This window comes from Streptomyces nogalater (assembly GCF_039532885.1).
Classification (GTDB): domain Bacteria; phylum Actinomycetota; class Actinomycetes; order Streptomycetales; family Streptomycetaceae; genus Streptomyces; species Streptomyces nogalater.
Genome location: NZ_BAAASM010000006.1, coordinates 1 through 461373, shown reverse-complemented (window position 1 = coordinate 461373; position 461373 = coordinate 1). Strand labels below are relative to the sequence as shown.

At 72.1% G+C, this 461373-nt stretch carries 394 protein-coding genes, 5 tRNA genes, 7 pseudogenes and 1 riboswitch (1 of these 407 only partly in view); of the genes and pseudogenes, 234 read left to right on the top strand and 172 right to left on the bottom strand.

The window, feature by feature from the left end:
- Window positions 1-314, bottom strand: partial view of a S1C family serine protease gene (locus ABD350_RS07795; protein WP_344347033.1) — the 5' portion only. Its footprint begins 1255 nt before the window's first position; only the first 314 of its 1569 coding nucleotides appear in the window; the start codon lies at window positions 312-314; its stop codon lies beyond the left edge, outside the window.
- 239 nt (window positions 315-553) lie between these two features.
- On the opposite strand from ABD350_RS07795, the gene ABD350_RS07790 reads away from it, so the two are divergent.
- From ABD350_RS07790 to ABD350_RS07780, 3 genes and pseudogenes are all read left to right on the top strand, one after another.
- Window positions 554-1381 (top strand): glycerophosphodiester phosphodiesterase, encoded by an 828-nt coding sequence (locus tag ABD350_RS07790; RefSeq protein WP_344347032.1) that lies wholly within the window; start codon window positions 554-556, stop codon window positions 1379-1381.
- 110 nt (window positions 1382-1491) lie between these two features.
- A pseudogene (locus ABD350_RS07785) lies at window positions 1492-2106 on the top strand (ATP-binding protein); the annotation flags it as partial.
- 768 nt (window positions 2107-2874) lie between these two features.
- Window positions 2875-3837, top strand: a complete 963-nt coding sequence (locus ABD350_RS07780) for a DUF5926 family protein (protein WP_344347031.1) — start codon at window positions 2875-2877, stop codon at window positions 3835-3837.
- Between the two features lie 285 nt (window positions 3838-4122).
- Here the strand turns inward: ABD350_RS07780 and ABD350_RS07775 are convergent, their stop codons facing one another.
- Window positions 4123-4704: a hypothetical protein gene (locus ABD350_RS07775; protein ID WP_344347030.1), complete on the bottom strand. Its 582-nt coding sequence runs from the start codon at window positions 4702-4704 to the stop codon at window positions 4123-4125.
- Window positions 4705-4759: 55 nt separating this feature from the next.
- Complete coding sequence (locus ABD350_RS07770) at window positions 4760-5425, bottom strand: bifunctional DNA primase/polymerase (protein ID WP_344347029.1); 666 nt, start codon at window positions 5423-5425, stop codon at window positions 4760-4762.
- 493 nt (window positions 5426-5918) lie between these two features.
- Here ABD350_RS07770 and ABD350_RS07765 point away from each other — a divergent pair, with 493 nt between their 5' ends.
- A complete protein-coding gene (locus ABD350_RS07765; protein WP_344347028.1) occupies window positions 5919-7436 on the top strand; it encodes a PP2C family protein-serine/threonine phosphatase in 1518 nt (505 codons plus the stop codon).
- Window positions 7437-7610: 174 nt separating this feature from the next.
- Complete coding sequence (locus ABD350_RS07760; protein WP_344347027.1) at window positions 7611-9095, top strand: aminopeptidase P family protein; 1485 nt, start codon at window positions 7611-7613, stop codon at window positions 9093-9095.
- 25 nt (window positions 9096-9120) lie between these two features.
- Here the strand turns inward: ABD350_RS07760 and ABD350_RS07755 are convergent, their stop codons facing one another.
- Window positions 9121-9564, bottom strand: a complete 444-nt coding sequence (locus tag ABD350_RS07755) for an ATP-binding protein (RefSeq protein WP_344347026.1) — start codon at window positions 9562-9564, stop codon at window positions 9121-9123.
- Window positions 9565-9770: 206 nt separating this feature from the next.
- Between ABD350_RS07755 and ABD350_RS07750 the strand changes: the two genes are divergently transcribed.
- From ABD350_RS07750 to ABD350_RS07710, 9 genes are all read left to right on the top strand, one after another.
- A complete protein-coding gene (locus ABD350_RS07750) occupies window positions 9771-10622 on the top strand; it encodes a hypothetical protein (protein WP_344347025.1) in 852 nt (283 codons plus the stop codon).
- A 174-nt stretch (window positions 10623-10796) separates the two neighbouring features.
- Entirely contained in the window at window positions 10797-11525 is a 729-nt protein-coding gene (locus ABD350_RS07745) for a YcnI family copper-binding membrane protein (protein ID WP_344347024.1), read from the top strand.
- 102 nt (window positions 11526-11627) lie between these two features.
- Window positions 11628-12281 (top strand): SCO family protein, encoded by a 654-nt coding sequence (locus ABD350_RS07740; RefSeq protein WP_344347023.1) that lies wholly within the window; start codon window positions 11628-11630, stop codon window positions 12279-12281.
- Window positions 12278-12745: a copper chaperone PCu(A)C gene (locus ABD350_RS07735; RefSeq protein ID WP_344347022.1), complete on the top strand. Its 468-nt coding sequence runs from the start codon at window positions 12278-12280 to the stop codon at window positions 12743-12745. The genes ABD350_RS07740 and ABD350_RS07735 overlap by 4 nt, the downstream gene beginning before the upstream one ends.
- A gap of 13 nt (window positions 12746-12758) precedes the next feature.
- A complete protein-coding gene (locus ABD350_RS07730) occupies window positions 12759-14786 on the top strand; it encodes a copper resistance CopC/CopD family protein (protein ID WP_344347021.1) in 2028 nt (675 codons plus the stop codon).
- Window positions 14787-14794: 8 nt separating this feature from the next.
- Entirely contained in the window at window positions 14795-16075 is a 1281-nt protein-coding gene (gene efeB, locus ABD350_RS07725) for an iron uptake transporter deferrochelatase/peroxidase subunit (RefSeq protein WP_344347020.1), read from the top strand.
- 100 nt (window positions 16076-16175) lie between these two features.
- A complete protein-coding gene (pheA, locus tag ABD350_RS07720; protein ID WP_344347019.1) occupies window positions 16176-17108 on the top strand; it encodes a prephenate dehydratase in 933 nt (310 codons plus the stop codon).
- Window positions 17109-17682: 574 nt separating this feature from the next.
- A complete protein-coding gene (gene serS / locus ABD350_RS07715; protein WP_344347018.1) occupies window positions 17683-18960 on the top strand; it encodes a serine--tRNA ligase in 1278 nt (425 codons plus the stop codon).
- Complete coding sequence (locus tag ABD350_RS07710) at window positions 18957-19754, top strand: HAD family hydrolase (protein WP_344347016.1); 798 nt, start codon at window positions 18957-18959, stop codon at window positions 19752-19754. Before serS ends, ABD350_RS07710 begins: the two co-directional genes overlap by 4 nt.
- 138 nt (window positions 19755-19892) lie before the next feature.
- On the opposite strand, the gene ABD350_RS07705 is transcribed toward ABD350_RS07710, so the two are convergent.
- The 5 genes from ABD350_RS07705 to ABD350_RS07685 all read right to left on the bottom strand — a co-directional run bounded on the left by ABD350_RS07705 (window position 19893) and on the right by ABD350_RS07685 (window position 23839).
- A tRNA-Ser gene (locus tag ABD350_RS07705) sits at window positions 19893-19979 on the bottom strand.
- 347 nt (window positions 19980-20326) lie between these two features.
- Window positions 20327-21046, bottom strand: a complete 720-nt coding sequence (locus ABD350_RS07700; RefSeq protein ID WP_344347014.1) for an ABC transporter permease subunit — start codon at window positions 21044-21046, stop codon at window positions 20327-20329.
- 9 nt (window positions 21047-21055) lie between these two features.
- Window positions 21056-21967 (bottom strand): ABC transporter ATP-binding protein, encoded by a 912-nt coding sequence (locus ABD350_RS07695; RefSeq protein ID WP_344347013.1) that lies wholly within the window; start codon window positions 21965-21967, stop codon window positions 21056-21058.
- Window positions 21964-22872: an ABC transporter permease subunit gene (locus ABD350_RS07690; protein ID WP_344347012.1), complete on the bottom strand. Its 909-nt coding sequence runs from the start codon at window positions 22870-22872 to the stop codon at window positions 21964-21966. The genes ABD350_RS07695 and ABD350_RS07690 overlap by 4 nt, the downstream gene beginning before the upstream one ends.
- Window positions 22862-23839, bottom strand: coding sequence for an ABC transporter ATP-binding protein (locus ABD350_RS07685; RefSeq protein ID WP_344347060.1), 978 nt, complete (start codon window positions 23837-23839; stop codon window positions 22862-22864). Before ABD350_RS07685 ends, ABD350_RS07690 begins: the two co-directional genes overlap by 11 nt.
- Before the next feature lie 240 nt (window positions 23840-24079).
- On the opposite strand from ABD350_RS07685, the gene ABD350_RS07680 reads away from it, so the two are divergent.
- From ABD350_RS07680 to ABD350_RS07665, 4 genes are all read left to right on the top strand, one after another.
- On the top strand, window positions 24080-24922 hold the full coding sequence (locus tag ABD350_RS07680) for a M24 family metallopeptidase (protein ID WP_344347011.1): 843 nt from the start codon (window positions 24080-24082) through the stop codon (window positions 24920-24922).
- The gene (locus ABD350_RS07675; protein ID WP_344347009.1) at window positions 24919-26673 is read left to right on the top strand and encodes an SDR family oxidoreductase; all 1755 of its coding nucleotides are present in this window, start codon (window positions 24919-24921) and stop codon (window positions 26671-26673) included. Before ABD350_RS07680 ends, ABD350_RS07675 begins: the two co-directional genes overlap by 4 nt.
- Window positions 26674-26882: 209 nt before the next feature.
- On the top strand, window positions 26883-27785 hold the full coding sequence (locus ABD350_RS07670; RefSeq protein ID WP_344347008.1) for an LLM class flavin-dependent oxidoreductase: 903 nt from the start codon (window positions 26883-26885) through the stop codon (window positions 27783-27785).
- A gap of 117 nt (window positions 27786-27902) precedes the next feature.
- On the top strand, window positions 27903-28772 hold the full coding sequence (locus ABD350_RS07665; protein ID WP_344347007.1) for an HAD-IIB family hydrolase: 870 nt from the start codon (window positions 27903-27905) through the stop codon (window positions 28770-28772).
- A gap of 77 nt (window positions 28773-28849) precedes the next feature.
- Here ABD350_RS07665 and cydD read toward each other — a convergent pair whose 3' ends face one another.
- Genes cydD through ABD350_RS07650 form a run of 3 tightly spaced genes read right to left on the bottom strand, consistent with a single transcriptional unit; the run spans window position 28850 to window position 34965 of the window.
- Complete coding sequence (gene cydD / locus ABD350_RS07660) at window positions 28850-32374, bottom strand: thiol reductant ABC exporter subunit CydD (protein ID WP_344347006.1); 3525 nt, start codon at window positions 32372-32374, stop codon at window positions 28850-28852.
- 59 nt (window positions 32375-32433) lie between these two features.
- Window positions 32434-33441, bottom strand: a complete 1008-nt coding sequence (gene cydB / locus ABD350_RS07655) for a cytochrome d ubiquinol oxidase subunit II (protein ID WP_344347005.1) — start codon at window positions 33439-33441, stop codon at window positions 32434-32436.
- Window positions 33442-33456: 15 nt separating this feature from the next.
- Window positions 33457-34965, bottom strand: coding sequence for a cytochrome ubiquinol oxidase subunit I (locus ABD350_RS07650; protein WP_344347004.1), 1509 nt, complete (start codon window positions 34963-34965; stop codon window positions 33457-33459).
- Window positions 34966-35175: 210 nt separating this feature from the next.
- Between ABD350_RS07650 and ABD350_RS07645 the strand changes: the two genes are divergently transcribed.
- Window positions 35176-35553 (top strand): cyclophilin-like fold protein, encoded by a 378-nt coding sequence (locus tag ABD350_RS07645; RefSeq protein WP_344347003.1) that lies wholly within the window; start codon window positions 35176-35178, stop codon window positions 35551-35553.
- Window positions 35554-35638: 85 nt separating this feature from the next.
- Here ABD350_RS07645 and hisC read toward each other — a convergent pair whose 3' ends face one another.
- Entirely contained in the window at window positions 35639-36718 is a 1080-nt protein-coding gene (hisC, locus tag ABD350_RS07640; RefSeq protein ID WP_344347002.1) for a histidinol-phosphate transaminase, read from the bottom strand.
- A 454-nt stretch (window positions 36719-37172) separates the two neighbouring features.
- Here hisC and ABD350_RS07635 point away from each other — a divergent pair, with 454 nt between their 5' ends.
- Both ABD350_RS07635 and ABD350_RS07630 read left to right on the top strand, forming a co-directional pair.
- The gene (locus ABD350_RS07635) at window positions 37173-38285 is read left to right on the top strand and encodes a LacI family DNA-binding transcriptional regulator (protein WP_344347001.1); all 1113 of its coding nucleotides are present in this window, start codon (window positions 37173-37175) and stop codon (window positions 38283-38285) included.
- A gap of 302 nt (window positions 38286-38587) precedes the next feature.
- Window positions 38588-39667, top strand: coding sequence for a metallophosphoesterase (locus ABD350_RS07630; RefSeq protein WP_344347000.1), 1080 nt, complete (start codon window positions 38588-38590; stop codon window positions 39665-39667).
- Window positions 39668-39849: 182 nt separating this feature from the next.
- Here the strand turns inward: ABD350_RS07630 and thiC are convergent, their stop codons facing one another.
- Entirely contained in the window at window positions 39850-41634 is a 1785-nt protein-coding gene (thiC, locus tag ABD350_RS07625; protein WP_344346999.1) for a phosphomethylpyrimidine synthase ThiC, read from the bottom strand.
- Window positions 41635-41885: 251 nt separating this feature from the next.
- Here thiC and ABD350_RS07620 point away from each other — a divergent pair, with 251 nt between their 5' ends.
- Complete coding sequence (locus ABD350_RS07620) at window positions 41886-43331, top strand: YibE/F family protein (protein WP_344347059.1); 1446 nt, start codon at window positions 41886-41888, stop codon at window positions 43329-43331.
- Window positions 43332-43471: 140 nt separating this feature from the next.
- On the opposite strand, the gene ABD350_RS07615 is transcribed toward ABD350_RS07620, so the two are convergent.
- The 4 genes from ABD350_RS07615 to ABD350_RS07600 form a co-directional block, all read right to left on the bottom strand.
- Window positions 43472-43909: an SsgA family sporulation/cell division regulator gene (locus tag ABD350_RS07615; protein ID WP_030615049.1), complete on the bottom strand. Its 438-nt coding sequence runs from the start codon at window positions 43907-43909 to the stop codon at window positions 43472-43474.
- Window positions 43910-44008: 99 nt separating this feature from the next.
- Complete coding sequence (locus ABD350_RS07610) at window positions 44009-44977, bottom strand: IclR family transcriptional regulator (protein WP_382466754.1); 969 nt, start codon at window positions 44975-44977, stop codon at window positions 44009-44011.
- Window positions 44978-45171: 194 nt separating this feature from the next.
- Window positions 45172-45384: a DUF5326 family protein gene (locus tag ABD350_RS07605; protein ID WP_344346998.1), complete on the bottom strand. Its 213-nt coding sequence runs from the start codon at window positions 45382-45384 to the stop codon at window positions 45172-45174.
- A gap of 132 nt (window positions 45385-45516) precedes the next feature.
- Entirely contained in the window at window positions 45517-45834 is a 318-nt protein-coding gene (locus ABD350_RS07600; RefSeq protein WP_030615054.1) for a cupin domain-containing protein, read from the bottom strand.
- A gap of 102 nt (window positions 45835-45936) precedes the next feature.
- Between ABD350_RS07600 and ABD350_RS07595 the strand changes: the two genes are divergently transcribed.
- The 5 genes from ABD350_RS07595 (at window position 45937) to ABD350_RS07575 (ending at window position 49661) form a co-directional block, all read left to right on the top strand.
- Window positions 45937-46314 carry a phage holin family protein gene (locus tag ABD350_RS07595; protein WP_344346997.1) on the top strand — a complete coding sequence of 126 codons (378 nt, stop codon included), beginning with the start codon at window positions 45937-45939 and terminating at the stop codon, window positions 46312-46314.
- Window positions 46315-46321: 7 nt separating this feature from the next.
- Window positions 46322-46813 (top strand): low molecular weight protein-tyrosine-phosphatase, encoded by a 492-nt coding sequence (locus ABD350_RS07590; protein ID WP_344346996.1) that lies wholly within the window; start codon window positions 46322-46324, stop codon window positions 46811-46813.
- Window positions 46810-47958: a cystathionine gamma-lyase gene (locus ABD350_RS07585; RefSeq protein WP_344346995.1), complete on the top strand. Its 1149-nt coding sequence runs from the start codon at window positions 46810-46812 to the stop codon at window positions 47956-47958. Before ABD350_RS07590 ends, ABD350_RS07585 begins: the two co-directional genes overlap by 4 nt.
- 227 nt (window positions 47959-48185) lie before the next feature.
- On the top strand, window positions 48186-49091 hold the full coding sequence (locus ABD350_RS07580; protein WP_344346994.1) for a LysR family transcriptional regulator: 906 nt from the start codon (window positions 48186-48188) through the stop codon (window positions 49089-49091).
- A gap of 87 nt (window positions 49092-49178) precedes the next feature.
- On the top strand, window positions 49179-49661 hold the full coding sequence (locus tag ABD350_RS07575) for an NUDIX domain-containing protein (RefSeq protein WP_030640089.1): 483 nt from the start codon (window positions 49179-49181) through the stop codon (window positions 49659-49661).
- Window positions 49662-49689: 28 nt separating this feature from the next.
- On the opposite strand, the gene ABD350_RS07570 is transcribed toward ABD350_RS07575, so the two are convergent.
- The gene (locus ABD350_RS07570) at window positions 49690-50322 is read right to left on the bottom strand and encodes an HAD family hydrolase (protein WP_344346993.1); all 633 of its coding nucleotides are present in this window, start codon (window positions 50320-50322) and stop codon (window positions 49690-49692) included.
- A gap of 152 nt (window positions 50323-50474) precedes the next feature.
- Here ABD350_RS07570 and ABD350_RS07565 point away from each other — a divergent pair, with 152 nt between their 5' ends.
- Window positions 50475-51341, top strand: a complete 867-nt coding sequence (locus ABD350_RS07565) for a GNAT family N-acetyltransferase (RefSeq protein WP_344346992.1) — start codon at window positions 50475-50477, stop codon at window positions 51339-51341.
- A gap of 72 nt (window positions 51342-51413) precedes the next feature.
- Here ABD350_RS07565 and ABD350_RS07560 read toward each other — a convergent pair whose 3' ends face one another.
- On the bottom strand, window positions 51414-51833 hold the full coding sequence (locus tag ABD350_RS07560) for a GlcG/HbpS family heme-binding protein (protein ID WP_344346991.1): 420 nt from the start codon (window positions 51831-51833) through the stop codon (window positions 51414-51416).
- Between the two features lie 109 nt (window positions 51834-51942).
- Window positions 51943-53151, bottom strand: a complete 1209-nt coding sequence (locus tag ABD350_RS07555) for an MFS transporter (protein WP_344346990.1) — start codon at window positions 53149-53151, stop codon at window positions 51943-51945.
- A gap of 142 nt (window positions 53152-53293) precedes the next feature.
- On the opposite strand from ABD350_RS07555, the gene ABD350_RS07550 reads away from it, so the two are divergent.
- Window positions 53294-53752: a MarR family winged helix-turn-helix transcriptional regulator gene (locus tag ABD350_RS07550; RefSeq protein ID WP_344346989.1), complete on the top strand. Its 459-nt coding sequence runs from the start codon at window positions 53294-53296 to the stop codon at window positions 53750-53752.
- A 9-nt stretch (window positions 53753-53761) separates the two neighbouring features.
- Window positions 53762-54214: a GNAT family N-acetyltransferase gene (locus ABD350_RS07545; protein WP_344346988.1), complete on the top strand. Its 453-nt coding sequence runs from the start codon at window positions 53762-53764 to the stop codon at window positions 54212-54214.
- A 69-nt stretch (window positions 54215-54283) separates the two neighbouring features.
- Here the strand turns inward: ABD350_RS07545 and ABD350_RS07540 are convergent, their stop codons facing one another.
- From ABD350_RS07540 to dnaB, 3 genes are all read right to left on the bottom strand, one after another.
- Window positions 54284-55669, bottom strand: coding sequence for a serine hydrolase domain-containing protein (locus ABD350_RS07540; protein WP_344346987.1), 1386 nt, complete (start codon window positions 55667-55669; stop codon window positions 54284-54286).
- A 104-nt stretch (window positions 55670-55773) separates the two neighbouring features.
- Window positions 55774-56202, bottom strand: coding sequence for a VOC family protein (locus ABD350_RS07535; RefSeq protein WP_344346986.1), 429 nt, complete (start codon window positions 56200-56202; stop codon window positions 55774-55776).
- A gap of 83 nt (window positions 56203-56285) precedes the next feature.
- Window positions 56286-57764, bottom strand: a complete 1479-nt coding sequence (dnaB, locus tag ABD350_RS07530) for a replicative DNA helicase (RefSeq protein ID WP_344346984.1) — start codon at window positions 57762-57764, stop codon at window positions 56286-56288.
- 492 nt (window positions 57765-58256) lie between these two features.
- On the opposite strand from dnaB, the gene ABD350_RS07525 reads away from it, so the two are divergent.
- Window positions 58257-59594 carry an MATE family efflux transporter gene (locus ABD350_RS07525; protein WP_344346983.1) on the top strand — a complete coding sequence of 446 codons (1338 nt, stop codon included), beginning with the start codon at window positions 58257-58259 and terminating at the stop codon, window positions 59592-59594.
- A gap of 155 nt (window positions 59595-59749) precedes the next feature.
- On the opposite strand, the gene rplI is transcribed toward ABD350_RS07525, so the two are convergent.
- The 4 genes from rplI to rpsF all read right to left on the bottom strand — a co-directional run bounded on the left by rplI (window position 59750) and on the right by rpsF (window position 61469).
- The gene (gene rplI, locus ABD350_RS07520; RefSeq protein ID WP_030938854.1) at window positions 59750-60196 is read right to left on the bottom strand and encodes a 50S ribosomal protein L9; all 447 of its coding nucleotides are present in this window, start codon (window positions 60194-60196) and stop codon (window positions 59750-59752) included.
- A gap of 18 nt (window positions 60197-60214) precedes the next feature.
- Complete coding sequence (gene rpsR, locus ABD350_RS07515) at window positions 60215-60451, bottom strand: 30S ribosomal protein S18 (protein ID WP_003949403.1); 237 nt, start codon at window positions 60449-60451, stop codon at window positions 60215-60217.
- 71 nt (window positions 60452-60522) lie between these two features.
- Window positions 60523-61098 carry a single-stranded DNA-binding protein gene (locus ABD350_RS07510; protein WP_289965989.1) on the bottom strand — a complete coding sequence of 192 codons (576 nt, stop codon included), beginning with the start codon at window positions 61096-61098 and terminating at the stop codon, window positions 60523-60525.
- Window positions 61099-61178: 80 nt separating this feature from the next.
- The gene (gene rpsF / locus ABD350_RS07505; RefSeq protein ID WP_014673750.1) at window positions 61179-61469 is read right to left on the bottom strand and encodes a 30S ribosomal protein S6; all 291 of its coding nucleotides are present in this window, start codon (window positions 61467-61469) and stop codon (window positions 61179-61181) included.
- A gap of 274 nt (window positions 61470-61743) precedes the next feature.
- Between rpsF and ABD350_RS07500 the strand changes: the two genes are divergently transcribed.
- The 3 genes from ABD350_RS07500 to ABD350_RS07490 all read left to right on the top strand — a co-directional run bounded on the left by ABD350_RS07500 (window position 61744) and on the right by ABD350_RS07490 (window position 64411).
- Entirely contained in the window at window positions 61744-62058 is a 315-nt protein-coding gene (locus ABD350_RS07500; protein ID WP_344346982.1) for a hypothetical protein, read from the top strand.
- A 117-nt stretch (window positions 62059-62175) separates the two neighbouring features.
- Complete coding sequence (locus ABD350_RS07495) at window positions 62176-63294, top strand: lipid II:glycine glycyltransferase FemX (RefSeq protein ID WP_181796709.1); 1119 nt, start codon at window positions 62176-62178, stop codon at window positions 63292-63294.
- Window positions 63295-63379: 85 nt separating this feature from the next.
- Window positions 63380-64411 (top strand): alanine racemase, encoded by a 1032-nt coding sequence (locus tag ABD350_RS07490; protein WP_344346981.1) that lies wholly within the window; start codon window positions 63380-63382, stop codon window positions 64409-64411.
- 90 nt (window positions 64412-64501) lie between these two features.
- On the opposite strand, the gene ABD350_RS07485 is transcribed toward ABD350_RS07490, so the two are convergent.
- A complete protein-coding gene (locus ABD350_RS07485; RefSeq protein WP_344346980.1) occupies window positions 64502-66058 on the bottom strand; it encodes a glycosyltransferase family 87 protein in 1557 nt (518 codons plus the stop codon).
- Between the two features lie 144 nt (window positions 66059-66202).
- The gene (locus ABD350_RS07480; RefSeq protein ID WP_344346979.1) at window positions 66203-68920 is read right to left on the bottom strand and encodes a transglycosylase domain-containing protein; all 2718 of its coding nucleotides are present in this window, start codon (window positions 68918-68920) and stop codon (window positions 66203-66205) included.
- A gap of 394 nt (window positions 68921-69314) precedes the next feature.
- On the opposite strand from ABD350_RS07480, the gene ABD350_RS07475 reads away from it, so the two are divergent.
- The 3 genes from ABD350_RS07475 to ABD350_RS07465 all read left to right on the top strand — a co-directional run bounded on the left by ABD350_RS07475 (window position 69315) and on the right by ABD350_RS07465 (window position 72486).
- Window positions 69315-69998, top strand: a complete 684-nt coding sequence (locus tag ABD350_RS07475) for a PadR family transcriptional regulator (protein ID WP_344346978.1) — start codon at window positions 69315-69317, stop codon at window positions 69996-69998.
- A gap of 43 nt (window positions 69999-70041) precedes the next feature.
- Window positions 70042-71124, top strand: coding sequence for an inositol-3-phosphate synthase (locus ABD350_RS07470; RefSeq protein WP_181792762.1), 1083 nt, complete (start codon window positions 70042-70044; stop codon window positions 71122-71124).
- Window positions 71125-71223: 99 nt separating this feature from the next.
- Window positions 71224-72486: an MFS transporter gene (locus ABD350_RS07465; RefSeq protein ID WP_344346977.1), complete on the top strand. Its 1263-nt coding sequence runs from the start codon at window positions 71224-71226 to the stop codon at window positions 72484-72486.
- A gap of 120 nt (window positions 72487-72606) precedes the next feature.
- Here ABD350_RS07465 and ABD350_RS07460 read toward each other — a convergent pair whose 3' ends face one another.
- The gene (locus ABD350_RS07460; protein ID WP_344346976.1) at window positions 72607-74049 is read right to left on the bottom strand and encodes a CCA tRNA nucleotidyltransferase; all 1443 of its coding nucleotides are present in this window, start codon (window positions 74047-74049) and stop codon (window positions 72607-72609) included.
- Window positions 74050-74348: 299 nt separating this feature from the next.
- On the opposite strand from ABD350_RS07460, the gene ABD350_RS07455 reads away from it, so the two are divergent.
- From ABD350_RS07455 to trxA, 7 genes are all read left to right on the top strand, one after another.
- Window positions 74349-76721 (top strand): DUF6049 family protein, encoded by a 2373-nt coding sequence (locus ABD350_RS07455; RefSeq protein ID WP_344346975.1) that lies wholly within the window; start codon window positions 74349-74351, stop codon window positions 76719-76721.
- Between the two features lie 45 nt (window positions 76722-76766).
- Window positions 76767-79121 (top strand): murein biosynthesis integral membrane protein MurJ, encoded by a 2355-nt coding sequence (gene murJ, locus ABD350_RS07450; protein WP_344346974.1) that lies wholly within the window; start codon window positions 76767-76769, stop codon window positions 79119-79121.
- Between the two features lie 118 nt (window positions 79122-79239).
- Entirely contained in the window at window positions 79240-80961 is a 1722-nt protein-coding gene (locus ABD350_RS07445; RefSeq protein ID WP_344346973.1) for a protein kinase family protein, read from the top strand.
- 26 nt (window positions 80962-80987) lie between these two features.
- A complete protein-coding gene (gene sigM, locus ABD350_RS07440; protein ID WP_344346971.1) occupies window positions 80988-81737 on the top strand; it encodes an RNA polymerase sigma factor SigM in 750 nt (249 codons plus the stop codon).
- Window positions 81734-82675 carry an anti-sigma factor family protein gene (locus ABD350_RS07435; RefSeq protein ID WP_344346970.1) on the top strand — a complete coding sequence of 314 codons (942 nt, stop codon included), beginning with the start codon at window positions 81734-81736 and terminating at the stop codon, window positions 82673-82675. The genes sigM and ABD350_RS07435 overlap by 4 nt, the downstream gene beginning before the upstream one ends.
- A gap of 152 nt (window positions 82676-82827) precedes the next feature.
- Window positions 82828-83796, top strand: coding sequence for a thioredoxin-disulfide reductase (trxB, locus tag ABD350_RS07430; RefSeq protein WP_344346969.1), 969 nt, complete (start codon window positions 82828-82830; stop codon window positions 83794-83796).
- 48 nt (window positions 83797-83844) lie between these two features.
- A complete protein-coding gene (gene trxA / locus ABD350_RS07425) occupies window positions 83845-84177 on the top strand; it encodes a thioredoxin (RefSeq protein WP_344346968.1) in 333 nt (110 codons plus the stop codon).
- An 82-nt stretch (window positions 84178-84259) separates the two neighbouring features.
- Here the strand turns inward: trxA and ABD350_RS07420 are convergent, their stop codons facing one another.
- The 9 genes from ABD350_RS07420 to rpmH all read right to left on the bottom strand — a co-directional run bounded on the left by ABD350_RS07420 (window position 84260) and on the right by rpmH (window position 91153).
- On the bottom strand, window positions 84260-84877 hold the full coding sequence (locus ABD350_RS07420; protein WP_344346967.1) for a GNAT family N-acetyltransferase: 618 nt from the start codon (window positions 84875-84877) through the stop codon (window positions 84260-84262).
- A gap of 198 nt (window positions 84878-85075) precedes the next feature.
- Window positions 85076-86176 carry a ParB/RepB/Spo0J family partition protein gene (locus ABD350_RS07415; RefSeq protein ID WP_344346966.1) on the bottom strand — a complete coding sequence of 367 codons (1101 nt, stop codon included), beginning with the start codon at window positions 86174-86176 and terminating at the stop codon, window positions 85076-85078.
- Window positions 86173-87246: a ParA family protein gene (locus ABD350_RS07410; RefSeq protein WP_344347057.1), complete on the bottom strand. Its 1074-nt coding sequence runs from the start codon at window positions 87244-87246 to the stop codon at window positions 86173-86175. The genes ABD350_RS07415 and ABD350_RS07410 overlap by 4 nt, the downstream gene beginning before the upstream one ends.
- A gap of 373 nt (window positions 87247-87619) precedes the next feature.
- Window positions 87620-88336: a 16S rRNA (guanine(527)-N(7))-methyltransferase RsmG gene (rsmG, locus tag ABD350_RS07405; RefSeq protein ID WP_344346965.1), complete on the bottom strand. Its 717-nt coding sequence runs from the start codon at window positions 88334-88336 to the stop codon at window positions 87620-87622.
- Window positions 88337-88451: 115 nt separating this feature from the next.
- The gene (locus ABD350_RS07400) at window positions 88452-88964 is read right to left on the bottom strand and encodes a Jag family protein (protein ID WP_344346964.1); all 513 of its coding nucleotides are present in this window, start codon (window positions 88962-88964) and stop codon (window positions 88452-88454) included.
- A gap of 15 nt (window positions 88965-88979) precedes the next feature.
- Entirely contained in the window at window positions 88980-90257 is a 1278-nt protein-coding gene (gene yidC / locus ABD350_RS07395; protein WP_344346963.1) for a membrane protein insertase YidC, read from the bottom strand.
- A gap of 3 nt (window positions 90258-90260) precedes the next feature.
- Entirely contained in the window at window positions 90261-90626 is a 366-nt protein-coding gene (yidD, locus tag ABD350_RS07390) for a membrane protein insertion efficiency factor YidD (RefSeq protein WP_078637607.1), read from the bottom strand.
- The gene (gene rnpA, locus ABD350_RS07385) at window positions 90623-90994 is read right to left on the bottom strand and encodes a ribonuclease P protein component (RefSeq protein ID WP_078637608.1); all 372 of its coding nucleotides are present in this window, start codon (window positions 90992-90994) and stop codon (window positions 90623-90625) included. The genes yidD and rnpA overlap by 4 nt, the downstream gene beginning before the upstream one ends.
- Before the next feature lie 21 nt (window positions 90995-91015).
- Window positions 91016-91153, bottom strand: coding sequence for a 50S ribosomal protein L34 (rpmH, locus tag ABD350_RS07380; RefSeq protein WP_003956500.1), 138 nt, complete (start codon window positions 91151-91153; stop codon window positions 91016-91018).
- A 371-nt stretch (window positions 91154-91524) separates the two neighbouring features.
- On the opposite strand from rpmH, the gene dnaA reads away from it, so the two are divergent.
- From dnaA to ABD350_RS07335, 9 genes are all read left to right on the top strand, one after another.
- Window positions 91525-93426 (top strand): chromosomal replication initiator protein DnaA, encoded by a 1902-nt coding sequence (gene dnaA, locus ABD350_RS07375; protein WP_344346962.1) that lies wholly within the window; start codon window positions 91525-91527, stop codon window positions 93424-93426.
- A gap of 1215 nt (window positions 93427-94641) precedes the next feature.
- On the top strand, window positions 94642-95772 hold the full coding sequence (gene dnaN / locus ABD350_RS07370; protein ID WP_344346961.1) for a DNA polymerase III subunit beta: 1131 nt from the start codon (window positions 94642-94644) through the stop codon (window positions 95770-95772).
- Window positions 95773-96013: 241 nt separating this feature from the next.
- Window positions 96014-96889: a phosphogluconate dehydrogenase (NAD(+)-dependent, decarboxylating) gene (gnd, locus tag ABD350_RS07365; RefSeq protein WP_181792778.1), complete on the top strand. Its 876-nt coding sequence runs from the start codon at window positions 96014-96016 to the stop codon at window positions 96887-96889.
- 35 nt (window positions 96890-96924) lie between these two features.
- A complete protein-coding gene (gene recF / locus ABD350_RS07360) occupies window positions 96925-98046 on the top strand; it encodes a DNA replication/repair protein RecF (protein ID WP_344346960.1) in 1122 nt (373 codons plus the stop codon).
- Window positions 98043-98603: a DciA family protein gene (locus ABD350_RS07355; RefSeq protein WP_344346958.1), complete on the top strand. Its 561-nt coding sequence runs from the start codon at window positions 98043-98045 to the stop codon at window positions 98601-98603. Before recF ends, ABD350_RS07355 begins: the two co-directional genes overlap by 4 nt.
- 374 nt (window positions 98604-98977) lie before the next feature.
- Window positions 98978-101059 carry a DNA topoisomerase (ATP-hydrolyzing) subunit B gene (gene gyrB / locus ABD350_RS07350; RefSeq protein ID WP_344346957.1) on the top strand — a complete coding sequence of 694 codons (2082 nt, stop codon included), beginning with the start codon at window positions 98978-98980 and terminating at the stop codon, window positions 101057-101059.
- A gap of 42 nt (window positions 101060-101101) precedes the next feature.
- Window positions 101102-103696: a DNA gyrase subunit A gene (gene gyrA / locus ABD350_RS07345; RefSeq protein ID WP_344346956.1), complete on the top strand. Its 2595-nt coding sequence runs from the start codon at window positions 101102-101104 to the stop codon at window positions 103694-103696.
- 18 nt (window positions 103697-103714) lie between these two features.
- Entirely contained in the window at window positions 103715-104425 is a 711-nt protein-coding gene (locus tag ABD350_RS07340) for a DUF3566 domain-containing protein (protein ID WP_344346955.1), read from the top strand.
- Between the two features lie 111 nt (window positions 104426-104536).
- Window positions 104537-104613, top strand: a tRNA-Ile gene (locus tag ABD350_RS07335).
- A 184-nt stretch (window positions 104614-104797) separates the two neighbouring features.
- Here ABD350_RS07335 and ABD350_RS07330 read toward each other — a convergent pair.
- Entirely contained in the window at window positions 104798-108979 is a 4182-nt protein-coding gene (locus ABD350_RS07330) for an nSTAND1 domain-containing NTPase (protein ID WP_344346954.1), read from the bottom strand.
- Window positions 108980-109434: 455 nt separating this feature from the next.
- On the opposite strand from ABD350_RS07330, the gene ABD350_RS07325 reads away from it, so the two are divergent.
- Complete coding sequence (locus ABD350_RS07325; protein WP_344346953.1) at window positions 109435-109677, top strand: ferredoxin; 243 nt, start codon at window positions 109435-109437, stop codon at window positions 109675-109677.
- A 10-nt stretch (window positions 109678-109687) separates the two neighbouring features.
- Here the strand turns inward: ABD350_RS07325 and ABD350_RS07320 are convergent, their stop codons facing one another.
- Together ABD350_RS07320 and ABD350_RS07315 are read right to left on the bottom strand one after the other, a co-directional pair.
- Window positions 109688-110494 carry a glycosyltransferase family 2 protein gene (locus tag ABD350_RS07320; RefSeq protein WP_382466753.1) on the bottom strand — a complete coding sequence of 269 codons (807 nt, stop codon included), beginning with the start codon at window positions 110492-110494 and terminating at the stop codon, window positions 109688-109690.
- A gap of 210 nt (window positions 110495-110704) precedes the next feature.
- A complete protein-coding gene (locus ABD350_RS07315; RefSeq protein WP_344346951.1) occupies window positions 110705-111103 on the bottom strand; it encodes a DUF6344 domain-containing protein in 399 nt (132 codons plus the stop codon).
- Window positions 111104-111454: 351 nt separating this feature from the next.
- On the opposite strand from ABD350_RS07315, the gene ABD350_RS07310 reads away from it, so the two are divergent.
- Window positions 111455-111583, top strand: a complete 129-nt coding sequence (locus ABD350_RS07310; RefSeq protein WP_003999697.1) for a DLW-39 family protein — start codon at window positions 111455-111457, stop codon at window positions 111581-111583.
- A 294-nt stretch (window positions 111584-111877) separates the two neighbouring features.
- Window positions 111878-113167 carry a hypothetical protein gene (locus ABD350_RS07305; protein ID WP_344346950.1) on the top strand — a complete coding sequence of 430 codons (1290 nt, stop codon included), beginning with the start codon at window positions 111878-111880 and terminating at the stop codon, window positions 113165-113167.
- A gap of 60 nt (window positions 113168-113227) precedes the next feature.
- Here ABD350_RS07305 and ABD350_RS07300 read toward each other — a convergent pair whose 3' ends face one another.
- Together ABD350_RS07300 and ABD350_RS07295 are read right to left on the bottom strand one after the other, a co-directional pair.
- Window positions 113228-114631 carry a serine/threonine-protein kinase gene (locus ABD350_RS07300; protein ID WP_344346949.1) on the bottom strand — a complete coding sequence of 468 codons (1404 nt, stop codon included), beginning with the start codon at window positions 114629-114631 and terminating at the stop codon, window positions 113228-113230.
- Between the two features lie 97 nt (window positions 114632-114728).
- A complete protein-coding gene (locus ABD350_RS07295) occupies window positions 114729-115277 on the bottom strand; it encodes a helix-turn-helix domain-containing protein (RefSeq protein ID WP_344346948.1) in 549 nt (182 codons plus the stop codon).
- Window positions 115278-115460: 183 nt separating this feature from the next.
- Between ABD350_RS07295 and ABD350_RS07290 the strand changes: the two genes are divergently transcribed.
- Window positions 115461-115533: transfer RNA gene (locus ABD350_RS07290), tRNA-Ala, on the top strand.
- A gap of 48 nt (window positions 115534-115581) precedes the next feature.
- Here ABD350_RS07290 and ABD350_RS07285 read toward each other — a convergent pair.
- The 3 genes from ABD350_RS07285 to ABD350_RS07275 form a co-directional block, all read right to left on the bottom strand.
- Window positions 115582-117042: a glycosyltransferase family 39 protein gene (locus ABD350_RS07285; RefSeq protein WP_344346947.1), complete on the bottom strand. Its 1461-nt coding sequence runs from the start codon at window positions 117040-117042 to the stop codon at window positions 115582-115584.
- A gap of 112 nt (window positions 117043-117154) precedes the next feature.
- The gene (locus ABD350_RS07280) at window positions 117155-117976 is read right to left on the bottom strand and encodes a MerR family transcriptional regulator (protein WP_344346946.1); all 822 of its coding nucleotides are present in this window, start codon (window positions 117974-117976) and stop codon (window positions 117155-117157) included.
- A gap of 203 nt (window positions 117977-118179) precedes the next feature.
- On the bottom strand, window positions 118180-121491 hold the full coding sequence (locus tag ABD350_RS07275) for an AfsR/SARP family transcriptional regulator (RefSeq protein WP_344346945.1): 3312 nt from the start codon (window positions 121489-121491) through the stop codon (window positions 118180-118182).
- A 387-nt stretch (window positions 121492-121878) separates the two neighbouring features.
- On the opposite strand from ABD350_RS07275, the gene ABD350_RS07270 reads away from it, so the two are divergent.
- Complete coding sequence (locus ABD350_RS07270) at window positions 121879-122421, top strand: SDR family NAD(P)-dependent oxidoreductase (RefSeq protein ID WP_344346944.1); 543 nt, start codon at window positions 121879-121881, stop codon at window positions 122419-122421.
- 225 nt (window positions 122422-122646) lie between these two features.
- The gene (locus tag ABD350_RS07265; RefSeq protein WP_344346943.1) at window positions 122647-123891 is read left to right on the top strand and encodes an MFS transporter; all 1245 of its coding nucleotides are present in this window, start codon (window positions 122647-122649) and stop codon (window positions 123889-123891) included.
- A gap of 81 nt (window positions 123892-123972) precedes the next feature.
- Here the strand turns inward: ABD350_RS07265 and ABD350_RS07260 are convergent, their stop codons facing one another.
- Window positions 123973-124674: a DUF5324 family protein gene (locus tag ABD350_RS07260; RefSeq protein ID WP_344346941.1), complete on the bottom strand. Its 702-nt coding sequence runs from the start codon at window positions 124672-124674 to the stop codon at window positions 123973-123975.
- 210 nt (window positions 124675-124884) lie between these two features.
- Here ABD350_RS07260 and ABD350_RS07255 point away from each other — a divergent pair, with 210 nt between their 5' ends.
- On the top strand, window positions 124885-125415 hold the full coding sequence (locus ABD350_RS07255) for a peptidylprolyl isomerase (RefSeq protein ID WP_344346940.1): 531 nt from the start codon (window positions 124885-124887) through the stop codon (window positions 125413-125415).
- A gap of 116 nt (window positions 125416-125531) precedes the next feature.
- Window positions 125532-126419: a rhomboid family intramembrane serine protease gene (locus ABD350_RS07250; RefSeq protein ID WP_344346939.1), complete on the top strand. Its 888-nt coding sequence runs from the start codon at window positions 125532-125534 to the stop codon at window positions 126417-126419.
- Between the two features lie 269 nt (window positions 126420-126688).
- Here ABD350_RS07250 and crgA read toward each other — a convergent pair whose 3' ends face one another.
- Window positions 126689-126943, bottom strand: coding sequence for a cell division protein CrgA (crgA, locus tag ABD350_RS07245; RefSeq protein ID WP_344346938.1), 255 nt, complete (start codon window positions 126941-126943; stop codon window positions 126689-126691).
- Window positions 126944-127095: 152 nt separating this feature from the next.
- Between crgA and ABD350_RS07240 the strand changes: the two genes are divergently transcribed.
- The 5 genes from ABD350_RS07240 to ABD350_RS07220 all read left to right on the top strand — a co-directional run bounded on the left by ABD350_RS07240 (window position 127096) and on the right by ABD350_RS07220 (window position 130998).
- Window positions 127096-127884 (top strand): DUF881 domain-containing protein, encoded by a 789-nt coding sequence (locus ABD350_RS07240; protein ID WP_344346937.1) that lies wholly within the window; start codon window positions 127096-127098, stop codon window positions 127882-127884.
- Between the two features lie 115 nt (window positions 127885-127999).
- Entirely contained in the window at window positions 128000-128161 is a 162-nt protein-coding gene (locus tag ABD350_RS07235) for a hypothetical protein (RefSeq protein WP_030609287.1), read from the top strand.
- Window positions 128158-128796 (top strand): aminodeoxychorismate/anthranilate synthase component II, encoded by a 639-nt coding sequence (locus ABD350_RS07230; RefSeq protein ID WP_344346936.1) that lies wholly within the window; start codon window positions 128158-128160, stop codon window positions 128794-128796. Before ABD350_RS07235 ends, ABD350_RS07230 begins: the two co-directional genes overlap by 4 nt.
- Before the next feature lie 407 nt (window positions 128797-129203).
- Window positions 129204-130217, top strand: a complete 1014-nt coding sequence (locus tag ABD350_RS07225; protein WP_382466730.1) for a class E sortase — start codon at window positions 129204-129206, stop codon at window positions 130215-130217.
- A gap of 28 nt (window positions 130218-130245) precedes the next feature.
- A complete protein-coding gene (locus tag ABD350_RS07220; RefSeq protein WP_344346935.1) occupies window positions 130246-130998 on the top strand; it encodes a class E sortase in 753 nt (250 codons plus the stop codon).
- Window positions 130999-131065: 67 nt separating this feature from the next.
- Here ABD350_RS07220 and pknB read toward each other — a convergent pair whose 3' ends face one another.
- The 6 genes from pknB to ABD350_RS07190 all read right to left on the bottom strand — a co-directional run bounded on the left by pknB (window position 131066) and on the right by ABD350_RS07190 (window position 139529).
- Window positions 131066-133093, bottom strand: coding sequence for a Stk1 family PASTA domain-containing Ser/Thr kinase (gene pknB, locus ABD350_RS07215; protein WP_344346934.1), 2028 nt, complete (start codon window positions 133091-133093; stop codon window positions 131066-131068).
- Between the two features lie 206 nt (window positions 133094-133299).
- Window positions 133300-134784, bottom strand: coding sequence for a peptidoglycan D,D-transpeptidase FtsI family protein (locus tag ABD350_RS07210; protein ID WP_344346933.1), 1485 nt, complete (start codon window positions 134782-134784; stop codon window positions 133300-133302).
- Window positions 134781-136232 (bottom strand): FtsW/RodA/SpoVE family cell cycle protein, encoded by a 1452-nt coding sequence (locus ABD350_RS07205; RefSeq protein WP_344346932.1) that lies wholly within the window; start codon window positions 136230-136232, stop codon window positions 134781-134783. The genes ABD350_RS07210 and ABD350_RS07205 overlap by 4 nt, the downstream gene beginning before the upstream one ends.
- Window positions 136233-136259: 27 nt before the next feature.
- Window positions 136260-137960 carry a Stp1/IreP family PP2C-type Ser/Thr phosphatase gene (locus tag ABD350_RS07200; protein WP_344346931.1) on the bottom strand — a complete coding sequence of 567 codons (1701 nt, stop codon included), beginning with the start codon at window positions 137958-137960 and terminating at the stop codon, window positions 136260-136262.
- Between the two features lie 140 nt (window positions 137961-138100).
- Complete coding sequence (locus ABD350_RS07195; RefSeq protein ID WP_344346930.1) at window positions 138101-138640, bottom strand: FHA domain-containing protein FhaB/FipA; 540 nt, start codon at window positions 138638-138640, stop codon at window positions 138101-138103.
- Window positions 138641-138650: 10 nt separating this feature from the next.
- Window positions 138651-139529 carry an FHA domain-containing protein gene (locus ABD350_RS07190; protein ID WP_344346929.1) on the bottom strand — a complete coding sequence of 293 codons (879 nt, stop codon included), beginning with the start codon at window positions 139527-139529 and terminating at the stop codon, window positions 138651-138653.
- Between the two features lie 457 nt (window positions 139530-139986).
- Between ABD350_RS07190 and ABD350_RS07185 the strand changes: the two genes are divergently transcribed.
- Window positions 139987-140070, top strand: a tRNA-Leu gene (locus tag ABD350_RS07185).
- Window positions 140071-140318: 248 nt separating this feature from the next.
- On the opposite strand, the gene ABD350_RS07180 is transcribed toward ABD350_RS07185, so the two are convergent.
- Window positions 140319-140909, bottom strand: coding sequence for a TetR family transcriptional regulator (locus ABD350_RS07180; protein WP_344346928.1), 591 nt, complete (start codon window positions 140907-140909; stop codon window positions 140319-140321).
- A gap of 150 nt (window positions 140910-141059) precedes the next feature.
- Between ABD350_RS07180 and ABD350_RS07175 the strand changes: the two genes are divergently transcribed.
- The 3 genes from ABD350_RS07175 to ABD350_RS07165 all read left to right on the top strand — a co-directional run bounded on the left by ABD350_RS07175 (window position 141060) and on the right by ABD350_RS07165 (window position 143922).
- The gene (locus ABD350_RS07175; protein WP_344346927.1) at window positions 141060-142529 is read left to right on the top strand and encodes a DUF2252 domain-containing protein; all 1470 of its coding nucleotides are present in this window, start codon (window positions 141060-141062) and stop codon (window positions 142527-142529) included.
- A gap of 206 nt (window positions 142530-142735) precedes the next feature.
- On the top strand, window positions 142736-143548 hold the full coding sequence (locus ABD350_RS07170) for a hypothetical protein (RefSeq protein WP_344346926.1): 813 nt from the start codon (window positions 142736-142738) through the stop codon (window positions 143546-143548).
- 44 nt (window positions 143549-143592) lie between these two features.
- Window positions 143593-143922: a rhodanese-like domain-containing protein gene (locus ABD350_RS07165; protein WP_344347055.1), complete on the top strand. Its 330-nt coding sequence runs from the start codon at window positions 143593-143595 to the stop codon at window positions 143920-143922.
- Between the two features lie 100 nt (window positions 143923-144022).
- On the opposite strand, the gene ABD350_RS07160 is transcribed toward ABD350_RS07165, so the two are convergent.
- From ABD350_RS07160 to paaA, 5 genes are read right to left on the bottom strand one after another with little or no spacing between them, the layout of a single operon-like run.
- On the bottom strand, window positions 144023-145087 hold the full coding sequence (locus ABD350_RS07160; protein WP_344346925.1) for a 2Fe-2S iron-sulfur cluster-binding protein: 1065 nt from the start codon (window positions 145085-145087) through the stop codon (window positions 144023-144025).
- The gene (gene paaD, locus ABD350_RS07155; protein WP_344346923.1) at window positions 145087-145656 is read right to left on the bottom strand and encodes a 1,2-phenylacetyl-CoA epoxidase subunit PaaD; all 570 of its coding nucleotides are present in this window, start codon (window positions 145654-145656) and stop codon (window positions 145087-145089) included. Before paaD ends, ABD350_RS07160 begins: the two co-directional genes overlap by 1 nt.
- Window positions 145650-146381, bottom strand: coding sequence for a 1,2-phenylacetyl-CoA epoxidase subunit PaaC (paaC, locus tag ABD350_RS07150; RefSeq protein ID WP_344346922.1), 732 nt, complete (start codon window positions 146379-146381; stop codon window positions 145650-145652). The genes paaD and paaC overlap by 7 nt, the downstream gene beginning before the upstream one ends.
- Window positions 146378-146665: a 1,2-phenylacetyl-CoA epoxidase subunit PaaB gene (gene paaB, locus ABD350_RS07145; RefSeq protein WP_344346921.1), complete on the bottom strand. Its 288-nt coding sequence runs from the start codon at window positions 146663-146665 to the stop codon at window positions 146378-146380. Before paaB ends, paaC begins: the two co-directional genes overlap by 4 nt.
- Window positions 146662-147678: a 1,2-phenylacetyl-CoA epoxidase subunit PaaA gene (gene paaA, locus ABD350_RS07140; RefSeq protein ID WP_344346920.1), complete on the bottom strand. Its 1017-nt coding sequence runs from the start codon at window positions 147676-147678 to the stop codon at window positions 146662-146664. The genes paaB and paaA overlap by 4 nt, the downstream gene beginning before the upstream one ends.
- A gap of 926 nt (window positions 147679-148604) precedes the next feature.
- Here paaA and ABD350_RS07135 point away from each other — a divergent pair.
- From ABD350_RS07135 to ABD350_RS07125, 3 genes are read left to right on the top strand one after another with little or no spacing between them, the layout of a single operon-like run.
- The gene (locus ABD350_RS07135; protein WP_382466728.1) at window positions 148605-149264 is read left to right on the top strand and encodes a DUF5819 family protein; all 660 of its coding nucleotides are present in this window, start codon (window positions 148605-148607) and stop codon (window positions 149262-149264) included.
- Complete coding sequence (locus ABD350_RS07130; protein ID WP_344346918.1) at window positions 149261-150472, top strand: HTTM domain-containing protein; 1212 nt, start codon at window positions 149261-149263, stop codon at window positions 150470-150472. Before ABD350_RS07135 ends, ABD350_RS07130 begins: the two co-directional genes overlap by 4 nt.
- Window positions 150469-151221 carry a TrmH family RNA methyltransferase gene (locus tag ABD350_RS07125; RefSeq protein WP_344346917.1) on the top strand — a complete coding sequence of 251 codons (753 nt, stop codon included), beginning with the start codon at window positions 150469-150471 and terminating at the stop codon, window positions 151219-151221. Before ABD350_RS07130 ends, ABD350_RS07125 begins: the two co-directional genes overlap by 4 nt.
- Here the strand turns inward: ABD350_RS07125 and paaN are convergent.
- Window positions 151218-152912, bottom strand: coding sequence for a phenylacetic acid degradation protein PaaN (gene paaN, locus ABD350_RS07120; protein WP_344346916.1), 1695 nt, complete (start codon window positions 152910-152912; stop codon window positions 151218-151220). The genes ABD350_RS07125 and paaN overlap by 4 nt on opposite strands.
- Window positions 152913-153061: 149 nt before the next feature.
- On the opposite strand from paaN, the gene ABD350_RS07115 reads away from it, so the two are divergent.
- The gene (locus ABD350_RS07115) at window positions 153062-154576 is read left to right on the top strand and encodes a 3-hydroxyacyl-CoA dehydrogenase (protein ID WP_344346914.1); all 1515 of its coding nucleotides are present in this window, start codon (window positions 153062-153064) and stop codon (window positions 154574-154576) included.
- Window positions 154573-155160, top strand: a complete 588-nt coding sequence (locus ABD350_RS07110; RefSeq protein WP_344346913.1) for a TetR/AcrR family transcriptional regulator — start codon at window positions 154573-154575, stop codon at window positions 155158-155160. The genes ABD350_RS07115 and ABD350_RS07110 overlap by 4 nt, the downstream gene beginning before the upstream one ends.
- Window positions 155161-155162: 2 nt before the next feature.
- On the opposite strand, the gene ABD350_RS07105 is transcribed toward ABD350_RS07110, so the two are convergent.
- Entirely contained in the window at window positions 155163-155648 is a 486-nt protein-coding gene (locus tag ABD350_RS07105) for an Lrp/AsnC family transcriptional regulator (protein WP_344346912.1), read from the bottom strand.
- A gap of 190 nt (window positions 155649-155838) precedes the next feature.
- Between ABD350_RS07105 and pdhA (ABD350_RS07100) the strand changes: the two genes are divergently transcribed.
- From pdhA (ABD350_RS07100) to ABD350_RS07070, 7 genes are all read left to right on the top strand, one after another.
- Entirely contained in the window at window positions 155839-157014 is a 1176-nt protein-coding gene (gene pdhA, locus ABD350_RS07100; protein WP_344346911.1) for a pyruvate dehydrogenase (acetyl-transferring) E1 component subunit alpha, read from the top strand.
- On the top strand, window positions 157011-158015 hold the full coding sequence (locus tag ABD350_RS07095) for an alpha-ketoacid dehydrogenase subunit beta (protein ID WP_344346909.1): 1005 nt from the start codon (window positions 157011-157013) through the stop codon (window positions 158013-158015). The genes pdhA (ABD350_RS07100) and ABD350_RS07095 overlap by 4 nt, the downstream gene beginning before the upstream one ends.
- The gene (locus ABD350_RS07090) at window positions 158015-159388 is read left to right on the top strand and encodes a dihydrolipoamide acetyltransferase family protein (protein ID WP_344346908.1); all 1374 of its coding nucleotides are present in this window, start codon (window positions 158015-158017) and stop codon (window positions 159386-159388) included. Before ABD350_RS07095 ends, ABD350_RS07090 begins: the two co-directional genes overlap by 1 nt.
- 94 nt (window positions 159389-159482) lie before the next feature.
- Window positions 159483-160397: an NTP transferase domain-containing protein gene (locus ABD350_RS07085; RefSeq protein WP_344346907.1), complete on the top strand. Its 915-nt coding sequence runs from the start codon at window positions 159483-159485 to the stop codon at window positions 160395-160397.
- Entirely contained in the window at window positions 160394-161812 is a 1419-nt protein-coding gene (locus ABD350_RS07080; protein WP_344346906.1) for a molybdopterin molybdotransferase MoeA, read from the top strand. The genes ABD350_RS07085 and ABD350_RS07080 overlap by 4 nt, the downstream gene beginning before the upstream one ends.
- Window positions 161809-162906 (top strand): potassium channel family protein, encoded by a 1098-nt coding sequence (locus ABD350_RS07075; protein WP_344346905.1) that lies wholly within the window; start codon window positions 161809-161811, stop codon window positions 162904-162906. Before ABD350_RS07080 ends, ABD350_RS07075 begins: the two co-directional genes overlap by 4 nt.
- A 29-nt stretch (window positions 162907-162935) precedes the next feature.
- A complete protein-coding gene (locus tag ABD350_RS07070; RefSeq protein WP_344346904.1) occupies window positions 162936-163916 on the top strand; it encodes an NAD(P)H-quinone oxidoreductase in 981 nt (326 codons plus the stop codon).
- 46 nt (window positions 163917-163962) lie between these two features.
- Here the strand turns inward: ABD350_RS07070 and ABD350_RS07065 are convergent, their stop codons facing one another.
- Entirely contained in the window at window positions 163963-164880 is a 918-nt protein-coding gene (locus tag ABD350_RS07065) for a hypothetical protein (RefSeq protein WP_344346902.1), read from the bottom strand.
- A 173-nt stretch (window positions 164881-165053) separates the two neighbouring features.
- On the opposite strand from ABD350_RS07065, the gene ABD350_RS07060 reads away from it, so the two are divergent.
- Complete coding sequence (locus tag ABD350_RS07060) at window positions 165054-165593, top strand: bacterial proteasome activator family protein (RefSeq protein ID WP_344346901.1); 540 nt, start codon at window positions 165054-165056, stop codon at window positions 165591-165593.
- Window positions 165594-165759: 166 nt separating this feature from the next.
- Here the strand turns inward: ABD350_RS07060 and ABD350_RS07055 are convergent, their stop codons facing one another.
- A complete protein-coding gene (locus tag ABD350_RS07055) occupies window positions 165760-167403 on the bottom strand; it encodes a protein kinase domain-containing protein (RefSeq protein WP_344346900.1) in 1644 nt (547 codons plus the stop codon).
- Between the two features lie 343 nt (window positions 167404-167746).
- Between ABD350_RS07055 and ABD350_RS07050 the strand changes: the two genes are divergently transcribed.
- Window positions 167747-169387 (top strand): protein kinase domain-containing protein, encoded by a 1641-nt coding sequence (locus tag ABD350_RS07050; protein WP_344346899.1) that lies wholly within the window; start codon window positions 167747-167749, stop codon window positions 169385-169387.
- 51 nt (window positions 169388-169438) lie between these two features.
- On the opposite strand, the gene ABD350_RS07045 is transcribed toward ABD350_RS07050, so the two are convergent.
- On the bottom strand, window positions 169439-170455 hold the full coding sequence (locus ABD350_RS07045; RefSeq protein ID WP_344346898.1) for a phosphotransferase: 1017 nt from the start codon (window positions 170453-170455) through the stop codon (window positions 169439-169441).
- A 544-nt stretch (window positions 170456-170999) separates the two neighbouring features.
- On the opposite strand from ABD350_RS07045, the gene pdhA (ABD350_RS07040) reads away from it, so the two are divergent.
- The 3 genes from pdhA (ABD350_RS07040) to ABD350_RS07030 are packed head-to-tail and all read left to right on the top strand — an operon-like array spanning window position 171000 to window position 174646.
- Entirely contained in the window at window positions 171000-172217 is a 1218-nt protein-coding gene (gene pdhA / locus ABD350_RS07040; protein ID WP_344346897.1) for a pyruvate dehydrogenase (acetyl-transferring) E1 component subunit alpha, read from the top strand.
- Between the two features lies 1 nt (window position 172218).
- On the top strand, window positions 172219-173196 hold the full coding sequence (locus tag ABD350_RS07035) for an alpha-ketoacid dehydrogenase subunit beta (protein ID WP_344346896.1): 978 nt from the start codon (window positions 172219-172221) through the stop codon (window positions 173194-173196).
- 10 nt (window positions 173197-173206) lie between these two features.
- Entirely contained in the window at window positions 173207-174646 is a 1440-nt protein-coding gene (locus tag ABD350_RS07030; protein WP_344346895.1) for a dihydrolipoamide acetyltransferase family protein, read from the top strand.
- A gap of 76 nt (window positions 174647-174722) precedes the next feature.
- Here the strand turns inward: ABD350_RS07030 and ABD350_RS07025 are convergent, their stop codons facing one another.
- From ABD350_RS07025 to ABD350_RS07010, 4 genes are all read right to left on the bottom strand, one after another.
- A complete protein-coding gene (locus ABD350_RS07025; protein WP_344346894.1) occupies window positions 174723-175094 on the bottom strand; it encodes a hypothetical protein in 372 nt (123 codons plus the stop codon).
- Window positions 175095-175195: 101 nt separating this feature from the next.
- The gene (locus ABD350_RS07020; protein WP_344346893.1) at window positions 175196-176182 is read right to left on the bottom strand and encodes an SdpI family protein; all 987 of its coding nucleotides are present in this window, start codon (window positions 176180-176182) and stop codon (window positions 175196-175198) included.
- The gene (locus ABD350_RS07015) at window positions 176179-176526 is read right to left on the bottom strand and encodes a GntR family transcriptional regulator (RefSeq protein ID WP_030609456.1); all 348 of its coding nucleotides are present in this window, start codon (window positions 176524-176526) and stop codon (window positions 176179-176181) included. The genes ABD350_RS07020 and ABD350_RS07015 overlap by 4 nt, the downstream gene beginning before the upstream one ends.
- Before the next feature lie 106 nt (window positions 176527-176632).
- Entirely contained in the window at window positions 176633-177535 is a 903-nt protein-coding gene (locus ABD350_RS07010; RefSeq protein WP_344346892.1) for a D-alanyl-D-alanine carboxypeptidase family protein, read from the bottom strand.
- A gap of 196 nt (window positions 177536-177731) precedes the next feature.
- On the opposite strand from ABD350_RS07010, the gene ABD350_RS07005 reads away from it, so the two are divergent.
- Together ABD350_RS07005 and ABD350_RS07000 are read left to right on the top strand one after the other, a co-directional pair.
- Window positions 177732-178406, top strand: coding sequence for a GntR family transcriptional regulator (locus ABD350_RS07005; protein WP_344346891.1), 675 nt, complete (start codon window positions 177732-177734; stop codon window positions 178404-178406).
- Window positions 178403-179710, top strand: a complete 1308-nt coding sequence (locus ABD350_RS07000; protein ID WP_344346890.1) for an MFS transporter — start codon at window positions 178403-178405, stop codon at window positions 179708-179710. The genes ABD350_RS07005 and ABD350_RS07000 overlap by 4 nt, the downstream gene beginning before the upstream one ends.
- A gap of 84 nt (window positions 179711-179794) precedes the next feature.
- On the opposite strand, the gene ABD350_RS06995 is transcribed toward ABD350_RS07000, so the two are convergent.
- The gene (locus tag ABD350_RS06995) at window positions 179795-180619 is read right to left on the bottom strand and encodes a maleylpyruvate isomerase family mycothiol-dependent enzyme (protein ID WP_344346888.1); all 825 of its coding nucleotides are present in this window, start codon (window positions 180617-180619) and stop codon (window positions 179795-179797) included.
- A gap of 184 nt (window positions 180620-180803) precedes the next feature.
- On the opposite strand from ABD350_RS06995, the gene ABD350_RS06990 reads away from it, so the two are divergent.
- Entirely contained in the window at window positions 180804-181604 is an 801-nt protein-coding gene (locus ABD350_RS06990) for a carbon-nitrogen family hydrolase (protein WP_344346886.1), read from the top strand.
- Between the two features lie 27 nt (window positions 181605-181631).
- Here ABD350_RS06990 and ABD350_RS06985 read toward each other — a convergent pair whose 3' ends face one another.
- Both ABD350_RS06985 and ABD350_RS06980 read right to left on the bottom strand, forming a co-directional pair.
- Window positions 181632-182126: an LURP-one-related/scramblase family protein gene (locus ABD350_RS06985; RefSeq protein WP_344346885.1), complete on the bottom strand. Its 495-nt coding sequence runs from the start codon at window positions 182124-182126 to the stop codon at window positions 181632-181634.
- Window positions 182127-182169: 43 nt separating this feature from the next.
- A complete protein-coding gene (locus ABD350_RS06980) occupies window positions 182170-183171 on the bottom strand; it encodes a helix-turn-helix domain-containing protein (RefSeq protein WP_344346884.1) in 1002 nt (333 codons plus the stop codon).
- Between the two features lie 51 nt (window positions 183172-183222).
- Here ABD350_RS06980 and ABD350_RS06975 point away from each other — a divergent pair, with 51 nt between their 5' ends.
- The 3 genes from ABD350_RS06975 (at window position 183223) to ABD350_RS06965 (ending at window position 186570) form a co-directional block, all read left to right on the top strand.
- Entirely contained in the window at window positions 183223-183627 is a 405-nt protein-coding gene (locus tag ABD350_RS06975) for a cupin domain-containing protein (protein WP_344346883.1), read from the top strand.
- Window positions 183628-183772: 145 nt separating this feature from the next.
- The gene (locus ABD350_RS06970) at window positions 183773-184633 is read left to right on the top strand and encodes a calcium-binding protein (protein ID WP_344346882.1); all 861 of its coding nucleotides are present in this window, start codon (window positions 183773-183775) and stop codon (window positions 184631-184633) included.
- Window positions 184634-184749: 116 nt separating this feature from the next.
- Entirely contained in the window at window positions 184750-186570 is a 1821-nt protein-coding gene (locus ABD350_RS06965) for a thioredoxin-like domain-containing protein (RefSeq protein ID WP_344346881.1), read from the top strand.
- A gap of 13 nt (window positions 186571-186583) precedes the next feature.
- Here the strand turns inward: ABD350_RS06965 and ABD350_RS06960 are convergent, their stop codons facing one another.
- The 3 genes from ABD350_RS06960 to ABD350_RS06950 all read right to left on the bottom strand — a co-directional run bounded on the left by ABD350_RS06960 (window position 186584) and on the right by ABD350_RS06950 (window position 190120).
- Entirely contained in the window at window positions 186584-186838 is a 255-nt protein-coding gene (locus ABD350_RS06960; RefSeq protein ID WP_030609484.1) for a hypothetical protein, read from the bottom strand.
- Window positions 186839-186904: 66 nt separating this feature from the next.
- Window positions 186905-188200: a M18 family aminopeptidase gene (locus tag ABD350_RS06955; RefSeq protein ID WP_344346879.1), complete on the bottom strand. Its 1296-nt coding sequence runs from the start codon at window positions 188198-188200 to the stop codon at window positions 186905-186907.
- Between the two features lie 93 nt (window positions 188201-188293).
- A complete protein-coding gene (locus ABD350_RS06950; protein WP_344347054.1) occupies window positions 188294-190120 on the bottom strand; it encodes an acyl-CoA dehydrogenase in 1827 nt (608 codons plus the stop codon).
- A gap of 303 nt (window positions 190121-190423) precedes the next feature.
- On the opposite strand from ABD350_RS06950, the gene ABD350_RS06945 reads away from it, so the two are divergent.
- From ABD350_RS06945 to ABD350_RS06925, 5 genes are all read left to right on the top strand, one after another.
- On the top strand, window positions 190424-190852 hold the full coding sequence (locus ABD350_RS06945) for a BP74-related protein (protein WP_344346878.1): 429 nt from the start codon (window positions 190424-190426) through the stop codon (window positions 190850-190852).
- 39 nt (window positions 190853-190891) lie between these two features.
- Window positions 190892-191371, top strand: a complete 480-nt coding sequence (locus ABD350_RS06940) for an SseB family protein (RefSeq protein WP_030609496.1) — start codon at window positions 190892-190894, stop codon at window positions 191369-191371.
- A 112-nt stretch (window positions 191372-191483) separates the two neighbouring features.
- Window positions 191484-192455: a pirin family protein gene (locus ABD350_RS06935; protein ID WP_344346877.1), complete on the top strand. Its 972-nt coding sequence runs from the start codon at window positions 191484-191486 to the stop codon at window positions 192453-192455.
- Window positions 192456-192727: 272 nt separating this feature from the next.
- On the top strand, window positions 192728-193282 hold the full coding sequence (locus ABD350_RS06930; protein ID WP_344346876.1) for a DUF5994 family protein: 555 nt from the start codon (window positions 192728-192730) through the stop codon (window positions 193280-193282).
- 368 nt (window positions 193283-193650) lie between these two features.
- Window positions 193651-194148: a DUF5994 family protein gene (locus ABD350_RS06925; RefSeq protein ID WP_344347053.1), complete on the top strand. Its 498-nt coding sequence runs from the start codon at window positions 193651-193653 to the stop codon at window positions 194146-194148.
- On the opposite strand, the gene ABD350_RS06920 is transcribed toward ABD350_RS06925, so the two are convergent.
- From ABD350_RS06920 to ABD350_RS06900, 5 genes are read right to left on the bottom strand one after another with little or no spacing between them, the layout of a single operon-like run.
- Entirely contained in the window at window positions 194117-194725 is a 609-nt protein-coding gene (locus ABD350_RS06920) for an alkaline shock response membrane anchor protein AmaP (protein ID WP_344346875.1), read from the bottom strand. The genes ABD350_RS06925 and ABD350_RS06920 overlap by 32 nt on opposite strands.
- 28 nt (window positions 194726-194753) lie before the next feature.
- The gene (locus tag ABD350_RS06915) at window positions 194754-195416 is read right to left on the bottom strand and encodes a DUF6286 domain-containing protein (RefSeq protein ID WP_344346874.1); all 663 of its coding nucleotides are present in this window, start codon (window positions 195414-195416) and stop codon (window positions 194754-194756) included.
- A 55-nt stretch (window positions 195417-195471) separates the two neighbouring features.
- Window positions 195472-195879 (bottom strand): Asp23/Gls24 family envelope stress response protein, encoded by a 408-nt coding sequence (locus ABD350_RS06910; protein WP_344346873.1) that lies wholly within the window; start codon window positions 195877-195879, stop codon window positions 195472-195474.
- Window positions 195876-196043 carry a hypothetical protein gene (locus tag ABD350_RS06905; RefSeq protein ID WP_344346872.1) on the bottom strand — a complete coding sequence of 56 codons (168 nt, stop codon included), beginning with the start codon at window positions 196041-196043 and terminating at the stop codon, window positions 195876-195878. Before ABD350_RS06905 ends, ABD350_RS06910 begins: the two co-directional genes overlap by 4 nt.
- Window positions 196044-196050: 7 nt before the next feature.
- Window positions 196051-196536, bottom strand: coding sequence for an Asp23/Gls24 family envelope stress response protein (locus ABD350_RS06900; protein WP_344346871.1), 486 nt, complete (start codon window positions 196534-196536; stop codon window positions 196051-196053).
- Window positions 196537-196694: 158 nt separating this feature from the next.
- Between ABD350_RS06900 and ABD350_RS06895 the strand changes: the two genes are divergently transcribed.
- Both ABD350_RS06895 and ABD350_RS06890 read left to right on the top strand, forming a co-directional pair.
- Entirely contained in the window at window positions 196695-197285 is a 591-nt protein-coding gene (locus tag ABD350_RS06895) for an RNA polymerase sigma factor (RefSeq protein WP_344346870.1), read from the top strand.
- Entirely contained in the window at window positions 197276-197923 is a 648-nt protein-coding gene (locus tag ABD350_RS06890; protein ID WP_344346869.1) for a hypothetical protein, read from the top strand. Before ABD350_RS06895 ends, ABD350_RS06890 begins: the two co-directional genes overlap by 10 nt.
- Before the next feature lie 5 nt (window positions 197924-197928).
- On the opposite strand, the gene ABD350_RS06885 is transcribed toward ABD350_RS06890, so the two are convergent.
- Window positions 197929-200103, bottom strand: coding sequence for a SpoIIE family protein phosphatase (locus ABD350_RS06885; RefSeq protein WP_344346867.1), 2175 nt, complete (start codon window positions 200101-200103; stop codon window positions 197929-197931).
- A 152-nt stretch (window positions 200104-200255) separates the two neighbouring features.
- Here ABD350_RS06885 and aspS point away from each other — a divergent pair, with 152 nt between their 5' ends.
- Complete coding sequence (gene aspS, locus ABD350_RS06880; protein WP_344346866.1) at window positions 200256-202019, top strand: aspartate--tRNA ligase; 1764 nt, start codon at window positions 200256-200258, stop codon at window positions 202017-202019.
- Window positions 202020-202036: 17 nt separating this feature from the next.
- Here aspS and ABD350_RS06875 read toward each other — a convergent pair whose 3' ends face one another.
- Window positions 202037-202729: a nucleotidyl transferase AbiEii/AbiGii toxin family protein gene (locus ABD350_RS06875; RefSeq protein ID WP_344346865.1), complete on the bottom strand. Its 693-nt coding sequence runs from the start codon at window positions 202727-202729 to the stop codon at window positions 202037-202039.
- Window positions 202730-202874: 145 nt separating this feature from the next.
- Between ABD350_RS06875 and ABD350_RS06870 the strand changes: the two genes are divergently transcribed.
- Window positions 202875-204218 carry a pectate lyase family protein gene (locus ABD350_RS06870; protein WP_344346864.1) on the top strand — a complete coding sequence of 448 codons (1344 nt, stop codon included), beginning with the start codon at window positions 202875-202877 and terminating at the stop codon, window positions 204216-204218.
- 72 nt (window positions 204219-204290) lie between these two features.
- On the opposite strand, the gene metG is transcribed toward ABD350_RS06870, so the two are convergent.
- From metG to ABD350_RS06850, 4 genes are all read right to left on the bottom strand, one after another.
- Window positions 204291-206006, bottom strand: coding sequence for a methionine--tRNA ligase (gene metG, locus ABD350_RS06865; protein WP_344346863.1), 1716 nt, complete (start codon window positions 206004-206006; stop codon window positions 204291-204293).
- Window positions 206007-206129: 123 nt separating this feature from the next.
- Window positions 206130-207455 carry a VWA domain-containing protein gene (locus ABD350_RS06860; protein ID WP_344346861.1) on the bottom strand — a complete coding sequence of 442 codons (1326 nt, stop codon included), beginning with the start codon at window positions 207453-207455 and terminating at the stop codon, window positions 206130-206132.
- Window positions 207456-207542: 87 nt separating this feature from the next.
- Window positions 207543-209486: an FUSC family protein gene (locus ABD350_RS06855; protein ID WP_344346860.1), complete on the bottom strand. Its 1944-nt coding sequence runs from the start codon at window positions 209484-209486 to the stop codon at window positions 207543-207545.
- An 83-nt stretch (window positions 209487-209569) separates the two neighbouring features.
- Window positions 209570-210358 carry an alpha/beta fold hydrolase gene (locus tag ABD350_RS06850; protein ID WP_344346859.1) on the bottom strand — a complete coding sequence of 263 codons (789 nt, stop codon included), beginning with the start codon at window positions 210356-210358 and terminating at the stop codon, window positions 209570-209572.
- A gap of 88 nt (window positions 210359-210446) precedes the next feature.
- On the opposite strand from ABD350_RS06850, the gene ABD350_RS06845 reads away from it, so the two are divergent.
- Window positions 210447-211793, top strand: a complete 1347-nt coding sequence (locus ABD350_RS06845) for an aminotransferase-like domain-containing protein (protein ID WP_344346858.1) — start codon at window positions 210447-210449, stop codon at window positions 211791-211793.
- A 251-nt stretch (window positions 211794-212044) separates the two neighbouring features.
- On the opposite strand, the gene ABD350_RS06840 is transcribed toward ABD350_RS06845, so the two are convergent.
- Both ABD350_RS06840 and ABD350_RS06835 read right to left on the bottom strand, forming a co-directional pair.
- Window positions 212045-212971, bottom strand: a complete 927-nt coding sequence (locus ABD350_RS06840; RefSeq protein WP_344346857.1) for a hypothetical protein — start codon at window positions 212969-212971, stop codon at window positions 212045-212047.
- A gap of 287 nt (window positions 212972-213258) precedes the next feature.
- Window positions 213259-213741: a hypothetical protein gene (locus ABD350_RS06835; protein ID WP_344346856.1), complete on the bottom strand. Its 483-nt coding sequence runs from the start codon at window positions 213739-213741 to the stop codon at window positions 213259-213261.
- A gap of 181 nt (window positions 213742-213922) precedes the next feature.
- Here ABD350_RS06835 and ABD350_RS06830 point away from each other — a divergent pair, with 181 nt between their 5' ends.
- The 3 genes from ABD350_RS06830 (at window position 213923) to ABD350_RS06820 (ending at window position 217411) form a co-directional block, all read left to right on the top strand.
- Entirely contained in the window at window positions 213923-215083 is a 1161-nt protein-coding gene (locus ABD350_RS06830) for a PP2C family protein-serine/threonine phosphatase (protein ID WP_344347052.1), read from the top strand.
- 110 nt (window positions 215084-215193) lie between these two features.
- Window positions 215194-216447: a hypothetical protein gene (locus ABD350_RS06825; protein ID WP_344346855.1), complete on the top strand. Its 1254-nt coding sequence runs from the start codon at window positions 215194-215196 to the stop codon at window positions 216445-216447.
- 232 nt (window positions 216448-216679) lie between these two features.
- On the top strand, window positions 216680-217411 hold the full coding sequence (locus tag ABD350_RS06820; RefSeq protein WP_382466731.1) for a DUF4142 domain-containing protein: 732 nt from the start codon (window positions 216680-216682) through the stop codon (window positions 217409-217411).
- Between the two features lie 16 nt (window positions 217412-217427).
- On the opposite strand, the gene ABD350_RS06815 is transcribed toward ABD350_RS06820, so the two are convergent.
- Together ABD350_RS06815 and ABD350_RS06810 are read right to left on the bottom strand one after the other, a co-directional pair.
- The gene (locus ABD350_RS06815) at window positions 217428-219086 is read right to left on the bottom strand and encodes a glycoside hydrolase family 13 protein (RefSeq protein ID WP_344346854.1); all 1659 of its coding nucleotides are present in this window, start codon (window positions 219084-219086) and stop codon (window positions 217428-217430) included.
- Window positions 219087-219165: 79 nt separating this feature from the next.
- Entirely contained in the window at window positions 219166-219516 is a 351-nt protein-coding gene (locus ABD350_RS06810; RefSeq protein ID WP_344346853.1) for an ArsR/SmtB family transcription factor, read from the bottom strand.
- A gap of 78 nt (window positions 219517-219594) precedes the next feature.
- Window positions 219595-219778: riboswitch (cobalamin riboswitch) on the top strand.
- A 29-nt stretch (window positions 219779-219807) separates the two neighbouring features.
- Between ABD350_RS06810 and nicT the strand changes: the two genes are divergently transcribed.
- Window positions 219808-220890, top strand: coding sequence for a Nickel transporter NicT (nicT, locus tag ABD350_RS06805; protein ID WP_344346852.1), 1083 nt, complete (start codon window positions 219808-219810; stop codon window positions 220888-220890).
- Here the strand turns inward: nicT and ABD350_RS06800 are convergent.
- The 4 genes from ABD350_RS06800 to thrS all read right to left on the bottom strand — a co-directional run bounded on the left by ABD350_RS06800 (window position 220787) and on the right by thrS (window position 225566).
- Window positions 220787-221866 (bottom strand): bile acid:sodium symporter family protein, encoded by a 1080-nt coding sequence (locus tag ABD350_RS06800; RefSeq protein WP_344346851.1) that lies wholly within the window; start codon window positions 221864-221866, stop codon window positions 220787-220789. The genes nicT and ABD350_RS06800 overlap by 104 nt on opposite strands.
- Window positions 221867-222075: 209 nt before the next feature.
- Window positions 222076-222927 (bottom strand): isocitrate lyase/PEP mutase family protein, encoded by an 852-nt coding sequence (locus ABD350_RS06795; protein WP_344346850.1) that lies wholly within the window; start codon window positions 222925-222927, stop codon window positions 222076-222078.
- A 378-nt stretch (window positions 222928-223305) separates the two neighbouring features.
- On the bottom strand, window positions 223306-224271 hold the full coding sequence (locus tag ABD350_RS06790; protein ID WP_344346849.1) for a nucleoside hydrolase: 966 nt from the start codon (window positions 224269-224271) through the stop codon (window positions 223306-223308).
- A gap of 26 nt (window positions 224272-224297) precedes the next feature.
- Complete coding sequence (gene thrS / locus ABD350_RS06785) at window positions 224298-225566, bottom strand: threonine--tRNA ligase (protein WP_344346848.1); 1269 nt, start codon at window positions 225564-225566, stop codon at window positions 224298-224300.
- 345 nt (window positions 225567-225911) lie between these two features.
- On the opposite strand from thrS, the gene ABD350_RS06780 reads away from it, so the two are divergent.
- The 6 genes from ABD350_RS06780 (at window position 225912) to ABD350_RS06755 (ending at window position 234577) form a co-directional block, all read left to right on the top strand.
- Window positions 225912-226712 (top strand): hypothetical protein, encoded by an 801-nt coding sequence (locus ABD350_RS06780; RefSeq protein WP_344346846.1) that lies wholly within the window; start codon window positions 225912-225914, stop codon window positions 226710-226712.
- Between the two features lie 188 nt (window positions 226713-226900).
- A complete protein-coding gene (locus tag ABD350_RS06775; RefSeq protein WP_344346845.1) occupies window positions 226901-227101 on the top strand; it encodes a hypothetical protein in 201 nt (66 codons plus the stop codon).
- A 183-nt stretch (window positions 227102-227284) separates the two neighbouring features.
- Window positions 227285-228232 (top strand): MIP/aquaporin family protein, encoded by a 948-nt coding sequence (locus tag ABD350_RS06770; RefSeq protein WP_344346844.1) that lies wholly within the window; start codon window positions 227285-227287, stop codon window positions 228230-228232.
- A gap of 180 nt (window positions 228233-228412) precedes the next feature.
- Window positions 228413-233581, top strand: a complete 5169-nt coding sequence (locus tag ABD350_RS06765; RefSeq protein WP_344346843.1) for an HD domain-containing protein — start codon at window positions 228413-228415, stop codon at window positions 233579-233581.
- 4 nt (window positions 233582-233585) lie between these two features.
- Window positions 233586-233909 carry a hypothetical protein gene (locus tag ABD350_RS06760; RefSeq protein WP_344346841.1) on the top strand — a complete coding sequence of 108 codons (324 nt, stop codon included), beginning with the start codon at window positions 233586-233588 and terminating at the stop codon, window positions 233907-233909.
- Complete coding sequence (locus ABD350_RS06755; RefSeq protein WP_344346840.1) at window positions 233906-234577, top strand: hypothetical protein; 672 nt, start codon at window positions 233906-233908, stop codon at window positions 234575-234577. Before ABD350_RS06760 ends, ABD350_RS06755 begins: the two co-directional genes overlap by 4 nt.
- 12 nt (window positions 234578-234589) lie before the next feature.
- Here the strand turns inward: ABD350_RS06755 and ABD350_RS06750 are convergent, their stop codons facing one another.
- The 8 genes from ABD350_RS06750 to ABD350_RS06715 form a co-directional block, all read right to left on the bottom strand.
- The gene (locus tag ABD350_RS06750) at window positions 234590-234940 is read right to left on the bottom strand and encodes a cytochrome C oxidase subunit I (RefSeq protein ID WP_344346839.1); all 351 of its coding nucleotides are present in this window, start codon (window positions 234938-234940) and stop codon (window positions 234590-234592) included.
- A complete protein-coding gene (gene ctaD / locus ABD350_RS06745; RefSeq protein WP_344346838.1) occupies window positions 234937-236658 on the bottom strand; it encodes an aa3-type cytochrome oxidase subunit I in 1722 nt (573 codons plus the stop codon). The genes ABD350_RS06750 and ctaD overlap by 4 nt, the downstream gene beginning before the upstream one ends.
- Before the next feature lie 292 nt (window positions 236659-236950).
- Window positions 236951-237964 carry a sigma-70 family RNA polymerase sigma factor gene (locus ABD350_RS06740; protein WP_344346837.1) on the bottom strand — a complete coding sequence of 338 codons (1014 nt, stop codon included), beginning with the start codon at window positions 237962-237964 and terminating at the stop codon, window positions 236951-236953.
- 124 nt (window positions 237965-238088) lie between these two features.
- Window positions 238089-238562, bottom strand: a complete 474-nt coding sequence (locus tag ABD350_RS06735) for a DUF5994 family protein (RefSeq protein ID WP_344346836.1) — start codon at window positions 238560-238562, stop codon at window positions 238089-238091.
- 61 nt (window positions 238563-238623) lie between these two features.
- Window positions 238624-238923, bottom strand: a complete 300-nt coding sequence (locus ABD350_RS06730; RefSeq protein WP_344346835.1) for an SCO5918 family protein — start codon at window positions 238921-238923, stop codon at window positions 238624-238626.
- A gap of 82 nt (window positions 238924-239005) precedes the next feature.
- Complete coding sequence (locus ABD350_RS06725) at window positions 239006-240517, bottom strand: DEAD/DEAH box helicase (protein WP_344346834.1); 1512 nt, start codon at window positions 240515-240517, stop codon at window positions 239006-239008.
- A 214-nt stretch (window positions 240518-240731) separates the two neighbouring features.
- Window positions 240732-240935, bottom strand: a complete 204-nt coding sequence (locus ABD350_RS06720; protein ID WP_007383480.1) for a cold-shock protein — start codon at window positions 240933-240935, stop codon at window positions 240732-240734.
- A gap of 550 nt (window positions 240936-241485) precedes the next feature.
- On the bottom strand, window positions 241486-242847 hold the full coding sequence (locus tag ABD350_RS06715) for a COG1470 family protein (RefSeq protein WP_344346833.1): 1362 nt from the start codon (window positions 242845-242847) through the stop codon (window positions 241486-241488).
- A 206-nt stretch (window positions 242848-243053) separates the two neighbouring features.
- Here ABD350_RS06715 and ABD350_RS06710 point away from each other — a divergent pair, with 206 nt between their 5' ends.
- The 18 genes from ABD350_RS06710 to ABD350_RS06625 all read left to right on the top strand — a co-directional run bounded on the left by ABD350_RS06710 (window position 243054) and on the right by ABD350_RS06625 (window position 265740).
- Window positions 243054-243776: a helix-turn-helix transcriptional regulator gene (locus ABD350_RS06710; RefSeq protein ID WP_344346831.1), complete on the top strand. Its 723-nt coding sequence runs from the start codon at window positions 243054-243056 to the stop codon at window positions 243774-243776.
- A gap of 163 nt (window positions 243777-243939) precedes the next feature.
- Entirely contained in the window at window positions 243940-247140 is a 3201-nt protein-coding gene (locus ABD350_RS06705; RefSeq protein WP_344346830.1) for a hypothetical protein, read from the top strand.
- Window positions 247137-247844, top strand: coding sequence for a Pvc16 family protein (locus ABD350_RS06700; RefSeq protein WP_344346828.1), 708 nt, complete (start codon window positions 247137-247139; stop codon window positions 247842-247844). Before ABD350_RS06705 ends, ABD350_RS06700 begins: the two co-directional genes overlap by 4 nt.
- A 200-nt stretch (window positions 247845-248044) precedes the next feature.
- Window positions 248045-250084, top strand: a complete 2040-nt coding sequence (locus ABD350_RS06695) for an AAA family ATPase (RefSeq protein WP_344347050.1) — start codon at window positions 248045-248047, stop codon at window positions 250082-250084.
- A gap of 352 nt (window positions 250085-250436) precedes the next feature.
- The gene (locus ABD350_RS06690) at window positions 250437-251996 is read left to right on the top strand and encodes a phage tail sheath family protein (protein WP_344346827.1); all 1560 of its coding nucleotides are present in this window, start codon (window positions 250437-250439) and stop codon (window positions 251994-251996) included.
- A 53-nt stretch (window positions 251997-252049) separates the two neighbouring features.
- Window positions 252050-252490, top strand: a complete 441-nt coding sequence (locus ABD350_RS06685; RefSeq protein ID WP_030609652.1) for a phage tail protein — start codon at window positions 252050-252052, stop codon at window positions 252488-252490.
- The gene (locus ABD350_RS06680; RefSeq protein ID WP_344346826.1) at window positions 252487-252996 is read left to right on the top strand and encodes a hypothetical protein; all 510 of its coding nucleotides are present in this window, start codon (window positions 252487-252489) and stop codon (window positions 252994-252996) included. The genes ABD350_RS06685 and ABD350_RS06680 overlap by 4 nt, the downstream gene beginning before the upstream one ends.
- Window positions 252993-253151, top strand: a complete 159-nt coding sequence (locus tag ABD350_RS06675; protein ID WP_344346825.1) for a DUF6760 family protein — start codon at window positions 252993-252995, stop codon at window positions 253149-253151. The genes ABD350_RS06680 and ABD350_RS06675 overlap by 4 nt, the downstream gene beginning before the upstream one ends.
- A 4-nt stretch (window positions 253152-253155) precedes the next feature.
- Window positions 253156-256413, top strand: coding sequence for a hypothetical protein (locus ABD350_RS06670; protein ID WP_344346824.1), 3258 nt, complete (start codon window positions 253156-253158; stop codon window positions 256411-256413).
- A gap of 87 nt (window positions 256414-256500) precedes the next feature.
- A complete protein-coding gene (locus ABD350_RS06665) occupies window positions 256501-256926 on the top strand; it encodes a phage tail protein (RefSeq protein WP_344346822.1) in 426 nt (141 codons plus the stop codon).
- A 67-nt stretch (window positions 256927-256993) separates the two neighbouring features.
- Window positions 256994-257716, top strand: a complete 723-nt coding sequence (locus ABD350_RS06660) for a CIS tube protein (protein ID WP_344346821.1) — start codon at window positions 256994-256996, stop codon at window positions 257714-257716.
- Window positions 257713-259536: a VgrG-related protein gene (locus ABD350_RS06655; protein ID WP_344346820.1), complete on the top strand. Its 1824-nt coding sequence runs from the start codon at window positions 257713-257715 to the stop codon at window positions 259534-259536. Before ABD350_RS06660 ends, ABD350_RS06655 begins: the two co-directional genes overlap by 4 nt.
- A gap of 44 nt (window positions 259537-259580) precedes the next feature.
- Complete coding sequence (locus tag ABD350_RS06650; protein ID WP_344346818.1) at window positions 259581-259889, top strand: PAAR domain-containing protein; 309 nt, start codon at window positions 259581-259583, stop codon at window positions 259887-259889.
- Window positions 259889-260311, top strand: a complete 423-nt coding sequence (locus tag ABD350_RS06645) for a GPW/gp25 family protein (protein WP_030780526.1) — start codon at window positions 259889-259891, stop codon at window positions 260309-260311. The genes ABD350_RS06650 and ABD350_RS06645 overlap by 1 nt, the downstream gene beginning before the upstream one ends.
- Window positions 260311-262272: a putative baseplate assembly protein gene (locus ABD350_RS06640; protein ID WP_344346817.1), complete on the top strand. Its 1962-nt coding sequence runs from the start codon at window positions 260311-260313 to the stop codon at window positions 262270-262272. Before ABD350_RS06645 ends, ABD350_RS06640 begins: the two co-directional genes overlap by 1 nt.
- On the top strand, window positions 262269-262844 hold the full coding sequence (locus ABD350_RS06635; RefSeq protein ID WP_344346816.1) for a phage tail protein: 576 nt from the start codon (window positions 262269-262271) through the stop codon (window positions 262842-262844). The genes ABD350_RS06640 and ABD350_RS06635 overlap by 4 nt, the downstream gene beginning before the upstream one ends.
- A 628-nt stretch (window positions 262845-263472) precedes the next feature.
- Window positions 263473-264585 (top strand): NADase-type glycan-binding domain-containing protein, encoded by a 1113-nt coding sequence (locus tag ABD350_RS06630; RefSeq protein ID WP_344346815.1) that lies wholly within the window; start codon window positions 263473-263475, stop codon window positions 264583-264585.
- A 306-nt stretch (window positions 264586-264891) separates the two neighbouring features.
- Window positions 264892-265740, top strand: a complete 849-nt coding sequence (locus tag ABD350_RS06625; RefSeq protein WP_344346814.1) for a LysR family transcriptional regulator — start codon at window positions 264892-264894, stop codon at window positions 265738-265740.
- Between the two features lie 186 nt (window positions 265741-265926).
- Here the strand turns inward: ABD350_RS06625 and ABD350_RS06620 are convergent, their stop codons facing one another.
- Genes ABD350_RS06620 through ABD350_RS06605 form a run of 4 tightly spaced genes read right to left on the bottom strand, consistent with a single transcriptional unit; the run spans window position 265927 to window position 269503 of the window.
- Window positions 265927-267168, bottom strand: a complete 1242-nt coding sequence (locus tag ABD350_RS06620; RefSeq protein WP_344346813.1) for an FAD-dependent monooxygenase — start codon at window positions 267166-267168, stop codon at window positions 265927-265929.
- Complete coding sequence (locus tag ABD350_RS06615; protein ID WP_344346812.1) at window positions 267165-267419, bottom strand: hypothetical protein; 255 nt, start codon at window positions 267417-267419, stop codon at window positions 267165-267167. The genes ABD350_RS06620 and ABD350_RS06615 overlap by 4 nt, the downstream gene beginning before the upstream one ends.
- Window positions 267416-268042 (bottom strand): VOC family protein, encoded by a 627-nt coding sequence (locus ABD350_RS06610; RefSeq protein WP_344346811.1) that lies wholly within the window; start codon window positions 268040-268042, stop codon window positions 267416-267418. Before ABD350_RS06610 ends, ABD350_RS06615 begins: the two co-directional genes overlap by 4 nt.
- A 51-nt stretch (window positions 268043-268093) precedes the next feature.
- Window positions 268094-269503 carry an MFS transporter gene (locus ABD350_RS06605; RefSeq protein WP_344346810.1) on the bottom strand — a complete coding sequence of 470 codons (1410 nt, stop codon included), beginning with the start codon at window positions 269501-269503 and terminating at the stop codon, window positions 268094-268096.
- Between the two features lie 171 nt (window positions 269504-269674).
- Here ABD350_RS06605 and ABD350_RS06600 point away from each other — a divergent pair, with 171 nt between their 5' ends.
- Window positions 269675-270550, top strand: a complete 876-nt coding sequence (locus ABD350_RS06600; protein WP_344346809.1) for a LysR family transcriptional regulator — start codon at window positions 269675-269677, stop codon at window positions 270548-270550.
- A 32-nt stretch (window positions 270551-270582) separates the two neighbouring features.
- Here ABD350_RS06600 and ABD350_RS06595 read toward each other — a convergent pair whose 3' ends face one another.
- Window positions 270583-272343: a class I adenylate-forming enzyme family protein gene (locus ABD350_RS06595; protein WP_344346808.1), complete on the bottom strand. Its 1761-nt coding sequence runs from the start codon at window positions 272341-272343 to the stop codon at window positions 270583-270585.
- 511 nt (window positions 272344-272854) lie between these two features.
- Between ABD350_RS06595 and ABD350_RS06590 the strand changes: the two genes are divergently transcribed.
- From ABD350_RS06590 to ABD350_RS06565, 6 genes are all read left to right on the top strand, one after another.
- The gene (locus ABD350_RS06590; protein ID WP_344346807.1) at window positions 272855-273664 is read left to right on the top strand and encodes a hypothetical protein; all 810 of its coding nucleotides are present in this window, start codon (window positions 272855-272857) and stop codon (window positions 273662-273664) included.
- Between the two features lie 88 nt (window positions 273665-273752).
- On the top strand, window positions 273753-274445 hold the full coding sequence (locus tag ABD350_RS06585) for an O-methyltransferase (protein ID WP_344346806.1): 693 nt from the start codon (window positions 273753-273755) through the stop codon (window positions 274443-274445).
- A gap of 52 nt (window positions 274446-274497) precedes the next feature.
- Entirely contained in the window at window positions 274498-275751 is a 1254-nt protein-coding gene (locus ABD350_RS06580) for a 3-deoxy-7-phosphoheptulonate synthase (protein WP_382467042.1), read from the top strand.
- A gap of 52 nt (window positions 275752-275803) precedes the next feature.
- Complete coding sequence (locus tag ABD350_RS06575; RefSeq protein ID WP_344346805.1) at window positions 275804-276136, top strand: putative quinol monooxygenase; 333 nt, start codon at window positions 275804-275806, stop codon at window positions 276134-276136.
- A 129-nt stretch (window positions 276137-276265) separates the two neighbouring features.
- Window positions 276266-277429, top strand: a complete 1164-nt coding sequence (gene metK, locus ABD350_RS06570) for a methionine adenosyltransferase (RefSeq protein WP_344346804.1) — start codon at window positions 276266-276268, stop codon at window positions 277427-277429.
- 1 nt (window position 277430) lies between these two features.
- A complete protein-coding gene (locus ABD350_RS06565) occupies window positions 277431-278381 on the top strand; it encodes a carbohydrate kinase family protein (RefSeq protein WP_344346803.1) in 951 nt (316 codons plus the stop codon).
- Between the two features lie 247 nt (window positions 278382-278628).
- Here the strand turns inward: ABD350_RS06565 and ABD350_RS06560 are convergent, their stop codons facing one another.
- Window positions 278629-278973: a MerR family transcriptional regulator gene (locus ABD350_RS06560; RefSeq protein WP_344346802.1), complete on the bottom strand. Its 345-nt coding sequence runs from the start codon at window positions 278971-278973 to the stop codon at window positions 278629-278631.
- 563 nt (window positions 278974-279536) lie between these two features.
- Between ABD350_RS06560 and ABD350_RS06555 the strand changes: the two genes are divergently transcribed.
- Window positions 279537-279911, top strand: a complete 375-nt coding sequence (locus ABD350_RS06555; RefSeq protein ID WP_344346801.1) for a hypothetical protein — start codon at window positions 279537-279539, stop codon at window positions 279909-279911.
- A 127-nt stretch (window positions 279912-280038) separates the two neighbouring features.
- On the opposite strand, the gene ABD350_RS06550 is transcribed toward ABD350_RS06555, so the two are convergent.
- The 4 genes from ABD350_RS06550 to ABD350_RS06535 form a co-directional block, all read right to left on the bottom strand.
- On the bottom strand, window positions 280039-280368 hold the full coding sequence (locus ABD350_RS06550; protein ID WP_344346799.1) for an SCO5918 family protein: 330 nt from the start codon (window positions 280366-280368) through the stop codon (window positions 280039-280041).
- Between the two features lie 58 nt (window positions 280369-280426).
- Window positions 280427-280702 carry a CBS domain-containing protein gene (locus ABD350_RS06545; protein ID WP_382466680.1) on the bottom strand — a complete coding sequence of 92 codons (276 nt, stop codon included), beginning with the start codon at window positions 280700-280702 and terminating at the stop codon, window positions 280427-280429.
- A gap of 84 nt (window positions 280703-280786) precedes the next feature.
- A complete protein-coding gene (locus ABD350_RS06540) occupies window positions 280787-282286 on the bottom strand; it encodes a DEAD/DEAH box helicase (RefSeq protein WP_344346798.1) in 1500 nt (499 codons plus the stop codon).
- A gap of 179 nt (window positions 282287-282465) precedes the next feature.
- Window positions 282466-282669: a cold-shock protein gene (locus tag ABD350_RS06535; protein ID WP_030790686.1), complete on the bottom strand. Its 204-nt coding sequence runs from the start codon at window positions 282667-282669 to the stop codon at window positions 282466-282468.
- A 490-nt stretch (window positions 282670-283159) separates the two neighbouring features.
- Here ABD350_RS06535 and ABD350_RS06530 point away from each other — a divergent pair, with 490 nt between their 5' ends.
- Together ABD350_RS06530 and ABD350_RS06525 are read left to right on the top strand one after the other, a co-directional pair.
- The gene (locus tag ABD350_RS06530) at window positions 283160-283813 is read left to right on the top strand and encodes an HdeD family acid-resistance protein (RefSeq protein ID WP_344346797.1); all 654 of its coding nucleotides are present in this window, start codon (window positions 283160-283162) and stop codon (window positions 283811-283813) included.
- A 115-nt stretch (window positions 283814-283928) separates the two neighbouring features.
- Window positions 283929-284126 carry a hypothetical protein gene (locus tag ABD350_RS06525; protein ID WP_344346796.1) on the top strand — a complete coding sequence of 66 codons (198 nt, stop codon included), beginning with the start codon at window positions 283929-283931 and terminating at the stop codon, window positions 284124-284126.
- A gap of 353 nt (window positions 284127-284479) precedes the next feature.
- Here ABD350_RS06525 and ABD350_RS06520 read toward each other — a convergent pair whose 3' ends face one another.
- Window positions 284480-284914, bottom strand: coding sequence for a MarR family transcriptional regulator (locus ABD350_RS06520; RefSeq protein ID WP_344347047.1), 435 nt, complete (start codon window positions 284912-284914; stop codon window positions 284480-284482).
- Between the two features lie 202 nt (window positions 284915-285116).
- On the opposite strand from ABD350_RS06520, the gene ABD350_RS06515 reads away from it, so the two are divergent.
- From ABD350_RS06515 to ABD350_RS06495, 5 genes are all read left to right on the top strand, one after another.
- The gene (locus ABD350_RS06515; protein ID WP_344346795.1) at window positions 285117-286289 is read left to right on the top strand and encodes a PP2C family protein-serine/threonine phosphatase; all 1173 of its coding nucleotides are present in this window, start codon (window positions 285117-285119) and stop codon (window positions 286287-286289) included.
- 131 nt (window positions 286290-286420) lie between these two features.
- The gene (locus ABD350_RS06510) at window positions 286421-287311 is read left to right on the top strand and encodes an STAS domain-containing protein (protein ID WP_344346794.1); all 891 of its coding nucleotides are present in this window, start codon (window positions 286421-286423) and stop codon (window positions 287309-287311) included.
- Window positions 287308-287757 (top strand): STAS domain-containing protein, encoded by a 450-nt coding sequence (locus tag ABD350_RS06505; protein ID WP_344346793.1) that lies wholly within the window; start codon window positions 287308-287310, stop codon window positions 287755-287757. The genes ABD350_RS06510 and ABD350_RS06505 overlap by 4 nt, the downstream gene beginning before the upstream one ends.
- Window positions 287757-288203: an ATP-binding protein gene (locus ABD350_RS06500; protein ID WP_344346792.1), complete on the top strand. Its 447-nt coding sequence runs from the start codon at window positions 287757-287759 to the stop codon at window positions 288201-288203. Before ABD350_RS06505 ends, ABD350_RS06500 begins: the two co-directional genes overlap by 1 nt.
- A 334-nt stretch (window positions 288204-288537) precedes the next feature.
- Window positions 288538-290283 carry a PP2C family protein-serine/threonine phosphatase gene (locus ABD350_RS06495; RefSeq protein WP_344346791.1) on the top strand — a complete coding sequence of 582 codons (1746 nt, stop codon included), beginning with the start codon at window positions 288538-288540 and terminating at the stop codon, window positions 290281-290283.
- Between the two features lie 690 nt (window positions 290284-290973).
- Here the strand turns inward: ABD350_RS06495 and ABD350_RS06490 are convergent.
- Entirely contained in the window at window positions 290974-291477 is a 504-nt protein-coding gene (locus tag ABD350_RS06490; protein ID WP_344346790.1) for a MarR family winged helix-turn-helix transcriptional regulator, read from the bottom strand.
- 368 nt (window positions 291478-291845) lie between these two features.
- On the opposite strand from ABD350_RS06490, the gene ABD350_RS06485 reads away from it, so the two are divergent.
- From ABD350_RS06485 to ABD350_RS06475, 3 genes are all read left to right on the top strand, one after another.
- Window positions 291846-293105, top strand: a complete 1260-nt coding sequence (locus tag ABD350_RS06485) for a PP2C family protein-serine/threonine phosphatase (RefSeq protein ID WP_344346789.1) — start codon at window positions 291846-291848, stop codon at window positions 293103-293105.
- A gap of 86 nt (window positions 293106-293191) precedes the next feature.
- Complete coding sequence (locus ABD350_RS06480) at window positions 293192-294763, top strand: sensor histidine kinase (RefSeq protein ID WP_344347046.1); 1572 nt, start codon at window positions 293192-293194, stop codon at window positions 294761-294763.
- Window positions 294760-295206, top strand: a complete 447-nt coding sequence (locus ABD350_RS06475; RefSeq protein ID WP_344346788.1) for a response regulator — start codon at window positions 294760-294762, stop codon at window positions 295204-295206. Before ABD350_RS06480 ends, ABD350_RS06475 begins: the two co-directional genes overlap by 4 nt.
- A gap of 18 nt (window positions 295207-295224) precedes the next feature.
- Here the strand turns inward: ABD350_RS06475 and ABD350_RS06470 are convergent, their stop codons facing one another.
- From ABD350_RS06470 to ABD350_RS06460, 3 genes are all read right to left on the bottom strand, one after another.
- Window positions 295225-296070, bottom strand: coding sequence for an RNA polymerase sigma factor SigF (locus tag ABD350_RS06470; protein WP_344346786.1), 846 nt, complete (start codon window positions 296068-296070; stop codon window positions 295225-295227).
- Between the two features lie 152 nt (window positions 296071-296222).
- On the bottom strand, window positions 296223-296387 hold the full coding sequence (locus tag ABD350_RS06465) for a hypothetical protein (RefSeq protein ID WP_344346785.1): 165 nt from the start codon (window positions 296385-296387) through the stop codon (window positions 296223-296225).
- A gap of 44 nt (window positions 296388-296431) precedes the next feature.
- Window positions 296432-296785 carry a hypothetical protein gene (locus tag ABD350_RS06460; RefSeq protein ID WP_344346784.1) on the bottom strand — a complete coding sequence of 118 codons (354 nt, stop codon included), beginning with the start codon at window positions 296783-296785 and terminating at the stop codon, window positions 296432-296434.
- Between the two features lie 41 nt (window positions 296786-296826).
- On the opposite strand from ABD350_RS06460, the gene ABD350_RS06455 reads away from it, so the two are divergent.
- Together ABD350_RS06455 and ABD350_RS06450 are read left to right on the top strand one after the other, a co-directional pair.
- The gene (locus ABD350_RS06455; RefSeq protein ID WP_344346783.1) at window positions 296827-297072 is read left to right on the top strand and encodes a glycine cleavage system protein H; all 246 of its coding nucleotides are present in this window, start codon (window positions 296827-296829) and stop codon (window positions 297070-297072) included.
- 170 nt (window positions 297073-297242) lie between these two features.
- Complete coding sequence (locus tag ABD350_RS06450; RefSeq protein ID WP_344346782.1) at window positions 297243-298283, top strand: SGNH/GDSL hydrolase family protein; 1041 nt, start codon at window positions 297243-297245, stop codon at window positions 298281-298283.
- Window positions 298284-298294: 11 nt separating this feature from the next.
- On the opposite strand, the gene ABD350_RS06445 is transcribed toward ABD350_RS06450, so the two are convergent.
- On the bottom strand, window positions 298295-299635 hold the full coding sequence (locus ABD350_RS06445) for a hypothetical protein (RefSeq protein WP_344346781.1): 1341 nt from the start codon (window positions 299633-299635) through the stop codon (window positions 298295-298297).
- 555 nt (window positions 299636-300190) lie between these two features.
- On the opposite strand from ABD350_RS06445, the gene ABD350_RS06440 reads away from it, so the two are divergent.
- Window positions 300191-301369: an amidase domain-containing protein gene (locus ABD350_RS06440; RefSeq protein ID WP_344346780.1), complete on the top strand. Its 1179-nt coding sequence runs from the start codon at window positions 300191-300193 to the stop codon at window positions 301367-301369.
- Window positions 301370-301406: 37 nt separating this feature from the next.
- A complete protein-coding gene (locus ABD350_RS06435; RefSeq protein WP_344346779.1) occupies window positions 301407-301859 on the top strand; it encodes a hypothetical protein in 453 nt (150 codons plus the stop codon).
- Window positions 301860-301990: 131 nt separating this feature from the next.
- On the opposite strand, the gene ABD350_RS06430 is transcribed toward ABD350_RS06435, so the two are convergent.
- Window positions 301991-302542: a hypothetical protein gene (locus ABD350_RS06430; RefSeq protein ID WP_344346777.1), complete on the bottom strand. Its 552-nt coding sequence runs from the start codon at window positions 302540-302542 to the stop codon at window positions 301991-301993.
- A gap of 576 nt (window positions 302543-303118) precedes the next feature.
- Between ABD350_RS06430 and ABD350_RS06425 the strand changes: the two genes are divergently transcribed.
- A complete protein-coding gene (locus ABD350_RS06425; protein ID WP_344346776.1) occupies window positions 303119-305746 on the top strand; it encodes a hypothetical protein in 2628 nt (875 codons plus the stop codon).
- 354 nt (window positions 305747-306100) lie between these two features.
- Entirely contained in the window at window positions 306101-306268 is a 168-nt protein-coding gene (locus ABD350_RS06420; protein WP_344346775.1) for a hypothetical protein, read from the top strand.
- Window positions 306269-306328: 60 nt separating this feature from the next.
- On the opposite strand, the gene ABD350_RS06415 is transcribed toward ABD350_RS06420, so the two are convergent.
- From ABD350_RS06415 to ABD350_RS06340, 16 genes are all read right to left on the bottom strand, one after another.
- Complete coding sequence (locus ABD350_RS06415; protein WP_344346774.1) at window positions 306329-307459, bottom strand: acyl-CoA dehydrogenase family protein; 1131 nt, start codon at window positions 307457-307459, stop codon at window positions 306329-306331.
- An 82-nt stretch (window positions 307460-307541) separates the two neighbouring features.
- Complete coding sequence (locus ABD350_RS06410; RefSeq protein WP_344346773.1) at window positions 307542-314345, bottom strand: non-ribosomal peptide synthetase/type I polyketide synthase; 6804 nt, start codon at window positions 314343-314345, stop codon at window positions 307542-307544.
- Between the two features lie 25 nt (window positions 314346-314370).
- A complete protein-coding gene (locus ABD350_RS06405; protein WP_344346772.1) occupies window positions 314371-323631 on the bottom strand; it encodes a type I polyketide synthase in 9261 nt (3086 codons plus the stop codon).
- 99 nt (window positions 323632-323730) lie between these two features.
- Window positions 323731-324039, bottom strand: a complete 309-nt coding sequence (locus tag ABD350_RS06400; RefSeq protein ID WP_344346771.1) for a putative quinol monooxygenase — start codon at window positions 324037-324039, stop codon at window positions 323731-323733.
- Window positions 324039-325007 (bottom strand): NAD-dependent epimerase/dehydratase family protein, encoded by a 969-nt coding sequence (locus ABD350_RS06395; RefSeq protein ID WP_344346770.1) that lies wholly within the window; start codon window positions 325005-325007, stop codon window positions 324039-324041. The genes ABD350_RS06400 and ABD350_RS06395 overlap by 1 nt, the downstream gene beginning before the upstream one ends.
- Window positions 325000-326247 carry an MFS transporter gene (locus ABD350_RS06390; RefSeq protein WP_344346769.1) on the bottom strand — a complete coding sequence of 416 codons (1248 nt, stop codon included), beginning with the start codon at window positions 326245-326247 and terminating at the stop codon, window positions 325000-325002. The genes ABD350_RS06395 and ABD350_RS06390 overlap by 8 nt, the downstream gene beginning before the upstream one ends.
- Complete coding sequence (locus tag ABD350_RS06385; RefSeq protein ID WP_344346767.1) at window positions 326244-327545, bottom strand: amidohydrolase family protein; 1302 nt, start codon at window positions 327543-327545, stop codon at window positions 326244-326246. The genes ABD350_RS06390 and ABD350_RS06385 overlap by 4 nt, the downstream gene beginning before the upstream one ends.
- Window positions 327542-328804, bottom strand: coding sequence for an ATP-grasp domain-containing protein (locus ABD350_RS06380; RefSeq protein ID WP_344346765.1), 1263 nt, complete (start codon window positions 328802-328804; stop codon window positions 327542-327544). The genes ABD350_RS06385 and ABD350_RS06380 overlap by 4 nt, the downstream gene beginning before the upstream one ends.
- 59 nt (window positions 328805-328863) lie before the next feature.
- On the bottom strand, window positions 328864-329820 hold the full coding sequence (locus ABD350_RS06375; RefSeq protein ID WP_344346763.1) for a transketolase family protein: 957 nt from the start codon (window positions 329818-329820) through the stop codon (window positions 328864-328866).
- Window positions 329817-330635: a thiamine pyrophosphate-dependent enzyme gene (locus ABD350_RS06370; protein WP_344346761.1), complete on the bottom strand. Its 819-nt coding sequence runs from the start codon at window positions 330633-330635 to the stop codon at window positions 329817-329819. Before ABD350_RS06370 ends, ABD350_RS06375 begins: the two co-directional genes overlap by 4 nt.
- Window positions 330632-332488: a M20/M25/M40 family metallo-hydrolase gene (locus tag ABD350_RS06365; protein ID WP_344346760.1), complete on the bottom strand. Its 1857-nt coding sequence runs from the start codon at window positions 332486-332488 to the stop codon at window positions 330632-330634. Before ABD350_RS06365 ends, ABD350_RS06370 begins: the two co-directional genes overlap by 4 nt.
- Window positions 332485-333552 carry an N-acetyl-gamma-glutamyl-phosphate reductase gene (gene argC, locus ABD350_RS06360; RefSeq protein ID WP_344346759.1) on the bottom strand — a complete coding sequence of 356 codons (1068 nt, stop codon included), beginning with the start codon at window positions 333550-333552 and terminating at the stop codon, window positions 332485-332487. Before argC ends, ABD350_RS06365 begins: the two co-directional genes overlap by 4 nt.
- Complete coding sequence (locus tag ABD350_RS06355; protein WP_344346758.1) at window positions 333545-334864, bottom strand: DegT/DnrJ/EryC1/StrS aminotransferase family protein; 1320 nt, start codon at window positions 334862-334864, stop codon at window positions 333545-333547. The genes argC and ABD350_RS06355 overlap by 8 nt, the downstream gene beginning before the upstream one ends.
- A complete protein-coding gene (locus tag ABD350_RS06350) occupies window positions 334861-335490 on the bottom strand; it encodes a degT/DnrJ/EryC1/StrS aminotransferase (protein WP_344346757.1) in 630 nt (209 codons plus the stop codon). The genes ABD350_RS06355 and ABD350_RS06350 overlap by 4 nt, the downstream gene beginning before the upstream one ends.
- A 14-nt stretch (window positions 335491-335504) precedes the next feature.
- On the bottom strand, window positions 335505-336374 hold the full coding sequence (locus ABD350_RS06345) for a RimK family alpha-L-glutamate ligase (RefSeq protein ID WP_344346756.1): 870 nt from the start codon (window positions 336372-336374) through the stop codon (window positions 335505-335507).
- Window positions 336371-336559 (bottom strand): lysine biosynthesis protein LysW, encoded by a 189-nt coding sequence (locus tag ABD350_RS06340; RefSeq protein WP_344346754.1) that lies wholly within the window; start codon window positions 336557-336559, stop codon window positions 336371-336373. Before ABD350_RS06340 ends, ABD350_RS06345 begins: the two co-directional genes overlap by 4 nt.
- Window positions 336560-336855: 296 nt before the next feature.
- On the opposite strand from ABD350_RS06340, the gene ABD350_RS06335 reads away from it, so the two are divergent.
- Window positions 336856-339957, top strand: coding sequence for an AfsR/SARP family transcriptional regulator (locus ABD350_RS06335; RefSeq protein ID WP_344346753.1), 3102 nt, complete (start codon window positions 336856-336858; stop codon window positions 339955-339957).
- 10 nt (window positions 339958-339967) lie between these two features.
- Here the strand turns inward: ABD350_RS06335 and ABD350_RS06330 are convergent, their stop codons facing one another.
- Window positions 339968-340120 carry a hypothetical protein gene (locus tag ABD350_RS06330; protein ID WP_344346752.1) on the bottom strand — a complete coding sequence of 51 codons (153 nt, stop codon included), beginning with the start codon at window positions 340118-340120 and terminating at the stop codon, window positions 339968-339970.
- 750 nt (window positions 340121-340870) lie between these two features.
- Window positions 340871-341071, bottom strand: a pseudogene (locus ABD350_RS06325) (DUF190 domain-containing protein); the annotation flags it as partial.
- Window positions 341072-341347: 276 nt separating this feature from the next.
- Between ABD350_RS06325 and ABD350_RS06320 the strand changes: the two are divergent.
- Window positions 341348-342805, top strand: a complete 1458-nt coding sequence (locus ABD350_RS06320) for an FG-GAP-like repeat-containing protein (protein ID WP_344346751.1) — start codon at window positions 341348-341350, stop codon at window positions 342803-342805.
- A gap of 665 nt (window positions 342806-343470) precedes the next feature.
- Here ABD350_RS06320 and ABD350_RS06315 read toward each other — a convergent pair.
- Together ABD350_RS06315 and ABD350_RS06310 are read right to left on the bottom strand one after the other, a co-directional pair.
- Window positions 343471-344337: a lamin tail domain-containing protein gene (locus ABD350_RS06315; protein ID WP_344346750.1), complete on the bottom strand. Its 867-nt coding sequence runs from the start codon at window positions 344335-344337 to the stop codon at window positions 343471-343473.
- Window positions 344338-344357: 20 nt separating this feature from the next.
- Window positions 344358-344969 (bottom strand): hypothetical protein, encoded by a 612-nt coding sequence (locus ABD350_RS06310; RefSeq protein ID WP_344346749.1) that lies wholly within the window; start codon window positions 344967-344969, stop codon window positions 344358-344360.
- A gap of 774 nt (window positions 344970-345743) precedes the next feature.
- On the opposite strand from ABD350_RS06310, the gene ABD350_RS06305 reads away from it, so the two are divergent.
- The 6 genes from ABD350_RS06305 to ABD350_RS06280 all read left to right on the top strand — a co-directional run bounded on the left by ABD350_RS06305 (window position 345744) and on the right by ABD350_RS06280 (window position 352284).
- Window positions 345744-347297 (top strand): NHL domain-containing protein, encoded by a 1554-nt coding sequence (locus ABD350_RS06305; protein WP_344346748.1) that lies wholly within the window; start codon window positions 345744-345746, stop codon window positions 347295-347297.
- Between the two features lie 193 nt (window positions 347298-347490).
- Window positions 347491-348576, top strand: coding sequence for a hypothetical protein (locus ABD350_RS06300; protein ID WP_344346747.1), 1086 nt, complete (start codon window positions 347491-347493; stop codon window positions 348574-348576).
- The gene (locus ABD350_RS06295; RefSeq protein ID WP_344346746.1) at window positions 348569-350221 is read left to right on the top strand and encodes a polyprenyl synthetase family protein; all 1653 of its coding nucleotides are present in this window, start codon (window positions 348569-348571) and stop codon (window positions 350219-350221) included. Before ABD350_RS06300 ends, ABD350_RS06295 begins: the two co-directional genes overlap by 8 nt.
- Entirely contained in the window at window positions 350218-350904 is a 687-nt protein-coding gene (locus ABD350_RS06290; protein WP_344346745.1) for a hypothetical protein, read from the top strand. Before ABD350_RS06295 ends, ABD350_RS06290 begins: the two co-directional genes overlap by 4 nt.
- Before the next feature lie 109 nt (window positions 350905-351013).
- On the top strand, window positions 351014-351484 hold the full coding sequence (locus tag ABD350_RS06285) for a hypothetical protein (RefSeq protein ID WP_344346744.1): 471 nt from the start codon (window positions 351014-351016) through the stop codon (window positions 351482-351484).
- Window positions 351485-351681: 197 nt separating this feature from the next.
- The gene (locus ABD350_RS06280) at window positions 351682-352284 is read left to right on the top strand and encodes a hypothetical protein (protein ID WP_344346743.1); all 603 of its coding nucleotides are present in this window, start codon (window positions 351682-351684) and stop codon (window positions 352282-352284) included.
- A gap of 91 nt (window positions 352285-352375) precedes the next feature.
- On the opposite strand, the gene ABD350_RS06275 is transcribed toward ABD350_RS06280, so the two are convergent.
- Window positions 352376-353659 carry a M6 family metalloprotease domain-containing protein gene (locus tag ABD350_RS06275; RefSeq protein ID WP_344346742.1) on the bottom strand — a complete coding sequence of 428 codons (1284 nt, stop codon included), beginning with the start codon at window positions 353657-353659 and terminating at the stop codon, window positions 352376-352378.
- Between the two features lie 636 nt (window positions 353660-354295).
- Between ABD350_RS06275 and ABD350_RS06270 the strand changes: the two are divergent.
- Together ABD350_RS06270 and ABD350_RS06265 are read left to right on the top strand one after the other, a co-directional pair.
- Window positions 354296-355030: pseudogene (locus ABD350_RS06270) on the top strand (restriction endonuclease fold toxin); the annotation flags it as partial.
- Between the two features lie 7 nt (window positions 355031-355037).
- A complete protein-coding gene (locus ABD350_RS06265) occupies window positions 355038-355433 on the top strand; it encodes an immunity 7 family protein (RefSeq protein ID WP_344346741.1) in 396 nt (131 codons plus the stop codon).
- 896 nt (window positions 355434-356329) lie between these two features.
- Here ABD350_RS06265 and ABD350_RS06260 read toward each other — a convergent pair.
- Window positions 356330-357697 (bottom strand): FG-GAP repeat domain-containing protein, encoded by a 1368-nt coding sequence (locus tag ABD350_RS06260; RefSeq protein WP_344346739.1) that lies wholly within the window; start codon window positions 357695-357697, stop codon window positions 356330-356332.
- An 82-nt stretch (window positions 357698-357779) separates the two neighbouring features.
- On the opposite strand from ABD350_RS06260, the pseudogene ABD350_RS06255 reads away from it, so the two are divergent.
- Both ABD350_RS06255 and fxsT read left to right on the top strand, forming a co-directional pair.
- Window positions 357780-357959: pseudogene (locus tag ABD350_RS06255) on the top strand (tyrosine-type recombinase/integrase); the annotation flags it as partial.
- 600 nt (window positions 357960-358559) lie between these two features.
- Window positions 358560-361778 (top strand): FxSxx-COOH system tetratricopeptide repeat protein, encoded by a 3219-nt coding sequence (gene fxsT, locus ABD350_RS06250; protein ID WP_344346738.1) that lies wholly within the window; start codon window positions 358560-358562, stop codon window positions 361776-361778.
- Window positions 361779-361996: 218 nt separating this feature from the next.
- Here fxsT and ABD350_RS06245 read toward each other — a convergent pair whose 3' ends face one another.
- A complete protein-coding gene (locus ABD350_RS06245; protein WP_344346737.1) occupies window positions 361997-362914 on the bottom strand; it encodes a restriction endonuclease in 918 nt (305 codons plus the stop codon).
- A gap of 279 nt (window positions 362915-363193) precedes the next feature.
- Between ABD350_RS06245 and ABD350_RS06240 the strand changes: the two genes are divergently transcribed.
- Window positions 363194-363850, top strand: coding sequence for a hypothetical protein (locus ABD350_RS06240; RefSeq protein WP_344346736.1), 657 nt, complete (start codon window positions 363194-363196; stop codon window positions 363848-363850).
- Window positions 363819-365009: an ImmA/IrrE family metallo-endopeptidase gene (locus ABD350_RS06235; RefSeq protein ID WP_344346735.1), complete on the top strand. Its 1191-nt coding sequence runs from the start codon at window positions 363819-363821 to the stop codon at window positions 365007-365009. Before ABD350_RS06240 ends, ABD350_RS06235 begins: the two co-directional genes overlap by 32 nt.
- A gap of 511 nt (window positions 365010-365520) precedes the next feature.
- On the opposite strand, the gene ABD350_RS06230 is transcribed toward ABD350_RS06235, so the two are convergent.
- Window positions 365521-365859 (bottom strand): ASCH domain-containing protein, encoded by a 339-nt coding sequence (locus ABD350_RS06230; RefSeq protein ID WP_344346734.1) that lies wholly within the window; start codon window positions 365857-365859, stop codon window positions 365521-365523.
- A 1525-nt stretch (window positions 365860-367384) separates the two neighbouring features.
- Here ABD350_RS06230 and ABD350_RS06225 point away from each other — a divergent pair.
- Entirely contained in the window at window positions 367385-367555 is a 171-nt protein-coding gene (locus tag ABD350_RS06225; RefSeq protein ID WP_344347062.1) for a hypothetical protein, read from the top strand.
- A gap of 659 nt (window positions 367556-368214) precedes the next feature.
- Here ABD350_RS06225 and ABD350_RS06220 read toward each other — a convergent pair.
- Together ABD350_RS06220 and ABD350_RS06215 are read right to left on the bottom strand one after the other, a co-directional pair.
- Complete coding sequence (locus ABD350_RS06220) at window positions 368215-368754, bottom strand: DUF6415 family natural product biosynthesis protein (protein WP_344346733.1); 540 nt, start codon at window positions 368752-368754, stop codon at window positions 368215-368217.
- Entirely contained in the window at window positions 368751-369182 is a 432-nt protein-coding gene (locus ABD350_RS06215) for an ATP-binding protein (RefSeq protein WP_344346732.1), read from the bottom strand. Before ABD350_RS06215 ends, ABD350_RS06220 begins: the two co-directional genes overlap by 4 nt.
- Before the next feature lie 318 nt (window positions 369183-369500).
- Here ABD350_RS06215 and ABD350_RS06210 point away from each other — a divergent pair, with 318 nt between their 5' ends.
- Together ABD350_RS06210 and ABD350_RS06205 are read left to right on the top strand one after the other, a co-directional pair.
- Window positions 369501-370979, top strand: coding sequence for an NsdA family TPR-like regulatory protein (locus ABD350_RS06210; protein WP_486388602.1), 1479 nt, complete (start codon window positions 369501-369503; stop codon window positions 370977-370979).
- A gap of 39 nt (window positions 370980-371018) precedes the next feature.
- On the top strand, window positions 371019-371495 hold the full coding sequence (locus tag ABD350_RS06205; RefSeq protein ID WP_344346731.1) for a TrmO family methyltransferase domain-containing protein: 477 nt from the start codon (window positions 371019-371021) through the stop codon (window positions 371493-371495).
- A gap of 19 nt (window positions 371496-371514) precedes the next feature.
- Here the strand turns inward: ABD350_RS06205 and ABD350_RS06200 are convergent, their stop codons facing one another.
- A complete protein-coding gene (locus ABD350_RS06200; RefSeq protein WP_344346730.1) occupies window positions 371515-372744 on the bottom strand; it encodes a hypothetical protein in 1230 nt (409 codons plus the stop codon).
- A gap of 326 nt (window positions 372745-373070) precedes the next feature.
- Here ABD350_RS06200 and ABD350_RS06195 point away from each other — a divergent pair, with 326 nt between their 5' ends.
- The 7 genes from ABD350_RS06195 (at window position 373071) to ABD350_RS06165 (ending at window position 379603) form a co-directional block, all read left to right on the top strand.
- Window positions 373071-373919 carry a sugar phosphate isomerase/epimerase family protein gene (locus tag ABD350_RS06195; protein WP_344347044.1) on the top strand — a complete coding sequence of 283 codons (849 nt, stop codon included), beginning with the start codon at window positions 373071-373073 and terminating at the stop codon, window positions 373917-373919.
- A complete protein-coding gene (locus tag ABD350_RS06190; protein WP_344346729.1) occupies window positions 373916-374851 on the top strand; it encodes a Gfo/Idh/MocA family protein in 936 nt (311 codons plus the stop codon). The genes ABD350_RS06195 and ABD350_RS06190 overlap by 4 nt, the downstream gene beginning before the upstream one ends.
- A complete protein-coding gene (locus ABD350_RS06185) occupies window positions 374799-376025 on the top strand; it encodes a methionine adenosyltransferase (RefSeq protein WP_344346728.1) in 1227 nt (408 codons plus the stop codon). The genes ABD350_RS06190 and ABD350_RS06185 overlap by 53 nt, the downstream gene beginning before the upstream one ends.
- Window positions 376022-376900, top strand: a complete 879-nt coding sequence (locus tag ABD350_RS06180; protein ID WP_344346726.1) for a hypothetical protein — start codon at window positions 376022-376024, stop codon at window positions 376898-376900. The genes ABD350_RS06185 and ABD350_RS06180 overlap by 4 nt, the downstream gene beginning before the upstream one ends.
- Complete coding sequence (locus ABD350_RS06175; RefSeq protein WP_344346725.1) at window positions 376897-377955, top strand: glycosyltransferase family protein; 1059 nt, start codon at window positions 376897-376899, stop codon at window positions 377953-377955. The genes ABD350_RS06180 and ABD350_RS06175 overlap by 4 nt, the downstream gene beginning before the upstream one ends.
- The gene (locus tag ABD350_RS06170) at window positions 377952-378680 is read left to right on the top strand and encodes a coenzyme F420-0:L-glutamate ligase (RefSeq protein WP_344346723.1); all 729 of its coding nucleotides are present in this window, start codon (window positions 377952-377954) and stop codon (window positions 378678-378680) included. Before ABD350_RS06175 ends, ABD350_RS06170 begins: the two co-directional genes overlap by 4 nt.
- Window positions 378681-378913: 233 nt before the next feature.
- The gene (locus tag ABD350_RS06165; protein ID WP_344346722.1) at window positions 378914-379603 is read left to right on the top strand and encodes a YdcF family protein; all 690 of its coding nucleotides are present in this window, start codon (window positions 378914-378916) and stop codon (window positions 379601-379603) included.
- A 19-nt stretch (window positions 379604-379622) separates the two neighbouring features.
- On the opposite strand, the gene ABD350_RS06160 is transcribed toward ABD350_RS06165, so the two are convergent.
- The 5 genes from ABD350_RS06160 to ABD350_RS06140 form a co-directional block, all read right to left on the bottom strand.
- Window positions 379623-380018 carry a DUF6234 family protein gene (locus ABD350_RS06160; RefSeq protein WP_344346721.1) on the bottom strand — a complete coding sequence of 132 codons (396 nt, stop codon included), beginning with the start codon at window positions 380016-380018 and terminating at the stop codon, window positions 379623-379625.
- A gap of 202 nt (window positions 380019-380220) precedes the next feature.
- Window positions 380221-381945, bottom strand: coding sequence for a relaxase/mobilization nuclease domain-containing protein (locus tag ABD350_RS06155; RefSeq protein WP_344346720.1), 1725 nt, complete (start codon window positions 381943-381945; stop codon window positions 380221-380223).
- 58 nt (window positions 381946-382003) lie between these two features.
- The gene (gene mobC / locus ABD350_RS06150; RefSeq protein WP_344346719.1) at window positions 382004-382501 is read right to left on the bottom strand and encodes a plasmid mobilization relaxosome protein MobC; all 498 of its coding nucleotides are present in this window, start codon (window positions 382499-382501) and stop codon (window positions 382004-382006) included.
- A 946-nt stretch (window positions 382502-383447) separates the two neighbouring features.
- Entirely contained in the window at window positions 383448-384143 is a 696-nt protein-coding gene (locus ABD350_RS06145) for an ATP-binding protein (protein WP_344347043.1), read from the bottom strand.
- Complete coding sequence (locus ABD350_RS06140) at window positions 384140-385048, bottom strand: hypothetical protein (protein ID WP_344346718.1); 909 nt, start codon at window positions 385046-385048, stop codon at window positions 384140-384142. The genes ABD350_RS06145 and ABD350_RS06140 overlap by 4 nt, the downstream gene beginning before the upstream one ends.
- Before the next feature lie 501 nt (window positions 385049-385549).
- Here ABD350_RS06140 and ABD350_RS06135 point away from each other — a divergent pair.
- The 4 genes from ABD350_RS06135 (at window position 385550) to ABD350_RS06120 (ending at window position 388345) form a co-directional block, all read left to right on the top strand.
- Window positions 385550-385807, top strand: coding sequence for a helix-turn-helix domain-containing protein (locus tag ABD350_RS06135; RefSeq protein WP_085565766.1), 258 nt, complete (start codon window positions 385550-385552; stop codon window positions 385805-385807).
- A gap of 156 nt (window positions 385808-385963) precedes the next feature.
- Window positions 385964-386176 carry an excisionase family DNA-binding protein gene (locus ABD350_RS06130; RefSeq protein ID WP_019983959.1) on the top strand — a complete coding sequence of 71 codons (213 nt, stop codon included), beginning with the start codon at window positions 385964-385966 and terminating at the stop codon, window positions 386174-386176.
- Window positions 386176-387327: a tyrosine-type recombinase/integrase gene (locus tag ABD350_RS06125; RefSeq protein WP_344346717.1), complete on the top strand. Its 1152-nt coding sequence runs from the start codon at window positions 386176-386178 to the stop codon at window positions 387325-387327. Before ABD350_RS06130 ends, ABD350_RS06125 begins: the two co-directional genes overlap by 1 nt.
- A 199-nt stretch (window positions 387328-387526) precedes the next feature.
- Window positions 387527-388345, top strand: a complete 819-nt coding sequence (locus ABD350_RS06120) for an SPDY domain-containing protein (RefSeq protein WP_344347042.1) — start codon at window positions 387527-387529, stop codon at window positions 388343-388345.
- A 627-nt stretch (window positions 388346-388972) separates the two neighbouring features.
- On the opposite strand, the gene ABD350_RS06115 is transcribed toward ABD350_RS06120, so the two are convergent.
- A tRNA-Gly gene (locus ABD350_RS06115) sits at window positions 388973-389046 on the bottom strand.
- A gap of 510 nt (window positions 389047-389556) precedes the next feature.
- Between ABD350_RS06115 and dcd the strand changes: the two genes are divergently transcribed.
- Both dcd and ABD350_RS06105 read left to right on the top strand, forming a co-directional pair.
- Entirely contained in the window at window positions 389557-390132 is a 576-nt protein-coding gene (gene dcd, locus ABD350_RS06110) for a dCTP deaminase (protein WP_030620657.1), read from the top strand.
- 13 nt (window positions 390133-390145) lie between these two features.
- A complete protein-coding gene (locus ABD350_RS06105; RefSeq protein WP_181797374.1) occupies window positions 390146-390649 on the top strand; it encodes a phosphoribosyltransferase in 504 nt (167 codons plus the stop codon).
- Window positions 390650-390737: 88 nt separating this feature from the next.
- Here the strand turns inward: ABD350_RS06105 and ABD350_RS06100 are convergent, their stop codons facing one another.
- Entirely contained in the window at window positions 390738-391787 is a 1050-nt protein-coding gene (locus ABD350_RS06100; RefSeq protein ID WP_344346716.1) for a YIP1 family protein, read from the bottom strand.
- A gap of 86 nt (window positions 391788-391873) precedes the next feature.
- Between ABD350_RS06100 and ABD350_RS06095 the strand changes: the two genes are divergently transcribed.
- The gene (locus tag ABD350_RS06095) at window positions 391874-392212 is read left to right on the top strand and encodes an antibiotic biosynthesis monooxygenase family protein (RefSeq protein ID WP_344346714.1); all 339 of its coding nucleotides are present in this window, start codon (window positions 391874-391876) and stop codon (window positions 392210-392212) included.
- Window positions 392213-392318: 106 nt separating this feature from the next.
- Here the strand turns inward: ABD350_RS06095 and ABD350_RS06090 are convergent, their stop codons facing one another.
- Complete coding sequence (locus ABD350_RS06090) at window positions 392319-394601, bottom strand: (Fe-S)-binding protein (protein ID WP_344346713.1); 2283 nt, start codon at window positions 394599-394601, stop codon at window positions 392319-392321.
- A 200-nt stretch (window positions 394602-394801) separates the two neighbouring features.
- Here ABD350_RS06090 and ABD350_RS06085 point away from each other — a divergent pair, with 200 nt between their 5' ends.
- The 7 genes from ABD350_RS06085 to ABD350_RS06055 all read left to right on the top strand — a co-directional run bounded on the left by ABD350_RS06085 (window position 394802) and on the right by ABD350_RS06055 (window position 402821).
- Window positions 394802-395827, top strand: a complete 1026-nt coding sequence (locus ABD350_RS06085) for an MraY family glycosyltransferase (protein ID WP_344346712.1) — start codon at window positions 394802-394804, stop codon at window positions 395825-395827.
- A 94-nt stretch (window positions 395828-395921) separates the two neighbouring features.
- Window positions 395922-397757, top strand: coding sequence for a molecular chaperone DnaK (gene dnaK, locus ABD350_RS06080; RefSeq protein WP_344346711.1), 1836 nt, complete (start codon window positions 395922-395924; stop codon window positions 397755-397757).
- Window positions 397754-398425: a nucleotide exchange factor GrpE gene (gene grpE, locus ABD350_RS06075; protein ID WP_344346710.1), complete on the top strand. Its 672-nt coding sequence runs from the start codon at window positions 397754-397756 to the stop codon at window positions 398423-398425. Before dnaK ends, grpE begins: the two co-directional genes overlap by 4 nt.
- Before the next feature lie 33 nt (window positions 398426-398458).
- Window positions 398459-399625: a molecular chaperone DnaJ gene (gene dnaJ / locus ABD350_RS06070; RefSeq protein WP_344346709.1), complete on the top strand. Its 1167-nt coding sequence runs from the start codon at window positions 398459-398461 to the stop codon at window positions 399623-399625.
- A 5-nt stretch (window positions 399626-399630) separates the two neighbouring features.
- The gene (locus tag ABD350_RS06065; RefSeq protein ID WP_030790825.1) at window positions 399631-400098 is read left to right on the top strand and encodes a heat shock protein transcriptional repressor HspR; all 468 of its coding nucleotides are present in this window, start codon (window positions 399631-399633) and stop codon (window positions 400096-400098) included.
- A 370-nt stretch (window positions 400099-400468) separates the two neighbouring features.
- Complete coding sequence (locus ABD350_RS06060; RefSeq protein WP_344346708.1) at window positions 400469-401575, top strand: sugar ABC transporter substrate-binding protein; 1107 nt, start codon at window positions 400469-400471, stop codon at window positions 401573-401575.
- 205 nt (window positions 401576-401780) lie between these two features.
- On the top strand, window positions 401781-402821 hold the full coding sequence (locus ABD350_RS06055; protein WP_344346707.1) for a helix-turn-helix transcriptional regulator: 1041 nt from the start codon (window positions 401781-401783) through the stop codon (window positions 402819-402821).
- Between the two features lie 14 nt (window positions 402822-402835).
- Here ABD350_RS06055 and ABD350_RS06050 read toward each other — a convergent pair whose 3' ends face one another.
- Window positions 402836-403840, bottom strand: coding sequence for a helix-turn-helix transcriptional regulator (locus ABD350_RS06050; protein ID WP_344346706.1), 1005 nt, complete (start codon window positions 403838-403840; stop codon window positions 402836-402838).
- A gap of 346 nt (window positions 403841-404186) precedes the next feature.
- Between ABD350_RS06050 and ABD350_RS06045 the strand changes: the two genes are divergently transcribed.
- Entirely contained in the window at window positions 404187-404522 is a 336-nt protein-coding gene (locus tag ABD350_RS06045) for a Rieske (2Fe-2S) protein (protein ID WP_030620617.1), read from the top strand.
- A 145-nt stretch (window positions 404523-404667) separates the two neighbouring features.
- Here ABD350_RS06045 and ABD350_RS06040 read toward each other — a convergent pair whose 3' ends face one another.
- On the bottom strand, window positions 404668-405081 hold the full coding sequence (locus tag ABD350_RS06040) for a pyridoxamine 5'-phosphate oxidase family protein (protein ID WP_344346705.1): 414 nt from the start codon (window positions 405079-405081) through the stop codon (window positions 404668-404670).
- A gap of 113 nt (window positions 405082-405194) precedes the next feature.
- On the opposite strand from ABD350_RS06040, the gene clpB reads away from it, so the two are divergent.
- Together clpB and ABD350_RS06030 are read left to right on the top strand one after the other, a co-directional pair.
- Window positions 405195-407792, top strand: coding sequence for an ATP-dependent chaperone ClpB (clpB, locus tag ABD350_RS06035; RefSeq protein ID WP_344346704.1), 2598 nt, complete (start codon window positions 405195-405197; stop codon window positions 407790-407792).
- A gap of 164 nt (window positions 407793-407956) precedes the next feature.
- Entirely contained in the window at window positions 407957-408490 is a 534-nt protein-coding gene (locus tag ABD350_RS06030) for a YbjN domain-containing protein (protein ID WP_344346703.1), read from the top strand.
- A 55-nt stretch (window positions 408491-408545) separates the two neighbouring features.
- On the opposite strand, the gene ABD350_RS06025 is transcribed toward ABD350_RS06030, so the two are convergent.
- Window positions 408546-409730: a pyridoxal phosphate-dependent aminotransferase gene (locus ABD350_RS06025; protein WP_344346702.1), complete on the bottom strand. Its 1185-nt coding sequence runs from the start codon at window positions 409728-409730 to the stop codon at window positions 408546-408548.
- A gap of 820 nt (window positions 409731-410550) precedes the next feature.
- Here ABD350_RS06025 and ABD350_RS06020 point away from each other — a divergent pair.
- The 15 genes from ABD350_RS06020 to ABD350_RS05950 all read left to right on the top strand — a co-directional run bounded on the left by ABD350_RS06020 (window position 410551) and on the right by ABD350_RS05950 (window position 426305).
- A complete protein-coding gene (locus ABD350_RS06020) occupies window positions 410551-411075 on the top strand; it encodes a DUF2617 family protein (protein ID WP_344346701.1) in 525 nt (174 codons plus the stop codon).
- 111 nt (window positions 411076-411186) lie between these two features.
- Entirely contained in the window at window positions 411187-412821 is a 1635-nt protein-coding gene (locus ABD350_RS06015; RefSeq protein WP_344346700.1) for a polyamine aminopropyltransferase, read from the top strand.
- A 176-nt stretch (window positions 412822-412997) separates the two neighbouring features.
- Window positions 412998-413864, top strand: coding sequence for an SRPBCC family protein (locus ABD350_RS06010; protein ID WP_344346699.1), 867 nt, complete (start codon window positions 412998-413000; stop codon window positions 413862-413864).
- Between the two features lie 43 nt (window positions 413865-413907).
- Window positions 413908-414696: an aldose epimerase family protein gene (locus ABD350_RS06005; RefSeq protein ID WP_344346698.1), complete on the top strand. Its 789-nt coding sequence runs from the start codon at window positions 413908-413910 to the stop codon at window positions 414694-414696.
- A gap of 10 nt (window positions 414697-414706) precedes the next feature.
- Complete coding sequence (gene pyrE / locus ABD350_RS06000; RefSeq protein WP_030620592.1) at window positions 414707-415258, top strand: orotate phosphoribosyltransferase; 552 nt, start codon at window positions 414707-414709, stop codon at window positions 415256-415258.
- A gap of 142 nt (window positions 415259-415400) precedes the next feature.
- Window positions 415401-416423 carry a class II fructose-bisphosphate aldolase gene (gene fbaA, locus ABD350_RS05995; RefSeq protein WP_344346697.1) on the top strand — a complete coding sequence of 341 codons (1023 nt, stop codon included), beginning with the start codon at window positions 415401-415403 and terminating at the stop codon, window positions 416421-416423.
- A 248-nt stretch (window positions 416424-416671) separates the two neighbouring features.
- Window positions 416672-417085: a DUF3151 domain-containing protein gene (locus tag ABD350_RS05990; RefSeq protein ID WP_344346696.1), complete on the top strand. Its 414-nt coding sequence runs from the start codon at window positions 416672-416674 to the stop codon at window positions 417083-417085.
- Window positions 417086-417240: 155 nt separating this feature from the next.
- The gene (locus ABD350_RS05985) at window positions 417241-418089 is read left to right on the top strand and encodes a tryptophan 2,3-dioxygenase family protein (RefSeq protein WP_344346695.1); all 849 of its coding nucleotides are present in this window, start codon (window positions 417241-417243) and stop codon (window positions 418087-418089) included.
- Window positions 418082-419266, top strand: coding sequence for a kynureninase (gene kynU / locus ABD350_RS05980; protein WP_344346693.1), 1185 nt, complete (start codon window positions 418082-418084; stop codon window positions 419264-419266). Before ABD350_RS05985 ends, kynU begins: the two co-directional genes overlap by 8 nt.
- Window positions 419267-419467: 201 nt before the next feature.
- Window positions 419468-420370, top strand: a complete 903-nt coding sequence (locus ABD350_RS05975) for an alpha/beta hydrolase (RefSeq protein WP_344346692.1) — start codon at window positions 419468-419470, stop codon at window positions 420368-420370.
- 217 nt (window positions 420371-420587) lie between these two features.
- A complete protein-coding gene (locus ABD350_RS05970) occupies window positions 420588-421715 on the top strand; it encodes an alpha/beta hydrolase (protein ID WP_344346691.1) in 1128 nt (375 codons plus the stop codon).
- 79 nt (window positions 421716-421794) lie between these two features.
- Window positions 421795-422964 (top strand): acyltransferase family protein, encoded by a 1170-nt coding sequence (locus ABD350_RS05965; protein ID WP_344347041.1) that lies wholly within the window; start codon window positions 421795-421797, stop codon window positions 422962-422964.
- Between the two features lie 10 nt (window positions 422965-422974).
- Entirely contained in the window at window positions 422975-424348 is a 1374-nt protein-coding gene (locus ABD350_RS05960) for a sensor histidine kinase (RefSeq protein ID WP_344346690.1), read from the top strand.
- Window positions 424345-425025 (top strand): response regulator, encoded by a 681-nt coding sequence (locus ABD350_RS05955; RefSeq protein ID WP_344346688.1) that lies wholly within the window; start codon window positions 424345-424347, stop codon window positions 425023-425025. Before ABD350_RS05960 ends, ABD350_RS05955 begins: the two co-directional genes overlap by 4 nt.
- 59 nt (window positions 425026-425084) lie before the next feature.
- Window positions 425085-426305, top strand: coding sequence for a cytochrome P450 (locus ABD350_RS05950; RefSeq protein ID WP_344346687.1), 1221 nt, complete (start codon window positions 425085-425087; stop codon window positions 426303-426305).
- 24 nt (window positions 426306-426329) lie between these two features.
- Here ABD350_RS05950 and ABD350_RS05945 read toward each other — a convergent pair whose 3' ends face one another.
- The gene (locus ABD350_RS05945) at window positions 426330-427169 is read right to left on the bottom strand and encodes a diacylglycerol kinase (protein WP_344346686.1); all 840 of its coding nucleotides are present in this window, start codon (window positions 427167-427169) and stop codon (window positions 426330-426332) included.
- Between the two features lie 197 nt (window positions 427170-427366).
- Here ABD350_RS05945 and ABD350_RS05940 point away from each other — a divergent pair, with 197 nt between their 5' ends.
- Window positions 427367-428650, top strand: a complete 1284-nt coding sequence (locus tag ABD350_RS05940; RefSeq protein WP_030619497.1) for an adenylosuccinate synthase — start codon at window positions 427367-427369, stop codon at window positions 428648-428650.
- A gap of 131 nt (window positions 428651-428781) precedes the next feature.
- Here the strand turns inward: ABD350_RS05940 and ABD350_RS05935 are convergent, their stop codons facing one another.
- The 3 genes from ABD350_RS05935 to ABD350_RS05925 form a co-directional block, all read right to left on the bottom strand.
- Entirely contained in the window at window positions 428782-429432 is a 651-nt protein-coding gene (locus ABD350_RS05935; RefSeq protein WP_344346685.1) for a hypothetical protein, read from the bottom strand.
- Between the two features lie 109 nt (window positions 429433-429541).
- The gene (locus tag ABD350_RS05930) at window positions 429542-430237 is read right to left on the bottom strand and encodes a GntR family transcriptional regulator (protein WP_344346684.1); all 696 of its coding nucleotides are present in this window, start codon (window positions 430235-430237) and stop codon (window positions 429542-429544) included.
- A gap of 126 nt (window positions 430238-430363) precedes the next feature.
- Window positions 430364-431719, bottom strand: a complete 1356-nt coding sequence (locus ABD350_RS05925) for an aspartate aminotransferase family protein (protein WP_344346682.1) — start codon at window positions 431717-431719, stop codon at window positions 430364-430366.
- A gap of 255 nt (window positions 431720-431974) precedes the next feature.
- On the opposite strand from ABD350_RS05925, the pseudogene ABD350_RS05920 reads away from it, so the two are divergent.
- Window positions 431975-433330 (top strand): annotated as a pseudogene (locus ABD350_RS05920) (serine/threonine-protein kinase); the annotation flags it as partial.
- Between the two features lie 549 nt (window positions 433331-433879).
- A complete protein-coding gene (locus ABD350_RS05915) occupies window positions 433880-434782 on the top strand; it encodes a hypothetical protein (protein WP_344347061.1) in 903 nt (300 codons plus the stop codon).
- A gap of 53 nt (window positions 434783-434835) precedes the next feature.
- Here ABD350_RS05915 and ABD350_RS05910 read toward each other — a convergent pair whose 3' ends face one another.
- Complete coding sequence (locus tag ABD350_RS05910; RefSeq protein WP_344346681.1) at window positions 434836-435588, bottom strand: SLATT domain-containing protein; 753 nt, start codon at window positions 435586-435588, stop codon at window positions 434836-434838.
- 262 nt (window positions 435589-435850) lie between these two features.
- On the opposite strand from ABD350_RS05910, the gene ABD350_RS05905 reads away from it, so the two are divergent.
- The 7 genes from ABD350_RS05905 to ABD350_RS05875 all read left to right on the top strand — a co-directional run bounded on the left by ABD350_RS05905 (window position 435851) and on the right by ABD350_RS05875 (window position 442295).
- On the top strand, window positions 435851-436192 hold the full coding sequence (locus tag ABD350_RS05905) for a YbaB/EbfC family nucleoid-associated protein (RefSeq protein ID WP_189755765.1): 342 nt from the start codon (window positions 435851-435853) through the stop codon (window positions 436190-436192).
- A gap of 82 nt (window positions 436193-436274) precedes the next feature.
- A complete protein-coding gene (recR, locus tag ABD350_RS05900) occupies window positions 436275-436874 on the top strand; it encodes a recombination mediator RecR (protein ID WP_030790916.1) in 600 nt (199 codons plus the stop codon).
- Entirely contained in the window at window positions 436867-437529 is a 663-nt protein-coding gene (locus ABD350_RS05895) for a DUF5063 domain-containing protein (RefSeq protein ID WP_344346680.1), read from the top strand. Before recR ends, ABD350_RS05895 begins: the two co-directional genes overlap by 8 nt.
- 166 nt (window positions 437530-437695) lie before the next feature.
- On the top strand, window positions 437696-438967 hold the full coding sequence (locus tag ABD350_RS05890) for an aspartate kinase (RefSeq protein WP_189755705.1): 1272 nt from the start codon (window positions 437696-437698) through the stop codon (window positions 438965-438967).
- Between the two features lie 16 nt (window positions 438968-438983).
- Complete coding sequence (locus ABD350_RS05885) at window positions 438984-440066, top strand: aspartate-semialdehyde dehydrogenase (RefSeq protein WP_344346679.1); 1083 nt, start codon at window positions 438984-438986, stop codon at window positions 440064-440066.
- A gap of 322 nt (window positions 440067-440388) precedes the next feature.
- Entirely contained in the window at window positions 440389-441069 is a 681-nt protein-coding gene (locus tag ABD350_RS05880; RefSeq protein ID WP_344346678.1) for a SigE family RNA polymerase sigma factor, read from the top strand.
- A gap of 122 nt (window positions 441070-441191) precedes the next feature.
- The gene (locus ABD350_RS05875) at window positions 441192-442295 is read left to right on the top strand and encodes a hypothetical protein (protein ID WP_344346677.1); all 1104 of its coding nucleotides are present in this window, start codon (window positions 441192-441194) and stop codon (window positions 442293-442295) included.
- A 97-nt stretch (window positions 442296-442392) separates the two neighbouring features.
- Here the strand turns inward: ABD350_RS05875 and ABD350_RS05870 are convergent, their stop codons facing one another.
- A complete protein-coding gene (locus tag ABD350_RS05870) occupies window positions 442393-443256 on the bottom strand; it encodes an SURF1 family protein (protein WP_344346676.1) in 864 nt (287 codons plus the stop codon).
- Between the two features lie 43 nt (window positions 443257-443299).
- Window positions 443300-444079, bottom strand: coding sequence for a class I SAM-dependent methyltransferase (locus ABD350_RS05865; protein ID WP_344347040.1), 780 nt, complete (start codon window positions 444077-444079; stop codon window positions 443300-443302).
- Between the two features lie 203 nt (window positions 444080-444282).
- Here ABD350_RS05865 and ABD350_RS05860 point away from each other — a divergent pair, with 203 nt between their 5' ends.
- Entirely contained in the window at window positions 444283-446088 is a 1806-nt protein-coding gene (locus ABD350_RS05860) for a S9 family peptidase (RefSeq protein ID WP_344346675.1), read from the top strand.
- Window positions 446089-446103: 15 nt separating this feature from the next.
- Here ABD350_RS05860 and ABD350_RS05855 read toward each other — a convergent pair whose 3' ends face one another.
- A complete protein-coding gene (locus ABD350_RS05855; RefSeq protein WP_344346674.1) occupies window positions 446104-446418 on the bottom strand; it encodes a putative quinol monooxygenase in 315 nt (104 codons plus the stop codon).
- Between the two features lie 88 nt (window positions 446419-446506).
- Window positions 446507-446989, bottom strand: coding sequence for an ATP-binding protein (locus ABD350_RS05850; RefSeq protein WP_344346673.1), 483 nt, complete (start codon window positions 446987-446989; stop codon window positions 446507-446509).
- 245 nt (window positions 446990-447234) lie between these two features.
- Here ABD350_RS05850 and ABD350_RS05845 point away from each other — a divergent pair, with 245 nt between their 5' ends.
- The 6 genes from ABD350_RS05845 (at window position 447235) to ABD350_RS05820 (ending at window position 451942) form a co-directional block, all read left to right on the top strand.
- Window positions 447235-448089 (top strand): helix-turn-helix domain-containing protein, encoded by an 855-nt coding sequence (locus ABD350_RS05845; RefSeq protein WP_344346672.1) that lies wholly within the window; start codon window positions 447235-447237, stop codon window positions 448087-448089.
- A gap of 11 nt (window positions 448090-448100) precedes the next feature.
- Entirely contained in the window at window positions 448101-448301 is a 201-nt protein-coding gene (locus ABD350_RS05840) for a DUF397 domain-containing protein (protein WP_344346671.1), read from the top strand.
- 210 nt (window positions 448302-448511) lie between these two features.
- Window positions 448512-448778, top strand: coding sequence for a hypothetical protein (locus ABD350_RS05835; RefSeq protein WP_344346670.1), 267 nt, complete (start codon window positions 448512-448514; stop codon window positions 448776-448778).
- Window positions 448747-449280 carry a DUF6879 family protein gene (locus ABD350_RS05830; protein WP_344346669.1) on the top strand — a complete coding sequence of 178 codons (534 nt, stop codon included), beginning with the start codon at window positions 448747-448749 and terminating at the stop codon, window positions 449278-449280. Before ABD350_RS05835 ends, ABD350_RS05830 begins: the two co-directional genes overlap by 32 nt.
- Window positions 449281-449295: 15 nt before the next feature.
- Window positions 449296-450144 carry a helix-turn-helix domain-containing protein gene (locus tag ABD350_RS05825; protein ID WP_344346668.1) on the top strand — a complete coding sequence of 283 codons (849 nt, stop codon included), beginning with the start codon at window positions 449296-449298 and terminating at the stop codon, window positions 450142-450144.
- A 628-nt stretch (window positions 450145-450772) separates the two neighbouring features.
- Window positions 450773-451942 carry a methyltransferase domain-containing protein gene (locus ABD350_RS05820; RefSeq protein WP_344346667.1) on the top strand — a complete coding sequence of 390 codons (1170 nt, stop codon included), beginning with the start codon at window positions 450773-450775 and terminating at the stop codon, window positions 451940-451942.
- A gap of 1 nt (window position 451943) precedes the next feature.
- On the opposite strand, the gene ABD350_RS05815 is transcribed toward ABD350_RS05820, so the two are convergent.
- The 4 genes from ABD350_RS05815 to ABD350_RS05800 form a co-directional block, all read right to left on the bottom strand.
- Window positions 451944-453743, bottom strand: coding sequence for a potassium channel family protein (locus tag ABD350_RS05815; RefSeq protein ID WP_344347039.1), 1800 nt, complete (start codon window positions 453741-453743; stop codon window positions 451944-451946).
- Between the two features lie 90 nt (window positions 453744-453833).
- On the bottom strand, window positions 453834-455900 hold the full coding sequence (locus ABD350_RS05810; protein ID WP_344346666.1) for an NAD(+) synthase: 2067 nt from the start codon (window positions 455898-455900) through the stop codon (window positions 453834-453836).
- 355 nt (window positions 455901-456255) lie between these two features.
- Window positions 456256-456891 carry a pyridoxamine 5'-phosphate oxidase family protein gene (locus tag ABD350_RS05805; RefSeq protein ID WP_344346665.1) on the bottom strand — a complete coding sequence of 212 codons (636 nt, stop codon included), beginning with the start codon at window positions 456889-456891 and terminating at the stop codon, window positions 456256-456258.
- Window positions 456892-457254 carry an ArsR/SmtB family transcription factor gene (locus ABD350_RS05800; protein ID WP_344346664.1) on the bottom strand — a complete coding sequence of 121 codons (363 nt, stop codon included), beginning with the start codon at window positions 457252-457254 and terminating at the stop codon, window positions 456892-456894. It abuts the gene before it with no gap.
- Between the two features lie 164 nt (window positions 457255-457418).
- Between ABD350_RS05800 and ABD350_RS05795 the strand changes: the two genes are divergently transcribed.
- The 6 genes and pseudogenes from ABD350_RS05795 to ABD350_RS05775 all read left to right on the top strand — a co-directional run.
- On the top strand, window positions 457419-458645 hold the full coding sequence (locus tag ABD350_RS05795) for an MFS transporter (protein WP_344346663.1): 1227 nt from the start codon (window positions 457419-457421) through the stop codon (window positions 458643-458645).
- 38 nt (window positions 458646-458683) lie between these two features.
- Window positions 458684-458845: pseudogene (locus ABD350_RS37925) on the top strand (FAD-dependent monooxygenase); the annotation flags it as partial.
- Between the two features lie 247 nt (window positions 458846-459092).
- Window positions 459093-459803, top strand: a complete 711-nt coding sequence (locus tag ABD350_RS05785) for a 4'-phosphopantetheinyl transferase family protein (RefSeq protein ID WP_344346662.1) — start codon at window positions 459093-459095, stop codon at window positions 459801-459803.
- Between the two features lie 26 nt (window positions 459804-459829).
- Window positions 459830-460540, top strand: a complete 711-nt coding sequence (locus ABD350_RS05780) for an ACP S-malonyltransferase (RefSeq protein ID WP_344347038.1) — start codon at window positions 459830-459832, stop codon at window positions 460538-460540.
- A 76-nt stretch (window positions 460541-460616) separates the two neighbouring features.
- Window positions 460617-460778, top strand: a pseudogene (locus ABD350_RS37920) (carboxyl transferase domain-containing protein); the annotation flags it as partial.
- A gap of 318 nt (window positions 460779-461096) precedes the next feature.
- The coding region (locus tag ABD350_RS05775) for a biotin carboxylase N-terminal domain-containing protein (protein WP_344347037.1) at window positions 461097-461373 on the top strand (277 nt) is incomplete at its 3' end.

Below are 461373 nucleotides of genomic sequence, written 5' to 3'. Positions count from 1 at the left end.
GTCCCCGGGGGCGGGGGCGGCCAGGAGCCGTCGGGGGCCGGGCCGGCCGGGGTCGCGCCGTGGCCCGTCGAGGTCGTACCGGGGCTTGCCGGGGTCGCGCCGTGGCCTGTCGGGGGCCGGCCCGCCAGGGGCTGGTCGGCCGCGGGGGTGGCCGGCGGGGGCGCCGGGGTTTCCCGGGGCACGGGCGGGAGGGATGCCCCCTGGGCGTTCCCCTCGGGCGCGGTGCCCTGCGGGGAAGCGTCGGGAGAGGCCACCGGCACGGGAGGTGCGGACGGCGCCGGGGGTACCGCGTTGCCCTCGTTCTCGGTGCTCACAGCTCTTCTCCTCGGTCCACGCCTGTTGTCGTCGGTCGCACTGGTCTTGCGGTCAGCTTTTCCCACGGGCCGTCAGAGCACCATAAGCCGTGGCTGTGGGTCCGGCGGCCCTCTTTATATAGGATCTGTTCGGGCATTCACCGTAAAAGTTATATAAGCGATCAGTGGGCAGCGCTCGTCCGCCGCCTGAACGTCTCCATCCCGCCCCGTCCGCCCGGCGACGGTGGCACCATGACGCGGTGACCCACGCACCACAGCGCTCCATCCAGGTCGTCGCCCACCGGGGCGCCTCCGAAGACGCCCCCGAGCACACCCTCGCCGCCTACCGGAAGGCCGTCGAGGACGGCGCCGACGCCCTGGAGTGCGACGTACGGCTGACCGCGGACGGCCATCTGGTCTGCGTCCACGACCGACGGGTGAACCGTACCTCCAACGGCCGCGGCGCCGTCTCCGCGCTGGAACTGGCCGACCTTGCCGCTCTCGACTTCGGCTCCTGGAAGACGCGCGAGGCCTGGCACGGGCGCGACGAGGAGCCCGACTGGGAGCACCGGCCGGAAGACCGCGAGGCCACCTCCGTGCTCACCCTGGAGCGGCTGCTGGAGCTCGTCTCGGACGCCGGGCGACGGGTGGAGCTGGCCATCGAGACCAAGCACCCCACGCGCTGGGCGGGCCAGGTCGAAGAACGGCTGCTGACCCTGCTGAACCGTTTCGGCCTCGCCGCGCCCGCCTCCGCCGCGGAGTCGCCGGTCCGGATCATGAGCTTCTCCGCCCGTTCGCTGCACCGCGTGCGCGCGGCGGCGCCGACGCTGCCGACGGTCTACCTGATGCAGTTCGTCTCGCCCCGGCTGCGCGACGGCCGGCTCCCCGCGGGCGTGGGCATCGCCGGGCCCTCGATCCGCATCCTGCGCGGCCACCCCTCCTATGTCGAGCGGCTGCGGCGGGCCGGCCATCAGGTCCATGTGTGGACCGTGAACGAGCCCGAGGACGTCGACCTCTGCGTGGAGCTGGGCGTCGACGCCATCATCACCAACCGCCCGCGCGCGGTGCTGCGCCGACTGGGCCGCTGAGCGGCCGACCGCGCCGCGAACGGAAGCAGCGACCAAGCCCCTCACAGCGCAGGACAGGTCCCGTTACGAGGAGTGCACCGGCGCGTTCGCTGCGTGTCCGCTCGTTTCGAATGCGTCACCGGAAGAGGACTGGCCGGTTTCCGGTGCAGGCCAAGAGGGCATCCACACCGTGGCGTGGGGCGAAGGAGGTCTCGGGGGTGGCGTTGGTGGTGGCACAGGAAGTGCCGACGTCTTCGAGCATGGCCGTACCCCATGGCCCTGCGGGCGTGGGGGAGGCGCGGCACCGGATGCGGGCGCAGTTGCGCAGCGGGGGCGTGGCGGAGTCGGTCATCGACGATGCCGTACTGATCCTTTCCGAGTTGTTGAGCAATGCCTGCCGGCACGGGCGGCCCCTGGGGGACGCGCCGGCCGGGGACGGCGACGTCCGCGCCGCTTGGCGGGTCGACGCGCGCGGGCGGCTCCTCGTGGAGGTCACGGACGGCGGCGGCCCGACCCGCCCGGCACCGGCGACGCCGTCGGTGACCGCGCACGGCGGGCGGGGGCTGAACATCATCACGGCCCTCGCCGACGACTGGGGCGTCCGGGACGACGTCGAGGGCGAGGTGACGGTCTGGGTGCTGGTCCACGGGGACGTCCACGATCCCGATGCGGGCCACCCTCATGACGCCTTCGCTACGCGCGTCACCCGGCCCCTGACACGGAGGACACCGCTCACGGACCTGGCGCGGCCGGGGGTGGCGGCGGGCTCCGGTGCGGCGCGGCCGGGGGTCGTGGCAGTCTCCGATACGACTCAGCCGGGTGTGACGGCGGCCCCCGATACGGCACTGCCAGGTGTGGCGGCGCTCTCCGATGCGGCGCTTACGGGTGCGGCGGCCGAGGATGTGCCACTGCCTCATCTGCCCGCCGCGAACGACGCGTTGCCGGAGGCGCCCGACCCCGACGCACCCCTCACGGGCATATCGGAGCCCCCGCTGACGGGCATATCGGATACTACGCTGACGGGCATAACCACCCCGGACGTGCCCTTGTCCGGCCTGACCACCCCCGGCCTGACCCTGCCGGACCTGTCCGGCCTGGACTTCACCGACGCGTTCGACGACTTGGACTGACCGCGACCGACCCGGCCACGGCCAACCGCGGTGCCGACAGACCCCGGCGAGCGACGACACGCACCGACTCCCACCGGCCGGCGACGACACACGCCGGCACCCACCAGCGCGCTTCTACGGCCGGACATCACCCGGCACGGACACGTCGGCCGGTCCGGACACCCATCGGCCGGCCCAAGCAGCGACCAGCGCCCCCGGACAGCAACCGGCGCTGCCGGGCAAGCAACCGGCTTGCCCCGGCATCAACCACCGCCCCCCCCTCGGCCCCCATTCCCCCTCCCGGCCGTCGAGCGTCCGTACGTTGTCCACAGGTTCCCGTCGGTCACGGCACGAACGGCTAGGCTCCCGACGTACGAGAAGCGCCGTAACCGGGAGACACCCACCATGGCCAAGAAGCGCCCCCAGACGAAGGCCAAGCCGCAGCCGATCGACGGGGAGATCCCGGTTGTCGGCGCCCGTGAGCCCTGCCCCTGCGGCAGCGGCCGGCGCTACAAGGCCTGTCACGGCCGGGCCGCCGCGCACGCCGTGACCGAGCTGGTGCAGCGCCCGTTCGAGGGACTGCCCGGCGAGTGCGACTGGGTCGCGCTGCGCGAGCTGGTCCCGGCCGCGACGGCCGAACTGACCCTGCGGGACGGCCTGCCCGAGGGCGTCCCCTCGGTCACGCTGGCCACGGTCCTGCCGATGGCGTGGCCCGCGCTGCGCCGGGACGACGGCTCGGTCCTGCTCGGCCTCCAGAACGACACGGCGTCCGGAGACATCAGCCGCGACCTCGCCGACACCCTGCTGCGCGCCCTGGAGGCCGAGCCGGGCACCCCGGTACAGGGCCGCCGCGCCCCCACCGAGGGCCTGCGGCTGCAGGATCTGCTGGACCCGGAGGGCGCTTTCCAGCCGGTCGTGCACAGCGGCTTCGAGTTCTGGGTGCCGGACGCGGAGAACGCCGCCCCGGAGGTGGCCGCCTCCCTGGAGCGGGCCAACGCCGCCGCGATCCCGACCGTGCGGCTGTCCGGCGTGGACGCCGCCTACTGGTGCGAGACCCCGGAGAAGAACCACCTGCGCTGGGTCATGCCGCACCCGGAGGAGCAGCTTCTGGACGCTCTGGCGCGGCTGCACGCGGCGGGCCGCTCCAGCCTCGGCGAGGGCACCCGGCTCGTGGGCTCCTTCCGTGCCCACGGCCTCACCGTGCCGGTCTGGGACCTGCCGAGCGGAATCTCGGCCAAGGACGTGGAGCAGCCGGCCGCCGAGTTCGCCGAGCGTCTCGCCGCCGCCCTCACCGTCACGGAACCACTCACTCCGCAGGAGCGCCGGGCCCGCGGCGGACTGACCAACCGGCAGGTCACGCTCAGCTGACGCGCCGTACACGGGGAGGCGCGGCCGGTCGGACGGCGGGCCGCGTCACCGGGCCGCGCGGAGGGTGACTCGCGTCACAACCCGCCGCTTCTCCCGGAAAATCGGTGTCCGAATCGGCAAGACCGAATTTGCGAACCGCCGATCTCTTGTTACCGTTCCTGTAGCCCGGTTGCTGGTGCATCCCCCGTCGCCAGCAACCGGGCCTTTCCATGCCCGCGGCCACGCCCCCGGCCGTACCCGCGTCGGGGTACGGAGCCGGGCGGAGCGTCAACTGCCCGGGAAGCCTCAGGTGTTGCTGCCCGAGCGGAGCAACAGTGCCCCGTCCCCGTCCCGCGCGGCGAACTCGGTGACGGCCGTGTAGGCGTACGGTCCGCCCCGGATGCGCTCGCGCGGCGTCTCGCAGGTCGCGGGCTCGTCGTCGGTCCCGGTGGTGGCGCAGCGCGTCTGGACCGTCCGGCCGTCCGGCCCCATCAGGCTCAGCAGCGAATCCAGCGATCTGCCGGTGGCGTTGCGGTAGTAGGTGCGCGCCCAGGTGCCCTCGCCCCGCGTCAGCACACAGGTCTGGGCCTCGATGCCGTCCGGCGAGGTGAGCGCCGGGCCGCAGCGGGCGGTGGTGGCGAGCCCGGTGCCGAGCGGGAAGGGGGTACGGCGGGCGCCGTGCGCGCCGGTCTTGGCATCGGCCCGGGGAGCAGCCGGTTCCCCGACGGTCCGGCCGGCCTCGCCCACCTGCCCCGCGGACGCCACGGTCAGCGGCAGCGCGGCCAGAGCCGCCACGACGGCCCCGAGGGCGAGCAGACGCGGCCTGCGCGGACGCTGCCCGCGGTGGCGCGGCTGAGGGGCGCGGTGGCCGCCGGGATGACGCAGCATGCCCGGAAGATAACGAGCGGGCGGGTCCCGCCCGCCCCGGCCGCGCCCGACACCCCTACAACTCCGGCGCGCTCACACCCGTACGAGTGAGGGCGTCGACCACGGCGTCCACCACGGCCTCCACATCGGGTACCCAGGGCGCGGCCGTGCCGGCCAGCGGGGCACGCTCCCAGCGGACGGTGCCCTGGCCGGTCTCGGACGGGGGCAGGGCGAGATAGCCGCCCGTGCCGTGGAAGCGCAGGGAGCCGGGGACGAAGTCCTTGGCGTAGAGCAGTTCGCCGAGCTGCTCCATCGAGTACGGCTTCACCAGCAGCGCCCAGCGGGTGGGCGAGGCGACCACCGGGCCGAGCCGCATGCCGCGCCGGTCGAGCAGGGCGAGGGCGCGGGAGGCGGCGAGGGCCGGCAGGCTGACCGCGCAGGGCGCCCGGTCCCCGGTCGCCAGGATGACCGGGGCGCTCGGCCGGTTGGTCCACCACCAGCGCACCATGCGCGCGTCGGTGGTGGCGGCGAGCAGTCCCGGGTCGAAGGGGTGGGCACCGGGCACCGTGCACTCCGGGTCGGGGCAGGCGCAGCGGGCCCGCCCCTGCGGGTCCGGCGCCACACCGGGGAGTACCGGCCACTGCCATTCCGTCGCGAAGGTCAGGGCCGCGCCGAGCAGCTCGGGCTTCCCGCCGTTCCGCCTGGACAGGAGCCTGCGTCGCCTTCCGAGGATCTCGCGCATGAGCGCTCGTTCCTTTCCGTTGCACCGCTGGCAACACCGTGGGCTACATCACACCATGTGTCGATCACTTCGCTGTGCGTACCTGATGGCGCATCACACCCCCGCGCACGGCATGGGAACCCCAAGGGGGCGAGCGTGGGCCGCGTCCGCGTCCATAGTGCGTCTATCAAAAGCACGGTCGCGGTTGTGGGGTGGCGAAGTCTGGCGTTTTGCCGTCGCGCGTGTTTCTCTCCGCCTCCGCCACGGGAGGATGGGGCTCGGCCGTCGGTGGCTATGACGCCCGGGTCCGTCGCCAGGTTCCGGGTGGCCCCCAACCACCCCTGGCCTTCTCCGAGTACGTACCCATCACGACCGTTGTGACGCTCCGTGGAGCAAGCCCAGTCGACCGCAATGGACCGATACCTAAGGCAGTTTTCAGCCAACTTGGCGGTAAGGCAAGGGGTTCGGACAAAACCTCTCGGGTCCCTTGGACACCAGGAATCCCCGCAGGACAATGCTGGACATCTCCTCACGAGTGCGTGTACATGTGGAGGCACTGCTAGCGGCGCAGAATGACATGGGGGTTTGCGATGCTTTCCAGCAATACGCGCCGATCTGGAAGCCGGACGCCATGAGCGCCCCGCACCCTCCGAAAGTGGCTGGAATCGATTCAACAGTTCCCACACCAGCCCACACTGCGACGCCCGTCCCTGCCGCCCCCGGCGCCCCTTCCGTCCCGGGCACCGCGCCCGTCCCCGCGCCCCACTCGCCCGCCCCCGGCACCCTGCTCCAGGACCGGCTGGCCGGCTGGGTCTCCGACCTGACGACCCTGCACGAACTCACCGAGCGCCTCCTGCGCACCAGCGCGCTCGACCCCGCCCTGCACGAGCTGCTGCGCGCCGGAGCCGCCCTGGTCGGCGCCCGCCGCGGCCTGGTCGCCCTGGAGCCCGCCGACGGCCTCGGCCCCCGCACCAGCCTGGGCCTCGGCCTGGACCGCGCCGACCTCGGCCACATCGAGACCGTGCCGCGCCGCTCCCTGCCGTACGACACCGGCGGCACCGCCGAACTGGTCCACCCCGACCTGCTCGCCGAGGAGGGCCTCGACCCGCGCCACCGCGAGGTGGCCCTCCGTCTCGGCTACGCCGCCAGCTACGCCCTGCCCCTCGCCACCGAGTCCGCCGGCCGCCTCGGCGCCGCCGTGTGGTTCTACGACGAACCGGCCGAGCCGCACGAGCGCCGCCGCCACCTCGCCGGGCTGTACGTCCGGCACGCCACCGAGCACCTGGCCCGGCTGCTGGAGGTGGAGCGCACGCGCGCGTGCGTGGCGACCCTCACCGACGGGCTGCTGCCCTCCCGGCTGCCCCGGGTGCCCGGTGTACGGCTCGCCGCCCGGCACCGCACGAGCGCGCGCGGCGGCGGCGACTGGTACGACGCCCTGCCGCTGCCGGACGCCGCGCTCGGCCTGTCCGTCGGCTCGGTCACCGGCTCCGGGCCCGGCGCGGTGGCCGCCATGGGCCGGCTGCGCGCCTCCCTGCGCGCCTACGCCGTGATGGAGGGCGAGGACCCGGTCGCCGTCCTGTCCGACCTGGAGCTGCTGCTGCGGCTGACCGAGCCCGCCCGCTCGGCCACCGCCCTGTTCGCCTACTGCGAGCCCGCGCTGCACAGGATCACCCTGGCCGGCGCCGGGCACAGCCCGCCGCTGCTGATCGGCGAGCGGCGCACCGAGTTCGCCGAGACCTCCGTCTCCGCTCCGCTCGGCATGCTCGCCTGCTGGGAGGCGCCCAGCGCCGAGGTGCAGACGGAGCCCGGGGAGACGGTCCTGCTCTACACCGACGGGCTGCTGCACCGTACCGGCGAGGCGACGGACCGCGCCTTCGCCCGGCTGCACGCCGCCGCCGCGGGCGTCCCGCGCGCGCTGCGGCACGACCCGGGGGCCGTCGCCGACCACGTCCTGCGCACGGTCCTGCCGGACGGCCTGGACACGGCCGACAGCGAGGAGGACGTGGTCCTGCTGGCGGCCCGCTTCGACTGACGGTTCCGGCGACGGTTCCGGCGACGGTTCCGGCCGGACGTTATGACCGGGCATAACAGGTCATCCGACCCCACCCGCTCCCGGTACGACCGTACGATGATGGAGGCCCCGCTCGGCCACAAGCAGGAGCGCACGGGCCCCGGGGGAGATCACTGGCGTATCGAGGAGGATCACGTGTCCGACGAGCTCAACCCGGCTGTGCCCGACTCCGCTACCGCGGAGGGCCCGGAGACCGAGGCCGAGGAGCCGGTCAAGCAGCGGAAGAACGGCCTGTACCCGGGCGTCTCCGACGAGCTGGCCGAAAACATGAAGTCCGGCTGGGCCGACACGGAGCTGCGTGACCTGGAGCCCATCGAGCAGGCCGCGCACACCGCGCGCCGCCGCGCCGCGCTCTCCGCCCGCTTCCCGGGCGAGCGCCTGGTCGTCCCGGCGGGCAACCTCAAGACCCGCTCGAACGACACCGAGTACCCCTTCCGCGCCTCCGTCGAGTACGCGTACCTCACCGGCAACCAGACCGAGGACGGCGTCCTGGTCCTGGAGCCCAAGGGCGACGGCCACGAGGCGACGATCTACCTCCTGCCCCGCTCGGACCGGGAGAACGGCGAGTTCTGGCTCTCCGGCCAGGGCGAGCTGTGGGTCGGCCGCCGGCACTCCCTCACCGAGTCCGAGGCGCTCTACGGCATCCCGGCCGCCGATGTGCGCGAGCTGGCCGACAAGCTGCGCGAGGCCACCGGCCCGGTCCGCGTGGTGCGCGGTCACGACGCGGGCATCGAGGCGGCCCTGACCGACAAGGTCACCGCCGAGCGCGACGAGGAGCTGCGCGTCTTCCTCTCCGAGATGCGCCTGGTCAAGGACGAGTTCGAGATCGGCGAGCTGCAGAAGGCCGTCGACTCCACCGTGCGCGGCTTCGAGGACGTCGTGAAGGTCCTCGACAAGGCCGAGGCGACCTCCGAGCGCTATATCGAGGGCACCTTCTTCCTCCGCGCGCGCGTGGAGGGCAACGACGTCGGCTACGGCTCCATCTGCGCGGCCGGCCCGCACGCCTGCACCCTGCACTGGGTCCGCAACGACGGCCCGGTCCGCTCCGGCGACCTGCTCCTGCTGGACGCCGGCGTGGAGACGCACACCCTGTACACCGCCGACGTCACGCGCACGCTGCCGGTCAACGGCACCTACAGCGAGATCCAGAAGAAGATCTACGACGCCGTGTACGACGCCCAGGAGGCCGGGATCGCGGCCGTCAAGCCGGGCGCCAAGTACCGCGACTTCCACGACGCCGCCCAGCGCGTGCTGGCCGAGCGGCTCGTCGAGTGGGGCCTGGTCGAGGGCCCGGTCGAGCGCGTGCTGGAGCTGGGCCTGCAGCGCCGCTGGACCCTGCACGGCACCGGGCACATGCTCGGCATGGACGTCCACGACTGCGCCGCGGCGCGGACCGAGACCTATGTGGACGGCACGCTGGAGCCGGGCATGGTGCTCACCGTGGAGCCGGGTCTGTACTTCCAGGCCGACGACCTGACCGTGCCCGAGGAGTACCGGGGCATCGGCGTCCGGATCGAGGACGACATCCTCGTGACGCAGGACGGCAACCGGAACCTCTCCGCGGGACTGCCGCGCCGCTCCGACGAGGTCGAGGCGTGGATGGCCACGCTGAAGGGCTGATCCGGTGACGAAGGACCCCTCGCGTTCACGCGGTGAGCAGCGAGGGGTCCTTCGTCCATTTGAGGATCTTGTCGAAGCTGACCACCGTCCCGCCCAGACCGGGCTCCGCCCCGATGGTGACGTGGTCGGTCAGCTCCTGGATCAGACACAGGCCGCGCCCGTGTTCGGCGTCCGCACGGGCCGGCCGGAAGTCCTGGGCGCGGGGCAGACCGGGCCCGGTATCGGCCACTTCGATGCGGCACTTCTCCCCGTCCAGGTACGCCGTCACCCGGTAGGCCTCCGAGGCGCCGGGTACGGCGTCCCCGCCGTGCTCGACCGCGTTCGCGCAGGCCTCGGTGAGGGCCACCGACAGGTCGTAGGAGATGTCCGGGTCGACGCCCGCCGTCTCCATCGTGCCGATCAGCAGGCGTCGCGCGAGCGGCACGCTCGCGGCCTCGCGCCGCAGATGGAGTGACCACCAGATGCTCATGCTCCAGCCTCCTGGCCGCGGCTCGACATACCGTTACGTATTGCCGCGCGTGGGCGACCATAAGCACTCCGTCGGCATGACCGGGCCCATATGGCCGATGTGCCGAGGCGGGAATCGGTGTATGGGCGGGTCGAACCCGTGAACGGCGCCGGATCGGCCGACCTGCCGTAGGCGGTGGGCCGGGGCAGTGGGATGATGAGCCCGCCATGACTGCCCCCCACCCGCGCACGGCGCGTCCCGGAGCCGGACTCCGGATCCTGCGGGCCGCGGTGTTCGCCGCGGCCTGCGTCGCGCTGGCCGCGGGCGGGCACACCCTGGCCTCCTGCGCGGGGGTGCCGCTGTGGACGCTCGGCGCGGGCTTCCTCGGCTGCCTGCTGCTCGTGGCCCCGCTCGCCGGGCGGGCCCGCTCGCTGCCGGGCATCGCCGCGCTGCTCGCCCTCGGCCAGACCCTGCTGCACACGCTGTTCGGGCTGGGCGGCCACGGGGCCGCGATGGCCGCCGGGGCAATGCCGGTGACCGGTGGGTCCACCGGCTCGGTGCTGAGCGACCGGGCGCTGGTGGAGCAGGCCACCCGGCTCGTGTGCGGGTCGTCCCCGTCGGTCCTCACCCCCGGACACGCCTACCGGCTGCTGCTCGACGCCCGGCTGATCGACCGTTCGGGCCGGCCGACGTCGGCCCTGGGCACCATGCAGCACGCCCACGACGCCGCGGGCGCCTCGGCCGGTCTGCTGCCCTCGCTGCCGATGCTGCTCGGCCATGTGCTCGCGGCCGTCGCCGCCGGCTGGCTGCTGCGCCGCGGGGACCTGGCCGTACTGCGGCTGATCGAACTGTCCGCGCACGGAGCGCACGGAGTCGCCGAGACCGCGCTCATACGGTCCCTGCGCGCCGCGCTCGCACTGGTGCGCGCCCTGTGCGCCGGGCTGCTGCCCGACGCCGGGAGCGGCCCGCGCGGCCACCGCACCGACCGGGACGACACCCCGGCCCCGCACACCGCCGTACTCCAGCACACGGTGATCCGGCGCGGCCCGCCCGCAGCCGCCTTCCTCCTCGCCGCCTGACACGACGCGACGACACTCCGACCGGATCCGAGAGAGCCGGACGGGAGGCGCCGCCGTCGTGCGGCACGCGCGCGTGCGTACCCCGGTACCGGCCGCCCCGAGTGGCACGGCCACGCGCACGCGTACTCCCGATCACCAACGGAACACCTCACCCGGAGTGGAGTACTCCCTGCCATGAAGGCTTCTCGTATCGCCGCCGCCGTCACCGCCGCCGGCTCGGCCGTCCTCGCCCTGTCCGTCCCCGCGTTCGCGCACGTCACCGTGCAGCCGGAGGGCACCGCGGCCAAGGGCGGCTACGCGGTCGTGGACGTCAAGGTCCCCAACGAGCGCGACGACGCCTCGACCACCAAGGTCGAGATCAGCCTGCCGGCCGACCACCCCATCGCCTCGGTGATGCCACAGCCGGTGCCCGGCTGGAAGGCCACCGTCACCAAGTCCAAGCTGGACAAGCCGCTGACCATGCACGGCGAGAAGATCGACGAGGCCGTCAGCAAGGTCACCTGGACCGCCGACGGCAAGGGCATCGAGCCCGGCTTCTTCCAGAAGTTCCCGCTCTCCCTGGGCGCCCTGCCCGAGAACACCGACCAGCTGGTGTTCAAGGCCCTCCAGACCTACTCCAACGACGAAGTGGTGCGCTGGATCGAGGTCCCGCAGGAGGGCCAGGACGAGCCGGAGAACCCGGCCCCGGTGCTGAAGCTGGCCGCCGCGGACGAGGACGAGCACGACTCGGCGAGCGCTTCGAACGCCCTCACCAAGCCCGGCAAGACCGAGAACACGACCGCCGCGGACTCCGGTGACGGCACCGACACCACCGCACGCGTGCTCGGCGTGGCCGGCATCGTCGTCGGCATCGCGGGCGTGGCCTACGGCGTCTTCGCCAGCCGCCGCCGCACCGCCGCCTGACCCTCGTTCCACAGCGCGTACCGGGCGTCGCGCGGGGCCGTCCCGCACGGCTTCACGCGACCCCGGTGCGCGCCGGAGTTCACACATCTGGGACATTTTCCTATGCGCAAGAAGACGTTCGCCGCGGCGGCGCTGCTCGCCGCCGCCACCCTGACCCTCTCCGCCTGCGGCAGCGGGAACGACGACAACGCACCGATCGCCGTGGTCTCGGGCGGCACCGACTCGAACAAGCCCGCCACCGTGCTGGACCAGCCGTTCGACAAGCCGGCCCTGGTCCTCACCGACACCCACGGCAAGAAGTACGACCTCCGCAAGGAGACCAAGGGCCACCCGACCCTCGTCTACTTCGGCTACACCCACTGCCCGGACATCTGCCCGGCCACGATGAGCAACATCGCCCTCGCCAAGAAGGCACTGCCCAAGGCCGAGCAGGACGCCCTGAAGGTCGTGTTCGTCACCACCGACCCCGCCCGCGACACCCCCGCCGAGCTGGGCAAGTGGCTCAAGGGCATCGACCCGGAGTTCATCGGCCTCACCGGTGACTTCGCCAAGGTCCAGGCCGGCGCCCGGTCCCTGGGCATCGCCGTGGAGCCGACGAAGAAGGACAAGAACGGCAAGCTCGTCTCCATGCACGGCACCCAGGTCGTCGCCTTCTCCCCGAAGACCGACGCCGGTTACGTCCTGTACGGCGAGAACGCCTCGGCCGACGACTACACCAGGGACCTGCCCAAGCTCGTCAAGGGAGCCAATCCGTGAGGCGCCGGGCCGTCCTGACCGCGGGCGCGCTCGCCGCCGCACTCGCCCTCACGGGCTGCTCGGACTCCGCGGCGGACTCGGGCTCGAAGACGGCGGACCTGTCCGTCAGCTCTCCCTACATGCCCCAGCCCGTCTCCGCCGGCATGGCCGCCGGATTCCTGACGATCACCAACGAGGGCGGGGCCGGCGACGAGCTGACCTCGGTCAGCAGCGACATCGCCGGGCAGGTCACCATGCACAGCACCACCGGCGGGGCCATGGCGGAGGAGTCCTCCTTCGGCATACCGGCGCACGGCCGGCTGGTGTTCCGCAGCGGGGGCAACCACCTGATGTTCGAGAAGCTGAAGCGTGCGCCGAAGCAGGGCCAGACGGTCAGCGTGAAGCTCACCTTCGCCAAGTCCGGGCCGCTCACCGTCGAGATGCCGGTGAAGTCCGCGACGTACACCCCGTCGACCGGCCACTGAGGGAGGGACCACCGTGACCCGGACCACCGCTCCCCGTCTGCGGACCCTGCTGCTGCTCCTGCTCGCCGTCACCGGCGCACTGCTGGCGGGCGCCTCACCCGCCTTCGCCCACGCGGCGCTGACCGGCAGCGACCCCGCGCAGGGCGTGGTGGCCGGCACGGCACCCACCCGGGTGACGCTCACCTTCTCCGAGAAGGTGGCCATGAGCGACGACTCCGTGCGCGTCCTCGACCCCCGGGGCACACCGGTGCAGACGGGCAGTCCCGCCACCGTGAGCGGGACGACGTACGCCGTGAAACTCAAAAGCGGCCTGGCCAAGGGCACCTACACCGTCACCTACCAGGTCGTCTCCGCGGACAGCCACCCCGTCGCCGGCGCCTACACCTTCTCCGTCGGCGCGCCCTCGCAAACCGTCGTGACCGGCACCGCGCCGGCCGCGGGCGGCGGAGTCGTGGGCGGGCTCTACGCGTTCGGCCGGTACGTGTCGTACGCCGGTTTCATCGTGCTCGCCGGCGGGGCGGCCTTCGTCCTCGCCTGCTGGCAGCGCGGCGCGGGGGTACGGGCCGTACAGCGGCTCGTCGTCGGCGGCTGGATCGCGCTGACCGCGGCCACCCTGTGGCTGCTGCTCCTGCGCGGCTCGTACACCACCACCGGGGCGTTCGGCGACGTCTTCGACCTCGACCTGCTCGGCCAGGTGCTCCAGACCAAGACCGGGGCCGCGCTGGTCTCCCGGCTGCTGCTGCTCGCCGCCGCCGCGCTGTTCGTCGCCGTCCTGTTCGGCACCTACACCCGGCGCGAGGACGTGGCCGAGAAACGCGACCTGACCTTCGGGCTCTCGGTCGGCGGGGTGGTCGTCGCGGCCGGGCTCGCCACCAGCTGGGCCATGGCCGAGCACGCCTCCACCGGGCTCCAGCCGGGTCTCGCCATGCCGGTGGACGTCGTCCATCTGCTGGCCGTCGCCGCCTGGCTGGGCGGGCTCACCGCCCTGTTGACCGCGCTGTACCGGGCGCCCGCCGAGCACCCCGTCGAGGCCGTCGCCGTCCGGCGCTTCTCCCGGCTGGCCTTCGGCTCCGTCCTCGCGCTCGTCGCCACCGGCGTCTACCAGTCCTGGCGGCAGCTCGGCTCCTGGTCGGCGTTCACCGAGACCCGCTACGGGCAGCTGCTGCTGGCCAAGATCGCCCTGGTGGTGGTGCTGGTCGGGATCGCGGGCCTGTCCCGGCGGTGGACGGGGCGGCTCACCGACCGGAGCGCGGACACGGAACGGGAGCGGACGGACCGGATCCCGGACAGTGCCGACAGCGACGCCGAGCAGGAGCGGGCGGGCCGGGTCCCGGCCGCCGACGCCGGGCCGGAGTCGACGGCCCGGGAAGAGCGGATCACGGCCGCCGACGCCCGAGAGCGGGTCCCCGCCGCCGCGACGACCGGTGGCGGCGGCGCGGACGGGGACCCCGGTGACGCCCGGCGGGCCGCCCAGCTCGCCCGGCAGCGCGCGGCCGTCGACGCCGCCCGGCGGAAGCGGCTGCGCGACGCCGACGAGAACCGCTTCGGGCTGCGCCGCTCGGTGCTCGCCGAGGCCGGTGTCGCCCTGGTGCTGCTCGCCGTCACCACCGCACTGACCCAGACCGAGCCGGGCCGCACCGAGCAGGAGGCCAAGGCCGCCACCTCGTCCCCGGCCGGCTCCGGCACCTCGGCGTCCTCCGGCGCGCTCAGCCTGGACATGCCGTTCGACACCGGCGGCACCGACGGCAAGGGCGTCGTCCGCGTCGACCTCGACCCCGCGCGGGTGGGCGGCAACGAGATGCACGTCTACGTCCAGCGCCCCAACGGCCGGGCCTTCGACGTCCCGGAGGTTAAGGTCTCCTTCACCCTGGAGGCGCAGAAGATCGGCCCGCTTCCCGTGAACCCCGACCACATCACCACCGGCCACTGGTCGGCGAGCGGGGTGCAGCTGCCCGTGGCCGGCGACTGGAAGGTCGCCGTCACGGTCCGCACCTCCGACATCGACCAGGCCACCGTCTCCAAGAACGCGCAGATCGGCTGAACCCCACCATGCCCGACCAGTCCCTCTCCCAGGTCCGCACCCCCCACACGCCGACGGCAGAGCCCACGGAACGCGCGAACGGCATCTCCCGGCGCGCCCTGCTCGGCACCGCCGGCGCCACCGGGCTCGTGCTCGGCGCGGCCGGCGGGGCCGTGGGCTATGCCGCCGCGCCGGCCGGGGCCACCCCGCTGACCGCGCTGGGTTCGGGCCGGGCGATGTTTCACGGGAAACATCAGCCCGGTATCACCGAGGGCCTCCAGGCGCGCGGCCATCTCGTCGCGTTCGACCTGGTGGCGGGCGCGGGCCGCAAGGAGGCGGCGGCCCTGCTGCGCCGCTGGTCGGCCACGGCCGAGCGGCTGATGGCGGGCGAGCCCGCCCCGCACGACGACACCGATGTGGCCCGGGACGCGGGACCGTCGTCGCTGACCGTCACCTTCGGCTTCGGGCGCAGCTTCTTCGGCAGGACCGGGCTGGAGAAGCAGCGGCCGGCCGCCCTGGATCCGCTGCCGGACTTCTCCTCCGACCGGCTCGACAAGGCCCGCAGCGACGGTGACCTGTGGGTGCAGATCGGGGCGGACGACGCCCTGGTGGCCTTCCACGCGCTGCGCGCGATCCAGAAGGACGCGGGGTCGGCCGCCCGGGTGCGCTGGCAGATGAACGGCTTCAACCGCAGCCCGGGGGCCACCGCGCACCCCATGACGGCCCGCAACCTCATGGGCCAGCTCGACGGCACCGGTAATCCCAAGCCGTCGGACGCCGACTTCGAGAAGCGGATCTTCGTGCCCGCCTCGGGCGAGCCGGCGTGGATGGCGAACGGCTCCTACGCCGTCGTCCGCCGCATCCGCATGCTCCTGGACGACTGGGAGAAGCTGTCGACCACGGCTCAGGAGCAGGTCATCGGGCGCCGCAAGGCCGACGGGGCGCCGCTGTCCGGCGGTGACGAGACGACCCCGATGGACCTGGAGAAGGCCGACGCCGAGGGCGACTACCTGGTGCCGCTCAACGCGCACGCCCGGATCACCCGGCCCGACCGCAACGGCGGCGCGGCCATGCTGCGGCGGCCCTTCTCCTACCACGACGGCATCGACGCGGACGGCACCCCGGACGCCGGTCTGCTCTTCATCTGCTGGCAGGCCGATCCGCTGCGCGGTTTCGTCCCTGTGCAGCGCAAGCTCGACCGGGGCGACGCCCTGTCGCAGTTCATCCGGCACGAGGCGAGCGGCCTGTTCGCGGTGCCGGGCGGGGCGGCGAAGGGTGAGTACGTGGGTCAGCGGCTGCTGGAGGGATGACAACGGCCGCTTGAGGGACGCACCGGGTTCAAACCACCCGGTCGAGTGGCATTCCCGAGACAGCCACGCCGGCCCCCTCCACGGCCATTAGGGTGAGGACATGCCAGCGAGCTATGCCTATCTCGGCCCGGAGGGCACCTTCACGGAGGTCGCCCTGCGCACGCTTCCCGAAGCGGCCACCCGGGAGCTGATCCCGTACGTGTCGGTGCAGTCCGCGCTGGACGCGGTCCGGGTCGGCGAGGCCGAGGCCGCGTTCGTGCCGATCGAGAACTCCGTCGAGGGCGGCATCACCACCACCCTGGACGAGCTGGTCGCGGGCGAGCCGCTGATGATCTACCGCGAGGTGCTGCTGTCGATCACCTTCGCGCTGCTGGTCCGGCCCGGCACGAAGCTCGCGGACATCAAGTCGGTCTCCGCCCACCCGGCGGCCCAGCCGCAGGTGCGCAACTGGCTGCGCGCCCACCTCCCGGACGCGGTCTGGGAGTCGGCCGCCTCCAACGCGGACGCCGCCCGTCTGGTCCAGGAGGGCCACTACGACGCCGCCTTCGCGGGCGAGTTCGCCGCCGCCCGGTACGGCCTGGAGGCGCTGGAGACCGGGATCCATGACGCGGAGAACGCGCAGACCCGGTTCGTGCTGGTCGGCCGCCCGGCCCGGCCCGCCGCGCCCACCGGTGCCGACAAGACCTCGGTGGTGCTGTGGCAGCGGGACGACCACCCCGGCGCGCTGCGCGACCTGCTCGGCGAATTCGCCTCGCGCGGCATCAACCTGATGCTGCTCCAGTCCCGGCCGACCGGCGCGGGCATCGGCAACTACTGCTTCTGCATCGACGCCGAGGGCCATATCGCCGACCGGCGGGTGGCGGAGGCACTGATGGGGCTGCGGCGGATCTGCCTCCAGGTGCGTTTCCTCGGTTCCTATCCGCGGGCGGACATCGCACCGGGCGAGGCCCGGCCGACCCCGCCGGGGACATCGGACGAGGAGTTCATGGCGGCGTCGGACTGGGTGGCGCGCTGCCAGGACGGCCGCTTCTAGCCGGTCGTACCTTACGATCCAGCCGGTCGTACCTTCCGACGAACGTTATCCACAGAAGTTATCCACAGGTGCCCTTCTCGACCTGGGGACAAGTCGACAGGACGCGGGTGCAGGGTCGACAAATCGCCCTAGGGCGCCCGGCCGGGGTCACCGCTCCGCGACCCTTCCTTCGTCCACCCGTTTCCTTGGGTTCATCTTTCAGGGCGACCGTTTTCCACCCGAAAGTGGGCGTCGGGGACGTTTGACCCGGGAATTCTTCGGCCTGTCGAGACTTTGCCCAGTGATCAATTCCGAAGTCCACAGATCTTCCACACAGCCTGTGGATAACTCTGCTGAAGGTGTGGATCTCTGTGGACAACCGGCTCGCCAAATCCCGTTCTCCACAAGGGAATCGGGTCAACCGGACGCCCGGGGCCTGCCCCGTCCCAGGGAGTGAGACACTTTCGCCTTGACCTGCGGCGCACCCGAGGGAAGGCTCCCGGCAATTACCGCATAACGGAACGTACGCCGCGAATGCGAACTCACCGTAATAGTGATTCGTGAGCCGCGACCCCGCACCGGTAGCCTTGGCCTCGTGATTGACCTTCGCCTGCTTCGTGAGGACCCCGACCGTGTGCGCGCGTCCCAGCGCGCCCGTGGAGAGGACGTCGCGCTCGTCGACTCCCTCCTGTCTGCCGACGAGCGGCGCAGGTCCTCCGGCGTCCGCTTCGACGAACTGCGCGCCGAGCAGAAGCAGCTCGGCAAGCTGATCCCCAAGGCCGCCGCCGAGGAGAAGGCCGAACTGCTCAAGCGCGCCGAGCAGCTGAAGGCCGACGTCAAGGCCGCCGACGCCGAGCGCGACGCGGCCGACGCCGAGACCCAGGAGCTGCTGCTCCGGCTCGGCAACCTCGTCCACCCCGACGTGCCCGTCGGCGGCGAGGAGGACTTCGTCACGCTGGAGACGCACGGCACGATCCGCGACTTCGCCGCCGAGGGCTTCGAGCCCAAGGACCACCTGGAGCTGGGCCAGCTGCTCGGCGCGATCGACGTCGAGCGCGGCGCCAAGGTCTCCGGCTCCCGCTTCTACTTCCTCACCGGCGTCGGCGCCCTGCTGGAGCTGGCCCTGGTGAACGCGGCGATCGCGCAGGCCACCGCGGCCGGCTTCACCCCGATGCTGACCCCGGCGCTGGTCCGCCCGCAGTCCATGGCCGGCACCGGCTTCCTCGGCCAGGCCGCCCAGGACGTCTACCACCTCGACAAGGACGACCTGTACCTGGTCGGCACCTCCGAGGTCCCGCTGGCGGCCTACCACATGGACGAGATCATCGACGCCGACCGGCTGCCGCTGCGCTACGCGGGCTTCTCCCCGTGCTTCCGCCGCGAGGCCGGCTCGCACGGCAAGGACACCCGGGGCATCTTCCGCGTGCACCAGTTCGACAAGGTCGAGATGTTCTCGTACGTCGCCCCCGAGGACTCCCCGGCCGAGCACCAGCGCCTGCTGGAGTGGGAGAAGCAGTGGCTGACCTCGCTGGAGCTGCCGTTCCGCGTCATCGACGTCGCCTCCGCCGACCTCGGCGCCTCGGCCGCCCGTAAGTTCGACTGCGAGGCGTGGATCCCGACCCAGGGCAAGTACCGCGAGCTGACGTCTACCTCGGACTGCACCGAGTTCCAGTCCCGCCGGCTGTCCATCCGGGTCCGCGACGGCAAGCAGGTCAAGCCGCTGGCCACGCTCAACGGCACGCTGTGCGCCGTCCCGCGCACCATCGTGGCGATTCTGGAGAACCACCAGCAGGCCGACGGCTCCGTCCACGTGCCCGAGGTGCTGCGCCCGTACCTGGGCGGTCGTGAGGTCCTGGAGCCGGTGTCCCGGTGAGCTTCCCCTACGGGCTCATCGCCACCGATCTCGACGGAACGCTGCTGCGCTCCGACGAGTCGATCTCGCAGCGCACCCGTGACGCGCTCGCCGCGGCCACCGCGGCGGGCGCGGCCCATATCGTCGTCACCGGCCGCGCGGTCCCCTGGACCCGGCACATCCTGGACGACCTCGGCTACGACGGCCTCGCCGTCTGCGGCCAGGGCGCCCAGGTGTACGACGCCGGCGCGCACCGCCTGCTGACCTCGGTCACCCTGGACCGGCAGTTGGCGGGCGTGGCCCTGGCCAAGATCGAGGCCGAGGTGGGCCCGCTGTACCTGGCCGCCAGCCGGGACGGCCTGGACGGCGAGGTGCTGGTGGGCCCGGGCTACGCGGTCACGGGACGGCTGCCCGGCACCCCGTTCACGGACGTCTCCGACCTGTGGGCGGCCCCGCTCAACAAGATCTACATACAGCATCCGACGCTGGGCGACGACGAGCTGGCGGAGGCGGCCCGGCAGGCGGCCGGCGGCTTCGTCACGGTGGCCATGGCGGGTGCGGGCATCGTGGAACTGCTTCCGCTCGGCCTGTCCAAGGCCACGGGTCTGTCGCTGGCCGCCCGCCGCCTGGGCCTGAAGGCGGCCGACACGATCGCCTTCGGCGACATGCCCAACGACATCCCGATGTTCGCCTGGGCCGCCCGGGGCGTGGCCATGGCCAACGCCCACGCGGAGCTCAAGGCGGTGGCCGACGAGGTGACGGCCTCCCACGAGGAGGACGGCATCGCGGTGGTTCTGGAGCGCCTGCTGGCGTAGCGTGCCCCGGAGGTGCCGAAGGCGCGCGGGGCCGTGCCCGATGTGCGGCTCCGCCGCGTGGGCGCCCTGCCCCACCGGACCCGTATCGGACGACGCATCCCAGCGCCCCCTGCGGCCGAGCCCGGGGGCAACGTCTTGCGGAGGATGCACGGATCGAACGTGCGCGGGCTTTCCAGCCCGACCACGGCTTAGCAAGCCGGTGCCTTGCCACTCGGCCAATCCTCCGGGTGGGCGGCCTCACGCGAGCGTGGTGCTCGCGTGCTCGAAGCGGCCGCCCCGGGCGGTTCCCTGGCTCCACGGAGCGGTGGCGACTACTCCGGAGCCGGCCTCGGGCCGCCCTGACGGGAGCCGGGCGTACTGCCGTGCATGGACATCGCCCACCTCCACTCCCGGTTCGTGACGCCGGGACGATCCCGGCGGACGGGGCACGACTACTGTGCCCCGCCGCCGAATCGGACGCCACCGAATATGGCGCGTGGAGAGGGCCGTCCACGTGCAAGAGGGCCGTACGCAGAGGGCCGTACAACGTGGAGAGGGCCGTACAGGTCGCACCCGAGGGGGCCGGGGTTTCCTCACTCCTCGCCGGCGAGCGTGAGCGACCGCAGCTTCTGCCCGGCGTACCAGGTGGCCAGGACGGTGACCACCACCAGCAGCACGGTGGCCGTCGGCAGGCCCACGTCGGAGGTCACCAGCGGCCCGTCGGCGATCTTGTGGGCGACGGCCAGCGACCATTGCTGGACGCTCAGCGTGCGCGCGCCCGGCACCAGGGAGCCGAACAGCGCCTCCCAGACCAGGGCGTAGACGAGCCCGAACACCACCGCGTGCCGGGAGACCGTGCCCAGCAGCAGGAAGAGCGCCGAGTAGGCGATGGAGGAGACCAGCGCGGCGACCGTGTAGGCGACCGCGACCTGCTGGCCGTTGCCGTTCAGGATCAGGCCCGCGATCAGGGTCGGCACTGCCGAGAAGATCATGGTCACGGCGATGGCGACGATGAGCTTGGTGAAGATGATCGTGGGCCGCTTCAGCGGCTTGGACAGCAGATAGACAACGGAGCCGTCGTCGATCTCCGGGCCGATCGCGCCCGTGCCCGCGATGACGCCGATGATCGGCACCATGGTGGCGAGCGCGAACCCGCCGAGGACGTCGGAGGCGGTCTGGTCGTCGGCCCCGGTCAGGGCGCGCACGGCCACGGAGATCACGATCAGCAGCAGCGGCAGGGCGCCGAGGATGAGGGCCCGGCGACGGCCGAGCAGCGCCCGGTAGGTGAGCCGGGCCACGGTGGGGTCGTACATCTTGGCCTCCTACGCCGCGACCAGATACGAGAAGACGGACTCCAGGGATTCGTCGGACGGCGAGACCGTGAGCAGCCGGATGCCGTGGTCCCTGGCGACCTTCGGCAGCAGGGCGGTGAAGCGGCCGAAGTCGACGGCCTGGATGCGCAGGGCGCCCTCGGCGTGGTCGACCTCGATGCCGGCCGTGGAGGGGTCGGCGATCAGCGCCGCCGCGAGGGCGCGGTCGTCGCTGGAGCGCACCAGGTAGCGGTGCGGGCGGTCGGTCATCAGGCGGCGGATCCGGCGGAAGTCGCCGCTGGCCGCGTGCCGTCCGGCGACGACGACCTCGATGTGCCGGGCGAGCTGCTCGACCTCTTCGAGGATGTGCGAGGAGAACAGCACCGTGCGGCCCTCGTCGCCCATCTTGCGCAGCAGGTCCATCAGCTGCATGCGCTGGCGCGGGTCCATGCCGTTGAACGGTTCGTCCAGCAGGAGCAGCGACGGGTCGTGCACCAGGGCGCTCGCCATCTTCACGCGCTGCCGCATGCCCTTGGAGTACGTGGCGATCTTCCGGTCCTGCGCGTACTCCATCTCCACCGTGGCCAGGGCGCGCTGGGCGGCCTTGGCGTCGAGTCCGTGCAGCTCGGCGTTGGCGAGGACGAACTCGCGGCCGGTGAGGAAGTCGTACATCGCCTCCCGCTCGGGGACGATGCCGATGTGCCGGTAGATGGCCTCGTTGCGCCACACCGGTTGTCCGTCGAGGGTGACCGTGCCGGTGGAGGGGGCGAGGAAGCCGCCCATCATGTTGATCAGGGTGGACTTGCCGGCGCCGTTGGGGCCGAGCAGCCCGGTGACACCGGGACCGATGGTCATGGTGATGTCGTTGACGGCGACGACGTTGCCGAACCAGCGGGAGACGTGGTCGATGTTCAGGGTGGTCACAGTCCCACCTTGCGGTAGCGGCGGACGAGGAGGCCGTAGCAGGCGGCGATCAGGCCCAGGACGAACAGGACGTGGACCACGCCCTGGCCGCCGGACGGGCCGGTGCCGCCCGGGTAGGCGGAGGTGCCGCCGAGGAACGCGGACTGCACGCCGTCGATCAGCGTGATCGGCGAGAACAGTCCGATCCACGGCACGGCGGAGCTGCTGCCCTGGGTGTCGGCGATGGCCTGGAGAGTGGAGACCGCGCCGTAGGAGATGGTCAGTACGGCGATCACGGCGGCGATGCCGAAGCCGCGGCGCGGGGTGAAGGCGGCGATGACCAGGCCGATGCCGGCGAAGAGCAGCGAGAGGAGGGCCACGGAGACCAGTCCCTGGGCGAATTCCTTGGTCTGATGGGTGAAGTCCATCTTGGACAGCAGCGCGCCCACGTACATCACCAGCAGCGGGGCGCCGGTGAGGATGAAGAGCGCGGAGGCGAGCGCCGCGAACTTGGCGCGGACGTAGTCGGCGGTTTCGATGGGCCGCGAGAAGTACAGCGGCACGGTCTTGAAGCGCAGGTCGCGGGAGACCGCCTGGGGCGCCTGCGAGGCGACGTACAGGCTGATCACGGCCTGCGTGACGATCGCGTACCGGGTGTAGGACACCGGCAGTTCGTGCGCCTTGGTGACGACGGCGACGGCCACCATGATGGCGGCCGGCACGCACATCACCGCGAACAGCAGCATCGGCAGCACCTTGGACTTCACCGAGCGGCCGAGGCCGTAGGCGCCGCGCAGGGACTGCGAGTACAGCGAGCGGCGGGCGTAGGAGCGGCCGAGGCGGGGGCCGTCGTAGCCGCGGTAGCCGATGTCGTGGATGCGGCTCTGGTCGCCGGTGGGCGTTGCCGGGGGATGCTCAACCGCCATGGCCGACGGCCTCCTTCCGCTGTTCGTCCCGCTGTTCGTCGCCGCTGGTGAAGACCTCGGAGATGTGGTGCCGGCGCTGTTCCATGCGCACCAGGCCGAGGCCGAGGTCGGCGACCACGTCCCGGACCAGGTCGTAGGTGTCCTCGCCGGTGGCGGTCAGCAGCAGGATGTGCCCGGCGCCGGGCAGTCCGCCGGCCTCCGCGTGGGTGTCGACCCCGCGGGCGTGCAGCGCCTCGCGGACCGCGCGGGTGCCGTCGGGGTGGGCGTCGCTGTCGGTGACCTCGATCGCGAGGGTGGTCGTGGTCTGGGTGAAGTCGGTGGTGGAGCTGGAGCGCAGCAGTGTGCCGCCGTCGATGACGACGACGTGGTCACAAGTGCGCTCCAGCTCGCCCAGCAGATGGGAGGTGACCAGGACCGAGATGCCGAAGTCGCTGTGGATGCGGCGGATCAGGCCGAGCATCTCGTCGCGGCCGACCGGGTCGAGTCCGTTGGTCGGCTCGTCCAGGAAGACCAGCTGCGGGTCGTGCACCAGGGCCTGGGCGAGCTTCACGCGCTGCTTCATGCCGGTCGAATAGCCGCCGATGGGGCGGTAGCGCTCCTCGTACAGCCCCACGTGGCGCAGGGTGTCGGCGGTGCGCTCGCGCGCGGCGGTGGGCGGGAGGCCGGACATGCGAGCCATGTGGACGACGAACTCGGTGGCCGAGACGTCCGGCGGCAGGCAGTCGTGTTCCGGCATGTACCCGACGCGCTCGCGGATGGCGGCGCCCTTGGTGGCGACGTCGAGGCCGAGCACCTCGGCCCGGCCCTCCGTGGCGGGGGACAGCCCCAGCAGAATCTTGATCAGGGTGGACTTGCCGGCGCCATTGGCCCCGACGAGTCCGGTCACACCGGGCCCGATGTCCACGGACAGCCGGTCGAGTGCGGTCACCCGGGGGAACCGCTTGCTCAGGCTTTCGGTCGCGATCACAGTCACGCCTTCGACGGTAGTGATCCGGACCACGTCCGTCGTCAGACCTCAGAGCCGTTTCCCCGTCCGTCCCAGGTATTACGGGACCCTAAGGGTCACCCACCCAGGGGTGGGCGCGGGCGTGGCGGACGGCCCTTGCCCACTGGCCTTGATCCCGCCTATTGACGCCACCTCTAACAAGTGCCAGATTCGCCAGTGTCAAGTTACGGACGCGTAGCGCGCTCGACGGGACGGGGCGGCATGACGACGGCAGTGAGCAGCGAACCCTCCGCGGACCTGCGGGGATTCAAACGGGTACAGCGTCTGGCCTACGAATGCGCGGAGGCGGTCGCGGCCCGGCTCGAACCGGGAGTGACGGAGCGTGAGGCGGCCCGGATGCAGCGGGAGTGGCTGCGCGAGCGCGGGGTGCGGGACTGGTTCCACCTGCCCTTCGCCTGGTTCGGTGACCGCACGGCCTTCGCGGACTTCCGCATTCCGCTCCAGTTCTTCCCCACCGACCGCGCCCTGGAGCCGGGGATGCCGTTCATCCTGGACCTGGCGCCGGTGTACGAGGGCTATCCGGCGGACGTCGGCTACTCCGGCTCGCTGGGCGTGAACCCGGTGCAGGACCGGCTGATGGCCGACCTGGAGGCGCACCGGGAGCTGATCCTGCGCGAGGTGCGCGAGCGGCGCCCGCTGCGGGAGATCTACCAGGACGTGGACCGGCTGATGGTCCGCCAGGGGTACGCCAACCGGCACCGCGCCTACCCCTTCGGGGTGATCGCCCACAAGGTGGACCGGGTACGGCCGCGCCGCTGGTCGCCCCATCTGTTCGGGTTCGGCACGCAGTCCCTGAAGGGCCTGGTCTCCGACGCGCTGCACGGCCACCGCGAGGGCTGGTCGCCGCTGTGGTCGCCGTACCGCTTCTCGGACCACCCGCCGCGGCCGGGCCTGTGGGCGGTCGAACCGCATCTCGGCTTCCGGGGCACGGGCGCGAAGTTCGAGGAGATCCTGGTGGTCACCGACTCCCGGGACGCCGAGGAGAGCGCGTTCTGGCTGGACGACGATCTGCCGCACGTGCGGCGCTGGGCGGAGGAGAAGTGACCTTGGAGGGTGCGCGCGAGCGCCGGGTGCGTACCGGCGGGGTCGAGCTGTGCGTGGCCGAGCTGGGCGACCCGGCACAGCCGACCGTCGTCCTGGTGCACGGCTACCCGGACAGCAAGGAGGTCTGGTCGGAGGTGGCCGTACGGCTGGCCGACCGCTTCCATGTGGTGCTCTACGACGTCCGGGGCCACGGTGGGTCGACCGCGCCGCGCCCCCTGCGCGGCGGCTTCACGCTCGCCAAGCTCACCGACGACTTCCTGGCCGTCGTGGACGCGGTCAGCCCGGACCGGCCGGTGCACCTCGTCGGGCACGACTGGGGGTCGGTGCAGTCCTGGGAGTTCGTCACCGTCGGCCGCGCGGAGGGCCGTATCGCCTCGTTCACCTCGATCTCCGGGCCGTCCCTCGACCACTTCGGGCACTGGATCGACGCGCGCGTGAAGCGTCCGACGCCCCGGCGGGTGGGCCAGCTCCTCGGCCAGGGCGCCAAGTCCTGGTACGTCTACCTGCTGCACACCCCCGTCCTGCCGGAGCTGGCCTGGCGCGGCCCGCTCGGCAAGCGCTGGCCCGGGATCCTGGAGCGGGCCGAGCGGGTCCCGGCCGGCGACTACCCGACCGCCTCCCTCCCGTCGGACGCGGCCCACGGCGCCTGGCTCTACCGGGACAACGTCCGCGCCCGGCTGCGCAGGCCCCGCCCGGACGCGTACGCCCACGCGCCCGTGCAGCTCATCACCCCTCAGGGGGACGTCTTCCTCTCGGAACGCCTGTACGACGACCTGGACCGGTGGGTGCCCCGGCTGACCCGCCGCACGCTGCCCGCCGGGCACTGGGTGCCGCGCACCCGCCCCGATCAGGTGTCGGCGTGGATCGAGGAGTTCGTCCTGTCCGTGGAGGGCGGCCGGCCCGTCCCGCGGCCCACCGGGCGGCACGCCGCACGGTTCGCCGGGCAGCTGGTGCTGATCACCGGTGCGGGCAGCGGCATCGGGCGGGCGACGGCGTTCGCCTTCGCGGAGGCCGGCGCGCGGGTCGTCGCCGTCGACCGTGACGCCGAGTCCGCGGCCCGCACCGCCGAGCTGTGCCGGCTGGTCGGGGCGCCCGAGGCCTGGGCCGAGCCGGCCGACGTCTCCGACGAGCAGGCCATGGAGAAGCTCGCGGAGAAGGTGCACCGCGCCTACGGCGTGCTGGACGTGCTGGTCAACAACGCGGGCATCGGCCTGTCGGGCTCCTTCTTCACCACGACGGCCGACGACTGGCGCACGGTGCTGGACGTGAATCTGTGGGGCGTCATCCACGGCTGCCGGCTCTTCGGGGCCCGCATGGCCGAGCGCGGCCAGGGCGGCCACATCGTCAACACGGCGTCGGCGGCGGCCTACCAGCCCTCGCGCCTGCTGCCGGCCTACAGCACCTCCAAGGCGGCGGTGCTGATGCTCTCCGAATGCCTGCGCGCGGAACTGGCCCCGAAGGGCATCGGCGTCACGGCGGTCTGCCCGGGCATCGTCAACACCAACATCACCGCCACGGCCCGCTTCACCGGCGTCGACGAGGACGAACAGCGTCGTCGCCGACAGCGCTCCGCCCGCCTGTACGGCCTGCGGAACTATCCGCCGGAGAAGGTGGCCGACGCGATCCTGGACGCGGTCGCCCGGGACAAGCCGGTGGCTCCGGTGACCCCGGAGGCCAAGGGCGCCCATCTGCTGTCCAGGTTCGCGCCGGGACTGCTGCGGCGGATCGCACGGGTGGAACCAAGGCTGTGAGCAGAGGGGACGGGCGCCGACGGGCGTCACGTCTCCTCCGGTTGTCCACAGTTTCGTCAATTCGCCTGTGGATAACCACACTTCGCTGTGGATCAAACCTCCGACCGGGAGAACCCGCGTGATCTGCGTCTCCCTTCCGCGGGTCCATGGAGCGTCCGCGTACGGAGACCGTTCCCTCGCCGGGGGCGGGCCCGCTTACGCTCGGACCCATGAGCCTGCGTCTGAGCACCGTGATCCTTCCGTACCGCCGCTGGCACGAAGGCGCCCGTTCGGCGTGGACGCGCGCCGAACAGCTCGGCTTCCACACGGCGTACACCTACGACCACCTGTCCTGGCGCAGTTTCCGTGACGGCCCCTGGTTCGGCGCCGTCCCGACCCTGACGGCCGCCGCCGCGGTGACCGACCGGCTGCGCCTCGGCACGCTGGTCACCTCGCCGAACTTCCGCCACCCGGTGACCCTCGCCAAGGAGCTGATCTCCCTGGACGACATCTCCGGCGGCCGGATCACCCTGGGCGTCGGCGCGGGCGGCACCGGTTTCGACGCCACCGCCCTCGGCCAGGAGCCCTGGACCCCGCGTGAGCGCGCGGACCGGTTCGCCGAGTTCGTATCCCTCCTCGACCGGCTGCTCACCGAGGACGCGGTGACCTCTGAGGGGCGTTTCTACTCGGCCCATGAGGCCCGGAACATCCCGGGCTGTGTACAGCGGCCCCGGCTGCCGTTCGCCGTGGCGGCCACCGGCCCGCGCGGTCTGAAACTCGCCGCGCGCCACGGCCAGGCATGGGTGACCACCGGCGACCCGAAGCTGTACGAGACCGGTACGCCGGAGCAGTCCGTCGAGGCCCTGCGCGGACAGATCGGCAGGCTGGCCGAGGCATGCGAGACCGCCGGGCGGAACGTGGCCGAACTGGACAAAATCCTGCTCACCGGCTTCACCCCGGACCGCGGCCGGCCGCTGTCGTCCCTGGACGCCTTCGTGGACTTCGCCGGCCGCCACCGGGAGCTGGGCTTCACCGAGATCGCGATCCACTGGCCCGTCGCGGACTCCGGCTTCGCGGTGGAGGAGAAGGTCTTCGAGCGGATCGCCATGGAGGCGCTCGCCCAATTGGACTGACCGGGGAGACAGGCGGTTCCGGAGACGGGCGCTTCCGCCGCCCTCCGGGACGTCGCCTGTGTCTCATCCGTGCACGGTCCCGCACGGCCGTGCGGACGCCTGCGCGAGAATGGCCGGGTGACCTCAGCGACCAGACAGCCCGGGACCCCTGCCGCCGCCCTGCCGGCGCGGCTGATCGCCACCGACCTCGACGGCACACTGCTGCGTGACGACAAGTCGGTGTCCGCGCGGACCGTCGCCGCGCTGGCCGCCGCCGAGGAGGCCGGGATCGAGGTCTTCTTCGTCACCGGCCGGCCGGCCCGCTGGATGGACGTGGTCAGCGACCACGTCCACGGCCATGGCCTGGCGATCTGCGGCAACGGTGCCGCCGTGGTCGACCTGCACGGCGGCCCCGGCGCCCACCGGTTCGTGAAGGTCCGCGAGCTGGCCCGGGAGAACGCCCTGGCCGCCGTACGGCTGCTGCGCGAGGCGGCTCCCGGCACGGTGTTCGCGGTCGAGCAGACCTACGGCTTCCACCAGGAGCCGGACTATCCCAAGCTGCACATGGAGAGACCGGACACCGTACTGCCCGCCGAGGAGCTGCTCGCGTCCGACGGACCGACCGCCGACCAGCCCGTCCTCAAGATCCTCGCCTACCATCCCTCCCTCGACCCCGACGCCTTCCTCACGCTGGCCCGTCTGGCGGTCGACGGCCACGCCAACGTCACCCGCTCCAGCCCCAGCGCGCTGCTGGAACTGAGCGGCCCCGGCGTGTCCAAGGCCAGCACCCTCGCCCTGTGCTGCGCCGAGCGCGGCATCTCGCACGAGGAGGTCGTGGCCTTCGGGGACATGCCCAACGACGTCGAGATGCTGACCTGGGCCGGCCAGTCGTACGCGATGGGCAACGCCCACCCGGACGCCGTCGCCGCCGCGTCGGGCCGCACCGTCGCCAACAACGACGACGGCGTGGCGGTGGTGATCGAACGGCTCCTCGCCGGCCGCGGGTAGCCGGCGGCCGCGCCGCCCCCACCGCTCCCGTGACGCGGCCGCCACGGGCCGGCTCCCGCGGCCCGTGGCGGCGCGACTCAGCGCACTCCGGCGAGCGCGTCCGCCGCGGACTCCCGGGCGGCCATCTCCCGCAGCGGACCGTCCTCGGCCAGCAGCCGCCGGTACGGCCCACGCTGCACCACCCGGCCCGCGTCGAGCACGATCACCTCGTCCACCTCGTCGAGCCCCGCCAGCCGGTGGGTGATCAGCAGCGTGGTACGGCCCTCGGTCGCGGCCAGGAGATCGGCGGTCAACTCGTCCGCCGTCGCCAGGTCCAGGTGCTCCGCGGGCTCGTCCAGGACCAGCACCGGGAAGCCGGCCAGCAGGGCCCGGGTCAGCGCCAGCCGCTGCCGCTGCCCGCCGGACAGCCGGGCCCCGTGCTCGCCGACGAGCGTGTCCAGACCGTCGGGCAGCGACTCCACCCAGTCCAGCAGCCGGGCCCGGCCCAGCGCTTCGCGCAGCTCGGTCTCGGTCGCGTCCTTCCTGGCCAGCAGCAGGTTCTCGCGCACCGAGCTGTCGAAGAGGTGGGCGTCCTGCGCGCACAGCCCGACGAGCCGCCGTACGTCGTCCCCCGCCACGGCGCACGCGTCCACTCCGGCGAGCGTGTACGAGCCCGCCTGCGGATCCAGGAACCGCAGCAGCACCTGCGCGAGGGTCGTCTTGCCGGAACCGGAGGGCCCCACCACCGCGATCCGGCGTCCCCGCTCCAGCGTCAGGTCCAGCCCGGCGAGCGCCTCCCGCTGCTGCCCCTCATACCGCGCGACCACGCCCTTGAGGACCACGGGGAACGGCGACACGGGCGCCGGCCGGGGCTGCTCCGGCTCGCGTACGGGCTCGGTGGCGTCCAGGATCTCGTACACCCGCTCCGCGCTGCGCCGCACCCGCTGCCGGTACCGCACGGCGAGCGGCAGTCCCAGGACGGCCTCGAAGGCGGCCAGCGGCGTCAGTACGACCACGGCCATCGCCACGCCGCTCAGCCGGCCGGCCGCCACCGCCTGGGCGCCGAAAACGGCGGTGGCCGTCACGGTCAGCCCGGAGATCAGCGCGGTGAGCCCGTCCCCGAGTCCGGTGACGGCGGCGGCGCGCGCGGCGATGCCGGTGAGGGTGCGATCCGCCCGCCGGGCCGCGCCGGTGCGGGCCGGCAGGGCGCCGGCGACGGTCAGCTCGGCGGTGCCGGTGAGCAGATCGGTGACCCGGGTGGCGAGGACTCCCCGGGCGGGCGCCAGCCGCCGTTCGGTCCGCCGGGCCACGGCGGCGGTCAGCAGGGGCACGCCGGCGCCCGCCGCCAGCAGGCCGGCCGCGAGGACGGCGCCGGCCTCGGGCAGCAGCCAGGCCGTGAAGCCGACGGATGCGGCGGAGACGGCGAGAGCGGATCCGGCGGGCAGCAGCCAGCGCAGCCAGTAGTCCTGGAAGGCGTCCACGTCCGCGACCAGCCGGGTGAGCAGATCGCCGCGCCGGGTGCCGCGCAGCCCCGCGGGGGCGAGGCGTTCCAGGCGCCGGTACACCGCCACCCGGGTGTCGGACAGCATCCGCAGGACGGCGTCGTGCGAGACCAGCCGCTCGGCATAGCGGAAGACGGCCCGCCCGATCCCGAAGGCACGGGTCGCGGTCACGGCCACCATCAGATACAGCACCGGCGGCTGCTGCGAGGCCCGGGAGATGAGCCAGCCGGAGGTCGCCATCAGCCCGACGGCACACCCCAACGCCAGGCTCCCCAACAGCAGGGCCCCGGCCAGCCGCCCCCGAGCCCCGCCGCCCAGCCCGCGAACCCGCGCCAGCACACTCCGCCCCCCACGAAGCGCCTTCCGCTCCTCCGGCACGCTGGAGCTGTTCGGTTCGCCTTCCAGCCCGCCGAGTCGGGTGGCGGATGGGTGGGGGGCCACGGGACGGAGCGCCCTGGGAGTCCGGCCGTCCCCCGTGGCTTCCGCGGTATCCGCACCACCCAGTCGTACGACCCTGTCGGCCACCCCCAGCAACGCGGGCCGGTGCACGACCAGAAGCACGGTCCGCCCGGCGGCCAGCCTCCGCACCGCCTCGACGACGTCCCCCTCCGTCGCCCCGTCCAACGCGGCCGTCGGCTCGTCCAGCAACAGCACCGGCCGGTCCGCGAGAAACGCCCGGGCCAGCGCGAGCCGCTGCCGCTGTCCCGCCGACAGCCCGGCCCCGTCCTCCCCGAGCACGGTGTCGGCCCCGTCCGGCAGCGCCGCCACGAACTCCCACGCGCCCGCGTCCCGCAGCGCCCGCCGCACGGCACCGTCATCGGCCCCGGGCCGGGCCAGCCGCACGTTCTCCGCGATGGTCCCGGCGTACAGATGCGGCCGCTGCGGCACCCATGCGATCCGCGACCGCCACTCCTCCAGGTCGAGTCCGGCGAGATCGGCACCCCCGACCCGCACCCGCCCCCCGGTGGGCCGTATGAATCCGAGCAACACGCTCAGCAGCGTCGACTTGCCCGCTCCGCTCGGCCCGACCAGCGCCACGGTCTCCCCGGGCTCCACGCGGAACGACACCCCGGTCACCGCGTCCGTCGAACGCCCGGGGTAGCGGACGCTGACATCCTCGAAGGCCACGGCGCCGGCGGGCACCGCGCCGGTACCCGGCACCGGGACCGGCGTCTCCAGCACGGAGAAGATCTCCTCCGCTGCGGCCAGCCCCTCCGCCGCCGCGTGGTACTGCGCCCCCACCTGCCGCAGCGGCAGATACGCCTCGGGCGCCAGCACCAGGATCACCAGCCCGATGTACAGGTCCATGTCCCCGTGGACGAGTCGCATCCCGATCGTCACGGCGACCAGCGCGACGGACAGCGTGGCCAGCAGCTCCAGCGCGAAGGAGGAGAGGAAGGCGATCCGCAGGGTGCGCAGCGTGGCCTGCCGGTACTCCCCGGTGATCCGCCGGATGGACTCGGCCTGTGCCTTGGCCCGGCCGAACACCTTCAGCGTCGGCAGCCCCGCGACCACGTCCAGGAAGTGGCCGGACAGCCGGGACAGCAACCGCCACTGGCGGTCCATCCGGGACTGGGTCGCCCAGCCGATCAGCATCATGAACACCGGAATCAGCGGCAGGGTGCCGACGATGATCGCCGCCGACACCCAGTCCTCCGTGACGATCCGCGCCAACACCGCCACCGGCACGACCACGGCCAGTCCCAGCTGCGGGAGATAGCGCGAGAAGTAGTCGTCCAGCGCATCGACCCCACGCGTGGCCAGGGTGACCAACGAGCCGGTCCGCTGCCCGCTCAGCCATCCCGGGCCGAGCGCCGCCGCCCGGTCCAGCAGCCGCCCGCGCAGCTCCGACTTCACCGCCGCGCCGGCCCGATGGGCCGCGAGTTCGGTGAGCCACGCGACCAACGACCGTCCTACGGCTACGGCGGCCAAAAGCAGCAGCGGAGTGCGCAGACCGGCGGCCGACTGACCATGCTGGAACGCGCCGACGACGATCTCGGCGACGAGCATCGCCTGCGCGATGACCAGCCCGGCTCCTACGGCCCCCAGCCCGACGACGGCCACGAGGAAGAGACGGGTGGCGCGGGCGTACCGCAGGAGACGTGGATCGATTGGTTTCACGTGAAACATGCCCTTCGGTCCAGAGGGTGTGTTTCACGTGAAACACACCCTCGGCGGACTCAGTGAGCGGCGTCGGGAGCGATGTGCTGTGTACCGATCCGCTTGCGGAACACCCAGTAGGTCCACCCCTGGTAGAGCACGACGAGCGGGGTGGCGATCGCCGCCAGCCACGTCATGATCTTGAGGGTGTAGGGGCTCGACGAGGCGTTGGTGACCGTCAGGCTCCAGTCCCCGTTCAAGGTGGACGGCATGACGTTCGGGAAGAGCGACAGGAAGAGCACCGCCACGGCGGCCACGATGGTGACCCCGGACAGCGCGAACGCCCAGCCCTCCCGTCCGGCCTGGTTGGCCACCAGCGCGGCGACCAGGGCGGCGACGGCCATGATCACGGCGACCATGCTCTTGCCGTCACCGCTGTCGGCCTGCGTCCACAGCAGGAAGGCCAACGCCACGAGGGCCGCGGCCAGGCCGACCCACCGGGCCAGCCTCCGCGCCCGTACCCGGATGTCGCCGACGGTCTTGAGCGCGGTGAAGACCGCTCCGTGGAAGGTGAACAGCGTGAGCGTCACCAGGCCGCCGAGCAGGGCGTAGGGGTTGAGCAGATCCCAGACGTCGCCGACGTACTCGAAGTGCTGGTCGATCTTCACGCCCCGCACGATGTTCCCGAAGGCCACGCCCCACAGGAACGCCGGGAGGAGCGAGCACCAGAAGATCGCCGCCTCCCAGTTGCGCTGCCAGTTCTCCTCGGGCCGCTTGACCCGGTACTCGAAGGCGACGCCTCGGACGATCAGGCAGACCAGGATGAGCAGCAGCGGCAGGTAGAAGCCGGAGAAGAGGGTGGCGTACCACTCGGGGAAGGCGGCGAAGGTCGCGCCGCCCGCGGTGAGCAGCCAGACCTCGTTGCCGTCCCAGACCGGCCCGATCGTGTTGATCAGCACCCGGCGCTCGGCTCGGTCCCGGGCCAGCAGCTTGGTGAGGATGCCGACTCCGAAGTCGAAGCCCTCCAGGAAGAAGTAGCCGGTCCACAGGACGGCGATCAGGACGAACCAGACGTCGTGAAGTTGCATGACTATTCCCCCGGCCTAGTACGAGAAGGCCATCGGCTTGTCGGCGTCACGGGTGTCGCCGCCGATCTTCGTGGGCGGGTTGAGGTCGGCCTCGGTGAGTTCGGGCGGGCCGGCCTTGACGTACTTCGCGAGCAGCTTGACCTCGACCACGGCGAGGATCGCGTACAGCGCGGTGAAGACGGCCATCGAGGTGATGACCTCGCCCTGGGAGACACCGGGGGAGACCGCGTCCCGGGTCTGGAGCACGCCGTAGACGACCCACGGCTGGCGGCCCATCTCGGTGAAGATCCAGCCCCAGGAGTTGGCAATCAGCGGGAAGGCCATCGTCCAGGTCGCGATGCGCCAGTACCAGGGGGTGAGCTTCGGGCTGAGCGCCTGGTTCTTGAACAGCACCAGGTGTGGCACCTCGTCCTCACCGACCCTGAGGTGCTGCGGCAGCATGAACTTCTTGCGGGTCAGCCAGAGCCCGGCCATCCCGATGGCGAAGGAGGCCATGCCGAAGCCGATCATCCAGCGGAAGCCCCAGAAGGCCACCGGGATGTTGGGCCGGTAGTCGCCGGGCCCGAACTTCTGCTGTTCGGCCTTGTTGACGTCGTTGATGCCGGGGACGTACGAGGTGAAGTTGTCGTCGGCGAGGAAGGACAGCAGGCCAGGGATCTCGATGGCCACGCTGTTGTGGCCCTTGTCCACGTCGCCGTAGGCGAAGATCGAGAACGGGGCCGGCTTCTGGCCGTCCCACAGCGCCTCGGCGGCGGCCATCTTCATCGGCTGCTGCTTGAACATCACCTTGCCGAGGGTGTCGCCGCTGACCGCGGTGAGCAGACCGGCGATGACCACGGTGATCAGGCCGAGCCGCAGCGAGGTCTTCATTTCACGGATGTGCTTCTTGCGGGCCAGGTGGTAGGCGGATATGCCCACCATGAAGGCGCCGCCGGTCAGGAAGGCCGCCGAGAGCGTGTGGAAGGCCTGGCTGAGGGCGGTGTTCTGGGTCAGCACGGCCCAGAAGTCGGTCAGCTCGGCCCGGCCCCTCGCCTTGTCGATCTTGTAGCCGACCGGGTGCTGCATCCAGGAGTTGGCCGCGAGGATGAAGTACGCCGACAGGATCGTGCCGATCGAGACCATCCAGATGCAGGCCAGGTGGATCTTCTTCGGCAGCTTGTCCCAGCCGAAGATCCACAGGCCGATGAAGGTCGACTCGAAGAAGAACGCGATCAGCGCCTCGAAGGCGAGCGGGGCGCCGAAGATGTCACCGACGAAGCGCGAGTAGTCCGACCAGTTCATACCGAACTGGAACTCCTGCACGATGCCGGTGACCACGCCCATGGCGATGTTGATCAGGAAGAGCTTGCCCCAGAACTTGGTCGCCCTGAGGTACTTCTCCTTCTCCGTGCGCACCCAGGCCGTCTGCAGCCCGGCCGTGAGCGCGGCCAGGGAGATCGTCAACGGAACGAACAGGAAGTGGTAGACGGTGGTGATGCCGAACTGCCAGCGCGCCAGTGTTTCCGGCGCCAAAGCCAGGTCCACGTCGTCACTCTCCTTACTACGGCGTGGTCAGCGGCGGTTTGCCCCTGTTTGTTGCCCACATAGAGGACCAAACGGGACGCGCTTGTGAACGCGTTCACATTCACAAGCCATTATGACGCACTGATTTTCAGCCGAACCAGGGGGGTCCCCCCTATCGCCGTGGCGTCAAGACCTTGGCAGTGACTTCAACATCTTGTTGAATTGCCCGCCATGCAGATACGGATTTCCTGGCCCGCGGGCAGCATCACCGCGACCCTCGACGCAGGCACCCCGACCGCGCAGGCCCTCGCCAAGGCACTGCCCCTCGCTTCGACCGCGAGCACATGGGGTGAGGAGGTGTATTTCGACACAGGCGTCTCTGTTTCACGTGAAACGGACGCGCGTCAGGTCGTGGAACCGGGCACGGTGGCCTTCTGGACGGAAGGCAACGCCCTCGCCCTCCCCTACGGCCCCACGCCGATCTCGCACGGCGGGGAGTGCCGCCTCGCGAGCCCGTGCAACGTCCTCGGGCGCCTGGACGGGGACGCCGGTCTCCTGGCGACCGTACGAGCCGGCGAACCCGTCCGTGTGGAACTGATCGAGGACTGATCCCGCCGCGAGGTCACAGCTCCTTGCGGCGCTTCCGCGCTACCGGGGAGCCACAGCTCCCGCGGCGCCCGGCGCTACCACCGGGTCACCGCTCCTTGCGGAACGTCTCCGCCACCTTCAGGAAGATGTCGTTCGCCTCGGCCTCGCCGATCGTCACCCGCACACCCTCACCCGGGAACGGCCGGACCACCACCCCGTGCTCCTCACAGGCCTGCGCGAACGCGACGGTGCTCTCCCCCAGCCGCAGCCACACGAAGTTGGCCTGTGTCTCCGGGACCGTCCAGCCCTGGTCCCGCAGCGCGTCGACCACGCGCGTGCGCTCACACACCAGCGAGCCGACCCGGCCCAGCAGCTCGTCCTCGGCCCGCAGGGAGGCGATCGCCGCCTCTTGCGCGAGCTGGCTCACCCCGAACGGCACTGCCGTCTTGCGCAGCGCCGCCGCCACCGGCTCGTGGGCGATCGCGAAACCGACCCGGAGCCCGGCCAGTCCGTACGCCTTGGAGAAGGTCCGCAGCACGCAGACGTTGGGCCGCTCCCGGTACAGCTCGACACCATCGGGCACCTCGGGGTCGCGGATGAACTCGCGGTAGGCCTCGTCCAGCACCACCAGCACATCGCCGGGCACCCGGTCGAGGAACCGTTCCAGCTCGGCCCGCCGCACCACCGTGCCGGTCGGGTTGTTGGGGTTGCACACGAAGATCAGCCGCGTCCGGTCGGTGATGGCGTCCGCCATCGCGTCCAGATCGTGCACATCACCCGGCGTCAGCGGCACCCGCACCGAGCGGGCGCCGCTGATCTGCGTGATGATCGGGTACGCCTCGAACGACCGCCAGGCGTAGATCACCTCGTCACCGGGGCCGCTGGTGGCCTGGATCAGTTGCTGGGCGACCCCCACCGAGCCGGTCCCGGTCGCCAGGTGGGACAGCGGCACACCGAAGCGGTCGGACAGCTCGTTCATCAGCCCGGTGCAGGCCATGTCCGGGTAGCGGTTGAAGTCGCAGGCCGCGGCGGTCACGCTCTCCAGCACGCCCGGCAGCGGCGGGTACGGGTTCTCGTTGGAGGACAGCTTGTAGGCGACCGGACCTCCGGCCGCGGCCGGCTTGCCCGGCTTGTAGGTGGGGATACCCTCCAGCTCGGCGCGCAGCTTGGGGCTTGTCTCGCTCACCGCAGTCCTCCTCGCGACCACCGGCGGACCGTCGATGCCGCCGGCTTCCAATACTCCTCACCTTAAGAGGATTCGGGCCCGCTGCGTACAGGTCCGGCACCGCCGGACCCGTGGGCCCCGGCCCGGGGAGGGCGCGGAGCGCTTGGCTCCCGTCGGCATCGCGGGCATCACCGCATGAAGGCGTACGTTTCGGGGGGCGCGCCGAACATATATCTATGCGCCGGTGGCTTGCGCCCTGGCGCGCGTCGCCCGTGCAGGTGAGTTGAGACCTCTTCGAGACATCGGACGCTTGCCAGGTCCATACGCCCCGACGCGACATGTCTTAACCTTGAATCGCACAAAGGCCTTACTTTCCAAGGCACTTGGCGCCATATGGCCGTGCAGAAACGTGCCTCCCCAGGTGTGCATATGCGGCCGCACTACCCCGCCGCATGAGCCCTACTATCGGCTCGCCATGACAGCAGCAGGGAAGCACCAGGTGAGCCGCGCGGAAACCTCACGTCGAGGCAGCCGACCAGGCCGGGCGGGCATCAGAGACGTCGCCGCCGCCGCCGGGGTCTCCATCACGACCGTGTCCGACGCCCTCAACGGCAAGGGCCGGCTCCCGGATGCCACCCGGCGCCACGTCCGCGAGGTCGCCGACCGCCTCGGGTACCGGCCCTCGGCAGCCGCCCGGACCCTCCGTACGGGCAAGTCGGGTCTGATCGGTCTGACCGTGACGACGTACGGGGATGAACCTTTCACCTTCACGGAGTTCGCGTACTTCGCGGAGATGGCCCGGGCCGCCACCTCGGCCGCGCTCGCCCGCGGCTACGCCTTGGTCATCCTGCCCGCGACCTCCCGCCACGACGTCTGGTCCAACGTGGCCCTGGACGGCACGGTCGTCATCGACCCCTCCGACCAGGACCCGGTCGTCAGCGAACTCGTCCGGCAGGGACTGCCCGTCGTCTCCGACGGCCGCCCGGCCGGCTCCCTCCCCGTCACCGCCTGGGTCGACAACGACCACGAGGCCGCCGTACTCGGCATCCTCGACCATCTCGCCGACGCCGGCGCCCGCCGCATCGGCCTGCTCACGGGCACCTCGACGGACACCTACACCCATCTGTCCACCACCGCCTACCTGCGCTGGTGTGAACGGGTCGGCCAGGATCCGGTCTACGAGGCGTACCCGGCGCACGATCCATGCGCGGGCGCCGTCGCCGCCGACCGGTTACTCGCCCGCCCCGACCGGCCCGACGCGGTCTACGGACTGTTCGACCCCAACGGCACCGATCTGCTCGCCGCCGCCCGCCGCTACGGCCTGCGCGTCCCCGACGACCTGCTGCTGGTGTGCTGCAGCGAGTCGACCATGTACGCCAGCACCGAGCCGCCCATCACCACGCTCTCGCTGAAGCCACGCCGCATCGGCACCGCCGTCGTCCAGCTCCTCATCGACGCCATCGAGGGCGTCGAGTCCGAGCAGCCGGTCGAGCGGGTGATACCGACCGAGCTGATGGTGCGCACCTCCTCGCAGCGGCGGTCCCCGCGCACGACGGTCAGCCCGCCGCGGACACCGGATGACCGGTAGCGCCCGGGGCCTCCCAGGGCGGTGCGGGCACCCGGCGCGGGAGGCCCGGCGGACGCGGCACGGGGCGCGTCCGGTGGGGCACGAGAATCGGTCGGCCGAGGGATCAATCGGCCGACAGCCGGTCGAACATCTGCCCAAACGGGGCGAAAGCCGCGGTGAACCGGAGTCTTGTTCCGATTCACCACCCCTGGGTCATCACACGGCGCGACGCGCATTCCTATGATGGGCCCCACGACACCGCGGACCGCTGCGACCAGGCAGTCCGAAGCGGTGCAGATGCGGCGCGATGGTGGAGGGGTCTGATGACTCAGGGGGCCGGTCAGGGACCCGAGGCGGAGCGGACGGCGACGCTGCGCGACTTCCGGGTACCCGCGTACGTGCACGAGACCGGTCCGTACGCCGGCGGCACCCACCCCGGCAACGCCGTCCCGGCCGGCGACGAGGCGTACCCCGAGGGCTACACCCCCACCCAGCGCGACCTCCCGGTCATCAACCGCGGCGACACCCTCCAGGTCCCCGTCGAGCCGGTCCCCGCCGCCCCGGCCCCACAGCCCGCGACCGGACCCGGGCCGCTCTACGTCGTCGGTGACGTCCACGGCTACCTGGACGAGCTGGTGGCCGCCCTGCAGGAACAGGGCCTGATCGATGCCTCGGGCCAGTGGTGCGCCGGTACGACCCGGCTGTGGTTCCTCGGCGACTTCACCGACCGCGGCCCGGACGGCATCGGCGTCATCGACCTGGTCATGCGGTTGTCCGCCGAGGCCGCCGCGGCAGGTGGCTACTGCAAGGCCCTCATGGGCAACCACGAGCTGCTGCTGCTCGGCGCCAAGCGGTTCGGCGACACTCCCGTCAACTCCGGCGCGGGCACCGCCACCTTCCAGGCGGCCTGGCTGCTCAACGGCGGCCAGAAGACCGACATGGACCGCCTCCAGGACCACCACTTGCAGTGGATGGCCCGCCTCGACGCCGTGGAGGTGGTGGACGGCTATCTGCTCGTCCACTCCGACACCACCGCCTATCTCGATTACGGCGACTCCATCGAGGCGGTCAACGACACCGTCCGCGAGACCCTGACCCGTAACGACGCCGACGAGGTCTGGGACCTGTTCCGCAAGTTCACCAAGCGCTTCTCATTCCGCGACGAGGGCGGCGCCGACGCCGTGCGCACCCTTCTCGATACGTACGGCGGCACCCGCGTCGTTCACGGGCACAGCCCCATCCCCTACCTCCTCGGCGAGGTCGGCTCCGAGGACGGCGAGGAGGGCGCCGGCCCGGCCGTCGAGGGACCGCACGTCTACGCCGACGGGCTCGCCATCGCCATGGACGGCGGAGTCACGATGGCCGGGAAGCTGCTGGTCCAGCAACTTCCCCTGGATAACTGAACGTTCCCCGGCAAGCGTTCCCCGGGCCGCGTACGCGCAGGCCGCGGGCAGTATCCGGCAACCCCCTGAACGCGGCGGAACCGGAGAGGCCAGAGATGCCGACCCGGAACCCCGTCCCGGGTAACCCGGTCGCGCACCGCGCGCGGGCGAGCCGGCGCGGTGCGCTCACGGGGGGGGGCGGTTCAGTCGGCGATGGGCAGGTACACCCGGTTGCCGGCCGCCGCGAACTCCTGCGACTTGCGGGCCATGCCCTCCTCGATCTCGGCCCGGCTGCCGCCGTGCTCCCGCCGGATGTCCTGCGAGATCTTCATGCTGCAGAACTTCGGGCCGCACATGGAGCAGAAGTGGGCCGTCTTGGCGGGCTCGGCCGGCAGGGTCTCGTCGTGGAACTCCCGTGCCGTGTCGGGGTCCAGGGCGAGGTTGAACTGGTCCTCCCACCGGAACTCGAAACGGGCGTCGGACAGCGCGTCGTCCCACTCCTGCGCCCCGGGATGCCCCTTGGCGAGGTCCGCCGCGTGCGCGGCGATCTTGTAGGTGATGACACCGGTCTTGACGTCGTCCCGGTTGGGCAGGCCCAGGTGCTCCTTGGGCGTGACGTAGCAGAGCATCGCCGTGCCCCACCAGGCGATCATCGCGGCACCGATGCCGGAGGTGATGTGGTCGTACGCCGGCGCGACGTCCGTGGTCAGCGGGCCGAGCGTATAGAACGGAGCTTCATCGCAGATCTCCTGCTGAAGGTCGATGTTCTCCTTGATCTTGTGCATCGGGACGTGCCCGGGGCCCTCGATCATCGTCTGTACGTTGAAACGCTTGGCGATCCGGTTGAGTTCCCCGAGCGTCCGCAACTCCGCGAACTGCGCTTCGTCGTTGGCGTCGGCGATCGAACCCGGCCGCAGGCCGTCACCCAGCGAGTACGTGACGTCGTAGGCCGCGAGGATCTCGCACAGTTCCTCGAAGTTCTCGTACAGGAACGACTCCTTGTGGTGCGCCAGGCACCACGCGGCCATGATGGAGCCGCCGCGCGAGACGATGCCGGTCTTGCGGTTGGCGGTGAGCGGGACGTACGGCAGCCGGACACCCGCGTGGACGGTCATGTAGTCCACGCCCTGCTCGGCCTGCTCGATGACGGTGTCCTTGTAGATCTCCCAGGTCAGTTCCTCGGCCTTGCCGTCGACCTTCTCCAGCGCCTGGTAGAGCGGCACCGTGCCGATGGGGACGGGGGAGTTGCGCAGCACCCACTCGCGGGTGGTGTGGATGTTGCGGCCGGTGGACAGGTCCATGACCGTGTCGGCGCCCCAGCGGGTCGCCCAGGTCATCTTCTCGACCTCCTCCTCGATGGAGGACGTCACCGCCGAGTTGCCGATGTTGGCGTTCACCTTCACCAGGAACCGCTTGCCGATGATCATCGGCTCGATCTCCGGGTGGTTGACGTTGGCCGGCAGCACGGCCCGGCCCGCGGCGATCTCCTCGCGGACCACCTCGGGCGACACGTTCTCCCGGAGAGCCACGAACTCCATCTCCGGAGTGATCTCGCCCCGGCGGGCGTACGCGAGCTGCGTCACCGCCTGACCGTCGCGCCCCCGCCGCGGCTGGCGCGGGCGGCCGGGGAAGACCGCGTCCAGGTTGCGCAGTCCACCGCGCGGTGAGGTGTGCTTGATCCCGTCGTCCTCGGGACGGACGGGCCGGCCCGCGTACTCCTCGGTGTCGCCGCGGGCGATGATCCAGTTTTCCCGCAGCGGCGGCAGGCCCCTGCGGACGTCCGTGTCGATGTGTGGATCGGTGTACGGGCCCGAGGTGTCGTACAGCGTGACCGACTGCCCGTTGGTGAGGTGCACCTGACGGACCGGCACCCGAAGGTCGGGGCGTGAACCCTCGACGTACGCCTTGTGCCAGCCGATGGACTTCCCGGCCTCCGTGGACTTCTCGTCCTGAGCGGAGGCAGGCGTGCGTGCGTCCTTGTTGGTCATCAGACCTACTCCCTACGCCGGCATTACCCGGTAACAGGTTCGGCGGTCGACGCAGCGGTTTCCGTCGGCCGACGTTCCCCGCGGAACACCGTTCGTTCCACGTGAAACATCGCCACCACGGAGGTCAGCGCCCTCTCAGCCCGGTGCTCCGAGCTCCCGCGTGTGCAAAGGTGCCTCCACGCTAGCGCCATGTGTGGCGCGGTGAACAGTGGGCCCCCTCGCGTTCTTGGGATGATCGAGCGGTGACCAGCATGGAGCAGTACCCCCACCAGCCGCCCGAGCCGCACCGCCGAGACGGCTCGGAACAGGGCGCCAGGCACGGCCACGCGGCCCCCGAAAGCGGCCACGGAGCCGTTCCCGGGCACGGTCACGCGCACGGTCACAGCCACAGCCACAGCCACGGGCCCGCCGCTCCCGTCTCGCAGCATCTGCGCAAGGTCATCGCGGCGATCCTGGTCCCTTTCACCGCGGCGGTCCTGGTCGGCCTCGTGGTGCTCTGGCCCGGGCAGGCTCCGGCCCACAAGCGCACCGGCGTCGGCTTCGACCGGCAGACCCAGCAGGCCACGGTCACCCGGGTCGTCGAGTTGAGCTGCGCGTCGGCGAACGCCTCCGGTGTGCCCCCTACCGGTGACACCTCCACCGCCGAGGGCAGCTCGGCGCAGCAGCGGGCCGACGGCACCTGCAAGAAGGCCACCATCCGGGTCGACACCGGCAAGGACAAGGGCCGTACCTTCACCGAGATCGTGCAGCCGGACCAGACGCGCCAGCTCCACCAGGGCGAGCAGGTCGTCGTCGCCTACGAACCCTCGGCCCCGAAGGACCTGCAGTACGCGGTGACCGATGTGAACCGAAAGTTCCCCATGACGCTACTCGCGGGGATCTTCGCGGTGGCCGTGGTCCTGGTGGGCCGACTGCGAGGTGTCATGGCGCTGGTCGCGTTGGCAGTCAGCTTTCTGGTGCTGACGCTGTTCATCCTGCCGGCGATCCTCCAGGGTTCGAATCCGCTGCTGGTGGCAGTGATCGGGTCGAGCGCCATCATGCTGATCGCCCTGTACCTGTGTCACGGGCTGTCGGCCCGTACATCGGTGGCGGTGCTCGGCACGCTGATATCGCTGGCGTTGATCGGTGTGCTCGGCTCGCTGTTCATCGGCTGGGCCGCGCTGACCGGCAACACGGACGACAACACCGGGCTGATCCACGGTCTGTATCCGTCGATCGACATGAGCGGTCTGCTGCTGGCCGGTGTCATCATCGGGTCACTCGGCGTTCTGGACGATGTGACGGTGACCCAGACGTCGGCCGTCTGGGAGCTGCACGAGGCCAATCCGTCGATGGGCTGGCGCGGGCTGTACCGGGCGGGCATCCGGATCGGCCGCGACCACATCGCGTCCGTGGTCAACACCCTGGTGCTCGCCTACGCCGGTGCGGCGCTGCCGTTGCTGCTGCTGTTCTCGATCGCGCAGAGCAGCGTCGGGACCGTGGCCAACAGCGAGCTGGTGGCCGAGGAGATCGTGCGCACGTTGGTCGGTTCGATCGGTCTGGTCGCCTCGGTCCCGGTCACCACGGCGCTGGCCGCGCTGGTCGTGTCGGCCGACCGGACGGCCCCGAACGCCGGGGCGGCCGGGACGGCCGGAGCACCCGCCGGGGACCGGACCACGCCGACGCGCGGCGGCCGGGGCCGACGCCGGAAGCGGTGAGCCGAAGGCGGGTCCGTAAGCGGTGGGCCGGGAGCGGGGCCCGAAGCGGTGAGCCGGGGGCGGGGCCGGTGCCCGTCGCGCAGAAGCGTTCCTGCGTAGCACCGCACGGGGCCGGCGGAGCGCCCCCTCGGCGTCACACCTCAGCCGGCGCTCTGCTCCTCGGCCAGGATGCGGTCGAGGGCCTCGTCCAGATGCGCGTCGAAATCGGCCAGTGCGCCCTCCTGGCCGAGCGGCACCAGTTTGTCCGTGCGGTCGAGGAAGGCCACGAGCGGGGGCGCCGACGAGCGGAACAGGGCGTGGTCGCCGCCGACCTGAAGCCGGATCAGCACCTCGCCCAGCACCTCGGAGTCGGCGGGGGAGATGCGCACGTCTCCCTCACCGCATGGACGGCCGACCCCGTCGACCAGCAGCTCGCGCCCGAACGCCCAGGTCACCGGCGCGTCACCGGGCAGATGAAAGGTCAGCCGCACGGCATAGGGATCACTGGTCTCATAGCGCAACTCCACCGGGATGCGGAAGGAGAGCTCCTCCGACACGAGAAAGCTCATCATGACTTCTGCCTGTACGGACTCGCGCATTGACTACCCCGTCATATGACGTCGACTGGCCGGGATCGATCCCTCGGACCGTGCTCAAATCTAGCTGAACGTACACGGTGAATTACAAGGAGTGAGTTTTCAGATACTGATAGAGAGCGTGAGCGATCCCAGATGGCGCCCGATCTCCGTCTGCAGCCGACGGGCCGCGGGCAGCAGCCGGTCGGCCTGGTGGGCGGGGAGCGAGATGGCCATGGTGGCCGCGGTGGCGCCGACCGTGATCGGAACCGCCGCGCAGACCGTCCCGACGGCGTACTCCTGGCGCTCCACCGTCGGTTCCATCCGGCGGGCCCGGGCCAGCCGCCGTAGCAGCGCGTCGTCGTCCCGCACGGTGTAGGGCGTGACGGGCCGGACGGGGTAGCGCGCGAGATGGTCGCGCCGCGTGTCCTCGTCCAGCTGGGAGAGCAGGCACTGCCCGATGGCGTGGGCATGGCCGGTCTCGCGGAAGTCCGCCCATTCCTCGACCGCCGGTGCCTGCCGGGAGGCGGAGACGCACATGACCTCGATCTCGCCGTCCCGGTACATCGCGTAGTAGACCGGCACACCGATGGAATCGCGCCAGTGCGCGAGCGTGTCCGCCACCATGCTGCGACGTTTCTGCTGTGCTCCGCTGCCGGCCAGGCGTTCCGCGGCGTCACCGAGGAAGAACAGCCCCTTGTCCCGGTGCAGATAGCCCTCGTGCACCAGGGTGCGCAGCAGGTGGTAGGTGGTGGGCAGCGCGAGCCCTGTCTCGCGGGCGAGTTGCTTGGCGGGGGCGCCGTAGGCGTGCGAGGCGACGGTCTCCAGCAGGCGCATGGCGCGCTGGACGGAGCCGATGAGCGTGGCGGCGGGCGGCGCGGGCCTGGCAGCGGGCCGCGGTGCCGGCCGCCCGGCGGAGGACGGTGACCCGCAGACGTCCGCGGCGGGCGGCGGGCCGGGGCTGTCCGCCGTGCGCGCGGAGACCTGGCCGGGGACGAGTGGGGAGGGTGGTCGCTGGAGAGGGGGTGCGCAGGGGCGCGGTGCGACGGCGGGGGCGTGGGGTGCGGTCGGTGCGGTGTCGACGATGGCCAAGGGGTCACTCCCGAAGCGCGAGGGGGGAGCCCGTGCGAGAGGAAGGGCACGGGGGTTGGCGCCGCCCACGGAGCCGGAGCCTATGGGGGGTTCCGGACTTTAACCGTCCGCCACCGCGCCTGGACCGCTCCGGACCGAAACTTCCCTCCCCCGAGGGAACCGTCCCCGTCACCGCTGACCGATGCCCGGGTGCCTCACCACCCGCTGCGCGACGAGGAGTTGCCCGTGAACTTGCGCACGACGTAAATCAGTCCGCCGACCAGGGCGACGAAGACCAGCGCCTTGAACAGCAGGCCGATCACGAACCCGACCACGCTCGCTATCAGGCCGCCGAACACGACCAGGGCGATGACCGGCACCGCGACCCACTTCACCCACCACGGCAGCCCCGCGAAGATCTCTCGCATCGCCTCGTCCTTTGCGCTCTCGTGCGTTGTCTGTAGTACGCACTCGATGCTAGGGCCGCGCGGGCCCCGAGCGGGGGCCTGGCATCCCTTGTCCTGCCCTGACCCGTCCCCTAGGGAACGCGGGGGCCCGGCTCACGCCTCGGGCGGAGAGAACACGACGAGCACCCTGAGGTCCTCGCTGATGTGGTGGAACTTGTGCGGGACCCCGGCGGGCACGTACACGACGCTGCCCCGCGCCACCTGGGTCGTCTCCAGACCGACCGTGAGCGAGGCCCGGCCGCTGACCACGAAGTACACCTCGTCCTGGTTGTGGGGCTTCTGCGGGTCGTGCTCGCCCGCGTCGAGGGCGTACAGGCCGACCGACATGTTCCGCTCGCGCAGGAACTGCAGGTAGGCACCCTCGTTGGCGGCGCGTTCCGCCTCCAGGTCATCCAGCCGGAATGCCTTCATCGCCGCTGCCGTCCTCGCTTCACTGCTCGCCGTTCCCTGTTCCCCGCGGTCCCGCTCGCCGCCGTCCGGCCGGGTTCCGCCCGGTCTGCCACGATCAGACACATGAGGAATTTCCTAGTCAAGACGATCGCCAACGCGGGCGCCCTGGCGGTCGCGGTATGGGCGCTCGACAAGATCACCCTGACCGGTGACGGCACTGCCAAGAAGGCCGGCACGCTGATCGCCGTCGCGTTGATCTTCGGCTTGGTGAACTGGCTGGTCAAGCCGATCGTGAAGGTGCTCACCTTCCCGCTGTTCATCCTGACCCTCGGGCTGATCACCCTGGTCGTGAACGCGCTGATGCTGCTGCTGACCTCCTGGGTGTGCGGCAAGCTCGACCTCAGCTTCCATGTGGAGGGCTTCTGGACGGCCGTGCTCGGCGGTCTGATCATCTCCGTCGTCTCCTGGGCGTTGCATGTCGTCCTGCCCGACGAGGACTGAGCGCGCCGTGACCTACCGCGTCTGTTTCGTGTGCACCGGCAACATCTGCCGCTCCCCGATGGCCGAATCCGTCTTCCGCGCGCGCGTGGCGGAGGCCGGTCTGAAAGACCTGGTGGTGGTCGACAGCGCCGGTACCGGCGGCTGGCACGAGGGGGAGCCGGCCGACCCGCGCACCATCTCGGTCCTGGAGGAACACGGCTACGGCAGCGAGCACACGGCCCGTCAGTTCCTGCCGTCGTGGTTCGCCCGGCTCGACCTCGTGATAGCCCTCGACACCGGTCACCTCAGGGCCCTGCGCCGTCTCGCGCCCGCCGAGGAGGACGCCCGCAAGATCCGCCTGCTGCGTTCCTACGACCCCGCTGCCGGTTCCGACCTCGACGTACCCGACCCGTACTACGGGGGCCGGGACGGCTTCGAGGAGTGCCTTGAGATGGTGGAGGCGGCGAGCACCGGGCTGCTCACCGCCGTACAGGACGAACTGGAAGGACGGGCCGCATGAGCGAGGCCACGAAGGACGAGGGCCGCACGGGCGACGGCACGCGCGCGGTACGGGCGGGCCTGCCCGAGCCGGTCAAGCACGAGCCGACCCTGCCCGGTCCGGTGTTCGCGGCTCACTTCCACCTGCCCGGCGAGGTGTCGGGACCGTATGCGTACGGCCGTGACGACAATCCGACCTGGACCCTGCTGGAGCGGGCCATAGGCGAGCTGGAGGCGCCGGGGCGGGACGACGTCGAGACGCTGGTGTTCGCCTCCGGCATGGCGGCGATCTCCTCCGTGCTGTTCTCGCAGCTGCGCGCCGGTGACGCGGTCGTGCTGCCCTCCGACGGCTACCAGGTGCTGCCGCTGGTCCGCGCCCAGCTGGAGGCCTACGGCATCGAGGTGCGCACCGCGCCGACCGGCGGCGACGCCCAGCTGGCGGTGCTGGACGGGGCGCGGCTGCTGTGGATCGAGTCCCCGTCGAACCCCGGGCTCGACGTCTGCGACATCCGGCGGCTGGCCGAGGCGGCACACGCGCGTGGTGCGCTGGTCGCCGTGGACAACACCCTCGCCACCCCGCTCGGGCAGCGCCCGCTGGAGTTGGGCGCCGACTTCTCCGTGGCCAGCGGCACCAAGCAGCTCACCGGGCACGGTGATGTGCTGCTGGGCTACGTCGCCGGCCGCGACGCCGAGGCGATGGCCGCCGTACGCCGCTGGCGCAAGATCGTCGGCGCGATCTCCGGGCCCATGGAGGCCTGGCTCGCGCACCGGTCCATCGCCACGCTCCAGCTGCGCGTCGACCGGCAGAACGCCACCGCCCTCGCGGTCGCCGAGGCACTGCGGCAGCGGCCCGAGGTCTCCGGTCTGCGCTATCCGGGACTGCCCGACGATCCCTCGCACCCGGTCGCGGCGCGGCAGATGCGCCGCTACGGCTGTGTCGTGTCCTTCACGCTGCCCACGCGCGCGCGTGCCGAGCGCTTTCTCGCGGCACTGCGCCTGGTGGAGGACGCGACGAGCTTCGGCGGGGTGCGGTCCACGGCCGAGCGCCGCCGCCGCTGGGGCGGGGACGACGTCCCGGAGGGCTTCGTCCGGATGTCCGTCGGCGCGGAGGACCCGGAGGACCTGGTGGCCGACGTCCTGCGTGCCCTGGACGAGTCCGCCGAGTAGCCCCTCCCCACAGTGGCCCGCCGCCGGTTCCGGGACGGTCCGAGCCTCCCCCCCTCGTGGCTCGGACCGTCTGCGGCCTGGGTGGAAAGACCGCCCGGACAAGGCTAGTTGACTCTGCGTCAGTGTCCAATCACGCTAGCGACAGAGGCGTATCGACATATTTATAGTTGGTGCCTGCCTGACGGCCGGCGGAAGGGCTGGGAGGGCGGGGACAGGGAGGGCACGCCATGGATCTGGCCTTGCTGCGGACCTTCGTCACCGTGCACAGGGCCGGTTCCTTCACCCGCGCCGCCGCTCTGCTCGGCCTCTCCCAGCCGGCCGTCACCTCGCAGATCCGCACGCTGGAACGCCAGCTCGGCAGGCCGCTCTTCCTTCGTCAGGCACGGGGAGTGACCCCGACGACCATCGGTGACGAACTCGCGCACCGGGCCGCCCCGCATCTCGATGCCCTGGTGGAGATAGCCGAGAGCGGGCCGGACGACGACTCCTCGACGCGGACGCTGTACCTGGCGGGCCCTCCGGAGTTCACCGCCGAACGCGTGTTGCCCGCCCTCACGGGGCTGACCGGCGACGACGGCCAGGGTTTCGCGCTGCGTGTCTCCTTCGGCACGGCCGAGGAGGCGCTGGAGGGGTTGGCCTGCGGCCGGCACGACCTGGCCATCGGCACGTCCCGGCCGCGTGGGGCCCTGCTCTCCGGCACTCCGCTGTGTGACGAGGAGCATGTGCTGGTCGCGGCTCCGCGCTGGGCGGAGCGGATCGGCCCGGACACCGTGCGGCTGAAGGGCGCGCCGGCCCTGGCGGACCTGCCCGTCGTCGAGGTCCACGAGTCGCTGCCGTTCGTCTCGCGCTACTGGGCTTCCGTCTTCGACTGCCTCCCGGCCACCACGGGCACGGTGATCGTGCCGGATCTGCGGGCGGTGCTCTCCTGTGCGATCGCGGGGGCCGGCCTTGCAGTGGTGCCCCGCTATCTGTGCGCGCATGCCCTGGAGCAGGGCACGGTCGTCGCCCTGCTGGACCCGGTGGTGCCACCATTGCGCACGTACTTCCTGGTGGTGCGGGCCGGGACACTCGCCCTGCCCCATGTCGCGCGGGCCCACGGGTGGCTCCAGCGTGCGGCTGCCACCTGGGGCTGACGCCGCTCGGGTGGGGTGCACGCGCAGCGGTCGGCTCGTGGCGCTTTGCGATGTTTCACGTGGAACCAGCGGGGCCACATTTCTCCCATGACCGTCCGACCCGTGGTCAAGCGCACCGCCCGTGCCGTTCTCCTGGACGGTGACGACCTGATCCTGATCAAGCGCACCAAGCCCGGCGTCGATCCCTACTGGGTCACTCCCGGTGGCGGGGTCGAGCCCGGGGACTCGACCGTCGTGGACGCCCTGCACCGGGAGGTGTACGAGGAACTCGGTGCCAAGATCACCGACGTGGTGCCGTGCTTCGTGGACACGGTGGAGCACATCGGTGAGGATGGCGGCGCGACCGGCGTGAAGGTGCAGCACTTCTTCGTCTGCCGGCTGGAGTCCATGGACCCGGCCCTGCGACACGGCCCCGAAGTGGATGAGCCGGCCGGTGAGTACGAGATCGTCCGCGTCCCGTTCACCCGCGTCGGCATCGCCTCCGTCCACCTCGTCCCACTGTCCCTGCGCCACTACCTGGACGGGAACATCGAGGGAGTACGGGCCATGCACGCCCCCGATCTCGGGTGACTCGAACGTCTCGCGGCCGCTCCGGGAACTACCGCGCCGGTCCGACCAGTTCATAGGCCTCCCACAGGTCTCGTCCCGAGTAGGAGTGGGTGGCGAGGTCTGCCACGTGGGCATCGGCGTTGACCGCCACGGACACCGGCACGGCGGCGAACAGGTCCTTGTCCGACGCCGAGTCGCCGTACGCCACGCAGTCCGCCCGGGTCACTCCGAATTCCGCGCAGAGCCGTTCGGCGATGACCACCTTGGCGGCGGCGTTGAGCACCCCCGACGGATCGACGGGCTCGGTGAACGGTACGGCCGGGAAACGGGAGCCATGGGCCGCGTGGGCGCCCCAGTCCAGGAGGCGCTCGACGAAGAAGGAGGGCGAGAGGGAGACCACCGCGCAGTATTCGCCCGCGCTCCTGATCTCCGCCCACACCTCGCGGATCCGGGCCAGCCAGGGAGCCGTCTCGAACGCGGTCCGTACATGCGCGTCGGTAAGGCGGGCCCACAGGTCGTACACCTGCGCGGCATACTCCGGCGGTCCGATCCGCCCGTCCGCGATCGCCCGCTCCAGCGCCACCGTCTCGCTTTCCAGGCCCAACTGGCGCGATATCTCCAGGGGAGCGGTGGTCCCGTGCAGCAACGTGCCGTCCATGTCGAAGAGATGGAGTCTGGTCATGGCGCCGAGGCTAGTGGGCTGTGCCCTGTTTCACGTGAAACACCGCACAGCTGACCGATGGCTGTACGGATGGCCATGAGATGGCCAAAAGCACGTGCGTCTGCATCGAAACAGGTGGACGGCGGGGGCGCCGTTCGGACAGCCTGACCTGCGTGCCAACTCCTTCCCTCACCACTCTGCCCATCCGCCGTCTGACGCTTCGCGATCTCACCGCCTGCGCCGACCTGTCCGAAGACCGGGGGTGGCCACGCGAGGAACACAAGTGGGGCTTCCTCCTCACCGCCGGGAAGGGATACGGCATCGACGACCCCGAGGGCGGTCTGGTCGCCGCGTGCGTCGTCACGGAGTACGGCGGGTGGGGGCGGCCGGATCTCGGTGCCATCGGCATGGTCCTGGTGGCTGAACGTCATGCCCGCCAAGGCGTCGGCCGGCGTTTGATGCGGCACATCGTCTCGTCCATGGGAACCACCCCGCTGACCCTGCACGCCACACTCCACGGCCGGCCCCTCTACGAGGAACTGGGCTTCAAGGTGACGGGCCGGGCCGAGATGCTGAGGGGCCGCTTCACTCCCGGCGGCCCGGAGTCCGCGGTCGACACACGCGCCGCCACGGCGGAGGACCTCCCGGCGATCGTGCGCCTCGACGAGGAGGTGTTCGGCACCGATCGCACGCCTCTGATCACCCGGTTGCCCGCGTTCGCCGATCAATTGCGCGTCGCCGAGGAGTCCGGCCGGCTCATCGGCTACGCCGCCGCGTGGCCCAACATGGACACCCATGTCGTCGGCCCGCTGATCGCCCGCGACACGGAGACCGCCAAGGCGCTCATCACCTCGCTCGCGGCCCGTACCGAGCGCCCCCTGCGCACCGACGTCGACGTGCGACACGAGGAGCTGCTGGCCTGGGCCAAGGAGCGGGGGCTGACCTCTGTCGCCTTCAACTCGGTGATGACCTACGGAATCGCGGATCTGCCGGGGGACTGGACCCGGCGGTTCGCGCCCCTGACCGTCGCCGCGGGCTGATCCGCGTACGGACGTGCGCCGGCCCCGCCGCTCGGTGCGACGGGGCCGGCCTCACGAGGTCTGCCCACCGGATCAGGCGAGCGCCGCCACGGCCACGGTGGCGAACCCGTGGTCCTGCTCCGGGGCACCGCCACCGACGCCGATGGCGCCGATCAGCCGGCCGTCCCGGTGGACGGGGACACCGCCCGCGATGAACAGCAGGGGCCGGTCGAGAGCGGTGGGCAGGGTGTGGAAGAGGCCGCCGGGCTGGACGGCGTCGACGAGGTCGGCGGTGGGCGCGTTCAGCTGGAGAGCCGTGTAGGCCTTGCGGGTGCTGGTCTCGCCGGAGATCAGCACGGCCCGGTCATCCCGGCGGAAGGCGAGCAGGTGGCCGCCGGCGTCCAGGACGGTGACGCTGACGGTGACTCCGGCGTCCTCGGCCGCCCGGCGGGCCGTGGCGACGAGCAGCTCGGCGTCCTCGGTGGTGAGCGGGGCGACGGCGGTGGTGCTCATGGAGCTGTTCTCCTTAGGTGGTGCTGTGGTTGGTGCTTGCCGTACCGGGACGGAACCCCGGTACGGACGTCTGGAGGGTTACGGGTGAGGCGTCCGGAGTGCGGGCGGCTCAGTGGTGGACGGGAGCCCCCCGCTCGGCCGGCGTCCCGGAGGCGACCACGGTGGGGTGCGTACCGTCCCGGCGCTCCAGGGCGGCCGAGAGGAAGGCGAGGAGCAGCGCGGCAGCAGCGAGGGCGGCACCGACCCAGTTGGGGGACGTGTAGCCGAAGCCGGCCGCGATCACGACGCCACCGAGCCAGGCGGACAGGGCGTTGCCCAGGTTGAAGGCGCCGATGTTCACGGCGGACGCGAGCGTCGGGGCGCCGTGCGCCTGGTCGAGGACGCGCTTCTGCAGCGGCGGCACGGTGGCGAAGCCCAGGGCGCCGATCAGCGCGATGGTCACCGCGGCAGCGATCTTGTTGTGGGCGGTGAGCGTGAAGAGCGCCAGGACGACGGCCAGCGCGCCCAGGGAGATGTACAGCATCGGCATCAGGGCGCGGTCGGCGAACTTGCCACCGATCAGGTTGCCGCCGACCATGCCGAGGCCGAACAGGACCAGCAGCCAGGTGACCGACCCGTCGGAGAATCCGGCGATGTGGGTCATCATCGGCGCGATGTAGGTGATGGCCGCGAAGACGCCGCCGAAGCCGAGGACGGTCATCGCCATGGCGAGCAGCACCTGGGCGTTCTTGAAGGCGGCCAGCTCGTGGCGCAGCCGTACGCCCTGCGGGCGGGGCAGCTCGGGAACGAGCTTGGCGATGCCGGCGAGACCGACGACGCCGAGCGCGGCGACGATGCCGAAGGTGACGCGCCAGCCGACGCTCTGACCGATGAGCGTGCCCAGCGGTACGCCGACGACATTGGCGACGGTCAGACCGGTGAACATCATCGCGATGGCGCCGGCCTTCTTGTCCGGTGCGACGAGCTCGGCCGCGACGACCGAGCCGATGCCGAAGAAGGCGCCGTGCGCGAGGGAGGCGATCACCCGTCCGAGAAGCATGATCGCGAAGGCCGGTGCCACGGCGGAGAGCAGGTTGCCGGCGATGAAGAGGCCCATCAGCAGCATCAGCATGCGCTTGCGCGGGACCTTGGTGCCGAGCACGGTCATGATCGGGGCACCGATGACCACGCCGAGCGCGTAGCCGGTCACGAGCAGGCCCGCCGTGGGGATGGAGACCCCGAAGTCGTTCGCGACCTCGGGCAGCAAGCCCATGATCACGAACTCTGTCGTTCCGATTCCGAAGGCCCCGATCGCGAGGGCCAGAAGCGCGAGAGGCATGTGGGGGTACACCTTCCCAAACGGTTGCAGGAGCGCTTTGCGTGCGTCCACAATAATTGCAGACGCCGGATAATTGCAAGCGCCGACTATTGCGGCGGTGCTCTACTCTTGTGGAAGCCACTCCGGGACGGAGGAAACGCCAATGACAGCGACGGACCCAGCGCTCACCGCCCTCGCTCAGGGCTGGTGCGCCCTTTCTGCGCTGCACGGAAGGATCGAGGCGCACATCGAGCGCGCCTTGCAGGCCAAGCACGATCTGAGCGTGCGCGAGTACTCGCTGCTGGACGTACTCAGCAGGCAGCACGCCGGCGAGGGCGGACATCTGCAGATGAAGCAGGTCGCCGACGCGGTCGTACTCAGCCAGAGCGCCACCACCCGCCTGGTGAGTCGGCTGGAGGACCGCGGCCTGCTGGAGCGCTACCTCTGCCCCACCGACCGGCGCGGCATCTACACCAACGTCACCGAGACGGGCCTGCGCCTGCTGGAGGAGGCGCGGCCCACCAATGACGCCGCCCTGCGGGAGGCTCTGGACAGCGCCGCGAAGAGTCCCGAACTGGCCCCGCTGGTCCGGGTGGTGGAGTCGCTGAGCGTGCCCGCATAAGGTGCGCGCATGGGAGATCTTGAGATACGCGCCGCGACCACCGACGACCTTCCGGCGATCGTCGCGATGCTCGCCGACGATCCGCTCGGAGCCCAGCGCGAGTCGCCGGACGACCTGACGCCGTACCGGACCGCGCTGGAACGCCTGGCCGCCGACCCGAACCAGCACCTCGTCGTCGCCGTGCGCGAAGACCGTGTCATCGGGACCCTGCAACTCACGATCATCCCCGGGCTCTCGCATCAGGGAGCCAGCCGCGCGCTCATCGAGGCCGTGCGCATCCATGCCGACGAGCGGGGCAGCGGGCTGGGCAGCCAACTGATCGGGTGGGCGATCGACACCGCCCGCCGGCTCGACTGCCGGATGGTGCAGCTGACGTCCGACAAGACACGCACCGACGCCCACCGCTTCTACGAGCGGCTGGGCTTCACGGCCTCGCACGAGGGCTTCAAACTACGGCTCTGACCATGCTCCGGGGCGCCTGAACGGCCAAAGGGGTGTGTTCCACGTGAAACACACCCCTGCGGCCGGGGGTCAGCCGATGCCCCGCCACCCCTCCGCATCGACGCCCCCGGGCACCGCTGCCTCGGGGTCGTACGGCTGCCGGGTGAACACAAACGAGCCGAGGTCGAGATGGCTCACGGACCCGTCCGGGCGCCGCACCGGCCGCAGCAGTTCACCGGCGTAGTAGCCCTCCAGCCCGGTCCAGGTGCCGTCCCCGTTCGCGCGGAAGCGGGCCCTGCGGCCTCCCCCGGTCAGCGGCGCCAGGGAGAGCAACCCGTCGGCGGTCGCGCGCAGGCCGAAGGCGTGGGTTCCCCAGTACCACTGCCCCACCAGTTCCAGCACCGCCGGATCGACCTCGCGCAGGGGCCGCCAGGGCTCCGGGATGCGGGGTTCCGCCTCGGCGACGATGCGTACCAGGTCCGCCGCCACGGCACCGGGCAGCGGCCCGCTGGTGCAGTTGGTGAGCACCACCGCGGCGACATCGTCCGCCACGCTGATGGTCAGGTTCGCCAGGAAGCCCGGCAGCGAACCGCTGTGCCCGACGAGCAACCGGCCGTCCTGGTGCCGGATCTGCAGCCCGAGGCCGTACGTGATCCCGTCCATCACGTCCGCGCTCTCGGCCGGTGCCGCGGGCGTCCGCATCTCCGCCACCGACCGCGCGCTGAGGACCCGGTCGTCTCCCCGGGCCAGAAACGCGGCGAACCGCGCCAGGTCCCCGGTGGTCGACCAGAGCTGGCCGGCCGGCGCCATCCGGCCCAAGTCCTCCATCGGCTCGGGCAGCATCGCGTCGGCCCACGGGTGCACCGCCCAGCCGCCCGCGTGCGGAGCCTGCGGTCGCGTACTCGTCCGGTGCAGCCCGAGCGGCTCCAGGACCTCCCCGCGCAGCACCTCCTCCCAAGGCGCACCACGCACCTCCTCCACCAGCGCGCCGAGCAGGGTGTAGCCCGGGTTGGAGTAGTGGTGCCGCCGGCCGGCGGGGTGCAGCAGGGGCTGCTCGCCCAGCACATCGCTCAGCTCGGGCCGCAGCGAGCCTGGCGTCCGCTCCCACCAGGGCGCGGGTGATTCGGCCGCCAGCCCCGCGGTGTGGGCGAGCAGTTCCGCGATGGTCGCCTCCCCCACACCGGTGCCCGGCAGATGCTTCTCCAGCGGATCACCGAGGTCGAGCAGGCCCTCGTCGCGCAGCCGCAGCACCAGCACGGCGGTGAAGGTCTTGGTGATGGACCCGATCCGGTACTGCACGTTCTCGTCCGGCCCGTGTCCGTCCACCGAGGTCCGCGCCCCGTGCCAGACGGTCCGCCCGTCCCGTACGACGGCGGCCACCAGCGAAGGAGCCCGTCCCTCGGCCTGCGCGACGGCGATTCGGTGCAGCAGTGCCCGCCGGGTGCCCGGCAGCAGCGATTCCTGAGGTGTCGTCATGTGCCCCAGTCCACCCCGTGCCGATGGCGGCCGTCGAATCCATTTACGCGCCCGGGCCCTGTGGCGGCATCCGCCGCCGTACGGCTCGTCGGGTTCGCGGCCTCTCAGTCGATACAGAACTCGTTGCCCTCGATGTCCTGCATCACGATGCACGAGTCGTGGCCGTCGTACAGCAGTCGCTGACGTACCGCCCCGAGCGGCACCAGTCGCGCGCACTCGGCTTCGAGCGCGGCCAGACGCTCCTCACCCACGAGCCCGGTGCCGACCCGCACGCAGAGATGCACCCGGTTCTTGACGACCTTGCCTTCGGGAACGCGCTGGAAGAAAAGGCGCGGACCCACGCCGGAGGGATCCACGCAGGCGAACCGCGAACCCTGGTCCTCGGGCGGCAGCGAGCGATCGAACTCGTCCCAGCTGGCGAACCCCTCCGGGGGCGGAGGCACGACGTACCCCAGCACCTCGCACCAGAAACGGGCGAGTCGCTCCGGTTCCGCGCAGTCGAAAGTGACCTGGAACTGCTTGATCGACACCATCGGGCCACCATAGTGGCGCCTGTCGCGCACCGGAACCCTGGAGCGCCCTCACCGCCCGGGCCGGGGTCACGCCCCTCACGGCATCAGGTCTGGGCCATGTCCACGAAGCGGGAGTAGTGACCCTGGAAGGCGACCGTGATGGTGGCCGTGGGGCCGTTTCGGTGCTTGGCGACGATCAGGTCCGCCTCGCCCGCGCGCGGGGACTCCTTCTCGTACGCGTCCTCGCGGTGCAGCAGGATGACCATGTCGGCGTCCTGCTCGATGGAGCCGGACTCACGCAGGTCGGACACCATCGGCTTCTTGTCGGTGCGCTGCTCGGGACCACGGTTCAGCTGGGAGAGCGCGATGACCGGGATCTCCAGCTCCTTGGCGAGCAGCTTGAGGTTACGGGACATGTCCGAGACCTCCTGCTGACGGCTCTCGGCGCGCTTGGAGCCGCCGGACTGCATCAGCTGGAGGTAGTCGATGACGACGAGTTTCAGGTCGTTGCGCTGCTTCAGGCGCCGGCACTTGGCCCGGATCTCCATCATCGACAGATTCGGGGAGTCGTCGATGTACAGCGGCGCGGCCGACACGTCCGGCATCCGGCGGGCGAGCCGCGTCCAGTCCTCATCCGTCATCGTGCCGGACCGCATGTGGTGCAGGGCGACCCGCGCCTCGGCGGACAGCAGACGCATCGCAATCTCGTTGCGGCCCATTTCGAGCGAGAAGATCACGCTCGGCAGGTTGTGCTTGATGGACGCGGCCCGCGCGAAGTCCAGCGCGAGCGTCGACTTACCCATGGCGGGGCGGGCCGCGATGACGATCATCTGCCCGGGGTGGAGGCCGTTGGTGAGGGAGTCGAAGTCGGTGAACCCGGTGGGCACGCCCGTCATCTCGCCGCTGCGCGAGCCGATCGCCTCGATCTCGTCGAGGGCGCCCTCCATGATGTCGCCGAGCGGGAGGTAGTCCTCGCTGGTGCGCTGCTCGGTGACGGCGTAGATCTCGGCCTGGGCGCGGTTGACGATCTCGTCCACGTCGCCGTCGGCCGCGTACCCCATCTGCGTGATGCGCGTACCGGCTTCCACCAGGCGGCGCAGGACGGCCCGCTCGTGGACGATCTCCGCGTAGTACTCCGCGTTGGCCGCCGTCGGAACGGTCTGGACGAGGCTGTGCAGATACGCGGCGCCGCCGACCTTGTTGATCTCACCGCGCTTGGTCAGCTCGGCGGCGATGGTGATCGGGTCCGCCGGCTCGCCCTTGGCATAGACGTCCAGGATGGCCTGGTAGATCGTCTCGTGCGCGGGCTTGTAGAAGTCGTGGCCCTTGAGGATCTCCACGACGTCGGCGATGGCGTCCTTGGACAGCAGCATGCCGCCCAGCACCGACTGCTCGGCGTCCAGGTCCTGCGGCGGCACCCGCTCGAAAGAGGAAGCTCCGCCGTCCCAGGTGCCGGTCTCCCGGCCCCGGTCGTGCTGTTCGTCGCGGCCCCGGCCGCCGTCACTCCGCCGGCGGGAGGCCGGCAGACGATCGCTGGGTCCGCTGTCGGCCCACGGATCGTCCAAGGGCTCGGAAATGCTCACCGAGCCACCTCCTCCCGTCCGCACGGCGGACCTCGCCGTGGCCTCTTTTGTACGGCACGACACTGACAAATCGAGAAGCCCGACTCCGGTTCTCGCGCGTCGGATTTGTGACGGTTCCCGGGCCGGAAGAGGGTCACTCGCCGGGCCGTGGGAAGGAGCGGGCGCCGCACCACGGTAGGCCCGTCGGCACCGTCAGCCAATCTGGTTATCCACAGGCCATGTGGACGACGGGCCCGATGCTGTGGAGAACTCGCCGAAACCTGTGCACGACCCGGTGGACAGCCCTGTGAACAAGCCCTCGATCTTCCCGACAACATGCCCCTGACCTGCGGCTTTGCGATCCACTGGCTGTGCAGAAGAAAAACTTTCCCGGTCGGGCCAAGATCACTTCGAACGGTGCCCGAAAGGACACGGCCCGAGAGGACAGGTAAGGACAGGTAAGGACCACAGGACGGTTGCATCTCTTACCTGTGGACGATTAGATTGATGCGCATGACACAGGCTCCAGACATCGCCCAGGCCACCCGTCGGCGGCACGACCGAGAAATCGTCGCGCTGGCCATCCCGGCCTTCGGTGCCCTCGTCGCCGAGCCTCTTTTCGTCATGGCCGACAGTGCGATCGTCGGTCACCTCGGGACCGCCCAACTGGCCGGTCTCGGTATCGCCTCCGCGCTCCTCACCACCGCCGTGAGCGTGTTCATCTTCCTTGCCTACGCCACCACCGCCGCGGTGGCCCGTCGTGTGGGTGCCGGAGACCTCCCGGCAGCGATCCGGCAGGGCATGGACGGCATCTGGCTGGCGCTGCTGCTCGGCATCGCCGTCATCGCCGTCTTCCTGCCGCTGGCCCCCGTCATCATCGACCTCTTCGGCGCCTCGTCCACCGCGGCTCCCTACGCCACCAGTTACCTGCGCATCTCCGCGCTGGGCATCCCCCCGATGCTCATCGTCCTGGCCGCGACCGGAGTACTGCGCGGACTGCACGACACCAGGACCCCGCTCTACGTCGCCGTCGGCGGCTTCGTCACCAACGCCGCCCTCAACGCCGGCCTCGTCTACGGCGCCGGACTCGGCATCGCCGGCTCGGCCTGGGGCACCGTCATCGCGCAGTGCGGCATGGCCGCCGTCTATCTGACGGTGGTCGTCCGCGGGGCCCGTCGGCACGGCGCCTCCCTCCGGCCCGACGCCGCCGGAATCCGTGCCTCGGCCCAGGCCGGCGTACCCCTCCTGGTCCGTACGCTCTCCCTGCGGGCGATGACCATGATCGCCACGGGGGTCGCGGCCCGCCTCGGGGACGCCGACATCGCCGCGCACCAGATCATCCTCTCCCTGTGGAATCTGCTGTCCTTCGCGCTCGACGCGATAGCGATCGCGGGGCAGGCCATCATCGGCCGCTACCTCGGTGCGGACGACGCCCAGGGGGCTCGCCAGGCCTGTCGTCGCATGGTGCAGTGGGGCATCGCGACCGGTGTCGTCCTGGGTGTGCTCGTCGTGGTCGCGCGGCCGCTCTTCCTGCCGCTGTTCACCGGCGACTCCGGGGTGAAGGACGCCGCGCTGCCGGCCTTGCTGCTCGTGGCGCTGGCGCAGCCCGTCTGCGGGATCGTCTTCGTTCTCGACGGAGTCCTGATGGGCGCGGGAGACGGCCCTTATCTGGCCGGGGCCATGGTCGTCACCCTGGCGGTATTCGCCCCGGTGGCCCTGCTGGTGCCCACGCTCGGCGGCGGGCTCACGGCGGTCTGGGCGGCGATGGCCCTGATGATGACGGTCCGGATGCTGACGCTGTGGCTGCGGACCCGCTCGGGCCGTTGGATCGTGACGGGCGCGACCCGCTGACCCTTCCGCCCGCTTCCGGGCGTTGACCGTTTCACGTGAAACATGCCGCGGTGACCACCCCGGACACGGGACGCACAATCATGCGAAAGGGGCCGCACCCTTCACGGGTACGGCCCCTCTCAACGGCTCAAGCGAGCGTTGCGATCACGCGCCGATCAGGCCGCGACGACCTCGATGTTGACCTTGGCGGCAACCTCGGGGTGCAGACGCACGGACGTCTCGTGGGCGCCCAGGGTCTTGATCGGGGCACCCAGCTCGATGCGGCGCTTGTCCACCTCGGGGCCACCGGAAGCCTTGATCGCGGACGCGATGTCGGCCGGGGTGACGGAACCGAAGAGACGGCCGGCGTCGCCGGAGCGGACCGCCAGGCGGACCTTGACGCCCTCAAGCTGGGCCTTGACCTGGTTGGCCTGCTCGATGGTCTGGATCTCGTGGATCTTACGGGCGCGGCGGATCTGCTCGACGTCCTTCTCGCCACCCTTGGTCCAGCGGATAGCGAACTTCCGCGGGATCAGGTAGTTGCGAGCGTAACCGTCCTTGACGTCGACGACGTCGCCCGCGGCACCGAGGCCGGAGACCTCGTGGGTGAGGATGATCTTCATGAGTCGGTCACCCTTCCCTTATCGCGCGGTGGAGGTGTAGGGCAGCAGCGCCATCTCACGGCTGTTCTTGACGGCCGTGGCGACGTCACGCTGGTGCTGCGTGCAGTTGCCGGTCACGCGGCGGGCACGGATCTTGCCGCGGTCGGAAATGAACTTCCGCAGCATGTTCGTGTCCTTGTAGTCCACGTACGTGACCTTGTCCTTGCAGAAAGCGCAGACCTTCTTCTTCGGCTTGCGCACAGGCGGCTTCGCCATGGGTGTTTCTCCTGTGTGATCAAGAAGTGGGGGTATGCCCACCCTCGGCCCAAAGGGCCTGGCCCGGAGGCTTAGAAGGGGGGCTCGTCCGAGTAGCCGCCACCGCCGCCGGAGCCGCCGCCCCAGCCGCCGCCACCCTGGTTGCCACCGGCGGGAGCGCCGCCGGTCGCCCACGGGTCGTCGGCCGGAGCGCCGCCCTGACCGCCACCGGGGCCACCGCCCCAGCCGCCGCCCTGGCCGCCACCGCCGCCGTAACCACCCTGGCCACCGCGGGCACCGCCACCGGCGGTCTTGGTGACCTTGGCCGTGGCGTTGCGCAGGCTGGGGCCGACCTCGTCGACGTCCAGCTCGTAGACCGTGCGCTTGACGCCCTCGCGGTCCTCGTAGGACCGCTGCTTCAGCCGGCCCTGCACGATGACGCGCATGCCTCGCTGGAGCGACTCGGCGACGTTCTCCGCCGCCTGGCGCCAGACCGAGCAGGTCAGGAACAGGCTTTCGCCGTCCTTCCACTCGTTCGTCTGGCGGTCGAAGGTGCGGGGAGTGGACGCGACGCGGAACTTCGCGACCGCCGCACCGGACGGGGTGAAGCGCAGCTCGGGGTCGTCGACAAGATTGCCGATGACCGTGATGACGGTCTCGCCTGCCATGGGGGAACCTCTCGGCGGGTTTGCTGCTCTGGCTGCTTGGTTGCTGCTACTCGAATCCCGGGATCAGCTGAGCGCGGGGCTCAGTGGGTCTCGGGGCGGAGGACCTTGGTCCGGAGGACCGACTCGTTCAGGTTCATCTGGCGGTCGAGCTCCTTGACGACCGCAGGCTCGGCCTGCAGGTCGATGACCGAGTAGATGCCCTCGGGCTTCTTCTTGATCTCGTAGGCGAGACGACGACGGCCCCAGGTGTCGACCTTCTCAACCTTGCCGCCACCGTCACGGACGACGGACAGGAAGTTCTCGATCAGAGGGGAGACAGCGCGCTCCTCAAGATCGGGGTCGAGGATGACCATCACCTCGTAGTGACGCATGTGGAACCCACCTCCTTTGGACTCAGCGGCCACGGTCGTTCCGTGGCAGGAGGGTTGTGATGCGTACGCAACGGTATCGGCCGCCACTGACAATCGGGGTTCCCTCGGGGGAGCCGGTCGGTGTGACCTGGACAGGTCTGGGCAGACACCAGTGCAGACGGTACAGACTACCCGCACACCGGCTTCCGGTTGAAATCCGGCCGCCGGACCGGACAATCTGTACACAACGGGTGTGTACGGCGCTACGATGCGCCGCCTTCCGCTGGAGGTGCCCATGGCACAGGCATTGCAACCCAACACCGCCGGTTCGCTCTTCGCCACGGACGGCAAGCCTCATCCGCTGCAGGACGCCCTGATGGCGGTGACGCTCGTCCTCGGCCTGTTGTCCTTCATCACGGCCTTCTTCCACGGTCTGCACCTGCTGACCTCGTGGGCGGGCCTGGTGGCGCTGTGCACCGGCGTGTACGGACAGTGGGTCTCGGTGACCACGCGCGAGCGGTTCGGCCTCATCCTGGGCCTCGGTGCCGCGGGGGTCGGCTTCCTGATCGGCATGGCGCACGGTGGTCTGTTCGGCGGTGTAGTGGGCTGACTCCCGGGCTCAAGGACCGTATGCCCAGTCGGGGCGCTCGCAAGGCGCAGTAGGCTTCGGCGCGAGAGCCGGAGCCCCTGAACCCATGGGGACACACCAGCCCGAGGAGCGCCCCGAATGAGCCTGACCCTGAGGACCATCAGTCGCGAGCAGCATCTGGCCTTCATCCAGAGCCTGCCGGCGGCGAGCCACATGCAGGTCCCGGCCTGGGCCGATGTCAAGGCGGAGTGGCGTTCGGAGAACCTCGGGTGGTTCGACAAGAGCGGTCATCTGGTCGGCGTCGGCCTCGTCCTCTACCGCCAGCTGCCCAAGATCAAGCGCTACCTCGCCTACCTGCCCGAGGGCCCGGTCATCAACTGGTACGCGCCGAACCTGGACGACTGGATCCAGCCGATGCTGGCGCACCTGAAGCAGCAGGGCGCCTTCTCCGTGAAGATGGGCCCGCCGGTGATCATCCGCCGCTGGAACGCGGACACGATCAAGCGCGGCATCCAGGACCCGGACGTCAAGCGGCTGCGTGACCTGCAGGCCGACTACATCGAGCCGCGTGCCTTCGAGGTGTCCGACAAGCTGCGCCGCATGGGCTGGCAGCAGGGCGAGGACGGCGGCGCCGGCTTCGGCGACGTGCAGCCCCGCTACGTCTATCAGGTGCCGCTGGCCAACCGCTCCCTGGAAGAGGTCCACAAGAACTTCAACCAGCTGTGGCGCCGCAACATCAAGAAGGCGGAGAAGGCGGGCGTCGAGGTCGTCCAGGGCGGTTACCAGGACCTGCCCGAGTGGCAGCGGCTGTACGAGATCACGGCCGTCCGTGACAAGTTCCGGCCGCGCCCGCTGTCGTACTTCCAGCGCATGTGGACCGCCCTCAACACCGAGGACCCCAACCGCATGCGGCTGTACTTCGCGCGCCACAACGGCGTGAACCTCTCCGCGGCGACGATGCTGATCGTCGGCGGGCACGTCTGGTACTCCTACGGCGCCTCCGACAACATCGGGCGCGAGGTCCGGCCGTCGAACGCGATGCAGTGGCGGATGCTGCGCGACGCCTACGCGATGGGCGCCACCGTCTACGACCTGCGCGGTATCTCCGACTCCCTGGACGAGACCGACCACCTGTTCGGTCTGATCCAGTTCAAGGTGGGCACCGGCGGTCAGGCCGCCGAGTACCTCGGCGAATGGGACTTCCCGCTGAACAAGCTGCTCCACAAGGCGCTCGACATCTACATGTCGCGCCGCTGAGCCGCGCGGGCGTTTGATTCCATAGCCTTCACAGCTCTTCCCTCTCTGATCCACCCCAGCCACGAGAAAGGTCCCGGGTCCGGCCATGGCGCTCACGCTCTACGTCGACACCGCGCGCTGGCGGGCGCACCACAAGCACGTGCAGGAGCAGTTCCCAGGGCTCGTCCCGGTCTGCAAGGGCAACGGCTACGGCTTCGGGCACGAGCGGCTGTCGGAGGAGGCCACCCGGCTCGGTGCCGACCTGCTCGCCGTCGGCACCACCTACGAGGCCGCGCGCATCAAGGACTTCTTCAGCGGTGACCTGCTGGTGCTGACGCCGTACCGCCGCGGTGAGGAGCCCGTCCCGCTGCCCGACCGGGTGGTGCGCTCGGTGTCGTCCGTCGACGGCGTCTACGGCCTCGTCGGCGCCCGTGTCGTCATCGAGGTGATGTCCTCGATGAAGCGGCACGGCGTCAGCGAGCACGACCTGCCGCAGCTGCACCAGGCCATAGAGAACGTCCGGCTTGAGGGCTTCGCCATCCACCTGCCGCTGGACCGCACCGACGGCTCGGACGCCGTCGAGGAGGTCATCGGCTGGATGGACCGGCTGCGTGCGGCCCGGCTGCCGCTGCACACGATGTTCGTCAGCCACCTCAAGGCGGAGGAGCTGATCCGCCTTCAGCAGCAGTTCCCGCAGACCCGGTTCCGCGCCCGTATCGGCACGCGGCTGTGGCTCGGGGACCACGAGGCCACCGAGTACCGCGGCGCGGTCCTGGACGTCACGCGCGTGGCGAAGGGCGACCGGTTCGGCTACCGGCAGCAGAAGGCGGCCTCGGACGGCTACCTGGTGGTCGTGGCGGGCGGTACGTCGCACGGGGTGGGTCTGGAGGCCCCGAAGGCCCTGCACGGCGTCATGCCGCGCGCCAAGGGCGTCGCCCGGGCCGGCCTGGCCACGGTCAACCGGAACCTCTCCCCGTTCGTCTGGGGCGGCAAGCAGCGCTGGTTCGCTGAGCCGCCGCACATGCAGGTGTCGATCCTGTTCGTGCCCTCCGACGCCCCCGAACCGCACGTGGGCGACGAGCTGGTGGCCCACCTGCGGCACACCACGACCCAGTTCGACCGCATCGTGGACCGCTGAGGCGGGCCACGACGGCGGGAAGGCCGTATCCTGAGCCCCGGATACGGCCTTCCGTGTACCTGCGCCCCGTCGCCGGGATGCCCGGCGCTCTCAGAGCGAGCGGTCGCCCGGAGAGGGTGTCCCTGGGCGGCCCCAGTCCACCGGCGGTGCTCCGAACCGCGTGTCCTGCTCCGGCGGACCGGCCGCCGCCGCACCGAGCGCGAAGGCGTCCGGCGCCCCGTCGAGCACCCCGCCCGAGGGGTCGTCGTCCCCGGACCTGCGTACCACGTCCCGCTCCGGCATGAGGATGTCCCGTACGACGACGGCGCACAGGTACAGCGTGCCCAGCAGGTGGACCACGATCGCCCAGTGGTAGCCCTGCGTCGGCAGTCCCTTGTGGGCGTCTCCGCTGGTCGTGTAGGCGAGGTACAGCCAGATGCCCAGGAAGTACGCCACCTCGCACGCCTGCCAGATCAGGAAGTCCCGCCACTTGGGCCGGGCGAGGGCCGCCAGCGGCACCAGCCACAGGACGTACTGCGGCGAGTAGACCTTGTTGGTGAGGACGAAGGCGGCCACCATCAGGAAGGCGAGCTGGGCGAAGCGCGGCCTGCGCGGGGCGGTGAACGTCAGCGCGGCGATGCCGAGGAAGCACAGCACCACCAGCACGGTGGCCGCGTTGTTGATGAATCCGGTGGTGGGCGGGTCGCTGGAGTTCTGTGCCCAGATCAGCCAGAAGGAGCCGAAGTCGACGCCGCGCTCCTTACTGAAGGTGTAGAACTTCGCCCAGCCCTCGCGGATGTGGAAGCCCGACGAGTCGTGGGCGAGCATCACCGGCAGGTTGACCACGAGCCAGGCACCCACCGCGCCCGCCAGGCCCTGGAAGAACGCGCGCCACTTCCCGGCCCGCCAGCACAGCACCAGCAAGGAACCGAGCAGCAGGAAGGGATACAGCTTGGCGGCCGTTGCGAGGCCGAGGAGGACACCGAAGGCGAGGGCCCGGCCCCGCGACCACATCAGCATCGCGGCGGCCGTCAGCGCCACGGCGAGCAGGTCCCAGTTGATGGTCGCGGTCAGGGCGAAGGCGGGTGCCAGGGCGACCAGCAGGGCGTCCCAGGGGCGCCGGCGGTGGGTACGGGCCACGCAGACGGCGATGACGGCGGCACACGCCATCAGCATCCCGGCGTTGACGAACCAGTACCACCGTTCCTGGTGCTGGATGGAGCCGCTGTGCGGCGTCAGCCAGGAGGCCACCTCCATGAAGAGCCCGGTGAGTACCGGGTATTCGAGGTAGTCCATGTCGCCGGGGAGCTTGTCGAAGTACGGCACGAGATCGTCGGCGAATCCGCGGCCCTGGTAGAGGTGCGGAATGTCCGAGTAGCAGGCGTGCGTGTACTGGCTGCTCGCGCCGAAGAACCAGGCGTCGTGGTAGCAGGGTGCCTTCTGGACCAGACCGAGGGCGAACATGCCGATGGCGACGAGCGCCACGATCCGCACCGGAGTCCACCAGGAGGTCCCGGTCAGGGCGTGCCGCCCCAGGGGTCCGCCGATCAGCTCACTGCCGGCGGCGGCGACCTCGTCCTCCCTGGTCGGCTGCACCGGTTCTGCCGCGGCGGGCCGCACGGGCTCGGGCTCGTGCTGGCGCGCGGGCGTCGTCTCTGCACTGGGCATGGGGCTCATCCTGCCGTACGTGTCCGGGAAGCCGTACCCGTCCAGGAATACGCCATGGGCCGTCGCACCTCGGGGGTGCGACGGCCCATGTTTCACGTGAAACACTCCTGGCGGGCTATACCGCGCCAATCGTCCGGAACCGGATCAGCTCTCCTGACCTGCGAAGAAGCCTCCGTCGGTACTGCCGTTGCCGTTTCCATTGCCCCGGCTGTTCCCGGTTCCGGTGGTCTCCGTGCCCGTGGGCGTCGGGAAGGTGCCTCCGTCGGTACCGCCGGTATCGGTGCCTCCGATGCCGTCGCCGCCGCCGTCGCCGCCACCGTTGCCGTTGTCACCGCAGTCGTCGCCCCACCCGAAGCCGCAGGTTTCGCTCGCCGAGGGGGTCGGCGTGGGCGTCGTCTTGCTGGGAGTCGGGGTCGGCGTGGCGCTCGGGGTCCGGCTCGGTGTGGGGGTGAAGCTCGGAGTGGGCGTGGGGGCTCCCGCCTGGTTCTGGACCGTGCCGATCGGGGTGGCCTTCGGGAAGCCCGGGTCGCTCTGGCCCTTGAGCGCGGCCTTCATGTACTCGGTCCACACCTGCGTCGGGATGTCACCGCCGTGGATGGAGTCCGTGTTGGCGGTGCCGTTCATGGACAGGAGCTTGTGGTCCTTGGGGTTCTCGCGGAACATCGCCACCGAGGTCGACAGCTGCTGGGTGTAGCCGACGAACCAGGCCGACTTGTTCTCATCGGTGGTACCGGTCTTGCCCGCCGCCGCACGACCGAGAGCGAGGGCCTTCTTGCCGGTTCCGTTCTGGATGACGTTCTCCAGAACGTCCGTGACGTTGTTGGCGATATTGGGGTCCATCGCCTCCTTGGGCGCGGGCTTCGGCTTGACGAAGCTGGGCGCGTCGGTGCCGTTGTACTTGACGGCCGTCACGGAGTACGGGTCGGTCTGCTTGCCGGACGCGGCGAAGGTCGCGTAGGCGTCGGCCATGCGGATCGCGCTGGGCGTGGACGTACCGATGGCGAAGGACGGGTTGAGGTCCTGCGACATGCTCTGGGGGAGGATGCCGGCCGCCTTGGCGACGTCACGGACCCTGGACATCCCGACATCCACACCGAGCTGCACGAACGGTGTGTTGACGGACTGCTCCATCGCCTTGTGCAGGGTGATGTAACCCCAGGGATGGTCGCTCTCGTTCTCCTGGAAGAAGTAGGAGTTGTCCTTGTTGAGGAAATACGTCCCGTCCGGCTTGCGGACCTTGAGATGGTCGTCGCCGTTGTACTTGCTCAGCGGGGACACACCCTGTCCGCCGGACTTGTACGTGCCGTACTCCATGGCCGCGGCGAGCACGAAGGGCTTCCAGGTGGAACCCACGGGGACACCGGAGGTGTCGGCGTTGTTGGTGAAGTGCCCGTTCTCGTAGCCGTCACCGCCGTACAGCGCGACGATCGCGCCGTCGTCGGGCTTCACCGAGGCCGCGCCGAACTGCACGTACTTGTCCAGATCCCGGTGCTCCGGGTCGAGCTTCTCCTCCTGCACGTTCTTCACGGCCTTGGCCAGCGCGCTGACCTTGTCCTTCTCGAAGGTCGTGTAGATCTGGTAGCCGCCCTTGTCGAACTTCGCCTCCGTGATGTCGGAGTGGGCGAGGACGTACTTCTTCGCCGTGTCGACCAGATAGCTGACCTGGCCGGTCATGCCCTTGGTCGCCTTGCGGCCGTCGGGCTTGGGGTACTGGGCGATGGCTTCCTTGTACTCGGCGTCGCTGAGGTGCTTGTCCTTGTGCATCTCGCCGAGGATCCAGGCCCAGCGCTCCTTGGAGCGCTTCTCGTTGGCCTGCGGGGTCGCCGTCTCGTCGAGGTCCTGGTTGCCCGCGGGGTCGTAGTACGTCGGGCCCTTGAGCAGCGCGGCCAGGACGGCGCACTCGCTCGGCTTGAGGTCGACCGCGTCCTTGCCGTAGTAGGTCTGCGCCGCGGCCTGGATGCCGTACGCGCCCCGGCCGAAGTACGAGGTGTTCAGGTAGCCCTGGAGGATCTGGTCCTTTTTGAGCTTCGTGCCCACCTTTATGGAGATGAACATCTCCTTGAACTTGCGGGTGACGGTCTGCTCCTGGCTCAGATACGTGTTCTTCACGTACTGCTGGGTGATCGTCGAGCCACCCTGCGTCTGGCCGCCCCGGGCCATGTTGGCCATGGCGCGCGCGATGCCCATGGGATCGACGCCGGAGTCGTCGTAGAAGGACTTGTTCTCGGCGGAGATCACCGCCCACCGCATCGCCTCGGGGATCTGGGCGATGCTGACGTTCTGCCGGTTGACGCCGGTGCCCGTGGCCACCATCTGGGTGCCGTCGGCCCAGTAGTAGACGTTGTTCTGCGACTTCGCCGCGTCGTTCTCGTTGGGGATCGACACCATCGCGTAGCCGACGCCGATCATCACCACCAGGCCGCCGACGAAGCCGACGAACACCCCGCTGACCAGTTTCCAGGACGGCACCCAGCGCCGCCAGCCGTCCTTGCCGGTCCGGGGGTAGTCGATGAACCGCTTCTTTCCGGGCGCCGTCGCCGCGCGGCCCTTGCCGCGTCCGGGGCCGCTCGCCCCGCCCGGTCCGCCGCGCCGGCCGCCGGGGCCGGTCTCCTCGGCCCCTCTGCGCCGGCCGCCTCTCTGCGCCGCACGGCGCGCCTCGGCCCGGCCGCCGTAGGGACGCTCCTCGCCCCCAGGGCCAGGGGAGCCCGGCCCATAGGATCGGGACCCATAGGAGTCGGCAGCAGACCCGGTGGCGCCTCGCGGTGCCGCACGGCGGCCGGAGGACGAGCCGGACTGGCCGCGTCGGGCCGCGGCACGTCCGCCTCCCTGCGGCTGCGGCGGTTTGCGACGGTGCTCGCTCATCGAACGATTACTCCTCGGGCAGGCGCACCCGTGCGCGCCTGGAACGGCGGCTGGTTTCCGGTCCCCCCGAAGTACGGATGTGGTCGGTTCCGCATTCACCCGTACTGCACCGGGGACCAGGACGCTCCCCAGGCGTCAAGCAGTTCCCGGTGGTGTCCATGCCGCACAGACTACGCATCGCCAAAACGCGTCGAGCCCCGAAGTTCACCCCAAAACAGGCAACTTGCCTCCTACGAATCGGTGATGTGATCCCGTTCACCGCCGTCCCCCTTGTCGCATGTGACGGGCCGTTCTATCGTCGTGATGTATCGAACCGATACATCAGCGCGAGATAAAGCGCTGACAGGCACTGCGAGACCTGCGGGACTGCCCCGCGGGCCGGGAGGAGGCGACGATGAGCCGGCGCTCCGGCATCCTTGAGTTCGCCGTGCTCGGCCTGCTGCGGGAGTCCCCGATGCACGGCTATGAGCTGCGTAAACGGCTGAACACATCGCTGGGTGTGTTCCGTGCGTTCAGCTACGGGACGCTCTACCCCTGCCTCAAGACGCTGGTCGCCAACGGCTGGCTGATCGAGGAGCCCGGGAACACGCAGGAGGACGCCCTCGCCGCTCCCCTCGCCGGACGCCGCGCCAAGATCGTTTACCGGCTGACGGCGGAAGGCAAGGAACACTTCGAGGAGCTGCTCTCGCAGACCGGCCCCGACGCCTACGAGGACGAACACTTCGCCGCGCGGTTCGCCTTTTTCGGGCAGACCTCGCGCGATGTGCGCATGCGCGTCCTGGAGGGCCGGCGCAGCCGCCTGGAGGAGCGCCTGGAGAAGATGCGCGCCTCTCTGGCGCGCACCCGGGAACGCCTCGACGACTACACGCTTGAGCTCCAGCGCCACGGGATGGAGTCCGTGGAGCGCGAAGTGCGCTGGCTGAACGAGCTCATCGAGAGCGAGCGGGCCGGGCGGGACCTGAGAGGTTCCGCGTCCGGGGGGCCCGCTCAGCAGGACACCACCACTGGATCGACGGGCGGCCTGCCCCGTCGCGGGGAGGCTCCCCGCACGGATACGCCCGACGACACCGCCACGTGAGACCCAGTCAGGGCCTCACTCGTACACACAGGGAGCAACCGGAATGGGTTCGGTTCGCGTAGCCATCGTCGGCGTGGGCAACTGCGCCGCGTCGCTGGTGCAGGGAGTCGAGTACTACAAGGACGCCGACCCGGCGTCCAAGGTCCCCGGCCTGATGCACGTGCAGTTCGGTGACTACCACGTGCGCGACGTCGAGTTCGTCGCGGCGTTCGACGTCGACGCCAAGAAGGTCGGTCTGGACCTGGCGGACGCCATCGGCGCCTCCGAGAACAACACCATCAAGATCTGCGACGTGCCCAGCACCGGTGTCACGGTCCAGCGCGGCCACACCCTCGACGGCCTCGGCAAGTACTACCGCGCCACCATCGAGGAGTCCGCCGAGGAGCCGGTCGACGTCGTCCAGGTCCTGAAGGACAAGCAGGTCGACGTCCTGGTCTGCTACCTGCCCGTGGGTTCCGAGGACGCGGCGAAGTTCTACGCCCAGTGCGCCATCGACGCCAAGGTCGCCTTCGTCAACGCCCTCCCGGTCTTCATCGCCGGCACCAAGGAGTGGGCGGACAAGTTCACCGAGGCGGGCGTCCCGATCGTCGGTGACGACATCAAGTCCCAGGTCGGCGCGACCATCACGCACCGTGTCATGGCGAAGCTGTTCGAGGACCGCGGTGTCATCCTCGACCGCACGATGCAGCTGAACGTCGGCGGCAACATGGACTTCAAGAACATGCTCGAACGCGAGCGCCTGGAGTCCAAGAAGATCTCCAAGACGCAGGCCGTCACCTCCCAGATCCCCGACCGGGACCTCGGCGAGAAGAACGTCCACATCGGCCCGTCCGACTACGTGGCCTGGCTGGACGACCGCAAGTGGGCCTACGTCCGCCTGGAGGGCCGTGCCTTCGGTGACGTCCCGCTGAACCTGGAGTACAAGCTGGAGGTCTGGGACTCCCCGAACTCCGCCGGTGTCATCATCGACGCCCTGCGCGCCGCGAAGATCGCCAAGGACCGCGGCATCGGCGGCCCGATCCTGTCGGCCTCCTCGTACTTCATGAAGTCCCCGCCGGTCCAGTACTTCGACGACGAGGCCCGCGAGAACGTCGAGAAGTTCATCCGCGGCGAGGTCGAGCGCTGAGGCGCTGAGAACCGCTCGCACGAAACGCTCCTGCCAGGGCTGTGAAGGTCCCCGGGTCACGTGACCCGGGGACCTTCCGCATGTGTGAGGCTGTCGCCCATGCCCGTCGTACGTGACCTGCGCCTGCTGTGGAGCCTGCGGCATTTCCGGCGCCTGCTGTACGTCCGCCTTCTGTCCCAGGGCGCCGACGGTGTCTACCAGGTCGCGCTCGCCGCCTACGTCGTGTTCTCACCCGAGAAACAGGCCTCGGCCGCCGCCATCGCCTCGGCCATGGCCGTCCTGCTGCTCCCCTACTCCCTGGTCGGCCCCTTCGCCGGTGTCCTGCTGGACCGCTGGCGGCGCCGGCAGGTCTTCGTGTACGGCAATCTGCTGCGCGCCCTGCTGGCGGCGGCCACCGCCGCGCTCATCACGAGCCAGGCCCCCGACTGGCTGTTCTACGTCTCCGCGCTGTGCGTCACGGCCGTCAACCGCTTCGTACTCGCCGGACTCTCCGCCGCCCTGCCCCGGGTGGTCGACGCCGAGCGCCTGGTACTGGCCAACTCGCTTTCCCCGACGGCCGGCACTCTGGCCGCGACCGTCGGAGGAGGCCTGGCCTTCGGCATCCGGATCGTGACGTCCGACTCCGACGCGGCAGTGGTCCTGTGCGGTGCCCTGCTCTATCTGAGCGCGAGCCTCGCGTCCCTGCTCCTGCCCACCGGTCTTCTCGGCCCCGACCGGCGCCCGGTCCGGCCCCGCCTCGGCGCGGCGCTCGCCGAGACCGCGCGCGGGCTGCCGGCGGCCATCCGGCATCTGACGGACCCCGGGCGCCGCGAGGCGGCCTGGGCCCTGGCCGCGATGACGTTGATGCGCTTCTGCTACGGGGCGCTCCTCGTGCTGCTGCTCATGCTCTGCCGCTATGCCCTGGCCGGCTCTCCCTCGGAAGGCCTGCGGCTGCTGGGGGTGGCGCTGACGCTGTCCGGCGCGGGGTTCTTCGCGGCGGCCCTGGTGACTCCCTGGGCGGCGGGACGACTCGGCCCCCGGCGCTGGATCGTGGTCTGCTCCGGCGCGGCCATGGTGCTGGAACCCGCCCTGGGACTCCCGTTCACCACCGGACCCCTCATGGTCGCCGCCTTCGTCCTGGGGCTGATCACCCAGGGAGCCAAGATCGCCACGGACACGATCGTCCAGGCGTCCGTGGAGGACGGCTTCCGTGGCCGGGTCTTCTCCCTGTACGACGTCCTCTTCAACGTCGCCTTCGTCGGAGCGGCGGGGGTGGCTGCGCTGATGCTGCCGCCGGACGGCCGCTCGGCAGTGCTGGTGCTGCTGGTCGCCCTCATCTACGGCGTGATCGCCCTGGCCCTGGCACGCTTCGGGCGGCGATGAACCGGTGAGCCCGCCCGGAGTCCCGCCAGGACGGGCCGAGGGCCGACGTTTCACGTGAAACATCGGCCCTCGGTGTCGCCGCCCCGGGGGTGTTTCACGTGAAACACCCCCGGGTCCGGCTCAGCTCTGCGCGGCCCACCACTCCTTGAGGGCCGCCACCGCGACATCGTGCTCCATGGGGCCGTGCTCCAGGCGCAGCTCCAGCATGTGCTTGTACGCCTTGCCGATGGCCGGGCCGGGCCCCACTCCCAGGATCTCCATGATCTGGTTGCCGTCGAGGTCGGGGCGGATGGCGTCCAGCTCTTCCTGCTCCTTCAGCTGGGCGATCCGCTTCTCCAGGCCGTCGTAGGCCCGGGAGAGCGCCACCGCCTTCCGCTTGTTGCGCGTGGTGCAGTCGGAGCGGGTCAGCTTGTGCAGACGGTCCAGCAGCGGGCCCGCGTCCCGGACATAGCGGCGGACCGCCGAGTCCGTCCATTCCCCGGTGCCGTAGCCGTGGAATCGCAGATGGAGTTCGACCAGCCGGGAGACGTCCTTCACCAGCTCGTTGGAGTACTTCAAGGCGGTCATGCGCTTCTTGGTCATCTTGGAGCCGACCACCTCGTGGTGGTGGAAGGAGACCCGGCCGTCCTTCTCGAAGCGGCGGGTGCGCGGCTTGCCGATGTCGTGCAGCAGCGCGGCCAGCCGGAGGGTGAGGTCGGGGCCGTCCTCCTCCAGCGCGATCGCCTGCTCCAGGACGATCAGCGTGTGTTCGTAGACGTCCTTGTGCCGGTGGTGCTCGTCGCTCTCCAGGCGCAGCGCCGGCAGCTCGGGCAGCACGTACTCGGCGAGCCCGGTGTCGACCAGCAGCGTCAGCCCCTTGCGCGGGTGCGCGGACAGGATGAGCTTGTTGAGCTCGTCCCGGACCCGCTCCGCCGAGACGATCTCGATCCGCCCGGCCATCTCCGTCATGGCCGTGACGACCTCGGGGGCCACCGTGAAGTCCAGCTGGGCGGCGAACCGGGCGGCCCGCATCATCCGCAGGGGATCGTCCGAGAAGGACTCCTCGGGCGTGCCCGGCGTCCTCAGCACACGGGCGGCGAGGTCCTCCAGGCCACCGTGCGGATCGATGAACGTCTTCTCCGGCAGCGCCACGGCCATCGCGTTCACCGTGAAGTCGCGCCGGACGAGGTCCTCCCCGATGGAGTCGCCGTACGACACCTCCGGCTTGCGCGAGGTGCGGTCGTACGCCTCCGACCGGTAGGTGGTGATCTCGATCTGGTAGCCGCCCTTGTGCGCGCCGACCGTACCGAAGGCGATCCCCACCTCCCAGACGGCGTCCGCCCATGGCCGGACGATCTTCAGTACGTCCTCGGGGCGGGCGTCGGTGGTGAAGTCCAGGTCGTTACCGAGCCGGCCGAGCAGCGCGTCACGGACCGATCCACCGACCAGGGCGAGCGAGAACCCGGCCTCCTGGAAACGGCGGGCGAGATCGTCGGCGACGGGCGCCACCCGCAGCAGCTCGGCGACCGCGCGCTGCTGCGCCTGGCTCAGGGCAGAGGGAGTGTCTTCGTTGGGGTTCGGCACAACAGAAGAGGGTACGTGCCCCGCGCCCGCGGGGGCGGCGTGGCCGGTGGCGGTCTTCGGCGGGCGCTCGTCACCCACCGCCCCGCCGGAGTGGTGGGACAGCTCCTGGCATACCCACCACAAGCGCAGCTCTCGCGGCGTAAGGCCGCTCTCCCCTCGATACTGGATATAGGGGACGCGCCACGGTTGTTCGCCGATCTTGTGAAGGAGACCGCGGCACTTCCCTTCAGCGCGCATCGTTACCATGCGTGGACGCACATTCCGACGACCACTGACGACGACGAGGGACGGGCGAGCGCGTGGCCGAGGCGGCTGACTTCCAGGGGACCAGTGCCTCACCTGCCCGCCGGTGGCTGCGGCGTGCCGGAGCCCTGCTCACCGGCGCGCCATTGCTGGCCGGTCTGCTCCAGCTGCCCGTCGCCGCGCCCGCGCAGGCCGCCTCCTCCGACTCGGTGTCCGTCGCCTTGGACTCGCTCACCCCCAGTGCCCCCACGGACGGCGACACGCTGACCGTGTCCGGCACGGTGACCAACCACGGCAAGCAGGCCGTCACCGACGCCCATGTGGGACTCCGGGTCGGCCCCCAGCTGACCACCCGCTCGGACATCGACTCCGTCGCCCGGCACTCCGACGATCCGCAGGGCGGCACCGGCTCCGAGGTCGGCGACAAGTACGAGGAGAAGTTCGACAAGCTCGCCCCGGGCGTCTCCCAGCACTTCAGCATCTCCGTCCCCGTCGACAAGCTGGGCCTCGGTGACGACGGGGTCTACGAGTTCGACGTCGCCCTTTCCGGCGAGACCTCCGCCCAGCCCTGGCCCCGGGTGCTCGGCATCCAGCGGACCTTCCTGCCGTGGCAGCCGTCCGACGCCGACACCAAGACCAGGACGACGGTCCTATGGCCGCTGCTCTCCACGGTCCACATGACGGCCAAGACCGGCGCGGGTGACCTCCAGACACCGGAATTCCTCGATGACGACCTGGCGAAGGAACTGGCACCGGGTGGCCGGCTCGCCCAGATGGTGGACCTGGGCAAGGATCTCGACGTCACCTGGGTGATCGACCCGGATCTGCTGGCCTCGGTCGATGCGATGGCCGTGGGCAACTACCGGCTCCAGGTCGCCGACGGTACGAGCACCCCCGGCCCGCGCGAGCACCAGGCGCTGGCCAAGCAGTGGCTGGCCGCCCTGCAGAAGGCGGTGGCCGGCAAGGAGGTCGTCGCCCTGCCCTTCGCCGACCCCGACCTGGCCTCCCTCGCGCACAACGGCACCAGCGTCACCGGCTCGCTCAGTCACCTCAAGGACGCCACCGACGTCGCCGCGACCACCGTCAAGACCGTGCTCCACGTCACCCCGAGCACCGATTTCGCCTGGCCGGTCGACGGCGCCGTGGACCGGTCGATCATGAAGGTGGCGACCTCTGCCGGAGCCGACCGGGTAATCGCCCGCAGCGACAGCCTCCAGGAGACCGCCGGGCTGCCGTACACGCCCTCCGCCGCCCGCCCGGTCGGCGGGGGCACCACGGCCGTGGTCGCCGACAGCCGGCTGTCCACGGCGTTCGAGGGCGATCTGACGAAGGCGGGCTCGGCCACCCTGGCCGTGCAGCGGTTCCTGGCCCAGAGCCTGGAAGTGAACACGCAGACCGACAAGCAGCGCAGCATCCTCGTCGCCCCGCAGCGCATGCCCACGGCGAGCCAGGCGCAGGCGATGGCGGCAGCGGTGAAGGCGCTCCAGGGCGGCACCTGGTCCCAGCCCCAGGACCTCACCGCGACCGCCAAGGACAAGCCCGACCCGTCCGCGACCACCCGCATCCCCCCGGCGTCCGCCTACCCCTCCTCGCTGCGCCGGCAGGACCTGCCGCGCACGGCCTTCGAGCAGATCGCCCGCACCCAGACCAAGCTCGACAGCTTCCGCGTGATCCTCAGCGACCAGTCCCGTGTCGTCACCCCGTTCGGACGGGCCATAAACCGGGACATGTCCACGTCCTGGCGGGGCGACCGCGACGCGGCGGAAGGCTACCGGGACGGCGTGGAGGCCTGGCTCGACGAGCTGGTCGACCAGGTCAAGCTGATCGACAAGTCCGAGACCAAGCTCTCGGGCCGCAGTGCCACCATCCCGGTGACCGTCCAGAACAACCTGGTCCAGCCCGTCGGCCACCTGGTGCTGCGCCTGGAGTCGACCATGCCGACGCGTCTGGAAATCGGCGGCAAGGCCTACTTCGAGCAGCACGTGGAGGTCTCCGGCGGGCACAGCCAGTCGGTGAAGTTCACCACCTCGGCCAACGCCAACGGCCGCGTCACGGTCATCGCCCAGCTGTACACCGAGGACGGCCGCAAGTACGGCGAACCCGTCACCTTCGACGTGAAGGTCACGGAGGTCACCCCCACCGTGATGCTGGTCATCGGCGGTGGTGTCCTGCTCCTGGTCCTCGCCGGTTTCCGGATGTACACCCAGCGCAAGCGCGCCGCCGCCCGGCAGCCCGAGGACGACGACCCCGACACGGCGGCACAGGACCCGGACGAGCCCGGGAACCCCGGGGCACCCGAGAGCCGTCTCCCGCAGGAGTCCGGCTCCGCCTCCGGGGCAGATCACCCGGACCAGCCGAGTGACCCTGCGCCGGACACCGCACCGGAAAGCGCCGACCCGTCCGGGACGGGTGAGAGAGTGGACCGTTGAGCGATGTCGTGGCCGGTGGGCCCGGGACGATGAGGTGGGGTAAGCATGAACGCGCCGTACGACGGTGATCGCGGCCAGGGCGCGGCCGGCTCGGGCTACCCCGAGCCGCCGCCCGAGCCCGGCCAGGTGCCGCCGCAGCACGCGGCGGACATGTATCTGCAGGATGCCTACGAGCAGGATCCCTACCGGGCGCACGACCTGGCCGCACAGGACCCGGTCGCCGAGGCGCTCTACGACCGTGCCGCGCACCCGCCACCACCCCCGGGCTCCTACGACCCGCAGCAGCAGCCGTACGCACCGCCCGCCCAGTCGCCCTACGCCCCCGATCCCCGCGTGTGGGCGCAGCCGCCCGCGCCCGAGCCGGGCGCCGCCGCCACCCAGTACCTGCCGTACGGCGAGGACCCGCGCACGACCCAGTTCGTGGGCGTGGACGATCTGGTCACGCACTCCGGCGAGGAGTACCAGGAGCCGGACGCCTTCGCCCATCTCTTCAAGGACCAGCAGCACAGCGGCGGACACGCGCCGATGGATCCCCCGGCCGTCCACGGCCAGTACCCGCAGCAGTACGGGCAGGCCCCGCAGCAGGGCCACGCGTACGCCGGCGGCTACCCGGCCGGTCCCGCCGCACCCGGTTACCCGGCGCAGTCCGCGGACCCCGCGCCGGCCGTCGCCGCGGACTCCGCCTCCGTCCAGCCGGAGGTCCCCGCGGCCGGTGACACCCCCGCCGGTGCGGTGGCTCCGGTGGCTCCGGTGGCTCCCGCGAAGAAGGGCGGGAAGGCCGCCGGGCTGCTGAAGTCCAGCGCCGTGATGGCGGCGGGCACGATGGTCTCCCGCCTGACCGGTTTCATCCGCTCCGCGCTGATCGCCGCCGCGCTCGGCCTCGGCTTCCTCGCCGACTCCTTCCAGGTGGCCTACCAGCTGCCGACCATGATCTACATCCTCACCGTCGGCGGCGGTCTGAACTCCGTGTTCGTGCCCCAGCTCGTGCGCTCCATGAAGGAGGACGAGGACGGCGGCGAGGCCTTCGCCAACCGGCTGCTGACCCTGGTGATGGTCGCGCTGGCCGCGCTGACCGGACTCGCGATGTTCGCCGCGCCGCTGCTGGTGCGGCTGCTGGCCAACCCCGTGGCCAGCGACCCCGAGGCCAACGAGGTCGCGGTCACCTTCACCCGTTACTTCCTGCCCTCGATCTTCTTCATGGGCATCCACGTGGTGATGGGGCAGATCCTCAACGCGCGCGGGAAGTTCGGCGCGATGATGTGGACCCCGGTCCTGAACAACATCGTCATCATCGTGACGCTCGGCATGTTCATCTGGGTCTACGGCACCGCCGCCAACTCCCACATGGACGTCACCAGCATCCCGCCGGAGGGCCAGCGGCTGCTCGGCGTCGGCGTGCTGCTCGGCCTGGTCGTCCAGGCCCTGGCGATGATCCCCTACCTGCGCGAGACCGGCTTCCGGATCCGGCTGCGCTTCGACTGGAAGGGCCACGGCCTGGGCAAGGCCGCGATGCTCGCCAAGTGGACGGTCCTGTTCGTCCTCGCCAACCAGGCGGGCGCCATGGTCGTGACCCAGCTGTCGACCGCCGCCGGCGCGGACTCCGGCGTCAAGGGCACCGGTTTCGCCGCCTACGCCAACGCCCAGCTGATCTGGGGCCTGCCGCAGGCCATCATCACCGTGTCCCTGATGGCCGCGCTGCTGCCGCGTATCTCGCGCTCGGCCTCGGAGAACGACACGGGTGCCATCCGCGACGACATCTCCCAGGGCCTGCGCACCACCGCCGTCGCCATCGTGCCCATCGCGTTCGGGTTCGTCTCGCTCGGCGTCCCGATGTGCACGCTGATCTTCGGCTCCGCCGGTACGGGCGCGGCCACCAACATGGGCTACATGCTGATGGCCTTCGGTCTCGGCCTGATCCCCTACTCCGTGCAGTACGTCGTCCTGCGTGCCTTCTACGCGTACGAGGACACCCGCACCCCCTTCTACAACACGGTCATCGTGGCCGCCGTCAACGCCGGCGCCGCGGCCCTGTGCTACTTCCTGCTGCCGGCGCGCTGGGCCGTCGCGGGCATGGCCGCCGCCTACGGTCTCGCCTACGCCATCGGGGTGGGCATCGCCTGGCGCCGGCTGCGCAAGCGGCTGGGCGGGGACCTGGACGGGGGCCGGGTGCTGCGCACGTACGCGCGCCTGGGTATCGCCTCGGTGCCGGCCGCCCTGCTCAGCGGAGCGGCCTGCTACGGCGTCGGGCACACCCTGGGCCTCGGCGTCACCGGCTCCTTCGCCGCGCTGATCGCCGGCGGTGCCGTCCTGTTCGGCGTCTTCTTCGTCGCCGCCCGGCGGATGCGCATCGAGGAACTCAACTCGCTCGTCGGAATGGTGCGGGGACGTCTGGGGCGTTGAGGCGAGGGTAGGCGCACAACCATCGTCCGCCGCCGTGTGTCGTGCATAGCGGCGGACTGTGGGCACAATTGGTTTCGGCGTCGGACAGCGTGCAACGGATGGGGAGGCAGGGACGACGGTGGCGGAACGGAGCACAGCTGCCGTCGACGTGGCAGATACCAGCGGTGAGCAGCCGCTGACCGCCAAGGCGGACCAGTCCACGGCCGACGGGGTGGCCAAGAACCCGGAGCGGGACACGGACAGCGACGAGGCACAGGGGAGCGGCGGCACCGAGGGTCCCGGACGGAAGGCCTCCACGCCGGAGTTGCACAGCGGTCACAAGCTCGCCAGGCGCTACCGACTGGAGGAGTGCGTCACCCGTCTGGACGGGTTCAGCAGCTGGCGTGCGGTCGACGAGAAGCTCCGCCGGGCCGTCGGCGTCCACGTCCTGCCCGCGGACCATGCCCGGGCCCGCTCCGTCCTCGCCGCCGCCCGTTCCTCCGCGCTCCTCGGCGACCCCCGCTTCGTCCAGGTCCTCGACGCCGTCGAGGAGAACGACCTCGTCTACGTCGTCCACGAGTGGCTGCCCGACGCCACCGAGCTGTCCACCCTCCTCACCGGCGGCCCGCTGGAGCCGCACGACGCCTACCAGCTGGTCAGCCAGGTCGCGGCGGCCATGGCCGCCGCGCACCGGGAGGGCCTCGCCCATCTGCGGCTGAACCCGAACGCCGTCCTGCGCACCTCCACCGGCCAGTGGCGCATCCGCGGCCTCGCCGTGAACGCGGCGCTGCGCGGCATCAGCTCCACCACCCCGCAACGCGCCGACACCGAGGCGATCGGAGCCCTGCTGTACGCGGCGCTGACCCAGCGCTGGCCGTACGAGAACGACGCCTACGGTCTGGCCGGCCTGCCCAAGGACATCGGTCTCATCCCCCCGGACCAGGTGCGGGCCGGTGTGCACCGCGGCCTGTCCGAGCTGTGCATGCGCGCCCTGGTCAACGACGGGGCCACGGCGTCCCGTCACGAGGCGCCGTGCACCACGCCGGAGGAGCTGGTGAAGGCGATCGGCGAGATGCCGCGCATCCGCCCGCCCGAGCCGGCGTTCGCGGCACCGCCGGACTACCAGCCCACGGCCTACCAACAGGGCAGCTACGGCCGCCCCGCGCCGCACGCCGGTGCCGCCCAGCCCATCGTGCCCCCGCCGCCCCCCTTGCAGAGCCGCACCGGCAAGGCCCTGAAGTGGGCGGTGTCGGCCCTGCTCATCGCGGCGCTGGGCCTGGGCAGCTGGCAGCTGGCGGACGCCCTGATGGACCAGGGCGACAAGCCGGACGACACCAACAAGAGCCAGACGACGGACGGCGGCGGCAAGAACGCCGTGAAGCCGAAGCCGGTTCCGATAAAGATCCAGAACGGCCGGGAGTTCGTCGCCGAGGGCGGCGCCCAGAGCCCCGGCAACGTCCCCAACACCTACGACGGCAACACCTCGACGTACTGGAAGACCAAGAGCTTCAACGAGGGTCCGCCGATCGCGCCGTTCAAACCCGGCGTCGGCATCGTGTACGACCTCGGCTCGGCCAAGAAGCTCAGCACGGCCACCGTCGACCTCCGCTACAGCGGCGACCACACCACGGTCGAGCTGTACGCCGCGGACTCGCTGTCGCCGGCCTCGCTGGACTCCATGACCAAGATCGGTGACGCCACGACCACGAGCACCACCGCGACGGTGAAGGTGGCCAAGCAGGTCACCACGCAGTACGTCCTCGTCTGGCTGACGGCCGTGCCGAACTCGGGCTATGACTCCGCCCTGTACGCCAGCGCCGGTTACAAGCAGGCCATCGGCGAAGTGAAGTTCACGGGCTGACGTCTCACCCGGACCGGAGGGGGCAGATGGCGGAGGGCGCCGGATACGACGGAGTGGACGACCGGGATCTGCTCGCCCGCCACGTGGAAGGCGACCCGGAAGCCTTCGGTGAGATCGTGCGACGGCATCGGGACCGGCTCTGGGCGGTGGCCCTGCGGACGCTGGGGGACCGGGAAGAAGCGGCGGACGCCGTTCAGGACGCCCTGGTGTCGGCCTACCGGGCCGCCCACACCTTCCGGGGCCAGTCGGCCGTCACGACCTGGCTGCACCGGATCACCGTGAACGCCTGCCTGGACCGGGCGCGGAAGGCCGCCTCCCGCAAGACGGCTCCGGTGGACGACACCGAGCGGCTGGAGCAGCTGCTGGAGCCACATGAGGCGGCCTCGGCGCCGGCCGAGCGGAAGGACGTGCACCGCCAGCTCCTCGAAGCTCTCGGCACCCTGCCGCCGGAACAGCGCGCCGCTCTGGTCCTGGTGGACATGCAGGGTTACCCCGTGGCGGAGGCCGCGCGGATCCTGGAGGTGCCGACGGGGACGGTGAAGAGCCGGTGTGCCCGGGGCCGGGCCCGGCTGCTGCCCCTGCTCACGCATCTGCGGCCCGAAGGCACCGGACGTCCACAGCCGGGCGAGACCGGGGACGCCAAGGAAAACGGCCCGGGACGGAACCGGCGACCAGGGCCATCCGTCCCACCGGCGACGGGGTCACCGAGCGGACATTCCAAGGGTGCGGGACCAAGCGAGTCAGCAGTAGTGAAGGGCGGAGGTGGGCGAGGGTGACGTCGACGACGGATACGACCGGGCACCCGGACGTCGCGGAGATCTCCGACCTCACCGAGGGCCTGCTCGCACCGGACCGGGACAGGGACGTACGACGCCACCTGGACGTCTGCGCCTGGTGCGCGGACGTGTACGCCTCGTTGGAAGAGATCCGGGGCCTCCTCGGATCCATGCCGTCGCCGGAGCGCATGCCGGACGATATCGCCACACGTCTCGACACCGCCCTCGCCGCCGAGGCCGCGCGGAGCCCGGGTGCCGACAACGCCACGGGCCATGTTTCACGTGAAACATCGCTCGCTGCGGATCACCGTGCCGAGCTTCCAGGGGATCACCGTCACGAGCGTCCAGCCGATCAGCCCGCCGCCCGCCCGACTGGGCGTCCCCGTGCGGCGACCGGGCCGGGACGCAAGGGCACCGAGCGTGGCCGACGGCGCGGTCGGATCGTCCTGGGCGCCGTGCTCACGGCCGCGGTCCTGGGCGCTGGAAGCCTGCTCGTGACGTCCCTGTCCGGCACCTCCGACCACCCGTCGGCCCAGAGGACACCGACCGCCTCGGCCGGCACCTTCTCCGGCGACAGTGTGGAGAACCAGGTCCACTCCCTTCTCACCGCCGACAAGACGCTGCCGCACGGCGGTGACAGGCCCCGGCAACGCCCGGACGACGGATCGCACTCGTTCGGGGCCACCGAGGGACCGAACACCTTGCTCCGGACCGCGGTCCCGGTACCCGACTGTGTCCGGCAGACGCTCCGGGAGAGCGCCGACGTGCTCGGCGCCAAGACGGGAACCTACGCGGGCAGGTCCGCCTACCTCGTCGTGGTGGCCGACACCCGTGACAGCCAGCGGGTCACGGCCTATGTGGTCGACGCATCCTGCGTACAGCACCAGCCCTCGGCGCCCGGCAAGGTCCTGCTGAAGCGGTCCCTCGCGCGTCCCTGAGACCGCTGCTCCACTCCTTCAGCGCCCTGGGGCATGCGTGTGCCCGGACACACCGGGAATGCACGCCCCGTAGGATCCGTTGGGTGGGGTGAGAGTCCCGAAAGGGGCTCTCACCGGTCGACTGACGCAGACCAGAGACGAGGAATCAAGCCGTGAGCGATGTCCGTAATGTGATCATCATCGGCTCCGGGCCCGCAGGCTACACGGCGGCGCTGTACACCGCCCGTGCATCGCTGAAGCCCCTGGTGTTCGAAGGCGCCGTCACCGCGGGCGGTGCGCTGATGAACACCACCGAGGTCGAGAACTTCCCGGGCTTCCGCGACGGCATCATGGGGCCGGACCTCATGGACAACATGCGCGCCCAGGCCGAACGCTTCGGCGCCGAACTCGTTCCGGACGACGTCGTCTCCGTCGATCTGACCGGTGAGATCAAGACCGTCACCGACACCGCGGGCACCGTCCACCGGGCGAAGGCCGTCATCGTCACCACCGGCTCCCAGCACCGCAAGCTGGGACTGCCGAACGAGGACGTGCTCTCGGGCCGCGGTGTCTCCTGGTGCGCCACCTGTGACGGGTTCTTCTTCAAGGACCACGACATCGCCGTGATCGGCGGCGGCGACACCGCGATGGAGGAGGCCACGTTCCTCTCGCGGTTCGCCAAGTCGGTGACGATCGTCCACCGCCGGGACACCCTGCGCGCCTCCAAGGCGATGCAGGAGCGTGCCTTCGGCGACCCGAAGATCAAGTTCGTCTGGGACAGCGAGGTCGCCGAGATCCAGGGTGACCAGAAGCTCTCTGGCCTGAAGCTGCGGAACGTCAAGACCGGCGAGCTGTCCGAGCTGCCCGTGACGGGCCTGTTCATCGCCATCGGTCACGACCCGCGCACCGAGCTGTTCAAGGGCCAGCTGGACCTGGACGAGGAGGGCTACCTGAAGGTCGCCTCGCCGTCCACCCGTACCAACGTGACCGGTGTGTTCGCCGCCGGTGACGTGGTCGACCACACCTACCGCCAGGCGATCACCGCGGCCGGTACCGGCTGCTCCGCCGCTCTGGACGCCGAGCGCTACCTCGCTGCCCTCGCGGACGAGGAGCAGGCGGAGCCCGAGAAGACGACTGTCTGACCTTTCCCTTCCCCCGCCCCACCGCGTAACCGAGGTAAGGAGCCCACTGTGGCCGGCAACGTGAAGACTGTGACCGACGCTACCTTCGAGGAGGAGGTCCTCAAGAGCGACAAGCCCGTTCTGGTGGACTTCTGGGCCGAGTGGTGCGGCCCGTGCCGCATGATCGCTCCGTCTCTTGAGGCGATCGCGGCCGAGCACGGTGACAAGATCCAGATCGTCAAGCTCAACATCGACGAGAACCCGGGCACGGCCGCCAAGTACGGCGTCATGTCCATCCCCACCCTGAACGTGTACCAGGGCGGCGATGTCGCCAAGACGATCGTGGGTGCCAAGCCGAAGGCGGCGCTCCTGCGCGACCTCGACGAGTTCATCACGAAGTGACGTTTCACGTGAAACACGATGGGGCCAACCCGCTCGGGTTGGCCCCATCGCTATAACGGCCCCACGCCGGAGCGGTCTCTCGTTAGAGCGGCCTCAGCGCCGGTTCCTTCTGGACCGCTCCCAGAAGCCGGTCCAGTGCCATCTCCACGTCTTCCTTCCAGGAGAGCGTGGACCGCAGCTCCAGCCGCAGCCGCGGATGCGTGGGATGCTGCCGGACCGTCTTGAAGCCCACGGCCAGCAGATGGTCTGCGGGCAGCAGACAGGCCGGCTGCTCCCAGCGGGCGTCCCCGAACGCCTCGATCGCCTTGAAGCCCCGGCGCAGCAGATCCTTGGCGACCGTCTGCACCAGCACCCGGCCCAGGCCCTGCCCCTGATAGCCGGGCAGGACGAACCCGGTGATCAATTGCACGGCGTCCGGCGCGACCGGGCTCGTGGGGAAGGCCGTCGAGCGCGGGACATAGGCCGGTGGGGCGTAGAGCACGAAACCCGCCGGGACGTCATCGACGTACACCACCCGTCCGCACGATCCCCAGTCCAGCAGGACGGCGGAGATCCAGGCTTCCTTCTCCAGCGCGGTGGTGCCCGCGGCCACCGCCGCTTCGCCGCTGACGGGGTCCAGCTCCCAGAAGACACAGGAGCGACAGCGATCGGGAAGATCCTGAAGGTTGTCCAGAGTGAGCGGCACGAGCCGACGCCCCATGAAGGCTGATCCTCGCTTCCTTCGCCCGCCGCATCGCGAGCGGCTGTCAGCTGCTGACCGGTGGATATGCCCTAGCTGATCGCATCGTATCCACGATCCGATTCACTCGATACCGTGCCAAAGCAAAGAGCGGGCCGTGTTCCGGTACACACCGGACACGACCCGCTCCACTGCTCGGCAGACGCGAACGTCTGGGAATCAGTCCTGCGTCTCGTCGCCGTCGCCGTCCTGAAGGCTCTTCTGGAGGGCCAGCTTCTCGCCCGGGGCGAGCGTGCTGAGGATCCTTTCGAGGTCCTCGGCGGAGGCGAACTCGACGGTGATCTTGCCCTTCTTCTGTCCCAGCTCGACCTTCACCCGGGTCTCGAAGCGGTCCGACAGCCGGGTGGCCAGCTCGTTCAGTGCCGGGGAAGGCACGGAACCGGCCCGGAGCCCTCGGGAGCGCGAGGCCTTCTGAGGCCGTGAGCCCATCAGCGTCACGATCTCTTCCACGGACCGCACCGACAGGCCCTCGGCGACGATCCGATGGGCCAGCCGGTCCTGTTCCTCGGAGTCCTCCACGGCCAGCAGCGCGCGGGCGTGGCCGGCCGAGAGCACCCCGGCGGCCACCCGCTTCTGGACGGTCGGGGACAGCTTCAGCAGACGCAGCGTGTTGGACACCTGCGGACGGGAGCGCCCGATCCGGTCGGCCAGCTGGTCGTGGGTGCAGTTGAAGTCCTTCAGCAGCTGGTCGTAGGCAGCGGCCTCTTCGATGGGGTTCAGCTGCGCGCGGTGCAGGTTCTCCAGCAGCGCGTCCAGGAGGAGCTTCTCGTCCTCCGTGGCCCGCACGATGGCCGGGATGGCCTCCAGACCGGCCTCACGGCACGCGCGCCAGCGGCGCTCGCCCATGATCAGCTCATACCGACCGGGCCCCGTCTGCCGTACCACGACCGGCTGCAGGAGGCCGACCTCCTTGATGGAGGTGACCAGCTCCTGAAGCGCGTCCTCGTCGAAGATGTCGCGCGGCTGGCGCGGGTTCGGCGTGATGGCGTCCAGGGGGATCTCGGCGAAGTGGGCACCCACCGGGGGCGCGGGCACCTCGGCGGCGAGGCTCGCCCGAACCGCCTCGATGTCCTGCGCGGTGGGCGGCAGCGTGGCCACCTTGGCCGCGGCCACTCCGCGGTCGCCGGTCAGCACCGGGACCGCTGCGGGCGAGGTGGAACCTCCCCCTCCCAGCGCCGCGGGTGCCGGCGTCCTCTCGGTCGGGGCAGCGGGGATCAGTGCGCCGAGACCACGGCCCAGACCCCTCCGTCGCTCGCTCACTGAATCCCCTCCACCATGCTCTGGTCTTTCTGGGCGCCGATGTGGGCCTGGCTCGCGTCATAGCTGATGCCGACGCCCCTCAGCGCGATTTCCCGGGCCGCCTCAAGGTACGAGAGGGCACCGCTCGATCCTGGATCGTAAGTCAGCACCGTCTGCCCGTAACTCGGCGCCTCGGAGATACGGACCGAGCGGGGAATGCTCGTCCGCAGCACCTCGTCACCGAAGTGGCTGCGCACCTCTTCCGCGACCTGGGAGGCGAGACGCGTCCGGCCGTCGTACATGGTGAGCAGGATGGTCGACACATGCAGGGTGGGGTTGAGGTGCCCCCGCACCAGGTCGACGTTGCGCAGGAGTTGTCCGAGGCCCTCCAGCGCGTAGTACTCGCACTGGATCGGAATCAGCACCTCGGCGCCCGCGACGAGCGCGTTGACCGTCAACAGGCCCAGCGAGGGCGGGCAGTCGATGAGGATGTAGTCCAACGGCTGCTCGTACGCCTGGATGGCCCGTTGCAACCGGCTCTCCCGGGCCACCAGGGACACCAGCTCGATCTCCGCACCGGCGAGATCGATGGTGGCCGGGGCGCAGAAGAGACCCTCGACGTCGAGGACGGGCTGGACCACCTCGGCGAGTGGCTTGCTCTCCACCAACACGTCGTAGATGGACGGAACCTCGGCGTGGTGGTCGATCCCGAGGGCGGTGGACGCGTTGCCCTGCGGGTCGAGGTCGATCACCAGGACCCGGCCACCGTGCAGAGCCAGCGAGGCGGCAAGGTTGACGGTCGTCGTCGTCTTGCCCACGCCGCCCTTCTGGTTGGCGACCACGATGACTCGGGTCTGCTCCGGTCGCGGCAGGCCTGCGCCGGCGCGGCCGAGAGCCTCCACCGCCAGTTGGGCCGCTCGACCGATCGGAGTGTCGTCCATCGGGGGCGGTGTTTCACGTGAAACATCCGCTCCCATCGACTCGGTACGGGGACCGGGGACCGGATCGGTCATCGGTCCCGCGATGTTGGCGTCGGACCGCAAGGATTCACTCTCCTCGACTTCAGGCTCGCGATGAACAGAGCCTCCCATGTCTTCGGGGTCGTGAACCAGTGAGGCCTGGCCATCTGTGGAGAAATCCACCTCTGTGGACAACTCCGTGCCCCTGGAGAGGGACGGAGCCTCCAGGGATCGGGGCGGGACCTGCGGGGAATCGGGGTCCTCTCCGAGGGCGCCGAGAGGCTTCCGGTCGCGAGGTTCGGCCGCAGCGCGGCCACGACTGATGATGCCGTGCAGCAGTGAGCGACGTTTCACGTGAAACACGATGCACAGCGGCTGCGACCGGACCTTTGCGACACTCCGGCTCGCCCGGGTCCGGCAGCTTGTGTGGAGTACGTTCCGTCGTCAGGACGGGTCAGCGTCGGCAGGCCCCCCCCGGCCCACCGACGCCCACCCGTCCTCCGGATTACCGACGTCGGCGGACCCGGCCGGTGCGGGCGGCCTTGGCCCGCTTCGCGGCGAAGCGCACACCGCCCGGGCTCTCCCCGACCTCGACCCGCACGACGGTGGACGGCGGATCCACCAGGCCCTCACCCACATGCAGGATGGACGTCTCCACCGCCCCGAGCTTGCTCAGCGCGGCGGCCGCCGCCTTCAGCTCCTCCTCGGCGGTGTCGCCCTTGAGGGCGAGCATCTCGCCGTACGGGCGCAGCAGCGGAATGCCCCAGGTCGCCAGGCGGTCCAGCGGGGCCACGGCCCGTGCCGTCACCACATGGACCGGCGGCAGCTTGCCCATGACCTCCTCGGCCCGGCCGCGCACCACGGTGACATGGTCCAGGCCGAGCAGCTCCACGACCTCGGTGAGGAAGTTGGTGCGCCGCAGCAGGGGTTCCAGCAGGGTGATGTTGAGGTCGTCGCGGACCAGGGCCAGAGGGATGCCCGGCAGTCCCGCGCCGGAGCCGACGTCGCAGACCGTCACCCCCTCCGGAACGGCCTCGGAGAGCACCGCGCAGTTCAGCAGGTGCCGCTCCCACAGGCGGGGCACTTCCCGCGGGCCGATCAGGCCGCGCTGCACGCCTGCCTCGGCGAGCAGCTCCGCATAGCGGACCGCATCGGCGAAGCGCTCACCAAACACTTCCCGCGCCTGCTCGGGTGCGGGGGGAAGCTCCGCTGCCTCCGTCACGGGGACCGTCCTTCCGTACAGCGCCGGCGCTTCGCGCACCGGCCACCAGAACTACCAGGCTGACAAAGTTCGGCCCCGCCTGCTCAACAGACGGGGCCGGTGGAACGGGGGCCGATCAGGCGGGCAGCACGACGACGAAGCGCTGCGGCTCCTCGCCCTCGGACTCGCTGCGCAGCCCAGCGGCCTTGACCGCGTCGTGCACGACCTTGCGCTCGAACGGGGTCATCGGCTTGAGCTTCACGGGCTCGCCGCTGCTCTTCGCCTCGGCGGCGGCCTTGGCGCCCAGCTCGGACAGCTCGGAGCGCTTCTTGGCGCGGTAGCCCGCGATGTCCAGCATCAGCCGGCTGCGGTCACCGGTCTCCCGGTGCACGGCCAGCCGCGTCAGCTCCTGCAGGGCCTCCAGCACCTCGCCGTCCCGGCCGACCAGCTTCTGCAGGTCACGGCTGCCGGTGTCGCTGATGATCGACACGGAGGCGCGGTCGGCCTCGACGTCCATGTCGATGTCACCGTCGAGGTCGGCGATGTCCAGCAGACCCTCCAGGTAGTCCGCCGCGATCTCACCCTCCTGCTCCAGGCGGGTGAGGGTGTCTGCACCCTCGGCAGCGGCGGAGGTGGTGCCTTCCGTCACGGGATGGGCTCCTTCTTACTTCTTGGACGGGGACTTGGGCCGCTGCGGGCCACCCTTGCGCTGGCCGGACTGGGCCTTGCTGCGGGTGCCGGAGCCGGGCTTCTGGGGCTGCTTGGCAGCGGCGGGCTTGACGTCCTGCGGTGCGTCGGACTTCTCCAGCGACAGGGAGTCACCCGCCTTGGTCCCGCCGGACTGACGCTGGGACTTGCTCTGGCGCTTGGGCTGCTGGCGCCGGGGGGTGGTAGCGGTGGCCGTGGCGGTACCGGCGGTCGCGCCTTCCTCGGTCTCCGCCGCGGCCTGGGCCACGCTCTTCGTCACGGTGCCGTCGGCCTGGGCGGCGAGACCGGCCTTGTTGAGCGCGTTGACGAACTTGCGCTCGAACTCGTTGCGGTCGCGGCCCTTGGCGACGATCGCCTTCACGATGGCCTTTTCGCTGCGCCGGCGGATCTTGCCGTGGTGCGTGACGTGCTTGGTCAGGCGCTCCAGGTAGGCGGCCTGGGCCTTGGAACCCGGGGTCGGGTTGTTGTGGATGACGTACATCTGCTGGCCCATGGTCCACACGTTGGTGGTCAGCCAGTAGATGAGGACACCGACCGGGAAGTTCACGCCGAGGACGGCGAACATGACCGGGAAGATGTACATCAGCATCTTCTGCTGCTGCATGAACGGCGTCTTCACGGTGGTGTCGACGTTCTTCGTCATCAGCTGGCGCTGCGTGTAGAACTGCGACGCCGACATCAGCACGATCATGATCGCGGTCACGACGCGAACGTCGGTCAGCGAGGCGTGCAGGGCGCTGACCTGGCTGTCGCTGCTGAAGAACTTGGCGGCCAGCGGGGCACCGAAGATGTGCGCGTTCCGGGCGCTTTCGAGCAGATCGGCGTCGATGACGCCGATCTTCTTGCCCGACGCGATGCCGGAGAGCACGTGGTACAGGGCGAAGAAGAACGGGGACTGCGCCAGGATGGGAAGGCACGAGGAGAGCGGGTTGGTGCCCGACTCCTTGTACAGCTTCATCATCTCTTCGGACTGACGCTGCCGGTCGTTCTTGTAGCGCTCCTGGATCTTCTTCATCTCCGGCTGGAGCGTCTGCATCGCGCGGGTCGCCTTGATCTGCTTCACGAAGAGCGGGATCAGGCAGATGCGGATCAGGATCACCAGGGACACGATGGACAGGCCCCAGGCCCACCCGGTGTCAGGTCCGAAGATCGCCCCGTACACCTTGTGGAACTGGACGATGACCCAGGAGACGGGCCAGGTGATGAAACTGAAAAGGCTGGCAATCGTGTCCACTAATCATGCTCCTTGGGCATGGGACGAGGTCTCTGCGGCCGGGCTCGAAGGAGACTCCGTTGGTGGCTTCGCTTCGGTGGCCGTTTCGGCGGCGGAGGACCCGCCCCTGCGTGCGCGCCAGGCGTCGCGCAGCATTTCGTGCCACCGCGGACGCTTACGCGGCGGAACATGGTCCACGCCACCCGGCGACCACGGATTGCACCGCAGGATGCGCCAGGCGGTCAGTGCGGTCCCCTTGACGGCACCGTGCCGGTCGATGGCCGTGTAGCCGTAATGAGAGCACGACGGGTAGTACTTGCATACCGGCCCCAGCAGCGGACTGATCGTCCACTGGTACAGCTTGATCAGAGCCAGCAGCGGGTACTTCATCGCGCGCCCCCTCCCAGTAGCCGCTGAAGGGCGGCGTCCAGGTCTCGGGCCAGCTGTGCGTGGTCTGCGTCGCCCGCTCCGGGCAGCGCTCGTACGACTACCAGGCTACCGGGGGGAAACAGGCCGACTCGGTCACGCATCAGGTGGCGCAGTCTGCGCTTCACTTTGTTGCGCACGACCGCGCCACCCACGGCCTTGCTGACGACGAAACCCGCACGCGTCGGGGGAGCGCTCTCCCCAGGCGCGTGCGGGTCCGTGGCACCGCTACGAAGGTGGACGACGAGCGTCGGGCGGCCTGCCCGACGCCCTCGTCGTACCGCGGTCGCGAAGTCCTCGCGCCGCCTCAGCCGGTTCTCGGTGGGCAGCACGATGTCATGACCTGACCGGGATCAGGCGGACAGACGGGCGCGACCCTTGCTACGGCGGGACGCGAGAATCGCGCGGCCGGCACGGGTGCGCATACGCAGCCGGAAGCCGTGGGTCTTCGCGCGACGACGGTTGTTCGGCTGGAAGGTGCGCTTGCTCACTCGGGGGCTCCAGAAAATCGGTAGTGGCGGGGTGCCGTCCTGGCTGTCACCGTGCGCCCACGAGTAGCTCGCGTCACGCCCGAGTGCACCGCTTCCCGATCACCTGACGTGACCTGTGCCCATCGGAGGCAGGCGGCAGCAGCCATCGACAACTCGACCTGGTTACGGTACGCGGGGCCGACCCATCCGGTCAAACCGAGGGCCGCCGGGGGACACTGTCCACAGGCTGGGGACAACAACTTGAACCGTACCCGCCGCGCTGACTACCGTGGCTGGACTCCGATTCGTTCCCTTATCCCCGCCCGACCCGATTTTCATCCCGACCCGTCCCCGAACCACACGTTCGTGGGACCTGTGAGAGAGCGTGCCCTGTGGCTGACGTACCTGCCGATCTTGCCGCAGTGTGGCCGCGAGTACTGGAACAGCTGCTCGGCGAGGGCCGCGGTCAGGGTGTGGAGGCCAAGGACGAGCACTGGATCCGGCGCTGCCAGCCGCTCGCGCTGGTCGCCGACACCGCCCTTCTCGCCGTGCCGAACGAATTCGCCAAGGGCGTGCTGGAGGGGCGTCTGGCGCCCGTCGTCAGCGAGACCCTGAGCCGGGAGTGCGGCCGTCCCATCCGGATCGCGATCACCGTGGACGACTCCGCGGGCGACCCCCCGGCGCCTCCCGTCCAGCAGCCGGCCAAGCCGCGCTACGAGGAGCCGGAGCTGCCCTCGGGGCCGTACGAGGGCTACGGCCGGTCCCGCGGCGGCGAGCAGCCGGGCGGCGAGCCGCGCTCCGAACAGCCCCCGGCCGGCCGCCCCGACCCGCTCCCCACGGTCCGCCCGGTCTATCCGTCCGAGTACCAGCGGCCCGAGCCCGGCGCCTGGCCGCGCCCGGGGCAGGACGAGTACGGCTGGCAGCAGCCCCGGCTCGGCTTCCCCGAGCGGGACCCGTACGCCTCGCCGTCCTCCCAGGACGGCTACGGCTCCGGCGCGGACGCGTACGGCGCGCCGTCCCAGGACTACCGCCCGCAGGGCATGGACCGGCCGCCGTACGAACAGCAGCGCGGCGACTACGACACCGCGCGGGGCGAGTACGACCCGTCCCGGACCGAGTACGACCAGCGCGACCCGGTCCGCCGTGAGCTGCCGGATCCGGCGGCGCACCGCGGTGGCCCCGGCCGTCCGGACGGACCGCCCACCGGTGCCCCGGGCCCGCTGGCCGCGCAGCCGGCGCCGGCGAGCGGTCCCGGCGAGCCGACCGCGCGGCTGAACCCCAAGTACCTGTTCGACACGTTCGTCATCGGCGCGTCCAACCGCTTCGCGCACGCGGCGGCGGTGGCGGTCGCCGAGGCGCCGGCGAAGGCGTACAACCCGCTGTTCATCTACGGGGAGTCCGGGCTCGGCAAGACCCATCTGCTGCACGCCATCGGGCACTACGCGCGCAGCCTGTACCCGGGCACGCGCGTGCGGTACGTCAGCTCGGAGGAGTTCACCAACGAGTTCATCAACTCCATCCGCGACGGCAAGGGCGACAGCTTCCGCAAGCGCTACCGCGAGATGGACATCCTGCTCGTCGACGACATCCAGTTCCTGGCGGACAAGGAGTCGACGCAGGAGGAGTTCTTCCACACCTTCAACACGCTCCACAACGCCAACAAGCAGATCGTGCTCTCCAGCGACCGGCCGCCCAAGCAGCTGGTCACGCTGGAGGACCGGCTGCGCAACCGCTTCGAGTGGGGCCTGATCACCGACGTCCAGCCGCCCGAGCTGGAGACGCGGATCGCGATCCTGCGCAAGAAGGCGGTCCAGGAGCAGCTGAACGCGCCGCCGGAGGTGCTGGAGTTCATCGCCTCCCGGATCTCGCGGAACATCCGTGAGCTGGAGGGCGCGCTGATCCGGGTGACGGCGTTCGCGTCGCTCAACCGGCAGCCGGTGGACCTGGGCCTGACCGAGATCGTCCTGAAGGACCTCATCCCCGGCGGCGAGGACAGCGCCCCGGAGATCACCGCCACGGCGATCATGGCGGCGACCGCGGACTATTTCGGGCTGACGGTGGAGGACCTGTGCGGCACCTCGCGCGGGCGCGCGCTGGTGACCGCGCGGCAGATCGCGATGTACCTGTGCCGCGAGCTGACGGATCTGTCGCTGCCGAAGATCGGCGCGCAGTTCGGCGGCCGGGACCACACCACCGTGATGCACGCCGACCGCAAGATCCGCGCGCTGATGGCCGAGCGGCGCTCGATCTACAACCAGGTCACCGAGCTGACCAACCGCATCAAGAACGGCTGAGCCGGCCGTACGCGGGCGCGCAGGGCGCCCCGGGGCACACCCGCCCCCGGGGCGCCCTCCGGCGTTCCCGGGCCCATCGGGGCACCGGCCGACTCCGGCCCCCAGCTGGCGGTCCCCACGCTGACGCCCCCGCTGACGACTCCGGCGCCGACGACCCCGTCGCGAACGACCCCGTCGCTAACGACCCATCGCGAACGACCCCAATACCGTCGGCCTCCGCGGCCGTACGGACGGACCCTGATCCCCCCGCCACGACCGGCTCCTCGACCGTTCACAGGCGCCCGGCCGACGACGTGCCTGGCAGCCCCCGCGACGGCCTTCCGGCAGCTCCTCGCCACCCGCGAACGGCCTCCGGGGCAGCCCCTCGCCCCCCTCAAACAGCCCTCCGGCGGCCTCGACGGGCGCCCGAGGCGACGGTTGTGGGGCTGTGGACCGTTTCCTGCCCGTCATCCCTTGTTCGATTACCTGCCTGGTTACGGCCTTCCTCCACAGATTCGGCGACTTTCTTCCGTCCACAGACTGGGGACTGCGAAGTTGTCCCGAGCTGCGTCCACAGGGAGGCTGGTCTCACGACATCCACCCAGCTCAAGGGCCTGTGGAATCGTGGACGAAGGATCTCCACAGGCTGTGGAAAACCACACCGTCCCCAGCCCCGGCGTCGCGTTGTCCACCGGTACCCCACAGGCTGGGGGCGGTTGTCCCCAGCAAACCCGGGCTTCTCCACATGGCTGTCCACTGTTCGGCAACCCGACGCCCCCACTCACCGCGTCGAGTGAAAGGCGTCACAGGAAGCTGCCGGATTGGGTTGTGGGAAACCTGGGTATTCCTGGGGACACAGCTGGGGAGAACTGCCCTCAGCCTGTGGGCGGTGTGTGCAGAACTTTCCGTTCTCCACAGACGGGCCAGGTTGTCCACCGCCTCCACCCACAGGGCCGGTGGATAAAAAACCTGCGCTGAGCTGGGCAAACGTGGTTATCCACCGTATCCACAGGCCCTACTACTACTTCCGACTAGAGAGAGCTCGGCAATCGTTTTGAAGCGGGGGCTGTGCACAACTCGCCCTCTCGCGCCCGGCTGCCCCTCGGACCGACTTGACCCCGACGGGCACCTACTGTCAGTGCCGTGCGTCAGACTGGTCCCCGGTGTCCTTCCCGTCACAGAGGGCGGTGACACCGAGTCGGAGGACTCAGTAGCAACAGCAGGAGGCGGCTTACGGTGAAGATCCGGGTGGAACGCGACGTACTCGCGGAGGCAGTGGCCTGGGCGGCACGCAGCCTCCCGGCCCGTCCGCCGGCGCCTGTCCTCGCTGGCCTGCTGCTCAAGGCCGAGGACGGCCAGCTGAGTCTGTCGAGCTTCGACTACGAGGTCTCCGCACAGGTGAACGTCGAGGCGGAGGTCGAGGAGGAGGGCACCGTCCTGGTCTCCGGCCGGCTGCTCGCCGACATCTCGCGTGCCCTGCCCAACCGGCCGGTGGAGATCTCCACAGACGGTGTACGGGCGACCGTGGTCTGCGGCACCTCCCGGTTCACCCTCCACACCCTGCCTGTGGAGGAGTACCCGGCCCTGCCGCAGATGCCGAACGCGACCGGCACCGTCCCCGGCGAGGTCTTCGCCGCGGCCGTCGCCCAGGTGGCCATCGCCGCCGGCCGTGACGACACGCTGCCGGTGCTCACCGGTGTGCGCATCGAGATCGAGGGCGACACGGTCACCCTGGCCTCCACCGACCGCTACCGCTTCGCGGTCCGCGAGTTCCTGTGGAAGCCGGAGAACCCGGACGCCTCCGCCGTCGCCCTTGTCCCGGCCAAGACGCTCCTGGACACCGCCAAGGCGCTGGGCGCCGGGGACAGCGTCACGCTGGCGCTCGCCGGGGCCGGTGCCGGTGAGGGCCTGATCGGTTTCGAGGGCGCCGGGCGGCGTACGACCACGCGTCTGCTGGAGGGCGACCTGCCCAAGTACCGGACGCTGTTCCCGACCGAGTTCAACTCCGTCGCCGTGATCGAGACCGCGCCCTTCGTGGAGGCCGTCAAGCGTGTGGCCCTGGTCGCCGAGCGGAACACCCCGGTGCGGCTGAGCTTCGAGCAGGGCGTGCTGATCCTGGAGGCCGGGTCCAGCGACGACGCACAGGCTGTGGAAAGGGTCGACGCGCAGCTGGAGGGCGACGACATCTCGATCGCCTTCAACCCGACGTTCCTGCTGGACGGCCTGAGCGCGATCGACTCGCCGGTGGCGCAGCTGTCGTTCACCACGTCCACGAAGCCGGCGCTGCTCAGCGGGAAGCCGGCGGTGGACGCCGAGGCCGACGACGCGTACAAGTACCTGATCATGCCGGTCCGGCTCAGCGGCTGACGTTTTCCACAGGTGTGCACGGTGCCGGTCGTCCCTGTGGATGCCCGGCACCGTGACCGGGTGGGGGCACCGGACCGCGCTCACGGGGTGGGTCGCGATTGTCCATGGCTACGTTTCCGCAGGTCAGCGCGGGTCTCGCATGAGCGCGTATGCCCACAGCTGTGCGTGAGCGTCCGGGTTTAGGCTCGGCTCGGCACCCAGGTGCCTCTCACGCCACACAGCGACCTAAGGAACACAACTGATGGAGCTCGGTCTCGTCGGCCTCGGCAAGATGGGCGGCAACATGCGCGAGCGGATCCGCCGCGCGGGCCACACCGTCATCGGGTACGACCGCAACGCGGACGTCGCGGATGTCCACAGCCTGGAAGAGCTTGTGGGCAAGCTCAGCGGCCCGCGCGTGGTCTGGGTGATGGTCCCGGCGGGCGAGCCCACCCAGTCGACCATCGACCGGCTCGCCGAGCTGCTGGAGCCCGGCGACGTGGTCGTGGACGGCGGCAACTCCCGCTGGACCGACGACGAGCGGCACGCCGAGGAGCTGGCCGCCAAGGGCATAGGCTTCGTCGACTGCGGTGTCTCCGGCGGCGTGTGGGGCCTGGAGAACGGGTACGCGCTGATGTACGGCGGCGACGCCGAGAACGTCGCCAAGGTGCAGCCGGTCTTCGACGCCCTGAAGCCGGAGGGCGACTTCGGCTCGGTGCACGCGGGCAAGGTCGGCGCGGGCCACTTCGCGAAGATGGTCCACAACGGCATCGAGTACGCCATGATGCAGGCCTACGCCGAGGGCTGGGAGCTGCTGGAGAAGGTCGACTCCGTGGAGAACGTCCGCGAGGTCTTCCGCTCCTGGCAGGAGGGCACGGTGATCCGGTCCTGGCTGCTGGACCTCGCGGTCAACGCCCTCGACGAGGACGAGCACCTGGACGCCCTGCGCGGTTACGCACAGGACTCCGGTGAGGGACGCTGGACGGTGGAGGCGGCCATCGACAACGCCGTGCCGCTGCCGGCGATCACCGCCTCGCTGTTCGCGCGGTTCGCCTCCCGGCAGGAGGACTCGCCGCAGATGAAGATGATCGCCGCGCTGCGCAACCAGTTCGGCGGTCACGCCGTAGAGAAGAAGTAAGCCGCAGCACAAGCAGGGAGGTCGGCGGGACGACCATGCACGTCACGCATCTTTCGCTGGCCGACTTCCGCTCGTACGCCCGGGCCGAGGTCCCGCTCGACCCGGGCGTCACCGCCTTCGTCGGCCCCAACGGGCAGGGCAAGACCAACCTGGTGGAGGCGGTCGGCTACCTGGCCACGCTCGGCAGCCACCGGGTCGCCTCCGACGCCCCGCTGGTGCGCATGGGCGCCGAGCGGGCGATCGTCCGGGCCCAGGTCCGCCAGGGCGACCGGCAGCAGCTGATCGAGCTGGAGCTGAACCCCGGCAGGGCCAACCGCGCCCGCGTCAACCGTTCCTCGCAGGTCAGACCGCGGGACGTGCTGGGGATCGTACGGACCGTGCTGTTCGCGCCCGAGGACCTAGCCCTCGTCAAGGGCGACCCGGGCGAGCGGCGGCGGTTCCTCGATGAGCTGGTCACCGCCCGGTCCCCGCGGATGGCCGGTGTGCGCTCGGACTACGAGCGGGTGCTCAAGCAGCGCAACACCCTGCTGAAGTCGGCCGCTCTCGCGCGCCGGCACGGCGGGCGGTCCATGGACCTGTCCACGCTCGACGTGTGGGACCAGCACCTCGCGCGCGCGGGCGCCGAGGTGCTCGTCCAGCGGCTCGACCTGATCGCGGCGCTTCAGCCGCTGGCCGACAAGGCGTACGAACAGCTGGCCCCCGGCGGCGGTCCGGTCGCGTTGGAGTACAAGCCGTCGGCGCCGGGCGAGGCCCACACGCGCGAGGAGCTGTACGAGCAGCTGATGGCGGCCCTCGCCGAGGCGCGCAAGCAGGAGATCGAGCGGGGCGTCACCCTCGTCGGTCCGCACCGGGACGACCTGCTGCTGAAACTCGGGCAGCTGCCCGCCAAGGGCTACGCCTCGCACGGCGAGTCCTGGTCCTACGCCCTCGCCCTCCGGCTGGCCTCCTACGACCTGCTGCGCGCGGAGGGCAACGAGCCGGTGCTGATCCTGGACGACGTCTTCGCCGAACTGGACGCCCGCCGCCGGGAACGGCTGGCGGAACTGGTCGCCCCCGGGGAGCAGGTGCTGGTCACCGCCGCCGTGGACGACGACGTACCCCATGTGCTGGCCGGCGCCCGGTACGCGGTGGCCGGCGGGACGGTCGAACGCGTATGAACACCGAGGACCCCCTGCCGAACACCCCTGGGGCGGCGAAGGGCTCCGCCCGCAAGGAGCCCTCCGGCGTCGACCTCGCGCGCGTGGCGTTGCGCGCCGCGAAGGAGCAGGCACGCGCGCGTGGGGACGCGGCACGGCAGAAGAAGCAGGCCCGGCGCGGTGGCGGTCTGCGCTCCGGTGCCCGCGCCGACGGACGCGATCCGCTGAAGCTGGGGGCGGCGATCAACCGGCTGATCACCGAGCGCGGCTGGGAGACGCCCGCCGCGGTGGGCGGGGTGATGGGCCGCTGGCCGCAGATCGTCGGCGAGGACCTGGCCAAGCACTGCGTGCCGCAGCGGTACGACGAGGACGAGCGGGTGCTGGTCGTGGCCTGCGACTCCACGGCCTGGGCGACCCAGCTGCGGCACCTCGCGCCCGCGCTGGTGGCCCGGCTCAACCAGGATCTGGGGCAGGGCAGCGTACGAATGATCAAGGTGCTCAACCCGGGCGGCCCGGCCCGCCGCTACGGCCCGCTGCGGGCGCCGGGCAGCACCGGCCCCGGCGATACGTACGGGTGACGTACATCACGTCTGCAGGGGTGCGGGAGAAGGCCGTCGCGGCCGTATGAGCGGGCGGGGGCGGCGTCCGGATCGTCCCCGGATGGCCTTCTGACCCGCCGGTAGCCACGGGTTGACGGCTCGAAGCGCTGAGTGCCGCTGTGAGCCCCTTGGAGCCCCCATCCGCATATCGGGACCCGCCCGAGACCGGTTCAGGGCGGCACATGGGGGCTCAGGTGCCCGCAAACCCCCATCGATGTCAGTGCTACCGGTAGACTGGAAGACAATCCCGCCCCAATGTGGGGACCGCCCGGGAAAAGCTGAGCAACGCTGATCAAGGCTTACCAACGCAACATGCCGCAGCCGCTCCGGCAACCCGCCGACGAGCCCGGCTCGTGCTGTGCCAGAAAGGGCGCTTCGTGGCCGATTCCGGCAACCCCAACGAGAACATCCCGTCCACCGACGCCGGCGTGAACGGCGAGGCAACCGAGTCCGGCGCGGCCTCAGCCTCGTATGACGCCAGCGCCATCACCGTGCTCGAAGGGCTGGACGCGGTCCGCAAGCGGCCCGGCATGTACATCGGCTCCACGGGCGAGCGCGGTCTGCACCACCTGGTGTACGAGGTCGTCGACAACTCGGTCGACGAGGCGCTGGCCGGCTACGCGGACACCATCGACGTGACGATCCTCGCCGACGGCGGCGTGCGCGTCGTGGACAACGGCCGTGGCATCCCGGTGGGCATCGTGCCCTCCGAGGGCAAGCCGGCCGTCGAGGTCGTGCTGACCGTGCTGCACGCGGGCGGCAAGTTCGGCGGCGGCGGCTACGCCGTCTCCGGCGGTCTGCACGGTGTCGGCGTGTCCGTGGTGAACGCGCTGTCCACGAAGGTCGCCGTCGAGGTCAGGACGGACGGCCACCGCTGGACGCAGGACTACAAGATGGGCGTGCCGACGGCCCCGCTGGTCAAGCACGAGGCGACGGAGGAGACCGGCACGTCGGTCACCTTCTGGGCCGACCCGGAGATCTTCGAGACCACCGAGTACTCCTTCGAGACGCTGTCCCGGCGTTTCCAGGAGATGGCGTTCCTCAACAAGGGCCTGACGATCCGGCTCACCGACGAGCGCGAGTCGGCGAAGGCCACCAGCGGCGCGGACGAGGCGGGCGCCGACGAGAAGGCCGAGGTCAAGACCGTCACGTACCACTACGAGGGCGGCATCGTCGACTTCGTGAAGTACCTCAACTCCCGCAAGGGAGACGCGGTGCACCCGACGGTCGTCTCGCTGGAGGCCGAGGACAAGGACAAGAGCCTGTCCCTCGAAGTCGCCATGCAGTGGAACAGCGGCTACAGCGAGGGCGTGTACTCCTTCGCGAACATCATCCACACCCACGAGGGCGGCACCCACGAAGAGGGCTTCCGCGCCGCGCTGACCAGCCTGATCAACAAGTACGCGCGCGACAAGAAGCTGCTGCGCGAGAAGGACGACAACCTCACCGGCGACGACATCCGCGAGGGTCTGACCGCGATCATCTCGGTCAAGCTGAGCGAGCCGCAGTTCGAGGGCCAGACGAAGACCAAGCTGGGCAACACGGAGGCCAAGACCTTCGTGCAGAAGGCGGTCTACGAACACCTCAACGACTGGCTGGACCGCAACCCGGTCGAGGCCGCCGACATCGTCCGCAAGGGCATCCAGGCGGCCACCGCGCGTGTGGCGGCCCGCAAGGCGCGCGACCTGACCCGCCGCAAGGGCCTGCTGGAGACGGCGTCGCTGCCGGGCAAGCTGGCCGACTGCCAGTCCAACGACCCGGCCAAGTGCGAGATCTTCATCGTCGAGGGCGACTCCGCCGGCGGCTCGGCCAAGTCCGGCCGGAACCCGCAGTACCAGGCGATCCTCCCGATCCGCGGCAAGATCCTGAACGTCGAGAAGGCGCGGATCGACAAGATCCTGCAGAACCAGGAGATCCAGGCGCTGATCTCGGCCTTCGGCACGGGTGTGCACGAGGACTTCGACATCGAGAAGCTCCGCTATCACAAGATCATCCTGATGGCGGACGCCGACGTCGACGGCCAGCACATCAGCACCCTGCTGCTGACCTTCCTGTTCCGCTTCATGCGGCCGCTGGTCGAGGCCGGGCACGTGTACCTGTCCCGCCCGCCGCTGTACAAGATCAAGTGGGGCCGGGACGACGTGGAGTACGCCTACTCGGACCGTGAGCGGGACGCGCTGATCGAGATGGGCCGCCAGCGTGGCAAGCGCATCCGCGAGGACTCCATCCAGCGCTTCAAGGGTCTGGGCGAGATGAACGCCGAGGAACTGCGCGTCACCACCATGGACCAGGAGCACCGGGTCCTCGGCCAGGTCACCCTGGACGACGCCGCCCAGGCCGACGACCTGTTCTCCGTCCTCATGGGCGAGGACGTGGAGGCCCGCCGCCAGTTCATCCAGCGCAACGCCAAGGACGTCCGCTTCCTCGACATCTGAGTCGGTCTCAGCTGACCGCACCAGGAAGGATCTTCACCAGCAATGGCCGACGAGAACACCCCCGTCACCCCGGAAGAGGGCGGCGAACTCGCGATGCGTGTCGAGCCCGTCGGGCTTGAGACGGAGATGCAGCGCTCGTACCTCGACTACGCGATGTCCGTCATCGTCTCCCGCGCGCTGCCGGACGTCCGGGACGGTCTCAAGCCCGTCCACCGGCGTGTGCTGTACGCGATGTACGACGGCGGCTACCGCCCCGAGCGCGGCTTCTACAAGTGCGCCCGTGTCGTCGGCGACGTCATGGGCAACTACCACCCGCACGGCGACTCCTCCATCTACGACGCCCTGGTGCGCCTCGCCCAGCCGTGGTCGATGCGGATGCCGCTGGTGGACTCCAACGGCAACTTCGGCTCCCCGGGCAACGACCCGGCGGCGGCCATGCGCTACACCGAGTGCAAGATGGCGCCGCTGTCGATGGAGATGGTCCGTGACATCGACGAGGAGACCGTCGACTTCACGGACAACTACGACGGCCGCTCCCAGGAGCCGACCGTCCTGCCGGCCCGCTTCCCGAACCTGCTGATCAACGGCTCGGCCGGTATCGCGGTCGGCATGGCCACCAACATCCCGCCGCACAACCTGCGCGAGGTCGCGGCCGGCGCCCAGTGGTACCTGGAGAACCCCGAGGTCTCCCACGAGGAGCTGCTGGACGCGCTCATGGAGCGCATCAAGGGCCCGGACTTCCCGACCGGCGCCCTGGTCGTGGGCCGCAAGGGCATCGAGGAGGCGTACCGCACCGGGCGCGGCTCCATCACGATGCGCGCGGTGGTCGAGGTCGAGGAGATCCAGGGCCGTCAGTGCCTGGTGGTCACCGAGCTGCCGTACCAGGTGAACCCCGACAACCTGGCGCAGAAGATCGCCGACCTGGTGAAGGACGGCAAGATCGGCGGCATCGCGGACGTCCGCGACGAGACGTCGTCCCGTACGGGCCAGCGCCTGGTGATCGTGCTCAAGCGCGACGCGGTCGCCAAGGTGGTGCTGAACAACCTGTACAAGCACACCGACCTGCAGACGAACTTCGGCGCCAACATGCTGGCGCTGGTGGACGGCGTGCCGCGCACCCTCTCGCTGGACGCGTTCATCCGGCACTGGGTGACGCACCAGATCGAGGTCATCGTCCGCCGGACCAAGTTCCGGCTGCGCAAAGCCGAGGAGCGGGCGCACATCCTGCGCGGTCTGCTGAAGGCACTGGACGCCATCGACGAGGTCATCGCGCTGATCCGGCGCAGCGAGACGGTCGAGATCGCGCGCGGCGGCCTGATGGACCTGCTGGAGATCGACGAAATCCAGGCGAACGCGATCCTGGAGATGCAGCTGCGGCGCCTGGCCGCCCTGGAGCGGCAGAAGATCGTCCAGGAGCATGACGAGCTCCAGGCGAAGATCAACCAGTACAACGAGATCCTGGCCTCGCCGGTCCGCCAGCGCGGGATCGTCAGCGAGGAGCTGGCCGCGATCGTCGAGAAGTACGGCGACGACCGCCAGACCAAGCTGATCCCGTACGAGGGCGACATGTCCATCGAGGACCTGATCGCCGAGGAGGACATCGTCGTCACCGTCACGCGCGGCGGTTACGTCAAGCGGACGAAGACGGACGACTACCGGGCGCAGAAGCGCGGCGGCAAGGGCGTGCGCGGCGCGAAGCTGAAGGAAGACGACATCGTCGACCACTTCTTCGTCTCCACCACGCACCACTGGCTGCTGTTCTTCACCAACAAGGGCCGGGTGTACCGGGCGAAGGCGTACGAGCTGCCCGAGGCCGGCCGGGACGCGCGCGGCCAGCACGTGGCGAACCTGCTGGCGTTCCAGCCGGACGAGGCGATCGCGGAGATCCTGGCGATCCGGGACTACGAGGCGGCGCCCTACCTGGTCCTGGCGACCAAGTCCGGTCTGGTCAAGAAGACGCCACTGAAGGATTACGATTCGCCCCGCTCCGGCGGTGTCATCGCGATCAACCTGCGCGAGCGCGAGGACGGCAGCGACGACGAGCTGATCGGCGCCGAGCTGGTCTCCGCCGACGACGATCTGCTGCTGATCAGCAGGAAGGCGCAGTCCATCCGGTTCACCGCCTCGGACGAGTCCCTTCGCCCGATGGGCCGTGCCACCTCCGGTGTCAAGGGGATGAGTTTCCGCGGAGGCGACGAGCTTCTCTCGATGAATGTCGTCCGACCCGGTACGTTCGTGTTCACTGCCACCGACGGTGGGTACGCGAAGCGGACCGCCGTCGACGAGTACCGCGTCCAGGGCCGCGGCGGCCTCGGCATCAAGGCCGCCAAGATCGTGGAGGACCGCGGTTCGCTCGTCGGCGCGCTGATTGTCGAGGAGCACGACGAGATCCTCGCGATCACCCTCTCCGGCGGTGTGATTCGTACGCGAGTCAGCGAGGTCAGGGAGACGGGCCGTGACACCATGGGCGTCCAACTGATCAACCTGGGCAAGCGCGATGCCGTGGTCGGTATCGCACGTAACGCCGAGGCCGGGCGCGAGGCGGAGGAAGTCGACGGCGACGTGGCCGTGGACGACGCCGCCGAGGGTGTCGCGACCGCCGGCACGGACGAGGGTGAGGCACCCTCGGCCGAGTAGCACGAGGAGTGAGTCATCGTGAGCGGAGCCACGGGCGCCGGATCGGCCGGTACCTCCACGGGTACGGAAACGGACGGCGGCGGCCGTGGCTCCGCCGCGCGTGCGGCAAGTGCGAGCGACCCGCACACGACCAACCTGAAGCCGGTGAAGGCGTCCGAGGCGGACGCTTCCCGTACGTCTGGATCCCAGGGGGCAACGGTGACGGACACCCGAGGCCAGGCCGCGGCGGGGGCGGCGTCGCCGCTGCCCGGCGAGCGGCAGCCGGAGCAGCCGGCCGGTCCGTACCACCCGCCGCAGGCCTATCCCGCGCAGGACGCGGTGCGCAGGCCGCGCACGGGCCTGCGGCCGACGGCGCCGCGCACCCGCAAGGCGCGACTGCGGGTGGCCAAGGCCGACCCGTGGTCGGTGATGAAGGTCAGCTTCCTGCTCTCCATCGCGTTCGGCATCTGCACGATCGTCGCCTCGGCGGTGCTGTGGATGGTGATGGACGCGATGGGTGTCTTCTCGACGGTCGGCGGCACGATCTCGGAGGCGACCGGCTCCAACGAGGCCAACGGCTTCGACCTCCAGGCGTTCCTGTCCCTCCCGCACGTCCTGACGTTCACCTCGGTCATCGCGGTCATCGACGTGGTCCTGGCGACCGCGCTGGCGACGCTCGGCGCGTTCATCTACAACCTCTCCGCGGGCTTCGTGGGCGGCATCGAGCTGACCCTCGCGGAGGACGAGTAACGCGCCGGCCGGCGGTGCCCCGACGGGCCCCGACAACCGATTTTGGGACTGACGGTGTCGTGCGCTAATCTTCAGGAGTCAGCGCGCGGGACACACACCGCAGAGCGCGGCGGGGCTATAGCTCAGTTGGTTAGAGCGCATCCCTGATAAGGATGAGGCCACAGGTTCAAATCCTGTTAGCCCCACCAGCGAGAAGACCCCCGGTCCAATGGGCCGGGGGTCTTCTGCTGTGCCGGGGGGATGGTGGCCGGAGAAAGGAAAGGCCCGACCGCTGGCGACGGGGGATGCACCAGCGATCGGGCTATGGCCAAGGGTAACAAGGTTGTCGGTTGTCTGGGGCCAAGTCCGGGAGAAATCAGGCAGGTTGGCCGATCATCGACCGCACGGGGGGTCGTAGGAGAGGCGGGGCAGGTACTCCTGCCAGCGCTGCTTCGTCAGGACGCCCCGGGTGACCGAGCAGACATGGCGGATCGCCGTGTCCGCGTCCAGGCTCCACAGGCGGACCGTGTCGGTGCCGCTGGAGACGCCGAGCACGTGGCTGTTGGGGCTGAAGGAGAGGAAGTGGCCCGTCTTGGCGTTGGGGCTCATGGACTGGCCGATCGGGGTCGCCCTGGCCGGGTCGGCGATGTTCCACAGGCGGACCGTGTTGTCGTTGCCGCCGCTGGCCAGGGTGTGGCCGACGGTGCTGAAGGTCACGGACGTCACCGCCTCGGTGTGGCCGGTGAGCGGCCTGCCGAGCGGCTCGGCGTGCGCGGGGTCGGTGACGTTCCACAGGCGGACCGTGTCGTCGTCGCTGCCGCTGGCCAGGGTGTGTCCGTCGGCGCTGTAGGCGAGCGCGTTCACGGGGCCCGAGTGCTCGGTCAGCGGGGAGCCCAGAGGGACGGCGTGGGCGGGTGCGGTGACGTTCCACAGCCGGATCTCGCTGTCCGCGCTGCCGCTGGCCAGGGTGTGACCGTCGGGGCTGAAGGCGAGCGCGTTGACATAGCCCCGGTGGCCGGTGAGCGGTCTGCCGAGCGGTACGGCGCGCGCGGGGTCGGTGACGTCCCACAGCTGGATGGTGCGGTCGTCGTAGGCGGTGGCCAGGGTGTGCCCGTCCGGGCTGTAGGCCAGCGCGTCCGGTCCCATGAAGCGGGTCCGCAGGGCCAGCGGCGGGCCCGCGGCGACCGGGTGGGCGGGGTCGGAGACGTCCCACAGGTACACCGTGCGGACACCGGTGAGCACGGCCAGGACGCGGCCGTCGGGTGAGAACACCATGGAGCGCTGGTCGCCGTCGGCCCGCATGAACGGCTTGCCCAGCAGGACCGGCCGGCCGGGCCGCGTCACGTTCCACAGCCGCAGCCGGCCGTCCCGGGCGGCGGTGGCCAGCACCCGGCCGTCCGGCCGGAACGCCCCGCTCCGGCCGACCATGTCCGAGGTCGGGACCGACCACAGCCGCACCTTGCCGTCCCCGCTGCCGGTGGCGAGGGTACGGCCGTCCGGGCGGAACCCCAGGGCGTACATCTCCCCGCTGCTGCCCGAGAGCGGCTCGCCGACCTGGGACGGGGACGCCGGGTCGACGACGTTCCACAGGCTGGCCGTGCTGTCCGCGCTGGCGGCGGCCAGCCGGTGCCCGTCGGGGCTGAACGCCACCGACCAGATCGGCCCGGTGTGGCCGGTCAGCGGGGAGCCGAGCGCCGTCGCGCGGCCGGGCAGGCGCACGTCCCACAGCCGGATGGTGTCGTCCGCGCTGCCGCTGGCCAGGGTGCGTCCGTCGGGGCTGAAGGCCACCGAGTGCACCAGGTCCGTGTGCCCGCGCAGGGTGTGCAGCGGCTCGGGCCGGTGCGGGTCGGCCACGTTCCACAGGCGGATCGTGTTGTCGTCGCCGCCGGTGGCGAGGGTGCGCCCGTCCGGGGAGAAGGTCACGCAGCGCACCGCGGCGGTGTGTCCGCGCAGCGTTCCGAGCGGCTTCGGCCGGCGCGGATCGGCCATGTCCCACAGCCGGACCGTGCGGTCCTCCCCGGCCGAGGCCAGGGTGCGGCCGTCCGGGCTGAACGCCACCAGGTAGATCGTGCCCCGGTGGCCGGTGAGCGGTGCGCCGAGCGGCTCGGGGCGCGTGCGGTCGGCGACGTTCCACAGCCGGATCGTGCCGTCGTCGCCGGCCGAGGCCAGGGTGCGGCCGTCCGGGCTGAACACGGCGCTGCTCACCCAGCTGGCGTGGCCGGTCAGCGGTCTGCCGAGCGAGGCCGGGCGGTGCGGGTCGGTGACGTCCCACAGCCGGACGGTGCGGTCGTAGCTGGCCGTGGCCAGGGTGCGGCCGTCCCGGCTGAAGGAGGTGAGGTAGACGGCGCCGGTGTGCCCGGACAGCGGGGTGGCCAGCGGCGCGTTCACGATCGACAGCAGGCGGCTGTACGTGCCCTCGTCACCGGGGCGCAGCTGGTGCGCGACCAGGTCGAGCTGGGCGGCCAGCGACGGGTCGCTGTGCTGGACCCGGTCGGCCTCGGCGAGCACCTGCGCGAACACGGCGTCGTCGCGCTGCTTCCAGGCGATCACGGCGGACCCGGCGGCCAGCACGGCCAGCACCACCAGCGCCGCCACCGCGGCCCGGCTCAGCCACACCGTCCGCTTGCGCAGCCGCACCGAGGCGGCCAGGAACTCCATCGCGCTGCGGGTCAGATAGGTGTCCCCGGCCGACCGGGCCCAGCTGCGGGCCTGTTCCAGCCGCGACCCCCGGTACAGCAGCGAGCTGTCCCGGCCCGAGTCCTCCCAGGCCCGGCCGTCCTCCTCCAGCCGCTGGCGCAGCAGATGGTCGCCCCGGCCCTCGTCGATCCAGTGCCGCAGCCGGGGCCAGGCGTGCAGCAGCGCCTCGTGGGTGATCTCCACGGTGTCCGCGTCCAGCGTCACCAGCCGGGCCCGCACCAGGGCCTCCAGCGACTCCTCCGTCTTGCCGGGGTCCGCGGACTCCTCGGCCAGCTGCCGCCGGGTGCCGCGCCGCCGGGTGGCCTGGGTGTCCTCGCCCAGCCGGACCAGCCGCAGCAGCAGCAGCCGGGCGGCGGTCCGGGCCGCCGGGTCCAGGCCGGACCAGGCACGCTCGGCGGTCGCCGCCACCGCGCCCTGGATGCCGCCCGCCGCGCGGTAGCCGGCCAGCGTCAGCTTTCCGGCCTTGCGGCGCTGCCAGGTGGCCAGCAGGGCATGCGACAGCAAGGGGAGCACGCCCGCGTCGTGCGCCCCGCGCGGGCCGTCGGCGCTCACCTCGCGCACGATCAGCTCGGTGAGCCCCGGCTCCAGCTCCAGGCCCACCGCCTTGGCCGGCCCGGTCACCGCCTCGCGCAGTTCGGTGCTGGTCAGCGGGCCGAGCACCATGTGCCGGTGCTGGAGCGCGTCGGCCAGGTCCGGGTAGCCGAGGCACTGCTCGTAGAAGTCGGCCCGTATGCCGAGGACGACCCGGACGGGCGCGGGCTCCGCCGAGCCGGCCGGCGGGGTGCAGGCGGCGTGCAGGAACTGGATGAAGGTACGCCGGTCCGCCTCGTCGGCGCAGAGGGTGAACGCCTCCTCGAACTGGTCCACGATGACCACCGGCCGGGTGCCCGGGGAGCACGCCCGGCGCGCCCAGGCCGCCACCGCCGCGCGCACCGCCCGGGTGACGTGGGGGGCGTCGCTGCCCGGCAGCGCCGGGTTGCGTGCCGCCTCCCGCTCGGCCCGGCGGGCCTCGGCGGCGACGGCGGCCAGTTCGGGGACCCGGCGGACCAGCTCGCCCAGCGGATCGGCGCCGGGGACGAGCTGGAGGATGGGGTCGGAGGGTCCCGACGACTCGGAGGGCTCCGCGGCCTCGGAGGGCTCCGCGGCCTCGGGGGGCCCTGAGGGCTGGGCGGACCCGGAGGGCTGGGGAGACCCGGAGGGCTCAAAGGGGTCGCGGGGCTCGTCGGGCGGCGGTGTGCCCTGGGGGGCGGGGGACTCGCCGTCGTGCAGGGCGCCGTCCCGGATCGCGGGGACGAGGCCGGCGTTGAGCAGGGACGACTTACCCGCCCCCGAGGCGCCGACCAGCATGACCAGGCCGCCGGACCGCTCGGCCGCGCGGAGCTGGGCGACGAGGGCCTTCGTGCTGCGCTCCCGGCCGAAGAACCACCGGGCGTCCTGGCGCCGGTAGGGGGCCAGCCCCCGGTACGGGCACACACCGCCGGCCACCGGCGGCGCCTGGGCCGGCGGTCGCCGGTTCTCCTCCGCGGGCGGCGCGGCCCGGTCGCCGGCCGGACCGGCCACGGCCAGCTCCCACAGCCGCTGCCAGTGGGCGAGGTCGTACAGGCCGGCCGAGACGGGGGTGGGCCGCAGCCGCCGGGCCTCCGGGATCAGGATGTGGAGGACCGCCGCGAGGGCGGCGAACTGGGCCGGTACGTTCCGGGCCCGCCGCCAGTCGCTGATCCGCTGCGCGGACACCCGCACGGGCCGGCCGCGCTCGTCGACCCGCTGGAGCCGTACGACCGCCTGCGCGACGCTTTTGAGGGGAGGATTTCCGGCCTCCTTGTAGAGCAGCGCGAGCCGCTCGGCGAAGGCTGTGCGTGCCCCTGAGTCGGAACTCAAGGTTCCACCCCTCACTTCCCCCGCGTGTCGGACGTCCGGACCGGAAAACTCACCCTATACGTCTGACCTGCGGTTAAGGGGCGGACCGGCGTCCGGGGCCTCCTCGTCGGCGATGACAAATGGCAGGATCCGAACCCGGTAGCGGACTCGTCACACACCGTCCGGACAGGCCACCGGCCCGGTGCTCGGATAGACAGCCCATGGCGCCGAATGTTCTCGGTCAAAATTCGGCCACCCTGTGCCGCGCCCGCCGGATGAGCCCGCGAGCACCCCGGAAACCGTCCCCGTACTTCGGCCCGCGCCGCGCCGACATGGCGTGGGTCGACGTTCCCGCACCGTTCGGCACCGGTCCCCGCGAGGGGAGGGACCGGTGCCGGGCGGGCGGGAATCGGTTGGGAGGGCGGCCGGGTGGGCAGTGACGTTGCGAAGGTTCACCGCCGACGGCTGGAGGACGTATGGAGGTCTCCGTCGACCGCGCCCTGTGCTACGGCTCGGCCGAGTGCGCGCACCGGGCACCGGACGTGTTCGCGTTCGAGGACGGCTACGGCGTGGTGCGCCCCGGTGGCGTCCGGGCCGTCGGTGATCCGCGGATACGGGAGGCCGTCCTGGAGGCGGCGGAGAAGTGCCCTTCGCAGGCCGTCGTGCTGAGCGAACGGGCCGACGCGGCAGGGCAGCGGACCGGCGGCCCCGGGGAGTAGGCCGACGAGGTCAGGGCGCGGGACGTCCGGCGGACGCCGGAGGGGTGGGTGGCGTCGGTGGAAAGGTCCAGCCCAGGGCGGCGAGTGCGCGGGCCCGGGACTCGGCGACCGCTGTACGGGCCGCCCGCTCGGCGGGGTCCACATGGGCCGCCTGCCCCGTGACCTGCCCGTCCCACTTGCGGTACAGCAGCCCGTCCTGCGCCGAGAACCAGCCGCGGCTCACCGCGTCCAGCGCCAGCAGCAGCCCGGTGTCCTCGGAGGCCGGCAGCGCCATCCAGCCGCCCAGCGCGAGCAGCAGTTCCCGTCGTACGCACAGGGTCGCCGGATGGACCGGCAGGCGGTAGTCGTTGCGCTTCCAGTGGCCGAGGACGGTGCCGCGTTCCAGCGGGCCGTCGTCGGGGTCGCCGGGGAAGCCGGCCGTGGTGCCGTCGGGCAGCAGGTCCAGCACGCGGGAGGTGGTCCAGCCGACGCCGGGATGCGCCTCCAGCACGGCCAGGTCGCGGGCGAGCGCGCCCGGGGTGAGCCGGTCGTCGGCGTCCAGCACCTTGACGTAGGCGCCCCGGGCACGGGACAGCGCGATCGTCCGGGCCACGCCGGGGCCGCCCGGCCGGCCCTGGCGGAAGGACACCCGCGCGTCGTCCGGGACGTAGGGGCGGACCTCGTCCGTCGTCCCGTCCTCCTGCACGACCCACTCCCACTCCCAGCCGGCGGGCAGCCGCTGCGCGCACAGGGACGTGTACGCGTCCGGCAGGAAACGGGCGGACGGGCCGTGGACAGCGGTGACTACGGTGACGCGCCGGCTCACGGCAGCGCTCACCACCTTTCGGTGCGGTCGGGAGCCTGTTGTCGCTGCCAGCATGGCGTACCGCGGGTCCGGGCATCCGGCGGGCCCCGCAACAGCGCGGTACCGGCCCCGGAACAGCGCGAGACCCCCGGCCGGGGCGGCCGGGGGTCTTCCGTGTCGACTGGTGCGTACGCAAGTCGCCTTGTTGTCGAGACGTTGCGGTACTGCGGGCGGGGCGGGGGCTCAGCAGTCGAGCGCCGCCGGGGCGTGGTCGGGGCTCTGCGCCTGCTCTTCGGCCCGTGTCCGGGGCCGGGTCTGCTGCTGGAGTTCCGTCTCGCTCTGCTGGGTCTCGGTCAGCGGCCGGTGCCGGCAGCTGGGGGACTTTCCGTGGGCCTCGGCCCGGATCCGCTGCTTCATCGTGGGGGGCAGGGCCCTGGCATGCGACCAGGCCCAGTGGTGTGCCGCCGGGATCGTCGGGAGCGTGCGGTGCGCGGTGCCGGTGTCGGCGCTCTCGGTCCGGGGTCCGGCCGGGGCGGCGGTGGCGGTGGCCGTGCCGGCGGAGACGAGTCCGAGCGCCGTGCACAGCGCGAGGAAGGCGGTGACGATGGCGGTCCACAGCTTCATGACCTTGGTCCGGGCCATGATCCCCTCACTTTCGGGTTGGGCGATTTGCGTACTTTGTTCATCATGTGTATGAGGGCTGCGATGTGGTGGACCGACGCCCGTGGCGCATCGATGTTCCGATGAACACCACTCGGATGGCCGCAAGAGCGGAGAAAACCCTCCAAAAGGCGATGAGCGCGGAGGAAAAGGGAGCAAAGTCACCGTCCGTGGGGGCGTGGTCACGCTCCGGCCGGAACGGTGCCCCGGGCCGGGCTACTGCGCCGCCGGGGACGGGAGTTGGGCGCCGACGCAGGTCACCGACCGATATCGGACGGTGTGTATAGTCGGGCGCCAGAGGTCCCCTACGTCAAGGAAAGACGAGGTCGCGCGGTGAAGAAGCTGCTCCTGGTCGCACTGGCCGCCATCGGCGGGCTCCTCGTGTACCGCCAGATCCAGGCGGATCGCGCCGAGCAGGACCTGTGGACGGAGGCGACTGACTCCGTGCCCACGGGTTCGTGAGTCCCCCTACCGAAGCCGATACCCCATCTGTACAGACCCCGGTCGCCCGAGCGGCCGGGGTTCTGCGTTGTCCGGGGACGTCCCGGGTTGCGCGGGCCCGCGGGCCGGGGTAGCCGGGGGACCCGATGCCGCGCGGGCCGGACGTTTCGGACGGGTGTACCCGTTGCCCGGATGGCGCGGGGCCGGCCGGGGCAGGATGGAGCCCGCGGCGCGGTGGTCCGACGAGTGGGGGTGTGGCGCGTGCGGGGCCGAGGGGGTACGGCGCGGGGGCGCGGGGGCGCCGCCCGGTGTGCGGTGGTGCTGCTGCTGGGACTGTGGGCCGTCGTCGGTCCGGCGGCCGGCGCGCGGGCCGAAGGGGCCTACGCCTTCACGCCCGGCGCCCGTACCGTCGTGGGCGCGCCGGACACCGCACGTGCCGTCCTGCTGGATCCCCGCCACACCTACCGCAGTTCCCTCCCCCGCGGCGCCAAGCTCTATTACCGCCTCCGGCTCACCGCCGCGGAGACGGCGTACGTCCCCGTCACCGCCGTACCGCCCCCCGACGCCGCCGTCTCCGCCACCGACGGCATCCGCGTCTCGCTCCGCGACGCGAACGGCACCTCCTGCTCCTACGCCTCCGCGCGCTTCGGCGCCGGGATCAGCCCGCGTCCGGTCACGGCCCTGGGGCAGCGCGAGACCGGCAAGGCGCTGTGCCAGGGCGGGGGCACCTTCCACCTGCTCGTCGAGCGTCTCGACGCCGGGCATCCGGGCGTGACGGCCGGGGCCGGGCGGTGGGACCTGGAGATCGCGCCCGTCACGGAACCGCGCCTGGTCCGGGCCGGCTCCACGACCGCGCCGCCCGCCTGGGACCCGGCCAGTCCCGAGCCCCCCTCCGGCCGGCCCCGTGAACGCTCCGGCGGCACCGGGTTCGCGACCGCGGCACCCCTGGGCCAAGGCGTGTGGCGGACGGCGCTCGCACCCGGCGAGACCCGGTTCTACAAGGTCCCGGTGGACTGGGGCCGACGGCTGCACGCCTCCGCCGAGCTGGGCGGCGCCCAGGGCCACGGCTATGTCGGCGGTGCCCTGACCCTCTCCCTCCACAACCCCGTCCGCGGCGCCGTCGACGACGCCACCGCCGGCTACACCGGCACCGCCAAGCCCACCGCCCTCGCCCCGCTGCCGCCGGTGGAGTACGCCAACCGGTACGCCGTCCCGGCCGGGGTGACCTCCGTACGGTTCGCCGGTGACTACTACCTCGTCGTGCACCTCAGCACCCGGCTGGCCGGGCCGTTCGGGCGGGGGCCGTACGAGGTGACCCTGCGGGTGCGGGTGGACGGGCGGGCGCATGCGGGCCCCGCGTACGACGGCGGCCCCGTGCCCGAGGACGTCTTCACGATCAGCGACGCGGACCGTGCCGCCGCGCTGACCGGGGGCCTGGGGGACGCGGTCGCCGGGGCCGCCGGGGGGCAGGGGGACGGGGACGGTGCCGGTGGCGGGGTGATGCGGCTGGTCGCCGTCGGGGGGATCGGCTCGGGGACCGCGCTGCTGCTGATCCTCGGCGGCTGGACGGTGGCGGCCCGGCGGACGTACGCGCGGACCCGGTGACGGAGGGCCGGGTGCCGGTGACGCGGCCTGCGTGCGGGTGACGGCGGGCCCGGTGCCGGGTCAGAGCCGGGTCAGCGCCCAGAAGCCCACCGCGTAACAGACGAGTGCCAGCAGCAGGATGGGGATCACGGCCTTCGCCGGCGGGCCCGGACGCCGGAGCGCGCGCCGTCCCCGGTGACGCCGGCCGGGCGCGGGCGCGGGTGACGGGGCCGGGAGGGGTGGCGCGGAGGGCGCCGGGTGCGGGGCGCGGGCGGTGTAGGCGGCGGTGGTGGTGTCGACGGGCGGGGCCGGCAGGGGGTCCGGCACCGGGACCGGGGGTGGGGGCGCCGGCGGGAGGGGGCGAGGGGCCGGGGTCGGCGGCTGCTGGGGTGGGGGGAGACGGAAGCTGCCGGTGTCCGAGAGGGAGCCGGTGGGGGAGTCGGCCGCGCTGGGATCCGTATCGGCACCGGCGTCCGTACGCACAACCGGTCCCGTTCCCGCCCCTGTGCCGGTACCGGTATGCGGGCTCTCTCGCGGGGCTTTCCCGGGGGCCGGGGCCGAGGAGCTGCCCGGGGCCGGTTCCACGGCCACGCCGGGGGACGGCTGTAGCGGGCCGTCGGGACCGAAACCGGGGGGCAGGGGGCCGAGTTGGTCGAAGATCTCGATGAGTTCGTCGTCGATGCCGGGCTCCGGCAGGAGTTCCGCGGCGGCGGCGAGGGCCTTGCGCGCCCCCGTGGCCGTACGGAAACGGTCCTCGGGATCGGGCTGGAGCAGCGAGGCGACGACCTGCCAGAGCGGTTCCGGGATGCCCTTGGGCGGGCCGGGCGTGCCGTGCTCCACGAAGTACCGCACGAGCTCCTTGGCGTCCGGCTTGGCGCCTTCCAGGAGATAGAGGGCGACCAGTCCCACGGCGAACAGGTCGGCCGGGAAGTCGGGTTCGGCGCCCAGCAGTTGCTCGGGGGCGAGATAACCGGGCGTGCCCACCACGAGGTTGGTCTCCGTCAGGCGGGGTTCGCCGAGCCGCATGGCGATGCCGAAGTCGGACAGCCTGAGCCGGGGGCGGCCGGTGCCGGTGGCTTCGAGGAGCACGTTGGCGGGCTTGATGTCCCGGTGGACGACGTTCTCGGCGTGGACGGCGGCGAGCCCGGACAGCAACTGGTCGAGCAGCGTGCACACGAAGGCGGGCGGGAGGGGGCCGTAGTCGTTGACCAGGTGGACCAGGGAGCCGCCGGTGACCAGGTCCATGGTGAACAGCACCTTGTCGTCGTCGGCGGCCCAGCTGGCCGGGGCGACGACGTGCGGATGGTCGATGCGCAGTCCCTGTTCCCGGACGAAGCGGAGCAGGGAGTGGGCGTCGCGCTGCTGGAGGACCTTGGCGGCCACGTAACGCCGCCGGCGGTGGTCCCAGGCCCGCCATACGGCGCCCACGCCACCGCGTCCGATCGGGTCGGCCAGCTCGTACCGGCCGGCGAAGACCTCACCCATGCAGCCGCCGCTCCTCCTCCTGGCCCTGTGCGCTCCCGCCGGTGATCCCCTGCCCCGTGCCCCGGCCGGTCCGCCCCCCGGTGCACCGGGGGGCGGGTCAGCTCTGGTGGGACTGGTAGTGCGCGACGGCGTCGGCGGTGCGGCCGGCGCCGTAGACGCGGAGGAACTCGGCGAGTTCGGGGTGGCTCGGTGCGAGGGCGTCGGCGGCGTCGATGATGTCGCCGGCGGCGGCCACCGAGCGCAGCAGCGACTGGATCTCCCGGACCACGCGCTTGACCGTGGGCGCGCCGGAGCTGCTGGTGGTCTGGGTGGTGTTGCTGAGCACGGAGCCTCCCTGGGACTTCTTGATCTCCTCCATGCGGTCGGTCGCCTCGGCGGCGCTGACGCTGCCGTCGGCGACCTGGGAGGCCAACTCCTGGAGCAGCTGGACACGCTGGACGACGGCGGGGTTGCCGATCTTGGCGCGCTGGCCGCTCATCAGCTGGGAGAGCATCGGGGCGGACAGGCCGAGGACCGCCGCGAGCCGTGCCTGGTTCAGCCCGAGATCGTCGATGAGCTTACGGAAGAGCGCCCCCAGCGGCTCTCCGTACCAGTTCCGCTGCAGCTCCCGCGCTCTGGCGGTGGCTTCCTGCTGTGCGGCGTCCATTGCGTCTCCCCATCGCTTCCCCTGAAAACCGCGGTTCGCTGTAGCGAACCACGTCGAGCATCTTACGGAGAGTGGTCATCCGCGGGGACCCCCAATCTTTTTGCGGGATACGGGGGGTGACCCGGTACTCTGGTCTGCGGCACCCGCCGGATCCTGATCCCTCCGGTGGTCCGCCGCCTTCCCGGGGCCTTAGCTCAGTTGGTAGAGCGCCGTCTTTGCATGGCGGATGTCAGGGGTTCGACTCCCCTAGGCTCCACTTGGGATATGCCTCTGAACTGCGGAGACGCGGTTTCAGGGGCATTTTTCACGCCCTTGGCGCGAGCCGCTCGTACACCGTCACCCGGCGACCGCGCACCCGCCTGTCGGCCACCGGCGTGAAGTACTCCTCCAGCACGGCGGTCTTCGTTCTGTCCTGTTCGGACGTCACCGGCCGGGCCGCCTGCTCCGCGTCCGTCACCAGGAGGATCCGGCGCTGGGCCAGCATCGCGGTGCGCAGGTGCTCCGGGCTCGCCTCGGTGCCCTTCAGGTTCCCCGACTCCTCCGGGCCGCGCACCAAGGCGATGTCCCGCAGGCCGGCGAAGGCGTCCGGGGAGACGGCCGCGGTGTCCCGGCGGTCCGCGGGGAGGAAGAGCACCGCGCTCCCGGTCCCCTTCACGTGCCGTACGTACGACGCCGTCGCCAGCACGTCGTCGACCCTGCTGGCCGGGGAACGCTTGGCCAGCGACTGCGGCAGCAGTGCCACCACCGCTGCCGCGAGAACGGCGGGGAGGATCCACTTCGCCGCTCTCGGCGCCCGGGGCTCGGCCGCCCGTATCGCGGAGCCGACGGCGGTGCCGATCAGCAGCGCCAGGCCGAGCATGCTGTAGAAGACGTACCGGTCCAGGAACAGCGGCTGGATCAGGGACAGCGCGAGGAGGCCGGTCTGCGGCACCGCCAGCAGCGGTAACCCGACGGACGCGGCCGACAGCCGGCCCGCCCGGGGCCGGTCCAGCAGGGCGCCGGCGCCACCGATCGCCAGCAGGACGGCGGGCCCGATCATCATGTGCCAGGTCAGCGGCGGGATCCAGGCCACCTGCGCGGACTGGCCGCGGCTGAAGAGGATCAGCGGCAGCACACAGGCCGTGGCGGCCGTGGCGGCCGTCGTCCAGCGTGCCCACACCCCGCGCCCGGCCCCGACCCACAACAGGGTCGCCAGGTGTGCCGGCAGGAGCAGGAGGGAAAGCCAGTTCAGCAGACCGCTCACCATGACGGTGGCGCCGTAGGCGGCCCAGTACGCCGTCCGGGAGGGCTTGTGGAGCAGGGTGACGAGGAGCAGGGTGGAGATCCCGGCCCCGGCCGCGACCAGCGCGTACGGCCGGCCTTCCTGGAGCTGGAACTGGGCGGCCGGAAGCAGCCCGAACGCCATCCCGCCCGCCAGGCCGGCCCGGGCGCCGGCCAGCCGGTGGCCCAGGGCCGCCACGCACGCCGCTGCCACGGCGGTGGCCAGCACCGAGGGCAGCCGCAGCGTCGTGGTGCTCGGGCCGAAGCAGGCGAACAGCCCGTGCATGAGCAGGTAGTAGCACCCGTGGACGGCGTCGATGTTTCCCAGCATGTGCCAGAGCTCGGCCGGGGAGCGCCGGGCCGCCTGCCAGGTCGCGGCCTCGTCCCGCCACATGCTGTGCTGCCGCGACAGTCCCCACAGGCCGAGGGCCACGGTCCACAGGGCCGGAACGAACGGGACGTACACCTGCCGGAGTGACGAACGCGGCTGACGGTCGATCGACATGAAGGCGGGCTTCCCTGGGGGTGGCTGTGGAGTGAAGAGCCTGATCGTCCTCTAGGACGAGGGGAAAGCGCCTTCGGTTGGGCGGGCCGCCGGCCGGGGGCCGCCCGGTCGCTCAGGGGCCGGCCACCGGGGCCTGGAGTTCCGTCACCCAGGCGTCGCGGTCCTTGGGGCACTCCAGGTTGATCTCGCGGGGATAGCCGGTCGAGCGGTAGCCGTGGGTGTCGATCCAGTGGGCCAGGGTCTGGGCCGTGGGCAGGACGGTGTCCATGGAGCCGTGGTGCACGATGGCCGCCGCCTGGTCGAGGGGCGGCAGGTCGAGGACGCGGACCGGGCCGTCCCCGAGCGGGGCGGAGACCTGGACGGCGGCGTGGACGGTGATCCTGCCGCCGCCCTCCGGCGCGTCCTCGTAGAAGGCGATGCCGGGGCCCGTGGGGGTGATGCCCGCCTCGTGCAGACGGCGGAACAGCTCGTCGTAGAGGGGTCCGATGACCGGGCCGATGTCCTCGGGCTGGTAACTCGCGGCGGTCGCGGTCAGCTCCGCCACCCGGACGGCCGGCACGCTCTTGAGGACGACGTCGTTCGCGGGCATGTGTCCCTCGCTCTCGATCGCTCGGAGCCTCGCCTCGACCCGGACCAGCCGGGCCTCCGTGGCGGCCATGGCATGCTCCAGTTCCGCCCGCCGCAGCCGCAGCATGCCGCGCAGTTCCTCGGCGCCGACCTTCTCGTCCACGATGTCCCGGACCTGCCGGAGCGTGAACCCGAGGTCCTTGAGCGCGATGATCCGGTTCAACCGGGCGAGCTGGGCCGCGGTGTAGTGGCGGTAGCCGCTGGCGGGGTCGACGTGGGCCGGGCGCAGCAGGCCGGTCGCGTCGTAGTGACGCAGCATCCGGACCGAGACGCGGCCGTGCCGGGCGAAGTCTCCGATGGTGAACATGACGTCTCCGAGTCGACCGTCTGACACGGTGTGAGGGTCAAGGAGCGGGCGGGGCGGGCAGCCGGACCCAGCGGCCTGGGACGGCCGCGCGCCTCCTGCCCACCCTGCTCGCCGCCTCCGGTGAGGATCCCGGCGTACGGCGGTGGCGGCGGGCCGTCGAGGAGTACGCGCGATCCGGACGCCACCCTCTGCGGGGCCCTGGGCTACCCGTGGACGGTCTCCAGGGCCGGGGCCGCCGCCCGCAGGGCCTCCTCGGGGGTCAGACGGGTGCCGTCGTCGAAGGACCGGGTGAAGTCCGCGTCGCCCAGGGTGGCGCGGGCGGCCCGCTCGATACGGTCCACGTCGGTGCGCTCGGCCGGGGGCAGTGGGGCGCCCACGCTGCGCCGGGCCGCGTCGGCCGCGCCGAGCAGCAGGGCCGCGCCGGCCGCCGCGGACCGGGTGCCCCGCAGGGCCGCCGCGCCGGCCAGGCCCTCCAGGGACAGCGCGAGCGCCCGCGGTTCGCCTATCGCGCGGGCCACGTCCAGGCCGCGCAGGTGGTGCGCCGCCGCCCCGTCGGCGTCGCCGCGCAGTTCGGCGACGAAGCCCAGCTCGGCCAGCAGCAGATGGTCGCCCGCCTGCGAGGACACATCGGCGTAGCCCTCGCGCAGGTGCCGCAGGTGCGCCTCGGCGGCGTCGAGGTCGCCGGAGCGGCGGGCACCGAGGGCGAGGCCCATCCCGGCGTGGATCTCGCCGTAGGTGTAGCCCTGTTCGGCGGCACTGCGCAGGGCCTGTTCGTGCAGGTCGCGGGCGCGGTCCCAGTCGTGGGCCAGCAGTGCCAGGCGGCCCAGGCCGGACAGCCGGGCCGACACCTCGGCCGCGAGGCCCAGTTCGCGGGCCATCCGCAGCCCTTCGTACTGGCGGTTCACGGCCTCCTCGTACTCGCCCTTGATCTCCGCGAGCGCCGCCAGCGGTGACACCGTCTGCAGTTCGCCCCAGCGGTCGCCCAGTTCACGGAAGAGCGCGGCACTGCGCCGGCCGTCGCGGCCCAGCCCGGCGAGGTCGCCGCGGATCAGCGCGAGCGTGGCCCGCAGACCGAGCGCGGCGGCGGTGCCCCACTGGTCGCCCGCGGTGGTGAACAGCGTCAGCGCCCGGTCGTTCAGCTCCCCGCTGTCCGCCACCGCGCCCGCGCTGAACAGGCCGTACGCGCACAGCCACAGCGACCGGGCCCGCTGTACCGGATCGGGCGCGGCGGTGCCGTCGGCGGGGGCGGTGCCGGGGAGGGTGGTGTCGTCGGGGAGGGCGGTGGCCGGGTCGCGGTCGCCGGTGAGCAGGGCGAACGCGGTGTACAGCAGGGTGAGTTCGCGGCGGTCGCCGGCCGTCGTGGTGTCCAGCACCGCGCGCAGGCTGCGGCGGGCCTGGGCGAGCCGGCCGCGCAGCAGCCACCACCAGGCCAGCGCGGTGGCCAGCCGTGCCGCCTGGTCCGGGTCCCCGGCGGCGGCCCGGCGCACCGCCTCGTCCAGGGCCGAGCGCAGATTGCCGGACTCGGCGTCGAGCCGGGCCAGCCAGGACCGCTGCCCGGGACCGCGCAGCTCGGGCTCGGCGCGTTCGGCGAGCGCGAGGTAGTGGCGCAGATGCCGCTCGCGTACGGCGGCGAGGTCCTCCATCTCGTGCAGCCGCTCGGTGGCGTAGGCGGCGACGGACTCCAGGAGCCGGTAGCGAGGGCCGGCCGGCCCGGCCACGACGACCACCAGGGACCGGTCGACCAGCCGCGTCACCAGGTCGGGCACCTCGGCGGAGGCGACCCCGTCGCCGGCGCACACCGCCTCGGCCGCCTTCAGGTCGCAGCCGTCGCTGAACGCGGCCAGCCGGCGCAGCACGATGCGCTCCGGCGCGCTGAGCAGCTCCCAGCTCCAGTCGATCACCGCGCGCAGGGTCTGCTGGCGCTCGGGCGCGCCGCGCCGCCCCGAGGACAGCAGCCGGAACCGGTCGCCGAGCCGGGCCGCCAGCTCGCGCACGCCCAGCGCGCGTACCCGGGTCGCCGCCAGTTCCAGGGCGAGCGGGATGCCGTCCAGGCGGCGGCAGATCTCCGTGACGGCGGCGCGCTCGGCGTCGTCGCAGGCGTCGGGGGCGAGCGGGAAGCCGGGGGCCGCGGCGGCGGCCCGCTGGGTGAACAGCCGTACCGCGTCGTCGGTGGGCAGCGGCTCGACCAGGAACACCTCCTCGCCCGGCAGACCCAGCGGCTCCTGGCTGGTGGCCAGCACCCGCAGGCCGGGCGCGGTGCGCAGCAGGAGGGTGGTCAGCTCGGCGGCGGCGTCCACGACGTGTTCGCAGTTGTCCAGCACGAGCAGCGTGCGGCGGTCGCGCAGGACGGCGGCGAGGTGGTGCGCGGGGGACCGGGTGCCGGCGCCGGAGACCGGTACGGCGGAGGGCGCGTGGTCGCTGATGCCGAGGGAGGCGGCGACGACCTGGGCGAGGTCGGCGACGGCCCCGCCGCGGACGCCGGAGAACTCCACGAACCACGCGCCGTCGGCGAGTCCGTCGCCGGACGCCGCGCCGAGGACCGCGTCGGCCGCCGCCACCGCCAGCCGCGTCTTGCCCACACCGCCGGGACCGGTGAGGGTCACCAGGCGCGCGGCGCCGAGGAGGGCGGAGACCCGGTCGAGCGCGTCGCGGCGGCCGATGAGGGGAGTGAGGGAGGCGGGCAGGTTGGAGGGGGCCGGAGCGGGGGGCGCGGTGGCCTCCGGGGGTGCGGTGGGCGCCGCGGGTCGCCCGGGAGCGGGGCCGGCGGGGCGCGGCGCGACCGTCAGCGCGGGGTCCTGGCGGAGCACCGCCTGGTGCAGGGCGGCGAGTTCGGGGCTCGGTTCCACACCCAGGTCGGCCACGAGCCGGGCGCGCAGATCCTCGTAGGCCGCGAGGGCCTCGCTCTGCCGGCCCGTCGCGTACAGCGCCCGTATCTGGAGCGCGCGCAGCCGCTCCCGCAGCGGATGCCGGGCCACCAGGTCGGCCAGCTCCCCGGCGAGGAGCACGTGTTCGCCGGCCGCCAGGCGGGCCTCGGCCTGCTCCTCCAGCACCGACAGCCGCTGGTCGGTCAGGCGCTGTGCCGCCGCGCGGGTGAACTCCTGGTCGGCGAAGTCGGCGTAGGCCGGTCCGCGCCACAGTCCGAGGGCCTCGGTGAGCAGCGCGGCCCGGTCGTCCGGGGCGTCGACGGCGCGGGCCCGCTCCACCAGGTCGCGGAACCGGACGGCGTCCACCTCGTCGGTGTCCTCCAGCCGCAGCCGGTAGCCGGCCGGCTGGAGCTGCACCCGGTCCCGGCCCAGCACCCGGCGCAGTTGCGACACCTTGGCCTGGAGGGCGCCGGCGGGCCGGCCCGGCGGGTGGCCGCCCCACAGGTCGTCGATCAGACGGTCCGCGGAGACCGGTCCGCCGTCGTGTGCGAGCAGGTCGGCGAGCAACGCCCGGACCTTCGCCTCCGGAACCCTGACGGCCGCCCCCTCGTCGTCCCACACCGTCAGTGGGCCGAGCACCCCAAACCGCATGTGCGGCACTGTACGTCACGGCCTCGATCCGGTGGGGAGTCCGCCCGGCCGGGCGCCGTCCACCAGCGGCTTCCCGGCTTCCGGTCGTCCGTCGGCCATCCTCTCCGGTCGTCCGTCGGCCGTCCGCTCCGGTCGTCCGTCGGCCATCCTCTCCGCTCGGCGGTCCGCCGCGGTCTGCCGCGGTCCTCCCGCCGATTCGCCGACCGGTGCCGGGTGCCCGTGAGCCGGACGTCAGCCCGGCCGGGGCGCCCGTAAGCCGAGCGTCAGCCGGTGCCAGGTGCCCGTGAGCCGGCCGTAAGCCGTTCCGAAGGTTTCCCGAAGCGCCCGGGCGCAAGGTCGTTCCCACCGAGCCGTTGTGGCAGGTGCGGCGAAGGAAGAGGAAGCGGCATGACCAAGTACGCGGGCCGGACGGCCGTGGTCGTCACGGAGGCCACCACCATCGGGCTGGCCGTGGCCAAGCGTCTGGTGGAGGGCGGCGCCCAGGTCGTGCTGACCGCCCGCACCACGCGGGAACGGGACGGCCTGGGCGGGGAGTTGGGCTCCACCGCCCGGGTCGTCGCGCCCTCCGACGTGACCGCCTGCCTGGGGCCCGGCGGGGTCGTCGACCTGCTGTTCGCGGATGTCGTGGCCACCGCCCGGCCGCTGCTGCCACGCCTCAGGGACGGTGGCGCGGTCGTGCTGATGGCCCCGGCGCCCTCGCCCGTCGCCGTGCAGGAACTGGCCGACGAACTGGTGTCCCGGGGCATCCGCGTCAACGCCGTGGCGCCGGGCTGTATCGAGGCGCCGGGCGGCGACGGGGCGCCGCTGCCGCCCCTGGGCCGTCTCGGCGCCGCCGAGGAGGTGGCCCGGGCCGCGCTCTTCCTGGCCACCGACGCCACGTTCACCACCGGGGCCCGCCTGCCGGTCGACGGAGGACTGAGCCGGCCATGACGACGTACCGGCGGGACCGGCCGATGGGCCGGGGGCCGCAGCCGACGTACCGCCGGGCGCGGCCGACGAGCCCCAGGCCACCTAGGCCACCCCGGCTTCCCGGGACCTCCCGGGCCACCCGCACCACCCGGGCCACCGCCACCACCGGGCCTCCCAGCCCCCCCGGCCCCACCCCGAGCGTTCACCCACTCCGTCCCCGCAACCCGAAACCCTGGAGCACCTTCCATGAGCACCACACCCGATACCGCGGCCGGTTCGCCCGCGCGGACCGGCGCCGAGGCGAGCCGGGCGGGCGCCGGCGAGCAGCAGAAGCTGCCCCTGTTCGCCCTGCTGGCCCTCGCGACCGCCGTGTTCATCACGAGCCTCACCGAGACCCTGCCCGCCGGCCTGCTCCCGGCGATGAGCGACGACCTGCACGTGAGCGAGTCCGCGACCGGGCAGACGGTCACGATCTACGCCCTCGGCACCGCGCTGACCGCGATCCCGCTGACCGCGGCGACCGCCGGCTGGCGGCGCAAGCGGCTGCTGCTGACCTCCATGGCCGGCTTCGCCGTCGCCAACACCGTCACCGCGCTGTCGTCCCTGTACGGGCTGACGATGGTGGCGCGCTTCGTCGCCGGTGTCGCGGCGGGCCTGGCCTGGGCGCTGCTCGCCGGGTACGCGCGCCGGCTGGCCCCGGTGCCGCTGCAGGGCCGGGCGATCGCCGTGGCGATGGCGGGCATCCCCGTCGCACTCTCCCTCGGTGTGCCCGCCGGCACCTTCCTCGGCAAGGTGACCGACTGGCGCGTGGCGTTCCTCGCGATGACCGCGCTGACCGTCGTCCTGCTGGCGTGGATCGCCGCCGCCGTACCGGACCACCCGGGCCAGGAGCGCGGTGAGCGGCCGAAGATGCTGCACGCGCTGCGGGTCCCCGGTGTCGTGCCGGTGCTGTTCGTGACGCTGGTCTTCGTCCTGGCGCACACCATCATCTACGCCTACATCGCCACCTTCCTCGACGACCTCGGCATGGGCGGCAACACCGACCTGGTGCTGCTGGTCTTCGGTGCCGCCTCGCTGGCCGCCATCTGGATCGTCGGCGCGCAGATCCACCACCGGCTGCGCGTGCTGACGGTCGCCAGCTCGCTGCTGGTCGCGGTGTCCGCCGCGGTGCTGGCGATGCTCGCGGACCAGACGGCGTTCGTCTACCTCGCGGCCGTGCTGTGGGGCCTGGGCTGGGGCGGGGTGCCGACCCTGCTGCAGACCGCGGCCGGTGACGCGGGCGGCGAGCAGGCGGCCGACGCGGCCCAGGCCATGCTGGTGACGCTGTGGAACGTCGCCATGGCGGGCGGCGGTGTCATCGGCGGTGTGCTGCTCGACCTGAGCGGCAGCGACTCGCTGCCGTGGAGCGTGCTGCTGCTGATGCTGCCGGTGATCGCCGTCGTCGTCCTCGCCCGCGGCCACGGCTTCCCCGCCAAGCGCCCGGTGGCGTAGGCGCGGCCTACGCCAGACGGACGGTGACACGGCGAAGGAGCCTCCGCCGCTAGGGCGGAGGCTCCTCGCGGGGGACGGGGCTCAGGGCTCGTCGTCCTGGTCGGCCGCGTCCTCCTCGGCCTGCTTGGCCCGCACCTCGGGGTCCAGCCCGGCGGGGCCGGTGCCGTCCACGGAGGTGAGCCGGGGCGAGTCGGGGACCTCCGTCGCGGCGGGCGGCTCGACCAGCCAGTCGGGGTTGGCCTGCTTGTCCCACCACTTCCAGGCCGCGAAGGCGCCGCCCGCCAGGACGGTCAGCACCGCGCAGACCTTCAGGGTCCGGCCGGACCGGGACCGCCGCTCCTGGCGCCGGACCAGCTTCTGGATGTCCTCGGCCGAGACCTGCCCGCGCAGGGCGGCCATCGCGGCGGCGCCGCGCGCGGCGGCCTCGTCGCGCACGGGTGCGGTCGCGGCCATCGCCTGTTCGATCTTCGGACGGGAGTACAGGGCGGCCTGCCGGGCCGCCTTGCGGGTGCGCAGGGCGGCCTCCTGGGCGGCGAGGTCGACCTTCGGCGGCACATGGGTGAGCGCCTGTTCCAGGCGGGGGGCGAGCCGGGCGTCGTACTGCACGCGGGCCTGCTCCGCGGCCTGCGACACCACGGGCGCCAGCCGTACGCGTGCCTCCTGCGCGTAGTACGCGGCACGCTCCTTGGCCGTGTCGGCGTAAGGCGCCACCACTTCCGCGGCGTGCAGCACGCTGTCCTTCGCCGAGCCGGTCGCGGCGCGCACGCTGTCAATGCGGGTCACGGGTTCCTCCTCCTCGGTGGCGTACGGTATTTCGACTTTCCACCCTTTTACGGATCATGCCTGCCGACGGCCGGTGCGGCACGCGCGGGCGGGCATATGGGTGCAGACCGCTGGCTGCCGAGCGGTCCGGGCGGTGGCGGCCGGGCTTCGGGCGGGCGGGAGCGTGGAAGGATCGGAGCACCGCGGCGGAACGACAACGGAAGGCGGACCGTGGCCGAGCAGCTCTACGCCACCCTGAAGACCACCCTCGGCGACATCGAGATCCGGCTCTTCCCGCTGCACGCGCCCGTCACGGTCAGGAACTTCGTGGAGCTGGCGCGCGGCGAACGCGAGTGGACCCATCCCCGCACCGGCGTGCGCGGCAGGGACCCGCTCTACGACGGCACGGTCTTCCACGCGGTGATCGGCGGTTTCATGATCCAGGGCGGTGATCCCCTGGGCAACGGCATCGGCGGCCCCGGCTACGGCTTCGAGGACGAGTGCCACCCCGACCTGGCCTTCGACGCGCCGTACCGGGTGGCGATGGCCAGCGCCGGTCCGGGCACCAACGGCTCGCAGTTCTTCATCACCGTCACCCCGAGCACCTGGCTGAACGGCAAGCGCACCATCTTCGGCGAGGTCAGCACCCCGGCCGGCCGCAAGGTCGTGGACGCCATCGCGCGCGTGCCGACGGGCCGCAACGACCGGCCGCTGACCGACGTCGTGCTCCACACGGTGCTGATCGAGTCCCGCGAGGAGTGAGCCGGCGCCGCTTCACCGCCCCGCCCGCGCGGGGAACCGGACACCGCGCTCGTCCGTAAGGATGAAGAGGGCAGGATAGTGCCGTCAGCCACGGACACGACGAGCAAGGGGATCTGATGGAGCAGGCCGCAGGGAGCGCGCAGGACGCCCACAGCGTGCCCGTGTGCTACCGGCATCCGGACCGCGAGACCGGCGTGCGCTGCACCCGCTGTGAACGGGCCATCTGCCCGGAGTGCATGATCAGCGCCTCGGTCGGCTTCCAGTGCCCGGAGTGCGTCCGCGGCGGTACCGGCGAGGGCCCCGCCCCGCAGGCGTCCCGGCCGCGCACGCTCGCAGGCGGCACGGTGACGGCCGACCCCCGGCTGCTCACCAAGATCCTGATCGGGATCAACCTCGCGATGTTCGTCGCGATCAAGGCCGATCCCTCGTTCCTGTCCGACGTCTGGCTCTACGGCGGCTGGCCGGAGAAGCCGCTCACGCCGGTCTCGGGCGTGGCCGGGGGCGAGTGGTACCGCTTCGTGTCGTCGATGTTCGCGCACGACGCGTACTGGCACATCGGCTTCAACATGCTCAGCCTGTGGTGGGTCGGCGGCCCGCTGGAGGCGGCCCTCGGCCGGGCCCGCTATCTGGCGGTGTACTTGGTCTCCGGGCTGTCCGGCGGCGCGCTGGCGTATCTGCTCACGCCCCCCGATGCCGCTGTGCTCGGCGCCTCCGGCGCGCTGTACGGCCTCTTCGGCGCCACCGCCGTGCTGATGCGCCGGCTCAACTACGACATGCGGCCGGTCATCGCGCTGCTGGTGATCAACCTGATCTTCACCTTCAACGGGTCCCTGCACATCTCCTGGCAGGCGCACATCGGCGGGCTCGTCGCCGGTGTCGTCACCGGGTACGCGATGGTGCACGCCCCGCGCGAGCGGCGGGCGCTGGTGCAGTACGGCACCTGTGCCGTCGTCCTGGCGCTGGCGCTCGCGCTCGCGTTGATCCGGACCGCTCAGCTCACCTGACCGGGCGGGGGAACACGCTGTCCCCGAACCGTTGTCCACAGCCTGTGCCCGATCTTGTGCACATCGTGCGTACACAACCGTGCCCCCTGCCGCTCGGATGTGTTTCCGCAGGTCGGGCAGGGGGCGAACGAGTGTCTGAGTGATGTTTGACCAGTCACACCGGCGTCAACATCCGACAGGTTATCCACAGATCGTCGTTCTTTTTCCCCACTGTGGACAACGGCTGTGGATAACTCAGTGGATAATCCTGGGCAGAGCTGTGCGCGGGGCTACTTCCACTGCGTGGAGACACCGAACCCGGCGGCGATGAAGCCGAAGCCGACCACGATGTTCCAGTTGTCGAGGCTGTCGACGGGCAGCGAGCCGTCCGTGACGTAGAAGACGACGATCCAGGCCAGGCCGATCAGGAACAGGGCCAGCATGACCGGTGCGACCCAGGCCCGGTTGGTCAGCCTGATGGCCTGCGCCTGCTTCGCCGGCGGCGGCGTGAAGTCGGCCTTCTTGCGGATACGTGACTTCGGCACGAGGGTCTCTCCTGTCGATGCGCTGCGTGGCCGCGCAGGGAACTGGGTCGGGCTCGGGGCAGCGTACAAGGGGCCAACACGACGACTCTGTGTGCTCCCCCGGGCGTCCGTTAGCGTAGTGCTTCCGTGGCGCCGAAGGAGATAAGGGTACGTTGAGCAATTCTGCCGACTCCCCCCGGACGGGAGCAATGGGCTCCGGCCCCGCCCGCAGGCCGCGCCTGCGTCCGGTGCGGATTCTCACGGCGGCCGTCTTCGCCCTCGCCGGACTGATCTTCTTCACCAGCTTCGACACGGCCAAGGGCACCGACATCCGCCAGGACGCCTCCCTGCTGAAGCTGTCCGACCTGATCCAGCAGCGCAGCCGCAAGAACAAGGGGCTGGACGAGTCCAACGCCACCTTGCGCGACAGCGTGGAGTCGCTGGCCGAGAACGACGACGGCAGCACCAAGGCCGAGGACGAGGAGCTCAGCGGGCTGGAGAAGAGCGCGGGCACCCACGAGCTGACCGGCAAGGCCGTCACCGTCACCCTGAACGACGCCCCGCCCGACGCCACCGCCAAGCTCCCCGGCTACCCCGAGCCGCAGCCCGACTACCTGGTCATCCACCAGCAGGACCTCCAGGCCGTGGTGAACGCGCTGTGGCAGGGCGGCGCCAAGGGCATCAGGGTCATGGACCAGCGGCTGATCTCCACCAGCGCGGTGCGCTGCGTCGGCAACACCCTGATCCTCCAGGGCCGCGTCTACTCACCCCCGTACAAGATCACGGCGGTCGGCGACCCGGACCGGCTCAAGCAGGCCCTCGCGGACAGCCGTGCGATCCAGACCTACATGGTCTACGTCAACGTCTACGGCCTCGGCTGGAACGTCACCGACGACGGCACGGTGACCCTTCCCGGCTACACCGGCACAGTGGACCTGCACTACGCGAAGCCGGTGGGGTAACCGTCCGACCCGACGCCACCGAGCCTGTGGACACAGGCCATCCGAGGGCCCCGCGCCGCTAGTCTGGTGACGTACGGCGTGGGTCTGGTGCCGTAGGGGATACGGAAGGGACGGCATGTACGGCTGGATCTGGCGGCATCTGCCGGGGAACGCGTGGGTGAAGGCGCTCATCTCGCTCGTACTGATCCTGGCCGTGGTCTACGTCCTCTTCCAGTACGTCTTCCCGTGGGCCGAGCCGCTGCTGCCCTTCAACGATGTGACGGTGGACAACCAGTGAGTGCGCGGATTCTCGTCGTCGACAACTACGACAGCTTCGTCTTCAACCTCGTGCAGTACCTGTACCAGCTGGGCGCGGAGTGCGAGGTGCTGCGCAACGACGAGGTGACGACCTCGCACGCCCAGGACGGCTTCGACGGCGTGCTGCTCTCCCCCGGCCCCGGGACGCCGGAGGAGGCGGGCGTGTGCGTGGACATGGTCCGGCACTGCGCGGCCACCGGCGTGCCGGTCTTCGGGGTGTGCCTCGGCATGCAGTCGATGCAGGTGGCGTACGGCGGTGTGGTCGACCGGGCGCCCGAGCTGCTGCACGGCAAGACCTCGCTGGTCGAGCACGAGGGCAAGGGCGTCTTCGCCGGGCTGCCCAGCCCCTTCACGGCGACCCGCTACCACTCCCTGGCCGCCGAACCGGCCACGGTCCCGGCCGAGCTGGAGGTGACCGCCCGCACCCAGGACGGCATCATCATGGGCCTGCGGCACCGGGAACACCGCGTCGAGGGCGTGCAGTTCCACCCCGAGTCGGTGCTGACCGAGCACGGCCACCGGATGCTGGCCAACTGGCTCGGGGAGTGCGGTGACCACGAGGCCGTGGCGCGGTCGGCGGGGCTCGCCCCGGTGGTGGGCAGGGCCACGGCGTGACCGCGCTGCGCCCCGAGCGCGAGGACTTGTACGGCGGCGAGAGCCCGCACGAGCCCTCCGCCGGTGCGCGGCCGCACCCGCACGGCCGCCCCGCCGCCCCGCCGACGGCCGCCCCCCGAGCGGCACGGCCCGAGGAGCCCCGCAGAGCCCCACACCCCCCGACGCCCGCCGCCCCCGACAACGCACCGTCCCCCCGCCTGACCGAGCAGCATCCCCCGACCACCCCCCTGCCCCGGTTCACGGACGAGCCCCTGACGACCCGGCTGCCCCGGATCCCCGAAGAGCCCGCGACCGGCCGTCCGCCCCGGGTGCCCGGAGAGCCCGCGGCCGGCCGTCCGCCCCGGGTGCCCGAGGGACCTCGGACGGCTCCGCTGCCCCGGGTCGTGGACGAGCCTGGGACGGCTCCGCTGCCCCGGATCGCAGACGGGTCTCGGACGGCTCCGCTGCCTCGGATCGCAGGCGAGGCGTCGGCGTCGGCTTCCTCGGTGGCCGTCGACGACGAGACGATGGCTCTGCGGGTGGTGCCCGGCCGCCGGGCGGAGGCCGGGCGGGCGAGTGGGCCCGTGGGGGCCTCCGGGGGCACCTCGACGTCCGCGGCCGGTACCGTCACGCCCGGCGGGCGCGCGGCCCGCAGGAAGGCCGCCAAACGGCGTGGCGGGCGCCGGACGACGGCCGTACCCCCCGTCGAACGGGACCCGCAGCGCCCCCTGACCCGGGTGGAGGCCCGGCGCCAGGCCCGGCTGCGCAAGCCCGGCCCGGCGACCCTGGCGAGCCGGGCCGTCGGCGAGCTGTTCATCACCACCGGCGTGCTGATGCTGCTGTTCGTCACCTACCAGTTGTGGTGGACCAACGTCCGCGCGCACGCGCAGGCCGGCAGCGCCACGCACCGGCTCCAGGACGACTGGGCCAGCGGCAGGCGCAGCCCGGGCGTCTTCGAGCCGGGGCAGGGCTTCGCCATCCTGCACATCCCCAAGCTGGACGTGGTCGCCCCCATCGCGGAGGGCATCAGCAACAAGCGGGTGCTCGACAAGGGCATGGTCGGGCATTACGGCGAGGCCCCGCTGAAGACGGCGATGCCCCAGGACAAGACCGGCAACTTCGGTCTCGCGGCGCACCGCAACACGCACGGCGAGCCGTTCCGGTACATCAACCGGCTCACCCCCGGCGACGCGGTCGTGGTCGAGACGCAGGACACCTACTTCGTGTACGAGGTCTCCTCGTCGCTCCCGGTGACCTCGCCGTCCAACATCAGTGTGCTGGACCCCGTACCGCCGGGCTCCGGCTTCACCCGCCCCGGCCGCTACCTCACCCTCACCACGTGCACGCCGGAGTTCACCAGCAAGTACCGGCTGATCGTCTGGGGCAAGATGGTCCAGGAACGCCCGCGCGGCAAGGGAAAGCCGGACGCGCTCATCGAGTAGGGCTTCACCGAGTAGGGGCAGAGGAACTGTGGCAGCGACCGCCGACGAGACCGAAGAGACCACGGACGCGCCCGAACCGGACCCGGCCCCGCGCCGCCGGCGCCCCGGCCGGATCGCGCTGGCGGTCAGCGTCTTCGGCGAACTCCTCATCACGGCGGGCGTGCTGCTCGGCCTGTTCGTCGCCTACTCGCTGTGGTGGACGAACGTGATAGCGGACCGCAAGGCGGACCAGAAGGCCGACAAGGTCCGCGAGCACTGGGCCCGGCAGAAGGACTCCGGTCCCGGCGCGCTCGACACCGGGGACGGCATCGGCTTCCTGCACGTGCCGGCGATGCGCAACGGCGAGGTGCTGGTCGAGAAGGGCACCGGCGCGGACGTCCTCAACGACGGCGTGGCCGGCTACTACACGGAACCGGTCAAGGCGGCGCTGCCCACCTCCGGCAAGGACGGCAACTTCACCCTCGCCGCGCACCGGGACGGCCACGGCGCGAAGTTCCACAACATCGACAAGCTGGAGAAGGGCGACCCGATCGTCTTCGAGACCCGGGACGAGTGGTACGTCTACAAGGTCTACTCGATCCTCCCCGAGACCTCGAAGTACAACGTCGAGGTCCTCTCCCCGGTCCCCGGCGGATCCGGCCGGAAGCAGCCCGGCCACTACATCACCCTGACGACCTGCACCCCCGTCTACACCTCCCGCCACCGCTACGTGGTCTGGGGCGAACTGGACCGGGTGGAGAAGGTCGACAGCGAGCGCACCCCGCCGCCGGAACTGCGCTGACCCCCGCCCGGAACGGCGTGTGGCCCCGCCGGGACATCCCGGCGGGGCCACACGGCGGCGTCAGGCGTCAGCCGCCCAGGCCGCCGAAGAAGTTCGTCTCGCCGCCGTCGCCGTCGTTGTCGCCGTTGCCCCCGTTGCCCCCGTTGCCCCCGTTGCCGTGGTCGCGGCCGAACGAGACCGTGGTCAGCGTGACCGTGGTGCCGTTCGGGTCGGCCGTGCTGTTCGGCTGCGGGTCCTGCTGGGTGACGAGCGCGTTGTCGTCACCGGAACTGCCGGGAGCGAACTGGATGTTGTTGAAGCCGGCCTGCTGAAGCATCTGCCGGGCCTCCTTCACCCGCCGGCCGACGACGCCCGGCACCGACGACTGCTGCTGCTGGGCCTTGCCGACGTTGATCACCACGTTGGTGTTCTTGACGACCTGCTGACCCGCCAACGGGTTGGTGTTCTGCACCTTGCCGTCCTGGGCGGGATCGGTGACCGGGGTCTCGGTGCAGCTCGGCACCAGTCCCTGGGCCTGGAGGGTGGCCTTCGCCTCGTCACAGGACTTGCCGGCGACATCGGGAATCGCGATCTTCTCCTCCGGCTTGGCGACCGTGAGGGTGATCGTGGTGCCCTTCTCCTTGCTGACGCCGGGCTCCGGGTCCTGGTTGATGACGACGCCCGGCGTGCGGTCCGACACCTCCAGCTTCTTGTCGACCTCGAAGCCCTTCTCCTTGAGCTGGGTCTCCGCCTGGTCGAACTGGGCCCCGCGCACGTCCGGCACCTGGACCTTGGGCGCGCCCGTGGAGATCACCAGGTTGACCGTGCTGTTCTTGTCGACCTTCTTGCCCTGCTGCGGGTCCTGCGAGCACACGTTGCCCGTGGCCTGGTCCTCGCACTCCTTCTTGCTGATCGACACCTTGAGGTCGACGTTGGCGGCCATCTTCTCGGCCGTCTTCTGCGGCTGGCCCACGAACGCCGGCACGGGCACCTTGCCGTCGTCGCCGTTCTTGCTGAACGCGTACTTGCCGATCAGAATCGCGCCGACCAGCACCAGGATGCCCGCGATCACCAGCAGGACCGTGCCGGTGCCGGACTTCTTCTTCTGCTGGCGGCGGCGGTCCGGGCGGTCGTCGTAGCCGTAGCCGCCGTCGTCGGGGTTCATCGGAGGCAGCACGGTGGTCGCGCCCGCGTCCGCGCGCAGGGCGGTCGTCGCCTGCTCATCGGGGTAGCCGCCGTAGCCCACCGCGCCCAGCGCGGCCGTGGCCGCGACCGGCTGGCCGTCCAGGCAGGCCTCGATGTCGGCACGCATCTCGTCGGCCGACTGGTAGCGGTAGTCCGGGTCCTTGACCAGCGCCTTGAGGACGATCGCGTCCATCTCGGGCGTGATCTCGGGGTCGAAGACCGACGGGGGCTGGGGCTCCTCGCGCACGTGCTGGTAGGCCACGGCCACCGGGGAGTCGCCCACGAACGGCGGCCGTACGGTCAGCAGTTCGTAGAGGAGGCAGCCGGTCGAGTACAGGTCCGAGCGGGCGTCGACCTGCTCGCCCTTGGCCTGCTCCGGGGAGAGGTACTGGGCGGTGCCGATGACCGCGGCCGTCTGGGTCATGGTCATGCCGGCGTCGCCCATGGCGCGGGCGATGCCGAAGTCCATCACCTTGACCTGGCCGTTGCGGGTCAGCATGACGTTGGCCGGCTTGATGTCCCGGTGGACGATGCCGCTGCGGTGCGCGTACTCCAGGCCCTGGAGGATGCCGATGGTCATCTCCATCGCCCGCTCGGGCAGCAGCTTGCGGCCGGAGTGCAGCAGCTCACGCAGCGTGGACCCGTCGACGTACTCCATCACGATGTACGGGATGGAGACCCCGTCGATGTAGTCCTCGCCCGTGTCGTAGACCGCGACGATCGCGGGATGGTTGAGCGAGGCGGCCGACTGGGCCTCCCGGCGGAACCGGGCCTGGAAGGACGGGTCGCGCGCGAGGTCCGCGCGCAGCGTCTTCACCGCAACGGTGCGGCCGAGCCGGGTGTCGTGCGCGAGGTAGACCTCGGCCATGCCACCGCGGCCGAGCACCTGGCCCAGCTCGTACCGGCCGCCGAGGCGACGCGGCTCTTCCATAGCTACCTACCAGCCCTCTCCGTCGGTCTCGGCCGCGCCCCTGTGCGCGGCCGGAGGCGCTGCCGTCCGGGCCTACCGTACCCGGCTCGCTCTGTGTGACCTGGCCAAGCCCGTAACCCGATACAGGACCGGTATCGCAACGTGCGAGGATGTGAAAGGCGTGTGAGCGGCCTCACTTGCGCGGGCCGCGTCACGTGCGGGGCCGGTCACTTCTTGGCGTTGACGACCGCCTCCATGACGTTCTTCGCGATCGGCGCGGCCAGGCCGCCACCGGAGATGTCGTCGCGGTTGGCGCTCTCGTCCTCGATCACCACGGCCACCGCCACCGGCGAGCTGCCGTCGGGCAGCTTGGCGTAGGAGATGAACCACGCGTACGGGTTCTCGCTGTTCTCCACGCCGTGCTGGGCGGTCCCGGTCTTGCCGCCGACCTTGACGCCGTTGATCCGTGCGTTGGTACCGGTGCCCTTCTCGACCACCGTCTGCATCATGTCCTGCAGGATCTGCGCGTTCTTCGGCGACAGCGGCTGGCTCAGCTCCTCCGGCTCGGTCTTGGCGACCTCGTCCAGGTTGGAGGACTGGAGCGAGTCGACCATGTACGGCTTCATCAGCTTGCCGTCGTTGGCGACCGCCGAGGCCACCATCGCCATCTGCAGCGGGGTGGCGGCGGTGTTGTACTGGCCGATGGAGGACAGCGCGGTCTGCGACTGGTTCATGTCGTCGGAGAACACCGAGGCGGTGGCGCGGACCGGGGTGAACTGCTCGGAGTCGAAGCCGAACTTCTTCGCCTCCTCCAGCATCTTGTCGTTGCCGAGGTCGGAGCCGATCTTGCCGAAGACGGTGTTGCAGGAGAACTGGAGCGCGACCCGCATGGTCGCGTTCTCGCACGGGATGTTGCCCTCGTTCTTCAGCTCGGTCCTGGTGCCCGGCATGATCCATGGCAGCGGCGTGTCGGTCCGCTCGTCGGCCGAGGTGTACTTGCCGTTCTCCAGCGCCGCGGCGGCCGTGACCACCTTGAAGGTCGAGCCCGGCGGGTAGGTCTCGCGCAACGCCCGGTTCAGCATCGGGTCGTTGGGGTTGTATTTCTTCTGGAGCTTCTTCCAGGCCGCCGCGTCGTCGTTGGTGTTGCCCGCGAAGGAGGAGGGGTCGTACGACGGGTAGGAGGCCAGCGCCAGGATCTTGCCCGTGGACGGCTCCAGCGCGACCACCGCGCCCTTGCCGCCCTGCTTCTTCAGGCCCTCGAACGCGGCCTTCTGCGCGCCGGCGTTGAGCGTGGTGACGACGTTGCCGCCCTGCTGCTCCTTGCCGGTGATCATGTCCAGGGTCTTGCGGAAGAACAGCCGGTCGTCGTTGCCGGTGAGGATGCCGTCCTCGATGGACTCCAGCTGGGTGGCGCCGAAGGCCTGCGAGGCGTAGCCGGTGACCGGCGCCCACATGGCGCCGTTCTTGTACGTCCGCTTGTACTTCAGGTCGTTCAGACCGCTCTTGCTGGTCTCGGTGGACCCGGTGATCGGGTCGCCGCCCACCAAGATGTCGCCGCGCGGGGTGGCGTAGCGGGCGATGGTGACGCGACGGTTCTTCGGGTCGTCCTTGAGGCTGTCGGCCCTGACGTACTGGAGGTAGTTGTCCCGCAGCAGCAGGGTCAGCACGAGCAGACCGCAGAAGATCGCGATACGGCGCAGGGGCTTGTTCATGACGGGCGGACCACCTGGGTCATCTCGGCGTCGGGGTTGCTCGCGGGGGCGGGCGCCGGGCGGCGGGCGGTGTCGCTGATGCGGATCAGGATGCCGATCAGGGCCCAGTTGGCCAGCACGGACGAACCACCGTACGCGAGGAACGGCATGGTCATACCGGTCAGCGGGATGAGACCCATGACTCCGCCGGCCACCACGAAGACCTGGAGGGCGAAGGCGCCGGACAGGCCGATGGCGAGCAGCTTGCCGAACGGGTCCCGGGCGGCCAGGGCGGTGCGCACACCGCGCTCCACGATCAGGCCGTAGATCAGCAGGATCGCCATGACCCCGGCCAGGCCCAGCTCCTCGCCGAAGGTGGCGAGGACGAAGTCGGAGTTGGCGGCGAACCGGATCAGGTCCGAGTGGCCCTGCCCCCAGCCGGAGCCGAGGGTGCCGCCGGAGCCGAAGGCCCACAGGGCCTGCTGGAGCTGGTCGGAGTGGAGGATGCCGTCATGGGTGACCTGGCGGCTGAGCTCGTACTCGCGCATCGGGTCGAGCCAGGCCTGCACACGGGTCTGGATGTGCGACTCGAAGCTCGCCACGCCGACCGCGCCGACCGCGGACATCAGCAGACCGAAGACGATCCAGCTGGTCCGCTCGGTGGCGACGTACAGCATGATGACGAACATTCCGAAGAACAGCAGCGAGGTGCCGAGGTCCGTCTCGAAGACCAGGATGAGGATCGAGATCGCCCAGACCACCAGGATCGGCCCGAGGTCACGGCCGCGGGGCAGGTACAGGCCCATGAAGCGGCGGCTGGCGAGGGCCAGAGCGTCGCGCTTGACCATCAGATAGCCGGCGAAGAAGACGGCGAGGACGATCTTGGCGAACTCACCGGGCTGGAGGGAGCCGAGGCCGGGGATGTTGATCCAGATCTTCGCGCCGTAGATGTCGGCCCCGAGGCCCGGCACCAGCGGCAGGATGAGCAGCACCAGGGCGCTGAACATGGAGATGTAGGTGTAGCGCTGGAGGACGCGGTGGTCCTTCAGGAAGATCAGCACCACGACGAACAGCGCGATGCCCAGCGCGGTGTACAGCAGCTGGCGGGGCGCGGCCGTGACGAAGTTGGGCAGTGACTGGAGCAGCTTGGACTGGTCCAGCCGCCAGATCGCGACCAGTCCCAGCCCGTTGAGCAGGGTGGCCAGCGGCAGCAGCAGCGGATCGGCGTACGGCGCGAACTTCCGTACGGCGAGATGGGCGACGCCGGCCAGCAGCCCGAGGCCCAGGCCGTAGCTGAGCAGCCCGGAGGGGACCTGGTCGCTGATGGCCAGGCCCACGTTGGCGTAGGCGAACACCGGGATGGCCACGGCGAAGACCAGCAGGGCCAGCTCGGTGTTGCGGCGGCTCGGCGCGCCGATGGCGCCGATCGTGGACGTGTGATGCGTCGGCGAATTCGTAGAACTGCTCATCGTGTGACGGGGCCTCTCACGGCTTGCCTACTGCTTACCGCACAGCGAGACGACCTTCTGCTCATCCTCCGAGAGAGTGGGGCCGGGGCTGGGGGTCGCGGACGGGGTCGTGGACGGAGCCTTCGAAGGGGTCGCCGGGGACGTCTTCGAGGCCGACGGGTTCGGGGCCGGGGTGGCCTTCGTGACGAGGGAGGCCTGGGCGAAGGCGACCACCGGCGCGGCGGAGTCCGCGGAGAACGCGGTGCGCGTGCCGACGGCGGCGGTGGTGCCGGTACCGGCGGTGGTGCCCGTACCGGTTCCCGTGGCGCCGCCGGTGCCGGTGCCGGCGATCCCGCCGGTGCCACCGGTCCCGCCGGTGGCCTTGTCGCCGTCGGTGGTCTTGGCCTTGTCGTTCTTCGCGTCGCGCGCGGCCTCGTCCGCGGCCTTGCGCTCGGCCTGCTTCCGGCAGGCGGAGGCCTGCACGGCCAGCTCCTCGACCTTCGTCCGCGCCGCCTGGAGGCCGCCCTCCGCGATCGTGGCCTTCACCTGCTTCTGCTGGTACGGCGGCAGGTACTTGAGTTCGATCTCGGGGTGGTCCTTCTCCACCTTCGACAGCGACACCCAGGCCAGGTCCTGGCTGATCCCGCGGTACAGCGCGACGTGCTCGTCTTTGGCGCCGACGTAGTACTGCGTCTGCGTCCAGCGATAGCCGCCGTACAGGCCGCCGCCCACGACGGCCAGGGCAAGGGCGCCGTACAGGGACGTCTTGAGCCATCCGCGCTGCTTGCGCGGCTTGCCGAAGTCGTCGTCGGCGTACTCGCCGAACTCGCCGGACTGCTGGTAGCCGCCGTCACCGGAGCCGGGCGGCCCGAACTCGCCGCCGCCGTGTCCCCGCCGGCCCAGGTGGGCGGCGCGGCCGGCCGGGGTCTGCATGATGCCGTTGTCCTGCGGGTGGTGCTGGTTCTCGGCGACCGCGCCGACCACCACCGGCTGGTCGGACAGCTGACCGGCGAGGGTGTCGCCCTGGTCCAGGTCCAGCACGTCGGCGACGATCACCGTGATGTTGTCGGGGCCGCCGCCGCGCAGCGCGAGCTGGATCAGCTCCTGCACGGTCTCCTGCGGGCCCTGGTAGCTGGCGAGGGTCTCCTCCATCGTCTGGTGCGAGACCACGCCGGACAGGCCGTCGGAGCAGATCAGATAGCGGTCGCCGGCGCGTACCTCGCGGATGGAGAGGTCGGGCTCGACGTGCTCGCTGCTGCCGAGGGCGCGCATCAGCAAGGAGCGCTGCGGGTGGGTGGTGGCCTCTTCCTCGGTGATCCGGCCCTCGTCGACCAGCCGCTGCACCCAGGTGTGGTCCTGGGTGATCTGGGTGAGGGCGCCGTCGCGCAGCAGATAGGCGCGCGAGTCGCCGACGTGGACCAGGCCGAGCCGCTGTCCGGTCCACAGCAGGGCGGTCAGGGTCGTGCCCATGCCCTCCAGCTGCGGGTCCTCCTGGACCATGGCGCGCAGCTGGTCGTTGGCGCGCTGCACGGCGGTGCCGAGGGAGGTGAGGATGTCGGAGCCGGGCACGTCGTCGTCGAGCGGGACGATGGTGGAGATCACCTCGGAGGAGGCGACCTCGCCGGCCGCCTGGCCGCCCATGCCGTCGGCGATCGCCAGCAGGCGCGGGCCGGCGTAGCCGGAGTCCTCGTTGTGCCCGCGGATCATGCCCTCGTGCGATCCGGCGGCGAAGCGCAGTGACAGACTCATGCGCACCTCGCCCGTCGGCTCAGAATGCAGCCGGTCGTGTCGAGCCACACTGCCCACCCTCCGGTCGGGAGCGCGCCGGAGACCGGGTGGCGGCCTGCCGCGGCGTGCTCGCTCCGCTCGCGCTTATCCATGACGTAGCACTACTTCCGCAGCTCGATTGCGGTCTTGCCGATGCGGATCGGCGCGCCCAGCGGGATCGGTGTGGGGGTCGTCAGCCGGGACCGGTCCAGGTACGTGCCGTTGGTGGATCCGAGATCCTCGATGATCCACTGGCCGTTCTGGTCCGGGTAGATCCTGGCATGGCGGCTGGAGGCGTAGTCGTCGTCCAGCACGATCGTGGAGTCGTGCGCCCGGCCCAGGGTGATGGTCTGGCCCTGCAGCGCGACGGTGGTGCCGGTGAGTGTGCCCTCGGTCACGACCAGCTTGGTGGGGGCGTTGCGGCCGCGCCGGCCGCCGCCCTGCTGGCCGCGCTGCGGCGGCGGTGCGGCCTGCTGCCGGGCCTGTTGCCGGGTCTGCTGGCGCCCGGACTGCTGCGGCCGGGCGGCCTCCCTACGCGATCCGCGCTGGGTGACGCGCGTACCGAACAGGTCGCTCCGGATGACCTGCACGGCCACGATCACGAACAGCCACAGTACGGCCAGGAAACCCAGCCGCATGACCGTGAGGGTCAGCTCTGACATTGCCCCCGCTTCACCCTTCGGCTTGCCTATAGATAACGGTGGTGCTGCCCACGACGATCCGCGAGCCGTCGCGGAGCGTAGCGCGGGTGGTGTGCTGCCCGTCCACCACGATGCCGTTGGTGGAGCCGAGATCCTGGATCGTCGAGGGCGTTCCGGTCCGGATCTCGCAGTGCCGGCGGGAGACGCCGGGGTCGTCGATCCGCACATCGGCGTCGGTGCTGCGGCCCAGCACCAGCGTCGGGCGGGAGATCTGGTGGCGGGTGCCGTTGATCTCGATCCAGTAGCGGGTGCGCGCGCCGCTCATCGGCGCCGCGGAGGGCCGCTGGGTGGCGGGTTGCGGATAGCCGTACCCGCCGGGGCGGGCGCCGGGCGGCGGCGTCGACGGCATCGGGGGCGCGCCGGTAGGCGGTGCGGCGGGCGGGGCGGGCTGCGGATAGCCGTAGCCGCCGGGGGCACTCGTCGCGGGGCGGCCGGCCGCCGGGGCGGGCGGCGCCTGCTGGTCCTGCTGGCTGCTGGAGGAGGCGAGGGTGCGCGAGCGCACCCGGTACAGGCCGGTGTCCAGGTCGTCGGCCTTCTCCAGGTTGACCTTGATCGGGCCCATGAAGGTGTAGCGCTGCTGCTTGGCGTAGTCGCGCACCATGCCGGCCAGCTCGTCGCCGAGCTGCCCGGAGTAGGGGCTCAGGCGCTCGTAGTCCGGCGCGCTCAGCTCCACGATGAAGTCGTTGGGCACGACGGTGCGGTCGCGGTTCCAGATGGTGGCGTTGTTGTCGCACTCCCGCTGGAGCGCTCCGGCGATCTCCACGGGCTGGACCTCGGACTTGAAGACCTTGGCGAAGGTGCCGTTCACCAGACCTTCGAGACGCTGCTCGAACTTCTTCAGGACTCCCATGGGGCACCTCCTCCGTCCCTGCCGTCGTCTTGCCTTGCTGTGTGCCGCTGCCTTGCCGGGGTACTGCCGGGTACTGCTTACTGATCGTATCTACGCGCCCGCCAATCAGCCGGTTCCCCCAGCGGCTCCCCTTCGAACTCCTGGTGCGTGTCCTGCTGCCCCTGGATCGTAGAGGCGGGCGAAGACCAGTGTCCCGCACCGGGCTGTGCGCCCGGCCCGCCTTCCGGGGAGACGGCCGGGACCGGTACGAGGTTGATACGTGAACCGTGTCTCCCTGAGACGGAGTGGCGCGGGCGGTGCGCGTGGGCCACGTGCGCACCGGCCTGCGACGGGGCGCGGACGGAGCCCGCCGGGGGCGCCCGGGAAGGGATGTGAATCAACCCCCAACGACGTGCTAATGTTCTCGATGTCGGAAGGGGCCAGCCCGAAAGGGAAGGAACCGGAAGACACACCCAATGCGCGGGTGGCGGAATAGGCAGACGCGCTGGATTCAGGTTCCAGTGCCCGCAAGGGCGTGGGGGTTCAACTCCCCCCTCGCGCACAACGAGGTACCGATGAAACGGGCCCCGGCCGGTGACGGAAGTCACGGCGGGGCCCGTTTCTCGTTGTCCGCGCTGTCATGAGACACCGCAGGTCTCGGGCGGAATCACGGCGGGGCGGTGGCCCGTGACCTATCTCACGGGCCACGGTCCCGTTCTCGTCATGTCCTGTATGTCCTGCATGTCCTGTGGGGCGAAGGACGACGGTCCGCTGGGTTTCCCGGTTCGGCGGCCGTCGCCCGGGGCGCGGTCAGAGGCGGAGTCCGCCAAGGTGGTCCAGTGCCCGTGCGAAGAGGGCCGTCAGGTCGGGCTCGCCGTTCCGCTCCGCCCAGTACATGAGCGTCTCGGTGGTCACCGCGACGAGGACGGCCGCGCACATCCGGACCTCGTACGCGTGCGCCTCCCGGCCCGCGCGCCGGGCGAGCAGCGCCGCCGTGTGCTCCACCTGTGCCTCCTGGTGCTGCCACATGCGCGCGCGCAGCGGCCGCACCCGCGCGGCCAGCCCGAGCCGCGCCAGCGTGGTGTCCGGGTCCGGGCCGACGCGCCGGGCGAGCAGGTCGTGGAGCGTCGCCCGCACGGGGTCGTCCGCCGGTGGCCCGGCGGGACCCGGCACGGAGTCCGGCCCCTCGGCGCCCGGGCCGGGGTCGTCCATGAGGACCACGTCCTCCTTCGCCGGGAAGTAACGGAAGAACGTGCTCGGCGAGACGTCGGCCGCGTCACAGATCTGTTCGACGGTGGTGTGGTCGTACCCCTGCTCCACGAAGAGACGGAGGGCTTCCTGCCGGAGAAGGCGGCGGGTCTTGGCCTTCTTCCGCTCCCGCAGGCCGGGTCGGGTGGTCATGGGCCTGTACCTTCCTGACGCATGAGGCCGCCGCCCATTGTCCCACCGGCACCGCGGGGCGCCCGGTCACCGGTTGTACCGTCTCCCCGAGCCGGCGTTCGTCCCGACGTCGGTTCGAAGGCGTGCGGGCAGTGCGGGGAGGCGGTCGCGATGACCGGAAGCGGTGAGCGGGCGGCGGACCCGGTGGACCGGAAGGCGCGCCGGCTGCCCAGGGTGCGGGGCTTCGCCCCCTGGCCGCCGCAGGGGTCCCCGGGCTCCTGGGGTTCCTCGGGCTCCCCGGGGGGTTCGCCGAAGGAGGAGGGCAAGGCTGTGCGGCGGAGCGTGCCGCGGTCCGCCCACCGCGCGTTCGACCCGGACGCCGGCCGCCCCGACGCGGTGACCGCGGTCCGCGAGTCCAACGCCGGCCGCGTCCCCGAGCTGACGCCGCTGCGCGTGGGCCGGATGGCGGCCGGACCGTTCGCCTTCCTGCGCGGCTCGGCCGGGCTCATGGCGTACGACCTCGCCCGCACCCCCATCACCGGGATCGGCACCCAGATATGCGGCGACGCGCACGCGGGCAACTTCGGCCTGTACGGCGATGCCCGCGGCGACCTCGTCATCGACCTCAACGACTTCGACGAGACCGCGCACGGCCCCTGGGAGTGGGACCTGAAGCGGCTCGCGGCCTCCCTGGTGCTGGCGGGACGGGAGGCGGGCGCCGACGAGGACACCTGCCGCGCGGCGGCCCGCGACGCGGCCGGTGCCTACCGCCGCACCATGCGGCTGCTCGCCAGGCTGCCCGCGCTCGACGCGTGGAACGCCATCGCGGACGAGGAACTGGTCTCCCACACCGACGCCCACGACCTGATCGGCACCCTCCGGCGGGTCTCGGAGAAGGCCCGGTCCAACACCAGCGGCCGGTTCGCGGCGAAGTCGACCGCGCCCGTCGCGGGCGGCGGGCGCCGGTTCGTGCCCGCCCCGCCGGTGCTGCGCGAGATCCCGGACGCCGAGGCCGCGGCGGTGGCCCTGGCCCTGGAGGAGTACGCCGGCACGATCGGCGAGGACCGCCGTCCCCTGCTCGCCCGGCACGCCGTGCACGACGTGGCCTTCCGGGTGGTCGGCACCGGCAGCGTCGGCACCCGCTCCTACGTCGTCCTGCTGCTCGACCACCGCGGGGAGCCGCTGATCCTCCAGGTGAAGGAGGCCCGCCCCTCCGCGCTCGTCCCGCACCTGGCCACGGCCGGTTTCCCGGCGCCGCCGGTGGCGCACGAGGGCCGCCGGGTGGTCCTCGGCCAGCAGCGGATGCAGGTGGTCAGCGACATCCTGCTGGGCTGGACCACCGTCGAGGGGCGCCCCTACCAGGTGCGCCGGTTCCGCAACCGCAAGGGCAGTGTCGACCCGGCCGCCCTCCCCGCCGACCAGCTCGACGACTACGGCCGGATGACCGGCGCCCTGCTGGCCCGCGCCCACTCCCACAGCGCCGACCCGTGGCTGATCGCCGGATACTGCGGCAAGAACGAGGAACTGGACGAGGCCATCGCCGCGTTCGCCGTCGCCTACGCCGACCGCACCGAGTCCGACCACACCGGCCTCCTGACGGCCATCCGAACGGGCCGGATCGCGGCGGAGACGGGGGTGTGAGCCGCCGCGCGGGCCTGCGGGACGAGTCCCGGAGCGCACGGTTCCTTCCCGGTGCGGTTCCCCGTACCTCCCCGGGAGCGCGGGGAACCGCGCGCCCGGCCCCGACGCTCCCGCACCCGGCGACACACCCGCACCCCTACGGCGGGACACCCGGCCCCGGCCCCGCCCAGGCCCGGCGCGGCGCCCCGCAGCGATACGCTGAGCGGGTGACCACCCCCGAAGCCGGCCAGTCCCAGGCGCCGCGACCCGAGGAGCGGCTGGAACAGGCCGTCCGGGCCGCCGAGCAGGCGCTGATCGAGTACGAGATCGCCGTGGAGACGTTCCGCGTCGAGGTCGAGAACTTCTCCCGACTGCACGACCAGCGGCTCGGCCCGCTGTACGTCCGGATCGAGGAACTGGACGCGCAGATCGCCGAGGCGCGGGCCGCCCGCACCGGCGACCCCGAGGACGTCCGCCGCGCCGCCGAGGCCCGTGCCCGGGTGCTGCCGCTCCCGGACGTGGAGGAGCTGCTGCACGGCTGGATGGACGGCGACGGCCTGTTCCCCGAGGCCACCGCCATGCTCACCGGCCAGGCGGTACGGCCCCCGCAGCGGGTGCGCCCCAGTGAGCAGGCCCGCAAGCTCTACCGCGACCTCGCCCGCAAGGCCCACCCGGACCTGGCCCAGGAGGAAGCGGAGCGCAAGCGGCGCGAGGAGTTCCTCAGCCGGGTCAACGCCGCCTACGCCCGTGGCGACGAGGCCCTGCTCACGGAGCTCGCCGCCGAGTGGGCCGCCGGCCCGGTGCCGCCCGAACGCCGGCCGAGCCCCGCCGAGGAGCTGTACGCCCGCCTCGAATGGCTCGCCCAGCGCAAGGAGCTGATCAGCCTGGTCGCCCGCGAGCTGGAGGAGGGCGCGATCGCCGGGCTGCTCCGGCTCGCCCCGGACGATCCCGACGGGCTGCTCGACGAGATCGCCGGCCGGCTGCGTGCCGACATCGCCCAGCGGGAGGCGGAGCTGGCCGGGCTGCTGGAGCAGGGCTGAGCCGGGCTTCGGGTAGCGTCGGAGCCATGAATTTCGGAGCTGGTGTGCCCACGGTCCAGGTGTCGGACGTCAAGGACGATGCCTTTCTGCTGGATGTCCGCGAGGACGACGAGTGGCAGGCGGGCCACGCCGAGGGGGCGCTGCACATCCCTCTCAGCGAGTTCGTGGCCCGTTACGGCGAGCTGACCGAGGCCGCCCCGCAGGACGGCCGCGTCCACGTCATCTGCCGCGCGGGCAGCCGCTCGGCCCAGGTCACCATGTACCTCGTCCAGCAGGGCGTCGACGCGGTGAACGTCGACGGCGGCATGCAGGACTGGCAGCAGGCCGGCCGCCCGGTCGTCACCGACGACGGCGCCCCCGGCTTCGTCCTGTAGCCGCCCCGGCGTCGCGCTTCCCCCAGCCGGGACGCGGCAGGTCCGCCTCGGCGAGCCGGGACCGCGGGACAGGTTCGGGGAGAGCCGAACGGGTGGCGCGTCAGCGGTCGAAGTCCAGCTCCACCCTTTCCGTCAGCGGATGCGACTGGCAGGCCAGCACATACCCGGCTTCCGTCTCCTCCGTCTCCAGCGCGAAGTTGCGGTCCATGCGCACCTCGCCCGCGACCAGGAAGGCCCGGCACGTCCCGCACACCCCGCCCTTGCAGGCATAGGGCGCGTCGGGCCGGTTGCGCAGCACCGCCTCCAGCAGCGACTCCCCCTCCCGCACCGGCCAGGTGCCACCGCGCCCGTCCAGCCGCGCCGTGACGGTGCTGTGCGCGGGGGCCGCCGCCGTCGCCGCGGGGGCCGAGCCGGCGTCCACGTGGAAGATCTCCTGGTGGATGCGGTCCCGTGCCACGCCCAGGTCGCGCAGCGCCCGCTCGGCGCCCTCGACCAGCCCGTACGGCCCGCACAGGAACCAGCCGGCCACCTCCGCCACCGGCAGCAGCGCGGGCAGCAGCCCCGTGAGCCGCTCCCGGTCGAGCCGGCCCGATGGCAGGCCCGCCTGCTGTTCCTCCCGGGAGAGCACGGTCACCAGCTGGAACCGCTCGGGGTAGCGGTCCTTCAGGTCGGCTACCTCCTCCAGGAACATCGTCGAGGCGGCCGTCCGGTCGCTGCGTATCAGACAGAACCGGGCCCGCGGTGCGCGCGCCAGCAGTGTGGCGACGATGGACAGCACCGGGGTGATGCCGCTGCCGCCGACCACCGCCGCGTACCACCCCGGTGCCGGGTCCAGCGTGAAGCGGCCCGCCGGGGTCATCACCTCCAGCTCGTCCCCGACGTTGATCTCCTTCAGCGCGTACGTGGAGAAGGCCCCGCCCTCCACCAGCCGCACCCCCACCCGCAGGGTGGCCGGCCCCTCGCCGGCCGGGTCGGGGGCGGGGGAGCAGATGGAGTAGGTGCGGCGGATCTCCGTGCCGTCCACCCGGCGGCGCAGCGCGACGTGCTGGCCGGGCGCGTGCCGGTACTGCTCGCGCAGTTCGGGCGGGACGGAGAGGGTGAGGGCGACGGAGTCGTCCGTGAGCCGGTCGACCGCGGCCACCGGGAGCGGGTGGAAGCGTGCCATCACAACTCCTTGAAGTGGTCGAACGGTTCACGGCAGCCCAGGCACCGGCGCAGCGCCTTGCACGCGGTCGAGGAGAACCGGCTCAGCAGCTCGGTGTCGGCAGAGCCGCAGTGCGGACAGCGGACTGGTTCCGGTTCGGTGCCGGGGTCCGGGGCCGCGCCCAGGCGGGGGTGCGGGGCCGCGTTCGCGGTGCGGGTCGGGCCCAGGGCCAGCGGGACCGGGCCGGCGGTCCGCCGGGTGCGGGGCGGGGCGATGCCGAACTCCCGGAGCTTCTGGCGTCCTTCGGGGGTGATGTCGTCGGTCGACCAGGCGGGGCTGAGCACCGTGCGGACGGTGACCTCGCGCATGCCGTGGGCGCGCAGCACCCGCTCTATGTCGACGCTCATCGCCTCGATGGCGGGGCAGCCGGTGTAGGTGGGGGTGAGATCGACCTCCACCGCGTCCGTGCCGTGGAGATGTACCGCGCGGAGCACGCCCAGCTCCCGCAGCGTGAGCACGGGCAGCTCGGGGTCGGGCACCGCACCGGCCAGCTCCAGCAGCTCCGCCTCCAGGGCGGTGCCGGTCACCATGTCGCCCCCGGGTGGCTGCGGTGCAGGTGCTGCATCTCGGCGAGCATCCGGCCGAACGGCTCGGTGTGCAGGCCCTGCCGTCCGGCACCCGCCGACCAGGCACCGGTGCGCGGTCCCTCGGGGAGGGTGAGGGTGGCACGGGTGAGCACGTCCTCGACGGACTCAAGCCACCGCTCCTCCAGCCGCGTCCAGTCGACGGCCAGGCCCTCCACCGGCTGGAACAGTTCCCCGGTGTACCGCCACAACGCGGCGCACGCCCGGGCCATCCGCTCATGGCTGGTCTCCGTGCCGTCGCCCAGCCGGAGCGTCCACTGTTCGGCGTGGTCGCGGTGGTAGGCGACCTCCTTCACCGCCTTGGCGGCCAGTGGCGCGAACGGGCCGTCACCCGCGGCCAGGTCGGCGTAGAGGAGGTGCTGGTAGATGGAGAAGTACAGCTGGCGGGCGATGGTGTGGGCGAAGTCGCCGTTCGGCTGCTCGACCAGCTGGAGGTTGCGGAAGGCCCGTTCGTCGCGCAGGTAGGCCAGTTCGTCCTCGTCGCCGGCCAGCGACAGCAGCACCCGGGCCTGGCCGAGCAGGTCCAGGGCGATGTTGGCGAGGGCGACCTCCTCCTCCAAGGCGGGGGCGTGTCCCGCCCATTCCCCGAGGCGGTGGGAGAGCACCAGGGCGTCGTCGCCGAGGGCGAGCGCGGCGGTCGCCGGGACGGTGGCGGGGCCGGTGGCGGTCACAGGTGCTCCACCCCTTCCGGGATCTCGTAGAAGGTCGGGTGCCGGTAGGGCTTGTCGGCGGCCGGCTCGAAGAAGGGATCCTTCTCGTCCGGCGAGGAGGCGGCGATGGCGGAGGCCGGGACGACCCAGAGGGAGACGCCCTCCCCGCGCCGCGTGTACAGGTCGCGCGCGTTGCGCAGGGCGAGCTCGGCGTCGGGCGCGTGCAGGCTGCCGGCATGGGTGTGGGACAGGCCGCGCCGGGAGCGGACGAAGACCTCCCACAGGGGCCAGTCGGTGGTGCTCATGCTCGCGTCGCTCCCGTCCCACCGGTGTCGCCGGTGTGCTTGGCCGCGTAGGCCGCGGCGGCTTCCCGTACCCACGCGCCCTCCGCATGGGCGCGCCTGCGCTGGGTGAGGCGCTGTTCGTTGCAGGGGCCGTTGCCCTTGACGACCTCCCAGAACTCCGTCCAGTCGAGCGGTCCGAAGTCGTAGTGCCCCCGCTCCTCGTTCCACCGCAGTTCCGGGTCGGGGAGGGTGAGGCCCAGGGACTCGGCCTGCGGGACGCAGATGTCCACGAAGCGCTGGCGCAGTTCGTCGTTGGAGTGGCGTTTGATCTTCCACTCCATCGACTGCGCGGAGTGCTGGGACTCGTCGTCGGGCGGGCCGAACATCATCAGCGACGGCCACCACCAGCGGTCCACCGCGTCCTGGGCCATGGCGTGCTGTTCCGGTGTGCCCTTGCTGAGGGCCAGCAGCAGTTCGTAGCCCTGACGCTGGTGGAAGGACTCCTCCTTGCAGATCCGGACCATCGCGCGGGCGTACGGACCGTAGGAGCAGCGGCACAGGGGGACCTGGTTGATGATCGCGGCGCCGTCCACCAGCCAGCCGATCGCTCCGACGTCGGCCCAGCTCAGGGCCGGGTAGTTGAAGATCGAGGAGTACTTCTGGCGGCCGGTGTGCAGCTTGTCGAGCAACTCGTCACGGCTGACGCCGAGTGTCTCGGCCGCGCCGTACAGGTACAGGCCGTGGCCGACCTCGTCCTGGACCTTGGACATGAGGATGGCCTTGCGGCGCAGGGAGGGCGCGCGGGTGATCCAGTTGGCCTCCGGCTGCATGCCGATGATCTCGGAGTGCGCGTGCTGGGCGATCTGCCGGACCAGGGTCGCGCGGTAGGCATCCGGCATCCAGTCGCGCGGTTCGATGCGCTCGTCGGCGGCCACGGTCGCGTCGAAGGCGCGCTGGTAGGCCGTCGTGTCGGCGGTGTCCGGCGCGCCGTCCGCCTCTGTACGGTCCGTGCGCTGCGCGGCTGCTGTGGCCATGCGGTCCCCCTGACCTCGGCTCTGCGGTGAACACTGTCCTTCCAGCCCGGCCCGACCGATCGTTCGGTCCGTGCGCAATCCATGGTGAGCCGGGCCACCTCGGGGTGTCAACCACTGTGGAAAACTCCCGGCGCGACCTGTGGACAACGGGCGGGGACGTGCGGGGCGGGCCGGGCCGAGGGGAGTCGGGGACGCGGCGAGGGGTTCGGGCAGGGGCGTGCCGTGGTGAGGGTGAAGGTGTCAGGCGAGGGCTTGGTGGTCAGGGGTGCCGGCGGATGCCCGCACTGCCTGGTCGCAGCGTCGGGCGGAGCGCCGGAGGCCGGGCCGGCCGTGTCCCCGGCCGGCCCCCGTGGCGTGGGCCACGCCCTCGGTTCGTACCCGGAGCTGCGCCCGGTGCCCCCGGCTGAGTACCGTTCCGTGCGGGCGCCGAGAGCCGGCGCCCGCGCAGCATGCGGCGCTCGTGGCGAACCCGGCGCCGACGGGCTGCCCCGCCCGGCCGGACGCCGGACGGACGAGACCGAGCGGAACGACCGGGCCGAACGACAACGAGCCGAAACGGGGGACGGGACCCAATGGACGCGTACGACGAGGACTCGCGGGAACCGCGGGCTCCCGACGGGCCGGCCGGGACGCGTCTCCCGGAACAGCCGCCACGGCCGGCCCCACCGCCTGCCGCCCCATCCGAGCCCCGTATCACCGTGCCCGCGCCGGAGTCCCGTACCACCGTGCCCGCACCGGAGCACCGCGCCGCCGTGCCCGCGCCCGAGTCGCGCGCCGGTGTCACCGGGCCTGGTCCCCGTACCGCCGTTCCCGCTTCCGACCCCCGTGCCGGTGACACCGGCACGGGGCCGCACCCCGGCCGGCCCGCTTCCGAGCCCAGCGCCGGCGGCACCGTGTCCGCTTCCGAGCCCCGTATCGGTGGGCTCGTGTTCTGGCCCCGTACCGGTGTGGCCGCCCTCTCCACCGGCTATCAGGTCGTCGCCGCGTTCGCCCTCGCGGTGATCGCCGTGGCCGCCTGTGTGCATCTGCTGATGGTGTTCCTCACCCTCGCGCCCTCCAACACCGTGACGAAGCGGCACGGCGAGGCGATAGAGGACTGGGTGTACCCCGAGTTCGAGCAGAACTGGAAGCTGTTCGCCCCGAACCCGCTCCAGCAGAACATCGCCGTACAGGTCCGCGCCGAGGTGCGCATGCGCGACGGCGGGCTGCGCACCACCGGGTGGACCGACCTGTCCGCCCAGGACGGCGCCGCCATCGACGGCAACCTGGCGCCCAGCCACACGCAGCAGAACGAACTGCGCCGGGCCTGGGACTTCTTCGCCGCCACCCACGGCGCCGACAACCGCGCCGTGGGTCTGCGCGGCTCGCTGTCGGAGCAGTACCTGCGCCGGATCGTGGTGATGCGCCTGTACCGGAGCGATCCGACGAGCCGGGAAGGCGTGATCCAGCGGGTGCAGGTCCGTTCCAGCACCACCAATGTGCAGCCGCCGCCCTGGAGCCGTGAGCGCGTGTCCGACAAGCCCGTCTACCGCCTGCTGCCCTGGTGGTCCCTGACGCCCGACGAGGCCGCGGGAGGCGTGCGGTGAACCGTCTCTTTCTGACGCTGGCGAACGGTATCGCCCGGGTCACCGGGGCGGCCCTCGGGCCGTACCAGAGCGCCGTGATCCGGATCGGGTTCGCGGGGACCTGGCTGCTGTTCCTGCTGCGCGAGTTCCCCCACCGCCAGGAGCTGTACGGTCCCTCCGGACCGTGGGGCTGGAACCTCGCCAAGCAGCTGACCGCCGACAACCGCGCGTTCACGGCGCTGCTGTGGTCCGACGGGCGGCTCTGGTTCGAGGTCTGCTACCTGCTGGCCATCCTCGCCGCCGTGGCCCTGGCGCTCGGCTGGCGCACCCGGACCTCGTCCGTGCTGTTCATGATGGGCGTGCTGTCGCTGCAGAACCGCAGTGTCTTCATCGGTGACGGCGGCGACAACGTCCTGCACCTGATGTCGATCTACCTGGTGTTCACGCGCTGCGGACAGGTGTGGTCCCTGGACGCCCGCCGCGCGGCCCGGGCGGAGGCGGCACGCGCGCGCGGGGAGCGGGTGACCGCCGACCTGGTGGGGCCGGCGCTGTGGGCGGTGCTCGGCCTGGCGCTCCTCATCGCGACGGTGACCGGGCGGTTCGTCAGCGGCTGGCAGATCCCGGTGCTGCTGTGGACGGTGTGGGCGGGGCACGCTCTGCGGTGGGCCGTCGAACGGTGGGCGGTCCGGCGGGACCCCCGGCTCCTGCTGGACGTCATCGCCAACATCCTGCACAACGGCGCCCTGGCCGTGATCATGGCCGAGGCGTGCCTGATCTACGCCACGGCCGGCTGGTACAAGGTCCAGGGCTCGCGCTGGCAGGACGGCACCGCCGTCTACTACCCGCTCCACCTGGACTACTTCTCGCCCTGGCCCGGGCTCGCGGACCTGATGTCCTCCAGCGGCACGATCATGATGATCGTGGCCTACGGGACGGTCATGGTGCAGGTCGCCTTCCCGTTCACCCTGTTCAACCGGCGGGTCAAGAACGTCCTGCTGGTCGTGATGATGGCCGAGCACGCGGTGATCGCGGTCGTCCTCGGCCTGCCGTTCTTCTCGCTGGCCATGATCGCCGCCGACGCGGTGTTCCTGCCGACGTCGTTCCTGCGCCGGCTCGGCGACCTGGCGGCACGCGCGCAGGGGCGGATCACCGGGAACACCGGATGCGAGGTCCCGGTCGCGCGCTCCACGGAGAAGAGCACGGCCGACCACGTAGGGTTCACCGCATGACCGACCCGCTGAGCCGCTGGCGCGCGCACGCGGAGGGCGCCGTCCTGCTCGACGGTTTCCACGCCCTCAAGCACGCGCTGCGCTTCGGCGCCGAGGTGCCGGTCGCGGTCACCACCGACCGGCAGGCCGCGCTCGGCCTCGCCGAGGAACTGGCCGGGGACGTCCGCGGCACCCTGGACGCCCTGCTGACGGAGGTGTCCGGGCAGGAGTACGCCGCCCTCGTGCCGCGCCCGCATCCGACCGGTGTGGCCGCCCTCGCCGTACGGCCGTCCCGCGCGGCCGGTCTGCGCGCGCTCGCCCGCACGCCCCGCACCGCCCCCGTCGTGGTCCTGGACAACCCGCGCAACCTGGGCAACACCGGAGCCGTGATCCGGCTCGCCGCCGGTTTCGGGGCGACGGGGGTGGTCACCACGGGCACGCTCGATCCCTGGCACCCCACCGTGGTGCGCGGCGGCGCCGGCCTGCACTTCGCGACCGCCGTGGAGCGTCTGGACCTCGACGACCTGCCCGCCGGGCCGCTGTTCGCGCTCGACCCGGAGGGCGAGGACATCCGGGGCACCCGGCTGCCGGACGACGCCGTCCTGGCCTTCGGCTCGGAACGCACCGGCCTGTCGGCCCAACTACGCGCCCGCGCCGACCACCTGCTGCGCCTGCCGATGCGCCCCCAGGTCTCCAGTTACAACCTCGCCACCAGCGTGGCGATGACGCTGTACCACTGGAGCGCGACCGGGGGCGCGCCCCTGCCCTAGGCCTCCCGCCGCACCTCCACCATCCGGAAGCGGTTGGCCACGAAGGCACTGTCGGTCAGGGCCGCGTTGGCCGCCGGGTTGCCGCCGGAGCCGTGGAAGTCGGAGAAGGCGGCCGTCTGGTTGACGTAGACCCCGCCGGTCAGGTTGAGGGAGAGCTGGGCCGCCTCCTCCAGGCAGGCCTCCTCGACGGCCTGCTCGGTGGCGGCGTCCGTGGTGTACGCGCCGACCGTCATCGCGCCCTTCTCCCGGACGGTGCGGCGCAGCAGCTCCACGGCGTCGGCCGCCGAGTCCACGGCGACCGCGAAGGAGACCGGGCCGAAGCACTCGCTCATGTACGCGGCCTCGTCGTCCGGCTTGGCGCCGTCCAGCTTGACGACGACGGGGGTGCGGACCACCGCGTCCGGGAACTCCGGGTTGGTGATCTCGCGGGAGGCGAGGGCGACTTCGCCGAGACCGGCCGCGGCCTCCAGGCGGGCCCTGACGTCCGGGTTGACGATCGCGCCCAGCAGCGCGTTCGCGCGGGCGTCGTCGCCGAGCAGGCCGTCGACCGCGCGGGCGAGGTCGGCGGTGACCTCGTCAAAGGACTTGTGCCCCTGGTCGGTGGCGATGCCGTCGCGGGGGATGAGCAGGTTCTGCGGGGTGGTGCACATCTGGCCGCTGTACAGGGACAGCGAGAACGCCAGGTTGGACAGCATGCCCTGGTAGTCGTCCGTGGAGTGCACGATCACCGTGTTGACGCCGGCCTTCTCCGTGTAGACCTGCGCCTGGCGGGCGTGGGTCTCCAGCCAGTCGCCGAACGCCGTAGACCCGGTGTAGTCGATGATCTTGATCTCGGGGCGCAGCGCCAGGGTCTTGGCGATGCCCTCGCCGGGCCGTTCGGCGGCCAGCGCGACCAGGTTCGGGTCGAAGCCCGCCTCGGCGAGCACGTCCCGGGCGATCCGGACGGTCAGCGCGAGCGGCAGCACGGCGCGCGGGTGCGGCTTGACCAGGACCGCGTTGCCGGTGGCCAGGGACGCGAACAGGCCCGGGTAGCCGTTCCAGGTCGGGAAGGTGTTGCAGCCGATGACCAGGCCGATGCCGCGCGGGACCGCGGTGAACCGCTTGGTGAGGACCAGCGGGTCGCGCTTGCCCTGCGGCTTCGTCCACTCCGCCTGCTCGGGGGTGCGGACCTGCTCCGCGTACGCGTACGCCACCGCCTCCAGGCCGCGGTCCTGGGCGTGCGGGCCGCCCGCCTGGAACGCCATCATGAACGCCTGGCCGGAGGTGTGCATGACCGCGTGCGCGAACTGGTGCGTGCGGTCGCTGATCCGCTTCAGGATCTCCAGGCAGACCACGGCCCGCAGCTCCGGGCCCGCGTCCCGCCAGGCCCGCTGCCCGGCCCGCATCGCGGGCAGCAGCACGTCGAGGTCCGGATGCGGGTAGGTCACGCCCAGCTCGATGCCGTACGGGGAGGCCTCCCCGCCCACCCAGTCGTCGACGCCGGGCTGGTCGGCGAGGTCGAGGCGGTGGCCCAGCAGGGCGTCGAAGGCGGCCTTGCCCGCCGCCGCGTCCAGGCTGCCGTTCTCGCCGTACGCCTTCGGGTGCTCGGGGTGCGGGGACCAGTACGCGCGCGTGCGGATCGCCTCCAGCGCCTGGTCGAGCGTGGGCCGGTGCTTCCGGAGCAGTTCGTGGGCGGTCGGTTCGGCGGCCATGCGGGACCAACTCCTCGTCTGGAGAGCCTCTTCATCGAGTCCGTGACCTGGGCAGGGACTGCCCGTCGGAGCTAGAGTAACCGAACGATCGGTCGGGACAAGGGGGTCCGCCGCATCTGTGGAAAACGTCGTGCGGGAGGATCGCGCCCATGACAGCACTCGACCTCAGCAGCCCCGTGGCCGTCGTCGGCACCGGCACCATGGGCCAGGGCATCGCCCAGGTCGCGCTGGTCGCCGGCCATCCCGTACGGCTGTATGACGCCGTACCCGGGCGGGCCCGGGAGGCGGCCGAAGCGATCGGCGCCCGGCTCGACCGGCTCGTGGAGAAGGGCCGGCTCGCCGCCGGTGCCCGGGACGCGGCCCGCGCCCGCCTCACGCCCGCGGACGGCCTCGCCGAGCTGGCCGACTGCGCCCTCGTCGTGGAGGCCGTCCTGGAGCGGCTGGACGTCAAGCAGCGGCTCTTCGGCGAGCTGGAGGAGATCGTCGCCGAGGACTGCCTGCTGGCCACCAACACCTCTTCGCTGTCGGTGACGGCCATCGGCGGCGCCCTGCGTCACCCGGGCCGTTTCGTCGGCCTGCACTTCTTCAATCCGGCGCCGCTGCTGCCGCTGGTGGAGGTGGTCTCCGGCTTCGCCACCGACTTCACCTCGGCCACGCGCGCGTACGAGACCGCCCGTGCCTGGGGCAAGACCCCGGTGGCCTGCGCCGACACCCCCGGCTTCATCGTCAACCGCGTCGCCCGTCCCTTCTACGCCGAGGCGTTCGCCGTCTACGAGACCCAGGCCGCCGACCCCGCGACCATCGACGCGGTGCTGCGCGAGTCGGGCGGTTTCAAGATGGGCGCCTTCGAACTGACCGACCTGATCGGCCAGGACGTCAACGAGTCCGTCACCCACTCGGTGTGGCAGTCCTTCTTCCAGGACGTGCGCTTCACCCCCTCCCTGGCCCAGCGCCGGCTGGTGGAGTCCGGCCGGCTCGGCCGCAAGAGCGGGCGGGGCTGGTACGACTACGCCGAGGGTGCCGAGCGGCCCGAGCCGCACACCGCCGACAAGGAGCAGCCGCCCGCCTATGTCGTCGCCGAGGGCGGCCTGGGGCCGGCGGCCGAACTGCTCGCGCTGATCCGCGAGGCGGGCATCGAGGTCCGCGAGGAGGACGAGGACCACGGCACCCGCCTGGTGCTGCCCGGCGGCGGCCAGCTGGTCCTCGCCGACGGCCAGACCTCGGCGGAGTTCCGGGACGTCGTCTACTTCGACCTCGCCCTTGACTACCGCACGGCGACCCGGATCGCCCTGTCCGCCTCCCCGGACACCTCGCCGCGGACCCTCGCCGAGGCCACCGGACTCTTCCAGGCGCTCGGCAAGGACGTCAGCGTCATCGGCGACGTCCCCGGCATGATCGTCGCGCGCACCGTCGCCCGGATCATCGACCTCGCCCACGACGCCGTCGCCAAGGGCGTGGCCACCGAGGAGGACATCGACACCGCGATGCGCCTGGGCGTCAACTATCCGCTCGGGCCCTTCGAATGGGGCCGCAGGCTCGGCCGCGACTTCGCCTTCGACATCCTGGACGAGATGCACGAGCGCGACCCCTTTGGACGCTACGCGCCCTCCCTCGCGCTCTACCGTCACGCCTATGCCAACGACCGGCGGGAGAGCACCCCATGACCACGGCCAGACGCGACACCTACACCCCCGAGACGCTGCTCTCCGTCGCCGTGCGGGTCTTCAACGAGCGCGGCTACGACGGCACGTCCATGGAGCACCTGTCCAAGGCGGCCGGCATCTCCAAGTCGTCGATCTACCACCACGTCAGCGGCAAGGAGGAGCTGCTGCGCCGGGCCGTCAGCCGCGCCCTGGACGGCCTGTTCGCCATCCTGGACGAGGAGCACGCGCGCGTGGGGCGCGCCGCCGACCGGCTGGAACACGTCGTGCGCCGCATGGTCGAGGTGCTCACCGCCGATCTGCCCTATGTGACGCTGCTGCTGCGCGTGCGCGGCAACACCGAGACCGAGCGGTGGGCGCTGGAGCGGCGCCGCGACTTCGACCACCGGGTGGCCGAGCTGATGAAGGCGGCGGCGGCCGACGGGGACATACGCGGCGATGTGGAGGTGCGGCTGGCCACCCGGCTGGTCTTCGGGATGATCAACTCCATCGTGGAGTGGTACCGGCCGGAGGCGCGCGGCGCGAACGGCCCGGAGATGGCCGACGCGGTCGTCCGGCTGGTCTTCTCCGGGCTGCGCCGGGCCTGACCTCAGCCGTCCGGCTCCAGGTCCTCCTCCTCGAACACCAGCAGCGTGCGGGTGCTGAGCACCTCGGGGATCGCCTGGAGCCGCGTCAGCACCAGCTCGCGCAGCGCCCGGTTGTCGGGCGTGTGCACCAGCAGCAGCACGTCGAAGTCGCCCCCCACCAAGGCGATGTGGGAGGCCCCCGGCAGCTGCCGCAACTGCTCGCGGACCGTGCGCCAGGTGTTCTGGACGATTTTCAGCGTGATGTACGCGGACGTGCCGTGACCTGCCCGTTCGTGGTCCACGCGAGCGCTGAAACCCCGGATCACCCCGTCCTCGACGAGCCGGTTGATCCGGGCGTAGGCGTTGGCCCGCGAGACGTGGACGCGCTCGGCGACGGACCGTATCGAGGCGCGGCCGTCCGCCTGGAGGATCCTCAGGATGTCCTGGTCGATGGCGTCCAGCGGGCGCGGCGCCGGCAGCGCGCCACTCTCCTGCGGTCCGTCGGCCATTTGTTCAGGCACCATGTTCCCCCGCTTTCCCGGCGTGGACGTCCTGCGTTCATTGCAGGCTGTGGAGAACCGTTTGTCCACAGCCTCGGGGTGCCTGTAGCCAAAATGCCCCGTCAACCGAACAATCGGTAGGTGAGACGGGTCACAGCCGCTCCGTCTCCCGTAGCCGCTCCCACGAGGAGGTGCCGTCATGACGGTTCTGGAGCAGCGGGGCGCGTACCGGCCATCGCCGCCGCCCGCCTGGCAGCCCCGTATGGACCCCGCGCCGCTGCTGCCCGACGCCGAGCCGTACCGCGTCCTCGGCACCGAGTCGATCGCCGAGGCCGATCCGGGTCTGCTGCTGCGGCTCTACGCCCAGCTGGTGCGCGGGCGCCGCTTCAACACGCAGGCCACCGCCCTGACCAAACAGGGCCGGCTCGCCGTCTACCCGTCCAGCACCGGCCAGGAGGCCTGCCAGATCGGCGCCGCCTTGGCCCTGGAGGATCGCGACTGGCTCTTTCCCAGCTACCGCGACACGCTCGCCGTCGTCGCCCGGGGCGTGGACCCGGTCGAGGCGCTCACCCTGCTGCGCGGCGACCGGCACAGCGGCTACGACTCCCTCACCCACCGGGTGGCCCCCCTCAGCACCCCGCTGGCCACCCAGCTGCCGCACGCCGTCGGCCTCGCCCACGCCGCCCGCCTCAAGGGCGACGACGTGGTGGCGCTGGCCCTGGTCGGCGACGGCGGCACCAGTGAGGGCGACTTCCACGAGGCGCTGAACTTCGCCGCCGTATGGCGGGCCCCGGTCGTCTTCCTGGTCCAGAACAACGGCTTCGCCATCTCCGTCCCGCTGGCCAAGCAGACCGCCGCGCCCTCCCTGGCCCACAAGGCCGTCGGGTACGGCATGCCGGGCCGGCTGGTCGACGGCAACGACGCCGTCGCCGTGCACGAGGTCCTCGGCGAGGCCGTACGGCACGCACGCGCGGGCGGCGGCCCGACCCTGGTGGAAGCGGTGACGTACCGCCTGGACGCCCACACCAACGCCGACGACGCCACCCGCTACCGGGAGGACGCCGAGGTCGCGGCCTGGCGCGCGCACGACCCGGTCGAGCTGCTGGAACGCGAACTGACCGCACGCGGGCTGCTGGACGAGGCCGGCATCGAGGCCGCCCGGCAGGACGCCGAGACCATGGCCGCCTCCTTGCGCGAACACATGAACCGGGAACCCGAACTCGACCCCCTGGGCCTCTTCGACCACGTCTACGCCGAGAGCACCACCCAGCTGCGCGAACAGCGCGAACTGCTGCGGGCCGAGCTGGAAGCCGAGCAGGAACGCTCCGGCGCGGCCGGCGAGGAGCCCGGCGCGCGGGAAGGCGGCGCCCGATGACCACCGTCGCCGTCAAGCCCGCCACCCTGGCCCAGGCGCTCACGCGCGCGATGCGCGACGCCATGGCCGCCGATCCCACCGTGCACGTCATGGGCGAGGACGTCGGCGCCCTCGGCGGGGTCTTCCGCGTCACCGACGGGCTCGCCAAGGAGTTCGGCGAGGACCGCTGCACCGACACCCCGCTCGCCGAGGCCGGCATCCTCGGCGCCGCCGTCGGCATGGCGATGTACGGCCTGCGCCCGGTCGTGGAGATGCAGTTCGACGCCTTCGCCTACCCGGCGTTCGAGCAACTGGTCAGCCATGTCTCCCGGATGCGCAACCGCACGCGCGGCCGGATGCCCATGCCGATCACCGTCCGCGTCCCCTACGGCGGCGGCATCGGCGGCGTCGAGCACCACAGCGACTCGTCCGAGGCCTACTACATGGCCACCCCGGGCCTGCACGTCGTCACCCCGGCCACCGTCGCCGACGCCTACGGGCTGCTGCGCCAGGCCATCGCCTCCGACGACCCGGTGGTCTTCCTGGAACCCAAGCGGCTGTACTGGTCGAAGGACACCTGGAACCCCGAGCAGCCCCCGGACGTGGCGCCCATCGGGCGCGCGGTGGTGCGCCGCCCCGGCAGCAGCGCCACCCTGATCACCTACGGTCCCTCGCTGCCGGTCTGCCTGGAGGCCGCCGAGGCCGCCCGGGCCGAGGGCTGGGACCTGGAGGTGATCGACCTGCGGTCCCTGGTGCCCTTCGACGACGAGACGGTCTGCGCGGCCGTCCGGCGCACCGGCCGCGCGGTCGTCGTCCACGAGTCCACCGGGTTCGGCGGCCCGGGCGGCGAGATCGCGGCCCGGATCACCGAGCGCTGCTTCCACCATCTGGAGGCCCCGGTGCTGCGCGTGGCCGGCTTCGACATCCCCTACCCGCCGCCCATGCTGGAGCGGCACCAGCTGCCCGGCGTCGACCGCGTCCTGGACGCCGTGGCCCGGCTGCAGTGGGAGGCCGAGGGCTGATGGCTCAGGTGCTGGAGTTCAAGCTGCCCGACCTCGGCGAGGGGCTCACCGAGGCGGAGATCGTCCGCTGGCTCGTCCAGGTCGGCGACGTGGTCGCCGTCGACCAGCCGGTGGTCGAGGTGGAGACGGCCAAGGCGATGGTCGAGGTGCCCTGCCCCTACGGTGGCGTGGTCACCGCCCGCTTCGGCGAGGAGGGCACCGAACTGCCCGTCGGCGCCCCGCTGCTGACGGTCGCCGTCGGCGAACCCGAAAGCGGCCCGGAGAGCTCGGGCAACGTCCTGGTGGGCTACGGCACCCAGGCGCCGGCGGCCCGCCGGCGCCGGGTCCGGACGGGCACGGCCGCCGCCGACGGCCGGGACCGGCGGCCGGGCACCGCCGACGCCGCCCCCCACGCGCGCGTGGCCGCACCGGAGCCCCCGCCGGCCGCCGTCCCCGCACCCGCCGAGGGACCGGTGCCCGTGATCTCCCCGCTGGTGCGCAAGCTCGCCCGGGACCACGACGTCGACCTCAGGCAACTGACCGGCTCCGGCCCGGACGGCCTCATCCTGCGCGCGGACGTCGAGAACGCCCTGCGCACCCGGGCCGCCCACGCGGGCCCGGCCGCCGACCAGGCCGTACCGTCCCCCGCCGGCACAGCCGGCGAGCAGGCCGCGGCGATCCCCGAGGCCGCGCCCCGCGCCGAGGGCGAGGTGCGGATCCCGCTCAAGGGCGTCCGCGGCGCCGTCGCCGACAAGCTCTCCCGCAGCCGCCGGGAGATCCCGGACGCGACCTGCTGGGTCGACGCCGACGCGACCGAACTCATGCGCGCCCGGGCCGCCATGAACGCCGCCCTGGGCCCGAAGGTCTCCCTCCTCGCGCTGCTCGCCCGGATCTGCACCGCCGCGCTGGCCCGGTTCCCCGAGCTGAACTCCACCGTCGACACCGAGGCCCGCGAGATCGTCCGGCTCGGCCGCGTCCACCTCGGGTTCGCCGCCCAGACCGACCGCGGGCTGGTCGTGCCGGTCGTCCGGGACGCCCACAGGCGTGACGCCGAGTCCCTGACCGCCGAGTTCGCCCGGCTCACCGAGGCCGCCCGTACCGGGACGCTGACCCCCGGGGAGCTCAGCGGCGGCACCTTCACGCTGAACAACTACGGGGTCTTCGGCGTCGACGGCTCCACGCCGATCGTCAACCACCCCGAGGCGGCCATGCTCGGCGTCGGCCGCATCGTGCCCAAGCCGTGGGTGCACGAGGGGGAACTGGCCGTCCGTCAGGTCGTGCAGCTCTCGCTCACCTTCGACCACCGGGTGTGCGACGGCGGCACGGCGGGCGGCTTCCTGCGCTACGTGGCGGACTGCGTGGAACAGCCCGCGGTGCTGCTGCGCACCCTGTGAAAGCACAGGATGCGCACCCTGCGGGAGAAGAGCGTGCGCATCCTGTGACCCGGGCCGGGTCCGCAAGCAGGGGCCGGCGGGACATACTCGGGGGGTGACCGACGCCGCACCCGCCGCCCCCGGGACACCCGCCCCGTACGACGCCGTCGTACTGGCCGGCGGTGCCGCCCGTCGGCTCGGCGGCGCCGACAAGCCCGGCGTCCGGGTCGGCGGCCGGGCGCTGCTCGACCGGGTGCTCGCGGCCTGCGCGGACGCCCGGACGACCGTCGTCGTGGCCGCGCCCCGGCCCACCGCCCGGCCGGTGCGCTGGACCCGCGAGGAACCGCCCGGCGGCGGGCCGCTCGCCGCCCTGGCGGCCGGACTGCGGCACACCACCGCCGGGCACACCGTGGTCCTCTCCGCCGACCTCCCCTTCGTCCGGCCCGGTACGCTCCGGCGGCTCCTCACCGCCGTGCGCGACACCGGCGCCGACGGTACGCTGCTCACCGACGCGGGCGGCCGCGACCAGCCGCTCGTGGCCGCCTACCGCACCGCCGCCCTGCGCCGTGAACTGGCCGCCCTCACCGCCGCCCACGGCGACCTCACCGGACTGCCCCTGCGCCGGCTCACCGGAGCCCTCCGCCTCACCCGCGTCCCGGACCCGCTCGCGTCGTTCGACTGCGACACCTGGGACGACATCGCCGACGCCAGGGCACGCATCAGGGAGCATGGGTACGTGTTGGATGAATGGATCTCCGCAGTCAAGGACGAGCTGGGCATCGACCTGGACGTCGACACCGGCGTCCTGCTCGACCTGGCCCGTGACGCCGCCCACGGCGTGGCCCGCCCCGCCGCCCCGCTGACCACCTTCCTCGTCGGCTACGCCGCGGCCCGGGGCGCGGGCGGCCCCGAGGCCGTCGCCGAGGCCGCCCGCAGGGCCACCGCGCTGGCCCTGCGCTGGGAAGAGGAGAACGGCGCGGCCGGGAAGAGCGCGAGCGGCGGGGGCCCGAGCGCCCCGGACGCCGGATGACCGCCCCCGGCACCCCGGCCGGGGCGCCCGCCGCCGACACCGACGACCTCGACGTCGAGGAGGCCCTGGCGCTGGTGCGCGAACCCCACAGGGAACCCCGGGACGACGGTCCCGCCCGCTCGCCCGGCTCACCGGCCCCGGGGCAGCCCGGTGAGCGGCCCGCCGAGCGACACACGGCCACACCCTGGCCCCACGCCCGCGGGATCGCCGCCCGCGCCGCCCGCACCACGCGCGCCCACGGCCGGCAGAGCACGGCGGACATCCCGGCCGGGGACCGGCGCGCCCCCGTCTCCATGCCCCTCGGCGACGCCCTCGGACTGGTGCTGGCCGCTCCCCTGGACGCCCTCACCGACCTGCCCTCCTTCGACACCTCCGCGATGGACGGCTGGGCGGTCGCCGGGCCCGGACCCTGGCAGGTACGGGAGGAAGGCGTGCTCGCCGGGCACGCCCAGCCCGAGCCGCTCACCGACGGCGAGGCGGTCCGCATCGCCACCGGCGCCCGCATTCCCGCCGACACCACCGCCGTCCTGCGCACCGAGCACGGCCGGACCGACGCCCAGGACCGGCTGCACCCCACCCGCGAGATGCTCCACGGCCAGGACATCCGCCCCCGGGGCCAGGAGTGCCGCACCGGCGACCAGTTGCTGCCCGTCGGCACCCTCGTCACCCCCGCCGTCCTCGGCCTCGCCGCGGCGGCCGGCTACGACACGGTCACCGTCGTTCCCCGCCCCCGCGCCGAAGTGCTGATCCTGGGCGACGAGTTGCTGACCGCCGGCCTGCCGCACGACGGGCTGATCAGGGACGCGCTCGGCCCCATGCTGCCGCCCTGGCTGCGGGCGCTCGGCGCCGACGTCATCGCGGTGCGCCGGATCGGTGACGACCCGCGGGCGCTGCGCAAGGCGGTCACCGCCTCCCGGGCCGACCTCGTCATCACCACGGGCGGCACCGCCGCCGGGCCCGTCGACCACGTCCACCCGGTGCTGGAGCGCATCGGCGCCGAACTCCTCGTGGACGGTGTCAAGGTACGGCCGGGCCACCCCATGCTGCTGGCCCGCACCAAGGAGCACCAGCACCTCGTCGGCCTGCCCGGCAACCCCCTCGCGGCCGTCTCCGGACTGCTCACGCTCACCGAACCGCTGCTGCGGACCCTCGCCGCCCGCCCCGCCCCCGAGCCGTACACCCTGCCCCTGAAGGAGGCGGTGCAGGGGCACCCGTACGACACCCGTCTCATCCCCGTGGTGCTGCGCGGGGACCACGCCGTGCCGCTGCACTACAACGGCCCGGCGATGCTGCGCGGCGTCGCCGCCGCCGACGCGCTGGCCGTCGTACCGCCGGGCGGGAAGCGGCCGGGCGAGGAGGCGGAGCTGCTGGACCTGCCATGGGCGACCGCCGGAATCGGGGTGTGTTTCACGTGAAACTTCCGGGCCATGACGCCATCGCCCGCCAGGCGAACGAGCATCTGGTAACCCATCGGGTGCAACTCCCGAGAAAAGTGGTGGAGCGACCGATCCGCCAGGTCGTCAGACGGCTGGTCATGGCCCTGGCGGTGCTGGTGGCCACCGCGTTCATCGTCTATGCCGACCACGAGGGCTACAACGACAACGCCGACGGCTCCGTGGATCTGCTCGACGCGTTCTACTACGCGACCGTGACCCTCTCCACCACGGGATACGGCGACATCACCCCGGTCAGCGACGGCGCCCGGCTCACCAACATCTTCCTCATCACGCCCCTGCGCGTGCTGTTCCTGATCATCCTGGTCGGCACCACGCTGGAAGTCCTCACCGAACGCACCCGTGAGGAATGGCGCCTGAACCGCTGGAGGTCCGTCTTGCGCGATCACACCGTTGTCATCGGCTTCGGCACGAAGGGGCGGTCGGCCATCCAGACCGTCTGCGCGACCGGGCTGAAGAGGGAGCAGGTCGTCGTGGTCGACCCCAGCTCCAAGGCGATCGACGCGGCGAACGCCGAGGGGTTCGCCGGGGTGATAGGCGATGCCACCCGCAGTGATGTGCTCAAGCGGGCCGAGGTGCACAAGGCGCGGCAGATCATCGTCGCCCCGCAGCGCGACGACACCGCGGTCCTCGTCACGCTGACCGCCCGCCAGCTCAACCGCGGCGCCAAGATCGTGGCCGCCGTCCGCGAGGAGGAGAACGCCCCGCTGCTGCGCCAGTCGGGTGCCGACGCCGTCATCACCAGCTCCGGCGCGGCCGGCCGGCTGCTCGGCCTGTCCGTGCTGAGCCCCGCCGCCGGCATGGTGATGGAGGACCTCATCCAGCAGGGCAGCGGGCTGGACCTCGTGGAACGGCCGGTGGTGCGCGGCGAGGTGGGCAAGACACCGCGCGAGACGGACGACCTGGTGGTGAGCGTCATACGCGGACACCGGGTGCTGGGCTACGACGACCCGTCCGTCGGCACCCTCCAGCTGACCGACCGGCTCATCACCATCGTCCGGGCCAGCCCGGGCAGCCAGGTCGCCCCGGACACCCGCCCCCTCCCACACGGCTGACCGGGCCGGTGGGGAGTAGCGTCGCCCGTATGCATGCGATCACGATTCCCCAACCCGGTGGTCCCGAGGCTCTGGTGTGGGCGGACGTCCCCGATCCGGTGCCCGGCGAGGGAGAGGTGCTGGTCGAGGTGGCGGCCAGCGCCGTCAACCGTGCCGACATCCTTCAGCGCCAGGGCGCCTACTCCCCTCCGCCCGGCGCCTCTCCCTACCCCGGCCTGGAGTGCTCCGGCAGGATCGCCGCGCTCGGCCCCGGCGTCTCCGGCTGGGCCGTCGGCGACGAGGTGTGCGCGCTCCTGGCGGGCGGCGGCTACGCCCAGAAGGTCGCCGTACCGGCCGGGCAGCTGCTGCCCGTGCCCGAGGGCCTGCCCCTCCGGCAGGCGGCGGCGCTGCCCGAGGTGGTCTGCACGGTCTGGTCCAACGTGTTCATGGTCGCTCATCTGCGCCCCGGTGAGACGCTGCTGGTGCACGGCGGTTCCAGCGGCATCGGCACCTTGGCGATCCAGCTCGCCAAGGCCGTCGGCGCCAGGGTCGCGGTGACCGCCGGCACGAAGGAGAAGCTGGACCGCTGCGCCGAGCTGGGCGCGGACGTGCTCATCAACTACCGCGAGCAGGACTTCGTCGCCGAGATCAAGCAGGCCACCGACGGCGCGGGCGCCGACGTCATCCTCGACAACATGGGGGCCAAGTACCTGGACCGCAACGTCCAGGCCCTCGCCGTCAACGGGCGCCTGGCGATCATCGGTATGCAGGGCGGAGTGAAGGGCGAGCTGAACATCGGCGCGCTGCTCGGCAAGCGGGGCGCCATCAGCGCGACCTCGCTGCGCGGCCGTCCGCTGGACGAGAAGGCGGCCATCGTCGCCGCCGTCCGCGAGCATGTGTGGCCGCTGCTCGCCGCCGGGGACGTCCGGCCGATCGTGGACCGCGAGCTGCCGATGCCGGAGGCGGCCGAGGCGCACCGGCTGGTGGAGGCCAGCGGACACATCGGCAAGGTGCTGCTGGTGGCGCCGTAGCGGTCCGGTGAGCCGGCCGGACCCCGCCTTGGCGAGGCCCGGCCGGTCAGCTTCTGCGCAGCCTCAGGCCCAGCAGGGCCAGGCCGAGACCGAGGCCTATGAGCACCAGGCCGCTGCCCAGCGGCAGGATCCGCAGGACCGGCTCCGCCACGGCCTCGCTCCGCGGGGCCGCCTGCCGGGTGCGGGGCCGGGGCGGGGCGGAGCCCGGGCCGGCCTCCTCGGCCGGTTCCTCGGAGAGGGCGGGCACGTCCGTGGTCTCCGGTTCCGCCGGCTGGGCTGCCGGGGTGGCGGCGGAGCCGTCGTCCTCCTCCGCGTCGGGCGCGAGCCGGTCCGGCCGGCCCGGGCGCATCCGTCCCTCTCCGGCCCGGCTGCCCGCCCGGGTGGGTTCGGTCCAGGCGAGCGAGCGATAGGGGTGGGCCGAGGCCGAGGCGGAGTCGGACGGCATGGGCACCGGGGACGCCGAGTCCTCGGGGTCCTCGTGCGCGAGCCCGGCGGAGGCGGACGGTCCCCGGCCGGGCCGGTCGCGGCCCGGATGGTCCTGGCCGGGGTGGTCCCGGCCGGGGTGGTCCCGGTCCGCGTCGTCCCGGTCGGTGTGGTCCCGCTTCGGGCGCTCCTGGTCCGGGTCGCCGTGGTCCGCGTCCGGATGCCGCTCGTGCGGGCGCGCCCCCGCGGGACGGACCTCCGCGGCATGGACCTCCGCGGAATCGGCCCCGGCGGAACGGGCACCGGCCGAGTGTTCCGGGGACGGGTGCCTCGGTACCGCCCGCCCCGGCGGCGCGTCGCGCGCGGGTCCCTGCCGCCCCTCGCCGTATCCCGGGGCGGACACGGGCGCCGGGCCAGGCTCGGCGGTGTGCGCGGGCGGACTGCCGTACACGACGGCGATGCCGTACCACGGCAGCGCCGCCGCCGTCAGGACGGCCGGCAGCCGCAGACAGCGGAGCGTGAGTCGCAGGCGTGGAGTCACGTCGGTGACCTCCCGGAGCCCAGGTGTCGTGACCGATGGATAACCGACGGAACCAGCCTCACATCCCCTTCGGAAGAGGGCATTTCGGATTGGGCCGTCGGGTCGACACGGCGGATCCGCGCCACGCGGGGGCGCCACGGTGCCGAGGTGGGGGCGTGCGAGAGAATGGCGGCATGGAGATGCCGAGGAACGAACGGTCGCCGGAGAATCCCCAGATCCTCGTCGTGGGTCAGGACGGGATGGCACTCGGCGGCGGGGACGAGGACTCCCGCGAGACCCCGGTGACGGAGCAGGTGGAGCAGCCGGCCAAGGTCATGCGGATCGGCAGCATGATCAAGCAGCTGCTGGAGGAGGTGCGGGCGGCTCCCCTCGACGAGGCCAGCCGGGTACGGCTGAAGGAGATCCACGCCAGCTCCGTGAAGGAGCTGGAGGACGGCCTGGCCCCCGAACTGGTCGAGGAACTGGAACGGCTCTCCCTGCCGTTCACCGACGACGCCACCCCGAGCGACGCGGAACTGCGGATCGCGCAGGCGCAGTTGGTGGGCTGGCTGGAAGGCCTCTTCCACGGGATCCAGACGACGCTGTTCGCCCAGCAGATGGCCGCGCGGGCCCAGCTGGAGCAGATGCGCCGCGCGCTCCCGCCGGGGGTGACCGGGCACGAGGGCGGCGACGAACACCACCCGGGCGGCCGTTCGGGCGGCCCGTACCTGTAACCGCTGGGCCGCTCCCCGAGCGGCCCACTCGATCCGACCACGACACGACGAGGGCCCGGCGGTCGTCCGCCGGGCCCTCGGCCTGTCCCGTCACCGTGGGCGTGCCGCGCGGGCCGGGCTCCGCCCGCCGGGCACCACGGCCGGATCGCTCACCACGGACGGATCACTACTGCGGGGGATTGCCCGTCGACACGCTCAGCTCGATGGTGCCCACGTCGTCCGGGTCGACATCGGCGCCCTGCGCGGGGAACTGCTTCAGCACGGTCCCCTCGCCCCAGGTGTTGTCGTCCTCGTGGGCGATCTTCCACTTCCAGCCCGCGGCCTGGAGGCACTCCTGCACGGAGTCGAAGTCCTTGTACCGGAAGTCGGGCAGCTCGATCTTGGACGAGTCCTGCCACGACTCCTGCGGGTCGGTGCACTCGCTCTCGTCGATCCGCCGCGTGTGGTCCGGCCCGCGGTAACCAGCCCGGTGGGGCGCGGACGCCGAGGGGACGGCGCCGCCGCCCTTGACCTCCTCGCCGCTGTCCTTGAGGGTCAGCGCGACGGTCACCCCGGCGACCACGATGGCCGCCACCGCGACCGAGGTGATGATCACCGGCCGCCTCCCGCGCCCGGAGCCGCCGGACGGCCGGGACGGCTGGGCCGGCCGGGGCGCCATCACGTACGGCGGCGGGGTCTGGGCGGCGCCCTGCGGGCCGTAGGCGGCGGGCGGAGTGGGGTAACCGGCCTGCGGCGGGTAGCCGTAGGCCGGGGCGGGCGTCGGCCGGCCGTACGGGTTCGGTGCCGGGGCGGGGGCCGGCTGGTACGGCATCCGCGGCTGCCCCTGCGGGGCCGATGCCGCCTGGTCGACCGGCGGGAACACCGCGGAGCCGACACCCGAACCGCTCTGCCGCGGCCCGGCGTCCGGCACGATGCTCGGCGGCACCGCCTGGAGGGAGGCCGCGACGCGCAGGCACTCGGCGCGCATGGCCTCGGCGGTCGGAAAGCGTTCGTTGGGGTTCTTCCTCAGCGCGCGGGCGACCAGCGCGTCCACGGCGGGCGGCAGCGCGCGGTTGACCGAGGAGGGCGCCACCGGCTCCTCCTGCACATGCGCGTAGGCGATCGCCAACGGCGAGTCCGCGTCGAACGGCAGCCGCCCGGTGACCAGCTGGAACAGCATGATGCCGACCGAGTACAGGTCGGAGCGGGCGTCCACGCCACGGCCGAGGGCCTGCTCGGGCGAGAGGTACTGCGGGGTGCCCACGACCATGCCCGTCTGCGTCATCGAGGTGACGCCGGACTGCATGGCGCGGGCGATCCCGAAGTCCATGACCTTGACCACACCGCGCTTGGTCGTCATCACGTTGCCCGGCTTGATGTCGCGGTGGACCAGCCCCATCTCGTGGCTGATCTCCAGGGCGGCGAGCACGTCGGCGGTGACCTTCAGCGCCTTGTCGGCGGGCATCGCGCCGTACTGCCGGATGTCCTCCTCCAGGACCGAGCCGAGCGGCCGGCCCTCGACGTACTCCATGACGATGTACGGCGTGGCCATGCCGTTCAGCTCGTCCTCGCCGGTGTCGAAGACGGAGACGATGTTGGTGTGCGTGAGCTTGGCCACGGCCTGCGCCTCGCGGCGGAAGCGCTCGCGGAACGCCGGTTCCCGGCCGAGTTCGGTGTGCAGGGTCTTGATCGCGACCGGACGGTCCAGCACCGTGTCGTGCGCCAGGTGCACCGAGGCCATGCCGCCCTCGCCGAGCAGGTCGCGCAGCTGGTAGCGGCCCTGGGCCAGGGCCTGCCCCGCGTACCGGCCCGGTGCGCCGTGCTGGCTCATCTCTCCGCGTCCCCCACTGGCCGTCCGGCGCCGTGATCCAGCGAACAGGCCTTGATCGAATGTCTCATTCCCGGCCAAGTCTGCCGGAGGGCACCGACACGTCAAGCTCGGTGCCCGTTCCGTGACCGTACGCGCAAGAAGCGTCGCGCAAGCGTTACAGGGGACGTACGACCGGCGCACAGAATTTGCACGACAGCGCCTGCTGGAGGTTTCATGACCGGTCCGTCTCGGGTCCGTCCCGGTCGCGGTTCCGGACCGGGGGCCCCCACGGAGGCTGTAGCGTGGCCGACGGAGACCGTAACAACACCGCGCGCACCGCGGGCAGAAACGACGGCGAGGACTGATGGCACAGACGCAGCGCTCTCAGGGCCCGTCCGACCCCGAGGCGACTGGCGGCGGCATGTCGGACGCGCCGGAGCTGTGGGGCAACGGCGGGCTCGTCGGCGACGGGCGGTACCGGCTCACGCACCGGCTCGGCCGGGGCGGCATGGCCGAGGTGTTCGCCGCCGAGGACGTCCGCCTGGGCCGCACGGTCGCGGTCAAGCTGCTCCGCGCGGACCTGGCCGAAGACCCGGTCTCCAAGGCGCGGTTCACCCGCGAGGCGCAGTCGGTCGCGGGGCTGAACCACCATGCGATCGTCGCCGTGTACGACTCCGGCGAGGACACGGTGGGCGGCCAGTCCGTGCCGTACATCGTCATGGAGCTGGTCGAGGGACGCACCATCCGCGACCTGCTGATGAACGCCGAGGCGCCGGGCCCCGAGCAGGCCCTGATCATCGTCTCGGGGGTGCTGGAGGCGCTCGCCTACTCGCACCAGCACGGCATCGTGCACCGTGACATCAAGCCGGCGAATGTCATCATCACCCACAGCGGTGCCGTCAAGGTGATGGACTTCGGCATCGCCCGCGCCCTGCACGGCGCGTCCACGACGATGACGCAGACCGGCATGGTCATGGGTACTCCGCAGTACCTCTCGCCGGAGCAGGCGCTCGGCAAGGCCGTCGACCACCGCTCCGACCTGTACGCCACCGGCTGCCTGCTGTACGAACTGCTCTCGCTCCGGCCCCCGTTCACCGGCGAGACGCCGCTCTCCGTGGTCTACCAGCACGTCCAGGACATGCCGGTGCCGCCGTCCCAGGTCGTCGACGGCACCTGCCCGCCGGAGCTGGACGGCCTGGTGATGCGCTCCCTCGCCAAGGACCCCGACGACCGGTTCCAGACGGCCGAGGAGATGCGCGGCCTGGTCCAGTACGGCCTGCAGATGCTGTACGAGCAGGGCGCCCACACCGGCACCTGGAGCACCGGCCCGGTGGAGGCGCACGACAGCCGGCACACCCCGTCGGCCGGTTTCGCGGGGACGACCGTCATGCCGCACCCGGTGGACGCGGGCGGCACCGCGCAGATCCCGCAGCCGATCCTGCCCACGGGCTACGGCAGCGACGACGACGGCGGCTTCGAGGGGCACGGCAACAAGGGCAGCGGGCGCGGCAAGCTGTGGATCCTCGCCGTCCTCGCGGTCATCGCGATCTCCGCGGGCGTGGCGCTGGCGCTGCACAGCGCGAACAACGGGGACGGGGGCAAGGGCTCCGACACCAAGCCGACGTCGACGCACTCCAAGAAGACGGAGAAGGAGTCGCCCTCGCCGACCCCGACCGAGGAGGACACCGGCGAGCCGTCGGACACCTCGGCCGGTACCGGTGAGTGGAACACGAGCGGCGGCGGCTCCGGCCAGCCGCCGGTCACCACGCCGTCGTACACCCGGACGGAGCCGGCCTCGCCGCCCCCCAGCAACGTGCCGTCGACCCCGCAGACCACGCCGTCGCAGCCCACGGACACGGTGAACGGCGGCTCCGACGCCGGCACCGGTGACGGCGGCACGGACGAGGGCACCACCGAGGGGAACACGGACGAGGGCACCAGCGAGGGCAACAGCGCCGAGGGCACCACGACCGTCGGCGGCACCACCGGCGACTCCGCCGGTTGAAGCGCACCTCCGGTGACCGGGCCGGCGACACCCTGAGGTGACGCCGGCCGCTTACCGGGCGAACGCGTCGCACACCGCGTCGTACTCGCGCGTCCACCACACCGCGAGCGCCGACGCGGCCGGGAACTGGCAGTCCGCGCGTATGTCGCCGCGCTCGTAGTGCCAGCGCAGCATCCAGAAGTCGTTCAGCCGCTCCCACCACACGCGGTGCACGGCCGCCGCCAGCTCCGAGGGCGTGGCACCGGCCGCGCGCCGGTACGCGCGCGCGTAGGCCCGCACCTTCGGCAGGTGCAGCCGTCCGGAGGGCCGCACGAAGAAGATGGCGGCGGCGCGGACGGCCTCCTCCGCGCGCGGCTGCACACCGAGCCGGTCCCAGTCCACGATGGCGGCCGGGGCGTCGTCCTTGTAGAGCAGGTTGAACGGGTGGAAGTCGCCGTGCACCCAGCCCACCGAGCCGCCGCGGGGCGGGCGCCGGTCCGCGTGCTGCTCCAGCAGGGCCCGGCGCTCCAGCAGCCGGTGCCGGGCGAGTTCGTCGAAGGCGTCGGCGGGCCGGTGCCGGCGCACGTGGGCCAGCAGGTCGTCGATGAGGGCGAAGGTGTCGGCCGGGTCGGCGCTCTCCATGGGGTGCGGGCCGGCCGCCGGGCGGGTACGGCCCTTGGGCGGCATCACCCGCTCCAGGCAGGCGTGCACGGCGCCCAGGAGCGCGCCGAGGCGGGCGCTCTCCGCGCGGGTGAGCTGGCCGCCGTGGCGGTGCCTGCCGTCGATCCAGGGGTGCAGGGCGTAGGCGTGGCCGCCGACGACCGCCACCGTGCGGCCCTCGCGGTGCGCGAGCGGCGGGGCGACCGGGACGCCGAGGGCGGCCAGGCGCTGGGTGGCCCGGTGCCGGCGCTCGATGGCGGCCGGGTCGGCGGTGTCCGGATCGAAGTGGTGCTTGAGGAAGTAACGGCCGCGGGTGGTGCACAGCCGGTAGCCGCGGTTGAGCAGCCCCTGGTCGACCGGCTCGCAGGTGAGGGCGGTACCCGCGGCATACAGGCGCAGCAGGGGGCCCAGAGGGGGCGCGTGAGGCACGACGGGTGGTACACATGAGCGCGGCACGCGCCAGATGTTAGGGCACGCGAGGAGCCCGTGAGCTGGGCGTTGTCACAGGCAGTCGCCGACGGTCGCATTCGGTCATGGGATGCGCTTCCGCTCGTACATCCGGGTGACAGTGAGCGCCCCTCCCGGTAACGCCCTCGCTTTCCAGCCCCCGGTAATCAGGCGGTAATAACAGGATTTCTCCTGCTTCACGGACGAGTCCTGTCTCACATCGGACCCTTCCCGCGACTGGGGTCGGCGGGATAACGTGCGCTTGCTCGGGCCTGCCGCAAGGCTGTGACCAGCGCGCTTTCCCACCGCCTCGATTTACTTGGAAATCCAAGCAAAATCGCAGGTCAGACGGGGTTTCACAGAAATGTGGGGCACTGGGTAACGTGATGGTTGCAGGGCGCTCGCCGGGGCACCTGTCACGCCTGTTCCCGGCCGAGTGGCACCCACCCCGTGCCCGGTGGTCGAAACAGGTGAGCCGCACTGGCCTACCGGCAACCCCGGGGGCCGGAACGACGGAGGAGCACACGTGACCGTGGAGAGCAGTGCCGCGCGCAAGCCGCGACGCACCGCCGCAGGCAAAGCCGGCACCACCGGCAGCACGACCGGAACCAGCGGCACCAAGCGCACCACCCGTACCACCCGCAGCACCGCGAAGAAGAGCACCGACCCCGACCTCGTGCAGCTCCTGACGCCGGAGGGCAAGCGGGTCGCGAACGCCGAGTACGACGCCTTCGTCGTCGGCATCACCCCCGAGGAACTGCGCGGCCTGTACCGCGACATGGTGCTCACCCGCCGCTTCGACGCCGAGGCCACCGCCCTGCAGCGCCAGGGCGAACTGGGCCTGTGGGCCTCCCTGCTGGGACAGGAGGCCGCCCAGATCGGCTCGGGCCGCGCCACCCGTCCGGACGACTACGTCTTCCCGACCTACCGCGAGCACGGCGTCGCCTGGTGCCGCGGTGTCGACCCGGCCAACCTGCTCGGCATGTTCCGCGGTGTGAACAACGGCGGCTGGGACCCGAACGGCAACAACTTCCACCTGTACACGATCGTCATCGGCTCCCAGACGCTGCACGCCACCGGTTACGCGATGGGCGTGGCCAAGGACGGCGCGGACTCGGCGGTCATCGCCTACTTCGGCGACGGTGCCTCCAGCCAGGGCGACGTGGCGGAATCGTTCACCTTCTCCGCGGTCTACAACGCGCCCGTGGTGTTCTTCTGCCAGAACAACCAGTGGGCGATCTCCGAGCCGACCGAGAAGCAGACCCGCGTCCCGCTGTACCAGCGCGCCCAGGGCTACGGCTTCCCGGGCGTCCGGGTCGACGGCAACGACGTGCTGGCCTGCCTCGCGGTCACCAAGTGGGCGCTGGAGCGGGCCCGCAACGGCGAGGGTCCCACCCTGGTCGAGGCGTACACCTACCGCATGGGCGCCCACACCACCTCCGACGACCCCACCCGCTACCGGGGCGACGAGGAGCGGCTGGCCTGGGAGGCGAAGGACCCGATCCTGCGCCTGCACCGCTACCTGGAGGCCTCAAACCACGCGGACGAGGGATTCTTCGCGGAACTTGAGGCGGAGTCCGAGGCGTTGGGCAAGCGAGTGCGCGAAGCGGTCCGTGCCATGCCCGACCCGGACCGGTTCGCCCTCTTCGAGAACGTGTACGCGGACGGACACGCGCTCGTGGACGAGGAGCGCGCCCAGTTCGCTGCCTACCAGGCGTCGTTCGCCGATGAAGGGGGTCACTGAGATGGCCGAGAAGATGGCGATGGCCAAGGCCATCAACGAGTCGCTGCGCCGCGCCCTGGACGCCGACCCCAAGGTCCTGATCATGGGCGAGGACGTCGGCAAGCTCGGCGGTGTCTTCCGGGTGACGGACGGCCTGCAGAAGGACTTCGGCGAGAGCCGGGTCATCGACACCCCGCTGGCCGAGTCCGGCATCGTCGGCACCGCGATCGGCCTGGCCCTGCGCGGTTACCGACCGGTGGTGGAGATCCAGTTCGACGGCTTCGTCTTCCCGGCCTACGACCAGATCGTCACCCAGCTGGCGAAGATGCACGCCCGCTCGCTGGGCAAGGTCAAGCTGCCGGTCGTCGTGCGCATCCCCTACGGCGGTGGCATCGGCGCGGTCGAGCACCACTCGGAGTCCCCGGAGGCGCTGTTCGCGCATGTGGCGGGTCTGAAGGTGGTCTCGCCGTCGAACGCCTCGGACGCGTACTGGATGATGCAGCAGGCCATCCAGAGCGACGACCCGGTGATCTACTTCGAGCCCAAGCGGCGCTACTGGGACAAGGGCGAGGTCGACCCCGACGCCATCCCGGCCCCGCTGCACAAGGCGCGCGTGGTCCGGGAGGGCACGGACCTGACCCTGGCGGCCTACGGCCCGATGGTGAAGCTGTGCCAGGAGGTCGCCGCGGCGGCGGCCGAGGAGGGCAGGTCCCTGGAGGTCCTGGACCTGCGCTCGGTCAGCCCGCTGGACTTCGACGCCGTCCAGGCCTCGGTGGAGAAGACCCGCCGCCTGGTCGTGGTGCACGAGGCGCCGGTGTTCTTCGGCTCGGGCGCGGAGATCGCCGCGCGGATCACCGAGCGCTGCTTCTACCACCTGGAGGCACCGGTGCTCCGGGTCGGCGGCTATCACGCCCCGTATCCGCCGGCCCGTCTGGAGGAGGAGTACCTGCCCGACCTGGACCGCGTGCTCGACGCCGTCGACCGCTCGCTGGCGTACTGAGGAGAGGGACGTGACGACGATGACGGATGCGTCCGTACGCGAGTTCAAGATGCCCGACGTAGGCGAGGGGCTCACCGAGGCGGAGATCCTCAAGTGGTACGTCCAGCCGGGTGACACGGTCACCGACGGCCAGGTGGTGTGCGAGGTGGAGACGGCGAAGGCGGCCGTCGAACTGCCCATCCCCTACGACGGTGTGGTCCGTGAGCTGCGCTTCCCCGAGGGCACCACGGTGGATGTGGGCACGGCCATCATCACGGTCGCCGTGGCCGGCGCCGCGCCCGAGGCGCCCGCCTCCACAGCCCCGCCCGAGGCGCCCGCCGGGCAGCCCGGGGCGGAGCCCGCCCCGGCCGGGGAGGAGCCGAAGCCGGAGGGCCGCCAGCCGGTCCTCGTCGGCTACGGCGTGGCCACCACCTCGACCAAGCGCCGCCCCCGCAAGGGCCCCCAGGCCGGCGTGCCGGAACCGGCGCAGGCGATCCAGTCCGAGCTGAACGGCCACGGCGGCACGCCCGCCGAGCAGGCCCGCCCGCTGGCCAAGCCCCCGGTGCGCAAGCTGGCCAAGGACCTCGGCGTCGACCTGGCCGCGATCACCCCGTCCGGCCCGGACGGCATCATCACCCGCGAGGACGTCCACGCGGCGGCCACGCCGCGCGCCGCCGAACCGGTCACCGCCCCCCCGGCCGCCGCAGCGGCCCCGGCCGCCCCGGCCGTCACCCCCGCGGCCCCGGCGCCCGTGGCGTCGTACGACACCGCGCGCGAGACCCGCGTCCCGGTCAAGGGCGTCCGCAAGGCCACCGCGCAGGCGATGGTCGGCTCGGCGTTCACCGCACCGCACGTCACCGAGTTCGTGACGGTGGACGTGACCCGCACCATGCGGCTGGTCGAGGAGCTGAAGCAGGACAAGGACATGCAGGGCCTGCGGGTCAACCCGCTCCTGCTGATCGCCAAGGCCCTGCTGGTCGCCATCAAGCGCAACCCGGAGATCAACGCCTCCTGGGACGAGGCCAACCAGGAGATCGTGCTCAAGCACTACGTCAACCTGGGCATCGCGGCGGCCACCCCCCGTGGGCTGATCGTGCCGAACATCAAGGACGCGCACGACAAGACGCTCCCGCAGCTCGCCGAGGCGCTCGGCGAACTGGTGACGACGGCCCGCGAGGGCAAGACCTCACCGGCGGCGATGCAGGGCGGCACGGTGACCATCACCAACGTCGGCGTCTTCGGCGTAGACACCGGCACGCCCCTCCTCAACCCGGGCGAGTCCGCGATCCTCGCGGTCGGTGCGATCAAGCTCCAGCCGTGGGTCCACAAGGGCAAGGTGAAGCCGCGCCAGGTCACCACCCTGGCCCTCTCCTTCGACCACCGCCTGGTCGACGGCGAGCTGGGCTCGAAGGTGCTCGCGGACGTGGCGGCGATCCTGGAACAGCCGAAGCGGTTGATCACCTGGGGTTGAGGCCCCGTCGGTGGGTAACCTCCGACCGGTGAAGGGGACGGCCGCAACCATCCGTTGCGACCGCCCCCTTCGCCATTCAGTGCCTGTCAGCCTTGATCGAGCACCTACACCGGTGCTGCGTCCTCCGTGCCGCCCCGCGAGCGGATACAGGCGTGCTTGCGCAGGGCCGCAGGCATGCGTTGACCACGGACAGCCGCTGCCGCCAGTCGGCCAGCAGGGCCTTCGTGGTGGGCGGCGCCACCGCATCGGCGCCGGACAGGGGACGCGGGAGGGCGAGACCTTCGAGCCGGTCCGCGATCCGCTCCATCGCCCGCACCATGGCCTGCTGGACGGCCGGGGCGGCCTTCTGCAGTTCGATCGACTCGCGCTGCCCCTTCGCCAGTTCCTCGTCCACCCGGAGGTTGTGCGCCTCCAGCCGGACGATGGCCTCCGCGACCTGTTCCGGCACGGCGTAGGCGATGGGCGCGCGGCTGCTTCCTGGGTTCGTTCATGTGGACACCTCCGTCGCGGAACGTAGAACGGAGGGGAAGGATCGGTGAGTTAGCCCGGTCAGTCGGTGGACAGCCGGGCGCGGAGCGTGTTGAGCAGGGCCGCGCCCCGTTCCGCGTCGTCCACGCTCACCGCGAAGTCGGCGCGGCGGCCCCGGGGCCGGATGACCAGACAGTCGCCGGCGCGGAGCATGACCGTCGTGCCGAGGCCGCTGATCCGGTACCCCCAGCCGCCGACCTGGGACGGCAGCCGTCGCTCGGCGCGGGCCGACTCGATGCGGGACGGGGACCAGCGGCGCACGGGCCAGCCGAGCGGGCCGAACGACACCTCCAGGCCCGCCTCCGACACCTTCGCCTGGACCGAGGAGAACGTGGCACAGCTGAGCGAGGCGACGGCGGACACCGCGCACACCGGCCCCAGCCCGGCGGGGTCGGCCAGACCCATGGCCAGGGCGACCAGCGTGACGACGGCCACCAGCCCGGTCACCGCCGCCAGCAGCCGTAGCCAGGGGTTGGCGGTGCGGGAGAACCACACCAGGCGTTCGCCCTCGGGCACCTCCAGCGTGGGGGCGGCGGTGGGGACGGCGGCGGGCCGTGGGGCGAACCGCCAGGCGGCCACCGCGGCGACCGCCGCGAGCGCGCCGATCAGCACCACACCGAGGGCCGGCTGGCGGGCCTGGTGCCAGTCGGTGTGGTCCAGGTTCGCCCGGACGACGGACACCTGGGCGCCGACGAGCACCGCCCCCGTGGGCGCGAGTGTCATCACCCGCCAGGAGCGCGCGGCGGGGCCGGAGCGGCGCGGGCGCACGCTGGTCGCGAGGACGGTCAGCAGCCAGACGCCGGCCGGGAGCAGGCAGGCCGCCCACAGGGGGAGCGAGCCGTCGGGGGTGCCGCCGCCGCTCCAGTGGGTCGCCGGCCGGTCGGGCAGCCGGTCCCGCAGGGCCCAGGGCAGTCCGGCGAGCACGGCCGTGACGCCCGCCGTCGTGCCGATCGGCCACCATCGCGCGGCACGGCTCCCGGGAACCGGCCCGGTGTCCACACCCGTCATGTCAACCCCCGGATCATGTCGATGACATCGGTCCGGCTGTAGCCCAGCCGGGACGCCTCCGCGACCAGCTCGCGCACCCGGATCTGGAGGCCGGAGCGCCGGGACGCTCCCTCGGCGACGGTGATGCCCCGGCCGCGCCGGAACTCCAGCAGGCCCTCGTCCCGCAGCTCGCGCAGTCCGCGCAGCACGGTGTTGACGTTGATGTCCAGAGCCGCGGAGAGGTCCCGGGCGGAGGGCAGCCGGTCGCCCGCGCGGCACTCGCCCTCGGCGATGGCCCGCCGGACCGCCGCGGCGACCTGTTCGTGCAGCGGGCGGGTGTCGGACGTGTCCAGACGCAGCAGCATGGTGCTAATGAAACTAGCACCATGCGTGCCAACGGGGAACCGGGTACAGCGAGAAGGGGGCCCGCCGCGGTGAGCGGCGGGCCCCCTTCCCGGGAGTGAGACGGTGTCAGCCGAGGCGGGCGAAGCCGTAGTTGAGGAGCTTCTTGGCGTCCGCCTCGCGGTTGGCGATGGAGGAGGAGGCGAGGACGGTGCCGATGACCGTCTTGTTCTTCCGGGTCGCGGCGAAGACCAGGCAGTACTTGGCCTCCGGGCCGGAGCCGGTCTTCACGCCGATGGTCCCGCTGTAGCTGCCGAGCAGCCCGTTGGTGTTCTTCCAGGGGGCCATCGTGCGGGTGCCGCCCGACTTGGTGCGCGTCTTGGCGGTGTACGTCTTGGTCTTGACGATCGCGCGGAACGTGGAGTTCTTCATCGCGCTGCTGGCGATCTTCGTCAGGTCGCGCGGCGTCGAGTAGTTGTTGCCGTTGCCGATGCCGTCGAAGGAGTCGAAGTGGGTGTTCTTCAGGCCCAGGTTCTTGGCGGCGGTGTTCATCTTGCCGATGAAGTTCTTCACGCGCGCCGCCCGGGTCGAGCCGGAGCCGTACTTGTCGGCGAGCGCGTAGGCGGCGTCACAGCCGGACGGCAGCATCAGGCCGTACAGCAGCTGCCGGACGGTCACCTGGTCGCCGACGATCAGGTGGGCCTGGGAGGCGTTGTTCTTGACGACGTAGTCGCTGTACGCCTTCTGGATCGTGACCTTGGAGTCGAGGTTGAGGTTCGACTGGGCGAGCACGACCTTGGCGGTCATGATCTTGGTGGTGGAGCCGGTGGAGAGCCGGGTGTCCGCCTTCTTCGTGTACAGCGTCGAGCTGTTGGCGTTGTTCATGAGGTACCCGCCCTTGGCCACGATCGAGGGCGCGGTGACGGCCTGTGCGGGCGCCGCGGTGAGGGCGCCGGTGGCGGCCATCGCGCCGGCGGTGACGGTGACGACGGCGGCCCTGCGGAGGCTGGTGCCCTTAATGCCGGTAATCAACTGATGTACCTCGAATGTGTTGAATGCCCCTGAAGCGCGGCCGAGTTGAGGTGGGTGCACAAGAGGCCGCATGTGTGTGACACGTAAGTAGCACAGAAGGTTGTGCGGTTGCCCGGGGAGTGGCGCTTCCCGGCCGCGACGGTCCGCATGGTGGACGGTCCATCACTTGCGTACGTGTTGTATCTATCCTGTGGGCATGAGAACGGCCGTCGAGCATTCCGCGTCCCAGTCCCTCAAGCAGCCACCCGCCGCCGACCGCGTGTACACCCACGTCAAGCAGGGTGTGCTCGACCGCCGCTACGAGGGCGGCACCCTGCTCACCGAGGGCGAGCTGGCCGAGGCCGTCGGGGTCTCGCGCACGCCCGTGCGGGAGGCGCTGCTGCGGCTGGAGGTCGAGGGCCTGCTCCGCCTCTACCCGAAGAAGGGCGCCCTGGTCCTGCCGGTCTCCGCGCAGGAGATCGCGGACGTGGTGGAGACCCGGCTGCTGGTCGAGGAACACGCGGCACGCAAGGCCGTACCCGCCCCGCCGGGCCTGCTGGAGCGGCTGACCGAGCTGCTGGAGCGGCAGAAGGCGCAGGCGGCCGCCGGTGATCTGGCCGCCGCCGCGGTCACCGACCGTTCCTTCCACGCCGAGATCGTGCGCAGCGGGGGCAACGAGATCCTCTCCCGGCTCTACGATCAGCTGCGCGACCGCCAGCTGCGGATGGGCGTCGCCGTCATGCACTCCCACCCCGACCGGATCGCCAAGACGCTCGCCGAGCACGAGGAGATCCTGAACGCGCTGCGCTCCGGGGACGCGGAGGCGGCCGTCGGCGTCGTGCACCGGCACGTGAGCTGGTTCTCGCACCTGGCGCGGGGTGAGGTCCGATGAGCGCGACGGTGCGCGGTGCCACCCTTCCGGGCGACCCCCCGGGCGGCCGGCGGGCGGTCGCCGTCTGGTCCATAGGCGTGGCGGTCTACTTCGTGGCCGTCATCTTCCGTACGTCGCTGGGGGTGGCCGGGCTGGACGCGGCCGACCGCTTCCACGTCAACGCCTCGGCCCTGTCCACCTTCTCCATACTCCAGTTGCTGGTCTACGCGGGCATGCAGATACCCGTCGGCCTGCTGGTCGACCGGCTCGGCACCAAGAAGGTGCTGAGCATGGGCGCGCTGCTGTTCACCGCCGGGCAGCTGGGCTTCGCCTTCTCCCCTTCCTACGGCACCGCGCTCGCCTCCCGGGCCCTGCTGGGCTGCGGCGACGCGATGACCTTCATCAGCGTGCTGCGGCTGGGCACCCGCTGGTTCTCGGCCCGGCGCGGTCCGATGGTCGCGCAGCTCGCGGGGCTGGTCGGCATGGCGGGCAACCTGGTCTCCACCCTGGTCCTCGCCCGGCTGCTGCACGGCATCGGCTGGACCCCGGCGTTCGCGGGCAGCGCGCTGGCGGGCGCGGTCGTCCTGGTGCTGACCCTGCTGTTCCTGAAGGACCACCCCGAGGGGCAGGAGCCGGAGCCGTCCCTGCACCGGGGCGCCGCCTACGTCCGCGGGCAGATCGCCGCGTCCTGGCGGGAGCCCGGCACCCGGCTGGGCCTGTGGGTGCACTTCACCACCCAGTTCCCGGCGATGGTGTTCCTGCTGCTGTGGGGCCTGCCGTTCCTCGTCGAGGCGCAGGGCCTCAGCCGTGCCACGGCCGGCGAACTGCTCACCCTCGTCGTGCTGTCCAACATGGTGATCGGCCTGGTCTACGGCCAGATCGTGGCCCGGCACCACGCGGCGCGGCTGCCGCTGGCGCTGGGCACGGTGGGCGCGACCGCGCTGCTGTGGGCGGCGACCCTGGCCTACCCCGGCCGGCACGCCCCGATGTGGCTGCTGCTGGTGCTGTGCGCGGTGCTCGGCGCGTGCGGGCCGGCGTCCATGCTCGGCTTCGACTTCGCCCGGCCGGCCAATCCGCCCGAGCGGCAGGGCACGGCGTCCGGCATCACCAACATGGGCGGTTTCATCGCCTCCATGACCACGCTGTTCGCGGTCGGCGTGCTGCTGGACGCGACCGGGGACGACTACACCGTGGCGTTCAGCTCCGTGTTCGTGCTCCAGGCGCTCGGGGTGAGCCAGATCCTCAGGCTGCGCGGGCGGGCGGCCCGGCGGGAGCGGGAGCGGTTGATCTCCAGCCGTATAGAGACGGTGCACGTGCCCGCGTAGCCGGGCGTGTTCCGCATGACCGTGCGCGTGCCGCGCAGCCGCATGGCGGCGGTGCGCGTACCCGCCGGGGGCCGGCGGCCGGGGCTACGGCGTGACCGCGAAGTGGCGCAGGATCGCCGCCGCCAGCTCCTGGTCGCCCTCCGTCTTCACCCGGTCCGCCACCGCCTCGGGGGAGGTCCGGCCGCAGGCCAGGCGGACGTACGTCTCCCAGTCGAGGGTGAGCGTGGCGGCCGGGCCGAGCGCGGGGACACTCTCCACGGTGCCGCGGCCCTGGATGTCGACGCGGACGGTGCGCAGGAACTCGACCGGGCCGTGCACGTCGAACACGATCGCCGAGCTGCGCGGGGCGCCCGCGTCCCGCGCGACGACCTTGGGCAGCGCCTCCAGCAGCACGTCCCGGGTGACGTACGCGCCCGGCGAGTCCAGGTTGCCGGGGCGCCCCAGGGCCGTGCGCAGGTCCTGCTCGTGCACCCACACGTCGAACGCCCGCATGCGGTAGGCCTGTTCCAGGGTGATCTCCTTGCCGAGCGGGCCGCGCACCAGGGTGCCGGGGTCACGGGACTCGTTACGGAGCTGGCGGTTGCGGCGGATGACCGTGTACTCCAGCTCGGCCGTCATCTCCGGCGCGGTGTGGTGCCGGCGGACGTCGACCTGCATCTCCATATAGCGCTGGTGCTCGGTGGCGACGTGGAAGAGGTCGCGCGGCAGGGCGTGGATGGGGCGCGGGTCGCCGAGCATCTCGCAGTCCATGCCGATGACATGGGACACGATGTCCCGCACCGACCAGCCGGGGCACGGGGTCCGCCGGTTCCACTCGCCCTCGACGAGTGACTGCGCCATCTCGGATATCGCTTCGATGGAGTGCGTCCAGGCGTCGGCGTAGGGCTGGAGAGTGGGATGCAGACTCACGGAACGGGACCCCTCGGCGGTCGGTACACGGGCGGGTTTGCGGCGGCGTTGCCGGCGGACGGCGGCTGCACTTCGGCGGGTGTCTTGAGACGCTAAGTTACGCTGCGGGAAGGCACACCGGCAGTGCTTTCGTGTGACGATCGTAGGCCCGTATGGACGACTCGAATCCCAGGACGGTGGTAGTGTGCGCGCCTCGCTGATCCAAGCAGCCGTGGACGAGCGGGAACCGGTCGACTCCCGGCGGCAGCGCCTGGCCGCTCTGGTACGTGAGCAGAACGGCGCCGACCTGGTCGTCCTGCCCGAGCTGTGGACCACCGGAGCCTTCGCCTACGAGGAGTTCGGCCGCGAGGCCGAGCCGCTGGAAGGGCCGACGTACGAGGCGATGGCCAAGGCGGCGAGCGACGCGGGCGTGTGGCTGCACGCCGGCTCCATCCCGGAACGCGACCCCGAGGGCCCCCTCTACAACACCTCTCTCGTCTTCTCCCCCTCCGGTGAACTGGCCGCGGCCTACCGCAAGATCCACCGCTTCGGCTTCGACAAGGGCGAGGCCGTGCTGATGGGCGCCGGCCGGGACCTGGTGACGGTCCGGCTGCCCGGCACCACGATCGGCGTGGCCACCTGCTACGACCTCCGTTTCCCCGAACTCTTCCGCGCACTGGCCGACGCCGGCGCCGAGACGCTGGTGATCCCGGCGGGCTGGCCCGAACGGCGACGCGCGCACTGGACGCTGCTGGCCCGGGCGCGGGCGGTGGAGAACCAGGCGTTCGTGCTCGCGTGCGGAACGGCCGGGACCCACGCCGGGGTTCCCCAGGCGGGTCACTCGATCGTGGTGGATCCGTGGGGCGAGGTGCTCGCCGAGGCCGGCTCCGGCGAAGAGGTCCTCACGGTCGAGTTCGACCCGGCGAAGGTGGCCGCGACCCGCGAGCAGTTCCCGGCGCTGAAGGACCGGGTCCTGGGCCTGGAGCCGCCCCGGCACCGGGGCTGAACACCTCCCGCCCGGGCCGGGCCGGGGTCAGTCCTCCTCGCCCTCCTTCTCGGCGAGGTGGATCACGCACACGGCCACCGCGATCAGCAGCGCCGGGTCGGCGTCCTCCCGGACGACGTCCACGCCGTAGGTGTCGCGAACGGCCAGCCAGCGGCGGGAGATCACCGCCAGGAGTTCGCCGTCGTACTCGACGGCGAACTCGCGGTCCAGGATCTTGCCGCTGACGTCCAGTTCGGTGCCGTCCACCAGGGCGACCCGGTAGTGGTTGCGCAGCAGGGACAGCCGCTTGCGCCTGATCCGGGCCAGGACCTCGCCGGCTCGCTCGATCACCATGGTGTCGCGCAGCGCGAACATCTTCTGGTGGATGTCGACCAGGACCCGCCCCTCGGTGTCCTTCAGCTCGAAGGTGTCCCGCAGCCGCATGGCCTTGCCGTCGACGAGGTAGACCTTCCGGCCGTGCTCGTCCTCGATCCACCAGTCGTCGCCGATGCCCAGGATCCGGTCGCGTACGAGGAATCTCATACGGAGCATGCTTCCCCGGGGCCGGGTGATCGTCACAAACCCGTCATACGGGCAGGGCCCCCTCTCCCGGCACCCCGCCGAACCGCTTGCGGTACGCCGACGGGCTCAGCCCCGTCTCCCGGCGCAGCCGGGCGCGCAGATTGGCCGCCGTGCCCAGACCGCTGCGCGCCGCCACCACGTCCAGCCGCTCCTCGCCCCGCTCGATCAGCCGGCAGGCCAGCGCCACCCGCTCCCCGGTGAGCCAGGCCAGCGGGGTCGTGCCCAGCTGGCTGCGGAACCGGCGGTGCAGGGTGGCGGGGGAGACGGCCGCGCGGGCGGCGAGACCGGTGACGGTCAGCGGCTCGCCCAGGTGTTCCTGCGCCCACGCCAGCAGCGGGCCGAGGGACTCGTCGGGCACCTCGGGCACCGGGCGCTCCACGAACTGGCGCTGCCCGCCGTCGCGGTGGGCGGCGAAGACCAGGCGGCGGGAGACGGTGTTGGCGACCTCGGCTCCGTGGTCGCGGCGCCAGAGGTGCAGTCCGAGGTCGAGGGCGGCGGCGCTGCCGGCGGCGGTGAGGATCCCGCCCTCGTCGACGAACAGCACATCGGGCTCCAGCCGCACCGCGGGATGGAGCTCCCGGAAGGACTCGGCCCACATCCAGTGGGTGGTGGCCCGGCGGCCGTCCAGCAGCCCGGCCTCGGCGAGCGCGAACGCGCCGGTGCAGAAGCTGATGACACGGGCGCCCCGCGCGTGCGTGCGGCGGATCGCGGCCAGGACGTCCGGTCCGCGCGGTACGACGTTGTCCGGGCGGCCGGGCACGATCAGGGTGTCGGCCGCGTCCACCGCCTCCAGGCCGGGCAGGCCGCTCATGGTGAAGAAGCCGTGGTTCATCCGGATCTCGGGGGCGGGCGCGCACAGCGTCACGTCGTAGCGCGGACCGTCTGGGCCCAGCTCCGGCCGGGGCAGCCCGAACATCTCGGTGGCGACACCGACTTCGAACGGGTTGGTGCCCGCGTCCACGAGCACCACCACCCGGTGCGGGGCTTGAGAGGATCCTTGCGGCATATGCGATTCCTAGCACTCGTACGGTGGTCCGGCCACCCGCAGGATGAGCGCATGGCACACACGGAACGCACCGAACCGGTCCTTCTCGAAGAGGCCCTCGCCTCCTTCACCCAGCAGTGGAGCCCCCGCATCGTCACCACGGTCAACGACTACGACGTGCGCGTGGCGAAACTGGAGGGCGAGCACCTCTGGCACGTGCACGAGAACACCGACGAGTTCTTCCTGGTCCTGTCCGGGGAGCTGCACATAGGCCTGCGCGGGCCGGGCGGCGAGCGCACGGTGGTGCTGCACAGGGGCGCGGTGTTCACCGTCCCGCGCGGCACCGAACACAAGCCGTACGCGCGCGTGCCCACCGAGATCCTGCTCTTCGAGCCCACCGGCACGCTCACGGTGGGCGACCGGCACGAGGAGGTGCCGGAGCACGTGGAGGTGACGACGGGCCACGCCCTCGCCTGACCGGGCGGCGGAATCCAGCCGACGGCGAAGCGGCCGACCGGTGAACTTTCCGTGCCGACGCGGAAGGTGCCCAACCAAACGGGAGCAACCCGAGTCGGAAGGGGCGTACGGCGCACGACCGCGCACGTCCTCCCGGAGGTTCGCCATGCTCCCTCGTCCCGCCCGCCGCCGGCTGCTCCACGCCGCTCCGGCGGCGACCCTGGTCCTCGGTGCGGCCCTGGCCGCACCCCTCACCCTGGCCGTCCCGGCCGGCGCCGCCACGGCGCCGGCCACCGCCGAGGTCAACGGCTACGACTGGCAGCTCACCTACCGGGCCGCCCCCGGCCAGGCCAACAAGGCGACCGTCACCGCCGCGCTCACCGCGGACCGCACGGGCATCACCTATCTCATCGACGACGTGGTGCCGGTCGAGGCGGGCCACGCCTGCGGCCATCCCGTCGCCGCGGACCACACGAAGGTCTCCTGCACGGTCACCGTCGTGGACAGCCAGGATCCCTACGCCGCCCTGGTCGTGGACCTCGGCGACCGCGACGACACGCTCGCCTACGAGAACGCCACCGACCAGATCTACTCCTACGCCCAGGTCTCGCTGGGCGCCGGCGACGACAAGGCGACCGACTCCGGCCGCCTCGACGGCGCCTACGTCTCGGGTGGCGCGGGCGACGACACCCTCACGGTCGGCAAGGAGGGCCTGGCCTGGGGCGGCGACGGCAACGACACGATCAACGCGGCCGGCGGCGGCAACATCGCGCAGGGCGGCAAGGGCGACGACACGCTGCGCGGCGGCGCCGGGTCCCAGTCCCTGTCCGGCGACGACGGCAAGGACACGATCACCGGCGGCACCGGCGCCGACGAGCTGTACGGCGGCAAGGGCGACGACGTCCTGTACGGCAACAGCGGCGACGACACGCTCTACGGCAACAGCGGCAACGACCGGCTCTACGGCGGCCCGGGGCGCGACACCCTCTCCGGCGGCCCCGGGCGGAACGTGGTCCACCAGGACTGATCGGTCCCGGCCCCTTTATCCACAGGCGGGCACGGGCGGGCACAGGAGGGCCCCGCCGGGCCGGGTTGTCCACAGGCGCCGAAACGTCCGTCGGCGCCGGGTGGCACCCTGGATCCATGACCGACTCCGCACCCCGACGCGCCCGAGTACGCGCCCCCGAGCTGATCGGCAAGGGCGGCTGGCTGAACACGGGAGACCAGCAGTACACCCTCGCCGACCTGCGCGGACGCATAGTCGTCCTGGACTTCTGGACCTTCTGCTGCATCAACTGCCTGCACGTCCTGGACGAGCTGCGCGAGCTGGAGGACAAGCACCGGGACACCGTCGTGGTGATCGGGGTGCACTCGCCGAAGTTCGTGCACGAGGCCGACCACCAGGCGGTCGTGGACGCCGTCGAGCGCTACGGCGTGGCACACCCGGTCCTGGACGACCCGGAGCTGGCCACCTGGAAGCAGTACGCGGTGCGCGCCTGGCCCACCCTCGTGGTGATCGACCCCGAGGGCTACGTCGTCGCCCAGCACGCCGGCGAGGGCCACGCGCACGCCATCGAGAGGCTGGTCGAGGAGCTGGAGGCCGAGCACGAGGCGAAGGGCACCCTGCGCCGCGGCGACGGCCCCTACGTGCCGCCGGAGCCGGAGCCGACGACGCTGCGCTTCCCCGGCAAGGCGCTGCTGCTGCCGTCGGGGAACTTCCTGGTCAGCGACACCACCCGGCATCAGCTGGTGGAGCTGGCCGAGGACGCCGAGACGGTCCTGCGGCGAATCGGCACCGGCACCCGCGGCTTCGCCGACGGCGGCCCGGAGCAGGCGTCCTTCAACGAGCCGCAGGGCCTCGCCCTGCTGGACGACGGCTCGGTGGTGGTCGCCGACACCGTGAACCACGCCCTGCGCCGCCTGGACACGGCCACCGGCGAGGTGACCACCCTGGCGGGCACCGGCAGGCAGTGGTGGCAGGGCTCGGCCACCTCCGGCCCGGCCCGCGAGGTCGACCTGTCCTCCCCGTGGGACGTGGCGGTCTTCGGCGGCAAGGTGTGGATCGCGATGGCGGGCGTCCACCAGCTGTGGACCTACGACCCGGCCGACTCGACGGTGGCGGTGGCGGCCGGCACCACCAACGAGGGCCTGGTGGACGGCCCCGGCGCCGAGGCCTGGTTCGCCCAGCCCTCCGGCCTCGCGGCCACCGCCGACCGGCTGTGGCTCGCCGACTCCGAGACCAGCGCCCTGCGCTGGGTGGACACCGACGGGCACGTGCACACCGCCGTCGGCACCGGCCTGTTCGACTTCGGCCACCGGGACGGCGCCGCGGAGCAGGCCCTCTTCCAGCACCCGCTCGGCGTCACCGCCCTGCCGGACGGCTCGGTCGCCGTCGCCGACACCTACAACCACGCCCTGCGCCGCTACGACCCCGCCACCGGGGAGGTCACCACGCTCGCCACCGATCTGCGCGAGCCCAGCGACGCCGTCCTCGTCGGCGAGGACATCGTGGTGGTGGAGTCGGCCCGGCACCGGCTGACCCGGCTGCGGCTGCCGGAGGAGGCGGTGCGCGTGGAGTCGGTCGCCCACCGCACCCGGCGCGCGGCCACCGAGGTCGCCCCCGGCCGCCTCCGCCTGGACGTGATCTTCCAGGCCCCGGCCGGCCAGAAGCTCGACACCCGCTACGGCCCCTCGACCCGCCTGCTGGTCTCCGCCACCCCGCCCGAGCTGCTGCTCAAGGGCGACGGGGCGGACACGGACCTGTCCCGCGAGCTGGAACTGAACCCGGCCGTGCCCGAGGGCGTCCTGCACGTCTCGGCGATGGCCGCGTCCTGCGATGACGACCCCGCCAACGAATACCCCGCCTGCCACGTCCACCAGCAGGACTGGGGCGTCCCGCTCCGCCTCACAGCGGGCGGGACGGACCGCCTGCCGCTCGTCCTGGCGGGCATGGACGAGCAGTAGGCAGGGCGTCGCGTCAGACGCCGTAACCGTCGCTGTAGCCGTCGACGCGGTGGTGGCGGTGGGGTTCCTCCTCCACCACCGGTGTCGTCGGCGGGACGACCACGCGGCGGCGGCGGGCGATCCCGCTGAACGTCGCGACGCCGATCAGGCCCACGGCCATCAGGATCAGGCCGACGACGGTGACGTTGACGCCCTTCATGTGCCAGTCGGTCGCGAACGTCAGAATGGCCCCCACGCCGATGAGGATGATGCATCCGCCGAGACCCATGAGACCTCGCCTCCCCTTCCGGTTCCGGAATCTCCGGTGTCGTCCGGGTACCCGGCGGGGTCGCGGCTAGCCCTCCAGGAAGGCCGTCAGGGCGTTCGCGAGGAGGAACGGGTCGTCGGCGCCGCACAGTTCGCGGACGCTGTGCATGGACAGGATCGCCACGCCGATGTCCACCGTGCGGATGCCGTGCCGGGCCGCGGTGATCGGGCCGATGGTGGTGCCGCACGGCATGGAGTTGTTCGACACGAAGCTCTGGAAGGGCACGCCCGCCTTCTCGCAGGCCGCGGCGAACACCGCGCGGCCCGAACCGTCGGTCGCGTAGCGGTTGTTGACGTTGACCTTGAGGATCGGGCCGCCGTTGACCCGCGGGTGGTGCGTCGGGTCGTGCCGCTCGGCGTAGTTGGGGTGCACGGCGTGACCGGTGTCGGAGGACAGACAGACCGAGGCGGCGAAGGCACGGGCCCGGTCCTCGAACGTCCCGCCGCGCGCGAGCACCGAGCGCTCCAGCACGGAGCCGAGCAGCGGGCCGTCCGCGCCGGTGTCCGACTGGGAGCCGTTCTCCTCGTGGTCGAACGCGGCCAGCACCGGGATACGGGTGAGCGGGGCGCCGGAGGCGGCGACGGCGGTGAGGGCGGCGACGCCGGCGTGCACGGACAGCAGGTTGTCCATGCGCGGACCGGCGACCAGCTCCCGTTCCCGGCCGAGGTAGGCCGGTGGCTCCACCGGATGGGTCATCAGGTCCCAGCCGGTCACCGAGCCCGCTGCCAGTGCGGCCTCCTGCTCCAGGAAGGCGATGAGGTCGCCGTCGCGTACCTCGTCGCCGAGGCCCCACACCGGCTGGAGGTGCCGCTGCTTGTCGAGTTTGAGCCCCTCGTTGACCGTGCGGTCCAGGTGGATGGCGAGCTGCGGCACCCGCAGCAGCGGCCGGTCCACGTTGACCAGGACGAAGGAGCCGTCGCGCAGGGTCAGCCGGCCGGCCAGGCCCAGGTCCCGGTCCAGCCAGGAGTTGAGCAGCGGGCCGCCGTAGATCTCCACGGCGATCTGGCGCCAGCCGTGCGCCCCGCTGTCCGGGCGCGGCTTGACCCTGAGGCTGGGGGAGTCGGTGTGCGCGCCGATGATGTGGAAGGGGGTGTGCGCCTCGGCGCCCTCGGGCACGTACCAGGCCACGATCGCGCCGCCGCGCAGCACGTACTTGCCGCCGTGCGTCCCGTCCCAGGCGTCCGTCTCCGCGACCTGCCGGAAGCCCGCCTTCTCCAGCCGTTCGGCGGTGTTCGCCACGGCGTGGTACGGCGACGGGCTCGCCGCCAGGAAGGACATCAGGTCGTCGGTGTGGCCGCGGTCGAAGCGGGCTGGTGCGCTCATGGGATTCACCTTAACGACGTGCACGGGCCCGCTCCCGGAAAGAGAGCGGGCCCGTGCGTGGAATCGACGGGGACGTCCGGAACGTCGGGGGCGCTAGAACGCGGCCTCGTCCAGTTCCATCAGGTCCAGCTCGACGTTGCCGGCGACCTTGCGGGCGAGGGTGACGCCCGGCAGGACGTTCGCCGCGAAGAACTTCGCCGCGGCGATCTTGCCGGTGTAGAAGGCCTTGTCCTTCGCCGAGGCGGTGGCCAGCTTCTCGGCGGCGACCGCGGCGCCCTTGAGGAGCAGGTAGCCGACGACCACGTCACCGGAGGCCATGAGCAGGCGGGTGGTGTTCAGGCCGACCTTGTAGATGTTCTTGGTGTCCTGCTCGGTGGCGGCCAGGTCGGTCAGCATGAGACCGACGATCGCCTCCAGCTCCACGGCCGCCTTGGCCAGCTGCTCGCGGGCGCCGGCCAGCTCCTCGCCGCCGGTGCCGAGCGCCAGGAACTTCTTGATGTCCTCGGCGAGGGAGTTCAGCGCGGCGCCCTGGTTGCGGACGATCTTCCGGAAGAAGAAGTCCTGGCCCTGGATCGCCGTGGTGCCCTCGTACAGGGTGTCGATCTTGGAGTCCCGGATGTACTGCTCGATCGGGTACTCCTGGAGGAAGCCGGAGCCGCCGAAGGTCTGCAGCGACTGGGCCAGCTGCTCGTAGCCCTTCTCGGAGCCGTAGCCCTTGACGATCGGCAGCAGCAGGTCGTTCAGCGCGTGCTCGGCGGAGGCGTCCTCGCCGTTCGCCTCCTTGATCTGGATGGCGTCCTGGACGGAGGCGGTGTACAGCACCAGGGCGCGCATGCCCTCCGCGTACGCCTTCTGCGTCATCAGCGAGCGGCGCACGTCGGGGTGGTGGGTGATGGTGACCTTGGGCGCGGTCTTGTCCATGAAGTTCGCCAGGTCCGGTCCCTGGACGCGCTCCTTGGCGTACTCCAGCGCGTTCAGGTAGCCGGTGGACAGCGTGGAGATCGCCTTCGTGCCGACCATCATGCGGGCGAACTCGATGATGCGGAACATCTGGCGGATGCCGTCGTGCTTGTCGCCGATCAGCCAGCCCTTGGCGGGGTGCTTGTCGCCGAAGGTCATCTCGCACGTGTTGGAGGCCTTCAGGCCCATCTTGTGCTCGACGTTGGTGGCGTACACGCCGTTGCGCTCGCCCAGCTCGCCGGTCTCGAAGTCGAACAGGTACTTCGGCACGAGGAAGAGGGACAGGCCCTTGGTGCCGGGGCCGGCGCCCTCGGGACGGGCGAGCACGTAGTGGAGGATGTTCTCCGACATGTCGTGCTCACCGGAGGTGATGAAGCGCTTCACGCCCTCGATGTGCCAGGAGCCGTCCTCCTGCTGGACCGCCTTGGTGCGGCCGGCGCCCACGTCCGAGCCCGCGTCGGGCTCGGTGAGCACCATGGTGGAGCCCCACTGCTTCTCGGTGGCGATCTTCGCGATGTGCTTCTGGACCTCGTTGCCCTCCTCGAAGAGGATGCCGGCGAACGCGGGGCCCGAGGAGTACATCCACACGGCCGGGTTGGCGCCCAGGATCAGCTCGGCGTAGGCCCAGATCAGGGAGCGCGGCGAGGTGGTGCCGCCGATCTCCTCGGGCAGGCCGAGCCGCCAGTACTCGGAGTCCATGAAGGCCTGGTAGCTCTTCTTGAAGGACGCCGAGACCGGCGCGGTGTTGGTCTGCGGGTCGAAGACCGGCGGGTTGCGGTCGGCGTCGGTGAAGGACTCGGCCAGCTCGTTCTCCGAGAGGCGGGTCATCTCCTCCAGGATGCTCTTGGCGGTGTCGACGTCCATCTCCTCGAACGGGCCGGTGCCGTACACCTTGTCGCGCCCGAGTACTTCGAAGAGGTTGAACTCGATGTCGCGGAGATTCGACTTGTAGTGCCCCATGGCGACGGCTCCGTAGAGGGATCGGCGAGGCACTGACTCCTCGCACCTAGTTCACGTACCAACAAGTAGCTACGATGATGCTACCCGCCGGTAATAAGACGCAACCCCGATCCGGGCATCTGTGACGCGTCTCAAGTGCGGCCGAGCCCGGCGTACGCCAGGTGCATGCCCTCTCCGAGCGCCCCGTGAACACTCCGGCACGCTCCGGCCGTTCGGGCGATTCCGGCCGCCGAGCGGGGCACGTGCCGTAACTCGACCCCTACGCTTCGTGGTCGATCTTTCTCATCACGTGCGGAGGCACCCATGCGACGACTCCTGAGCAAGCTCGGCGGTCTGGCGGCCGCGACGATGCTCACCCTCGGCCTGGCCCACCCCGCGCAGGCGGCGGACCCGGCGTATTTCGAGTTCACGGACATCACCCGGGAAAAGGCCGTCGTCCGGATCGACGACCCCGCCAAAATCCGGCACGCCCGGGACCTGCTCAGCGGGGAGACGGACGAGCGCCCCCACCTCGTCGGGCGGATCGTCAAGCGCCAGGCCGACTACAACCCGAGGTGGTCCTTCCACTACAACCCGGACACCGTCGACTTCTTCGACGTGGCCATCGAGGTCTGCGACGCCACCCTCCCCTACGTCGAGGACCACCTGGACGAGGCGGGCGGCGCCTTCCTGCCCGGGCTCGTCTGGTGCCCCTGGTCCTCCCGCCTGGTGCGCGAGGTTCCCGCGCCGTAACCCGTCCGGGTGAAGGGGCGGCTCGGTACGCTTCTCCCCATGTACGGCTACGACCAGAACGTGGGCGCTCAGCAGCAGTACGCCCCGCCGCAGCAGCAGATGCCGGGCGGTGTCGGCGGGTACGGCCAGCAGCCGCCGCTCTATCCGGAGCCGTCCCCGCCGTCGCTCGCGGACGCGGTGCGGGCCTTCACCACCGGGCAGATGGCCGCCGAGGACTTCCAGCAGATCTTCGCCACCTCCAAGGTGTACTGCCCGCGCGGCGACACCCCCGGCTTCCTCGCCCTGCACAACACCCAGCAGCCGGTGATCCCGATGTTCACCTCGCTGAAGGAGCTGCGGCGGTACGCGGGCAAGGAGTCCAAGTACTTCGTGATCACCGGCGCCGAGGTGATCGACCTGCTGCCCACCGGTTACGGCTTCGTCCTGGACATGGAGGGCGAGCACCGGATCGTGTTCGACGCCAAGGCGGTCGAGCAGATGGTCGACTTCGCGATGCGCCGCATGTACGGCGGCGGCTGAGCCGGCACCCGGACGGACGGACCCGGAGGGAATTCCCTCCGGGTCCGCTCTGTTGTGGGTGACAAGAAGTTCAACGCTCAACTAAAGTGGGCGTACCAAGGAGGTACCCGCCATGCCCGCAGTGACCGTCGAGAACCCGTTGACGCTGCCCCGTGTGACCGCTCCCGCCGACGCCGTGGCACGTCCCGTGCTCGCCGTCACGACCGCCCCGAGCGGTTTCGAGGGTGAGGGATTCCCGGTGCGCCGGGCGTTCGCGGGGATCAACTACCGCCACCTCGACCCGTTCATCATGATGGACCAGATGGGGGAGGTGGAGTATCAGGCCGGGGAGCCGAAGGGGACCCCGTGGCACCCGCACCGCGGCTTCGAGACCGTCACGTACATCATCGACGGGATCTTCGACCACCAGGATTCCAACGGGGGCGGCGGCACCATCACCAACGGCGACACCCAGTGGATGACCGCGGGCTCGGGCCTGCTGCACATCGAGGCCCCGCCGGAGCACCTGGTCCTGTCCGGTGGCCTCTTCCACGGCCTCCAGCTGTGGGTGAACCTGCCGGCCAAGGACAAGATGATGCCTCCGCGCTACCAGGACATCCGCGGCGGTCACGTCCAACTGCTGACCACGCCCGACGGCGGCGCGCTGCTGCGCGTGATCGCCGGTGAGCTGGACGGGCACGCCGGGCCCGGCGTCACGCACACGCCGATCACGATGATCCACGCGACGGTGGCGCCGGGTGCGGAGGTCACGTTGCCGTGGCGGGAGGACTTCAACGGGCTGGCGTACGTCCTCGCGGGCCGCGGCAGCGTCGGCAGGGAGCGCCGGCCGGTCCACCTCGGCCAGACGGCGGTCTTCGGCGCGGGAGGCTCGCTGACCGTACGCGCGGACGAGCGGCAGGACTCCCACACCCCGGATCTGGAGGTCGTCCTCCTCGGCGGCCGGCCGATCCGTGAGCCGATGGCCCACTACGGCCCGTTCGTCATGAACACCCGCGAGGAGCTCCAGCAGGCGTTCGAGGACTTCCGGAAGGGCCGCCTGGGGACCGTTCCGGCCGTGCACGGGATGACCGGGGACGGAATGTAGGGATCACCGGGATCCCGCGGGGACGAGGCCGGTGCGGAGCTCACGGGTACGGGGGCCCGCGCCGGCCGTCTTCCCCGTCTCCCTGGTGACGAGGATCGGCGGCCCGGTACCGAAGACGGGGAAATAGCTGGTCATCACCTGCTTTTCGGGGGCGTGAGCGGAGTAGTGTGAAGACACCGGGAGCTCTTCGCGCACCGGCTCCGCCGCGGGTGCCGTTCCCGGTGATCGAAGGCGCCGGGCCGCACCCACGGACCCGGGGACAGGTCCGCACCATGACCGTGACCATTGACCGTACGACCCGTACGACAGCCGGCAGGTGTACGGCGTCGCCACCGGTCCGGCTGTCCCTGACGCCGGTGCCGGGTGGCCTGGACGGCCTGTGGTGGCCCCGTTCCCGGGTCCTCACCCGTGAACTGCCGCCCCTGGCAGCCGTGTTGGGCGCTCTCTGGGGTCCTGTCACGGATATCACCGTGAACCCTGCCTACTGGCCCGTACTCCCGCACCGGGTGTCGGACGCCGGGCGGACCGTGCGGGTGGGCTGGTCCAGCGAGGAGCAGGATCCGCACAGACTCACTCTTCTCTGCGCTGACGGCCGCCGGGACCTGCTGGTGGTCCCGCCGGAAACCGGTGCAAACGCCGCCGCGCGGCTGATGGCGGGCGTCGGCATCGATGTCCGGGCGCAGGAGAGATCGGCCGACAGGGCCGATGCCCGAGGGCGGGAAGAGGCGTGGGAGGCCGAGGGCGGAGCGGGGCCGCCGTCGTCCCGGCCCGCGCCCATCGGCTCGTCAGGGCTCCGGCAGCCCGCCGGCGGAGGTGAAGGGACATGATGACTGTCACCGTCGTCGCCGTGCTGCTCGTCCTGATCGCCGTAGGGGCCGTTCTGATCCACCGGCTCAATGCCCAGCACGAGGAACGGATCGCCGACTTCCACTACAGCGACGCTCTGCCGGGGATCGGCCGCCGGCCACGGAGGCGCCGCCGGCCGGCGGCGGACACGACCGTTCCGCCGGGCCCCACCGCGACGGCGACCGCGGAGGACGGCGACTCCGGCCCGGACGAGGGGACGGGAAGGCCGGGTCGTCGTCGACCGGGGGAGGGACAACACCCCGGAGGTGATCACGCCGACGCACCGGAGGATCCGGCGGATGGAGACGGACGAGGAACGTGCGGCTGCCCCCGAAGGACGGGCGACACCATGACCGGCTCCGGCACCACCGGCACGCCCGGGCCGCTGCCGGACGCAGTCCACACGGCGGTGCGTCCCGGAACGGCCTTGCTGCGGCTGGAGACGACCCACGCGCGCGAGGGGATCCTGGACGGTGCCTGGTGGCCGCGGTCCCGGGACGTCGGTGCCGAACTGCCCATGCTGATCAGCGCGCTGACCGAGTACCTGGGACCCGTCACCCGCGTCGGTCTGGACAGCGGGGCCTGGGACGAGCTGCCGACACGGCTGACGGTGGACGGCCGGGTCGTGCACGTCGACTCCTTCCCGGTCGGCGACGACACCGTCCTCGTCACCCGGGGCGACCAGGACCACTTCTCCCTGCTGGTGGTCCCGCCCGGCACGGCTCCCGACGCGGCACGCGCCGCGATGGCCAGGGCCGTCCGGGCCGACAACGCCACCGAGGCCGGACAGATCCTCGTGGACACCACCGCCGCCCCTACTCCGCGCGGTGGGGCTTGTGGCGGGTGACGTGGAGGCGGACCTCGGTGGGCATGTCAGGCAGGCCGGTGCACCGGCGAGCGGTGCGCAGCGGGCCTTCGCAGAGGGCACCGAGGGTGGCGCCCGGCGCGGCCTCGGGGGTGAGGGTGAGCCGGACGCGGGTGTGGTGGCGGGCGGGCCGGCCGGTGATGCGTACGGTCGCGTGGTCGACGCCCGGCAGGGCCCCGGCCTCGGTCTCGATCGCGTCGCTGAGTGCGCGGTCGCGCAGTTCGACGCCCTCCTGCGGGGGTGTGCCGCCGACGGCCAGTGAGCCGGGGCGGTGCCGGCGCAGTTGGGCGAGCAGCCACCACAGGGCGAGCAGGGCGACGAGGGCGAGTGCCGCGATGACCGCGGGCCACCACCACCAGCCCTGGCTGCTCCAGCGGGTCCGGTCGGCGGAGCCGAGCAGGACGTCGGCCGGGGCGGTCAGGGGCCAGCCGTCGGGCGGGACCAGATCGCGCCGCCGGTAGAGGTCGAGTCCGGCGGAGAGGATCAGCAGCCCGCCGCCGAGCAGGACCAGTCCGGCGAGGCCCAGCAGACTGCGGTTGAGTGCGGATCGCTGCGTCATGGCGGGCTCCGGTGCTGCGGGTTGTCGGTCAGTCGGTGCGTTGCCGCACGCGTACGGCGATGCGGGGGGCGCGGGCGAGGGCCAGCCGGTCGCACTCCTCGCCGAGGGCGGCGGTGAGGTCCTCCTTCACCTGCCGGGGGTCACGGAAGCGGACGTCCGCGCGCGCCTTGACGCGGTGGCGGCGTACCCGGATCCGCGCCGCGCCGACTCCGGGGACCCGCGTCGCGGCGTCACGCAGCAGGGTGGCGGCCCCGTCCCGGTCCAGGGAGGCCTTCAACCGGGGGCAGTCGGCGGGGCGGCGCAGGGGCAGCCAGCGGCGTAGACCGGGGGTGAGGGCCAGGACGATCAGCCAGACACCGACGGCGGCGGCCACGGCGGCACCCGTGAGCATCCACACGTCGTCCACGGGGCGGGTGGCCAGTGCGTCGGCCAGATGCCGTCGCCACGCCGCCGCCGGGCGTCCCGCCCGTACGGCGATGACGTCGGCCAGCGCCGCGACCGCCGCGACGAGGATCACCGCGGCGACCAGCGTGGCCGGTACGCGGCGCGCGGACCACGGCCGGCGGGTTCGGTGCCCGCTGCCGCGCTCACCGCCCGGCACGTCGCGTCCGGCCGGATCGGGCTCCTTGGTCAGCGGCACCGTGGCAGGCTGCGCGGGGCCGCGGCCGGGTGGAGCGGGGTCGGGTGTCATCGGGATGCCCCTTCCTGCCTGGTGTGTCCCGTGGCCGGGACCGCCGGGTGGCCGCTCACCGGACCCGCCCCCGGCCCGTTGGGGCGGCGGTCACCAGCCGCCGGACGGTGAGGGTGACCTCTCCCACCCGCAAGCCGGTCAGCTGGGCCACCCGGTCGGCGACGTCCCGCTGGATCCGCTCACAGACACGGGGGATGTCGGTGGGATACGGCAGATCCAGGGCCAGATGCAGGCGCACCGATCCGGTACGGACGGCGGCGGTGGCGCTGGGTGCCGTCGGCCCGCCCCGGTCCGGCGGTACGGCGGCGCGCCGGGACTGGGCCGTGCGTGCGGCCTGTGTCGCGATACGGGCGACCACCCGGTCCGGGATGACGGTGGCGCCCCGCTCGGCCGGGGGCGGCAGACCGGCGCCCGACGCCGGTGGGCCCGCTGCCCCGCCGGGGGAACCGTGTCCGGTCCTCACCGCTGCCTCCCGGACCGGAGGTCGAGGTCACCCTGTACGGCGAGGCCGACGATCAGCCCCACCGCGCCCAGGACCAGCACCAGCAGAAAGGCCCAGAAACCACCGAAGTAACCGGCGAAGCCCAGGGCCATGCCGGCCGCGAGACCCGTCGTCGCTGCGTTCATCGTGTACTCACCTCACGCGGCTCTCGTCCGGTTCGGCTTCTTCCTCGTCGTCGGGCAGACGGACGTCGTCGACGGCGACGTTCACCTCGACGACCTCCAGGCCCGTCATCCGCTCCACGGCGCCGATGACATTGGTGCGGACGCCGCCGGCGACGTCGACGATGGAGACGCCGTACTCGACGACGACGTCCAGGTCCACCGCGGCCTGACGCTCGCCGACCTCGACCTTCACTCCTCGCGTGACGGCTCCGCCGCCGCCTCCGGGGACGCGTTCCCGCATGGCGCCGAAGGCGCGGGCCATCCCCGCTCCCAGGCTGTAGATGCCCGGCACCTCGCGGGCGGCCATGCCCGCGATCTTGGCTACCACGCCGTCCGCGATGGTGGTCTTCCCCCGTGTCTCGGCCGGAGCCCCGGCCCCGGTACGGCCCTTGAGCGCGCTCACGCCCGCGTCGGGCCCACCGCCCCCGCCGACGCTGGTGATGTTGTCCGTCATGGCGGTCGCCTCGATCGGTCGCTCGGTCGGACGCCGGTGCGGCGTCCGTCGCAGAGTTGGACATAGAGGGCATCGCGTTTCTCACGTGAATGCGGTGTGATGTGCATCACATCACCCTTTCGGGTACCCGGACGGTCCGAGCCTTGTGCGGGGACGACATGACCGGACGCACTTTCCCATCACCGCCGGAACCCGGCCTGCCGGGGCGCGATCTGCCGGACGGGTTGCTGGCCGTGCGGGCGGCCGAGGGGGACGAGGACTCCTTCGCCGTCCTCGTCCAGCGGCACGGCCGGCCCCTCCTGGCCCTGGCCCGCTGCGTGCTCGGCAACCCCCAGGACGCCGAGGAGGCGGTACAGGACGCCTTCGTCAGCGCCTGGCGGCGGCTCCCCGAATACCGCCACGGCGCGGAGTTCCGTACCTGGATGCACCGGATCACCGTCAACCGTTGCCTGACCATGCGCCGTCGCCGGCCGCCACCGCTCCCGCTGGACGCCGTCGCCGAGCCCGTGGCGGGAGACGCCTGGAGCCAGCCCGTCCGGTCCGCCGAGCGGGACGAGGCCACCGCCGCCCTGTCCCGCGCGCTCGCCGATCTGGACGCCGGGCAGCGGATCTGCTGGATCCTGCGGGAGGTGCAGGGCCTGTCCTACAAGGAGATCTCCCATGTGACCCGGACCAGCGAACAGACGGTGCGCGGCAGACTGTTCAGGGCACGCCGGTCCCTTCAGGAGGCGATGAGCCCATGGCGCTAGACGGCCCGCGGACGCGGCCTTCCGAACCGCCCGCCGCCGACGGTCCTCCGTACGAGGGTGATGAGGTACTTGCCTGTGGCCGGCTGCTGAGCCGGGCCTGGGAACAGGCCCGGGACGCGGTGCCGACCGCCGACCCGCACACCCTCTCCTGCCCTCACTGCCGCGAGGCCGCCGAGGGACTGGCCGCGGTGAGCGCGGCCACCCGGGCACTGCACGCCGAGGACCCGCCCGGCGTCCTCGCGCTCGCCGCACGCGTCATGGACATCGTCAGGGCGGAGGTACGGCGCGGACGGCTGCTGCCCCTGGCCGGCCCCGGCCGGGAACCGCGCATCGCCGAGAGCGCCGCGGCGAAGGTGCTGCGGCGGGCCGCCGACGCGGTCCCCGGTGCCAGGGTCGCGACCTGCCGGCTCGTACCCGTGGGCGAGGGCACCGGCGTGCGGGTGACCATGACCCTGGCCGCCGCTCTCGACCACCCGCTGCCCGAGCGGGTCCGCCAGGTGCGCCGGACGGTCCTCCACTCGGCCGGACAGGACCTGGGCATGGCGGTCACGGCTGTCGACATCGCCGTGGTCGACGTCCTGGAGCCGGAGCCGGAGCCGGAGCCGTTCCGCCGTCCCGCCCTCCCGGGCGACCGCTAGCGTGCCTACGGGACGTACGATCCGGGCGGGGTTCCGGGCGCCCCCGCGCCCGTCCGTTCCCTCAGTTCGAACCAGATGCTCTTGCCCTCGCCCCGGGGGACCACCCCCCACGCGTCGGCGAGCAGTTCGATCAGCATCAGGCCGCGGCCGGAGGAGGCCAGTTCGCCGGGGCGGCGCTTGTGCGGGAGGTCGTCGCCGGTGTCGAAGACCTCCACCCGCAGCCGCCGCCCGCCCTCCCCGCAGAGGATCTCGGCGAGCAGCAGCGCGTCGGCGTCGGTGTGCACCAGTACGTTGGTGACCATCTCGGAGACCAGCAGCACCGCCGAGTCCACCTGGTCCGGCGAGGCCCAGTCGTGCAGCAGCTCGCGCAGGTGCCGGCGGGCCTCGGCGATCCGGTCCGGCTCGTCCTGGGCCACCGACAGCAGGGTGCGCCGTACCGGGGGTCCCGCCGTGGCGCTGCCGCGCCCGCAGGCGACGGCCGGCCGGCACAGCAGCAGCAGCGCGATGTCGTCCTCGCGGCGGTCGGCCAGCGGGCCGGTGGTGTGGTGCGAGGACGGCCCGTGCACGGCCTGCACCAGGGCGTCGGCCAGCGCCTCCAGATCCTCCTGGCGGTACTCGCCCGCCCGGTGGTCCTCCAGCAGCACCCGCAGCCTGCGCCAGCCGCTCTCCAGGTCGTGCCCGCCGGTCTCGATCAGACCGTCGGTGCACAGCATCAGCGTCTCGTCGGGTTCCAGGGTGAACCGGGTCGTCGGATAGTCGGCGTCCGGGTCGACGCCCAGCGGCAGCCCGCCCGCCGTCGGCCGCATCATCACCGTGCCGTCCGCCATGCGGATCACCGGATCGGGGTGTCCGGCGCGGGCGATCTCCAGCATGCCGGTCGCCGGGTCGGCCTCCACGTACAGGCAGGTCGCGAACCGCGGGTCGGCCAGGGCGTCGGGCCCGGAGCCGTCGGTGATCCCGTGCAGGAAGCGGGACGCCCGGGAGAGGACGGCGTCCGGCCGGTGGCCCTCGGCGGCGTAGGCGCGCAGCGCGATCCGCAGCTGGCCCATGATCCCGGCCGCGCGCACGTCATGGCCCTGGACGTCCCCGATGACCAGGGCGAAGCGGCCGGAGGGCAGCGGGATCATGTCGTACCAGTCGCCGCCCACCTGGAGTCCGCCGCCGGTCGGGATGTACCGGGCGGCGATCCGCATCCCCGGGACCCGGGGGCCCAGCGACGGCAGCATGGACCGCTGCAGGCCCTGCGCCAGCTCCCGCTCCGACTCGGCGGCGCCGGCCCGGGACAGCGCCTGGGCGAGCATCCGGGCGACCGTGGTCAGCACCGCGCGCTCGTCGGGGGTGAACGCCACCGGGTAGGTGAACGCGGCCATCCAGGCGCCCATCGTGCGTCCGCCGGCCGTCAGCGGCAGGAACGCCCACGAGTGGCGGCCGAAGCGCCGGGCGAGCGGCCAGGTGGCCGGGTAGCGGTCCCGGTACTCCTGGGGAGAGGACAGATAGACGGCCCGCCCGGTGCGGACCACCTCGGCGGCCGGGTAGTCGGTGTCCAGCGGCATGTGGGAGAAGGGGTTCATGTCGCCGGGATGGTGTCCGTGCTGGCCGGTGATCGTCAGCCGGTCGCCCTCCACGCCGTAGACCACGAGCCCGTCCGGGGAGAACCCGGGCATCGACAGGCCCCCCGCCACCCGCAGCACCTCGGCCGTGGACCGGGCCTCCGCCAGCGCCCGTCCCGCGTCCAGCAGGAACGCCTCCCGGGAGCGCCGCCAGTCGCCGGTGACCACGCTGCGGGCCGCGGCCGTGCCCGGGGCGGGCTCGGTCACCTCCTGGAGGGTGCCGATCAGCTCGTAGGCGCGCCGCTCGGGGTCGAAGGACGGCTTGGACCGGCTGCGCACGACCCGCAGGATGCGGCCGTCGGCGTCCATCACCCGGATGCGGACCTCGGCGAGGGTGCCCTCGGCGGCGGCCAGCCGCACCACGCCGGTGACCTCGTTCCAGTCCACGGGGTGCAGCCGGGCCCGGATCCGGGCCTCGGTGAGGGTGACCGGCTCGGCGGGCAGCCCGAGCAGCCGCGCCGCCTCCGCGTCCAGCGTGACCAGCCCGGCGGCCGTGTCCCAGTGCCACAGCCCGGTCGCGAGGGCGGCGAGGGCCTCCCCGACGGACGGCAGGGGCTCGCCTGTGCGCATTGTCCCACTTTATGGAGAGATGGCCGTTGGCTGCCACCCAGGCGGGCGGGCGGTAATGGGGGGAGTCGTTCATGGGGTGCCCGGTACCCTTGGGATGGCCTAGGCCGTACCCGCCTGGCGACACCCGATCCGCACAGACTGGATGAACGACGATGCATCGGTACAGGTCCCACACCTGCGGCCAGCTCCGCGCCTCTGACGTCGGCACCGACGTCCGGCTGAGTGGCTGGCTGCACAATCGGCGCGACCTGGGCGGCATCCTCTTCATCGATCTGCGCGACCACTACGGCATCACGCAGCTGGTCGCCCGTCCCGGCACCCCGGCGTACGAGGCCCTGGACAAGATCTCCAAGGAGTCCACGGTCCGCGTCGACGGCCGCGTTGTTTCACGTGGAACCGAGAACGTGAACCCCGACCTGCCCACCGGCGAGATCGAGGTCGAGGTCGCCGAGGTCGAGCTGCTCGGCGCGGCCCAGCCGCTGCCCTTCACGATCAACGCCGAGGACGGGGTCAACGAGGAGCGGCGCCTGGAGTACCGCTTCCTGGACCTGCGCCGCGAGCGCATGCACCGCAACATCATGCTGCGTACGGCGGTCATCGGCGCCATCCGTCAGAAGATGACCGCGCTCGGCTTCAACGAGATGGCCACCCCGATCCTGACGGCGACCTCCCCCGAGGGCGCCCGCGACTTCGTGGTCCCCTCCCGGCTGCACCCGGGCAGGTTCTACGCCCTGCCCCAGGCCCCGCAGCAGTTCAAGCAGCTGCTGATGATCTCCGGCTTCGACCGCTACTTCCAGATCGCGCCCTGCTTCCGCGACGAGGACGCCCGCGCCGACCGCTCGCCGGGCGAGTTCTACCAGCTCGACGTCGAGATGAGCTTCGTCGAGCAGGAGGACGTCTTCCGGCCGATCGAGCAGCTGATGACCGAGCTGTTCGAGGAGTTCGGCGGCGGCCGGCACGTCACCTCCCCGTTCCCGCGTATCCCGTTCCGCGAGGCGATGCTCAAGTACGGCTCCGACAAGCCGGACCTGCGCGCCCAGCTGGAGCTGGTGGACATCACCGACGTCTTCGAGGGCTCGGAGTTCAAGGCGTTCGCCGGCAAGCACGTGCGCGCCCTGCCCGTGCCGGCCGTCCAGGACCAGCCGCGCAAGTTCTTCGACCAGCTCGGCGACTTCGCCGTGTCGCTGGGCGCCAAGGGCCTGGCCTGGGTCCGGGTCGGCGAGGACGGCACGCTGTCCGGCCCGATCGCGAAGTTCCTCACCGAGGAGAACGTCGCCGAGCTGACCAAGCGGCTCTCCCTCGCTCCCGGCCACGCGATCTTCTTCGGCGCGGGCGAGTTCGACGAGGTCTCCAAGATCATGGGCGCGGTCCGCGTCGAGGCCGCCAAGCGCGCCGGTCACTTCGAGGAGAACGTCTTCCGGTTCTGCTGGATCGTCGACTTCCCGATGTTCGAGAAGGACGAGGAGACCGGGAAGATCGACTTCTCGCACAACCCGTTCTCGATGCCGCAGGGCGGTATGGAGGCGCTGGAGACGCAGGACCCGCTGGACATCCTGGCCTGGCAGTACGACATCGTCTGCAACGGCGTGGAGCTGTCCTCCGGCGCGATCCGGAACCACGAGCCCGACATCATGCTCAAGGCGTTCGAGATCGCGGGCTACGACCGTGAGACCACCGAGCGCGAGTTCGCGGGCATGCTCCGCGCGTTCCGCTTCGGCGCCCCGCCGCACGGCGGCATCGCCCCGGGCGTGGACCGTATCGTCATGCTCCTCGCGGACGAGCCCAACATCCGCGAGACGATCGCCTTCCCGCTCAACGGCAACGCCCAGGACCTGATGATGGGCGCCCCGACCGAGCTGGAGGAGACCCGGCTGCGCGAGCTGCACCTGGACATCCGCAAGCCGCAGCCGAAGTAGGGGCCGGACACCGGGGCTCAGCCGCCCTGCTCGTCGGACGGCGCGTCCGGGGACGCGCCGTCCTCCAGCAGCCGTTCCGCGATGTCGTCGGACCAGTGCTGGGCCCAGGCGCGCAGGGCGGCGATGTCGTCCTCGGCCAGGCCGTACCGGAGGAAGTCCCGGTCGGCGTAGAAGTCCGTGCCCGTCAGCCGCGACTGGAGGGTGGGCAGGTCGAACGGGTCGTGGGCGTGCCGACGGCCCAGCTCCTCCAGGCCGGGCAGCGGGAAGCGGGCCGCGCAGGCGCGGGCGTCGATCAGATCCACGGCCGCGCCCCGGTCGTACAGCGCCCGGATCTTCGTGCCGACGGCGTCCGCGAGGCAGAGCGCCGGGCCGTATCCGGTCGGCTCCGGCGGCTGCCAGAACGTCTCCTTGTGCAGCGTGAGCGCGCACGGCCCGCCGGTGGGCGGGTCGGTCACCGTCAGCCGCGCGGTGAGCGCGGTGACCGCGCCGGTGTCCACCCGCCGTCCCCGTTCCTCCAGGGCCGCGCCGGCGGCGGCGGCGATCCGTTCCATGGCCTCGGCGCTCTCGGTGGCCAGGTCGACATCGGCGTGCGGACGGCTCAGCAGACCGTGCGCCTGGAGGGCGTAGCCGCCGGCCAGCACCAGGCCGTACGGTCCGCCCGCCCAGGCGGCGTCCGCGAGGAGCCGGCGATGGGGTTCGGGGATGTCCACACGGACGATTCTCCGGCCTGCCGGCCCCGGAGCGCGACACCTGACCAGGCCGTACGGGAAATTCCCGCGTCGACGGCAACCTTCCGGCGCCGGGCGGCCACTGAGGAGTCGTAAGGCATGTACGACAGACCTTAAGGACTCCTCCGTGGCAGCTCCCTCCCACCGCCGGTCCCTCCGCAAGCGGCGCACCCTCGCCGTGTCCGCCGCCGTCGTGGCCGCGGGTGTCGGCGCCGGGGTGTTCGTGCTGAACGCGAACGCCGACGGCGTCGACCTGTACCACCAGACCCTCGCCGCCAAGGACGGCTGGGCCGCCTCCGGCACGGGGACCACCGGCGGCGCGAAGGCCGACTCCGCGCACACCTTCACCGTCTCCACCCGCGCCCAGCTCGTGCGGGCCCTGGGCTCGGCCTCGGACACCACGCCCCGCATCATCAAGGTCAAGGGCACGATCGACGCGGGCACCGACGACAACGGCAAGAAGCTGACCTGCGCCGACTACGCGGCCGGCACCGGCTACTCGCTGTCCGCCTACCTCAAGGCCTACGACCCGGCCACCTACGGCCGCGCCAAGCTGCCCTCCGGCGCCCAGGAGAAGGCCCGTGCCGCCGCCCAGGACAAGCAGGCGAAGAACATCGTCTTCAAGGTGCCGGCCAACACCACGATCGTGGGCGTGCCCGGCACCAACGCCGGGATCACCGGCGGCAGCCTCCAGGTGAAGAACGTCGACAACGTCATCATCCGCAATCTGACCTTCTCCGCCACCGAGGACTGCTTCCCGCAGTGGGACCCGACCGACGGCGACGACGGCAACTGGAACTCCGCGTACGACTCCGTCACCCTGCGCGGCGCCACCCACGTCTGGGCGGACCACAACACGTTCACCGACGCGCCCCACTACGACAAGGCCAACCCGGAGTACTACGGCCGCGAGTACCAGATCCACGACGGCGCCCTCGACATCACAGGCGGCTCCGACCTGGTGACCGTCGAGCGCAACCGGTTCACCGACCACGACAAGACGATGCTGATCGGCTCCAGCGACAAGGACAGCACCGGCAAGCTGCGCGTGACGATTCACCACAACGTGTGGAAGGGCATCGTGCAGCGGGCGCCGCTGGCGCGCATCGGCCAGATCCACCTCTACAACAACGTGTACGACACGACGACCGTCAACGGCTACGCGCCCCAGTACAGCATCAACTCCCGCGCGGGGGCCCAGGTCGTCGCGCAGGCCAACTACTGGACGGTGCCGGGCGGCGGCAAGGTCGCCAAGCTGCTCAGCGGTGATGGCACCGGCTCGATCGCGGGCAGCGGCAACCTGGTCAACGGCACGGTCACCGACCTGGTCGCCGCGTACAACGCCGCGAGCTCCAAGAAGATCAAGACGACCGTGAACTGGACCCCGGCGCTCACCGCGGGCCTTCAGACCTCGGCGAAGAACCTGCCGGCGGAGCTGGAGAACTCCACCGGCGCGGGCGTGCTGAAGTAGTCCGGCCGCACGCGAAAGGGCGCCGGGACCGAACGGCCCGGCGCCCTCCTCGCTCGGACGGGGAGCGTGAGGTCAGCCCTCCTCGCCGCCGAAGCGCTCCTTGTACGCGGCCAGGTCCTCGTCCGTCAGCTTGGCGAACAGCACCGGCGGCACCGTGAACGGGGTGCCGGCCGGGACGGCGGACAGGGCCTTGGCCTCCTCGGCGGTGACCCAGGTGGCGGTGTCCTCCGGCAGGGCGAAGGCGCCGCGCATCGCCGCCGAGGTGGCCGGGATCAGCGGCTCGGAGACCACCGCGTACAGGTGGATCAGGTTCATCGCCGTACGCAGGGTGAGGGCCGCGCCCTCCTTGTCCGTCTTGATCTCCAGCCAGGGGGCCTTCTCCTCCAGGTAGGAGTTGCCGGCCGACCAGAGGGCGCGCAGCGCGGCGGCGGCCTTGCGGAACTGGAGGGCCTCCATCTGCTCCTCGTACTCGGCGAGCAGTCGGGCGATCTCCTCGCCGAGCCGTGCTTCCGCCTCGCCGGGCGCGCCGCCGGCCGGGACCTCCTCGCCGAACCTCTTCTTGCTGAAGGACAGCACGCGGTTGACGAAGTTGCCGAGGGTGTCGGCCAGGTCCTTGTTCACCGTGGCGGTGAAGTGCTCCCAGGTGAACGACGAGTCGTCCGACTCCGGGGCGTTGGCGATCAGGAAGTAGCGCCAGTAGTCGGCGGGCAGGATGTCCAGGGCCTGGTCGGTGAAGACGCCCCGCTTCTGCGAGGTGGAGAACTTGCCGCCGTAGTACGTCAGCCAGTTGAACGCCTTGACGTAGTCGACCTTCTTCCACGGCTCGCGCACGCCCAGCTCGGTGGCCGGGAACATCACCGTGTGGAAGGGGACGTTGTCCTTGGCCATGAACTCGGTGTAGCGGACGGCGTCGTCGGCGTCGTACCACCACGCCTTCCAGTCCCGGTTCTCCGGGTCCTGGTCCGCCCACTCCTTCGTCGCGCCGATGTACTCGATCGGGGCGTCGAACCAGACGTAGAAGACCTTGCCCTCGGCCGCAAGCTCCGGCCAGGTGTCCGCCGGGACCGGGACGCCCCAGTCCAGGTCGCGGGTGATCGCGCGGTCGTGCAGGCCCTCGGTCAGCCACTTGTGGGCGATGGAGGAGGCGAGCTGCGGCCAGTCCTTGTCGTGCCGGGAGACCCACTCGCGGACCTCGTTCTCCAGCTTGGACTGGAGCAGGAAGAGGTGCTTGGTCTCGCGGACCTCCAGCTCCGTGGAGCCGGAGATCGCCGAGCGCGGGTCGATCAGGTCGGTCGGGTCCAGCACGCGGGTGCAGTTCTCGCACTGGTCGCCGCGGGCCTTGTCGTAGCCGCAGTGCGGGCAGGTGCCCTCGACATAGCGGTCCGGCAGGAAACGGCCGTCGGCCGGGCTGTAGACCTGGCGGATCGCCCGCTCCTCGATGAAGCCGTTCTCGTTCAGCTTGCGGGCGAAGTGCTGGGTGATCTCGACGTTCTCCGGGCTGGAGCTGCGGCCGAAGTAGTCGAAGGCGAGCGCGAAGCCGTCGTAGACCGCCTTCTGCGCGTCGTGCGCCCGGGCGCAGAACTCGTCCACGGGCAGGCCCTGCTCCTTGGCGGCCAGCTCGGCGGGCGTGCCGTGCTCGTCCGTCGCGCAGATGTAGAGGACGTCGTGGCCGCGCTGGCGCAGATAGCGGGAGTAGACGTCCGCCGGGAGCATGGACCCCACCATGTTGCCCAGGTGCTTGATCCCGTTGATGTACGGAAGGGCGCTGGTGATGAGGTGTCGAGCCATCGTGGCTGCTCCCAGGTCGCTGCTTTTCTGCGGTTTCGAACCTTCAAATCGTAGCCGACACGGGTGGGCCGCCCGCTTCCCGTTTCGCGCACTGGGAAGGGGCGGCCGGGTGGCTACGGTGTGTCACGGGCGCCAGTCGGCGAGGACGCCCTCGTACAGCTCCGTGTCCGTCAGCTCGCGGGGGGTGGGGCCGGCGTGGAAGAAGGACGCGTTGGGGGTCTTCAGCCTGCGGAGGTAGTCGAAGGCCTTGTTGTCGTGGTCACCGAAGGCGACGAAGGAGAAGAAGACGCCCGGGTGGGTCTCGGCGGCCTCGGTGAGGGCCTGGGTGGCAGGGGTCTTGGCGTCGGGGGCGCCGTCGGTCTGGAAGACGACGAGGGCGGGGGCGGCGGGGGCGGTGTCGCTCTTCGTGTGCGTGTCGTAGTGGTCGAGTACGGCGGCTACGGCGGCGTGGTAGCTGGTGCGGCCCATGCGGCCGAGGCCGGCGTGCACGTCGTCGATCCTCGTGTCGTGGCCGGGGGCGAGGGCGAGGTCGGTGGTGCCGTCGACCTCCGTGGAGAAGAAGACGACGTGGACCGAGGGGGCGGCGTCGAGGTGGGCGGCGAGGGCGAGGATCTGGTCGGCGAGGGCCTGGGCGGAGCCGTCCTTGTAGTACGGGCGCATGCTCGCGGAGCGGTCCAGCACGAGGTAGAGCTTCGCTCGGGTGCCGGTGAGGTTCTTCTTCCTGAGGGTGGTGGTGGCGGCCTTGTAGGCGGTGGTGAGGGTGGGGGTGCGGGACTTGACCCTGGTGAGGGGGGTGGCGGGTTTGGGCTTCGGGGGGTCTGCGTGCGGGGTGGTGTCCGCCGGCGCCTCGGCTTCGCCTTCGGCGGTCGTGTTCCCACCCGCACCACCCGTGCGGGTCTCGTCGTCGGGTGCGGGTGGCCCCTGCGGGGCGTCCTCGCCGTCGGCGGCCTGCGGGTCCGTCTCCGTCGGCGGGTCGGGCTCCGGCTCCGCCGGGGTTTCCGGCTCGCGCTTCGGCGCCGGTTCGGACTCGGCTGCCGTCTCCGTCGCCGCCTCCGGCTCCGGCGTCGGCTCCGGTGTGGCTGCCGCTTCCGGCTTGGGCTCCGGCCGTGGTTCGGGTTCGGCTGCTGTCTGCGTTGCTGCTTCCGGTTCCGGCGTCCGCTCCGGTGTGGCTGCCGCTTCCGGCTCCGGCTCCGCTTCCGGTTCCGGCTTTCGTTCTGGTTCCGGCTTGGTGGTGGCTGTTGTTTTCGGTGTCGCTTCCGCCGGAGGTGTCTGGTGGGGGACCGTGACCTTGTCGAAGGCCGCTGCCACCAGTTCGTGTTCCTCGGCCGGGGTCTGGCGGGGTTCGGGGACGGGGGGCTGCTCGGGGGTCTCGGGGGCACCCTCCGGCTCGGTGGCTCGTGGCTTGCGTGAGCGGCCGAACGCGTTCCGCAGGAGAGTGAAGATGCCCATGTGCGCAACCCTTCGCGTGAGTTGTAGCCCGTCGATCGCTGGCCAGGACGGACACGTAAGGTTAGCGGCCCGATGTGGCCGGATCGGTCAACGCGGCGACGTGATGGAGCGGGCCGCCGCCACCTCCTGGCGCAACGGCTCCAGCACACTGTCCGCCGGCCCGGTGAGATCGGTGCGTACGGCGGTCAGGGTCCGCGCCCGCCGTACGCCTTCGGCCAGCTCCCGCAGTTGCAGGGCCACCTGCGCGATCTCCGCCGCCGACGGGGCCGCCGCGCCGTGCTTGACGCGGACCCGGGCCGCCGTCGTGGCGTCGACGATGCGCTCCACCGCCACCACCAGCGGCCACCACGCGGCGGCCCGCCGGCCGGTCGGCGGCGGTTCGGTCAGGGCCCGCTGGAACTCGGTGCGGATGGTGGACAGGTCGCGGTAGAGACGGCGGCGCATCCGGGCCCGCGCGGCCGGGTCGGTGCCGGGGCCGAACGCCTTCTCGACGTAGACCGCCGTGTCGGCCACCGCGTCGGCCAGCCGGTCGCCCACCCGGGTGTGCCAGCTCTCCGGCCAGCACAGGTAGCCGGCCGTCAGGGCGATCGCGCAGCCCAGCAGCGAGTCGTTCAGCCGGGGCAGCAGCAGGGCCGTGCCCTGGCGGTTGAGGACGTCGGACAGCAGGAGGATCACCGGGGTGATGGCCGCGGTCTGGTAGCCGTAGCCCCGCGGGGTCAGGGCGGGGATCAGGGGCGCGAGGAGGAACAGGACCACCACGTCCCACCAGCCCAGGGGGACCTCGGCGAGGATCACCGCCGCCACCACCAGGCCGGCCACCGTGCCCACGGCGCGCATGAGGGCGCGGGAGAACACCGAGCCGAAGTCCGGCTTGAGGACGAAGGTGACGGTCAGCGCGACCCAGTAGGAGCGGGGGACGGGGACCAGGGAGACCAGCGCCTGGGCCAGTCCGATGCACAGCGCCAGCCGGACGCCGTAGCGCCAGGAGTTGGCGGACAGCATGACGTTGCGCGCGGCACCGGCCGTGCGGACGCCGAGCGTGGCCGGGCGGCCCAGGCGGTCGTCGATGCCCCGGGGGTCCACGTCGGGCGCGGCGACGACCTCGGCGGTGTGGCGCAGGGCGTGGTCCACCGCCCGGGCGGTCTCCGTGGTGGGGACGGGGAGGTCCGGGGGAGGCAGGGGGGCCGTGTCCGTCGCCACCCGGCGGGCGAGGGCGCGGACCGCTTCGGGGATCTGCGGGCACAGGGGGCGGGCCGCCAGGTGGGCGGCGGGGGCGGCCTCGATCATCGGGGTGATCGCGTTCAGCTGGGCCAGCAGGCGGGTCAGGTCGGGGCTGCGGCCGTGGTGGCGGGCGCGCCGGGCCAGGATCAGGTCGTAGGACTCGTTCAGGGACTGGGTGACCGCGCGGCGGGCCTCCTCGTAGGCCTCGGCGCGGTCGGTGCCGGCGGTGGCGAGCAGGTCGGCGACCGCGCGGTAGGTGGCGGCGACCGCCGTCCGCTCGGGGACCCCCGCGCGCAGCGGCCAGGCCAGCAGGGCGAGGAGCAGGACCAGCAGGCCGCCGCCGGTCATCAGGGCCGGGGCCAGCCACCAGGGGGAGGGCAGCGGCAGGCCCGCGCCGACCACGCAGTTCAGGAGCAGCAGCAGGCCGGACACCGAGGCCACCGCGCCGATCGTGGAGATCATGCCGGAGACCAGCGCGACGCCGGTGACCGCGGCGACCGCGTACCAGCCGTGCCCGTACGCCAGGGTGCCCAGGGTCACCCCGACCGCGCCGAAGAGCTGGGGGACGGCGATGTTGAGGATGCGCATCCGGTAGGCGTCGGCGGTGTCGCCGATGACCCCGGACAGGGCGCCCATGGCGGCGAGGGCGCCGTAGGCCGGGCGGTCCGCGGCGAGGCCGACGGCCAGGGGGAGGGCCATGGCGATGGCCGCGCGGGCCGCGGCGGCCCAGTTGACCGGCGCCTGCTGGGGCCTGAGGTTCCGCACCAGCCAGTCGGGAGGGGTCAGGCCGATGGTGAACTCTCGGGGCATGGGCCCATTATGGGGGAGTGGGGAGTTTTGGGCCGGTTCCCGCCGGGCGGGGGCGGACCCGTGGGCGTCGGGTGGGGGCGGGGCTACGCGTCCTCGTCCAGCCGGGTCAGGAACGCGGCGAGGTGCCGGTTGAACTCCTCGGGGCGCTCCAGGTTGGGCAGATGGGCGGCGCCCTCGATGACGTGCAGGGCCGAGTCGGGCAGGGCCGCGTGCATGGCCTCGGCGTCGGTGACGGGCGTGTAGGTGTCGTCGGCGCCGACCAGGACCAGGGCGGGCACGGCGACCCTCGTCAACAGGGCGCGGTAGTCGGGGCGTTCGGCCCGGCCGCGCAGGGCCGCCGCGGCGCCCTGGGGCGGGGCGGCCGTCATCATGCGGTGCACGTGCGCCTTGACCTCGGGGTCGGCGTAGGGGGCGACCATCTTCTCCAGCACCTCGTCGGCGTAGCCCCGCATGCCCTCGGCGAGCAGCCGGTCCGCCATGGCGTTGCGGCCCCGCCTGCCCTCGGGGGTCTCGGCGGCGGGGAAGGTGTCGGCGAGGACCAGGCCGCGGATGCGGTCGCCGAAGCGGTCGTAGCACTCCATGACGATCTGGCCGCCCATGGACAGGCCGGCCAGGGCGAAGGAGTCCACGGCCAGGTGGTCCAGCAGCCCGGCGAGGTCCTCGGCGTGGCGGGAGAGCGGGACCGCGCCGGGGGTCACGGGGGAGGCGCCGTAGCCGCGCAGATCGGGGGCGATCACCCGGCGGCCGGCGGAGAACTCCGCCAGCTGCGGGTCCCACATCGTGCGGTCGAAGGGGTGGCCGTGGACGAGGACGAGGGGAATGCGGGAAGAGGTTTCGGGGCCTTTGTCGGTGTACGCGAGGAAGGCGGGCATGGGCACGACCCTAGGCGCGGCCTTTTGCTCGGCGCAATAAGATCTTTGCCCTCGGTGCAATCCAACGCGCCGGACGACAGGGGGACTTGTGGACGACTACCGACGCATCGCCGACCGGATCGCGGCCGACATCACCGGCGGGCGGCTGCGTCCCGGCCAACGGCTGCCGCCGCAGCGGGCGTTCGCCCGGCGACGGGGTATCGCCCCGTCCACGGCGGGGCGGGTGTACGCCGAACTCGTGCGCCGGGGGCTGGTGGTGGGCGAGGTCGGGCGTGGCACGTTCGTCCGGGCCACCGCGCCCGACGGGCAGCCGGGGCTCGCCCTCACCGAGGCGGTCGGCGCCCCGCTGGTGAACCTGGAGCTGAACTACCCGACCGCGCCCGGCCAGGCGGAGCTGCTGGCCCCCGCGCTCGCCACCCTGCTGCGGCCGGACGCCCTCGGCCAGGCGCTACGGCCGGCCGCCGCCGCGGGCACCCCGGCGGCCCGGGAGGCGGTCGCCGCGCTGCTGGCCCAGGGCGGGCTGCGGGCCGGGCCGGAGCGGATCGTGTTCACCGGCAACGCCCGCCAGGCGATCGCCGCCGCCCTCGCCTCGCTGGTCCGGCCCGGTGGCCGGGTCGGGGTGGAGCCCCTGACGTATCCGCTGGTCAAGGAGATCGCTGCGCGCCTCGGTCTGGTCCTGGTGCCGCTCGCCACGGATGCCGAGGGGCCCGTGCCCGAGTCGGTGGCCGACGCCCACCGCGGCGCGCCGCTGTCCGCGCTCTATCTCCAGCCCGCCCTGCACAACCCGACCTCGCTGACCACGAGCGCCGGGCGGCTGCGGCAGCTCGCCGACTGTGTCCACAGGCTGGGGATACCGGTGGTCGAGGACCGGATCTGGGCCTTCCTCCGGCCCGGCGGCACACCCCCGCTCGCCGCGCTCGCGCCCGGCCTGGTGCACCTCGTGGACAGCCTGTCCAAGCGGGTCGCGCCCGGTCTCACCGCCGGTTTCGTCGTCGCGCCCCCGGGCCGCGCCGAGGCGGTGGCGCGGGCCGTCCGGTCCGGCGGGTGGAGCGCGGGCGGGTTCGCGCTGGAGGCGGTGGTGCGCTGGCTCGGCGACGGCACCGTGGACCGGCTGGTGGCCGCCAAACGGCAGGACGCGCGGCGCCGCCAGCGGCTGCTCGCCGAGAAGCTGGCCGGGTTCGCCGTACGCTCCGAGCCGGCCGCCTACTTCGCCTGGTGGGAACTGCCGGCGCCGTGGCGGGCGGACACCTTCACGGCCGCCGCGCTGGACCACCGGATCGCCGTCACCCCGGGAACGGCCTTCGCCGTCGGTACCGGCCGGGCCCCGGACGCGGTGAGACTCGGACTCGGCTCGGCACCGGAGCGGGAACTGGCACGGGCGCTGTCGACGCTGGCCGGGCTCGCGCGGGGCGGGGCGGCCGTGGGCGGTGGGTGAGGCGGGGGGTGTGGGGGTGGTTGCCGTGCCGGGCCGGGGGTGTTCGTGGTTCTTGCCGTCGGCAGGGGGGCGGGTTCAGGGTGTGGCCGGGCTTGGGCTCGGGTCGGTGCCGGCGTGAGCGTCGGCGAGGCTGGCCGGGCTCGCGCGGGGCGGGGCGGCCGTGGGCGGTGGGTGAGGCGGGGGGTGTGGGGGTGGTCGTCGTGTCGGTCCGGGGGTGTCCGTGGCTTTTGCCGTCGGCAGGGGGTGCGGGGTCAGGCTTGGGCTCGGGTCGGTGCCGGTGCGGGGGGCGGCGCGGGTGTCGATGAGGCTCGTCGGGCTCGTGCGGGGCGGGGGAGCCGTAGCCGGCGGGTGAGCCAGACGGTGAGGGCGACGGCGAGGCCGAGGCCGAGCAGCAGCCAGGCCGCGGTGCGCAGGGAGCCGGTCAGGGCGTCGTAGACCGCGCCCGCGGCACCGTGCGACACACCGGCGGGCAGGTCGGCCAGGGTCAGGGCGCGGCCGACGCGCAGGGCGAGGACCAGCAGCGCGCCGCCCAGCGCCGTGCCCAGGGCGGTCGCGGCCACCGCCCGGCGGCGGCGGACGGCGAGCGCGATCCCGCCGGCGGCGAACGCCACGGACGCGACCGGCAGCCAGGTACCGGCGACTTCGAGCACGTGGAACCCCTTCCGGAACGCGGCCAGCCGGTCCGCCGGCAGCACGGCGACCTCGGTGTGCTCCACCGGGATGCGCGCGGCGAGCGGCACGTGGTCGCGGGCGAGCTGGCGTTTGACCTGGGCCGTGACGGGGGCCAGGTCGATGGTGACGGCACGCTCGTCCCGCGCCCGCAGGGCGCGCAGCACGGCGTCGTGGGTGACCCGGTTGCCGGTGTCCCAGGCCAGCCGGAACGCCCGGGTCTGGGTGAAGGAGCGCACCGCGTCCCGCACGAACGGGCGCACCGAGACGGGCGCCGGGCGGACGTCCAGGTGCTGGTCCACCGCGCGCAGGAGGCCGTCGCCGACGGTGTCCGCGACGGCCTCCCGCACGGCCGGGTCGGCGGCGAGCGGTGCCATGGCGGTGACGTACCGGCCCGTGTCGGCCAGCCCGTACGCCGCCCAGGCCGCCAGCGCGCCGAACGGGACGAGGAGGCAGGACAGGGTGATCAGGACGGCCGACAGGGCGCTCCTGAGGCGTCGTGAGGGCACATGTCCAGGCAAGGGCCCCCGGAGCCCGGGCGCGAGCGGGAGCACTGCGTTCGGGCGGCGGGAGGACCCGTGTGGCGCAAGGGAGGGTTCCATCCTCCGGTGGAGGGTTCGTCCGGGCGGGTGTTTGCTGGTGCTGGGTGGTTCCGGCGCGGCCGGCTTCTCATGGGTCGTGGAGCCGGACCGGAACCGGGCCCCTGCCCCGGTGGGGCGAAAGGGGCACACGGGGAAAGGCGTGGGTCCCGGCGGACCGTCCGGGACCCACGCGCCGTTCGCCGCCCGTACGCCGCTCAGCGGATCCGGCGTCCGAAGGCGTCCTCCCGCGTGTAGTAGCGGTAGAAGAAGGCGATGAAGGTGGCCGCCGCGACCAGCAGGGAGATCAGTATCGACCGGAGCACCGGCTTGCCGGTCTGGGCGTACAGGAAGCCGAACGCGCAGCCGACGAACGCGGTCCACAGCAGTGCGTGCACCTCCCGCAGCATCAGGGGCGCCAGCGTCAGCAGCACCATGCACAGCACCGCGAACACCAGCGCGCTGACGAAGCCGAGAAGCAGGTTCCAGCCGGTGATCGGGCCGCCGGAGCGGTTGTTGGCCGCCACCCAGTAGCCGTAGACCAGGCCCAGCACGACCGGCACGGCGAGCCGGGCCAGTCTGTGGGTGCGGGCGTCGAAGACGTCGGGCGGGCGGGCGCGTACGTCGGACGCCCGGGCCTCCGCCTCGGGCGTGCGGCCGGGCCGGGACATGCCGCCGGGCGCGGGTGCCGCTTGAGCCATGAGAGCACTCCTTACTCCTCGCCCCCCGATTTACTCCTCGCCCCCGATCTGCCTTGGCTACCAGGGCACACCTGCGAGGAGGGCCCGGCAACTCGGCCAGGAGGGTGGCCGGTGCCCGGATGCGTGCGGTTGCCCCCCGTGCTTCGCTTGGGGGCATGGAGGGCTGCCGGCCGTGACGTGGATGGAGTACGGGCGGCGACCGCTGCTGCGGGTGCGCGGGCGCAGCGTCGCCTGGCTGCCCCCGCTGCTGCTCCTCACCGGCATCGTCCTGCTGGACTTCTCCACCGGCGAGAGACTGCGGATGATCTCCTGGATCGTCCTGGTCCCGGGCATCTCCTCGGCGATCTGCGGGGTGTGGACGACGGCCGGGTACGGGCTGCTGGCGGTGGCCACGTACGTCCTCGTGGACAGCGCCTGGCCCGAGCAGTACCAGGCCGGGCTCGGCGACTTCATCCTGGTCGCCGTGGGCGGCGCCCTGGCCACCCTCGCCGCGGCCGTGCGCGTACGCCGGGAACGGCAGGTCGTGCACATCCGGGACATCGCCGACACCACCCGGCGCACCGTACTGCGCCCGCTGCCGCCCGACTGGGCCGGGCTGGAGCAGGCGGGGGTGTATCTGGCCGCCGACGTCGAGGCCCGGGTCGGCGGCGACTTCTACGACATCCAGCCCAGCCCGCACGGCACCCGCGTCCTCGTCGGCGACGTGCAGGGCAAGGGCCTCGGCGCGGTGGAGGCGGCCGCCGCGTTGCTCGGCACGTTCCGCGAGGCCGGGTACCACGAGAAGGAAATCGGGATCGTCGCCGAGCGGCTGGAGATCCGGATGCTGCGGCACCGCTCCCACACCGCCGCGCTCGGCGGGGCCGACGGCGACCGGTTCGCCACGGCCGTCCTGATCGCCTTCCCCGCGGGCACGCCGGAGACCCTGGAGATGGTGAACTTCGGTCACGAACCACCGCTGGTCGTCGGCCCGCGCGGAGTCCGCGAGCTGCCCAGCGGCGAGGGCGTGCCGCTGGGCTGCGCCGACCTCGCGGGCGGCCTGCTGCCGCCCGTGCGCCGGGTGCCGCTGGCGACGGACGAGACGCTGCTGCTGGTCACCGACGGGGTGACCGAGGCCCGTGACGGGCCCGGCGACTTCTACGACCTGGCCCGCGAGGTCACCCGGACGGTCCGCGCCGACCCGCGCCGGGCCGCCCCGCACCGGCTGGTCCGCCGGGTCCGCGACGGCGTACTGCGGCACACCGGGGGCCGGCTGGCGGACGACACCACGATCTTCGCGGTGCGGCGGCTGCCCGGCGGCGGGGGCCCGCCGGGCGACCTCGAACAGGGATGTTTGCGGTACTGAGGCCCCGGCGCGCGGCGCCAGCGGTTACGGTGCTGGCTGGAGAGCGGATCTACGGAGCCCTCGGGACCGACGGGGCTCCCGGGGGCCACAGGGTGACAGGGGGAGGCACGATGCCCGGAACCGTGCTGCTGCTCGCGGCCGCGCCGGTGGGCCGGGGGCGTCTGGTGGACGCCGCCGGTGTCCTGCCGGTGCTGGCGGCCGTCGCCCCCGCCGTGCTGTCCGGCGCCGACACCGCGAACGTCGTGGAGCTCGCCGACCCGCTGGAACCGCAGGCCGTCCTGACCCGGCTGCGGGCCGCCGCGGCGGCGCCCGGGCCGCTCACCGTGTACCTCACCGGGCAACTGCACCTGGACCGGCGCCAGCACCGGCCCCATCTGGCCCTGGCCCGCACCACGGCGGCCACCGTCCGCTACACCGCGCTGCCCTGGCACTGGATCCGGGAGGAGCTGCGCCTGCGCTCGGCCGCGGACACCGCGCTCGTGGTCGACCTGCACGCCGACACCGAGGCCTGGAAGCACGTCACCGAGCGCGGCCTCGACTGCGGGCCGTCCACCGCCGTGTACGGCCGTGTCGCCCCGCCCGCCCGGCGGGGCCCGGCCGAGCCGGCGTACATGAAGACGGTCGCGACCCTCCTGCGCAGCGGCCACCGCCCCCCACTGGGCATCCTGCACGAGCAGGCCCTGAGCCGGATACCGGAGGAGACCCGGGGGAACCTGCTGCTGGCACACGCGGGGGGCCACGTGGCGAGCGGTGCACCCCCGGCACCCCCGGCACCCTCGGCACCCCCGGCCCCCTCGGCACCGCCGGTACCCCCGGCCGCCCTCGCAGCGGCGTCGGGCCTTTCGGCGCCGGGGCTTCCGGCGCCCTGGGAACCCGCCGCGGACCGGCCCGGCGACCGGCCGAGCGAGGGGCCCGGCGCCCGGACGAGCGACCGGACCGACGTCGATCCGCATGCCGCCATCAGCGCCGCCGTACAGGGTGGCCTGCACCGGGAGGCGGACGATCTGGCCGCGCGGTACGAGGAGGCCGCCGTGCGGGCGTACGGCGCCGGGTCCGAGCAGGCGTTGCACTGGCGGGAGGTCCGCGCCGACCTGGCGATGTTCGCCGGGGACCCGGTGCGCAGCTGCCGGGCCTGGCTGGCGGTGGCCGAGGCGCGGCTGGCCGCCGGGCAGACGGCGGACGCGCCCGCCGTGGAGGCGGCCGTGGACCGCGCCCACCACCAGTGGAGCCGCGTCGAGGACCCGGCGGCGGCCCGCGAACTCGGCACCGCGCTCGCGGAGTTGCGCCTCAGGGTGCCCGGGCGCCGGCGCGGCGCGCTGGAGAACGTCCGGCGGCAGCTGGGCCGGCTCCAGGCCGCGCCGTAGGCCCAGGGCGGCGGAGGTCAGCCTTCACCCGGGCGGCGGACAAGGGCCGGCCGACGGCAGCGGCCGATTCTTTACCCGTGTGCCCTGAGACGAACCCGCCCCGCGTCCGTACCGCCTGGGTGTCCGGACCCCGCGTACCGCCGCGCGTCCGGACCGTCGACGGAAGACCCCGGCAGGAGGCACGGTGCGCTTTTCACGGAACGCGACGGGAACGCTGTTCGTGGGCGGTGCGATGGCCCTGACCCTCGCCGCGCTCGCCTACCCGGGCATGCTCGGCCTGAGCAAGGTCTCCGGCGCGCCGGACCGCGTCATCGCCAGTACCCAGTGGGGGCCGCTGACCGAGCAGGACCGGGACTTCGTGGTGAAGGTGCGGGCGGCCGGGCTGTGGGAGTACCCCGTCGGGCAGCTCGGGCTGCGCAAGGGAGGCTCCCCCGCGGTGATCACGGCGAGCCGGCACCTGGTCGACGGGCACGCGGCGCTCGACACCACCTGCCGGAAGATCGCCCCGATGCTGGACATCACGCTGCCCGACGAGGCGAGCCCCCAGCAGCGGGGCTTCGTCCGGCAGCTGGACGGGGAGAGCGGCAGGCAGTTCGACACCGACTTCGCCAACATCCTGCGGATGACGCACGGCTCCATCTTCAACACGGTGGCGAAGATCCGTTCCACCACGAAGAACTCGCTGGTGCGGGCCCTCGCCGACCAGGCCAACGACACCGTGCTGGACCACATCTCCGTGATGGAGCGAACGGGCCTGGTCGACTTCGACCGGACCCTGTTCCAGCAGACCACCCCGCCCAAGCTGCCCGACTCCGACCTGACCCCGCCGCCCCCGGCGGCCGGCCGGCCCCAGGTGGTCCTCACCCCGCCGCCGTCGGCCACCTCCACGCCGGTGGACATCGACGGCATCGCGGGCGGCACCACCACCGGGGCCGGGCCGGGCCCGGCCCCGCCGGCCGGCTAGCCCCCGCCGGAAGGGCCTAGGCCAGCCACACGGTGGTGTCCGGCGGCAGCGCCCCGCCGCCCGGCAGCGGGGCACTGCCGAGCAGGACCTCGCCGGGCGGCAGCGGCACCGGCTCGGTGCCCAGGTTGGTGACGCAGCGCCAGCCCTCGGTGCGGGTGAAGTCCAGGACGCCGGCCGGCGCGTCCGGGGCCCAGGTCAGCGTCTCGCCGTCCAGCAGCTTGCGGCGCAGCCGCAGGGCCGTGCGGTACAGCTCCAGCGTGGAGCCCTCGACCCCGGTCTGCGCCTCCACCGCGTAGGCCGCGAAGGACGCCGGCTGCGGCAGCCAGCCCGCCCCGGGCCCGAAGCCGTAGGACGGTCCGGTCGTCGTCCACGGCAGCGGCACCCGGCAGCCGTCGCGGCCCTTGCGGGTGTGGCCGGTCTGCTCCCAGATCGGGTCCTGGAGTACCTGGGTGGGCAGGTCGGCGACCTCGGGCAGGCCGAGTTCCTCCCCCTGGTACAGATACGCCGAGCCGGGCAGCGCCAGCATCAGCAGGGTCGCCGCCCGGGCCCGGCGCAGCCCGGCGGCCGGGTCGACGGAGGGCGCCGTGCCGTGGGTGAGCAGCCAGGCGTCCGGGTCGGTGCCGGGCGGCAGCAGCAGCCGGGAGGCGTGCCGTACGACATCGTGGTTGGACAGCACCCAGGTCGCGGAGGCACCGGCCGAGTGGGCCGTGGCCAGCTCGCCGGAGATGATCCCGCGCAGCTCCGCCGCGTCCCAGCGGGCCTGGAGGTACTCGAAGTTGAAGGCCTGGCCGAGTTCGTCGGGGCGGGCGTACAGGGACCGGCGGCCGCCCGGGACCCAGGCCTCGGCGACGGCCATGCGCGGCGGGCGGTAGGCGTCGAAGATCTTGCGCCAGTCGCGGTAGATCTCGTGCACCTCGTCCCGGTCCCAGTACGGGTGGCTGCCCGGCGGCAGGTGCCGCAGGGCCGTCTCGCCGGCCGTGCCGAGGGCGCCGAGGTCCCGCAGCGGCTCGGTGAGGTCCTTGGCCAGGCCGTGTGCGACGTCCACGCGGAAGCCGTCCACACCCCGGTCGGACCAGAACCGCAGGGTGGTGCGGAAGTCGCCGCGGACCTCCTCGTTGTCCCAGTTCAGGTCGGGCTGCTCGGGGGCGAACAGGTGCAGGTACCACTCCCCGTCCGCCACCCGGTGCCAGGCGCTGCCGCCGAACACCGACTGCCAGTCGGTGGGCGGCAGTTCCCCCTGCGCGCCGCGCCCCGGCCGGAAGACGTACCGCTCCCGGGCCGCCGACCCGGGCCCGGCGCGCAGCGCCTCCTGGAACCAGCGGTGCAGGTGGGAGGTGTGGTTGGGGACGATGTCCACGACGACCTTCAGGCCCAGCCGGTGCGCCTCGCCCACCAGGGCGTCGAAGTCGTCCAGGGTGCCGAGGCGTTCGTCGACACCACGCGGGTCGATGACGTCGTAGCCGCCGTCGGCGAGTTCGGAGGGGTAGAAGGGGCTCAGCCACAGCGCGTCGACGCCGAGCGCTGCGAGGTGGGTCAGCCGCTGGGTCAGGCCCCGGAGGTCGCCGAGGCCGTCGCCGTCGGCGTCGGCGAAGCTGCGGGGATAGACCTGGTAGATGACGGCCTGACGCCACCAGTCGGGGTTCCTGGACGAGAGGTCCGGCGGGCGGTCTGCCATACGGGCTCCCAAGGGACGGACGACAGTACGGGATCTGTATCTGTCCACATTGCCCGAAAGGGAACCTTTTCCGGGGCGGTCAGGCGGCGCAGTGCTCCAACAGGCCCCTTACGTCCTCGTCCACCACCCGATAGCGCACCACGCGCCCCTCTTTCTCCCCCGCCACGACCCCCGCCGCGCGCAGCAGCCGCAGGGCCTGGGAGACGGCCGGGTCGTTCATGCCCGTGGCGATCGCCAGGTCCGACACGGCCAGCGGCCCGGTCCGGTGCAGGGCGAGCAGCAGCGCGAGCCGGTTGGCGTCGGCCAGCAGCGAGAAACGGTCGGCCCAGGTGCGCAGACGCCCCGCGTCGCCGATGGCGGCGATCGCCTCGCACACCCGGTGACCGTCGATGGTCCGACGACCGGCACGGTCGGCAGGCACGAGATGCATACACCCATCCTGACAGGCCCCGGTGTGATCTTGCATACCTGCCCGACTGCGCAGCTATGCAGGGAACCACGCGCCCCTCTACGGTGGGCGGGCCGTGGTGTTCGGGAAGCCGGTGTGAGACCGGAGCGGCCCTCGCCACTGTGATCGGGGAGTTCCCGTTCCGTCCGGCAGCCGCCGGGCCACTGGTCGCAGGACCGGGAAGGCAGGAACGGCGGACGCGTGACCCGTAAGCCAGGAGACCGGCCACGGCAGCTCACGAAGTGATCCACGAGGTGCTGGAGCGTGAACCCGATGGCTGATGCCGCTACTTTCCGCTGGCGACGTGAGGACACCCTGAAGACGGCGGGGCTGCTGGTGGTGATCCTCGCCCTGCATGTCGTCGCCTTCGGGATCCTGTTTCTGATGGTCGCCCCACGGCACTACGAGGTCGGCACCGAGGTGTTCGGCGTGGGGCTCGGGATCACCGCCTACACCCTCGGCATGCGCCACGCCTTCGACGCCGACCACATCGCGGCGATCGACAACACCACCCGCAAGCTGATGGCCGACGGCAAGCGGCCGGTGTCGGTGGGGTTCTGGTTCGCGCTCGGACACTCCAGCGTCGTCGTGCTGCTGGCCCTGCTGATCGCGGGCGGCACCTCGCTGGCCGGGAAGGTGATGAACGAGGGCTCCACCACCCACCAGGTGCTCGGGGTGCTCGGTACGACGATCTCCGGGTCCTTCCTCTACCTCATCGCCGCCCTGAACCTGGTCGCCCTGGCGGGCATCCTGAAGGTGTTCCGGGCGATGCGCGCGGGCGGGTACGACGAGTCGGAGCTGGAACGGCACCTGGACTCGCGGGGGTTCATGAACCGGCTGCTGGGGCGGCTGACCAAGTCCGTGTCCCGGCCGGGGCAGATGTACCCGCTGGGCTTCCTCTTCGGCCTCGGCTTCGACACGGCCACCGAGGTCAGCCTGATGGTGATGGCCGGCTCGGGCGCGGCGGCCGGCCTGCCCTGGTACGCGATCCTGTGCCTGCCGCTGCTGTTCGCCGCCGGGATGAGCCTGTTCGACACCCTCGACGGCACGTTCATGAACTTCGCCTACCAGTGGGCGTTCGCCAACCCCGTCCGCAAGGTCTTCTACAACCTGGCCATCACCGGCCTGTCCATCGCGGTGGCCTTCTTCATCGGCACCATCGAACTGGTCGGCGTGCTGCACGAGAAGTTCGGCCTGAGCGATCCGGTCACCGGCTGGGTGGCCGGCCTGGACCTGGACAACGTCGGCTATCTCATCGTCGGCCTGTTCGTGGCGGTGTGGGCGGCGGCACTGGCGTACTGGCGGCTGGCGCGGGTGGAGGAGCGCTGGTCGGTGCGGGCGGCGCCGACCGACTGAGCCGGCGGGCGAGCGCGGCGCAGACCACCAGCTGGAGGGTGTGGTACAGCATCAGCGGCAGGACGGCCATGGCGACCTCGTCCGCGGGGAACAGCACGGAGGCCATGGGCAGTCCGCTGGCCAGACTCTTGGTCGCCCCGCAGAAGACCGCCGTCACCCGGTCCTCGCGGGGCAGCCGCAGCGCCCGCGCGGAGCGGTCGGCGAGCAGCAGGGCGACGCCGAGCAGCACCGCCACCAGCACGCCGAGCAGGATCAGCCGGCCGGGGGACACCCGCTGCCAGATGCCGGTGGTCATGCCCCGGCTGAACGCCGCGTAGACGACCAGCAGGATCGACCCCCGGTCGCACAGGCCGATCACCTTGCGGTGCCGGCCGAGCCAGCCGGAGATCCACCGCCGTACCGCCTGCCCTGCGAGGAACGGCAGCAGCAACTGCACGGCGATGTCGCCGAGTTGGCCGAGGCCGATCGGGATGCCGCCGTCCGCGCCGCCGCCGATCAGCGCGACGGCCAGTACGGGGGTGAGCACCACGCCCAGCACCGTGGAGAAGGACGCGGAGCACAGGGCCGCGGCCACGTTGCCGCGGGCCAGGGAGGTGAGGGCGATGGAGGACTGCACCGTGGACGGCAGCACCGCGAGGAACAGCACGCCGGCGGTCAGCTCGGCGCCGAGCAGCCCGTCGGGCAGCAGCCGTGCGGCCAGTCCGAGCAGCGGGAAGACGGCGAACGTCAGGGCGAGCACCGGAAGGTGCAGCCGCCAGTGCCGTACGCCGTCGAGCGCGGCCTGCGGGGAGAGCCGGGCGCCGTAGAGGAAGAACAGCAGGCCGATCGCCAGCTTGGTCAGCCAGGAGACGGTCTCGGCCGCCGTGCCCTCGGCCGGGACGAGCGCGGCGATCCCGATCGCGCCGAACAGCGCGACGATGTACCAGTCGACACGGCGCGCCAGGCCGCGGACCGTGCCGGTGAGCATCTGAGGCATGCGCTCCTGCCTTGGAAGCGGGTGGCGTGGGACGGGCGCCCGCGGCCGGGAGGCGGCCCGGGTGCGGGGCCCGGGGTGCGGGTGCTGCTGGGCGCGGGCACCGGGAGAGGGCGGGCCTCGGGCGCCCGGGCGGGTGGCACCGGCACCGGGCGGTGGCGGGTGCGGGGCCCGCGCGCGGTCGGCGCGCGGGCCCCTGGTGGTGCCTCAGGTCACGCCGGTGCGTGGGCGTGGTGCCGGCTGATGTTCTTCTCCAGCAGTGCCAGGCACTCGGCGACCCCCACGCTGTCCGGCCCGGTCTGCGGCAGGCGGCCGTCGGCCTCCTTCAGCTCGGTCAGGGCCCGGTCGATGGCGGTCTGCGCGGCGAACAGGCAGGGCGTGCTGTAGATGGCGACGTCGACGCCCAGATCGGACAGCTCGCTCAGCGACAGCCGCGGCGACTTGCCCCCGGCTATCTGGTTGAACAGCAACGGCTTGTCCCCGATGACCTTGCGCACCTTGTGGATCCAGTCCACGCTGCGCACCCCGTCGACCAGCACCACGTCGGCGTCGGTCGCGGCGAGCGCCTCGGCGCGGCGCAGGATCTCGTCCTCCTCGGTGGCGTCGGTACGGGCCACCACCACCAGGTCCCGGCGGGACTGGAGGACCATCTCCAGCTTCTCCAGGTACTCCTCCAGCGGGAGCACCTGCTTGCCGTCGACGTGTCCGCAGCGCCGGGGCCGCTTCTGGTCCTCCAGGATGACGCCGGAGGCGCCGATGGCCTCCAGGTTCTGCACGACGTGGCACGCGGTCTCCGGGTCCACGTAACCGTCGTCGATGTCGACCAGCAGGTGCTGCTCCGGGAACGCCATGCGCAGGCGCTGGACGAAGGCGATGATGTCGGGCCAGGCGATGAAGCCGATGTCGGGCAGGCCGTAGTGGGACGCGGCGAAGCCGAAGCCGGAGACGAACATGCCGTCGTAGTGCCGCGCCGCGACGGACGCGGAGAACATGTCGAACACGCCGATCAGCGGTGTGGTGCCGGCGGAGTGGATCGCGTCGCGTAGCCGGGTGGGGTGGCTCACGGTATCCTCCGTGGTTACTGGTTGCGTGGGCTGTGTGCCGCTGCGACCGTCTGCCCGCCAAAGCTGTTGGCCGCGCGGCAAGTTCCGCACCAGACCGGCCGGGTGCCCTTCCTTGTGAGAGGCGCCCGGTCTACAGCTGTCCAGCGCGGTGGCCGCAGATTAGGAAACGCTTTGCCGAGTCACAACCATCTCTTTGCGATCGCGGTCCGAAACGTGGCGTTCCGGAACGGAAGTTCAGGCACGTGAATGCGAGCTCACCCATGTGACCGCCCGGTCGGCGGCCGGACCGGGGAGCCGCACGATGGCCGAATCAGATGGCGCCCACCAGCCGGACACCCTTTTTGTAAAGTGCTTTGCCACGGCCCGGACCGGCCGGCGCTAGGGCCGTTCCACCGTCTCCAGGTACAGCTTCACGTACCGGTCCACGTCCACGTCCAACGCCACGTCCACCAGGGCCCGTTCGGCGCCGCCGTCGTGGACTTCGGCCTCGCCGGGGCCGGGCCGGAGGTCCACGACCGTCTGGCCGCGGGCCGGTCCGGGCGCCAGGCAGACCTCGACCGGCAGCAGCCGGGTGGTCAGACCCGCCGGATCGGCGACCGCGCACACCGCGCCCGCGTCGCCGAGACCGCCGGCCTCCTCCGCTCCCGGCGCCCCGGCCTGCGCGGTCGGCCGGCACCTGAGCAGTTCCCCGGCCAGGCGGGTGCCGGGGTCGTCGCTCGCGCGCAGCCGGCGCACCTCGGCGCCGGGCACGACGACCCGCCGGAACACGTCCAGGCCGTACATGGTGATCGGCACCCCGGCCGTCAGCAGCACCGCCGCCGCCTCCGGGTCGTGCCACACGTTGAACTCCGCGACCGGGGTGGCGTTCCCGGTGGTCACCGCCCCGCCCATGAACACGATCCGCTCGATGTTCCGGGTGACCCCGGGGTGGGTGCGCAGCAGCAGCGCGATGTTGGTCAGCGGGGCGGTGGGGATCAGTGTGACGGGCCGCGGGGAGGCGAGGATCTCCCGGTGCAACAGGGTGACCGCGTCCACGTCCGCCGGGGCCCGGGTGGGCGCGGGCAGCCCCAGGTCGCCCATGCCGTCGGCACCGTGCACCGGCGCCCGGCGGGCCGGCTCGATCAGCGGGCGCTCGGCACCCCGCGCCACCGGGACGGCGGGGGCGCCCGCCTGCTCCAGCACGGTCAGGGTGTTGCGGACCACCCCGTCCACGCCGGTGTTCCCGGCCACGCAGGTCACGGCCCGCAGGTCGAGTCCCGGGTGGCGTACGGCGAAGAGCAGGGCCAGGGCGTCGTCGACGCCGGTGTCGCAGTCGATGATCACGGGTATGGGCTGACCGGTCACGGCGGTCTCCTTCCGTCGAGCCGACCTTAGGCCAGGTGAGCGGCGCCGGCCGCCTCGTCCCAGAGGGCGGTACCGCGGGCCGCCACCCGTGCGGCGATCCGGCGCAGCAGCTCCGGCACCGGCAGCGCGCCCGGCCGCCGCCCGTCCCGCAGCCGTACGGCGGCCAGCCCGGCGCCGGCCTCCCGGGCGCCGATCACCGCCTGGTACGGCACCAGCCGCGCGGCCCGGATCCTGGCCCCGAGGGTGCCCTCCGCGGGACCGGCCAGCTCGGCGCGCAGGCCGAGCGCGACGGCCTCCCGGACCACCGCCTCCGCCCGCTCCGACTGCTCCCCGGTCACCGGCAGCACGACCAGCTGGACCGGCGCCAGCCAGGCCGGGAACGCGCCGCCGTGGGTCTCCACGAGATGGGCGACGGCCCGCTCCACGCTGCCGACGACGCTGCGGTGCACCATCACCGGCCGGTGCCTGGCGCCGTCGGGGCCGGTGTAGCGCAGGCCGAAGCGGGCGGGCTGGTGGAAGTCGATCTGCACGGTGGACAAGGTGGACTCGCGGCCCGCCGGGTCGGCGATCTGCACGTCGATCTTCGGGCCGTAGAACGCGGCCTCGCCCGCCGCCTCCTCGTACGCCACCCCGGCCTCGGCCAGGACCTGCCGCAGCAGTGCGGTGGCCCGCCGCCACAGCTCGGGGTCGGCGACGTACTTGCCGCCCGCGCCGGGCAGGGAGAGGCGGTGGCGTACGGCCTCGATGCCGAGGTCGGCGTAGGCGCGGGCGATCAGCTCCAGGGCGGCGCGGGCCTCCGCCACCGCCTGGTCCAGGGTGCAGAAGACATGGGCGTCGTTGAGGTGGATGGCGCGCACCCGGGTCAGGCCGCCGAGCACGCCGGACAGTTCGGCGCGGTGCATGGGGCCCAGTTCGGCGATGCGCAGGGGCAGCTCCCGGTGGCTGCGGGCGCGGGAGCGGTAGATCAGCGCGTGGTGCGGGCAGAGGCTGGGCCGCAGGACGACCTCCTCGCCGCCGAGCCGCATCGGCGGGTACATGTCGTCGCGGTAGTGATCCCAGTGCCCGGAGATCTCGTACAGCTCCCGTTTGGCGAGCGCGGGCGAGTACACGTGCCGGTAGCCGGCCCGGCGTTCGGCCTCCCGGATGTACTCCTCCAGGGTGTGCCGGACGGCCGCGCCGTCGGGCAGCCAGTACGGCAGTCCGGCCCCCATCAGCGGGTCGGTGCCGAAGAGACCGAGTTCGCGGCCGAGGCGGCGGTGGTCGGGGAGCTCGGGGCGGTCGGGCCGGTTGTCCACGGGTGTCCTCCGTCGGGTCCGACCGGGGCGGACGGCCCGGGACACGGCGAAGCCCCGGGGCGTGCGCCCCGGGGCTTCGGATGCTGGTCAGGTGTCAGCGCGCCGGGACGGTCTCCGGCGTCGTCGTGCTCGACGGGCACTTGGGGGCGCGCTGCATGGACGGGAGGCTAACAGGGGCCGCCCGGACCGCTCCAGGCAATTTCCCCGGTGCCCCATCGCGCACCGGCCGTACGCCCTCACCCGTACGCCCTCACCCGTACGGCTCCGAGCGCTGGTGGGCGGCCCGGCCCGGTGGTGCCGTGAGACCAGGCATCCCACCGGCCGCACGCAGTCCAGGAGGCACCGATGTCCCCCGCGATATCCCCGCGCGTCCCCCGCCTCCCGCGTGCCGTCGCGCTCCCCCTCCTCGCCACCGGCCTGCTGCTCGGCGGCGGCTGCGCGGCCCTCGGACTGAACCACCCGGCGAGCGCCCCGCACCCGCTGCCCACGTTCGCCCGGCCGGCGCCGGCGTCCAAGGCGCCCCGCCGGGCCGACGGTTCCACGCTCAGCGACGAGCAGGCGCAGGCCGCGCTGATCACCCAGACCGACCTCGGCGCGCCCTGGACCGCCACCCGTGGCGCGGCCACCTGGCGGGACGGGCTGCTCAAGAGCCGCACCACGGCCGGGGAGTGCCAGCGGCTGCTGGACGCCCTCTACAGCGACGAACTCCTCGGCGCCCCGGCGCGCGTCGCCGTCGGCCTGGACGACGCCGACACCGAGGCCCAGCTCCGGTTCCAGATCGGCGCCCGCCGCCCGGCGGACGTCGACGCCATGCTGGCCTGGCTGGGGGAGATGCCGGTGCGCTGCGCCCGGTTCACGGCCACGACCGAGCTGGGGCTGCTGGAGGACGTGCAGGTGAGCAACGCCGTGCTGCCGGAGGTCGGCGACGCGCGCCAGGGGCTGCGTGTCACCTGCGCCGCCACCGGTGACGACGGGCAGCGGGTCCTGCTCACGATGGACGTGGCCGCCGTCCGGGTCGGCGAGGACGCCTTCGCGCTCACCAACGGCGGCCTGGGCGACGTACCGAACGAGGCGACCCAGGCCGCCGTGCAGATCGGCGCCCTCCGCCTGGCGGACATCCGCCGGCAGGGGCGCGCGGAGGTGTGAGGGCCACCGCGGGGGCCGGGGACGGGGGTTGCGAGGCGGGCCGGGGTGGACGCCGGGTCATCCCGCTCCCGCATGCCCCTGCAGCCCCCAACTCCCCCGGGCGCCCTTGCCGTTGGGCGTCGCCGGCGCCTAGGTTGAACGGCGGATCAAGCATGCTTGACACTCCGCTGTTGTGTTGCGAGGTCGCCGTGTCCGGACGTATATCCGCACCCTACGCACCCCCCGCCCGCCCTCGCGTCCGTCCGGCCGGGCGGCCCTCCCTCGCCCGGGGCGTCGCCGCGGCGGTGATCGCCGCGTCCGGTCTCCTGCTGGCGGCCAACGTGGGCCCGGCCGGCGCCGCCGACACCCCGCCGGCACCGGTGTCGGCGACCCCGCGGCCGGGCGGCTGAGACCGGCTGCCCGCCGGTAGCCGGTCCTGCCGCCGCCCCCTGCGTCAACCGGTGCCCCCACCCTTCGGGCCGCCCCTGCGGGTCGCCCTTGCGGGTGGCCGGGGAGCGTTCACCCTGCGGGGAGTGACGTGGTGAGCCAATATGGTGACATTGGCCGCATTGCTCTCTTCCAAGGGGGCCTCCATGGCTGTGGACATCCCTCCGCTCGTCAAGACGTCCCGGCTCAGAAGCCGGGGCGGTCTGCTGGGCGAGTGCCTGGCGGAGTTCCTCGGGACCTTCGTCCTCATCTCCTTCGGCTGCGGCGTGGTCGCGATGGCGGTCGCCGCGCTGCCCGGCTCCGGCCGGGCCGCCACCTCCACCACGATCTTCCTCGCGGCCGGCGACTGGCTGCTCATCGCCTGGGGCTGGGCCCTCGCCGTCATGTTCGGCGTCTACGTCGCCGGCGGGATCAGCGGCGCCCACCTGAACCCGGCGGTCACCCTGGCCATGGCCCTGCGCCGGGGCTTCTCCTGGGCGAAGGTGCTGCCGTACTGGGCCGCCCAGGTCGTCGGCGCCCTCGCCGGCGCGGCGCTGGTCTACCTCGTCTACCACGACGCGATCAACACCTTCGACCGCACCGTGGCCGGCCCGAAGGTGAACGGGTACACGAACACCACCTTCTCCATCTTCGCCACCTTCCCCGCCCCCTATTTCCACGGCGGCGTCTGGGGCCCGCTGATCGACCAGATCGTGGGTACGGCGTTCCTGCTGATGCTGATCGCCGCCGTCATCGACCTGCGCAACCAGGCCGTGCAGGCCAACCTCGGCCCCCTGGTCGTCGGCCTCGTCGTCGCCGCCATCGGCATGTCCTACGGCGCCAACGCGGGCTACGCCATCAACCCGGCCCGCGACTTCGGCCCCCGCCTGTTCACCTATGCGGCGGGCTGGGGCAGTCTGGCCTTCCCGGGCAGCGTGCCCGGTGCCTTCAGCGGCTACTGGTGGATCCCGATCGTCGGCCCGCTGATCGGCGGCGCGCTCGGCATCGTGCTCTACGACCTCTTCATCGGCGACGTCCTGCTCGCCCGCAGGGAACTGGCCCAGCTGCCCCCGCCCGGCCGCTCCACCCCGACGCGGACCCGCCCCGAGGAGTGAGCACCCACTCCGCCCCGCCCGCCGCGCATCCGGGCACCCCTCACCCGCCCGCCCGGTGAACCTCCCCTCCCCGCCCACGGAAACCCCGTGATCCCGCTCCCCGGAACGCCACGTCTGCGATAATCGCGCTTCATCCAGGACGAGGCAGCAACTCGCCGCCGCGCGAGGGGAGTAGGCACGATGACCGCCGGGCGACGGCGGGCCCTGCTGATCGCGGTGCCCGGCTATCCGCGACTGGAGCGGGTGGAGGAGCTGAAGGACCACTTCCCGGGCCTGCCCTTCACCGCCAAGGACACCGCGACCCTGCGCGCCACCCTGCTGCGCAGCGGCTACCAGCCGGAGCACGTGATCGTGCTCGACGACGAGGACGCCACCGGAGAGGGCGGCATCCGCGACGAACTGGGCCGGTTCCTGAACTCCCTGGAGGACGGCGACACCGGCCTCGTCTACTTCACCGGCCACGGCGTCCGCTTCGGCGAGCGTGACTACCTCGTCCCCAGCGACATCCGCGCGGGCTGGGGGCGCGCCGGGGAACGCACCCTGGGCCCGCACGGACTCATCGAGATCGCCCCCGACGAACTGCTCGCCCCCTTGCGCTCCAGCGCCACGGTGATGCTCTGCCTGGACGCCTGCCGCAGCAGCGGAGACGTCCCGCCGCCCGCCTTCGACACGCTGACGATCGGCCGCCCCTGGGACAACGTCGTCCTGCTGAGCGCCTGCTCCCCCGGCGAGGAGGCCCTGGGTCACGGCGACACCGGCAGCGTCCTGGCCATGGCCCTGAGCGAGACCCTGGCACCGGAGTCCTCCGCCCGTACCTTCGGCCAGGTGATCGAGCGGGTGGAGCGGCGCGCGGAGGAGATCGCGGCCCACTACACCTACCGCCGGCCGCCCCGGGTCGACAGCCGGTGGCTGGGCCGCGACCGGACGGGCGGCGCCCACGCCGGCGCGGTGCTGTGCGAGGCCATCGAGTCGGCCGGCCCCTGGACGGACGCCGTCCTGCGCTCCGGCCTGTGGGAGCGGACCGACGGCACCACGCCCGCCCAGCGCGGCCGGGCCAAGGAACACCTGTCCCAGGTGGTGTCGAAGACCGTCGCCATCCGCGCGCGCCGCGAGCCGGAGGCCGACCCGTGGGACGACCCGCTCGTCCCACGGCGGCTGATCGAACGGCTGGACCAGCTCGTCGACGCCGCCGGTGCCCGGCTCAGCCTGATCGAGACGGTGGTGCTCCTCGGCGCGCCGTTCCTGCGCGAGGCCGCGCTCTCCTGCGGCCTGGCGGCGCTGCGCGCCCTGCACGGCGACGGCCCGGACGGCACCGCCCCGGCGCAGGAGCCGCCCGAGGACAGCTTCACGGCCCATCTCGACCGGGACATGGCCGATGTGCGGCGCGCCCACCGGCAGATCGAGGCCACCCGGCGGACCCTGCTGCGCCGCGGGCACAAGGCCGACGCCCGCAGCGCCGAGTACTGGCTGCGGCACCGCTTCCTCGCCGACTGGGACCTGTTGTGGGAGCAGCGCGGGGACGCCGAACTGGACAGTCTGCGCGGCGCGGTCGACCTGCTGGTGCGGGCGGCGGAGAGCGCGGCCGGCCTCACCCTGGGCGCCGAGGAGCGCGGGGTGCTGCGGCGCGCCGTCGTCCACGTCGTCTCCCAGCTGGGCACCGGCACCCCGGCGGACGCCGTCGCCCCCGACGGCACGCCCTGGGACACGGACCTGTGCGCCTACCTGTGCGGGGAGGCCGACCGGTGGAGCTGGCGCCCCCGGGAGCTGGCCACGCTGCTGCACCTGGCGGGACTCCTCGCGATCGACCCGCGCCAGCTCGACGGCGTACTGGTCGACCACCTCGGCCCGCGCGAACCCACCCAGGTCCGGCCCGGGGGCATCAAGGACGAGATCGCCGCGAACGACGGCTTCCGGCCCGGCACCGGCGCCTGGCCGCCGGGGAACGGGACGCGGGGCATCGCCCCGGACACCGTCCGCCCGCCGGGGAACGGGACGTCGGCTCCCGCCCCGGGCACCGTCTGGCGGCTGGTGTTCAAGTGCGGCAGCGCGGCCCTGTTCACCGCGCTGGACCGGCTCGCCACCCGCATCGCCGCCGTCTCGGACGCCACCCGCCGCGCCCAGGGCACCCTGCGCTACGGCGACCTCCTCTCCGGCCTGCCCCAGCTGGTCAAGACCGAGGGTCTGCTGCCGCGTGACCGGGGCTTCGACAAGCCCCCGCCCCGGTTCCGGCTCGCCGAGGACGAGGTCAAGCCGCTCATCATGGGCACCCAGCTCTACGGCGACCGGATGCTCGCGGTACGCGAGCTGTACCAGAACGCCCTCGACGCCTGCCGGGTCCGCCAGGCCCGGCGCCGGTACGCCGAACACGCCCCGCGGGCCGACGCCCGCACCGAGCGCGAGCAGCTCGCCGGGAGCCACATCGTCTTCACCCAGGGCACCGACCCGGACACCGGCCGGACGTACATCCAGTGCGAGGACAACGGCGTCGGCATGACGGCCGAGGAACTGCGGGACCTGTTCGCCCAGGCCGGCCGCCGTTCGGAACAGTCCGCGGCGCGGATGCGCGAGATGCGCCGCTGGCGCCGCCGGGGCGTCACCACGGAACTCAACAGCCGCTTCGGGATCGGCGTCTTCAGCTACTTCATGCTGGCCGAGGAGGTCGAGGTGACCACCCGCCCGGTCAACATGACCGGCCTGCCCCTGGACGGCCACCGGGCCAGCGTCACGGCCGGCTCGGGCCTGATGCACCTGGTCCGCGAACAGGGCGCACTGCTGGGTGGCGGCACCCGGGTACGGCTGTATCTGCACGACGACCCCGAGGAGCGGGACGAGGCGCGCCCGTCACTGATCGCGGCGCTGCGGGAGTTTCTGTGGGTGAGCCCGGTCCGGGTGACCGCCACGGAGTACGACGGCGATCCGGCCCGGTGGCAGCCCGGGGAGCTGTACGGCGATTCCTCCCTCCAGGGCGCGCCCATCGCGGCCGGCGAGGGCGTGTGGTGGGTGCAGGGCAAGGGCATGCTGCTGGCGGACGGCCTGCTGGTCTCCGAGGCCGAGCGCCCGGAGGGGTACGTGATCAACCTGCGGGGCAGACACCGTCCCGAGCTGAGCGTCGACCGCAACCGCTTCCTCGGATACGACGAAGGCCAGGTGGAGGCGGACCTCAAGGAGGCCATCCCGGCGCTGATCCGGTCGGCGTGGCAGCCTTTTCCGCTGGAGTGGCTGTGGAACCTCGCCGACTCCTGGCCCCGGCTGGCGGAGGAGGCCATCGCCGAACTGATGGCGCACGACGTGCGCGTGTCGGTGCCGCCGCGGCGCGGGATCAGGACGGAGGGACGATCGGTCGTCGCGCTGCGCGAGGTCGGCTGTCTGCCCGCGGACGTCGACGTCGTGCAGGGGGAGTTCCAGGCCGTCGGCCAGGGCATGCGCTTCTTCCGGGCGTGGCGCTCCAGCGTGCTGGGCAGCATGGTCGAACGCCTGCCCGCCCCGCCCGGATTCCCGCGGCCCGCCCCCCTCGACGCGGCTGTGTTCGGGCGCGCGCCGACCAACTCGTTCACGACACCGCTGGGCGCCGCCGCGGCCATCGGGTACCCGCTGCGGAAGATGATCCGTCAGCTGCGCCGGTACGCCATCGCGGGGGTGCGGGTACCGGAGGTGGCGGACCTGCGCGTCCTGGACGGCGTCGTGCCGAGCCCGCTGGCGGCGACGCTGTACAAGGAGTTCGAGAGCGCGGTCCTGCGTCGCGGCGGGAAAGCGGGGGAGGCCGGGGACCACGCGGTGCGGCAGGCGCTGATACGGGTGTCCGCCGACGAGAAGGTGAGCCTGGGTGTCCTCGCGGAGCTGTTCGCACAGTTGTCGCTGATCGATCCGTCGCTTCCCGCGCCCCCGGACCTCAAGGAGTTCGGGGCTCATCGCGTCGACGCGCGCGAACGCCGTGTCCTGGCGGGCGACTGGGGGACACAGATAACGACCGGTTCCCGCCGGTTCGCCGTGCTCGTGCGTCCGCTGGACGTGGCCTGGCGGGCCCGCCATACGGGCATCCCGCCGGCCGAGATCGAGGCGGTGGTGCGCCGTTTCGCCCCGCTCGGTTACCGGCTCGCCGGGCCGGAGCTGCCCGGTCCCCTGGACGAGCCGAAACTGGCCGCGCTCAGCCGCGGCCCGGACGGGCGGCCGCCCTTTCTGCCTCCGGGCCCCGTCGGCCCGGGGCACCTGCTCCTGCTGGCCGCCCAGCGCGCGGAGACCGTGGGGGAGACGGCGGGCTGGCTGGCCGGGTGGGCCGCCCCGCTGGGCTTCGAGGTGGCGGATCCCGGCCCGCTCGCCTCGTTCTCGCCGCCCGCCTGGGGCAGGAGCGTCACGCTGCGCAGGACCAGGGGCGGGCCGCGGCCGCTGACCGCCTGGCAGTTGCTGGACGCCATCGGGACCGGTGAGGCCACCACCGCACAGCCACGGGATCTCACCATGGTGGAGGCGCTCGCGGACGTCGGACTCGTCGAGCGCCGGGCGGTGGACCTGGCCCGCGCGTGGTGTGCCGGGCCGCGTCCCGAACGGCAGCCCGACCGGCGGCGCAAGGGCAGCGGCCGTTGGTCGGTGGTGCCCACGCCGGTGGAGTACATCGGGCCGGACGGGCGGCTGGGGCCGGCTTCGGTGGTGGAACTGGCCGCCGTCATAGGCAAGAGCCTCGGCGCCACCGTGGAGGCGCTGCGGGGCCAGGCGACGGCCTTCGGCTTCGGCCTTCCCGAGATCCCCGAGGACACCGCCGGGCTGAGGCCGGACGACTATGTGGAAAACCTTCTGTGCATGGGCGGCGAGTGGCAGTCGTTCATCTCGCTCACCGACCTCGCCGAGTTCGCCGACATGGAACACGTGGACCTGGCCACCGCCGCCGCCGACCTGAACGCCTACGCGCCCCTCGGCGCCCCCACGGTTCCGGTGCGCCCCGGCTTCGTCCGCCCGCCCGAACCCCTGGAACGCGACACCGACGCCGAGTACGCCCTCCTCCAGCCCTGCCTGGACGACTCCTGGACCCTTCCCCCGCTGGGCCTGGTCATCGCCGCCGGCCGGCTCGGGGAGGGGCTGCGGGAGACCTACCGCCGGCTCGGGCCGTTCACCGACATCGGGCTGGAGCTGCCGTACCCCGAGCCCGGCTGCGACCGCGTCCCCGACTGGCGGGACGTCGTGCTGCTCACCACCCGGCTCACCGGCCGGGAACCCGTGCTGTCCGGCGAGGTCGGCGTCGATCACCCGGCCCTGGCCGCCGAGGAGACCGGCCTGACGGTGGACGAGGTCCGCGCGCGGCTCGCCGACTACGCGCCCCTGTTCGGTTTCCGTCCGCCGCCGCACGAGAGGACCTGACCGCGTGTCACACGACCACGATCCCAAGCCCTTCGAGTCCCGGCACCTGCCGCACCAGACCGGATTCCGCTGGGACTTCTCCGGCGGCCGGCTCGTCATCACCGGCACCTGTCCGCTCTGCCGCGGCGCGACCAGCCATCCGGTGCCGGACATCAGGCCGGGTTCGGTGGCCAAGGGACCGTCCCGCCGCAGGTCCGCGCGGGACGAGGTGCCGGACGAGGTGTACATGCGCTGCCGGTGCCGGCTGCCGCACCCCGGGGACCAGCACGAGAGCGGCGGCTGCGGGGCCAAGTGGACGGCCGTACGCGGGCCGGGCACCGGCTCATGACACCGGCGCGCGGCTACCTGCCCGAGGAACTGGAGCGCGCCCAGCAGCGGCTGGACGAGATGGCGCAGGCCCAGCTGGGGATCGCGCGGGCGCAGGCGGAGGGCTGGCGGAACTTCCTCGGCGCCGCCACCGGGCTGCTGGCCGCGGTGCTGGTCCTCAAGGGCCGGGAGAACGTCGCCGAACTGCCCGGCGGCTACCGTACGGCGGTCATCGCGCTGGTGGCGGCGGGACTGGTGCTGCTGCTCGGTGCCGCCTTCCTCGCCGTGTCCGCCGCGCACGGCCGGCCCGGCGACGAACTGCGGTACGCCCACGCCGCGGGGCTCCTGGACTGGGAGGAACGGGAGCTGGACCGGATCGCGTCGCGGATCGGACTCGCGCGCTGGGCGGCGGTGCTCGGCGTGCTGGCCAGCGCCGCCGGGATCCTGCTCACCTGGGTGGCCCCCGCGCCGGACACCCCGGTGCCGACCGTCCGGGTGCACACCCGGGGGGAGTCCCTGTGCGGCGAGCTCCTCGCGGTCGACGGCAGCGGCGTCACGGTCAAGGTCAAACCCAAGGGGAGCAAGAGCGGCAAGGACGGCAAGGACGGCAAGGGGGCCGTCACGATCCGGCATCTCACCTGGGAGCGGGACGCGGTGAGCGTGGCCCCGGCGGCCGGCTGCCGACCGTGAGCCGGGCCGCGGTCACAGGGCGAGCAGCAGCGCGGTCAGCGCGGTGCAGCCCGCGCACACCGTGAGCACCACGGCCAGGCAGCGCCGCCGCAGCTGCTGGTAGCGGTGCTCGTACTCGGCGCGCAGCGACACGCACCGGGCCGCCACGCGCTCCAGGTCGGCGCGGGCCCGGCGCAGGCTGTCGGCGGTGTACTGCCGCTCGATCTCCTCGCGCTGGGCCGTCGTCAGCCAGTCCAGGGGGCCGGTGAACTCGCGGGCGCGCTGTTCCGCCTCCGCGACCCTGGCCTGCCACAGCAGGTACCCCTCGACCTCGTTGCCGAGGTCACCGCCCGTTCCCGCCCCCCGCTTGCGCAGGCCGCTCATCCGCGCGGCCGGTCGCTGGTGGCGATCTCGTAGCCTTCCTGCTCCCGCGCCGCGATGTCCGGGTGGTGCAGGTCGAAGGCGGGGGACTCGCTGCGGATGCGGGGCAGGGTGAGGAAGTTGTGCCGGGGCGGCGGGCAGGAGGTGGCCCACTCCAGCGAGCGGCCGTAGCCCCACGGGTCGTCCACGCCGACCGGGGTGCCGAACTTCGCGGTCTTCCACACGTTGTAGAGGAACGGCAGCATCGACAGGCCCAGCAGGAAGGAACCGATGCTCGACAGCGCGTTCAGCGCGGTGAAGCCGTCGGCGGCCAGGTAGTCGGCGTAGCGGCGGGGCATGCCCTCGGCGCCCAGCCAGTGCTGGACCAGGAAGGTGGTGTGGAAGCCGACGAACAGGGTCCAGAAGGTGATCTTGCCGAGCCGTTCGTCGAGCATCTTGCCGGTGAACTTGGGCCACCAGAAGTGGAATCCGGCGAACATCGCGAAGACGACCGTGCCGAAGACCACGTAGTGGAAGTGGGCGACGACGAAGTACGAGTCGGAGACGTGGAAGTCCATGGGCGGCGAGGCGAGGATGACGCCGGTCAGCCCGCCGAAGAGGAACGTCACGAGGAAGCCGGCCGCCCACAGCATCGGCGTCTCGAAGGAGAGGCTGCCCTTCCACATGGTGCCGATCCAGTTGAAGAACTTCACCCCGGTGGGCACGGCGATCAGGAAGGTCATGAAGGCGAAGAAGGGCAGCAGCACCCCGCCGGTGACGTACATGTGGTGGGCCCACACCGTGACCGACAGACCGGCGATGGCGATCGTCGCGGCAACCAGGCCCATGTAGCCGAAGATCGGCTTGCGGGCGAAGACCGGGATGACCTCGGTGACGATCCCGAAGAACGGCAGGGCGATGATGTAGACCTCGGGGTGCCCGAAGAACCAGAACAGGTGCTGCCACAGCAGGGGGCCGCCGTTGGCCGGGTCGTAGACGTGGGCGCCGTAGATGCGGTCCGCCGCCAGGGCGAACAGCGCGGCGGCCAGCACCGGGAAGGCCAGCAGGACCAGCACACCGGTCAGCAGCACGTTCCAGGTGAAGATCGGCATGCGGAACATGGTCATGCCGGGGGCGCGCATGCAGATGATCGTGGTGATGAAGTTGACGGCGCCGAGGATCGTGCCGAAGCCGGAGAAGGCCAGGCCCAGGATCCACAGGTTCCCGCCGAGACCGGGGGTGCGGGTGGCGTCGGACAGCGGGGTGTAGGCGAACCAGCCGAAGTCGGCGGCGCCGTTGGCGGTGAGGAAGCCGCCGACCGCGATGAGCGAACCGAACAGGTACAGCCAGTAGGCGAACATGTTCAGCCGGGGGAAGGCCACGTCGGGCGCGCCGATCTGGAGCGGCATGATCCAGTTGGTGAATCCGGCGAACAGCGGCGTCGCGAACATCAGCAGCATGATCGTGCCGTGCATCGTGAACATCTGGTTGTACTGCTCGTTGGAGATGATCTGGATGCCCGGCCGGGCCAGCTCGGCCCGGATGAGCAGCGCCATCACGCCGCCGAGCAGGAAGAACGCGAACGACGTCGTCAGATACAGCGTGCCGATCGTCTTGTGGTCGGTGGTCGTCAGCCACTTCACCACGACATTGCCGGGCTGCTTGCGCCGGACCGGCAGCTCGTTCTGGTACGAGTCCTCGGCCGCCGCGCCTCCGCCCTGGGGTTCGTTCAGGATGCTCACAAGTCGTCCGTCTCCCGATGCTCGCGTCCGCCCTGCCGTGACGGCGGTCCACCCGTCATCCTCACCGGCCGGGCGCGCCCCGGGGGGTCCCCGAGCGGCCGATGTACGGCCGTCCGGGTGAGCGATACACCCGGACGCAGTAGCGCCCCGGACGAGGGCGCCCCGCCGGGCCGGGTTTCGGCGCCCCCCGCGACGGCTCCCTGGTCGGGGCCGATCTCGCGGCCGCTGCGGTCAGCGTCCTCGTCCAGGGTGTGACACGTGCTCACCCGGAACCGGGCCGGCGGGCGTGGGGTCAGCCCGCCCAGTCCAGCAGGCGTTCGCCCGTCTCGGGCGCCCGCAGCCGGCCGAGCGACTCCTTCTCCAGCTGGCGTACGCGCTCCCGGGTCAGCCCCACCTGCTCGGCCACCTGTTGCAGGGTGCGCGGATGCCCGTCGTGCAGCCCGTAGCGCAGGCTGAGGATCATGGCCTCGCGCGGGGCCAGCACGCCCAGCGCGTCCCGGAGGTCCTCGGCGAGCGCCCGGTACTCGGCGACCTGGGGGGCCTGGAGGACGTCGGTGGCCGGGATGAGGTCGCCGACCACGGTCTCGCCGGTGTCGTCCACGGGCGTGTCCAGGCTGAGCGTCTGCCGTCCGACCCGGCGCAGCCAGGCCACCCGGTCCTCGGCGAGGCCGCTCTCCCGCGCGACCTCCTCGTCCGTCGGCTCGTGCCCGATGCGCAGCTGGAGCTGCCGTTCGACCTTCGCCAGCTTCTGCAGCTGCTCCACGACGTGCATCGGCAGCCGGACGGTACGGGCGTGCTGGGCCAGGCCCCGCTCGATCGCCTGGCGGATCCACCAGGTGGCGTACGTGGAGAACTTGAAGCCCTTGGTGTGGTCGAACTTCTCCACGGCCCGGATCAGCCCCAGATTGCCCTCCTGGATCAGGTCGAGCAGGGGCACCCCGCGGTGGGCGTGCCGTTTGGCGATGGACACCACGAGCCGCAGATTGGCGCGGATCATGTGGTCCTTGGCGTCCCGGCCGTCCCGTACGGCCGCCTCCAGCTCCCGGCGCCGGTGCGGCGGGACACGGTCGGCGTCGTCCCGCTCCAGTTCCCCGGCGGCGTGCTGACCGGCGTCGATGAGCCCGCCCAGCCGTACCTCGTCGACGGCGTCGAGCAGGGGGGTCGCGGCGATCTGGTTCAGGTACTGGCCGAGCAGATCGGCCTCGTCGCCGGGTTCGGGGACCCGGCTGCGCGGGCGGGCGGACCGGGCCGCGGTACGGCGGCGCTGCCGCGGGTCGGCCGTGGTGGTGCGTGCCGGACCAGACATCGTCTCCGGCCTCCGACTCCTGTCGCTTCGGCTCTGTGCGCCAGAGCCCCGGGCATCCAGCGACCGCCGGGTACCCGGCCCCGCGCCCGGGATGCGCGGGAGAGCCCGCCGCCTCCCGGGAGCCTCAGCGCTCCCAGGTGGCGTCGGCGAGTGCCAGCATGTGCGGGGCGGACAGGGCGTTCCCCGGATCGGCGGCCGTGGTCAGCAGCCAGCGTGCCGCGTCGGCGGGTTCGCCGGGCGGTACGACCAGCAGTTCCCGGTGTTCCCCGGCGCCGGTGTCCAGGGTGATGGTGTGCGCCTCGGTGTCGACGGCCGACAGGGAGACCCGGATGAACCGGCCGGGGGCCGGCACCCGGTACGGGGCGTCGGGCCAGGCGGCGGTGTCCACGGTGACGTGGACGACCGCGCCGAGACCGGCGGCCAGCGCGCCGGTCAGGGCCGGCAGTTCCAGTTCCAGCGCGTCACAGCGGGGCCACCAGGCCCCGTCCAGCGGGCCGTGGCCACCGATCGGGGTCAGGGTGAGCCGGGGGAGGGGCATCCGGTAGGTGTGTGCTCCGGCCGGCGGGAGATGCCCGGCGGGACTTCCGTTGCTGTCCATGCGTACGATCCCGTCCCGGACGGACTTCGGCCGCCCGTTTCCGTCGTGGCGCCGGTGTGGGTTAGGCCAGCGGGGTGTCCGCCCAGGGAAGCGCCGAGGACTCGCGGTGCTCCGGCGGGCGGGCCGCCGCGGCCTCGTGGCAGGTGAAGCCGAGCCTGGTCAGCGCCCGGCTCACCTCGGCCGCCGTGAAATCGCGGCGGTCCTGTCCGGTGATGACCTGCCCGACCTGCTTGACCGGGTAGACCCGGCGGCCGACGGTCACGCAGACGCCGACGGCGGGCTCGGGGGAGACGCCCTCCATCGACTGCTCGACCTCGGGCTTGGTCAGGTCGAAGGGGAAACGGGCGATGACACAGCGCATGGTGCCTCCAGCGGAGCGGTCGGGGTGGGGACGGGACCGCCGAGGGCGCGGGGCCGCCCGGCGGTCACGGGGTGCGTGCGGGTCAACGGCTCCCCTCGGGAGCGGAACGCCCGGACGGGGCGCGCCGGGCTCCCCGGGCCCGCCGGGACCGGCCGCCCCGGCCACGCCCGGCGGCCCCGGCGGTGCCGGGTCGCTGGGGGCGTTCGGCGGCCGGCACGGTGACGGTGACGGGCACCCCGGAGGGCGTCCGGGCGCCGGTGATCCGGTTCAGCTCGGGCTCGCCCGGGCGTACGCGGGTGGTGCGGGCGGTGATGTCGGCGGCGCTCATGAGGCGGTCCACCGCGCGCCGCTGGTGCGGCAGTACGAGGGTGACGACCGTGCCGGACTTGCCGGCGCGGGCGGTACGGCCGCCGCGGTGCAGGTAGTCCTTGTGGTCGGCGGGCGGGTCGACGTTCACCACGAGGTCGATGTCGTCGATGTGCAGGCCGCGGGCGGCGACGTTGGTGGCCACCAGGACCGTGACGTGGCCGTCCTTGAACTGGGCGAGGGTGCGGGTGCGCTGCGGCTGGGACTTGCCGCCGTGCAGCGCCGAGGCCCGCACCCCGACCGACAGCAGGTGCTTGGCCAGCCGTTCCGCCGCGTGCTTGGTGTCCAGGAACATGATCACGCGGCCGTCGCGGGCGGCGATCTCGGTGGCGGTGCCGTGCTTGTCGTCGTCGCGGACGTGCAGCAGGTGGTGCTCCATCGTGGTGACCGCGCCCGCCGACGGGTCGACCGAGTGCACGACCGGGTCGTGCAGGTACCGGCGCACCAGCAGGTCGATGTTGCGGTCCAGGGTGGCCGAGAACAGCATCCGCTGGCCGTCCGGGCGGACCTGGTCGAGGAGGGCGGTGACCTGGGGCATGAAACCCATGTCGGTCATCTGGTCGGCCTCGTCGAGGACGGTGACGGCCACCTGGTCCAGCCGGCAGCCGCCGCGGTCGATGATGTCCTTGAGTCGCCCGGGGGTCGCCACGACGATCTCGGCACCGGCGCGCAGCGCGGCCGTCTGGCGGCCGATCGACATGCCGCCGACCACGGTGACCGAGCGCAGGCGCAGCGCCCGCGCGTAGGGGGTGAGGGCCTCGGTGACCTGCTGGGCCAGTTCCCGGGTGGGGACGAGGATCAGGGCGAGCGGCTGCCGGGGCTCGGCCCGCTGTCCGGCCAGGCGGGCCAGCAGGGGCAGGCCGAAGGCGAGGGTCTTGCCCGATCCGGTACGGCCGCGGCCCAGGACGTCCCGGCCGGCCAGCGTGTTCGGCAGCGTCGCCGCCTGGATGGGGAACGGCGCGGTCACGCCTTCGGCGCGCAGCGCGTCCCGCAGGGGCTCGGGCAGGTCCAGGTCGGCGAAGTCCTCCGCCGGCGGCAGCGCCTCGGTGAGGGTGACGGGCAGGGCGAACTCACCTTGGGGGGAGCGCCGGGCGCCCGGGGTCTTTCCCTGGGGGCTCTTTCCGCGTCCGGGGGTCCGGGCGGACCGGAAAGGGGCGGAGTCGTTGCCGCCGCGGCGTCCGGTACCACCGGTGCCTGCGGCGCCACGGGTACGGCGGGTGCGGTTCATGATGAGGAACCTCCTCGATGCGCGCGGCACGTGTCGAGGAATTCCTTTCGGCGGTGCGCAACCGCGGCAGAATTCACAAGAATGAGCCGAAGGGAAAGCCGAAAGGCGGAGAAGGGGGGCCGGACGGCGGGGAAACGGGCCGCAGCCCGCGGGTAAACGGACCGGGGCCCGCGCCCCAAGAGCGCGGGCCCCGGCCTCGTAGAGCGCGTCAGCGTCAGGCGGGAACGATGTTCTCGGCCTGCGGGCCCTTCTGGCCCTGCGTGACGTCGAAGGTAACCTTCTGGCCTTCCTGAAGCTCGCGGAAGCCGGAGGTGGCGATGTTCGAGTAGTGCGCGAACACGTCGGCGCCGCCGCCGTCCTGCTCGATGAAGCCGAAGCCCTTTTCCGCGTTGAACCACTTCACGGTGCCAGATGCCATATTGAATCTCCCTAGGGGGGCAGTGCCGTGGTCCGCACTGTGCGGACCCCGAGTCGCCGCGATGATCACCCCTAAGGGGGCCCGGAAAGTCCGGCAATCAAAACTGCAACTGTTATCACGGTAACACGGTCCGCCCCGGCACACCCAGCTTTTTTGTCGGGCGGCCCTGTCGGCGGCGATATTCTGGGCCTGCTCCACCGGAAAACCTTTCGGAGCGCCGCGGGCAATTCTGCAGTGGCGAGGACAGATATGGCGGGGCTCCATGGGGGTGCCCTGGCCGACCGCTTCGGGGGCGCTTCCCGCCCTGACGGCGGCGCGTGCGCTTATGTGTTGCCGCCGCGACAGGTTTCCCCTGCGCGGCCCTGCCGGCCGGCATCCGGCGCCCCGGGCACCGTGCCGCGCCCGGGACGCCGCCGCTCCGGGCCGGCCTCGCGGTCCCCGGAGTGGCGGTTTTCGGCCCCATGTTGGCTGTTTTTGGACGGACCAAGATCAGACTCTTGGCAGATACACCCGATATCGACCCACAATGCCTGTGGGCATGAGGCTGGAGTTACTGGGCGGTACGGCTGAGTACGCCACTCACGTTCACGACCTCGTGGCATCCCTGCGCCTGGCGTCCGGTCGCCGGAGTACCGGGCTTCTCGCAGGTCACTTCGACGGTCACGGTGTCGTTCTCGGGGATCTTGATGGGGGTCACCCAGTGGTAGTCCTGGTTGCGGAAGGTCTCCAGCGCGATGGTGGTGATCTTGCGGTCCCCGAAGGTGATCGTCACCAGTCCCTCGTCGCCCTGGAAGTTGGAGACGACGATATCCGTGACCCCGAAGACACTGTCCTCGGGCACCTGGTAGATGCCGGGCTTGGTCTGCCCGCGGGTCGTGCGCACGTCGATGGTCTGCGAACTCTGCAGCCCGCCGCCGGTCCCGGTGCCGTTGTCGGTCGACGTGCCGTCGCCGCCCGTGCCGCCCGGAGTGCCCGTGCCCTGGCCCCCGGAAGCGGTGCCGGGCGCCGTGCCCTTGCCCGTACCCGTGTTGGGGCCGGTGCCCGGGGTCTGCCCGTCCGCGCCCTGTTCCCCGGCGGGCGTGGGCCGCGGCTGGACCGCCTCGGTGGCCGCTTCCTTGGCGGCACTGCGCACCGCCGGACGGACCAGCATGAACCAGGCCAGCAACAGCGCGAGCAGCGCCGCGAGCAGGGCCAGCAGCCACTTGGGGAAGATCGGTATCTGGACGAACTCGGCGTCCAGCGGCACCCGTACGGCGTGCTCGTCCGGCCGGGGCTCGTCCTGCTCGCCGGTCTCGGCGGCGTCCACGGTGAACGGCCACACCACCGGGGCGCCGAACCACACCGGCTTGCCGGTGCGTACACGCAGGCCGATCTCCGCCGACTCGCCGGGCTCCAGGTTCTGTTCCGCCGGGGTGAAGGCGAACGTCAGCTCCTCGCCCGCCTGTCCGGCGGTGAAGCCGACCCGCACGGGGGTGTTGCCCTGGTTGCGCACCGCCAGCCGGTACCGGCCGCGCAGCCAGCCGCGCCGCCGGCGCGGGGCCAGCTCGCTGCGCAGCTCGTGGAACGCCCCGATGTGCACGGTGGTTTCGAGTACTCGCACCGACTCGGGGTGCTCGGCCGGCAGCACCCGTACCCCGAGGGGCACCGCACCGGCCCGGACCTCCGGGGACCGTGGTGGCTCCAGGCGGATCGTCACCGTCTCCGAGGTGCCCGGATACAGGGAGACCCGCGCGGGCTCCACGGTGGTCCAGGCGGCGCAGTCCCCGACGATCTCCAGGCTGTACGCCTCGACGATGTCGCTGTCGTTGCGCACGGTCACCGTGGTCGTGGCGATGTCCCCCGGCGCCACGGTCACTTCCGGAATGTCGAGGCCGGGAGCGCCGGGGCTGGAAGAGGCTGCGGAAGGCGTCACGCAAGCACGATAGGCCGGGCCCGGCAGCGCGACGAGAAGCGCGAGGGCAATGCCCGGGCAGTCGCGGTGCCCTCGCGGTCACCCCACAACTTCCCGAGGGCAGCGGTCCGTTGACGCGGCCGCCGTCCCGGGTGGGCGCCGTCCCCCGGCGCCCGTCCCCACCCTCGCATCCCCCCGACCCGTACTCATCAGACAGGTAACCCCTTATGTCCAGCTCAAACACAGCCGGGCCGGCCGTGCCCGCCACCGCCTCTCCTGGGCCGGCCCCGGCCTGGACCTCACACCGGACCCCTCCCGCCGACCGTCCCGACCGGGTCACCGTCGCCGTGTACGCCGCCGACCCGGTGCTGCGCCTGGGCGTCGTCCAGCAGCTGCGGCAGCGCCCCGAGATCGACCTGCTCGCCGACGCCGACGCCGAGCGGGCCCAGGTGTCGCTGGTGGTCGTGGACCACGTCGACGACGACGTGGCCGCGCTGCTGCACCGGTTGCGGCACAACACCGCCACCCGTACCGGCCTGGTGGTCGCCACCCTCGGCTCCGGCTCGCTGCAACGGGTCATCGAGTGCGGGGTGGCGGCGGTGCTGCGGCGCGCCGAGGCCGACCAGGACCAGCTGCTGCGGCTCGTCGTGGCCATAGCCAACGGCGAGGGCGTCCTGCCCGGCGACCTGCTCGGCAAGCTCCTCAGCCATGTGGGCAGCCTCCAGCGGTCGGCGCTCGATCCGCGGGGACTGTCCCTGTCGACCCTGACCACCCGTGAGGCGGACATGCTGCGGATGGTGTCGGAGGGCCTGGACACCGCCGAGATCGCCCGCAAGACCTCGTACTCCGAACGGACCGTCAAGAACATCCTCCACGAGGTGATCACCCGGCTCCAGCTGCGCAACCGGGCCCACGCGGTCGGCTACGCGCTGCGCAACGGGCTGATCTGACGGGACGGTCCGGGAACGGCCCCGCCGGGAACGCGCACTGCCCGAAAGCGCACCGCGCGTTTCCCCCGGGTATGGCCCCGCCGCCCTCCCGCGCCGCGCGCGCCCGGGACAGGGTGGCGGGGGCACACCCGGATTGCCGCACCAGACTGCGAGGGGGACCTTGATGGGAACCGCTGGCCCCGGCGGGCGGTACCGCCTGGGGCGGCTCGGCGCGACGGCGCTGCTGCTGATCCCCCTGCTCGGCGCGACCGCGGCCTCCGGCGAGAACGGCACCGCCGACGCCTCGCCGCGGGTGGCCACCACGGCCCCGGAGACCCGGATCGCGTTCGCCGGCACCCGGCACCGCAGCCTCGGCGTGCCCACCTCGGACAAGACCAGCGCCGCGCTGTTCGACACCGGCCCGGCCCACAACGACATCCAGCCGTCCGCCCTCGGCGACCGACTGGTCTTCGCCAGCCGCCGGGACGAGAAGGACCCGCAGATCTATCTGCGGGACGCCGGCGGTTCCCTGCACCGCCTCACCAGAGGCATGGACGCGGCCCACCCCCGGCTGACGCCGGACGGCGCCTCCGTGGTCTTCGACGCGGCCGCGCCCGGCGGCCCGGACGGCAAGGACCAGCGCGACCTGTGGCTGGTGCCCGCCGACGGCACCGGACGGCCGACCCCGCTCACCAAAAGCCGCGCCGACGAGACCCACCCGACGGTCTCCCCGGACGGTACGCGCCTCGCGTACTCCAGCAACGAGGACGCGACGGCCGGGGCGCAGATCTACGTACGGCCCCTGAACGGCGGCACCGCCGACCGGGTCACCGATCCCGCCAACGGCACGGCCACCGAGCCGGTGTGGAACCCGGTGAACGACAAGGACCACCGCGGCCTCATCGCGTACACCGCCACCAAGGGCGGCCGGTCCCAGCTGAGGGAGACGAACGGCCCCGGCACCACCGACGGGCCGCTGCTCGGCGGCGACCGGGAGCAGTGGCGGGCCCACGCGCCGGCCTGGATGCCGGGCGGGAACGAGGTGCTGTTCCTCAGCCCCGAGATCACCTGCCAGTGCGAGGGCAACTACGACCACGTGTTCCGCGCCAAGTCGCACGACACCGGGACGCCCGGGCTGGTGCTGAACGAGAACCGGGAGGTCGCCTCGCCCACCTGGCTCGGCCCGCTCGACGGCGGCCGGGCGGTGGTGGAGCACATCACGGCCGACAGCCCGCACACGGTGACGCTCCAGGACATCCGGGCGGACGGGGCCGACCCCCGCGACCTGAACCTGACGATCCTGAACGAGGATCCGGAGGCCGACACCAACATCGACCCGAAGAAGGACCCGCTCTTCCAGCCCGGGCCCGACTACGACCCGTGGACCGAGCGGCAGAGCTACACACCCGACGGCCGCCGCATCGTGGTGACCCGTTTCGCGGGCCCGCGTGGCAACCGCGTCGAGGAGATCTGGCTGGCGGACGCCGACGGCGGCCACCCGAAGCGGCTGGAGCTCGCCGGACGCGGACCGCGCGATCGGGACACCGACCCGGCGTTCTCCCCGGACGGCAAGTACCTCGCCTTCACCCGGATCTCGCCGGGCACCGACGGGGCCGCGCCCACCAGCAAGGTGCTCATCGCGGACGTCGCCTCCGGCGCGATCACCGGCACGATCGTCCCGCCCGACACGGAGCTCAAGGGCCACGACGCCCAGCCCACCTGGTCCTCCGACGGCACGATGCTGGCCTTCACCCGCGACGAGCTGGTCTACGGCGCCGGCGGCAACAAGCACATCTGGACCGTGCCCGTGAACAACCTGGGCCGGCAGGACGACCTGAGCGAGAAGATCTGCCCGGGCACCTGCGCGGTCATCGACGACAGCCCCGCGTTCTCCCCCGACGGGGGCAGCATCGCCTTCAACCGCAAGAACGGCGCCGGCGTGATCGACACCGGCGAGCACAACGGCATCATCGTGACCTCCGTGTCCGGCAAGGACTGCCGGGTGCTCCTCCCCGGCTCCGCCCGTGACGTGAACGACGCCTGCCGCCGCGAACTGCCGGAGAACCCCGGGCCGTTCCAGCCCCGGGACGCCGCCTGGACGCCCGACGGCGCGTCCCTGGTGCTCAGTTCCCGCCCCAGCCGGCCGGTCAACAGCCCGGAGAAGCTCAAGGTGCTGAACGTCGTCACCGGCGAACTGACCAAGCTCACCAACGACCTGCCGGGCCGGCACAAGGAGCCCAGCGTCCAGCAGTCCGTGGACCTCGCCGTCCGGGCGCCCGGCACCGTCCCGGACGTGACCGTCGGCGACTCCACCACGGTCCGCGTCGACGTCGTCAACAACGGCCCGGCCGCCTCCCCCGGCACCCGGCTGACCATCGCCCCGCCCGCCGGGGTCACCGTCACCCGGATCACCCGGCCCGACGGCGCCTGCGTCCCCGCCTCCCTCCAGTGCGATCTGGGCGTGGTGCGGCCCGGTACGACGGTCCCGGTGGACGTCACCCTCACCGGGCTCACCCCGGGTGACGCGCAGGTCGGCTGGTCGGTCACCGGTACGGTCCTGGACCCGCGGCCCGACGACAACGCGGGCCGGACCGTGGTGCCGGTGCGCACGCCCCCGCCGCCGACACCCACCCCCACGCCCACCCCGACCCCGACGCCGACCCCGCCCCCGGCTCCCACCCCGACGCCGACACCGCCGCCCACCGTGCCGCCGGTGCCGCCGCAGCCGCCGGCCCCGGCCGCCGGACCCGGCGTACACGTCACGGCCCAGCCCAACCCCGGCTACGTCGGCGGCCGGGTCGTGGTGACGTACACCGTCCGCAACGGCCGCGATGCCCTGGCCACCGGGCTGCGGCTGCGCATCGGGCTGCCCGCCGGGATCCCCGACAGCGGGCCGCCGCCGGGCTGCGACGCCTCCTGGCTGTGCGCGCTGCCGGACCTCCGGCCGGGCGGAAGCACCGTCGTCCGCGTCGTGCTCAGCCCCAAGAAGGCGATGACCGGCCAGGTCACCGGCGTGCTCACCACCACCGGCACGGACGCCGACCGGAGCGACAACACCGCCCGGCAGCGGCTGCGCATCCTCCAGCCGCGCATCATCGCCGTACCGGAGATCGGCAAGCCCGGCTTCGTCACCTCCGTGCGCGGCAAGGACTTCCCGCCCGGTGCACCGGTGCGGTTCACCTGGAAGCCGGGGATCACCGCGGCGGCGGCACCGACCGTGCCGGGGCCCGACGGCACCTTCATCGGACAACTGCTCATCCTCGCCAAGGACCAGACCGGGCCGCGCGTCATCATCGCCAAGGGCCCCGGGTTCTCCCCGGTGCAGACCGACTTCCTGGTGGTCAGCGGCAGCATCCAGCCGCCCGACGAGGTGACCCGCCGGTGATCCACGAGGTAGACGAGGGGCTGCGCCGGCTGCTTGGCGAGTCCGGTCTGGAGGCGTCGGGCGTCGAGGTCGTCTTCGACGCCCCCACCCGGGACTGGGCCGCGCGCCGCAGCGCGCCCACGGTCTGCGTCTTCCTGTACGACATCCGCGAGGACGCCGCCCGGCGCGGCAGCGGCGCGGGGGAGGTGTACGACGCGGACGGGCAGCTCGTGGCGCGGCGCACCCCGCCCCGCTGGTTCGACCTGACCTACCTGGTCACCGCGTGGGCCAGCCGCCCGCAGGACGAACACCGGCTGCTGTCGCAGGTGCTGGCCTGCCTGGTGGCAGCCGACACGCTGCCCGCGCGGCTGCTCACCGGCACGCTCGCCGAACTGGGCCTGACCGTGGGCCTGGACGTCGCCGGGGCCGCCGCCGACGTACCGGCCGCCGCCGATGTGTGGTCGGCGCTCGGCGGCGAGCTGAAGGCGTCGCTGGGGGTACGGGTGCGGGCGCCGCTCGCCGGGGCGGTCACGGCCGTCGCACCGCCGGTCACCGAGGGACTCGTCGTGCGCTCCGCCGCCCGGCGCGTGGACGGTCCGGCGGATCCGGAGCGCCGGCTGCGCTACACGGAGGTGGGCGACCCGGGCCCGCAGGGCTTCGCCGGCCCCCGCGAACGGGGCCCGGCCCCCGCCCGCCGCCGCCACCGGGGAGACCGCCAGCCGTGACCCGTACGACCGAGAAGACCGTGACGAACCGCACCGCCGCCGCGCCACCCGTGAAGCCGGTCACCGAGACCACCACCGGGCCGGGCGGGCCGGGTGGGGAGCCGGACGCCGGAGCTGCCGCCGGGCCCGCCGAGCAGGGCGAGCCGGGGGGCGGGCCGGGTGCCGTCGGTGGTCGTCCCTCTCCCGACGCCGTGTTTGGTATGGATCCGCTGTGGGACCGGTTGCGGGCCGTCGAGGAGCGGGTGCGGTGGGCCGTGGAGGTGCGGCGGGCCGGGGATCCCGACCCCGACGACCCCTACCGGGGCCAGTACCTCACCCCCGAGGCGGCGGCGCGCGTCCTGGACGAGCCGGGCGGGCTCGGCGTCCCCGGACCCGACCCCTGGCAGCCGCCGGCCGGCTCCGTCCTCGGCGCGCTCGCCGCACGGTTCGGGCTGTCCCCGCTGGACCTGGACCTGCTCCTGGTCGCGGTGGCGCCCGATCTCGACGCGCGGTTCGAGCGGCTCTACGGCTACCTCAACGACGACCTGACCCGGCGCCGGCCCACCGTCGGACTCGCCCTGGAACTGTGCGGGCTGGCCGGGGCGGCCCCCGGACGCTTCCGGCTCGCCCCCGCGGCACCGCTGGTCGCGGGCGGCCTGGTGGAGGTCACCGAGGCGGAACGGCCGCCGTTGTCCCGCGTCCTCGCGGTCCCCGACCGGGTCACCGCGCATCTGCTGGGGAACGCGTGGCCCGACGCCCGGCTGGCCGGCGTGCTCGACGGGGCCCGCGAGGACCCGACCGCCGAGCCCGGGCAGGTGCGCCGCACGGCGGCGGCGGCCCGGACCGGCACCGGCCTGGTCCATCTGCGCGGCCGGGGCGACACCGGGGGCCTGGCCGTCGCGGCGCTCCGCGCGGCGGACCTGCGCCCGCTGGTGCTGGACGCGGCGGCGCTCGCCCGGCGCTCCGGCGACGTACCGGAGCTGGCGCGGGTGACCGCCCTCGAAGCCCGGTTGACCGGCGCCGGAGTGGTCCTCGGCCCGCTGGAGGCGTTGCCCGACGAACCCGCCGAACGGGCCCGCACCCTGCGGACGCTGTGTACGGCGCTGCGCGGCATCCCCCTGCTGATCCACGGCACCACCGGCTGGGACCCGGCCTGGGCCGCGGACACCCCCGTCGTCCTGACCGTGCCGGCGCCCTCGCCCGAGCGGCAGGCCGCACGCTGGCGGCACGCCCTGGAGCGGGCCGCCGGTGACGGTCCCGTACCCGGTGACACCGAGGCGCTCGCCCGGGCGGTGGCCGCGCACCGCCTGGACTCCGGGCAGCTGCGCCGCGCCGCCGACGTGGCCGTGCGCACCGCCGCCCTCGCGGACCGCCCGGTCCACCCCGACGACCTGCGCACCGCCGTACGCGCCCAGAACGGCGCCGGCCTGGACCGGCTGGCCCGCCGGGTGGAGCCCTCGGTCGGCTGGGACGACCTGGTGCTCCCGCCGCCCACCCACCGGCGGCTGCGCGAACTGGCGCTGCGCGCCCGCCACCGCGAGCAGGTCCTCGGCCAGTGGGGGATGCGGCCCGGCGGCGGACGCGGGCGCGGGGTGATCGCGCTGTTCGCGGGCGAGTCGGGCACCGGCAAGACCATGTCCGCCGAGGTCGTCGCGGCGGACCTGGGCATGGACCTGTACGTGGTCGACCTGTCCACGGTGGTCGACAAGTACGTGGGCGAGACCGAGAAGAACCTGGAGCGGATCTTCACCGAGGCGTCGGCGGTCAACGCGGTGCTGCTCTTCGACGAGGCCGACGCGATCTTCGGCAAGCGCTCGGAGGTGAAGGACGCGCACGACCGGCACGCCAACATCGAGTCGGCGTACCTGCTCCAGCGCATGGAGTCGTTCGACGGGATCGCGGTGCTGACCACCAATCTGCGGGCCAACCTGGACGAGGCGTTCACCCGCCGGCTGGACGTGATCGCCGACTTCCCGGTGCCCGACGCCGCCCAGCGGCTCGCCCTGTGGGAACGCTGTCTGGGCGACCGCCTGCCCCGGGCCGGCGACCTGGATCTCGCCTTCTGCGCCGACCGCTTCGAACTGGCCGGCGGCTCGATCCGGGCCTGCGCGGTGACCGCCGCCTACCTCGCGGCGGAGTCCGGGGCGCCGCTCACCATGAGCCAGCTGGTGACGGCGATCGCCCAGGAGTACCGCAAGCTGGGCCGCCTGGTCCTGGAGACCGAGTTCGGCCCGTACCTGTCGGCGGCCGTGGGCGCCTGAGGGGCGTTTCCCCTCGGACACGGGCCCCGGCAACTCCCCAGGGGGCGCGGGGAACCGCGCGCCCGGCCCCGGCGCACCCGCACCCGGCGACACACCCGCACCCCTTGCGGCGAGACCCCGCACCCGCTCCCGTCGGCGACCCAGTGCACCGCCCGGGTGCCGGGGGTGTCCAGGGGCGTAGGGGCAGTGTGCGGGCAAGGGCGGGGGGCCGGTGGGCGGTCGGGGCGGGCTGGGAAAGGCAGCGTTCCTGCCCCCGGTCGGGTCCGCACGTCCCTGTCCCCCCGGCGCACCCGTCCCGCAGACTCGGCCTGGACACAGGTGACCCACCCGCAAGGACCCCGAAGGAGCGAGCATGCCGACGTACCTCACCCCGGGCGTGTACGTGGAGGAGGTGCAGTCCGGTGCCCGTCCGATCGAAGGGGTCGGCACCGCCGTCGCCGCGTTCGTCGGGTTCGCCGAGACCGGCCCGTTCCACACCCCGACGCTGGTCACCAGCTGGGACCAGTACACCCAGCTGTTCGGCGGCTTCACCGAGGGCACCTATCTGGCGCACTCGGTCTACGGCTACTTCGCCAACGGCGGCGGCGCCGCGTACGTGGTGCGCATCGGCGGCTCCGCCCAGGACGCCTCCGCCCCGGCGGCCGAGGCCGGCGGACGGCGCGAGGCCCGGGCGGCGCAGCCCGTCGAACTGGGCGGCTTCCTGATCGCGGCCCGGCCGGGCACCACCGGCGTGTCGGTGGAGATCGCCGACGCCGACGGCGAGAACCCGCCGGAGGACCGCTTCAAGGTGCTGGTCCGCCAGGGCGACCAGGTCGCGGAGACGTACGAGGCCTCCACCCGGAAGAACGTCAAGGGCTACCTGGTCACCCAGGCCCGCGGCTCCCGGCTGATCGAGGTCACCGAGCAGCAGGGTGCCACCCAGACCCGGCCCGCCAACCAGACCGTGCCGCTCGCCGAGGCCCCGGCCGCGCCCGCCCCGTCCGGCTCCGGCGCGGTGGCCCGCCTCGACCCGGCCGAGTACGTCGGCGACGCCGCGGCCCGCACCGGGTTCGGCGGCCTGGAGACCATCGACGAGATCACCATGGTCGCGGTGCCGGACCTGATGAGCGCCTACCAGCGCGGCGACATCGACGCCGAGGGCGTGCGCACCGTGCAGCTCGCCGTGATCTCGCACTGCGAGCAGATGGGCGACCGGGTCGCGGTCCTGGACACCCCGCCCGGACTCAACGCCCAGCAGGTGCGCGCCTGGCGCAACGACGAGGCGGGCTACGACTCCCGGTACGCCACCCTCTACTACCCGTGGGTGCGGGTCTTCGACCCGGCCGCCGGACGCAACACCACCGTCCCGCCGAGCGGTCACATCGCCGGTGTGTGGGCGCGCAGCGACGCCGAGCGCGGTGTGCACAAGGCGCCCGCCAACGAGGTGATCCGCGGCGCGGTCGACCTGGAGCTCAGGCTCAGCAAGGGCGAGCAGGACCTGCTCAACCCGATCGGCGTGAACTGCGTACGCGCCTTCCCCGGCCGGGGCATCCGCATCTGGGGCGCCCGCACCCTCTCCTCCGACCCGGCCTGGCGCTACCTGAACGTGCGCCGGCTCTTCAACTACCTGGAGGAGTCGATCCTCCTGGGCACCCAGTGGGTGGTCTTCGAGCCGAACGACGACCGGCTCTGGTCGAGCATCCGGCGCAACGTCACCGCGTTCCTCACCGAGGAATGGCGCCGGGGCGCGCTGTTCGGCCGCACCGCCGAGGAGGCGTTCTACGTCAAGTGCGACCGCGACAACAACCCGCAGGAGTCCATCGACCAGGGCCGGGTCGTCTGCGAGATCGGCGTCTCGCCGGTCAAGCCCGCGGAGTTCGTGGTGTTCCGGCTGGCCCAGTTCTCCGACAGCACCAGTCTCATCGACGAGTGAGACGAGCCAGACCAGTGACCCGCGGGTCCAGCAACGGAAGGTGACAGACAGTCATGGCAACGGGCGATGCTCTTTCCACCCACGTCTTCGGCGTGCAGCTCGGTGGCTACCTGGTCGAATCGATCCAGGAGATCAGCGGACTGACCGTCGAGGAGGACGTCGTCGAGGTCAAGCAGGTCACCGCTGAGGGCAAGCAGATCATCCGCAAGCAGCCCGGCGGCCGGCAGGCGGGCGAGATCACGATCACCCGGGGACTCGACCAGAGCAGCGAGTTCACCAACTGGATCAAGGAGACCCTGAACAACGGGGCCGTCAACACCGCCCGGCAGAACCTCACCATCGAGATCAAGGACAGCGAGGGCAACACGGTCCGCCGTATCCAGCTGATGCAGGGCTGGGCCTCCAAGTGGGAGGGGCCGTCCCTGAAGGCGGGCGAGTCGGCCGCGGCCACCGAGTCCGTCACCATCGTGTTCGAGGAGATCATCGTCGAATGAGGCGCCGTACCGTGACGGCGGGCAACCTGGAGGAGATCCTCCAGCTGACGACGCCCGCCCAGGGGACCGAGCAGGCGGCGGCGCCCCCCGCCGCCGCCCCGGCTCCGGCCCCGCCGCCCCGCGAGGAACAGCACGGGCTGCGCACCGAGTTCGACTTCGTGCTGCCGCGCGGTTACGTCGACGAGGCGGGCACGGTCCACCGCGAGGGCGCGATGCGCCTGGCCACGGCCCGGGACGAACTGCGGCCGCAGATCGATCTGCGGGTCAAGGAGAACCCGGCGTACCTGAGCGTGGTGCTGCTGAGCCAGGTGATCACCCGGATCGGCACCATCACCGATGTGCACGCCGGGATCGTGGAACGGATGTACGCCACCGACGTCGCCTTCCTCCAGGACTTCTACCGCCGTGTGAACAGCGAGGGGCACACCCGGGCGGCGGTGACCTGCCCGCACTGCGAGGGCGGCTTCGAAGTCGACCTCTCGGGTGGGCGCCTGGGGGAATCGTGACGTACGCCCTTCCCCGGCTCCGGGAGGAGATCGCGTACATCGCTTATCACTTCCACTGGTCGCGCGAGGAGATCCTCGACCTGACCCATGACGAACGACGGCAGTGGGTGGCCGAGATCGCCCGTATCAACACCCGCGTGAACGAAGGCGGTTGAGCACATGGCATGGCGGGACAGGCTGCGCCGCCGGTCCGCCGGGACGGGAGGCGTGCGGCGCGGGGAGCGCGAGGGCGCCCCGGCCGCCGCCGTGCCCGGTGCTCCGGCCGCCGCCGCGCCGGACGCCCCGGCCGCCTCCGTGCCCGCCGACTGGGACGGTGGCTGGCGCCGTACCGCGCCACCGGAACTGACCGTGTCCCGCGCGCCGCTCGGCGTCAGCGACGGTCTCGCTTTCCGGTCCGGCCTCGCCGCCTGGCAGAACCCGTCGTTCGACTCCGGTCTTGCCCACGCCCTGCTGCCCACGGCTCCGACGGGCCTGGTCCACGGCGTCACCCGACGCCCGGCCACCCCTCGGTCCGCCCCTGCCGAAGGGGGCCCGCTGCTGCTGCGGGCGCTGCGGCGGGAGGGGGACCAGGAAGCGACGGCCGGGCCGGAACCGGTCGGTCCGGCCACGCCCGCTTCGGCTTCGTCCGGTTCGGCTTCGTCCGGTTCGGTTTCCCCGGGCGCGGGGGCTTCCCGGGCTTCCCGGGCTTCCCGTGGCGGGGTCGCGGGGGAGGGGCGCCCGGGTGTCGCCCGGTCGAGCCGTGCCCTCACGTCCGCGGATTCCCCCGCCGTGCTGTCCCCGTCCTCCCCCGCCGTCCAGCGTGCCGTCGCGCCCGGAACCGGTCCGGTGGCGGCTCCGGCCGACACCGGCCGCCGGGCCGCCCTGCCGGAGATTCCGGTGGTACGGCGGGTGACGGCGGTTCCGGGAGCGGTCGCCGGCGCGGCCGCGCCGCAGGTGCGGTCCGGGTCCGGAGGGGGCGCGCGGCCGCAGGCTTCGCCCACCTCCGGAGCCGGCGTGTCCCGTCCGGCCGTCCGGCCCCGCCCGACCAGCCCGGCCCTCACCGTGGCCCGCCGCCCGGCCGGCCCCCTGCGCCGCGTCCCCGCGCTGCCGCCCACGGCCCCGGCTCCGGCTCCGGCTCCGGACGAGGGCGCCCAGGCACCGGCCCGCCCCGCCACCGGCAAGGCTCCCGACGCACCCGGCGGCCGGTCGTCCACGACCGCCGAGGCCGGGGCGGGGGTGCGCCCGGCCGATCCCGCGCCGGGTACGGCGACTCGCGCGCCTCTCGGCGCCCCGCTCACCGAACTCCCGCCCACCGCACGCCCGTTGACGGACGGGAGCCCCGTTCAGCGCTCCACGTCCGGCACCGGCCCGGCGCCCGGTCCGGCGCTCCCGGTCGTCCAGCGTCAGGCCGAGGGCGCCTCCGGCACCCCGGGCTCGTACGACGGCGGCGCGAAGGGAACCGCCCGGCGCGCCCCGGGCGGCCCCGCCGCATCCGCCGGCACCCCGGACCGGGCCCCCGCCCGTGGCGGGGCACGCGCGCGCGGCGGCCTGGGCGCGCCGCTGCCCGAACTGCCGCCCAGCGCCGACGTCCCGGGCGCTTCCGGGCCCGGCGGCCGGGGTGGCCGGCGTGCCCGGGTACGACAGGACAGCGCGTCCACGGCCCCATCGGACCAAGGGCGTACCCCCGCCGAGGCGACACCGTCCGCAGCCGTAGGAAACGGCACGGGCGCACCGCTGCCGGGTCCCGGCGCCGTACAGCGTCGCCCGGCGGCGGACTCCGCCGGCACAGGTGCGCCGGAAGCCGCTCCCCACCCCGGGAGCGCCCCGGACGCGCCGCTGCTGGGCAAGGGTGTCGTGCAGCGCAGTGCGGCGGCGGACCCTGGCGCCGGTGTCCCGGAGGCCGGTACCCGTCCCGGGAGCGGCCTGGACGCACCGCTGGTGGAGAAGCCCACCGTGCAGCGAAGCGCGGTGGCGGACACGGGCGCCCCGGAGCCCGGCCGGCCCGCACGCTCCGGCGGCGGCCCCGACACGTCGCCGGTGGAGAAGGGCGCCGTACAGCGTCGTCCGGCGGAGGGCTCCGCCGGGGGACGTACCCCGCAGGCCGGCGCACCGCGTTCCGGCAGCGGCCCGGACGCGCCGCTGCTGGGCAAGGGTGCCGTGCGGCCCGGTCCGGTGGCGGACTCCGGTGACGGAAGCACCCCGGTGGCCGCCGGCCATCCCGGCGACGGGCCCGCCACGCCGCTGGTGACACCGTCGCGGACCGCCGCGTCGCAGAGCCCGGCCGACACGGGCGGGCCCCGGGCCACCACCGTGAGCGGGTCCCCGGCCACGGCGTCGCCGGGCCCGTCCCCGGCGGCGGGCACGGGCCGGGCGGGAGACACGCGGCGCCCCGGTACGGCCCCCGGTGCCCGGCGGCACCCCGGCCCCACCGGCGGGACGCCCGTCGTCGTCGCCCGTGCCGTGGCCGACGGCGCGCCCGGTGCGCCGGGCGCCGCGGGTGTCCGGCGCACCGGACCGGCCGGGCAGCCCCCGCTCACCGTGGCCCGTTCCGCCCCGGCGACACCCCGTACCCTCTCCCTGCTCGCCGCGCGGCCGCTCACCCTGAACACCCGCCCGGTGGCAGGGGCGGCGGCGCCCGCCCCGGCGCGTCCCGCCGGCCGTCCCGTCGTGCCGGCCCGCTGGCCCGGCACCCCGGCCGGCGCGCACCACGAAGGATCCGTCGGCCGGTCCGGGCCCGCCCCGGCGGTGCCGAGCGTCCAGCGGGCCGCGGCCGCACGCCCCGGCCCGCAGGCCGCGGCCGCGCCGGCCCCCGCTTCCGTGGGCCCCGTCCACCGTGCCTCCGGCCCGGCGGCCGGGCGAACCCCCGATCCCGTACACCCCGGCGGGCAGCCAACGGCCACGGTCCAGCGCGTCCCCGTCGTCCGTCCCGCCCCGCCTCGCGCCGAGGCACCCGGGCCCGGCACCTCCGCTCCCTCCGCCCCCGTACCCGCCCGGTCCCTCCCGGTGACCGCCCCGCAGGCGCCGCCGCTCGCGGACCGCCCGTCGGGGATGCCGGCGCCGGCACCGGCGGCGCCCGTCCCCGTGGTCCGGTGGCAGAACCCGGCGCGGACCGGTGCCGCCGGAGGCAAGGCGCCCGTGGTGCAGCGCACCGGGGACGCCGCACCCCCGGCCGCGTCGACGCGTGGCCGCCACCGGTCGGCCACCGTGTCCGGTACGTCGTCCGGCTCCCCCTCCGGCACGTCGTCCGGTACGTCCTCGCGCTCGTCGTCCGCCTCCGGCAAGAGCGCGGTCCGGCGGCCCCCCGAGACCCCGCCCGATCCCGGTCTCGACCTGGACGACCTGGCGCGCCGGCTGCTCGACCCGGTGGCCCGGCTGCTCCGCGCCGAACTGCGGCGCGGCCGGGAACGCACGGGCCGTCCGCACGACGGACGCCGCTGAGACCGCGGAACGGATGAGGCGACCCGGTGAACGACGCCACGCAGACGGAGAAGGCCTGCCCGAGGCCACGGAACGGATGACGGACGAATGACGGACAGCATCTTCGCGACGAGCGTGTTCTTCCGGCTCGCGATCGGCGGCGACGACCTCGGCGCCTTCAACACCTGCTCCGGCATGGGTGCCGAGGTGGAGATCGAGAGCTATGCCGAGGGCGGCAACAACGGCTTCACCTGGCAGCTGCCCGGCCGCGTGACCTGGTCCAACATCACGCTCACCCGGCCGGTCACCGCCGACACGGTGAAGATCGGCCGCTGGCTGGACGAGACGCTGAAGCGGGTGGAGCGCAAGGACGGCGAGATCGTGGCGCTGAGGCCGGACCTGACCCCGATCATCAGCTGGCAGGTCTTCGGGATCGTCCCGGTGCGCTGGCAGGGACCGTCCTTCGATCCCAGCAGCTCCGAACCGGCCGTGGAGACCCTGGAGATCGCCCACGAGGGCCTGCGCCCGTCCTGACCCGCCCCGCCCCCGCCCCGCCTCGTAGCCGTAACCGCCCGTCGCCCGTAGGAAAGGAAGTCCCGGCATGTCCCCAGCGGTCCGTTCCAGCCGGGCCAGGGCCCAGCTGACCCTGATGGAGCCCCCCGCCTCGGTCGGCGCGAAGCCCGGCGGCACGATCGCGCGGCTCAACCTCCAGTTCAACCCCTCCACCCTGGAGCTGCGCAAGACCACCGAGTGGCGGCGCACCCCGTCCCGGATGGCGGGGCAGTCGGCGCTGCCCGAGTTCGTCGGCAGCGGCCCGCGCGAGCTGAGCCTGGAGGTGTTCCTGGACGCCACCGCCACCCACGACAACTCCGTGGAGCAGGCGGTGGAGAAGCTGATGAAGGGGTGCGTGCCGACCCCGGCCAGCCTCGGCCGGAAGAAGCCGGCCAGCCCCTGGGTGCGGTTCGAGTGGGGCACCGCGCGGACCACCTCGTTCGACGGGGTGCTCTCCAGCCTGTCGGTCACGTACACCCTCTTCGACGTGGACGGCAGGCCGCTGCGGGCCACCTGCGCGCTGTCGATCGAGGAGGCGAGCGTCGACCCGGCGGGCCAGAACCCGACCTCCGGCGCGCGCACCGCCCGCAGTACGCACACCGTGGTGGCGGGCGACAGCCTGGCGATGCTGGCCTGGCGGGAGTACGGCGACGCGACGGCCTGGCGGGTCATCGCGGAGGCGAACGGAATCGACGACCCGATGGCGCTCGTACCCGGCACCGAACTGGTGGTGCCGGGGCTGCGGGACGCCGGCGGCGAGGAGGAGCGGTGACCACACCCGAGGCGCGGGGCGGCCGGTCGTTCGCGGCGGACCCCGTCATCGAGACGCCCGGCGAGCTGCCACCGGTCTGGGCCGCCCAGCTGGTGAGCTGCGTGGTGGACGAGAACGTGGGCCTGCCGGACGCGGCGCAGCTCACCTTCCGCGACCCCGACCACGAGTTCCTGCGGGCGGCCGGCATCACCATCGGCACCCCGCTGAGGGTGTCGGTGGTGACGGTGAACGGGCAGGCCCGCGAGCGGCTGTTCGACGGCGAGGTCACCGCCCTGGAGGTGGACCGGGACCGTACCGGCTCGTTCACGGTGGTGCGCGCCTACTCCAAGGCGCACCGCCTCCAGCGCGGCCGCAAGGTGGTGGCGTACCGCAACATGACGGCGGCGGCGATCGTCCGCAAGGTGGCCGCCGGGGCCGGGCTGGCCTGCGGCACCGTGGAGGCCGCGCCGGTCACCTACCGGCAGCTGTCCCAGGCGAACGTGTCCGACTGGGACTTCCTGCAGTACCTGGCGGCCGAGAGCGGCGCGCAGGTGCGCGTGGACGACAAGGGCCTGCTCCAGTTCACCAAGCCGAAGAAGGCGTCCGCGGCGCCCGCGCCGTCGACGCCGGCCACCCGGGACCCGATGGTGCTGGAGTACGGGCGGAACCTGCTGGCGCTGCGGGCCTCGCTGTCGGCGGCGGACGGCGCCTCGCAGGTGGAGGTGCGCGGCTGGGACGTCACCACGAAACGCCCGCTGGTGGCCCGGCAGCCGTCGGTGGACAGCGACACGGCGGTGCCGGGACTCAGCCCGGCGTTCGCCGCCCGGTTCGGCACCGCGTCGAAGCTGACCGTCACCGACACCCCGTACCGCACCCAGGCCGAGACCACGGCCGTCGCCGACGCCGTCGCCGGCCAGGTGAGCGCCGGCTTCGCGGACCTGGAGGCCCTGGTCGAGGGCAACCCGCGGCTGCGGGCGGGCAAGCCGGTGGCACTCGGCAACGTCGGCCCGGCGTTCTCCGGCAAGTACACGGCGACCGCCGTGCAGCACGTCCTGGAGCCGCACGGCGGATACCGGACCACGGTGTGGGTGAGCGCCAGCCCCGACCGCTCCCTGACCGGCCTGGTGACCGGCGCCAACGCGCCCAGCCGCGGCCCGCGCATGCCGGGGCTGGCGATCGGCGTGGTCACGGACGTACGGGAGCCGGGCGGTGCCGAGAGCGGCGCGGTGAAGCTGCGGTTCCCCTGGCTGGACGACACGTACACCACCGACTGGGTGCGCACCGTGCAGTGGGGCGGCAAGGGCGGCGGAGGCGTGGTGAGCCCCGAGGTCAACGACGAGGTCCTGGTCGGCTTCGAACAGGGCCTGCTGGACAGCCCGTACGTCATCGGCGGGTTGTACAACGGCGTCGACAAGCCCTCCCCGCACGACGTGCCGCTGATCGACGGCACCACCGGCAAGGTCAACCGCCGCTCCCTCGTCTCCCGCTCCGGGCACCGGGTGGAGCTGCTCGACGCGAGGGCCCCGGGACCGTCCGGGCTGCGCCTGAGGACCGCCGACGAGCGGCTCGAGGTGTTCCTGGACGACCGGCGGGACCGGATCGAACTGACGGTGTACGCCAGGGGCCGGCAGCCCCTCACCTCCGTCGTGCTCGACGCCAAGGGCATCACCCTGGACGCGGGCCGGGGCGATGTGAGCGTCTCGGGCCGCAACGTGGACATCCAGGGCCGGGTCGGGGTGAAGGTCGGCGGCCGGTCGGTGAGCGTCACCGGCAGCACGGACGTCACCGTCGACGGCGGCCTGCTCGGCGTCCTGAAGGCCAAGCTCATCCGCATCAACTGACCCGTTACCACCCGCAGTCAACCGAACTTCCCGAGGAGCAACGCATGCCGGCCGCAGCCCGTACCGGTGACCCCACCAGTCACGGCGGTGTGATCGCCACCCCGCCGCCCGGCGCCGCCGCGGCCGTGGCCCGCGTGCTGATCGGCGGCCGGCCCGCCGCCGTCGTCGGCAGCCTGCACACCTGCCCGATACCGCCGCACGCGCTCACGGGCCCGGCCAACGTGATCCTGCCCAACCCGGTCGCGGCCACCGTGCTGATCGGCGGGCTGCCGGCCGCGCGGGCGCGCGACAAGACCGCGTGCGGCGCCACGGTCCTCACCGGCGCCCCCAACGTCCTGATCGGGGGCCTGTGATGAGCGAGCGGTTCATCGGCCGCGGCTGGGCGTTCCCGCTGCGGGTCGGCCCGACCGGCGGCATCGCCCTGGTCGAACGGGAGCGGGAGATCGAGGAGGCGATCCGCCTGGTGCTCGGCACCGCGCCCGGCGAGCGCCCCATGCGCCCCGAGTTCGGCTGCGGCATCCACGACTACGTCTTCGCCCCCGGCGACGGCGCCACCGCCGGACGCATCGCCCAGCAGGTGCGCGAGGCCCTGGAACGCTGGGAGCCGCGCATCTCGGTGGACGACGTGGTCGTCGCCTTCGACGCGGTCGAGGACGGCACCCTCTACATCGACGTGCACTACACCGTGCGCTCCACCAACGACCGGCGCAACCTGGTCTTTCCCTTCTACACCATCCCCTCCGAGGAGGGGGCCGAGGACAGGGGCACGGACTGATGGCACTGCCCTCCCCGAACCTGGACGACCGGCGGTTCCAGCAACTCGTCGACGAGGCCAAGCGGTACGTGCAGCAGCGCGCGCCGGAGTGGACCGACCACAACGTCTCCGATCCGGGCGTCACCCTGATCGAGACGTTCGCCTACCTCGTGGACCAGCTGCTGTACCGGCTGAACCGGGTCCCGGACAAGAACTACACCGCCTTCCTCGACCTGCTCGGCATCCGGCTGTTCCCGCCGGCCGCCGCCGTGGCCGAGGTCGACTTCTGGCTGTCGGCACCGCAGCCCGACACGGTCGAGCTGCCCACCGGCACCGAGGTGACCACCGCGCGCGGCGAGAGCGACGAGTCCGTGGTCTTCACCACCATCGACCACCTGGACATCCTGCCCAGCGAGCTGACCCGCCTGGTGACCGCGCACCGCACCGGCGAGCAGACCGACCGCACCGGGACGCTCTCCGAAGGCCGCGACATCCCCTGCTTCCAGGCCGCGCCGGAGCCGGGCGACGCCCTGCTGTTCGGCCTGCCGACGGCCGTGCCCCGGTGCATCGTCGCCGTACGCCTGGACAGCCGGGTGGAGGGCGTCGGCGTCGACCCGCGCCAGCCCCCGCTGGTGTGGGAGGCGTGGGACGGCGGCGGCTGGCGGGTGTGCGAGACCGGCCCGGACACCACCGGCGGACTCAACCGGCCCGGCGAGGTCGTCGTGTACGTCCCGGCCGGGCACACCGCCTCGGTGATCGGCGGCACCCGGGCCGGCTGGCTGCGCTGCCGGGTCACCGAGCCGGAGCCGGGCCAGCCGTTCTACTCGGAGTCCCCGACCGTGCGCGAGGCCGCGGTGTTCACCGTGGGCGGCACCATGACCGTGGAGCACGCCGAGACCGTCACCGACGTACCGCTCGGCACCTCCGAGGGAGTGCCCGGGCAGACGTTCCGGCTGGGCCGCCCGCCGGTCCTGCTCGACCGCGAACCCCCGGTCGTGGAGGTGTCCACGGCCGAGGGCTGGCAGCGCTGGGACGTGGTCGAGCACTTCGGCCGCTCCGGGCCCGCCGACCGGCACGTCCGCGTCGACGCCACCACCGGCGAGTTCGAGTTCCCGCCCGCCCTGCGCGAGCCCGACGGCACGCTGCGCCAGTGCGGCGCCGTGCCGCCCAAGGGCGCCCGGATCCGGGTGGCCCGCTACCGCACCGGCGGCGGCCCGGCCGGCAACGTCGCCCGCGGCGCGATCTCCGTGCTGCGCAGCTCCGTGCCGTACGTCGCCCGGATCACCAACCGGGAGGCGGCGCGCGGCGGGGTCGCCGGGGAGAGCGTGGAGAACGCCAAGCTGCGCGCCCCGCAGGCGCTGCGCATGCAGGAGCGCGCGGTGACCGCCGAGGACTACGAGATCATCAGCCGCCAGGCCGCGCCCTCGGTGCGCCGGGTGCGCTGCCTGCCCGCCGCCGAGGGCGCGGGCGCGGTACGGGTCCTGGTGGTGCCGGACGCGGTGGCCGACGAGGGCGACGACCGGCTCCGCTTCGAGCAGCTGATCCCCTCCGACCAGGTGCTCCAGGCGATCACCGCGTCCCTGGACGAGCGGCGCCTGATCGGCACCCGCCTGGTGGTGGAGCCGCCGGTCTACCAGGGCGTCACCGTGGTGACCCGGCTCGCCGCGGCCCCGGGCGACACCGACCGGGTGCGCGACGCGGCGCTCGCCGCGCTGTACCGGCACCTGAACCCGCTGCACGGCGGCCTCGACGGCACCGGCTGGCCGTTCGGGCGGCCGGTGCAGTACGGCGAGCTGTTCGGCGTGCTCCAACGCGCCGCCGGCAACGCGCTCGTGGAGGAGATCCGCCTCTTCCCCGCCGACCCGATCACCGGCCGGCGCGGCGCCCCGACGGACCGCATCGACCTGGCCCAGGGGGCACTGGTCTTCTCCTACCAGCACCAGGTGGTCGTCACGGCCGTGGATCCGGAGGGACGACTTTGAGCCGCGCCGCCGTCCCCGGCCTGCCCAGCCGTCACCCGATCGGCGAACAACTGCCGGCCCTGTACGCCGACGACGACTTCGCCCAGCGGTTCACCGCCGGCCTGGACACCGTCCTGGCCCCCGTCTTCCTGACCCTGGACACCCTCCCCGCCTACCTCGACCCCCGGCTGGCCCCGGCCGACTTCCTGACCTGGCTGGCTTCCTGGGTGGGCGCCACCGACGACCCCGCGTGGCCCGAGGGGCAGCGCCGCGAGGCCGTCACCCGCGCCGTGGAACTGCACCGCTGGCGCGGCACCGCCCGGGGCCTGACCGAGGCGCTGCGACTCGCCCTCGGCGTCCACGCGGAGGTGACCGGGGCGGGCGCCGCGACCTGGTCGGCGACGCCGGGCACGGACCTTCCGCCTCAGTCCCCGACGGGGCCGGTGGTGCGGGTGTGGCCGGGAGCGGGGCCCGCCGGCGGCCCGGGACCGGACCCGGCCCGGGTCCGCGACATCGTCCGGGTGATGTGCCCGGTGCACACCGACTGCCGGGTGGAGATCCTGCCCGGCCCGCCCACCGACGAAGGGAGGTGACGCCATGCGCGCGTGTCCCTCGTGCGGGGCGTCGAACGGTCCCACGGACGACTTCTGCGGCAACTGCGGCGCGTATCTGGGCTGGTCGGACACGAGCCCGGCGACGCGCACACCTCCTCAGCCCCCTGCCCCGGACCCCGGTCCGGACCCGCACACACCCCCGGAGCCCCCGGCCGCAACGGACCCCGCTCCCGCACCGGACCCCGCCCCGGCTCCGTCGCCCCGCGCCTCGTCGCTGCGCTCCCGGCTGACGGCACGGACCCGCGGCGGGGCAAGGGAGGAGGAACCCGGGCCGGCCGAAGGCCCCCGCCCCGGGAACGAGCCCCCCACCGACACACCCACCCGCCCCGGCCCCACGACCACACCGCCGGCCGAGACGGCCCCCGAGGCCACCACGACCGGCCCCGACTCCACGACCGCACCTGCCGAACCACCGGCCACCCGGGGCGGTTCGGCGACTGCGGCCACCGGCCCCGGCGCCACCACGGGGGGTTCGGCTGGTGCGTCCGCCGATTCCCGTACGGCCACCGGGGATTCGGTCGGCGCGTCTGCCGACTCCCGCACGACCACGGGCGGTACCGCCGGCGCGTCCTCCGACTCCCGCACGGCCACGGGCGGTTCCGTCGGCGTGCCCGCCGAACGCCGGGCCACCACGGGCGGTGCCGCTGACGCGCCCGCCGAACCCCGTACGGCCACAGGCGGTTCGTCCACCGAATCCCAACCCCCGACGGCCGGCACCCGTCCGGCGCCCGCGTCGTCCGACGACGCGCGCCACCCCGACCGCACCACCCCGGCCACGCCCACCGCACCCCCGGCCCGGCCCCGGCAGCCGGAGCCGCCGACGGCACCACAGCGCCCCCAGCCGCCCATCACGCCCCCCATCACCCCCCGCGCCCCGTCGGCCCAGGACGCACCGGGCCCCCGCTCCCCGTCCGCCCCCACCCCCGGGGCACCGGCACCGGACGCCGTGCTTCCCGTGCAGCCGGCGAAGCCGGTGGCCCCGCGTCCCGTCGTACGCCCCGTGGAGGCGCCGGACGAGGTGGCGGGCAGGCCCTGCCCGGCCTGCGGCACGCCCAACCCGCCGGGCCGCCGTTTCTGCCGGCGCTGCGCGGCCGAGCTGAACCCGGCGGCGAAGCCGGACCCGCTGCCGTGGTGGCGGACCGTGTGGCCGCTGCGCCGCCGGGTGCGGGCCGGCTCGGGCCGCGGGGTGCGGTTCCTGGTGATCCTGGCGGTGCTGGTGGCGCTGTGCGCGGCCGGCCTCTTCCTGCTGCCGGCCGGACGTGCCCTGTTCGAGGACACCCGGGACAAGCTGGGCAAGCCCAAGCCCGTGACCCCGGTGGGCATCGAGGCGAGCGCCGAGGTACCCGGGCACCCGGCGAGGAACACCACGGACGGGGTGAGCAACCACTACTGGGGTGTGCCCGCGCCGGGCGCGTCGGTGACCTACACCTTCCGCGAGCCGTTCCGGCTGGTCGACGTGATCATCACCAACGGCGCGTCCAAGTCCCCGGAGGCCTACGCCGACGAGGCACGCGCGCTGCGGATGGACCTGGAGGTCACCACGCGGGACGGCGAGCGGCACCGCAAGCAGGTCACTCTCGCCGACAAGCCGGGCCCCCAGACGATCCCCACCGGATACAGCGACGTCACGGCGGTACGCCTGGTCCTGAACTCCCCGGCCGGGCTGTCCCCGGGCCGCCATCTGGCGCTGGCGGAGGTGGAGTTCTTCGCCCGGAGCTGACCCGTGCCCACCCCGCCGCCCGACGGGCGCGGACCCGGTGACCCGGACCACGTCCGAGCGGGGTGGTGCACACAATTTCGTTTAACTTTCCTTTCCTTTTCCCCTCGTTGGCTGGATCCTGCCAGTGGGGTAAGAATGAGCCGTATCCGGTTCGAGAGCGCGGGTGTTCGGGGGGGGTCCTGTGTTCTGTCGTTCACGCATGTCCGGGTACGTGCTTCCACCCGGCCGGCTTCGGCCGTCGGTGTGACGGCCCCCGTGGTCGGTCTCGACGGAACGGGTGGGGCAGCCTTGCAGCGCGACATCGAAGTGAAGCTTCTGCGTACCCTGCTGGCCGTGGTCGACGAGGGCGGGTTCGCCCGTGCCGCCCAGTCCCTCCACGTCACCCAGCCGACCGTCAGCCAGCAGGTGCAGCGGCTGGAATCGATCGTGCGGACACCGGTGTTCCACCGCACCAAGCGTCCGCTGCGGCTGACCCCGGCCGGCCGGGAACTGGTGGCCCACGCCCGGCATGTGATCAGGCTCAACAACGACGTGCTCAACCGGGTGTCGGCCCTGTGCAGCCAGGCGACGCTGAGCATGGGCTGCTCGATCCACTTCGCGGACGGGCTGGGCCTGATGTTCTCCCAGCTGGACGCGGAGATGCCGCACGTGCGGTGCGCGGTGGCCACCGACCTCAGCGCCCCGCTGGCCGACCGGGTCGCCGCGGGCGACATCGACGCGGCGCTGCTGCTCGGCATCAAGACGGCCCGCTCGGAGATGCTGGGGCGGCTGCGGCTCGGCTGGTTCGGCACGCCGCCGCCCACGCCCGGACGCGGGGTGCCCGTCGCCCTGCTCGGCGGCAGTTCGGCGCTGAGCCAGCACATCGCCGAGACGCTCGACCGCAACGGTGTCGCCTGGTACTCCGTCCCCTGGTGCACCGACCCGCACACCGTACGGGCGTCCGTCCAGGCCGGTCTCGCCTGCACGGCCCTGTGCGAGAACTCCCACCAGAAGCATCCCGGAGTCCGCCCGGCCCCGCCCGGCGTCCTCGGCCCCGCCCCGTCGCCCCTCCCCGTCTACCTGGCCTTTTCCCCGGCCGTCCGCGACACCGTCGTGGACGCCGTCCGGGCCGTGGCCCGGATGATCCTGGCCGGCACACCACTGGCCCCACCCTGACCCACCGCAGATACGTTTCCCCGAGGGGGGATCGGCGGGGGTCCGGTGGGGCCGGTGCCGGATGGAGCAGGGTGGTGGTGTCCGGGCGGGCGGGGTGAACCTCCGACGGCGGGCCGTGCCGTGGTGCCGGCCCGGGGGAATAGCCGGCCGGGCACGGCCGCCGTCGGAGGTGTCGGGGGTGGCCGCTCAGTACGAGCCGCGGCCGGCTCCCCGTGCCGTCAGCTTCGGGCCGTACGGCGCGGAGTCCAGCCACTCGCCCGCCCTGCGGCCGGCCGCGGCCACCGCCGCGGCGGCGCGCTGGCGCAGCCAGAGGGAGGGACGGTGGGCCAGCATGTGTTCGAGCGCGGCGCTGGCGCAGGCGCGGTTGTAGGTGGCCGCTTCCTTGCGGTCCTGGGCGAACCGCGCGATCGCCGCACCGGCGGCGGCCGGGTCGCGGCCGTCGTCCAGGGCCTGGGTGATCGCCTCCACCGCCCGGATGGCGTCCGGGACACTGGAGTTCATGCCGCGCGCGCCGAACGGCGCGAACAGATGGGCCGCCTCGCCGGTCAGCAGGATCCGGCGGTGGGTGTCGGTGAACCGCTCCGCGACCTGCTGCGCGAAGCGGTACGTCGACACCCAGCGGACCCGGTCGCCGTACGCCTCGGGCAGGATCCGCGGGATCCAGCGGCGCAGGCCCTCCGGGGAGACGAACCGCTCGGGGTCGTCGTTCACCAGCAGGTTGAGGTCGACCCGCCAGCCGCCCGCGAACGGCACGGTCAGCACGTTGCGGCCGCCGACGTTCGGATGGCGGTAGTGGAAGACGCGCTCCATCGGCAGCGGGTTGTGCTCCGGGTCGTCGTCGAGGTCGACGACCACGAAGGTGTTCCGGGACCGCGGGCCCTGAAGGGGACTGTCGATCGCGGCGCGCAGCGCGGAGCGGGAGCCGTCGGCCGCGACCACGTAGTCGGCCTGCCACTCGCGGCCGGTGGCGTCCTTGAGCAGCACGCCCTCGGGGGTGCTCAGCGCGGAGGCGATCTCCACCCCCCAGTGGAACTCCACACCCTGCTTGCGGCAGGCCGCCGCCATCAGGTCCTCGGTGATCACCTGCGGCAGGCTGGTGAAGTGCGGCAGGCCCTCGCGGGTGCTCGGCGGGTAGGTGCGGGTGTACACCTCCTTGCCGGCCCAGTACGACCGTTTCGTCGCCCACATCACCCCGCGGCCCGCTATCTCGTGGCCGAGACCGGGGCTCAGCCGCTCCAGCTCGCGCAGCGAGGCGCCGTGCAGATAGGCGGCCCGGCTGCCGGGCCGTACGGTGCTCTCCGTACGGCGTTCCAGGACCACCGCGGGCAGCCCGGCGGCGCGCAGGGCCAGGGCCGCGCTGAGGCCGGCCGGTCCGGCGCCCACGACGAGGACCGGGTGACGGGGGGTGGGTCCGGTGCTCGTGCTCACGCCGTCTCCTTGGCGAGGTGGAGGGTGTCGGAGGTGAAGCGGACGATACGGCCGTCCAGGCCGCCGGTGAGGGCGGCGTGCCACACCGCGGTGCGGATCGCCGACTCGTCGCGGCGCAGCACGGCCTCGTCGGCGTCGGTGCTCAGTTCGAGGTAGTCGCCGGCCCGCCGGGCGGTCAGGCCGGCGTCCTCGGCGGCGCGGGCCACGGGCTGGAACTCGGGTACGTCGAGCACGTACAGGGCGAGGCTCACAGACCGGCTCCTTCCGTGTCCGTGCGGATCGGTTCCGCCTTGCGGATCAGTTCCGCCTTGCGCCGCCACAGCGCCTCCACCGTCGGCCGCGGCGACTCGGCGACGTCGGCGAGCGCCCGGACCGTCAGTTCGGCGTCCCGGGCGTCGATCCCGGACATGGGCCGCAGCGGGCGGGTGATCTCCAGCTGGATGCCGTTGGGGTCGTCGAAGTAGACGGACTCGATCAGTTCGTGGGCGAGCGGCCGGGTGACCCGGATGCCGTGGCCCTTCAGCCGCTCGCGCCAGCCGAGGAGCTCCTCCTCGGTGTCGACGTGGAAGGCCAGGTGCCGCGAGCGGTGCATCAGGTCGCTCGGGGCATCCTCCTCGGGCAGGCCGAAGTAGTAGAAGAAGGCGATGCGGTTGCCCGCGCCCATGTCGAAGAAGAAGTGCACGAAGTCCGGGTAGTCCTCCGTGACCCAGCCGGTGGCGGTGATGGCGTGCACCAGCGGCATGCCGAGGGCCTGGGTGTAGAACTCGACGGTGGCGCGGGGTTTCCAGGTGACGAAGGCGAGGTGGTCGACCCCGTCCACGCGCAGGTCCGGCGGACCGGCCGGGGGACGGGCGGACGGTGATGCGGTTGCCAATGCTCCTCCAGTGGTTGGGGCAGGGGCGCTGCACGTGGGGCCGGGGTCGGTTCAGCTCGCGGTACGCCCCCGCAGACCCGACACGGTGATCAGGGCTCCGAGCAGCAGGGTCAGTCCGCCGACGACGAGCGCCCACCGGGTGCCGCCGGCGTTGGTCGCGGACAGGTTGAGCACCACACCGAGGACGGCGACACCGAGGGAGGCGCCGACCTGGCGGGCGGAGTTGAGCGCGCCGGCCCCGATGCCGGCCAGCTCGGGCGGTACGGAGCTCGCCATGCCGGCCACCAGCGCGGGCAGGGCGAAGGAGACGCCGAAGCCGAAGGCGAGCAGGCCGATCACGGTGGCGGTCAGGGCCAGGGCGGAGTCGCCGGTGAACGGCGCCTGGAGCAGCGCGCCGACGCCCATCAGGACGAACCCGATGGTGGCGGGGCGGCGCGGGCCGATGCGGCCGACGAGACGGCCGGTGTAGATCGGGTTGAAGGCGGTGGGCAGGGTCAGCGGCAGGAAGGCCAGGCCGGCGCTGAAGGAGGAGTAGCCGCGGCTCTCCTGGAAGAACAGCGACAGCACGAACAGCAGCCCGGACAGGCCGAAGTTGGCGAGCAGGCCCGAGGTGAGCGCGGCGGAGAAACCGCGGCTGCGGAACATGCGCAGCGGCAGCATCGCCGCGTCCCCGGCCCGCGACTCGGCGGCGACGAACACCGCGGCGGCCACGGCGGCCAGCACGATGGTGGCGACGACCGCCGTGGCCCCCCAGCCCTTGGCCGGGCCCTCGATCAGCGCGTACGACAGGGCGCCCAGGGCGACGACCGCGCTGACCTGGCCGGTGACGTCGAGGCCGCTGCGCTGCTTGATGGCCGTCTCCGGGGCCAGACGCATGGTGATCAGGAAACTGACCAGCGCCAGCGGCACGTTGATGAGGAAGATCGCGCGCCAGCCGACGGTGTCGGTGAGCGCGCCGCCGACCAGGGGGCCGGCGGCCAGGGCGAGCCCGGTGATGGCGGCCCAGTTGCCGACGGCACGGGCGCGGTCGGCGGGGTTGCTGTAGGCGTTGGTGATCACCGCCAGGGAGGCGGGCAGCAGCAGCGCACCCGCCACGCCGAGCGCCAGGCGCAGGGCGACCAGGGCGCCGAGGGTGTTCGCGGCGGCGGAGACGCCGGAGAGGATCCCGAAGGCGGCCAGGCCCCAGAGGAAGACCCGGCGCCCGCCGAGCCGGTCGGACAGCCAGCCGGCCGTCAGCAGCAGGGCGGCGAAGGTGATGGTGTAGCCGTTGGTGACCCACTGCAGACCGCTCAGCCCGACGTGGAGGCTGGTGGAGATGGCGGGCAGTGCCACCGAGACGATCGTCATGTCCAGCAGGACCATGAAGTAGCCGAGCGAGAGCCCGACCAGCAGGGTCCGCGAGGGCTTGTCGGTTCGTGCCGGTGCGACGGAAGCCCGCTGCGGTTCCGCCTGCGTCGACATGTAATTCTCCTTCGTTCGATTGCGTGAATTACCGCCATAGAAGAGGAAGTTGCGGGGGGCGGCACAAACCATTCAAGCGGACCGGAAAGGCGAATTGCCGCTGGTGACGACGGGAATGCCCTATGGGTAACATCGGCTCAGCCGATGGGTCGAGCAAGGGGGAGCCAGGACGTGGAGCTACGGCATCTTCGGACGTTCGAGACGGTCGCCCGGACGCTCAGCGTCACCCAGGCGGCCAGGGAACTGCACTACGCGCAGTCCAGCGTCAGCGACCAGATCCAGGCCCTGGAGCGCGAGCTGGGGGTGGACCTGCTCGACCGGTCCCAGCGGCGGGTGCGGCTGACCCCGCAGGGTGTGGCCCTGTCGGAGTACACCGGGCGGATCCTCAAGCTGCTGGAAGAGGCACGCTGGGCGGTGTCCCGGCCCGACGCCGAGGTGGCGGTGGGCGCGCTGGAGACGGTGGGCCTGCATCTGCTGCCCGCGGTGCTCGCGCGCTACCGCTCGCTGTATCCCGAGGCGCGGGTCCGTGTCACCCAGGGCAACCGGGGGGAGCTGTACAAGGCGGTGCGCCGCGGAGACCTGGACGTCTGCCTGACCTTCGGCGCTCCGCCGCCGGAGACGGGGCTGCTGGCCGAGACGCTGGCCGAGGAACCGCTGGTGGTGATCGCCCCGCCGGACCATCCGCTGGCCGAACGCGGCCGGGCACCGCTCGCCGAGCTTGTCAAGGAACCGTTTCTGGCCACCGAGCGGGGCTGCGGCTTCCGCGAGATGTACGACGGCGCCTTCTCCGGTGCCGCCGCCAAGGAGCCGGTCGCGGAGGTGTCCAGCATCGGCACGCTCGGCGCGTGCGTGGCCGCGGGAATGGGCTGTGCCCTGCTGCCGCATGTCGCGGTGCGGGCCCAGGCGGACCGGCGCGAGGTCGCGGTGATCGAGGTGGAGGACGCCCGGTTGCGCACGGCGGTCACCATGACGTGGCTGGACCGCAACTCGGCCAACCCCAACCTGGTCGGCCTGCAGACGGTGCTCCGCAGACAGCTGGCCGCCTGACCCGGCCCCCCCGCCCTCGCCCGCGCCCCCGCTCACGTTCCCGCCTCCGTCCGGCCCGCGGGGGCCGCGGGGGCCGCGGGGACAGGGGTGCGCCGGGGCGGTTGTACGGGGAGCGGGGGCAGGGGGATCGTCCGCAGGCGGGCGCGGGCGATCTTGCCGGTCACGGTGGTGGGCAGCCGGTCCACGACGACCAGCTGCTCGGGGAGCTTGTAGGTGGCCAGACCCTTGCCGGCCAGGTGCCCGGTGACGTCGTCCAGGGTGAGACGCGTCCCCGGGCGCAGCGCGACGACCAGACAGGCGCGCTGGCCGAGGCGCGGGTCGGGGCGGGCGACGACGGCGTGCTGGGCCAACTGCGGGAGGTCGTCGAGGAGTTCCTCCACCTCCAGCGCGCTGAACTTCAGCCCGCCCCGGTTGATCAGCTCGTCGGCCCGGCCCCGGTAGACCACCGAGCCGTCCGGTCGCAGGGCGGCCAGGTCGCCGGTGCGCAGCCAGCCGTCCGGGGTGAACGCGGCCCGGGTCGCCTCGGGGGCGCGGTGGTAGCCGGAGAACATCCACGGGCTGCGGTACTGGAGTTCACCGGTCTCGCCGGGCGCGGCCGGCCGGCCGTCCCGGTGGACGCGCACGGCCGCGCCGAGGGCGGGCCGGCCGATGGTGCCGGCCGCCTCGGGCGGATCACCGGGGCGGGTGTACGTACCGGCGCCGATCTCCGTCATCCCCCACTGGACGATGAGCCGGGCGCCCAGGACGCGCCGCACGCCGTCGGCCAGTTCGCGGGGCACGGGGGCGCCGCCGGTGCGCACCTCCCGCAGCCTGAGCGGAGCGTCTCCGCCGCCGGCTGCCGGGAGGGCGAGCAGGTCGCGCAGCTGGGCGGGGACGGCGAAGGCGGCGGTGGCGCCGCAGGCGCGCAGGGCGGCGGCGAAGGCGCGGGGCTCCCAGGCGCCGAACAGGCCCACCGCGCCGCCGGTGACCAGGGCGAGATGGACGGAGAGCAGCCCGAAGGCATGGCTGAGCGGGCTCGCGGAGACGATGGTGTCCCGCGCGCCGAGTCCGCCGTCCGCCGCCACGGCCGCGGCGTTGCCGAGGAGTCCGGCGTGGCTGTGGACGCACAGCTTCGGCCGCCGGGAGGTCGTACCGGAGGACGCCAGCAGCACCAGGGGGGCCGTGGGGTCGGTGGGCGGGGGAGGCAGCCGGACGGCCGGGTGGTCCGGTGCCTCTTCGAGCAGACCCGCCAGGTCCGGCAGCCCGCCGGTGGAGCCGGGGCCGGTGACGTGGGTGCGGGCGCCGGCGGGACCGGTGACGTGGGTGCCGGTGCCGGCGGGGCCGGTGTCCCGGGTGCGGGTGCCCCCGTGTCCGGCGCCGGTGGACACCCAGACGTGCCGCAGTCCGGGGCAGTCGTCGCGCAGGGCGCGGATCTCGCCGAGGCGGTCGTGTCCGCGCTGTACGGCGGCGGCCACCAGCGCGACCGCGCCGGACTGCTCGATCAGCGTCCGCGTCTCGCGGGGGCCGTAGGCGGAGTGCAGGGGCAGCAGCAGCACACCGAGCCGGGCGGTGGCCGCGTGCAGCACCACCAGCTCCCAGGAGTTGGGCAGCCGGGCCGCCAGTACGTCGCCGGCCGTGAGCCCGTGCCGGTGCAGGGCGGCGGCGGTGCGCTCGGCCTGGCGGAGGCAGTCCCGCCAGGTCCGCCGGCGGCCGCCGTCCCACACGGCGGGTTCCACGCGGCGGTCGGCCGCGCGTACCAGTGCGTCGGTGAACGTGCCGGACGTGGTCAGGAAATCCGTGGGTGGAGCGTTCACGAGGAAACCTCCGTTGCGGCAGAACGAATCAGGCGCTGCCTTGCGAGAGGGGATTCTGCGGGGCGTCCGATCGCCTGGTCCAGCATTCGCCGATAAGGATTTCCGATGCCGTGTACGCGGCCGGACCCGATAAGAAAGCTCAATGAAGAGCGAAGCCGCCCAGGGTGATCGTGGGTGTGCCGCCGTATCGTGCCGTGATGTCGTTCGGCACCGCCGATGATTGCCATCGGGGCAAGCGAACCGTGGATTCCCGGATGGTAAGAAACATCAATAAGGAACGTGTGCATTCCGCTTCCGGGGAGGGTCGAAAAAAGCCGAGCGCGGACCGATCGTCGCCTCCGATACGGGTCATCTGTAAGACCGAATCGACACGAAACCGCTGGTCAAAGCGGTGCTACGGATGGGTAACCCACCGGCTCGCGGGTCGTGAAACCTTCCGTTCACAGATTGCACTTGCCCGGAAAACAAAGACCTGCACAGAATTCCGGCGGCCCTGAGGCAGGAGGTATCAATGGCCTTCGTTCAATCCTCCGGCACCACCCATCCGCCATTCCGGCAGGCCGCCGATCCGGTCGCCGACGGCGCGTTCAGCACGGCCGACCTGCGCCGTCTCGACGCGGTGATCCACGATGCCCGCCACGCCAGTACGGCACCGGCGTCCGAACTTCTCGCGCCGCTGCGACCGGACGGCACGGCTGCCGCGCTGACCGAGCGGGAGTGCACGTTCGACCACTGCGCCGTTCTGCTGTTTCCCGACACCCTCGACGCCGGCCTGCGCCACTTGGCGGAACGGGGACTGGCGCCCCTTCCCGCCGTGCCCAGCACCGTGGTGCGGGCCCGGCTCGGCGCACGCCACCGGCTGGACCCGGCGCGCTGCGACGTGCACATCACCCGCCTGCGGATCCCGCTGCCGGACGGGCGGCGGCACCCTGCCGTGGAGGTCTTCCTCTTCCCCCGCGACAGCGAGGCGTTCGACGAGCGCGTCGAGGCGGCGGAGTCCGCGTACGGCTTCGAGAACCACACCGCGTTCGTCGTCGACCGCCCCTCCGGCCCGCTGTTGCGCCGGCTCGTCACCACCTGGCACGCCGAGGCGGGGCTGCTGTGGGAGGGCGGCGGCCACAACCCGCACGAGGGCGGACCGGCGGGATCGACCGTGACGTACTTCGTGCGCGACCACCGGCGCCCCGCCCGCCGGCGCCGCTTCGAGCTGCACTGCGCCGGCGACCTGCGCGGCGCCACCGCCGATCTGCCCCGTCCGGCCGAGGCGGTCCGCCAGGCGTACCAGGCGTGGCCGGCCGCCCCGAAGCGCCCGGACGCCTGAGCCGGGACCCGCGCGGTGCCCCGCCCCCGCGCGCCGCGTCCCGTCGCCCCCACCCTGCGTACCCATCCCTAGACCACCGGGAGCACCCGTGCTGCGGAACGAAACGCTCAGGAACATCGCGCTCACGCCCGAACTTCACGACTACCTGCTCGTCCAGGGCAGGATGGTCCCCGACCCGCTGCTGGCGGAGCTGGCCGAGCGGACCAGGGAGGCGATCCCGGACCAGGCGCACATGGTGGTCGCCCCCGAGGAGGCCGCCCTGCTGACCTTCCTGGTGCGGCTGCTCGGTGCCCGCACCATCGTGGAGGTCGGCACCTTCACGGGCTCGTCCTCGCTCTGCCTGGCCCGCGGGCTGGCCCCCGGCGGCACCCTGATCACCTGTGACGTCTCCGCCGAATGGACCGCGCTGGCCCGGGAGTTCTGGACCCGCGCCGGGGTGTCCGACCGCATCGAGCTGCGCCTCGGCCCGGCCGTGTCGACCCTGCGCGCCCTGCCCGCCGAGCCGCACCTCGACCTCGCCTTCATCGACGCCGACAAGCCCGGCTACATCGACTACTGGGAGGAGCTGGTCCCCCGGATGCGTCCGGGCGGGCTGATCCTCGTGGACAACACGCTGTTCAGCGGCGAGGTCGTCGCGGAGTTCCCCGGGGTCAAGGCCGCCGCCGTCCACGCGTTCAACGACCACGCCCGCAAGGACGAGCGCGTCGAGCTGGTCATGCTGCCGGTCGCCGACGGCCTGACGCTGGCGCGCCGGCTGCCCGCCGAGGCGTCGTCGTTCTGATGGCGCCCGCCACCGCACCGTACGCGTTCGCGCCGACCCCAGGAGGACGACCGTGACCGGGCTGACCCGCCCCGGATATCCGCTGCACCCGCTCGCCGTCGAGGTCCCCCTCGACGATCTCGACGAGGACTTCCCGCGCGACCTCGGCGCGGCACCGCAGCAGCCGGCCTGGCACGACCCCGTCCAGGCCGCGGCGGTCCGCGCCGAACTCGCCCAGCTGCCGGGGCTGGTGACCTGGGAGGAGGTCCGCCTGCTGCGCACCCTGCTGGCCGAGGCGGCGACCGGTCACTACCTGGTGATCCAGGCGGGCGACTGCGCGGAGGACCCGGCCGAGTGCGCCCCGTCGGCGGTGATGCGCAAGGCGGGCCTGCTGGACGCGCTGGCCGGGGTGATGGTGGCGGCCACCGGCCGGCCGGTGGTGCGCATCGGCCGCATCGCCGGACAGTTCGCCAAGCCGCGCAGCGCGCCCACCGAACTGGTCGACGGCACCGAACTGCCGGTCTACCGGGGCCACTTGGTCAACGCGCCGGAGCCCACCGCGGCGGCCCGCCAGGCCGACCCGCGCCGCATGCTGGAGTGCTACTACGCCGCCCATCGCGCCGTGACGTATCTGCGGCAGCGCACCAGCGACTGGGCGCTGCCCACCGGCGCCCCGGTGTGGACCAGCCACGAGGCGCTGGTCCTCGACTACGAGCTGCCGCTGCTGCGCCGCACCGCAGCCGGGCACGTCCTGCTGGCCTCCACCCATCTGCCCTGGATCGGCGAGCGCACCCGGCACCCGGACGGCCCGCACGCCCGGATGCTGGCGCAGGTGACCAACCCGGTCGCGTGCAAGGTCGGCCCGGCGACCCGCCCGGCGGACCTGCTCGCCCTGTGCGCCCGGCTGGACCCGGACCGCGAGCCCGGCCGGCTGACCCTGATCTCCCGGATGGGCGCGTCGGCGGTGCGCACCGCGCTGCCGCCGCTGGTCGGCGCCGTCCGCGAGGCCGGGCACCGGGTGGCGTGGCTGTGCGACCCGCTGCACGGCAACACCGTCAAGGCACCGTCCGGGGCGAAGGTCCGGGTGGTGCGGACGGTGGTGGAGGAGGTCCGGGCCTTCCTTGAGGTGGTCACCGAGGCGGGCGGCACACCCGCGGGCCTGCACCTGGAGACCACCCCGCACGACGTCGCCGAGTGCGTCCGGACGGATCCGGCCGAACTCGGCGCCACCCCGGCCGGGACCGCGCCCGCCACCCTGTGCGACCCCCGGCTCAACCCCGAGCAGGCGCTGGAGGTGGCCCGCGCCTGGGCGGCCCCGCCCGCCTGACACACGCCACCGACGCATCACCGACGTCATGCCAACCATGAGAGGAAACGTCATGTCAGAGACGGTCATCCGGGAGAACGACGGCACCTACGCCATGATCAACGTCTTCGACGTGGAGCCGGAGAAGCAGCAGGAGCTGGCCGAGGTGCTCAGCGAGGGCGCCGAGAAGTTCATCCGGCACCGGCCCGGCTGCATCTCCGTGAACATCCTGACCAGCCTCGACGGCAAGCGCCTGGTCTACTACGCGCAGTGGGTCAGCAAGGCCGACATCAAGGCCACCATGGGCGACCCGGACGTGCAGGTGTACCGGGACCGGGCCGCCGCGCTGGCCAAGCCCGACCCGCACGCGTACACGGTGTTCGCCGTCCACCACCCGGAGAGCTGACCCGGCCCGTCCCGGCTCGTCCGGCTCGTCCAGCACGTCCAGCACGTCCGGCTCCGCACCGCCGTGTCCCCGCGGCGGTGCGGAGCCGGTGCCCCGCCGCCCACCTCCCCGGGTAAGGAGACGCCCGACATGTCCCGTCGCCTGTTCACCTCGGAGTCCGTGACCGAGGGCCACCCCGACAAGATCGCCGACCAGATCAGCGACGCCGTCCTGGACGCCCTGCTCGCCCAGGACCCCACCGCCCGGGTCGCCGTGGAGACCCTGATCACCACCGGCCAGGTGCACGTGGCCGGCGAGGTCACCACCACCGCCTACGCGGACATCGCGACCCTCGTCCGCGAAACGATCCTCCGGATCGGCTACGACTCCTCCAAGAAGGGCTTCGACGGCGCCTCCTGCGGCGTGTCGGTGTCGATCGGCGCGCAGTCCCCGGACATCGCCCAGGGTGTCGACACCGGCGGCGCGGGCGACCAGGGCCTGATGTTCGGCTACGCCACCGACGAGACCCCCGAGCTGATGCCCCTGCCGATCCGCCTCGCCCACCGCCTGTCCCACCGGCTCTCCGAGGTCCGCAGGAACGGCACCGTCCCCTACCTGCGGCCGGACGGCAAGACGCAGGTCACCATCGAGTACGACGGCGACAAGGCGGTCCGGCTGGACACGGTGGTGGTCTCCTCCCAGCACGCCTCCGACATCGACCTGGAGTCGCTGCTCGCCCCCGACATCCGCGAGTTCGTCGTGGAGCCGGAGCTGAAGGCCCTGCCGGCCGAGGGCATCAAGCTGGACATCGAGGGCTACCGCCTGCTGGTCAACCCGACGGGCCGGTTCGAGATCGGCGGCCCGATGGGCGACGCCGGTCTGACCGGGCGGAAGATCATCATCGACACCTACGGCGGCTACGCCCGCCACGGCGGCGGCGCCTTCTCCGGCAAGGACCCGTCCAAGGTGGACCGCTCGGCGGCGTACGCGATGCGGTGGGTCGCCAAGAACGTCGTGGCGGCCGGCCTGGCCTCCCGCTGCGAGGTCCAGGTCGCCTACGCCATCGGCAAGGCCGAGCCCGTCGGGCTGTTCGTGGAGACCTTCGGCACCGCGCGCGTCCCGCAGGCCGTCCTGGAGAAGGCCATCGGCGACGTCTTCGACCTCTCCCCGAAGGGCATCATCCGCGACCTGGACCTGCTCCGCCCGATCTACGGCCAGACCGCCGCCTACGGCCACTTCGGCCGCGAGCTGCCCGACTTCACCTGGGAGCGCACCGACCGGGTGGACGCGCTGCGCGCCGCGGCGGGAGTGTGAGATGCGGATCGCCGTCACCGGCTCCATCGCCACCGACCACCTGATGACGTTCCCGGCCCGCATCACCGACCAGCTGCTGGCCGACCGCCTGGACCGGGTGTCGCTGTCGTTCCTGGTGGACAGTCTGGAGATCCGCCAGGGCGGGGTCGCCGCCAACATCAGCTACGGGCTGGCCCTGCTGGGGCACCGCCCGCTGCTGGTGGGGGCGGTCGGCGCCGATTTCGCGGAGTACGGCGCCCGGCTGTCGGCCCTGGGCGTGGACACCGGGGCCGTCCTCGTCTCCGCCACCCGCCACACGGCCCGCTTCCTGTGCACCACGGACCCGGACGGCAACCAGATCGCGTCCTTCTACCCGGGCGCGATGACGGAGGCGGCGCACATCGATCTCGCCGAGGTCGCCGCCGGCGTGGACGTCGTCCTGATCGGCGCGGACGACCCGGCGGCCATGCTGCGCCACACCCGCGCCTGCCGGTCGCTGGGCATCCGCTTCATGGCCGACCCGTCGCAGCAGCTGGCCCGCCTGGACGGCCCCGGCATCCGCGCGCTCGTCGACGGCGCCGACCACCTGTTCACCAACGAGTACGAACACGAACTGCTCCTGCGCAAGACCGGCTGGACCAGGGGCGAGGTGCTGGGCCGGGTCGGCACCTGGGTGACCACGCTCGGCGAGAAGGGCAGCCGGATCGACCGCGCCGGAGAACCCCCGGTGGAGGTGGCGGCGGCCCCGGCGACCGCGGTCGTCGACCCGACGGGTGTGGGCGACGCGTTCCGCGCGGGCTATCTCGCCGCCCTGGCGACCGGCCGGACCCCGCCCGACGCCGCCCGCGCCGGCTCGGTCCTGGCCTCCCTCGCCCTGGCAACGGTGGGTACCCAGACCTACCGGGCCACCCCGTCCACCCTCCCGCCCCTCCTCGCGGCGGCCTACGGCCCCACCACCACACCTTCCGGCTGAACCCCGCGGCTCTGACCGCCGGGGAAGAGGGGCGAGGCAACGTGACGGGTGTCGGTGAATCCGGCCACGGGGGTGCTCCTGCCGGCGCGCACCGTGCGGGCGCCGATGCAGTGGTCGTCGTAGGGGGTGCGACGGGTGTCGCACGTCGGCCGGGCCGCTGACCTGGGGTTTCTCGCAGGGCGCGGGGCGGGGGCGAAGCCGTTCCCGGGTTCGCCAAGCGTCGGCGCGCGGCCCCGGCGGGGTGCGGTCAGCCGGCGCCGGTGCGGCCCGCCGCTTCGCCGGCGGCCCGGCGATACTCGGCGTTGATGCGCTGGGCTTCCTCCAGCTGGTCCTCAAGGATGACGATGCGGCACGCGGCCTCGATCGGGGTCCCTCTGTCGACGAGCTCGCGGGCGCGGGCCGCGATCCGCAGTTGGTAGCGGGAGTACCGGCGGTGTCCTCCTTCCGAGCGGAGGGGAGTGATCAGCCGGGCCTCGCCGATGGCCCGCAGGAAGGCCGGGGTGGTGCCGAGCATCTCGGCTGCCCGGCCCATCGTGTACGCGGGGTAGTCGTCGTCGTCCAGACGATCATTCAGAGGGTTGTCCGATGTCATGTCACCTCGCTGTGCAACGCGTCGAGGGGCCCTGATGCCGTACGGCACCAGGGCCCCGAAGGAAATTCAACACCATCTGTCGGCCCTACTGCTGTGCCGACCTTCTGTTTCCGCTACCCGGCCCGGCAGGGCGGAGCGGGGGATCGCAGCTGCGTGACCGGGGACCACCATCCAATCCGGGGTCTTGCGGTACCCGGGCCGAGTGCTTCTCGGGCCGGGCGATCCTGATGGCGTCAGCTCCTCCGTTCCTCTCGGACCAATCCACTGAACGAACCGGTACTGCTGTCGGCGGCCCTCCACCCGCTTCCCGGGACGCTGTGGCCGCCACCCGCCAGTTCGTGTCTGGCGGGTCTCGCTCGACTTCCGTCTACGAGAAGAACCCTACCCGTGGCAGCGACAAAAATCTACTGCGACAAAACTAGATTTCACTCTTTCGGCGGAGTAGGGCGTCTGCCGTGCCCGACTCCTCGCCGGTTGGCCGGGAGCCGTGCCCGGACGTCCGCGCGGTCACTTCACGCCCCGCGGCGGTGCGGGGGCGGCCGGGCCGCATAAGCTCTGCTGTCATGTCTAACCCTGATGAGCTGCTCGTCGCCATCTCCGCCGCGGTGGAGTCCGAGCGAAGCAATCAGATGTCGCTGACCGTGGTCGTCGGCGGCGCCGTCATCACCGGCCGGCTGGCTCCCGAAGCCGTGTGGAGGGAGCGGGTGGCGGAGGTCCTGAAGGACTCCGACCGCCTCGGCCCGTTCGCGGGCGTCTTCACCCGTGACCCACGAGGATCCCGGCCCGGCCGTGACGAGGCGCCCACGCATCTGCACTTCCACCTCGCCCGCATCCTGCAGGGCAGCCTCGGCATCCCGGAGACGGGAGGCATGTACCGGGTCGCCATCAAGGACGTCAGCGCGTGGTCCGTGGGCGACCTCAGTTACTCCGACCGGTGAGACGCGGGCCGGGCCCCTGCGCCCGGCCCGCGGTGTCCCGGCGGACGGCGACACAGCGGTGGGGGCCCTCCCGACAGATGTCGGAAGGGCCCCCACCGGGATCCTGGAGGCGGTTTCCCGCCCGTCGTCATACGGCCACGGGACCGGAGCCGCCGGGGCCGCCGAGCAGTGCCGACGCGGCCCGCAGCGGATCGGGCGCGCCCGCGCCCACGGGCGCGGCCCCGGGCTGGTCGTGGCAGGTGAAGCCGAGGCGCGTCATGGCCCGCGTGACTTCGCCGGCGGTGAAGTCACGCGGGTCCTGCCGGGTGAGGACCCGGCCCACCTGCTTGACGGGGTAGCGCCGGCGGCCGATGGTCACGGACGCGCCCGTGACCGGCTCGGGCTTGACGCCCTTCATCGAGTCCAGCACCCCGGTTCTGGTCAGGTCGAACGGGTACCGGGCGATGACGCAGCGCATGAGGCCTCACAGGGGGAGAAGTCGGGGGGAGAGAAGGGGGCCGGTCCGGCCGGGCGGATCAGTGCGAGAGGGCGAGGACGTCCCGCAGCCGGATCCGGTCGGTGTACGCGGAACTGTCACGGAGCCCGGCGAGCCGGACCCGGGTGACCAGGCCCGTGCTCCGGTCGTCCTCGTCGCACACGGTCAGGTACTCGACCCGGGCCCCCGCCATGACGGCCAGAGCCACCTCGACGGTCATGTCGTCCCACACCCGGGGCCCGTGCCCCTCGACGTCCCCGTCCGCGGTCACGGGGGCGGGGTCCGGCATGCGGTGCTGCGTCCGTACTGGCGTCAAGGGTGTCTCCTTCGGTAGCGGCGGGACGGCCCGGGGACCGTGCGGCCCCGGTCGACCGAGGGGTCTTCCGGGGCTGCGCCGGGCTCAGGCGGCGGAGTCGTTGCCGGGCCGCCGCTGTGTCCTGCGGCGCGTTCCCGCACCGGCGGGCCGGCCCTGGCCGGTGCCGCCCCGGCGGTTCCGGGACGGCGACGACGCGCGGCGGGGGCGTTCCACGACCGGCGCGGTGATGACCACCGGGACGCCGGAGGGCTCCTGGGCGCCGGTGATGCGGGTCAGCTCCGCCTCGCCCGAGCGGACCGGGGTGACGCGCGGGGTGATGCCGGCCGAGGCCATCAGCCGGGTCATGCCGCGGCGCTGGCCGGGGGTCACCAGGGTGACGACGCTGCCCGACTCCCCGGCGCGGGCCGTACGGCCGCCGCGGTGCAGGTAGTCCTTGTGGTCGCTGGGCGGGTCCACGTTGACGACCAGGTCGAGGCTGTCGACGTGGATGCCGCGGGCCGCGACGTTGGTGGCCACCAGGACGGTGACGTGACCGTCCTTGAACTGCGCCAGGGTCCGGGTGCGCTGCGGCTGGGAGCGGCCACCGTGCAGGGCCGCGGCGCGGACACCGCTGTTCAGCAGGTGCTTGGTCAGCCGGTCCACCGCGTGCTTGGTGTCCAGGAACATGATCACCCGGCCGTCCCGGGCCGCGATCTCGGTGGTGGTGCGGTGCTTGTCCGCCTCGTGCACGTGCAGCACGTGGTGCTCCATCGTGGTGACGGCACCGGCCGACGGGTCGACGGAGTGCACCACCGGGTCGGTCAGGTAGCGGCGGACCAGCAGATCGACGTTGCGGTCCAGGGTGGCCGAGAACAACAGCCGCTGGCCGTCCGGGCGGACCTGGTCGAGTAGGGCGGTGACCTGGGGCATGAAGCCCATGTCGGTCATCTGGTCGGCCTCGTCCAGGACGGTGACGCCGACGTCGTCGAGCCGGCAGTCGCCCCGGTCGATGAGGTCCTTGAGCCGGCCGGGCGTCGCGACGACCACCTCGGCGCCGGTGCGCAGCGCGCCTGCCTGCCTGCCGATGGACATCCCGCCGACGACGGTGGCGAGCCGCAGGCTCACGGAGCGGGCGTAGGGCGCGAGCGCGTCGGTGACCTGCTGGGCCAGTTCCCGGGTGGGGACCAGGATCAGGGCCAGCGGCCGGCGCGGCTCGGCCCGCCGGCCCGCCGTACGGGCCAGTGCCGCGAGGCCGAAGGCGAGGGTCTTGCCCGACCCGGTACGGCCGCGGCCGAGTACGTCACGGCCGGCCAGGGAGTTCGGCAGGGTCGCCGCCTGGATCGGGAACGGGGCGGTCACGCCTTCCTTGGCGAGCGTGGCCAGCAGCGGTGCCGGCATGCCGAGATCGGCGAACGCCTCGACGGCGGGCAGCGCCGGCGTGATCGTCTTCGGCGGCGCGAACTCGCCCTGCGCGGGCCGCCGGTTTCCGTTACCGCCGGAGCGGCGCGGGCCGCCGGAGCGGCCGCCGCCGCCACTTCCGCCGAAGCGGTCGTAGCCGCGGCCGGTACCGGTGGTGCGGGTGCGGGTCGTACGGGTGCGGTTCATGCGGAACCTTCCTCGATGCGGGCGCGTATCAAGGAATTTCCGCGGCAGTACGAGCGGCGCAGAGAATCGCGAGAACGGGCCGAAAATGACAGGGTCGAATCACCCTGGTAATAAAGCGAGCCGGGGCCCGCACCCCAAGGTGCGGGCCCCAGCTGTGAAGTACGCGTCAATCCCGAGGGTCAGGCGGGAATGATGTTCTCGGCCGTCGGGCCCTTCTGGCCCTGCGCGATGTCGAAGGACACCTTCTGGCCTTCCAGCAGCTCGCGGAAGCCCTGGGTGGCGATGTTCGAGTAGTGGGCGAAGACGTCGGGGCCGCCGCCGTCCTGCTCGATGAAGCCGAAGCCCTTTTCCGCGTTGAACCACTTCACGGTGCCAGTAGCCATTTTATTTCTCCTTCGGAGACGGTGTCGGGAATACGCCCTGTGCGCATTCCGTGTCGCCGTGATGATCAACCGTCGGAAAAACCTTCTGGCAACCACACCTGCAACTGATGACGACACTAGCACGTCGGCGCAGGTCATGCGGTGTGCGTAATTCCGTCCCGGCTGTGATCGTGGGAATATGTATCGCGCGCCGCGTCGATTTCTTACGTCGCCACCACAGATATTGGTTCGCAGCGGCGCGGCATTACCCCCGGCCGCTTGCGCCCACAGCGCTGTGACCTCCCGCGACGGGCCCGTACGCGGCCCCTGCCGCCACCGGCGGACGGGACCCCGACGGACCCGCCGGGAGCCGTGAGGGAGACGAAGCCCACACGGCACGGCCCCCGTCGTGACCGCCCCCGTCCTCCCGTGTCCGACGGGACCGGACCGCTGGTGCTCCGCACCGGACGCTCGCGCGGCCGCGCCGGCCCGGTGCCGGGACTCCGGGCCGGTGTCCGCGGACGGCGGCGGGGTACGCGTGGCGGACCTGTCCGGCGAGCGCGAAGGGGTGTGGAGGTTGCGGCGGCAACTGATGTGGATGCTGGTCGCGCGAGGCTCGGTGGCCTTGATGTTCGGCGTGGTGGCGCTGGTGTGGCCGGGGGTGACCGCGCTGGCCCTGGCCCTGCTGTTCGGTCTCTACGCGCTCGGGGACGGCCTCGCCCTGCTGACCGGCTCCTGCCGCCGGGAGGGGGACAAGGCGCATCGCGTGGCGCACGCGGCCGGGGGCGTCCTGGGCATCGCGGCCGGCCTGGTCGCCATCGCCTGGCCCGGGGTCACCGCCCTCGCGCTCGGGACGCTGATCGGCGCGTGGGCCGTGGCGGCCGGCGTGGCGGAGATCTGGGCGGCGGTCCGCTTCCGCCGCGAGCTGCGCCACGAGGGGGCGCTGTTCCTGGCCGGTGCCGCCTCGGTCGTCGCCGGTGTGCTCCTGTGGACCCGGCCGGACGCCGGCGCGGCCGCGGTCGCCCAGGTCATCGGCTGCTACGCCCTCGTCACCGGCGCCTCGGTGCTGGCGGCGGCCCACCGGCTGCGCGCCACGGCCCCCGCGGCACGGCCGGTCCACCGCGCTCCCCACGCCCAGCACGCCCGTCACGCCCGGCGCGTCTGACCCGCGGACCCGCCCCGGCCCGGCGGCACGGACACAGCATGTTCACACGAGCGCCCAGTAGCCGCTTCCCGTGTGGGCACCCGTCCACGGCTGTCTGCCGGGAAGGAGCCCGAGCATGGCCATCGTCGCGTGCCTGTTGCTGCCGGTCGTGGGACTGCTGCTGTACGGCATGGACCGGGTGGAGGACTGGCTGACGCGTTCGCCGCGGCCGCCGCGGCACGGCGCCCCCCGTCATCTGCGCCTGATCCGGGGCGGCGGGCAGTCGGCCGGTACCCGCTCGCGTACCGGCCGGCGGTCGTCCGACGCCGCCTGACCGCCTGACCGCCCGGGCGCCCGGCCGCCTGCCGGGAGGCGGCCGGAGACGCCGAGCCCGCCCGCGCGGCCCGTCGCGGTTTCCCGCGCGGGCTCCGGACATGCGCCGTTCCCCTCTTTCGGAGACATGGCGCACAACCACCGGCAGAACAGGCCCTCACGGGGTATCCGGGACGGAGAAAGGGCTGTCAGACGTATTGTTGCCGTTTGACAACAATGGCCGTGAGGCAACAAAGTAGCCGTGTCGGACGTGCGCGGGGAAGGACCTGGAATGCTCCGGTGGAGGAAGGCCGCTCCGTGTGCCGGCCGCCATCGCCGAGAGGCAGCGGTGGCACCGGTGCCGCGAACGACGGCTCAGGCGGTGCGGCTGCCGGAATCCGGGGCGTCGTCGAGTATCTGCGTCGCCGCGGTCGCGCAGAACGCCTCCAGCCCCTCCAGCAGCGCGACCCGCTTGGCGGCGGGCATATCCGCCAGCACCTTCCGCAGCTCCCCCTCCCGGCGGGACCGCAGATCGGCGAGGAAGGCGCGGCCCCGGCCGCTGAGGTGCAGGCGCACCTCGCGCCTGTCCTCCGGGCTCGCCACCCGTTCGACGAACCCGGCGGCCTGCAGCCGGTCGCACAGCCTGCTGGTGGACGGCGGGGTGGACGCCAGGGACTCCGCGAGCGTGCGCAGGTTGATGCCGTCGTGGTGCTCCAGGACGTGCAGCACGCGCAGTTGGGACGCGGAGGTGGGCGCGGTCGAGGCGCGGCCCCACACGACTTCCAGCAGCTCGACGGCCGTGGTGGTCACACGCGCGACCTCGTCGGGCTCTGGGCGGCGGCGGAAGGCAGTCACGGTCACACTCTCGCAGGCACTGGGGCGCCTGTCAGCGTACTAGGCACGCGTGCGGGCCCCGGGCGGCCCGAGGGTGCCCGACGCGGCTCGTGCGGGAGACCGGCCTCGTGGACGAGGCACGTACGTAGTCCGGCGAAAGATTGGTGAACACTCCCTTATGAACAGATTCGTGGCCGCTGAACGCGCTCTGCGCACAGCGGCTCCCGACGCACTGCTCGACGCCACCCGTGCCGTACTGATGGAGCAGTACGGCGCGGAGGACGTCGAGCTCTTCATGGCCGACTACGGCCTGAGCGTGCTCCAGCCGGTGTCGGTGCTGCCGCACACCCTGGAGCCGGTGCCGGTGCACAACAGCCCGGCCGGCCGCGCCTTCGGCTCCCAGCGGCCGTACTGCGAGGACGGGTGTGACGGGAGGGCCCGGCTGCACCTTCCGGTGAGTGTGCGCGGCGACCGGCTCGGCGTGCTGTCCGTGACCCTGCCCGGCGGCGAGGCCGTCCGCCGCTGGGGGGCGGAACTGGCCGACATCGCCGACATCCTGGGGCACGAGGTGATCGTGGCCGAGCGCGACACCGACCTGTATCTGCAGGCGCGCCGCAAGGAACGGCTCACGCTCGCCGCCGAGATGCAGTGGCAACTGCTGCCCGGCCGCTCCTGCTCCCGCCCCGAGTACGAGCTGGGGGCACAACTGGAGCCCGCCTACGCCATCTTCGGCGACAACTTCGACTGGTCCTCCACCGCCGACCACCTCATGCTGTACGTCACCAACGGCATGGGCGAGGGCATAGAGGCCTCGCTGCTGACGAACCTGGCCATCAACGCGCTGCGCAACGCCCGGCGCGCCGGTATCTCCATCGCCGACCAGGCGGCGCTCGCGGACCAGGCCGTCTACGCCCACTACCGGGGCCGCTGCTACCTGTCCGTGCTGATGTTCGACTTCGACCTGGCCACCGGCCGGGCCAGTGTCGTGGACGCGGGCTCGCCCCGGCTGCTGCGGCTGCGCGACGGCACCGTGGAGCACGTCACCTTCGACGCCCAGCTGCCGCTGGGCATGTTCGAGGAGACCGACTACGTGGCCCAGGACTTCCAGGTCCTCCCCGGCGACCGGCTGGTCTTCGTCAGCGACGGGGTGCACGCCGTGGCCTCCCCCAAGGGGGAGACGTACGGGGACGCTCCGCTCGCCCGGGCGATCCACTCCACCCGGCTGCTGCCCGCCGCCGACGTGCCGCGCGCGATCCTGCGGGAGCTGAGCGGCCACCGCGGCAAGTCCGTCCCCGACGACGACGCCCTGGTCGTGTGCCTGGACTGGCACGGGAGGCCGGCCGGCGGGTGAGCGGCGGGACCGCCCGATTGTGTCGATCGCGTGTTGGCCTCCGCACCCCTTCCCCCTCATGCTTGCCAGGTGGCAATAATTGTCGGACGGATCGCCGTCGCTCGGCCAGGGCCGCGCACAGCAGGGAGACGATGCAGGTGGCGGAGTACGACACGACACCCGAGGTGGCGCGGAAGCTGGGCGCCTTCATAGAGCGGCGCCGTGAGCAGATCGCCCAGCGCTGGGCGGACGCCGCCCTGTTCCGTACGGTGTTCACCGTCTCCCGGGACGAGGCGGTCGAGGCGGGCAAGGCCGTGCTGGACGCCCTGGCCGAGGTGGCCCGCACCGGGCGGCTGGAGGATGTCGGCGCCCCCGGCTTCACGGCCGTCCGGGAGCAACTCGGCCGCATGGCCGCGGCCCGCGCCCGGGCGGGATTCAACCCGTCGCAGATCGCGGGCGAGGTCGCCGGCCTGCGCGAACCGGCCGTCGCACTGCTGCGGGCGGAGTCCGGGGACGCCGCCGACCAACACGCGTGCGTGCTCGCGCTGACGGTCCTGATGGACACGCTCCGGCTGGTGGTCATGGAGGCCACCGTCAGTTCCGGCGAGGAGCTGATAGGCCGTCAGCGGCAGCAACTGCTGGAGGTGGCCACCCCGGTGATCAAGCTGTGGGAGAGCATCGTCGCCGTACCGCTGATCGGCACCCTGGACAGCGCCCGCAGCCAGGTGGTGATGGAGTCGCTGCTGGAGGCGATCGTGGAGCAGCGGGCCCGGTACGCCATCCTCGACATCACCGGCGTGCCGACCGTCGACTCGCTGGTGGCCCAGCACCTGATGAAGACGGTCGCCGCCGCCCGGCTGATGGGCGCGGAGTGCATCGTCTCCGGCATCCGTCCCGCCATCGCGCAGACCATCGTCCACCTCGGCATCGACCTCGGGACGATCATCACCCGGGCGGGCCTCGCCGACGCCCTGGCGTACGCGCTCACCCGGCAGGGCATCGTCGTCTCCCCCTCCCCGGCCGTGGGAGCGAGCCCGCGGTGACCGGCCCGTCCGCCGTCCGTCCGGGCCCGGTGCCGGTGTCGCTGCCGGTGCCGGCGCTGGGTGACGTCCTGCCGGTCACCCTGTGGGGAGAACCGCGCGACGGGGCGGCCGAGCGGCCTCGGCACGATGTCGCCGGACGCGTCGCCGCCGGCCCCGCGCCCGTCGGCGGGGTCCTGATCGGCATCTCCGGCGTGGAGATCGTCGACTCCTTCCTCGGCCGCGTCCCGGCCGACACCTCCGAGGCCGCCGAGGCCGCCGGGACCGCGCGCCTGCCGGCCACCCGTACCGTCCTGGCCGGGACGCGTCCCGCCGTGGCCATCACCCTGGTGGAACCGGGCCTCGCCCTGCCCGGCCCGGACACGGCACCGGACGTCGACAGGGCCCTGTCCCTGCTGGGCCGCGTCCCCTCGGCCCTTCCCCCCGCTCACCCGGAAGGGGGTGCGTGATGCATGCCCCACCCGCCTCGACCACCCGTCTGCCCATCGGCTCGGACGCGGACCTGGCGCAGGTGCGCCGGCAGGTGCGCCGGGTCGCCGCCGACCTCGGATTCAGCCTCGTACAACTGACGAAACTGGTGACCGCCGTCAGCGAGCTCGCCCGCAACACCCTCGTCCACGGCGGCGGCGGGCACGTGGAGATCACCCGGCTGGGGGAGGACGGCGCCCGGCGCGGCCTGCGGCTGTCCTTCGTGGACACCGGCCCCGGCATCCGTGACCTCGACCTGGCGATGACCGACGGCTACACCTCCGGCGGCGGCCTCGGCCTGGGCCTGAGCGGCGCCAGACGCCTCGTCCAGGAATTCCATATCGACAGCCGCCCCGGCCGGGGCACCACCGTCACCATCACCGACTGGGTCACCGGCCTGCCCTCCCCCCGCACAGGAGGACCATGAGCGGAGCCCGGGCCCTCCCCGCCTTCGAGCACCCCAGGCCGCCGAACGCCCGCGCCGCCACAGCACCGGATGGCCGTGCCGCCACGCCCCCGGCCCGCACCGCCACAGCACCGGACGCCCGCTCCACGGCGGTCGCCACGCCGGCGGTCGCCGCGCCGGCGCCCACCGGGCCGGCGGTCACCGGGCCGGCGGTCACCGCGTCGGCGTCCGGCCCCGACCAGTACGCCGGCACAGGGTGCGCCGGCGTCCCGCGGGATGCCGGTGGCGCCGCATGCCCGCCGCGCGCCGACAGGGGTGGGGCGGTGCCGGCAGCCGGCCCGCCGGAGGTCTGCCCATGACGGAAGGGCCCGACGTGTGGACGATCGCGTCCGTCGCCGACGCCGCCCGGGCCCGGGCCGCCGTCGCCCAGGTCACCAGGGAGGCGCCGGCGCGGGAACGGGCCCGCCTCCTCGCGTCGCTGACGGCACGGCTGCGCCGCCTCCTCCGCGCGGGCGGCGCCGGAGAACTGCGGCTCCGCGTCCGGCGGGCCGGCGCCGGGTACGGCACCCGGCTCGATGTGTGGCTGCGGCCCGTCGGCTCCGCCACGCCGGGCCCGGACGACGGGCCCGACCTCGTCTGCCCCCTGCCCCGCCGGACCGCCCCCGGCCGCCCGGACACCGGGCCGCCGCTGCCCGAGTCCCTGCTGCGCACCGACGCGGACACGGCGGCCGTCCTGCGCCTGCTGGACGGGCAAGAGCATCATCTACGGCTGCACCGGGAGGAGTTACACCAGACCGACCAGGGTGTGCTGGCCCTGCACTCCGAGCTGGAGGCCGCGGCGCTGGTGCAGCGGGACCTGCTGGAGGCCGAGCGGGCAGCGCGCGCCGAGAGCGAGCGGGCCCGGCGCCTGCTGGCGTTCCTCGGCGACGCCGGGGCCGCCATCACGGCCTCCCTCAGCCCCACGGCCGTCCTGCGCCGCCTGTCCGAGCTGCTGGTGCCCACCTACGCGGAGCGCCTCGACGTATGGCTCTTCGACGCGGAGAACGACGCCGAACACCCCCGGCGCGTACGGGAACACCCCGCCGCCGCGGTGGCCGCCGTCCGGACCGGCCGTCCCCAGCACGCCGCCGCGCATCCCGGTGGGCTGCCCGGCGTGGACGACCTCCCGCCCGCCGCGTCGAGCCCGCGGCGACCGCTGCTGGCCGTCCCCCTGACCGGCCGTCACCCGATCGGTGTCCTCACCCTCACCGCCCCGGGCCCGCGCTTCGACGCGGACACCTCGGTGATGCTGGTCGAACTGGCCGGCCGGGCCGGCGTCGCCCTGGACAACGCCCGCCGCTACGAGCGGTACCGCGACACCGCCGAGGTCCTGCAGCGCGCCCAGCTGACCGAGCTGCCCGCCCGGCCCGGGCTGCTGCTGGCCGCGCGGTACCTTCCCGCCACCCGGGGACTGAACATCGGCGGCGACTGGTACGACGCCTTCGTCCAGCCCGACGGCGGCCTGCTGGCCGTCATAGGGGACGTCACCGGGCACGGTCTGCACGCCGCCGTCGTCATGGGCCGACTGCGCACCGCCCTGCGCGCCTACGCCGTGGAGAGCGACAGCCCCGCGGCGATCCTCACGCGGCTGCACCGCATGCTCCGGCACCAGCAACCCGAGCTGTACGCCACCGCGTTGATCGCCCGCCTGCGGCCCGGCGAACCGGAGGTGGTGTGGGCGTCGGCCGGCCACCCGCCCGCCGTGGTGCGCGCGGCCGACGGCACCGTACGGGTGCTGGACGCCCGGCCGGGCGTGATGCTCGGCGTCCCGGTGCCGTACGACTACGCCGAGCACCGGAGCGACCTGCCCGCCGGCTCGACCCTGGTGCTGTACACCGACGGCCTGGTCGAACGCCGGGCCCAGGGCATCGACCCCGGCATCGAGCACCTCGGCCGGACGCTGGGCACGCTGAGCACCCCGGAGCTGGAGCAGGACCCGCAGGCCGCGGCCGACGCCCTGCTCAAGCCCCTCCTGCACGACTGCGCACGCGACGACGACATCTGCCTGCTGCTGTGCCACACCCTGCCCCCCACGGAGCACGCCCGGCACGCCCCGCCATAACCCACCCACCCCCACCCCACAACCAAGCCCCCCACCACTCCTGACCACGCCCACCCCACCAAGCCCCCGCCCAACCACTCACGCTTGCAGCGGCCGGACGCGCACCCCACCGCCCTGCCCGCCCGCCTGGGGCCCTACGTGCCCCGGAGGGGTTCACCCCGGCCGGACACGCCCCGGCAAGGTCCGCCCAGCCGCTCACGCGTCCGCGGTCAGGGGCGCAGTCCATCGGCCCGTCAGCCCGTCCGGGCCCCACTCGCCCCCGTGCGGCCTGCCCCGGCAAGACCCGCCCGGCCACTCACGCTTGCAGCGACCAGACACGCGCCTCACCGCCCTGCCCGTCCGGTCCCCACTCGCCCCGGCGTGGTCCGCCCCGGCCGGTCGCGCTTGCCGCGGTCGGATGTGCGGCCGTCGGTCTGCCTGCCCGCTCGGGTTTCATTCGCCCCGGCGTGGTCCGCCCCGGCCGGTCGCGCTTGCCGCGGTCGGATGTGCGGCCGTCGGTCTGCCTGCCCGCTCGGGTTTCATTCGCCCCCGCGAGGCCCGCCCGGCCAGGTTCGCCCAGCCGCTCACGCGTCCCGCGGCCGGACGCGCACCCCACCGCCCTGCCCGCCAGCCTGGGCCCCGCTCGCCCCGCGAGGGCCTCCGGCAAGATCCGCCACGGCCGGGTCCGCCCGGCCGCCAACGCGCACCCGGTCAGGAGCGCGGTTCGTCGGTCTGTTCGGTCGTGTCGTGCTGGGCGGTCAGGAAGGCGCGCATTCCCTGGCTCAGTGCCTCCCGCGCGGCGGGGTCCATGCCGGCCAGGGTCACGGCGAGTGCCCGCGCTCTGCGCTCGGCGACTTCGCTCAGCACCTGTTGGCCGCGCCCCGTGAGAACGAGCCGCACCTCACGCCGCCTGTGCGGATGCAGCAGCCGTTCCAGCAGGCCCGCCGCCTCCAGCCGGTCGCACAGCCGGCTGGCGGTCGGCGGACCTATCTCCATGCCCTCCGCCAGCGCCGTGAGATTGAGCCCCGGTTCGGCCTGCAGGATCCGCAGGGCCCGCAACTGGTGCGGCGACAACCGCAGACTCGCGCCCTGGGCGGCCACCGACCACAGATGCGCCAGGCCGTCCACGGCAGGGGCGAGCTCCCGCGCGACGGCCAGGAGATCGTCCCCCGGTCCGTTCGGCTGGTCGTCCCCGATGCCGCCGAGACGCGTCACGAATACATCGCTTTCAGTAATGACCTGCCCATACCGATACCACCCTCATCCACACGCGGTACCCGACGAGCCGCCGGACAACCACCCCCCGGCCGGGCCATCGTAGGGACCGGGACGGACCCGCCCGGAGAAACCCGTGCGTCGGGAGGGACGCGTGAACCGGTCGCGGGCGGGCATACGGTGGGAAGCCGTCAATCCCCGGCCGCGCGAACCCGGAACCGGAGTGGCCGGAAACCGTCCATGGGAGCGCCCCACCCCCTCCCCGGGGGAACGGAACGGGACGCTGCCAGTACGCTTCGTTCGTTGCCCTATGGCAACGAGGAGCTCCGAGAAGCTCGGCCGAGGCGTTGGAGGGGAAGCGGGGACGGATGCTCCCAACACAGCATGGGCTTGCCGGCGTACGCGTCTCCCCTGACACCGCCACGGCGCAGGGAGCGCCCTGGACCTGGCAGGAGCCCACGGTGCTCCTGATCGAGGACGACGAGGCGGACGCCCTCCTCGTGGAGGAGCTGGTCGCCGACTGCTCCCCCGGGATGCGGCTGACCTGGGTACGCTCCCTGGCCGAGGCGCGAGCCGCGCTGGCGGCCGAGACACCCGACTGCGTCCTGCTGGATCTGCACCTGACCGACTCCCACGGGCTGGAGGGCGTGGCCCGGGTACGGCGGTACGCGGACGTGGCGGTCGTGGTGCTCACGGGACTCGCCGAGGAGCGCACCGGGCTGGCGGCGGTCGCCGCGGGAGCCCAGGACTACCTGGTCAAGGGCCGCGTCGACGCCGAGCTGTTCGGCCGGGCGGTCCGATACGCGATCCAGCGCAAGCTGGCCGAGCAGGCGGCCGCGGCCCTCCAGGCGGGCCAGCTGCGGGCCGAGGAGAACCGGCGGCTGGAGCGCGGGCTGCTGCCCACACCGCTGCTGCGCGGCACGACCGGCCCGGAGGTGGTCGCCCGCTATCTGCCGGGCCGGGAGCAGGCGCTGCTCGGCGGCGACTTCTACGACGTCGTGCAGACCGCGGACGGCCGCGTCCACGTCCTGGTCGGTGACGTCTCGGGACACGGCCCCGACGAAGCCGCGCTCGGCGTGGGGCTGCGCATCGCCTGGCGCACGCTCGTGGTCAGCGGTGCCACCGGGGCCCGGCAGCTGAGCACGCTGGAGGAGATCCTCGTCGCCGAGCGCACCGGTGAGCAGATCTTCGCCACGCTGACCAGCCTGGAACTGCTGCCGGACGGCCGCTCGGCGCGGGTGATGCGGGCCGGCCATCCCGGGATGCTGCTGCGCTCCGGCGACCGCGTGGACTGGGTCGAGGTGCCCGGGGGACCGGCGCTCGGTCTGCTGCCGGACGGTACGGCCCACTGGCCCGTGGCCGACCTCACCCTGCCGGCCGGCGCGGGCGTGGTCCTCTTCACCGACGGCCTGTTCGAGGGGCGGACCGGACCGGGCCGCGAGCGCCTGGGCGAGCAGGGGCTGCTGGAACTGGCCCGCTCGATCGCGACCCTGCCCTCGGAGGCGTTCGTGGACGAACTGATCGGCCGTGCCGAGGCACTGGCCGAGGACTACGGCGGTCTCGCCGACGACGTGGCCGTGCTGCACCTGCGGTGGCACCGGCAAACCGAAGTGAACGAGGAATCGTGACGGTGACAACGCCCCCCGTACCGCCCAGCCCCCGCCGGCGCAGCCGGATCACCGTGCAGGGCTGGTTCCACCTGGCCCTGGCCGTGATGATCACCCTGGTGGTGACCGGCTCGGTGGTCGGCGCGGAGCTGCTGGCCCGCACCTCGCGCGTCTCCGACCAGCTGACCGAGCACATCCAGCCGGCCCGCGTCGAGGCGCTCCGCCTGCAGAACGCCCTGCTGAACCAGGAGACCGGCGCCCGTGGTTACGTCCTCGCCGCCAACCGGCAGTTCCTCGTCCCGTACACCGAGGGCCGGCGGGCCGAACGCGACTCCGCGGCCCGGCTGGAGCGGCTCGTCGGCGACCGGCCGGACCTGCGCCGGGACCTGGAGACCATCGAGCGGGCGGCCGCCGACTGGCGGCGCAGGTACGCCGATCCCCTGATCGCGGACGTCACCCCGGGGGTTCCCCGGCCGGCCGGCCGGGCCACCACAGAACGCGGCAAGGCCGCCTTCGACCACATCCGCGCGCTGTTCGGCACGCAGAACACGCACCTGGCCCAGGCCCGGGAGCACAGCAGGAGCGAACTGGACCACATCCGCACCGTGCGGAACTGGGTGCTGGGCGGCATGGTCGCCGCCTTCCTGCTCACCGCGGTGGTCCTGGCCGTACTGGTGCACACCCTGGTCGCCCGGCCCCTGGGCCGTCTGCGCACCGCGTCGCGCCGGGTGGCCCAGGGCGACTTCCAGCACCGCATCCCCGTCGAGGGCCCCGCCGACATACGGGCCATGTCCGACGACGTGGAGGCCATGCGCCGGCGCCTGGTGACGGAACTCGACGCCTCCCGCGTCCAGCACGAGCACCTCGCCCGGCAGGCCGCCGACCTGGACGCCCAGGCGGTGGAGCTGCGCCGGTCCAACGCCGAGCTGGAGCAGTTCGCCTACGTCGCCTCCCACGACCTGCAGGAACCGCTGCGCAAGGTCGCCTCCTTCTGCCAGCTGCTGGAGAAGCGGTACGGCGACAAGCTCGACGAACGCGGCACGCAGTACATCGCGTTCGCCGTGGACGGCGCCAAGCGCATGCAGATCCTCATCAACGACCTGCTCACCTTCTCCCGGGTCGGCCGCGTCAACGACGCCCATGTCCCCGTGGCCCTGGGAGAGACCCTGGACAAGGCGCTGGCCAACCTCGCGGCGGCGGCCGAGGAGTCCGGCGCCGTCATCGAGCGCCCCGGGGAGCTGCCCGAGATCACCGGCGATCCGACGCTGCTGGTCATGCTGTGGCAGAACCTGATCGGCAACGCCATCAAGTTCCGTCATCCCGACCGCGCCCCCCGCATCCGGGTCACCTGCGAGCCGGACCCCGACGCCGGCGAGGGCGGCGTGTCGGTGCGGCTGAGCGTGACGGACAACGGGATCGGCATCCCCGAGGAGTTCGCCGAGAAGGTCTTCGTCATCTTCCAGCGCCTGCACGGCCGGGACGCCTACAGCGGCACCGGCATCGGGCTGGCCCTGTGCAAGAAGATCGTGGAGTTCCACGGCGGGCGCATCTGGATCGACACCGGCCACACCGGCGGCACCCGCTTCTGCCTCACACTGCCCACCGCCCCGGCCGACGGTCCCGCGTCACCCGACGCGACGGCACCCGCCCGCACCACTTCGGAAGGACAACCCGCATGAACGCGCCCGCCGCACAGCCCGTCGAGGTGCTCCTCGTCGAGGACGATCCCGGGGACGAGCTGATGACCCGGGAGGCGTTCGAGGACAACAAGATCGGCAACACCCTGCACGTCGTCCGCGACGGCGAGGAGGCCCTGGACTTCCTCTACCGCCGGGGCGCCCATGCCGGGGCCCCGACGCCCGATCTGATCCTGCTCGACCTCAACCTGCCCAAGTACGACGGCCGGCAGGTCCTCGAACGCATCAAGTCCGACCCGGACCTCGCGCACATCCCCGTCGTCGTCCTGACGACCTCCTCCGCCGAGGAGGACATCCTGCGCAGCTACAAACTGCACGCCAACGCCTACGTCACCAAGCCCGTCGACCTGGACCAGTTCATCGCCGCGGTCCGGCAGATCGACGAGTTCTTCGTGACGGTCGTACGCCTGCCGACGCAGCGGTGAGCGCGGAGGCGGGCGGGGTCACCCGGTAGCGAGCATCCCCGAGCGCAGCCGCGCCACGATGCGGGAGATCAGCCGGGAGACGTGCATCTGCGAGACGCCCAGCTCCTTGCCGATCTCCGCCTGTGTCCGCTCCTCCACGAACCGCAGGTGCAGGATCCGCCGCTCCCGCTCGTCCAGTTCGGCGACGAGCGGGGCGAGGGCGTGGAAGTCCTCCACGAGTTCCAGCGCGGTGTCCTCCTCGCCGATGAACTCGGAGAGGGCCGCCTCGCCCTCCTCGGTGTCGCCGGTGATCGCGGCGTCGAGGGAGGCGGAGTTGTAGCCGTTCGCCGCGATCTGGACCTCGACGACCTGCTCCTCCGTGAGGTTCATCAGGGCGGCCAGCTCGGACACCTTGGGGGCACGCCCCAGCCGGCTGCGCAGCTCCTCGCTCGCCTTGGCGAGTTCGGTACGGGCCTCCTGCAGCCGCCGCGGCACATGGACCGACCAGGAGGTGTCCCGGAAGAACCGCTTGATCTCACCGACGATGTACGGCACCGCGAAGCTGGTGAACTGCACGTCGCGGGAGACCTCGAACCGGTCGATCGCCTTGATCAGGCCGATCGTGCCGACCTGGACGACGTCCTCCATGTCCTGACCGCTGTTGCGGAACCGGCGGGCGGCGAAGCGCACCAGCGACATGTTCATCTCGATGAGCGTGTTGCGCGCGTACTGGTACTCGGGCGTGCCTTCCTCCAGCACGGCGAGCCGGTCCAGGAACGTCTTGGTCAGCTCACGGGCGTCCTGGGGGGCGACCTTCTGCGGATCCACGATCTCCGGCAGCTCCGTAGCGGAGCCGGTCGTCGTCCCGACGAGTGCCATCGTCATCCCAGGCCCTCCCTGCCATCCGTGCCCGCCCCCGGTGAGCGGCCATCACGACCGCGCCTACCCGGCGACAGCCACCTCATGTCAACCAATCGGCCGGCATCACCCTCGGACACCCGGACGCGGCGGACACAACGGACCCCCGGGGCACCCCTTCACCCCCGGTCCGGCCCGGCCGGCGCCCCGTCCCAGGCGAATCCGTACCGGTTCCGCTCCCGGTCGAACGACAGCCCGACGTCGACCCCGCGGATGCCGTGGTTCCTTCGCAGGCACTCGATGACGGCCGCCGCGGCGGCCTCCTCCTGATAATCCGCCGGCATGGGGACGTCCCACCCCGTCACCCACCCTCGCCCCCCGGGGCCGTTCAGGAGAAGACGACGGAGCGCACCAGCAGGCGGTCGGACGCCCCGGCGCCCGGCGGCAGGGTGTAGTAGGTGTCGCCTTCGCAGTCGGCGTCGAGGAAGACGGTGGCGGTGGCGTCCGTGCGGTTCTTCGGCGCCCTCGACACCGCCCCGGGTGCGGCGGCGGGCGTGGGGAGGTTGACGCACCTGCCGCCGGCCGGATTGTTCAGGAAGCCGACGGCGTCGTACCCCTCGGCGGTGGTGTAGGTGTAGCGGAACTGGCCGGTCGCCGCGGAGGCCGAGCCCGGAACGGCCAGCAGCAGGACGACGGCACTGCAGGCGGCACCGACGGCCGCCGTGACGGAACGAAGAGACACAGGGTTTCCCTCGGTCGTAACCCGTACGGTCAGTGCCAGCGATGCCCAGACCCCCCGCGGGTCAGACGCGTTGTCCCCCGAACGAGGCTGCCGAACGGACGACCCGTCGACGTCCGGAACCACGTAAGTCGTACAACGGGGACCTGAGCGACAGCCCGGAGCTGGTCAACGACGATCCCTACGGTGATGGCTGGATGATCCGGCTCCGTACCGACGGCCCGGCGAACACCGACGGCCTCCTCGGCGCCGACGAGTACGCCGAGTATCCCGAGGCGGAGTCGGACTGACGGCCGGCGATCACCACGGAGCGGCAGCCCTGATCGTTAGGCCGATCGGGGGTGGTAGGCCCGTTTCACCGGAGTGAGCGGGCCGCCGGTGTGGACGATCTTGCCGAGGTGCCTTCCGCCCGGAGCCACGTTCCGGCTTCCGGGCGACTTGTGCAGTCCCTGGAGGATCCATGCGACACCCTGTCTCCCGCCCGCGCGCGCGAGCGCTGGCCGTCGGGCTCGCGCTGGCGGCGTCCGCGCTCCTGCCGTCGGGCTCCGCCGGCGCGGCCGACCCGTACGAGTGGGCCGCGTTGGGCGACTCGTACACCGCCGGCGTCTTCGTCGGCGATCCACAGCCCGCGCTGGACGACGGGTCGCGGGACGGCTGCGACCGCACGTCGGACGCCTACCCCGGGATCGTCGAGCGGGAGCTGGCCGAGTTCCCGCCGGGCAACCACGTCCACCTGACGAACGTCAGCTGTGGCGCCGCGACCATCGCCGACATCGCCGGGCGGAAGCAGAAGCCGGTGAGTCCGGTCCGGCCCCCCGCCGGCGGCTGGTCCGCGGTGGACCCGCAGATCAAGCGGGCCGGCCTCGACGACCGGACCGACGTCGTCACCATCGGTGTCGGCGGCAACAGCCTGCCCGTCGCCGACATGCTCCTCAAGTGCCTCGGACAGGGCGCGGCCGATACGTCCTGCCGCGCGTACTACACCGACCCGCCCGAGGGGGAGGAGAGCATCCAGGACAAGCTCGCCCGGGTGCAGAACGAGTACATCGAGATGCTGGCCCAGGTGCACCGGGCCGCGCCCGACGCCCAGGTGATCACGGTCGGCTACCCGGCCGTCCTCCCCGAGGACAGCGGTGACTGCGACCGCCTCGCCCTCACCGAGCTGGGCCCGGTCACCCACGCCGACATCGACTGGCTCCGTGACGACGTCCTCGACCAGCTGAACAACACGATCCGGCGGGTCACGTCGTTCTTCGGCGACCGCTACGTCGACGTCCACTCATCCAGCGTGGGCCACGACGCCTGCCAGTCCGCGGGCACCAAGTGGGTCGAGGGAATCTGCGGCGCCGCCGAGGACTACTGGCCCGCCCAAGCCGGCACGCAGCTGGACTGCGCACGCGTCAACGCGCGCGCCACCCTCGTCCACCCCAACGCCGAAGGCCATGCCCACACGGCCGCCCACGTCGAACGGGCCATCCGCATCGCCCTCCTCGAAAGGTGACCGCCCACGGTTCACGCCGTCCCCGGATCGAGAGACGCCTCCTCGACGGCCAGGTACGTGTCCGCGGTCGCGGCCTCCAGGTAACCGTCCCGGCCGGGGACGGCGGGCTCGGGGCTGTGGTCGATGAGCTGCTCCCAGGTCCGCTCCTCCCCGGCCGCGAAGCCACGCTGTACGGCTGCCAGGTAGTCGCCCCTCCGCTCGGCCCTGATCTGCCGCACCAGGTTCCGAGCGTCGGCGGCCCGCCGCTCGTACCGCGCGTCGCTCACCTGCCGATCGCCTTCGCCGGCGATCCGACGAAGCGGAGACTCCAGCGAACCCGCATCGATGACGTGGGGTGATTCAGGCACATAGGGGGTGTACGCGGGCCGCATCCGGCGGACCTCTTCCGCGGTACGGCGCTCCAGTCCGGCGAGTTCGCTGCACGCGCCGTACAGCCGGCGCGACATCCCGAGGACAAGGTCCGTTCCGGGGATCCTGCTGGTCAGCATGTCCAAGCCGTCCTCGCCACGGATCGCTCTCTCACCACGGACCGCTCCCTCACCACGGCTTCCACCGATCCGGCGGCGCAGATCCTCCGTGGCGGAGTCACCTTCCAGCAGCCGCAGGGAGCCGGAGCGCCGCGGGCCCTGCCGGGTCTCCGGCCTCCCGACGGGGGTGACGCGCAGCAGGGCCGGCGGCAGCGACGCCAAGGCCAGGTACGTCGTCATGCGGCTGCGCGCGAGTTCCAGCAGAACCTCGGCGCTGTCCCGCGCTCGGGGGGTACCGGCTCCGCCGTGGTCCGCGCTTTCCACGTCGATCACCATGAAGAGGCGTTGTTCAAGGCCCGTGCCGCACAGCACCTTGTGGTGTGGCACGGGGAGCAGGGCACCGACGTCCAGCTGCCTGGCGCCTTTCACCCGGGAGGGCATCCGCAGCCAGCGGCCTCCCTTCGCCTCGACCAGCCAGACCCTGGAATCCGCCGGATGCGTGCCGAACAGATCGGGCAGGCTGCGGGTCCTCAGCCACTCCGGATCCGCTCCGGGCGGTGCCGCGCTTTCCGCATGCGTCGTGGGGCCGAGCCCCATGAGTGTGCCGCAGGCCCACTCGGCCATCGTCATGCCGATGTGATAGCCGAACGCCGTACGGGTGGAGTGTTCCGTCCCGTGGGAGTAGACCGCACTGGGAACGACCTTCCACCTCGGTCCCGCCGTTTTCCCCGTCCGCACCTTGTCGCGGACCAGGTAGGCCGACAACGGATACCGCCGGGCCATGATCTCGCGCCGGGCCAGCCGGGGTACGGACGCCAGCCACGGGGTGATGTCACGGCCGACCGCGATGGTGGCGTCGAGCAGAGCCCGCCAAGTGGTGGTCACGAGATAGTCCCCGTCCGGAGGGACACCGCCCGCCCCCGGCCAGGGCTGCTTGGCCGCCTCGACCTCCGCGGAGGACGGCCCTTTCCCAGGAAGCAAGGGCGAACTGCGTCTGACGAACACCGGCACGTCGAAGGCATCGGACGCGACCATCGTGACGTCCCTGGCCCCAGGCGGAGGAATCATGCCATCACCCTGCCATCGGCCGGCGTGGCTGATACGACTCGGGGTTCTTCTCCGGAGCGGTCTACGAGATTCGACCGGCGCTCTGCGCTCGGGAAGTGTCGGTGCCTACCTGGCCGAGTGACTGTTGGACTGGGAGGACGCGTGTGGTCCTGGTGGGCATGAGGACCTGGGGGTCGTCTGAACGGCTGAGAGCAGGAGAGTCCGTGTACACCGGAGGAGACATCACCTGGTTCGCTCAGAAAAAGTGCCGGGAATAGGACATTCCTCGGCCCGAACAGGCCGCTGGGGAACCTATGCCCTTCGGATTTGATCTCCGTCTACGCAGGCTGACCGTGACCAGTCAGCTCACGTCCAGGAGGTCTCGTGCGCCCTATGCAGCGCAGACTCGCTACCGCCGCTGCCACCACAGCGGCGATTCTGGCACTCGTAGACATACCCGTGAACGCCCTGCCCAACGCGAATGCTTCCGTCTCGGACACCGACACATCGGCTTTGACCGAGATAGCCGAGGACTATTTCCAGCAGCGCGCCAACATGCTCACGTCCAACGCACCCACCGATCGGTTCGCCGCCACGCCTGTCAAAACCACCCGCACCATGGCTGCCGAGACACAAGACGACCTGGCCGCCCTCATAGCCAAGGGCGACCGGTATCAGGAGGTAGACGGCGGCTACACCAAGGCACAGGTCGACGTCAGCCTCACCGAGTCGACAGTTAGTGGCCAGAAGGCGACCCTGCGGCTCACTGAGCACACACGGCTTTACCTTCCTTTCACGCAGGAGGAGATCGACGACGGTGCTCCCGAGTACGAGGAGGAGTCCCTTCCGCACACCGTGACGTTCACCAAGGCGGAGGACGGTTCGTGGCTGCTGGCCTCGGACGAAGCCGACGTCGAGGCCGGCGGTCCCACACCGACCACGCAGGTGTCCGCTGTCGATGTGGAGCCGGAAACCACAGACGGGGGCGGAAAGGCGGACGAGGACGAAGGAAGTAAGGAGGGCAGTTCCAGTACGACGCCAACCGGTGGCACCGAGACCGGTTCCGGGCTGGTCAAGCCCGCTGCGACAGCCTCCTACAACTACAGCAAGATGGAGCACTACGCGAACCAGTATTGGGACGACCACAACCCCGCGTTTCGTACCTACAGTGGAAACGACTGCACGAACTTTCTATCCCAGATCATGCGCGCCGGCGGATGGCACAATGCTGGGGTTTCCATTGCTCAGCGCTCCAGCAATAAGGTCTGGTTCTACGGCTCCTCCGCCATCACGACCTCTTACACCTGGGGCGGAGCGGAGAACTGGTACTGGTTCGCCGTCAAGCACTCCAAGCGCACCAAGGTACTCAGAAGCGTCTGGGACATGCTTACGACAGATGTCCTCCAGGCCGACTGGAACCGTAATGGCGTCATCGACCACTCAATGTTCGTCACCAAGAAATACAGAGGTGTCCCCTACCTCACCTACCACACGACGGACACCCACAACAAGAGTCTGAAAAAGATTCTTTCCGACGCCCCGCGCGCTTTCTACTACGCTCACCGCACCTGACGCCTGCTGTCCCCACAGGAGAAGAGAGAACCCCGCCGTGGACCGTCGTCGTGTCGTTGTCGCCGCGCTTGCATTGGTGGCGCTGTCCGGATGTTCCTCCCACACTGACAAAGCCAGGCCCACTGCATCACCTACTGACGGCGCACGCCAAGCCGTCAGCGACTACCTCAGCGCGCTCAACCGGCGCAGTGCAACCGATCTCATCCGCGTTGGCGGTGTGAAGGACGAGCCCCGGTCGCGCCGGGAGGCTGCACGAATCCTTGCTGCCAAAGGCGGGCGCGGCTGGAAGATCAGCAGCCTGGAGATCGGATACGACTTCGGGCCCACCACGGGCACCGCCCGTCTGACCGCTGTGGACAAGTCCGGCAAGCCGATGAAGGACAAGTTCACGGTGTCGCGTGAGAAGGGCACATGGCAAGTCGTCGTCTTCGCCGGGCAGCCCAATCCACCCGGGAAGACACCAGCCTCAACCGCCCTGCCCGGTTCGTGAAGAGGATGGGCCCTCCCCGGTTCCCCCGGGGAGGGCCCATCACGCCGGGCGACACCGAGTGTCCCGGCCCCGCTTTGGGCCGTATGGGAGACGGTGCAGCTCGGCCTTGCTTATCAGGCCGACCACCACTTTCAGAATGGCGGATCCACGGAGTAGCCGTCCGCCCAGGGGTGATCCGTGCCGCGTACCAGCGGCAGGAGCTTCGGGATGTGTAGGGCCAGCTCAGGCGCGGTGGGCGTCATCGCAGCTGCGTGCACCGCGGCTTCCCGGATCAGAAGGTTCGCATCGACAAGGTACGACCGCGCCGCCTCGTAGATCAGCGGGAGGAGGGCACGCACGGTGGCGACGTCGTCAGGTTCGCCAGGGTCCTCTTCGTCATGGGTCGCGTCGTCAACGAGGTCCCCTAGCCATTCCAGGAGCGCCGCGCGCATAGGCCGACGGCGCTCCTCGTGGAAGTAGACCCCCAAGGGCATCGTTCGGGAGTGGCCAAGGATGGCGATAACGAAACGAGCGGCCGGGGCGGTGGCGCCGTAGATGCTGTTCTGGTGGGTCACTACCTGACCGAGATCGTGTACGGCGGTTCGCTGAACATCCTCATCGTCATCCAGTAGCCCTGCCAGACAGTCGGTCTCCAGGAGGAGTGCCCAGGGGGCGATCGCCCCGTTGCCATCGTTGGCTTTCACGGCCCAAGTGTGGCAACGAGAAGGGCCGGCACCGTCGCTTCGGTGCGGTCAGGCAGTACCGTTCCGGCCGTTGAACGGCGGCCTCCACCCGGAGCCCCGAGCCCTGACGCCGGCGTCGGACCGCGATCCGCTCACCGGCTCTGCCACCACTTCAGACTCCCTGCGGCAAGAACAGAGCCCGCCGTGGCGGCGATGCCGCGTACGGCAGCGAACAGGGCGGCTCGCCCCAGGCGGTGGGCGGTTCGCTGTCGCCTTCGTCGCGTGCGTTCGCTCATCAGGTTCTCCTTCGGTCGGTTCGTCGCTCCGAGTCGTCGGCCCGAGTTTTGCGCGATGGCAGGGATGAGGTCCCGAGCGACGGGAAGACCGGGCGTCATCGTTCTACGCTGCTGGTCGATGAGGTGCCCGCTGTACCCGCTGCGGCGGTCCCGGGCGCGGCGGCCAGGAGGGGGAGCGCGGGTGACAACACGGTCTCGGGAAGCGCAAGCGCTCTACGAGCAACTGCGCGCACTGGAGCAACGGGCACGGGACGCACGCCGCCGGGCCGGTCTCCGGTACTCACGGCGTGAGGCGAGCCAAGTGCTCGCCAGACCCCCGTACGGGAGGCGAGTCGGCAACCAGCGGATCAGCGCCTGGGTGCCGCCAGGGGGCAGGGAGCCGCAGGTCCCGAGCGACAAGAGCAGCGACGACGTTGTGGCGTTGGTGCGGCTGTGGAGTTCCTGGGCGGGCGAAGGTGTCAACGAGCGTCACTGGCGTGATCTGCTGGAGCAGGCGCAGCCGGTGCGGGGCCTGCGTACGGTGCCGGCCTGCTCCGGACGGCCGGTCCGCGAGTTCACCGATCCGTTCGGGCTGGAGGTACACGAGGCCATCGACGGTGGTGGCGCGCCGGGGTTGCCGCTGCTGCCGCTCTACGTCGGACGGCAGCACGACAGGTGGCTGGCCGACGTGGTGAACGGTGTCGTCGCGCGGTCCGGCAGGCAGCCGGCCGGCACCCTCGCCGTCCTCGTCGGTGAATCATCGACCGGCAAGACGAGGGCATGCTGGGAAGCGCTCAACCTGCTCCCCCCGGACTGGCGGCTCGTGCTTCCTCTGGTGCCGAGCCCCGCCGAAGCACTGATCGCCGCATTGGACGGCATCACTCCCCGCACCGTCCTGTGGCTCGACGAGATCCATCGCTTCCTGAACGGAGACCGGGGCGAGCAGGCAGCCGCCCACCTGCAGGAGGTACTCAACGACCCGCGGCGGGGACCGCTGCTCGTCCTGGGCACCACCTGGCCCGCCCTGTGGACGGCCCTGGTGAAGCCGCCGCGCGGAGACGGCGACCGCGGAGATCCACACGCACAGGCCCGTGCGCTCCTCAACAGGAAGCACTGTCGGGTACCGGACACCTTCGAGGACACGGACCTGCCCGAACTGCGGCACCTCGCCGCCACGGACCTCCGGCTCCAGGAAGCGCTGGAACAGGGTGAGCCGGGGCGGATCACGCAATACCTCGCGGGCGGTCGCGCTCTCGTCGACCGGTACGAGACCGCCACGGCTCTTCAGAGGGCCCTGATCGAGTCGGCCATGGATGCCCGCCGTCTCGGGCACGACATGCCTCTCCCGCGGATCCTCCTGGAAGCGTCGATCCGTCACTACCTTTCCGCCGACCAGTACGACTCGGTGACGGACGGCGACATCGAGCACGCGCTCGCGGAACTGAACGAACCGGCGCGTGGAACCCGCGGCCCTCTCACGCCCGTCGTCCTCCGTGAACCCGGCGGGCCTCGTGTGCTCACCGGCAACGTCAGACTCGCGGACTACCTGGACCAGTACGGCAGGAAGGAACGGCGTACCAAGGTGCCGTCGGCGGGGCTGTGGGACGCACTGGTGGACCATGCCGCGCGGGATTCCCTCACCCCGTTGGCCGAGGCGGCCAGGGACAGGGGGCACCTGCGGATCGCTCTGCGGCTGCTCGCGGCCGGAGTGGAAGCGAGGGTGCCGGGTGCTGCCATGGCAGCGGCTCAGTTCCTGGAGGAAGAGCAGAGGCAGGATGAGGCGCTGCTGTGGTGTCTGCCTCTCGCGGAAGCCGGGGAAGTCGCGGCCATGAGCCAGGTGGCCGGACTCATGGAGGCGACCCGTCCGGACGAAGCGGCCGCCTGGCACCAGAAAGCCGCCGAAGCGGGAGAAAGCCGTGGCTGGATCTATGCGGGCCTGCTCCTCCGCGAGACCGGAAAGATTCAGGAGGCGGAATCCTGCTTCCGGCGCGCGGCCGATGCCGGTGTGCACGACGGACATGAAGAGCTCGCTCGCCTGCTCCAGCGGGTGGGGCGGACGGAGGAAGCGTTCGTCCACTTCCGGAAAGTGGCCGAGGCAAGTGGTGGGTACGCGGTGGCGGAGACGGCCGCCCTGATGCGGGAGCGCGGTGACAGGGGCGACACGGTCCTGGAGTGGCTGCTGAACCGTGCGGCGGAAGAAGGCAGAAGGGCCAGTGTCCGTATGCCTTGGGCAGAGCACGAGTTGTACCGGCACCTGGCCATGGACGCCCCCCTTCGAAGCCGGTTGTGGAGCCTTGTCGACCAGGAGGGCCAGGACGAGGCGGGGCGACGCACTTTGACCGCACTGCTGGGTTGCGCGGAGTGGTTCGCCAAGTACGACTCTCGGCAGAAGGACACGAACGCGCCGGAGGTGCTCAGGCAACAAGGCCGCCTGGCGGAGGCACTCGCGCTGTACCGGAAAGAGGCCGACGCCGGTCGACGGGACGCGGCGGCGCATGTGGCCTCCCTGCACGAGCAACTGGGGAGACCTTCGGAGGCCCTCGCCTGGTACCAGCGCGCGGCGGAAGGAGGGGACCGGAAGGCCTTCTCGCAGATCGCTCGCCTGATGACGGCCGCGGCGGGGCCGGAAGAGACCTTCGACTGGATGAAGTCGTGTGCGGACCGGCACGGCGAGAAGGGAGACCCGGACCCGCGGTCCGACGTGGCCGAGCTGCTCCGCACCGCGGGTCGCACGGACGAGGCACTCGCCTGGCTCTGCCGCGCCTCGCGGGCCGGTGACCCCTACGCCTGGCGTCAGTACACGGAACTGCTGGAGGCGGCCGGTCGCACGGAGGACGCGCAGCGCATGCGGCGGTACGGCTGGGAACCCAGCGGTGAGATCTCGAAGCCGTGGAGTGCGGCCCCGTCGGCAGATCAGCGGCCGAGCCGCGTCCGACCAGCCGGAGACTGATCGTTCACGGCTACGCCCTGGTCGCGCCGGACGATACGGAAGCGCTCCGGCTCGGTCACGAATACGCCGCCCTCCAGTAGATCGCCAAGGCCAAGGGCGACCTCGGCGCAGCGCCGCAGCTGACCCGGAATCCGCGCTTCACCAACAACCCGGAGGCCGTACAGAAGGCCCTGGACACCTGCAACGGGACCTACTCGCCATGACGTACAACCACCTCACCGTGGAGCCGCTGACCCCCGACGCCACTCGCGTCAGTCGGTGCGGCCGCTCCCCAGCGAGCGAGAGCCGGCATCCTCTTTCGCCCGGTCGGCGGGTGTCCTGGTTCTCTTCCCCGCCGAGGAGGCGCCGCCGAACGTGACTGTCCTCCTGCGGAACGCTCTTGAACCGCTGGACGCCCTTTTCGCCGACCTCACGGTCGATGACACGGATGGCCCGCTCGGCAAGGAGCCGCTTCCCGGCAAGGACGCCGGACCGGCGCACGGGTGGTGGTGGAACCGCCGCCCGGATCCCCTGCCCTGGTGAACTGAAGGGCACCCTAGGGACACGGCAGCGGGAGGCGGCGGAGTGGCGTGCCGCGGTGGGTCAGAGGTGGGGGGAGGCCGGGGCGCCGCCGAGGCGTAGGTCGCCGACGCCGTCGAGGATCTTCTCCGAGGACGCGATGTGGCGGCTCGCGGTGATGAGGTCGCGCAGGCACCGGTCGAGCGGGGTGCGCTCGGTGTAGACCGCGGCCGTCCCCACCGCGTCGTACAGCAGTTGGGCCGCCTCCCGGCAGGCGCGGTGCGCGAACCGGCGGGCCAGTGCGGCCGTGCCGCGTTCGGGTGTCAGGCCCGCCGCCTGTGCGGCCCACGCCTTCTCCAGCGTGGAGTACACATAGGCGTCCGCCGCACCGATCAGCGACTCGGCGTGCGCGAGGTCGGCGGGGACGCCCGGCCAGGGCAGCGCCGTACGCCGGGCGGTCAGGATGTCCCTGGCCGCCTTCAGCGCGGCCCTGCCGATGCCCAGCGGCACGCCCGCCATCTTCAGGGCGAGGTTGTCGGCGCGCAGATGGAGTGGCTCCTGCCGGGTACCGGACGGTACGAGACGGAAGGTGTGCCGGTCCGGGACGAACAGGTCGGCGACCTCGAAGTCGTGGGAGCCGGTGCCGCGCAGCCCGGTGGTGTGCCAGGTGTCGAGCACCCGGGCGTGCGCGGCGTCGAAGACGGCGATCGCCGGGGTGCCGTCCGGGGTCTGGAACCCGGCCATCACCCGGTCGGCGTGGGTGATCCCGCTCGCGTGGGTCCAGCGGCCCGACAGGAGGTAGCCGCCGCCCTGCCGGACCGCCCGCCCCGTCGGCGGCAGCACCGTCGCGGTGATCAGGTCCGGCTCCGGGAACAGCTCGGCGCACACCTCCGCGGGCAGCGAGACCTGGGCCAGCGCGGCGTTCAGCGCGACGGCCGCGCACCAGGCGACCGAGGCGTCCCCCTCCGCCAGCAGATCGACCGCCCGCGTGATGTCCGGCACGGTCATCTCGACACCGCCCAGGGCCGGCGGCAGGGCGGCACGCAGCAGCCCGGTGGCCTTCAGGCCGTCGAGGACGTCACCGGGTATCCGGCCCGTGCGCTCGATCTCCGGCGCGCTCGCCGGGAGGCCCGCGGCGTACGCCCGTACCCGGGCCATGACCGATGCGGCGGTGAGGTCCGTCCCGGCCCGGGTCGGCAGTTCGATGGCGGTCATCCGGTCCTCCTGGTACGGCTGGTGTTCCCGGCCCGGCGGATTCGGCGGGCCGGGCGGGTGGGGCGGGTCGGGCGGGTGCGGGTCACAGGTCCTCCAGGGCCTTGCCGAGTTCGGCTGCCAGCGTCCGCAGGTTCGGGGAGCGCATGACGCTGTAGTGGTCGCCGGGCACGTCGATGCTCTCCGCCTGGTCACCGAGGAGGTCCAGCCACTGCCGGGTGGTCGCGGTGGTGGCCCCGTCCATGGCCCGCAGCAGCCGGACCCGGCCCCGGTACGGGGCGGGCTCGTGGCCGGCCAGTGCGCGGCTGAGGCGCAGGAACCGGTTCGCGAGCCGTTCCAGGGTGGCGGCGTCGATCTCGGCCGGCAGGACGGCGGCCCGCCGGGCCCGCGTCAGCAGCTCCTCGACCGGGGAGCGGTGGTGCGTGGGCTCGAACTCGGCCGGCCCGGGGTTCCAGTCGCTTCCCGCCAGCCCGGCCAGGTCACGGGCGAACCGGGCCAGCAGCGCGGCGTCGGAGGCGGGTTCGGCGCGGCCGGGCGGTTCCAGCAGGTCCACCGCCGCGACCAGCTCGACGGTCCTGCCCCGCCCGGTGAGCAGGCGGGCGGTCTCCAGGGCGATCACGCCGCCCATGGACCAGCCGCCGAGCCGGTACGGGCCGTCCGGGAACCGTTCGGTGAGCGCGTCGGCGTAGTGCGCGGCCAGGCCGGCCACGGTCGGCGGTGCCGGCTCGACGTCCGGGTACTGGAGGGCGTACAGCGGCTGGTCGTCGTCCAGGAGGGCGCCGAGCCCGGCGTAGCAGAGCACGTCGCCGCCGACCGGGTGGACCAGGACCAGGGGCGGCCGGGTCCCGGTGTCCCGGAGCGTGACCAGGGCCGGCCGGCCCTCGTCGCCGGACCGCTCGCGCAGCACCTCGGCGAGCGAGGCGAGGGTCGGCCGGGTGAGCAGCGTGGCCACCGGCAGGGACCGGCCGGTGGCCTGCCGTATGCGGGCCATCATCCGCACCGCGAGCATCGAGTCGCCGCCCAGGTCGAAGAAGTTCGCGGTGACGTCGACCGGTGCGCCGGCGGGCCCGAAGAACTCGGCCCAGATCCCGGCCAGGAGCCGTTCGGCCGCGTCGCGCGGTGCGACCGCCGCACCGGAGCGCGGGGCCGTCTCCTCGGGCGACGGCAGCTGTCGGCGGTTCACCTTGCCGTTGTCGGTCAGCGGCAGCTCGTCCAGGACGACGATGCGGGCGGGCACCATATAGCCGGGCAGCTCCCGGCCGAGGGCCTCGCGCAGCTCCTCCTCCGAGGCGTCCGACACGGCGTACCCGACGAGCCGCCGGGGGCCGCCCCGCTCGCCCTCGGCCACCGCGGCCGCCGCGCGGACGTCCGGCCGGCGCAGCAGTGCCGCCTCGACCTCGCCCAGCTCGATCCGGTGCCCCTGGATCTTCACCTGGGAGTCGACGCGCCCCAGGAACTCGATGGTGCCGTCCGGCAGGTACCGGCCGAGGTCACCGGTCCGGTAGAGCCGTTCGCCCGTCACCGGGTGGCGCAGGAACGCCGCGCGTGTCTTCGTCTCGTCGCCGAGGTAGCCGCGGGCGAGGCCGACACCGGCGATGTACAGGTCGCCGGGGACCCAGGCCGGGCGCGGGCGCAACGCTCCGTCCAGCACATGGAAGCGCTGGTTCCGCAGCGGTGTGCCGTACGGAACGCTCGTCCAGTCCGGGTCCACGCGGGTGATCGGGTACTGGATCGACCAGATGGACGCCTCGGTCGCGCCGCCCAGGCTGAACACCCGGGCGCCCGGCAGCAGCGAGGCGATGGCTCCGGGGAGGGTGACGGGGATCCAGTCGCCGCTCATCATCACCACGCGCAGCGACGGCGGGCCGCCGAGCGCCCGCGCGTGTGCGACGAACATGTCCATCAGCGCGGGGACGCTGTTCCAGATCGTCACGCGGTGCCGGTTCGCCAGTTCGAGCCAGGCGGCCGGTTCGCGCTGCGCCGACGCGTCCGGCAGGACCACGGCCCCGCCGGCCGCGAGCAGGCCGAACACGTCGTAGACCGAGAGGTCGAAGTGCAGTGCGGACAGGGCCAGGACGCGGTCGCGGGCGGTCACGCCGAACCGGTCGTTGATGTCCTGGATCGTGTTGACCGCGCCGGTGTGCTCGATCATCACGCCCTTGGGCACCCCGGTGGAGCCCGAGGTGAAGATGACGTACGCGAGGTCGTCGGGACGGGCCGGGGAAGGCGGCAGGGGGCCGCCCGCCCCGGTGTCCTCCGGCTCGGTGTCGACGTGCAGCGAGCGGATGCCGTCCGGCAGGTCGAGCGCGTCCGCGACCGCCGACCGGGTCAGCACCAGACCGATACCGGCGGTCTCCAGGATCACCCGGAGCCGTCGGCCGGGCGTGGCGGCGTCGACCGGTACGTAGGCGGCCCCGGCCTTGAGGATGCCCAGCGCCGCGACGACCTGCTCCCAGCTCTTGTCCATCACGATGCCGACGAGCACGCCCGGGCCCGCGCCGCGGTCGATCAGCCACCGGGCGATCCGGTCGGAGCGGCGGTCCACCTCGCCGTAGCCGAGGGTCCGGCCGGCGGTGATGACGGCGGGCGCGTCCGGCCGGCTCGCCGCCTGCCGCAGGAACCCGTCGTGCAGCAGCTCGGCGGGGACGGGGGCGTCCGTGGCGTTGACGGCCCTGCGCAGTTCCAGGTCGGCCACCGGCGCGAGCACGGACGGCGGACGGCGCCACGCCCCCTCGTCGCACAGGTCCCGCACCAGGTCCAGGTAGGCCTCCCACATCCCGTCGACGACGCCGTCGGGGAACATCTCCTCCACCACGTCCCAGTTGAGGACCAGTTCCCCGGCCTCCTCCAGAGCCTGGTGGTCGAGCCACACCTGCGGTGTCCTGACCGAGCTGGACGCCGGCCTGCCGGAGGTGCCCAGCGTGGTCAGTGCCGTGAGCGCGCCGCGCTCGCCGTCGCCCCGCCCCGAGAAGCCGATCGTGCTGGTGAAGACCACGGGCATGCCGGCCAGGCCGGTCCCGCCCCGGGTGCGGTTGATCTCCCGCAGCACCTCGACGCCGCTGACGTGCCCGTGTTCGAGGTCGGTCAGCAGCTGTTCCTGCAACCGCGTGGCACCCGAGGCGAAGTCCTCGACGGGGGCGGTGTCGACTTCCAGCAGGGTGGTCGCGCTGAGGTTGCCGACGATCCTGCCGACGTCGTCGTGCAGCGGCCGCCGGTTGAACGCCAGCAGGTTGAGCGTGAAACGCGGCGAGGCGCTCCAGGCGCCCAGCACCTGCGCGTACGCGGTGCACAGGGCGGCCGAGGGCGAGATGCCCGCCGCGGCGGCGTGGTCCTTGAAGCGCTGCCAGGCCTCGGGCGCGATCCGGCCCGTGCGGTGGGTGAACACCGGCCGCCGTGGCGCGGATCCCGGGCGCAGTGGCAGGGCGGGCGCGGGCGGGAGGGAGGCGACGCGCGCCTGCCAGTAGGCGAGCGACTTCTCCCGCCGCGCGGTGTCCGCCCCGGCGGCGAGCACGTAGTCGCGGTAGGTGAGGCGCGGGGCGGGGGTCGCGGGTGCCCCGTGGCGGTAGGTCTGCGCCCACTCCTCGAACAGCAGCCCGGCACTGCGGCCGTCCACGATCAGCGCGTCGAAGTTGAGGTGCAGCCGGGTGGTGCGGGCGTCGAGCAGGGTGGCCCGGATGTCGAACAGCGGCCAGACCTCGGTGTCGAAGACCTGGTGCCGCATCTCCTCGTGGATCTCCGCCAGGCGGCGGGCCCGCTCGGCGTCGTCGCACGCGCGCAGGTCGACCGTGGTGATCCGGTAGTCGGGGACCTCGGCGAGCACCCGCTGGTGCCCGTCCCCGGAGACGACCGCGCGGAGCATGTCGTGCCGGTGGACGAGGTGCCGGAAGGAGGTGGTGAGCCGGTCGAGGTCGGTCTCCTCCAGGTCGATCTCGACCAGGAAGGAGGTGGAGACGTTGCCGAGTTCGAAGGCGTCGGTCCGGCCGACCAGATAGGCCTGCTGGAGGTCGGTGAGCGGGAACGGCTCGTGGCGGCCCGCCGGATCGGCGACCAGCGGCGTCGCGGGCTCGCCGGTGCGGCCCCGGACCGGTGTCGTCGCGGGCTCGCCGGTGCGGTCCGCGCCGCCGCGGACCGCCTGGACGGTCGCCGCGATCTCCGCGACGCTCCGGCCGTCCAGCAGGTCGGGCAGCGGAATGTCGACGCCGAGCCGTCGGGCGAGGGTCTGCCGGATGTCCATCGCGATCAGCGAGTCGATGCCCAGGCTCCGCAGCGGCAGGCGCAGTTCGTCACCGGTGACGGCCGCGCCGCGCGCCCGGCCGACGATGCCGGCCACCGGCTCCGCGGCGCTCCCGGTCCCCGGCGCGGGCGGCTCTTCCTCGCCGGGTGCGGCCGGTCGTCCCGTGGTGAGCGCGGGGGTCCCGGTGGCGCCGGGCACCGCTTCCAGGCGGACGCCGTCGGCGAGCGCCACGGGCGTGCCGTCGGCGCCGACGAGCCGTACCTGCGCGACCAGCGGCCCGCCGTGAGCCGGAACCCGCTGTGCGGGCGTGGCTCCCGTCCACAGCCAGTACCGCTCGCGCTGGAACGGGTAGCCGGGCAGCGCGGCGGGCGGCCCGGCGGGCTCGCCGTGCACGCGCGCCCAGTCGACGCGGACGCCTCGGGTGTAGAGCGCGCCGAGGCTGTCGAGGAGGGTGCGCCGGGCGTCCGCCCCCTCGCCCAGCGACGGCAGGAACGCGGTGTCCTCGGCCGCCCGGACCCGGTCGGGGAGCGGCGAGGCCGGCCCGATCTCCAGGAAGGTGCGGTGTCCCTCCCGCAGCAGCGCGGCGACCTCGTCGGCGAACCGGCCCGGTCCGGTGGCGTCCGCCGGGGTCCGGGCCGCCGCCGGCAGCGCGTCCTTGAGACTCATCGTTCCCGCGACGCACGCGGCCACCAGCTCGCCGGTGCCGTGGCCGAGGACGGCGGCGGGCTCCACTCCCCAGGACCGCCACAGCTCGGCGAGCGCGTACGCGACGGCGAACGACGAGCTTTGGCCGCCGTACTGGTCCACGACGTGACGGGCCTCCGGCCGGGTCTCGGCCAGCTCGGCGGACGCCTCGGCGCACCGGTTCAGGGCGGCGCGGAACACCGGCTCGGCCTCGGACAGTTCGGCGGCGACCTCGGCGTACCGTGCGTCCGGGCGGCCGTCGAACAGGAACACCGGGCCCCGGCCGGTCTCCGGGGTCCGCCGGCCGACGCGGACGCCGGGCGGCGGCGCCTCGCCCGTGCGGGTCCGGGTGAGGAGGTCCCGCAGCTCGGCGCGGGAGGACGCGACGGCCGTGAGCCGGTGCGTGAAGTGGGCCCGCCCGAGGCTCGTGGTCCGGCAGACCGAGGCGAGCGGATCGCCGTCGGCGTCGTCGGCGAGCAGGTCGGCGTAGCGCGCGGTGAGTTCGGCGAGCGCGGCCGGGGTCTTCGCCGACAGGGTCAGCAGGTGCGGCCCGTTCTGCTCGGCGGGCGGGACCCGCTGCCCGGCCCGCTCGGCGGGCGGAGCCTCTTCGAGGATCACGTGGGCGTTGGTGCCGCTGATGCCCTGCGAGGACACCGCGGCGCGTTTCGGCCCGGACGTCTCCGGCCAAGCGGTCTCCTCGGCGACGAGTTCGACCGCGCCCGCCGACCAGTCGACGTGCGGGGTGGGTTCGTCCAGGTGGAGGGTGGCGGGGAGCCTGCCGTGGCGCATCGACAGCACCGTCTTGATGACCCCGGCGACACCGGCGGCCGCCTGGGAGTGCCCGATGTTGGACTTCAGCGAGCCGAGCCGCAGGGGCCGGTCCCGGTCCCGCCCGTAGGCGGCGAGCAGGGCGCGTGCCTCGATCGGGTCGCCGAGCGGGGTGCCGGTGCTGCTGGCCTCCACCACCTGGACGTCCCCGGGCGCCAGTCCCGCGTCCCGCAGCGCCTGCCGGATGACCCGTTGTTGCGCGGAACCGCTGGGCGCGGTGAAGCCGTTGCTGGTGCCGTCCTGGTTCACCGCGCTGCCGCGGACCACGGCCAGCACGTGGTGGCCGAGCCGCCTCGCGTCCGACAGCCGTTCCAGCAGCAGGACGCCCACGCCCTCGGAGAACCCGCTGCCCGCGGCGGCGGCCGAGAACGGGCGGCACCGGCCGTCCGGCGACAGGCCCCGCATGCGGGTGAACTCGGTGAACAGCCGCGGGGTCGCCATGACCGTCGCGCCGCCCGCCAGCGCCATCGTGCACTCGCCGCGGTGCAGCGACTGGACGGCCAGGTGCAGCGCGACCAGCGAGGACGAACAGGCCGTCTCCACGGTGAGCGCCGGGCCGCGCAGGCCGAGCGTGTAGGAGATCCGGCCGGACGCCACGCCGCCGGCCGTCCCGGTCGCCAGGAAGCCCTCGGCCTCCTCGGGTACGTCGCCGCGCCCCAGCCCGTAGTCGTTGCAGGACAGCCCGGTGAACACGCCGACCTCGGTGTCGCGCACCGAGTCCGGGTCGATCCCGGCGTCCTCGAAGGCCCGCCAGGTGGTCTCCAGCAGCAGCCGCTGCTGCGGGTCCATGGCCAGGGCCTCGCGCGGGCTGATGCCGAAGAAGCCGGCGTCGAAGTCGGCCGCGTCGTAGAGGAAGCCGCCGGAGCCCGTCAGGCTGCGGCCGCCGTTCCCGGGGTCGTACAGGCCGTCGTCCCAGCCCCGGTCCCGGGGGAACGCGCCGACGGTCTCCCCGCCCGAGGCCAGCAGCCGCCACAGGGCGTCCGGCGAGTCGACGCCGCCCGGATACCGGCACGCCATGCCGACGATCGCGATCGGCTCGCGGTCACCCTCCTCCAGCTCGCGCAGGCGCTCGCGTGCCTGGTGCAGGTCGAGGGTGAGGCGCTTGAGGTAGCCGAGCAGCTTCTCGTTCGTTTCTGATCCCATGACGGATCGGTCCTCCGTGGGCCGGTCAGGAGCCGGAGAGCTCGCGGTCGATGAAGTCGAGCAGTTCCTCGGCGGTCGCGCCTTCGACGAGCGCCGTCACGTCCGCTTCGGTGAGCGCCGGCGCGTCCGCTCCGAGGTCCCCGGAGACGTCCTCCGGTGCGGCCGGTGTGGCCCGTGCCTCCTCGGCCGGCATGAGTTCGCCGTCCAGGACGGCGACGAGTTCGGGCAGCGTCGGCGCGTCGAACAGCACGGTGAGGGGGAGGGTGAGGTCCGTCGCCGCGTTCAGGCGGTTGCGGAACTCCACCGAGGTGAGCGAGTCGAACCCGAGTTCGCCGAACGGCCTGTCGTCCGGGATCGCCTCGGGCCGGGAGCCCAGGACGGCGGCCATGTGACCGCGGATCACCTCGGCGAGCACCCCGGCGCGTTCTCCGGCGGTCAGGGCGGTCAGCTCCTCCCGCAGCGGCCGCTGCCGCCGGTGTCCGGGGAGGTTCCCGGGCCGGTCCGCTCCGGCCGCCGCCACCACCCCGCGCAGCACCGGCGGAAGATCCGGTCCGAGGTCGCGCAGGGCCTCGCGGTCGAGCCGGGCGGGCGCCAGGACGGCGTGCGGTGACGGCAGCGCCGCCTCCAGCAGGGCCAGGCCGTGTTCGGGAGCCATCGGCACCAGGCCGGCCCGGGCGAAGCGGGCACGGTCGGCGGCGGTGAGGGCGCCGATCATGCCGTCCGGGTCGTCCCACAGACCCCAGGTCAGCGCGAGGGCGGGCAGCCCCTGCGCGCGGCGGTGCCGGGCGAGTGCGTCGAGGAACGCGTTGGCGGCGGTGTAGCCGCCCTGCCCGGCGCCGCCGAGCGTCCCCATGATCGAGGAGACCAGGACGAACGCGGTGAGCGGGTGGCCCGCGGTCAGCTCGTGCAGATGCCAGGCGCCGTCGGCCTTGACGCGCATCACCCGGTCGATCTGCTCGGCGGTGAGCGAGGTGACCGGCGCGTCGTCCACCACGCCCGCGGCGTGGACCACGGCGGTCAGCGGGTGCCGGCCGGGCACGGCTTCGATCAGCGCGGTGACGGCGTCCCGGTCGGCGACGTCCACGGCCGCGAACCGCACCTCGGCGCCGAGCGCCTCCAGGGCGGACGCCAGCTCGGCCGCTCCGGGTGCGTCACCGCCGCGGCGTCCGGCCAGCAGGAGCCGTCGTGCGCCGTGTTCGGTGACCAGGTGCCGTGCGACGGCCCGGCCCACGGCGCCGGTCCCGCCGGTGATCAGGACGGTGCCGTCGGGGTCGAGGACCGGCGGGACGGTGAGCACCACCTTGCCGGCCTGGGTGCCCTGGCGCAGCAGCCCGAAGGCCTCGGGTGCGCGCCGGACGTCCAGGTCGGTGACGGCGGGCCAGGTGAACGCGCCCTCGGCGAACAGCTCGACCACGCGGTTCAGGAGACGGGCGAGGTGCTCGGGCGCCAACCGCAGGAGGTTGCAGGCCTGGTAGCGCGCTCCGGGGTACGCGGCGGCCACCTCGGCCGGGTCGCGCGGATCGGTCCGGCCCAGTTCGACCAGGAGCCCGCCGGGACGCAGCAGCCGCAGCGACTCGTCGACCAGCTCGCCGGTCAGCGAGTTCAGGACGACCGCCATGCGCCGGCCGCCCGCGCCGAAGCGCTCGCCGAATCCGGGCTCACGGGACGAGGCCAGGTGGTCGTCGGCCACGCCGAGGGCACGCAGCGCGGGCCACTTGGCGGCAGACGCGGTCGCGTAGACCTCCGCGCCCAGGTGCCGGGCCAGCTGGACGGCGGCCATGCCGACGCCGCCCGCCCCGGCATGGATCAGCACGGGGTCGCCCGGGCGTACGCCGCCCAGCTCGACGAGCGCGTGCAGGGCGGTCATATGGGCGACCGGTACGGCGGCGGCCCGGGTGTACGACCAGCCTTCCGGGATCTTGACGAGGGTGCGGTGGTCGGCGTGGGCGACCGTGCCGAACGCGCCGGAGAACAGGCCCATCACCCGGTCGCCGGGGGCCAGGCCGGTGACGCCGGGCCCGGTCGCGGTGACTACGCCCGCGCCTTCCAGGCCGAGCGGGCCCGGGTCGCCGGGGTGCATGTCGAGCGCGCCGAGGACGTCGTGGAAGTTGAGCCCGGCGGCGCGCACCGCGAGCCGGACCCGGCCGGGGCCGGGTTCGGCGGCGGCCTCGGGACAGGGCCGCAGCTCCAGGGCGGTGAGGGTGCCGCGCTCGGGGATGTCGAGGCGCCACTCGGGCGCGTCGCCGGGGAGCGGGAGCGCGGGGTCGCCCGCCGCGGGCACGAACCGGGGCACCAGGACGGCTCCGTCCCGGACCGCCACCTGGTTCTCGTCCGGCACCAGTGCCGCGGCCGGCACCTCGACGGCGTCGGGGGCGAGGTCCACCAGGGCGAACCGGCCCGGGTGCTCGACCTGTGCCGTCCGCACCAGACCCCAGACCGCCGCCTGCGCGAGATCCCGGACGGTCTCACCGGGCCGGACGGCGACGGCCCCACGGGTCACCAGCACCAGCCGGGACCCGGCGAGCCGGTCCTCGGCGAGCCACCGGCCGAGCAGATCCCGGGCCCGGCGGACCGCGTTCCGTGCCGCCGTCGCCGGATCGGTTCCGTGCTCACCGGCCGGACAGGCCACGACGGCGTGCCCGGCCGGCTCGGCAGCCAGGGCGTCCGGCGCGAAGGCGTCCCACGGGACCGGCACCGGCCCGGCCGGTGAGGCGGCCCCCGGCGCGGGCAGTGGTTCCCAGCCCAGCGCGAACAGGGAGCCGCGCGCCAGGGCCGCGGGATCGGCCGGGCGGCCCGCCGTGACCGGGCACAGCTCCAGCGACTCGACCAGACCGGCCGGCTTCCCCGAGCCGTCGAGCAGGGTCAGGGTGAGGCCTCCGGTCACGGAGGGGGCCGCGTGCACCCGCAGGGACGTGCGGTCGCCCGCACCGAACAGGGACACTCCGCGCCAGCGCAGCGGCTGCACGAGCTGCCCCTCGCGGGCCGGGGCGTCGGCGATCAGGCCGTGCAGGGACGCGTCGAGCAGGGCGGGGTGCAGGTGGTAGGCGCCGGCGTGCGCGGCCTCCGGCTCGGGCAGGACGGCCTCGGCGAACCGCTCGCCGTCGCGCCGCCAGGCGGCGCGCATTCCCTGGAACACCGGCCCGTGCTCATGGCCCCGCAGGGCCAGGTCCTCGTACAGGCGGGCCGGCGGTACCGGTGCCGCGTCGGCCGGCGGCCAGTCCACGGGGGCCGGTGCCGTCCCCGGGGCGGGGCCGAGGGTGCCGGTGGCGTGCTCGGTCCACTCCCCGCCGGTCGCCCGGCCGGAGATCCGGCAGGCCCGCAGCCCGTCGGCGTCCTCGCCCGCCACCCGGACGCGCAGGTCTACGGCGCCGTCCTCCGGGAGTTCCATGAGCGCGGAGACCGTCAGCTCCTCGATCCGCGGCGTGCCGGCGTGCGTGCCGGCGTGCAGGGCCGTCTCCAGGAGCACGGTGGGCGGTACGACGATCGTGCCGGACAGGGTGTGGTCGGCCAGCCAGGGATGGGAGCGGGTGGTGAGCCGTCCGGTGAACACCGTCTCGCCGTCCCCGAGTTCGACGGCCGCGCCGAGCAGGGGATGACCGGCCGGGGCCTGGCCCAGTTGGGCCGTGCCGGACGGCCCGGAGGTGCCGGTGAGCCAGTAGCGCCGCCGCTGGAAGGGATAGGTGGGCAGCTCGACGTGGCCGGCGGCCGTTCCGGTGAGCCGTTCCCACGCCAGGGGCAGACCCCGGACGTAGGCCTCCGCGGCGGAGGTGAGGAACCGGCGCAGGCCCCCGTCGTCGCGGCGCAGTGAGCCGGTGACGATCCCGTCGGCCCCGGCCCGCTCCATGATCTGGCCGATGCTGCCGGTCAGCACCGGGTGCGGGCCGACCTCGACGAACGTGGTGTGGCCGGAGGCGATGAGCGCCTCGACCGCCTCCTGGAAGCGCACGGTGTGCCGCAGGTTCCGGTACCAGTAGGACGCGTCGAGCGCGCCGCCCTCCTGCCAGTCGGCGGTGACCGAGGACATCAGCGGGATCTCGCCGGTGCGCGGTGCCAGCGGCGCCAGCTCGGCCAGGATCCGCTCGCGGATCGGCTCGACCGCCGGGCAGTGCGAGGCGAAGGCGGCCGGGATCACGCGGGCGTTGACGCCCTCGGCCTGGTAGGCGTCGACCAGATCGGCGATCGCGTCCGCGGCTCCGGCCACGGCGGTGGTGGCCGGTCCGCTGACTGCGGCGACACCGAGCGTGCCGAGCCGTTCCCGTACCCGCTCCACGGGCAGCGGGATCACGGCCATCGCGCCCGTGCCCATCAGGTCGACGGCCACGGCGCTGCGCAGGGCGATGGCGCGGGCGCCGTCGTCCAGGGAGAGCGCCCCGGCCACGACGGCGGCGGCGATCTCGCCCTGGGAGTGGCCGACCACGGCGTCCGGCACGACCCCGGCCGACCGCCACAGCTCGGCCAGCGACACCATCACGGCCCACAGCGCGGGCTGTACGACGTCGATCCGGTCGAGCAGGGGCGCCCCGGCCAGGACGTCGGCCAGCGACCAGTCGACGTAGGGCGCGAGTGCGCGCTCGCACTCGGCGAGGCGGGCGGCGAAGACGGGGCTCTCGGCGGCGAGTTCCGCCGCCATGCCCTGCCACTGGCCGCCCTGTCCGGGGAAGACCAGAACGGTCCGGCCGGGCTCGCCCGCGCGGCCGGTGACGACACCGGGGCTCTCCTCGCCGCGGGCCAGCGCGGCCAGGCCCCGGCCGGCCTCCCGACGGTCGCCTGCGATCACCACGGCGCGCTCGCCGAGGGCGGCTCTGGCGGTCAGGGCCGGTGCCGCGGCGACCGGGTCGAGCGGTGCGACGGCCAGCCTGCGGGCCTGCTCCCGCAGCGCGTCCGGGGTCCGGGCGGACAGCACCAGCGGCACCACCGGCGGCCGTACCGGCTCTTCGACGGGTGCGGCCTGGGCCGGTGGCTCCGCCAGGATCACGTGCGCGTTGGTGCCGCTGATCCCGAAGGAGGAGACGCCGCAGCGCCGGGGCTCGCCGGTGTCCGGCCAGGGCCGGGCCCGGTCGAGCAGGGCCACCGATCCGGACGTCCAGTCCACGTGCCGGGACGGCTCGTCGGCGTGCAGCGTGGCGGGCAGGGTCGCGTGCCGCAGGGCCTGGACCATCTTGATGACGCCGCCGACGCCCGCCGCCGCCTGCGCGTGTCCGATGTTGGACTTGAGGGACCCCAGCCACAGCGGCCGGTCCCGGTCCCGCCCGTAGGCGGCCAGCAGGGCGCCCGCCTCGATCGGGTCGCCGAGGGCGGTGCCGGTCCCGTGTGCCTCCACGGCGTCGACCTGCCGCGGCGCGAGCCCGGCGTCGGCGAGCGCGTCCGCGATGACGCGCTGCTGGGCGACGCCGCTCGGCGCGGACAGCCCGTTGGAGGCGCCGTCGGAGTTCACGGCGCTGCCGGCGACGACCGCCAGAACGGGGTGGCCCCGGCGGCGGGCGTCCGAGAGCCGCTCGATCACGAGCATGCCCGCGCCCTCGCCCCACCCGGTGCCGTCCGCCTTTGCGGAGAAGGCCTTGCAGCGGCCGTCGGCGGCCAGCACCCGCTGGCGGGACAGCTCCACGAACATGCCGGGGGTCGCCATGACCGTGACCCCGCCGGCCAGGGCGAGCGAGCAGTCCCCGGCGCGCACCGCCCGCACCGCCTGGTGCAGCGCGACCAGCGACGCCGAGCACGCGGTGTCCACGGTCAGCGCGGGCCCGTTCAGGCCGAGGACATAGGCGATCCGTCCGGAGATCACGCTCGCGCTGGTGCCGGTCAGCAGGTGTCCGGCGACGCCGTGCCCGGCCGCCTCCATGCTCGGCCCGTAGCCGGAGTGCATCGCCCCGGCGAACACGCCGGTCCGGCTGCCCTTCAGCGCCGTCGGGTCGATCCCGGCGCGCTCCAGCGCCTCCCACGCGACCTCCAGCAGCAGCCGCTGCTGCGGGTCCATGGCGAGGGCCTCGCGCGGGCTGATCCCGAAGAACTCCGCGTCGAAGTCCGTCGCGTCCCGTACGAAGCCGCCCTGGCGGACGTAGGAGGTCCCGATCCGCTCCGGGTCCGGGTGGTGGAGTGCCGCCAGGTCCCAGCCGCGGTCCTCGGGGAAGTCGCCGACGGCATCGGTTCCCGTGTCGACCAGGCGCCACAGGTCCTCGGGCGAGTGCACCCCGCCGGGGAACCGGCAGGCCATGCCGACGATGACCACGGGGTCGTCGTCGGCCCGCTCCGGTACGGCCGCCGGGGCGCCACCGGTGGACGCGCCCGTCTTCAGCCCGTCGACGGCGGCGGCCAGGGCGGCCGGGCTCGGGTGGTCGTACAGGACGGTGCTGTCCAACTTCAGCCCGGTCGCGGCCGACAGCCGGTCGCGCAGTTCGAGCGTCATGGCCGAGTCCAGGCCCAGCTCGCGGAACGACCGGCCGGGACGGATGTCGGCGGCCGACGCGGCGCCCAGTACGACCGCCGTGAGGCTGCGGACCAGCTCCAGCAGCGGTGGGCCGTCCCCGCCGGCGGCCGGCGCCGGGGCCCGGACCCCGGTCGCGTCGGGCACCTGCCCGGCGGCTTCGGGCATTCCGGCCGGCCGGCAGGGGACGCGCTGGAACGGGTAGGTTGGCAGGTCGGTCAGCGGCGGTGAGCCGGGCAGCAGCGTGGCCCAGTCCACCGCGACGCCGCGCACGAAGGCCTCGGCCGCCGCCGTGAGGAACCGGCGCCGGTCGCCGTGACCGCGCCGGAGCGTGGAGAGCGCCGCGCCGTCCCCGCCGTGCAGGTCGATCGTCTGCCGGACGCCCGTCGTCAGCACCGGGTGCGGGCTGATCTCCAGGAACGTCGTGTGGCCGGCGTCCAGCAGCTTCTCGACGGCCGGGGCGAACCGCACCGGCTCACGCATGTTGCGGAACCAGTACCCGGCGTCCAGCTCGGCGGTGTCGACCGGTGCGGCGGTGACGGTCGAGTAGAACGGCACGGGGACGGAACGCGGGGTGATCCCGGCGAAGGCGGTAAGCAGGTCCTCCCGCAGTTCCTCGACATCCGCGCTGTGCGAGGCGTAGTCGACCGGCAGCCGCCGGGTCCGCACCCGGTCCCCGTAGTGCGCGGCCAGCGCGTCGAGCGCGGCGCCCGGGCCGGCGACCACCGTCTGCGCGGGGCCGTTGACCGCCGCGACCGACAGCGAGGCCGCCACCGCCGCGAGGTCCCGCCGCACCTGTTCGGCCGGCAGGTCCACCGACAGCATCCCGCCGCGGCCCGCGATCCGGTTCAGCGTCCGGCCGCGCAGGGCCACGATCCGCGCGCCGTCCCGGAGGGACAGGGCGCCCACGGCGGTGGCCGCGGCGATCTCGCCCTGCGAGTGGGCCACCACGGCGGCGGGCTCCACCCCGGCCGAGCGCCACAGCGCGGCCAGCGACACCATCACCGCCCACAGGACGGGCTGGATCACCTCGTCGCTCTCCAGCGGCGGCGCACCGGGAACACCGCGCAGGACGTCGAGCGGCGACCAGTCCACGTAAGGGCGCAGGGCCTCGGCGCACGCGCCGATCCGGTCGGCGAAGACCGGGGACGTGTCGATCAGCTCCGCCGCCATGCCGGCCCACTGCGAGCCCTGGCCGGGGAAGACGAAGACCGGCCGGACCGGCGGCCCGTCGTGCCGGCCCTCCACCACGGCCGCCGCCGGCTGCCCGGCCGACCGGGCGTCGAGTCCGGCGAGGAAGCCGTCCCGGTCGTCCGCGACGACGACGGCGCGGTGTTCGAACGTGGTGCGGGTGACGGCCAGCGACCGGGCCACCGGGGCCACGCCCAGCTCCGGCCGCGCCTCCACATGAGCGCGCAACCGGGCGGCCTGCTCACGCAGCGCGGCCTCGTCGCGTGCCGACAGGACCCATGCCAGCGCCCCGGTGCCGTCGGGGCCGGTCAGGATCGAGGGGGGTGCCCCCGTGTCGTCGCCGGGTCCGGACCGGGCCGAGGGGAGTGCCCCGGTGCCGGCTTCGCCGCCGGCGGGCTCCGCGCCCTGCCAGTCCGCGACGATCACGTGGCAGTTGGTGCCGCCGATCCCGAACGAGCTGACGCCCGCGAGCAGCGGCTCCGTCGGCGCCGGCCAGGGCCGGATCTCGGTGTTCACCCGCAGCCGCAGCGCGTCGAGCGGGATCCGGTCACCGGGCCCCGAGTGGTTCAGGCTGGGCACGAGTTCGCGCTCGCTGACGCACAGGACGGCCTTGATGAACCCGGCGATCCCGGCCGCGCCCTCCAGGTGGCCGATGTTCGTCTTCACCGACCCGACCAGCAGCGGGGCGTCATCGGTGCGGGCCGAACCCAGGGTCGCACCGAGCGCGGCGGCCTCGATCGGGTCGCCGACCCGCGTCCCCGACCCGTGCAGCTCGACGTACCGGACCTCGCCCGGTTCGACGCCCGCGTCGGCACAGGCGGCGAGGAGCACCCGCTCCTGCGACGCACGGCCCGGCGTCGGCAGCGTCTCGGTCGCACCGTCGTTGTTCAGGGCGCTGCCGCGGATCACGGCGAGGACGCGGTCGCCGTCCCGGACGGCGGCGTCCAGCAGCTTGAGGACGACGATCCCGCCACCCTCGCCCCGGACGTAGCCGTTGGCGCGAGCGTCGAAGGTGTAACAGCGTCCGTCCGCCGACAGTGTTCCGGCCCGCTCCAGGACCAGGGTGCTCTCCGGCGCGAGGAGCAGGTTCACCCCACCGGCCAGGGCCAGGTCGGACTCGCCTGCCCGCAGGCTCGCGCACGCCAGGTGCACGGCGGTCAGCGACGAGGATTGCCCCGTGTCCACCACCAGACTCGGACCGGTCAGGCCCAGCGTGTAGGAGATCCGGTTGGCGATCACTCCCCGCTGCAGTCCGGTCAGCGTGTGCCCGGTCACCGCGTCGGGGCCCAGACCGTGCAGGAGTGTCGCGAAGTCGTCGCCGATCGCACCGAGGAACACACCCGTCCGGCTGTTCCTGAGGTCGCCCGGCAGGGTCCTGGCGTGCTCCAGGGCCTCCCAGGCCAGTTCCAGGGCCAGCCGCTGCCTGGGGTCCATGACCGCGGCCTCGCGCTGCGAGATGCCGAAGAACCCGGGATCGAACGCGTCGACCCGGTCGAGGAACCCGCCGCGCTCCGGACCCCGGCCGTCCCGCCGCCCGGTGATGGCGTCACCGCCGCCGCGCAGCAGCCGCCAGAACGCCTCCGGCCCGTCCGCCTGCGGGAACCGGCAGCCGATCCCTACGACCGCGACCGCGCGTGAGTGGCCCTCACGCATGTCGTGACCAGCACTTCCCATGGTTGATGCACCCCAGTGTCTCTGCCGAATCGGCGGGTGGTGTGACGGGGCACGGAGCCGCCCGCGCAGGCGGCCCACTCCTCGTCGCCCTGACGTCTGCTACTGCGCCCTGCCCACCGGACTGCTCACCGGACTGCTCGGGTGCACCTCGCGTTCGATGCGCGGCAGGAGCTCGGGGATGTAGATCTTCTGGATGGCGTCGCCGGAGTCGTGCGCCTCCCAGTGGGCGCGGCTCGCCCAGCGCTCGACGAGGACGAAACGGCCGGGGTCGTCCTGCGACTGGTACGCCTCCCAGCCGACGCAGCCGTCCTCGGCGAGGCACAGCGGCCGCATCCGGGCCAGGGCGTCGGCCACCGCCGGGATCTCGTCGGACTCGGGCACGCGGACGATGACGAGGAGGTCGAACATCACTGCTCCTTGGAGTGGGGGAGGCCGGCCGGGCCGGCGAGGGCGTCACGGGCGACGGTGGGGAGCCACTGGCTGATCGGGGTGAAGGGATGGCCGAGGGCCGCCGCCCGGTCGCTCGCCATGCCGAAGTCGGACGGGCAGGAGAACGGGGACAGACCGGGATCGCCGGAGGGGTCGTCCTTCTCGATCACCTCGGCCGTGAGTCCCGTGGCGCTTTCCACCGCGGCGCAGACGTCGTAGACGTCCGCGGTGTCCGGTGAGGCGACGTTGACCGCTCCGGTGGCGTCGGCCAGGGCCGCCCAGGCGAGGAAGCCGGCGGCCTCCTCGGCCCGTACCAGTGACGTCCGGCCGGGCGCCGTGTGGGCGACGACGGGCTGTCCGGCCCGGACCCGGTCGAGGTGGAACCGGAGCCGTCCGGTGAAGTCGCCCTCGGCGGCCAGCACATGGGCGACCCGGGCCAGCAGCACCGGCACCTTCGCGCAGCGCGTCAGCGCGGCCTCGGCCTGGCGCTTGCCCTCGCCGTAGTGGGTGTCCAGGTAGCCGGGGGCGTCCCAGGGCAGGGTGGTGTCGAAGTCGTAGTCCGCCGGGTCGAGTTCCTCCTCCCGGGCCCGCGCACCGAACGGCGGGGCCGGGAACCGCCAGCGGAAGGTGTCCTTGTTGTACACCTCGATGGTGCTGGTCATGACGATCTTCCCGGCCCGTTCGCCGAACGCCTCGCACACCTCGACGGCCGCGTTGGGCGTGTAGCACATCTGGTGGATCACGGCGTCGAACCGTTCCCCGGCCACCGCGGCGGTCAGCTCGCCGGGGACGTTGACGTCGGCGCGCAGCCGACGCACGGCGTCACCGAACGGGTCGGGGGTCTGCCCGCGGTTGACGAGGGTGACCCGGTGCCCGTCCGCCAACAGCTTGTGCACCAGCAGCTTCCCGAAGAACCGGGTGCCTCCGATGACGCAGATGTCAGACATTTTCCCTCACTGTTCCTTCGTTCTCCGTGACGTCCGCGTCCTCGGTTCGCCGGCTGCCGTCGGCCGCGCCGGAGTGCCGGCCGCTCAGGCAGACCAGTGCGCAGCCCGCCGCCAGCAGGGCGGCGACGTACCAGTTGCCGCCCGCCACGCCGACGGAGCGCGACAGGTCGAACAGGATGCCCGCGGCCAGGGAGCCGGCCATGTTCCCCGCGCTGCGGAAGAAGTGCATCGCGCCCATGGCCTTGGCCAGCCGGTGCTCGGGCACCCGGCGGGAGATCCAGAGGTCGAACGACGGCACGAAGAGGATCTCTCCGAGCACGACCGTCAGACAGCCGACCACCACCCAGGGGGCGGTGCGGCCGGCCCCGAACGCGACGAACGCGATGGTCATTCCGGCCAGGCCGACGGCCATGACCGCCCCCGGGCTGAACCGCTTGCTGAACAGCTGGAACAGCGGGTACTGGAGCACCAGGATGCTCAGGCCGGTGATCCAGAACGGCGCGGACGGGGCCCACCCCGGGACGTACTCCTCCATGTGCAGCGGGATGCCGACCACGAAGCCCAGGGACAGGGACCAGAACGCGGCGGACAGCAGGAAGTAGCGGGTGGCGCCGCGTACCTCGATGCCCTTGAACGCGGCCAGGCTGAACAGCGGGACGCGCCCGCCCGCGGTGTCCGGCGCCCGCGCGGAGCCGTCCCGGGGGAGCAGCGCCGAGGTGATCAGGCAGAAGCCGGCGAAGAACACGAACACCACCGTGAACAGGGTCCGCAGCTCCACATCGGCCAGGACGGCGCCCAGCAGCGCGCCGCCGAAGAGGCCGACCTGCCCCGCCATCTGAAACGCGGAGAACGCCTTGGGCCGTTCGTCCTCGGGGAAGGAGACCAGGACGTTCTTCAGGCCCGGGAAGGACGTCCCCGAGCCGAAGCCGATGAAGAACGCCAGCACGCTGTAGACGAGCACGCCGTCGGCGAACCCCATCAGCCCGAGTGCCACGGCTTCCAGGGCGGTGCCGAGGAACACGGCCGTGCGGATACCGGAGCGTGCCGCGATCCCCTCGTAGCAGAAGGTGGCGAGCAGCCGGCCGACGTACGTCATACACATGACCACGCCCGCCCAGAACCCGCTGTCGGACCCGCCGAGGGTGGCGACGAGCACGGGGAACCAGATGTAACTCCCGCTGTTCGCCAGGAGGATGCCGCCGACCACCCCGACGAGCGCGCGCCTGCGCTCCCTGGTCACCGCTCCTCCTTCCGGTCCGCGCCCGCGGCACGCAGTTCGGCGATGGTGCGGGCGACGGCCTGCCGGTCGACGGGCACACCCCGGACGACCGTGCGCAGCGGGAGGGCGGTCAGCGGCCGGCCCTGCGCGTGCAGGTTGTAGGTGGCGGCCTCGCCGACGCTCAGCGGGTGGACGCCGCGCTTGTCGCCGCTCAGCTCGTCGAAGTAGCGGCGGCCCCCGACCGTCGCCTGGTGGCGCAGCCGTTCGTCGAGCGAGGCGTCGCCGCCGCGCAGCAGGCCGAGTTCGCTGAGGAAGGAGTAGCCGTGGTACGCGCCCGTGTTGCCGGAGTCGGTACCGATCAGCAACCTGCCCTGCGCCAGGGTGGCCAGGGCGTTGCGGCGCATGTCGGCCAGCGCCGCCGTACGGGTCTCCTGGCAGCCGAACTCGATGCCGTACGGCTTGTCGATGGTCCGGGCGAACTCCAGGTTGCGGATGTCCTGGGTCTCGGCGAAGCCCTCGCGCCCGTACTCCGCCTCGAACTCCTCGCCCGTCATGATCATGGGGCGCAGACCGGCCAGGGTGGAGACGAAACGGGCCCCCTCGAACTCCTTCCAGTCGGCCGCGTCGAGCGTCCGGTCGCGCACGCTGTGGGCGAAGAGACGGAAGCCGCACTCGTAGGCCCAGCGGGTCTCCTGGAGGGTGTTGCAGTCGATGACCGCGGTGAGGCCCCGCGCGGCGGCGATCCGAGCGGTGAACTCCAGCACCCGGCGCGACAGCCGGGAGAACTTCACCGGGCTGTCCGGCTGTTCGGTGCCGTCCGTGAACATCACCTTCAGGAAGGTGCCGCCGCGTTCGACATTGGACCGTATCGCGTGTTCCAGGTCGGCCTCGGTGGCGATCATGTACACCGGGGCCGGGAACTCCACGCCGTGGCCCGTGAGACCGGCGGCGTTCGTCGTCGCGGTGACCGCGTAACCGCAGTGGACGATCTCGGGGTACGGCACCGTGGAGGCCTCGCGGCCGGCCGCCCAGGCGTCGGCCACCAGCGGGAAGCCGAACATGTCCACCACATGGGTGACGCCGTGGTAGACGTACTGGAGTGCGACGATCCGCGGGTCGTCGGCGGTGTCGTCCCAGTTGGCGGGCAGCGACACATGGGCGTGGGTCTCGGTGTAACCGGGCCACAGCTCCGTCTCGTGTCCGCGGCGGGCTCCGGTGGGCTCGATACGGGCGAAGACGCCGTCCTCGACGGTGACGTCGAAGACCGCGCCGGCGTCGAGGCTGGGGATGGCGACGCCGGAGAGCTCCTGGCGGCTCATCGGGCGACCTCGACCTTCATCCCGAGGTCGATCAGGTCCAGCGCCTCCTCGCACCGCTTGTTGACCTCGGTGCGGTCGGCGCCGGTGAAGATGACGTGTCCGATCCAGTCGAAGTTGCTGGTGGACAGGCGGGTGACCGGGGTTCCGGGCTTCTTGTAGGCGAGAGCGTCGTGGAATCCGGGCAGGTCCTTCAGCGCGTCGAAGCCGATGTGCTCGATCCTGCCGGCGACCGGGGCGCCGAACCAGTGGCCGCCGGCCGTGGTCTCGCCGGGGAAGGGCAGCTCGGGGCGCTCGCCGAGGGCCTGCCGGATGACCTCCAGGTACGGGTCGACACCGGAGCTGAGCTGCATCAGCGTCGGCACGATCCCGCCGATGAGACGGCCGTTGACCTCGCACAGCACCGGGCCGTCCGGGCCCAGCAGGAACTCGGTGTGGATGAACCCGAAGTCCACGCCGAGCTCGTTCAGTACGCGGGTGGTCATGGCGAACAGCTCGTCCTGCAGCGGGTGTCCGCCGAAGTAGGTGGCACCCATCTCGATGAAGTACGGGAAGCCGCTGAGCGGACGGTCGGTCAGGCCGAGGTTGACCACCTCACCCTTGCCGAGGACGCAGGACTCGACCGAGATCAGCTCGCCGGTGACGAACTCCTCGATGAGCACGTCCGGGATGCGCCGTACGCCGCGTCCGTAGTCGGTGACGTCCGCGAGGTCGGCGAGGTAGGCGCGCAGGTCGTCCTCGTCCTTCAGGTGGAGCACGTGCAGGCTCGCCGTGCCGTCGGAGGGCTTGACCACGCAGGGGAAGCCGATCTCGCGGACGGCGGCCTCGACGGCGGCGGGGTCGTCGGCGTCGGCGACGTGCGCGAAGCGCGGCTGGCGGACCCCGGTGCCGTCCAGGGTGAGGCGGGTGAGGTGCTTGTGCCGGGCATTGCGGGCGCCCTCGACGCTCATGCCGGGCAGGCCGAGCGCCTCGGCGACGGCGGCCGTGTGGACGGTGTGGTACTCGCTGTAGGTGGTCACCCCGTGGATGGGGTTCTCCGCGTGCAGCCGGCGCGCCAGCGCCGTCAGCTCCTCGATGGAGAAGGCCTGCTCGCTCTTGACCACCTGGCAGTTCGGGTGGGCGTAGGCGGCCTCGGCCAGCGGGGAGGCGCCGAGGTAGAAGTCGGGGTCCACCGACACCAGCGTGACGTCGTGGCCCAGTTCCAGGGCGTTGGCGATGCCGGCGATGCCGTTGGGGTTGCATTCGATCATCAGGATGTGCATGTTCAGCGCTCCGTAGGTTCCTGGGGGTGGGAGGGGGGAGGCGGTCCGGGACGGCGGATTCAGCGGACGCAGGCGCGGACGGACCCGTCGGCGGCCGCCGACGGCCGGCCGTGGCGTGCCCTCGCCACGGCCGCGAGCACGGCGGGCAGATCGAGGCCGAGCGCCGCCATGACCTCCTGGTGGTCGCCGCCGGTCGAGGGCCATCCCAGGCCGGCCGCCACCGAGGTGACCTCGCACCCGGGCAGCAGCAGCGCCAGCGCTTCGGCCACTCCGCCCTGGCTGCGGTGTTCCTCGACGACGACGAACCGGGAGTGCCGGCGCGCCAGCTCCGCGGCCGACTCGGCCAGGTGCTCGTGGTCCGCGTACACCAGGTGCGCGTGGGAGACCCCGGTGGCGGCACGGGCGGCCAGCGACAGCCGGGTGCCCTCCTCGCCCACCGACACCAGACAGACGTCGCCGGGGTCGCCCTCGGACTCCCAGGTGACCGGCGGCAGTCCGGTACCGGACACGGGCAGCGACTCGTACGCGGCGTTGCGGCCCGTGCGGATGTAGTGCGGCCTGCCGCTGCGGACCGCGGACCGGATCACGGCGCGCATCTCGGCCTCGCCGTAGGGGGCCGCGATGGTCACGCCGGGCACGCTGCGGAGCACCGCGAGGTCCTCCAGGCAGTGGTGCGTGGTGCCGAACCAGGCACCGGACACGCCGGCGTACGGTGCCACGACGGTGACCCCGGCGTTCAGGTAGCCCAGCGTCAGCTTCAGGCTCTCCGCGGCCCGCAGCGCCGCGAAGGGGGCGAAGGTGCTGACGAAGGGCTTGTAACCGCCGGCGGCCAGCCCCGCCGCCATGTCGATCATGGCTGCCTCGGCGATCCCCACGTTGAAGAACCGGTCCGGGTGCGCGGTCTGGAAGGGGTGGTTCTTGCCGCCCAGGTCCGCCTCCAGGCAGACCAGGGAGGGGTCCTCGGCGGCGAGCGTGGTCAGCTCGTCGCGGTAGGCGTCACGACCGGAGAGAGTCATCGGATCGCTCGCTTCCACTTCGCGGCGCGGGTGGCGTCGATGGTCACGTAGTGGGAACCGGCCTTGCCCTCCACGGCCGGCACGCCCTTGCCCTTGACGGTGTGGGCGACGACGGCGAGGGGGCGGCGTGCGGCCGACCGGTCCCCGGCGAACAGCTCGGACAGCGCCGCCAGGTCGTGCCCGTCCGTCTCCACGACCTCGAACCCGAAGGCGGCGAACCGCTCGGTGAGGCCGGGCAGCGGCGAGATGTCGGCGACGAGTCCGTCGTTCTGCCCGCCGTTGCGGTCCACGACGAGGACGAAGTTGCCCAGCTCCCGCGCCGCCGCCACCTGGCAGGTCTCCCAGACCAGCCCTTCCTGCAGCTCGCCGTCGCCCGCGACGGCGATGCCCAGGCCGCTGTGTCCGCCGATCCGGCGGGCCAGGGCCCAGCCCGCCGCGTACGGCACGCCGTGCCCGAGGCTCCCGGTGGGGAACCGCACACCGGGCACCTTGGGGCCCGGGTGGCCGGTGTAGGGCTGGCCCGCCCGGCCGTACAGCGGCGCCGGGTTCTCCGGCAGCATGCCGCTGACGTACAGCGCGGCGTACAGGCCCGCGGCGGCGTGCCCCTTGCTCAGCACGACCTCCGTGCCGTCCCCGGCGGAGGCCCGGTGCAGGGCGGCGACCAGGATGTCGAGCACCGACAGGCTGCCGCCGAGGTGGCAGCCGCGCTCGGACGCCGCCATGTCGACGATCAGCCGCCGGGCGTGCAGGGACCGCTCCGCCAGGGCGGACACGGCCGTCCCGGCGGCCGTGGGCGTGTCGAGTACGGCGGTCATCGGCGGCTTCCTTCCGGAAGGGCGAACCAGCGGTCCACCGCGGCGGCGAGCAGCGCGCGGGCGGCCCGGTACTCCTCGCCGCCGATGCGCTCCTCGTCGGTGTGGTCGAGGGCGGAGTCGCCCGGCCCGTACGCCACCATCGGCACGTCGTGCCAGGTGGTCGCCAGGGTGTTCATGTCCGACGTGCCCTTCTTCACCACGAAGCGGGGCTTGATGCCGGCCGCGGCGAAGGCCCGGGTGAACGCCTTGGCCAGCGGGCCCGAACGGCCGTCCTGGTGGCCCGGGGTGGCACGCAGCACCTCGATGCCGACGCCGTCACCGGCGTGGACGAGCGCGGCGGTGCGCAGCGCGTCGAGATCGGCCCCCGGCGGCACCCGGAAGTTGAGGATGCCGTGCGCCCGGTCGCGCTCGCGTCCGCGTTCGCACCGGATGTCGATGACCGCGCTGAGCGCCTCGGGCGCCTGGGCGAGCACCGACGCGCGGATCTCACCGAGGACACGGATCAGGCGGTCCGGGGCCGACACGGCGTCCTGGCCGGCCGAGTGGCCGGTGGGCACGGAGGCGGTCACCGCCAGTTTGAACAGCCCGAAGTAGCCGAGGGTCAGCTTCTGCGAGCCGCTGGGTTCGCCGATGACGACCGCGTCGGCCGGGTAGTGGTCCCGTACGTGGAACGCCCCCTTCGAGGAGGAGATCTCCTCCTCGACCGCGCCGACCACGACCAGCCGGCCGTCCTCGGGTACGTCCGCGTCCGCCAGCACTTCCAGGAAGGCGGCGAGACTGCCCTTGGCGTCGACACTGCCGCGCCCCCACAGCTCACCGTCGCGCCACTCGGCGGGCCAGCGGTGCGGGACCGTGTCGAGGTGGCCCAGGAGCAGCAGCCGGCGGGAGCCGGTGCCCCGGGACGCGACGAGGTTGCCCGCCGCGTCGATCCGGGCCTCGATGCCCCGGTCCCGGCACCATGCGACGAGACAGGAGGCCAGTTCCGCCTCGTCGCCGGAGACCGACGGCACGGAGACCGCGCGGGTGAGCAGGTCGAGGTCGTCGGCGGGCCCCCGGGTGCGCCAGAACCGGGTCCAGCCCGAGGTCTCGCTCATGGTGTGCGGGCCGGTGATGGCCACGTCGGCGCTGCCGCCCTCCAGGGCGATCTCGGCCGCGCGCACCTTCTGGCGCATGCGTCCGCCGGCGTACCGCGCGCCGTCGCCCGGGTAGGCGTCGGGCAGCGTGGAGTCCGGGTCGGCCGGGTCGGTCAGCAGTCCGGCGGTGCCGGTGACCAGCCGCAGGTGGTCGGCGTCCAGGGCGACCGCGAGCACCGCGGCCAGCACGTCGGCGTCCACGTTCAGCGGCGCGCCGCCGTCCCGGTCGGCGACCGGCGGGGACAGGCAGACCACGTCGTACGCGTCGAGCAGGGCGTTCAGCGCCCCGGTGTCGGCCTCGGCCGGTACGCCCGCCCGGTGGTCACGGACCACGACCGGGCGGCCCTCGGCCGACAGCGCCTTCAGCGGACGGTTGGCCCGGCCGACGACCAGACCGTTGCGGGCGGCGACGGCCGTGAACGCCTTCAGGCCCAGGGCCCGCAGGCCGTGCGCCACGGCGGGCAGGGTCACCCGCTCGTAGGCGTCGACCAGGTGGTCCATCTCCTCGGGCGGGCAGTAGCGCACCACGTCGCCGTTGGCCAGCCGGAGCGTGGGGACCGGGCGGTCGATGGCCGTGTAGTGGCGTTCGATGCCCGTGGCCCCGCCGGCCACCAGAAGCACGCGGGCGCCGCGGGCGACGACGTCGGCGATCTCCTTGTGGATGGTCTCGCGGTCGAGCGTGGCGCTGCCGACCTTGATGACATACAGCGGTCGGGTCATGGCGACACCGCCGTGATCGGCAGCCCGGCCGTCTCGTCGAAGCCGTGGATGAGGTTCATGGCCTGGATGGCCTGGCCCGCCGCGCCCTTGATCAGATTGTCCAGGGCGGCCACCGTGACGCACTGACCGTCGCGGACGGCAACCGCCACCTCGGCGACGTTGGAGCCGGTGACGGCCTTGAGCATCGGGAAGTCCTGCGGCGCCTTGGGCGCCGGGCGCACCCGTACGAACGGCTTGCCGACGTACGCCTTGGCGTAGGCGCGCTTGACGTCGAGGGCGCTGACCCCGGGGCGCAGCTCGGAGTAGGCGGTCACCATGATGCCGCGCGCCACGTCCAGGCTGTGCGTGGAGAACCGCAGGTCGACGGCGGCGCCCGTGAAGTCGGCGAGGGCCTGCCGCACCTCCGGCGCGTGCCGGTGGCCGTGCAGTTTGTGCACCCGGAAGTTGCCGCTGCGCTCGGCCGGCTGCTCACCGCCGCCGCGGCCGCCGCCGGTGGACCCGGTCTTGGCGTCGACCACCACCCGGTCGGTAACCAGCGGCTCGGCGCCGGCGAACAGCGGGTACAGGGCGTAGATCGTGGTGACGGCCATGCACCCGGGCAGGCTGACGAACCGGCTGTCGGGTACGCCGTCGCTCAACTCCGGTACGTAGTACGCGAAGTCCTCCAGCGGCGGATGGGCCGCGGTCCCCGGGTAGTGCTTGCTGATCTGCTTGGCGTCGCGCAGCCGGAAGTCACCACCCAGGTTCAGCACGCGCTTGGCCCGGTCGGCGACCAGCGGCAGATGCTCGGGCAGGGCACCGGTGGGCAGGCAGCCGAAGGCGACATCGACGGTGTCCGTGTCCGCGAGTTCGGCCAGCGGCCGGAACGTCAGACCGGCCGCCTTGGGGTGGTTGCGCAGCCAGGGGTGGCTGCTGCCCACCGCGGTGCCCGCGGCGCGCTCCGCCGAGAGGAACGCGAGTTCCACCCGGGGGTGCTCCAGGAGCAGCCGGATCACCTCACCGCCGGTGTAGCCGCTGGCTCCGAGGACGGCGACGCGTATCTTCTCGTGCGCTGCGTCAGCCAAGGCGGGCCGCCTTGTCGTAGGGACGGCGGTAGTCGCGGGTCTCGACCAGCTTGCGGATGGCGTCCGGACGGCGGGCGACCTTCCGGAAGGCGTCGGCGTAGCGCAGGATCCGCTCGTACTCCACCGGCGAGCGCAGCTCGCGGCAGAGGACGAGGGTGCTGTCGAGCATGCCGAGGGTGACCGGGAAGTCCTCGGGCCGGTGGTCGCGCACGGCACCGGGATTGAGGGTGAACGGGTAACCGTTGCCGAAGCCGTCCCGGTGCTGGAAGGGCAGGTGGCACGGGATCGGGGTGTTCTGCCATTCGCGGGCCGGGACGCCCTCGGCGACCAGCAGCTCGTGCACGGCCTCCTTGACCGCGAACACCGGGATGTCGTCCAGGCCCACGGCCTCGGGGTGCAGGGTGACGCGGTACATGTTGTACGCGTGGACGTGCCCGTCGGGCACGTGCGGCGGGGTGAACAGGCCGGTCCCGCGCAGGGCGTCGGCGAGCAGCGCGGCGTTGCGGGCGCGGATCTCGTCGTAGTACGGCAGCCGCTTGAGCTGGCTGGCGCCGAAGGCCGCCGCGACCCACGACATGCCGTAGTCGATGCCGTGCCGCTCCAGGTAGGAGCGGGCCCGGTCGTAGCTCTCCTCGGTGGCGAAGAACGCGATGCCGCCCTCGCCGCCGAGCGGGAAGTTCTTGTCGGCCATCAGGCTCTGGCCGGCGGCGTCCCCGAAGGAACCGGCCACCTGCTCGCCGATCTTCGCGGAGTGGGCGTGCGAGGCGTCCTCGACCAGGGCGATGCCGTGCCGGTCGGCGAGGGCCCGCAGAGCGGACACGTCGGCGGGCAGGCCGTGCACGTGGACCGGCATCAGCGCGCGGGTGCGGTCGGTGATCGCGGCGGCCGCGGCCTGGGGGTCCATGCAGTAGGTGGCCGGGTCGATGTCCACGAAGACGGGGATCGCGTGCGCGGCGACGACGGCCTGCGCGGTCGCGATGAAGGTGAACGCCGGCACGATGACCTCGTCACCGGGCCGCACACCGGCGCCCACCAGCGCCATGTGCAGGCTGGAGGTGCCGCTGGCGGTGGGCAGCGCGTGCGCCGCGCCGACGTAGGAGCGGTAGGCCTCGGCGAAGTCGGCGACGACCTTCTCGGGCGCCTGCCGCTGGGCCAGCATCAGGTTGAAGACGTCTTCCTTGGTGATGACCGGGAAGAGGGTGCGACGCGACGCCTTGGGGATCATGGCCCCGCCGCCGAGGGCGGCGAGTTCGGAGTCGACCTCGGCGGGGTCGGGCAGGGGCAGCGGGGTTGCCGGGAAATCAGTGATCACGAGCGCGCTCCGGTGGGAGTGGCGGGACGTGCCGCCTGGGTCAGGGCCATCCGCACGCAGGCGGCCACGAGGGGGCTGAGCCGGTAGTTGAACTGGACCCCGGGCACCAGGGAGGCGTCGGCCTCCTCCTGCGTCCACATCGTCCGCAGGTCGTACGCGCCGAAGATCTTCAGTCGCTCGGCCCGGGCCCAGACCCGGTCGTCGTCGGTGAGGACGGCGGCGGCCGGCCCGAAGCCGAGACCGGTGAGGTCCACGACGAGGGCGGGGGCGGTGGCGGTCCGGGTCAGCTCGGCCACCCGGTCGGCGTTGGCGGAGTCCAGCGACACGTAGTCGTACGCGGCCGGCCCCCGGTCCGCGACGCCGACGCCGAGCCAGTCGAGGAAACGGCCGGTGGCCGCGTCCGGCTCGCGGACGGCGACGGTGTCACCGTGCCCGATGCCCTGGCCGGCGAGCGCCGCGTGGATCGCGGCGGTACGGCTGTTGACGAGGACGGCCCGGGTACGTCCGGTCTGCTTGGTCAGCAGTCGTTCGAGGCCGGGCAGTTCCCGGTCGCTCTTCTCGATGCTCATGACCACGCCCGTGGTGAGGACGCGGGCGAGCACCGTTGCGGTGTCGAACAGTTCCATGGATCTTCTCCGTGTCACACGGCTGAGGCCGTGAGGGTCTCGGCGACGTAGGCGGCGAGGTGGCCGGCCACGTTCACTCCGTGCCGGGCGGAGGAACGGGCGAATTCCGGGTTGGCGTTCACTTCGAGCACGAGCAGTTCGCCCGTGGACCGGTCCTCGACCAGGTCCACCCCGTAGAAGCCGGGGCCGAGGGCGTCGACGACCTGGTCGCAGAGCTTCTCCATCACCGCGGTGACCTCGACGCGCCGGACCTCGGCGCCCAGGTGGGTGTTGGTGCGCCAGTCGTCCGACACCCGCTGGATGGCCACCACCGGGGCCCGCCCGACGACCACCACCCGCAGATCGTGGCCGGGCTTGTCGATGTACTCCTGTACGACGACGGGGAACTGCTTGCCCGTGGCGTCGACGGACTCCCGGCCCGCGGCCCACGCCTCCACGCAGTCGGCGTGGGTCATCTTGCCGACCCCCCGCCCCCAGGAGCCGCTGACCGGCTTGACCACGGCGGGCATGCCCAGGTCGGCGACGGTCTTGCGGACCTGGTCGAAGCTGAAGGCGTGCCGGGTCGTGGGGTGCGGGATGCCGTGCCGCGCGAAGAGCAGCGCCTGCAGTCCCTTGTCGTTGCAGGTCTCGATCGTCGCCGCGCGGTTGAGGGTGGTGACACCGGCGTGTTCCAGGCGACGGGAGACGTTGATCGCGTCCCGGTGGGAGACGTTCCTGATCAGGGCGAGAGCGGGCGGGCCGGTGTGGCCCGCCACGATCTCGGCCAGATCCTCCATGAGCAGCGGTCGCGCCGTCAGACCCTGGTCACGCAACGCCGACAGGAGCAGCTTCTCCTCCGGGCGCAGCATCGTGACCGAGAGCAGGACCTGGTCGGAGGCTGTCACTCGCCCCAGTCCTCTTCCACCTCGGGGGCGAGGTCGAGGCGTACACCGGTCGGGGACTTCTCGACGACCTCGTGCTCCTGGCCGCAGGCCGCGCACTCGGTGATCTCGCCCTTCTCCCAGTCGTCGCGCACCTCGAACTCGGTGTCGCACACGAGACAGCCGGCGACAGCGGTCGCAAGTGTCATGCTGATGACTCCTTCACGTGGAAATGGCGTCGCACCATGTGCCGGCGCCGTTGCTCGCGCACGGATCTCGTCCGCGCGCATTCCGGATCCGCCGTCCCTCCGGCGCCTGTGGATGCCTCGGGAGGCAGGAAGAGCGCCACTTTCGGTGGCGGTAAGGAGCCTGCCGGGCGGTGATACCACTCACCTACCGCTCTGGTACCGCATGCTGCGGTGGTCACCTAAGCTGGCCACCGTAAGTGTTTGACCTGGTACTTTCCAGGAACCGCCGGGGGGCACGCATTGGGGGCAGGCGCACAGTGACGGGTAGCGAGGACCGCGGGCTGCGGTTCAACGTTCTCGGATCCCTCGAATGCCTGGCCGACGGGCACCGGATCAGACTCGGCGGCCCGCTTCAGGAGCGCATCCTGACATCCCTGCTGCTGGAGCCCGGTCGGACCGTGCCCATCGAGCGCCTCATCGAGACGGCCTGGGGCGAAACCGCCCCCGACACCGCCAAGCAGCAGGTCCGCAAAGCCATCGCCGACCTCCGGCGGCGCCTGCCCGGCGGTCCGGCGCTGATCGTGACCGAGGACGCCGGGTACCGCGGGGCCGTGGAGCCGCTCAGGATCGACCTGCACCTCTTCTCGCAGCACGCGCAGAAGGCCGCGTCCGACCGCGCCGAGGGGGAACTCGACGCGGCGGCCGGGGAACTGCGCAAGGCCCTGGCGCTGTGGCGCGGCCCGGTGCTGAACGGGACGGGCGGGCCGGTTCTCGACGCGGCGTCCACCGTCCTGGAGGAACGGCGCCTGGCCGCGGTGGAGGAGCTGTTCGCGCTCAGGCTCCAACTGGGCGAGGACAGCAACCTCGTCGGCGAGATACGCGAGTTCGCCGACGCCTACCCGCTGCGCGAGGGGCTGCGCGCCCAGCTGATGCTCGCCCTGTACCGCGCCGGCCGGCAGGCGGAGGCGCTCCACGAGTACGCCGCCGTGCGGGACCTGCTGGCGGAGGAGCTCGGGATCAGCCCCTGCCCCGAACTGGCCGGCCTGTTCGAGAAGATACTCCGGGCCAGCCCCGAACTGGACCCGCCCGCACCAGCGCACCCGGCCCCCTCCCCCCGGCCGTCCGACGGGCCGCTTGCCGTCGACAGCGCCCCGTGCACCCTGCCGTACGACCTGCCGGACTTCACCGGGCGACACCTGGAACTCAGGCACCTGCTCGACCGGGGGCAGGCGGGCGAAGGAGTGCGGATCGTCGCCGTCGACGGCATGGGCGGTGTCGGCAAGACCACCCTCATCGTGCGTGCGGCCCACCGCCTGGCCGCCTCGTACCCGGACGGCCAGCTCTACCTCGACCTGCGCGGCTTCACCCCGGGGGAACGGCCCCTCGCCCCCGAGGAGGCGACGCGCATCCTGCTGCGCGCCCTCGGGACACCCGACAACGCCATCCCCGACGACGCCGGGAGCCGGCTCGCGATGTGGCAGGCCGCCACGGCCTCGCGGCGGCTGCTCCTGGTCCTCGACAACGCGGCCGACGCCTGTCAGATACGCCCGCTCCTGCCCGCCGCTTCCCAGTGCCTGGTCCTGGTGGTCAGCCGCTGCCGACTGCTCGACCTCGACGGGGCGCACTGGATATCGCTCGGGACCCTGGCACCGCAGGACAGCGCGACCCTGCTCACCCGGACGCTCGGCGAGGAACGCGTGGCCGCCGACCCCGAGGCCGCGAAGTCACTGGCCACGCTCTGCGGGCACCTGCCGCTCGCCCTGCGCATCGCCACCGCCAGGCTCCACAACCGCCCCCGCTGGTCGCTGCAGTACTTCGTCGACCGGCTGCGCGAGGAGGACGCCCTGCTCACGGAGCTGCGCTCCACCGAACGCAGCGTCGCCACCACCATCCAGCTCTCCTACGAGTCCCTGGGTGAGGAGCACCGCCGGGCGTTCCGGCTCCTCGGGGTGCACCCCGGGCCGAACTTCGACCCGCACGCGGCCGCGGCCCTCATGGACATGACGCCGAAGGACGCGGAGCAGACGCTGGAGGACCTGCTCGACTCCCAGCTGCTGCAGCAGCACGAGGCAGGGCGGTACTCCTTCCACGACCTCGTCCGCAGCTTCGCCCTCAGGCTCTGGGACGACTCCGTGCGGCACGAGAAGGACACCGCGGTCGGCCGGTTGATGAACTACTACCTGCGGGCGACCAACGAGGCGTGCCGGGTCCTGTTTCCGGGACTGCGCCAGTACGCGTCCGCGCCGACCGGCAAGGCGCCGGGCCTGCCCGCCTTCCGCGACGCGCAGACCGCCCGCCGGTGGTACGACCGGGAGAGCAGGGGCCTGCAGGCCACCGTCCGGCTGGGACAGAAACACGACTTCCACCGCCTGGCCAGCTACCTGGCCAGGAACACGGTGCTCCATCTGCACGCCCAGGGAGCCATCCGGGACTTCCGGGAGCTGGCGGAGGTCGCGGTGACCGCGGCCCGCCGGGCGGCGGACACCCAGGCCCTGTGCCTGAGCCTGGCCAACCTGGCCTCGGCGCACCAGATACTCGGGGAGTTCCGGTCGGCGACGGAGGCCGCGGAGGAAGGGCTGCGGGTGGCCCGGTCGCACGGGGACACCATCAGCGAGGCGGCCTTCCTGGACCTGCTCGGCTGGGCACACATCGTGCTCGGCAGCCTGTCCGAGGGATACGACCTCCTGCTGCGGGGCATCGGACTGCACCGCGAGTTCGGCAACCTCAGGCGGGAATCCATCGCGCTGTGCAACCTGAGCACCCTGCACCTGTGGCAGGGCCGGAGCGCCGAGGCGATCGCCGCCGCCGAACGGGCCGTCATGCTCTGCCAGAAGGTCGGCGAGCAGGAACACGAGGTGGCCGCCCTCAACGACCTGGTCATCGCCCACCTGGACGGGGGCGACGACGCGTCGGCGCAGAGACACCTCGACCGGGCCCTGGCCCTTGGCGAGGACGACGCGATGCCCAGGAACCGGGCCATGTCGCTCGTGCTCCGCGCCGTCCTGCACCAGCGGAACGGACCGGGCGAGGAAGTGATGGCGTACGTCGACCAGGCACTCGCGCTCGTCGGCCCGCTCGGTACGGTGACATGGCAGTGCGAGGTCGAGAACATCGCGGGGCTGGTCCACCAGCGCGGCGGGAACCACGACAAGGCCCTCGGCCTGCACCGACGTGCCCATCACAGGGCGCTGGGCATCGGATACCGCATGGGTATGGCACAGGGACTGCACGGCATGGCGAAAGCCGAGCAGTCCCTGGGAAACCATGAAGCCGCATGGGAGCACCTGCGCAGCGCCGAGGAACTCTTCGCCGCCATGAACATCCCCCGAGCCCTCCTGGGCTCCTCCGACCGTGCGCCTGTGCGCTGCACGCTTGGTTCCTTCTGCTGCGGCACACAGGCGCGGGACACGGGCCGGTAGCCCGCCCTCGTCACTGGGGGCTGGTACCCGGCCCCTCATTGGTGGCCAGAATGCGCACGCTCTTCCCGGCCGTGGCGGCCTCGGAGTCGTGCACCGCCACCGCGGTGCCGAAGACCACGGCCAACGTGACGATGCCGATCAGGCCGGCGAGCTTACCCCGCATGTTTCCCCCTAGGTACGGAAGTTCCGTCGAACACAACCGATCTTCAATCAAGCACAGACCGTTACGGTTCCAAACCGATACCTTCACAGCACTGCCGGGCCCGACCCCCTCCGCGCAGACGCTCCGACCTGACATCAACAGCAAGGCCGTGTCCGTGCCGGAGAGCGGTACGCCGACCTGGCCGGCGCCCCCGGCCCCGAGCCCCTGGACTGTCCGCCAGGACGGGCAAGGTCACCAAGCGCGTGGGTCTGTCTCGGCGCCGGTTCCACGAGTGCGCCGGTGCGCCCTTCGCGACGCTCGCCAAGTGCCACACTCGCGCTCTCAGCTTGGGAAGCGAGGGCGCTTGGGTGGTTACATGGCTGCTGACCTGCGCATACAGGGCTGAGGGGAGGTCGCGGGAGCGCGCGTTCGCACCGCTGTTGACCGGTGTTGTCCGTCCTCAAGTGCACGCTGTGGGCACGGCGCTGTGACGGGTGGGTCGACGGCGGGGAGAGGGGCGTCCTCCATGCTCGGGAACTCCGACGCGCAGGTCGATTGAGTAGCGTCATCGCGAGTGCACACGTCGGTTCCGTCTGACAGGTGAGGTGCACTTCCCCTACCTGTCATCGGATAGGCCGACGGGTCGCCCTCACGGAGTGCCGGTAAGGTGCCTCACGGGAACACCGAGTCGTGCCGCTTCAGCACGGCACGGTCTCAGATACCGCATAGCGGCGCCGACCACGGCACCAGCCATCACGAGCAGGCAGTTCGTCATTCCCGCTCCCTGCCCCCGCACCGGGTGGCCTCGCAGTCGTCGTGGATCACCAGTCCCTCCCCGACCAGCTCGTCCAGCCGCGGCAGGAAGTCCGGCACCCGTTCCTCGGTGTCCACGATGACGATCGCCATCGGCAGGTCCTCGCTCAGCGACAGCAGTCGCGCTATGTGGACCAGGGCGGACGTCCCGAAGCCCTGGACGGACCAGGGCATCCATGTGCCGCGGCAGTCCGCGCCTGCGGGCCGGTGCCCGACCGAACACCATGGGCAGGGCACGCGCCCAAGCGGTAGCGGACCGGCTGCCCGACTCCGAGCGAGAGCTTGCCCGGCACTGCACCTGCTCGCCGCCTGAACACGCCGGACACGGGATGCCGTACGGCCGCCAGATGTCCAGAATCTCTCCTTTGCCGTGCAACCCTTCGGGCTCACTAAAGGTCCTTTCTTGGCTCGGACGTATGCCCTGGAGAGGAATTCATGCCCCGGTCCCACCACAAACGCTCCCGGCGTCCCGTCGCCCTGGGCGCCACCGCCGTCGCGGTCGCCTTGGCCGGTGGCCTGCTCATCGCCCTGGCCGGCGGCGCGAGTGCCGCCGCGTCGGGCCTCGCCGACGACTTCAACGGTGACGGCTACCGTGATCTGGCGATCGGTGCCCCGGGTGCCGTCGCGGGCGGGAAGGCGAAGGCGGGTGCCGTGGTCGTCAACTACGGCTCGTCCAGCGGTATCAGTGCCGCGCGCCACAAGACCACCTCGCAGGATTCCGCCGGCGTGCCGGGTGCCTCGGAGACCTCCGACCGCTTCGGCACCGAACTCGCGCATGGTGACCTCAACAGGGACGGCTACGGCGATCTCGTCGTGGGCACCCCACTTGAGGACGTCGGCGGCGATGCCGACGGCGGTTCGGTCACCATCCTGTGGGGCAGTTCGTCCGGCCTGTCGGGCGGCACGACGATCAGCGACCCGAACGCGTCCGGTCACGACCGGTTCGGCCAGTCCCTGGCGGTCGGCGACTTCACCGGTGACGGGAAGGCCGATCTGGCGGTCGGTTCCACCGGCAAGGACGTGTGGATCTTCAAGGGCGGCTTCACCAAGTCCGGCGGCGCGGCCGGGAAGCTGCGCCTCGACACGAGGATCGAGCCTGGCGCGTACCCCAGGGGCGCCGTCCAGCTGGCCGCCGGCGACTTCGACAACGACAGGGTGGACGACCTGGTGGTCGGTTCCTCCGCGGGCAACTTCGTCTACCGGGGCACCTCGACCGGGCCCACCTTCCAGACGGAGGCAGGCCCCGGGTACGCGGGCGCGCTCACCGCGGCCGACTTCAACCGTGACGGGCACGACGACCTGGTCGTCGGCACCGATTTCCTCGACCTCTTCGATCAGACGGCCAAGGGCGGCTACGTCACCGTGTTCTACGGCGGTACGGCGGGCGTCGACACCACCCACAGCGCCTTCTTCAGCCAGGACACCGCAGGTGTGCCGGGAGCGGACGAGTCCGACGACTCGTTCGGCGGGTCCCTCGCCGCAGGCGACGTCAACGGCGACGGCTACCCCGACCTCGCCGTCGGCGCGAACTTCGAGACCCTCGGCTCCGCGAACCACGCGGGCAACGTCTGGGTGCTGCGCGGAGGCCCCTCCGGCCTGACGGGGACCGGCGCCCAGTCCTTCAACCAGGACAGCTCGGGTGTCCCGGGCGCCAACGAGTCGTCCGACCTGTTCGGCGACGCCGTCCACCTCGCCGACCACAACAGGGATGGCCGCGCCGATCTGTCGGTGGGCGCGGCCGGCGAGAACAGCGACGACGGCGCCGTATGGATCCTGCGCGGCTCCACCAAGGGCATCACGACCACCGGCGCGGTGAGCTTCGGCGCGTCGTCCGTAGGCATCGGGAAATCGGGGAACGACCCCATGTTCGGGCGCACCATGTCGGGCTCCTGAGTACGCGGAGCGACGGCGTCGGCTGCCAGGGATAAGTGCGGCGATCAGCAAGGAGGCAGCGATTGCCCCGTCCCTGGTACTCGTCGTCGCGTGGCCTGGACGACATGACGGCAGACGTCGTTATTGAGGAACTGCCGGACCACCGGGGCCCGGCGCCTGCCCAGGTGCGCGGCCCGCACACTGGCCCAGACAACAAACAACCCCCGGGTCTCTGACCTGGGGGTTTGTCATGGAGCGGGTGACGAGAATCGAACTCGCGCTCTCAGCTTGGGAAGCGACGGCGCTTGGACGATGGCATGGCTGTTGACCTGCGCTTATGCGGCTGAGGGAAGGTTCCGGTAGAGCGGGTTCGCGCCGCTGTTGACCGGTGTTGTCCGTCCTCAAGGGCACGCTATGGGCACGGACGCCGTGATGGGCAGGTCGACGCCGTCAGGAGAGGCGCCTTCCACGCCCAGGGTCCCTGGCCCCGCTGGTGGACGGGCAGTGTCATCGCGTGTGCACACGCCGACAGTGTGCCCATGCGAGTGATCCGCTGCGTACCGATGCGCGTCGGCCCCTGCCCTGTGCCCGGAGCCGGCAGGGTGCCCATTCGCCTCTGTGCCGACATCGGCGATGACAGGTGAGGCACCTTCCCTCACCTGTCATCGAAGGGCCGACGGACCGGCTTACGGCGTGCCGGTCTTGTTGAACCCCTTGTCCAGGTAGGGGGACTGGTCGACGACGAAGCCGTCGTCGGCGACCAGGCGGGCGATGCCGCCCTGGTCACGCCAGACCTCGTTGGAGGAGCTGAAGGAGAAGCCGCCGTACTCCGGGTGGTTCTCGTTGGTGTAGACGCGGTAGCGCTGGCCGGGCTGGATGACCGTCCCCGGGGGGAAGGGGAACGAGTAGCCGGTGGGCTTGGCCTCGACCTGCCAGCCGGTCAGGTCCTGGGGTGCACCGCCCTGGTTGAAGATCTCGACGTATTCGTCGGCCTGGCCCGCGCTCGTGCCCTGGTAACGAAGGCCGGAAATGATCACGTCGGGCTCGTCGAGCGCGAACATGCAGACCACCTCGGCGAAGTTGATGCCGCCCTCGGGGCTGCGGAACTGCCGGACGATCTGGCCGTTGCGCTTGAACCCGCTCAGTACCGCCCGGTACTGCTTGCCGTCGACCGTGACGGGCTGTGGATGGATGAAGGTCTGCAGGTCGACCAGGTCGTCGTCCGCGGGGCTGGTGCCGGTGCTGTTCGGTGTCTCGTTGTGGTGGAAGCTGAAGTTGAGGTCGGTCGTGCTGCCGTCCTCGAACATGACGTTGATGGTCAGCTGGACGTCGAACTGGTCCGGGCTGACGGTCGTGGGCTTGTTGCGGTGGATGAAGGTACCGATGACGAACTCGGTGCCGCCGAGCTGGACGTCCGCGGCATCGCCGCGGAACTGGTACCCGCTCTGGCTGCCGGCGCTGCCCCATTGGATGTAGTCGGTGCCCACGCCGTTGACCGGTGAGATGGCGGGGTTGGTGGACGAGAATACGCCGGAGGTGACGACGGTGGTCATGGTGTCTGGATCCCGCTCTCTCAGTCCTCGTCCTCGATGACCTCGGCCTTGAGCTTGGCCGGGGGCGCGGTGCCGATCTGGGCGACACCGTCGGTGTGGCGGCCGGGCCGGGCTCCGTCCACGGCTTCGAGCCCGCAGGTGTAGACGATGCAGTCCTTGTCCTGGTCGCTGGTGTTCAGGTGCACGTGGTAGGTGAAGGTGAGCGTGCGTCCGTCGTCGCTGACCGTGGCCTGGACGGGGGGCAGGCTGCCGCCCGTGGTCTGGTCCATGCGCTTGTACTGGGCGCCCACCGTGCCGTTCCAGCGGAACCCGGTGGGGGCGGTGAACACGTGCTCGCGTTCGCCGGCGTCGACCGTCTCGCTCCAGTTCGGGGTGCGGACGCAGACGTTGATGGTGGTGCCAAGTCCGCCGGGAGCGTCCTCGACTCCGCCCTCCTGCCACACCACGAGGTCGAGTTTCTGGGCACGGCCTTGCTGGTAACCCCAGTCGTAGCCGTTCGCGTACTGGTCCTGCTCCCCGCGCGAGCCGTCGCGCGGCGGGTCGGCGTACGGCTTTCCGGCGAGGGCGTCGGCACGCCCCTGTTCCTCCCCCCGTTTGTAGGCTTCCTTCTTGGTCTGCACGTCGGTGCTCATCTCCGAGTCCTCCTGGTGCTGTGGTCGAAGCGTGCGACGGAAAGAGAGGCGTCCGGGTGCGGGTCGCCCGGTCCGCAGGAGGCGGCCAGGGCAGGGCACCTTACGCGCGCGGTTCACCGAACGCGGTCGTCATGAGGGCTGCGCTCCGGAAGACGGAACGCAGTCCGCCGCCCGTGGCTTCGAGCGGGGCGTTCACGTGGGCATCGCGGCACGCACCGGACTTTCGTCCGGGTCCATCGTTAGCCCGCGCCAGCCGGGGGTATGCCGTCGTTCCCCCGTTTGGAATGCCGAATCGATTCCGCATCACTTGTTCGAGTGCAGTCGAGGCATGAAACGGCGCACAGGAGCGGGGTGCAGCCCGTCAATCCGTGTCCCGCTCAAGTCGTCGGCATGTGCCGCCTCCTTCCCGTACGGATCACGTCGCCGTTTGCTTCTTCCGGCTCCTCCCTCGTGCGGGTGGCGGACGCGGTGGCTGCTCCCTCGATGCCCTTCCGCCCGGTATGCAGGGGAAATGCCGACGACGGGGCGGAAGGAGAGGGAGATGCGGGAGATGAGGCCGTGCACGTGGGAGGTGGCGGGCGTCATCGGGGCCAGGCCGTGCTCGTACTGGGCGGTGGCGGCGTGACGGCCGGGACGGCGGCGCGGCAGTGTCCGCCGGATGCGCCGGACGGAGGTGGCCTGCCGGGCACCGTGGCGGGCAACGGCACGGCCGGGTATTCCGGGGACGGCGGGCCCGCGCCGGACGGACAGTTGGCCTTTCCCGCGGATGTGGCCGTGGGGGGCGGCGCGGTCTTCGTCGCCGACCACGCGAACCACCGGATCCGCCGGATCGACGGCACCGGCACCCTGACGACGATCGCCGGGGACGGATTGCGGGGGTTCACCGACGACGGCGTCGACGCGGTCCGCGCTCACCTCGGCTTCCCATCCGCGCTCGCGGTCGCCCCGGACGGGGCCCTGCTCGTCGCCGACGAGATGAACCACCGGATCCGCCGGATCGACCCCTCGGGTGTCATCGGCACCGTCGCCGGAGACGGCTCGCGCGGTCTGGGCGAGGACGACGGCGACGGCGGCCCGGCCGACCGCGCCCGGCTGAACGCCCCGTGTGCGGTGGCCGTCGACGCGTCCGGCCGGCTGTACGTCGGGGAGGCGGGCACTCCCCGAGTGCGCAGGGTCGACGCGGACGGCGTCATCAGCACGGTCGTCGCGGCATCGAGGTGGTCCGGGGGTGCCGGTGCGGCCGACGCGGGCGAGGCGTTTCTGCCCGCCGGCCTGGCGGTCGACGGGGCCGGCCGGTTGTACATCGCCGACCCGGAGGGCCGGAGGGTACTGCTGCTCGACCCGGCGGGGGCCCTCCGGGTACTGGCGGGACCGCCGGACGGGAACCCCGGCGGCACGGCGGTCGACTGGGGTGCGCCCTGCGCGGTGGCGGTCGACGGCGAGGGCGTGCTCTACGTCGCCGACCAGACCGGACACCGCGTGTGGCGGTTGGCTGACGGAGCGGCTGGTGTCGTCGCGGGACAGCCGGACCCGGCCACCTGCGACACCACCGCGTCCGGCGCCCCGGCCGACGCCGTCGTACACACCGCTCTGGGTTACCCGTGCGGTCTCGCCGTGGATCCGGCCGGGCGCCTGCTCGTGGCGGACAACTTCCACCACCGGATCGCGGCCGTGCCCCTGATCACCGCACCCTCCGAGGACACGGAGCCGGTGCGGGACGAAAAGCCGACGTCGGGCGGGGAACCGGAGCCGCAGCGGGAACCCGAGCCCGAACGGGAACCCGAGCCGGAACCAGAGAGGGAACGCGAGCGGAAACCCGAGCCGGAACCAGAGCGGAAACCGGAACCGGCCCGGGGAGCCGACAGCGTGCCGGCCGGTGACGGCGGCCCCACGCCCGCGCAGCCAGCCCGGCTGCTGGTCCGACAGGAGGTCGGCCTGGAGATCCGGCGCGGGCAGAGCGAGTTGATCCACGTACGGGTCTCCTCCACCGACCCCTGGATCCCGGGACGGGTGGAGCACCGCTTCACGGCTCCGACGGGGTTCGTCTTCGACGGCCGGGTGACCTGCGCGTACTACCGGGCGGATCGCACGGTCATCCCTGGCGGGGGCGTGACGGGGACGGCCGGGGACGGCGGCCGGTCGTTGGTCGTCACGGACGAGCCCCGCCTGAACACCCCCGGACATCCGGCGGCGGCCCTGGTGTACACGCTCGGCATCCGCGCCCTGGACGACGCCGAGCCGGGCCGGTACACCGACGGGCGGGCGGTGATCGCGGGCCAGCCGGAAGTGCGCCTGAAGGCGAGCGTTCTCGGAGACGACGAGGACTGACGACGACCGACGACTGGCGACCGACGAGGGCACGCACAAGATCCGAAGCCGCCCGTGGCGGACCACCCGCCACGGGCGGCTCTTTGCGTTCTCAAACTCTGAATGCTGGGGTAATCGTTTCTGTGCTCCCGGGTCACCCGCATGATGGTGACGAGTTGCAGGTGGTTGGTGACCTTGGGTTAGCGTTCGAAACGTGTTCACGCCCGCCCTCCCGAGGTTCGGTCCGCAGGGCCCCTTTCCGCGTGCCCCGCTCGCCCACCCGCTCGACCGCAAGTGGCTGCACTACGCGTTCCTGTCGCGGTGCGGGCAGCAGGCGCTCATCGCGAACCTCTCCGTCCTGGGCTCCTCCACCGGCTCGGTGTCCGCCGATCCGGGCGCCCCCGCCACCGGGCGTCGCAGCGGCACCGGCACGGCGGCCGAGGGACAGCACATGGCGATCCTGCTCCTCTACGGGGAGGGGCACGGCTGGAGCGCGACACAGTTCAACGCCGAGCAGCCCGAACTGCCCTGGTCGGCCTTCCGGTTGCCGCTCCCGCACGGAGAGCCCGGCGCGTTCCGGGTGGCGGCCCGCTCGGCGGCCCCGGAAGTGGACGTACGACTGACCCGGACCAGCAGGCCGTGCACCTCGCAGTGCGCGCCGTTCGGCGACGACGAGCATCTGCGCTGGCAGTCGGAGCCCGGCGTCCTGGGCACCGGAACCCTGCGGCACGGCGACGGTACGGCCACGGAGACGGACCTGCTCGGCTACCACGAGCGGGTACGCGGCCGGTGGTCCTGGCCCACGCTCGGCGGCTGGGTGTTCGGATTCGTCAACGACCCCTCGGGCCCGGTCGACCAGGCCCCGCCCGCGGCGGTCGTCTTCACCCTGATCCAGCCCGCGTACCCCGCGGACGCGGCCAACGGCTCGGTGATGCTGTGGCGTGACGGACGCATGATCCGGCACTTCCCGCGGCGCAACCTGCGGGTCGCGGTGAGCGGCAGCCTGGACCGTGACCGGGTGGCGATGGTGCCGCCGCTGGCGGGCCTGCTGGGCACCCCGCCGATGGCCGCGGTGCCCGGCCGCCTGCTGATCACCGCCCGGCTCGGCGACGACCGTCTCGTTCTCGACTTTCGCTCGCACACGGCGGGCCGGATCTGCAACCCGTCCGAGACCAGCCTGCACCCGTTCAGCGTGCACGAGACCCTCGGCCCGTGCACCGTGGAGGGCCGGGTCGGCGGACGCCGTATCGGCTTCCGTACCGGGGGCATCGTGGAGTTCGCCGGGGGTGCCCATGACTGAGACCGCCCCCGCGTTCACCGGGGCCCGGCTGCTGGACGAGACCGTCGCCGCCCTGTCCGACCGGGCGCCGGCGATCCTCGCCGCCGCCGCCGACCACCTGCGCGGCATCCGGCTGGGCCTGCACTTCAACGACGGCAGCCACGCCACGCTCACCGCGCGGCACAGCCGCATCGTGGTGGACCGGGACCGCTGCCCCGATCCGGACGTCGAGGTCGCCTTCGACAACCGGGCCATGAACCTGCTGTTCGACCTCCAGCGCCCGCCCGTCGACCAGGTCCTGCCCGACAGCCTCGACGTCCGCGGCTCCCGCGACGACACCCTCGCCGTCTGGCGGGCCTTCACCCTGCTGTCCCAGCGCGCGGCGGGCCTGCGCAGCATGCAGGAACTGTGGGGGGCCTACCGCGAACAGGCCCCCCAGCTGTGGGGCAGCGCGACGCCTGCCACCCGGGAACCGGCCGCCGACCCGGTCGACTGGACGGCCCTGGACTTCCTCGCCCGACGTTCCCCCGAGGACGTGCCCGCACCGCCCGCGCTGATCGGCGACACCACCGTCACCGCGCCGCGCCTGCTGTGGGACGGCCGCACCAGCACCGACTGGTCGTTGGAGGACGCCGTCCAGGACGCGGACCTGATGGAGACCATGCTCCGGTGCCGGGCCCGTACCAACGAGGAGATCGAACGGCTGCTGCCGGACCGCGAGCCGCGTGCCGAGCTGTACGACCTCATGCGCTCCTACCCCGCCCGCCAGGGCAAGGGCCTGCGGCCCACCCTGACCATCGCCGCCTGTGCCGCTTTCGGCGGGCGCCCCGACGACGCCGTACGCGCCGCCGCCGCACTGGAGCTGTTCCACAACGGCTTCCTGGTCCACGACGACATCGCCGACGAGTCCACCCACCGGCGTGGCCTGCCCACCATGCACGAGGAACACGGCCTCGGCCTGGCCGTCAACGTCGGCGACGGGATGAACCTGCTCGCCGTCGACGCCGTCCTGTCCAACCTCGAAACCCTCGGCCTCGTCCGCACTCTCGGCCTCATCCACGAGGCGGTGCACATGTGCCGGGAGTCCATCGAGGGGCAGGCCATGGAGCTGGGCTGGATCCGCCACGAGGTCGTCCCCGGAACCGACGACGCCTACTTCACGATGAGCACCAAGAAGACGGGCTGGTACACCTGCATCAGCCCGTGCCGCATCGGCGCCGTCTGCGCCGGCGTCACCGACCCCGCCGTGCTGAGCCGGTTCGACGAGGCGTTCCGCATGATCGGCATCGCCTTCCAGATCCAGGACGACATCCTGAACCTGGTCGGCGAGGAGGCCCTCTACGGCAAGGAGCCCCTGGGCGACCTGCTCGAAGGCAAGCGCACGGTGATGCTGATCCACCTCTTCCGCACCGCGTACGCCCACGAGCGCCCCCGCCTCTTGGACATCCTGCGGCAGCGCCGTACCGACAAGACCCAGCAGCACGCCGAGGAACTCCTCGCCGCCATGCGCCGGCACGGCTCCATCGAGTACGCCACCGACCTCGCCGACAGGCTCGCCGCCGAAGGCATCGCCCGCTTCGAGGAAGACCTCCGGTTCATCCCCGAGAACGAGGGCAAAGCCGTCCTGCGGCAGATCGCCCACTACGTCACCTCAAGGCCACTGTGACCACCACCCCGCCCCCGCCCCCGCCCCCGCCGGCCGACCCCACCGACACCGGCCCACTGACCCCCACCGACCACCGGGCCCTCGCCTTCCTCGGTCACGTCAACGGCAGCCTGCGCCAGTGCCTGTGCACCCTGGCCAGGCATGGCGTGGCCCTGCGTCGCGACACCCCCGAACGCGCCCGCCTCCTGCTCGACACCGTCCGGCCCTGGCCCCTCTACAAGGGCGGCCAGTTCCTCTTCGACCTGATGGAGTGGGAGGACCTGATGGTCGACGGTGACCCCCCGCCCGTGATGCCCACCGAGCGGATCGTCGCCGCCTGCACGCTTCCCGTGCAGTTGATCGCCGCGGCCACGCAGGAGGCGCCGGGGGTGACGAAGCTGGTTCCCGGCCAGCGCACGACCGCCGCCCTCGACCTCCCCCTGCGCCTGCTGGCCACCACCGCCCGCAGCACTCTCCTGGGTGCCGCGCAGGACCTCACCGACCTGCTCGGACCGAGCACCACCCCCGACGATGACGCGGGTTACGCCACCGACCCGGAACCCGTCACGGACGACACGGTCACCGAACTGCCGCCGTTGGAAGCCGGCTTCTACCTCTACGAGGACATCGTCCTCGGCGCCCTGTCCGTCCTCGGCCCGCTCCTGGCCGACCACGCACCGACCGACCCCGCGCCATCCGCCTAGCTCATGACGCCCGTACCCGCCCCCGACGGTCCATGAGCGGGCCCGGTCCCCAAGCCCGCCACCGGCGGATCCGCACACGCGGACGCACCCAACCACAGAAGGGACACCCATGGCCACGCAGACGCAGGCCCCCGTCCAGCCGGGATCCGAGAACAAGCTCTACATCCTCCAGCAGGGCATCGTCGAGGACGCGCCGGGCGGAGTCCCCGCCCACCTCAGCTTCGGCATCCTCAGCACCGTCCCGGAGCCGGTGAACCCGGGAGACATCACCTTCACCCTGAAGGCGCCCACCGGCTTCGTGTTCACCGGCTGGCTGTCCTGGGCCTACCACGACGTCAACACCCTCCAGGCGAAGGGCAACCTGGAGACCACCCAGGGCACCCTCGGCGACGGAGGCCGCACCCTGACCTTCACCCACAACCCGTACCTGGCCACCAACCAGGAGTGCATCGGCTACGGCGCCCAGGTCACCGCCGTCGACGGCGCGACCCCGGGCCGCTACACCGACGGCCAGCTCAAGGTGGGCGCCGCCAACCCGATCAAGCTCAAGGGCCGCGTCCTGGATCCCAACGAGGACTGAGCCCTCCCGACAAACCGGCCCGTCGGTGGTTCCGCCGGATCGACCCGGAGCCGCCGACGGGATACGCGGAAGAGAAAGGCTGAAGCATGCACGAAGAAGGAAATCGACCGGGCCGTACCAGGAGCGCTGCCGCGTCGGCGCCGCGGCCGACGCGGGGAGTACGCAGGGCATGGGGCCTCGGAGCGCTGGCAGCAGCGATGCTGCTGGCGTCGTCACTGCCCGCGAACGCCGCCACGGCGCAGGCACAGCCGGCCGCGCCGGCGCAGGCCACGGCAGCGCGTGACCCGGAGTGTGTCCAGCCGGGGAACGCGTGGCTCAACCCGCGCTTCTACTGGCGGAACGTGTTCGGCACCCGGCTGGGCGAGGGCGTGATCAACGAATCGTCGTGGCCGAACCCGTTCGGCGGGCGGATCGCGCCGGGGTCGTCGTTCACATTCCGGTGGCGCCCGGACACCACACGGAACCCCGTGGGGTCGCAGTACCACGTCCACCGGGTCAATCTGGCATCCATCATGGCGGTCGCCAACGTGGAGTCGGTGACGGGGCCGGGCACCTTCTCCGGCACGACACTGAGCGCCCAGGAGACGCCCCCGTACAAGCTGGGGGACACCGTGGTGAAGTTCCGGATCAGGCCGGGCACGGAGGGCCGGACGGCCACCCTCTCCTCGGCCGACCACAGCCTGACCACGAGGTGGCTGTTCGCCAACATCAACAACCTCTGGGAGAACCACGGAAGCATCTCCTTCGCCGTCGCCAGCCGCGCCGGTCTCGGCTGCGACTCGTCCTCGGGTCTCGGGTGACGGACGGGACGACGAGGTGACGCGTCGGCCGGGGTCATCGCGGGCGGCCGGGCCTTAGCGGACCGCTGGTCGGCCCGGCGACTCCCGACGGTCACCACTTGACGGCGTTCACCGTGCTGTTGTGGGCGTCGGCGGACCGGACGGTGAACTGGACGTCGGCAGCTCGGTCGTAGAAGGTCTGGCCGGGCTGCCAGGTGGCCATGTCCAGCGTGCCGCAGCCTGGTGGCGGCACCGCGGCGTCGGGGTTGGGCACCACCCGGATAGGCCCCTGGCCGCTCGCGACGGAGGTGTCGACCTTGTAGATGACAACGCCGGAGGAGCAGGCACCGGAATCGTTGTGGGCCTTCCTGCGGGCCTCGGCGACGTAGGCGGTGGTGGTGCCAGTCTTGACTGCCAGCAACTTGGTGCCGCCGACGTACTCCACACCGTTCAAGGTGGCGGTGTTCTGCGTCCTGTTCTGCCACACGCACACCACCTGGTCGTCCCCGGTCCAGCCGAACTTCCAGGACAGCCAGCCGAAGTACTGCGGGGCGGCTCCGGCCACGTGGCCCATGACGTCCCAGCCGCCGACGTACCGGTGCTGATCACCACTGAAGGCGTACAGGTCGGGAGCTCCGAACACGTGGGCGGTCTCGTGGGCGGCCACCTTGTACCCCCAGTGCCACATGTCGGTGCCGAACGTCACCGCCCAGCGAACCGTCGTGCCCTTGATGACGATCGGCTGGGTGGGTGTCCAGTACCACGTGTGGGAGCCGCTGACCTGCGAGTGGGCGGTGGAGACGATGTAGAACAGGTCATACCTGGCCAGATCGGCGCCGGCGTCGGCCGCTGCCCTGAGGGCGTCGGTCACATACCGGGTGTGCTGCTGGTACGTGGGGCTGGAGGTGCCGTAGGAGTTGGAGGCCGTCGGCATCCGGACCCAGCGGTTCACCATCGGCCGCATGCTCAGCCCCGTCTTGCCGTACGAGGCGTTCCACACCCAGTCGGCGGCCGGGGCCAGGAGGTTGTAGTAGTCCGCGACATCACCGGCGCCTGCCACATCGGGGAAGTCGACGTAGACCACGCCGACGTTCTTGATCCCCAGGGGATTCAAGAACTGGGTGTAGTCGGTGTTCTGGCCTTCGTTGACCGTGGTTCCCCACCCCTGCAGCGCACAGGGCGAGGTGCTTCCGTTGACGGCGTGGGCGTGCTGGGTGGGGACGGCGGTCAGGGCGAGCAGAACCGCGAGGACCCACAGGACCAGTAAGGGGAGCGGGCGCCGCATCCGGGGGAACCGGAAGCGCGGGGTGTTCCGGCCTTCCCCCGGCAACCGGAGCGCGTTGCCCTGCCGGACCTCCGCCGGAGTCCCATCACGCAGTACTCGCGTCTCACTCATGGGACGACCATCGTGGCCCCAGCGAGATAGCCCGGGGCAATACGGCCAAACTCACCCCATGGAGTGCAGCGGAAGGCGCCCCGGCGCATGATCTCCCTTAGCCACCGAACGGCCCGCCCGCTCAGCGGCCCCTTACCCGGTACTGGCAGAAAGCTGGGTCGTGCACCGACCGTGACGGGCCGGGCCACATCCGGCAGCTAGCCGCCGCTTATGGTGCGGATGCGGTGCGCGGCCCGCCCAGCGGTCCAGACAACAAACAACCCCCCGGCCTCTGACCTGGGGGTTCTCATGGAGCGCGTGACGAGAATCGAAAACTCGCGCTCGCAGCTTGGGAAACGACGCCAACGCACGTATGGCATCTGACCCGTGCTTCATGGCTATGGCCCTTATTCCCGGAGGGACGGCTGGACCTCCGTTGACCGTGGCGGACCGCTCTGAAGGGCAGACCGTGGGCACGCCCTGATGTGTCGCGTGGCTGTTCCCGGGGGCCAACGACGGCCCCCAGAGGGTGGAGCCGCACTAGTTGTTTCGTAAGCATCCCGGCAGGCGCACTTGTTTGGTCTCACTGGGTAGCTGTATCCGGGCTCGGCCCAGTGGCTGGGTGCCCGGCGCGACAGGTCACGGCGCTCATACGCGCCGGTCGCTCAGACCGAGCGGCTCGTCGACGCGGGCACGCAGGAAGAGATCGACGCACGCTTCTTCGCCGTCGCCACCGACCTGATCGGCACACCCGCCGAACTCATCGACGAGCAGGGCCGCATCGCCTGGCACAGTCGCAGCACGCTGTGGGGCATCACCACATGGAACGCGACCGCGACCGCCTACACACCCCTGCGCTTCCCCGGCCAGTACTTCGACCCGGAGACGGGCCTCCACTACAACCACCACCGCTACTACGACCCCCATACCGCCCGCTACATCACCCCCGACCCCCTCGGGCTGGCGCCGGCCCCCGACCCGGCCGGTTACGTACACAACCCGCACACGACCAGCGACCCGCTCGGCCTCGCGCCGTACGAGAACAATGGCGGCCTCGGCGGTCTCGTCAAGGTCAACAAGCCGGACCCCGCTGCCGATGCTCTCGCCGAGCGGCTCGGCGGCGAGTCCCGCGTGAAGTTCGAGCACGATCCGAAGGGGAGGGAGATCGACGCGATCAGCGATGACTACTTGGCGCAGTCAAAGCCCGGTGGAATGCAGATGGGAAGCGCTCTCAGAAACCAGGCGAAAGCCACGTTCGAGTACGCGATCCAATCCGGTCGCACTCCTTATTTCCACTTCGATGGAGAGCCAGGGCCCGGAGTGATCGCCAAGCTCCAAGAGTACGGCAGGAGGTACGGTATCCAGCCAGTGATCGACACAAAACCCTTGTGAGAGGCATATGTACGAGTTCCATGGTTGGTTCGGCATTGCCGAGTCCCCTGAAGAGGCGGACGCGGGATCGCTGGAGGAAGGAGTGGCCGAACTGAGGGCGGCCATCGATCGCATTGACTGGGCAACCGGCGAGGTGACGCTGAAGGTCCACAACGGGGAGTACTTCGTACGGACCGACGGTCTGGTCAACCGGCGCCGAGATGAGGCTGAGGAACTGGACGCTCTCGTCCACTTCATCGCGCGTCGCTTTCCTGGGTCCTGGGGGCTGCTTTACGAGCGTTCCGCCGACATGGACCATCCGCCGGGCCCGGGAGCCTTCCGGGTGCGTGTCATGGCCAGGGGAGAGGTACAGGACCGGCTTGACCCGTTCCTGTCGCCGTGCCGTCCGGTCATCGAGGACTGACAGGCGGCCGATACGCGGCATCGGCACTGTTCACAGACAAGCTCCAAGCCACTGAACCGGGGCTCCAAAAGGAGCGGGTGACGAGAGGCCGACACATGGCCGTGCCGTAGCCAAGATGCCTTGTCACGGTCACTACGGCGCTGTGATCAAGCCGCGAGTGTTACGGCGTATCGCCCTGGGCCGCCGTCGGCGCCCATCGGGCCGCTGCTGCCGGTGCTCCCTCCGACAGCGTGGCTGTGGTGGTCGGGTGGAGACGGTGGTCGATGAAGCGAGCGGGGGCAGGGGGCGGGCAGGGCGCGACTGTGGTGGATCACAGTAGGGCTGCGGTGTCGGCACCTGGTGGGTGCGGCGATGTGGCGAGCTGACACGTGGGGTCTTGCGAGCGTCCCCCACCGTCAGGTGGAACATGGTGCATCGCCCGGAGGAACTCATCGCCTTGCACGAGCTGTAGGACGGGACGCAATTATCGTGTGCATCACAATGCATCAAGCCGTCGTTCGCGACGACTACGTTGGCAGGTGGTAACGACGACCGAGCCGACGACGATTGATCACCGTCCGCCCGATCGCGCCGGTCCTGCCGCTCCCGCACGGCGCCTGGGTTACTTCAGGTCCGGCTCGGCCGGCGCCCCGTTCCACGTGAACTCACCCAGCGGTTCCTGCTTGTACAGGTACGCGAAGGCCACGAGGGTCTCTCTGCTTCTCTGCTCTGAAGGGCACGCTAAGGACGACCGAGCGGAATCGTCGCGACTGCGCACGAGTGTCACCCGCGGTGCGGCTGAGCCCGGGGGGCTTCGCGGGGACAGCACATCGCGAGCCCACGTTTCGACCTCGGTGAGCTCTCGGCCGCTGTGGTCAGGGGCGTGCACTCCCTCGCCCCTGACGCGTCACGGGCGGTCAGTACAGGGCCTTGTAACCCTGCCACCCAGTGGCGATCCCGGTGCGAGTGCCGAAGGAGCCCTTGCCGTTGCCGTTGTCGCGCCACAGCTTGCCGGAGGTGTCGCGGGAGACGATGTCCGCCCTCCCGTCCCCGGTGATGTCACCGACGCCCACCACGACGTTGTAGGAGGCACTCCAGTTGTCGGCCACCTTGACCCGCGCCCTGAAGCCGCCGGTCGCCGTGCCCGCGTACCGCCACAGCTTGTTCGATGTGTCCTGCGCCAGCAGGTCTCCGTATCCGTCACCGTTGAGGTCGCCGACGCCGGTGATCTTCTTGTAACCGGACCACTTGGAGAAGATCTTCACCCGAGCCGAGAGCTTTCCGCTGCTCGTGGCCTTGTACAGGTAGATGTCCCCGGTGGACGCCTGGCGGGCGATCAGGTCCGCCCGGCCGTCACCGGTGATGTCACCCGGTGAGGTCAGCACGTTGTACTGGTTCCAGCCCGATGTTCCCAGTGTGGTGTACGGGGTGGACGTCGTCAGGGCTTTGCCGCACCCCGGTCGGTACGCCCACAGCGCACCGCCGCCGACCCGTACGAGCACGTCATTGCAGCGGTCACCGTTCAGGTCCCCGAACGGCACCACCGTGATCGAGGCCGGCCATCCCGAAGCGGAAGTCTTCGTCGAGAACTTCCCGGTGCCGTCGCCCCGGTGGAAGGTGAGTGCACCCTGGGAGTTGAGCGTGAGCAGGTCACCGATCCCGTCGGAGCCGACATGGTCGCGTCTCACCGCAGCACCACCGGTGAGCTTCAGCGTGCCGGACGCCGTCGCCGACGCACCGTGCTTGTCGGCCGGGGCCACCGTCAGCGTCCAGCCGTACGTGCCGTTCGGCGCGTACGCGCCCGTCGACGTCCTGCCGTTCCAGGACGTACGGACCGCATCATGCGCGGCGCGACCGGACAGTGTGCGCACGGCGGCCCCGGTCGCCTTGTTCCTGAGCACCAGCGTCCACGACGCGGCCGGCTTCGAGAGCCACCACGTGCCGTCCCACGAGGACGACGAGTCGACCAGGCTGACCGAAGGTTCCGTCCTCGCCCCCAGGACCGCGATGTCCGTGGCGGGGACGCCACTCCGCAGGACGTGGATGTTCTGGGAGGCCGGGTCCACGTAGCCGACCAGGCCGGTGTACGGATCGACGTCCCACTTCCCGGCCTTGGCCGCCAGGGTCCGGCTCACCGCGGAGCCGCTCGTGACGTCCGTGAGGGTGAGCACCCCGGATATGGGGCCACTCGTGACCAGGAAGCCGTCGCTCAGGCGCGTCCCTCGGCCGGCGGGCACGGCGATGAGCGCCTTCTTACGGGTGTCGTACACGAAGGCCTTGTCCACGTTGCCTTGGGCAAGGGCGCACGAGCCGGACCAGTACACCCAGCGGCCCACCGCCCGGAGGTCGCCGACCTGGCAACCGGACGCGGGCGCCCGGCCCGTCGTACACCCGGCCTTCCTCCACAAGGAGCTGAGGCAGCACCTCGCGTGGTTCGCCGAGAAGGGACCTGACGGCCTGGTCTTCGTCGGCGAGAAGGGAGCGCCCTTCCGCCGCACGTCCTTCGGCCGGAAGTGGCGACGCGCCCGAGCCGCCGCCGGTATCCCAGCCCACCGGCAGCTAGCCGCCGCTTGTGGTGCGGATGTGGTGCGCGGCCCGACCAGTGGTCCAGACAATAAATAACCCCCAGGTCTCTGACCTGGGGGTTTCTCACAGAGCGGGTGACGAGAATCGAACTCGCGCTCTCAGCTTGGGAAGCGACGGCGCTTGGGCGGGCTCTGATTCTCTGACCTGGGTAGATCCCCTCTCCTCGGCGTGGTCGTGAGGGTCGGTTCGCACCGTTGTTAACCATGGTCGTCCGCTCTTATGGGCACGCTATGGGCACGACGTCGCCGAGCTGTCTGGTTAGGGGCATGGGTGGTGCTTGCGTCGGCCGACCACCGCTGTTTCCCGGGCGGCTCGACAGTCTCAGTCGCGATTGCACATGTGACAGGAAATTGTCGGTCCCGGCACCGTCGACGGTGACCATTTCGCCGGCGAGCAGGGTGTCCGCGCAGCCGATGCTGCCGACGCGAGACCAAGACGGGGTGCGGCGGTACAGGAACTCTTCGGTTGTTACCGGAGTTCGCGGATTGATCAGCACCATTGTCAGTGGGGTGCGGCAGACTGTCGTTGATCCCTGTGGGAGCTGAGGTGAGGAGCCGACTGGTGAACACCCCTAGGCAGGCCGGACTGTTGATCCGGTACGCACTGGATACTCTCGGGGAGCGTAACGCGCATCACGAGTTCGAACAGCTGTGTCTCGACGTGGCCCGTCGCGTGCTCGTGAGCAATTTGGTGCCGGCGACCGGCCCCGTAAGCAGCGGGGGCGATCAGGGTCGGGACGCCGAGAGTTTCTGGACGGACCTTGCCGCGTCACCGGTCTCGGCTTTCGCGCGCCTGGCTTCCAGGGAGAAGGTCGTCTTGGCCTGCACGATCCAGAAGGACCGTGTTCCCGCCAAGATCAGACGGGACTTGGCCTCGATCTGCGGTCAAGGTAGTCCCGTACACCGTGTGCTGTATTTCACAGTGACCCCGGTGACGATCAGTACACGACACACGTTGGAGGAGGAGGCGCGCGAAGTCCATCAGGTCAAGCTGGAGATCTTCGATGCGGTTGCTCTGGCAGACTTCCTGACCAGACCCGATCTCTACTTCCTGGCCGAGCGATATCTGAGTGTTCCGCCACTGCCGGGTATGAGTGATGCGTCCGTTGGCACACTGTCGGTGGCAGTGCCCGAGGACTTGGTCGAGCACCGGATCCGCGGGCGGGAAGCGCTGCTGACCGCGTTGGAAGAGCGGATGGCGAACGCCGGCGGGCGGTTGGTCCTGTGCGGTATGGGCGGCACTGGTAAAAGTACAGTCGCGCTGGCGCTTGCTCGACGGGTCGCCGCACGGCGGGCAGTGTGGTGGGTCGACGCCGCAACCCCGGCTACGTTCGTGGCAGCGTTGCGTGAGGTCGCCGTACAAGCAGGGGTAGAGCGTGCCGAAGCGCGCGAGGTGTGGCGCAACCACGAGGCGGCCCGAGATGTGCTGTGGGACGCTCTGAACAGCTCGACCGCTGGGCCCTGGCTGCTGGTCGTTGACAACGCCGACGACCCGGCGGTGGTGCGGGACTGGATCAGGCAGCCGGCCGCGGGCAACATGGTGGTGGTGACGAGCCGCGACCAGAGCTCCGGTTCTTGGTGGACGTCATCGGCGGTCCATGCCATTGCCCCGATCTCCGAGGCCGAAGGCGCCGAGATGCTCCGTGAACTGGCGCCCGACGCCGGCTCCGAGGACGATGCAGTACATCTGGCGAGGCGGTTGGGCGGCCTTCCTCTCGCCCTACTGCTCGTCGGCAAGTATCTGGCGATGACCAGCGGCGACCTGGTACTTCCCGAGTCGGAGGTTCCTCGAACATTCACTGCGTACGGGCAGGCACTGGACGCGGAATTCGCCGAGGCGGTTGCAGCTCTGCCGCACGATCCACACGGCCCGCTGGGCCGTACATGGGAGATGTCGCTGGATCTGCTGGAGATGCGGGGCATAGTGGCCGCACGGCCACTGTTCCGGCTGATCTCGTTCTTCGCGCCCGAGCCGCTGCCGGTCGTCCTACTTCGTAGGAGCGGGCTCGCTATCACAAACGACTTCAAGGATCTGTCCTCCTCTGGGCTCGAAGCTGCGGTACGCGGTCTGTTGGGGTGCGGACTGCTGCACCGTCGGCGCTTTGAGGGCCTTGGCTCGACGGCCGAAACTTTGATCATCCACCCGCTCGTCCGGGAAATCACCCGTACCCAGCCGGCCGCAGTCGAGGCGGCGCCGGTGTATTCGACGCTGTCGACCACCCTGCTCGCGATGGTGGCGAAGGGGGTTGACCCGGTGGCCCCGGCGAACTGGCCTCTGTGGCGGCTGCTGCTGCCGCACTGCGTCCATGTCACGGCAGACACGACGCCCGCTACCTCGCTGGAGTACCGAATGCGAGGCGATCTCGCGCACCGGGCGGCGGTATACGCGCAGCAGTCAGGCCAGTGGTCAGTGGCGGAGGAGCAGTTCGGTCATGCCCTGGCCTCCTACACACGTACCGCTACCGACGACGGCCCAGGGACTGTCCTGGCTGCACGGCACAACTTTGCCCTGCTGAAACGCGATCAAGGTCGCCTCGATGAAGCGGAGGCAGACTTCGGTGACGTGCTGCGCACAGCGACGCGGGTTCTTGGTCCGGATCACGAGAACACGTTGACCGTTCACCATGAATTGGTGCGGATCCGCCTTCAGCGGGGAGACGTCGAGGGCGCGCACGCGGAGTTCTCAAGACTCGTTCCGCATCTGACCGGCGTGCTGGGCCCCGAGCATTCGACCACCCTCGCAGCGCGGCACGAACTCGCCAGAGCGCTGCGTGGCCGAGGAAGTCTCGCCGAGGCTCGCAGCTCGTTCGAGCAACTGCTCCCCGACATGGCGAACGCGCTGGGCGACGCCTCTCCCACCACGCTCAGTGCCCGCCATGAACTGGCGGACCTGCTGCTTGAACTCGGTGAGGTCGAGCAGGCCCTCGACGAGTTCGAGGCGACCCTCCGGCTGGAAGGACAGACGCTGGGCCGCGACCATCCGAGCACACTCGTTACCCGACATAACGTTTGCTACGCGTTTCTGCGTCTCGGTCGGTTCGTCGAGGCGGAGGCAGAGCTGCGGGATATCCACGCAACGTGGGCCCGCATTGCCCCCCGAGGGCACGCGTCCTCCCACCGGGTCCAGGGTACTCTTGCTGGGTTGCTCGCCGCGACGGGAAGGCCCGCCGAGGCCGAGGCACATTTCCGTGCTGCGGCTGAGGCATTGGCAGCAGCGCTTGGTCCCACTCACCCTGAGACACTCGACGCGTGCCTGGGCCACGCTGACACGCTTCGTCTGCTCGACAGACACGTCGAGGCCCAGGCCGTGCTGCAGTCCCTGTCGACCTATCTCCTTGCCTCCCACGGAGCCGGCCACCCCATTCTGCTCTCGGTACGTCGGCACTTGGCGGACCTGTACTTCGAGCTAGATCAGGACATCGCCGCCGAGCATCAGCTGCGGCTCTTGGCTGAGGCGCAAAGCGACGTCCTGGGCGCGAGGCACCCCGATACCTTGAGAACGCTCAGCCAGGCGGCAGCGGTCGCGCTCCGACAGGGCCGAGTGGACCTCGCCGCTCGCGAACTGGATGTCCTGGTCGACCCATTGGCCTCGCACCTCGGCAGCGACGACGAGGACACCCTGAGCGCTAGGCTGAACTTGGCCTACGCGCATCTGCTCCTCGGTGAACTCGCAGCGGCAGATCGGCAACTGACCTTTGTCGTGATGGTGTACGAGAATGGTTTTCGCGCCCCAGACAGGCTGTTGGCATCTGCGCGGGACATGCGGCCTCAACTCGGCTAGAGCTGCCTTAAATTGGGTTCACGCATGGTCGGTCTGAGTGGCCGGCGCGGCCGCGGTCACGCCAACGCCTCCGTCGCTCACGCTCTCGCCGAGGACAGCGGCAAGTGATCCATTGGGGCGCTGAGCCTGTCGGACAAGCTCAGCGTCTCGGCATGGTTCGCCTCGTCTGTGCTGATTCAGGGGCGTCGCTTGGCGGCGGTTCGTCGGCTACCAGCGTCCTAGACGTAGCCGGGGACACTCTCGTAGTACCGGTAGTGGTCCGCGTCGTAGGCGTCGTGACCTCGGTTGACCTTCCGGAAGGTGATGTCGAAGTTGTCGTACTGGCCGTCGTCATAGGAGACGCCATCGTCGCCGAGCTGCTGACGCAACGTGTACTCGTTCATCGGCTGCTCGATCCCCTCATGCTGCCAACTGCGGTACCCGTACAGGTAGTCGAGATACCAGACGAATCCGCCGTGCTTCTCATCGTAGAAGACACCCCGCGGGCGAATCTCGTGCCCAACGGGCAGTGAGATCGAGGCGATCCTGTCCAGGCGCTCGTCGATCCAGTTGAGCGGGAATCCGACCGCACTCCCGTGTCGGTTGGCGACACGGAGGTAGAAGCCCCGGGTGATGCCAATGAACCGGTTCGGCTCACTGGTGGCGAAGACCTTCCAACCGCTGGCTTCGGCGCTCACCGGGAAGAACCGCTGGGCCACCGCCCAGCCTCGAGGACTCGCGAGCATTCGTTCGAGCTCCACCCCGTCCCATACGTGGGTGTGCACGCCCTTGGTTCGCTCGATCGATTCCAGCCTCGTTACCAGAGCGCTTGAAGGTTGGGTGGAGCAGACGAGGAGGAACCCGTCAGCGTCATGCTGGGAAACGGCATCCACGATGCCGCCGATGCTCCCAACGTCCTCACCGTTGACCGAACGTCCGGCACCATCCTTGGCGTGGGCCATGTGCTTGCAGGAGATCACCCATCTCCGCGTCTTCGCCCCGAGCAGGGCATCACCTGGTTCTTCCAGGACGAGATCGCGTCCGCCGTCGGCTCCCCGGCCGGACCACTTGGCTCTGTAGCCGAGGGCCAGGGCGAGCTCTCGGACTAGTTGTTCCAAGCCCTCGCCATCTGGCGCCATCTCGCGAAAGTCGAGCATGGGTGCTCCCTGTCAGTGAAGTGCGGTGTCGATCCGTATGGGCTGACGCCCTGCGCTGGGTGGGCGGATCTGGACAGCGCTGGGCTGGTTGGTTGAAGGACAGGCTTACCACCCATCACTGACACGGCTGATCTGTCGCTCCGAGTCGTCAAGCGGGTGCGTGCGACTACCCAACTTATCGAACTGATGTTCGGTGTATGATCTCGCGGCGCTCAGGGGGCGATCTGCTAGACCCTTAACTTTTTGCGTGATAATTTCTCAGGCATGGATAACGGTGGTGTGGAACGGATCAAGCAGGCCATGACCGACCTGTGTGAGCCGCTGTACGACTGCTTCGCCCGTGCGGGCGTAGCCAAGATCCATCTTCGTCCCGACGAGTCCGAGCGGGACCACGTTCCCGACTTCTCGGGCCGCGAGTACAAGTGGCTGCGCACCCATTACGTGCGCGCCCACGTGCACCACGACCTGAGCAAGCGCAACGTAGACCCGTGGAGACTCTCGGGTAATCACCGGCGTAACGGCGAGCTGTGGCTGACGAACGGCGAGCTGCGCGCTCGTGTCCTCCACGGCCCGTCCGGGGACATCCCTGCTGCGGGGCGCAACCTCGCACGGCGAGCGTTCTACCGGAATGTGCCCCTCGACCACAGACAGATGCGGTTCGGTATACAAGAGCCGATCTTCGGCCCGATGAACGACCGGGTGCTGATCCTGTGGGACCTGGACGCCGCGACCGGCGAGCCGACGCTCCGGGTCGTCCGTCCGATCGGCCCCAGCCTCTATGGCCGGCGCGTCCCGGTCGACGTGGATTTCGTGCTGCCCACCACCGCCGAGGAACTGAGCTCCATGGAGTTCTTTCCCTCGGACGAGGACATCCACTTGAACATCCCGAACGAGGAGGAGGGCAATGACTTCGGTGCTGGCGGCATCTCCGGGTGAACGCCTGCGCACGCTCAGAGAGCTGATGGGCCTCACGCAGGCCCAGGTCTCGTCGATGTCCGGAGTGGCATCGTCCTGGATCTCGGACGTCGAAAACGGCTACCGCGACCACGACGACGCCAAGCTGGGACTTATCGCGCAGGCCACCGAGACACCCATCGGGTTCTTCTATGTCCAGCCCATGGCAGTCCCGCTGGACTCCCTGCGGTTCAGGAAGCTCGCCTCCGCGAAGCGGACGGTGACAAAGCGAGTGCATGCCCTCTACAGCGAGAGCTACAGAGTCTCCGACGACCTGATCACATCGGAGCGATATCCAACACCTCCTCTGCCCTTTACAGACGCGGACGAGGTCACCAGCGAGGAGATCGAAGAGCTAGCGGATCAGACCCGTATTGCCCTCCGACTCGCCCCGGACAAGCCGATCCCTCACCTGACACGGGCTCTTGAGAGAGGGGGCATCGCTGTTGCCCCGATGGTTCTGACCGACCAGTCCGGCGACGAACCCAGCAGCAATGATCACTTCGGTGTCTCCTATTGGAGTGGTCTCGGTGGGACAGCGCTGATCGGGTACTTTCCGGCCAGCGGTGACCGCGACCGGTTCACTCTCGCTCATGAGCTAGGGCACCTGGTTCTTCACACATTCCGCCCCCGGGCCAAGGACGCTGAAGCAGAGGCCAACCGCTTCGCATCGGCTCTGCTCATGCCCCGGGAACGGGCACAGGAGGATTTGTCCCCGCGGATGACGCTGACGGAGTACGCGCGGATGAAGGCCACATGGGGCATCTCCATTCAGGCTCTGATTATGCGTGCGTCCGCTGTTGGCAGGATCGATGAGACGCGTAAGCGGTCCTTGTATGTCCAGCTATCTCAACGCAATTGGCGAAAGCAGGAGCCAGTTGAAGTAGGTCAGGAAACCCCTCTTCTCCTATGGACCCTGCTGGAACGGCGCTTCGGCTCCAAACCGTACGTACCAGGGGCGGATCACTTGGCGATCCCGCCGGCTGTACTCCGGTCGATCGCACCTACGCCGAAGGCGTCAGGAAATCGCAGGCCGTCACGATCGCCTCAGCCGGAGAGCGCAACGGGCGAGTCGAGAGTGGTTCAATTCAAGCGTCGCGGTGAGGGCCCGGCCACTGGCCCTACTCGGCTGGCGCGCTGATTTGGGCACAACCATGCCGGTGAGGTAACCCCTGACATGCTGGTCGGTGGTGTTGTGAAAGCGGCCTTAGAACAGCCCAAGGCCCTCGTCATGATAGGACGAGGGCCTTGCGGCTGCCATGCCACGGTAACTGGCTGACCATCAACGGCGGTTTAGTCCCTTAGTAGAGAGCAGCGCCACAAAACCTGTCACGGATGACCGTCGGATGACGGATTTCTGACAGCTAGAGTTCCAGTGCGACTGCGGTGACTTCTCGTTCGATGAGTTGTTCACTGCGGATGAGGCGCTGCTGCGCTGGTGGACGGACCGGCTGAATCAGACCGAGGACGCCCTCGCCGCGAGCTAGCCCCCGATGTGTTAGAGGTCCCGCAGGCGGGGGCGGGCGAAGGCAGTCACACGTTGCCGGGCCTCCCGCCCGGGGGCGTGGTGGTCAGCGGCGCGGATGGCCTCCGCCCGCCCTTCCGCGCCGGCCTCGGCGGGAAGCACGATGCCCGCGTTGGGCCGGCCTCGCTCAGTCGCTGGCCTGGGCAAGGTGGAGAGCGAAGACGCCGAGGGCTTCCTTCTCGGGCGGGTAGATGTCGCGGATCGCGGCGACGAGCTGGTCCGGGGTCATGCCCGGGCCGCCGATCGCGGCCGGGTCCTCGGTGTCGAGCAGAGCCTGGAAGGACTCGTACTCGCTGACCTTGATGACGCGGCGGGTGAGGATGTCGTCACCGCAGCTGATCCGCAGGGTGTCTCCGGCGGTGATCTTGCGGATCTTGGGATAGCCGACGCGGACCTCGATGGTCTTCGCGCCGCTGGCGATCAGGTCGAAGTAGGGCTTGCGGATGTTCAGTGAGTGCTCGGCCATCGGTCCTCCTTCCTTCACGCTCCGGACGGTGTTGTGGGCAGGGCCGACGGGCGGCCGCGTCGGCGGTGGTGAGCTGTTCGGGCAGGCCCTCGACGGCTGCCTGCGGGTGCGAGGTCGAGGCGGGTGATGGCCTCCCGGCTGGGTGCCCGGGACGCCGCGGGGGCTGCTTGGCAATGAGTGTCGTTCGATTGGTGTCGAGTGACGGGTGGATCCGATCACTTTGGCACGTAGGTGCGTAGCTGCCTGTACCACTGAACGCACGCACAGCGTGGTCTTTGAGGGCACCGGGGCCCCGGACGGCACGCCTGTCCGAGGCCCCGGAAGTGCGCTCGCCGCGTGGAGCCCGTCAGACGGTACGAACGCTTGTCGAACAGCGCTATCGGCGGGGAATGGCTGGAGTCGATGCCGATTGCGACGGGGTCGTGTTGGCCGGTGCCTTCGTAGTGGTTCCCGGCCCGCTGGCCAGGGCCAGCAGTACTAGGAGCAGCACCAGACCTCCGCCTCCGGTGCCCGCCGCTACGGCGACGGTGCGTGGGTGGATGGACCGATGGTGCCCGCGCACGCGGGTCCCGTCGGAGCGGTAATAGGGGTGGACGTAGGTTGTCGGCGCGGCAGCGGGTACCGGGCGGGGCTGCGCGGTTGTGTGTCGGGCAGTCGCACCGGGCTGTGCGGTGCGCGGCTTGGTGCGGCGATTGTGGCCTTTGACGAAGGTGCCGTCGCGGCGGTAGTGGGGGCGTACGTAGGTCACGGGCGGTCCTCGGCAGTGAGAGGGGGCAGGTGCACCCCCAGACGGGGCCGGGTACTCCTCGGCACAGCAATCGACGGTAGCGGCCGGCACTGACAACCGGGGGCCGCCGACTGCTCGACTGCACACGCCAGTTGGGCGGCAATGGCCGATTTTCGGACGGGTGATTCCGACGGTGAGCCGGCTGTCCGTGCTGGGGTGGGAGGGCCCGTGATCGTGAGACTGCTGCTGGTCACGGTCGGCCGGTGGAAGCGCGTGCACCCGTGGGACCTGGTCGTGCCGACCTGCTCGCACTCCTCACCCCCGAGGGCCGGAGTTCCGGAACGTTGACCAGATGTGGTTCCCCAGCGGCGGTTCGAGGGCTTGCCCTACTCACTTGCTGGATGCCTGCATCACAGCGCTTCGAGATCGACGCGCGTGACCTGCTGTCCAGGGACGGCTTCCACGGCGCGCTTTGCTTCGGCGGCGGCGAGGTCATCTCGGCGCTGGCGTGAGGGAACACGGGCCGCTGGCCGACTGTGGGTAGGTGCACGGCGGTGGCGAACTTTGCCAGTGCTGTGGCGGCGGGGCGGCCGTGTACGTGCTGCGCCCGCTGAGGGCCGCTGGCACGGCACCGACAGCTGTCGGTGCCATAGGCCAAATTATCCGGGCCCAACTCGGGCCTGTCCGGACGATACACCCCCTGAACTGGCAGTTCGCTGCGTATAGATGCGGATTTTCGCGGGAGTTGCGGAGCTAAGCCTTGTGTGTCGCAAGGTGCGGCCTGAACACGGATGGGCCGTGTCTCACCCGCCCTTGGAGTTCGTCATGAACGGTCTGGACACCCGTACCGCTGTACTGCTGCTGGCTGGCGCCACCGGTACGTACATCGCCTTCCTGCACCCTGCCGTCGGGGTCGCGCTTCTCGTGGGTTTGGCTGTGGTAGGTCTGCTCCACACCCTGCTGCGGTGACTCCGTCCAACAGTCGACTGGTTGTTGAACAGCGTCATACTCGGACGTTGTACGCCCGGCTGGCCCCAACTCGCGATGGTCAGCCAGGGCGTTCAGTCCCCCCGCAAGTTTCGCCACGAAGTACGCCTCTGGGCACGTTGGGTCGAAGCCCCAGCCGTGCCGGGAGTCGCACCCCTCCACTGTGCCGACGTGGTGGCGCGGCGGGGTACGTAAACGCGGGTGACTTCGATGATCACCGCCCGGGACAGGACGTAAGCGTTGCCGTCCTCGAACTGGAGCAGCTTGCGCTGTCCGCCGACCTCGCGTACGTCGGCCACAGCGTGAGGGATGCCGCCCACACTGATCACGTCACCACGGCGGACGTGGTCACCGGTGACAGTGACGGTATGCACGATCTCTTGCGTCATGTCCAGTTTCCGATCTGCTGAGGTGGTTGGAGTGGGTCGTGCTTCCTGCTCCGGGACCCATAGCCGTGCTGTCGCCGTGTCTGCCGCCTGGCGGTGATGGCTGAAGGTGTCCGCCGGGGCGTAACCAACTGCGGTGACGGCCACGACGCCGTCCAGATCCCAGGGCTCGCGGTCCCAGTAGTGCTCGTAGTCGTACGGCGTCGGAAGAGCGAAGACTGCCAGCGTGCTGGCGAGGCACTGGCGTGGTCGTGGTCATCGTTCGATCAACCCTGACGTCTCGACCAGCCCGTTGACGCTGCCGGCCTTCTCCAGGCGATCGGCCAGTTCGAGGGTGACCTCGCCCAGCCGCCGGAGGAACCCCAGTGCCTGCCGCGGGTCAGCGGGCAACCGTTCCGATTGCAGTGCGCGCGCCCGTTCGATCAATCCGATGACGTCCGGATGCTTTCGTTCGACCTCGTCTCGTCGGCCCCGGTGCACGAGCTGGGTGATTGCCGCGCGGAAGCGCTGTGCGAGTTCGGCAGGGTCCTCGTAATCAGGCGCGATGCAGCACTTCCTCGGTCTGAGAGCGCTGACGGCGTGATGGCTGACCTCGTCGCCGAAGATCGTGTCGAGGCCGTCGAACACGGAGTCCCAGTCCACCGGGACCCAGCCATGCATCTTTTCCAGTACCTGCTGGTAGCCCTGCACACCGAGCGATGGTTCGGCAGGGGCAGCGGGGACGGTGGGGTCCTTCTCCCGTACCGGCAGGGGTGAGCGGTATCCGGCCTGGTCCGATAGAGCGGCGTGCGTCATCGGGTCACCGCCACACTCAGCTCACACCAGGTGGTGGTGCCGTCGCAGCTGACTCCCCAGGTCCCCTGTCGGTTGTCCGCGATCGCCTTTACGAGCAGCAGGCCACGGCCGTGCTCGTCGTCATCGCGGGGCTTGCGGAGAATGGGCCGTTGCCTGGTCACTTGGTGACGTACGTCGATCCGGAGGACGCCGTCCTGGACTGCCATGAACAAGGTGATCACGTCGGTGCCGCTGTGCAGGAAGGCGTTGGTGACCAGTTCGGACACGACGAGCCGGACGTCGCCGGTCAGGAGTGAGGGGACGGCCCACTTCCGCATCAACGCATCGGCGATACGCCTTGCCTGGCCGGCGCATGTCGGAGACGGGGGCATGGTGACCTGGAACTCGGCCGGAGACTGGGCGCCGTGTTCGCCAGTAGAGAGGTGCATGCGGGTGCTCCGCTCGTTCGAGTAGCTGGCTCTACAAGAGCGAACCGCTCAACCCGGGACTCCGGCATGGGGCCAAGAGGTCGGGGATGGTCAACGTGGTCAAAGATCGTCCACGGGGGTCCTGGGGACGGTCCCCACCGGAAACCGGCACGGGATCAGGCAGAAAGTGCCGACGTCGGCCGGGACGCGACGCGCGGAGGTGTCCGTATCCCGGTACGGAGGCCGAGGACCGTCTCGTGCTGGCCCTGCCTATCCGAAGCCACCACTGAGTGACGTTCCGCGGTCTTACGCATACCCAACGGCAGGCCCGCATCTACGGTGGACACGTATCTGGTTCCGCCTTGCCGCTGCTGGAGCGGGCCGGACAACCTGGTCGGAGATCGCTTTCAACGCTGGGGGCGCAGGATGGCGCGCGAGAGGAACGAGCGGTTAGCCGCGCTCTTGCTGGAAGCCGGCTGGACACGGGCGCAGACGGCCACCGCGTACAACCGTGTCGCCGCCGAGACGCTGAACGGCGAGGTACGGGAGAACTCCAGGATCGGGCGCTCGCACGTGAGCATGTGGGTGGGCGGAGCGCGTCCGTCGGGCATCGCGCCCGCTATCTTGTGCGAGGCGCTGTCCCGTCGTCTGAAACGTGAAATCACGGCCCAGGAGGCTGGGTTAGCGGCCTCCACCTCACCGGCGCACGGAGCACTGGACTGGCACGTCGACCCTTTGATCGCGCTGAAGGATTTGGGGAGCGGATTGGACACGGACCGGCGTCGGCTGCTGAGGAACGGGGTCTACTCCGCCGCGGTATTGGTCCTGCCGGACGAGACGTGGTGGGAGGCGATGTCCCGACCGCCGGCGGACGCGGGAGCCGGGGGTAGACGTGTTGGTCAGGGAGACGTCGAGACCGTTCGGGAGCTGACTCTCGCGTTCTCACGCATGGACCAGCGGCGCGGTGGCGGCCACGGGCGGCGGGCGGTCGACGAGTACCTGCGTCATGAGGCCCTGCGCTTCCTTCGCGGGCGGTTCACCGACGAGCAGAGCCGGCGAGCCATGTTCTCCGCCACAGCGGAACTAGCCTACGTGTCGGGCTGGATGGCCTTCGACAACAGCGAACACGCCGTGGCACTCGAGCGCTTCAACACCGCGGTGAAACTGGCGGCGCGGGCCGGCGACGCTCCCTTGAGCGGGCACATCCTGCGGGCGATGGCGCACCAAGCGCTCGACCTCGGGTTCCGGCGCGAAGCCCTCCACATCGCCCAGGCGTCGGTGCACGGCCAGCGGTACGCGGCTGCCACCCCGCGCGAGCGAGCCCTGCTTGGCGTGGTGCACGCCCGCACCCTGGCCGCGAACGACCGCCGCCAGGAAGCCGCCCAGGCACTGCTGCGGGCTGAGGACGATCTCTCGAACGCGCACGACGGTATCCGGGAGCCGGACCGGACGTTCTTTTTCGGCGAGGCTTCCCTGGCCCATGAAACCGCCTGCACCCTGCGTGACCTCGGCGACCATCAGCGTGCGGTCAAGCAGTTCCGGCGGTCTGTGCGGACGCGCGGAGCGGCGTTCCGGCGCACCCATGCCGTCACCCTTGGGTACATGGGCGCGACCCAGATCGCCCAGGGCGCAGTCGAGGAGGCGTGCGCGACCTGGACCAGTGTTCTGGACGCGATGGAAGACGGCATCTACTCCGGCCGGGCCCGGCAGACGGTCGTCGACATGCGGCACCTGCTGTCGCCCTACCGCAAGCGCGGGATCCGCGCGGTCAGCGCTCTCGACGCCCGCGCGGCGACGTATCTCGCCCAAGTAGATTGATCAGGCGCGTCGTTAAGGGCGAGTCGGAGGGTTGGTGCCGTGGTGCTGGAGATCAGGCCGATCGGAACGGTGGTCGAAGGACGCACCGAGGTGGCGGACGACTACTGGGGTGGCGTCGAGTCCGTGATCCAGCTCGATGAGTCGGAGTTCTCTCTCGACTCCGTGCAGGGACTGGACGAGTTCTCGCACCTGGTGGTCGTGTGGCACTTCGACAAGGCATCGCCCAGTGACGTCGAGTATCACGCGCGCAGTCCGAGGGGGAACCCGGACTGGCCGGCCACGGGAACGTTCGCGCACCGCAATCACCGCCGCCCCAACCAGCTCGCGCAGAGCTTCCCCCGGCTCCTCAAGATCGACGGGCTCAGGCTGCATGTGACCGACCTGGACGCCGTCGTCGGCACGAAGATCTACGACCTGTCGCCGTACTTCGAGGAGATGGGACCGCGGGGACCCGTGCGGGAGCCCTCCTGGCCTGGGGAGATGCTGAAGGACTACTGGGCGGACAAGACCTCTTAAGCACCCGAGGCCGGGACCGTCACGCTCTCCATCCGGGGCCCGGAGCGCACTGCCCCGCGTTGAACCGGTTCTGGGTCGGCTGTCCGACCGTGTAGCGGGCGGTGTTGTCCAGGCGGGTGGTGAAGTTGCCCGCCGGGTCCCGGGTGAGTAGAAGCAGGGGCTCGGTGGCTGCCAGGTCGGGAGTGTCGGTGATGCCGCCGACTTTGCGGGTGGCGGTGACGGCGACGAGGTCACCGCCGGACGCTGCGGCGTCGAGGTACGCGGTGTTGCGGCGGCCACGGTCCCCGTTGAGCAGGCACTTGGCGGCGCCGAGGACACCCAGGGTGAGGCAGCCGCCGATCAGGACCACGGTGGTGCCCTGGTCGAGGGTGAGGCGGGTGATCACGCTCAGGTCGGCCAGCAGTTCACCCTCCGGTGCCCACAGAGGGGCCAGGCGGATCTCCTGACCGTCGGAAAAGGTGATGGCCGGATCCGAGGGCGGGGTAAAGCGGTAGGGCAGGTGAGGGCCGAACTCGGCGTACGCGGAGTTGCGGTCCGGGGCGCCCAGGATGATCAGGCTGTCGGGTTCGGCGTTGTAGTACTCGCCGGGGTGGAAGTCGCGGATGGTGGCCGCAGGGAATCTCTGGGCCAGGTGGACGCGGACGTAGAACAGCGCGTCCAGGTCGGCGAAGCCGGCATATCTGGCGTACAGCGGGTCGCTGGGGTGTTGCCTGGGCCGGTCGGTGACGGGGAGGGCGGAGCAGATCACGTCCACGCGGGAGCCGGTGGTGATGCCGAAGAACCGGCTCGTCCCGTCGTCCGGGGCCGTCCCGGTGACGGGGGCAGCGCTGGCCGGTGCGGGTGTCTCGGTGACGTAGCTGCCGTCGGAGATGAGCAGGGCCAGCGTGTCCAGTGCCTGTCCAGCGTGACGGCGCACGGTCTTGGCCGAGCAGCCCAGCACTCGGGCGAGGGATTCCTGCCGCTCGGTCAGCGTCGGCCAGGAGTGCTCACCCAGCAGGTTGAAGTCCGCGGCGGCATAACGGCGCTCGTGCGGGGTCAGCGCGTCGATCGCCCTGCGCAATGCGGCCACCAGGCGTGTGGTCTCGCTCGCCGTGTGGGACAGCGTCGGGGTCCGGGCGAGCAGCAGCGACTTCAGAGGAACGCTGAGCGCGGTGACGGCTCCGGGGTGGCCGAGAGCGGGGCCTTGGCGGAGCCGCAACAACTCGGCACGGACTTCCTCCGGGGAGAGCCGCGTCGGGGGAGTGGCCATGTGTCCAACAGACGGCCAGCGGGCGGAATGTGCCCTGTGTTTGGGGCAGTTGGCGGGATGTCCCGTCAAAGGGGTGCGTGGGGATGGTAGGGGCCTTCCTTCTCACCGCTGGAGGTGAAGATGCACGCCGCCGTCATTCCGGCTCCCGCTCGGGGGCCGCAGCCCCCACCCCCTCCTCCGTCTCCGCCGGCCCCGCCGCCTCCGGGCGGTGGCAACTGAGGTCGCCACTGACTGACAGCCCCTGAGCGCCCGGTGCCGGACGGAAGAACGCCGGCACCGGGCCTCCCCCACCCGTGCCACCGAAGGAGATGACGGCCGTGAACCGAATGCCGACCAACACCCTCGTGCTCAACCCCGACGAACTCGGCCCCGACCTGGTGCTGGGCATGGACCTGGCAATGAAACTGGGCATCGGGCATCTGGAGATCCGCTCGGCCGAGGGCGCCAACGCCGTGACGCTGCCCGCCGACCGGCTGCGGCACATCCGAGCCCTGGCCGACGAGCGCGGCCTGAAGGTGGCGGCGCTTGCCTCACCACTGTGGAAGTGGTGCCGTCCCGAAGCCACGCCAGGGAGAGTCGACACCTTCGGTTTCCCCACCCAGGTCCCGCCCGAGGACCGGCTGGGCTGGATCGAGCGGGCCATCGAGGCCGCGCGCACCCTCGGCGCCCCGATCGTGCGGATCTTCTCCCACCTGCGCGTCGCGCCGGAGCTGACCGAGCAGCTGCTCGGTGACCCGCTGCTGGCCAAGGCCCTGGAAGCGGCAGCCACGGCCGGGGTGCGGTTGCTGCTGGAGAACGAGCCGGTGTGCACCGTCGCCCACGCTGAACCGCTCCTTCAGGTCTTGGAGCGCTACAGCGGGCAGGGTCTGGGGCTGTGGCTGGACGTGGCGAACCTCCATGAAGTCGGCCAGGCCACCCGCGGCACGGTGAAGGCCCTGGCCCCCTACGTGGGGTACGTGCACGTCAAGGACTACCAGCCCACCGACGGCGGCGGCCGGGTCTTCTGCCCGGCCGGGGAGGGCGTGGTGCCGTACGACCAGGTGCTCCCGTTGCTGCACGCTGTTCACCCGGCGCTGCCGTACGCGCTGGAGACCCATGTGCGCGACGCTCCCGCCGACGCGCTCTCAGCGGGTGCCGCGTTCTTGCGCTCGGCCGTCCCGGGCGGCGTCGCGTGAAGCGGGTGCTGCTGGCCGGGGCCGGGGAGGTCGGTGCCAAGCACCTCGCTGCCCTCGCCGGCACGCCTGGCGTGATGGTCGCGGGGGTCGCCGACCCTGCCCCGCGCACCGACGTCCCGAGGGGCGTTCCGGTGTTCGCCTCCTGGCGGGTGGCACTGAAGTCTCTGGCACCGGACCTCGTAGTGGTGGCCACCCCACCCGGGACCGCCCTGACCGTAGCCCGGAACGCCGCCCAAGCCGGGGCCACGGTGCTCGTGGAGAAGCCCGCCACCACCGCCCCCGCCGCCCTGACACCCCGGTCGGGCGACGAACGGATCTTCGTCGCGTTCCAGCCGCACTTCGCCCCCGGTCTCGATCATCTGCTCGGCTCACCTCCGGCCGTCGTACGCGCGGACGTGATGCTGGCCGTGCGACGCGATCGCGGCTACTTCCGCGGCTGGCGCCGTACTTACGCCACCGCCGGCGGAGTGTTGCACCAGCAGGCCATCCACGGCCTGGCACTCGCCCTGCGGATCGTCCCCGGCGACGTCGAGGCGGTCGACGCAGAGGTCGCGCACCGCCGGGGCTTGGCCGAGATCGAGGACCGAGTCACAGCCGTCGTCACCTTGACCGGCGGGACCCCGGTGCACATCGACGCACGCGTGGACCACTCTGGCCCGGCGGTCCACGAACTCGCCCTCCACCTCGCCGACGGACGCCTCCTTCAGGCACGCGGCCGGAACCTCGAAGCCGGACTCGGCCCCCCGGCCACCGCTCCCACCCATGAGGAACTGCGGCGCGCGATGTACGCCGCAGTTCTGGACGCCGCCGACGGGCGTCCGCCCCATCCCTGCCTGTTCCCGCTGACGGCGCTGCGGCGCCCGCTGGAGGTGATCGACCGTGTCTACCGTGACGCCCGCGTCGTACGGGTTACGGACTCCGCTGCCGCATGAACTGCCCGTCGAGGTCGTCGAACGCAAGGGCATCGGCCACCCCGACACCCTCGCCGACGGCATCGCCGAACTCGCCTCCATCCGCTACAGCCGGCACTGTCTGGACGTGGCGGGGGCGGTACTGCACCACAACCTGGACAAGGTCGCCGTACTCGGTGGCCGGGCCGCGTTCACCGACACCGACGGCGTCTACGACCGGCCGTTGCGGGTCGTGTTCGGCGGCCGGATCTCCACCACCTTCGCCGGGCATCCGCTGCCGGTGCGGGACATCCTGGAACAGGCGGCCGTCGACCACCTGCGCACCGCGCTGCCGGGCTTCGACCGCGTGAGGCTGGAGGTCCGGCACGAGACGACCGACTCCTCCAAGTTCCCGCACTGGTTCGCCCCGCGATCGCTGGGGGATCTGCCGGAGCGGCCCCGGGCGTTCTCCAACGACACCGCCTACCTCGTCGGCTCCGCCCCGCGCACGGCCACCGAGACCGTGGTGCTGCTGGCCGAGGCGTGGTTCCGCCGCCTGCCCTGGGCGGGCAGCGACATCAAGGCCCTCGCCGTCCGCGATGGCGCGACCTGGACGGTGACCGTGTGCGTGCCCGCTCTGGCCGGACAGCTGACCAGCGCGGCCGAATTCGACGACGCGGTCACCGCCGCGGCCGGCGAACTGACCGAGCTGCTGGCCGAACGGCTGCCGGGCAGGGCGACAGTGGTGTGCAACACCCGCGGCAGCCGCATCGGCCCGATCTCCGGCCAGTACTTCACGCTCTCCGGATCGGCCGTCGACTACGGCGAGGACGGGCTGGTCGGCCGGGGCAACGCCCGCACGGGAGTGATCAGCGGCGCCCACCTCGCGGGCAACGAGGCCACCTTCGGGAAGAACCCGGCCTACCACGTCGGCAAGGTGGGCGGCTGGCTCGCCGATACCGCCGCCCGTACGGTGGCCGCCGAGTTCGGCCCGTGCCGCATCGGGCTGCTGTGGCGCAACGGCGCCGCGTACCACGACCCGGCCTCGATCGAGATCACCACCGCCCACCCGGCACCGCCCGGGGCGACGGAGGAACTGGTGCGGGCCGCGCTGTCCCAGACCGACTGGATGGATGACCTGCTGGCCGGCCGCTACCTGCCCACCATCGAACCGGTCGAGAATCTGCTCGTTGAACTGGAACGGGCTGCCGGATGACCGCGCACCGACTCACCACCGGCCACGTCTCGGCCCTCCTATTACTGCCCGAGGCACTGGACACCGCGCCCGCGCAGGCCGCCGACCGGTCCCTGCCCGGCGGCTGGACCCTGGAGGCGGCGCTGGACACCAAGGAGGCGGCCGACCTCGAGATCACCACAGGGGCGGCGGCCGTCACCATCGAGCAGGACACCGTGCGCCTGCGACTTCCCGCCGCCGTGGCCGCCTCGGACACCCTGGCGTACGCCACCTACACCGCGACCGAACGCATCCGCCAGCAGCAGCACAAGGTCACCGTGCACGCCACCGCCCTGATCGCACCCGACGGACAGGTGGTACTGCTGATCGGAGCGAAGGGTGCCGGCAAGACGTCCACCGCGATCGCCCTCGCGGCCCGCGGCTGGACCCACGCGGGTGACGACCTGGTCGTCCTCGGCGAGTGGGGGAACGGCGGCCTTGCGGTGTGGCCGGGGAAGCCCACCGCAGCCATCCGCGACCCGACCCGACCCCTCGCGCCCAAGCTCCGCCACCTTCTGGAGCCGTTCGCCACCGGCCCGGCTTCACTGGCGAGGGTCGTGCGCGTGGCTGTCCACCCGGCTCTGGCGCAAGCGTCAATGACGCCCGCAGTGCCGCTCTCGGTGAACGAGCGGCTGCGGCTGCACGAGATGCTGGCCCGCTACATCTCCGGCCTGCCCACTCCGGTGACCGGCGTCTCGGGAGTGCCGTACGGACCGGTGTGGCCGCTGGACACCCCCGACCTGGCCAGCTGGCGAAGTCACCTCATCACCGCGCTCGCGGGCTGCCGGTTCGACTACCTGTACGCCCCCGACCCCGAGACGGCCGCCGACCTGCTGACCAAAGAGGGAACCACATGAAGGCTGCCGCGATCCTGCCCAGCCGCAACGAGCCGGCCACCATCAGCGCCGTCACCACCGCCGTCGACACCGCCCTCGGCAACGTGCCGGCGGTCATCGTCAACGCCGACTCCTCCGACACGCTGACCACCACCGAGAACTTCGCCGCGACCGGCACCCGGGCGAAGAAGGTGCCGCTGGCGGGCCTTACGCGGGGCAAGGGCACCCAGATCCTGGCCGCCGCCCGCCGTCCGGAACTCGCCGACGCCGAGGTGGTACTGATCGCGGACACCGACACCCGCAACCCCGACCCGGCCGCCTACGCCGCCCTGCTGGACCACGTACGGTCCGGAGCCGCCCTGGCGATCGCTGACTACCCGAGGCACTGGGACGAAGCCAACCTCACCAACCACCTCGCCCGGCCCTTGATCGCCGCCACCACTGGCCACGACGTGCCCCAGCCCCTCGCAGGCGACCTGGCCCTGTCCCCCCAGACGCTCGCTGCTGTCCTCCGCGCCGTCGAAGCCCTGCCACAGGAACTGCCGGAATGCGTGGACGGCTACGGCATCGACGCATTCCTCCTGCTCACCGCCACTGCCATCGGGCCCCTTGCCTCCGTACGGATCGACAGGCCCAAGCAGCACGCCAGCTCCTTCCCCCACCTCCCGGCCATCTACCACCAGGCCGTCCCCGTCCTGCTGCACCTGACCGCGACGCGGACACCACCGCCCGTACCGCCGGGCGGTGACACGACCACGTACCGCGTCTCCTACCGCGCGGTCGAGCCCGCCCGCCTCCAGACCATGCTCACCACGCTGGAGAGCCTTGGCCAACACCCAGACGGATACGATGAACACCCGTGGCCGCAGCCCGCCGTAGACGCCTGGCACGCCGTCCGCTCCGGGATTCCAGCGGTGGAAGCGACCCGCCGGCTGTGGGCGCATTACCTCCGCCGTGTGGCCGACTGGCTCACCACCGGACAGTACGCCGCGCCGCGACAGCGGGCCGAGTTACTCGCCACTGCTCACGCCCGCCTGCACACCGCCGTCCTCACCGCCGCAGGAGCCCGCCGATGACCGCCGCCCCGACCTCCGGCTTCTCCGCCTTCGCCCTGGAGCCCTTCCCCGAACTCCAGCCGGGCGACGATCTCGCCGGCACCATCACCGGTGTCCTCAGCCGCACCGGCACCGAACTGCGTGACGGAGACATCGTCGTCGTCGCCAGCAAGGCCGTGTCCGTGGCGGAGAAGCGGTACGTCGACCTGGCTGACGTCACTCCCGGCCCCGACGCCCTGGCCCTGTCCGCCAGGACGGGAAAGTCCGCCGAAATCGTGCAACTGATCCTCGACTCCTCCACCGAGCACTTCCTGGCCACCGAAAAGGGGCCGATCATCGCCCGCCACACGCTCGGCTACCAGCTCACCTCCGCCGGGATCGACCGGGCCGGCACCGAAGGCGCCTGGCTGCTGCCCGCAGACCCCGACGCCTCCGCCCGCTCCCTGCGCGACGCTCTGACTACCTATTCCGGCGCCACCGTCGCCGTGGTCATCGCGGACTCCGACGGCCGCGCCGACAGGCGCGGCGCCACCGTCATCTCTATCGGCGCGGCAGGTGTGGCGCCCCTCCGGGTGACGGAGCACGGCGGCAAACGGCAGGAGGAGACCTTCACCGACCTCATCGCCGCGGCAGCCGGCATCATCCTCGGCCAGCGCGGACGGGGCGCCCCGGTCGCGGTCCTGCGCGGCATCGCCTACGACTCCAGCGACGAGGGCGTGACCGCGATGCTCCATCACAGGTCGTGAACCGAAAAAGCGCTCGCCGCTCTCGGCCTTGTATCGACCAGCCACTCTCGCCAGCGCTGCACCGCCTACCAGTTCGCGACTCGGGGCGCGGCGGCTGGGAACCACGCCCTCGGAACCTGGGTGGCCCGGAATGATGGGCTGCCCGTCCTCGATCAGGCAGCGCAGGTGGCCCGGCAGTACGGGCTGAGCCACCATCTGCGCAGCGTCGAGGGCATCCGGAAAGGCCGGTAGGGATGAGCCAGGGAGTGCCAGTGCCGCAGCGCGAGCAGCGCCAGATCACCGACGAGCAGTTCCACGACGCGACGTTGATCTGGAACTATCACCAGATGGGCCATGAACAGCGGCCCTGCTCGGCGGCGATCGGCCTGGGCAGCCACGATCTCGGAGTGGCGACCACGGCCGCCCATCTCTACCGCGCCGGCCTGTTTCCGGTCCTGGTTTTCAGCGGCGGCAACAGCCCCACGACCCGTGCCCGCTTCCCACGGGGCGAAGCCGTCCACTACCGCGAGCACGCGCTGAACCTGGGTGTGCTGGACGAGGCGATCCTGGTCGAGCCGAAGGCCGCGAACACCGGGCAGAACATCACCTTCTCGCGGGAGCTGCTGGCCGAGGCCGGCGTCGCGGTCGAGTCGCTGCTGCTGATCTCCAAGCCGTACATGGAGCGGCGCTCGTACGCCACCTGCCGCAAGCTCTGGCCCGAGGTGGAGGTCGTGTGCGCTTCCGAGCCGCTGGAGCTGGACGACTACATCGAGTCCATCGGTGACGAGAAGCTGGTCGTGGACATGCTCGTAGGCGATCTGCAACGGGTGATCGAGTACCCGAAGCTCGGCTTCGCCGTCGAGCAGGAGGTCCCGGGGGATGTGTATGACGCCTACGAGCGCCTCGTCGGCGCCGGCTTCGACAGCCGCCTCATCAGCACCTGAACTGGAGACACGGCCCGGCTCAGCAGTTCGGGCCGTAGCGGACACATCCGGGTGGCGAAGCGTGTCTGTAGTCCCAGTCGTGCTGTGCGGCCATCAGTGTTCCGCCTGCCAGGAGGGCGACCAGCAGGTGCGTGATCACGGTCCATCGGGCGCGGGAGACCGCCGCGAGAACTGCCAGGACGAGCACGGTGATCTGTAGTGTCCGCAGTCGCCCCATGTACGCGAGAGCGGCCGCGTCGATGTGCGTTTGCTCGCCTTGTGCTGCCCATACGTCGAGGCCGTAGCCGTATACCGCGTCCAGCGCGAGCCACCCGGCCTCCAGCAGGAACAACGGGATGGCGAAGGCGAGGTCCACGCCCAGGCGGGTCCGGTGCGACCAGGGGCGGCGCCGTCTCTGGGCCGGGATGTCGGTCATGGATGCACGGTGCCGCGAGTGATGCCGGTGCGCATGAGTACCTGTACTCAACCGTGAGCGCCGCGGCCAGCTCTCCGCCTGCGGCACCCTGCCCGAGAGCGCTCGCGAAGGCGTTGCCTGCGGTCCCGGTCCTGGGGTGATCCGCCGTGCAGCGGCCTTCATCCCCCTGCATCACCAAGGGCTTGAGGTAACGGGTCCGCAGCTAAGGTCGGCCCAGCCGGGTCCCGGACCGGCCCTGTGTGTGCTGCGCCGCTGGGTTGGCCGGGTGTCCCGCTGTGTGGCTGCCAGCGTCCGCGTGGCTGGTGTCGGCGGGTAGGCCGGCGGTGCGGCGTAGACGCCATACCAGCACGTCGCTTACGGACTGCGCCGTGTCGAGTTCCCGTCGTCCGGCGGCGGCGGTCAGGAGGGCTGCGGGGTCGTGGCCGGCGGCCTCGGCGTCGGTGATGGTGGTGGCGAGCGCGTACCAGCCGGGCTCGCTGAGAACCTGCTCGGCCAGCTCCGGTACGGCTTTGCGCAGCATGGCCGTGTGCCGTTGGAGGAGTGGTCGGCTCAGGCGTCGGCCGCGCTGGTAGAGGGCGCCGAGGGGTTGGGCGGCTGCTGCTTGGTATGCGGCGTGCAGGTGTTCTGCTGCCTGGCGGGCGGCGGCTGCCTGTTGGGCGTGGCCCTTCTTCGCGTGCCAGTGGGTGGCGGCGGTGACGAGGAAGAACAGCATGTCGACCACCATGGCGGTGGTCGCTCCGTCCTCCCCGCGGCCGAGGGCCGGTCCGCTGCGGACGAGGTCGCGGGCGGCCCGCCGTAGTGCCTGGTCATGCCCGTGCTGCGAGCGGATGTGGGAGCGTGTGGCGCGCTCGAACGCGAAGGCGGCTTCGCGTAGTTCGCGTCGGGTGGGGGCGGCTGAGGTAGCTGCGAGCGCGTCCAGGACCTCGCCCGCGGCAGCGATGTGCGCGGCCACCGTCGCCTCTTCGTCGCGATCGATGACCAGGATCGTCTGCCAGGCCGCCGTGGCTGCTCGACGCCGTGCCGTCGCCGGGTCACTGAGCGTCGTGTTCGTGGCCGGCTCCGACGGCTTGTGGCTGTGCTGGTCGGTGGTGTGGCCGGGCCAGCGTTCGCGGATGCGGGGCAGGGACAGATCGGGGGCCAGGCGCGAGCCGGAATAGAACACGGGCTCGCCGTCTTTGTTGCGGTCGAAGGGCAGGGCGACCTTGTAGCCGAGGAGATCGCCCGATGGCGCGATGCGCTTGTGGACGATCAGGCCGGCGGCGGCCAGCCGGTCGAAGAACTCCTCCTCGCCGACGGTGCCGGCCACCGCCCGCCGTACGGTCTCGCGTAGTTCCTCCCGGACGGTGCGCTCGCGGCCCTGCCGGTCGGCCTTGTGGCGTTCGGCGCTGGTGGGCCGCTGGGCGGCGGTGCCGTCGCCCTTGTTGAGGCGGCGCAGGCCAAGCTGCACCTCCAGGGTGCGGGCCTCGGCCTGGACGCGGGCGGCGTCGTGGCCGAGGTCGGGCTTGTAGCCGTCCTCGCGGACGAGGGTGGCGACGATGTGGATGTGGTCGTCGGCATGCCGGACGGCCACCCATCGGCAGCCCGCGTCCTGGTCGGGGTCGTCGATGCCGGCGGCGGCGACCATCCGGCGGGCCACCTCGCCCCACTCCTCGTCGGTCAGGAGCCGGTCCTCGGCGGCGTTGCGGACGGACAGGTGCCACACGTGCTTTTTCGGCCGCTCGGCCTGGTCGAGGTTGTCGACGGGCTGGTCCAGGAGCTGCTGGAGCTGTTTGAGAGTGGCGGAGGGGTCGCGGCCGGGGTCGGGTGCGTTGTGGTCCCAGGAGGCGACCAGGTGCGGGTCGTCGTGTTCTTCGTGCTTGCCGGGACCGTACAGGTAGGCCAGGAGGCCGATGGTGCGCTGCCCGCGCTTCTGTATCCGGGGGATCATCTGCAGTCCGAGGCCGTTGCTTGGGGTGGTGGGGGCGGGGCGTCGTCCAGATGCTGGGTCAGTGTTTTTCCAGCAGTCGGTCGGTGGCTGCCTGCACGCGGCTCACGGCGCGCTGGACCGCCGTGACGACCGCGTCGAGTTCGGCGGGGTGAGCACCGGTGTTGAGGGCGCGGGCGATCTGGTTGAGGTTGTTGCCGACCTGCCCGAGGTGCCGGCGCGCGGCGAACAGTTCGGTGACCAGCTCACGGTGGCCGGCGATGGCGGCGGCGGTGCTGTCGAGGTCCTGGGCGGCGGCGAGGCCGCTGCGGGCGAGGAAGGCGGGCAGGCTCGTACGGGTCGCGCGAGCGGCGGTGGCGAGTTGGGTCTTCTCGTCGTCGTTCAGGCGGACGCTGCATACGTAGTCGCGCTTGTGCGCGGTCGGTTTCGGCGAGCGCTTGCGCGAGGTCTTCTTCGTGGCGCGGGGCTTGCGCGGTGACGGCTTCTCCTCCGGCTGCGATCCGCCCTCGGTCGCTGCCTGACGGCCCAGCGCCTCCTGGTGCTGGTCCGCTCCCGCCACCCCCGGGGCGGTCTCCGGCCAGGACGCCTTCCCCGGCAGGGAAGAGTGTCTTGGCCGATAACTTGCTCCGCCTGGGGCCGGGGTGGTGGTGTCCCGGCGGGGGCTGGGGGGAGTGTCGTGGTTTGCCTGGTGCACGGAGGTCTCTCTCGGCCAGCTGAGGCATGGCCTGTCGTGTGGTGTTGTGTGACTCGCGGGAAGAGAGGGCCCGGACGGCTGTCAGGTGGGGGTGGGGCTGTTCTCGGACCGAGCCGAGAGTGGCACCGGTCCCCACTACTGCTGGGCGCTGACGTGCGGGGACCGGCATGGGTCATCGGCGGATGCCGGACCCGCAAGTGCGGGGACCGGCGGTCTCGGTCCCCGCATCCGATGAGCCCGTTGGGGACCGGTCCCCGGGTTCGGTCCCCGGTCCCCGGTCCCCTGGGATCGGTCCCCGGCCCCCGTCCCCGGTCCCCGGTCCCCTAGGGTCGGTCCCCGATTCCCGGTCCCCGGACTTCATCCCGACGCTGACGCCGGTCCCCGTCGCGCTCCACTTTCAACGCGTCCATAGGCCGCGTGACCTGCTGCTTCGCCGGGACCGGTCCCCGGGACCGATGGGTGCGCTGGGGACCGGTCCCCGGTCCCCGATCGAATTCCGGTCCCCGGTCCCCAGGTTCGGTCCCCGGTCCCCGGTCCCCAGGTTCGGTCCCCGGTCCCCGGTCCCTAGGTTCGGTCCCCGAGTCGGGCCTTGGTCCCCGACGGGTTGTCGCTGCGTTGGTCCCCGGATGGTCCCCGCTCCTTGGGGACCGGTCCCCGTGCTCGGTCCCCGGTCCCCGTGCTCGGTCTCCGCCCTCGGTCCCGGTCCCCGGAGTCGGTCGTCTGCCCCCGCGTTCGGTCCCGGGCACCACTCCGGTCCCCGGATGAAAGCCCCTCGGAGGTCCGCCCCCGTGGCCGGCGGACCGCTGCCCGGTCAGGTGGGCCGGTGACGGCGTCGGTCGGGGCCGTCGAGGATGACGCGTTCGGTCATCTCGGCGAGGCGGGAGGCGACGCGGTCGCCGAGGGTGGTGCGGAGTTCGGCGGTGGGGAGGTTGGTGGTGATGAGGGTGGGGAGCATGTGTTCGTACCGGTGGTTGATGAGCCGGTAGGTCAGCTCCTCGGTCCACTCGCTGGTCCTGGCCGCGCCGAAGTCGTCCAGGAGCAGCAGCGGGCTGCGTGCCAGGGTCTGCAGGTCGCGTTCGGTGTCGTGGCCGGCGCGGGGGCGCAGGCGGGCGTGGAGGTCGGCGGTGGTGGTGGCTTCCCAGCGCAGGCGGACCCCGCGGGCGAGGAGGGTGCGGATGGCGCCGTACGCCTGGTGGGTCTTGCCGGTGCCGGTGGGACCGGCGATCAGCAGCGACGGGCCTTCCGCGATACCGGGTCCGCCGGGGCCGGGGCGGCCGGCTCGGGCGATCTCGTCGGCCCAGGCGGTGATCTGCGGGTGGCCGGCCAGGGCACGGCGGTAGCGGGCGGGGATGCGGGCGTCGGCCAGTTCCAGGGCGGTGACCGGCTCGGCCGGGGATTCCCCGGCAGCCGCTGTGGTGGGGTCGATGCCCCGCCTGGCCAGGATGCCGTTGAGGCGGGCGGCGATGGGCCCGACCTGCTGGGGTTCGCGGGTGAGGGTGGCGGTCAGAGCTGGTCTCCATAGGCGGCGGCGACATCGGCGGGGTTTGTCCACGACCTGTGGACAACCTGCCTGGCGGGGGCGGCGTTCATGGCCTCGTGCACGAGGCTCGGCAGGATGCGGGGGTGCAGCCCCTTGGCGCGGTGCAGCGCGAGGCCGGCCCGGACGTGTGCGGGGTCGATCCCCTCGTCGAGCAGCTTGCGTACCTCGCGACCGAGATGGTCCAGGACGTCCTTGGGCGGACGGTGGGCGCAAGCGGCGGCGTACTCGGCGATGAGCTGCTTGGCCGAGACGGTGTCGGGTGCGGGGGCGCTTGCGCCCCCCGATGGGGTACTTCCTAGATCCATGTTCCTAGGTCCTAGATCCGGACCCTGAGGACTCACTGACTGCTCCGTGAGCGGGTCGTGCGCCTTCACGGAAGGCTTCGTGAAACCGCTCTGACCTGCGGTTTCGCTGTCGTCTCCGCGATTCACGGCCGTCTCCTGCTGTTGGCGGGAGCCCTCACGGAGGGTTCCGTGAGGTAGCGGTGCGGCCTCGGTGAGGCCGGCTCGTGCGGCGCCGCCGACGGTGTCGTGGTGGGGGCATGCGGGGAGCCGGCTCTTGCTGGGCCGGTTGATCTTCTGGTGCTGGTGCCAGGTGACGACGTGCAGGTAGCGCTTGTCGTCCGGGCCGGTGTAGCGGCAGATGAGGCCGGCGTCGGCGAGCTGGGCGAGGTCCTTCTCGACGTCGGCGGGGGTGTGTTCGGGGCGCAGGACCCACAGCTGCCCGGCGATGATCGCGGCGTGGTCGCGGTGGCGGCCCTGGTCGTCGGCCTGGGTGAGCAGGCCGAAGAAGGTGCGCTCGGCGGTCAGGGAGACGGCGGCCAGGGACTCGGAGACGAAGGCTTCGGGCTTGATGGTGCGGATTCGTGCCAAGAGCGGGGCGGTCCTCACTCGGTGGCCAGGGGGCGGGCACCCATGGCTCACCGTCGACGGGGGCGGTGGGGGCGTCAGGTGTGGGGGAGTTGCCGACCGGCTGCCGCGCGGCTCGCTGAGCCGACCGCGGCTTTTCCGGGGCTGTCGTCAACATAGCCACACCCAGTGCGGATAAGTCCATCCCCAAACGGCCAGATCTCTGACGGCAGAAAGGCGGTCGGAAAACAGGTCGGAGAGGGCGGTGGGAAAACGGTAGGGCACGATCGGCCGCTGACCAAATAGTTGCCCGGAAACCCGAGCCAGAAGGATCACATCGGCAAACCGTTGACGTCTGCGGGCGGCGAAGCTACAACACAACACCCCACGTCAGACACCCTGTCGGCGCTGCTCGACGCGCGGGCTGACGAGAGGGGCGTACCCCCGCGTGCCGTGTGCGTGGGGCGCAACATAGCCGACGATCGCCGGTTAACCAAACCGGCGAGTGCACGCTACAACGGAGCCATGGCAGCACGTTCACTGGAAATCGGCCCAGCCGGAATAAGGGCCGCCCGAAACATCGAAATTCTCCGCACCGAGCGCGGTCTCCCGCAGCGGGAGCTTGCCGCTCGTGTCACCGCTCTCGGCCGGCCGATGTCCAACACGATGCTGTCCCGCATCGAACGCGCCCAGCGCCGCTGCGACATCGACGACCTGGTCGCCATCGCACAGGCGCTGCACGTGCCGGTCCCGGCCCTCCTCCGCGGCCCGGCGACCGCCTGAACCCGACTCCGCCACCCCGACCCCCCCCGCCCAAACCCCACCTCCAGAACCGCCGCCCCGCCTCCGCCCCGAGTGAGGAGCCACCGCACTTGCGCCCACCCGCAATACCCCCTGCCCGCTTCTGTCTTCAGCGCGCCCCGAAGGAGGTGATCACCCATGGCTGACCGTCTGCTGACGGTGGGCGAAGCCGCCGAACAACTCGGCACGGGCGAACGGTTCGTGCGCCGCCTCATCGCCGAACGCCGCATCCGCTACGTCAAGCTCGGCCGCCCGGTCCGCATCCCGGAGAGCGCCGTCACCGAGTACATCGAGGCACGCACCGTCGAGCCCGTCCGCCGCACCCGCCTGCGGTACGGGAGGGCAGCCTGATGGCAGGACGCAGACCACAGCGCCGACGCGAGTTCGGCACCGTACGCCGGCTCGCCTCGGGCCGGTGGCAGGCCCGTTACGTCGGCCCGGACGGGACCCGCCACAAGGCCCCCGAGACGTTCGACACCAAGACCGACGCGCAGGACTGGCTCAACCTGGTCCGCGCGGACATCGACCGCAACCAGTGGCGGAACCCGGACGCCGGCGCGGTCAACTTCGAGAAGTACGCCCTGCGGTGGCTGGAAGAGCGCGGCCTGGCGCCGACCACGGTCGACCGCTACAGCGGCCTGCTCCGCCTGCACATCCTGCCAACGTTCGGCGGCAAGGATCTGGACGAGATCACCCCGCCCTCCGTCCGCGCCTGGCGTGCCGAACGGCGAAAGGCGACGGGCGCCACCACGGTCGCCAAGTCGTACCGCCTGCTGAAGGCGATCCTCCAGACCGCGGTCGACGACGACCTGCTCCCGACCAACCCGTGCCGCATCAAGGGCGCCGGCAAAGAGGAGGCCGACGAGCGCCCCACCGCGACCGTGGAGCAGGTCTTCGACCTCGCCGACGCCATGGGCCCGCGCTGGCGGCTCATGGTCCTGCTCGGCGCCTTCGCCTCCCTCCGCCCCGAGGAACTGGCCGAGCTGCGCCGGCACAGTGTCGATCTCGACGAGTGCTCCCTGCGGATCACGCACGCGTCACCGGAGCTGACGAACGGCAAGCGGGTCACCGGCGCCCCCAAGACCCGCGCGGGCAAGCGCACGGTGTACCTGCCCGACTTCCTGCTGCCTGAGCTGCGCCGGCACCTTCGGTGGTTCGCGGAGAAGGAGCCGGACGGCCTCCTCTTCGTCGGTGAGAAGGGCGCTCCGTTCCGCCGCTCGACCTTCGGCCGCAAGTGGCGCAAGGCCAGGAAGCAGGTTGGCATGCCGGACAACTTCCGCTTCTACGACCTCCGGCACACTGGCAACACCCTCGCCGCCGACACCGGCGCCAAGCTGAAGGACCTCATGGTCCGCGCCGGCCAGTCCTCGGAGCGCGCCCAGCTGATCTACCAGCACTCGACGGCGAAGCACCAGCGCAAGCTGGCCCAGGGCATCGACGCCGAGGTCCGGCAGCAACTGAACGAGTCGCTCGCCGGCAAGCGCACGACGCGCGAAGGATAAGGACGCACGCACGCGGGTCCGGTCGGCGCAACCTGTCCGGCTCACGGCACAGCACTTCCCGGGTGATGCCCACGGACTTCCTCGGGGTTCGCTGTCAGGAGCCGCCCGCGGTCGCCGTAAAACTGGCCTGGCAGTCTCCCGTTCAGCCACCGCCTTGTCCCCGCCGTACCGCGTGCGGAGGCCAGTAGATCCCCTCACCCTGGAGGTGCCCCTGAACCCCGACATCCCGCTCGATCCCTCCACCCCCGGCCGCATCCCGGTGATCTGCTGGGTCGGCCCCCGCCACCTGGCCGGCGACGACGGTCGCCTCTACGACACCGTCGCCGACACCCTCACCGCTATGGGCTGGACGAGTCTGACGATGGTCCGCGGCCTGCGGGAGCCGCAGGAGGCACCGGAGGACCGGCAGGTTGTGCGCAGCACCGTCCTGCACCTCAGCCCCGACACTCTGCGGTGGGCCCAATGGGTCCTGGCGGACGAGCCGTTCCTGCTCGGGGACCTGCCGATCGCCTGGCACGTATCGGCCCGCGCCGACACGAGCAGCCCGCTCGCGCAGTGGTCGGCGTACTTCACCTCCGATATCCCCGGGGAGGCCATCGCCGACTTCCTCGTCGCGCTCGACGCACGCCGGCACCCCGCAACTCCGTTCGGCGGCACCGAGCTGGTCCTTGAGGCCGTCACCGGGCACGGCTGGCTTCTCGACATCGACCAGCCGCACACGGGAGCGATGGACGCGACTTTCACCACCCACCTCAGCTACGGCACGGTGCCGCCCCTCATCCAGGACGGCGACCCCCAGGCCCTCACCCGCGACGTGGGGGACGAGCTGGACGGGTGGCAGGCGTGGGCCGAGCCGGTGCTCGGCGGGCGCTGCCTGTGGGCGGCATCCTTCAGCTCCGGCGTCCCCCACGACCTGGTCGCCGCCTTCGCCCGCTCGGTCAGCTCCACCGCGCCAGTCCTGCGCCGGGTGCTCCCGGAGAGCACCCGTGACCGCCTCCTGCGCGCTCCGGCCATCTGACGGCCCAGCCCGATACGGGCGGATAAATCCGAGGGCCTGTGGACCGGGGCCGTTACGCGCCCGAACTACGACATGGCCCCGGTCGCTTCCGCCCCGACCGGAATGGCGAAGCCCGGCATCCCATTGGGTGCCGGGCTTTACCATGCTCGGAAAGCGTGGACATCGCCGAGGTTGGCACGGCAGCCGTCGGGACGTTGGACAACCGCGAGGCCGTGAGCTGGTCCGGGACCTCTGCTGGGCCGAGGGCGTTGAAGGTCCCGCCGCTGCCCCCGCTCGGTCAGCCGAGGCGGATCTGTTGGTGGTGGTCCGCGAACGGAAGCTAGGAGTGGTCCGCACCGTCCTCGATCTCCGTTGCTGGACGAGGGCCGGCCCATCACGTGGCCCTGCACGCAGCCGCACCCGGCTTCGCGTACGCGACGTCACACGAACCCGGCCCGCTTGTGGCGCGGATCACGCGAAATCGATCTCACGATGCGAGATAACCCGGGACCGCATGGCTCCCAACTGCCACGCAAGGCTCCTCGGCCCCTCCCGTTCGCCTCGACTTAGGGCACGCGAAGGGCACGACACCCTCGAATTGGACTAGACAATAAACAAACCCCAGGCCGCTGACCTGGGGTTTCTCTCTGGAGCGGGTGACGAGAATCGAACTCGCGCTCTCAGCTTGGGAAGCTGATGTTCTACCATTAAACTACACCCGCGTATGTACGGACATAGGGTTCGGAGGAGCCCTTGTCCGGATGCTCGCTCACTCTACATCATCGCGGGAGTGTGGTGTGCCGGGGTCGTGGGTTCGGGTGGGATCCGGCTGTGGGCGGGGTGAGTTGGGGCGTACCGTGGGGGCCGGAGTGCCGCCTGGAGAGTCGTCTCTTTGATCCCGTAATGTGGCTTTTGGCGTCCGGGCAGAACGCCGGACGCGGCTCTTGGGGAAGGGACTTGAGGGACTTGATGGAACGCACCGTCGTCCGCTGCGCGGACGGGCACGTCTTCAGCACCGCTTCGTTCCCGATGCAGCAGGCCGAGCGGCTGGGCCCCGGCCGGCTCGTGCGGTGTCCGCGATGCGCCCGCCTGCGGAGCGCGGTGCCTGTCGTCTTGGAGAAGCGGTAGGCGGCCGGGAGGAGAGCGGTACCGGCCGTAGCCGGGGCGTGACAGGGAGCGCGCGGCGCCGTCGTGATTGCGATGGTTCCGCGCGCCTTGCGTATCCTCGCTACGTGCTTCTCTCAGACAAGGACATCCGGGCCGAGATCGACGCCGGGCGGGTACGGATCGATCCCTATGACGAATCCATGGTGCAGCCGTCGAGCATCGACGTGCGGCTGGACCGTTACTTCCGGGTGTTCGAGAACCACCGCTACCCGCACATCGACCCCTCCATCGAGCAGGCGGACCTGACGCGGCTGGTGGAGCCCGACGGGGACGAGCCGTTCATCCTGCACCCCGGGGAGTTCGTGCTCGCCTCCACCTACGAGGTCATCACGCTGCCCGACGATCTCGCCTCGCGGCTTGAGGGGAAGAGCTCGCTCGGAAGGCTCGGGCTGGTCACGCACTCCACCGCCGGGTTCATCGACCCCGGCTTCAGCGGGCACGTCACCCTCGAACTGTCCAACCTCGCCACGCTCCCCATCAAGCTGTGGCCGGGCATGAAGATCGGCCAGCTGTGCATGTTCCGGCTGACCTCGCCCGCCGAGTCCCCGTACGGCAGTGAGCGTTACGGCTCGCGGTACCAGGGGCAGCGCGGGCCGACCGCCTCGCGGTCCTTCCTCAATTTCCATCGGACCCAGGTGTGAGGGCGACTACAGCATGAGCAGCGCAGACGTGCGGGAGAATCTGACCTACGAGCGGTTCGGCACCGCCATCCGCGAACTGGCGCAGACCATCGCCGACGACGGGTACGAGCCGGACATCGTGCTGAGCATCGCCCGGGGTGGTGTCTTCGTCGCGGGCGGGCTCGCCTACGCCCTCGACTGCAAGAACATCCACCTGGTCAATGTCGAGTTCTACACCGGCGTGGGGACCACCCTCGAAATGCCGGTCATGCTCGCCCCCGTCCCCAACGTGATCGACTTCTCCGACAAGAAGGTCCTGATCACCGATGACGTCGCCGACACCGGCAAGACGCTCAAGCTCGTCCGCGACTTCTGCCTGGACACCGTCGCCGAGGTGCGCTCCGCGGTGGTCTACGAGAAGTCCCACTCCCTCGTGAAGTGCGAGTACGTGTGGAAGCGGACCGACGACTGGATCAACTTCCCCTGGAGCGTCGAGCCGCCCGTCGTGAAGCGGGCCGGGCAGGTTCTCGACGCCTGACCGGGCATCCGGTCACGGGCACCGGCCCGGTACGGACACCGAAGGGCCCCCGGCCGTGTGCCGGGGGCCCTTTCGCGTGCGCGTGTTCTCAGAACGTGCCGAGCTTCACGATCGACAGCAGCGCGATCAGCTGGATCGCCGACGCCCCCAGCGCGCGCGGCCAGGGCAGGTCGTGGGAGCGGGAGACCATCAGGGTCAGCAGGGCGCCGGCGCCGATCCAGGTGGCCCAGCCGAGGATCTGGACGAAGCCGGCGTCGCCGCCGAAGAACATGGCGACGATCAGCCGGGGCGCGTCGGTGAGGGCCGTGATCAGCATGGACAGACCCACCGTGGGCTGCCAGGCGCCGTCGCCGCCGAGTTGGCGGGCCAGGGTGTGGGTGACCGCGCCCAGGACGAACAGGCCCAGCACCATCACGATCGCCGTCACCAGCACGATCGGCACCGCGTTGGACAGCGTCGCGCTGATCGCGTCCTGGCGGGCGCCGTCGAAGCCGAAGACGGCGAGCAGGCCGTAGAGGAAGGTCACGATGAGGGCGGGGATCCACATCGTGTAGTCCCGCATGCGCAGGAACGTGTCGTTCGGGGCGAGCACGATTCCCTTCAGCAGGTCCTTCCAGTGCAGCGGCGGGCCGATCGGGGCGGCCGGCGCCGGAGCCGAGCCGGCCTGGTAGGTCGCCCCCTGCGTGTAGCTCGCGGCCTCGTCGACCGAGAACGCCTGGGTGTGGCCCGGCTGGTTCGCCGCGTAGGGGTCGTGCCCGCCGTGGCCGCCGCCCTGGTGGCCGCCGTCGCCGAAGTACTCGGGGCCGTCGTCCGCGGGGCCCGGGTAGCCGTAGGGCTGTCCCTGATGCGGGTACGGCGGCTGTGGCGCCGACGGGTAGCCGTACGAGGGGCCCGCGGGACCCGAGGGGCCCGGGCGGCCGTACGGCGGCTGCCCGTACGCCGGTCCCCCGGGCTGTGCGGGGCCGTGCCCGTGTCCGTACGCCGGTCCCTGGGGCGCCTGCTGTCCTTGGGGGGTACGGTCGTCCCGGCCCCCGCGTCCGATCCTGAATCCAGCCACGTCATCGAACGTACCTGGTCCGGACGGCCCGCGTGACGGGGCCTGTGGCCTTCGCCCGGCTTTGCGGCCGACCTGTGACATCCCCTAGGGGACTGTCCGGCGTCCCACCCCGAATTCCCTCGGGGTTCCGCGTCGTTCGGCGGGGGGTCATGGTCCAGGATGGGTCCATGAGCGTAGTGAAGATCAACGTGTTGACCGTTCCCGCCGAGCAGCGGGAGGTGCTGGAGAAGCGGTTCGCCTCGCGGGCCCACGCGGTGGAGAACTCCGACGGCTTCGAGTGGTTCGAGCTGCTGCGGCCCGTGGAGGGCACCGACCAGTACCTCGTCTACACCCGCTGGCGGGACGAGGAGTCCTTCCAGGCCTGGATGGAGGGGCCGATGAAGGCCGCGCACCAGGGCGGCGGCGCGGGCGGGGGCGAGGGCGGCGAGCGCCCGAAGCCGGCGGCCTCCGGCTCGACCCTGTGGTCCTTCGACGTGGTCCAGCAGGCCGGCCCCAAGGGCGCCTGAGCCGGATTCGCGACGGATACCGGTCCCGGTCACGGATCCCGCCGGGAACACGAACGGCGCCCCCTGCCTGTGCGAAGCAGGGGGCGCCGTACGCGGGGGAGCGGAGCTACTTCACCGGCTCCGGCTCCGGCTCGCTCTCGGCTTCCTTGTCGCCCGCCGGGTCGGCCGGCGTCTTGACGGAGTCGAGCAGCAGCTGGGCCACGTCCACCACCTGGATGGACTCCTTGGCCTTGCCGTCGTTCTTCTTGCCGTTCACCGAGTCGGTGAGCATCACCAGGCAGAACGGGCAGGCGGTGGAGACGATGTCGGGGTTCAGGGACAGCGCCTCGTCCACGCGCTCGTTGTTGATGCGCTTGCCGATCCGCTCCTCCATCCACATCCGCGCGCCGCCGGCGCCGCAGCAGAAGCCGCGCTCCTTGTGGCGGTGCATCTCCTCGTTCCTGAGGCCCGGGACCTTGCCGATGATCTCGCGCGGGGGCGTGTAGATCTTGTTGTGGCGGCCCAGGTAGCAGGGGTCGTGGTAGGTGATGATGCCCTCGACCGGGGTGACGGGGATCAGCTTGCCCTCGTCCACCAGGTGCTGGAGCAGCTGGGTGTGGTGGATGACCTCGTAGTCGCCGCCGAGCTGCGGGTACTCGTTGCCGAGCGTGTTCAGGCAGTGCGGGCAGGTGGCGACGATCTTCTTCGCCGACTTCGGCTTCTTCGACTCCGGCGTGACCTTGCCCTCGTCGTCCAGCTCCTCGCCGAACGCCGTGTTCAGGGCCATGACGTTCTCCATGCCGAGCTGCTGGAACAGCGGCTCGTTGCCGAGGCGGCGGGCGGAGTCACCGGTGCACTTCTCGTCGCCGCCCATGATCGCGAACTTCACGCCCGCGATGTGCAGCAGCTCGGCGAAGGCCTTGGTGGTCTTCTTCGCGCGGTCCTCCAGGGCACCGGCGCAGCCGACCCAGTACAGGTACTCGACCTCGGTGAGGTCCTCGATGTCCTTGCCGACGACCGGGACCTCGAAGTCGACCTCCTTGGTCCACTCCAGGCGCTGCTTCTTCGCCAGGCCCCAGGGGTTGCCCTTCTTCTCCAGGTTCTTGAGCATCGTGCCCGCCTCGGACGGGAACGCGGACTCGATCATCACCTGGTAGCGGCGCATGTCGACGATGTGGTCGACGTGCTCGATGTCCACCGGGCACTGCTCGACGCAGGCGCCGCAGGTGGTGCAGGACCACAGCACGTCCGGGTCGATGACGCCGTTCTCCTCGGCGGTGCCGATCAGGGGGCGCTCGGCCTCGGCCAGCGCGGCGGCGGGGACCGAGGCGAGCTGCTCCTCGGACGCCTTCTCCTCGCCCTCCATGGTCTTGCCGCCGCCCGCGAGCAGGTACGGCGCCTTGGCGTGCGCGTGGTCCCGCAGGGACATGATCAGCAGCTTGGGGGAGAGCGGCTTGCCGGTGTTCCAGGCGGGGCACTGCGACTGGCAGCGGCCGCACTCGGTGCAGGTGGAGAAGTCCAGCAGGCCCTTCCAGGAGAACTGCTCGACCTGGGAGACGCCGAAGACGTCGTCCTCGCCCGGGTCCTCGAAGTCGATCGGCTTGCCGCCCGAGGTCATCGGCTGGAGCGCGCCGAGCGCGGTGGAGCCGTCGGCGTTGCGCTTGAACCAGATGTTCGGGAAGGCCAGGAAGCGGTGCCAGGCCACACCCATGTCGGTCTTCAGCGAGACCGTGATCATCCAGATGAAGCTGGTCGCGATCTTCAGGCCGGCGAAGAAGTAGGTGAGGTTCTGGAGGGTGGAGAGGTCCATCTCCCGCAGCCAGGCGACGACCGGGTACGAGATGAAGAACGAGGCCTCGTAGCCGTCCACGTGGTGCTGGGCGCCTTCGAGGGCGTGCAGCATGAAGATGCAGACGCCGACGATGAGGATGACGGTCTCGACGAAGTACGCCTGGCCGAAGTTGGAGCCGGCGAAGCGGGACTTGCGGCCCGGGTCGCGCGGGTGGCTCAGCTGGCGGATCGCGATCAGCACGAGGATGCCGATCACGGTCATCGTGCCGATGAACTCGACGTAGACGTTGTACGGTGCCCAGTCGCCGAGGACCGGCAGGATCCAGTCCGCCTTGAACAGCTGCCCGAAGGCGTTGACGATCGTCAGCAGCAGGGTGAAGAAACCGACGGCGACGAACCAGTGCGCCACGCCGACGATGCCCCAGCGGTTCATGCGGGTGTGGCCGAGGAACTCCCGGACCACGGTCATGGTGCGCTGTGTGGGATCGTTGGTCCGCGTGCCGGCCGGTACCGGCTGGCCCAGCCGCATGTGGTTGTAGATCTGGAGGAGGGCGCGGCCGAACAGTGCCACGCCGACCACGATCAGGACCAGCGACACGATGATCGCGGCGAGTTGCATTGGGGCTCCTGAAGCGGCCTCGGTCGGAACGAGCTGTCTGGGCTGACGAACATTACTAAGCGGTAACTTATGCAGTCCGTCTGAGACTACCCCCATCTTCCGTCGGGATGCAGCAGAGCGCGGGGTGATCTGGGTCGCCGCCAGGCAATCGGATCGTGTTATTCGTACCGAATTGATACTTTCGCCCCTACCTTAGAGCCGTGCTCTACGGGATCGCCGCCGCCACCGCAGCCCTCCTCCTGACCGCCGTGCTCGCCGCGGCGCTCCGGGCGCCCGCCCTGCGGGCCGGGATCCTCGACCGGCGCCGGCAGCGTCCCCTCCCGCTGCTCGGCGGGCTCGCCGTCGTGGTCGTCACCTGCCTGGTCGCCGGGGTGGGCCAGTGGACCCGGGTGGCCCTGCTCGGGGAGGGCGTCGGGGAACTGCTGGCGGCCGCCGCCGCGATCGCCGCCCTGGGCCTGGTGGCCGACGTATGGCGGTTGCGCGCGCGGGTGCTCGCCGCCGGGACGGCCGTGGCGGCGGCCTGGGTGGTGCCCTACGACGACACGGGCGTGCCCGGCGGGATGCTGGCCGTCGGCTGGATCGTGCTCACCACCCTCGCGTTCCGGGGGCTCGACCACGCCGACGGGCTGGCCGGGACGGTCGGGGTGATCACCGCCTTCGGGGTGGGCGCCTGCGCCGCCGCCGAGGTGATGGACGGTCTCGCCGTACTGCTGAGCGTGGTCGCCGCCGCCCTCACCGGCTTCCTGATGCACAACTGGCATCCCGCGCGGATCGGCCTCGGCGCGTGCGGCTCGCTGTTCACCGGGTTCGTGCTCTCCTCCGCCGTCGTCTTCACGCGCGCGGGGTACGCGCTCGGGCCGAGCGCGGCGGTGGTGTTCTGCCTGGGTGCCGTGGCCGTCGCCGACGCCCTGCTCGTGGTGTTCGCCCGGACCACCGCCCGGCGCCCGCTGCTGCGGCGCGGCCCGGACCATCTCGCGCACCGGCTGCGCCGGCTCGGGCTCGCCCCGCAGGGCGCGGTCGTGCTGCTGGGGGCCGCCTCGTTCTCCTCGGTGCTGGTGGGGGTACTGGTGCACGCGGGGTGGACCGGGAAGGGGGCCGCGCTGTGGGTGGCCGGCGCGGTCGTCGTCACCGTGGTGGTTCTCGTCCTCCTCCGGGTGCCTGTCCAGCAACCTCCTCGCACGGCATCCACGCAGGTCAGCGGGCACTTGCGTGTAAGGAGCGGATAAGAGTTGAGTCTGATGGGCTCAGGTCTGTTGACCCAGAGGTTCTCCTCGGGCACACTTGAGCCTGTTCCACTCAAGTCAGCTGGAGGAATCAACCATGGCACGTGCGGTCGGCATCGACCTGGGCACGACTAACTCCGTCGTCAGCGTTCTGGAGGGCGGCGAGCCCACCGTCATCACCAACGCCGAGGGCGCCAGGACCACGCCGTCCGTCGTCGCCTTCGCCAAGAACGGCGAGGTGCTCGTCGGCGAGGTGGCCAAGCGCCAGGCGGTCACCAACGTCGACCGGACCATCCGGTCCGTCAAGCGCCACATGGGCACCGACTGGAAGATCGCGCTGGACGGGAAGGACTTCAACCCGCAGCAGATCTCCGCGTTCATCCTGCAGAAGCTGAAGCGGGACGCCGAGGCCTACCTGGGCGAGAAGGTCACGGACGCGGTCATCACCGTCCCGGCCTACTTCAACGACTCCGAGCGCCAGGCGACGAAGGAGGCCGGCGAGATCGCCGGTCTGAACGTCCTGCGGATCGTCAACGAGCCGACCGCCGCGGCGCTCGCCTACGGCCTCGACAAGGACGACCAGACCATCCTCGTCTTCGACCTCGGCGGCGGCACCTTCGACGTGTCGCTGCTGGAGATCGGTGACGGCGTCGTCGAGGTGAAGGCCACCAACGGTGACAACCACCTCGGTGGTGACGACTGGGACCAGCGCGTCGTCGACTACCTGGTCAAGCAGTTCCAGTCCGGTCACGGCGTGGACCTGTCCAAGGACAAGATGGCCCTCCAGCGCCTGCGCGAGGCCGCCGAGAAGGCCAAGATCGAGCTGTCCTCCTCCACCGAGACCTCGATCAACCTGCCGTACATCACGGCGTCCGCCGAGGGCCCGCTGCACCTGGACGAGAAGCTCACCCGCGCCCAGTTCCAGCAGCTGACGGCCGACCTGCTGGAGCGCTGCAAGACGCCGTTCCACAACGTCATCAAGGACGCCGGCATCTCCATCAACGACATCGACCACGTCGTGCTCGTCGGTGGCTCCACCCGTATGCCCGCCGTCGCCGAACTGGTCAAGGAGCTGACCGGCGGCAAGGAGGCCAACAAGGGTGTGAACCCGGACGAGGTCGTCGCCATCGGCGCCTCGCTCCAGGCCGGTGTCCTCAAGGGCGAGGTCAAGGACGTCCTGCTGCTCGACGTCACCCCGCTGTCCCTCGGCATCGAGACCAAGGGCGGCATCATGACCAAGCTGATCGAGCGCAACACCACGATCCCGACCAAGCGCTCGGAGATCTTCACCACGGCCGAGGACAACCAGCCGTCGGTGCAGATTCAGGTCTACCAGGGCGAGCGCGAGATCGCGGCGTACAACAAGAAGCTCGGCATGTTCGAGCTGACCGGTCTGCCGCCGGCGCCGCGCGGCGTCCCGCAGATCGAGGTCTCCTTCGACATCGACGCCAACGGCATCATGCACGTCACGGCGAAGGACCTCGGCACCGGCAAGGAGCAGAAGATGACCGTCACCGGCGGCTCCTCGCTCCCGAAGGAAGAGGTCGACCGCATGCGCGAGGAGGCCGAGCGTTACGCGGAGGAGGACCACAAGCGCCGCGAGGCCGCCGAGACCCGCAACCAGGGCGAGCAGCTCGTCTACCAGACCGAGAAGTTCCTCAAGGACAACGAGGACAAGGTCCCCGGTGAGGTCAAGACCGAGGTGGAGTCCGCCGTCGCCGAGCTGAAGGAGAAGCTCAAGGGCGAGGACACCGCCGAGATCCGCACCGCCACCGAGAAGGTCGCGGCCGTCTCGCAGAAGCTGGGCCAGGCCCTGTACGCCGACGCCCAGGGCGCCCAGGCCGCCGGCGGCGCCCCCGCCGGTGACGCCAAGGACGACGACGTCGTGGACGCCGAGATCGTGGACGACGAGCGCAAGGACGGTGCCGCGTGACGGAGGAGACCCCGGGCTTCGAGGAGAAGAAGTCCGACGTCCCCTCCGGCGCCACCTCCGACGACGCCGAGCCGAAGGCCGCCCCCGAGGAGGGGGCGGCCCCGGCCGGGGACGGGAACGCAGACAACGCCGGCCTGGTCGCCCAGCTGGACCAGGTGCGCACGGCGCTCGGCGAGCGCACGGCGGACCTCCAGCGCCTCCAGGCCGAGTACCAGAACTACCGCCGCCGCGTCGAGCGCGACCGGGCCGCGGTCAAGGAGATCGCCGTGGCGAACCTCCTGACCGAGCTGCTGCCGGTGCTCGACGACATCGGCCGGGCACGGGAACACGGCGAACTGGTCGGCGGCTTCAAGTCGGTGGCCGAGTCGCTGGAGACCGTCGCGGCCAAGATGGGCCTGCAGCAGTTCGGCAAGGAAGGCGAGCCCTTCGACCCGACGATCCACGAGGCCCTGATGCACTCCTACGCGCCGGACGTCACGGAGACGACCTGCGTGGCGATCCTCCAGCCGGGGTATCGCATCGGCGAGCGCACCATCCGCCCCGCGCGGGTGGCCGTGGCCGAGCCGCAGCCCGGCGCGCAGACCGTCAAGGGGGACCAGGCGGAGGACGCCGAGGAGAACACCGCGGCGGACGGCGACAAGGAGAACGGTGGCCCGGACGAGGGCTGACGTGACAACACAGGGGAAGGAGGGACGTCGGGGATGAGCACCAAGGACTTCATCGAGAAGGACTACTACAAGGTCCTCGGCGTCCCCAAGGACGCCACCGAGGCCGAGATCAAGAAGGCGTACCGGAAGCTCGCCCGCGAGTTCCACCCGGACGCCAACAAGGGCAACGCCAAGGCCGAGGAGCGCTTCAAGGAGATCTCCGAGGCGAACGACATCCTCGGTGACCCCAAGAAGCGCAAGGAGTACGACGAGGCGCGCGCGCTGTTCGGCAACGGCGGCTTCCGTCCGGGGCCGGGCGCGGCCGGCGGCTCCTTCAACTTCGACCTGGGCGACCTGTTCGGCGGCGCCGCCCAGGGCGGAGGCTTCGGCGGCGGAATCGGTGACGTCTTCGGGGGCCTGTTCAACCGCGGCGGCGCCGCGGGTCCGCGGACCCAGCCCCGGCGCGGCCAGGACGTCGAGTCCGAGGTGACGCTGAGCTTCACGGAGGCCATCGAGGGCGCCACGGTGCCGCTGCGGATGTCCTCCCAGGCGCCCTGCAAGGCCTGTTCGGGCACCGGCGACAAGAACGGCACACCGCGGGTGTGCCCGACCTGCGTCGGCACCGGACAGGTCGCGCGGGGCTCCGGCGGCGGTTTCTCGCTCACCGACCCCTGCCCCGACTGCAAGGGCCGCGGCCTGATCGCCGAGCACCCCTGCGAGGAGTGCAAGGGCAGCGGGCGCGCCAAGTCGTCGCGGACCATGCAGGTCCGCATCCCCGCGGGGGTGACCGACGGCCAGCGCATCCGGCTGCGCGGCAAGGGCGCGCCCGGCGAGCGCGGCGGCCCGGCCGGCGATCTGTACGTGGTCGTCCATGTCGGGGAGCACCCGGTGTTCGGGCGCAAGGGCGACAACCTCACCGTCACCGTGCCGGTGACGTATCCCGAGGCGGCCCTCGGCGGCGAGGTGCGGGTGCCGACCCTCGGCGGTCCGCCCGTCACCCTGAAACTGCCCCCCGGCACCCCGAACGGCCGTACGATGCGGGCCCGGGGCAAGGGCGCGGTCCGCAAGGACGGCACCCGCGGCGATCTGCTGGTCACCGTGGAGGTGCGTGTTCCCACGGACCTGTCGGGGAAGGCTCGTGACGCCCTGGAGGCGTATCGCGAGGCGACCGCGGGCGAGGACCCGCGGGCGGAGCTGTTCGAGGCCGCGAAGGGAGCTTGACAGAGATGGATGGCCGTCGTCCCCGCCAGCGCGGTGGTTTCTCACCGTACGAACTGACCGATGAGACCCCGGTCTACGTCATCTCGGTGGCCGCCCAGCTCTCCGGACTCCACCCGCAGACGCTGCGCCAGTACGACCGCCTGGGTCTGGTCTCTCCCGACCGCACCGCGGGCCGGGGGCGGCGCTACTCGGCCCGGGACATCGAACTGCTGCGCCAGGTGCAGCAGTTGTCGCAGGACGAGGGCATCAACCTGGCCGGCATCAAGCGGATCATCGAGCTGGAGAACCAGGTCGCCGCGCTCCAGTCCCGGGTCGCGGAGCTGGAGGCGGCCCTGGACGGCGCGGCGGCGGCGATGCGGCAGCGCGAGGCCGCGGTGCACGCCTCCTACCGGCGCGACCTGGTGCCGTACCAGGAGGTCCAGCAGACCAGCGCGCTGGTGGTGTGGCGGCCGAAGCGGCAGCAGCAGGACTGACGGCGCGCACCGCGCGTGAGGAGGGGCCCGGGTGTACCCGGGCCCCTTTTCGCTGGGTGCGCGGCTGGCCGGGTTCTTTCGTTCCCGTGAGCGAGCCGGAGCGCGGCTCGGGGCAGCCGGTGATCGCGACTCGTGGTGAACCGGGCCGGTTGTGCGGATCTGCTCCGCCCGCGAACTTCCGCGAGGTGGAGGGTGGGTAAAGACCCCTTGCAGGTGGTTTCGCGTGACCTTCACAGAGGAAGCTGAGCGTGGTGTTGCGCACTCGTTAAGTGATTTTTCTTGACGCCGGGTGTGCGCGCCGCGTTGTCTTTTCAGACACCTGGGTCGTAGCGCAGTACCCCTCCGTACCACACCTGAAGTGAGCCCCCGAATGCGTCGTATCGCCATGTCCGTGGCCGCCTCCACGATGACCCTCTCGCTCGCCGGCTGCGGCGTGCTGAACGCCACGGGGGACGGGGCGAGCGCGAGCCCGACCAAGGGCGACGACATCACCGTGGGCCTGCTGCTGCCGGAGAAGGCGAACACCCGCTACGACAAGTTCGACTACCCCATCATCAAGCGCAAGGTCGCCGAACTCACCGGGAACAAGGGCAAGGTCGAGTACGCCAACGCCGAGGCGAGCGCCGCCCGTCAGGCCGAGCAGCTGCGGAACCTGATCGACGGCAAGGCCGATGTCATCCTGCTGGACGCGGTGGACGCGCACGCCATCGCCGGCGAGGTGCAGAAGGCCAAGGACGCGGGCATCCCGGTCATCGCCTACGACCGCCTGGCCGAGGGCCCGATCGACGCCTACGTCTCCTTCGACAACGAGCTGGTCGGCGAGGTGCAGGGCCGGACCCTGCTGGAGGCGCTGGGGTCGACCGCCGACATCTCCGACAAGATCGTGATGATGAACGGCTCGCCCACCGACCCCAACGCCAAGCAGTTCAAGGAGGGCGCGCTCTCCGAGCTGAACGGCAAGGTGACGATCGCCGACAGCTACGACACCACGGACTGGAAGCCGGAGAACGCCGAGGCGAACATGGCCAAGGCGATCGCCAAGCTCGGCAAGGGCAACATCGCCGGGGTGTACTCCGCCAACGACGGCATGGCGGGCGGTGTCGTCAAGGCGCTGAAGGCGGCCGGTGTCACCAGTCTGCCCCCGGTCACCGGCCAGGACGCCGACCTGGACGCGGTGCAGCGGGTGGTGGCCGGCGAGCAGTACATGAGCGTCTACAAGTCCTACCCGGACGAGGCCGAGGCCGCCGCGCAGATGGCCGTGATGCGCATCCAGGGCAAGGACATCCAGTTCGACGCCCTCACCCAGGACCGGGTGGACAGCCCCACCGCCAAGGACATCCCGGCGCGGCTGCTCCAGGTGAGCGCGCTGACCAAGGACACCGTCAAGGACACGGTCATCGCGGACGGCATCTACTCGGCCGGTGACATCTGCACCGCGAGGTACAAGGCGGCCTGCGCGGCGATCGGGCTGAAGTAGCCGGTCCGGCGCGTGACCGGCGCTCCTGGGCCGCCGGTGCGCCGCCTTCGTCTTCTTGGTCCGATGTGAAGGGCGAGCGTCCCTCAAACCCGGGTGTAACGGGACCACTCGGGCGTCGTGCTCGGGGCACCCGTGTTGCGGAGCCGGACGGCGCCGCGCATAGTTGCGCTGCGGAAGTGGCAGCACACCGGGGGTGAAATGGGCGATGGCCGGGCGCGGGGCGGAGGAGCATCCTCACGGTGCCGACCGGCTGTGTGAGGCCGGGGATCGGGTGTACTCCCGTGCCGTGCGCCGGGGGCGGGTGCCGCGCTCGGACGCCGAGCCCGTGCCCTGCCTGCTGGACCTGGCGCTGCTGCACCCCGATCCCGACGACATGGACTGGCTGGTGCCGACCTCCCCGCAGGAGGTCATGACCCGGCTGCTGCGCGGGGTCTACGACGAGGTCAGCGCGAGCCAGCGGCGGGTGGGTTCGGCGGTGGCCGCCTTCGAGTGGTACGCGGGCCTGGGCCGGCAGCGCGACACCCTGGCGGCACCGTCCGAGGGCAGCGCCATCCGGGTCCTGGACGGGCTCGCCCGCATCCAGGCCGCGATGGACGAGGCGACCGAGGCGTGCACCACCGAGGTGCTCACCGTGCAGCCCGGCGGCATCCGGCGGGAGGCGGAGCTCACCGAGGGACTGCACCGGGCGCTGGCGCTGCGCGGCCGGGGGGTGCGCATGCGCGACCTGTACACGCATGTGGCGCGGCACGGGCAGGGGCTGCTGAACTACCTGGAGCTGATGGGCGACACGGTGGAGGCGCGGACCCTGGACGAGGTCATCGACCGGCTCATCCTCTTCGACCGCACGGTGGCCTTCATCCCCGCCAACACCGACCGCACGATGGCCCTGGAACTGCGCCACCCGGCGCTGGTGGAGTACCTGGTGACGGTCTTCGAGCGGCTGTGGCGGCTGGCCATCCCGCTGACGGCGCCGCTGCCGGACACCGGTATCGAGGGGATCTCGCACCGGGAGCAGTCCATCGCCGCGCTGCTGGCGGAGGGCCACCAGGACGCGGTGATCGCCGAGCGGCTGGGCATCAGCGTGCGTACCTGCCGGGCGCACATCGCCCGGCTGTCGGAGACCCTGGGCGCGGCCAGCCGGACCCAGCTCGGGGTGCGCATCGCCCAGGTGGGCCTGGACGGGCACCGCCCGCCCCGGCCGGCCGGGGCGCTGACCGGCGCGGACCCTGAACCCCCGGCGCGCTGAGCCGGGCGGGCGGTTCAGTGGCCGCGGTCCAGGATGCCGGACTGGGCGATGAGGTAGCCGAGCTGGGCGCGGCTGCCGCTGCCGAGGGCGTGGGCCAGCTTGGCGATGTGGGCCCGGCAGGTGCGCACGTTCATGCCGAGGCGGCGGGCGATGGCCTCGTCCACGTGCCCTTCGACGAGGAGCTTGGCTATGGAGTGCTGGACCTCGGTGATGCCGTCGGAGGCGGTCTCGTAGGGGGCGCCGGCGGTCAGCGGGACGGCGCGGGCCCACATGAACTCGAAGACCTTGATCAGGTAGCGGACGAGTCCGGGGTGGCGGAGTTCGAGCGCGATCTCGCCGTCGTCCCGGGTGGGGATGAAGGCCACCGTCTCGTCGCAGATGATGAGCCGCTCGGCCAGTTCGTCGATCGTCCGGTACTCCACCTTGCCGTCGGCGAACTGGGCCACGTAGGCCAGCGTCTCGGGGCTGTAGCGGGCGGGGTGCTGGTAGAGGGTGCGGATGCGGCAGCCGCGTTCGATCAGCGGGCGGTCGCGCTCCAGGGCCTTGGCGAGGGTGTGCTCCAGACGCCTGCGGCTCGGCTGGACGGTGAGCATCTCGCTCTGGCACTGGGACGTGGCCAGATCCAGTGCGGCGTTGATCCGGTCCAGGCCCTCCAGCACGGTGATCGAATGGGTGGTCGCCGTCGGCTGGGCGCTGATGCTCATGAACGGCTCGAAAGCGTCGGCGAGTTCGATGGACTCGCGGCGGCGCTGGGTGATCTCCTGCTCGATCGGGTTGAGCCGCTGGGCCAGGGCGATCGACGGGGGCACCGGGCGCAGCCAGTTGGGATCGTCGGGGTCGGGGTGGAGGAGGGCGAACTCCATCAGACAGGGCGCGGTTTCCACGTCGGTACGGGCTATGCGCCCCGTTCGGAGGGCATTCCCGTACAGACGGCTCCCTTCCTCGCACAGGTCGGTCAGCCCGTGGGGATGTGTCCGTTTAATCTCGTTTATCGCCAAATCTCCACCCCCCAGGGTCATGAACGTGCAGGAACATGATGCATCGTTTGTGTGGCCATGACGTGCCGGAATGGGCCATCGTCGTATCTGGACGGGGGAGAGGTGACCTTCACATGAGGACGAAGCCGACTATGCATAAGACAATGCTTCGCTCGGCGCTTGTCGCCGCCTTCTCCGCCGCCTTGGCCTTCGGTGTACTGACCGGTCATGCGGGGGCGGAGGATGCTGTCGCGCAGGACAGCAGTTGGCGCGTACAGGCCGCTGCCGGCGCCGTCGCCGGTGACAGCAGCTGGGTGATCGTGGCGTCCGATGTCCCGGGTGACAGCTCGTGGGTCCCCCCGGCGGACAGCAGTTGGGCCGTGCGGTCATGACCACTCCACCAGACGACCGCTCCTTCCGTCGTGAAATGGCCACCGCCTACCGGTCCGGCTGGCATTTCATCGACCTGGTCACCGCCATCCCCCACAGCGGTGATTCGCTGATGGTGACCGTGTTCGGGGAGCCGGTCGTCGTCACCCGGGACGAGGACGGAGACGTGCGGGCGTACCGGTGCCTGCGCAGGCCGCGTGGTGCCCCACAGCCGGTGCGGTGCGCCATCCGGTACGGAATGATCTTTGTGAACCTGGACCAGCGGGACCACCGGCTGAGCGAGCCGGTGGAGTCCGACCTGAGGACCATCTCGGCCACCCCCCGCAGTGCCTGACGCGATTCCCCCGTCGTAAAAGATCGCTCAGGTACTTCCCCCCGCAGCGGCGTCACCGTGACCTGAACACGGTGACGCCGCTGCCGTTTGCGGGGATATATCGAGGTATGCAGACATTTCCATGCTGGCCGAAAATCGCCTCTTCTCAGGCGTTCCCGAGCGCCCGGCCGACCTCGATCTCGATCACCACGCGCCCCGGGTTGGGCCGGGGCGCGCGCTGATAGCGCTCGGCGTAGCGCCGCTCCGCCTCGGCCACCCGCTCCGGCTCGGTCCGCACCCGCGCCCGGCCCTCCAGGGTCGCCCAGCGCCGGCCGTCCACCTGGCACACCGCGACCCGGGCGCCCTCTTCACCGGCCGCCGCCACGTACCGGGCCTTCGCGCTGGTCCCGCTGGTGATCACCCGGGCCAGCCCGGCCCCGGCGTCGTACGTCACCCCCACCGGCACCACATGCGGGCTGCCGTCCGGGCGCAGGGTCGTCAGGGTGCACAGATGCCGTTCGCGCCAGAAGGCGAGGTACGACTCTCCGGGGGCAGTCGGGTCCTTGGAGTGCCTGGTCATGCGCGCAACCTAGCCCCTCGGTGCTCCCGTTCGAAGCTTGAGTGGAATAGACTCAACTTTGTGTACGCTGGTTAAGTCAGCACTGGTAAGCGGTCGAGGAGGAGAACGCAGACGTGGACGCCGAGCTGACCAACAGGAGCCGGGACGCGATCAACGCCGCGAGCAATCGCGCCGTGACCGGGGGGCACCCGGACCTCACCCCCGCCCACCTGCTGCTGGCTCTGCTCCAGGGGCGGGACAACGAGAACATCACCGACCTGCTGGCCGCGGTCGACGCCGACCAGGCCGCCGTGCGCGCCGGCGCGGAGCGGATCCTGGCCGGGCTGCCCAGCGTGACCGGATCCACCGTGGCGCCGCCGCAGCCCAACCGCGAGCTGCTGGCCGTGATCGCCGACGCGAGCGAGCGCGCCGGGGAGCTGGGTGACGAGTACCTGTCCACCGAGCACCTGCTGATCGGCATCGCCGCGCAGGGCGGTGCCGCCGGTGAACTGCTCGCCGGGCAGGGCGCCGACGCCAAGAAGCTGCTGGAGGCCTTCAGGAAGGCCAGGGGAGGACGCCGCGTGACCACCGCCGATCCCGAGGGCCAGTACAAGGCCCTGGAGAAGTTCGGCACCGACTTCACCGCCGCCGCCCGCGAGGGCCGGCTGGACCCGGTCATCGGACGGGACCAGGAGATCCGGCGGGTCGTCCAGGTGCTCAGCCGCCGTACGAAGAACAACCCGGTCCTCATCGGCGAGCCCGGCGTCGGCAAGACCGCCGTCGTGGAGGGGCTCGCCCAGCGGATCGTCAAGGGCGACGTGCCCGAGTCGCTGAAGGACAAGCGGCTGGTCGCGCTCGACCTCGGCGCGATGGTGGCCGGCGCGAAGTACCGCGGCGAGTTCGAGGAGCGGCTGAAGGCCGTCCTCGCCGAGATCAAGGGCTCCGACGGCCAGATCATCACCTTCATCGACGAACTGCACACCGTCGTGGGCGCCGGCGCCGGCGGCGACTCGGCCATGGACGCGGGCAACATGCTCAAGCCCATGCTCGCCCGCGGCGAGCTGCGCATGGTCGGCGCCACCACCCTGGACGAGTACCGGGAACGGATCGAGAAGGACCCCGCGCTGGAGCGCCGCTTCCAGCAGGTCCTGGTCGCCGAGCCCTCCGTCGAGGACACCATCGCCATCCTGCGCGGACTGAAGGGCCGCTACGAGGCCCACCACAAGGTGCAGATCGCCGACAGCGCACTGGTGGCCGCCGCCACCCTGTCCGACCGGTACATCACCTCCCGCTTCCTGCCGGACAAGGCCATCGACCTCGTGGACGAGGCCGCCTCCCGGCTGCGCATGGAGATCGACTCCTCCCCGGTGGAGATCGACGAACTCCAGCGCGCCGTCGACCGGCTGCGCATGGAGGAGCTGGCGATCGGCAAGGAGACCGACCCGGCCTCCCGCGAGCGGCTGGAGAAGCTGCGCCGCGACCTCGCCGACAAGGAGGAGGAGCTGCGCGGCCTCACCGCCCGCTGGGAGAAGGAGAAGCAGTCCCTGAACCGGGTCGGCGAGCTGAAGGAGAAGCTGGACGACCTGCGCGGACAGGCCGAGCGGGCCCAGCGCGACGGCGACTTCGACACCGCGGCCAAGCTGCTGTACGGCGAGATCCCGCAGCTGGAGAAGGAGCTGGAGGCCGCCTCCGCCGCCGAGGAGGAGGCCGCCCCGGACACCATGGTCAAGGAGGAGGTCGGCGCCGACGACATCGCCGACGTGGTCGCCGCCTGGACCGGCATCCCGGCCGGCCGGCTGATGGAGGGCGAGACGCAGAAGCTGCTGCGCATGGAGGAGGAGATCGGCAAGCGGCTGATCGGCCAGGGCGAGGCCGTACGCGCCGTGTCGGACGCCGTACGCCGCTCCCGCGCCGGCATCGCCGACCCCGACCGCCCCACCGGCTCCTTCCTCTTCCTCGGTCCGACCGGCGTCGGCAAGACCGAACTGGCCAAGGCGCTCGCGGACTTCCTCTTCGACGACGAGCGGGCCATGGTCCGCATCGACATGTCGGAGTACGGCGAGAAGCACAGCGTGGCCCGCCTGGTCGGCGCGCCCCCCGGCTACGTCGGCTACGAGGAGGGCGGCCAGCTCACCGAGGCGGTGCGGCGGCGCCCGTACAGCGTGGTGCTGCTGGACGAGGTGGAGAAGGCGCACCCGGAGGTCTTCGACATCCTGCTCCAGGTGCTGGACGACGGCCGGCTCACCGACGGCCAGGGCCGCACGGTCGACTTCCGCAACACGATCCTGGTGCTCACCTCCAACCTGGGCAGCCAGTTCCTGATGGACCCGCTGACCGGCGAGGAGCAGAAGCGGGAGCAGGTGCTGGAGGTGGTGCGGGCCTCGTTCAAGCCCGAGTTCCTCAACCGGCTGGACGACCTGGTGGTCTTCTCGGCGCTGACCAAGGCCGAGCTGGAGCGGATCGCCCGGCTCCAGATCGAGCGGCTCGCCCGGCGGCTGGCCGAGCGGCGGCTCACCCTGGACGTCAGCCCGGAGGCGCTGGCCTGGCTCGCGGAGGAGGGCCTGGACCCGGCCTACGGCGCCCGTCCGCTGCGCCGCCTGGTGCAGAGCGCCATCGGCGACCGGCTGGCCAAGGAGATCCTGTCCGGCGAGGTCAAGGACGGCGACACGGTCCGCGTGGACCGCTTCGGCGAGGGACTGCTGGTGGGCCCGGCCACCGGCAAGACGCTCTGACGCGCCCCCGCGCCCGGGGCCGGGCGGTCCGACACGGTCCTTCGGCCCGGGGCCGGGCGGTGTGACACGGTCCTTCAGCTCAGGGCTGAGCGGTGGGTCGGGGCTTGCCACGCCCCTCCCCGCATGGGGGAGGATGGCGGCATCCGCATGAAGGGAAAAACACGGTGAGCATCGACCCGTCCTCGATTCCGAACTTCGGGGGCCAGCCCGAACCGCAGCCCCAGGGACCTGCGGGCCCCGTCCTCCCGGATCAGGACCTGGTGAAGCAGCTTCTCGACCAGATGGAGCTGAAGTACGTCGTCGACGAGGAGGGTGACCTCGTCGCGCCGTGGGAGCAGTTCCGCACCTACTTCATGTTCCGCGGGGACGAGCCCGAACAGGCGATCTTCTCGGTGCGGACCTTCTTCGACCGCCCGCACGCGATCGAGGACAAGCCGCAGCTGCTGGAGACCCTGGACGACTGGAACCGCCGCACCCTGTGGCCCAAGGTGTACACCCACACCCACGACGACGGCACCGTCCGGCTGATCGGCGAGGCCCAGATGCTGATCGGCACGGGCGTCGACATCAACCACTTCGTCTCCTCCACGGTCAGCTGGGTGCGGGCCGCGATCGAGTTCGACAAGTGGCTGGTGGAGCAGCTCGGCCTGGAGCCGGAGGCCGGCGAGGACGACAAGCCCGAGGGCGACGCGGAGTAACGCGGCCCCCGCGCCCGGCCGGGGGCCCGCCGCCCCCGGCCGCGGCGCACCGCGCTCACATGGCCCGCAGCCGCCGAGCCGCCTCCCGCAATACTTTCTCGCCCTTGCAGAAGGCGAAGCGTACGAACGGCGCCCCCGCCTCCCGGTCGTCGTAGAAGACCGCGTTCGGGATGGCCACCACGCCCGCCCGCTCGGGCAGGGCCCGGCAGAAGGCGAAGCCGTCCTTCTCGCCGAGCGGCCGGATGTCGGTGGTGATGAAGTACGTGCCGGCCGGCCGGAACACCCCGAAACCGGCCGCAGTGAGCCCCTCCGCGAGGATCTCCCGGCGGGCCAGCATGCCCCGGCGGAACTCCTCGTAGTACGAATCGGGCAGCGCGAGCGCCTCGGCGACCGCGTACTGGAAGGGGCCGGAGGCGACGTAGGTCAGGAACTGCTTGGCCGAGCGGACCGCGCCCACCAGCTCCGGGGCGGCCGTCACCCAGCCGACCTTCCAGCCCGTGAACGAATAGGTCTTGCCCGCCGAACCGATGCTCACCGTGCGCTCGCGCATCCCCGGGAACGTGGCGAGCGGCACGTGTTCGGCGTCGTCGAAGACCAGGTGCTCGTAGACCTCGTCGGTCACCACCAGCAGGTCCCGCTCCACCGCCAGCTCGGCGATCGCGGCCAGCTCCGCGCGGGTGAGGACGGTGCCGGTCGGGTTGTGCGGGGTGTTGACCAGCAGCAGCCGGGTGCGGTCGGTGACGGCCGCGCGCAGCTCGTCCAGGTCCAGCCGGAAGCTGCCCTCGTGCGGCCTCAGGGTCACCGGCACCCGCCGGCCGCCCGCCATGGCGATGCTCGCCGCGTACGAGTCGTAGTACGGCTCCAGCGCCACCACCTCGTCCCCCGGCTCGACCAGCGCCAGCAGCGCGGCGGCGATCGCCTCCGTCGCGCCCGCCGTGACCAGCACCTCGGTGTCGGGGTCGTAGGACAGGCCGTAGCGGCGCAGCTGGTGCGCGGCGATCGCGGTGCGCAGCTCGGGGACGCCGGGGCCCGGCGGGTACTGGTTGCCGCGCCCGTCGCGCAGCGCCCGCACGGCGGCCTCCCGGATCTCCTCGGGGCCGTCGGTGTCCGGGAAGCCCTGGCCCAGGTTGATCGACCCGGTCGCCGCGGCGAGCGCCGACATCTCGGCGAAGATCGTGGTCCCGAACTCGGCGAGCCGGCGGTTGAGATGAGGACGTGCGCTGGAGGTCATGCCCGTCATCCTGCGCTCAAGCTCTGGAGTTCCTCAACTCCGCTTTGACCGTTCTCGCGGCCGGGCATCCCCCCGGCACCGCGCGAGAGGCGGTGACACGGCGAGGCGCCCACGGGGGGCCGCTTCGGGGGAACGGAAGGAGGGTGGCGCCATGATCGAGGGCATCATCCTGGCGGTGGTCGCACTGGCGTTCATCGTGATGGGCCAGACCCGCAGGAACCGGCGGACGGGGCCGCCGTCCGGCCGGGGCCGCGGACGGAACCGGACGTACCGCGGATCGTCCGGGTCGTCCGGGTCGTCGTCGTCGGCCGCGGCCTACGGCGGCTCGGCGTCGGGCAGCTGGTGGGCCGACGGCGGCGGCTCCGGCTCGTCGGGGCACCACGGGGGCCACGGGCACGGCGGGCACTCCTGCGGCGGGAGTTCGTCCTGCGGCGGGGGCTCGTCGTGCGGCGGGGGCTCGTCGTGCGGCGGTGGCGGGGGCGGATGCGGGGGAGGCGGCTGACACGGGGCAGCCGGGCTTCCGGAGCAAGGGGGGGGACCGCATCCGGGCCGCACCGCGCCGGGCGCCTGTCGGACATGGATCCGGCAGGCGCCCGGCGTGTCTTATTCACGACCGGCGCGCGCCGTAGTTGAACACCTGAGCTGTGAGCCCCCCGAGGGATGGAAACCCAACGAAGTTGGGTAAAAACCCTGTGGCGGCAGCCTTGTTCATGGTTCCCTCTAAACGCCAACGCAGCCCCTCGAACGCCCCCTGACTCCCCATTCCGGCCGGGCCGGCTGGGCTGAAATTGGCCGATTCCCCCTCATTGCGTGTTAGCGGAGCCGACCCATGCTCACGACCCTGAACACCTCCTATACCGATACGCGCGCTGCCGACCTCGCCTGGGCCCTGGGCCGTGAACCGCTGCCCGCGCTGGCCACCCTCGACCTCGAACTCACCGGCGCCAAGCTCCAGTTGCGGCTGCTCGGCGCCTCCCACCAGGTGCTTCTGGAGGAGGAGCGCGGCAACTGCTCGGAGACGGTCGCGTGTATCCCCGGCTCCAGCACCCCGCTGCCGCTGGGCGTCGCCAAACGGGTCGGCGACTGGGAGTACGAGTTCGCCGCCCGCGTCGAGGTGCTCACCCCCGGCTCGTTCGCGGGCCGCGCCCAGGAACTGCTGGCCCTCGTCTCCGACCATCCGCACGGTCTCGCCGGCGTCTTCCCCGGCAGCCCGCACGCCTTCACCGCGATGCTGGCCCAGCGGCACGAGGGCCAGGTGCACTGGCGCACCTGGCACGCCTACCCGCAGGACGGGCAGCTGGTGGCCACCCGGACCCGGGTCGGCGAGCGGTCGCGTGCGGCCCGGCAGAGCTGAGCGCCGGGCCCGCGCCTTCTTCGGCGACATAAACCCGCAATGCGTCAACCGCCCCCGGATCCACACGTGTGGGTGACGAAGCGTGCCCGGCATGTGACGTAACGTCGCAGCGTGATCGAACCGCACGCCCCCGCGCCCCCAGGCGCCCCGCCCTCCTGGACGAGCCCCGCACGGCTGCCCGTCCGGCCCCGCACCGGGCGGTTCCTGGTCCTCGTGTGCGTCTTCGTCTGCGCGGCCTGCGGACTCGTGTACGAACTCGAACTCGTCGCGTTCGCCTCGTACCTGATCGGCGACTCGGTCACCCAGGCGTCCGTGGTGCTCTCCGTGATGGTGTTCGCCATGGGCATCGGCTCCCTCGGCGCCAAACGGCTGCGCTGCCACGCGGCGGCCGGCTTCGGCGCGGTGGAGGCGGTCCTCGCGCTGGTCGGCGGATGCAGCGCCATGGCGCTGTACGCCGTGTTCGCCTGGACCGCCGGCTGGGGCGGACTCTGGGCCGCCGGACCGCGCTGTCTGCTGGTCGCCTTCTCCCTGGCCATCGGCCTGCTCATCGGCGCCGAGGTGCCGCTGCTGATGGAACTGATCCAGCGCGTCCGGCGGCAGGACGCGGGCGGCGCGGTGGCCGACCTGTTCGCCGCGGACTACGTCGGCGCCCTGATCGGCGGCCTCGCCTTCCCCTTCCTGCTCCTGCCGTTCCTCGGCCAGCTGACCGGCGCGCTGCTGACCGGCACGGTCAACGTGGTCGCGGGCGGCGCCCTGGTCCTCGGCCTGTTCCGGCGCGACCTCGGCCGCCGCGCCCGCCGGCTCCTGCTGTTCGCCGCTCTCGCCGTCCTCGGCGTCCTCGCCACCGCCGCCGCCCTCGCCGACGACTTCGAACGGGCCGCCCGGCACGCCGTGTACGGCAGGGACGTGCGGGTGGCCGTACAGACCGACGTCCAGGAGATCGTCCTGGCCGGCGGCACTCGCGGCCGGCCCCTCGACCTCTTCCTGGACGGCCGGCTCCGCGTCGGCGGCCGGGACGAGCGCCGCTACCACGAGGCCCTTGTCCACCCGGCCCTGACCGGCCCGCACGCGCGCGTGCTGATCCTCGGCGGCGGTGACGGACTGGCCGCCCGCGAGGTGCTGCGCCACCGCGACGTACGCCGCCTCGACCTCGTCGAGCTGGACCGGGACCTGGTGGAACTGGCCCGCCACGACCCCGGCCTCGCGGCCGTCAACGCGCACGCCCTGGCCGACCCGCGCGTCCGCGTCACCACCGCCGACGCGCTCGCCTGGCTGCGGGGGGCGCGCGGGCGGGCCTACGACGTGGTGATCGCCGACCTGCCCGACCCCGGCATCACCGCCAGCGCCAAGCTGTACTCCCAGGAGTTCTACGGCCTGACCCGCCGGATGCTGGCCCCGCACGGCCGCCTGGTGGTGCACGCCGGTCCCGTCACCACCCGGCCGCGCGCCTACTGGACCGTCGCCGCGACCCTCCGCGCGGCCGGCTTCGGCGTCTCGCCGTACCGGGTGCCGGGCCACGACAGCGGCTTCGCGGCCGGCCCCGACCGCTCGGCGGGCGTGTCCCGGGCCCCGCACGACTGGGGCTTCCTGCTGGCGGCCCCGGGCCACACCCCGCCGCCCCTGCGCCTGGGCTCCTGGCGGCCGGACACCCTGACCCAGGCCCGGCTGACGGCGGCCGCGCGGGCGGCCGACCGCACCCGGATCGACGGGCTCCGGGAATCCACGCTGGTGCACCCGCGGTACTGAGGCCTCACCCCCATGAGGGCCAGAGGGCCAGAGGGCCAGAGGGCCAGAAGGCCAGAGGGCCACGGCCGCCGTCCCGCCGGGCCGGCCGGTGGGCGCGTGGGCAAACGAGGGGCCGGGCGCGGAGCCGTCCGCACTCCCGGGTGAGTTCCGGCCGCGAATGGGTAGGCTCCCGGACCATGGAGCACCAGGTCTTCGTCCAGGCTTCCACCGACCGGCTCGGCGCCGCCCTGACCGACCCCGCTCGCGTCGCCCGCGCCGTCCCCGGGCTGCAACAGGACGCCGGTGCCGAACCGATCACCGGCCGCCTGAAACTCCGCGTCGGCGGGCACTCCGTCACCTACCGCGGCACGGCCCGGGTGACCCCGCGCGCCGACGGTACGTACGGGGTCGAGGCCGAGGCCACCGAGGCCCGCGGCACCGGCGCGGTCGAGCTGTCCCTGACCCTGCGGCTCACGGCCGCCGAGGAAGGCTGCACGGTCACGGCCGAGGGCACGGCGACCGCCTCCGGCCGGATCACGGAACTCCCGGCGGAGACGGTGACTTCGGCGGTGACGAGGCTGCTGAACCGGTTCCTGGAGACTTTGGCGGCGGACGAGCCGGCGGCGAAGGACGAGCCGGCGGTGGCGGACGGGCAGCCGGTGGGCGACGCGTCCGCGGTGGCGGGTGAACCCGGCGCCTCCGTCTTCGACACCGAGGTCCCGCCGCCCTCACTGGACCGGGACGACGACACCGCCGACGACACCGCCGACGCCGAAGACACCGGCACCGGCACGGAAGGCGTAGGCCCCGTTCACCCCGACCCACTCGCCGAGGACTTCGCCGATACCGGGGAACCGCCCGCCGAGGCCGCGCACGCGCGGCGGACGATGATCGGGCGCAGCGCCGAGGAGGTCGACCACGCCCCGCCGCGCGGCCGGTACGCCCCCGTGCCCGCCCCCCAGACCGTCGTAGGGAACCCGGCCCTGCGCTGGGCGGCTCCCGCCGCGGCCCTCGCCCTGGCCTCGGCGATCGTGGTCACCCGCGCCCTGCGCAGACGACGCTGACCGGCGCCCGCACACCCGCCGCGCGCCCCAGTAGTGTCGTCCCGTGAGCAACGAAGACATCACGCTGACCGCAGGCGAAGCGGAAGTACGCGTCAGCCCCGCGAACGGCGGCCGGATCAGCGGGCTCAGGATCGGCTCCCTGGAGCTGCTGCGGCAGGGCCCGCGCTACGGCTGCTTCCCGATGGTGCCCTGGTGCGGCCGGATCCGCGAGGGCCGCTTCCTGGACGGCGGCACCGAACGCCGGATGCCGCTCAACTCCCCGCCGCACGCCATCCACGGCACCGCACGCGACGGCGCCTGGCGCACCGCACGCGTCTCGGCGGACGAGGCGGTGATCACGTACGAGCTGACCGACCCCTGGCCGCATCCCGGGCGCGTCACCCAGGTCGTCGCGCTCACCGAGGACGGCCTGACCCTGACCATGTCCGTGGAGGCGTACGACGACTCCTTCCCGGCCCAGCTCGGCTGGCATCCGTGGTTCAACCGGAACCTCGACGGCGCCGACGTACGGATGGACTTCGCGCCCGCCTGGCAGGAGGAGCGCGGCGCCGACCACCTGCCCACCGGCAACCGGACCGACCCCCGGCCCGGCCCCTGGGACGACTGCTTCGGCATGCCCGGCGGGGTCGACGTCACCCTCACCTGGCCGGACCGGCTGGAGCTGAAGGTGGCGAGCCGCGAGGAGTGGGTGGTGGTCTACGACGAGCAGGCCGAGGCCGTCTGCGTCGAGCCGCAGACCGGCCCGCCCAACGGCCTGAACACCCTTCCGCGCCTGGTCACCCCGCTGGAGCCGCTGGAGGCGAGTACGACCTGGAGCTGGCGTCGGCTCTAAGCTGGTCGGCATGACGGACGACGTGCGCGGCGCGCTGCTGCAGCAGATCAAGGACAAGGCCGTGGTGCACGGCAAGGTGACCCTCTCCTCCGGCCTGGAGGCCGACTACTACGTCGACCTGCGCCGCATCACCCTCGACGGCGAGGCCGCCCCGCTGGTCGGCCAGGTGCTGCTGGACCTGACCGCGGACCTGGAGTTCGACGCGGTCGGCGGGCTCACCATGGGCGCCGACCCGGTGGCCGCAGCCATGCTGCACGCCGCCGCCGCGCGCGGCCGTCGCCTGGACGCGTTCGTGGTCCGCAAGGCGGCCAAGGCGCACGGGCTCCAGCGGCGCGTCGAGGGCCCGGACATCGCGGGCCGCCGGGTCCTGGTGGTCGAGGACACCTCCACCACCGGCGGTTCCCCGCTGACCGCCGTCGAGGCCGTGCGGGAGGCCGGCGCGGAGGTCGTCGCCGTCGCCACGATCGTGGACCGGGCCACCGGAGCCGCAGAGAAGATCGAAGCGGGCGCGGGTGTTCCCTACCGCTTCGCCTTCTCGAAGGACGAACTGGGGCTGGACTGACGTTCCGGATGTTCCGGTCTTGACCGGCGCGTGGACCATCGGGTCATGTCTGGGAAGATGGGGCCGACGATGACGTCGCCCCCCCAGGTCTAGGTCAGGGCCGTAACGCAGAACCCCTACCCGCAACACAAGGAGCGGACAGATGCCCATCGCAACCCCCGAGGTCTACAACGAGATGCTCGACCGGGCGAAGGCAGGCAAGTTCGCCTACCCGGCCATCAACGTGACCTCCTCGCAGACCCTGAACGCGGCACTGCGCGGCTTCGCGGAGGCCGAGAGCGACGGCATCATCCAGATCTCGACCGGTGGTGCGGAGTTCCTCGGCGGCCAGTACAGCAAGGACATGGTGACCGGCGCGGTCGCGCTCGCCGAGTTCGCGCACATCATCGCCGAGAAGTACCCGGTCAACATCGCCCTGCACACGGACCACTGCCCGAAGGACAAGCTCGACGGGTACGTGCGTCCGCTGATCGCGCTGTCCAGGAAGCGCGTCGACGCCGGTCTCACCCCGCTGTTCCAGTCGCACATGTGGGACGGCTCCGCCGAGACCCTCGCCGACAACCTGGAGATCGCGCAGGAGCTGCTGGAGCAGGCCCGCGCCGCCAAGATCATCCTGGAGGTGGAGATCACCCCCACCGGCGGTGAGGAGGACGGCGTCACCCACGAGATCAACGACGAGCTGTACACCACCGTCGACGACGCCATCCGCACCGCCGAGGCCCTGGGCCTGGGCGAGAAGGGCCGTTACCTGCTGGCCGCGTCCTTCGGCAACGTGCACGGTGTGTACAAGCCGGGCAACGTCGTCCTGCGTCCGGAGCTGCTGAAGGAGCTGAACGAGGGCGTCGCCGCCCGGTTCGGCAAGGAGTCCCCGTTCGACTTCGTCTTCCACGGCGGCTCCGGCTCCACCGAGCAGGAGATCCTGACCGCGCTGGAGAACGGCGTGGTGAAGATGAACATCGACACGGACACCCAGTACGCCTTCACGCGTCCGGTCGCCGGCCACATGTTCCAGAACTACGACGGCGTCCTGAAGGTCGACGGCGAGGTCGGCAACAAGAAGGCCTACGACCCGCGCACCTGGGGCAAGCTGGCCGAGGCGAGCATGGCCGCGCGTGTCGTCCAGGCCACGCAGAACCTGCGCTCGGCGGGCAACAAGATCAAGTAAGCGGTGCCCCACGGCGGGCCCGGCGGCTGTCCCTGCCGCCGGGCCCGCTGTGCATTTCGGTACCGGGTGGTACGGACGTCCGGCCTGGCCTGGTGTGGCCCTGCCTGCCTGCCTGGCCTTGCCTGGTCTGGCCGGCAGGTAGGTGCGGCCGTTTTCCGTGTGCGGCCCGGTGGTGGGGCGCTCGCGCGGTTCCGTGCCCCTTCGGGGCAGCCCGGCGGCCCGGTGCCCTCGTGAGCCACACTGAACCCATGACGATTCACCAGAACCTCCTCGGCGGACCGCCCCCGACCCACCTCCCCGACGACCCGGAGCCCCGCGAGGCCCTCGCGGCCGGTACCGCGCCGGCGGAGGTCGCCGCCCAGCACCCCACCTCGTCCCTCGCCTGGGCCCAGCTGGCCGACGACGCGTTCGAGCGGGGCGCGGTCGTGGAGTCGTACGCCTACGCCCGTACCGGCTACCACCGCGGCCTGGACGCCCTGCGCCGCAGCGGCTGGAAGGGCCACGGCCCGGTCCCGTGGGAGCACGAGCCGAACCGCGGCTTCCTGCGCGCGCTGCACGCCCTCGCCCGCGCCGCCCAGGCGATCGGCGAGCAGGAGGAGTACGAGCGCTGCACCCAGTTCCTGAAGGACTCCTCGCCGACGGCGGCCCAGACCCTGGGCTGACCGGCGGTACGGACGTCACCGGTGTGGCCCGTCTGGCGACAGGCGGGCCTTGCCGTCCCCCGGGGCATTGCGGAGGATGGCTGGGTGGGGACCGGGGCCCCCGTGCCGGCATCGGCAGGGGCGGACCGCTACCCGGAGTAACACAGGAGACAGCGATGTCCCAACAGGCTCACCACCCTCACCAGGCCGCTGAGCCCGAGACCCCGAATCTGGATTTCGCGGGGACGACGCCGTACGAGGACTACGTCAAGGCCGACGTCCTCACCCACCTCCAGCACACCCTCTCCGACGACCCGGGCGAAATGGTCTTCCTGGTGACCACCCAGGTCATGGAGCTGTGGTTCACCGTGATCGTGCACGAGTGGGAGACGGCCGCCCATGCGCTCCGTTCGGACGACGTACCGACCGCGACCGCCGCGCTGAAACGTTCCGTGCGGGAGCTGGAGGCCCTGAACGCCTCGTGGAAGCCGCTCGGCCAGCTCACCCCGGCGCAGTTCAACGCCTACCGCGGCGCGCTCGGCGACGGTTCCGGCTTCCAGTCGGCGATGTACCGGCGCCTGGAGTTCCTGCTCGGCGAGAAGTCCGCCTCCATGCTCGTACCGCACCAGGGCACCCCGCGCGTCCACGCGGAACTGGAGAAGGCCCTGCACGAGCCCAGCCTGTACGACGAGGTGCTGCGGCTGCTCGCGCGGCGCGGCCACCCGATCCCGGACTCCGTGCTGCACCGGGAGGTCTCCGCCCGCTACGAGCCCTCGGAGGCCGTGGAAGCAGCCTGGGCCGCGATCTACGCGGGTGACCAGAGCGACGGACTCGCCCGCCTCGGCGAGGCGTTGACGGATGTGGCCGAGCTGGTGTGGCGCTGGCGCAACGACCACCTGGTGGCCACTCGGCGCGCGATGGGCGCCAAGGCCGGCACGGGCGGCTCCGCCGGCGTGGCCTGGCTGGAGAAGCGCGCCCGCAAGAACGTGTTCCCCGAGCTGTGGACGGCGAGGTCCCATGTCTGAACTGGCCCTGCGCGCGGAGAAACTGGACGCGGAGGACGAACTCGCGCCCTTGCGGGACCGTTTCGTCCTCGACGACGTCGTGTATCTGGACGGCAACTCGCTGGGCGCCCTGCCCGCGCACGTCCCCGACCGGCTGGCGGACGTCGTCCGTCGCGAATGGGGCGAACTGCGCATCCGCTCCTGGGAGGAGAGCGGCTGGTGGACGGCGCCCGAGCGGGTCGGCGACCGGATCGCCCCGCTGGTGGGCGCGGCGCCCGGCCAGGTCGTCGTGGGCGACTCGACCAGTGTCAACGTCTTCAAGGCGCTGGTCGCGGCGGTCCGCATGGCCGGCGAGAGCCGTGACGAACTCCTGGTCGACGCGACGACGTTCCCCACCGACGGTTACATCGCCGCCTCGGCGGCCCGGCTGACCGGCCGCACCCTGCGCGCGGTCACCCCGGCCGAGGTGCCGGACGCGCTGTCCGGCCGTACGGCCGCGGTCCTGCTCAACCACGTCGACTACCGCACCGGCCGGCTGCACGACCTGCCGGCGCTCACCGCCGCGGTCCACGCCTCGGGCGCCCTCGCGGTGTGGGACCTGTGCCACAGCGCGGGCGCGCTGCCGGTGGGCCTGGACGAGCACGGCGTGGACCTCGCGGTCGGCTGCACCTACAAGTACCTGAACGGCGGCCCGGGCGCACCGGCGTACCTGTACGTGCGCGAGGAGTTGCAGGACCGCTTCGACTCCCCGCTGCCCGGCTGGAACTCCCACGCCGAGCCGTTCGGGATGAACCCCGCGTACGCCCCGGCACCGGGCGCCGTGCGGGGACGGGTCGGCACGCCCGACATCCTGTCCCTGCTGGCGCTGGAGGCCGCGCTCGACGTCTGGGAGGGGGTGTCCATCACCGCCGTCCGCGCCAAGTCCCTGGCCCTGACGGACTTCTTCCTGCGGTGCGTGGCCGCGTACACCGAGCCCGGCCGGGTGGAGTGCGTGACCCCCGAGCGGCACGCGGAGCGGGGCAGCCAGATCGCCCTGCGCTGCGCCGACGCGGGCGAGGTGATGAAACGCCTGATCGCCCGGGGCGTGGTGGGCGACTTCCGCCACCCGGACATCCTCCGCTTCGGCTTCACCCCGCTGTACGTGGGATTCCGGGACGTGGAACGGGCGGCCCGGGTGTTGGGGGAGGAACTGGCTTAGGGTCCGGGATTCCCGGACTCCGGGCCGTCCCGGAACCTCTGCTTCGGCCTGCCGAGGGCTTGTCCCGGCAGGCCGAAGCAGTTGCCCCCACCGTGTGTGAAATGCCCGTGTCCCCGCACGTCACCGGCCTGATACCGTCCCGGCCAACGGCCGTTCCCCACCTGGTCCGCAACCCCCGTCCCGTAGCTGAGAGGTTGGAGCATGCCGGACGACGCCGCAGCAGCCCGCGCGGCCGAAGAGGAGTCGGCCTTCTCGCATCCGCCGGTCGAGCCGGACGCCACCGCCGCGTACGGTGACCACCCCGACCAGGTGATCGACTTCTACGCTCCCCGCCCCGGCGGGGAGGCCACCGACCCCGAGGCCCTCGCCCCGCTGGTCGTCGTCCTGCACGGCGGCGCCTGGCGAGCGCGCTACGACCGACGCCATGTCACTCCGTTCGCCGACTACCTGGCCCGCAGGGGGTTCGTGGTGGCCAATGTCGAGTACCGGAGGGGTGGCGAGGAAGCCGGGGGCGGGGTGGCCGGTGAGGGGAGCGTGCCGCCCGCCGGCCGCTGGCCCGACACGTTCGACGATGTCGCGGCGGCCCTGGATGCCCTGCCCGCGCTGGTCCGCGAGGTGTTTGTGCGGGCGGACGCCCGCCGGATGGTGCTGACCGGGCATTCGGCGGGCGGCCACCTGGCGCTGTGGGCGGCGGCCCGGCATGTGCTCCCGGCGGACGCGCCATGGCGTACCGACCGCCCGGCGCCGCTGCGCGGTGTCGTCGCGCTCGCGCCGATCGCGGACATCGAGGTGGCGGAGGAGCTGGGGGTGTGCGACCACGCGTCGAGGCAACTCCTCGGCGGGGGCGGGGCGTTCGCCGAGCGCCGGCCGTACGCGGATCCGGCGCTCCTGCTGCCGACGGGTATCGCCACGACCCTGGTGCAGGGGCGGGCCGACGACGTGGTGCCGCATCAGGTGGCCGAGTCGTACGCTGAGGCGGCGGCGAAGGCGGGCGAGGTGGCCGGGCTGACGCTGCTGGAGGACGTGGGCCACTTCCCGCTGATCGACCCGGCGGCGGACGCCTGCGCGGTGGTGGCGGAGGAGATCGCCCAACTGGCTTGGTGATACCCGTAGTACCTGAGAGCTACGCGTCACAACAGCTCCCTGGCGGGACGCCGGCGACACCCCCCGATCCGTAACTTCCTTCCCAGTCAAGCCCGATGGACGGGCCACCGGAAAGGAAGCCACCATGGGGCCCCGCCCACAACCCACGACGCCCCACCAGCCGTCCACGGCGACCGGGCCCCACGGGGGCGTCCCGCGTCCGGCGAGGAACATCGCCATGCGGGAGCTAGAGGGGCGGGTGGGAGACACCCCCACCACGCACCCGCACCGGAACACGGACCCGTACCCGAACACGCACCCGCACCCGCACCGGAACACGCACCCGCACCGGAGCACGCACCGCGCCCGGCCCAGGAACCCCCGTCCCCTCCGCCGCGCTCTCCTCCGTGCCCTGCTTCCCGCCCTCCTCGCCGCCGCCATAGTCCTCCCCCTCGCAGGCGCGGCCCGCCCCTCGATCCCCGCCCCACTTCCCACGACCCTCACCACTCCCCTCACCCCCGCCACCCTCCCCTCCGCCTACGAGGCGAACCGGAGGAACGCCGCCGAAGCCGCCCGCATGGCCGCCGCCCACGGAGACACCCGGCGCGCCGAGGCCGACCGCGCCCTCGCCGCACCCTCCCGCCACCTCCTCGCCTTCGACGGCCGGGGAAACGGCCAAGCCACGGAGGTCATAGGAGACTTGGCCCGCGCCCGTCACATCGCCGTACTGGTCCCCGGCTCGGACACCACCCTCGACACCTACCCCCGTTTCCACCGCGCCGCCGCGTCGCTGTACACGGCCCTCGCCCACCGCACCACCGAAAGTCACACCACCGGAAACACCGTGGCCGTCATAGCCTGGCTCGGCTACGAGACACCGGCCACGGTCAGCACCACCGTCACCACGACCACCCGCGCCGACGAAGCCGCCCCGCGCCTGAGCGCCTTCCTTCGCGGCCTGCGCACCGCGGCACCCGCCGGCGCGCACCTCACCGTCCTCTGCCACTCCTACGGCTCCGTGGTCTGCGGCCGGGCCGCCCCCGGACTCGCCGCGGACGACATCGCCCTGATCGGCAGCCCCGGCACCGGCGCCGGCTCGGCCGCCGCCCTGCGCACCCGCGCCCGCGTCTGGGCGGCCCGCGGCGCCGCCGACTGGGTGGCGCACGTCCCGCACATCCGGACCGGACTGTTCGGCACCGGCACCACCGTCGGTTTCGGCACCGACCCCGTCTCCGCCGCCTTCGGTGCCCGGGTCTTCGACGCGGCCGGCGCCGGTCACAGCGATTACTTCACCCCGGGCTCGGCCTCCCTCGCCAACCTGGCCCGGATCACCCTCGGCGAGACCTCGGAGGTGACCCGTGCCTGAGCAGACCCCCCGGGCGCACGCCCCGCGCCGCGCCCCGGACGCCCCCCGCCCGGACGCCCCCCGCCCGGACACCTTCCGCCTGGACGTCCTCCGCCAAGGCGCCCGGCGCCTGGACGCCGCCACCCCCGCCTCCCGGGACCGCGCGGTCGACGCGCTGCGGGCCCTCGCGATACTCGGTGTCGTCCTCGGACACTGGCTGGTCACCGCCCTGGTCGTACAGGACGGCGCCCTGCACACCGAGAGCCCGCTGCGGCACCGGCCCTGGCTGGCCCCGCTCTCCTGGCTGTTCCAGACACTGGCCGTCTTCTTCCTGGTCGGCGGCCACGTGGCGACCCGCGGCCTGGCCACCGCCCACGCCCGAGGCGACTCCTACGGCCGGTGGCTGCGCGCCCGCCTGGTCCGTCTGCTCCGCCCGGTCGCCGCCCTGCTGGGCCTGTGGACGGTGACCGCCGCCGCTCTGCTCCTCACCGGCACATCGCCGGCGACCGTCCACAGCCTGGTGAAACTCGCGCTGTCCCCCCTGTGGTTCCTGCTGGTCTTCGCCGCGCTGACGGCCGCCACCCCGCTCGTCGCCCGGCTCAACCCGCTGTGGCCGCTCGCCGTCGTCCTGCATGTGGACCTGCTCCGCTTCGGCCTGCACCTCGGCCCGTCCTGGCTCGGCTGGACCAACCTGGCCGCCGGCTGGCTGGTGCCCTACACCCTGGGCGCGGCCTGGGCCCGGGGCGAGCTGCGCAGCCGCCGTTCGGCCCGGGTCCTGCTGCTCGGCGGTACGGCGGCCACGGCACTCCTCATCGGCTGCGCGGGCTACCCGGCGTCCATGGTCGGCGTCCCCAACAGCGCGGTCTCCAACCTGAACCCGCCGACCCTGGCGGCCGTCACGTTCGGCCTGGCCCAGTGCGGTCTGGCCCTGCTGCTGCGCGACCGGCTGCGCCGGGCGGCGGCCCGGCCCCTGGTCTGGGCGGCGGTGGCCCTGGTCAACCTCTCGGCGATGACGGTCTTCCTGTGGCACCAGACGGCGATGACGGCCACCACCGTCACGGCGCTCGTGGCCGGCCGCCTGCCCGGTCTGCACACCGCGCCCGACTCCCCGGGCTGGGTGGCGTACCGGCTGGCCTGGCTGCCGGTGTTCGCCATGGCCCTGGCCCTGTGCCTGGCGGCCTTCCACCACCGTGAGCGGGGCTCGCGCCGTCGCCCGTCCCGGGTGGTCCACCGCCATCTGCCGCCGACGAAGACCCCGCACCATGCCTAAAGTTGATCTCGTGCAGCCCGAGGACCCGACCGCCGCCCCCGCCGAGGGCCCTCGCACCCCGCCCCGCGCCACCACCCGACTGCGCGCCTGGCTGGGCGAGGCACCCACCCGTAACTCGCCCCCGTACTCCCGGTACCGCTGGGCCCGCCTGCTCACCTACTTCGTCCTCGGCTGGGTCGCGCTGGCCATCGCCGCGGGCGGCGGCGCCGAGGTCTCCGACTCCTACCGCATCGCCTTCCCCGTCGCCCTGATCACCACCTCCCTCCAGGCCGCCGCCCTCCTCCTGGCCGGCTGGCGCCCGCTCTCCGCCTGGGCGCTGTCCCTGGCCGCCGCCACCGCCACCGCCCTGCTCGCCCGCCCCCACCTGGCCGCCCTCCCGCCCGGCGGCTCCGGTCCCAACTGGCCCTGGACCACGCCCACGGTGATCGCGCACATGGCGGTCTTCCTGCTGCTCGCCCTGCGCGTCCGGCCGGCCGGCGTGGTGGCCGCGTTCACCGTGACCACGGCGGTGACCTGGGTCCTACAGGCTTCCATGGGAACCGGCCACTACTCCGGCACCGGCACCCTGGCGGTGGGCCTGTGCGCCGTCATGGCCGTCACCGGCAGCGCCCTGCGCAGCCGCCAGCAGGCCCGTAGCGAACTGGTCCAGCAGACGACGATCAGCGTCGAGGAGCGGGCCCGCCGCACCCTGCTGGAGGAGCGCAGCCGGATCGCCCGGGAGCTGCACGACGTGGTCGCCCACCACATGTCGGTGATCTCCATCCAGGCCCAGGTCGCCCCGCACCTGGTGGAGAACCCCTCCCCGGAGCTGCTGGAGAACCTCTCCGGTATCCGCGCCAACGCGCTGGAGGCGCTCACCGAACTGCGCCGGGTCCTAGGGGTGCTGCGCTCCGAGAACCCCGAGGACCCCTACGGCCTGGGCGCCCCCGGCACCGGAGCGGCCCCGGACGCCCCCCAGCCCACGCTGGACCGGCTCGACGCGCTGATCGAGAACACCCGCGCGGCGGGACTGGACGTGACCGCCGAGGTCGTGGGCGCGATACGGCCCCACGCACCGGGTGTGGAGCTGTCGGCGTACCGGATCGTGCAGGAGGCGCTGAGCAACGCGCTGCGGCACGCGCCCGGGTCCCGGGTGCGGGTCGAGGTCGGGCATCTCCCGGAGGGCCTGCGGCTGGTGGTGGACAACACCCCGCCCCGGCATCCCGCCCCGCCGTCCCCCGGCGCCGGCCACGGGCTGCTCGGTATGCGCGAGCGCGTGGCCATGCTCGGCGGCCGCCTCACGGCGGGCGGCACCGAGGGCGGCGGCTTCAGCGTCACGGCCTTCCTCCCCGGGGACGTCCCGGACCCGCCCGACCAGCGCCCGACAGGAGAACAGACCCCATGACGAGCGGTACCGGCAGCATCCGTGTCCTGATCGCCGACGACCAGCAGATGGTCCGGCAGGGCTTCACCGTGCTGCTCAACGCCCAGAGCGACATCGAGGTGATCGGGCAGGCGGTGGACGGCCGGGACGCGATCGCCCGGACCGCCGAACTGGCCCCGGACGTGGTGCTGATGGACATCCGGATGCCGGAGCTGGGCGGCATCGAGGCGACCCGCCGCATCACCGGGGACCACCCCGCCGTCAGGGTGCTGGTGCTGACCACGTTCGACCTGGACGAGTACGTGTACGACGCGCTGCGGGCGGGCGCCTCCGGCTTCCTGCTCAAGGACGCCTCCGCGGACCAGCTGGCCGAGGCGGTCCGGGTCGTGGCCGCGGGCGACGCCCTGCTGGCCCCCGGCATCACCCGGCGGCTCATCGCGGAGTTCTCCCGCCTGGACGGCGGTGGCCGGGCCCCGCTCAGACGGCGTGTCGGCGAGCTGACCGAGCGGGAGACGGAGGTGCTGGCGCTGATCGCGCAGGGCCTGTCGAACGCGGAGATCGCCGAGCGGCTGGTCGTGGCCGAGCAGACCGTGAAGACGCACGTGGGCCGGATCCTGGTGAAGCTGGGCCTGCGCGACCGCACCCAGGCCGCGGTCTACGCCTACGAGTCCGGTGTGGTCCGCCCCGGCGCCCGCTGACCCCGGGCCGGGCCGGGCGGAGGCTGGCCAGGCGGGGCGGGCCGGGCTAGCGTCCGTTCATGGCAGCTGCTGCGGACCATGTCTTCGCCCCCTGGGACCCGGCGTTCGTCGCCGACCCCTACCCGGCCTACGCCGAGCTGCGCGCCCGGGGCCGGGTGATCCGGTACGAACCGAGCGACCAGTGGCTGGTGCCGCACCACGCGGACGTCTCGGCGCTGCTGCGGGACCGCCGGCTCGGCCGCACCTACAGGCACCGGTTCACGCACGAGGAGTTCGGCCGTACCCCGCCCCCGCCCGAGCACGAGCCGTTCCACACCCTCAACGACCACGGGATGCTGGACCTGGAGCCGCCGGACCACACCCGCATCCGGCGCCTGGTGGCGAAGGCGTTCACCCCGCGCACGGTGGAGCGGCTGGGGCCGTATGTGCGCGGGCTGGCGGAGGAGCTGGTGGCCGCCCTGGTCGAGAACGGCGGCGGCGATCTGCTGACGGACGTGGCCGAACCGCTGCCGGTCGCGGTGATCGCCGAGCTGCTCGGCATCCCCGCGGCGGACCGGCCGCTGCTGCGGCCGTGGTCGGCGGCCATCTGCGGGATGTACGAGCTGAACCCGTCCGAGGAGACGGCGGCCCGGGCGGTGCGGGCGTCGGTGGAGTTCTCCGACTACCTCCGACAGCTGATCGCGGCCCGCCGCGCCGAGCCCGGCGAGGACCTGGTCTCCGCCCTGATCGCGGCCCATGACGAGGGCGACCGGCTCACCGGGCAGGAGCTGGTCTCCACGGTGGTGCTGCTCCTGAACGCGGGCCACGAGGCGACCGTCAACGCCACGGTGAACGGCTGGTACGCCCTCTTCCGCCACCCCGGCGAGCTCGCGGCCCTGCGCGCCGACCACGCGCTGGTCCCGTCCGCGATCGAGGAGCTGCTGCGCTACGACACCCCGCTCCAGCTCTTCGAACGCTGGGTCCTGGACGACATCGAGGTCGGCGGCACCGTGATCCCGAGGGGCGCCGAGGTCGCCCTGCTCTTCGGCTCCGCCAACCACGACCCGGCCGTCTTCGCCGGCCCCGGCCGCCTCGACCTCACCCGCGCGGAGAACCCGCACATCTCCTTCGGCGCGGGCATCCACTACTGCGTCGGCGCGGCCCTGGCCCGTATCGAGCTGGCCGCCTCCCTGACGGCCCTGCTGGAGCGGGCGCCCACGCTGGCGCTCGCGGCGGAACCGGAACGCCGGCCGAACTTCGTGATCAGGGGGCTGCGGGGGCTGCGCGTGGAGGTGCGCTGAGCCCAGGCGCCCCGTTTCCCGCGGTCAGCGCCCGGCGGGCAGGACCAGGCCCCAGGCGCCCTCCACCACCCGCCAGGTCCGCCGGCGCACCGGCCCGGACACCGCCGCGTCGGCCCGGTAGCGGAACTCCGCCCCGGTGACCGTCACCGTGTGGCCGGAGGCCAGCAGCGGGGTCGCCTCCGCGCCCACCGACAGCGGCCGGACCTCCACCGAGGCCACCCCGGCCGCGCCCGGTGTCACCGACACCGCCTCCACCGGCTGGTCCGTGTCGACCACCGGCCGCCCGTCGACCTCCACCCGCAGCCGGGCCGCGCTCGGGGCGGGCACGGCGGACAGCCGGGCGGGGCGGGCGGCGAGCGTGCGGACCAGCGAGCGGTACCAGGGCCGGCCCGTGGAGACCGGCACCGGGGAGGCGGCGCCCGCCCTCGCCGGCACCGGCGGGATGCGCAGCGCGCCCAGCACCACGCCGTCACCGTCGTCGACCAGCAGGTCCAGCCGCCGCTCCACGCCGTCCAGGACCGCCCGCGCCGCCGCCACCGCGCCACCGGGCACCCCGAGCGACTCGGCGAGCGAGGTGTCCCCGACCGGCACCACGGACAACGCGCATCCGGCCAGCTCCCCGCGCCGGTGCAGCAGGGTGACGGCTCGGGTCAGCGCCCGGCCGTCACCCACCACGACCGGTCGCCGCGCCCCCCTGCGGTCCAGGGCGCGAGCGAATTCCTCCGGGCCGTCCGGCAGGCACAGCTTGGCCGGCGCACCCGCGCTGAGCACGTCTTTCGCGATCCGTACGGACTCCCCGTCCGCCTGCCGTGCCGCCGGATCGATGATCACCAGCAGCTGATCGGACGTCGCGGAAGTCGCCACCTCGGTCCTGCCTCGCTTCCTCGGGTAGCATCTTTGTGCAAGAGCCCCTTGCGCTATTGCGCCAGGGGCTTCGTCTATTCCGGGGCATCCGGTCCGACGGTTGTGCGACCAACGACGGTCGCGGTGGTACGCGGCGGTGAACCTTACGCCCATGCCCCCGACCTTGGACATGCCCCGCCCGGAAGGGGTGTACGCGCGTGCCCGCACTTGTGCTGCTCGGTGCTCAGTGGGGTGACGAAGGCAAGGGAAAGGCGACGGATCTCCTCGGTGGTTCCGTTGATTACGTGGTGCGTTACCAGGGTGGCAACAACGCCGGCCACACGGTCGTCGTGGGCGACCAGAAGTACGCACTGCACCTCCTCCCTTCCGGAATCCTGTCGCCCGGCTGTACGCCGGTCATCGGCAACGGTGTCGTCGTCGACCCGTCGGTCCTGCTCTCCGAGCTGAGCGGTCTGAACGAGCGTGGCGTCGACACGTCCAAGCTCCTGATCAGCGGTAACGCGCACATCATCACGCCGTACAACGTGACCGTCGACAAGGTGACGGAACGCTTCCTCGGCAAGCGCAAGATCGGTACGACCGGCCGCGGCATCGGCCCGACCTACGCCGACAAGATCAACCGCGTGGGTATCCGGGTCCAGGACCTGTACGACGAGTCGATCCTCCAGCAGAAGGTGGAGGCGGCCCTCGACGTCAAGAACCAGATCCTCACCAAGCTGTACAACCGGCGCGCGATCGCCGCGGACCAGGTGGTCGAGGAGCTGCTGGGCTACGCCGAGCAGATCCGGCCGTATGTCGCCGACACGGTGCTGGTCCTGAACCAGGCCCTGGAGGACGACAAGGTCGTGCTCTTCGAGGGCGGCCAGGGCACGCTGCTGGACATCGACCACGGCACGTACCCCTTCGTCACCTCCTCGAACCCGACCGCGGGCGGCGCCTGCACGGGCGCGGGCGTGGGCCCGACGAAGATCAGCCGGGTGATCGGCATCCTGAAGGCCTACACCACCCGGGTCGGCGCGGGCCCGTTCCCGACCGAGCTGTTCGACGAGGACGGCGAGGCGCTGCGCCGTATCGGCGGCGAGCGGGGCGTCACCACCGGCCGGGACCGCCGCTGCGGCTGGTTCGACGCGGTCATCGCCCGCTACGCCACCCGCGTCAACGGTCTGACCGACTTCTTCCTCACCAAGCTGGACGTGCTCACCGGCTGGGAGCAGATCCCGGTCTGCGTCGCCTACGAGATCGACGGCAAGCGGGTCGAGGAGCTGCCGTACTCGCAGACCGACTTCCACCACGCGAAGCCGGTCTACGAGATGCTGCCGGGCTGGTCCGAGGACATCAGCAAGGCGAAGTCCTTCTCCGACCTGCCGAAGAACGCCCAGGCGTACGTCAAGGCGCTGGAGGAGATGTCCGGCGCCCCGATCTCCGCGATCGGCGTGGGTCCGGGCCGGGACGAGACGATCGAGATCAACTCGTTCCTGTAGGACGAGGCCCCCGCACGGGACACCCTGCCGGTCCGGCCGGCAGGGTGTCTTTCTTTCCCACGCCGATCCCACGCCGTTCCAGGCCGATTCCAGGCCGATGCCAGGCTGATCCCGCGCTGTCCCCGCGCGGCTCAGCTGAAGACGATCATCGAGCCCTGGGCCAGCGAGCGGGTGGCCGCCGCGTGCAGGCCCAGCCAGACGTGGCGTTCGCGGGCGAAGGGGCTGGGGTCGTAGGGGGCCGGGACGGCCGGTTCCTCCAGCTCCGTGGGGGCCGGCGGCGGGGCGGGGGCGGCCGGGGGATTGGCCGGATCGATGCCGATCACGGGGGCCACGTACTGGAGTTCCCGCAGCAGCGTCTGGGAGGAGCCCAACGGGCCGCCGCCGGCGAGGAGTTCGTCGTTGGAGAGCGGGTGCGGGAAGTCGACGGGGACGTAGGCGCCCGCGTGGTCGTAGTGCCAGACCAGGTGTGACTGCTGGGCCGTCGACTCGAACATCTCCAGCAACTGCTCGTAGTCGCCGCCCAGTTCGTCCACCGGTGTCACCGGCAGGCCGCAGACCTGGAGCAGGTAGGCCCGGCGCAGGAAGTGCAGGGCGTCGTAGTCGAAACCGGCGACCGGGGCGACGTCGCCGGACAGGCCGGGCATGTACTGGTACACCGGCACCGGCGGCAGGCCGGCCGCGGCCAGCGCCTTGTCGTACTGCGCGAGTTCCTCGGCGAAGGGGTTGTCCGGGGTGTGGCACAACACGTCCACGAGCGGTACCAGCCACAGGTCACAGGCCAAAGAGGGCTCCTCGCATCGGCGGGCGCGCCGTCACGCACGGCGGCGGGTGGTCAGGGAAGGGTAGTCGCTGCGGCCCGGGGACGCTCCCCGTAGGGCCCGTATCGGTCGTCTACCCGCCCGCCAGGTGTTCCAGCAGTGCCAGCGAGTGCGCGCCCGCGTCGGCGACGATCGCGCGGGCCGTCTCCGCCTCGCGCCGGGCCAGCGCGTCGACCAGTTCGGTGTGCCGGTCCCACAGCCGGCCGCGCAGCTCGGGCAGGCGCAGCAGGTACTGCACCGCGCACACCCAGGACTGCAGGCGCAGCCGGTGCAGGAAGTCGCCGAGGTAGGGGTTGCCGAACAGGGCGCTCAACTCGCGCCAGAAGCGCAGGTCGTAGCCGATGAGGACGGTCAGGTCGCCGGCCGTGGCCGCCCGCTGGGCCTCCTCGCCGCGGCGCCGCACGGTGGCCAGGGCCGCGCCTGTGCGGGGGTCCTCCGGCGGGGTGCGGAAGGCGGGGTGGCCCGCGGTGAGGGCCTGGAACATGCCGTCGGTGACCAGGCCGCGGGCCTCGACCATGTGCCGGTAGTCGGCGACCGAGTACTCGGGCACCCGGAAGCCGCGGTGCTGGTCGGCCTCCAGGATGCCCTGCGCGGACAGGTCGACCAGCGCCTCGCGGACCGGTGTGGCGGAGACGCCGTACTGGTCGGCTATCTCCTTGACGGTGAACGCCCGGCCCGGGCGCAGCCGTCCCGCCAGCACCTCGTCACGGAGCGCGTCCGCGATCTGCTGGCGCAGGGTGCTGCGCGTCACGGGGCCGTTGCCGGGCATGCTCCGTGCCTCTCCTCACACGTCCGGATGCGGGGCTCGTACGGACCCGCGGCGGCCGCGGGTCCCTCTTCCTTACGAGCACGTCACCTTACGCGTTCGAACTGGTGTGGGGGGAGCCGTGTACGGTCACACGGTGTGTTCGTCGGCGGCGCTCAGCGCGGCGTCGAGCGCGGCCAGACCCTCCTTCAGCTCGGCCTCGGTCGCGGTGCACGGCGGGGCGATGTGGGTGCGGTTCATGTTCACGAACGGCCACAGGCCGTGCCGCTTGGCGGCGGCGGTGAAGGCGGCCATGGGGGCGTTCGCCTCGCCGGTGGCGTTGTACGGCACCAGCGGCTCGCGGGTCTCCCGGTCGCGCACCAGCTCCAGCGCCCAGAACATGCCCACGCCGCGCACCTCGCCGACGCTCGGGTGGCGGGCGGCCAGCTCGGCGAGGCCGGGGCCGACGACGCTCTCGCCGAGCCGCCGGGCGTTCTCCACGACGCCCTCCTGCGCCATCACGTCGATCGTGGCGACGGCGGCGGCGCAGGCCAGCGGGTGGCCGGAGTAGGTGAGGCCGCCGGGGTAGGGGCGCTTGCCGAAGGTCTCGGCGATCTCCTGGGAGATGGCGACACCGCCGAGGGGCACGTAACCGGAGTTCACACCCTTGGCGAAGGTCATCAGGTCGGGGACGACGCCGAACAGGTCCGCCGCGAACCACTCGCCGGTCCGGCCGAAGCCGGCCATGACCTCGTCCAGGATGAAGACGATCCCGTACTTGTCGCACAGCTCGCGCACGCCGGCCAGATAGCCGGGCGGCGGCACCATGATCCCGGCGGTGCCCGGGATGGTCTCCAGGATGATCGCGGCGATGGTCCCCGGGCCCTCGAAGGCGATCGTGGTCTCCAGGTGCTCCAGCGCCCGGGCGCACTCCTGCTCCTCGGTCTCGGCGTAGAAGCGGGAGCGGTAGAGGAACGGCGCCCAGAACCGGGCGACCCCGTTCGAGCCGCTGTCGTTCGCCCAGCGGCGCGGGTCACCGGTGATGTTCACCGCCTGCTGGGTGCCGCCGTGGTACGAGCGGTACGCCGAGAGCACCTTCGGGCGGCCGGTGTGCAGCCGGGCCATGCGCACCGCGTGCTCCACGGCGTCCGCGCCGCCGTTGGTGAAGAAGATCTTGTCCAGGTCGCCGGGGGTCCGCTCGGCGATCAGCCGGGCCGCCTCCGAGCGGGCCTCGATGGCGAACGCGGGCGCGAAGGTGGTCAGCTTCGCGGCCTGCTCCTGGATCGCCGCGACGACCTTGGGGTGCTGGTAGCCGATGTTGGTGAAGACGAGCCCGCTGGTGAAGTCCAGATAGCGCGTGCCGTCGTAGTCCCAGAAGTACGACCCCTCGGCGCCGGCGACGGCGAGCGGGTCGATGAGGTCCTGCGCGGACCAGGAGTGGAAGACGTGCGCGCGGTCGGCGGCCTTCACTGCGGCGCCGGCTTCGGGGCTGGGCTGAGGGGTCATGCCGGTGAGGGTAAATGTCCGCGATGCGGAAGGCATATCGGCGTCTTGTTCCGTGGACGGGGGGAATCCGCGACAGGTTGTCGACGGCAGGGTGCGCGGGGTGCGCGTGGCGCGTTTCCGGCGGCGCCCGGTGTGGCCGGTTCCCGGTGCCGTCCGCCCCTGTTACGGAACCGTGGAATCAGTACCCGGGCCCGGGGTCGTACCGGCGCACTATTCTCGGGCGTTGCATACCTATGGGGGGAAGGCGGCGCGGGGATGGAGAAGCTGGGGCCGGGGGATCCGCCGGCGATCGGGGCCTACCGGCTGCTGGCGCGGCTCGGCGCGGGCGGCATGGGGCACGTGTACCTGGCCCGGTCGGAGCGGGGCCGGACCGTCGCCGTGAAGCTCGTCCGCGCGGAACTGGCCGAGCGGGAGGAGTTCCGGGAGCGGTTCCGGCAGGAGGTGCGCGCCGCGCGCCGGGTCGGCGGGTACTGGACGGCGCCGGTGCTGGACGCGGACACCGAGGCGGCCGTGCCGTGGGTGGCGACCGGGTACGTGGCCGGGCCGAGCCTGCAGCAGGTCGTCGGCCACGACCACGGGGCGCTGCCCGAGCGGTCGGTACGGATCCTCGCGGCGGGGCTCGCGCAGGCGCTGGCGGACATCCACGCGGCCGGGATCGTGCACCGGGATCTCAAGCCGTCGAACGTGCTGGTCACCATCGACGGGCCGCGCGTGATCGACTTCGGGATCGCGCGGGCGCTGGAGACGACGGCACCGGGCGCGGAGGGGCTCACCCGCACCGGGGCACTCGTCGGATCGCCCGGGTTCATGGCGCCCGAGCAGGTGCGCGGGGACCGGATCACGCCCGCGTGCGACGTGTTCTGCCTCGGCTCCGTGCTCGCCTACGCGGCCACCGGGTCGCTGCCCTTCGGGACCGCCGACAGCGGGGTCCACGCGCTGATGTTCCGCATCGCCCAGGAGGAGCCGGACCTGACCGGCGTGCCGGAGGGGATAGCCGACCTCGTACGGGACTGCCTGCGCAAGGACCCGGCGAGCCGGCCCTCGCCGGTGGACATCCTGGAGCGGACCGGCGTCGAGGACACCGTGACCGGGGGCCGCTCCCGCGACCCCTGGCTCCCCAGCGCCCTGGTGGCCCAGCTCGGCCGGCACGCGGTGCGGTTGCTGGAGGTGGAGAACCCGGAGGGCGGCGGGGCACCACCGGCACCGGCCCCGCCCCCACCCGGCACCGGCCCACTCACGGGCACCGCCGCGCCGACGGGGGCCGGTACGGCACATGGGTCCGGGGGGCCGTACGGGTCCGGGGCACCGTACGGGTCGGGTACGCCGGCGGGGGCCGGTAGGCCACATGGGTCCAGTACGCCACATGGGTCCGGGGCGCCACGTGGGTCCGGTTCGCCGTACGGGTCCGGTCCGCCGTATGGGACGGGTACGCCGCATGGGCCCGGGGCGCCATACGGGTCCGGCACGCCGAACGGGACCGGGAGGCCGAACGGATTCGGCGCGGCCAGCAGGTCCGGGGCACCTGCGGGGCCCGGGGCGCCGTATGGGTCGGGTGCGCCTGCTGGATCCGGTGCGCCCGCCGGGCCGGAGAAGCCTCCGGGAACGGGTGGGCAGGACGGCCCGGGCGCGTTCGCGGGGACCGGGGCGCCGCCGTCCGGGTCCGAGGCGCCTGCGGGGCCCGGTGCGCAGCACGGGCCTGGTGTGCCTGCGGGGCCTGGTGTGCCTGCGGGGCCTGAGGTGCCTGCGGGGCCTGACGCGCCTGCCGGTCCCGGTGCGTCCAACGGGCCAGGTGTGTCTCCCCGGTCCGGCGTGCTTCCCGGATCCGGCGTGTCTTCAGGGCCCGGCGTGCTTCCCGGGGCCGGCGTGTCTCGGGGGCCCGGCGTGTCTCCGGGGCCCGGTGGGCAGGTCGGCCCGGGCGCGACCGCGGGATCCGGTGCGCACCACGGGCCGGATGGGCCGAACGGGTCTGGGGGCTCCCACGGTCCGGGGGTGCCGAATGGGTCGGGGGTCTCTCACGGTCCGGGGGCGCCGAATGGGTCGGGGGGCTCGCACGGTCCGGGGGAGCCGAACGGCACCGGTGTGCCCCATGGCACCAGTGGGTTCCACGACCCCCATGCGTCGAACGGCACCGGGGTGTCCCACGGCACCGGTGTGTCGTTCATGGCCGGTAACGGGTCTCCCGAGCACGCCCCCGTTTCCGACGGCGGAGTCCCCGCGCCCGCCGATCGCCTGCCCACCGCGCTCACGCCCCAGGTTCCGCCGCCGCCCACCGCACCCCCGGCGTCTTACGGCGCCCCGCGGCCGCAGCCGTACTCCGCGCCGCAGCCGCACCCCACCGGCTACGGCTACCCGCAGCAGGCCGGCGCCGGCGCCGACGCCTGGGGCGGGCCGCGGCAGCCGTACCACCCGCATCCCGGCGGACCCGGCGCCACACCGCCGTACGGCCCGGCCGACCTCGGCGTGCCGGAGGAGCCGGAGCGGCGCAGCGGCCGGTCCACCGCGCTGCTCGTCGTCATCGCGCTGGTCGTCGCGGTGGGCGCGGGCGGCTCGGTGTACGCGCTGATGAAGAACGGCAGCGGCACCGAGAAGGCCGGCGGCACGGTCGGTACGGCCCCCACCCACCGCTCCGCGGCCCCGGACGGGGCGTCGGCGCCGCCCGCCACCTCGGCCGCGCCCTCCCCGACCGCCTCGAAGTCGCCGGCCGACGGGGCGATACCGGACGCCTATCTGGGCACCTGGCGGACCACCATCGGCGACGAGGTCGGCGCCAACAGCCGCGTACTGACCATCCGGCAGGGCGAGGTGGGGGACACCGTGCTGACCCTGGTCGCGGACGGGCCGACCGAGGGCGGCGGGTCGTACCACTGCGTCTTCGAGGCCGAGCTGGCCGAAGCGCCCGGCGCGGACGGGAAGTTGGAGATCGGGCCGTCCACCGTCACCACCGGGGAGCCGGCCTCCTCCTGCACCCCGGGCGAGGCCACCGAGGTCACCCTGCTGCCGGACGGCAGGCTGGAGCGGGCCAAGGCGAGCGGCGGGGAGAGCCTGACGTACAGCAAGGGGTGACAGTCCGGGGCGGCCCGTCGTACGGCGAGGAGTGCCGGCCCCGGCGGCCGCCCTCAGCGGGGTTCCGGGGGGCGCTGTCTCGGCATGTTCGGGCGGCTTCCGTTCGACGGGGGCAGCGGGAACCGCGCCCCGCCCGCTCCGCCCGCCTCCTGCCGGGGCACCGTGGCCGACGCCGTCTGGATGCCCGGCGGGGCCGGGCCCGTACGGAAGTGCACCATCCAGTCGGCGGTCTCCGTGCGCACCAGGTCCGCGATGTCCTCGCAGAAGCGCCGCAGCACCGTCAGGCACCGCTCGGTCGCCTCGCTCGCCGTGCCCTCCGCCGGGCCCAGCACCTCCCGCACGCTCTCCGACGCCCAGTCGAACTGCAGGGCCTGGAGCCGTCGTTGCACCGCCTGGGCCGTGGCCACGTCCCGCATCCAGCCGGACGTGCACCCGAAGAACCGGTCGACGCCCATGCCGGCGCCCGCGACCAGCAGCGCCAGACAGCCCCAGGGCGCCGCCCCGGCGGCCACCCCGGTGAGGTCCAGCAGCGGCAGCGCCGCCCCGGCCACCGCCCCGGCCGCCGTCGTGATCCGCAGCGCGCGCGCCCCGCGCCGCTTCCAGAGCCGGTCCCGCAGATACCAGGCGGCCGTCTCCAGTCCCCGGCGCTCCACCCACCGGTACAGCTCGTCCAGCCGTTCGGCGGGTTCGCCCCAGTCCCCGAGCGGAAACGTCCGCCCGGTCAGATCGCCCGGCCGCAGCCCGGCCGCGCCCTCGCCCCGCCCGTCCTGAGGCGGACCCTCGGGCTGCATCTCCGGCTGACCCACCCGGCACTCCCTACTGATCACGACCGGTCGCGTTGCGTGACATTCCATGCCGACGCGCGGCCACCTTCCTACCGCCCAACGGGTGGCGGAGAGGGAGGTTTCCCCGCTTTTCCGCCCGGAAGGGGGCCTTGATCAGGTATAGGACAGCCGTGTTTCTCACCCGAAAGAGTGGCAGGGCAGGGACCGCGTGGACCACGTAGGCTCATTGACGACCGAGAAAAAAGTCGGCGACGACAATCCGGAAGACGGCGAGGAGCTGATCGTGATCCCCGGTGGCCAGCCCAACATGCAGCAGTTGCTCCAGCAGGCCCAGAAGATGCAGCAGGACCTGGCGCGGGCGCAGGAGGAACTGGCGAACACCGAGGTCGACGGGCAGGCGGGCGGCGGCCTGGTGAAGGCCACCGTCACCGGCGCCGGCGAGCTGCGCGCGCTGAGGATCGACCCGAAGGCGGTGGACCCGGAGGACACCGAGACCCTCGCCGACCTGATCGTGGCGGCCGTCCAGGCGGCCAACCAGAACGCGCAGACGCTCCAGCAGCAGAAGCTCGGTCCGCTGGCCCAGGGGCTGGGCGGCGGCAGCGGCATCCCGGGCCTGCCGTTCTGACCCGCTTCGACCGGCCGCCTTCCGGGCGGAGGCGGAAGCCAACTACCGTACGTACCGAAAGGTCTCCAGGAAGGGCAGTCCGTTGTACGAAGGCGTGGTCCAGGACCTCATCGACGAACTGGGGCGGCTGCCCGGCGTCGGTCCCAAGAGCGCGCAGCGGATCGCCTTCCACATCCTGCAGGCCGAGCCGGCCGACGTGAAGCGGCTCGCGCACGCCCTGATGGAGGTCAAGGCGAAGGTCCGCTTCTGCGCGACCTGCGGCAACGTGGCGCAGGAGGAGCTGTGCGGCATCTGCCGCGATCCGCGCCGCGACCCCGCCGTCATCTGCGTGGTGGAGGAGCCGAAGGACGTCGTCGCCATCGAGCGCACCCGTGAGTTCCGGGGCCGCTACCACGTACTCGGCGGCGCGATCAGTCCCATCGAGGGCGTCGGACCCGACGACCTGCGTATACGGGAACTTCTCGCGCGGTTGGCCGACGGGACGGTCACGGAGCTGATCCTGGCGACGGACCCGAATCTGGAAGGCGAGGCGACGGCCACGTACCTCGCCCGCATGATCAAGCCCATGGGCCTGAAGGTCACCCGCCTGGCCAGCGGCCTCCCGGTGGGTGGCGACCTGGAGTACGCGGACGAGGTGACCCTCGGCCGCGCCTTCGAGGGGAGACGACTGCTAGATGTCTGACGCCACGCTGCACGCCACGACGCAGAACCCGGACGATTTCGCGGTGCAGATCGCGGACCAGGTGGAGAGCTTCCTGGTGGCCGTCACGGAGGTGGCCAGGGGCGACGAGCCCGGCTCGGCGGTCCCCTTCCTCCTGCTGGAGGTCTCCCAGCTGCTGCTCGCCGGCGGCCGGCTGGGCGCCCACGAGGACTTCGTCCCCGACGAGCGCTACGAGCCCGACCCGGGCCCGGAGCCGGACGTGGACGAGCTGCGCGAGAACTTCGCCCGGCTGCTGGACCCGGTCGACGTCTACTCCGAGGTCTTCGACCCGTACGAGCCCCGCAAGGCGCCCGTGCCGGCCCGGATCTCCGACGACCTCGCCGACATCATCACCGACCTCCGGCACGGCATGGCCCACTACCGCGCGGGCCGCGCCACCGAGGCCCTGTGGTGGTGGCAGTTCTCGTACTTCTCCAACTGGGGGGCGACGGCCTCGGCGGTGCTGCGCGCCCTGCAGTCCGTGCTGATCCACGTCCGGCTGAACCAGCCCCTGGAGGAGCTGGACGGCCTGGACACCGACCAGGCCGACATCGGCGACGAGACGCTGGAGTTCGAGGCCGGCCGGGTCATGGCCCAGGAGATCGGTGCCCCGCTGGGGCTTCGGCCGGCGAAGTAGCGGCCCGGGCGGCCGGCTGTGAGCCGGGGCACTTTCGGAGTGGTGCGCGGTCCGCTGGGCAGGGTCGGACCAGGGCGGACGATGTCTCACCATGCGGGAGCAGGTGGGTGGAATTCGGACGCTCGATAGACTGAGCCGACATAAACGAACCGAGCGAGGAGCGCACGTGGGCCTTGTCGTGCAGAAGTACGGAGGCTCCTCCGTAGCCGATGCCGAGGGCATCAAGCGCGTCGCCAAGCGGATCGTGGAAGCGAAGAAGAACGGCAACCAGGTTGTCGTCGTCGTTTCCGCGATGGGCGACACGACGGACGAGCTGATCGATCTCGCCGAGCAGGTGTCTCCGATGCCTGCCGGGCGGGAGTTCGACATGCTGCTGACCGCCGGAGAGCGGATCTCCATGGCCCTGCTGGCGATGGCGATCAAAAACCTGGGCCACGAGGCCCAGTCGTTCACGGGCAGCCAGGCGGGCGTGATCACCGACTCGGTCCACAACAAAGCCCGGATCATCGACGTCACGCCGGGCCGGATCCGTACCGCGCTGGACGAGGGCAACATCGCCATCGTCGCCGGTTTCCAGGGTGTGAGCCAGGACAAGAAGGACATCACCACGCTGGGCCGCGGTGGGTCCGACACGACGGCCGTGGCGCTCGCCGCCGCGCTCGACGCCGAGGTCTGCGAGATCTACACCGACGTCGACGGGGTGTTCACCGCCGACCCGCGTGTGGTGAAGAAGGCCCGCAAGATCGACTGGATCTCCTTCGAGGACATGCTGGAGCTGGCCTCGTCCGGGTCCAAGGTGCTGCTCCACCGCTGTGTGGAGTACGCCCGCCGCTACAACATCCCGATCCATGTCCGGTCCTCGTTCAGCGGACTGCAGGGCACGTGGGTCAGCAGTGAGCCGATTGGGGACAAGAAGGTGGAGCAGGCCATCATCTCCGGTGTCGCGCACGACACCTCCGAGGCCAAGATCACGGTCGTCGGTGTGCCGGACAAGCCGGGTGAGGCGGCCGCGATCTTCCGGACCATCGCCGATGCCGAGGTCAACATCGACATGGTCGTGCAGAACGTGTCCGCCGCCTCCACCGGTCTGACGGACATCTCCTTCACCCTGCCGAAGACCGAGGGCCGCAAGGCCATCGACGCGCTGGAGAAGAACCGCCCCGGCATCGGCTTCGACTCGCTGCGCTACGACGACCAGATCGGCAAGATCTCCCTGGTCGGCGCCGGTATGAAGACCAACCCGGGCGTCACCGCCGCGTTCTTCGAGGCGCTGAGCGACGCGGGCGTGAACATCGAGCTGATCTCGACCTCCGAGATCCGCATCTCGGTCGTCACGCGCGCCGACGACGTGCCGGAGGCCGTCCGAGCCGTGCACACCGCCTTCGGGCTCGACTCCGACTCCGACGAGGCCGTCGTCTACGGAGGCACCGGCCGATGAGCCGGGGCACGGGCCGATGACCGGCAGACCGACGCTCGCGGTCGTGGGAGCGACCGGGGCGGTCGGCGCGGTCATGCTCCGGATCCTGTCCGAGCGCGCGGACATCTGGGGCGAGATCCGGCTCGTCGCCTCCGCGCGCTCGGCCGGCCGCAAGCTGACCGTGCGCGGCGCGGAGGTCGAGGTGACGGCCCTGACGGAGGACGCCTTCGACGGGGTCGACATCGCGCTGTTCGGCGTGCCCGAGGAGGTCGCCGCCGTCTGGGCGCCGGTGGCCGCCGCGCGTGGCGCGGTCGTCGTCGACGGCTCCGGTGCCTTCCGGGCCGACGCGGACGTGCCGCTCGTGGTGCCGGAGGTCAATCCGCACGCGCTGCGCTCCCGCCCGCGCGGGATCGTCGCGAGCCCCGGCGGCACCACCCTGACGATGATCGTCGCCCTGGGCGCGCTGCACGCCGAGTACGGCCTGCGCGAGCTGGTGGTGTCGTCGTACCAGGCGGCGAGCGGGGCCGGGCGGGCCGGGGTGGACACCCTGCGGGCCCAGCTGGCCCTGGTCGCCGGGACCGAGCTGGGCACGCAGCCGGGGGACCTCAGGCGGGCCGTCGGGGACACCACCGGGCCGTTCCCGGAGCCGGTCGCGCTGAACGTCGTACCGTGGGCCGGGCCGCCGCGGGCGGACGGCTGGTCGGCGCAGGAGCTGGCCGTGCGCGAGGAGTCCCGCAAGGTCCTCGGACTGTCCGCGCTGCCGGTCGTCGTGACCTGCGTCCAGGTGCCGGTGGTCACCACCCACTCGCTGACCGTGCACGCCCGCTTCCAGCGCGAGGTCGCGGTCGACGGCGCCCGGGAGATCCTCGCGACCGCGCCGGGCGTGGTGCTGTGCGACGATCCGGCCGCCGGCGAGTTCCCCACCCCGGCCGACGTGGTGGGCACCGATCCGACCTGGGTCGGGCGGCTGCGCCGGGCCCTGGACGATCCGGCCGCGCTGGAGTTCTTCGTGTGCGGCGACAACCTGCGCAAGGGCGGCGCCCTGAACTGCGTGCAGATCGCGGAGCTGCTGCCCGCCCCGGCCGGCGCGGCCGCGGCCGGGGCGGCCGGCCGCGTGTGACGGTTTGTAGGATCCGCGTAAGAAGTGTGGCCGGGAGCATGGTCCAAACCGCTTGAACCGTTCCTCTTGGCAGCAGAGGATTTCTCTCCCCGCCCTCCGCAACCGTACGGAAGGCGGGGAGCGTCTTTGCGGTCACCCTTGCGGGGCCTGGGGGCGTGATGATCCTGGCGTGGGGACGCCGTGATCGGGGCGTGGGGACGCCCGTTCAAATGGGACATAAGGGAAGAGCGGGACGCATGACGGCACTTGAGGCACGGCCGGTTGTCGCACATGTGACGCCCGGCACGTACAACCCCCGAGGGGGGAGGCGTGTCCAACTGGCGTGGCAGAGGTATTCGAACTCAGTGTGGCCCCCGGCGGTGCGGCCCTGCGGCCGCGTCCGGCGCTCCGGCCCCGCACGTCCGGCGGCATGCCGGTGATCGCGCCCATGCCCGCAGCGCGGCCCGCCCGCATACCCGGTCAGCGTGACGGCGCCGAGGAGACCCCGGGTGCCGCGCCGGCCGAGGCCGCCGGGACCACCGTCGACCACCTCACCGAGACCTACCGGGCGCACTACCGCTCGCTGCTGGGCCTCGCCGCGCTCCTCCTCGACGACACCGCCTCCTGCGAGGACGTCGTCCAGGAGGCGTTCATCCGCGTCCACTCGGCCCGCAGACGCGTCCGCGACCCCGAGAAGACCCTCGCCTATCTGCGGCAGACGGTCGTCAACCTCTCCCGGTCCACGCTGCGCCGCCGCATCCTCGGCCTGAAGCTGCTCTCCAAGCCGATGCCCGACGCCGCGAGCGCGGAGGAGGGCGCCTACGACCAGCTGGAGCGCCGGGACCTCATCAAGGCGATGAAGGGCCTCCAGCGCCGCCAGCGCGAGGTGCTCGTGCTGCGGTACTTCGCGGACATGACCGAGGCCCAGGTCGCCGAGACGCTCGGCATATCCCTCGGCTCGGTGAAGGCGTACGGCTCGCGGGGCATCGCCGCGCTACGGGTGGCCATGAGGACACCGGCATGAGCGATCACGCCGAAGGGGGCGACCCCCATGAACGTCACGAACGTCACGAGCCCTCTGCCTGGCGCGAGCCGACACACCGCCACGGGCAACCGCACACGCCAACGCACGCTGGGAACGGAACTGTGAACCACGGCCCCGACGGCACGGGCCCCGTAAGGCCCGGCCCGGTCACCGACGCACCGGACGGCCTCGACGGACCCGACTCGGACGAGCCGGACCTGCGCCGCCTGCTGCGCTCGGCGGTGGACGACATCGAGCCGCGCGGGGACACCCTGGAGCACCTGCGGCGGGCGATCCCCGCCCGCCGCGCCCGCAAGCGCCAGGCGGCGGTCGGCGTCGCGGCGGCGGCCCTGTTCATCGGGACGGCGATCCCCGCCCTGGTGCACGTCTCGAACTCCGGCGGCTCCGACCCCCACACCGCCATGGCCGGCCAGACCTCCCAGGCCCAGGCCGGCACCGGCCAGGGCAAGGACAAGGGCACCGTCGGCAAGGACGGCGGGAAGGACACCGGGAGCGCGAAGGCCAAGCCCGGCAAGAAGCCGGACAAGGACGGCGGGAAGGACCGGGAGGACGGCCGCCACGCCGGTTCCCCGGGTGGCGCCGGACCCTCGGCCAGCGCGGCCACCGGCACCCCGACGTGCTCGCCGGGCCAGCTGGGCTCCGCGAGCGGCACGGTGAACGCCCCCGACTCCGCGGGCGTGGTCTCCGGCACCTTCCGCGTCGTCAACGTCTCCGGTACGGCCTGTACGGTGACCGGCCCGGGCAGCGTCACCCCGACGGCCCAGGGCGCCGCCGACCCGGCCAAGGTCGGCGCCGTACGGCACACCGCGGGGGACGGCGCGGCGGCCCTGCCCGACCCCTCCCTGGAGGTCGCCTCACTGGTCCTTGAGCCCGGAGCGGCGTACGAGGAGAAGTTCGCCTTCGTCCCCTCCGAGACCTGCCCCGTCACCGGCGGCGACAGCACCGACGGGGGCTCCGGCACGGGCGGCCCGTCACCGGACCCGACGCCGACCCAGGAGGCGGGCGCCGCGGGCGGCCCGGCCGAGACCGGCGCAGGCACCGGGTCGCCGGGCGCCACCACGCAGCTGGTCACCGAGGGCGGCACGGCCGAGGGCAGTGTCGCGGTCACCCACACGGCGCAGGACGGCGCACCGTCGGCGACCGCGGTGGTACCGGGGGCGTGCGCGGGGACGGTGTACTACACGGGGCTGCTGGCGGGCGCCTAGGCCTGCCGGCCGGTTCCGGGCGGGGCGTGTGCCCTGCCCGGTCTGCCGGGCGGGGGGGCTGGGTTCTGCCGGGCCTTCCGGCAGGCGCCGGCGCCGGTCAGCCGCTCGGGACCGGGGTCCGCCGCGAGTCGCCGGAGTCGTCCGAGCCGGCGGAGGCGTCCGAGTCGGCCGAGGGGTCCGAGACAGCCGAGCCCGCCGAGTCCTCCGGCACCAGGCCCAGCGCCGCGTCCCGCTGGAACTCCAGCTCCCGGCGCAGCAACCGGAACCACATGAACACCACGAACCCCGCGAACACGAACCACTCGCCGGTGTAACCGAGGTTCTGGAACGCCTTCAGGTCCAGTCCCGTACCGGTCGGCGCGCTCGCGGGCACGGCCTTCATCCCGGCGTCGCCCTTGTCCAGCGTCACCCACGCGTCGTACAGCCGGTCGGGCACCAGGTTGACCAGGGACGCCGAGCTGATCGCCGCCGTCTGCCCGGCCGGCAGCCCGCCCTGCGCGCTGACCCCGTTGTCCCCCGGGGTCTCGGACGCCTGGAGCGCGCCGGTCACGGTGACTACGCCGGTGGGCGGGGCGGGAGCCTTCGCGGAGTCGGCCGTGCCCGGCAGCCAGCCCCGGACCACGGGCAGCGCCTTGCCGGAGTCGGTGCGCAGCAGGGTGAGGACGTAGAAGCCGCGCTCGCCGTCCAGCTCGCGGCCGGGCACCAGCAGCTGCTTGCCGTAGTGCCCGCTCGCGGTGACCCGGCGGCCCGAGGTGCTCTTGTCGACGGGCAGCATCGAGTCCAGCGGGCGCGCGGCCTCGTCGCGGCCGGACGAGGCCTGCTCGGTCGCGGTGCGGTGGTCCTCCACCCGCCCCTCGAACCGGCTCAGCTGCCACGACCCCATGAACACGCAGAACGGGATGGCGAGCAGCACGAAGACGTTGATGCCCCACCAGCGGGGTGTCAGCAGAAACCGGTACACGCCCTCCACGGTACGGCGCCCGCCGCGGTGCCCCGGCCTCGGGTCAGCTCTTGCCCGCCTTCAGCGAGTAGATCAGCGGGATGCGCGGATGGCCCGCCGGGAAGCGGTGGTAGCCGTCGCGGACCTCGAAGTTCGCGAAGCGCGGGAAGAGCGAGACGTCGTGCTCGTGCAGGAACTCCACGCGCAGCCCGGTGGCGGCGAGCGCGGAGACGACGTCCCCGAGGGTGTGCTGCCACTCCACGCTGCGGTTGTGGACGGTGGCGGCGTCCAGGTCGGCGTAGGTGCCCGGTTCGTTCCACACCTGCGCGTCCCGGGTGAAGTAGTCCCGCACGATCCGGGTGCCGGTCTCGTCGTCCAGGGACTCGGTGATCGGGTGGAACTCGGCGAGGTACAGGAAGCCGCCCGGCGCGACCAGGGAGGCCGCCGTCTCCGCCCAGCGCCGGATGTCCGGCAGCCAGCACAGGGCGCCGAGCCCGGTGTAGACGATGTCGTACGACGGCTCGGGCACGGTCTGGGCCGCGTCGTACACGTCACCGGTGACGAAGGCCGCCCGCTCGGGGCCGTAGCCGAGGTCGGCGGCGAGGGCGCGGGCCGCCGTCACGGCGGGCGCGGAGAAGTCCAGGCCGACGACGCGGGCGGCGCCCCGGTGGGCCCAGGAGAGGGTGTCGGTGCCGATGTGGCACTGCAGGTGCAGGAGCGTCTTGCCGGTGACGTCGCCGACCTCCGCCGTCTCGAAGTCGCGCAGGTCGTCGCGGCGGGTGCGGAAACCGGCGAGGTCGTAGAACGGACTGGCGACGTGGAGGGGCACCCGCTCGTCCCACATGGCCCGGTTGTCCTCCCGCCAGCCTTCGGGGACGAAGGGGGAGCGGTCGGCGGCGGACGGAGAGGGGACTTCGGCTTCGGATCCGTCGGATACGGGCGAGGAGGCGGCGGAAACGCTCATGGGCGGGAAGTTATCCACAGGCTGCGCACACGCGCCACCCAATTGTCGGCGCGGCCAGGCAGTATGGGCGCATGACTGGGGCCATGAGTGAGAGCAGGACGCCGGACACACCGGACATGCCGGACTGGGAGAAGCGTTTCAGGGCGCCGCGGGTCTCGCTGCCCGACTGGGCGGAGGACGCGCCGGACCGCGCGCTGTTCGTGTCGAACGCGACGGGGACGTACGAGCTGTACGCGTGGGACCGCGCGACGGGCGAGCAGCGGCAGGTGACGGACCGGCCGAACGGCACGACGGACGGCGTGCTCTCCCCGGACGGCACGTGGATCTGGTGGTTCGACGACAAGGACGGCGACGAGTTCGGCGTCTGGCGCCGCCAGCCCTTCACGGGCGGCCCGGACGAGCCGGCCGTGCCCGGCCTGGCCCCGTCCTACCCGGCCGGCCTGGTCTTGTCCCGTGACGGCCGCACGGCGGTCGTGGGCCGTTCCACGGACGACGACGGTACGACGATCCACCTGGCCCGCGAGGGCGCCGAGCCGGTGGAGATCTACCGGCACCGCGAGTCGGCGGGCGTCGGTGACCTCTCGCACGACGGCTCGCTGATCGCGATCGAGCACACCGAGCACGGCGACGCCATGCACGCGGCCCTGCGGGTGCTGCGTCCGGACGGTACGACGGTCGCCGAGCTGGACGACACCAAGGGCGGTGTCGAGGAGCTGGGCCTGGAGGTGCTGGGCTTCGCCCCGGTCGACGGCGACACCCGGCTGCTCGTCGGTCATCAGCGCCGGGGCCGCTGGGAGCCGATGGTGTGGGACGTGGCGACGGGCGAGGAGACGGACCTGGCGCTGGACCTGCCCGGCGACGTCGGCGCCGAGTGGTACCCGGACGGCTCGGCCCTGCTCGTGGTGCACGGCTTCGAGGCCCGCAGCGAGCTGTTCCGGTTCGACCTGGCGGCCCGCGAGCTGATCCGCATCCCGACCCCGCCCGGCACGGTCTCCGGTGCGACGGCCCGCCCCGACGGCAGTGTGGAGTACCTGTGGTCGTCGGCCGCCGAGCCCCCGGCGGTGCGGTCCACGGCCGGCGGTGTGGTGCTGGACCCCCCGGGCATGGCGTGCCCGGCGTCGGTGCCGGTGGAGGACGTGTGGGTGGAAGGGCCCGGCGGCCGCATCCACGCCCTCGTCCAGAAGCCGGCGGGCGCCACGGGCCCTCTCCCCACCGTCTTCGACCTGCACGGCGGCCCGACCTGGCACGACAGCGACTCCTTCGCGGCGGGCCCGGCGGCCTGGGTCGACCACGGCTACGCGGTCATCCGTGTCAACTACCGCGGCTCCACCGGCTACGGCCGCGCCTGGACCGACGCCCTCAAGCACCGGGTGGGCCTGATCGAGCTGGAGGACGTGGCCGCGGTCCGGGACTGGGCGGTCTCCTCGGGCCTCGCCGACCCCGAGCGCCTGATCCTCACCGGCGCGTCCTGGGGCGGCTATCTCACCCTGCTCGGCATCGGCACCCAGCCGGACGCCTGGGCGCTGGGCATCGCGGTGGTGCCGGTCGCGGACTACGTCACGGCGTACCACGACGAGATGGAGGCCCTGAAGGCCATGGACCGCACCCTGCTGGGCGGCACCCCCGAGGAGGTCCCGGACCGCTTCGCCGCGTCCTCCCCGCTCACCTACGTCGACCAGGTCAAGGCTCCGGTCTACATCTCGGCGGGCGTCAACGACCCCCGCTGCCCGATCCGCCAGATTGACAACTACGTCAAACGCCTGGAGATCCGCGACGCCCCCCACGAGGTCTACCGCTACGACGCGGGCCACGGCTCCCTGGTGGTGGACGAACGCATCAAGCAGGTGAGATTGGAACTGGACTTCGCGGCGCGGCATTTGCCGGCGTAACCGGTCCGGCTTCGCCTACCGTGCGGGCTTCCCGACACCGACGTCGAGGAACGTCACGTCGACGCCCGCCAGATAGGGCTCACGTTCGGCGAGAAACCGCTGGGTGTGCGGCTGCGCCTCGTGTGCCTCGAAGGCGGCGCGGTCTTCGTACAGCTCGTAGAAGACACGGACCAGCGGTTCGCCGACCGGGGTGTGGGTGACGTAGGCCAGCGTGCCCGGCTCATGCCGGGTGATTCCTTCCAGGGTCTCGGCGCACAACGCGTCAAAGGCGGTCGCCGCCGTCTGGTCACGCAACGCGAACCGCACGACCAGTGCGAAGCCGTCTCCCATGGGCAGCCCTTCCTGTGATCCGCTCGGGGCTCTCGGCGGTCGAGCCATCGAGAGCCCCTCGCGGATTCCTTCCCCGTGACCCGGATAACTACGGGAGGTCCGGCCGTATGGCACCAGAGTCCCCCACCTCCGCAGCCGCCCGAAGCTCGAACCAGACGGCTTTCGACCGTGGCGAGAGACCACCGAAGAAGGTGATCCCCCAGCGAGCGGCGGGCGCCTCGACCAGGGCGAGACCACGTCCGTGCTCGAACTCCTCGTGCCGGGGCTGTTTGGGCGCGGGCAAAGGGCACGGTCTGTTGTCGTGCACCCGGACGAGGACTCTCTCGTCGCCGATCGAGACGTCGATGGCGATCCGCGGCGACCGAGTGTGCCGGATGGCGTTGGTGACCACCTCGGACATACAGAGAGTTCCCGGCTCGACCAGTGAGGGTTGCTGCACGCCGATGAGGGTCACGAGGAAGTCGCGCGCGATCTTCGGCGCGCGCGGGGTGTGGGGCGTACTGAGCCGGTAGCGCTCGGCGTGAGGGCCGAGGAACGGTACGGACGGGGTTAAGGCGGAGGCATGGGGCATGTCTCGTCTCCCAACGCGGTGCGGTTGCCGCGCCTTGCGTCACCGTGGCCCGTCCGTTCCCCCGGGCACCCGCGTACGGGTGTGCAGAACGGCTGCGCTGCGGATTTACTGGCGCGCTGCGCGGTGCACTCGACCATAGGGGCCATACATGCCCCGGAGCAAGGTTGCTCCATAAGTATGGTGATAGCCGATGGACCGGTAGCACGGATGCGCGCGACACTGGGCGCAGACAGGGGAAGGGACGCATGCCGCCGAGGGACAACCCAACGGCCCGCCAAGTACGACTTGGCGCCGAGCTGCGAAAACTGCGTGAGCGTGCGGGCAGGACTGCCCGCGAGGCGGCAGCGCTCATCTCGACTGACCAAGCCAAGATCTCGCACATTGAAGCGGGTCGGGTCGGCGTCAGCGAGGAGCGGATCCGTCGCCTCGCCGTCTTCTACAACTGCAATGATGACGCCCTGATCGAGGCACTTTGTGCCATCGCTTCCGAGCGTCGTGGCCAGCACTGGTGGGACGACTACCGCGACATCCTCGCTCCCGGCTTCCTGGACATCGCCGAACTCGAACACCACGCCACGTACCTGCGGTTCCTGCAACCGGTCACGTTTCCAGGGGTGTTGCAGATCGAGGAGTACGCTCGGGCGTTGTTCGCCGGCGTCATTCCGAGACTTCCCAACGAGGAGATCGAGGCTCGGGTCGAGCATCGTATGCGGCGAGGGCGACTGTTCGAGCGAGAGAACCCGACGCGCGTCGAGGCCATCGTGCACGAGGCCGCCCTGCGTATGCGGGTGGGAGGCCGCAAGGTGGCCCGTGACCAACTCGCCTACGCGCTGGAAGCGTCCGCCGCGCCGTGGCTGACGCTGCGGGTAATTCCCTTCACATCCGAGGATTTCATCGAGGTCACGCAAACCGTGATGTATGCGGGCGGTACGGTCCCGCAACTGGACACGGTGCACATCGACACGCCCTTCGGTGGTCGCCTTCTGGACGCGTCCGCAGACCTCGAACGGTACCGAACCCTGCTCGACTTCGCACGGCAGGCATCGCTGACACCAGAAGAGTCGCGAAACTTCATTCACCACATCGCTAGAGAACTGTGAGAACTCCAGAAATGGCCGACGACATCAAGTGGCAGAAGTCAAGTTTCTCCGGGGGCGGCGGCGAACAGTGCCTGGAGACCGCGGAGAACAACGGGCAGATCCTCTTCCGGGAGAGCGACAACCCGGACCTGATCATCACGACCAGCCGGGAGAAGCTCGCCGCGTTCATCCTCGGGGTGAAGGCGGGCGAGTTCGATCACTTCGTGAACTGAGCCGACCAATAAGCAGCATCAGTGCCCTCGTCCATCCGGCCGGGGGTACTGCTGTGTGGTCAGTAGGTGGTAGCGGCTCCGAGTGACCCTCGCCCGCGGCCGGTTCAGGCCGAGGTCGTTCCCGGCGCGCTCCGGGCCCTTGACGATGCTCGTAGTGGTCGGAAACGTCACACGTAAGAACACGCAACCGGTTTGACCCGGGAGGGCAGCATGGACCAGCGGTTCATCGGTATGGACCCGAACACGGGGGGCGAGGGATCGCCGACCGTGTGGGTGGAAGAGGAGACGGCTGACCTGGTACTCCAGGGCGTCAAAGCCGAGGAAATGCTGGAAGCGCTGATCAGTGGTACGGAGTGGGTCGCCGGTCACGCGGTGGGGATCCCCGCCCACGAGACGGTGATCCGCATTCCGGCCCGCATGGTGCCGATCCTGAGGGAGGCGTGTGATGTCGCAGAACGGCGTGCCGAGCTTCATTGAGCTGTTGTCCGGTACGCACCACAGCGCGGTGCATCTGGAGATGCGGGACGCGTACGGCGTCGGTGACGAGGCAGAGGAGTTCGAGCAGTTCAAGCGCACCGGTCACGTCGACCTCGACCCGACGGCGCGGTGGTGGCCCAATTGGTTGGGCATGGTGCGGGAGGCTGTGGGCCGTGGCGTGGTGATGCGTCGGGCCAGGATCGATTCCGAGCCCGTGACGGACTACATCCGATGGGAGCACGCGACCACCCCGCTGAACGTCGATGCCGGCGAACTCGTACGCTGGCTGCCCCGTCGGCAGGCTGTGGACATTGCCTTGCCGGGAGCCGACTTCTGGTTGTTCGACGACCGCTTGGTGCAGTTCAACATCTTTACCGGGAACGGCGACTGGGCCGATCCGGCCAAGGAGTTCAGCGAGGATCCCGCCGTCGTCAAGCTGTGCTCTGACGCGTTCGAGGCTGTGTGGGAGCGTGCGGTCGATCACGAGAAGTACACCGTCTGATCCCAGCTACAGCCCATGTCCGCTTCTCCTTCGTCCAGTGCTCAAGCGGCCCGTGAAGCGCTCGCTGTGCGGCTCACGCATCTTCGCCAGGACGCCGGCCTCACCGGTAAGGAACTCTCCGCCCGGTGCGGCTGGCATCCCGCGAAGACCACCCGTATCCAGAAAGCGGAAGTGCAGCCGACCGACGCGGACATCCGGGCCTGGTGCACGGCTTGTGGTGCTGCCGACCAGGCGGACGACCTGATCGCCACGGCCCGCGCGGTGGACTCGATGTACGTGGAGTGGCGCAGGAGCCACCGAACGGGCATGCGCAAGACCCAGGAGCACTTCTACGACCTCTACGCGCAGACCGGCGTCACCCGCGCATATGTCTCCAACGTCGTGCCCGGCTTCTTCCAGACCCACGCCTACGCCACGGCGCTCATGGAGGCCATCACTGACTTCCAGGGCACCCCCGACGACGTCTCGGAGGCAGTTGCCGCCCGTATCGCCCGCAGCCGGTTCCTGTACGAGGGCGTACACCGGTTCGTCGTGCTCATGGAGGAGTGCGTCCTGCGCTACCGCGTCGGCGACGCCGGGACGATGGCCGGACAGCTGCGTCACCTGCTGAGAGTGATGACGCTCCCCTCCGTCTCCCTCGGCATCATTCCCTTCACCGCTCAAAGGACGATGTGGCCGCTGGAGGCGTTCTACCTCCATGACGGCACGCGTAGTGTGGTCGAAACCCTCACGGCCGTGGTCAACGTGGTGCAGCCGCGTGAACTTGCCGATTACCGACGCGCCTTCGGCGAGCTGGCGAAGCTTGCTGTCTACGGTGATGCCGCTCGCACGCTGATCAACGCGGCGATCACCTCTATCGGTTGATGTTCCGCAATTCCCCGCAATTTCATTGAGGCGCGGCTCGGACGACTCGTACGGTCCTGTCCGGTTCCGTTGCGGCGGACCTGCCTGGAACCCCGTCCGCGATACGACGTTCGCGCCTATCACCCGGAGACTCGCATGACGCTGCGTGCTGCCCCGCCCCAGAGCCCCACCTCCACCTACGTCGCCGTAGACCAGGCGGGCATCACCAGGGCCGTCTATGTGACCGACGGCAGCGGCCCTCTGACGCGGGCCGTGCGTCGCCAGATGGTGCTTCAGCGGTTGGCCGAAGGCAGTCGGCGCGGGCGGGTTGCTCCTGGACAGTCCTGACCGTGCCGGGTTTCGCCCGGAGAAAGGAGATCGTCGTATGGGGAAACACCCTCCGCCTTCGCCTCCGCCCGAGCCCCCCAAGCCACCCAGCCCCCGGCCGGTGGACCGGGCCGTCAACCGAACCACGACACACAAACACCAAGGAGGCTTCCATGGGATGGGGAACCGGTAAGGGCGGATCCGGCGGAGACGGCAAGCATGCCGGGGGAAAGGACCCGGGTACGTCGAAGCCGTCGCCGGACACCGCTCAGCCGAAGTCCGAGCCCAGGCACAAGAAGGGCTGAGCCTCGGCATGTACGCCATGAGCAACGAGGAGCAGACCGCCGCGCGCGGTCTGCTCCGCCTCCTCACGGAAGAACTGCAAGGCCTGAGCCCGGAGTTGGAAGCGGCCCTCCACCGTGTCCCTCGGCATGTGTTCCTGCCCCGCAAGGTCTGGCTGGACGAAGAAGGCGACTGGGTGCCCTGCGACCGTGACGCGGAGCCCGCGCGCTGGCTCGCCGCCGCCTACGCCGACGCGCCGGTCGTCACGCAGGTCAATGACGGTCGGGAACCGCGAGACGGTGACGTCTGGCCGTCGTCGTCCGCGTCCGCGCCGTCGATCGTGTTCCGCATGCTGCGGATGCTCACCCCGCGCCCTGGAGACAGAGTTCTGGAGATCGGTACTGGCACAGGGTGGAACGCCGGTCTCCTCGCCGCGCTGCTCGGCGACGAGAACGTGACGAGCGTGGACGTGGAGCCGGCACTCACCGGGGCCGCCGCCCGCTCCCTGAAGGCGCTGGGCCTTCACCCGGCAGTGGCAGCGGCGGACGGTGCGGGAGGCTTCCCGCCCTCGGCGCCGTACGACCGGATCATCGCCACCTGTTCCGTGCGTCGCCTGCCCTACGCGTGGGTGGAGCAGACCCGGCCCGGAGGGATCGTCCTCACGCCCTGGGAGACGCCCTGGTTCTGCTACGGCCTGCTGCGTCTGCACGTGGGTGGCGACGGAATCGCCTCCGGCCGTTTCGCGCCGTACTCCGCTTTCATGCTGATGCGCGGACAGCGCACGGACCTGCGGATCTACCGCGATGTGGTGCGGGACGAGCACATCCCCGAGGAGTCGGCGACCGGTCTGGATCCGTGGCTCGTGGCCGGCGCGGATGCCGACGCCCGGTTCGCCGTCGGGCTGCGGTTGCCGGACGTGTGGCACGCCTGGCACCACCGTCCGGACGTTCCGGGCGTCGCGACGCGGCTGTGGCTGGCGACCACGGACGCCACCTCGTGGGCCGCCGTGGACTGGGACGGCACCCCGGACGCCCACGAGTACACCGTCTGGCAGTACGGGGACCGCCGGCTGTGGGACGAGGTCGAGGCGGCCTATGAGTGGTGGGTGGGACAGGAGCGTCCCACGGTCGATCGGTTCGGGCTCACCGTCACCCCCGACGGCGGGCGGGCCTGGCTGGACGACCCCTCCGCGGGCTGGCCCCTTCGATGAGTCAGCGGAGTTCCGCCAAGCCTCTCCGGGTCGCCGCCACCACCACGCGGTCCCCCTTCTCCAGTACGTGGTCGGAGGGTGTGTCCGGGTGGCCCAGGCGGGCCAGGGCGCGCCAGGAGCCGGTGTGGAAGGCGTCGCGCAGGGTGCGGCCCTCCAGCCGGGGGTGGCCGTCGACGTCGACCGCGGCGAAGAGCAGCACGCGCCGTTCCACCGCGATCGCGCCCAGCACCTGCCGGCCGAGCATCGCGCCGGCGAACGCGGGGGCGGCCAGGTGGGTGACGCTGCGGCTGCGGGTCAGGGCGTGCGGGTGGGCGGCGCGCAGGGTGCGGTAGACGGCGGTGGCGAAGTCGTCGTCGTACAGCCGCAGCACCACGCGGAGGTCGGGGCGGACGGTGCGGGCGTAGAGCACGGCCTCCAGGTTGGTGGTGTCGGCGCTGGTCACCGCGAGCAGCGTCCGCGCCCGGTGGATCTGGGCGGCTTCCAGGACGCCCTCCTGGGTGACGTCCCCGAGGACCACCGGCACCCGCAGCCGGCGGGCGGTGGCCAGGCCGCGTGCCTCCGGGTCGGACTCGACGCAGACCACGGGGACGTCCAGTTCGCGCAGCCTGGTCAGTACCCGGGTGCCGATCTTGCCGAGTCCCAGCAGCACCACGTGTCCGCTCAGCCCGCGGGGCGGCCTGCGCAGGGTGGACGCGGTGCGGAAGGTGCCGAACGCCTCCAGCGCGGCGGCCAGCAGGACCGGCAGGAGGAGCAGTCCGACGAGCGCGGACAGCAGCTGGAGGACCTGGCGGCCGAGGGGTTCCTTGAACGCCGGGTCGTCGATGGCGAACAGGTCCAGGAGGGTGATGTAGCAGGCGCGCAGCGGATCGATGCCGGTGACCAGCCACAGGGCGACGGCCAGGGCGACCACGCAGCCGACCAGTCCGGCCAGCGACCAGCGCAGCCGCCGGGAGAAGAGCGAGGCCAGCGGCATGACGCCGGTCAGCCGGCGACTGGGCGTGGCGGATCGTGCGTCCGTGGGGGAGGAGACGTGTTCCAGCACCACGGCGGACCGGCCGGCGGCCTGCCGTACCTCCGCGTCACCGGGGAGCAGGAGCGGTGGCTGCTCGCCGCCGGACAGCAGCGCCAGGGTGAACAGTCCGGGCCCGTCCTCCCCGGACAGCGGGCGTTCCACGGCCCGCAGCAGCAGGCCCTCGGTCTGTACGACCCTGCTGGTGCCGGCGACGGCGGTGGCCGCGAGCGCGGGAGCGGCGGTGTCGGCGTCGGACAGCACGGTCGTGGAGGCCTCCAGGCCGGCGCCGGGGCCGTCCGCCCCGTCGTCCCCTGCGGCCAGCGCGACGGCCTGGTCGAGGAGTTCCTCGATGTGCTGGCCGAGCCGCCGGTTGTAGAGCCGCAGGACCAGCCGCAGCCGGGGGTTGAGCCGGCGGGCGGTCAGCGCGGCCCGGATGTTGGTCTCGTCGTCGTCGTACACGAGGGCCAGCGCGGCGGCCCGCGCCACCCCGGCCTCCGCGAGCACCGCCTCCGTCGGCTCGGCGGCCTCCAACACCGCCTCGCCGTCCGCGCGTTGGCCGGTGGCCGGGCCGGTGGGCTGGCCGGTGCCGCCCGACCGGCCGACGGTCCCCACCGCGGCGCTGACCATCCGGTCGAACAGCGCCGCCGACGCGGCCCGGGCCCGGCCGACCACCGGGGGCCGCGCGGTGCGCCGGTCCGGCGGTACGACGAGGGTGACCTGTTCGTCGTAGACCCCGCGCAACTCGGCGGCCAGCCGGTGCGCGAGCCCGTCGTCACCGCACACCACCATGTGCGCCTGCGGGACCCCCGGCCCCCCTTGATACGGAACGCTCGCCACGAGGGAGAAGAGTGGCCGAAGACGATTCCTGGTTCCAGGCGGCTAGCGCCCCTCGGCCGCCGCTTCGTAGTCGAAGCGGGCCAGGTCGCGCAGCCACGACTCCGCGTTGCCGTCGGAGGGGGCGCGCCAGTCGCCGCGCGGGGAGAGCGAGCCGCCGGCCGAGACCTTGGGCCCGTTCGGCATCGCCGAGCGCTTGAACTGCGAGAACGCGAAGAAGCGGCGGCAGAACACCTCCAGCCAGTGCCGGATCTCGGCCAGGTCGTACGCCACCCGCTTGGCCTCGGGGAAGCCGGGCGGCCAGGCGCCGGCCTCCGGGTCGTGCCAGGCGTGCCAGGCCAGGAAGGCGATCTTCGAGGGCCTCATGCCGTAGCGCAGCACGTGGAAGAGGGTGAAGTCGTGCAGTGCGTACGGGCCGATCTTCGACTCGGTGGACTGCATCTCCTCGCCCGGCACCAGCTCCGGGCTGATCTCGGTGTCCAGGATCGCGGTCAGCACCTTGCCGGTCTCGTCGTCGAACTGGCCGCTGGAGACGACCCAGCGGATCAGGTGCTGGATGAAGGTCTTCGGCACCCCGGAGTTGACGTTGTAGTGGCTCATCTGGTCGCCGACGCCGTACGTGGACCAGCCGAGCGCCAGCTCGGAGAGGTCGCCGGTGCCCAGCACGATGCCGCCGCGCTGGTTGGCCAGCCGGAACAGGTAGTCGGTGCGCAGGCCCGCCTGCACGTTCTCGAAGGTGACGTCGTAGACCGGCTCGCCGGCGGCGAAGGGGTGGCCGATCTCCTTCAGCATCAGCCGCGCGGTCGGCGTGATGTCCAGCTCGGCGGCGGTGACACCGAGGGCGCGCATCAGCTTGTGCGCGTTGTCCTTGGTGTGGTCGCTGGTGGCGAAGCCGGGCAGGGTGAAGGCCAGGATGTCGCTGCGGGGGCGGCCCGCGCGGTCCATCGCCCGGGCGGCGACGATCAGCGCGTGCGTGGAGTCCAGGCCGCCCGAGACGCCGATGACGACCTTGGGTCCGCCGATGGCCGCCAGCCGCTGCTGGAGTCCGGCGACCTGGATGTTGTACGCCTCGTAGCAGTCCAGGGCGAGCCGGTCGGCGTCGGCGGGCACGAACGGGAACCGCTCGACGCGGCGGCGCAGCCCCAGGTCGGTGCGCGGCGGGTCCAGCTCGAAGGAGACCGTCCGGAAGTCCCCGGTCCGCGCGGCGTGGGTCCGGCGGTTGTCGTCGAAGGTGCCCATCCGGTGCCGTTCCTGCCGCAGCAGGTCGAGATCGACGTCGGCGACGGCGTACTGGTCGCCGGCCGGGAAGCGGTCGGACTCGGCGAGCAGCACCCCGTTCTCGTAGATCATGGTCTGTCCGTCCCAGGACAGGTCGGTGGTGGACTCGCCGAGGCCGGCCGCCGCGTAGACGTAGGCGGCGAGGCAGCGGGAGGACGCCGAGCGGCACAGCAGCGCGCGGTCCTCGGCCCGGCCGACGGTGATGGGGCTGCCGGAGAGGTTGACCAGCACGGTGGCGCCGGCGAGGGCGGCCTCCGCGCTGGGCGGTACCGGCACCCACATGTCCTCGCAGATCTCCGTGTGCAGCACCAGACCGGGCACGTCCTCGGCCGCGAACAGCAGGTCCACCCCGAACGGCACCTCGGCACCGGCGACGCGGATGGTGCCGCCCCGCTCGTCGTGGCCGTCGGCGATCTGCCGGCGTTCGTAGAACTCGCGGTAGTTCGGCGGGTACGACTTCGGTACGACGCCGAGGACGCGGCCCCGGTGGACGATCACCGCGCAGTTGTAGATCCGGTGCCGGTGGCGCAGCGGGGCGCCGACGACCAGGACGGGCAGCAGCTCGGCGGAGCCGGCCACGACCGTGTGGAGCGCCGATTCGACCTGGTCGAGCAGCGCGTCCTGGAGCAGCAGGTCCTCGATGGAGTAGCCGGTCAGGCCCAGCTCGGGGAAGACGGCGACGGCGACGCCCTCGTCCGCGCACCGGCGGGCCTGGCGCAGGACCGCCTCGGCGTTGGCGTGCGGGTCGGCGATGACGGTGTGGCCCGTGCACGCGGCGATGCGCGCGAAGCCGTGGTTGTACAGCGACCAGAAGTTCAACGGGGCGTCCTTCATGTTCAACAGACCGCACTGACGAAGCGATTCTCCTCCGGGAGGAAGCCTAGATCCCGGCCGCGCGGAGCCCGGGACCCGGCCGCTCACCCGGACGGGTACCCGGGCAGGTACCCGGATCCGGCCGAGTATGCGTGCCCTGTGCGCGGGCGTCGTGGTCGTGCCCCTGGCGTGGGCCGGCAGGCCCGGCTGGGACCGCCGCCGCGACGGGAGTGATCGGCTTCGCGCGGCGCGCCCTCTCCGGCGGGGGCGGGGCACCCGGGCCCAGGGCGGGGCACCTGACGTAGGCGTGCCGCATGCCGCGTGCCGCGGTCACCGGTCGTACGGGGCCGGGTGCCGCCGGGAGGCGTGGGGCGGGTCAGTCCGAGGCGCCGAGTTCGGCGAGGCGGGCGCGCAGGCGGGCGTTCTCCTGTTCCAGGGCGTCCATGCGGTCGCGGACGGGGCGGAGGGCGGTCTCCAGCTCCTGGTCGGAGTAGCGCGGGGTGATGTGCTGGTGGCAGTTCCAGTTGAAGCCCTCGACCTCGACGATCATCAGGCGCTCCACCTTGCCGTCGGTGCGCGGTGTGCCGAGCCGTTCGGTGAGCGCGGGATCCTCGTCGAGCCCCTGGGCGCGGGCCCGGCCCAGCAGCTTCAGGCGGGCCTGCCGGGCGTAGTCCATGAAGAACAGCGCCACCCGGCCGTCGGTCCGCAGATTGCCGGTGGTGATGTACTGCCGGTTGCCGCGCACCTCCGCCCAGGCCAGCCGCCGCTCGTCCAGGACGTGTACGAACCCGGCGGGGCCGCCGCGGAACTGGATGTAGGGCCAGCCGGTCTCGCCGGTGCTGGCGAGGTAGAACCCGTCCCGGGTGGTGAGGAACGCGGCCTCGTCGGGGCCCAGTTCGTCCGGGCCGGTGTCGGGCTGGGCGAGGGCGCGCACGCCTAACAGCCCGCTGCCCTGTTCCGCCTGGACGCGGCGCACGCTGTCCGTGTAGGCGAGGTGTGCGAACCGTCCCATCTAACGTTCTCCCTCTTCGTCGTCCGCGGCTGTGCCCCCTCGCGCGGCCGGCGCGGCGCCCAGGATCGAGGCGAGCAGGCCGGGGAAGCGCCGCTCCAGTTCCTCGCGGCGGATCCGGCTGACCCGGGTGTTGCCCCGCAGATGGGTCTCGACCAGGCCGCTCTCGCGCAGGGTGCGCAGATGGTGGGAGACGGTGGAGCGTCCGACCGGCAGCTCCAGGGCGCCGCAGGGTGCCTCGCCGGCGGTGTCGAGCAGCCGCACGATCTGCAGCCGTACCGGGTCCGCGAGGGCTTGCAGCACGGTGCCGATCTCCACCGTGGCGAGGTCCGGCTGCGGCAGCCGGGTCTCCTCCGTCATTCGCATCCTGCCTCCAGGCTCCTCCCGCCTCGCGCGGCCCGGCGGAACCGGTGCGGATGGAGGCGAGGTCACGCGACTATGGCGATGTCGTTCGACATCTACGATACACATCGAACCTCTATTACGATCGGCATCGACATACTCGACGCCCATCGAACCCAGGTGCTTCCATGACCCCTCCCGCCGCACAGCAGGGGCTCGCCTGGCGGACCCACGCCTGTGTGCTCGCGCTCGGCACGTTCGCCGTCGGTACCGACGCCTTCGTCATCGCCGGACTGCTGCCCGACATCAGTGCTTCCCTCGACATCTCCGTGGGCGCGGCGGGCCAGCTCGTCAGCGTCTTCTCGCTGGCCTACGCCCTGCTCTCCCCGGTGCTCGCCGCGTTCACCGCCCGCTGGTCACGGCGTACGGTGCTGATCACGGGGCTCGGCGTGTTCGCGGTCGGCAACGTGGTGACCGCCCTCGCCCCCGACTACGCGCTGGTCCTGGCGGCCCGGGTGATCGCCGCGGCCGGTGCCGCGATGTTCACCCCCAACGCGGGCGCGACCGCGGCGACCCTGGCCGGACCCGAGCACCGGGGCCGGGCGATCGCCATCGTCACCGTGGGGTTGACCGCCTCGCTCGCGCTGGGCGCGCCGCTCGGCACCGTCATCGGTGAGGCGCTGGGCTGGCAGGCCACCATGTGGTTCGTCACCGCGCTCGCCCTGGTCGTGGCCCCGGTCATCGCCCTGCGGCTGCCCGACGTCACCCTCGGCGGCCCGACCCGGCTGCGGCGGCGCCTCGCCCCGCTCGCCGACCGCAAGGTGGCCGGGGTGCTGGCCGGCACGCTGGTCGCGTTCATCGGCATCTACCTGCCCTACACCTACATCAGCGCCGTCTTCGAGCCCGCCACCGGCGGGGACGGCGACAAGGTGGCCGTACTGCTGCTGGTCTTCGGCCTGGCCGGGACGGCCGGCAACCTCACCGCGGGCCGGCTCGCCGACCGCAAGGGGCCACGCACGGTCGTCATCGGCGCGACGCTGCTGCTCACCGTGGTGTTCGCGGTCATGGCCGGCGTCCGCTCCTCCTACCCGGCGGCCGTCGTGCTGACGGCGGTGTGCGGCGTCGCCTCCTGGTCGGTGACCGCGCCGCAGCAGCAGCGCGTCATGGCGCTGGCCAGCCCCGGCAGCGAACCCCTGGCCGTCTCCCTCAACGCCGCCGTGATGTACCTGGCGATCTCGCTGTCCGGCGCGCTGGGCGCCGGGATCCTCGGCGCGACGGGTGCCGTCTGGATCGCCTGGGCGGGCGCCGCGTTCGCCGTGGCGGCGGCGCTGGTCACGGCCGCCGCCGGCCGCGCCGAGCGGGCCGCGGCCGGGGAACCGGAGCCGGCCGGGGCCCAGGGGGTGTCCGCCGGTTAGCGAGAGCCACGCGCCGGTCAGGGCTGCCGTACCCGCCCATGGCGGCGGAGCAGCGGCCTGATCGGCGGTGGAGCAGCGGCACGGGCCGTGGGACCAGGCCGGAAGGCGTAGTGCCCGTGGGCGGACAGGCCCTCAACCTCGGTCTCCAGGACGCGGCCAACCTCGGCTGGAAGCTCGCCGCCGAGATCCGGGGCCGGGCCCCCGACGGCCTGCTGGACACGTACCACTCCGAGCGGTACGCCGTCGGCGAGCGGGTGCTGAGCACCATCCGCGCCCAGTCGGCCCCGCTGCTCGGCGGCCCGGACGTCGAGGCGCTGCGCGAGGTCTTCCGCGAGCTGATCGACCCGGCGCACACCCGCCACACCCGCGCCCACCTGGCCGGCCTGATCAGCGGCCTGGACATCCGGTACGACGTGGGTCCGGGCGACCATCCGCTGGGGCCGGCGCGTGGACCTGTGGCTGGTCAGCTGCCCCGAACCCGGCGCCCGGCCCGGCGCTCACCCAGGCGCCATCCCGGACGAGCTCGGCGTACTCGACGCGGCGGAGCGCAAGCGCGCGGCCTCCTCGCGCCGGCCCGCCGACCGGGCCCTCTACGTCGCCTCGCACCTCGCCCTGCGCACCCTGCTCGGCGCCTGCCTGCGCGTTCCCGCGCGGGAGGTGGTCCTGGTCCGCGAACCGTGCCCGGGGTGCGGCGGCCCGCACGGTCGCCCCGCGGAGCCGGGCACGCCGCCCCCGCTGCACTTCTCCCTCTCGCACAGCCACGGCCTGGCCCTGATCGGGGTGGCGGCGGTTCCCGTCGGCGTCGATGTGCAGCGGGTACCGGGCCCCGGCACCGTCGACGTCTGCGCCCCTTCGCTGCACCCGGCCGAACGCGCCGAGCTGGACCGGCTGCCGCCCGGCGCACGCCCCGGCGCGTTCGCACAGCTGTGGGCGCGCAAGGAGGCGTACCTCAAGGGCATCGGCACCGGCCTGAGCCGCCCCGCGTCCGCCGACTACCTCGGCGCCGACCCCCGGTCCCGGCCGCCCGGCTGGACGGTCACCGACCTGCCCCGCGCCGACGGTCACACCGCGGCGGTCGCCGTCCTCGGCACGGTGCCCCCGGTCCCGGCCGTACGCCGGCTGCCCGCGCGCTTCTCCTCGTCCCACCTCATCGACTGACGTTCGAACACCACGGGGGTTCTGTCATGGCCGACGTCGCCCATGTCTTCCCGGGCCAGGGATCGTGGCACGTGGGCATGGGCCGTGATCCGTACGACCGGTGGCCGGAGCTGATCGGCGACCACTACCGGTCGGCCGACGACATCCTCGGCATGCCACTGCCCCGGATCTGCTGGGAAGGCCCCGCCGACACCCTGAGCGACACCGCGATCACCCAGCCCGCCATCCTGCTGACCAGCGTCGTCACCTGGGAGGTGCTGCGTGCGCACGGACCGGCCCCCGAGGTCGTGGCCGGCCACAGCCTGGGCGAGTACGCGGCGCCGGTGTGCGCGGGCGCGCTCCACCGGACCGACGCGTTGCGCCTCGTACGGCTGCGCGGCGAGCTGATGGCGGGCGTCAACCGGCGCGTGCCGGGCGGCATGGCCGCGGTGATGGGCCTGGAGCCGGCGAAGGTCGAGGAGATCTGCGCCGCCGTCACCGCCGGCACCGGACGATTGGCCGAGGTCGCCAACGGCGACGAGCCCGGCCAGATCGTGGTGTCCGGGCAGACCGAGACCGTCGACGGCGTCATCCGGGCCGCGCGCGGGGCGGGCGCGGCCAGAACCGTCGCGCTGAAGGTCGGCGCGCCGTTCCGCAGCAGCCTGATGCGCGACATCGAAGACCGGTTCGCCGAGGCGCTGGCCGGCGTCCGATCCCGCGACCCCGCCGTCCCGTTCGTCTCCAGCGGCACTGCGTAGCCGGTCACCGGCGCCGGAGAGGCCGTCGCCTGCCTGCGCGCCCACCGACCAGTTGGCAAGGGAACCGGAGGGTCCCATGAGGAAACAGCTTGACGAGCTGCTCGGCATCAAGGAGTCGGCCCGCGGCGGCCCGGATCCGGCCGCGACGCGGCGCCAGCACGACAAGGGCAAGCTCACCGCCCGCGAACGCATCGAGCTGCTGCTCGACAAGGACTCCTTCCAGGAGGTCGAGCAGCTGCGCCGGCACCGGCCGCCGGGCGCCCGGCCGCCGCGCGCTGGTTCCGGCTGGAGCGCAACGCCGGCTTCCTGGCCTCGCACAGCTGGCGGACCGCCTCGTAGCCGGCCCGTCCGGCACGCACGTACCACCGCGGACCACGACAGAACCACGGAGCAGCACGTGTCCGCGCCCGGCGCACCGGACCGTGCACCAAACTCCGCGGCGGGGTCACCGGATGGGCGGCATCGCCGCGGGCGCCGGGGTGGTACGGATGAGGAACGGATGGCAGTCGACGTTGGCGCCGGTGCGGAGCGCCGGGGAAGGGATCTCGAAATGAGTCTGCGCAAGGTGCTCATCGCCAACCGTGGCGAAATCGCTGTCCGCGTGGCCCGGGCCTGCCGGGACGCCGGGATCGCGAGCGTGGCCGTCTACGCCGACCCGGACCGGGACGCTGTGCATGTCCGCGCCGCGGATGAGGCGTTCGCCCTGGGCGGTGACACCCCGGCCACCAGCTATCTGGACATCGAGAAGGTGTTGCTGGCCGCCAAGCAATCCGGTGCGGACGCCGTCCATCCGGGTTACGGCTTCCTCTCGGAGAACGCCGAGTTCGCCCAGG

Coding starts and splice junctions, on each gene's coding strand:
- ABD350_RS07780 (WP_344347031.1), top strand. CDS start 2,875: ATGGCCAAGAAGCGCCCCCAGACGAAGGCCAAGCCGCAGCCGATCGAC.
- ABD350_RS07775 (WP_344347030.1), bottom strand. CDS start 4,704: ATGCTGCGTCATCCCGGCGGCCACCGCGCCCCTCAGCCGCGCCACCGC.
- ABD350_RS07770 (WP_344347029.1), bottom strand. CDS start 5,425: ATGCGCGAGATCCTCGGAAGGCGACGCAGGCTCCTGTCCAGGCGGAAC.
- ABD350_RS07765 (WP_344347028.1), top strand. CDS start 5,919: ATGCTGGACATCTCCTCACGAGTGCGTGTACATGTGGAGGCACTGCTA.
- ABD350_RS07755 (WP_344347026.1), bottom strand. CDS start 9,564: ATGAGCATCTGGTGGTCACTCCATCTGCGGCGCGAGGCCGCGAGCGTG.
- ABD350_RS07750 (WP_344347025.1), top strand. CDS start 9,771: ATGACTGCCCCCCACCCGCGCACGGCGCGTCCCGGAGCCGGACTCCGG.
- ABD350_RS07745 (WP_344347024.1), top strand. CDS start 10,797: ATGAAGGCTTCTCGTATCGCCGCCGCCGTCACCGCCGCCGGCTCGGCC.
- ABD350_RS07740 (WP_344347023.1), top strand. CDS start 11,628: ATGCGCAAGAAGACGTTCGCCGCGGCGGCGCTGCTCGCCGCCGCCACC.
- efeB (WP_344347020.1), top strand. CDS start 14,795: ATGCCCGACCAGTCCCTCTCCCAGGTCCGCACCCCCCACACGCCGACG.
- pheA (WP_344347019.1), top strand. CDS start 16,176: ATGCCAGCGAGCTATGCCTATCTCGGCCCGGAGGGCACCTTCACGGAG.
- ABD350_RS07700 (WP_344347014.1), bottom strand. CDS start 21,046: ATGTACGACCCCACCGTGGCCCGGCTCACCTACCGGGCGCTGCTCGGC.
- ABD350_RS07690 (WP_344347012.1), bottom strand. CDS start 22,872: ATGGCGGTTGAGCATCCCCCGGCAACGCCCACCGGCGACCAGAGCCGC.
- ABD350_RS07680 (WP_344347011.1), top strand. CDS start 24,080: ATGACGACGGCAGTGAGCAGCGAACCCTCCGCGGACCTGCGGGGATTC.
- ABD350_RS07670 (WP_344347008.1), top strand. CDS start 26,883: ATGAGCCTGCGTCTGAGCACCGTGATCCTTCCGTACCGCCGCTGGCAC.
- cydB (WP_344347005.1), bottom strand. CDS start 33,441: ATGCAACTTCACGACGTCTGGTTCGTCCTGATCGCCGTCCTGTGGACC.
- ABD350_RS07645 (WP_344347003.1), top strand. CDS start 35,176: ATGCAGATACGGATTTCCTGGCCCGCGGGCAGCATCACCGCGACCCTC.
- ABD350_RS07635 (WP_344347001.1), top strand. CDS start 37,173: ATGACAGCAGCAGGGAAGCACCAGGTGAGCCGCGCGGAAACCTCACGT.
- ABD350_RS07630 (WP_344347000.1), top strand. CDS start 38,588: ATGACTCAGGGGGCCGGTCAGGGACCCGAGGCGGAGCGGACGGCGACG.
- thiC (WP_344346999.1), bottom strand. CDS start 41,634: ATGACCAACAAGGACGCACGCACGCCTGCCTCCGCTCAGGACGAGAAG.
- ABD350_RS07620 (WP_344347059.1), top strand. CDS start 41,886: ATGGAGCAGTACCCCCACCAGCCGCCCGAGCCGCACCGCCGAGACGGC.
- ABD350_RS07615 (WP_030615049.1), bottom strand. CDS start 43,909: ATGCGCGAGTCCGTACAGGCAGAAGTCATGATGAGCTTTCTCGTGTCG.
- ABD350_RS07605 (WP_344346998.1), bottom strand. CDS start 45,384: ATGCGAGAGATCTTCGCGGGGCTGCCGTGGTGGGTGAAGTGGGTCGCG.
- ABD350_RS07600 (WP_030615054.1), bottom strand. CDS start 45,834: ATGAAGGCATTCCGGCTGGATGACCTGGAGGCGGAACGCGCCGCCAAC.
- ABD350_RS07595 (WP_344346997.1), top strand. CDS start 45,937: ATGAGGAATTTCCTAGTCAAGACGATCGCCAACGCGGGCGCCCTGGCG.
- ABD350_RS07585 (WP_344346995.1), top strand. CDS start 46,810: ATGAGCGAGGCCACGAAGGACGAGGGCCGCACGGGCGACGGCACGCGC.
- ABD350_RS07580 (WP_344346994.1), top strand. CDS start 48,186: ATGGATCTGGCCTTGCTGCGGACCTTCGTCACCGTGCACAGGGCCGGT.
- ABD350_RS07575 (WP_030640089.1), top strand. CDS start 49,179: ATGACCGTCCGACCCGTGGTCAAGCGCACCGCCCGTGCCGTTCTCCTG.
- ABD350_RS07570 (WP_344346993.1), bottom strand. CDS start 50,322: ATGACCAGACTCCATCTCTTCGACATGGACGGCACGTTGCTGCACGGG.
- ABD350_RS07560 (WP_344346991.1), bottom strand. CDS start 51,833: ATGAGCACCACCGCCGTCGCCCCGCTCACCACCGAGGACGCCGAGCTG.
- ABD350_RS07555 (WP_344346990.1), bottom strand. CDS start 53,151: ATGCCTCTCGCGCTTCTGGCCCTCGCGATCGGGGCCTTCGGAATCGGA.
- ABD350_RS07550 (WP_344346989.1), top strand. CDS start 53,294: ATGACAGCGACGGACCCAGCGCTCACCGCCCTCGCTCAGGGCTGGTGC.
- ABD350_RS07545 (WP_344346988.1), top strand. CDS start 53,762: ATGGGAGATCTTGAGATACGCGCCGCGACCACCGACGACCTTCCGGCG.
- ABD350_RS07540 (WP_344346987.1), bottom strand. CDS start 55,669: ATGACGACACCTCAGGAATCGCTGCTGCCGGGCACCCGGCGGGCACTG.
- ABD350_RS07535 (WP_344346986.1), bottom strand. CDS start 56,202: ATGGTGTCGATCAAGCAGTTCCAGGTCACTTTCGACTGCGCGGAACCG.
- ABD350_RS07525 (WP_344346983.1), top strand. CDS start 58,257: ATGACACAGGCTCCAGACATCGCCCAGGCCACCCGTCGGCGGCACGAC.
- rplI (WP_030938854.1), bottom strand. CDS start 60,196: ATGAAGATCATCCTCACCCACGAGGTCTCCGGCCTCGGTGCCGCGGGC.
- rpsR (WP_003949403.1), bottom strand. CDS start 60,451: ATGGCGAAGCCGCCTGTGCGCAAGCCGAAGAAGAAGGTCTGCGCTTTC.
- ABD350_RS07510 (WP_289965989.1), bottom strand. CDS start 61,098: ATGGCAGGCGAGACCGTCATCACGGTCATCGGCAATCTTGTCGACGAC.
- rpsF (WP_014673750.1), bottom strand. CDS start 61,469: ATGCGTCACTACGAGGTGATGGTCATCCTCGACCCCGATCTTGAGGAG.
- ABD350_RS07500 (WP_344346982.1), top strand. CDS start 61,744: ATGGCACAGGCATTGCAACCCAACACCGCCGGTTCGCTCTTCGCCACG.
- ABD350_RS07495 (WP_181796709.1), top strand. CDS start 62,176: ATGAGCCTGACCCTGAGGACCATCAGTCGCGAGCAGCATCTGGCCTTC.
- ABD350_RS07490 (WP_344346981.1), top strand. CDS start 63,380: ATGGCGCTCACGCTCTACGTCGACACCGCGCGCTGGCGGGCGCACCAC.
- ABD350_RS07485 (WP_344346980.1), bottom strand. CDS start 66,058: ATGCCCAGTGCAGAGACGACGCCCGCGCGCCAGCACGAGCCCGAGCCC.
- ABD350_RS07480 (WP_344346979.1), bottom strand. CDS start 68,920: ATGAGCGAGCACCGTCGCAAACCGCCGCAGCCGCAGGGAGGCGGACGT.
- ABD350_RS07475 (WP_344346978.1), top strand. CDS start 69,315: ATGAGCCGGCGCTCCGGCATCCTTGAGTTCGCCGTGCTCGGCCTGCTG.
- ABD350_RS07470 (WP_181792762.1), top strand. CDS start 70,042: ATGGGTTCGGTTCGCGTAGCCATCGTCGGCGTGGGCAACTGCGCCGCG.
- ABD350_RS07465 (WP_344346977.1), top strand. CDS start 71,224: ATGCCCGTCGTACGTGACCTGCGCCTGCTGTGGAGCCTGCGGCATTTC.
- murJ (WP_344346974.1), top strand. CDS start 76,767: ATGAACGCGCCGTACGACGGTGATCGCGGCCAGGGCGCGGCCGGCTCG.
- sigM (WP_344346971.1), top strand. CDS start 80,988: ATGGCGGAGGGCGCCGGATACGACGGAGTGGACGACCGGGATCTGCTC.
- ABD350_RS07420 (WP_344346967.1), bottom strand. CDS start 84,877: ATGGGGCGTCGGCTCGTGCCGCTCACTCTGGACAACCTTCAGGATCTT.
- ABD350_RS07410 (WP_344347057.1), bottom strand. CDS start 87,246: ATGGGAGGCTCTGTTCATCGCGAGCCTGAAGTCGAGGAGAGTGAATCC.
- yidD (WP_078637607.1), bottom strand. CDS start 90,626: ATGAAGTACCCGCTGCTGGCTCTGATCAAGCTGTACCAGTGGACGATC.
- gnd (WP_181792778.1), top strand. CDS start 96,014: ATGGAGCTCGGTCTCGTCGGCCTCGGCAAGATGGGCGGCAACATGCGC.
- recF (WP_344346960.1), top strand. CDS start 96,925: ATGCACGTCACGCATCTTTCGCTGGCCGACTTCCGCTCGTACGCCCGG.
- ABD350_RS07355 (WP_344346958.1), top strand. CDS start 98,043: ATGAACACCGAGGACCCCCTGCCGAACACCCCTGGGGCGGCGAAGGGC.
- gyrA (WP_344346956.1), top strand. CDS start 101,102: ATGGCCGACGAGAACACCCCCGTCACCCCGGAAGAGGGCGGCGAACTC.
- ABD350_RS07325 (WP_344346953.1), top strand. CDS start 109,435: ATGGAGGTCTCCGTCGACCGCGCCCTGTGCTACGGCTCGGCCGAGTGC.
- ABD350_RS07315 (WP_344346951.1), bottom strand. CDS start 111,103: ATGGCCCGGACCAAGGTCATGAAGCTGTGGACCGCCATCGTCACCGCC.
- ABD350_RS07300 (WP_344346949.1), bottom strand. CDS start 114,631: ATGGGTGAGGTCTTCGCCGGCCGGTACGAGCTGGCCGACCCGATCGGA.
- ABD350_RS07295 (WP_344346948.1), bottom strand. CDS start 115,277: ATGGACGCCGCACAGCAGGAAGCCACCGCCAGAGCGCGGGAGCTGCAG.
- ABD350_RS07285 (WP_344346947.1), bottom strand. CDS start 117,042: ATGTCGATCGACCGTCAGCCGCGTTCGTCACTCCGGCAGGTGTACGTC.
- ABD350_RS07280 (WP_344346946.1), bottom strand. CDS start 117,976: ATGTTCACCATCGGAGACTTCGCCCGGCACGGCCGCGTCTCGGTCCGG.
- ABD350_RS07275 (WP_344346945.1), bottom strand. CDS start 121,491: ATGCGGTTTGGGGTGCTCGGCCCACTGACGGTGTGGGACGACGAGGGG.
- ABD350_RS07270 (WP_344346944.1), top strand. CDS start 121,879: ATGACCAAGTACGCGGGCCGGACGGCCGTGGTCGTCACGGAGGCCACC.
- ABD350_RS07265 (WP_344346943.1), top strand. CDS start 122,647: ATGAGCACCACACCCGATACCGCGGCCGGTTCGCCCGCGCGGACCGGC.
- ABD350_RS07250 (WP_344346939.1), top strand. CDS start 125,532: ATGGAGCAGGCCGCAGGGAGCGCGCAGGACGCCCACAGCGTGCCCGTG.
- ABD350_RS07235 (WP_030609287.1), top strand. CDS start 128,000: ATGTACGGCTGGATCTGGCGGCATCTGCCGGGGAACGCGTGGGTGAAG.
- pknB (WP_344346934.1), bottom strand. CDS start 133,093: ATGGAAGAGCCGCGTCGCCTCGGCGGCCGGTACGAGCTGGGCCAGGTG.
- ABD350_RS07210 (WP_344346933.1), bottom strand. CDS start 134,784: ATGAACAAGCCCCTGCGCCGTATCGCGATCTTCTGCGGTCTGCTCGTG.
- ABD350_RS07205 (WP_344346932.1), bottom strand. CDS start 136,232: ATGAGCAGTTCTACGAATTCGCCGACGCATCACACGTCCACGATCGGC.
- ABD350_RS07200 (WP_344346931.1), bottom strand. CDS start 137,960: ATGAGTCTGTCACTGCGCTTCGCCGCCGGATCGCACGAGGGCATGATC.
- ABD350_RS07195 (WP_344346930.1), bottom strand. CDS start 138,640: ATGTCAGAGCTGACCCTCACGGTCATGCGGCTGGGTTTCCTGGCCGTA.
- ABD350_RS07190 (WP_344346929.1), bottom strand. CDS start 139,529: ATGGGAGTCCTGAAGAAGTTCGAGCAGCGTCTCGAAGGTCTGGTGAAC.
- ABD350_RS07180 (WP_344346928.1), bottom strand. CDS start 140,909: ATGACCACCCGACCCGGCCTGCGGGAGCGGAAGAAGGCCAAGACCCGC.
- ABD350_RS07175 (WP_344346927.1), top strand. CDS start 141,060: ATGACCGGAAGCGGTGAGCGGGCGGCGGACCCGGTGGACCGGAAGGCG.
- ABD350_RS07160 (WP_344346925.1), bottom strand. CDS start 145,087: ATGGCACGCTTCCACCCGCTCCCGGTGGCCGCGGTCGACCGGCTCACG.
- paaD (WP_344346923.1), bottom strand. CDS start 145,656: ATGGTGACCGGCACCGCCCTGGAGGCGGAGCTGCTGGAGCTGGCCGGT.
- paaB (WP_344346921.1), bottom strand. CDS start 146,665: ATGAGCACCACCGACTGGCCCCTGTGGGAGGTCTTCGTCCGCTCCCGG.
- paaA (WP_344346920.1), bottom strand. CDS start 147,678: ATGGCCACAGCAGCCGCGCAGCGCACGGACCGTACAGAGGCGGACGGC.
- ABD350_RS07125 (WP_344346917.1), top strand. CDS start 150,469: ATGACCGACCCGCTGAGCCGCTGGCGCGCGCACGCGGAGGGCGCCGTC.
- paaN (WP_344346916.1), bottom strand. CDS start 152,912: ATGGCCGCCGAACCGACCGCCCACGAACTGCTCCGGAAGCACCGGCCC.
- ABD350_RS07115 (WP_344346914.1), top strand. CDS start 153,062: ATGACAGCACTCGACCTCAGCAGCCCCGTGGCCGTCGTCGGCACCGGC.
- ABD350_RS07110 (WP_344346913.1), top strand. CDS start 154,573: ATGACCACGGCCAGACGCGACACCTACACCCCCGAGACGCTGCTCTCC.
- ABD350_RS07105 (WP_344346912.1), bottom strand. CDS start 155,648: ATGGCCGACGGACCGCAGGAGAGTGGCGCGCTGCCGGCGCCGCGCCCG.
- pdhA (WP_344346911.1), top strand. CDS start 155,839: ATGACGGTTCTGGAGCAGCGGGGCGCGTACCGGCCATCGCCGCCGCCC.
- ABD350_RS07095 (WP_344346909.1), top strand. CDS start 157,011: ATGACCACCGTCGCCGTCAAGCCCGCCACCCTGGCCCAGGCGCTCACG.
- ABD350_RS07090 (WP_344346908.1), top strand. CDS start 158,015: ATGGCTCAGGTGCTGGAGTTCAAGCTGCCCGACCTCGGCGAGGGGCTC.
- ABD350_RS07080 (WP_344346906.1), top strand. CDS start 160,394: ATGACCGCCCCCGGCACCCCGGCCGGGGCGCCCGCCGCCGACACCGAC.
- ABD350_RS07070 (WP_344346904.1), top strand. CDS start 162,936: ATGCATGCGATCACGATTCCCCAACCCGGTGGTCCCGAGGCTCTGGTG.
- ABD350_RS07060 (WP_344346901.1), top strand. CDS start 165,054: ATGGAGATGCCGAGGAACGAACGGTCGCCGGAGAATCCCCAGATCCTC.
- ABD350_RS07055 (WP_344346900.1), bottom strand. CDS start 167,403: ATGAGCCAGCACGGCGCACCGGGCCGGTACGCGGGGCAGGCCCTGGCC.
- ABD350_RS07050 (WP_344346899.1), top strand. CDS start 167,747: ATGGCACAGACGCAGCGCTCTCAGGGCCCGTCCGACCCCGAGGCGACT.
- ABD350_RS07035 (WP_344346896.1), top strand. CDS start 172,219: ATGGCCGAGAAGATGGCGATGGCCAAGGCCATCAACGAGTCGCTGCGC.
- ABD350_RS07020 (WP_344346893.1), bottom strand. CDS start 176,182: ATGACGGGTGTGGACACCGGGCCGGTTCCCGGGAGCCGTGCCGCGCGA.
- ABD350_RS07015 (WP_030609456.1), bottom strand. CDS start 176,526: ATGCTGCTGCGTCTGGACACGTCCGACACCCGCCCGCTGCACGAACAG.
- ABD350_RS07005 (WP_344346891.1), top strand. CDS start 177,732: ATGAGAACGGCCGTCGAGCATTCCGCGTCCCAGTCCCTCAAGCAGCCA.
- ABD350_RS07000 (WP_344346890.1), top strand. CDS start 178,403: ATGAGCGCGACGGTGCGCGGTGCCACCCTTCCGGGCGACCCCCCGGGC.
- ABD350_RS06985 (WP_344346885.1), bottom strand. CDS start 182,126: ATGAGATTCCTCGTACGCGACCGGATCCTGGGCATCGGCGACGACTGG.
- ABD350_RS06980 (WP_344346884.1), bottom strand. CDS start 183,171: ATGCCGCAAGGATCCTCTCAAGCCCCGCACCGGGTGGTGGTGCTCGTG.
- ABD350_RS06975 (WP_344346883.1), top strand. CDS start 183,223: ATGGCACACACGGAACGCACCGAACCGGTCCTTCTCGAAGAGGCCCTC.
- ABD350_RS06970 (WP_344346882.1), top strand. CDS start 183,773: ATGCTCCCTCGTCCCGCCCGCCGCCGGCTGCTCCACGCCGCTCCGGCG.
- ABD350_RS06965 (WP_344346881.1), top strand. CDS start 184,750: ATGACCGACTCCGCACCCCGACGCGCCCGAGTACGCGCCCCCGAGCTG.
- ABD350_RS06960 (WP_030609484.1), bottom strand. CDS start 186,838: ATGGGTCTCGGCGGATGCATCATCCTCATCGGCGTGGGGGCCATTCTG.
- ABD350_RS06955 (WP_344346879.1), bottom strand. CDS start 188,200: ATGAGCGCACCAGCCCGCTTCGACCGCGGCCACACCGACGACCTGATG.
- ABD350_RS06950 (WP_344347054.1), bottom strand. CDS start 190,120: ATGGGGCACTACAAGTCGAATCTCCGCGACATCGAGTTCAACCTCTTC.
- ABD350_RS06945 (WP_344346878.1), top strand. CDS start 190,424: ATGCGACGACTCCTGAGCAAGCTCGGCGGTCTGGCGGCCGCGACGATG.
- ABD350_RS06940 (WP_030609496.1), top strand. CDS start 190,892: ATGTACGGCTACGACCAGAACGTGGGCGCTCAGCAGCAGTACGCCCCG.
- ABD350_RS06935 (WP_344346877.1), top strand. CDS start 191,484: ATGCCCGCAGTGACCGTCGAGAACCCGTTGACGCTGCCCCGTGTGACC.
- ABD350_RS06930 (WP_344346876.1), top strand. CDS start 192,728: ATGACCGTGACCATTGACCGTACGACCCGTACGACAGCCGGCAGGTGT.
- ABD350_RS06925 (WP_344347053.1), top strand. CDS start 193,651: ATGACCGGCTCCGGCACCACCGGCACGCCCGGGCCGCTGCCGGACGCA.
- ABD350_RS06920 (WP_344346875.1), bottom strand. CDS start 194,725: ATGACGCAGCGATCCGCACTCAACCGCAGTCTGCTGGGCCTCGCCGGA.
- ABD350_RS06915 (WP_344346874.1), bottom strand. CDS start 195,416: ATGACACCCGACCCCGCTCCACCCGGCCGCGGCCCCGCGCAGCCTGCC.
- ABD350_RS06905 (WP_344346872.1), bottom strand. CDS start 196,043: ATGAACGCAGCGACGACGGGTCTCGCGGCCGGCATGGCCCTGGGCTTC.
- ABD350_RS06900 (WP_344346871.1), bottom strand. CDS start 196,536: ATGACGGACAACATCACCAGCGTCGGCGGGGGCGGTGGGCCCGACGCG.
- ABD350_RS06895 (WP_344346870.1), top strand. CDS start 196,695: ATGACCGGACGCACTTTCCCATCACCGCCGGAACCCGGCCTGCCGGGG.
- ABD350_RS06890 (WP_344346869.1), top strand. CDS start 197,276: ATGGCGCTAGACGGCCCGCGGACGCGGCCTTCCGAACCGCCCGCCGCC.
- ABD350_RS06885 (WP_344346867.1), bottom strand. CDS start 200,103: ATGCGCACAGGCGAGCCCCTGCCGTCCGTCGGGGAGGCCCTCGCCGCC.
- aspS (WP_344346866.1), top strand. CDS start 200,256: ATGCATCGGTACAGGTCCCACACCTGCGGCCAGCTCCGCGCCTCTGAC.
- metG (WP_344346863.1), bottom strand. CDS start 206,006: ATGGCTCGACACCTCATCACCAGCGCCCTTCCGTACATCAACGGGATC.
- ABD350_RS06860 (WP_344346861.1), bottom strand. CDS start 207,455: ATGGGCATCTTCACTCTCCTGCGGAACGCGTTCGGCCGCTCACGCAAG.
- ABD350_RS06855 (WP_344346860.1), bottom strand. CDS start 209,486: ATGCCCCGAGAGTTCACCATCGGCCTGACCCCTCCCGACTGGCTGGTG.
- ABD350_RS06850 (WP_344346859.1), bottom strand. CDS start 210,358: ATGCCCGCCTTCCTCGCGTACACCGACAAAGGCCCCGAAACCTCTTCC.
- ABD350_RS06835 (WP_344346856.1), bottom strand. CDS start 213,741: ATGGCTCAAGCGGCACCCGCGCCCGGCGGCATGTCCCGGCCCGGCCGC.
- ABD350_RS06830 (WP_344347052.1), top strand. CDS start 213,923: ATGGAGTACGGGCGGCGACCGCTGCTGCGGGTGCGCGGGCGCAGCGTC.
- ABD350_RS06825 (WP_344346855.1), top strand. CDS start 215,194: ATGCCCGGAACCGTGCTGCTGCTCGCGGCCGCGCCGGTGGGCCGGGGG.
- ABD350_RS06820 (WP_382466731.1), top strand. CDS start 216,680: ATGGCCCTGACCCTCGCCGCGCTCGCCTACCCGGGCATGCTCGGCCTG.
- ABD350_RS06815 (WP_344346854.1), bottom strand. CDS start 219,086: ATGGCAGACCGCCCGCCGGACCTCTCGTCCAGGAACCCCGACTGGTGG.
- ABD350_RS06810 (WP_344346853.1), bottom strand. CDS start 219,516: ATGCATCTCGTGCCTGCCGACCGTGCCGGTCGTCGGACCATCGACGGT.
- nicT (WP_344346852.1), top strand. CDS start 219,808: ATGGCTGATGCCGCTACTTTCCGCTGGCGACGTGAGGACACCCTGAAG.
- ABD350_RS06800 (WP_344346851.1), bottom strand. CDS start 221,866: ATGCCTCAGATGCTCACCGGCACGGTCCGCGGCCTGGCGCGCCGTGTC.
- ABD350_RS06780 (WP_344346846.1), top strand. CDS start 225,912: ATGTCCCCCGCGATATCCCCGCGCGTCCCCCGCCTCCCGCGTGCCGTC.
- ABD350_RS06770 (WP_344346844.1), top strand. CDS start 227,285: ATGGCTGTGGACATCCCTCCGCTCGTCAAGACGTCCCGGCTCAGAAGC.
- ABD350_RS06765 (WP_344346843.1), top strand. CDS start 228,413: ATGACCGCCGGGCGACGGCGGGCCCTGCTGATCGCGGTGCCCGGCTAT.
- ABD350_RS06755 (WP_344346840.1), top strand. CDS start 233,906: ATGACACCGGCGCGCGGCTACCTGCCCGAGGAACTGGAGCGCGCCCAG.
- ABD350_RS06750 (WP_344346839.1), bottom strand. CDS start 234,940: ATGAGCGGCCTGCGCAAGCGGGGGGCGGGAACGGGCGGTGACCTCGGC.
- ABD350_RS06740 (WP_344346837.1), bottom strand. CDS start 237,964: ATGTCTGGTCCGGCACGCACCACCACGGCCGACCCGCGGCAGCGCCGC.
- ABD350_RS06735 (WP_344346836.1), bottom strand. CDS start 238,562: ATGGACAGCAACGGAAGTCCCGCCGGGCATCTCCCGCCGGCCGGAGCA.
- ABD350_RS06730 (WP_344346835.1), bottom strand. CDS start 238,923: ATGCGCTGTGTCATCGCCCGTTTCCCCTTCGACCTGACCAAGCCCGAG.
- ABD350_RS06725 (WP_344346834.1), bottom strand. CDS start 240,517: ATGAACCGCACCCGCCGTACCCGTGGCGCCGCAGGCACCGGTGGTACC.
- ABD350_RS06720 (WP_007383480.1), bottom strand. CDS start 240,935: ATGGCATCTGGCACCGTGAAGTGGTTCAACGCGGAAAAGGGCTTCGGC.
- ABD350_RS06710 (WP_344346831.1), top strand. CDS start 243,054: ATGTCCAGCTCAAACACAGCCGGGCCGGCCGTGCCCGCCACCGCCTCT.
- ABD350_RS06705 (WP_344346830.1), top strand. CDS start 243,940: ATGGGAACCGCTGGCCCCGGCGGGCGGTACCGCCTGGGGCGGCTCGGC.
- ABD350_RS06695 (WP_344347050.1), top strand. CDS start 248,045: ATGGATCCGCTGTGGGACCGGTTGCGGGCCGTCGAGGAGCGGGTGCGG.
- ABD350_RS06690 (WP_344346827.1), top strand. CDS start 250,437: ATGCCGACGTACCTCACCCCGGGCGTGTACGTGGAGGAGGTGCAGTCC.
- ABD350_RS06685 (WP_030609652.1), top strand. CDS start 252,050: ATGGCAACGGGCGATGCTCTTTCCACCCACGTCTTCGGCGTGCAGCTC.
- ABD350_RS06680 (WP_344346826.1), top strand. CDS start 252,487: ATGAGGCGCCGTACCGTGACGGCGGGCAACCTGGAGGAGATCCTCCAG.
- ABD350_RS06670 (WP_344346824.1), top strand. CDS start 253,156: ATGGCATGGCGGGACAGGCTGCGCCGCCGGTCCGCCGGGACGGGAGGC.
- ABD350_RS06665 (WP_344346822.1), top strand. CDS start 256,501: ATGACGGACAGCATCTTCGCGACGAGCGTGTTCTTCCGGCTCGCGATC.
- ABD350_RS06660 (WP_344346821.1), top strand. CDS start 256,994: ATGTCCCCAGCGGTCCGTTCCAGCCGGGCCAGGGCCCAGCTGACCCTG.
- ABD350_RS06650 (WP_344346818.1), top strand. CDS start 259,581: ATGCCGGCCGCAGCCCGTACCGGTGACCCCACCAGTCACGGCGGTGTG.
- ABD350_RS06645 (WP_030780526.1), top strand. CDS start 259,889: ATGAGCGAGCGGTTCATCGGCCGCGGCTGGGCGTTCCCGCTGCGGGTC.
- ABD350_RS06640 (WP_344346817.1), top strand. CDS start 260,311: ATGGCACTGCCCTCCCCGAACCTGGACGACCGGCGGTTCCAGCAACTC.
- ABD350_RS06605 (WP_344346810.1), bottom strand. CDS start 269,503: ATGTCGACGCAGGCGGAACCGCAGCGGGCTTCCGTCGCACCGGCACGA.
- ABD350_RS06590 (WP_344346807.1), top strand. CDS start 272,855: ATGGCCTTCGTTCAATCCTCCGGCACCACCCATCCGCCATTCCGGCAG.
- ABD350_RS06575 (WP_344346805.1), top strand. CDS start 275,804: ATGTCAGAGACGGTCATCCGGGAGAACGACGGCACCTACGCCATGATC.
- metK (WP_344346804.1), top strand. CDS start 276,266: ATGTCCCGTCGCCTGTTCACCTCGGAGTCCGTGACCGAGGGCCACCCC.
- ABD350_RS06565 (WP_344346803.1), top strand. CDS start 277,431: ATGCGGATCGCCGTCACCGGCTCCATCGCCACCGACCACCTGATGACG.
- ABD350_RS06560 (WP_344346802.1), bottom strand. CDS start 278,973: ATGACATCGGACAACCCTCTGAATGATCGTCTGGACGACGACGACTAC.
- ABD350_RS06555 (WP_344346801.1), top strand. CDS start 279,537: ATGTCTAACCCTGATGAGCTGCTCGTCGCCATCTCCGCCGCGGTGGAG.
- ABD350_RS06550 (WP_344346799.1), bottom strand. CDS start 280,368: ATGCGCTGCGTCATCGCCCGGTACCCGTTCGACCTGACCAGAACCGGG.
- ABD350_RS06540 (WP_344346798.1), bottom strand. CDS start 282,286: ATGAACCGCACCCGTACGACCCGCACCCGCACCACCGGTACCGGCCGC.
- ABD350_RS06535 (WP_030790686.1), bottom strand. CDS start 282,669: ATGGCTACTGGCACCGTGAAGTGGTTCAACGCGGAAAAGGGCTTCGGC.
- ABD350_RS06525 (WP_344346796.1), top strand. CDS start 283,929: ATGGCCATCGTCGCGTGCCTGTTGCTGCCGGTCGTGGGACTGCTGCTG.
- ABD350_RS06515 (WP_344346795.1), top strand. CDS start 285,117: ATGAACAGATTCGTGGCCGCTGAACGCGCTCTGCGCACAGCGGCTCCC.
- ABD350_RS06510 (WP_344346794.1), top strand. CDS start 286,421: ATGCAGGTGGCGGAGTACGACACGACACCCGAGGTGGCGCGGAAGCTG.
- ABD350_RS06500 (WP_344346792.1), top strand. CDS start 287,757: ATGCATGCCCCACCCGCCTCGACCACCCGTCTGCCCATCGGCTCGGAC.
- ABD350_RS06495 (WP_344346791.1), top strand. CDS start 288,538: ATGACGGAAGGGCCCGACGTGTGGACGATCGCGTCCGTCGCCGACGCC.
- ABD350_RS06485 (WP_344346789.1), top strand. CDS start 291,846: ATGCTCCCAACACAGCATGGGCTTGCCGGCGTACGCGTCTCCCCTGAC.
- ABD350_RS06480 (WP_344347046.1), top strand. CDS start 293,192: ATGATCACCCTGGTGGTGACCGGCTCGGTGGTCGGCGCGGAGCTGCTG.
- ABD350_RS06475 (WP_344346788.1), top strand. CDS start 294,760: ATGAACGCGCCCGCCGCACAGCCCGTCGAGGTGCTCCTCGTCGAGGAC.
- ABD350_RS06470 (WP_344346786.1), bottom strand. CDS start 296,070: ATGACGATGGCACTCGTCGGGACGACGACCGGCTCCGCTACGGAGCTG.
- ABD350_RS06465 (WP_344346785.1), bottom strand. CDS start 296,387: ATGCCGGCGGATTATCAGGAGGAGGCCGCCGCGGCGGCCGTCATCGAG.
- ABD350_RS06455 (WP_344346783.1), top strand. CDS start 296,827: ATGCCCAGACCCCCCGCGGGTCAGACGCGTTGTCCCCCGAACGAGGCT.
- ABD350_RS06450 (WP_344346782.1), top strand. CDS start 297,243: ATGCGACACCCTGTCTCCCGCCCGCGCGCGCGAGCGCTGGCCGTCGGG.
- ABD350_RS06440 (WP_344346780.1), top strand. CDS start 300,191: ATGCAGCGCAGACTCGCTACCGCCGCTGCCACCACAGCGGCGATTCTG.
- ABD350_RS06415 (WP_344346774.1), bottom strand. CDS start 307,459: ATGACCGCCATCGAACTGCCGACCCGGGCCGGGACGGACCTCACCGCC.
- ABD350_RS06410 (WP_344346773.1), bottom strand. CDS start 314,345: ATGGGATCAGAAACGAACGAGAAGCTGCTCGGCTACCTCAAGCGCCTC.
- ABD350_RS06405 (WP_344346772.1), bottom strand. CDS start 323,631: ATGGGAAGTGCTGGTCACGACATGCGTGAGGGCCACTCACGCGCGGTC.
- ABD350_RS06400 (WP_344346771.1), bottom strand. CDS start 324,039: ATGTTCGACCTCCTCGTCATCGTCCGCGTGCCCGAGTCCGACGAGATC.
- ABD350_RS06395 (WP_344346770.1), bottom strand. CDS start 325,007: ATGTCTGACATCTGCGTCATCGGAGGCACCCGGTTCTTCGGGAAGCTG.
- ABD350_RS06385 (WP_344346767.1), bottom strand. CDS start 327,545: ATGAGCCGCCAGGAGCTCTCCGGCGTCGCCATCCCCAGCCTCGACGCC.
- ABD350_RS06380 (WP_344346765.1), bottom strand. CDS start 328,804: ATGCACATCCTGATGATCGAATGCAACCCCAACGGCATCGCCGGCATC.
- ABD350_RS06375 (WP_344346763.1), bottom strand. CDS start 329,820: ATGACTCTCTCCGGTCGTGACGCCTACCGCGACGAGCTGACCACGCTC.
- ABD350_RS06370 (WP_344346761.1), bottom strand. CDS start 330,635: ATGACCGCCGTACTCGACACGCCCACGGCCGCCGGGACGGCCGTGTCC.
- ABD350_RS06365 (WP_344346760.1), bottom strand. CDS start 332,488: ATGACCCGACCGCTGTATGTCATCAAGGTCGGCAGCGCCACGCTCGAC.
- ABD350_RS06350 (WP_344346757.1), bottom strand. CDS start 335,490: ATGGAACTGTTCGACACCGCAACGGTGCTCGCCCGCGTCCTCACCACG.
- ABD350_RS06340 (WP_344346754.1), bottom strand. CDS start 336,559: ATGACACTTGCGACCGCTGTCGCCGGCTGTCTCGTGTGCGACACCGAG.
- ABD350_RS06330 (WP_344346752.1), bottom strand. CDS start 340,120: ATGCGGGGTAAGCTCGCCGGCCTGATCGGCATCGTCACGTTGGCCGTG.
- ABD350_RS06320 (WP_344346751.1), top strand. CDS start 341,348: ATGCCCCGGTCCCACCACAAACGCTCCCGGCGTCCCGTCGCCCTGGGC.
- ABD350_RS06315 (WP_344346750.1), bottom strand. CDS start 344,337: ATGACCACCGTCGTCACCTCCGGCGTATTCTCGTCCACCAACCCCGCC.
- ABD350_RS06310 (WP_344346749.1), bottom strand. CDS start 344,969: ATGAGCACCGACGTGCAGACCAAGAAGGAAGCCTACAAACGGGGGGAG.
- ABD350_RS06295 (WP_344346746.1), top strand. CDS start 348,569: ATGACTGAGACCGCCCCCGCGTTCACCGGGGCCCGGCTGCTGGACGAG.
- ABD350_RS06285 (WP_344346744.1), top strand. CDS start 351,014: ATGGCCACGCAGACGCAGGCCCCCGTCCAGCCGGGATCCGAGAACAAG.
- ABD350_RS06280 (WP_344346743.1), top strand. CDS start 351,682: ATGCTGCTGGCGTCGTCACTGCCCGCGAACGCCGCCACGGCGCAGGCA.
- ABD350_RS06275 (WP_344346742.1), bottom strand. CDS start 353,659: ATGAGTGAGACGCGAGTACTGCGTGATGGGACTCCGGCGGAGGTCCGG.
- ABD350_RS06265 (WP_344346741.1), top strand. CDS start 355,038: ATGTACGAGTTCCATGGTTGGTTCGGCATTGCCGAGTCCCCTGAAGAG.
- ABD350_RS06245 (WP_344346737.1), bottom strand. CDS start 362,914: ATGCTCGACTTTCGCGAGATGGCGCCAGATGGCGAGGGCTTGGAACAA.
- ABD350_RS06235 (WP_344346735.1), top strand. CDS start 363,819: ATGACTTCGGTGCTGGCGGCATCTCCGGGTGAACGCCTGCGCACGCTC.
- ABD350_RS06230 (WP_344346734.1), bottom strand. CDS start 365,859: ATGGCCGAGCACTCACTGAACATCCGCAAGCCCTACTTCGACCTGATC.
- ABD350_RS06220 (WP_344346733.1), bottom strand. CDS start 368,754: ATGACGCACGCCGCTCTATCGGACCAGGCCGGATACCGCTCACCCCTG.
- ABD350_RS06215 (WP_344346732.1), bottom strand. CDS start 369,182: ATGCACCTCTCTACTGGCGAACACGGCGCCCAGTCTCCGGCCGAGTTC.
- ABD350_RS06200 (WP_344346730.1), bottom strand. CDS start 372,744: ATGGCCACTCCCCCGACGCGGCTCTCCCCGGAGGAAGTCCGTGCCGAG.
- ABD350_RS06195 (WP_344347044.1), top strand. CDS start 373,071: ATGCCGACCAACACCCTCGTGCTCAACCCCGACGAACTCGGCCCCGAC.
- ABD350_RS06180 (WP_344346726.1), top strand. CDS start 376,022: ATGACCGCGCACCGACTCACCACCGGCCACGTCTCGGCCCTCCTATTA.
- ABD350_RS06175 (WP_344346725.1), top strand. CDS start 376,897: ATGAAGGCTGCCGCGATCCTGCCCAGCCGCAACGAGCCGGCCACCATC.
- ABD350_RS06170 (WP_344346723.1), top strand. CDS start 377,952: ATGACCGCCGCCCCGACCTCCGGCTTCTCCGCCTTCGCCCTGGAGCCC.
- ABD350_RS06165 (WP_344346722.1), top strand. CDS start 378,914: ATGAGCCAGGGAGTGCCAGTGCCGCAGCGCGAGCAGCGCCAGATCACC.
- ABD350_RS06160 (WP_344346721.1), bottom strand. CDS start 380,018: ATGACCGACATCCCGGCCCAGAGACGGCGCCGCCCCTGGTCGCACCGG.
- ABD350_RS06155 (WP_344346720.1), bottom strand. CDS start 381,945: ATGATCCCCCGGATACAGAAGCGCGGGCAGCGCACCATCGGCCTCCTG.
- ABD350_RS06135 (WP_085565766.1), top strand. CDS start 385,550: ATGGCAGCACGTTCACTGGAAATCGGCCCAGCCGGAATAAGGGCCGCC.
- ABD350_RS06130 (WP_019983959.1), top strand. CDS start 385,964: ATGGCTGACCGTCTGCTGACGGTGGGCGAAGCCGCCGAACAACTCGGC.
- ABD350_RS06125 (WP_344346717.1), top strand. CDS start 386,176: ATGGCAGGACGCAGACCACAGCGCCGACGCGAGTTCGGCACCGTACGC.
- ABD350_RS06105 (WP_181797374.1), top strand. CDS start 390,146: ATGAGCAGCGCAGACGTGCGGGAGAATCTGACCTACGAGCGGTTCGGC.
- ABD350_RS06100 (WP_344346716.1), bottom strand. CDS start 391,787: ATGTCACAGGTCGGCCGCAAAGCCGGGCGAAGGCCACAGGCCCCGTCA.
- ABD350_RS06095 (WP_344346714.1), top strand. CDS start 391,874: ATGAGCGTAGTGAAGATCAACGTGTTGACCGTTCCCGCCGAGCAGCGG.
- ABD350_RS06090 (WP_344346713.1), bottom strand. CDS start 394,601: ATGCAACTCGCCGCGATCATCGTGTCGCTGGTCCTGATCGTGGTCGGC.
- dnaK (WP_344346711.1), top strand. CDS start 395,922: ATGGCACGTGCGGTCGGCATCGACCTGGGCACGACTAACTCCGTCGTC.
- dnaJ (WP_344346709.1), top strand. CDS start 398,459: ATGAGCACCAAGGACTTCATCGAGAAGGACTACTACAAGGTCCTCGGC.
- ABD350_RS06065 (WP_030790825.1), top strand. CDS start 399,631: ATGGATGGCCGTCGTCCCCGCCAGCGCGGTGGTTTCTCACCGTACGAA.
- ABD350_RS06060 (WP_344346708.1), top strand. CDS start 400,469: ATGCGTCGTATCGCCATGTCCGTGGCCGCCTCCACGATGACCCTCTCG.
- ABD350_RS06055 (WP_344346707.1), top strand. CDS start 401,781: ATGGCCGGGCGCGGGGCGGAGGAGCATCCTCACGGTGCCGACCGGCTG.
- ABD350_RS06050 (WP_344346706.1), bottom strand. CDS start 403,840: ATGACCCTGGGGGGTGGAGATTTGGCGATAAACGAGATTAAACGGACA.
- ABD350_RS06045 (WP_030620617.1), top strand. CDS start 404,187: ATGACCACTCCACCAGACGACCGCTCCTTCCGTCGTGAAATGGCCACC.
- ABD350_RS06040 (WP_344346705.1), bottom strand. CDS start 405,081: ATGACCAGGCACTCCAAGGACCCGACTGCCCCCGGAGAGTCGTACCTC.
- ABD350_RS06025 (WP_344346702.1), bottom strand. CDS start 409,730: ATGACGGGCATGACCTCCAGCGCACGTCCTCATCTCAACCGCCGGCTC.
- ABD350_RS06020 (WP_344346701.1), top strand. CDS start 410,551: ATGCTCACGACCCTGAACACCTCCTATACCGATACGCGCGCTGCCGAC.
- ABD350_RS06010 (WP_344346699.1), top strand. CDS start 412,998: ATGGAGCACCAGGTCTTCGTCCAGGCTTCCACCGACCGGCTCGGCGCC.
- pyrE (WP_030620592.1), top strand. CDS start 414,707: ATGACGGACGACGTGCGCGGCGCGCTGCTGCAGCAGATCAAGGACAAG.
- fbaA (WP_344346697.1), top strand. CDS start 415,401: ATGCCCATCGCAACCCCCGAGGTCTACAACGAGATGCTCGACCGGGCG.
- ABD350_RS05990 (WP_344346696.1), top strand. CDS start 416,672: ATGACGATTCACCAGAACCTCCTCGGCGGACCGCCCCCGACCCACCTC.
- ABD350_RS05985 (WP_344346695.1), top strand. CDS start 417,241: ATGTCCCAACAGGCTCACCACCCTCACCAGGCCGCTGAGCCCGAGACC.
- kynU (WP_344346693.1), top strand. CDS start 418,082: ATGTCTGAACTGGCCCTGCGCGCGGAGAAACTGGACGCGGAGGACGAA.
- ABD350_RS05975 (WP_344346692.1), top strand. CDS start 419,468: ATGCCGGACGACGCCGCAGCAGCCCGCGCGGCCGAAGAGGAGTCGGCC.
- ABD350_RS05970 (WP_344346691.1), top strand. CDS start 420,588: ATGCGGGAGCTAGAGGGGCGGGTGGGAGACACCCCCACCACGCACCCG.
- ABD350_RS05955 (WP_344346688.1), top strand. CDS start 424,345: ATGACGAGCGGTACCGGCAGCATCCGTGTCCTGATCGCCGACGACCAG.
- ABD350_RS05950 (WP_344346687.1), top strand. CDS start 425,085: ATGGCAGCTGCTGCGGACCATGTCTTCGCCCCCTGGGACCCGGCGTTC.
- ABD350_RS05930 (WP_344346684.1), bottom strand. CDS start 430,237: ATGCCCGGCAACGGCCCCGTGACGCGCAGCACCCTGCGCCAGCAGATC.
- ABD350_RS05925 (WP_344346682.1), bottom strand. CDS start 431,719: ATGACCCCTCAGCCCAGCCCCGAAGCCGGCGCCGCAGTGAAGGCCGCC.
- ABD350_RS05915 (WP_344347061.1), top strand. CDS start 433,880: ATGGCCGGTAACGGGTCTCCCGAGCACGCCCCCGTTTCCGACGGCGGA.
- ABD350_RS05895 (WP_344346680.1), top strand. CDS start 436,867: ATGTCTGACGCCACGCTGCACGCCACGACGCAGAACCCGGACGATTTC.
- ABD350_RS05885 (WP_344346679.1), top strand. CDS start 438,984: ATGACCGGCAGACCGACGCTCGCGGTCGTGGGAGCGACCGGGGCGGTC.
- ABD350_RS05865 (WP_344347040.1), bottom strand. CDS start 444,079: ATGTGGGACGAGCGGGTGCCCCTCCACGTCGCCAGTCCGTTCTACGAC.
- ABD350_RS05860 (WP_344346675.1), top strand. CDS start 444,283: ATGAGTGAGAGCAGGACGCCGGACACACCGGACATGCCGGACTGGGAG.
- ABD350_RS05855 (WP_344346674.1), bottom strand. CDS start 446,418: ATGGGAGACGGCTTCGCACTGGTCGTGCGGTTCGCGTTGCGTGACCAG.
- ABD350_RS05850 (WP_344346673.1), bottom strand. CDS start 446,989: ATGCCCCATGCCTCCGCCTTAACCCCGTCCGTACCGTTCCTCGGCCCT.
- ABD350_RS05845 (WP_344346672.1), top strand. CDS start 447,235: ATGCCGCCGAGGGACAACCCAACGGCCCGCCAAGTACGACTTGGCGCC.
- ABD350_RS05840 (WP_344346671.1), top strand. CDS start 448,101: ATGGCCGACGACATCAAGTGGCAGAAGTCAAGTTTCTCCGGGGGCGGC.
- ABD350_RS05835 (WP_344346670.1), top strand. CDS start 448,512: ATGGACCAGCGGTTCATCGGTATGGACCCGAACACGGGGGGCGAGGGA.
- ABD350_RS05830 (WP_344346669.1), top strand. CDS start 448,747: ATGTCGCAGAACGGCGTGCCGAGCTTCATTGAGCTGTTGTCCGGTACG.
- ABD350_RS05825 (WP_344346668.1), top strand. CDS start 449,296: ATGTCCGCTTCTCCTTCGTCCAGTGCTCAAGCGGCCCGTGAAGCGCTC.
- ABD350_RS05820 (WP_344346667.1), top strand. CDS start 450,773: ATGAGCAACGAGGAGCAGACCGCCGCGCGCGGTCTGCTCCGCCTCCTC.
- ABD350_RS05815 (WP_344347039.1), bottom strand. CDS start 453,743: ATGGTGGTGTGCGGTGACGACGGGCTCGCGCACCGGCTGGCCGCCGAG.
- ABD350_RS05810 (WP_344346666.1), bottom strand. CDS start 455,900: ATGAAGGACGCCCCGTTGAACTTCTGGTCGCTGTACAACCACGGCTTC.
- ABD350_RS05805 (WP_344346665.1), bottom strand. CDS start 456,891: ATGGGACGGTTCGCACACCTCGCCTACACGGACAGCGTGCGCCGCGTC.
- ABD350_RS05800 (WP_344346664.1), bottom strand. CDS start 457,254: ATGCGAATGACGGAGGAGACCCGGCTGCCGCAGCCGGACCTCGCCACG.
- ABD350_RS05795 (WP_344346663.1), top strand. CDS start 457,419: ATGACCCCTCCCGCCGCACAGCAGGGGCTCGCCTGGCGGACCCACGCC.
- ABD350_RS05780 (WP_344347038.1), top strand. CDS start 459,830: ATGGCCGACGTCGCCCATGTCTTCCCGGGCCAGGGATCGTGGCACGTG.